Genomic DNA, 353,915 nt, shown 5'->3' on the forward strand with positions numbered 1-353,915 from the left:
GGTACGTTCGGTCAAGGATCAGCTACGGCAGGGCTTCAACATCTCGATTGCCGAGATGGACGAGGCGGTCACCTGGCAGTCCGCCACGCTGGGCGTGGTGGCTCTTTCGCGTTCGCGCGACTATCTGCACGGCCTGGTGGAAGAGGTGGAACGCGCGGCCCGGCGCATGCTCAACGAACACGGAGCCGAGCTGGTCGATTCTTTCTGGGAGTATCTGGAAAATCAGGAAAGTTAGCCCCAGAAAAAATCGTGCAAGGCTGCCGTTCCCTGAAGGTCACGGCAACTTTGGACTTGTGGCTTGCGTATACAGCATTCCTGATTTTGCTAGAGCGATGGCGCGAACGCCCGCCACCACATGATCAAAGACCGCCAACACGAACTCATCGTTGATGGGGCTTTGATGCTTGAGCAGCCGTCCGACCAGCGGACCAATAATGCAATCGAGGAAAAAAGAAATATCGGTGCTGGCGGGCAATTCCCCGGAGAGGACGGCCTCGGCCACCAGATCGTGCTTGTCCTGGGTCTCTGGCTGGATGACGCGCCCCAGAAACTCTTCGCGCAGCACGGCATTGTCCTGAATGGCAGTCAGCAGGCGGGCGACCACGATACCGCTCTTGCCGGAAAAAAAGCGGCCAATCTCCAGCACGTGGCTGCGCAGCCGTTCCAGCGGCGTGCCCGCGTCGTGTAGTTCCTTGAGCGCTTCTATACGATCCATAAAAGCGTCCAGCAGCAGGGCTTCCTTGGTAGACCACCAGCGATAGACGGTGGCGGTACTGGCACCGGCCTTGCGGGCAATGTGCACCGTGGTAATTTCAGCCACCGGAAGGGTTTCCAGGAACTCATAGGCGCTGGCCAGGATGGCAGCGCGCGTGCCTTCGCTCCGCGGCCGGCCGACCGGTCGCTTGGAGCAGCAAATATCGATGGGGTTAGGCAATTTCACAATAAAAACTTCGTCCATACTATTTTAACGTGAAAAGATACATTGAAAACAGTTATTTTCGTTTTATAATATTTATTCAAGACCATGACGGATGCCCTGAACCCGAATCTTGACTGGAAGCCCAGGTATAACCCCTGGTTGATTTCCATGGTGGTAGCCCTGGCTGCCTTTATGGAGGTGCTTGACACCTCCATCTGCAACGTCGCCCTGCCGCACATTGCCGGCGGTATGGGCTTCAGCATGAGCGAGGGCACATGGGTGCTGACCACCTATCTGGTCGCCAACGCCATTGTTCTGCCGATCACCGGCTGGATCTCCAGCGCCATCGGCCGCAAGCGGTTTTTTCTGTTTTGTATTGTGACGTTTACGCTCTGCTCCCTGCTCTGCGGCATGGCTCCGAACATTCAGATTCTGCTGCTGGCCCGGGCCTTGCAAGGGGCCAGTGGCGGCGGTATGCAGCCCATGGCGCAGGCCATCATGGCCGATTCCGTTCCGCCCAAGCAGCGCGGCATGGCCTTTGCCCTGTTCGGCGTGACCACGGTTGTGGCTCCGGCCTTGGGGCCCACGCTGGGCGGCTGGATTACCGACAACTTCACCTGGCGCTGGATCTTTCTGATCAACATCCCGGTAGGCTTGCTGGCCTGCGCCCTGATCTATCAACTGGTAGAGGATCCACCGTTCCTGCGCCGCTTTAAACCGGGCCAGATGCGTCTGGACACGGTGGGGCTATCCCTGCTGGTGCTGGGCATCAGTTCCCTGCAGGTCGTGCTCGACAAGGGACAGGAAGACGACTGGCTGTCCTCGCACTTCATCGCCACACTGACGGTGATCGCCGTTGTCTGCCTGAGTTCGCTGATCGTATGGGAGTGGCGACACAAAGCGCCTTTGATTGACGTTCACCTGTTCAGGAACATCAACTTTGCCAGTTCCTCGCTGGTAATGTTTCTGGCGGGCATCACCATGTTTTCTTCGAGCATTCTGATGCCGCAGTTTCTGCAGGCCATGATGGGCTACACGGCGGTGAATGCAGGCATGGTGGTTTCGGCTGGCGCGGTGGTCGTGCTGTTCATGCTGCCCATTGCCGGCATGCTCACGACTCAGGTTCCCGTCAAATACATTATGGCCTTCGGCTGGCTTTCATCGACTGCGGCCATGATTTATTCCACCCGCGTTCACTCGCTCCAGATCAGTTTTAACTACGCCTGCCTAATGATGGTGGCGCAGTTTGCGCCCATCGCCTACATCTTCATTTCAGCCACGACGGCGGCATATTTTGGCGTACCGAAAGATCGTTCCGACTCGGTTTCCGGCCTGACCAACTTCATGCGCAACATGGGCTCCAGCGTGGGCACGTCACTGGTGCAGACCATTCTGGCCCGGCGAACACAGTTTCACATGAGCAGGCTCGGCGAGCACGCCGTGGCCTCCGACCCGGCCTTTCAATACAACATTGCCGCGGGTGCGCATCTGATGGGCGGCGGGTCAGGCGGTGTGGGCGCAGCGATCAGTATGGCCTACATGACACTGCAGGCGCAGGCCATGACGCTTTCCTACGTGGATGCCTACATGTTCATGGCCTGCTGTTCGGCGGCCATGTTCTTCGTCTCGTTCCTGCTGAAGAAAAACGACCCGCACTCGACCGAAGTGGCAGTGGGGCACTGAGCAGCGGCAAAACTCGTGGCGAGGAAAGCCCTGGCAAAAACGCGGCAAAAAGTCCCAGGGCTGAAGCCCGCGCACGGTTTGCCTCTTTTTGCAGGGGTTAAAGCCCCCGCCTCCCTCCGTACGAGTTTTTCCGCAGCCTGTAGTGTCCCGAGTCCAAAGTTCGCTTCGTAATTATTCTGTCCTCTTGCGCAGAGGTTGAGCGTTTTTTGGCCAAATGGAGTCGAAAGATCCGTGACTGTCCTTGAAGGATCTGCCACGGAAGTTTTGTCTCTTTGGGACCAAAGTTCATGGATGCAGAGGCAAAAAGCAACCGCAGGTCCCCTTCGGCTGCGCTCAGGGCAGGCTTTCGACTCCCTGCGGTCGCTCAGGATGACAGACTTAAATTTGACAAGGACTTCAGGCTCAGGGCGCTAGGGTCTGTTGATTTCATTGCGCTTCCTTGGCATGGCTCAAGCCGTGGCCTTTCAAAGCACGCCGTTTGTCAGCGACCTGTCCGGACCTTCGGGCCCGGTTTCCTTTTGGGCGTAAAACCTGCTTGCCCAGGGCCCCTGAAAGCCTCTTGCTCTCCAACACAGCCTTATTTCTGCTATCCTGAGTGGTTTACCCAAGGCAGGAGGAAGCCATGCCGGAACAAAGAGGCAGAAAACATCATCAAGACCGGGTGGCCGAAGCGCTGCGCGAAGAGATCAGCATTATGATCGAAGGCGAGCTGTCGGACCCGCGCATTGATTTTTGTACAGTAACCGAGGTTGTACTCAACCCCGGAGGCAAGTCGGCCCGAGTCTACGTGGCCGTTGACAACTCAGCAAAAGGCAAGGACATCGAGAAGGCCGAACGGGATACGGTGGCCGGACTGGAAGCCGCCAAAGGCTTCATTCGGTTTGAAATCAAGGAGCGGCTGGGGGTGCGTCACGTACCCGAGCTTTGCTTTGAAGCCGACCGTTCCGGCCGCTACCAGGCCCGCATTACCGAGCTGATGACCCGCTCACGCAAGCGGCAGAAGAAAACGGCTGCCCCGGAAGAGGTGGCAGCTCCAGCCACGGAAGTTGTGGCGGAATAGCCGATGGAAGTTTCGCTGCTGAGTCCAGGCTCCTCGATCATGGGCCAGAAAGGCCGCAAACGACGTCCCGCCGTGGCGCAGAACCAGGAAGAAGCGACTCTGATCGCTGAAATTCTGGATCTGCTGCGCCGGGGACAGCGGTTCCTGGTTTGCGCCCACACACGGCCCGACGGCGATGCGCTGGGCAGCATGATGGCCATGGGCATGCTGCTGGACCAGATGGGCAAGCAGTCCGATCTGATCACCGCCGACGGCATACCCCAGATCTATCGCCAAATGCCTGGCGTGGAACGCATCCAGCACCAGCAAAAGGTTTACGGCCATTATGACGCCGTGATCCTTTTGGAGTGCGACAGTGTGGAACGCTCCCGGCTGCAGGGACTCGAAAACTATCCACTCATCAACATCGACCACCACGTCTCCGGTCGTCCCTTTGCCCAAATCAACTGGATTGACCATGAAGCTGCCAGCGTGGGCGAAATGGTCTTCCGGCTGGTGAGGGCCGCCGGAGCCGAACTCACCCAGGCCATGGCCACCTGCCTCTACGTAACGGTGCTCACCGATACGGGAGGCTTCTGCTGGGGCGGAATCGGCGCATCCACCTTCCAGCTAGCCAAGGAGCTGGTGGAGGCTGGAGCCGATCCGGTGGGCATTGCCCGCGACGTCTGCTTCTCTACGCCCATGGCCAAGGCGCTACTGCTAGGCGCGGCACTCGGCAATCTGCATCATGAAGGCCCGCTGGCCTGGCTCTGGGTTACGCAGCAAGACATGCAACGCACCCACGCTGCCGAAGAGGATTGCGAAGGCATCGTCAACATGGCGCTGAGCATCGTGGGGGTGGAAGCGGCAGTCTTTCTGCGCGAGTTGCCGGATGGCTACGTGCGCCTGAGCCTGCGCAGCAAGGGACAGGTGGACGTGGCCGCGGTGGCCGAGCAACTGGGCGGCGGCGGGCATGAAAATGCTGCCGGCTGCACACTCTCCGGTCCGCTGGATTCCGCCATCCAGACCATTCAGGATGCGCTGCTGCAGAATTTCACACGATCCTGTCCATAAAGTAAAGTGGATTTGGAAAGTGGATTTGGAAATGGATTCGCCGGGTTCCCGGATCTGTTAGCCTTGACCCAGTTGATCGACGCAAACGCGTTCCACGGAGCGCGCAAACAGGGCAAAACGAGCAGAGAAAACCCCATTCAGCTCGATCGTCCGACTCCCGACGGTCGACAAATATACCCGGACTGCGGAAGAAAAAATGAGTGTAGAAACGACTGGTAGCGAGCCTGCAAAGAGCTGGCGCAAGCAGATCCCCTCGTGGCCATCCGTGCGTGAAGCCACGGTTTTCATGGTCTTTACCATCTTTTTCCTGCTCTACGGAGTCACTCCCCTGCTGGGCGGCGACGGGTTGGGTCTGGTGGGCGCCGACGAACCGCGCTACGCCCAGATCGCCCATGAAATGCTTACCCGCTTTGACTCGGCGCACAGCGTCAAGGAGCGGCTTTCGGCCTGCGTTACCCCCTATCTTTATGGCCATCCGTGGCTGGAAAAGCCGGCTCTCTACTACTGGCGGGCGATGTTCCTGTTTCAGGACTTTGGCGTACACGACTGGAGCTCGCGCCTGCCCTCCACCACCTTCGCCTTCATCATGGTGGGACTCATCTACCTGCATATGCGCAGGTTCCGGCCCGGAGGCCATCTGGACGCAGCCCTGATTACGGTGGCCAGCCTAGGCATCATCGGCTTTGCCCGCGGCGCTTCCACCGACATGCAGTTGGCCGCTCCGCTCTCCATCGGTCTGCTGGGCTGGTACGCCTGGTATGAGACCGATTCCAAGTTCTGGCTCTACGACATTTACTTCTTCACCGGTCTGGCCACACTGGCCAAGGGGCCGGTAGCGCCGTTTCTGGCGCTGGTGATCATTGGCGCTTTTGCCCTGCTGCGCAAGGAGTGGAGTTTGCTCCGCCGCAGCTTCTGGTGGCCGGGCGTGGTGCTCTACTTTGCCATGGTTCTGCCCTGGTTTATTGCCGTGCAGCACCAGAACCCCACCTTCTTCCGGGAGTTCTTCCTCGAACACAACCTGCAACGCTTTGCCACGGACCGCTATCAGCACCAGCAGCCTGTTTACTACTACCTGGTGGTGGTGATTCTGGCCATGATGCCGTGGACGGTGGTGGCCCTGCGTGCGCTGGCCGACGGCATTTTTACCGCGACGGTCGAATGGCGAGCCCGCTACGCCAAGCACTCCAAGCCCTGCTCGAATGGCACCGGCGACGCCTTCCCCGAGTTTCTGGTGCTGTGGGCGCTGATTCCCATCCTCTTCTTCAGCATCTCGCAGTCCAAGCTGCCCGGCTACATTCTTCCTTCGATTCCGCCCATCTGCATTCTGACCGGTGATTACCTCTTCCGCAGCCGTCTGCGGGGATTGAATAGCTGGATTCTCTTTGGCCATGCCGCGCTCTGCGGCCTTGTTGCGGTAGCCGTGCTGCTGCTGCCCTGGTTCGTGGCGCACGGACCCTCCGTGCCTCCGGTACAGGGCATTGTGGGAGCGTTGCTGGCGGGCTGCGGAGCGGCGCTGCTGATCCTGATTGTTACCCGCGCCTACGGCGTGGCCCGGCTGCGCGTTGCCACCTGCACCGTATTGGCAATCCTGATGGTCTTCCTCTACGGCATTGGCCCCTTCTTCGGCGCGCCTGCGGTTGCGGCCTCCAAACAGGTGATCCAACTGCTGGACCGCTCCTACTCTGCCCGGCCGCTGGCCGACCGGCTGGCCACATTAGCCTCTCCGCAGGAGACGGTCGCCGTCTTCCGTGTGCGTCGCGACATTGAGTACGGTCTGGCCTTTTATCGCAACCACGAAGTAGTCAACTACGAGCAGGAAGGCGTGCCTGAAGGCCAGCACCTGTTGGTAGCCCGCATCACGGGCCGCGCAGGCAAGGACTTGCATACGCCGGAAGCCCTTGAAGAGTACCTGGACGGTCGCCACTACGAGCCCCTCTTCAGCTGGCCCGAACAGGGGCTGGAAGTTTATCTGGTGGGAGCGAAGTAGGAAAGCGGCTTTCAGCCGTCAGCTCTTTCCTGCGCCGTCCCTAACGGGACTCCATGTTTTGTGGGGCAGTTGACGGCTGACAGTTGACGGCTGAGGGCTGAAAGCTGCCTTCCGTGCTAATCTGAGCTTTCAACCCCCCAGGGAGAGGCTCTTGCAACCCAGCTTTTTTATTGTTGCCGTTTTTGAGTTCGTTCTGCTGATCTTTGCGCTCAGCTTTCACGAGTGTGCCCACGCCTGGGTAGCTTCACTGCTGGGCGACCAAACTGCCCGCATGCAGGGTCGCGTCACGCTGAATCCGGCCGTGCACGTGGACCCGATTGGCACCTTGTTGTTCCCGGCGCTGGTCATTTTTGGCCCCGTCTTCGGACTGCATATGCCCCTCATGCTGGTGGGCTGGGCCAAACCTACACCGGTGATCACCCGCAACTTCCGCAAGATCGTCCGCGACGACAATCTGGTGACGCTGGCCGGGCCCTGCTCGAACCTGCTGCTGGCCCTGATCTCGTTGATTGTGCTGGTGGTCGTGGCCAAAACCACGCCGGGCGGAGCCGAGACAGCTTTGCTCTCGTTTCTGGCCGCCGTTGGCCAGGGCGATCCGACGACGGCCAGCCCCGTCTGCATGTTGGCCAGTCTGTCCATCGTCATCAATCTTTCCCTGACCGTCTTCAACCTGCTGCCCATTCCGCCGCTCGATGGCAGCCGCGTAGTGCGCAACCTGCTGCCCTACAACGCCGTGGTGGTTTACGACCGCATCGGCGGCTGGCTCAGCTACCTGCTGATGATCTTTGTGGGCGGCACACTGATGCGCATCACGGTGGGACCGCTGCTGGGCATGGTCTTCCACCTGCTGCTGCGCCTGCAGCCCGCGACGATCACCCTGCAGTAGCGAATTGCACCGAAAACGGTGCATAAGTACCTGTTTTCAGGCGACTTATGCACCGCTTACCCCCAGTATTCCACCGCTAAAGTCTCTTCCCGCTGCCACTACAATGAAGTGAGCCCCCTTGCGCGTTGTTTCGTGCTGGCAGGGGCGCATCTTTCGAGCAGTAATCGGGAAGCGACCACTCAAATGGCAGATCAGGGAACCACTCCGAATCGTCCGCGCGTGCTCAGCGGCATGCGTCCCACCGGCAAGCTCCACCTGGGCAACTACATGGGTGCCCTGGCCAACTGGGTACGCCTGCAGCAGCAGGAGCAGTACGAGTGCTACTTCTTCATCGCCGACTGGCATGCGCTGACGACGGATTACGCCGACACCTCCAAGGTGACAGAGAACATCCGCGAAGTGATGCTGGACTATCTGGGCGCGGGACTGGACCCGGAACGCAGCACCATCTTCCTGCAGAGTCAGGTGCTGGAGCACGCTGAGCTCTCTCTGTTGCTGGGCATGGCCACGCCGCTCGGCTGGCTGGAGCGTGTGCCCACCTACAAGGAGCAGCAGGAGAACCTCAGCGGCAAGGATCTGTCCACCTACGGCTTTCTTGGCTACCCGCTGCTGATGGCAGCCGATATTCTGCTCTATCAGCCGGACTTTGTGCCGGTTGGCCAGGACCAGACGGCCCACGTGGAGCTGACCCGCGAAGTAGCCCGCCGCTTCAACCAGTTCTACAAGCTCCCCGACGGTCGCGAAGTTCTGCCCGAGCCCAAGGCTCTGCTGACGCCCGCGCCCAAGCTGCCCGGCACCGACGGCCGCAAAATGTCGAAGAGCTACGGCAACACCATCCAGCTGACCGACCCCGAAACCGAGGTACGCAAGAAGCTGAAGACCATGGTGACCGACCCGGCCCGCGTGCGCCGCACCGACAAGGGTGACCCGGAAAAGTGCCCGGTGGGCGATCTGCACAAGCTCTTCAGCACGCCGGAGACGATGGCCAAGGTCTGCGACGGCTGCACCACCGCCAGCATCGGCTGCATTGAGTGCAAGGGCTGGGCCGCCGACGGGCTGGTACAGATCCTGAACCCGCTGCAGGAGCGCCGCGCCAGCTTCAGCGTAAGCCGCGTGGACGAGCTGCTGATGGAAGGCTCCCGCAGGGCCAAGCTGCGCGCCTCTGAAACCATGCGCCAAGTACATGAAGCCATGCAGATGAAGTTGAGCAACAAGTAGAAACCACTCCAGACGCCCGGGGGAGCACAGATGGCTGACAAAACAATCCCGTGGTGGCGGAAGGCTCTGACCCGGGCTCTGGAGACGATTCGTACGGGATTCGGCATTTTTGCGCGCCCGGCGCACAGGCAGGAAACACCGCAGGAGCTGGCCCCGCAAACTACGCTCCAGGCAGCAACGCCTTCCGTTGCGCCCGCGCTGGACGCCCTGTACGAACTTTCCCGCAACAAGAAGCACAAGACCAACAAGAATCGGCAGAAAAACGCCCGTCTGAAGGCCGTGCTCACGGACAAACCCGCTGCAGCCACACCGGCAGAAGAGATTCCTACAAAAATTAGCCCCGCACCCCGGCCTGCCAATCCTGCGCGGTTGGCACGTCCGGTAAAACTGGCTCTAAAGCCAGCCCGTAAAGCCGTGACCCAGGCAGAAGTGCCGGTGGCCGTGCCGCCGGTTGTTCCACAGCCTGTGGCAGTGACCAAGCCGATTGCTGCCGCGGCAAAGCCCCCTCAGATCGCCGAGCAGCCCGCCTCTTTTGCGGCAAAGGCAGTTCCGCCTGCGGCAGCCCCCGCCCTGAAGCCAGTTCCCGTGCAGAAGCCTGCTGCGGCTGCTCCGGTTCAGGCAGCAACACCCAAGGCTTTCCCCCTGGCCGAACAAAAACCTGCGCCGAAGATTGCCCCCCTGCCGGCGGCCGGAAGTGAACCGAAGCTGCTGCCCGAACCCGCAAGCGTTGTTCTGCCCGTGGTGGAAGCTGCCATTGCGCCGGAACAGCCGACCGTGCTGGAAGAAGTAGCTACGCCTGTGGTTGCAGCCTTGCAGGCGGCCGAGCCTGAGCAGCCTACGGAAGAGCCTGTTGGACCTGCCGCAATCGAGCCGAAGACTAATCCAGAGCTCCAGCCTGATTCTGAGCCCGAGCCGGTTGCAGAACCCGAGCCTGTAGCCGTGGCTACGGTAGCAGAGCCGCTAGCTGCTGACCCCGTTGCAGAGCCTGAGCCCGAACCGGAAATTGTTCCGGAGCCGCTGTCCGAACCCAGTATGGAGCCAGAAGCAACTGCCGTGCCTGCCTCTGTGCCTGAACCTGTAGCGGAGAAAAAAGCAACCCTGCCCGTTGCAGCAGATGAGCCTGCTTTCGAGCTCAAAGCCGAGGCTTTGCCCGAGCCCACACCGGAACCAGAGCCCTTGGCGGAGCAGGTCGCTGCGCCGGATCAGAACGAGCCGGAAGAGAGCTTTGAAGGCAGCGCCAGCTTCTACATTCCTCCGCTGAAGGCAGCCAAGCTGCGTTCCAAGTGGCGCTTCCAGACCGAGAATGAACCCGCAACTTCTGCCGCAGAGGCCGTGCCCGTCCCGGTGGAAGAAGAGCCCACACCTGCCGCAGATAAGGCACAGGAAGAAGCTGTCGCTGAGCCCAATGCAGCCACGGAAGCTGTTGCGGAAGTGGCCCTGCCTGTTGCCGCTTTGGCAAACGCCGACCATGCAGCCGCTGTGGCGGGCATGATGGACGCTTTGATGGCCCTTACCACCCGCACAGTGGACAATGAGCCGCTGCCCACGCCATCCGCGCCGCTGGAGGAAGTGGCCGAGCCAGAAACCGAGCCAGAAGAAGATGCTCTGGCCGCCGAACTGACCCGGATTGAAGCCGAACTGGCTCTGGCCCGCACTGCCGCCAGCGCCGAAACTGAGGCTGAGGCTGAGCCCGAGACGGAAGCCGAAACTGAGCCCGAGGCTGAGATTCTGGCCGAGGTCGCCGACGCCATCGAAGAAACGCAAGAAGAAGAAGAAGAAGCCGGGGCTGAGACCGTTCCTGTGGAACCCCAGGCCCAGGAAGTTACGATAGAGATTGAAGCCCCCGAGCTAAAGCAGGCAGCCGAGGCAGAGATTCTGGCCGAGTCCGTTACTCCCGTCGAGGAAGTTGCGGCCGACCAAGCCACCGGGCAGGCATGCGAGCCCGTGGCCACGGAAGAGATTGAAGAACAAACGACTGAGCCGCTCGGCGAATCTATCGCCGCGCCGGAGGTCGAACCTAAACAGGAATCAGAAGAACAACGCGTGGAACCCGTCGAAGAGCATAACCCCGAACAGGAAGCGGTAGCCGCACTGGTGGATGAGCGAGCCGCTGAGCCCGTCGTTGAGCAGATTGCCGCGCCCGAAGGAACGGCAACATCCGAGGCCGAGCCGTCAGTTGAGCCAGAGGAAGACCTTGAGCCAGCCACCCAGCCTAACGAGATGATTGCGGAGTTCCTCGAAGTGGATCTTACCCAGACTGTCGCGGAAGAAGCAGCCGCAGAAGCTGCAACGACGGATATGAGCGATGCCGAAGCTGCTGTTGAGGCAGCCAGCGCTGAGCCTGTCGCTGAAAACCTCCCCGAGCCAGAAGCTGAAGTGGCTGCGGAAGAGGCTATTGCAGAAGCGCAAGAAGACGCCGCCCCGGCAGTAGCAGCCGATAAAGTGGCTGTGCTTGAGCCTGCTTCGGAAGCTACCGCGGAAGCTGAGCCTGCTCAGGCCGAAGCAGCCCCGACTGTAGCCGCAGAAGCTCAGCCCACAGCCGCCAGCGAGAACGACTCCGACGAGCCGTCGCCGGTCGAGGTGGACAACAAGCCCTCGCATCCGATGATCACGCGCGAGATCACCGACGATGCGGCCTTCTCCATCCTGGTGAATCAGGTCTACGAGGGCCCGCTCGATCTGCTGCTCGACCTGATCCGCAAACAGGACATCGACATTTATGACATTCCCATCGCCCGCCTCACGGCCCAGTTTCTCGCTTATGTGAACAAGCTGAAGGCGACCGACGTGGACGTGGCCGGCGAGTTCATCTACATGGCCTCGCTGCTGATCCACATCAAGAGCAAGATGCTGCTGCCCCGCACCCCGGCCAGCGCCGATGAGGCCGCCGAGGATCCGCGTCGTGAGTTGGTGGAGCGGCTGCTGGAGCACGAGCGCTTCAAGAACGCCGCACAGATGCTGCTGGAAAAGCAGATGCTGGAAGCGGCTACCTGGACCAACCCGGGCATGAAGGACTTCCGCGGCGTGACCAGCGGCGATCAGGAGATTGCCGCCGACACCACCGATCTTGTACGTATTTTCCGCGATATTCTAGACCGGCTGCGCAACCGGCCCGTCATTAACGTGGAGGAAGATTCAGTTACGGTAGGCCAGATGATGCAGTTTCTGGCACGCCGCCTGACGATGGAAGACAAGCCCATCGCCTTGCGCAAACTGCTTGCCAACACACGCTCTGAAAAATCGCTCATTGCCATGTTTCTAGCGCTGCTGGAACTGGTGCGACTGCAGGCCATTCTGCTCCGGCAGGACCGAGCCTTCAGCGACATCTTTGTGAAGAAACACTCTGGCTTTGAGCAGGTCATGAACCAACGCCTCGCCGAATCTCAGGACGAATGGCGATAAACATGCAGGAATTCAGGAGTCATCATGTCGTCTTCCTTGGACCGCGCTTCCAGTCGGCGCAAGTTCCTTACACACTCGGCCATGGTCGCCTGTGGATTGCCTATTCTGATGCAGGGCATTCCCGTTTGGGCTGAAGATCTGGCACACGCAGATACCGCCGGCTATGTACCTCCGGTGTCCCCGCGCGCACTGTACAACTTCAACATCGGTTGGAAGTTTCAACGCGAAGATGTAACAGGCGCCGAAGCCACAGACTTCAAGGACGAGGCCTGGACTCTCGTCAGCACACCGCATACTTATAACGACGTTGATAGTTATCGCCAGATCATCTCCCATGGCGGCGGAGATCGTGGCAGTTACAAGGGTCAGGCCTGGTACCGCAAGCACTTCACCGTTCCTGTCGAGTTGAAGGGAAACTGCTTCTTCCTTGAGTTTGAAGGCATGCGTCAGGCCGGTGAAATCTATCTGAATGGCAAGCAGATTGGCCTCTATGAAAACGGTGTCACTGCCTATGGCCTCGACCTCACCGATCATCTGCTCTTCGGCAAGCCCAACGTTCTGGCCATCAAAATAGATAACCGCAGCTCCTATGTTGAGCAGTCCAGCGGCACCGGCTATGAGTGGAACTCGCAGGACTTCAATCCCAACTTTGGCGGCATCAATCGCAGTGTGTGGCTGCATGTAACCGGGACTGTCCACCAGACATTACCTCTTTACTATGGTCTTGAGACGAGCGGCGTTTATATCTGGGGCGAGAATTACAAGATCGCGGACAAGACCACGGATGTAAACATCGAGGTTGAGGTAAAGAATTCCTCGTCAGATCGCGCCACGGCGGAACTCTCCGTGACCATCGTCGATCACAAGGGACGCGTTGCCGCGCAACTCGATGGCTCATCGGTTGACATGGTCAAGGGTGAAAAGACTCTGCTCACCGCGCAGGGACGCTTGAAGAACGCCCGCTTCTGGAGCGTGGAAGACCCCTATCTCTATCAGGTCTACAGCATCCTCAGCGTCGATGGAAACGTTGTTGACGTAGAGAAAACCACCACCGGATTCCGCAAATCCGAGTTCAAGGGCGGCGCTGGAAGCGGCGGCGTTTTCCTCAACGAAAAGTTTGTTTACCTCAAGGGATTCGCGCAGCGTTCGAGCAACTCCTGGGCTGGCCTTGGCCAATGTTATCCGGGATGGATGCACGACCTGGACGCCCGCCTGATTCGCAACTGCCACGGCAATCATGTGCGCTGGATGCACGTTGCGCCGCAGCGCGTGGATGCCGATGCCTGCGCCCGCTACGGCATTGTGCAGGTCTGCCCGGCCGGCGACAAGGAAGGCGACAAGCAGGGCCGCCAATGGGAGCAGCGTGCCGAAGTGATGCGCGCGACCATGATCTACTTCCGTAATAATCCCAGCATCCTCTTCTGGGAGGCAGGCAACAGCGTCATCAGCGTGGACCACATGAAGGAAATGCTGGCTCTGGCCGCACAGTGGGATGCGCACGGTGGACGCGTGGTAGGCGCGCGCGGCAATGATAACGTAGAGGCCAACGCCGCGTTGAACAACCTTGCCGGTTACTTCCCGGTCATGCTGGGCCAGGACGCACGCATCTACAAACTCGCCTCGGATTCCTCGATGTTTCGCGCCTACAGCGGCGAGCGCCGGGATCGCGCTCCCCTCATCGAGGCAGAGGACTTCCGCGAAGAGTGCGCACGTCGCTATTGGGACGTTTATTCGCCGCCCTACTTCGGCTTCAAGAAGGGCCCCAACGACACCTACGAGTTCAACAACGACACCTTCGCTCTGGCCGGCATCAAGCGCTATTTTGAGTACTGGGCCAATCGCATCTCCAACAAGGACAGGCTCTACGCGCACTGGTCCGGCTACGCCTCCATCTACTTCAACGATTGCAATGCCGATGGACGGCAGGACTCCAGCGAAGTAGCCCGCGTCAGCGGCAAGGTGGATGCCGTGCGTCTGCCCAAGGACCTTTACTACGCGCATCGCGTGATGCAGAATGACAGTGCCGATGTTCACATCCTGGGCCACTGGAGTTATCCCACCGGACCCGATGCCAAGCGCATCGTTAAAAGCATCTATGTGATCGCCAACACGGGCGCTGTCGAGTTGTTTGTCAATGGCAAGTCCCTCGGCGTGAAGAGCAAGCCCGAAGATGGCTACGTCTATGAATACCCCAATGTCGAGTTCGTGCCCGGCACCCTTCGCGCCGTGGCCAAGCTCAACGGACGGGATGTGATTGACCATCTTCTGAGCACGGCGGGCCCGGCTGCCGCCATCAAACTCACTCCGATGACCGGTCCCAGTGGATGGATTGCCGACGGCGCGGACATAGCCCTCATCGACGTTGAAGTTGTCGATGCAAATGGCCGGCGCTGCCCCACCGACGATGCGCGCATCGACTTTACCTGTGCCGGTCCGGCTATCTGGCGCGGCGGATACAACAGCGGCAAAACCGATTCAACCAATGAGCTGCACCTCAACACGGAATTGGGCATCAATCGTGTTGCAGTGCGGTCAACCCTGGAGGCAGGCACCATCACGGTAACCGCCAAACGCAACGGTCTTACTCTGGCAACACTGCACCTCAACACCAAAGCAACAAGCGAGAAAGACGGCCTCTCTACATACTTTCCAGTGCGCATCACGGGACCAGCAGAGAGTTAGGAAAAGAGCCAGCAGAGGAGGACGCATAAGCAACTGCACAATGCGCCTCCCCTGCAGCCTTTTTCTGACAAGAACAACCAGCATCCTGCCCTATGCCCACAGTATGCGATCATGGAAATATCATTCACTGTTTTGAAGCCACGCAAAGGTGTGTTTTGCTTCAAAACAACAACCTCCAGCCCGAGCAATGCAGTTTGCGGCCAGAGTTCAACCCTGTTATGTTATTTACTATCTTCCCTTCAAGTACAATTTGGGCCTGTAGCTCAACGGTTAGAGCAGGGGACTCATAATCCCTTGGTTCGGGGTTCGAATCCCTGCAGGCCCACCAAAAATTAAATATATAAATAAAACAAAATAAACAAGTTGACGACGAATTCTGGACTTCCAGGGGGAAGAGTCTTCGCCACACTTGCGCCTTGATAGGGCCATCGGGTACAGTTCTGGGTACAGTGCTGATTTTCTGGGTACAGTTCTGGAGGTACAGTGGCGACGATTATCAAGAGGCCTTCGGGCAACTGGAAGGCCATTATTCGCAAGGCTGGTTGGCCACTCAAGGCGAAGACATTCCGCACCAAACGGGACGCTGAGGACTGGGCGCGCCGCACCGAGGATGAGATGGTGCGCGGCGTTCACATCATCCGCGCCACTGCCGAGCGCATGACGTTGGCGGCAGCGCTGAAGCGCTACACCGCCGAGGTCACGCCCACCAAACGGCCATCAACCCTGGAGGGCGAGCTTCGCCGCGCCGCGATTCTGGAGCGGCATCTCGGCAAATACTCTCTCGCCGCCCTGAATCCAGAGGTCATCGCCCGCTTCCGCGATATGCGCCTTGCCGGTGAAGACCGCAAGGATGAAAACGGAAAGCCGGTTCCCCGCGCCAACAACACCGTCCGGTTGGAACTGGCCTTGCTCGGCCACCTGTTCACCATTGCCATCAAGGAATGGGGCATCGGTCTGGTAGTGAATCCGGTGATGAGCATTCGCCGGCCAGCGCCGGGGCCGGGGCGCAATCGCCGGTTGACCGAGGAGGAAGAAAAACGTCTCTTGATTGCCGTCGATGCGCACTCGAATCCAATGCTGCGTTGGATTGTGCGCGTGGCGCTCACCACCGGAATGCGCGCCTCAGAGATTCTGACGCTGCACAGGCCACAGGTGGACCTCCAGCGCCGTATCGTTCGTCTTCTCGAAACCAAAAACACGTCGCCGCGCACCGTGCCGCTGAGTGCGGCAGCCACGGCAGTATTCCGCGAGGCGCTGAATCACCCCATACGCCCCATCGACACCGACCTGATCTTTTACGGCGAGCCAGGCCGCGACGGCAAGCGCCGCCCCTACCAGTTCAATCCGGTTTGGCTGAATATCAAGCGTGAACTGAAGCTGACCAATGTGCATTTCCACGATCTCCGCCACGAGGCAGTCAGCCGTTTTGTCGAGGCCGGATTCTCCGATCAGGAAGTTTCCGCGATCAGCGGCCACAAGTCGATGCAGATGTTGAAACGCTACACGCACCTGCGCGCTGAAGACTTGGTTGAAAAGCTAGATCATCTGTCGAGCAGCAAGGCTCGATAAGCACCTTGCAAAAAGGAAGTTGGATGGCAAAGCCAAAGCGTTGCGAAAAACTTGTAGTTCCTGAATGGTTTCGTTTGCGAAACAATGAAGGCCTACGGAGCCTTACCACTCCTATTGACTGGCTGAAACAACTTGCCTTTCGTATTGACCTACGGAATTTCTGGAAAGAAATCGCGCATAATCACTTTGATCGTTCTTCAAATAGGGGTTTGAGGCGCAGTGGAACGGAGAACCGGGTTAAGCAAGCTCAGAACCCAGACAGCGTAGCTGTATGCGTTTCGACGCCAAACTCTCCGACAATCTCATTTCGGCGGCTTTGAAGGCGCGATTTGAAGCAGCTCACTGATCGGAGAGACCACTCCCCAATAAGAAAATGAATTTTCTTGAGCTTTATATCTGTTAGATATATCTTGAAGATGTATGAAGCACAATAGAACCGCCTATGTCATCCTCGGCATGCTCTCTATCGAACCCAACAAATCTGGTTACGATCTTCACAAGGCAATTGAAGAGAACTTCGGCAGTTTTTGGGGTGAGAGCTACGGGCAAATCTATCCGACCCTGAAGCAGTTGGCAGCAGAAGGCTTGATTCTGCCCAGCAAGTCGACCTCTGGCCCGGGCAAGCAACGGCAGGAGTATACGCTGACCGATACTGGGCGTCTCTGTCTCCGCGAGTGGCTGTCTCAGCCCTTTCAGAACGATCCACCGCGTAATGAATTCATGCTCAAGTTGTTTTTTGGCCGTGAGGCGACGCCAGGCGTGGCACTCGAGCACGTGCGTGAATTGCAACGCAGGAACCAACAGTCGATGGCCATGTTTGAAGACATTGAGAAAGCCGCCAATCAGCAGCAATCGCAAAACCCTCACCTGCCCTACTGGATGCTGACCCTGAACCTTGGCATGGCCATGACCCGCGCCGCGCTCGAATGGGGCGAGTCGGCGATTGCCCAACTCACTGCGATGGAAGCCGTCGGAATTACGCCCGCTCAGCAAACAGAAACGATCACGAAGAGTCCTGATCAACTCGTGAAAATTGCACCCCGGACGCACAAGCCTCACGCACTTTACTAAAGGAGAACCGCAAGATGCCTTCCACCATTCGTTCTGACCGCTCCTCTCAGATTGTTGCCTGGGCCGTCGTCAGCCTCTTCATTGCCGGCAATTTTCTCTCCGTGGTGGGCGCGTGGACCGGCCCGATCACGGGCGTCTGGTTTGTCGGTACGCAGAAGCCGCGCCGGGGTTTTCTCTGGCTGCTCGCAATCACCTTCTTTCCTGGTCTCGTCGTCAACTGGCGCAAATTTCCACTCAACGCTCCGGAGCAAGCAATGGGCTACTTGGTATTGGCCTTGCTAACGGCCGTGCTGGCCATTTTACCCCTGACCTTTCACCGGCTGGTCAGTCCCCGTCTGGCGGGATTTTTCTCCACGCTGCCGTTTCCGCTGGCGACGGTTGCCATCCCCGCGCTTGTTGTCGCACTGCACGCTGGCGTGGTTCCACAGGCCGGACCGAAGACGGTTCTTATAGCTTGGTTTGCAGCCACGCTAGTATGGATGTGGAACCGCGAATCGCGCGCCACGACCGCCTTCCTCGGCGCAGGCTTCGTTCTTGCCATGGCCCTCGAACTGATCGGTCGCTTCACCGGCGTCGCGCTGCCCATGGCCTTCCGAAACAGTACAATCGCCGGTTACGCCTGCTTCGGAGGCGCGTTGTTCCTAGCCGTTTGGGCGCTCTTTCATCCCCTCCCCGAACGCAGTTGGGCTGATCGGCGCGAGGCTGTTGCTCGACTGCAAAGCCCCTTTACCGGAGAGACATTGCAAGTGGCCGGCGAACCGGGGGATGAGGCGTTGGTCAGTAATGCAGGCGAAAGCTTCCCGGTACTGAGCGGCATTCCGAGATTTCTCAAGCCACAAGATCTTACCGGCGACAACGGCAAATACAACCACCTATACGAACTCATCGGCGGATTCTACAACGACATTCAGCGCGTATATAGTCCGCTCAAAGGATTCGACCTGGAGGATTATTTTCTCAGTTACATGCGTCTGCTGGAGGTCAAGCCCGGCGATTCGGTGCTGGAGACTTCGGTGGGCACCGGACTCAACTTCAAATATCTGCCCCACGGGGTCAAACTCTCCGGCCTCGATCTGTCGCCCGAGATGCTGGCAAACTGCCAAGTCAATCTGCGCCGCTGGGGGATGGATGCTGATCTTTTCCTCGGCAATGCTGAGACGCTTCCCTTTGTAGATGCCAGCTTCGATGTGGTGTTTCATGTTGGCGGCATTAACTTCTTCAACGACCGCGCCCAAGCCATCCGAGAGATGATTCGCGTCGCCAAGCCAGGAAGTCTCCTGCTCATCGCCGATGAATCCGAAAAGCATGTAAAGGAAGTTTATGAAAAAGGGCTCGGTAGCTTTTACAAGAACCGCAAGGAACCGGTCAGCGCTCCCATTAGTCTTGTGCCGCCCGAGATGCAAGAAGTGCACCTCGAATCGCTGAAGAACGGCATGTTCTACGCGCTGACCTTTCGAAAACCCAGAGAGGGCGATTCGGGAGATGCTGCGTTGGAAGTGGATAAGGTCGACTGTTCGTGTGGGGTGTGATCGTTGTGCAGAAATTTTCCGCTGTTATTCAGAGAACAGCTTCCCAAGCCTGCCAGAGGCCAAGAAGGATAGCCAAATTGCCGATGGCCAAATAGATATGGCTTTCGTGCTTCTTGGCCTCATGGTTTAGAGTTGGTCAATTGATGTATACCCAACTTGGCCAAGCTCCTATGAGAATCGCTCGCCTCTACCTGCGCGTCAGCACCGACGAGCAGGATCTCACTCGTCAATCAGACATCGTGGAAAGCACCCGTGCGGCTGGTTACTATGTCGCCGGAGTCTACCGCGAGAAGGCCTCGGGTGCTCGCGCCGACCGACCAGAACTGCTGCGCATGATCGCCGACCTGCAACCCGGCGAGGTGGTCGTCGCCGAGAAGATCGACCGGATAAGCCGACTGCCTCTGGCCGAGGCCGAACAGCTCGTGAGCAGGATCAGGGGCACAGGAGCGAAGCTGGCGGTGCCGGGGTTGGTCGATCTCTCCGACATTGCGGCCGATGCCGATGGTGTCGCAAAAATCGTTCTGGAGACTGTTCAGGATCTGCTTTTGAAGCTGGCCTTGCAAATGGCCCGCGAAGACTATGAGATCCGCCGCGAACGGCAACGTCAGGGCGTCCAGCTTGCCAAAGCGGCAGGCAAATACGCCGGTCGCGTGCCAGATACTGCGGCCCACCAACGCATTGTTGCGCTTCGCAGCAGGGGCCAAACCATCAAGCGAACAGTCGAGTTGACTGGGTGCAGCGCCAGTCAGGTCAAACGCATATGGGCGATGCATCTGGCGAACTCCAAAGTTGTTGGTGGTGCGTAGGGAGTGATGTCCTCTTGTTGAATCTAAGAGTTCCCGACAAGGAAGGAAAGAACGATGCCCGTCGGTTTCCTCTCAGCAGAACAGCGCGAGAACTACGGTCGTTATACCGGAGTGCCGTCGTCTCAAGACCTCGCCCGCTACTTCCATCTGGACGATGCCGACCATGCTCGGATCGCAAAAAAGCGCGGTGACCACAATCGGCTCGGTTTCGCCGTACAACTAAGCACGGTGCGTTACCTCGGCATCTTCCTGGACGATCCGATGACAGTGCCGGGCGCAGTACTGCACACGCTGGTCAAGCAATTACACCTCGATCCTATGAATGGCACATCAGCCTACAGCACAGGTGAGCAACGCTGGCTACATGCGGCGGAGATTCGAGAGTCTTACGGATACGTTGAGATTACCGAGCAGCGTGCGGCATTTCGCCTTACCCGCTGGCTCTATGCACTCTGCTGGACTGGTACCGACCGGCCAAGCGTGCTATTCGAGCGAGCAATCACCTGGTTGGTGATGCATAAGGTGCTGCTGCCCGGTTGTAGCACCTTGGAACGCTACATAGCGCGATTGCGAAGCCGGGTAGAGGAAAGACTGTGGCGCTCGCTTGCCAGCGGCGTTGGCTTTGAACAACAGAAGAGGCTGGAGAATCTGCTGGTCGTGCCTGCAGGTACTCGCAGTTCACAACTTGATCGCCTGCGCGCTGGCCCTTTGACGGTCAGTGGTCCATCGCTGGTCAAGGCTCTCCTGCGACTGCGTGCGGTGCGTGACTTGGGCATCGTGCTGCCGTCAGTAGCGCGGATACCAGCGATCCGAATGGCAGCATTGGCGCGGTTCGCAGGAGCTGCCAAGGTCAGCGCAGTGCTTCGTTTGCCGAATCAACGCCGCTTGGCCACTCTGGTCGCCTTCGTGTATTGTCTCGAAGCCACGGCACAGGACGACGCATTGGAAGTACTGGAAGCTCTGCTGCGTGACTTGTTCGGCGATGCCATCAAGGCCGACAAGAAAGCACGCCTGCGCACACTGAAAGATTTGGATCAAGCCGCAGCTACGCTGGCTTGTGCCTGCGAGATGATGCTCGACCCCAACTTGCCGGATACCGAGGTGCGCGCCAAGTTGTTTGAGAAGATTCCACGCGACACACTTACCCTGGCACTTCACGGGGTGAACACCCTGATCCGGCCCGCCGACGATGTTTATTACCGGGAGCTGGATGCCAAGTACAGAACGGTGCGCCGTTATCTGCCAACCCTGCTCGAACACATGCACTTTGACGCGAACGTCGCGGGCAGACCGGTAGCCGCCGCCATCGATTGGCTACATGCCAATATCGCAGTGAAAAAGCCGGACTCGGACGCCCCGCTCGAAGTTGTGCGCAAGCCCTGGCAGCGACATGTTCTGCGCGAAGACGGAAGTATTGACTTCCATGCCTATACATTCTGTGTGCTGGACGAATTGCAGACCGCGCTCAAGCGGCGCGACGTATTCGTGCCACAGAGCTGGCGCTTTGCCGATCCCCGCGCCGGCCTGCTCGACGGCGCTGAATGGGAGGCCACTCGGCCGATCATATGCCGGACCTTGGGACTGACGGCAGACCCCACACCGACACTGAATGCCTTGTCCGCTGAGCTGGACCGCACCTATCGTGTCGTGGCAGCCAGACTGCCGGACAATCCAGCAGTACGCTTCGAAACAGTCGGAGATAAGAACGAACTGATACTCAGTCCCTTCGATAAGCTGGACGAGCCCGCTTCATTAATTGAGTTACGCAACAAAGTGGCCAGCATGTTGCCCCGTGTCGATCTGCCGGAATTGATTCTGGAGATTGCCGCGCGGACCGGCTTTACGGATGCCTTCACCCATATCTCGGAGCGCACGGCACGGGCAACCGACCTGCACATCAGCCTCTGCGCGGTGTTGATGGCGGAAGCCTGCAATACAGGGATCGAGCCGCTGATTCGTGGCGATGTGCCGGCGCTTCAGCGCGACCGTCTGTCTTGGGTAGACCAAAACTACATCCGCGACGACACACTGACGGCAGCCAACGCCATGCTGGTAGCGGCGCAAAGCCGTCTTGCGTTGGCCAATCTGTGGGGCGGTGGAGAAGTCGCTTCTGCGGATGGCATGCGCTTCGTGGTTCCGGTGCGAACTGTACATGCCGGGCCCAACCCGAAATACTTCGGCATCGGCCGTGGCGTCACCTGGTACAACCTGATGTCGAATCAGTTTTCAGGACTGAACGACATAACAGTGCCCGGCACGCTACGCGATAGCCTGATCCTGTTGGCCGTGGTTCTGGAACAGCAGACCGAATTGCAACCCACGCAGATCATGACCGACACTGGCGCCTACAGCGACGTGGTGTTCGGTCTGTTCCGCCTGCTCGGCTACCGCTTCTGCCCGCGTCTGGCCGACGTTGGCGGCTCACGGTTCTGGAGGATAGATCAGAAGGCCGATTACGGTTCGCTCAACTCAGCCTCAGCGCATCACATCAGTTTGCAGAAAATTGCACCGCATTGGGACGATATGCTCCGTTTGGCTGGCTCGCTCAAACTCGGCCGGGTGCCAGCCACCGGCATCATGCGTACACTCCAGGTTGGCGACCGGCCTACCCGGCTGGCGCAGGCCATTGCAGAGTTCGGTCGTATCGATAAAACCCTGCACACGCTGACCTATATTGACGACGAAGCCAAGCGCAGAGCCACGTTGACTCAACTCAACCGCGGCGAAAGCCGTCACAGCGTTGCTCGTGCAGTCTTCCATGGCAAACGCGGCGAACTACGCCAGAATTATCGCGAAGGCCAGGAAGACCAACTGGGCGCACTTGGTCTGGTACTCAATATGATTGTGCTTTGGAACACCATCTACATCGAGGCCGCATTGAATCAACTGCGAGCGGATGGATGCCCCGTGAAGGACGAAGATGCCTGCCGTCTATCGCCACTGCAACACGAAAACATCAACATGCTGGGTAGGTATTCATTTTTGATGCCGGATGCCGTGGCCAAAGGAGAATTGCGGCCACTGCGCAATCCAGAGGACGCCAACTCGTGAAAATCCTTAACCCGGTTTTCCGTTCCACTGCGCCTCGAACCCCAAATAGTAACGGCTGGTTTGAAGGCGATCTTGCCTTCGATCAAGTTTTTGAACAAATCAAACAATCCGCAACCCTCGCAGTTGACGAACTTGTCGCACAATACCGTTGCAGCATAGACTTTGCCACTGTGCGTTTAGTTGACAAGGGACGTGATCCCGTTCGACCATTAACCCTCACAGATTTTTTCTTCATATATTCCATGATGGATTCAAAGAAAAGGGATTTCATTAGGTATGTTCTTGACCGTATCGAACAGGGTGCTCCATATCCGGCCTATAAGATAAAGCTTGCGAGGGACGACGACGCAGAGCAATACAATTACGATACGAGACATCCCCATGTGTCTCACGAGCATGAAGCAATGGAAACCCATCTTGAAACCTTCATGAACTTTCTGTTGAATTTGAAAAGATCGGATTCAGAAGTTCACGTTTTAGACACTGTCCTCGGCAAGGGAGAGATTGACGCCAATCCAGGTTTCATGAACGATGCGATTGAGGATCACATCTACGGAGGATTTACTTCGTTTTTTGCAATAGATACCAATGTTCCGTATGAGCAAGCGAAGCATCATTTCAAGAGATGCTACGAAATGTGCCAAGAAAAAACAAGTGGCAAGACGATAGAAAAGGAACAGTACGATTTATGGATAACAAACGGCGTCCTTCTGTATATAGACTTGCAACTTTATGTTGAGATTGAAAAAGAAATTCACCAGAATCCAAATCTGAGAATCATAAATAGCGAATTGGCAAGAAACATATACCCAGAAGGAAGAATGCGAGATGATCCAGACCGGGTTTCAGACATTACAAAGCCAGAAGCGGAAAAGCTCATGGACCCGACGAGTGTCCGCTTTCGTCAACTGCTCTTCGCTGCACATAGCGGTCAGATGAGCGGAAGCCCCATGTAGAGATTGCGCGCATTATAGACGAGAAAACGACAACATGCGCCTTTCGATTTGCCGATATTTTTTGGTCAAAAAGTTGTCCTGTAACCAATTCTGTATGTTCGCTATTGTCTCCCTAGACTTCGAAAACAAGGGAGATAACTATGTTGTCCACCGCAGAAATACTGATCGCAAAATATGGGCCTTTGATGACTTTGGCCCAGTTGGCCGCAACTCTTGAACGCTCAATCGAGGGACTCAGATTCGGACTACGCAGCGACAACGATTTTTCCAACAGAGTCAACGCTGCCCGTGTGCGTTTAGGTCGGCGCGTCTACTTCCACACCGTCAAGATTGCATCTGTTCTCGATTGCCAGTAAGGGGCGATTTCGATGCCGCCTCCATTTGGATCAGGTGCGATAATTCCCGCGCGTTCGGATCGTCGAAATGCAGAGATTACCGCGAAGCCACGTCGCAATCAACTTGCTTTGACGCCACTTGCCCAGGTCATCACACCGGCATTACGAAAATCAATTATTGGACCGTCGCCTATTGAGTCTCGCCTGCTCGATGCGGCAGCAAATGACGACGGCAACGATTCAATCCTGTACCAGCACAGCATATTTTGTCAGACCTACTTTCCTTACCGCGATCCAGGCACCAACGTGCGGCTCTGGGAACGCCGCAACGGCCAGGTTCATCTTGAGATCGAAGCTGGCCGTGCGATGCACCCGACACAGCAGAAGATAATTGATGTCGGCCTTCCTTTCGGTCCTAAAGCGCGCATGATTCTAATGCACCTAAACCGGGAGGCCATTGTCACCCAATCTCCCATAATCGAAGTTGGCCGCTCGCTGACGCATTTTGTTGAGCGCATCTTGGGCTTCTCTTCCCACGGTCGTAATATCCGAACAGTCAAGGAGCAGCTTACGCGACTCTCGACCGCCTCGATCCGCATGGGCTTCGCCCACGATGGACACGCAGTCACAGTGACCTCAGGCATTGTCAAAGCATTCGATCTTTGGATGCCGAAGGATGATCGGCAGCGTGTTTTCTGGCCCTCGGAAATATCTCTATCGATCGATTACTTCAACGACCTCATCGAGCGCGCGGTTCCAGTCGATGAGGCGCACATAGCAGCGCTCTCTCATAGTGCGCTCGCGCTCGATATTTACAATTGGCTGGCCCAGCGCCTTCACAGGATCACAGTAGAAAGGCCGCAAGCCGTCTCGTGGTTGTCATTACATGAACAATTCGGGCAAGGATACGCTCCAGAGCGGATTTTCAATTTTCGTCGCGTTTTTCGCACCGCACTTCGAGAAGTGCTGACGGTCTATCCTGCCGCCCGCGTTGAAGATGATGAAGCCAAGAGAGCGCGGCGTCATTACCACAATGGCCATGCCATCTGGCGTACAGACCCATTGTCAGGTCTGAAGCTCTATCACAGTCCACCGCCTGTCAAGAGGTTGCTCGGCAATTAGCGCCAGCCTGTCGCGTCTCGTTCGCGCATACTGCTTTATCGCCGGTCAAAATCCACAAAACCACGATCACTTTGTATTGAGTCTAATCTATCTAGCTGATATATAGTCTCTTACGTCGCTGACACGTTTTCCACGATCACTTTGTATTGGATGGTTGCCCTCTCTGAGGAAATCGTTCAAATCTGACCATTTTCCACGATCACTTTGTATGAAGAACCGCGATCACTTTGTATTGTAAGGCACGATCATTTTGTATGAGTAGCCTGTATATAAGCCTATAGCTTTCCGGTAGTTCACAGCTCTTTTCGTGTGCATCTGTGGAAATCGAATGGCGCTCTGACAGAAAAATACTGGCCTTGTGAAGACGGGCAGTACATATTTGCTCTTCGAACGAAGAGTTGTTGCAATCAGGAGTTCCATTGAACCAAGGAAAAACGCAAAAAAACCTCAGCGAATGGCGTGGGGATGGGCATTGGAAGTGCCGACGAATAAGCAAGGCAGAGTGCGACCAGCAGTCTACAGGCCGTCTGTGAGCTTGGAAATCGTGATTTTGAGGCCGGTCGCCAGCGTCTTGAGCATCGTCAGGCTTGGGTCTTTCTTGCCCGTTTCGATCTCTGACAGGTAGCTCCGGTCCATCGCCAAGAAGTCCGCCATCTCGACTTGGGTCCAGCCACGGGCCTGCCGCAGGGCACGGATGCGCTCTCCGAATTGTTCGCGAATATCAGCAGTGGACACCTTTTGATCGTCGCGTTATCCTACGGGAAGCCTGTTGGCAATTGCCTACAGTGGCGCATTTTGTTTAGGTTGGGTTGCCGTTTGTCTCGGCACCGGGAAGGGAGTTACAAAACGCTCTATGGCGGCAGAATTGACCCATGATGAAGTAAAAAAGTGGGCGGACAGGGTGCACAGAGAAGCCCGCCGCAATCCGCGCTTTGACCACAAGGCTCCCTACACATGGGCTGCTGTGGGCGAACTTGCCCACGCGATTTGGAAGGCCGGCTACCGGGAACCCGACCGTGACATCCTGTTCGACCTGGCGACGGATGTGCTTATGATCGAGGTCAAAACAAGAAACCTTCCTCGACGACCGCGCAAACACTATGACTCTGCTGTTCGGCTGTGTTTCTTGAACCACGATTATTTTCGAAAGAAAAGACCGCTTTTGCATACAGTCGGAGAGCTGAGTTGGATTATTGACGGGGCACAATTCAGTTCAAAGGACACTGAGGAGTACCTGTGCGAGAAACTTGGCTTTGCCGTTATGTGGGGAATGCCATTCATAGGACACTACGGCGGCTCTGAACCAAAACGTTAGGGAACAATTTGATCGGGAGGATCGAATGCAAGGCAGAAATGTATTGGGATTGAATGCACTTCTGGCAGTGAGCGCACTTGCTTTTGTCGGCATGACCGGTGGCTGCAAGAATGCCGCCAGCAATGTCCCTGATTCGAAGATCGTCCTCGCTGTTGAGTCGGCAGGGGCGGGCCATTTGAAGGACGTTTCAGGCGATGCGATTCAAAGTTGGCTTGGGCAACATTCCGATGTGGCAAAGCAGATTTCAGCAGACTGCAAGACGGCATACGAGAAGCGCGATGTGAAGTGGCAAGACACCACTGAAGGCCGCGTCTGTATGGCGGACGCGCAGGTATTGATCCTCATGCCTCATACTGTTTTTATAGGACATGGAGGGATTCACGGTACTCAGAGTTCCAAGAATAAGTGAAGGGAGCACCCATGCTGACACCGGAGAAGTTGCGAGAGGCTGTAGAGCACAGCAAAAGAATCATGGTCACTTACATTTGGGCACGGAAGCGGTATCAGAAAGAACATGGGATTGCGGACTGGCCGGAAGAGCAGTGCAAGCCGACGCCGCCGACGCCGGAAGAATTGGCGGAAAGGCGCAGAGTGGTTGAACACGTTCTTGGAACCTTGCTTGTTGGCGAAGCAGATGAAGAGACGAAAAAGTCGCTCGATAACTACGTTCGTGGCGGTGATAGTCGCATCGGCATAGTGCTCAGGGACATTCTGAAAGAGTGCGATACCGCCAAAAATCAGAGTCTCGTGTAGCAGCGCACCGAAAAACCTGCCATCTATGGTTCGAATGTCAGCGCGTCCGCTCGAATTCGAACCATCTCCAATTATCTGATCGCTCCGAGGCGTAAAGGCCGCAAGCGCCGCTCACGCGGTGGCCTGTGGCCAGCCTTGACCCCTCTCCACTCAACTCCGGTGAAACCTGCGCTTCTTATTCTGTTTCTTCATGGTTCCGGCTTTTAGCATATTCATTACCGCACCGATTACGCGGCCAATTTCAAACACATCACAAAAGCCTACGGGACATACCAGCCGGAAATGGTTCCGTCGCGGTCAGGATGCACAACGCACAGCCGGTGCTTTCCATCCTCGCTACGTTGCACGCTCCAGCCGTCACGATCACAGCGTACCAGGGAGCGCAGATCGCCATCCTGATCCATTTTGTACGCGGCTTGTCCCAGGTTCGACGCGGCCCAACCAGATGCAGTCTTGACATCTAGGGCGCGGGCATATCCATTGTCGTTCCCTACGTTGTATCCCCAATGGAACGTCCCACCCATTAACAGCATTCCCACGACAGCAGCGCCGCCGAGCCACTGGAGCCACGATTTCCGCGCTGTACTGTACGCAACGGTCTGCGCCGCCCGCGCAATTTCCTTTTGCGCGGACGCCACGACAGACTGGCTTACCGTTTCCTCGATTCTTGCTTTGGTTGCTGCGAGATCGGATTCGGCCAAGTTGAGAGTATTGGAAATTGCCGCCGTGTAGTAGGCGAGCGATTGCGAAATCAGTTTGTCGATCTGTTCCGGCATCTGTTTCGCGAGATCAAGATGATGGCCGAGCAAAAACGCCACAGCCCATATCGCATCGTTGTCCCGAATATCGAGTTCCTTGCCGATGCGATTAAATCTGTTCGTTTCCTCTGGACTTGGCTCACGGCCATAGATGGAGCGAAAGGCAGTATCGACGTTCATGCTACGACTCCATCGAAGACCGTTGCGCACTCCTTTACCCAGCGATTTACCTCGGCACGATTCCCGATAGGCGCGAATTCAATTACCTTTTGTATCGTCAGCCGTTCGCTGTGCAACTGATCGGAGATGCGATCCGCCACTTCAGGGAAGTTGAACGTCTTTCCCTGAGCTTCTACCGCCGTCCTGATCTTCGAGTTGTTGTACAGCTCGAATTTGCGTTCCGGCCCGTGATAAAGATTTCGCATGACGTGCGTTGTGCCACTGCCAACGGTATCGAGATATTCCTTCAGAAGTTGCAGGCTGTCCCGCTGCGAATTGATTACCCATAGCGTTACCAGCTTGCGCCCCAATTCTTGCATGGACTCCGTAAGCAGCGTTCCGTAGAGCCTTACGCCTTCACCGCTGCGGGCGGGCGTGTTGATGACCACGGTTTCATCTGGATGCTCTGCAAGAAGATTGGCCAAGTCCATCCATCCTTCTTTTTCGTCGAGATTGATGTAGACGGTTTCGACTGTCTTACCGTATGCCTTGCCGACATCTGGGTTTGCGGTATCCGCATCGACGAGCAAGACTTTTTCGCCGCGTACTGTGAAGTAATGAATCAGTGAAATTGAGACGATGCTTTTACCAACACCGCCCTTTGAACCGCTGGACATGTAAACCGGCTTGCCCATACTTCCTCCTTAGATGTCGTTGTCGTCTTCGATTACGGCGAATGTTCCCTTCTTTGCTGCAACCGGATTTACAGGTGCAGCGTTGACGTGTACCGGTGCTGTTACGGCAGGTTTCGCAACTTGTTTCTCTTGCGGTTCCGGTCGAGCAGTGCTGCGCACCTTGATTGTTTTCCTGCCTGGTTTCAGGTATTGCCTCGCCGTCGCTATTGTCATGCCAAGACCAACCCCCTTGAGATCGTCGAGAACCGTTTCGAGAGAGTGTCCGGCAGCGAGTGCTTCTCTCGCCTTTGCCCGCAGTTTTGCGAATGCCTCTCGACGCGAATACTTTCTTTCTGCTGGCGGCGGTGGAATTGCAATGCGTCCATCCAATGCCTCAAGAGCAGCTTGGATCATTGCTTCAGTGATTACTTCTCTTTGTGCCATCAAGTTCCTCCGGGCGTTTCCTGCAACGAGGAATATATGCACAGTAGCACGATGCGACACACCAATAAAAACGATAAAACACCTGTATTTATAGGGTGATGCGTAGTTATGGGTATGTGAGCACAGTTAAGCGCAGTTTAGCGTATAAAAATAATTTCAGCGGCAGATTCCGTGCATGATTAGGGCTTGCATTCAATATGTTTCTCGGATAAGTTGTGAATTGTTACGCACTATGTGTCGGAAGAGCAGTACAGGATGCGGGTTGTCCGTACACATGGCTTCGCCCTGTTTCGTCCAACCCGCCGCCTCTATGCTCCGCGCTTCGCTTGTCGCATCGTGGCTCATCCTGAAAACAACCGCGCACGCTTCGCGTAGGAGAAAAACAAATGCCGTTTGCGCAACGCACCAAAGGCCGCGCCGCTTCTCGATTTGAAATGCGGCTGACAGCGGCAGAGCGTGTGCAACTTGGCGAAGATGCCGACCTTGCCGGGATGAGCGTCAGCGAGTTGGTTCGCAGACGCGCGCTGGGCAAGGCGATTCACGCCGCCACCGACCTGATGATGATTCGTGAACTGCGCAGATTGGGCGGACTTCAGAAATATGCAATGAACAAGCTGATCCAACACGGTGAAGTTGTAGACGAGTGCATTGCTACAATCCGTGAGTTGCGCGCGGCGATTGAACGAGTGGCCAATCATGATCGTTAAATACATCTCCAATCCGAAAGTGCAATCAAGCAAGGCGGTGCGCATCGGCAACTTGCTCGACTACATCGAGGCCGACGGCCACGCGGACGAGCAAAAGGCGGAATACGTCGGCGCGAGCGGGAACTTCTATTCGGACTCGCAGCAAGGTCAGCGCGCCGAAATGGTTGCTCTGGCAATGGAGGCCAAGCGCAGCAAAGACCCGGTCGATCATTGGTTGCTGAGTTGGAAGGAAGGCGAGCAGCCAACGCAAACGCAGTGCGATGAAGCCGTCGAAATACTGAAAAGGAATCTCGGCATGAATGGGAGTCATCTTGCCATCTATGCGCTTCACCGCAACACGGAAAACTATCATCTACACGTCGTTCTCAATCGCGTTGACCCCGTAACGATGCGCGCAACAGACAAAGGATGGTGCATCGACAAAGCGCACAAAGCTATCGCCGAGATTGTTCACGCGCAGGGATGGGAGGCCGAGCAAAACGCCCACTATCTTGCCGACCATAACGGCGCGGTAACGAAGGCCAACAGAGAACGTGAGCCACATCCCCGCTCAAAAGCGCTGGACTATGAAAATGCAACCGGCGAGAAATCCAGCGAACGGATTGCAATGGAAAAGGCCGCGCCGATTCTGCGTAATGCGCAGTCGTGGGCGCAGGTGCATGAGGCACTGGCCCAGGCCGATATGCGTTATGAGCGGAAGGGCAGCGGCGCGTTGCTTTGGGTGGGAGACCAGCCGCTCAAAGCCTCTTGCATCGGGCGCGAATTCAGCAGGGCACGGATGGAGGAGCGGCTGGGTGAATTCCAGCCTGATGGCCGCAGCGATGCAAATTCGCAGCGGCAGCGGCAGACTGAGCCGCTGCGTCCAGATATGCCAGCAGGTTCGGAGGAGTATCGCAATGTACTTGAAACCTTCCGTAACGAAAAGAGAAGCGCCCAGGTTCAGCAGCGCGCGGATCATCGCGCCGCCCGTGCAACTCAGACTGCCGAGTTCAGAAAAGAGCGGACTGCACTCTTTCAGGGCGGTAAATGGTCCGGTAATATGCTGAATGTTGCCAGAAGTCTGTTGGCCGCAGACCACGCCAAGCGTCGCGCCGAACTGATAGAACAGCAAAAACGTGAGCGCGACAATCTTCGCACACAATTCGGCCAGCGCTTGACCTTTGAGCAGTTTCTTGTCGCACGGGCAACGCCGCAGCTTGCGGAACAATGGCGGTATCGAAGCGCGGAATCGTCCAGCGCCGCCATCCTCGGAGACGGCGACGCGGTGCCGCGCAAGCGAGACATCCGCGATTTCACCGCGCAGGTGCGCCCGACATCGCACCCGCAGGCAAATGAGATTCACTATTCATCGCGCACCGATCCAAGCCGCGTCAGCTTCACGGATCGCGGCAAGCGCATCGATGTATGGCAACAGCAGGACGAGGCAGCAGTCCTGGCGGCGCTCCAGTTAGGCGCGCAGAAGTGGGGAACAGTGACCATCACCGGCCCCGCCGAGTTCAAGCAACTCTGCGCGCAGCTTGCCGCCCAGCATGGAATCAGGATCAGCAATCCAGAATTGCGTCCGGTGGCCGTCCACGGCCCCGGCGAGCGTCAGCCATTTCCGGCCATGCCGACGGCGGCGCAGTCGCCGAGCATAGCCTATCGGATGCACAAGGCCGACATCCTCAACCGTATCGAGGTAAGGAATCCGTCGCAGCTTGATTGGATGATTGCCGTAAGGATGCGCGTAACCGGCCACGACCAACAGGCCATCGTGCAGGCTGTGAAGGAAAACGCCAGCCTGGGGCGCGAAGCAGAGAATCGCAACTGGGCCAACTATGCCGAGCGCACCGCCGAGGCCGTCTTCGGCCCGCGCGGCGACCGAGAATGCGCCAGGAGCGAGCAGCGCGCCGGAGCATGGGCACGGGTCGAAGGCCGCAATCTTGCCAGCGAACGCCAGGTGCAACCCAGCCAGCGCCAAAAAGTCCCAGAACGCGACCGGGGAGACTTCGAGCGCGACTGACCGCAGACAGGCCAATGCCGCCCGCTACGCCCCCGGCACCCCGCCCGTGCCAAAAGGCGTGCTATACGTATAGCACGGACGTGCAATATATATAGCACAGAATGAACAAGATGCATGATCGTGTTGCCGGATCGCAGCGTCGAAGTTAACCCGTGCAGGGTCAATCATTTAAACTTTTAGTCGATTGCGAGAGGATCGTCAGAGCGTATGCCGGAGCTGCATTTCAAAGGGAAAGAGTTCGTCTACAACCACCATCTGAGCGTGCCCTACCGCCCGCTGGTGCCGGACGCGGCCAAGTCGGTGGGCGCGCCGTCGCTCAATGGCAACCTCATCATTCATGGCGACAACCTGCACGCACTGAAGGCGCTGCTGCCCATGTATGCGGGCAAGGTGGATTGCATCTTCATTGACCCGCCCTACAATACCGGCAATGAGGGCTGGAGCTACAACGACAACGTCAACAGCCCGATGATGAAGGAATGGCTCTCGTCGAATCCCATCAACGGCGAAGATATGCTCCGCCACGACAAGTGGTGCGCGATGATGTGGCCCAGGCTGACGCTGCTCCGGGAATTGCTTTCCGATACCGGCAGCTTTTGGATGACGATTGACGACAATGAGGTTCATCATGCGCGTTCTGTACTCGACGAGGTTTTTGGACCTGATCGATTCATTGCTTGTGTCGTGTGGCAGAAGAGAACATCCCCTGAATCGAGGCTGAAACTAGGGCCAGCTCAAGATTACATTTTGGTCTATGGGAACGGCGAATCACGAGATGGCTTGCGCAAATTAACAATCACTGAGGAGCAAGCGTCTTCGTTTTCAAATCCCGACAACGATCATCGAGGTGCATGGACATCTACGGATTTTACTGCTCAGGGATTTCGGCCAAATCAGATGTACAAAATCGTTACCCCGACTGGAGAAAAATACGGCCCGCCTCCTGGTCGTTGCTGGGGTAATATCGAGTCTGAATTCCTAAGGCTCAAAGCCGAAGGTCGAATGTGGTTTGGAGTCAAGGGAGATGCGCGTCCACGCATTAAAACGTATTTGGAAGAATCGGACGGCGTCAGCGCATGGACTTGGTGGACGAATAGTGAGGTGGGCGATAATCAGGAATCAAAAAAAGAGGTAATGAGGATACTTGGGCCAGATAGCGCTTTTGAATATCCAAAGCCCACTCGACTTTTATCGAGGATTATTGCAATTGCGACAGGTAACAATTCGTTGATCCTTGATTCGTTTGCCGGATCAGGCACGACCGCTCACGCAGTTCTGGCTGCCAATTCTAAGGATGGCGGGAACCGCCGCTTTATTCTCGTTGAGGGCGAGAATTATGCGGACACGCTCACGGCAGAGCGCGTTCGCCGTGTGATTCAGGGGTATGAATTCAAGGGTACCCAAAAAGAAGAGCTTCTTCGCGAATCGCTGACGTGGACAAAGCTGAAGAACGCTGACAATTTGCTAGAAAAAGTTTCATTTATCGAGCAGGCGAATGCCGCCCGTTTCGACAACATCAGCAAAACGGTGAAGGACGGCGAACTGATCGTCACCGGCGAGAAGAAGGTTACAGAACGTACCGAAGGACTGGGTGGAGAGTTCACCTACTGCGCGCTCGGGCCGGAGTTGGACATTGACAAGATTCTGACCGGCGAGACGCTGCCCGACTATTTGACGCTGGGCGCGTGGCTCTTCCATACGGCGACAGGCGAGAGCTTTGACGCGGCCCAGGCCAAGCCGGAGAAGTGGTATCTGGGCGAGAGCGCGGCCTATCATCTGTGGCTCGTCTACAAACCCGAGTTGGATTATCTGAAATCGGCGGAGGCGGCACTGACGCTCTCGCTGGCCGAGAAGATTGCCAAGAAGAAGGGCAAAAGGCATCTCGTCTTTGCTCCGGCCAAGTATGTGCCGAACAGCAAGCTGCTGCCAATGGGCGTGGAGTATGCGCCGCTGCCGTTTGCCCTTTACCGGATTGAGAAGGGCTGACAGCAATGGAACTGAAAGCCTATCAGCAGGAGTCGCTGGACAAGTTCGACCTCTACCTGGAGGATCTGGTCAAGTTTCAGGCAGAGGCGGAGAAGACGCGCGCGCTGGCGCGGCAGAATCCCGGCATTGAGGTTCCGATTCCCGACTTTCCCAAAAAGGCGTGGGATGCGATGCGAAATCGCGGCGCTTTGCCGCAGTCGCATCGGAGCTTTCCCTATGTCTCGCGCCAGGATGGAACCGGGTGCGATGTGCCGAGCGTCTGCCTGAAGATTCCGACAGGCGGCGGCAAAACGCTGTTGGGCGCCTACTCGGTTTCGCGGATCATGGGCAATTACCTGAAGAGCAACCGTGGCTTTGTGCTGTGGATTGTGCCCAATGAAGCAATCTATGCGCAGACCAAGCGGCAATTGACGAACCGTGAGCATCCCATCCGACAAATTCTGGACCGTGCGGCGGCAGGCCGTGTGAAGATTCTGGAGAAGGACGATCCGCTGAATGCGTTGGACGTGGAGAGCAACCTTTGCGTGATGCTGCTGATGCTGCAATCGGCGAATCGCGTGACGAAGGAGACGCTGCGGCTCTTCCGCGACCGGGGCAATGTCCACGGCTTTTTCCCAGCAGGGGATGACATTCAACGGCATTGGGATCTGATCGGGCGCATTCCGAATCTGGATTGCTATGGGCGCGCGGATACGATGGGCGCGACGGCCAAGGACAGCCTGGGCAATGTGCTGCGGCTGCTGCGGCCCATCGTGGTGATGGATGAGGGGCACAAAGGTTACACCGCCACTGCCATGGACACCATCAACGGCTTCAATCCGTCGTTTGTGCTGGAGCTTTCCGCCACGCCGAAGGAGAATGCCAACTGGCTGGTCGATGTGCGCGGGACGGCATTGCAAGCGGCGGAGATGATTAAACTGCCAATCAATGTAAAAGTAAAGGCCGGTGACGATTGGAAGGATTGCCTGCGGGAGAGCCTGGACAGGCTGAATGGTTTGCACCTTACAGCGGATAAACTGCGAGCGGAGACAGCGCGGTACATTCGGCCCATTCTGCTTGTCCAAGTGGAGCGCACCGGCAAGGAACAGCGGGACGGAAAGAGCATCCACGCTGAGGATGCGCGGGAGTTCTTGCTTTCGCTGGGATTGGACCAAGCCGAGATTGCGCTGAAAACGGCGGACACCAATGATCTGGACAAGCCGGAGAATGCGCACCTGCTGAGTTCCGCCTGCCGGGTGCGAGTGATTATCACCAAGAGCGCGTTGCAGGAGGGGTGGGATTGCCCATTTGCGTATGTGCTATGCACTCTGGCGACGAATCGGAATCTGAATGCGCTGACCCAGCTTGTAGGGCGGATCATGCGCCAGCCAGAAGCGGCGCGCGCGCCGGAAGAATTGTCGGCGCTGAATGAGTGCTACATCTTTTGCCACCATGTCGGGACAAAAGAGGTAGTGGAAAGCATCAAGACGGGTCTGGAAAACGACGGTATGTCGGACCTTGCCGTCCAGGTGAGGGAGAGCACGGGCAACGCGCACGACAAGCCAGCGACGAGGAAACTGGCGCGGCGAGACAACTTCCGCACATTGCGCGTCTTTCTGCCGATGGTCAATTGGGTAGAGCGCGGCGGTGCGCGTCCACTGGACTATGAGCAGGACGTGTTGTTCAGGCTGGATTGGGCGGCGCTGAATCTTGCGCCGTTGGTTGAGCGCCTGTCGGCTGCCCCGGCAGCAGAGGCCAGCCATGTAGTGCGGGTTGGGCTGGGCACCGGCAAGGAATGGCTGCAAGAGAGCGGGCGTGAGGTCGTCATCGAGTCGGCCAGCTTCGATTCCGTATATGCTACGCGGTTGATGGTGGATGTGTTGCCGAATCCGTGGGTGGCACGGGCGCTGGTTGGCGAATTGGTTGCCCAGTTGCAGGCGCGGGGTTTGAGCGAGGTGGAGATCGACGGCGCATCTGGCTTCATTCTTGAGGAACTGCGGAAATGGCTGATCGAGGAGCGCGACCGGCTTGCAGAGACGAAATTCCGCGAGGACGTGGCGGCAGAGCGAATTCAATTTCGGTTGAGAGCGGACCATGCGGCGTGGGAATTGCCGACAACTCTGGAGACGGACAGGCCAGAGAAGGCGCGCAAGTTGGTTCGGCAGTCGTCTGGCGGCCCGATTGAAAAGAGCGTCTTTGCGCCAGTGTATGAGGAAGATTTCAATCCAGACGAGGCGGAGTTTGCCTGCTATCTGGACGAGCAAGCGGCACTGGATTGGTGGCACAGGAACGTGGCCAAGAGCGGCAACTACCATCTGCAAGGCTGGCGAAAGAATCGTGTGTACCCAGACTTCATCTTTGCGCACCAAAAAGCTGGCAAGAAGCAGCGCATTGTTGTCTGGGAGACGAAGGGCAATCAGTTGGAAGGGAACCTCGACAGCGAATATAAGCGGAAGTTGCTGGACACCATGACGCAGTGTTTCAGAGCCGAGGACATTGTGCGCGCCGGAGAATTGGAGTTGGTTGGCCAGGACGGAACCACGGTCACTTGCGAAATGGTGCTGATGAGCGATTGGAAGACGGGCATCCACCGAACTCTGGCTGAGGGGTGATACAGCGTTCTAAGCATGAAAAGAGTACACGGACTCACGGGAAAGGTAATTCGGATGCAAAACCAGCCAGACGACAAAACGGCTTCTTCCAGCCACGAGATCATCTTCTACTCCACGCCGGACGGAACCGTGCGCGTCGAGGTGCTCTTTGAGGGCGAGACCTTTTGGTTGAGCCAGAAAAAGATGGCGGAGTTGTTTGGGGTGGAAAGCCACACCATCACATACCACCTTCAGGAAATATACAAGTCCCAAGAACTCAACGCGTTGGCAACTACTCGAAAAATTCGAGTAGTTCAAACGGAAGGCAAGCGTGAAGTCACCCGCGAGGTGGATTTTTACAATCTGGACGCGATTATCGCTGTCGGCTACCGGGTCAACAGCCGGGAGGCCACGCAATTTCGCATCTGGGCGACCCAGGTTTTGCGCGAGTACCTTATCAAGGGCTTCGTCATGGACGACGAGCGCCTGAAGCAGGGCAAGCGTTTTGGCAAGGATTACTTCGATGAACTGCTGGAGCGGATTCGGTCGATTCGCGCCAGTGAGCGCCGCTTCTACCTAAAGATCACGGACATCTACGAGCAGTGCAGCATTGACTACAACCGGAACGCCGAGATCACGCAGACGTTTTTCAAGACCGTCCAGAACAAATTGCATTGGGCCATCACCGGCAAAACTGCCGCTGAATTGATTGCCGAGCGCGCCCAGGCCGGCCAGCCCAACATGGGCCTGAAAACCTGGAAGAATGCTCCCCAAGGCCGGATTCAGAAGGCCGACGTTTCCGTCGCCAAAAACTATCTGGAGGAAGACGAGATCAAGGCGCTGGAGCGCATCGTCTCCATGTATCTGGACTACGCCGAAAATCAGGCCGCCCGCCAGATTCCGATGAGCATGACCGATTGGGCTGAAAAGCTCGACGCCTTCCTCAAGTTCAATGAATACGATGTACTCAAGAATGCGGGCAAGGTCTCCCACGATGTTGCCAAGGAGCTGGCGGAGCAGCAGTACGAGTCTTTCAGGATTGAGCAGGATCGCAGCTTTGAGAGCGACTTCGAGCGCGCCTCCAAGAAAATGCTTGGACAGAAGAAACCTTCAGCCGGGGAGAAGAAGTCGAAACGCGATTGAGCCATGAATGCGTTCAGCTTACATTTTGGGTGCTTGTGGGTGTATTTACGGGTGCGAGTTCGTTTTCTATTGGCTATCAGAGACCACAGGCGGCGTCAGCGCGATGCGGATTCCCAACGTTTGGATGACGGTCAGCACTTTGCCAATCTGGCAGGTTTCCTTGCCCTTTTCGAGGTCAATGATGAAACGCAGCCCCGTGCCGGAGGTCAGCGCCAAATCCTTTTGCGTGACGCCCAGCCGCTTCCGGCTCTCCCGAACCAGCTTGCCGATCTCTTGTACTGTATATGCCACTGGTTAAACCAGATAATTCCCGTACGGGAATAGTGCTATATGTATAGCACGCAAGTCAAGAGAATTATTCCCGGACGGGAACCATGACGGAAATGAGCCAGTAACACGAATTGTCAAAATGCGGAGATTTGGATTGACACCGCATTATGGTATGACTAAAATAATATGAGTGAACGGCTAGCAACCTCTTGGGCGAGTGCTCGCGGTCAAGTTCGCGACCTTGTCCATGGTGTTCTGTTCGAGCAACCATGTGCTGTAGAAGTTGAAGACGGAGTGATCGCGCAACGCGGGAACCTCGTTCACACTACGCAGCCACGCGGCCAGAAGAGCAAGAATGCCTACTCTGAGCGAGTGCATGTAGTTGGCATGAGCAAAGCGGCGCGGAGGGCACCCATTGCGGGCGTTAAGAAGGCTATGGGCGCACTAAATCCCAAGGCGCGAGGAGGTTGGATGATGGGCAGCAGTTTCGGCAAATCTTCGCCTAGCTGTGTTACAATAGGAGGTAGGATGGTTCCTACCTTCCGCGGACTCTCGATTTTGCTATTGGCTTGTTGGCTGAGCGCAGGCGCGGGACCGCTGATCGAAGGGGGTATCTGGGCGAGTGCTCGCGGTCAAGTTCGCGACCTTGTCCATGGTGTTCTGTTCGAGCAACCATGTGCTGTAGAAGTTGAAGACGGAGTGATCGCGCAACGCGGGAACCTCGTTCACACTACGCAGCCACGCTAAAGCGCCACCGATCCGCCCGCAGTTCTTCCCATCGGTGGCCTAGCTTCATGATTCGGGGGCTAGTTGCGAAAGCTTATCACCCTCTCAGAATTGCGAATCGCTTGGGCCAAGCTCAATAAGAGAAATCCGCGCTCCTTTGGAGTTGACGGTATCAGCATAGCTGCCTTTGCGGCCAACAGCGAATCTCAGATTAGAAAAATAGCCCAACAACTCGCAGATGGCAGTTACCAATTCCAAGGCTCAAAAGGCGTTCTAATTGATAAGAGCGATGGCGGAAAACGTCCGCTTAAGATTGCCACCGTGCGAGATCGTGTAGTTGCAAAAGCTCTCGCACTTTATCTTGAGCCTAAGCTCCAGAGATTTGACCAGTTGTGCAGCTTCGGCTATAGAAAGAAGATGGGAACCCGAGATGCTGTTGAAGCGATTCATAAGCTGGCAGACTCAGGATCAAAATGGGTGCTTGAAGCCGACATCAAAAAGTTTTTTGATAAAGTAGACCGCAAGATACTCCTCCAAAAGTTGGCACGAGTTGTCCGGTCTCCGCAAAAGCTTGCTCTCATAGATAAAGCTCTGACAAGCGAGATTGAAAACAGGCATGTCATCGACCCAGACCTTCTCCAGCTTTTTCCGTCTGCTGCATCTGGAATTCCACAGGGTAATGCGTTATCTCCGCTACTTGCGAATTACTATTTGCATACGTTTGATCGTGCCATGTTGAAAAAAGGATACGGCCTGGTCAGATACGCGGATGACTTCGTCGTGATGTGCAAGACTAGGCAGGATGCAGAACAAGCCTGTATCTACGCGCAGGCGCTTCTAAAAAACAAGCTCAGCTTAGAGATGCACGAGTTGTCGTTCTCTGGAAAGACACAAATCCGGCGTTATTCTGACGGCTTTCAATTCGTTGGATTTTTCATCCGTGATCGTAAGCAGATGCCACCAGAAAAATCCAAGACTAAGTATAAAGAGCGCATCAAAGAGATTCTGAGATCAAATCAAGGGGAGACTTTGCTCAGAAAGATTCAGCGGCTGAATAACATATCAAAAGGCTGGCACGAAGCATTCAAAACGACCGTGCTTGATGATTTTCCAAAACTGGCGGATGCTTTTCTGCTTAGCGAATTGTCACAGTTTCTGAATGAAAAGAAGATATTCCGAAAGGGCGACACTATGAGCTTCCAGCAGGCTCACTTCCTTGGAGTGATAACTTTGGGTGATCGTGTGCGCGATGGCAACAAGGGCGATGAAAAGCAAAACGCATCGAGGAAGGGCAGAGGTCCGCGCATAAGAATTGTGAATCAGGCGCACCCATCTTCGGCTCTGAGTACGATTACATAGGCAAATTGAAGTGTGCTGCAATCAGTGGGTGTAATTCTTGATATACGCCGTAGAGTGTCTGCGCACCCGCTCCTAAAGTTTTGAGTGCTGCAATCCCATTGCGGATTTTGCTCATACTCCAAGTTCCTTGCGGTTTCTTTACCTCTGTTTCAAGTTCACTCGTTGCGGCTATGGCATCCTCCCGTTGCTCTACTGTGAGAGCCTTGTCATTTTGAACAGCGAGTTTGAACTGAGAAAAAGCCTGAAGGAGAGCTTGTGCACTCTCGCTGGCATCAGTTCTTTGACTATTTCCGGCCACATTTCCAGTGATCTCGCCAGTATTTGCAACGCCGACATTTTCGAAGTGATAGTGATTTCCAGACATATGAATGACCCCTGCCTTTCCTAAGATTGCGTCCAGAGCGGTAGATGCCATAGGCCACTGTTCAACTGGAATGCCTTCTAACATCTTATTTTGAAGTGCTCGAATTCGGCATTGTTCCGCCTGTTGCTCTGCTTGGATAATAGCGGCATATTCGAGAACTTTGTTCTTGAGTGCAATTTCGCTGAGAGGAGGCATTTAGCACCTGGAAGACGCATAGTTGCGTCCCTCTCTCGGATTTGCTGAATCCGGCCCCATGTACACCGGTACTATAGGAAGAGAAACCGTTTCGAAATACTGTTCCTGCCGATCTGGAATTTGCCGGGGTATTGTCAAAGGGCTTTCAAAAGATTCATCAGCCAGAACTCCAGATGGTGTTAATACCGTGTATTCAATGCGCAGTAATCCTTGACGCACAGCCAAGCCCAATACTTCTGCCAGCTCAAATGCATCAATTTTCGGAAAATCACGTGCCACAATTCCAGGCACAAGCCACTTCCAATCACGATGTGATTTGATCCATAGATCGAGCGCTTGGCAGGCGCTCTGAAGTCTCGGCTCAGCGCTTGCTAAAGGCGCGAAGTTGTGCGGTAACATAATCAATTCCTCTCGAACATTGATGCCGAAGGTGGATTACCTCGTTATCCGCTCGCAATCCAATCAGGCAACTGATGTCTCCGGTAAACTTTTCGTCGTCCTGTTCTAACCAGAGAACTCGCTGGTGTTTGTAAGTGCTATTGTGATCAAGCAGATCTCGCGCGGCTGACTGAGTAGCCAAAGTTCCGAAAAGATCAGAATCAGGAACAAACGATTGGAAAGTAACGACATTATGTGCAGGATCTTCCAATTGCGCATCACCTAAGCGATAAACGCGCCTATAGCGATCTTGCTGATCAAAAAGAGTCTTGGATATACCTTTTAGACTCCACGGGGTAAAACGATCGAAAGGGATCACAGGGCGAAGCCGCTCTCGCAAAATTTTATACCAGTTGTCCACACGAATTATGGAAGCGTCTCGCGGCACCCTCAGTTCCAAGAGATCAGGAGCATTCCAACGAGCCAGTAAAACATAGCGATACTCTTGCTCTTTATACACTTTTAGAATCCGCGTCGAGTTTTCTCGGATCCCTCTGTGCCAACATCAGTGAGACAGGTTGCCCCTCAACAATTACTGTAGGGCGGGGAAAGAAATCTCACCTTGATGAGCATAAGCAAGATCAGTACTTCTTCCGCTGCGTTGGCAGCTTCGGAGCGTAGCGGAGAAGCTGCCAACGCAGCGGGCGCCGCGACGCCAGGCCCCCGCCCACCGGTTCCCGATTCCGAAGTCATCGCCCGGCCCCGCCGGCGGCGGTTCACCGCCGAGTATAAGCGCTCGATGATCGACCAGGCCGATGCGGCTCAAGATGCCGGGGCTGTGGGTCTTCTGCTGCGGCGGGAGGGGCTTTACTCCTCGCACTTGGCCACCTGGAGGCGGCAGCGGAAGCAGGGCGGCATCGACGCCCTTACGCCCAAGAAGCGTGGGCCCAAGGTGGTGGTCAGCCCTTTGGTCAAGCAGAACCGCGATCTGCAAGCTGACGTTGCGCGCCTGACTAAGAAGCTGAAGAATGCCGAGCTGATCATCGAAGTCCAAAAAAAAGTGGCTGCGCTGTTGGGCAACCCGATTCCGAACATCCAGATCGACGAGGAGAACTCATGAGCGCCGCCTTGGAACTGGGCAACAGCGTCGGCAAAGCGGTTGCCTGTCGCGCCCTCGGTGTGCCGCGCGCCACGCTCTATAGGCGCATGCTGCCTGCCACTCTGCGCCGGGTCCGTCCTACGCCGGCGCGGGCTCTAAGTGCGGCTGAACGGCAGCTTGTGCTCGAACATCTGCACTCCGAGCGCTTTTCGGACAAGGCTCCGGCGGAGGTCTATGGCACTTTGATCGATGAAGGCATTTATCTCTGCTCGATCCGCACCATGCATCGCATCCTGGCGGAAAACGGGGAGTTGAAGGAACGCCGCAACCAGCTGCGACATCCGCAGTACAAGAAGCCGGAACTGCTGGCCACCGGGCCCAATCAAGTTTGGTCATGGGATATAACGAAGTTACTCGGCCCGGCCAAGTGGACTTACTTCCACTTATACGTCATCCTGGACATCTTCAGCCGCTACGTGGTGGGTTGGATGGTGGCTCCGCGCGAAACCGCCGAGTTGGCCAAGCGTCTGATCGCCGACACCTGCGCCAAACAGGGCATCGAGCCGGGCTCTCTCACCATCCACGCCGACCGTGGAACCTCGATGACCTCGAAACCGGTGGCCCTGCTGATGGCTGATCTGGGCGTGACCAAGACTCATAGCCGGCCCCATGTCTCGGACGACAACCCGTACTCGGAGAGCCAGTTCAAAACCCTCAAGTACCGGCCCGAGTTTCCAGATCGTTTCGGATCCATCGAGCACTCGCGGGATTTTGGTCAGACGTTCTTTGCCTGGTACAACCATGAGCATCATCACAGCGGCATCGCCTTGCTGACGCCGGAGATGCTGCATTACGGCATGGCCGGGCAGGTCATCGAACAGAGGCAACAGGTTCTCGACGCGGCCTATGCTCGCAACCCCGAACGCTTCCCACATGCTCGACCAAAGCATCCGCCCCAGCCTACCGCGGTCTGGATCAACCCGCCAAATACCAATACCGGCGACAGAAGAGAATAGACACTAAACTCTCTCGCCACCTGTCTCAAACTCGTTGACACGCTCCGGATCACCTCACCAGTAGGTTCTTCTCGGATTTCATGGCCATACACTTTCACAGCCCAGTCGAGAGGCTTTCGGTCATTCCATCCTCTCACATCAGCAACTACGTAGTCGTTGAGCTTAACATCGAGACGGGGAGTAGAGGGCAAATTGCCAAGGAGTATCCTGCGAACCTGCACTAAAGTGAGTTGTTGTGCAACATCCTTGTAAGGGCAGCGAAGATAATAAATATGCTGAGGACCATTTTCCTCACCCTCCCTCAGTAAATCAAAGACTTTCTCCACGTCGAGTGAATGGCTGTCAAGCGCCTCACGTAGATTCTTTCTTACTAATTCTTCTTTGGTGGGTGCACTGACCTTAACGTTTTTATTTCCAATCGCGGTACGCAGCAACTCCTTCACTTGCTCTGCTGTGCAGTGCTCCTCAATCAGATCAAGCAACTGTTTATAATCTTTCACGCCCAATCCGTCCCCTGTTTCCGGCTCAGACAATACTAACGCACAGAACGTGTGATACGAAAGGGGTTGCTTACGGCTCAGGTTCTCCAGCTCAGGAGCTGGGTACAGTAGCGGTACACCCGTCAGCTTTTGCCGACCCCGGCAAACTCGGTTAAACACCGCTCGCTCAACTATTTAGGACTCCGGTAAACTACGCTTTCATATTGTTTAATATCAACAACTTAGCGCGTTGACGACCGACTCATAATCCCTTGGTTGTAGGTTCGAATCCTACCGGGCCCACCAAAAACATTCTCCGCACAAAATACAGAAAATCTGGAAAGAGTTTCTGCCCCATGCGGGGACGCCCGCGCAAGCAGCAACACCTGCGCGGCGTCTACGCTTTTTGATCCAATAGCCCCGTCAGCAAACCGAATTGCTGCGGGAAACCTGAGCATAGTATTCAGCACTGAATTTGGGCGTGCGCTTGAGCGTGGCAAAGTCGACGTACACCATGCCGAAGCGCTTGTCGTACCCGTCGGCCCACTCAAAATTGTCCAGCAGACTCCATAGAAAATATCCATGCACGGGGATGCCTTCCATGGCGGCGCGATGCAGATGCGTAAGGCCGTTGCGCAGGTACATGATGCGGTCAAGATCGTAGATCTTGTTGTCGTCCGCAAGATGATCGCTCGACGAGGTTCCGTTTTCCGTAATGTAAATGGACTTAGGCTTCCACAGTTCATGCACCAGACGCGGCACCCAATAAAGGATCTCTGGACCGAGCGTGATCCAGGGGCTGAGCATGTGGGGATGCGACTCCGGCATGGGAATGGTCGTATAGCCGGCTTCAGAAGAATCAGAACGAACATAGGTCGGCTGATAAAGATTAAGGCCTAGAAAATCGAGAGGGGCGCTGATCGACTTCATCTCTTCCGGCGTGAAGGTTGGAGCATTGCGTCCGAGGCGCTTCAAATATAGGTCCGTATAACGCCCCTCCATGATCGCCGTCAGATACATGGCGTTCTCTTCCCGCATGGCGCGGCGCGCGGCCTGCAGGTCGGCTTCCCGGTCGATGGCGGGGATGGTGGCCAGCACGTTATCTGCTATCCCGACGAGCGTACCTGGCCGGGCTTGAGCGCGAATGGCTTCCACGGACCATCCATGGCCGAGCACTGCGTAGTGACACATCTGCGCGATGCGTTTGGCATTCAGATGGTAGCCGGGCGCATGCGTGCCCAGCACGTTGCCATTTTCAATATAAGTGCGAATTTCATTCACAGTTATAAAGCGCTCCACACGGTCAGAGAGCTTGGCCGCAGTGTAACCGGCATAGTCGGCCATGGCCTTGGCCGTATCGCGATTCTCCCAGCCGCCACGATCCTGCAGCGGTTGCGGCAGATCCCAGTGGAAGAGGGTGCAGTAGGGTTGAATGCCAGCTTCGAGCAACGCGTCTACCATGTGCTGATAAAAATCGAGCCCTCGTGGATTGACTGCGCCGGTGCCTGCAGGAAAGATGCGCGGCCATGCAACGGAGAAGCGAAAGGCCTTTACACCCAGCGATTGCATCAGCCGAATGTCGTCCCGATAGCGATGAAAAAAGTCATCGGCTACATCGCCGTTGGCATTGCCGGCAACGCGGCCCGGCGTGTGCGAGAAAGTATCCCAGATGGAAATGCCACGGCCATCTTCATGCACCGCGCCTTCCACCTGATAAGCAGAAGTGGCACTGCCCCAGAGAAAGCCTGCAGGAAACTTCAATCCCGATGCGGACGGGAGCGGAGCAGCGGCCCACGCCGCGTTGTGTTGTATTTGCTGTGCTGTAAGCGAAGCGGTCAAAGCACCGCAACCCATGAGGCGGGAAAACGACCGGCGGGAAAGATTCATTGGCGGACACGTCCTGTCGAGGCAAAAAGGATAGAAGTAAGATGCCGGTTCCGCTGCGGGCCTGTTGCAAACAACAGGCCCGCCACGGAAAGACAGTGAACTACTCTAGGTTTTTGGCCGCATAAAGTTGTACCTTGGTCCGTGCTTTCCCAGGTCCTTAAATCGGGACCTGAGGCACCCACCGTTGGTACAAGCCTAAACTGTCAGTGCTCTAGAACTGCAACCTGAGAGCTAGCTGCAATTGGCGCGGCACATAGTTCGGGTCAGTCGAAACGACCTGCGCGAACTGGTTTCCGCTGGCGTTACTCATAACGCCTTCAGAGGAGTGAATGTTGTTGTTCAGATAGAAGCTGGGCGTGTTGGTGATGTTGAAGGCCTCGGCCCGGAACTGTAACTTGACGCCATACAGCAACGGGAAGTCCTTGAAGAGTGAAAAGTCGATGTGGCGGAAATGCGGGCCATAGATTGTGTTGCGTGCCGTGTTGCCGACCGTGCCGATGGCTTGCGGCTCGAAGGCGCATGGATTGAACCAGTCGCTGCTCGTTCCGGGTTGGCCAATGGTGCGGAGTTTGGACGGTCCCACGCAGGTTGTTCCGTCACTGTGCAGTACATTGCCGGCCTTGAACGGATTGGCAATCTGGTTGGGGCGGTCAGGTCCGCCGTTGTATTGTGGCGTGGCCCAATTGCTGTAGGAGTTCGCATTGTTGGCAAGGCTATAGCTGCTGCCATTGACGACGGAAAGCGGTTTGCCACTCTGCCAGGCAATGATGGAGTTGATCTGCCAGCCACCGAGCGAAAGTCTTTCCGTCCGGTTGTTGAGGTGTTTGAAGGGCAGTTCGTAGTTCACCGAAAGCGCGAAGCGGTTGCGAATATCATTCTCCGCGTTGCCGTACTCATACTTGTGAATCTGCGTGGGGTCGGCATCGCCCCATCCCTGATGGCCTTCTTCCGAGAAGCCCACCACGTCGCTCAGAGCATGGCCCCAGGTATAGTTGGCATCAAAAGCGAGACCTTTGACGAAACGGCGCTGGTAGGAAGCCTGCAGGCCGTTGTAGTTGGAAACGCCTCCGCTGACCAGCCAGGCAATGCTACCCACGTTCGACAGCAGTGTTCCGAGCGGGCGCGCGGTGTTGTAGCCACCCGCCTTGACTTGTGCTGGCGTGGGATCGTTGATGTCGCTCAACGGCTCAGGCAGATGCTGTCCGATGTTGCCCACATAGCCAACCGTCAGCACATTCGGTCCGAACTGTTGTTCCACTTGCAGGTTGAATTGCTGCACCAGAGCTGGTTTCAGTTTGGGATCTTCCGCGGTAAACGAAAGAGCCGCGCTTGTCACAGTCTGTGGCGTGGGGGAGGGCAAACCGTTGTCGAAAACCGACTGATAGCCCGATCCGCTGCAAGCCGCCTTCACGGAAGAAGCCGTTGCGCCGGTGTTGATCTGAATGTTGTAAGCAGACAGAGATTCGCAACTGGGCGAGTACACCGAGGTGAAAGGAGCATTCTTCAGATCGGCGTTGGAGGTGTAGTTACCCGGGAAGTAGCTGATGCCGTACCCACCACGGAGAACCGTGCCAGGCAGCAGCGAGTAGGAGAATCCAATACGCGGCGCGATGTCGCTGTGCGTGGTGGCCAGGCCTGCCGTGCCCGATACTCCACCCACACCGGCCACCTTCAGCGCAGCCTGCGCGGCTGATGCGGAGGAAGCGTTGACGGCCGAGTAATAGTCAAAGTTGGAAATGTGGTTATGCGCTTCGGTAAACGGCGTATAGATGTCGTAACGCAAGCCATACACCACGGTCAGTTTGGGATTGAGCTTCCAACTATCCTGAGCAAAGAAGCCGGGTTCCCAGGTGCGATAATCCGGCGTGTTCAGATCGATGTTATAGCTGGAACCGGTAAAGGCTCCGGCCAGAGCCGTTGAAAGAACCTGATCCGGGCTGGAGTCCGTGGGTAGACCAAAGCCGGAGTAATGACCGAACGGGAATGCGCTCTGCAGGTTCCGCGCCTGACGGCGGATCAGGCTCGCGCCCAGTTTCAAAGTGTGGTTGCCCAGCAGGTAGCTGACGGTGCCGGAATACTGGTAGGTGCTGTCGATGTCCTGCAAGGGGACGTAGGCACCATCACCCAGCGAGCTGAAGTCGTTGATGTCCAGCGGTGTAAGGCCCGCCGTCAGGTTGTGGGTGTTGGAGGGAAAACCGATGGTAGTATCGGCATTCGTGTTGTAGTTCTGTGGCTCTGAGAAGTTATTGACACGCGTATAAGCCGCGCGCAGGTCAAGCACCAAATTCTGGGTGAATAGATGCGTGAACCCAAGAGCGATCTGGTTCGCCTTGTCTGTTGCCGGTCCGGTGTAGGCCCAATAATTGCCGCCTCCGGCAATCGCCTTCAAAGCCGCGGGCGCGTTCGGGTTGGCACCTGCGGGCAGATATGCCGGGATTGTGCCGCTTGCGTAGTTATAGTTATAGCGGCCAAACAAGTGGTTGTTCTGGTTGATGGTGTGGTCCACACGAATGTCGTAGGTGTGGTTAAACGCGGTTTTGTTCGGGCTGATGGAATAGGTCTTGGTACCGACGTTAGGCGCTGGAAACAGCTTCAGGTAATTCAGCGCGATCGGATCAACGACCGTATTGGTAGGAATGCCGTTGGTGCTGCATGTACCACCAGATGAACCCTTGCACGTCGTCCCCGTGAACAGGCTCGGGAAAACCTGATTGATGGTACTGGTCGAAGATGCGCTGTTGATTGCCGTGTATTCCGCCAGCGTTGGAACCGTGCTTGAATATGTGGTTCCCTTGACTTGGCGGTATGCATCGTAATCAAAGAAGAAGAAGGTGCGGTTGCGCAGAATCGGGCCACCGACGCTGCCACCGAACTGGTTCTGGCGCAATTCCGGCTTCTTCCCCGAGGCCACGGTAGCGAACCAGTCCCGGCCGTCGAAGGCATCGTTGCGCACAAACTCATACAACGATCCGTGGAATTTGTTTTCGCCGGATTTGGTTACCAAATTGACCACACCACCTGCTGTGCGTCCGCCTTCCGGCGCATAGCTGTTGGTCTGAACCGTAATCTCCTGAATGCCATCGACCGACGGCTTGACGCCAATGGTGCCAATGATGCGCTCGTTGTCGTCGATGCCGTCCACTACATAGTTGTTCAGTGTGTCGTCCTGCCCATTCACTGAAAAACCGTTGGTGGTACGCCGGTCGTCCGGGCGTCCGCCACTGGTCAGGCCATTGCCCGGTCCTTCATTGGCTCCAGGAACCAACTGCACCAACTGGACAAAGTTGCGTCCGTTTAACGGCAGATCCTGCACCGATTGTTCGGTCACAGTCGAACTGACGGTAGCGTTGTCGGCCTGCAGCAATGGAGTCTGCGCTTCCACAACGATAGTTTCCGACATACCGCCCGCCAGAAGATGAACATCGGCGCGGGCGCGGTCACCGGCCTCTACGGCCAGATCCGCGATCGTCTCCGTTTTAAAGTTCTTGGCCTTGACAGTGATGGAGTAATGCCCTGGCTGAAGCGTCGAAAACAGGTAGCTTCCGGCGGCGTCGGCCACAGCAGTACGATGATCGTTGGTCCCCGTGTTGGTCAGCGTCAGGGTTGCATTGGGAACCACTGCGCCGGTGCTATCCGATACCGTACCGAGAATGTCGGCGGTAGCTAGCTGCGCATAAACAGCTTTTGTGCCGCAGAGTAACAATGCGAAGAGAATCCCCACGCACCAGCAACGCCATAGCAGCGCATATGGGGCCCAAGGTTGCCGTGTCATTTGCATTTAAATGCCTCCTTTGAATCGGCCTCCGGGATGCGCTCTAGATTCGGTCTATGTACGGTCCCGGTCTTCAATTCGCTCGAAGCTTAAGAATCTGTTTTGGAACTGTCCAGTGACTTTTCAGTATCTTTTCCGGAAACGAGGACCAAATTATTGATAAACATATACTTAAAAAGATGTTAAGGAAGGTAAAACTTAAGCTAAACATATTCTGTTGTTCTTTTTGTTTCGTTCGACTATGCTGGGCTGCAACTTTTGAGAGGCTTCACCAGATGGCTCCTGCTGAATCGGAATCCACGGCCATTCTTCCGAACAGTGTGGAAGAGGTTGAAAAAATCAGGCTGCAGACAAACCGCATCCTGGAAGCAGAACGCTTTAAAAACAGCCGGCGCTACCCCGCCCTGCTGCGCTACATCATTGAAGAAACGCTGGAAGGTCGCGGAGATGCGCTGAAAGAGCGCACGATAGGCGTGTGCGTCTTTGGCTGCCCCACGGATTACGACACGGCCGATAATCCGGTAGTGCGCGTCACCATCGCCGAGGTGCGCAAGCGTCTTACTCAGTACTATCAGGAGGAAGGGCACGATGCCGAGATCCGCATCGATCTGCCTTCCGGCCACTACACGCCCAAGTTCTACCACTCCGCCAGCCAGACTGCAGCCGAAAACGACCGCACTGATGCCCTGGCAAAGGAGGCAGCTGCGCCCGAAGCGGCCAAGCTCAAGCCAGTTCTGGCCCTCGGGCTGCGTCTTTTTCTCCATTCCCGTCTCGCTCAGGGCGTCGCGCTCGCCAGCCTCGGCATTCTGCTTGCTCTGGGGGGATACGCCCTCTGGAGAGCATCGCATCCGTCCGCGCTGGAGGTTTTCTGGAGACCTCTGCTCGACGACCGGCGGACCATCCTCTTCTGCCTGCCGATGGGCAATAACTCCGGAGGCTCAACAGCCGCCGCTGCGGGAATCATCGAGCAGGAAAAGGAAGCCGATCCGGAAAATCCATACGCGCTCGGGCAGCAACTACCCTATAGCCCGTTGAATTCCACCTTTCAAACCTTCGAAACCCTGGATGAGAGCATCGTCTTCTCCGATGCGCTGGCCGCGCATCGCATCTCTCACCTTCTCTCCTTGCTGAAACGCGACTCCGACCTGCGGCTGGCTCCAACGATTTCGCTCAACGATCTGCGGACCGGGCCGGTGGTGTTGATTGGCGGAATCGACAATCCCTGGACGCTGCATGCGCTTATCCCGCTGCCGTATCGCTTTGCTGGCACGGCGGAAGAGCGTTACTGGATTCTGGATCGTAAAAATCCGGAAAAGAAGGATTGGGGGATGAACACCAAGCTGCAACTGTCGGCCATCAAGCGCGACTACGCAATCATTGCCCGCATCCACGATCAATCCACCGGACAGTTGGAGGTGATTGTGGCGGGAGTCGGAATGACCGGAACGGCATTGGCTGGCCAGTTTGTGGTGGACCCTGAGCAGATGGAAACACTGCGCCAACGCATTGGCCCCGCCTTCCGCGACCACGACTTTGAAGTGATTCTCAGCACCGAAGTGGTGAATGGCAGCGCGGGATCGCCGCACATTGAGGCAATCAGCGTCTGGTAGCTTCTTTCTGACCGCGACTCGATCAGTCCACCAGACGCAGCCAGCCAAAGACCTCGGGCGTATGAAAGCTGGGGCGGCCTGGCGCCTGCCACGCAATGTACTTGCGGTCGGGATCGGGCTTCAGGTGCAGATTCTCGTACGGGCAGACAAAGAGCAGGTAGAGATTCTCTTCGGTCCACTGCAGGAGCAGGCGGGTTTCGTGATTCGGCGTTGGCTGGCCGTAAAAATCGCCGCTGAAGCGCAGCTCGGGCGCACCGGCCCAGAAGGAAAATTCCGGATTCAGATCGGCAGCGCTCTCCCGCCGTGCGCGACGGGCCAGAGCTTCGACGTTCGAGGTGGAAGTGTTGGGCATGGAAGCCTCATGTTGGCGGGTCGGCGAGTCAGCAAGTCAGCGCGGAGAGCAGTGGTTCTGGCAACGAAACTGTGTTCCATTTCCCATGCTCCATGCGCTGACTCGCTGGTTTGCTCCATGCGCTGACTTGCTCCATGTGCTGACTTGCTGACTCGCGATCTACTTCGCCGCTTCCACCTTGACCGGCGTCAGCCAGCCGAAGCGGTCCGGCTTGTGGCCGCTGGCGATGGCGAAGAACTCGTCGGCCAGCTTCTTGGTGATCGGTCCCGGATTGCCGTCGCCCACCAGAATCTTGTCGATGGAGCGGATTGGCTGCACCTCGGCGGCTGTGCCGGTGAAGAAGACCTCGTCGGCAATGTAGAGCAGCTCACGCGGAATCGACTGCTCGACGACCGTCAGGCCCAAGTGGCGGGCCAAGGTCAGCACCGAGTCGCGGGTAATGCCGCTCAGCGCCGAGTTGGCCAGCGGCGGCGTGTAGATTACCCCATTGCGCACCACAAAAACGTTCTCGCCCGAACCTTCGCTGACTGTGCCGTTCACGTCCAGAGCGATGCCTTCCTGGTAGCCGTTCGACTCGGCCTCCATGCGGATCAGCTGCGAATTCATGTAGTTGGACGCGGCCTTGGCCAGCGACGGCATGGTGTTGGGCGCCAGACGGTTCCAGCTGGAAACGCAAACGTCGGCTCCGCCCGTGCCCTGAATGTACTTGCCCCAGGGGAAGTTGGACACCAGAACCTCAATCGGCGAACCGTGCGGGCTGACGCCGATCTCGCCGTAGCCACGCAGCGCAAAGGGGCGAATGTAGCAGGGGGCAACGCCGTTGGACTCCACCAGATCGACCACCGCCGCGCACAGCTCTTCGAGCGTGTAGGGCAGATCCATGCGATAGATGCGGGCCGAATCGAGCAACCGCTGCATGTGCTCGGGCAGGCGGAAGATGGCCGCGCCCTGCGGCTGGGCGTAACAGCGAATCCCCTCGAAAACACACGACCCGTAGTGAACCACGTGACTCATCACGTGCAGGGTCGCCTGCTCCCAGGCAATCAGCTCTCCGTTGCGCCAAATATGTTTTGTCGGTGTGATAGGCATGGGGGCGTTCGTACTCCTTCCGCGCGCAGCTCGCGCGCAAACCCTAGGGTAACGCGTGGGAGGGCTTGCGGGGAAGGTTGGGTGGGGCGGGGAATGCTTGCGGTCGGCCTAAAACAGAAAAGCGGCCATCTGGCCGCATCTGCTGAATAAATTTAATTGGTCGGGACGGGGAGATTCGAACTCCCGACCCCTCGCACCCCAAGCGAGTGCTCTACCAGGCTGAGCCACGTCCCGACACAAGGTAGCCGGCTCGGTCGAGCCGGCTTCAGGGTAGTTTTAGTGTACAACAGAATTCGTTCGATGGGGAACGGTTCCTGGTCCCTTCCGCCACTCGACTGAGGAAAACCCCTTCCCATTCAGCAAACAAACCTGCCTGCCGCGCAAGAAAACTACTTGGTGGGGGGAACGTACTCCGTGGGCAGAGCCAGACCGTCGCCAAAGAGGAAGGCGTCCATCTGCTCGACCAGAAACTGCTGGGCCTGCGGGGTCCAGGGTTGCAAGCGGTACTCGTTGAGCAGCATACGCTGGCGGTCAATCCACTCGTCCCAGGCCGTCTTGCTGACGTTCTTGTAGACCTTCTGCCCCAGCTCCGAGTCGAAGGGCGGCTCTTCCAAGCCCTCCATCTCCTTCTTGTAACGAACGCAAAAAACAGTGTGCGCCATCGGTTCAACTCCCACTTTTATTGTAGGGGATGCGAGCCTGCAAAATTTCTGGGGATTTACAGGCTGGGGGAAAAAGCCCGCGCCTAAAGGCGATATTCGAGCTTCCATGCATCCGGGGCCTAAAGGCCCCGGCTCCCTCCGTAACGAGTTCTTTCGCAGCCCAGAAACAGGACCTTCTTCCAATGCCACTCTGGAAGCAGTGGCTTCCCTCAGGCAAATTCAGAATGTACGCTACCGCCCTCTGTTGGTGCGGAGCTTGACCTTTTTCCTGCCGGAAGAAACCGGATGGGACTTGCCCTGGCGTTTTTCCTTTTTGCGCTGCTTCTTTGACTTTTTGGTTGCGGGGCGACTGGGTTTTCCCGTGAGTGGAATCCCCTCCTCAACCAGCGAAAACTGCAGCTTGCGCTCTCCGGTCAGAATGCGGTCCAGCACGACCTCGACCAGATCGCCGGCGCGGAAGACCCGACCCAATCGGTCGCCCATGATCTCGTGGGTGTTTTCGCGCCAGCTGTAGTGGTCATCGCGGAGCGACTCAATGGGCACCAGCCCCTCGACAAACATGTCGATCAGCTCAACGAACAGGCCATATTTGGAAGGATTCAGCACCAGACCGGCAAAGGTTTCGCCCACCCGGTCCTGCATGAAGCGCACCTTTTTCCACTCGATCAGATCGCGCTCGGCTTCGGCGGAGCGGCGCTCGGCCAGGCTGGCTTCTTCGGCGATCTGGGCAAGTTCATGCTCGGCGATGGGGGGCGCATCCTCAAACTTCTCACCACCGTGGCGCTTGCGGCTGAGGGTGATGCCCGCCAGACCTTCGTTGGGATGGGTCCAGGGCGAGTCGTGACGGTCTTTGGCCACTTCTCCCTTACCCACGACGCCAGCCCGCAGCAAGTGCTTGCTGATGCGGTGCACAATCAGGTCAGGATAGCGACGGATGGGCGAGGTGAAGTGCGTGTAGCTAGGCGCGGCCAGGGCAAAGTGGCCCTCATTGGCCTCACTGTAGCGGGCCTGCCGCAGCGAACGCAGCATCAGATAGCTGAGGATGCGCTCCTCCGGCGTACCCTCGATGCGGGCGGCCAGTTTTTGATACATGCGCGGCGTCACGGGAATGTCTTCCGCCACTTCGTGCGTGCGCGCCTTGCGGCCACTGCGGGCGGAATCCCGGCGGTCGCCCCGGGTAGTGATGCGCTTGACCGGCAATGCGCCAAAGCCCAGAGAGTGCCCAAAGCTGGCGGCCTGCTCCTCAAACTCCACCACGCGGCGGGGCTCGGGCTTTTCATGAATGCGGTAGAGCGAGGGCACGCCCAGATCTTCCAGCCAGGTGGCCACACACTCGTTGGCGGCCAACATGAACTCTTCGATCAGGCGATTGGCCCAGGTGCGTTCGGCGCGGGTGACGCCCTTCATGGCACCCTGCTCGTCGAACTCGATCACCGGCTCGGGCAGGTCAAAGTCGATGCTGCCGCGTTGATGGCGGCGCTTGTTCATGAGCGCGGCCAGCCGCTGCATGCGCTGGAAGGCAGGCACCAGCTCAGCGTAACGCGCACACGTCTCGGCATCGCCCTCCAGAATGGCGTGGACGGCGGTGTAGGTCATGCGGGCGGCCGAGCGGATCACGCCCTCCACAATCTCGTAGCTCTGGATGCGACCGGTCGCATCCAGCTCCATCAGGCAGCTGAGCGTCAGGCGATCTTCACCGGGGCGCAGGCTGCAGATGTCGGTGGAAAGCTCCTGCGGCAGCATGGGAATGGCACGATCCGGGAAGTAGACGCTGGTGCCACGCAGGCGCGCCTCCAAGTCAAGATCCGTCCCCTCCCGCACGTACTCAGCCACGTCGGCAATGTGTACCTGCAGGCTCCAGCCGCCGTCTTCGCGCTCATTCACCAGCACGGCGTCGTCAAAGTCCTTGGCCGTCTCGCCATCGATGGTGACGATGGGCAGATTTCTGAAGTCCTGACGTTCCGCGACTTCTTCCGGATCCAGATGCGCCACCGCCCGCGCTTCCGCCAGCACATTGTCCGGGAAGGTGTGCGGCAGGCGATGCTTGCGGATCATCATCTCCACATCCACGCCAAAACTGTCGGCGTCGCCCAGCACCTCAACCACCTTGCCGATGGCGGGTCTGGTCATGGTGGGCCACTGGGTGATCTCCACATCCACCACCAGGCCCTCCAGATCCTCTTCGCTCTCGATCTTCAGCACGGCAGCTTCGGCTTCCTTGCCCATCACGCGATCTTTTTTCTCGATGCGCAGCGGAATCGGCTGATCGAAGGGAATCAGGATGGGGCCGTTCATGCGCTCGTCGAATGGCAGCACGGTGTGGCCGATGGCCCGGCTGGAGCGGGCCAGACGGAAGGTACCCACCACGGTGGGGTTGTGCCGCTCCACCACGCGGGCAATGCGACCCTGGCGGCGGCCGTCGGCCTTGGGCGGACCCACCTCCACCAGCACCTGATCGCCCTGCATGGCCCCGTTGATTTCACTCGGTGGAATAAAAATATCTTCCTGAATGCCACTGGCCTGCCGGGTGAGCGGCCGGACAAAGCCAAAGCCGTCGCGGTGCAAGTCGAGCCTACCTGCGGTAAGCTCCTCGCGTGAGCCGGAATTGGCGCGGGGCAGCCCCCAAATCTCGCGGTCAATTTTGACCAGCTTGCCGCGCAACACCAGTCGGGCCAGCTGTTCCAGCAGCAAGCGCCGTTCACGGCCACCGCTTAAGCCAAGCTCCCGTACCAGTTGTTTGTATCCTGCCTTGCCACCAGTCGAACGGGCAATGCGCGCCACCAATTCACGATCCGTCATACCTCCAGAGTAAGGCCAAAAGGCCCTCGCAAAAGTGTTGCCAGACGATGAACTTTGCAGGGAGTACGCGGGAAGGACTCGTCGCACAGCCGGGAATGGTCTTAAAATAGCGGCAAAGCATCTGTCGGATAGGCAAAGCCAGAGCCAGGCTCGGGCGGGTCGGCGGGTGTGTGAGATACGGTTGAACAGGATTGGCCTCCAGACGAGGGCACAGTCCTGGAATCCCATCGTCCACCATAGGACAGAAAAGGAAATTCATCTTGAGCGCAATGTGGAAACCCAGCCAGTCCGGTTCGATTACTCCTTCTCCCAGCCCGGAACCTGCCCGCCCGGCGACCCCGGCCCCGGCCTTCGAAGCTCCCAACCGTGCCTCCTCCGCCCTGCAGGGCGAGCAGGCCACCATCGGCAAGGGGCTGTTGATCAAGGGTGAAATCAGCGGCAGCGAGTCGCTGTTCGTCGATGGCAAGGTGGAAGGCAGCATCAACCTGCCCGGCAACCGCGTAACGGTGGGCCGCAATGGTCAGGTGGCAGCCAGCATCACGGCCCGCGAGATCGTCGTCCTTGGCAAGATCAAGGGCAACGTCGCGGCCAGCGACCGCGTTGACATTCGCGCCGAAGGTTCGCTGACCGGCGACGTTTCGGCGGCTCGCATCAGCATCGAAGATGGAGCTTACTTCAAGGGCGGCATCGACATTCGCAAGGTAGAGTCGAAGGGTTCCGCGGCATCTACTCCCGCCGCAGAGCCGACCCGTCCGGCGCAGTCGTAACCCTCCGCGCACAAGAACCCGTTCAACCGCAGGCCGTGTGTTTCCCTTGGGAAGCATCCTGGTCTGCGGTTTTTCTATTGAGACGGAACACAGCTCTCTGCTCTCTGAATGGGGCTAGATCAGCTTGAGCCGACGCAGCACCACGCGGGGCAGGGCAGAGCCGGATTTTTCCAGCACCCAGCCGGTCAACAGCGTCCACAGCAGGCTGCCCACCACCAGAATCGCCCCATTCAGCGGTCGGGAATTCAGGCTGAGATGTAGCGCAGAGGCTCCCCGCATGGTTGCCCATGCCGCCGTCCACACCGCGCCGCCAGCCACTACACCCGCCAGCAGGCAACGGCCCAGCTCGTCAAAATCCAGGCTGGCCAGTGAGACCATGTGCCGCTGATGCAGCAGGATAGCCACGCTGATGGTCTGCAGGGTAATACCGATGTTGGAGGCCACGGCCAACCCCATCACCCCCATGGAGTGATAGAGCGCCGCGTAGACCGGGAACGAGAAGACAGTAATAATGGTGCCAATCACGGCCGGCTCCATCGTTTTGCCTGCGGCGTAAAAGGCACGGGCATAGATGGACTGCGCTCCCCACAGGAAGAGGGTGAGCGAGAAGACCGTGAAATAGGCGGAGCAAAGCCCCGCATCGGCGGCCGAAAACTTGCCACCAATAAAGATCAGGGCAATCAGCGGCCGGCCCAGAGCGATCATGCCGCTGGAGGCCAACAGGCCCAGCGAGGCCACCCGCGAAACCGAATCAGCCACACCGGTGGCAAACTCGAAGCGCTTGTTCTGGGTCCAGAGGCTGGCAAAAAAAGGCATGGAGGCCGCGCCCGCTGCCTGCGCCAGCATGGAGGTGGGCGCCGTGAACAGCTGTTTGGCGTAGTTCATCAGAGCCACGGCACCGTTCGTGCCCGAGGCAAAGTGGGAGATAAACCAGTTGTCGAAAGTGACCAGCGAGACACCGATCATTAGCGGCAGCGAGAGCTTGACCCACTCCCGCAGGCCCTCATCCTCAAAGTCCAGCAGAAACTGGTAGCGCGCTCCGGCCCGATGGGCAAAGATCCAGTTCAACAGGAACGGCCCCAAAAACGCTCCGGCCACCGTGCCAATGGCCAGCGAGGATGCGCCCATGTGCTTGAACAGCAACATGCCGCCAACGATGGTTCCTGAACCGTAGATGAGCGGCGTAACGGCCTGCACGCTGAACTGCTTGCGCACCAGCAGCACCGAGCCAAAGACGCCGCCTGCAAAAAAGAACAACTGCGCCGGCAGCAGAAGGCGCGTCAACTTGACGGTGAGCGCGGCCTTGGGAGCGTCAAAACCGGCAAACCACCAATGCACCCAGTAGGGCGCGGCCACTTCCGCCACCAGAATTGCGCCGCCCAGCACCAGATACATGGTGTTCAGAATCACCGAGAGCGAGCGGTTGCCGTCGTCCTCACGGCCTGACTCGCGGTAGCGCGTCAGAATGGTGACAAATGAAATGGAAGCTGCGCCACCGACCAGGAAGTAACTGATCATGTCGGGCAAAACAAAAGAAGCCGTAAGTGCATCTGCCTGCATCCCACTACCGAAGAGCCAAGCAATGTACTTGACCCGCACCAGACCGATGATGCGCGACAGAAAGGTGGAAGCCATGAGCAACAGGGTGGCGGAAAAGACCGAATGCCTGTGCGATGGACGTAGAAAGCCCACAGCACGCGCCCACCAGGAACGCGCTTGCTCTGCCTGCCGATTGTTCGCTAATTTTGCCACTTCTAATGATTTTACGGTGCGGGCCAACACGGCAGGCAATTCCGCGCGGCAGAAGAGGCCCATAAGGGGCACACGTTTGCACAAAAACAGGTGCAAATGCAAGAACCTCGAAGAAATCTCATGAAAATTAGCATGTTTTTCCTCCTGAATGGGACAAAGAGGCAGGAACATCCCTCATGGGAAGATGAGCTTTACCGATAAGAAATATACGGACCCAAGAGGACGTGGAAGTACGCAGAACCAAGCGAACTTCTACCAACGTAGGGATTCTGTCGTCAGGCGTCCCTTGAAATACAAGGCTGGAACTAGAGCATTTTGGGAATATACGTAGGCTTTTAAGGGGGCTTGCAAGGTTCCTTTTTCTTGAGGAAAAAGGAACTTAGCATCCAGCTTTCGGTCTACAGCAATTCCGAAAATGCTCAAGGCGAAAGACGCAGTTTTGAGCAGAAAAGATGGAGAAAATCGGAAGCAGAATCGGGAGTCATCCCGGGAGTGCGTCCACTTTTCTCAAAAGGACTGTGGAACATCCGTAGAAACAGAAAAAGAAGCCTTTGCAAAAAGCGCAAGGCCATCAGGACCGGGTTCAATGCCACAGGCAGTGTTGGAGAAAGGCAAATTCGATCAGCAAGGTGAGAATGCTCGGCTGGCAGCTCTGGCAGCCACGGGAATTCTCGACACAGAGCCTGAAACAAGTTTTGATGCGATCACGCGACTGTGTGCTGAATACTTCCAGGCCGACACCGTTCTACTGGGATTTGGCGATGAAAGCCGGGTCTGGTTCAAGTCCTTCTGGGGCGAATCCGTGCGCGAATTGCCCCGCCAGCGCTCCATCTTTGAGATGCTTCTACAGGCAAACGGGCCGATCATCGTGCCCGATCTGCTGCGCGATCAGCGTTTTGGCTGCGAGTGGATGAGCCTGCGCCGTCTGGAAGTACATTCGCTGGCCGCTGTGCCCATACGTTCTTCCGAAGGCTACATTCTGGGCGAACTGGTGGTCTTCAACAGCCAGGTCCGGCGCAAGATGTCGATTGATGAGCTGCGCATGCTGGAAAGCATGGCCGAGATGGTGGCCAGCCAGTTGGAACTGCGCAGACTGCGCCGCGCCATCAAAATCAACAAAAAGCCGCTTCAGACGGATCGACGCGAAAGCAACAAGGAATGGCCACAGGTACAAGATCTGCGCCGTGCGCTCGAACGGCGGGAGTTTGTCCTTTATTATCAGCCGGAAGTCGAACTAAGCACCCGGCGCATTGTGGGCGTTGAGGCGCTGATTCGCTGGCGTCACCCGGAGCGCGGTCTGATTCCACCCATGGACTTTATTCCCATTGCCGAAGAATGCGGCCTGATCATGCCCATCGGCGACTGGGGACTGGCCGAAGCCTGTGGACAGATCAGCCGCTGGAATGCCGAAGACGACAAGCTGAACTCCTTGCGGGTGTGCGTGAATCTTTCCGCACGCCAGTTTTCCCGACACGGTCTGGCCGATCATGTGGAGGCACTGCTGCGCCAGCAGGGCATTCCCAGCCGCCAGCTCGGCCTGGAGATGACCGAGTCCAGCCTGATCTCCGACATCAACACCGCCCTCGAAGTGCTGGGGAGCCTGCGTCGTCTGGGAATTTCACTTTTGATGGATGACTTTGGAACCGGCTATAGCAGCCTGAACTATCTGCATTCCTTCCCTTTTGACGTGCTCAAGATTGACCGCTCGTTTGTGGGGCGCATGACCGACGGCGATCAGGCCCTGCAGATTGTGCGCACCATCATCGAACTGGCCCGCGTGCTGGGCATGGACGTGGTGGCCGAGGGCATTGAAACCGTTGAGCAATACCAGTTGCTGCGTGGTCTGGGTTGCCGCTTCGGACAGGGTTACCTGTTCGCCCATCCGTTGCCGGTCGAGTCCATCTCTCACCTGTTACGCCTGCCCGGCCGCCTTTTGCCGGATCCTGAACGGCAATCCCAATAGCTTTTTGTTCTAATAGCCTAGATTCTTTACTGCCTGCGTTCCCAGCCGTTCTGTCAGTTGCTCCAGATACAGACTCTCCGGCTTGACCGGCTTACCGGACGATTCTGTGATGGCGCCGCTCAGCTGTATGCCGTCCAGATTGCTATGCTTGTCTTCGCCGAAGAGCGGCATGGGCGGATTGCTCTGTGAGCCGCGATTGCCAATCGACCAGTTGGCCACTCCCGGCGGCTCGTTCATCTCCAGCGTGGCTGCTGTATTGTTCCAGGCTACTGACCAGCCGGTCGTCCAGCCGTGGCCCGAGCCCATCTCACCGCGATTGCGCAGATCGATTCCACCCCCCGGCACACTGCAACTATCGATCAGAATCCCCGGCGACCAGCGCTGATGGGGTTGAATGTGGCCATCGCCATGAAAGCTGCAATGCAACACCACCACCGGCCCCTGCTGCCGCGCCTGGGTAGCAAAGTAGAAGGTGTTGTTGCCGGAGCCGGTGCAGCGATCGAAGAGAATCTGACTACCGTTGGTGGAATACTCGAAGGGCTTGCCGGGGGTGGTCACCGGCACATGCTGCTGCACGTCGCACTGCAGCACGGTTACGCGCTCCGTGCCCTTGTCGATGTGAATGCCGTTGGTGGTCTCTTCGGCAGCTACCTCGCGCACCCAGCTATCCACGGCGTCCTCCATGAAGACGCCATCAAACTCCGGACCGCCCAGCGGGATACTGCGTTTGGGGGCCACAATGCGCAGCTTCTCCACGCCCGCGTGCGCAATCTGCCCACTCACTTCCACGCGAATCACCGGTGGTTGCTGGCCCTCGAAAAACTTCGCGTCGTAGTTGTCCATCAGCGGCGCGTCCAGCAGAAGAACGTTCTCCTGGATGGCCAGAATGTGCCGCCGCACATCCAGATGATCGGTGTTCACCCAGTTCTCGTCCTTGTTGTCACGGCGCATCGCATCCATGCGCATGTAGTGGACCCAGCTCTTGGTAACCGGCTTGCGGATCACCACCGTATCGCCGACATGCAACAGATGCGCGTCGGCCACGCGAAGGGTTCGCACACCTGAGGGAATGTAGGCGTCGGCGGCAACGGTCTGCGGTCCTGTGTACTTCAGGTCCAACAGGCCAGCCACGTGAATGGCCAGATGCGGATCGCCGGTCATCTGAATCGTGCTGCCGTCCGCACCCGTTCCCGCGCTCATGCCCGCGCCCCGCAACACCACGCCGGATGCCGTGATGTTCAGCGTCTGGGCGCAGTGAAAGAGGCCCGGAGCCAGTTCCACCGCACCGCGAAAACCGTCTTTGAGTGGCAGCGCCGAAACTTCGTCGATGGCCTTCTGAATGGCCGCCGTATCGTCCCCGCCCGAAGGAGCAACGGTGCGCCGGGTGGGCACATCGGGCAAGCGCACGCCGCCGCCTTGGTAGCCCGCAAACGAGAAATCCGCAATGCGGTCGCCCTGCGGAGAGCGGGCGTAGACCAGCTTGCCATCCGGGCCAAAGTAGGCCCAGCGACTTTGCGCCGAAGCGGTTGCGACCAGTGCCGCAAGCAGAAGAAGGATGGAAATCGAGCGACGTATCGGCATGACAGAGCCTCGCAAGAATTTATCTTGATTCTGAAAGGCAAAAATACGAACGCGTCCATCCTACCCGAAGGCTGTGCCGAAAAGATGAACAGGCATGTAAATACACGCCTGAATTCTGCGCTTGAAAGCATAGCCCGGGCCTGAAGGCCCGATGGCGACAGGTGGTTTTCAGAGGCATGAATGCCTCTGCTCCCTCCACCCAAAAACCATGCGTTGAAGCCTATCCCCCGGCCCCTATTGATCCGGAAACTAAAGAGTGTTTTCGTGCTTTCCCACCCTCGCCACAAAAACAAAGGCGTGGTGAGGGTGGGGCACCCAAAGAGTCGTGGAATTGATTTGCCGGATCAATAGTTCCTGCCGTCTAAATGTACTCGCGGAAAAGCTCGCGGGAGGGAGCGGGAATCACGCCCTTGCCCACCAGCATGCCGTCGTCGCCCGCGGCCTTTGCGCCCGCAGCCACGGCTGCCTGCACACTGGCCACATCGCCCGCCATCACCACAAAGCCCTTGCCGCCGAGCGCCATGGCCAGATGTACGCGCAGCAGAACCACGTCGGCACTTTTCACCGCCGCATCGGCCGCCTCGATGATGCTGGCCGCCGAGAATGTCTCGATGATTCCGATCGAACGCAACTGGCTCTGATCGAAGTCCACCGCCTGCGCAATGGCCTGCAGCACGGTCGGATGCACACGGGCAATCTGACGACGCTCGATCAGCGAGGCTCCGGCCACGCCCGCCCCGGCCAGCAGCGCGGCCTGCACGCTGGTCACGTCGCCCGAGACGACGATCAGAAATTTGCCCGAGCAGATGGTGCGGGCCAGCAGCAGTTCAACCGAGCCCGCCTTCAGCATCGTGTCTTCGACCAGAAAGCCAGTCGCCACGCTCGACAGCTCGATCAGTCCAATGGAGTTGATTTCTGCCACGGTACAGCTCCTTCTTGTTGCGCCCGCACTACTGCGGGAAGCTACGCCTCGATCACCACCGCGTCCTTCTCTACGCGCACCACACCGGCAATGCTGGCGTGAATTCTTGCACCCAACTGGCCCTGCGGCGTTGCCGCAAGCAACTCTCCCGCGGCGACCCGGTCACCGGTTTTTACAACCGCTGCGGCAGGCGCTCCGGCATGTTGTTTGAGCAGGATTTTTACTTGTTTGGGATGGAATTCGTGGGCAATCAAAGGCCCCACGTTGTTGAACTCCCCCAGCCCCAGCTTGGCCATCAGGCGGCGGGTGGGAATGCGGCGAAACTCGGCCATGGGGTGCGGCTCAATCTGGTCGGGCGTGCCCTTCCAGGTGAGTCCGCGCTCCCGCGCCACCGGCTTCGAGTGTACGCAGACGTTCTTCGGGTCCAGATCCTCGGGGCACGAAAAGAGCGAGCAGAGATTGCATTCGCAACAGTAGAGCGTGCCCGCCACCATCGAGTCGGCCCCCTGCGCAAAGCCCAGTGAGCGCATGGCCATGTGCGGCTCAATCGGATGGCCGAGCAAAAAGCGCGGGCAGAACTCGGTACAGAAGCGGCACTGGTCGCAGGCCGAGCGGCCGATCTTGGCCACATGCTGCCACGGGGCGCGATGCCGCTCAATCAGCTTGTGCTCAGCGGGCAACACGATAATGCCGCCGGTAGTTTTGGTGACAGGCTGGTCCAGACTGAGCGCGGGCCGCGCCATCATCACCCCACCTAGCAGAACGCCAAAGTCGCTTACCGTAACGCCGCCCGCTGCCTCCAGCGCCTCGCCAATCGTGATGCCGATGGGCACTCGAAGGGTCACGGGGTTGGCCACGGCTCCAGCCACCGTCAGGTATTTGTGCGTCACGGGTTGGTCCAGCGCAATGTTCAGGAAGGTTTCAACGTTGCTGACGGCCACGTCCACATCTTTGGGCAAGCCGCCGGGAGGAATCACGCGCCCCGTGACCAGATGCACCAGAATGAACTCGTCGCCCGCCGGATAGACGTCGGGCAGCGGGGCGATGCGAATGCTGGCGGGAGCGATGCGGGTCAGTTCGTCAATGATCGCGTGGTACTTCTCCTTGACGCCCACCACGCCCTGACTGGCGCCCACCAACTCCATGGCCAGCTCCATGCCGCGCAGGAAGGGCTGGGCGTAGTGGTGCAGCAGCTCCTTGTCCTTGTGCAGCAGAGGCTCACACTCGGCGGCGTTGGCAATCACGGTGGAAACCCGGCTCTTCAGCTTGACCGCGGTGGGAAAACCGCCGCCGCCTGCTCCCACCACGCCCAGCTCTTCGATTCGCTGCAAAGTGGTGGATTGCGGCAGGTTGGCCGCAGGGTCGGGTGCAGAAACAGGGAATTTTGGAGCCATTCTGCTGACTTCCTTCAAAGTCATCCAACACAATAGCAGAAATTTTCAAAAAAGAAACGGTTGACTTTGCTGTTTTTGCGTGAGTACTATGCAGAATCAATCAGAGTCTTTCACTATGAAATGTCTTATCCCCAACATCGGTAGCACCTCGTTCAAGTTCCGCGTGCTTGATATGCCTGCGGAAACCGTGCTGGCGCAGGGCAAGGTGGAGCGCATTGGCCAACCCGGCGGCAGCTGCGCCGACTACCCGGCGGCCATTGCCCAATGCCTGGGCGAGATTGCCGGACCCGGCAGGCCGCTCGGCAGCATTGCAGAGATCGACGCGGTTGGCTTCAAGGCCGTCCACGCCGGCCCCTTCAACCATCCGCAGATCATCGACGATGCGTTTCTGGCTGCCATGGAGGAGTTTCGTTTTCTGGCGCCGGCGCACAATCCGCCTTACGTGGCCGCCATGCGCGCCTTCCGCGAACTGCTGCCCACGGTGCCGCTGGTAGCGGTCATCGAAACCGGCCCTTATCGCTTTATGGACGAAGCGGCCACCACCTACGCTGTGCCCTACGAGTGGCGCACCTGCTACGGCATCCGCCGCTACGGCTTTCACGGAGCCAGCCACCGCGCGGCCAGCGAACGGGCGCTGCAGATTGTGGGCCGCGAAGAGGTGCGGCACATCAGCTGCCATTTGGGCGGAAGCTCCAGCGTGGCGGCGTTTGTGAATGGCGTGGCCTTTGACACGAGCTTTGGCACATCGCCGCAGTCGGGCCTGCCGCAGAACAACCGCGTGGGCGACCTGGACGTTTTTGCCGCGCTGCACATGATGAAGAAGCTGGACCTTGGCCCGGACGAGATGGCCCGCAGACTGGCGAACGAATCGGGGCTGGCCGGCATCAGCGGCAAAAGCGGCGACGTGCGCGACCTGGAAGAAGCCGCGACCGCTGGCGACGCGCGCAGCAAGCTGGCGCTCGATGTTTTTGTGCGCTCCATCCGCCATTACCTGGGCGCGTTTCTGGTGAACATGGGCGGCGTCGACGTCATCACCTTCTCGGGCGGCATTGGCGAAAACTCGCAATGGGTGCGCGCCGGAGTGCTCGCAAACCTGACGGCCTTCGGTGTGCACTTCGATGCAGGACGCAACCACAGCTTGCGGGGCGAGGGACCGATCAGCGCCGAGGGCTCACCGGTTGCAGTACACGTTGTGCCCGCCAATGAAGAGATCATCGTGGCGCGGGAGACGACGGCGGTGGTTGAAGGGCAGGGGACAGAGAACAGGGAACAGAGACTAACTGCCAGGTGCTAGAAGCTGGAAGCTGTTTTTCGAGGACAAACGCAGTGCAGATCAACAGAAATCAAGTCGAGCAGATTGTGCGTGACGTGGTGCTCAAGCGCTTGGGCGGGGCAACAGCCGCTTCCAAGCTGGTGGTGCAGGCCTCTTCGCGCCACATGCACGTTTGCCGCGCAGACATGGACGTGCTCTTCGGAGCGGGCAGCGAGCTGACCGTCGAGCGCCCGCTCTATCAGGAGGGCAACTACGCGGCCAAGGAGATGGTGACCATCGTCGGCCCGCGTGGGCGCGTCATCAGCAACCTGCGCATCCTTGGCCCCATGCGCAAGCAGTCGCAGGTGGAACTGGCCTTCACCGACGCCATCATGCTCGGCTTCAATGAGGTTCCGGTGCGCCTGTCGGGCAACATCGAGGACACACCCGGCGCGGTGATTGTCGGACCCAAAGGCGTGGTCGAACTGAAGCAGGGGCTGATTCGCGCAGCCATCCACGTACACATGAACCCCGCTGAGGCCGCGCAGTTCAGCGTTGCGCAAGGCGACCGCATGAAGCTGCGGATTGGTGGCAAGGCCGGACTCACCTTTAACAACGTTCATGTGCGCATTGACCCCACCAGCCGCCTCAACGTACACATGGACACCGACGAGGCCAACGCCTGCGGTCTGCATTTAACCAAAGAGATTGAACTGTTCCGGTAAGCCAACGCAACAACGCTACAAAGAAGAGAGGAAGCGATGAAACAAGCGCTTGGAATGATTGAGACCAAGGGTCTGGTGGCACTTTTTGAGGCCACTGACGCCATGCTCAAGAGTGCAAATGTGACCTTCACCGGCTGGCAGAGCGTCGGCTCGGGTCTGGTGACGGCCTTTGTGGAAGGCGACGTTGCAGCCGTGAAAGCGGCCACCGACGCCGGTGCCGAAGCCGCGGGACGCATTGGCGAAGTGGTTGCCGTGCAGGTGATCAGCCGTCCCCACGACGAGCTGCCCTCCTTTGTGCAGTAAACCACCAAAGAGTAACGCCTGCAGTGCAAGCCACGCAGGCCAACCGCAGCAAGAGAGCTAAAAGCTAGAGGCTGGAAGCTGGAAGCTGCTTTGAGGAGCGACATGAGTCAGGCAATCGGATTGATCGAAACCAAGGGCCTTGTCGGACTGGTTGAGGCCAGCGACGCCATGGTCAAGGCGGCCAGCGTAGAGCTGGTGAAAACCGTGCAAATTGGCGGCGGCTTTGTGACCGCGATTGTGCGCGGCGATGTGGGCAGCGTGCGAGCGGCAGTGGATGCGGGCGCGGCTGCGGCCAAGGCCGTGGGCGAGCTGGTCTCGTCGCACGTGATTGCGCGGCCCCACGACGCACTTGTTGAAAGCTTTTTGAAGTAGCAGCGGAAGCGGAGAGACCCCATGGCAAATGAAGCAATCGGAATGATCGAGACCAAGGGCCTGATCGCCCTGGTGCAGGCAACGGACGCAATGCTGAAGGCAGCCAGCGTCCAGTTTGTGGGCTGGAACAAGATTGGCAGCGGTCTGTGCAGCGTTTTTGTGCGCGGCGATGTGGGCAGCGTGCGAGCGGCAGTGGATGCGGGCGCGGCTGCGGCCCGTGCGGCAGGCGAGGTACAGAGCGTGCATGTGATTGCCCGCCCCAGCGATTCGATTGGCCTGGTGTTGCCAAAGTAATCGCCCCGGACGCGGCAGCGCGTTGCGTCGGGCGAATTAGCGCAAGGTCGGGGCGGAAGAGGTTCGCAATGTTCATTGCAAAAGTCATCGGAAACGTGGTCTCCACGCAGAAGAACGAAAAGTTCTGCGGCATGAAGCTACTGCTGGTGCAGCCGTACGTCGTCAGGGATGGTGCGCTGCAAATCTCCGGCAGTTCCGTCGTGGCCGTCGATAGCGTGGGAGCCGGCGTGGGCGAGTGCGTTCTGTTTACGCAGGGCAGCAGCGCGCGCCTGACGCCCACAACAAAAGACACGCCGGTCGATGCGGTCCTGGTGGGCATTGTGGATGCTCTCGAGGTCGAAGGCGCAGTTCTGGAGAAGCCATAACATGCAAATCGAGCAGTCCGTATCGCAGCAGATGATTGCGGAAATCGCGCGCGAGGTAGTGGCACGGCTGCGTGAGCAGATCACTCCATCGCCTGCGGCAACAAGCTTCGCCGGGCAGGACGGCGTCTTTGCCACCGTCGATGAAGCGGCCAGCGCCGCATTCGAGGCGCAGAAAAAAGTGGCTGCCATGAGTCTGGAAGATCGTGGCAGAATGATCGACATCATTCGCCGCATCTGCAACGACCGCCGCGAAGAGTTGGGCAAGATGGAGATGGAGGAGACCAAGGTTGGCCGCCTCGATCACAAGATCGCCAAGCTCACCAACATGCGTTTCGTGCTGGGCGTGGAGGCTTTGCAAAGCCAGGCCCGCACCAATCACACCGGCCTCTGTCTGATTGAGCACGCACCCTGGGGGGTCGTCGGCATGATGCTGCCGGTCACGCATTCGGTGCCGACGATGGCCTCGAATGCGATCAACATTCTGGCTGCTGGCAACACAGCGGTCTTCGGTCCGCATCCTTCCGGGCAGAAGGTGGCGCGCTATGCGCTGCAGTTGTGGAACCGCGAGATTGAGCGCGAACTGGGCGTGGCCAATGTGCTCACCACCACTACCAGCGCCAGCATTGAAGCGGCCGAGCAGATCTTCCATCATCCCAAGATTGCATTGCTCTGCTGCACGGGTGGCGCGGCTGTGGCCAAGGCCGCAGCCAAGAGCGGCAAGCGCGTGATCGCAGGAGGTCCGGGCAATCCGCCCGTGGTGGTGGACGAGACGGCCGATCTGGATCATGCGGCCAAGTGCATCATCGAGGGCGCAGCGTTCGATAACAACCTGCTCTGCATTGGCGAAAAGGAAGTCTTCGTGGTGGCCAGCGTGGCCGATGCATTTATTGCCGCCATGCGCCGCGCGGGAGCCTACCAACTGGACTCCGCCGCCATCGATCGGCTTACACAGGCAGCCTTCAGCTTTGATAAACCCGCTGGCGGTTGCGCCCGCGCCCATGTAAAAAAAGATTTCGTCGGCAAGGATGTTGCAGTGCTTGCGGCAGCGGCTGGCGTACAGGCTCCCGCCGGAACCGAGATGCTTTTTGGCGAAACCAGCGAGGACCATGCCTTTGTGCAGGAAGAGCAGATGATGCCTTTTCTGCCGATTGTGCGCATGCCCTGCGTGAACTCCGCCATTGCGGCGGCGGTCCGCGCCGAGCATGGCTATCATCACACCGCCCTCATTCACACGCGCAACGTGGAAACGGCAACGAAGATGGCCCGCGCCATGAACACGACGCTCTTCCTGCACAACGCGGCTTCGCCAGCCTCGCTGGGCGTAGGCGGACCGGGCTACTTTAGCCACACCATTGCAACGCCCACCGGCGAAGGCATCACCACGCCGCTCACCTTTACGCGCGAACGCCAGATGGTGGTGGGCAACGCGCTGCGCATGATCTAGAAGATGCAGCTCTCAGCTTTCAGCCGTCAGCTAAAAACTGAGAGCTGAAAGCCGTTTCCGGAGCACGAACCATGTTTTTAGCCCGCATTGAAGGAACCGTGGTGGCAACCGTCAAGCATCCGACGCTGACGGGCTGCCGGTTTCTGCTGGCGCTGCGGCTGGAACACGACGGCTCTGCTGCGGAAGAACCCATCGTGATTCTCGACTGGATCGGCGCAGGCAAGGGCTCGATTGTGCTGGTTTCCACTGACGGCGACATTGCGCGGCAAAAGCTCGGCAACACTACTCCGGCACGCATGGTGGTGGCGGGCGTGGTGGATCGCGTGCAGGCTCCGGGGCACGGCATTGGAGGTGCGGCATGAGGCTTGCTTATGTGCGTGGACATCTGACGCTGACTCCGGCGATCGACTCCTATCGCGGCCGCCGTCTGGTTGCAATTGAGCCCATCACCATGGAGAATCTGCGCGCCAGGAATGGTCGCGGCGGCGGCAAGGCGCTGATCGCCGTGGATGAACTGGGCGCTGGCATCGGCCAGATTGTCGCCTTCACCGAAGGCCGCGAGGCTGCCAACCCCTTCTGGCCGGAGAATGTGCCGGTCGACGCGTACTGCGCCCTGATCGTCGACGCTATCGACGCATAACCCAAACGTTTTTTATACTCGGCCATTTTCATTCCGAGAGATTTTCATGCGAGGGGACGAAGTGACGAACGAAGCCAAAAGCATTCCTCTGACCAACTGCAAAGTGATCGCGCTACGCGATGTGAACGAGGCCATCGCGGCTGGTGCCACCCGCCTGATTGTTCCTGAGAACTGCGTGATTACGCCCTCGGCCCGCGACCTGATTGAGCAGCGCCACCTCACGCTGGAGCGTTGCGGCTCATGCGAAACGTCCACCACGGCGCTTGCGCCTGCCGTCGCGTCTTCCACTCCAGCACTCGCGCCCGTGGCTGGCGTAGGCGGCTTGCCCGCGCCCAATGCCAGACTCTATAGCACACCCGAAGCCGAAGCCATCAAGCGCGAAATCTGCACGGTTGGCAAGAAGCTGTGGATGCGCGCCTTCGTCGATGGCAATGGCGGCAACATCAGCTATCGCATCGGCCCCAACGAAGTGCTGTGTACGCCTACGCTACTCAGCAAGTTCGATCTGACGCCCGAGGACATTTGCCTGGTGGACCTGAACGGCAACCAGATTGCCGGTCGCCGTCCACGCACCAGCGAGATTCTGATGCACCTTGAGGTCTACAAGCATGTGCCCGAGGCCAAGTCGGTGGTGCATTGCCATCCACCGCATGCCACGGCCTACGCCATCACCGGCAAGGTGCCGCCCAACATGATTATTCCGGAGTTCGAGGTCTTCGTCGGCAAGGTGGCGCTCTCGCCCTACAAAACTCCCGGCACGCCGGAGTTCGCGCAGACTGTGATTCCCTACGTGCGTCAACACAACACGGTACTGCTGGCCAATCATGGCATCCTCTGCTGGGCAGATACCGTGATGCACGCCGAGTGGTACGCCGAGGTGCTCGACACCTACTGCTGGACGCTGATGAATGCCACCCAACTGGGCGTGCCCATCAGCTACATCAGCGAACAGCAGGGCGCTGACCTGCTGGCCCTCAAGAAGAAGCTGGGCCTGCCCGATGCGCGCTTTGATCCCGAGCGCATGAAGGAGTGCCAACTCAGCGATTTGCAAATGCCCAACGCGATTGCCGTCACCCCCGCACCCTGCGACGGCGTGAATATGACGCCACGCGCTGGATCGGCGGCGGAAGTGGAGGGAATCGTCCAGTCCGTAACCGATGCGGTGATGGCAGCCCTCGGCGCAAAGTAGTACGGCACACGGAAGAAACTTGGCTCGCACTGTAAAATCGAATTAGCTTCGATAGACAAGCTTCGACGCACAGGCGCAAACGATGAAAGCAGCAGAACGACAGCTACGAATCCGGCAGATGCTTGAGGCTCGCGATTTCGTCGACATCGAAACCCTTTGCCGCGAGCTCGAAGCTTCGGAGTCCAGCGTGCGTCGCGACCTGGACCTGCTGGAAACGGCCAAGGTTCTGCGCCGCGTCTACGGTGGAGCGGTTTCGCAACAGCAGCAGCCCAAGGTCTTTGAGGCTCCTGCTGAGGCCGTGCATCAGGCCACGGAGAAAGACCGCATCGCCCGCCTAACCGCCAGCCTGATTCACGATGGCCAGACGGTGCTGCTCGACGGTGGTTCGACGGTGGCAGCGGTAGCCCGCGAACTGGCCGTCAAGTCACTGCACATCGTCACCAACTCACTGCCCATTGCCGAGCGGCTGGAGTCGCTGCGCAACATTGAGCTGACGCTGACCGGCGGCTATCTGGACCCACGCCATCGCGTGCTGCTTGGGCCCTTCTGCGAACAGATGCTCTCCGGCATTCGCGCCGATGTGGTCATCATGGGGATTGGCGGCATCAGCGAGGCCGGCTTCACCAACAACAACACACTGGTGGTCGGCAGCGAGCAGAAGATGATTGAAGTAGCGGCCCGCACCATCATCGTGGCGGACCACACCAAGTTCGGCCGCGGCGGCATGATTCCGGTTGCGCCGCTCAGCGCGGCCAGCGTCGTCGTCACCGACAGCGACATCGCCCCCGAGCACGTTGAACTGCTCCGCTCGCAGGGCGTGGAAGTGCTTTTGGCCTAGTTTTGCTGCCTGACTTTCTGCCTGACGCTGCGCTTGCACAAGCAAGGACAGTGCATAGGCAAGACTTTCTGAGCACCGCTCCCTCGAAAAACAAAAACTCCCTGTACTGGCATATTCTATAAGTGCATCTATGGATTCCGGCAGGACTTCCGCCTTCAACTCCGTACAGATCGTCTTTTTGGCCTTTTCGTCCTGCCTCTCAGCCTCCGCTTGAGGCACAATGGGGAGAAGATCATGAGCACACAGACGGAACAGCGCACCCGGACACAGGAACTCGTCAGCCTCGAAAACGAATTTGGAGCCCACAACTACCATCCGCTCGATGTAGTGATTGAGCGTGCCGAGGGTGTGTGGGTCTACGACGTGGACGGCAATCGCTATCTGGATTGCCTGGCTGCCTACTCGGCGGTCAACCAGGGCCACTGCCATCCCCGAATTCTTGCCACCCTGCACGAACAGGCCAGCAAGGTCACGCTGACCTCGCGTGCCTTCCGCAATGAGCAGCTGCCGCTCTTCAGCAAGGAACTGACCGAGTTGACCGGCTTTGAAATGGTGCTGCCGATGAACTCCGGCGCTGAAGCCGTAGAGACCGCGCTGAAGGCCGCGCGCAAGTGGGGCCACAAGGTCAAGGGCATTCCGGAAAATCAGGCCGAGATCATCGTCTGCGCCGGAAACTTCCATGGCCGTACCATCTCCATCATCAGCTTCTCCAGCGACGATCAGTACCGCGACGGCTTCGGCCCTTTCACGCCGGGCTTCAAGATTGTTCCCTACGGCGACATTGAAGCGCTGCGCGAGGCCATCACGCCCAACACCTGCGCTTTCCTGATGGAACCGATTCAGGGCGAGGCGGGCATCGTGATGCCGCCAGCGGGCTTCCTCCAGCAGGCTGCGGAACTCTGTCGCCAGAATCGCGTGCTGCTTGCACTCGATGAGATTCAGTCGGGCCTTGGCCGCACGGGCAAGCTCTTCGCCTATCAGCATGAAGGCATCACGCCCGATGTGCTGATCGTGGGCAAGGCGCTAGCCGGCGGCTTCTATCCGGTTTCCGCCGTGCTGGCCTCGCGCGAGATTCTGGGCGTCTTCCGCCCCGGCGACCACGGCAGCACCTTCGGCGGAAATCCGCTGGGCTGCGCCGTTGCCCGTACCGCACTGCAGGTACTCAAGGACGAGAAGCTGGTGGAGCGCTCGGCGGAACTGGGCGCATACCTGCTCGGCAAGTTGCAGGCGCTCAAGAGTCCGGCCATCAAGGAAGTGCGTGGCCGTGGTTTGTGGATCGGCATTGAGCTGCATGGCCAAGCCCGCCCCTACTGCGAAGCGCTGATGGTCGAGGGGATTCTGTGCAAGGAAACGCATGACCACGTGATCCGCATTGCGCCGCCGCTGGTCATCACCCGCGAAGAGATTGACTGGGCCATGGAACGCATTGCCAAGGTTCTGGCCAAGTGATGCTTTGAAAGGGCACGGATTTATCCGTGCCGAAAGAGAAACAAAAGTGGACCGGCTTTACAGGCTGCGGAAAAACGGTTGAATCCTTGCGGGGGGCAGGAGAGAAACGTCCCTCAGGGGCTAAAGCCCCGTTGATTTTATTGCGTTTATTTGGCACGGCTGAAGCCGTGCCCTTTCAAAACCGAGCCCCAAGAGAGTTTTTCCGCAGCCTGTTTAGCCGCTGAGGGGATTTTTGGGCCTAGCCCACAGAAAATCCCCTCAGCGGCTAAAGCCCTCGTCTTTTGGGCACATTTGCGGCACGACTGAAGTTGTGCCCTTTCAAAGCCCTCCCACCACAATGCGCTGACGGCTGAGAGCTTTCGGCTGAAAGCTGCTTTCTAAAAATGCAGCAGCCCGCGGCGGATGGCGTTGACCACCGCCTGGGTGCGGTCGGCGGCATTCAGGCGCGCTAAAATCACGCTCACGTGGCATTTGACCGTGGCTTCCGTAATGCCCAGCGTCGCGGCAATCTCCTTGTTCGACTGCCCTTTGGCGACGAGCATCAACACCTCACGCTCACGGGCGCTCAAGCTGGAGTCCGGTGTGCGATCCGCCAGCGCCTTGGTCATGGGCGACGGCAGGTAGCGCGATCCGGCATGCACGCGCAGCACGGCATTCACCAGCATCTCCTGTGGCAGGCCCTTGACCAGATAACCGCTGGCTCCGGCCTCCATCGCCTGATGAATGTCCTCGTCACCCTCGTAGGTAGTGAGCACGATAAAACGCGCCTTGGGTGCTTGCATGCGAATGCGGCGAATGGTTTCAACCCCGCCGATGCCGGGCAGGCGCAAATCCATCAGGGTCACGTCGGGCTTCAGATGGGCATGCATTTCAATGGCTTCTTCACCGCTGCCCGCCTGCCCCACGCACTCCATCCCCTTGGACGCGCTGATCAACGCGGCAATGCCCACCCGCATGATGGGGTGGTCGTCGACGATCAAAATGCGAATCGCTTCCATGGTGGGAAGATTATAGCCGGACACTGAAACCACTGTCCGTGCAGCTTCGAGAGTAAGCATGTGCAACCCCCTTCTTCACGGCTCAGGCTTGCAGCCGGGCGCGTGGAATCTCCACGCGAATCATAGTGCCATGGCCGGGCTGGCTGCTGATTTCCACGGTGCCACCAAAGCGTGAAACCCGCTCCCGCATTCCCTGCAAGCCGTAGTGCCCTTCGGCGGTCTGAGCGTTCGCATCAAAGCCACGGCCATCGTCTTCTATGTGCAGTTGCAGATGCGTCGCGGTAAAGCCGAGCAGCGCCGTAATGCGCTGTGGTTCACCATGTAGCACCGCGTTGTAAATGCCCTCGCGCGCCACCATCACCAGCTCATGCACGGCCTGCTGACCCAGCGCAAAGGGCTCGCCCTCCTGCCGGAAGCTGACCTCCATGCCGTACTCGCGGCCCACGCGCTCAGCCATCTGCTGCAGACACTCGTGCAGACTGCTGGGTGCCTGTTCACTGCCGCGCAGATTCCACACCGCCTGCCGGGCCTCATCCATGGTGGAGCGAATCTGCGTGCTGGCGTACTCGATCATGTGCTGGCGGCTTTCCTGATCATCGATTTCGCAAGCCGCCTCCAGCATGGCAGAGACGCTGGCGCAACCCTGAATGAAGGTGTCGTGCATCTCTCGGGCCAGACGCGTGCGCTCAGCCAGCACCGCCTCATAGCGCGCATGCACCTGTCGCATACGCACCTGATAGCTGCCCATGCCGACCAGTCCAGCAATCAGGATGCAAAGACCAATGAACCATGGCGTGCGATAAAAGTAAGGCCGTTTGCGGAGTTCGAGACTGGCGCGCACACTCTGCTCGGGATGTTCGCGCTGCCAGGCCTCCACCAGAAAGGTGTAGTGGCCCGCAGGCAGATTCGTGTAGGTGGCCAGCCGCTGCGTGCTGGCGGCCATGGTCCATTCCTTGTCAAAGCCTTCCAACTTGTAGTGGAACAGCAGATCCTCCTGCGAGCCAAGCATCACGGGCTCCCACGCAATCTCGATGCGCGCCGCTCCGGCAGAAATTTCCAGCGGAGCGTGCTGCGGAGCTGCGCGGCCATCCACCGTAACGCCGCCAATGTTCAGATGCGTGAGCGGCGGAACGTCAAACTCCGTGGGACGAATGCGCCACAGACCGCGATTGGTAGGGAACCACGCCTCGCCATGCGCGATCACCCCCGCCGGTTGCGTGCCACCGTAAAACAGTGTGGGCTTGTCCCCCGCATCGCCGCGATAAAAGCGCACCGAGAGCACCCTGTGCGCGTCGCGGGCCTGCGCATCCAGCTCAGCGCGCTTCAGCAGCATCACGCCCAGCGGTCCGCTTAGCCAGAGGTTGTGCTGCTCATCCTCCAGAATCGAATAGACGCTATTGCTGGCCAGTCCATTGGCCGTGGTGTAGTGCGTCAACAAGCCATCGCGATAACGATACAGACCATTGGTGCGTGTGCCCAGCCACAGGCCGCCATCGGCGTCCTCATGCAGCGCCCAGATTTTCTCTTCCTTCAATGCTTCGGTCACGGCATCTTGCACCGGCTGGCCCTGATGCAGATGCGTGACGCCGCGCTCAGTGCCCACCCAAATGTCGCCGGTGCGGTCTTCCAGAATGGAGCGCGTGCTGAAGTAGACCAATCCGTTGCGCGTGGTCAGATTATGAAAGCTCGCGCCATTGAAGTGGGCCACGCCTTCGTCCAGACCAATCCAGAGCGAGCCATCACGAGCCTCGATCATGCACCGCACAAAGTTGTTCGGCAGTCCCTGCTGCATGGTGTAATGCGCCGTGCCCGCGTGGGAAATACGATAGAGTCCGCTGCCGTCGGTGCCAATCCAGAGCGAGCCATCGCGAGCGCGCAAAAGATTACGCACACGTGCATCGCCAAGCCCCGGAAGATGCGAGGAAACGGCCTGCCCATCCTGTACATGCACTAGCTGATTCGATGCGGCCCACAAGCTGCCGTCCGCATCGAGCGAGACCGTGCCGAAGTCGGAGTCCGCGGCCTGCGGCAGCGAGAGCACCTGCACGGGCGTGCGATTGAGCCGCGCCATGCCCACCTGCGTGCCCACCCAAAGGTTGTGCGTCTCATCCTGAAAGATGCTGAGGATGGTGTTGCTGACCTGTGGCGAAGGCGCATCCAGATGCACCACGCTGCTTACCTGCGCATCGAAGCGAATGCGGAAGATTCCCTGCCCAATGGCCCCCGCCCACAGTTCACCGCCAGAAACCGAACAGAGCGTGCGAATGGTTCCCCACACGCCAGCTACGCGCTCAAAACGATCCCTGCCCGGACGCAGACGATGCAGACCGCTCACCGTGCCCACCCAGATGGAGCCGTCTTCCGTTTCAAGGATTGACTTCACGCGGTTCTGGCTGTCGGTACCGTCCAAAGCAAACTCGCGCGGCTGACTGTTGATGATGGCGTAGAGCTTGGGCGCACCCGCCCAGATGCGACCCCGACGGTCTTCGAGCACGGCATGAAAAGCATTCGACGGCATGGACGGACGATTGTCGATGCGCTCCAGCTTTGCACCGTTCTTGCGGAAGAGTCCGTTGTCGGTGGCCACCCAGAGCGAGCCGCTGCGGTCTTCGTAGAGCGAGCGGATGAAGCCATCCGTCAAACCATCGGCGGCAGAGTACTGGCGAAAGAACCCCTTGCGCATCTCCACCAGACCGCCGCCTTCGGTGCCAATCCAGAGCGTTCCATCCCTGCCGGCCAGCAGGCAAAACACACTGTTCTCGCGCATCTGCGGCGTGTTCTCGCGGGCGAACAGAACAAAGCGTTCGCCGTCGAAGCGCGCCAGCCCTTCGCTGGTGCCAATCCACAAGTAGCCATCGGGCGTCTGCGCAAAAGCCTGCACGGTTTCGCCGGGCAGACCGTTCTGCGGCTGCCAGGAGTGCGCCGTATAGTTCCACTCGTCGGCCGTGCGGGCACTGCTCGTCTGCGCCCGCACAGGCGCAACCACCAACCATGCGGCCAGCAGCAACAGCACGCACTTCAGCACTAGCGTTCTGCCTGCACAGGTCATTTTTGACTTCCTGTTTTGCTTCCTGCCGTGGGATCAAATACCGTGAGCGCGGGCAGCGCATTGTGCTGATCGTCAAACAGGGCGCGGCCGGCAATGGGACTGGGCGCAACGGCCGGCTCCCACCAGAAAACTCCCTGACCAAGTCCATCGGGCACGGCACGCACCGCATCGTAAACCGCCTGCAAAAATGCGCGCTGCCCTTCAGGGCTTTCCGGGAACTCCGACTTCTTGCCGATGAAGTCCCCCGGCGTCCAGTTAAAGGCCGTCTCCACCACGATGATCGGATGATGATAGCGCAAGGCCAGATCGTGCAGATTGCCGCGCAACTTGTGCGTATCGCCGTGCCAGAAGGGATAGTAAGAAAGGCCAATTACATCGAAGGGGACGTGACGCGCGATCAGATTGTCATAGAACCAAACCGCCGCGTCATAGTCGCCCGAGCGTTCAATGTGAATCATGATGCGCGGATGCGGCAGAACGCCACGGCCCGCATCCACACCGGTGATGCCCGCCTTGAGCAGGTCGGCTAAGTTATCCCAGTTATCGGGCAACTTGCCATCGGGCCACAGCATGCCGTGGGTGATTTCATTGCCTACCTGCACCATCTGCGGCATCACACCGGCCTGCGCGAAGGCTGCAATCGTGTCACGTGTGTAATTGAAGACCTGCTGAGTAAGCTGCTTGTGCTTGAGCTTGGACCAGGCGGCAGGCGTGAACTGCTTTTCCGGGTCGGCCCATGTGTCGGAGTAATGCAGATCGAGCAGCAGATGAAAGCCCTGCGATTGCGCACGCTTCGCCAGCGCAATCGTATAGTTCAGATCGTTGGGCAGCTTGTCGGGGTTCGATGCGGGATCAACGAAGACGCGCAGCCGCACCCAGTTGTAATGATGCTCATGCAGGATCGAGAGCACGTCGCGGGTCTGACCATCTTCCTTGAAGGCGATGCCCTGCTGCTCGGCGCTGGCCAGGAAGGAAAGATCCGCGCCCACCGCAAACTGTTGCGCATGCGCCTGAATTGTGAAACCTAGCAACAACAATCCAGCCAGATAAAACCGACCCAGCTTTCGCATCGCATCTCCCTCAGGTACTAAAGCCCTGCTTATTTTATGGCAGGAATGGCGTAGCTTAATCTCTCCAGAAAAAACGGCAACGAAGGCCCATACCTTCGTTGCCGGACAGAGCAGGTTCAGGATTCATCCTACCCCCTTGAGAGACTCGTTTAGAAGTAGAACTTGGCGGCCAGTGAAATTTCGCGGTGGCCGGTCTTGTTGTCCACTGAACCGGACTTGAGATTATCGGAAATCCCACTCGTGCTCTCGGCCGATCCATCCGTATTGAAGCCCATGTACATGTTCGTATCGTCAGGAATGAACTCGTTCCATGCGTGATTGAACAGGTTGAAGGCTTCGCCGCGAATCTCGATCTTCTTTTCGCCCTTGAGCGCGAAGGTCTTGAAGACGCCGATGGAATCGTTGATGGAAGCCGGTCCGTGAATGTAGGGCAGGCGGTAGACGCCGTTCGACAAACGCGTGGGACCAGCAAAGCAGGCGGGGTTGAAGTACTGGTCGCGCTTGAGCCCCTTGCGCGGATCGCAGGTCAGCTTGGGCACGGCCACTTCGTCCGGAGTGCCGTCGGCAAAGTCGGAATAGTTACCCGGCCCATAGATGCCGATGGTGTTCTGGTTGACGGCGTATTCACTGCCGAAGTTATTGCTGATGGGGCCGCCGGTCATGGCCTGGAAGAGGCCGGAGACGTGCCAGCCATTAGTGGCCAGATTGACTACCTTGTGGTTGCCCAGATACTTCGTGCCGAAGTCCGGCAGGTTTAGGTAATAACTAAAGCTGACGATCTGCGAGCGATCAAAAGGCGCGGGACCATATTGGCGGCGCATGTTGAAGGCGTCTTCGGCGTTGTAGGCCATCGTCTTGCCAAAAGTGTAACTGCCCCAGTAATTGAGCCAGCCCTTCTGGCGCGTCACGGTCAACTGCAGCGCGTTGTAGTTCGAGTTCAGGTTGTGGTAGTGAACGCTGATGTCGCCATACTGCCAGTACTTGCGCAGGCCGTCATAGTTGTCATACCAGGTGCCGTAGTAAGCGCCGTTTTCCGCACCTTCCGGCACGGCATTCTTCACACCATAGCCCACCAAATTGTGGCTGGAGTTACCCACATAGTTGACCTCAACTTTATTGGCTCCCCAGAACTGATGCGAAACCGCCAGGTTCCACGAGTAAGTTACCGGCGACTTATTGTCGGTGGGGTTGGCCGTGCCGTAAACCGTGGCCACCAACTTCGAGTAGTCGAGCGATGAAATGCCGCTGAGCGTGTAGTCACTGCCTGAAGTCCAGCTGCTGACCACCTTGAAGTTGGGCGGAGCCATGACGCCGCTGAATGCGTTGTTGCCCGGATCAGGATAGTAGTTGGCGCCAAAGCCGCCCCGCACCACAGTACGCCCGTCGCCCTGCAGATCGTATGCAAAGCCCACGCCCGGCGCATACTGAAAGCCCAGCGGTTTGGAACCCGAGTAAGGCACGCCTGCAGTGGTTGCATGCGACTGCAAGCCACTGTAGTCCGTGTACGCGGCCGTTGAACTGTAGGCCGCAGGGTTGAAGACCGCGATGTGGCCGCCGCGCTCATACCACCAGCCCAGATGATTCAGACGCAAACCGTAGTTGACCGTCAGGCGCGGCGTCACCTTCCATGTATCCTGCGCGAACAGGTCAAAGCGCTTCAGCGCCATGTCGGCCTTGATGTTGCCGCTCGACTGGCTGTAGTACGAGGTATAGCCGAGCAGAAGATCAGCCCAGTCGTTGCCACTCACCGTGGCATAGTTCTCGCTATCCACGCTGCCGTTGTCGTTTCCGGTGGTCTGCAGGTTGTAACGGTCGTACTGCGCAAACCCACCAAAGCGGATCAGGTGCGCGCGGTACAGATAGGTGAAGCCATCGTTGAATGCGTAGGCATTCTGCGCCTGCAGATAGGGCGGTGCCTCGCCCCCGGCCAGATACAAACCACCCAACTGCTGCTCAAAGCTGACGTTCGGAATCAGGCCGCTGGCGGACTTGAAGAGGTCGGCATAGGGATAGTTGAGCGCCGTCATTGACACCGCGCTCAGATTGCCCAGATCCGTCTTGAGCGTGAAGCGCGTATAGGAAAGTGAAGCCTCATTCGTCAGCCGTGAACTGAGCACACTGGTCATGTTCAGATTGATCGAGTTCGAGGCATTCTTCTCGGTCTGTGTGGCAGGATACGGAACCTTGTTCCAGGTGTTCCATGGACCGTAGGGCTGAGGCACGCTCTCGTTCTCGTGGTTGTAGCGCATCGAGAAGTGCGTCTTGTCGCTGTAGGCGTAATCCAGCTTCATAATCTCCTGATTACGCGGCTCGCTCACGATGAAGTCGGTAATCAGGTTGTAGCCACCGTGGGCCGCAGGGTCCGCGTTGGGCAGCGGCATGGCATTCAGCAGCTTCTGGCCGCCGGAATCGATCAGGCTGCTGTTGATCTGGCCCCAGTTGCCGGCCGAATCATTGCTGCAATAGTTCCAGAATGCCTTGCCATTCAGCGTATTGCTGGTGTTGCAGGGGTTGGTGGCACCCGGCCAGCCCAGCCAGTCATTGGCCTGGTTGGAAAGCGCGCTCAGGTAAGTGGCGTCGCCAAAGTCACCCTTGCGCATGGCCGCCGTGGGCACCTGCGATTTGCGCGGCGTCAGATCCACATGCTGCTGCGAAAGCTCGGTGGCGGCAAAGAAGAAGAGCTTGTCTTTCAGCTTGCCCGTGCCGGGAATGGCCGCCGGTCCGCCAATCTGTACTGCGGGATAAAAGAGCGAGGTCTGCGGAGCGGGCAGGGCTTCCGACTTCTGCTGCCAGTCGCTGGCATTCAGGTAGTGGCTGCGGGCCGTCAGCTCGGCCAAGCCGTGAAAATCGCGGCCGCCCGACTTTGTCTGCGCTGAAACCACGATAGGACCGTTCGGCTCAGTCACCGAATAGGCCGCCGACTCCACCTTCAATTCCGAAATCATGTCCACGTTGGGCGTCACAGCCGCCGCGCCCGCCGTATTCACATCACTGACCGCCGCGCCATCGCTCACCAGAGAAACCTGATCAAAGCGGTTGCCGTTCACCGTATATGAGCTGGAGTTCTGCGTAAATCCTGCCGAGCTGCTGTTATAGGAACCGTTGAAGTTGCCCGTATTACCCGAGCCAGGGATAAGTCCCAACAGCTCGATGGCGCTGCGGCCTTCGATATTCATATTGTGCAACTGCGTATCGCTGACGGTGTAGCTAACCTCACCGCTGGTGGTGGGCGTCATCTCATCGTTGGAGGCCGTCACTACAATCGAGCTACTGGTGCCAGCCACTTCCAGGGCTATACCCTTCAGCTCAATCTGATCATTGATGTGCAGCGCCAGAGCTTTGCGCAACAGGCCGTTGAAGCCTGCCGCCGAAACTTTTACGTCATAGACGGCCACCGGCACACCTACCAGCGAAAACATGCCGCGTTCGTCACTGGTGGTGGTGCGAACCACGCCCGAAGCCTCATCGGTCAACTCAATGCTGGCCTGGGGAATCACGGCTCCGGTCTTGTCGGTTACAGTACCGGTCAACGTGGCGGCATTGCTCTGCGCATGGCTTACCGTGGCGCAGACCAGCAGCAGCAGAAACGCCGCACCGGCGAGGATTCCGCGCATAGTCCACGGGATTCGATTTGTATTCATCTGACTCTCCAAAAAGGACTGACTATCTTTTGTGCCCAGGACGCCTGCACGGGCTGTTGCTTTACAGCACTTTCCCTGTTGAAAGGGAACAGGATCAATCTTCCGGGGCTTTCATCCTACGCATCGCATCCTAATGCTTCAAAATAAAAGCGCGAATCCGACCAAAGTCGGATTCGCGCTAAAAAACTTCAAAAGGCTGCAAAATTCGAATAAAACGCACACAGAATCCTTCCAGGGCAGGCTCCCATTGCGGAAGATTTTGCCCTTTGAAAATATCTATCTCCCTGCCGCATTCAGTTGTAACTCGTATTCCGGCACCAGCTCAATCCCCTGCAGTGCAACCGCCTGTCCCTTGCCGTCATACGCGATGGGCCGGGGCGTTTCAAAGTAGACCGGCGCATCCTGGCGCAAGGGAAGAATGCTGAGCCGCAGCCCGTCGAGCATGCCCGCCGCAGCGTAACGCTTCAGGCCAATCTGCCAGTCCAGACCGTTAAAGAAGTCATCGTCCAGCAGATGGCCCTTGCGATCCAGCCGCGCCACATCGCCCTGATAGCGGATCTGCAGAAAAAGATCGCTGAGGCCATCCAGCGCGTTCTTCGGCAGGCTAATGCCCCACTCCGCCGCCTGCGGCAGATCACCCGCTTCTGGAGCCTGCGCCACGCCATGCGCGCGCCAACTGGGCGGCGGGGCCAGCGGCACCGGAGCGGCAATCCCGGCAGCTTTGAGCGCCGTCACTTGCAGCGTCGGCCTGCGTTCCGCTGCCGTGACCGTATAGCCACCATCGCCAGCAGAAAGCAGCGGCAAACTGGCAGCAGGCGTATGCGCCGGAGCAGGCAGCAACGCAAAGGCAAAACGCGGCCCACCCAGCGCGTGCAGACGCACGTTGCCATCCTCGCCCACCACCACATCCTGCGCGCTTACCAGCAGGCGCTCACGGCCCTCTGTGCGCACCTTCCAGGCCTGCTCTGCTTCGTCGGCCGTCAGCAGCAGAATGCGTGTATGCTGGCCGTTCTTCGCGGTCAAATCGATGGCCGCGCCTGCGCCCGCCAGCATGCCACGCACAAAACGCACGCCCGCTTCCGTCTCCACCGTGCCGCTGGTGGCATGAATCGCCGCCACATCCGCGGCCTTGAAGGCAAACTCCGGAGCCACGCCACGCACGGCGGCAAAAACGTACTCCGCGCGATCATTCAGGCGCGTAAAAGGCTGGGCCGTGCTGTAGACCAGATCCACGCCGCCCACCGGCTGATGGATGGGCCAGATGAAGTACGCGCCGGAAGGAAGATCGACCGGCTTGGCCGGAATGCGCAGCAGGCCCGAGGGCAGTTTGACCTCAAACTGCATCTGCGGCCACGCCGGTTGCGGATAGTTGCGCACGTAGTTATTGAAGAAGAGAAAGCCCTGATCGTCCCGCGTACGCACGGCTGCGCGCGGCACACTGAAGTCGGCTGTGCTGGCGGGTTGCTCAGCGGGCGCATGCACTACCATGGGCGCAAGATCCCCGCCAAAGCTGTTCAGGAAGTACTGATAGAGCTTCATTCTGCCGAGTGAGGCTCGCTCCTGCCCGTACTCGCCCAGCGGAGCCTGAAAGTCATAGCCCTTGATGGGCAAATCATTCGGGTAGCCGGTGGCCTGCGACTCCTGCAAGGTCGTCCGCTGCCCATTGGGATTCTGCCCACCCTGAAACATGTAGGTACCGTACAGATTCACGCCCGAACCCAGCATGACGGGAAACATCGCGCCAATATCATCCGGCTGAATCACCGGACGGCGATGATAGGTATCTTCGATGCCGCCACCGATTTCGGCCGTCAGATAAGGCAGCGGCTGGCTGGCGGAGTTGTCGGCATGCGGTCCATCCTTGGCTCCGATTGCGCCCATGTTCACGGCCACGCGGCTATGAAAGCGGAAGGCGTAGACCTCTGCGGGAGGCAGTTTCTCAATCGACCCGTCCCACGGCGCATCGGGGTAGCCGCCGCCGTAGACGGGGATCACCGCGCGTTCCGGCACCACGGCATGATCCCAGCCGGTCACAAAGTAATACGGCACACGAAGGCCACTCTCAATGGCCATCTTCTTGAGCGTGAGAATATGCTCTGCGCCCGCGCCCGCGCCGCGTTTGGCGTACTCGTTCTCAATCTGAACCGCAATCACCGGACCACCATCCTGCCACATCAAGCCTTGAAGCTGATGGCCAATCTCGTCATAAAAACGGCTGACCGAGGCAAGATATTTGGGATCGTTTTGGCGCGTGAGTCCCTGCTTGAGCACCCAGTCGGGCAGACCGCCGTTGCGGGCTTCAGCATGCGCCCACGGGCCGATGCGCGGCTCCAGCAGCAGGCCATGCTTGGCGCAGAGTTCAGCAAAAGCACGCAGATCGCGCTGCCCACTCCAGTCAAACTGGCCTTCAATCTCTTCATGGTGAATCCAGATCACGTAGGTGGCCACAATGTTCACACCCGCGGCCTTCATCTTCAGCAGTTCCTCTTCCCACTGCGCCCGCGGCACACGCGAAAAGTGAAACTCGCCCATCACCGGCAGCCACGGTTTGCCGTCACGCAGCAATACGCGACTGTTCAAACCGGCAACGCCACTGGGACCAGCATTGAACTGCAGATCGTAACGCGCCGCAACGGGCTCGGCCCAGGGCTGGCTGGCGTCCAGATGAATCACCGTCGCAGATTGCGCCGGGCAGATTGCCGTGAGCAGCAGCGCTCCCTGCGCCAGCAGAAGTATGGTCCGTCTTGCCTTCAAAAAAGATGCGAGGAATGCACGCATAAAAAATGGCTCCCAGCAGCCGTCAATTTCACCACAAGGCCACACCCAAGTTAGAAAACTTCCAGTGCGGCTTACCACGCGAATTCTACGCGGGCCCAACAGGCCGCGAATCCGTCCAAAGTCGTAACGCCTGCAGGAATTTTCTCCCCACCCGGCAAGAACGATCCATTGGGCGCAGACTTTTTCCACCCTGCGCACCATGCGCTGACGGCTGAAAGCTGACATCTGTTCCTGCGGGGTATCAAGATGTACACGCATCAAGCTCTCCATATGCCCTGCCGCAGGGCCTGCCTAGACTTGAATCTGGATGGCCAGCATCGCTCCAACCCCGACTTCAAGCTACCGCGGACGGCTTGCGCCCTCGCCCACCGGCTATTTGCACGTGGGCCATGCGCGCACCTTCTGGGCGGCCTGGCAACGCAGCCGCGAAGCCGGCGGCTCGCTGGTCATGCGCATGGAGGATCTGGACCCGGAACGCTGCAAGAGCGTCTATGCCGAAGCCGCACTCGAAGATCTGCGCTGGCTGGGCATGCGCTGGATCGAGGGCCCGGATCGCGGCGGTCCCTTCGGCCCCTACGTGCAGAGCAAGCGTCAAAGCCACTATCTGGCTGCATGGCGCAAGCTGATGCGCCTGGACACTCTGTTTGCCTGCCGTTGCTCGCGCAAGGATCTGGCTGCCGCCCTGGCCGCGCCCCATGAAAGCTCCGCTCACAGCGACAAGAACGAACCCCTCGACGATGAGCCGGTCTACCCTGGAACCTGTCGCCACCGGATTGGCCACCTGCCCCAACTACCCGGCGCCAACAACCTCGACGACGATGACGAAAAACCCGACGGCATGAACTGGCGCTTCCGTGTACCCGACGGCGAAGTCATCGAATTCATCGACGCCAATCTCGGTCCGCAGCGCTTTGTTGCCGGCAAAGACTTTGGCGACTTTCTTGTCTGGCGGCGGGATGGCGTGCCCAGCTACCAACTGGCCTGCGTCGTCGATGATGCCGCCATGAAAATTACCGAAGTGGTGCGTGGAGCCGATCTGCTCAAATCCACCGCGCGGCAGATTCTTCTCTATCGCGCCCTGGGCCTGCAGCCGCCCAGCTTCTACCACTGCCGTCTGGTGGTGGACCACAATGGCCGCCGCCTGGCCAAACGCCACGACGCACTCAGCCTGCGCACCCTGCGCCAGCAGGGCCTGACGCCCATGAACATCCTGTCGGCCGAACTGCCGACCGAGGCGTAAAGCAGCTATCCGCTATCAATTCATCCTGCTTTTTGCTCTCTGCACTCTGCAAAAAAAGGGGGCCCGAGTTAGATTCACTCAGGCCCGTAGCGATCCTCGGGAGGCTAACGCGCTGGAGGCGTTATAGGAGGATCAACTGGATTGAACCTGCGCGCCAGTTCCGGCGTGGACTCGACGTCGGCGGCCGGGGGATTCACGGCCTTCTCGACTTCAGCGCCGAAAACATAGCTGGGTCCAAACATATTGCTGGTAAACAGCACCATCTTCTTGTCCGGCGTGAAGCGCACGTTCGGCTCCTCGCGGTAGTAGTGGTGGCTCATGTTCACCAGATGCTCGCTGCGGAAGGCCCCCGGCTGCCAGAAGTCGGGACCATTCAGCGTATCGCCGCTGCTCTGGAAGAGCGTGGGATGGAAGAGCTCGATCCACTCGCCGTCAGGCGCTTTGGCCACCTGACCGGGATCGCCGCCATCGCCTGCGAACAGGTCCAGATCCTTGGTCAGATTGAAGTGAATCGACCAGTCATTGCGCTGCATGTGATACGCGGTACGCTGGCCGGTCTTGAGGTTGTAACCCGCCAGAAAGAAGTCCTCGCCGCGCGGATACTGCCAGTCGTACCAGATCGTTTCGCCATCCAGACCCCAGAACTCATGCCCTGCAATCTCCATGGCCATGGTGCGTTTGTGAATGAGCGTGTTGTGCGTGCCATCGGTGTGGATCATCCAGATGCGATCCACCTTGTGCCACGGACCTTCATGGCAATACATCAGCAGCTCAGGATCAGTGGGCGAAAACAGCAGGTGGTTGACCCAGTCGGTGGAGTGCAGCAGAACCTTCTGTTCACCCACCTTTTCGCCCTGCGGCCCCGGCTCCAGCCGGATTGTGAACAGCACTAGCGGCAGACGCGCAGCCAGACGGTGCTCCATCATCTCGCCCTTGCCCATCGGCTGAAAGTGCGGCCCCTGCAGAGCGCTGCCCTGACGATTGTCGGGCGCTGCATCTTTCGGCGGCGCAGGCGGCTGGCCAAACTCTCTGCCCCCGGCGTCGCCCTCAACGTAGGTTCCAGCCGCCAGCGTCTCGTCGGCGTTGATGCTCACCACCATGTGCCTGTCCGGCAGCTCCACCAGCTTGCGAATCGCCCCGGTGTGCGTGTCGGCCTTGTAAACCGCCATTCGATGCGTGGCCGGATCCGTCTGCGTGTAGAAGATGCTGGGCGTCTTGTAGCCCGCCACCAGCACATGCACGCCGTGCTCCCATGGATTGCCACCCTCTGTGCGCGGCGGATTGGCCACCAGCAGCTTGGTCGCATGCGTGGCCATTTCCATCACGTGAATGCCGTCCGGTGCGGTATAGACCATCTGACTGCCGTCGGGCGTATAGGCGTTGATGTTGAAGTAAAAGGCTCCGGAATTGGGCTCGTCACTGAGCCGCCAGACGCGATGACCGGTATCCTTATCGACCCAACTACGGGGCGGGGCAGGACTGTTTACGGCAGTCTGCGCCATGCAGCCGGCAGCCACCGAGAGAAACGCACAGGCAACAAAATTACGAAAGAACATCAAAAAACTCCTTACCGCGCAGCCGCGCCTGACGAAGATGCAGGCTTTCAGAAGGAGAAAAATGCTTCTCCAGTCGGCAGAAGTTTTATACACCACCGGCAACTCAAAAGGGAAATAATTCTTTCTTAGAAACTTTCAACCCGCGAGCCCGTGCGTGCGGCCACTCTCCGCCTTCCGCACGGGCAAGATAAATCATTTTAGAAAAGCAATTTACTCGCGCGCTATAAAAATCTGATTTTCTTCCCGAAAGAAGAACCGGCTCACCGCGTCCGTAGAAACGTTCCGCTCTGCAGATCGTGCATGGCCTCCTGCAACTCCGCCTGCGTGTTCATCACGATGGGACCGCGCCAGGCTACAGGCTCTTCGAGCGGTTTGCCACTGACCAGGAGAAAGCGCACGCCCTCAGGACCGGCCTGCACCACAATCTCATCCCCCCGATCAAAGAGCACCAGGGAATGGTTGTTGGCATCGTAGATTGGCGTAGCTGCCGGATCGCTGGCGGACTCCGTCAGCACCGCTTTTGGTGCAGAAGCATCGCGGAAGCTGCCCGCCCCGGCAAAGACGTAGGCAAAGGCGTTGCGCTCCACTTCCACCCGAATGCGGCGGCTGCGGCCCGGCGGCACGCTGATGTCCAGATAGCGCGGGTCAGCAGCCACGCCCTCCACTGGACCGCGTTGGCCCCAGAACTCGCCGCAGATCACGCGGGCGCGGGTGCCGTCGTCCTCCGTCACCTCAGGGATGGCGCTGGCGGCAATGTCCTGATAGCGCGGATTGGTCATCTTGAGCGAGGCGGGCAGATTCGCCCAGAGCTGAAAGCCATGCATGCGACCCTGAGCATCGCCGGTAGGCATTTCCTGATGCAGAATGCCGCTGCCCGCAGTCATCCACTGCACGTCGCCCGCACCCATTTTGCCGTGGTTGCCCAGACTGTCGCCATGGGCCACCTCGCCCGCCAGCACATAGGTGATGGTTTCGATGCCGCGATGCGGGTGCCAGGGAAAACCGGCAATGTAATCCGAGGGATGATCGCCACGGAAGTCGTCGAAGAGCAGAAAGGGGTCAAAGTCGGCGGTTCTGCCAAAGCCGAAGGCACGTTTCAGGTGCACGCCTGCTCCTTCCAGTGTGGGCTGGGCAAGCGAGATCTGACGGACAGCGCGTAGAGACATGGGGAAACCTCCTGGGCGTACACAAATTGGATTCAGGAAGGAGCATTTGGGAGCAAGGACTGATTTTCTGCACTGGAATGCATGCAAAAAAGGGCGCATCCCGAAGGACGCGCCCTTTTGAACTGCAACCCGGAGAAGAACTACCGCTTCTTCGAGTTCGTGGCCGGCTGGCTCTTGCCAGAGTTGGCAGCCTGGTCCATAATGCCCTTGATCTCAACAGCATAGGTGCCCGCAGGCTGCAGCTGCAGGTACTTGTTGTACGCATCCACGCAATCCTGCGGAAGAACGATCTTGCCGCTTTTGGGATCGACAGTGGAGTTGGCAATCAGGCCCTGGCCCTTGATGTAGTACAGGATGGCCTGGCTGGGATCGAGCTTCAGAGCCTCGTCGGCAGCAACCACCTGGGCCGGGCCGTTCTTCTCCTGGAAGAAGATGATGGCCTCATTGCGCAGGTGCAGGGCAGCCTTGGTCGGATCGGCCTTGGCGGCCGCGTCAAAGGCGGCATTGGCCTCGGGCACCTTGCCCTGGCGGGCGTAAACTTCGCCCAGACCGGCATTGGAAACGCCAATGACTTCAGGATTCGGCTTCTTGGCGGTCGTCGCCAGCTCCACCGACTTCTTGTAAGCCTCTTCCGCCTCGGAGTACTTCTTCAGTCCGAGCTGGCCACGGCCCAGATCGGTCCACAGAATGGACTCGTCCGGCTTGGCGGCGGTGTCCTTGGTCATCAGTTCGACGATCTCGGTGTACTTGGCCGTGCGAATCTCTTCGGCCTTGGCCTCGATGGCGCTGCGGGTAGCGCCTGCGCCCAGCTGCTGCGCGGCCGTATTGCGGGCGGCTTCGCCGTCCTTGATGTCCTGATTGACCGTCTTCAGATCAGAATTCAGGGCATTGATGACCTTGTTGCTTTCCAGCGCCTTGGCGTTGGTCTTCTTCAGGTCTTCCAGCTGCTTCTGCTCTTCGGCCGAAAGGGTCTTGATGTACTCGGGACGGGACATATCGATGTCCTGCGCCAGATCCTGATCGACCACAATCTTGATACCGCGGATCGAGTCCACCATCTTGCCGGCCGGTGTGTCGGCGGCGCGATACAGAAGCATGTAAGTGCCGGGAGCTGCTTCACCGGCAAAATCTCCCTGCGCGCTCACGGGGAAGGTGTACTTTAGCGTGGCGCCGCCGTCCGAGCTCAGGCTGACGGTGCCGCTGGACTGCGGTTGACCGGTCGGGTTGATGGCCTTGCCATGGATCTTGCCCACCGGGCCGGTAGGCGTCTGCGCCAGCGCGGGCATGAGCGCAAAAGCCATCAGGCCGAGCAAGAGTGCGAAAGTCCGTTTCATATTCTTCTCCTTGGGAGCGGCGCAAGCAATGCTGCCCACGCGCTCAATCGTCGAAATTTTCCTGCCACTGCCTGAGGCGCACCTCGGGACCAGCGTCAAAACCTTTGTGGAAGTTCGCATTCTCAGCGAAACCACGGCCTCTAGAGCAACATCCGGAAAGGTAGCCCCATAGAATTCGTGCAAGGTTGCCGCTCCCTGTTGGTCACGGCAACTGTAGGCCTGCGGCTTCAGGGTATAGCATCCCGGATTTTGCTAGAGTGCTTCCGCTTTCCATTCTTGCTGCCTCTGCGGCGTGAAACTACCGCAGTACAAACTCAGACCGGAACACAATTTTTCCCAGCAGAACCCAAGTTAAATCCAAGCTGCCGCCACGCACAAGATTAGACTAAGCACTCAGCCTTCGGATACACCGAAAGCGGAGCCGAAACCTGCCGTGCTCAAACCTCTGTGCCGGAAAGCCGCGTTCCCCCTTGCCTGCGGGATCGATTGCGCTTCCGGACAAAAAATCACAGCCCCTATGGTAGTGCGGCCTGAATACGACGGGGTGTGGCCTGTATCACACCCTAAAATATGTCCTATGGGGATTTCTCTACGCAAGGCCATTGTGACCGATCTGGAGCGCGACGGCTTCACTCCGCACCTGCTTTTTGAGCCTCTGATGGCCGCATATGACGGCAAACCGACCGCCCCGCTGGCAACAAACAAGGAGAAAACCCGATGAAGATTCGCGTAATTGGTGGTGGACTGGCTGGCTCAGAGGCCGCGCTGACCGCAGCCCGCCTCGGCTGTGAAGTTGAACTTTATGAGCTGCGCGCCACAATCGACGGCCAGCCCCGCCTGACCCCGGCACACCAGACCACCGACTTTGCCGAGCTGGTCTGCTCCAACTCGCTCAAAAGTGAGTCGGAAAATACCGCCCCCTGGCTGCTCAAGCAGGAGATGCGTCACGCCGCTTCCGTGCTGCTCAAGTACGCCGACCAGACGGCAGTCCCGGCAGGCCACGCGCTGGCCGTGGACCGCGTGGAGTTTTCGCGGCTGATCAATGAAGCCATCGCCGCCGAGCCGAAGATCAAGGTAATCCGCGAGGAAGTCACAAAACTGGAGCTGGGCGCGAGCGACGCGCAGTGCACCGTACTGGCCAGCGGCCCGCTCACCAGCGAAGCACTCTCCCAGGATCTGGCCCAACTGACCAGCTCCGACCATTTGGCCTTTTACGATTCCATTGCCCCCGTCGTCGAAGCCGACTCCATCAACATGGAGCGCGTCTACTTTGCCGCCCGCTGGGACAAAGGCGGAGCCGACTACATCAACTGCCCGATGAGCCGCGAGGAGTACGACGTCTTTTATGAAGCCCTGATCACGGCCGAAGCCGCCGAGACCAAGGACTGGGAGAAGGCCGAGTACTTCGAGGGCTGCCTTCCCATTGAGATTCTGGCCCGCCGTGGCCGCGACACACTGCGCTTTGGCCCCATGAAGCCGGTCGGCCTGCGCGATCCGCGCACCGGCAAAACGCCCTGGGCCGTGGTGCAACTGCGCAAGGAGAATCTGCGCGCCGACAGCTACAACCTGGTCGGCTTCCAGAACCACCTGAAGTTCGGCGATCAGGGCCGGGTTCTACGCCTGATTCCCGGCTTGGAAGACGCCAAATTCATCCGCTTCGGCCAGATCCATCGCAACACCTACATCTGCGCCCCGGCTGTGATCGACGGCGTGCTGCGCTTCAAGAACCAGCCCTCGCTGCTGGTGGCCGGCCAGCTCTCCGGCGTGGAAGGCTACACGGAATCGATCGCCACCGGGCAGCTGGCCGCCATCTACGCAGCCCAGATCGCCCGCGGCATTGAGCCGGTTCCCGTGCCCCGCCTGAGCGCCATCGGCTCCCTGGTGCACTACATTACCCACGCCGAAGTGAAGCACTTCCAGCCAGCCAACATCACCTTCGACCTGATTGAGCCGCTCGAAGAGGAACTGCGCAAGAAGATCCGCGACAAGAAAGAGCGCCACCGCATCCAGTGCGAGCGGGCTCTGACCGCCTTCGACGCATGGTGGGCGGAAACCCGGGCCCGGCTGGAGCGGTAAAAGCAGCTGTCTGCTGTCAGCCTTCAGCTCATCGTGCAGAACGCTGGCGCATCGGTCTGGGTTCAGCTACGCCGAAGGCAGACAGCCCCACCGCAGGTGGTTAGTTGGCAGATGGCTCCTGTGCGCTGTCGATGACTAGGATTGTTACCGGAGCCTTGGCCGGCGTCAGTTTCAAGCCAAGCCCGTGCAGCGAAGAGTCTATAGCTGACGTCACGTCCTCGACTGTGCTCTTAGTCTCAGGATCGTTGGCCGCCTGCTGGTAGCGGAAGTCGAAGTTCCAGCTCATCCCGGTCTTGTCGAGGACGGGCCGCTGAAAATATGTACCCAGCTTCTCGGCCAGCGCCGGCATGTTGATGTTGGTCGCGGCAATGCCCGTAGAATTCGTCACCGCGCCTCCTTCCAGGCCGCCAAACCAGGCTGGAGCATTTGGGTCCTCCGGCTTGTCCAGCTTCAAATCCCCCTTGCCGCGCTCCAGCAAATAGACCGGCGCGTCTTTCTGCTCCACGCGGTACTTCAGATGGAAGCGCTCCAGAAGCAGGGCCAGCAGCATCTGCCGCTGTTCGTTGCTGAGCGGCTCACGGATGCTGGCAACCTTCCGTTTGGCCGACGGCGAATCCTCCGGCGCTTTGGCATCGACGTTCACAAACTCGCGGTCGATCCAGTCCGGTCCACCCTTCACCTGAAAATCCTGCACATTGCAAGCAATCATCAGCAGGGTGCGCACCGTCATGTGCCCGGCATAGATTCGTCCACCCCCAAAGTTCATCACCCCGGCCAGCCCGCCATGCGGATTGAAGGGCTTGATGGTGGCCACCTCGAACTGTGGCAGCTTCTGTGCCGCGCCAGCAGTGTTTTCGCAAAGCTGGGCCCGGGCCACTCCACTCCAGACGAATAGCATGCCGAATGCGGCTAAATTACCGAACACTTTTGCTCTCCAGCCAATCCTCACGGTAAGCCTCTTTCTTTCCTGCGCACTTCGCCTTTATTGTGCTTGATTCTGCGCACCAGACGCAGCATAAGAAAAATGTATTCTGCTTTGCATGCACCACCAACCTGCCGCCGGGAACCTTTCCGCGCCCGCCAGTGTCCAAACTAGAGGAGAGTTCTGCGCCCGCGTGTGCAGCCACGAACGTGTACCCTGAAGTTTGAAAGCTTTTCGAGGACGGAGACAAATGACGATGCGCTGGATTGCAGGTTTGGCAGCAATGGCCTTGTTGGCTGGAAGTGGGGCCATAGCACAGGCCGGGGGGGCCAAACCGGCTCAGCCGAAGGTCGCGGCAAACGCGCCCCAGGCTGCCTCCGATGGAGCATTGCCCGACGCCTTTGCCGGCTGGGAGCTGATTGGCACCGTCAAGCCGCTCGCCGACCCGGCGCAGGCCGACGCCGCGAGCGCCGCTGTCCTCAAGGAATACGGCCTGACCGGCGGCTTAGCCGCTGCGTACAAGCGCGACGGCCAGACGCTCACCGTGCATGCCCTGCACTTTCCCGATGCCACCGGCGCATTTGGCGCCTACAGCTTTTATCGCCAGAACAACTGGCCCAAGGAAGAGATCGGCTCCGGCGCAAGCTCCTTTCACAATCGCGTAATTTTCTGGAAGGGCAACACGCTCATCGACGCCACCTTCTTCCAGGTGGGCTCCATGTCGGGCTCTGAGCTGCGGGAGCTGGCCAAACAGATTTCCGACGCCGGGGGCAGCCGCGCCATGCTGCCGCCGATTCTGGCCAACCTGCCCAAAGGCGACCTGGACGGCCAGACCACCCACTATGCCGTGGGCGCTGCCGGCTACGCTGGCGCGGGCGGCGTGCTGCCCGCCGACGTTGTGGGCTTTGACCGTGGTGCCGAGACCGTTACCGCCGGCTACAAGCTCAGCAGCGGCCCGGCCACGCTCACCCTCATCAACTACCCCACCCCCCAGATGGCCGAGGCCATGGAAGGCCGCATCCGCGCCTACATTCAGGCCGGCAACCAGGCTCAGCCCGCCTGGACCAAGCCCCTGATGGAGAGCGACCGCGCCTCGCTCGAAGTGCGCCGCAGCGGTCCGCTGGTGATTCTGGTCAGCGGCGACGCCATTCCCAAGGAAAGCCACAAGCTGCTTGAGCTGGTGCACTACGAAGCCGACGTCACCAACCTGCCCCGCGTGGGCGGCGACACCGAGGTTACCCGCACCGGCAAACTGCTGATGGGCATTGCCGCTCTGGTCATCGTCGGCGGCAGCGCCGCGCTTCTGCTGGGCTTCTTTCTGGGCGGCGGACGCGCCCTCTACCGTATCGCCCGGGGCAAGCCAGCCAGCTCCCTCTACGACGAGGAGTTCATCCGCATCGACCTCTCGACGGCAAAACAGCAGACGGCCGAGTCCGAAGACAAGCCGGACCTGAAGGGTTAACAGACGGTTTGGCCTGTGGAAAACACCGGCTTTAGTTCCAGGAAACCGGCAGGAAAACCGGCAGATTCAAGACGTTAGAGGGCGAAGACCTGACGAAACCCGGCCAGAACCCGAAAAACGCGCTGCGGACGCAAATCATTGAAAGAATAAGTAGTTATTTCTTCAAAGATTTCCCCTTGACACTGCCCGCCCTCGCTCCTACTATGCAGCCAGAAAGTTCTAATGGCTTTGCCTCCGTTGGAACTATTCTCCCTAAGGGAAGGGCCGCCCTGTTGCCGGGTGGCCCTTTCCGTTTTTCCCCATGCTTCAGAGGCTGCCCGCTTCAGGAAGAGGCTTCTGTCCAGCGATGGCCACACTCCTCGCAAAACCAGTGATTTTCTGGCTTTACGGACTCCAGCACGGGGTCCTGAGCCTGGCAGGACGGGCAAACGGGCGGCATGTACTCCGGCTCCTCTTCGCTCTCCTCCTGCTGCTCGTGGACAATCTCTGCCGGAATCGGCTCAGTAGCAATCTGGCGGGCTAAATCGAGCTGGTCGGCAGCCACCACCACGCGATTAAAGTGCAGATCCCAGCGCATACTGGTACGCGGTCCCTCGGCCCAGGCGTCCACGCCCTTGAGCCGCAGCGCTGCGGCCAGCTGCAGAGCCTCCTCGGCCGTCTCGCAGTCGCACAAGTGCGTTTTCCAGGTGAGCTCGGACTCCTTTTGCACGGCACTGTCCGCCTCGTCTGACTCGCCTTCCGCCTCCTCTTCCACGCGCTGCTCCCACGAAAGATCCCTCAGCAGCGGCCCCGGAGCACTGAAGAACGGATCGCCCGGAGAACCGGGAAAGCTGTACCCAAGCGCCCCGGCTGAGCGTACAGGTTCTGGTGCAAGTTCCTCTTCCGCAATGGGTTCACGCTTAATCTTGGGCGGCTCGACCGCCCGCTCCAGGCCACGATTCTTCATCTCGGCAGCCAGCACTTGGCGGGCCATCGGGATCAGATCGTCGGGTGTTTCGGCCAACGCCAGCAACTCAGCGTCATAGAACTGGTGATAGCGCTCAACCAGTTGCAGCCACTCTTCCTGCGGGTTCTGGAACATGACCCGCAGTATAAAACGCCGCGTGGCCAAACTGTGTTTTTTTGCAGCAATGCCGCCCGAGTACGCATCTATATCTGCAGAAGTTTGAGTAAGCTGCAGGAAATGTCAGACGGTGCCCATGTTTCTTCACCGTTTGCCGATAAACCTGCCAGGTCGGAAATGGCTGGAGAAATGACTGCGTCTGTGGTAGTCTATTGATCTCTGTGAGGATGCGCGCCCCTTTGCCCCAAAAATGAGCTCCGGCTCGCGGGCCACCCAGGAAGAACCTGAAGCGCTTGTCATCCTGTTCCGAGTCATTATCCGTAACCCCATTGGGCGGGTCCCGTGGGGCTGTGTCTATTTGTGCCTTCCTTTACGGGAGCACACGCCAGCCCGCGCGCCGTTGTGCAGCCCCGGCGCCGCAACAGACTGCACAGGAGAGTAGCGCGTCCCACTATGGATGAAAAATTCGAACACGAGCACGATATTGAAGGTTTGATTGAGGTCGGCAAGGAAAAGGGATACCTGACCTACAACGACGTCAACGACATGATGCCGGACGACCTGCATGCGCCCGACGATCTGGACGACCTGATCACCACCATCGGCACTCAGGGCATTGACCTGCTGGATAGCCCGAAGTTTGGTGCCGACAAGGACTTCGACGCTGAAGAAGGCGAAGACGTCGAACTCGATCTTACGCCCGGCACCCTTGAAAAGACCAATGACCCGGTCCGCATGTATCTGCGCGAGATGGGCACCGTGCCGCTGCTCACCCGCGAAGGCGAAGTCGAAATCGCCAAGCGCATTGAGCGCGGACAGTTGCGTGTGATGAAGGCCATCAGCCGTTCGCCCATCGTCATTCGCGAGATCATCGCCCTCGGCGAAGATCTGAAGCGTGGTGTGCGCAACGTCAAGGAAGTCGTGGTCTTCGACGAAGAGGAACTGACCGAGGATGTGGTGCAGGCCCGCGTCAAGTCCACCGTCGTCCGCGTCGACGCGCTCATCAAGCACCAGAAGAAGATTGCATCCTTTGAAGAAAAGATTGTGCCCCTGCCAGCCAACGCCCCCAAGGCCAAGGTCAAGGAGATTCGCCACAATCGCTGGATGATCGCCCGCGAGCGCATCTACATTTCGCGCATCGTCCGCGAGCTCAAGTACACGCCCATGGAGCGCAAGCGCCTGCTCGACAAGGTCAACAAGACCGTCGACAACATGCGCACGCTGGAGCGCCAGATCCGCTCGCTCGACCAGAAGTTTGACCAGAGCAAGAGCGAGGAGCTCAAGAAGGAATATCGCCGCCAGCAGAAGAACTGCAAGGTGGATCTGGAAAAGCTCGAATCCGACGCCAGCGTCAGCGTATCCGAGCTCAAGCGCACCCAGCGCGAGATGATTCAGGGCGACATGGACGCCGAGCAGGCCAAGCGCGAGCTGATCGAGGCTAACCTCCGTCTGGTCGTCTCCATCGCCAAGAAGTACACCAATCGCGGCTTGCAGTTCCTTGACCTGATTCAGGAAGGCAACATCGGCCTGATGAAGGCCGTCGACAAGTTCGAGTATCGCCGTGGTTACAAGTTCTCCACCTACGCCACCTGGTGGATCCGTCAGGCCATTACCCGCGCCATCGCCGATCAGGCCCGCACCATCCGCATTCCGGTGCACATGATCGAGACGATCAACAAGCTGATCCGCACCAGCCGTCAGCTGGTGCAGGAGCTTGGCCGCGAGCCCAGCAGCGAAGAGATTGCCCGCCGCATGGACATTCCCGTCGCCAAGGTCCGCAAGGTGCTCAAGATCGCGCAGGAACCGATCTCACTGGAAACGCCCATCGGCGAAGAAGAAGATTCGCACCTCGGCGATTTCATCGAAGATCGTCAGGCCGTTTCGCCTTCCGAGGCCGTCATCAGCGTGAACCTGAAGGAATACACCTCGCAGGTTCTGCGCACCCTGACTCCACGCGAAGAGCGCGTGATCAAGATGCGTTTTGGCCTGGAAGACGGCAGCGAGCACACCCTCGAAGAAGTAGGCCAGAGCTTCCAGGTTACCCGCGAGCGTATTCGCCAGATCGAAGCCAAGGCCCTGCGCAAGCTCCGCCACCCCAGCCGCAGCCGCAAGCTGAAGGCCTTCGTCGATGGCGTGAAGGAAACGCTCTAAACCTGGTAAATCTGCTTCTCCAAAACCGGTCGTGCCCACATGGGCACGACCGGTTTACTTTGTGTGCGTCCATATCCGTGCAATGAATTTTCGCTCCATGTCGGCTCGTCCCTCCATGCACTGCAGCCCGCCCATTTACAATGAAATCCGTGCAGCCTGAAACGTCTAAACACATCATCCTGGCCGAAAACCTGACCAAGGTTTACGAGGCCGGGCGCCTGAAGGTCACCGCGCTTGATGGAATTTCTCTTTCCATCGCGCCGGGAGAGTTTGTTGCCATCGTCGGGCCTTCGGGTTCGGGCAAGTCCACGCTCTTTTACCTGCTGGGCGGCCTCACACAGGCCACTTCCGGCCGCGTGGTCATTGATGGCGTTGATTTCGCCACTCTGAACGATGCCGAGCGGACCCATCTGCGCAAGCATCGCATCGGTTTCATCTTCCAGAAGTTCAACCTGCTGCCTACGCTTTCGGCCATGGGCAACATCGAACTCGGCTATGAGATCAGCGACCGCAAGGAACCGCTGGACAAGGCCTACCTGGAGCACCTGAGCGACCTGCTCTCCATTCAGGGCCGGCTCAAGCATCGCCCCTCCGAGCTGAGCGGCGGTGAGCAGCAGCGTGTGGCCATTGCCCGCGCCCTGGTGGCCCGCCCGGCCATCGTGCTGGCCGACGAGCCTACCGGCAACCTGGACAGCAAGAACTCCGATGCCGTGCTCAAGATGCTGGTGCGCTCCAATCGCGAGCTGGGCCAGACCACGCTGATGATCACCCACAACCCCGAGGCAGCCGCCATCGCCAGCCGCATTCTGTACATGCGCGACGGGCAGATCGTGAAGGAAGAGAAGGGTTCTTTGCAGCCCCTCGCCTAGAGCAGATTCAAAAGAACCGTGCAGTGTGAAAGAGTGTGCAGGGTGCCGTTTTCTTGAGGAAAACGACACTTTGATCCATCACCCCCTCTACGGTAATTCTGAATTTGCTATAACCCCTGTGGAACACTGCTCCGAGAGGCATTCTGGAGCAGCATTTTCACCGCGTCCTGAGCGGGCTTCCGGCGTTTTCCACGGTTTCCACCGTTGCCGTTTGACCTGCCCCTTGTGGTTCGATATACTTGATCTTGTTAAGCGGGAGTAGCTCAGTGGTAGAGCATCGCCTTGCCAAGGCGAGGGTCGCGAGTTCAAATCTCGTCTCCCGCTCCAAGTCATCCTCCGGGTTTTCCGGACAGGTTACGGTGACTTGAGCGACCGCATAGGTTTTCCCAGCAGCCTACCAAGGCGCGGTACCCAAGTGGTAAGGGAGAGGTCTGCAAAACCTTTATGCGCCGGTTCGATCCCGGCCCGCGCCTCCAATATTTTCTGTATCAAATTCTTTTAAAATCAGCCTATAAACGCCTCGCATGAGCCATGTGCTCCCGTGCGGGGGTATTTGTATTCTGCCACCATTGCCGAACGGGCTCTTCTTGTTTTCTGTGCATACTGTAAAAAAATCCCCACCGCGGAGAACCGCGATGGGGATCAGTTTTGGTACGAGAGTAGTGAATGAGTTAGAAGGTGATGCGGCCGGAGAACTGGAAGTCACGATTGCCAGTGACCGCAGTTACTTCGCCAAAGGTATTGGTTGAAAGGGTTTCATCCTGCGACGACCAGGCGGCACTGATGGTGCTTGGCGTGACTGTGTTGGTCACGTTAAAGCAATCCGCCTGGAAGACAAACTTGGCGTCGCCTGAGCGCGTCAGGTTGAAGGAGCGCTGCAAGTTTGCATTGATGTTGTACACACTCGGATAGGTGAGACCGACGCGCGAAAGCTCGGTGCGCGGGGCATCGCCAATCTTGGTATACGGCACTGCGGCACTACCTGCATTCGTGCCAGTAATCGTATTCGGCGTACTGAAGGCTGCGGAGTTGAGGTAGTGCTTAGCTGCCGTGTTCTTGCCGCCCACACCCTTCAACCACTTGCCATTTTCCCTGATCTTGTTTCTCATGCCATCCACAAGATCAGGCATGCAAGTACCCACCGAGTACTGGTTGCAGGTGCTGCCGGTAATCAGCAGCGGAACGCCCGAATGGTACGTGAAGATGCCCGCAAACTTCCAATCGCTTGCAATACTACGCACAAACAGATTACTACCGCCGATGTGTCCCTTGCCAAAAGGCAAGTTAGCCACGCCATAGAGGTTCAGATTCTGCGGCTCGTTGGTGGTTGTCAGATCGCGATCAGCGCGGTTGTTGCCCGGCATCGCCTTGCCATTCGAAGACATGCTGGCCGGAACAGCCCATGAAGCGCGCGTGGTGCCGTCGTCGCCAATGTTCTTCGAATAGGTGTAGTTGAACGTGTAGGTCACGCCCTTCCAGTCACGCTGTGCCAGCGTAATCTGCAGGGAGTTGTAGTTGACGTTGGCAATGTTGTCCCACTCCGCGCTGGGTGGAGACGAGTACTGCGGATACGGACGAGTCCAGCGACCAATAGTAGGAGTCGTGCTAGCATTGCCCGCGTTAGCATACCAGGTAGCAACTGCAAGGCTGGGATCAGCAGCCATGGCTGACGCAACATTCGCTGTAGTGGCCTGCGCCGCCATCATATGCGTTGTTCCATCCGCGGCGTAGAGCGGGCTGAGAGCCGCAACGTGGTTCATGTCCGGGTAGCCGGACCAGAAACCCGGAACAGTTGCGCCATCCACAAAGTGGCCTTCGCTGCCCGCGTAGTTGATAGAGAGGGTGATTTTATTGGTGAGGGCGCGCTGAATACCAAAGTTGAAGAACTCGAACTCGGGCGCGCGGCCGGAAAGATACGGATCAGCATACGCAGGCGCACTACCCGGAGTTACATAGCTGCCCGAGCTCACATAGTTGCCTGTATCCAGCGTCAGAGAAGATGCTGAAGGCGTGAGCGCGGCGGGAATCGAATATCCCACGCCACCAAAGTTGCTGTTGGTGTATCCCTCTGCAGCAGAAAAACCAGAGCTGGTGTTCAGGTAGAAGGAAGGCCCTGCGCTGGAACCAGAGGTTACAGCCGTAGGCAGAATGATGTTGGAGCCGAAACCTAACGAACTGGCACCGGTGCCTGCACCCGCACGACCGCCTACGCCGCCAGCATGCGTGTAGGAGACAGAAAAGCCAGCACGAACAACCGTCTTATCGTTGGCCTGCCATGCTAAACCAAGACGCGGTCCCCAGTTCTTCCAGTAGGTCTGTACAGGGGTGCGGCACATGCAACTGATCCCCGCGCCGTGGTTACCGGCAAACTCCAGTGAACCATAGGTTCCTGTAGCGGCGTTGATCCAGTTGGGCTGGAAGAAGCTCCAGCGATCATTAACCTCATGATACGGAGGCATGAAATCCCAGCGCAACCCCAGATTCATGGTCAGACGCGGCGTAATCTTCCAGTCATCCTGCACATACGGAGCGAAGGGTCTGTAGCGTCCACCCAGAGTTGCATAGGTAGGAACGGAGGTACTTGCACTATGCACAGCACCCAGAAGGAAGCTGGCATAGGAGTAGCCATATGCCGTTGCAAGAGTTTTTCCTGTCGTAAGCAACGACGTTCCGCTGTATTGCGCAGTATCAAGCGGCGACCAGGTCTGCGTATACACACCGGAGTGCGTGATCTGCGCGCTGACGTTGTCTTCCAGCCACTGGTACTGAATACCAAAGGTCAGAAGATGCTTACCCTTGCTCCACTGCAGATTGTCAAGCAACGTAAAGGTGTTGGGAACCGTCTTGCTGGACGCATCCGATGCACCGCACTCCGTCCATGCAGTCTGCACTGCAGTGAAGTAAGTGGAGGTTGAAAAGGAGGAGCAAGGGAAGTTCTCCGATGCCTGCCCTGCGGGCAAACCAGTAATGCCAGCATCGGTTGCCCAGCTTCCACCCGCCGTTGGCGCGTACGTGCCGCCACCCTGACGGGTAAATCCATACTTGAGCTGATTCACGATTGTCGAGGATGCAACCCATTGATGCTCGATAATCATGTTCACAGGTATAACGTTTGAATCAACACCCACGGTATAGGGCTTAGGCAAAACCGAGCCATAGCCGATGGAGTGACGAGCGCCACGCGTATACACAAATGAAACACGCTGCGAATGCGTCAGATCGTAGTCGAACTTGAGGACCAGCGAGTGATTGTCATAGCCAGAGATTCCCGAAGCAAGATAGTTCAGAGTTGTGCTCGAGAGCGACTGTGACGGCATAAAGCTTTGTTCGTACTGCGAAATCGGCGAAATATAGGTTGGGTTGATGACGTTGGTAGTACCACCATAGGCAAACACCGAGCGAGAGCATGTACTACCTGAGCAGGTATTAACAAACGGATTGAAAACGTGGCTGCCAGTACCCAACTCGGTAAAATTGCCTTCCCGCATCAACGTCGTGGGAACGGTATCCAGCACTGGCGTCGCAGAATTGCGACCGTGGAACTCATCCCAGTTGGCAAAGAAGAACAATTTTTCTGACAGGCTCTTCGTGTATTTCGTCTTAGGCAGCGGACCACCCAGGGCAATGGAAATTTCGTTCAGATGTTCCTGCGGCTTGCCAGCTGCAACGGTTGTCGAAACACCATTCACGACCGCCACTTTGGTTGCCCAGGGCTGCGTGAATCCCCACGTATCGAAGGCCCTGTTACGTACGAAGTCGGAAACCGATCCGTGATACTCCTTGCCACCCGACTTGGTGGTAAAGCTCATCGAACCAGCGCCCTGATACTCGGCCGTTGCGCCGCTGGTCTGAATTGACATCTGGTCAACCGACTCTACCGCAATCGAGTTGGAAACCGGCCGGTTGTCGCTCTGCATGTTGGCGGTTGTGGTGGGAATTCCGTCCAGGTAAACCTCGGAAGCGTAATTGCCCGTTCCGGAAAAGTTCGGTGCTCTAGAACCGCTCTGCGCACCCGGAGCCAGCGTGCCGTAAGAAGTGGCATCACGCTGCTGGGCGTTCATAATGAACGGCAGGCTTTCGTACACCTCGTGGGTGACGGTTGCACCCAGCGTCGCATTGGTGGTTTCCAACTGCGGCGGCGTATCCGTCACGGTAACGGTTTCATTGGCCGCGCCCAGCTTCAACTTAGCGTTGTAGCCGGTGATGCTCATGCCGTTGACTTCGATGTTTTCCTGCTTCAGGGTTTCAAACCCGTCAGCCGTCACGGTGATGGTGTAGATACCCGGAATCAACGGAGTGATTTCGTACACGCCCGCGGAAGACGAGGTACGCTCAGATGCGACTCCGGAGGCCTGGTTGATGGCCGTCACGGTCGCATGGGCAACCGCCGCGCCACCGGGATCCAGAACAGTTCCTTCCAGTGCGCCCTGGCCGCCCGTCTGGGCCATCAATGGAGCAGTGAGCCCCACTAACACCCCCAACAGCAGGACAAGGATTGGTTTTGCGAAAGTCGCAGCGCTCGTTTGCGTAGTACTGCACAAACGCGTAAAACGTTTTCTTATAAACCCCGATGTTTTCTGGCCCGGGTGAGTGGTGCTCATGCTTCCCATTGTTTGGCCTTCCCTTAAAGAGAAATCATGGAACCATAACTTTATAGAGAGGGCAGGAAATATCTGTCAAGAAAAAAGTTTACATTAGAAACGCATGTTACCTTTGCAAGCAACTTCCCGCCACAGATATATCACGTAAAATGTAGATGAATAAAGCGATAAAATAAATACTCCAGGCTGCACATTCTTCCTCGTTATTGTTTCAATTTTGTTCATATTTACGCTCAAATACGAACTTTATTTCCGCTCCCTACAAGAGCGACCTTGTCCAAAATGTTCCTGGGCCAGAGAAGCTTCCCCGCTATCTGCCCGCGCAGCAGGCGTACAGCTACCCTATTTTTGCTTTAGTCTTTGAAGAGATTTGCTGCACCCTCCGCAGCGCAGACAGAAGGTTCTTCTCTGCCCATGATTACGCTTTTTGTAGCTGGCGGCGCGCTTGCCGCATGGATCTATTTGACCGGCTTTCATGGCCGCTTCTGGCAATCGGGCCCGGAACTGGAACCTGGCGCATCCTCGGGCAACGCCCGCGTAGCCGTTGTGGTGCCAGCCCGCGATGAGGCGGAGAGCATCACCGCCTCGCTCACCTCGCTGCTGGCGCAAGAGTACTCCGGCCCGCTCAGCGTGATTCTGGTGGACGACAACAGCAGCGACGGCACCGGCGCAATCGCCCGCAGCCTTGCACAGCGTGAGCTGGCGCGGAATAACCGCCTGACCGTGCTGGACGGCGCTCCGCTGGCAGCCGGCTGGAGCGGCAAGCTCTGGGCCGTACATCAGGGCCTGCAGCACCCTGCCGCCTGTGCGGCGGAGTTTATTTTGCTAACCGACGCCGACATTACACATGAACCCGCGCACGTGGCCAAGCTGGTGGCCAAGGCTGAGGCTGACGGGCGCGACATGGTCAGTGAGATGGTGCGCCTGCACTGCGACACCGGGGCCGAGCGGGCGCTGATTCCCGCCTTCATCTTCTTCTTTCAGATGCTCTACCCCTTTGCCTGGGTCAACGATGCAAAGCGGAGCATGGCGGGCGCGGCGGGTGGCACCATCCTGATTCGCCGCACGGCACTGGAGCGCATCGGCGGCGTGGAATCCATCCGCCGGGAACTGATCGACGATTGCGCCCTGGCCCGCGCGGTGAAAAAGACCGGCGGCAGCCTGTGGCTGGGCCATGCCGACCGCACCGTCTCGGAACGCATCTACGCCGACTGGCGGGAGGTGTGGGACATGATCGCCCGCACGGCTTACGTGCAGCTGAATCATTCACCGCTGCTGCTGGCAGGCTGCGCGCTGGGCATGGCGCTGCTGTATCTGGCCGCGCCGCTGCTCACCTTTGCCGCGCATGGCCCCGCACACTGGCTGGCCCTGTCCGCATGGCTGCTGATGGCCCTCAGCTTTCAGCCCACGCTGCGCCGCTACCATCGTTCCCCGCTCTGGGGACTGGCACTGCCAGCCATTGGACTCTTCTACCTGTGCGCCACCGTCACCTCGGCCCTGCGTCACTACGCTGGTCGCGGCGGCGGATGGAAGAATCGCGTCTACCCGCAATAGCCAGACCGGGAACTGGGCACAAAAAAAGGCCCACACCGTTTCCATTCGCAAGAACGGACGCGGTGTGGGCCTTTTGTCTTCTGCTTGTTTTTACTCGTTCATGGCGAAGGCGCGACCGGCGGCCAGCAACTGAGCCACGGCCTCCTTCGAGCAGCTTTCGGTGTAGATGCGCATCAGCGGCTCGGTGCCACTGGCGCGGAAGAGCAGCCAGGTTTCCGCCGCGTTTGGCTTGCTGGCAGCCTGCGGATTCTCCAGATAGAACTTCACGCCGTCCAGCGTCTCCTGCCGCAGAATCTTCATGCCGGCCAGCGTATCGCCAGCCTTGAGCACACGGGCACGGGCGATGGCAGCGTTCTTGATCTCTTCGGGAATGTGCAGGTCGATGCGGCCATACTGGTGCTCGCCGTACTCGGCCTGCAGATCGGCCACCAACTGGCCCAGAGTCTTCTTCTCGTCGGCCATCACGTTGGCCAGCACCAGGCAGTTCAGCAGGCCATCGCGCTCCGGCAGATGGCGCTGGAAGCCGATGCCGCCCGACTCCTCGCCGCCCATCAGAATCTCGCGCTCCAGCATGTAGTCGCAGACAAACTTGAAGCCGATACCGTGCTCGATCAGCTCGCGGCCATGCTTCTGGCAGATGCGATCCAGCATCTTGGTGGTGTTGAAGGCGCGAGTAACGGCGCCGGGCCAGTTTTTGTGCTTCAGCACCCAGCTCAGAATCACCGAGTAGATCTTGTGCGGATCAACAAAGTTGCCGTTTTCGTCGGTAGCGCCAATGCGGTCGGCGTCGCCGTCGGTACACAAGCCAGCCTGGCAGTGGTTGGCCTTGGTCGCCTCACCAAGAGCGCGGATGTGCGGCTCAATGGGCTCGGGATTGATGCCCGGGAAGGTCGGATCGGGATTGGAACGGATGGCCACATTTTCTACTCCAAGACGAGTAAAGATCTCGGAGAGGATCGTGCCGCCCGCGCCATACATGGAATCGATGCAGAACTTCATGCCGCTCTTGGCGATGGCGTCCAGATCGACGAAGGCCTCAATGGCCTGCAGATACTCCGGCACAAAGTCGACGGGAGTGATTGTGGCAGGCTTGGCCACCGGCTGGGCAGGCTTGTCAAGGAAGGTCTCGATCTCGGCAATCATCGAAGGCTTACCCGAGCCACCGTACCAGCCCTTGTACTTCACGCCGTTCCATTCCGCCGGATTGTGCGAACTGGTAATCATGATGCCGCCGGCGCGATTGTGCTGACGCACACCATAGCTGAGCGCCGGGGTGGGCGTAATGCCCGTGGCCAGCTCAACGGGAATACCGGCCGCAGCCACTACCTGAGCGCAGGTTTCAGCAAATGCCTTGGAGCCGAAGCGGGTGTCATAGCCAATGCAAACGCCCTTGGAAGCATCTTCCTTGGCCAGCACATAGGCTGCAATGGCGCCGGCGGCCGTGCGCACATTGGCAAAAGTGAAGTCATCGGCGATGCGGCCACGCCAGCCGTCGGTACCAAATTTGATCTGGGGATGTGCCATTTTGTATATCAACTTCCTGTGTGAATGTAACTGTTTATCATACGCCTGCAGTAAGAAAATTTATCCCGCCGAAAGCCGGAACGAACCACCTTCAGAAATGTCAAACTTCCTGCCCGCTGCGGCAAAAGAACAGGGCGCGGAATCTCTTCCACGCCCAGCTATTGATTCTGATTGTGAGAAACCCTACTTAGCTTTGGCCGCCTGAGCATCCTTGACCGCCTGATTGGCCTTGGCGTTCTTGGCATCCTTGGCTGCCTTGTCTTCCGCTTCCGCCTGAGCATCCAGGCCGTGCGTCGGATCGCGATGCAGGAACTTGCGGCTGACGTCAGGCCAGAACTCCTGGAATACCGCGCCTAGTCCGCCTTCTGCCGTGACCAGCATACCGTCGGAGAAGGCCTGTCCTACGCCGCTATTATCGCTCGACGGATAGTACAGATTGGAAATTGCGCCGGCCGTGATGTTGCCAGCCACATTCGAGATGTTCGGCTGCCAGTGGCCGTTGTCGCCCTTGCAAACGAATGAGGTGCCTATCGCATAGGCCGCACGGTGGATCACGGTTCCATGGCCCAGACGATAGAAGCGCGGGTCCTGGTGAAGCAGAACTGGATACAGGCCGTTGCCGATGATGTCGCTGGAGACGGTATCCAGGTAAGCAGCGCCGGAACGCTTACCGTAGCCCTCAGCGCCCCACCCAAAACCAGTATCGTCGTCCATGGCCTCGCGGTAGCCAGCCATCAGAAGAGCTCCGGCAAAAGCGAAGGGGTCAATGCTGGCATGATAGGCCAGCTGCATCTTCTGGCTGGCGGACAATGGAGCCGTGGCCTTGCCGCGATAACTGACGTTGAACGAGGGAACAATGCCCAGAACACGCTGGTGCTCTTCTTCCTTCAGCTGAGTTGCGGCCTTCTGGTGCTGGTCCGCCGTGGTGGCCTGAGGTGCATTGGCCGGGGCCGACGTCTGGCTGGCAGCGGCTGGTTCCTGCGGCAGTGCCGAGGACGAGTCGCCCGGCAGAGCTGGTTGCTCGTTCATGGCAATCTGGACCTGCGGAGCATCGGGAAGCGGAGAAGCAGACTGCTGTGCACTGGCAGGAACAAAGCTACCGAGTCCAAAGGTCACAACGCACACAATCAAAGAAGACGACAAACGACGACAAAAATGCATTCACTCACCTAAGGTTGAGGGTTATCAACGGAAAATTCCGTCAGGCGTATCCGCCCTGGCTGTGCACAGTTCACTCTGGCTCCCTAAAGCAAAACCAGAGCACTGCATCCTGGAAAAGTTGTGCAGCGTCGCCGCTCCATGTGAGTTGCGCCGACTGGGGCATCTAGCCCCAGGAAAAGAGCAATTCTGGTTTTGCTTTAGCTCATTCCTGACATTCGGCAGGCAGAGGGCGACAGACACACCGTCCCTCCAACCCGATAAGGCTTGTACAGATTACAACCAGACCGCGTACACTAGTTCTCTTCGTTAGACGTCTTTTTCGGCTTATGAGTCTAAAAAGATGAGCCCCATCAATAAATTCCCTGAAAATTCCCTGAAAATCAGACCGTCTTGCACTATTTTTCATGCAAAACGGCCCAATCTCTTCCAACACCTCAGGATTCCACGCGTCCTTATTCTGCAGCGAAGTCGATAAAACCATGCTCCGGGTTAGTGGAAACCAGCCGGACCTCCAGACGGTCGCCCACATCCAGTCCCTTGCCGCCCTCCACCAGCTTGCCCTCCACATGGGGGTCGAGAATGCGCACAAAAATACCGTAGTGGTTCACGCCGGTCACAATAGCGTGATACTTCTGCCCCACATGCGAATGCAGCACCACGGCGGCAATGCGTTTTTGCATCTCGCGCTCCACCTTGCGGGCGGCGTCTTCCATCTGGGTGCAGCGGGTGGCAACGGCGTTCAGCTCGTCGGCCGTGTAGGGCTGATTCTTGCCCGCGATCCGAGCCTTTAGAATGCGCTGGGTAATTACGTCCGGATAGCGGCGGTTGGGCGCGGTGGAGTGCGTGTAGTCCTGCACGGCAAGGCCGAAGTGGCCGGGCGAAATCTCGTTGGGCCGCACCAGCATGTACTCGCCGGGGCCCATCAGCTTGACCACCGCCAACGATAGATCCGGAAAGCGTTCTGGATCCTTCTGTTTACGCCGAAGCAGAAAGTCGTTAAGCGCCTTGGAGTCGGGCTCGGCGGGCAGGACTTCTCCCATTCCAGCAGCCAAGGCCACAATGCGCTCCCAGCGCTTGGGCGTACGCACCACGCGGCGAATGCTGGCAATGCCTGCCTCTTCAAAGCTGCGGGCAATCACCCCATTGGCCGCCACCATGAACTCCTCAATCAGCGAGGTGGCGCGGTTCTTCTCCAGCCGCTTGATCTCCACCGCCTCCTCGGCCAGCATCACCGGACGGGTTTCGATCGTCTCCAGATCGAGCGCTCCATGCTGATAACGTCCGCCCAACATGCGGCGGGCAGCCGTATCTTGCAGACGTACCTGGGCCGCCAGCGCGGCGCTCTCCTCAATCTTGTGCGGAGCTGCGGCGTGGCCCTCCAGCCATGCGCCCACCGACGGGTAAGCAAGCTGGGCATGATTCCTCACCATGGCGCGGTAGGCCTTGCCGCCGCTGACGCCGCCAGCCTGGTCCACGCAGAACTCGATAACCACGGCCAGCCGGTCCTGATCCTCATTCAGCGAAGTCATGCCCTCGCTGCACTCCACCGGCAGCATCGGAAAAACCTTGACGCCGGTGTAGACCGAAGTGGTTTCGCTCTGGGCATGCGTGTCGAGCAGCGCCCCCTTGGGGATGCGTGCATCCACATCGGCCACGCCCACCAGCACGCGAATGCGGCCATCGGGCAGTTGCTCGGCCCACTCAATCTGGTCCAGATCCTTGGACGTATCGTTGTCGATCGACGACCAGAGCCGCTTGCGCAGGTCCTGAATGCCGTCTCCTGCGGAAGGCGGTACCTGCGCGCGCAGATGGGCCAGTTCGGAGTCGGTTCCCTCGGGAAAATCCGGGTCAAAGCCGTGCTCGATCATGGCCGCATGAGCCGCGGCCACCAGATTGAAGTGATAGGCGTGTCGTGCATGTGTCGGCAAGTGCGCTCCTCCATACGACAGGCCAGCCTATCAGATCCGCGTTAATCGCTGCTCACCACATCCACGGCAAAGGAAGTGCTGCGGCTGACGGTCACATTGTTGACGTACTGCGAAGCCGTCAGCTTGAAGGTGGCCACCCCCAGCGGCGTTCCACTGGCAGTTGCCGTAGTGGCATTGCCGCAACCCAGTCCCGCACCCGCCAGACCTGCCAGCAACAGAAGCAGCGTCAGAAGCCGGTGCACCGTTCGGCCAGTATGTTTTTCGATCAGCCTGCGGGCCTTGCGACCGGAGGGCAGCAGAAAGAAGCCTAGCAGCGCCAGCACCGTTCCACCCGCCGCCCGCGACCACAGCGGAGCCTTCTTCCGCAGCATTGTGGTCGTGGTCCCGCTGCTATTGGTGGTGACTGTTACCGTAATGGTGGCCGTGGGCGTCACCTGCTGGGCGCTGGGCGTGCAGGTCATGTCGTCCGCCGTATCGTCTTCTGTGCAAACCACGTTGATGGTCCCGGTGTATCCGCCCAAAGCGCTGAGGACGAAGGAATCCGTGCCCGTACCGCCCTTCACAATGGTCAAGTACTCAGAGTTGCTGGACGACGCCGTGATCGAGAAGTCCTGCACCGTAACGCTGGTGGCGGCAGAGGTGCTGGTCTGGTAGTAGCTGTCGCCCAAATACACCGCCGTAATCGTGTCCGTCCCACCGGCAAGCCCGGAGCTGCTGGCGGTCATCGAAGCCGTGCAAGTGGAAACATCGCTCGACCCCACCTCCGCGAGCGTGCAGGAGCCAATCACAGTAGTACCGCTCAAAAACTCCACCGAACCCGTGGGATAGCTCTCCGAAGTGGACTGCGAATCCGGCGTCACCGTGGCCGTCAGCGTTTCCGAGGTGCCGGGTGTAACCGTCGTCGCGCTGACGCTAAACGTGGTTGTGGTGCTGATCAATGCGCTGGAAATGACCGAAACCGCAGAGCTGGTCGAGGTGGCATAGACCGTGCTGCCGTTGTAAATCGCCTCGATGCTGTGGGTTTCTCCAGTCTTCAATGTACCGGCTGCAACCGTCAGAATTGCAGATCCGCTGGAGAGCGTCACTGTCCCCAGTGTCGTGCTGGTAGTCGTATCGTAGAATTCGACCGTCCCGGTGGGCGTGGTAGTCAAAGTGCTGTTCGAAGCCACAGTTGCTGTCAGCGTAAAGGACCGGCTGGCGCTTACCGTGGTCGCTGAAGTTGTCAGCGTGGTGCTGGAGGCCGCCAGCAGAACCACGCTGAGAGAGCTGGATGCCTGCGTTGCAAAGGTTGAATTGCCCTCGTAAGTGGCATACAGCAGGTTTGTTCCCGTGCTCAGGCTGCTGCCCGAAAGTGTATAGGTAGCCACGCCACTTGAAATCGTGGCCGTATCCAGAGTATCCCCGGTCGTAGCGTCAGAAAATACCACCGAACCGGTGGGCGTGGTGGTCACCGTGCTGTCATTCGAGGCCACGGTAACATCCAGCACAACCGAACCCGTGCTGGAAATCGACTGGCTCACGGTGGTCCATGTGACCTCCGCAGCCGTCGTTCCCGTAGTCTGCGGCCAGGCCTTCACCAGCGCCTGCGCATTCACTGAGCCCAGTCCGCTGGCCAGATCGTAGCCCGTAGCCGCCGTATAGCCAATCTGCCCACTGCTGCTGCAACCCGAAGTGGAGGCCTCGCAGCTTAGTGCTGCGCTGCCCTCCGTGACATCGCTGTAAACGCCGCTGCTGGAAGCCAGCGCGTGCAGTCTTGCCGCCAGATTGCCCTGTGCGCCGTACTCTTCCGCCAGCAATGCGCCCACTCCGGCAAAGATTGCCACCGAAGCTCCGCTGCCTCCGGCCCGCTCCAGCGTACTGCCAGTCGCACTCGACGCACTGGAGGCGCTCGACAGAAAAAAGGCCAGTCCAGGGTTCACACTAGCGTCCTCCGCCGTGGGCAGCGCCACGTCCGGCAGAAAGCGCCCGCTTGTACTTTGCCCGGCGGCCGTGGCCTGCGCCCGCGCCCTCAGCGTCGAGCCACTGCTGCTGCTGCCCTGCCAACTGGGAGCTGAATAGGCCGTGCTGACGCCGCCGCCGCTGGCGTAGGCCGGTTGTGACTGGCTGCTTGGCGTCCAGGCCGCCAACGCACTGCTGGTGGCTCCCGCCGCGCTGAAGGAGGCCACACCCACCGCGGTATTCCACGCTGTGGAAGCCAGTCCATTCACCGCATAGCCACTGCTGACGGGCGTAGTGCTGCCCGCCACCGCGCAGGCTGCCGCGCCACTGTCGCCAGTGGCGGCCACCACAGCAATTCCCTCCGCCGCCGCCTGCTGGTAGAGCGCCTGATAAAACGCCTGATGCGCCGTGCTCAAGTTCGCCTCGCAATTCGAGTAGCCCACCGCAACGGTCGAGGCCAGTTGGCCATCTACAATCGCCGCCAGCGACAGGTCCACACCATCGGTGGCCACCGTGGTAGCCGCCGGAACCAGCAGAATTGTTGCGCCTGGAGCCGCTGCTCCTGCCCAGGAAGCCTCCAGCGTGGCCGCCGCCTGATCCGCAGTCAGGCCCGGATCGTCCCCATTCGGTTGCACCGCAACGGCGTTGGCTGTAAGACCAAAGCTCGCCCGAAAAGCCGCCACATCCGCCGCGTTGATGTTGCTGCGGGTGGCAATGGCAACCGTCTGCCCTGCGCCGGTCACGCCCGCCGTCTGCAGCACATCCAGATGCAAAAGGGACAGCTCCAGCTTGGGGCTCAGTGCCTCGGCTCCGCTGGCCGAAGTCAGCGCGGCCAGCGCCGCTGCCGTCGTCGTTGTGGCCTGCGGCGTGGTCACGGCGGCTGCCGCCAGCGATCCATCCAGAGAAACCAGTCCCTCAATCACCGGAACCAGCGCCGAAGGCACGGAAATTGCACTATTCACCCCCAGACGGCTTCCACTCGCCGTCGCATAGGAGTGAACCTGCGTCTGAAATACCTGCTCTACCTGCCCCGCCGTGCCACTGAACTCGATCCAGCCCCGGCTGGCGGGAAGCGCCGCCACCGTAAAGCCTTCGCTCTGCAGCCACGCCACCACCTGCGCCACATCGGCAGTTGAATTGGCATAGGAACTGGCATACGTCGCAGGCGTAAGCCACTGATGATAGACACCAGACCCCGTACTGCTCAGATTGGTCAATTCCGTAGCAAGCGCCTGCTGCTGGGCAGTCGAAGACTGCAGCAGAAGCACCATGCGGCTCAACGGCTGGCTCTGCGAGGCCTCACCCTGATCGACGGCTACACGGCTCGACGACGGTCCGCTGCCCGCCAGAACCACCGCCGTGGAACTCCGCCAATCCCCCACCAAACGCGACGTTGAACTGCTGGAAGTGCTGCTTTGTGCCGTCTCGCCAAAAACACAGGCTGTGCCCAGCATGGCCAGCGCGGCAAGAACAAGACTCCGTCCGAAGCATAGAGACAATTTCATCATCGTGATCGCAGGTTCCTGAGCTATAGAGCATTTTCGGAATACGCGTAGACTTTTCAAGGGGCGTGCAAGGTGCCTTTTCTTAAGGAAAAAAGCACTTAGCCGCCAGCTTTCGGTCTACAGCAATTCCGAAGATGCTGTAACGGTTCGGCCGCTGGCCTGGAGGGTATGATTCCGGCTTCGCAGGCGCCCTCGGTTTCCGGGCAGATGCCTAGCAAAGCGATAGACTTGGCCCTGATTGTATAGCGGAGTTGGTACAGGAAACAGTGCTTTCTTCCTCCGCGCACTCTTCTTTGCACCCCACAAACAGAAAGTCCGGAGTCGGTGCGTTCTGAAACGCATCCGACCCCGGACCTGAATTCTGCCCCTGCCTGCTTAGAGCATTTTCGGAATATAGGTAGACTTTTTAAGGGGCTTGCAAGGTACCTTTTTCTTGAGGAAAAAGGTACTTAGCCTCCTGCTTTCGGTCTACAGCAATTCCGAAAATGCTGTAGAAATTACTGCGTGATGCCTAGGTCGCTCAGCACCTTCGGCTTGGACTCCTCAACCGCCAGCAGGTTGTGGCAGTTGCTGCAGTCCTGGGTAACCGTCTTGCCGTCCTTCGACGAGTGGTCGCCGTCGTGGCAACGGAAGCAGCCCGGATAGGCCATGTGGCCAATGTTGTTCGGATGCGTTCCCCAGGTGACCTTCATGTCAGGGAAGACGTTGCGGGCGTAGATGGTGTAAAGCTGCGCGCCAGCCACCTGCACCAGGTTCGCCTTCGCCTGCAGAACATCCGGCCGCTGGGCGCTGTAGAACGCCTTCAACTGCGCCGGAATCTTCGCCTTGGCCTCGTCCTGGCTGCTGTAGGTGGCCTTCAACAGCTCCAGACCTTCCTTGTGAATCCAGGGCAGATCGGTGCTGATCGCTCCATCGGCCATGGCGCGGTTCAAAGCCTCTTCCGGCGTCTGGAAGGTGTGCGAAGCGCGGTTGTGGCAATCGATGCAGTCCATCGTGCGCAGCTCGCCCTTGGGCGTGGCCCCGTTCAGCGACGAAGCGGTAAAGACCGTCTGGCTGCCATCGGCATTACGCCGTGCCACCCACGGAATCGTCTGACGGTCGCCCGTCGTGGCGATGTACTTCATCTGGTTCAGATGTACGCCGTGAATGCCGCTCAGATGCGAGAACGAATCCTCTCCGCCCAGATGCAGCACCAGCACGGTCTGCGACTGGGTGTTGGCTTCATCGTCGGCAAAGCTGGACTTGACCAGAAGCTTTTCGCCTACATACTTGGCCGGTGTATGGCAGGCCTCGCAGATCTCGCGGGCCGGACGCAGATTGGTTACAGGCGAGGGAATCGGGGTCTCATAATGCCCCGTCATCACGTCCAGCAACTGCTTGGAGCCGTTGACCTTGGCCTTGATGTAGGAATCAACACCCGAGCCAATGTGGCACTCCACGCAAGGCACATGCGAGTGCGCCGAAACCTTGTAGGCCGTGTACTCGGGGTTCATCACATGGCAACTCTGCCCGCAGAACTGCGGCGAATCCATGTACGCCGCCCCACGATAGCTGGCCGTAGCCACTATCAGCAGGTTGACGATGGTGGCCACCAGCACAATATCCAGCCCATGGCGGAACATGCGGTCGTTCAGATCCACCTTCGGATACACCGTGGGAATCTGACCGGCCTTCCGCAGCTTGTGGCGCTGCAGAAAAATACCGATGGGGATCAGAACCAGACCGAAGACAAAAAGACCGGGCATCAGGAAAAAGAAAATAATGCCCAGGTACGGATTGTCGTTCGGACGGCCAAACAACTCCACCAGCCAGTAGCCGATTGTGGTCACAGCCGCAGCCGTGGTGATCGCTCCACCCACAAGGCTGATGAGGTTGTTGCCAAAAAAAAGAGCCGGGCGCACCCAGTTTTCACGGAATTTATCGAGTATGGACACCTTGTCCCCCTAAAAGCCAAAGGTGATCGTCGAATGGTCGGCCTGTCGTCAGAAGGCCGAAAATACCACGGGGAAGTACCGCATCCTGGGGGAACCAGAAATACGGACAGTGCAGGGAAGCCTGCCATGGGGCGGCCCGCCGCGCACGACGAGCCGAATCTCACGGGTTGGGAAAGAAGTCTTTTCCTCTACTTCAACGCATGGAAGTACAGGGCAACGTCCTTCACCTGGGCATCGCTCAAGCCAGCCACCGGCTTCATCTTGCCCTTGCCACCCTTGACGGTCGCGGCAATCTGAGCAGGGGAAAGACCCTTCATCGCAGGATCGCTGACCGGCTTGATGCCCATCATCTTGGCCATACCCGGGTTCGGCGTGCCAGCAGCGCCATGACAGCTAGCGCACTTAGTCTTGTAAACCGAGGCAGCATCGGACTGAGCAAAGCTCATCCCGCCGGCAATAGCCAGCGTCAGCGCCAGCACAACGTACGAACGAATGTTCTTCATGAAACAACTCCTTGGGTTATTGCCGACCTTATCTTACTCGGCGGCGGTTTGTGGTCATCCCCGGAGCAGGCTGCGGACAGGTTTTTCCAACCGCCATGCCAACTCCAAGATAGTAGCCGAAAAACCGTGCGACAAGCCGGCGCAGAGTAAAAATCATGCGCCGGCCAGCCATGCTATTTACCTAGCGAACGGTAGTATTCGACCGAAGCCTTGATCTGATCGTCGGTCAACTTGCCTGCATAGCCCGGCATCTTGCCCGATCCTCTCTTGGTCAACTCAAGCATCAACGCCTCACTCTTCGACTTCACCGAAGGATCCGAGGCGGACCTGACATTCATTGCCTTGGCAATGCCCGGAGGGGGCGTTCCGTTGGCGCCGTGGCAATTCTCACACTTGGCCTTGTAGACACTTTCTCCCGAGGACTGCGCAAAGCCAAGCGAACCGGCCAGCACAAACATCGACATCACCACAATGAACTTTTTCATCTTACGCTCCTGTTTTATCCCCCCTCAGAGCCATTCTTTTGCTCGTACGTGCCCAAGTCCGGCTTTGAGAGTTTCAATCCGTCCGCGACTCCACCTTGCTGCAAAGAGCAACAGGGCAGCAAAAAACAGGACACAGAACGGAGCAAAAAGAGGGCGGGCCGTGGAGATTGCTCCCTCACGGTCCACCCTATTTCGTCAAAGATAGATTCCAGCTCACAATCAGAACTCGTAGTGCAGGCCGAGCGCAATGTTGTTGGCGTGGAAGTTACGCGGTGCAGTCATACCGGCCGAACCGGCGTTGATGCCGGTTGAAACCGACAATGAGCTGCAAGGCACGATGTTGGAAGAGGATGCCGTGGCCACTGAAGCCATGGTGCAGTACTGCGCGCCCGAAGTGCTGGCTTCGCTGTAGCCGAAGTAGTTGTACTCCGCCTTCCAGGTCAGGCCGGGGTGAACCGTCCAGGCAACGTTGGCGTAAGGCGTCTGGTACTTCGACTGCATTGCACCATTGACCGCGCGGGCATCGGTAAAGAACTGGCTGCCAGCCACCGAGTTGATCCGGTAACCTGCGCCGTACGTCACCTTGTCATTCGGGCTCACGGTTACGCCCGCCGTGCCGTACTGCGTGGGCGCATGTGCAAAGGAGCGGGCCCACCACTGGGTTGGCGTGCTGCTGGTGCTGCTGGTAGCACAGGTCTGCGGATTGCCCGAAGCATTCACCGAAGCCGCACCTGCAAAGTACGGGCTGGTGGTGCCTACCAGGAAACCGCTGTCCTGAGCTGCGTAACAGATGTTGGTGGCCGTGTACACGTCGTTGTACGTGTAGTCGAAGTCCACCGCAATATGCTCGTTGGGCGTCAACACACCACTGATGCTGCCGGTACGGCTGTAATCCACGTGATCGAGAGATCCGTAGACCGAAGCCAGGCCCGTGTTGCTGGTGTTGTTGTGCACTTCCTTGTCGGTGTAGGCCGCCGTGAAGATTGCCCACTTTTCCGGACGGAACTTGGTGTGCACGCGGTAGCGGCGCAGCTGACGCGGCGACATGGCAGTAAATGCGCTGTCGCTGTAGCTGGCTTCCACCGTGCCATTCACATCCCAGTTTGCATTCACACGATAGGCGGCATTGAAGACACCGGCCTGATCGCTGATGGCAAAGGTGGTACGGGTGGGAACGTTGGAACTGGAGGTGGCATAGGCCGACTGATAGCCCGTATTCAGCCCAATGTTCTTGTTGCCGTAACGGTAGGTCAGCGAGAGGTTGGTCTTGGGCGTGGCAATCCAGTTGGCCGTCACGCTATTGGTCAACTGCTCGTTGCCAAAGTAGGTGTAGGTGGCACCGAGGTACGTACCTGCAACCACGCCCGCTGTCTGCGTAGCACCTGCCGTCGTTGGCGTGGAAGTCAGCGTTCCGGTGTAGTTGATCGTCTCGTTACCGGTCGTGGTCGTCAGTTTGGTATAGCTGGGATAGTTTACCGATCCGGGCTGCGACGTAGCCGACAACGTTACTTGATCCGAAAGGCTGAAAGTGGGCGTCAACTGCCAGGCCACACCCAGGTTCGCGTTGTAAACCTCACGCTTACCCGACCCTGTTGCCGAGAAGTACTCATCGCGGGTGGTTCCGCTGAGTCCCTGTCCATTCTCGTAGTAGTTGGGCATGTTCATGGTCACCCAGCTATAGCTGGCCTGACCGTTGATGCTCAGGTTCTTGATGCTGGAAGACTGGAAGCGCAGCATTTCGGTCGGCATGGTGGTGCGGATCGGGTTCGTCCGCGTATAGTTGGTCACCACCGCGCAAGACGGATCGATGATCGGCAGGCCGCCGTTCGACGAAGGATAGAGCACCGTCGTCGAACTTGCAATGCTATTGCTGTTGCAAGCCGCCGTGCTGTACGGCGCAAAGGCCGTCGTAGTCGAGGCCGCTCCGTTACTTGACAGATCCCAGTTGCCCAGGTAGGCCGGCGTACCGTCGGCTTCCTGCGCCAGGAATCCATTCGGATCCAGCGTGAAGTAGCTGTTTTCCTTGTAACGGTGAATCCGCTGCTCGTAGGTGATGAGGGTTCTCGGGATGGGCGTCCAGTCAATCGATGCCGTGTACTCATCGGTCGAGTGGCGCTGATACTGTTCCAGCAGCGCGCTGTACTTCAGGATGCCTGCGGCGCGCGCGGGCAGCAGCGATGGACCCTGCTGGATGTTCTGCGCGTAGCCAACGTGCAGCGTGAACTTGGGCGCCAGGAACAGCGTCAGATCGGTGTCCGTCATACGGCGCACCGTGTTGGTCATCACCGAAGAGTGCTGCGGCTGCGGCCAGCTCAGGTAGGCCGACGGTGAAGAAGAGGAGCCGATGGGCACCGTGATGCCAGCCGGCAGATTCGGATTGCCCAGCAAATTGTAGTCAAAGTACTGACGGTTGCGGCGGAAGGTGCCGGTGAACGCGTAGATCTTCGACTTTTCCGCCGTCAGTTTGGCGAAGTTGTAGGGATCGCCGCCAAAGCCGGAACCGGTCAGGCGGGCATGATCGACCAGGGCATGCTTGTTGCTGGCCAGCTTGTGCAGATCGAGAGTCTCGCCACTAACGCGCGGACCTGACTGCTCGTTGACCATGGTGTCATACATGGCACCGGAGCCGACCTTGTTGGCCACCCGGCCGCCCACATCCACCGTGTGCTTTGCACTGTAACCGTCAGGGATGGAGAACTTGGTGGAAAAAGTGTTTGTATTCGCCGCCGGATCCTGCGCCAGGGCGATGCCGGCAGTCATCGGCAATGCGATGACCAGACCCGCGGCAAGAAAGCCGACGCGGATCGACCGTGCATGATGTAGCCGTGTCAAACAGCCAGTGTTCATAAAAGCCTCACTTCGTGCGTCACTTGTCGTGTCAGAAACCCGTATGCACCTCATTCACTTGCCTGCAGAGCCTGTGGCCCATGCAGGCTGACGGAAAAACCCGTCAGCGCTTGAGGAACTGATCAAGATTTGATCCATGTACCATCGTGTGGCAGTCGATGCAGGGCGTAACATCGCTCGACTGGCTCAACAAGGTGGAATTATGGACCTTGTTCGTCGCCACCAGACTGTGGCACTGGGCGCAAAGAACGTTGATCGACGGCGTATTCAGCAGGCGCGCATTCTGCGAACCGTGCGGCGTGTGGCAAGACAGACAACCCTCGCCCTTGACCGCAGCATGCTCGTAGACAAACGGTCCACGCTTCTCCATGTGGCACTTGGTGCAGACTTCGTTCTGATCGGCAGTTGACTTCAGGTTGTTTGGTCCAAAGCTTCCATGCACGTCGTGGCAGTCATTGCACGAAACCGCGCCTTCATTCACGCGATGGTGGAAGGGCATGTTGAACTGCGGCTTGACGTCGCTGTGGCACTGGAAGCAGAGCTGCGGCTGGCTGGCCTTGAGCAGGTGGTCTTCCGTGTTGCCGGCGTGCACGCTGTGGCAGCCGGTGCAACCGACATTGGCCTTGGCATGGGGCGAACGCTCAAAGTTCGGGTGCGCACCAGCATGGCAGGTCAGACACTTCGCATCCACATCCTTGGCCGAGGCCTTGGCGGGATTGAAGATCTTGGTGGTATCGCCACCGCCATCCACATGGGCCTTGCCCGGCCCGTGGCAGCTTTCGCAGCCAGCACCCTTGGTCAGGTGCTCTTCGGCCAGCTTGGCATGCTTGTTGGAGGCAAACTTCTGGGCCACTTCATCGTGACAGGTAGCGCAGGTTTCGGAACCAACGAACTGATCGCTGGCTGCTGCGGCATCCTGAGACGTCTTCTTGTCGGCAGCCGGAGCCGCCAGTGCTGCGGCGCTGAACAGTCCCAGACACAGCATCAAAAGAAAAACACGCAATCCCGTCCAACATCCCGGAATCGCACCGATTGGCATTCGCGTTACAGGCCGATTTCTAACCATGCAAAATACCGCCTTGGATGCTCTCATTGCGCCTCCTCAGCGAAACACTTTACCAGTAATTCCGTTTCTGTCCACGAATATTCTTCAAAGAAAACGAGATGGAGCGGAAACAGAACCACGGATGCACAACGTGGGAGACATGTGAGCGTGCGGAGCATCACGTTCTGCGCGGAAGCCTATGCCTTTCATCTATGCACTTACCGTGACACACATCACACGCCGAGCAGATAGAATTTCAATCAGGCATTAACTCTTTTAGAGTGACGAGGATCCAAGACGGCACTCCGTTAAAAATTCGACCCCGGAGGTCGAAAAACCGATCCTCCTCCCCGGCTTCCAACAGGTGCCAATAAAAACCTGATTTCAAATTGCTTATGGGTAAACCTCTGCAAACACCCCGCATCCTCCGGCGGGCATGCGTCGCCGCAAAAGCCTGAAACCAGCGCTCTTCTCATCTCCGCCCAAGGCGTGAGCCCGGTCACATCTTCCTTACTTTCGCTTCCGGCAAACTCAGATATAAGAACAAGTACGCCAACATACGCATCCTCCCTTCCTGATATTTCCTGGAAAGAAAGGCAGAGAGAGCGGCGTCCTTCCGATTCGCATAGGGCAAGATCATGGCAAGCATACAAAGATCAGACGAGTCATCGCTCCGGCAACGGCATGGGGCACGTTCTGTTCCTATCGGTTGTGCAGCCTGTTCGAACCGACGTCCGGGCTGGTTCTGCTCGCTCGGCAGCACTGTGTTGGCCGATCTGGAGCTAGCCACCAGCACGATTTCGTTGCCCGCTCAGGCCGCTCTGTTCCATCAGGGCGAAGAGGCACGCTGCCTCTACATGATCTGCTCCGGTTACCTGAAGCTGACGGCCGGCAACGCCCAGGATCGCCAGATGATTGTGCGGGTGGCTGGGCCGGGCTCCATGCTGGGCCTGTACGCGGTTCTCTCCCACGGGCTTTACGAGGTTTCGGCCGAATCATTGACCTCCGCCCAGTTGCGTCCAGTGGAGCGCGAACGCTTTCTTGGCTTTCTGCGCAGCCACAAAGAGGCCCAGATGCGAGCCGTGCAGTGCATCTGCCAGGAGTACCGCTTTGCCCTGCAGGATGCCTGCCGCATCTCTCTTTCCGAGACCGTGGCCGCCCGTCTGGGCCGTCTGCTGATGGAGTTTGCTCATCAGATCGGCGAGCACCTGCCGGCCGGCGAATATCGCTTCCCGCTGCTGCTGACCCATGAAGAAATGGCTTCGATGACCTGCACCACCCGCGAAACCATCACCCGCACGCTGGGCCAGTTCCGCAAAGAGGGTTGGATTTCGATCGAAGACTCGCTGCTGACCATCCACCGGCCGGAGCGGTTGCAGGCCCTGAGCTGATCTTTCCGCCCCCGGGGTCTGTTGACATACCGCAGGTGGTGCGGAACGTCAACAGCTCCCAGAAGCTTCCCCTGCTTCCATTTTCCCGATTCCTTTGTCAAAGCCCTGTGATCGGAAGGCGCTATCATAGTGCCGGGAGACGATGTCGCACATGAATCGCTTGCTTGCTTTTCTCACCGTGTTCTGCCTGGCAGGAACTTTCGTCGCCGCGCAGAGTACCGGTTCCGCTATGGCGGTGACCACCACCCAAAGCCCCGAGGTCGAACAGTTCCAGAAGATTGAAAATACTTGGTCAAAGGCCGTCAACGAACACGACCAGTACAGTCTGGAGCTGGTGCTTTCGCCGCTTTTCGTGGATGTTTCTGCCTCGGGCGACATCACCACACGCAACCAGCAGCTGGCCCAGGTCATCGTGGGCGAAGACAAAACGCTGAGCCTCGCCCAGCGAGTAGTAACGGTGCGCATGCTCGGCGACATTGCCGTGGCCAACGGAACCTATACGCTGCACCACAAGATGGGCAACGCGCAAGTGGATGAAAAGGGAATCTTTACCCACGTCTATGAACGCCTGCGCGGGGGATGGGTATGCGTCAACTCACAACGCACGGTGGTGCGCGAAGACTCTGGATCCAGGCCCAAAAAGCAGCCTGGCACCGACACTCCCTTCCATCTTCCCCTGTTCGGTAAATAAATTTCGCGGAAGAGTCTTCCGCTTCCCCTTTCAAAACTAACTTCCATTCCCGGGCTGTTGAGGCTACGCCTCCGGCCCGGTTCTTCTGTCTGCTCATGAAGATTCCACCTGAGCCGATAACGTTCCTGAATCTGGGTCTGGCCTGCGCTCCCAAATTGAAGACTGAACAGGCCACGGAAGGAATCCGACGCGCCATGAAAATCAGCTCGATAGGCACGCGCCTGGTTGTAAACACGCTACTTCTGGTTTCCATCACCTGTTCTGTCTTCGGTGTTTTCACCTGGACTTTTTTTTCTTCGCGCATCAGCAAGGACGCCCGGGAGGAATCCGGGCGCGAGTCCAGCCAGCTTCTGGCCCGTCTGGCCGCCATTGACGATCTGACCGGCCACCAGGTAGAAAGCGCCACCCGCATGCTGGAGCGGGAGAGCCAGCTCAAGGGAGCGCCCGACCTGAAGGGCAACGCCGCCCTCAATGAACAGAGCGTTCCCAACCTCATCTTCGGCAATCAGTCGCAGGTGAGCAACTACGAGATCGTCGACCGCATCCGCACGCTTGCAGGCGGGACGGCCACGCTGTTTGTTTGGGATGGAAAAAGCTTTATCCGTGTCAGCACCAATGTGCTAAAGCCGGACGGTTCCCGGGCCATCGGCACAGTGCTCGATCCCAAGGGAAAAGCATATGCGGCACTGACGCAAGGGCAGACATTCCGGGGCGTGGTCAAGATTCTGGGTGTTCCTTACACCACCTGCTACGTCCCCATGAAGGACGCGAACGGCAGGCTGGTCGGTGCGTTTTACACCGGATTCCGGCTCGACTCCCTCAGCGCCATCTACCAGAGCATCGCCGAAGCCCAGATCCTGGACCATGGTTTTGTAGCACTGGTTGAAACCAACGGAACCCCGCTGTTTCACGGCAAGCAGGTTACGGACGAGGATGTTGTCCACATCCGTCAGAATCCGTCCGGCTGGGTTGTGCAGGAAACGACCTATCCCGCCTGGGGCTATCGCGTGGTTACCGCCTATCCGAAGATGGACGTCTTTTGGAGGACGGTTGGCACGCTGGATATTTTGACTGCCGAAACCGTCATTCTGGTGGGCCTGATCCTGCTTCTGGAGTTCACCTTGATGCGCCGTCAGGTCATTCTGCCGGTGACAGAGCTGGCCAGTCACCTGGACAACGCCAACCTGAACACCGTGCTCACGGTCAAGGATGTGGGCGAAATCAGCAACCTGGCGCAGAGCTTCAACAACTTTGTGGCCCGGTTACGCAGCACACTGCTCGACGTACACGACCGGGCCCAGGCTACGCTTGAAAAATCGAATGAGATTCAGGGTATTGCCCAACTCTCGATGACCAGCATGGCGGAGCAGCGCCAGCATGCAATGTCAGCCTCGGGCGTGGTATCGCAGCTCTGCGAGGAGATTGCCAACACCTCCAGCCACACCAACGACGCCTCCGTACAGGCACGCGCTGCGGCCGAAGCTGCCCGCCAGGGCGGCGAACTGGTGGGCACCACCGCTGAGCGGATGCAATTGCTGGCCACGGACACCAAGGAAAGCTCCAACCGGGTGGCCGCACTCAGCGACCGTGTGCAGCAGATTGGCTCCATCGTCGAGGTCATCAAGGAAATTGCCGCCGGCACCAATCTGCTGGCTCTGAACGCTTCGATCGAAGCCGCCCGCGCCGGGGAACATGGGCGCGGATTCGCGGTGGTTGCCGGCGAGGTGCGCCGCCTGGCCGAACGCACGGCCCAGGCCACCCAGCAGGTGGAAGAACTGATCGCCGGCATTCAGGACGAAACCAACCGGGCCGCGGCCGACATTGACGCCGCCTGCCTGCACGCCCAGGATGGAGCCACCGCCGTTTCCAGCCTGAACCACACCTTCAGCAGCATCTCCAAGCTGGTCTTCGAGGTGGACAGCCGCATTGCCAGCATCGCCGAAGCCGCCCAGCAGGAAGCCGACTCGGCTGACTCCGCCACCTCCACCATGCTGATGGTGGCGCAAAGCGTGGCCGCCGGCGCCAGCGGAGCCGAAAAGGTTGTAGCCGTCTCCACCGAACTACGCGCCATCGGAGAAAAACTCAACGAAATCGTCGATCAGTTCCATCTGGAGGCGTGAGGGCAGCCTCCAGCTTCCAGCCTCCAGCTCATCGTGCTGCGGGATCGGCTTCGACTGAGCCTGGAACTGTTGGCGTCTATGGTGACTCATCGCACAGGGCAGCATCGAGAATTGGCTCTGTGGTTGGATCGGAAATCTTGAGTTCAATTGCAGAGAGAGAAACTGCGCACCAAACGTGGAGAAATTCAGTCTGCCCCACAAGGGGCAGAGCGAAAATAGCCAAGGGTGGACCCTGAGCGAAGTCGAAGGGGGAACCCTGGGTAGGCTGCGGGCATGGAATTCCGCCCCGGAGGGGCGGTAGGATGCGGTGGCTTAAAGCTGTTTTTTGCAGAATTTCACAGCACCCCTCCAGGGCGCTCCGTCTCTTTGGGGCAGCAAACCCCTCCCGGGGTGAAATACGAATGATTGATCAGGCCGACGCCGGGAACATCAACAACCCAAAGAACTCCGTTCCCGCACAAATCCGCTGGAAGCTAGAGGCTGGCAGCTGCCTTCCGTCTAGCCCCCTGCAGCCGGATAGAAACGTGGATCAGGCTGAGGGCAGCGGGTGTTACGCCGGGAATGCGGCTGGCCTGCCCGATGGTTCCCGGGCGCACGCGTTCCAGCTTCTCGCGCATCTCGCGGGAGAGGCCGCTGATCGTGCCGTAGTCCAGCCACTCCGGAATCGCCACCGTCTCCGCGGCCTTCAGCTTTTCAATGGATTTTTTCTGCTGATCCAGATAGCCGGCAAACTTGATCCCGGTTTCCACGGCCCGCACTTCGGCCTTGCGCGGTCCGGCCAGCACACTCTCGTCGTCCAGCCATGCGGCCAGAACCGGTTCGCGGCGCAACTCTTCGTCCAGCACAGCCAGAATCGGCTCAATGCCAACCTCGGGACGCTTGAGCAACGCCGCCCAGTTCAGTCCCGCCGTAGCCGTCAGCTCGGCCAACCCGGCCCGTTCCAGCTTTTCCGCATCCACCTTGTTTGACCGCAACAGACGGTCAAGAGCTTCGCGGCGCTCCTGCTTCTGCTCGTAGGCGGCCCAGGTTGCATCGTCGATCAGGCCGAGCTTGCGGCCATACGGCGTCAGGCGCTGGTCGGCATTGTCAATGCGCAGATGCAGCCGGAACTCGGCCCGGCTGGTGAACATGCGATAGGGCTCGTTGGTGCCCTTGGAGATCAGGTCGTCCACCAGAATGCCGGTGTAGCCCTCGCTGCGGTCGAGCGTAAACGCGGGCTCGCCCTTCACCGCCAGCGCGGCGTTGATGCCAGCCATCAAACCCTGGCAGCCAGCCTCTTCATAGCCGCTGGTGCCGTTGATCTGCCCAGCCAGAAAAAGCCCGGCGATGGACTTCACGCGCAAGGATCGGTCCAGTTCGGTTGGGTCCACGCTGTCGTACTCGATGGCGTAGCCGGGGCGCAGCATCTCGGCCTGCTCGAGGCCGGGAATCGAGCGCACAATCTGCCACTGCACCTCCATCGGTAGTGAGGTGCTCATGCCATTCACGTAGACCTCATGCGTATTCAGCCCCTCGGGTTCCAGGAAGAACTGATGCTGGGTCTTGTCGGGAAATTTGACGATCTTGTCTTCGATCGACGGGCAGTAACGCGGGCCAATCCCCTCGATCCGCCCCGAATACATGGCCGAACGATGGACGTTTTCGCGGATGATGCGCAACGTCTCGGGCGTGGTGAAGGCAATGTGGCAGCTGATCTGCGGCTGCGCAATCTTCTTGGTGCGGAAGCTGAAGGGCGTGGGCTCGGCGTCGCCCGGCTGCTCGGCAAAGGCCTCCCAGCGGATGGTGCGGCCATCCAGGCGCGGCGGTGTGCCGGTCTTGAGGCGGCAAGTCCGAAGGTCAAGAGCCCGAAGAGCCTCGCCCAGCAGAACGCTGGCTGGCTCGCCCGAGCGGCCTGCCGGGTAGCGCTCTTCACCGCAGTGAATCAGGCCATTCAGAAAGGTTCCGGTGGTGATGACGGTGGCTCCGCAGAGCATCTGGCGGCCATCGCGCAGCTGCACACCGATCACCCGCCGCGCCGGTTCTGTCACCGCATTTTCCGCGCTCTGCTCTCTGTTCTCTGTTCTCTGTTCAACCACCAGCCCCACCACCTCCGCCTGGCGGATGTGCAGGCCGGGCTGGGCCTCCAGCACCTCGCGCATGCGAATGCGGTACAACTGCTTGTCGCACTGGGCGCGAGGGCTCCAGACGGCGGGGCCGCGCGAGCTGTTGAGCAGACGGAACTGAATGCCGACGGCATCGGCCACCTCACCCATCACGCCGCCCAGCGCGTCGATCTCCCGCACCAGATGGCCCTTGGCCACGCCGCCAATCGCCGGATTGCAGCTCATCTGGGCGATCAGGTCCAGATTCATGGTGACCAGAGCGGTCTTCAGGCCCATGCGTGCGGCGGCCATGGCGGCCTCGCAGCCAGCATGGCCCGCGCCCACTACTACAATGTCGTATTGTTCGGTGAATGCCATCCGTCTCCATTGTACGAACCCACAGCTTGCTCCAGCGGAAAAAGCTGCGGGCAGATGTCAGCCCTCAGCTTTCAGTCCTCTGTTCTCTGGACTCTGGGCGGGGGGAGGGAGCGGGGGCATTCATGCCCCGAAGGAGGCAGACCGAAGGACGTGCCTTCAGGCACGGGAATTTCCTCTGCGCTCAAAATGCTCGCAGCCTGTTCAACCCGGAACGATCCCATTGGAAGTGGAAGAAAAAAGACAGTGGCAGGAGGCCTGTAAGCCGAATTCTGTCGTGTGCGGTCATTCCTCTAGACGCTGCGTTGCCGCAGGCGTTCATCAGCGACCTACCCGGAGGTTTCGGCGATAGCTCGAGCCGCCTTGGCGTGCCGGGTCGACACGCAGCACGCAGCAAGCTCTCAGCCGCGCGCATCCCTCCCTATTTGGTCTTGCTCCGTGTGGGGTTTACCATGCCCCCGAACCTTACGGTCGGGGCGGTGCGCTCTTACCGCACCTTTTCACCCTTACCTCAACGCCAGCGCACCGAAGTGCTCTGGGGACGCCCTCTTGCGAGGGGTAGTCGAGGCGGTTTGTTTTCTGTTGCACTGGCCGTCCACGAGCCTTCACAAGCCCGCGTCCCGGACGTTATCCGGCACACTACCCTGCGGAGTTCGGACTTTCCTCCCCCGGCGGAACCTGCTTGCGCAAGCCCTCCGGCAGCGACCGCCCAGCGCTCCTGCCAGTTGCTAGTGTACCGTGAATCCCGTTGCGGGGGTATTTCAAGAGGCCGCTTATTGATCGTACGCGGCAAGTACGGCGGTAATTTTCTGATGCAGATCTGGAATATCCACTTCTACTGTGTCCCAGATCATGGGGAGGCTGATGGCGAAATATCCGTGAACGATACGGTTCCTCATGCCATAGATTTGTGCCAATGGAATCGCAGGGAAGCGCCTGGAAATCGTGGAATCTACTTCCATCAGGTTGCTTGCTGCTTCCCCGATGATTTCTACATTGCGCACGACTGCGTCCTGCAGCATGGTGTTTGCGCTGAAGTCCGCAAAACTTGTTCCTTTTGTGTAGTTTTATATCTTCTCAGTCGCTTCCAGAATGTGCGCAAGAAAATCCCTGGCAGTCAGGTCTTTCTTCCTCATAAAGACATGGCCTCAGACAAAACTCTGCTGCGAAAGCGAACATTCATTTCATCGGCGGTGCGCAAATCCACCGGAACGCCCGTCTGCCGGTAAATCTTCTCCTGCAGGCGTTCCATGGCGAGCAGGCTGGCTCGCGGAGCGGGATCGACCAGCAGGTCAAGATCGCTCTCTTCCGTATCTTCCCCGCGCACCACGCTGCCAAAAACACGCGGGTTCGTCATTCCCTCTTCGAGGATCAACTGGCGGATCGTTTCGCGATGGATTCGGAGTGCCTCGGACGGCCGCATGTTTGCCTCCCGTGTAAGTCCAGTGTAACCGGGTTTCAGCCTCTTGTTTACAGATTTTCCGGCCACTGGCCAGTAACTCCCCGCGCATTTACATGGTTTTTGCAACTTGCAAAGTCTATCTATTGCGGCGGCGGAAGTTCGTTCTCCGTGCCCCAGGAGTTCAACCAAGCCACAACCTTTTCGTGTGGAATTGTTCTACCAAGCTCGGCGTCGGCCAGTCCCGCCTCAATTTCAGCATGGGCCCACGCATCGTAACCGGAATCTACCGCTGTCGTTTTGCCGATACGTGCGATCTGTGTTGCCATTCCGGGCCTCCGCTCCGGATTCATGGTACCCCGAAAACACTCGCCCGGAGCACCCTCCGTCTACAATCAGGAGAGCGATGATTGAGTACCTTTATCTTGGCCGGATTGGCTACGCCGAGGCTCTGGCGCTGCAGGAAGAGGTCGTCAACCTGCGGCAGCGCGGGCTGGTGGACAACGTGCTTTTGCTACTGGAGCACCCGCCGGTGCTTACCCTCGGCCGCAACGCCCACCGCTCCAACATTCTGGCTTCCGATGAGTTCCTGGCCAGCCGGGGCGTGACCGTGCACGAGATCAACCGGGGCGGCGACGTCACCTACCATGGTCCCGGCCAGTTGGTCGGCTACCCGATCTTCGACCTGCGCAGCCTGCACAATGACAGCGGCAGCAGGCTCGGCCCGGTGGACTTCGTGCGCCGCGTGGAAGAAGCCCTGATCCGCCTCTGCGGTCAGCACGGCCTGCCCACCTTCCGCATTCCCGGCCTCACCGGCGTCTGGTGCGCTGGCCCTGCGGGCGGCACTGCTGCGCAGGGCAATCCTTTGGACGAGAGCAACACTACAGCCAGCGGTGCGGACTCCTGCGCAGAGCACAGCAAGGACAATCCCCAGGGCGAGAAGAAGATTGCCGCCATCGGCATTCACGTCTCTCGGGGGGTCACTTCGCATGGTTTTGCCTTCAATCTGACCACCCAACTGGACGATTTCAAGCTGATCATTCCCTGCGGCATTGCCGACCACCCGGTGGCGAGCCTGGAGCAGGAGATTGCCGGACCCGTTCCAGCGCTGGAGGACTTTGCCCATCAGGCCGCACGGCAATTCGGAAAGGTTTTTGGTGAGCAGGTTCTGGCCATTGAAAACATGGACGTTCTGCGCCAGCAGGCACGCATCGCCGAGGCGCGGGCAAAATTCCCCGCCGAGGATACGGCGGCCACTCCGCCGGAGCCGCTTGAGCGCCTGCGCCAGCCCGGAGGCGGACCGGTTTCGGCCTGAGTCTCTCCACTCTTACCCGGCAAACATACACCCGGATTTATAATCCGGCAGGGAGGGTTCTGTTTTGGAGCCTCCCGAAAGGCGAAGAGGTTCCCCAATGCCTGTTGACGTGATCATGCCTCAGATGGGTGAGTCCATCGTGGAAGGCACCATTACCAAGTGGCTGAAAAAGCCCGGCGACACAGTCGCCAAAGATGAGCCACTGTTTGAGATTTCGACCGACAAGGTCGATGCCGAGATTCCCTCGCCGGTGGCTGGAACGCTGGTGGAGATCAAGGCGGGCGAAGGCGAGACGGTCGCCATCAACACCGTGGTGGCAGTGCTCTCGGGTGCCGATGCCGCCGAGCCGGTGGCCCCGGCGGCAACCACGGGAGTCGTCGAAGTGGTGATGCCGCAGATGGGTGAGTCCATCGTGGAAGGCACCATCACCAAGTGGCTGAAAAAGCCCGGCGATGCCGTAGCCAAAGACGAGCCCCTCTTTGAAATCTCCACCGACAAGGTCGATGCCGAGATTCCCTCGCCGGTGGCCGGCACGCTCACTGAGATCAAGACGCCGGAAGGCAAGACGGTCGGCATCAATACCGTGGTGGCGCTGCTGGCCAGCACCGAAGCCGTGGCCGCCGCGCAGCCTGCGCATGCGCACAGCACTCTTCCTGCTCTCACGTTGCAGACTGGCGTTCCCTTGCCGGAGGAAGTGGAGTTGGCTGGCCGACAGCTGCGTTCCTCGCCGCTGGTGCGCCGCATCGCCCGCGAAAAGCAGCTGGATCTTCGTCAGGTGTCTGGTTCCGGCCTGGGCGGACGCATCACCAAGGAAGACATTCTGCTGCACCTGAAGAACTACGGCCCGGGCAGCGCTCCGGTGCCTCCGGCAGACCTTTCGGCCCACCTGCCTGGCGAACTGGTGCCCATGACCAAGATGCGCACCATCATTGCCCAGCGCATGGTGGAGAGCAAGCGCATCGCGCCGCATGTGCACTCCGTCTACAAGGTGGACATGACGCGCATTGTGCAGCTGCGCAACCGCGAACGCGCGGCTTTTGAGAAGAAGCACGGCGTCAAGCTCACCTATATGCCGTTCATCGCGGCAGCCATGGTGGAGGCGCTGCGCAACTTCCCGATCCTGAATGCCTCCATCGAAGGCAACTCGATCCGCTACCATCGCAACATCAATCTGGGCATTGCCGTGGCGCTCGATTGGGGTCTGATTGTGCCGGTGGTCAAGCAGGCCGAGGCGCGCTCATTCTCGAATCTGGCCCGCACCATCGTCGATCTGGCCGCCCGCGCCCGCTCGAAGAAGCTGATGCCCGATGAAACCAGCGGCTCGACCTTCACGCTGACCAACTCCGGCGTCTTTGGCGGCGAGTACGGTACGCCCATCCTCAATCAGCCGGAGTCGGCGATTCTGGCCATCGGCGGCATGAGCAAGGTTCCGGCGGTGATTACCGACGCCGAAGGCAATGATTCCATCGCCATCCGCTCCCAGCAGTACTACTGCATGGGCTTCGATCATCGCCTGATCGACGGCGCGGATTCCGGCAAGTTCATGAGCCTCTTCAAGCAGATTCTGGAGAACTGGGACAAGCCGCTCGACTAGAGCATCTCTCCTGAAGGTATAGAGCGAGTCGATGCAGCATCGTTGACGCGCCCCCCAGGGAGCGGCAACCTGGCAAGATTTTTGCCACTTCACAGCATCAGGAGAGATGCTCTAAACCGCCCACCAGCAAACAGAGAAAACCCCGCATCGCTGCGGGGTTTTCTTGTTTGCGCCTTGGGAATTCCATGCCAGATTCGCTATGCTGGCACAGATGCTTCCTCTCCGCGACGCCGAACTCGTTCAGATCTCCGAGGCCGCTTTGGCCGATGCCGCACGCCGTGCTGGCGATGCGCTCACCTGCCATCCGGGCTGCACCGAGTGCTGCCACGGAGCCTTTTCCATCAACGCGCTAGATGCGGCGCGACTGCGCGCGGGCCTGAATGCCCTGCAGGAGAGCAATCCGGCGCAGGCCGAGGCAGTTGTGAGCCGGGCCAAGCAGTGGGTGGCGGAGCATTCCGCCGCATTCCCCGGCGACGCCACAACCGGCATTCTGGGCGGCAGCGAGACCGAGCAGGAGGCCTTTGAAGACTTTGCCAACGATCCCGCCTGCCCGGCGCTTGACCCAGCCACGGGCCGCTGCGACGTGTACGCGTGGCGGCCCATGACCTGCCGCGTCTTTGGCCCTCCGGTGCGCAACGAGGGCGACGCGCTGGGGCATTGCGAGCTCTGTTTTCAGGACGCCCCCACGGAGCTGGTGGTGGCCAGCGAGATGGCCGTACCCCACCGCCTGGAAGCTGAGCTGCTGGAAGAGTTGAACGATGAGCGCGAGACCGTGGTGGCCTTTGTGCTGGCTCTGTAAGTCTCCGCGTTGAAGCGGGGAACAGCTGTCAGCCCTCAGCTGTTCTTGCTTGTTCATGCCGCAGGAGGTTTGTGGCTGGGCAGAACCTTGCGGAGGGAGGCAGGGGTTTTAACCCCTGCAAAAAGCGGCCCAGGGAAGCATCCCGGGGCCGTTTTCTCTTTGTTTTTTCGTCTACGCTTCGTGCTTGTAGACGACTTTACCTTCGCTGATGGTCCAGCGCACGCGGCCCTGCATCGTCCAACCGTCGAAGGGGGTGTTCTTGGACTTCGACTTGGTCTCGGCAATGCTGTAGCTCCACTCGGCCTTGGGGTCGAAGATCATCACATCGGCAAAACTACCCACCGAGAGGGTTCCACGGCCCTTCATGCCCAGCAGACCGGCAGGCTGGGTGCTCAACAGGCTGAGCACGCGGCCCACCGGCAGCTTGTTCTCCTTGTGCAGCCAGCGCAGCGCCAAGCCGAAGGCGGTTTCCAGTCCGAGAATGCCGTTGGGGGCATGGTCGAACTCCACTTCCTTCTCATGGACGGCGTGCGGAGCATGATCGGTAGCGATGGCGTCCACCACACCGTCGAGAATGCCCTCGAGGATGGCGTCCCGATCGGCCGCCGAGCGCAGCGGCGGGCACATCTTGGCGTTGGTGTTGTAGTGGCCTACATGCTCGTCGGTCAGCAGAAAGTGGTGCGGAGCCACCTCGCAGGTGACGCGCAGGCCATTGCGGCGGGCCTGCCGCACCGCCGCCAGAGCGCCTGCCGTGGAGAGGTGCGCCACATGCAGATGCACACGGGCGTCGCGCATCTCGGTCACAATGCGGATGTCGCGCTCGACGATGCTGGTTTCAGCCTCGGCCGGCATACCACGCAAACCGAGCTTGAAGGCTGCCGGGCCGGCATTCATGCAGCCGCCCACGGTCAGGCGCGTGTCTTCAGCATGCTGAATCACGGCAAGTCCCAGACGGGCTGCGGCGGCCAGCGCCTCGCGCATCACGCTTTCCTTCAGAATGGGCAGGCCATCGTCGCTGACGGCAACCGCGCCCGCTGACTTCAGCGCGGCGTAGTCGTTGATGGCCTCGCCCTTCATGCCCCGGGTGGCGGCGGCAATCGGGAAGACGCGCACGCTGGCGTTGCGCTCGGGCGCAAGCATCCAGCGGGTAATCTCAGCCGAGTCGTTCGCCGGTTTGGTATTGGGCATGGCAGCCACGGCGGTGAATCCGCCCGCGGCGGCGCAGGCCGTACCGGTGGCAATCGACTCCTTGTAGCCCTGTCCGGGCTGGCGCAGGTGTACGTGCATGTCCACCAGACCGGGAGCCACGGTCAACCCCGTAGCGTCGATGATCTCCGCCCCGATGGTGGCCTTCACCTTGCCGGGAGCGCCGATTTCTACCACCCGGCCATCCTTGATCAGAATGTCCTTGGGCGCATCCACTCCAGCGCCGGGGTCCAGCAGCTGACCTCCACGAATCAACAGTGCAGTCATGCCTGACCTCCCTTGGGCGCAGCCGTCAAAGCCCGTTCCACCACGGCCATGCGGATGGCGACGCCGTGTGTCACCTGTTCAAGAATCGCCGACTGGAAGCCGTCGGCCACGGTGGCCGTAATCTCCAGCCCGCGGATGATCGGGCCGGGATGCAGCACAATCGCCTTTGGAGCGAAGTTGGCCAAACGCGGCCCGGTCAGCTGATAGCCGGCACGGTAGTCGTCCAGATCGAACTGCAGACCAGCCAGACGTTCCGCCTGAATGCGCAGCATGATAATGGCCTGCGAACGGCTGAGCGCCGCCTCAAAGTTGCGTTCTATCTCAATAGCGATGCCGGGCAGAGCCTTGGCTGCAGCTTCAGGCAGCAGTTCCTTGGGGCCACACAGAATCAACTTGGCGCCCAGACGCGAGAGCAGGAACATGTTGGAGCGGGCCACGCGGCTATGGAAGATGTCGCCCACGATGGTCACGGTCATGCCTTCGAGCGTCTTCTCCGTCACCGTCTCGGCGCCTGCGCACAGATGCTTGAGCAGGGTACGCAGGTCCAGCAACGCCTGGGTCGGATGCTCATGCATGCCGTCGCCCGCGTTCAGGATCGGCAGGTGAGTGGTCTGTTCCAGCAGCCAGGGCGCACCAGACGAGTTGTGGCGCAGGATGATGGCCTCAGCGCCCAACGCGCGAATGGTCAGGCCGGTATCCTTGAGCGACTCGCCTTTTTCAATGCTTGAGCTCAGATTTGAAACCAGCGTGGTGTCGCAACCCAGCGCCTTGGCAGCCAGCTCAAAGCTGGTGCGGGTGCGGGTGGACGACTCGTAAAAAAGAAGAGCAATCCGACGCTTGGCCAGGATGCGATCCCGCTCGAGCGGATCCATTTGCTCCAGTTCCGTGGCCCGCTTCAGCACATGGCTGATCTGCTCCAGGCTCAGGTCATTGACCGAAAGCAAAGAGCCGGGGTGGAAAGGGACAGGAATAGGAGGCGCTTGCGGCGTGGAAAGCTGACGACGGAGGGTAGGCGCAGCTGTAGTCATAAGATGGTTCTGCACCGGAGCACCGGGCCCCGGTCCGGTTTGAAGGTGATGTGCCTGGGGCCAGGCGGCCCGGGCAGAGTAACCCGCCGGCACGGGAAGGCCGGCGGACGATCATCAGCGAGAAAAACTTTGTGGATCGGCTACGAGTTGGTGCGCTCTACAAGCAGCACTTCTTCGCTCGCGTCAACCTCTTGGAACTTAACTTCGATAATCTCGCGGCTGCTGGTGGGCACATTCCGACCCACGTAGCTGGCCTCGATGGGAAGCTCACGATGGCCCCGGTCGATGAGCACGCAAAGCTGCACGCGGCGCGGACGACCATGGTCAAAGAGCGCATCGAGCGCGGCCCGGACGGTGCGGCCTGTGTAAAGAACGTCGTCGCAGAGTATCACGTCGCGACCGTTCACGTCGAAGCCAATGGCTCCGGGCGTAACCACCGGACGGGCGTCGGCCAGTGACAGATCATCGCGATAAAACTGAATGTCGAGCACGCCGGTATCAACCGGGCGCTTCTCAATGCCCGTGATCAGCTTGCCGAGACGCTCAGCCAGCGGCACGCCGCGGCGCTTGATGCCCACCAGCGCAAGATTCTCGCTGCCATTGCTCTTTTCAACGATCTCGTGAGCCAGACGCACCAGGGTGCGCTCGATCTCCGAGCCAGACATCAGACGGCCCTTTACGCGCAGATTCGGATTCTGTGCAGCTTCACTCATGATTCTTCCAGATTCTTTCTGTGTGGCGTTTCTCTCGTGGGATCATACGAGGCCACGGGGGTCCGGGGCAAGCTGTGGAGAACCACCGCACTCCGGCTCCCCCAAACTGTACGGCTGTCTCCGGGAAAATGCAACCTCTCCGGCAGCCGGGAACGGAATCAGATCTGCGGCCGCTGGCTGCGCGCCACCATGCGTGCACCAATCACCCCGCCCACCATGGCAAAAAGGGTGAGGAAGAACATCAGCAGCGAGAGCGCCACCAGCATCCATCCGGCGCGGCCTTCGCTTGAAAGCAGCCAATCACGGGTGCTCACGATGGTCTGCTGATCAATGCCCATGGCCTGCCACTGTTGCGGCATCTGCTGAGCCACCAGGTTCTGCCACAGATCGTCAAAAAACTTGCCTTGATGGAACAGAAAGCGGCTGACGAAGAGAATGATGCCGGTAGTGGCCACGGCTGAGCCGCTGCCCAACAAACCCGTCACCAACCCCAGGCGAGCGCCCGCTCCCATTGTGAGCCAGGCCGGGCGGCGATTGCGCATGTACAGCAAAACCACCCAGGTGGCCGCCATGCCCATCAGAAATGCGCCCAGAATGCCGAGCGGCGAAAGCATGTTGCAGAGCATACCAACGGGAACAGCCAGCATCACTGCAAAACGCAGGGCCGCCTTCCAGTCGATGCTGCCCGCATCCCGAACGGGAGTTACTTCTGCAGAATCGGAGTCAGATTGCTGGTCGCCGGCAAAGAGCAGTTGCGGCAAGCCGCAGACCGCGCAAAAGCAGGCTCCTGCTTCCAAAGCTTGATGACAACGTTGGCAATGCGTTTCCACCACTCCAGCCTATCGCATGAGCCCGGGTTGATGTTGATCCTAGGAGTCTGTCGCCCATAGAATTGCCCGAGGTCCTGGTCCAGACCAGGCCCAGCAGATTACGATTTTGTTATGGGCCAGAACTTCCTTCCAGACACGGTCAACCAGACGCTTCTGTTTCCACCCAGCCTTCACGACTGGCTACCTGACGGCCATTTGGCTCGTTTTGTCGTGGATGTGGTTTCGGCATTGGATCTTGAATCGATCTATGCTTCGTATCGCGAGAAGGATGGTCGCGGCCAGTCGGCTTATGCTCCGGAGATGATGGTTCGCCTTCTTTTGTACGGTTATGCCACGGGCGTTTACAGCTCACGCAGGCTTGAGAAGCATACCTGGGAAGACGTGGCATTTCGCTATCTTTCCGGCGACCAGCATCCGGACCACGCCACGCTGGCCGAGTTTCGCAAACGGCATCTGGCTGCGCTGTCCGAACTGTTCACGCAGGCCTTGTTGCTGTGCGCAAAAGCCGGTCTGGTTAAGCTGGGTCATGTGTCGATCGATGGAACAAAGATCAGGGCGAACGCCAGCAAGCACAAGGCGATGAGCTACCAGCGCATGACCGAGAGCGAGGCGCGCCTGAAGCAGGAAATCAACGCTCTGTTGGCTGCTGCGGAAAAAGCGGATGCCGACGAGGACGCGCAGTACGGCAAGGATCGGAACGGCGAAGAACTTCCCGACGAGTTACAGCGACGCGAGAGCCGGTTGCAGAAGATTCGCGAAGCGAAGCAGGCACTCGAAGACGAGGCCCGCGAGAAGGCTGAGCAGAAACTTGCTGAAGCAGAAAAGAAACAGGCTGACGAGGAAGAAGATCGTCGCGCGGGCAAAAAGAAACGTGGTCGCAAGTCGAATCCCCCTGATCCGGACAAGGCAAAACCCGCAGACAAGGATCAGCGCAACTTCACGGATCCGGAGAGCCGCATCATGCCGGATGGCGCCAATAAAGGCAGCTTTTTACAGGCTTATAATGCGCAGATCGCGGTCGATTCCATCGCGCAGGTAATCGTGGCCGCCGCGGTTACGCAGGAGACGAACGACAAAAAACAATTACTGCCGATGGTGGCACAGATCGAAAAGAATCTTGCCCAAAAGCCCGAGAAAGTCAGCGCTGATACCGGCTACTTCAGCGAAGCAAATGTGACCGACGCAACGGTAGCTGAAATCGACTTATACATCGCCACAGGCCGCGACAAACATAGTGATCCAACGGAGATAGCCTGTGGTGAAGCCCCGTCAGATGCAACGGCACGAGAACAAATGCAACATAAGTTGAAGACCGAGGCCGGACGCGCAGTCTACAAAAGACGCAAGGCGATCGTGGAACCGGTCTTTGGACAAATCAAGGAGTGCCGCGGTTTTCGTCGCTTCAGCATGCGCGGCAAACAGAATGTGAGCGGAGAGTGGAGGCTGGTGTGCGCGGTCAGCAATCTGTTGAAGCTCTTTCGCTCCGGATGGGCACTGCAAAACGCGTAAAAACAACGAAAGATCAGAATCCGAATCAGAGTCGCGCCTCAAAGATACGGTGCGGTAGAGAAAAACTGACAGCAACAGACAAATCCAGTACTGCGCAGCCAGGCCGACATCTCCTGCAAAAATCGCAAACGCTATGAGCGACAGACTCCTAGGCCTGGAATCTTGGGACAACCAGCTTCTAGCCTCCAGCTTTCAGCCCCTAGCCCTTGGTCCCTAGTCCCTAGTCCCTAGAACCGGCCTAATCAAATGCGGCTTTGCTCGTGGAGTTCCGCGCCGCGCGGCGCTCCCGGGCTTCCTTGCGCAAACGCATCAACGCAAAGATTGAAATATGAAATCGCGCCCGGCAGGTTCTGCAGCGCATGGGGTAACGCAATAGCAGTAGCCTGAGAAAATCCATCGTGTGCATCTGTGATCTTCTGATGGTTCGCAAACCACAACGCGGGCAATGAACAGCCATATTTATCTACCCCTTCAGAATGTATTTAGAAAAACAATCTATCCAAGCTCTTAAAGTCACTTATAGCCTACATTTTGTTTTTTGAATGTAAATACGTCAAGAGCCAAAGAAAGTTTCCATCCTTTTGCATGGAAAACAGTGCAATTCAGGCAGAAAAACCTTCTTTGGCTCCGGTCATTTTGGTGCGAATCAGCTTTGCAAACGAGCCTGAACCACCTGTTCCGCCTGCTCGATTGTTTCCTGCAGGGAAAGGTTGGTGGAGTCGAGCAGAATCGCATCTTCGGCCGGCTTCAGCGGAGAATCCGCGCGGGAGCGGTCTCGCTGGTCGCGGTCGCGCATGTCGCGCTTGATTTCATCCGCTTTCACGGCCGGGGCCGGTTGCAGTTGATCGAAACGACGCTGGCCGCGCACATCGGGATCGGCATCGAGGAAGATCTTCACATCGGCCTGGGGAAAGACCACCGTACCAATGTCACGGCCTTCCATCACCACACCACCCGCAGCGCCCATCTGCTGCTGCAGGCGCACCAGCCAGGCGCGGATCGGCGTATGCACGCTCACCTTGGAGGCAGCGTCCGTCACCGAAGCCTCCCGCAGGGCGGTGGTTACGTCCTCGTCATCCAGCAGAACACGATTGCCGGTTTCGGTGGGAACCAGACGGATGGAGGTCGTATCCGTGAGTGTGGCAAGCTGAGCCGCATCATGGAGCGGCAGGCCGGAGCGCAGCGCCTTCAGGCCGAAGGCGCGGTACATGGCTCCTGTCTCCAGGTTGAGCAGGCCAAAGCGGTTGGCCAGATGGCGGGCGATGGTACTTTTGCCCGCACCGGCAGGTCCGTCGATGGCCACAATCAGTTTGCGACTGTTCTCAGCAGGCATCGGGCTCATCCGCGCTTCTTGGCGCCAGGACGCGCACTGGTGCTATGGGAAAAACGCTTGGCGCTACCGCCCTTGGAAGCACTCGGCGCCGGCTTGCGGCTGCTTGAAGCGGCCTTGCTGGCGGGCTTGGAGGCCAGCTTGCCAGCCAGAGGCTTGGCTGCAGGCTTGCCGGTCCGGCTGGCAGGCTTCGCCGCCGTGCGCAATCCGCCCGAGCGTGCGCCGGAAGGTGCTGCCGAGTGGGAGCTGGGGCGCTTGGCGCTGCCATTGCTGCTGCCATTCCCGTTGCTGCCCGAAGCAGAAGACCAACGCGCCGAGCTTGCCGGACGGCCATGCGAGGCCGCGGCGGGACGGGAACCTGCTGGGCGTGATCCTGCAGGTCTTGCCCCGGCAGCAGGTCTGGAACCAGCAGGGCGTGCACCAGCCGGACGGGCGCTGGCCGGACGCGATCCCGCCGGGCGTGCACTGGCGGGACGGGAACCCGTCGGCCTGGGGCCAGCAGATCTTGATCCTGTGGGTCTGGATCCTCCCGCAGGGCGAGGTCCAGAAGGTCTTGCTCCAGCCGGACGCGAACCACTCGGGCGTGCGCCTGCCGGACGGGCAGAACGCGGACGCTCTTCCGAAGAACCCGAACGGGCCGGGCGACTGGCAGAAGCGGGCTTGCGATCATGGCTGTGGCTGGCAGGGCGGCTGAAGCGCGGACGCTCTACCGGAGGAGCGGCGGGCGGACGAACCGCATGGGGCCGGGCCACCGGAGCAGCCGGAGCTACCGCAGCAACTGGAGCTACCGCGACTTCTTCCTTGGCCGGAGCTTCAACGGCTTCAACCTGAGGCTTTTCCGTGACTTCGGGCGCTGGCGGAGGCTCGGTTTCCGGTGCAGCCTGGGCTGCGGGCTGATCCACAGACGGGGTAGCAGGAATGCGCAGAACCGACGCTTCTTCCTCTTCGCGGGTCAAAAAGTATCCCGAAGATCCGATGGTCGAGCTGGCGTAATAGGCAGGCGGAGCACTGAACTCAGGCAGTGTGCCAGCTACATAGAAGTGGGGCGCATGGCCAAGCGTGAGCGTATGTACCTGACGGGTAGCCACCAGGCCACGGATCACCTCCCGCACCTTGCTGCGCGCCGTCAGCGGCGACAGGAAGGATTCCACGTCTTCCATGGTGGCGGCAATCACGGCCTGCAGATAGATGGACGCCAGCACCGAAATGGCCGTAACCTGCGAGGTCGAAGCGCCTTCGGCAATCGCCTTCTGATAGCGATGGCGCAAAAGCTGCCACTTGGCCGCTTCACCCGGGGCGTTGACCATGGGAATAATGCGCAACTGCTGCCAGAGCTCGGTGATAGCGCGCGCTACGGCGGCATCGGTCACTTCACGACCGAGCGTGTGCTTGAGAGTGGGGACGGTGGCGTCAGCCACTTCCAACAGCTTGTAGGCCTGCACCGCCAGGGGGGAAACCTGCCGCGAGCCGGTCAGCTGCGGACTGCGACGCCAGTCACGGTCGCCGCGCAGAGCATAAACGTAAGGAAGCACCCAGGCAGCCACAACGTAGTCGGGCTGTTCGCCCAACAGGCCCTGAAGGTTCAGCCGGACGACAACACCGTCCTTCTCCAGACGCACCAACATGTCTTCGGCCACGGCAATCTGCTTGGGTTCGGGGGTAGGATTCCGCTGACCGCAGACCGCCTCAACGAAGGTGGGCGTGATGGAAGAGCCGAACTGCCGCTTGGGCAGGAAGAGACACAGGCCCGTCTCCTCGATCCACGTACGGGTCTCCTCCAGTGTGATGGTCCCGTGTCCGTTCTGGCGCATTCTTTCAATGCGCGATGCTTCCAATTGCTCTGATGTCAAAGAAAGTTCCTCACTTCCAGGCTGGCAACACGCCGGGCCAACATGCTCCTGGGAGCCTGCCAGCGACCTGTACTTCAATTTTAGACGCGATCTAGATACGATGGAAGGCCCGAAGAATCTCTTTCCACGAATAAAGAAGGGCAATGGGGCGGCCATGGGGGCAACTGGTGGGGTGTTCGGTGCGGGCCAGCTCCCCTAAAAGCCACTGCATGCGCTCGGTGTCGAGCGGCATGTTCACCTTGATGGCGGCATGGCAGGCCATGGAGGCGGCAATGCGTGCCCGAAGCTCCGTAAGGCTCTCATTCGAATTGGCTTTGTCGGACTCCTCGGCGCTCTGGTCGATCACTTCGGTCAGCATCCGCTCCAGCGCCGCACCTTCCAGACCGACAGGGGCCGCTTTGACCGCAAGTGTTTGCGGGCCAAAGGGTTCCACCTCAAAACCGTTGCGCTCCAGCTCCGTGGCAATGCGCGCAAAAATGATCATCTGATCCGGCTTCAGATCCACCAGCAGGGGCATCAGCAGCCGTTGGCGCTGCACCTTCTCCACCTGCCGTTCGCGCAGAATCTTTTCAAACAGAATTCGTTCGTGAGCCACATGCTGGTCCACAATCCAGAGCCCCTGCTCGCCGCTGGCCAGAATAAACGAGTCCTTGAGCTGGCCGAGCGGCTTGGCCGTGGCCAGTTCGTCGAGCGTTCCTGCCGCCTGCTCGGCCTCGACTGCCGAGGTGGAATTTTCCGGAGAAACCTGCAGAATCGGCGCAACTTGCCGGCCAGAGCTAGCCGAAGGGCCAGAATCCTGCGCCTCAAGCGGGGCGAACAGGGCAGTAGCCGCCTCGCCAAAGCTTTTCAAATCAAAGCCCGAACCAGCCGCCGGGAGGAAAGAATTCTGGGGCGCAAAGGGCAGACGCTGTGGGGCAGGCGGCAGCGTGCGGGACGAAAGTTCAAAAGAAGCGCTCTCGGATGCCGCGCCCTGCAGGTCCACCGGATCGGAATCGGGCAGGGGCGAAACCGGCGGTGGCATCAGCGAAGGGCTGGCCGTGGGCTGGCCGTCGATGGCTCCGATAAACCCAGCGGCTGGCCGGGCCTTGACCAGCGCCATACGCAGACTGTCGCGCACAAAGTCGTGAATGTGGCCCTGCTGGCGGAAGCGCACCTCGGTCTTGGCCGGATGCACATTCACGTCCACCTCTTCCGGCGGCATCTCCAAAAAGAGCAGCACCACGGGAAAACTGGTGGGTGGAATCACGTTGCGGTAGGCCTCGGTAATGGCATGTATCAGCAGGCGATCCCGGATAAGCCGCTTATTCACAAAAATATAGATCGAGTTGCGGTTCAGCTTCTGCAACTCCGGCTTGGAGTAGAAGCCGGTCAGGTGCAGCATTCCCGGCTGCCGCTTGGGCTCGTCCGGATCCTGCTTCCACGGCGGAGGCTCAGGCAAGCCCACATGCGCCAACTGCGCCTCAGCGGCCACCGGCAAAAGCTGGGCCAGCGTATCCTTGCCAAAAATCTGATAAATGCGCTCGGCAGTGCGCTGCACGGGCGGGGCCAACACCACGGTATGCGTGGCCGAAAGCAGCTCAAAGTGTTTTTCCGGGTGAACCAGCGCATAGTGCGTCACCAGCGCCGTCACATGCTGCAACTCAGTGGATTCCGCCCGCAGAAATTTGCGCCGCGCCGGAGTATTGAAGAAGAGGTCGCTGACCGTAATCGTGGTTCCGCGCGGCAGGGCGGCATCTTCCACAAAGAGGATCTTGCCCCCGGCAATGGCCATACGAGTGCCGGCCTGCTCCTCGCCGGTGGCGGTTTCGAGCGTTACCCGGGCCACGCTGGCAATCGAGGGCAGAGCCTCACCACGGAAGCCAAGTGTAGCAATCGAAAGCAGATCGTCGGCGGTGCGTAGTTTGGATGTGGCGTGGCGCTCAAAGGCCAGCAGAGCGTCGTCGCGGTTCATGCCGTGGCCGTCGTCGCGGATGCGGATCAGCTTGCGACCGCCGCCCTCCACCTCAACCCGGATGCGGTTGGCACCGGCGTCGAGCGCGTTTTCCAGCAGTTCCTTGACCACCGACGCAGGCCGGTCCACCACCTCGCCCGCGGCGATCTGGTTGGCAACCTGGTCGGAGAGTACGCGTATACGGCCCATCAGAACTCTAGGTTAACCCAAGCGCGGAGCCCGAGGCTCGCAGACGCGGAAAAGCCGTCCCATGAGGACGGCTTCTTCCTGAAAGGATTTGGGTAAGGCTAAACGCCCACGCCGAACTCACTCGCTTCGCCTTCACCGGCGCCCGCGTAAAAGTCGTATGGGGTTCGTTTCTTGAACCTGGAGCGGCTACGCACTTCCGTGCCAATGTAAATGCCCAGCGCAGCGACCGCAATGCCAATCGACAACCAGCCGATCGCCTGGAGAGCCTTGGACGACTTGCTCTCTTCGTTTGCGACCTCTACTTCTTCGGGTTTTTCCACTTCGGCGGCCATGATTCCAGGAGCCCTCCCTACAGATCCATGATACTCCACATGCAGTTTCCAGCTCTGCCGTGTTGTGCAACACTCGTTTACTGGATTGAGTCGATTTCGGCCTGCCAGCGGGACTTTTCCACGGCCGGCAAAAAACTTGCTCTGATGCTATTCGACGCAAGCTGACGCAATTCATCCCGCGTAAAACCTTGCAGACGGTGCGCCTTTTCGTACTCGCCCAGCAGATCGGAACCGAAAAAAGCCGGATCGTCGGAGTTGAGCGTCACCAGTAGCCCGGCCTCGAAACATCGACGCAGCGGATGCTCCTCAAACGATGAGCAAACGCCCGTGCGCACATTCGAGGTAGGATTCATCTCCAGCCCAATCTGCCGCCACTTGAGTTCTGCCATCAGCGCCGCATCCTGAATCGCCGAGTAGGCGTGGCCCAGCCGCTCCGAGCCGATGGAAAGCGCCTCGTAAATTGCTTCGGGACCGGTGGTCTCGCCAGCATGGTTGGTCAGCCGCAATCCTGCCGCCTGCGCCTCGGCGTAAAGCTCACGATAGGGCTCGCTGCTGGTGTGCTGCTCATCGCCGCCCAGGCCAATGCCGATGATCGTGGAGTATTCGGCCTGCATTCTGGCTGCCGTGCGAAAGACCTTGGTCGCCTCTTCCACGGAAAAATTGCGGACAGCGTCGTAAATCCAATAAAGCGAAAGGTTCAGCTCACGCTCGGCACGCAACCGCGCCCGCTCAAGTCCGGCAAAAATCGCCGGAAATGCCGCTTCGCCGTCTTCACGAAAACGAAAGATCACACCCACCGAAATAAAAACCTCGGCATGCACCACGCCCTGTTCGGCCAGATGCTCACACATGCGCCAGGCGGCCAGTTCGTAGTCTTCGGGCGTAATCAACTGATTGCAGACGGCCTTGAATGCCTGCAAAAAGCCCAGGAAGCCCTTGTACTGATAGAGCGCCTCGGCCTCGGCAAGGGGGATCGGCTTATGGCCCGGACGCTGGCTCAGTTCAACGAGGGTAGCGGGCAGGATGGTGCCCTCAAAGTGCAGATGCAGCTCGGCCTTGGGCAGCCGACGAAGGAATTCCTGAATCTCGGTCACAATTTCAGTCTACGGCAGAGGCAAGAAAAAGTTCAGGTGATGCGGTGAGGGGGAAAACAGCCTTCTGGAGGATTGACTTATTTAAGTCACCCACGCATACTCTCGCCATGGAAACGGACGCCATCCGCACCTCAATCGATCTGCCGCGCGATCTGCATCGGCGCTTGCATGAGGCGGCTGCGCGCAAAGACTGCTCGGCCCGTAAGCTCATTCTGATGAGCATTGAGCAGATAGTCAGCGCGCCGGAACCGTCGCGTCCGCCGCATCGGCTGAAGCTGGACGCTTCCCTGGTTCCACCGGCAGGCCGTACGATCCATCCTACGGATGAAGCGCTCTATGACCTCATTGAGCTTTCCTGACATCAATCTTTGGCTAGCTCTGGCCGCACACGAGCATATTCATAGCGCACTTGCCCGACGATGGTGGAACGCAATCGATGGAGATATTGCGTTTTGCCGTCATACACAGCTGGGTTTGCTACGGCTGCTCTCCACGGCCTCTGTAATGAACAATAAGCCGCTTACAGTCAATGAAGCATGGCTTGTCTATGAGGGATTTTTGCCGACGAGCGCGTGGTCTTCGTCTCCGAACAGGTGAATGCAAGTGCTGCCTTTCGGGAATTGGCCTGCGGAGATGAAATCTCTCCCAAGGTGTGGGCCGACGCCTGGCTGCTTGCAGTTGCGCAAGCTGCCGACGGAACCTTGGTAACTTTCGATAGGGCTCTGGCCGCAAAGGGTGCCCACTGCCTGCTTGGGCAGCGAGGCTGAAGCCTTTTCGGAAGGAGGATCTTCTGAAAAGGCTCTCAAGCTACCGTCCCGCAAACTCCGAACGGTGGCGGCTGTACATGAAGTAGATCACCAACCCGATCACCAGCCAGATGAAGAAGGCGACCCAGGTCATGATCTCCAGCCCCATCATCAGCAGTACGCAGAAAATGACGCTCAGGACCGGAAAGAGCGGACCAAGCGGGGCACGGAAGGCGCGCGGGCGGTTCGGTTCGCGGTAGCGCAAAATGATGACGGCAATCGAAACCAGCACAAAGGCGAAGAGCGTGCCGATGTTCGACAGGTTGGCTACCGTTCCAATGTCCAGCAAACCGCCTGGAATACCCACCACAAAGCCTGCTACCCAAGTGGCAACGGCCGGGGTGCGGAACTGGGCGTGAATCTTGCTGAAGATGCCCGGCAGCAGACCGTCGCGCGACATGGCGAACCAGATGCGGGCCTGACCAAGCTGGAAGACCAGAATCGACGAAATCATGCCCATCATGGCGCCAATCAGCACAAACAGGCGGATCCAGTTGAGCCAGGGCGTATGCACCGAGAGCAGCTTGAGGGCGTTCACCACCGGAGCGGCGTCGTCCTTGGCCCAATCCCAGTGCACAATGCCACTGAGCACGATGGCCACGCCACCATAGAGGATGGTGCAGGCCACCAGCGTAGCCAGAATGCCGATAGGCACGTCGCGCTGCGGGTTCTTGCACTCTTCCGCGGCCGTTGAAACCGAGTCAAAGCCAATGTAAGTAAAGAAGATGATCGAGCCGCCGGTGAGCACGCCCCAGTAGCCGTTGGGCATGAAGGGGTGCCAGTTGGCCGGCTTTACAAAGCTTGCGGCGGCAAAGATGAAGACCAGAATGGCCAGCATCTTGACCAGCACCATGATGTTGTTGGCGCGGGCCGACTCGCGAATGCCACGCACCAGAATCACGGTCAGAACCATCACCACCAGAAAGGCGGGAATATTGAAGCCGAAGTGCCAGCCGGGCTGGTAGATAGTGTTTCCAGCCAGATCCTGCAAACCGGTGGGCAAATAGGCGGGCGAAATCCACTTGGCGGGTGGATGGAAGCCGAACCAGTCCAGCATGTCCACCAGATGAGCGGCAAAACCCACGCTCACACTCATGTTCGAAAAAGCATACTCCAGGATCAGGTCCCAGCCGATGATCCAGGCCGTCAACTCGCCCAGCGTGGCGTACGTATAGGTGTAGGCCGAGCCGGCGATGGGAATCATCGAAGCCAATTCGGCGTAACAAAGGCCGGTGAAAGCGCAGACAATGGCCACCAGCACCATCGACAGGGCCAGCGCCGGACCAGCGCCCGGACGGCCATCCATGGCCTGATGGGTAATGAGCCAGTGCAGCAAAGGGGTGTTCGCCAGGGAAGGCGGGTTGATTGTCTCGCCGGCCATCGCCGTGCCAATCACCGTGAAAATACCTGAGCCAATGACGGCTCCAATGCCGAGCGCAGTCAGTGACCACGGACCGAGGGTCTTTTGCAAGGCTTTTGAGGGCTCTTCCGAATCCTCAATGAGCTTATCAATGGATTTACAGGCAATCAGTTGGCGAAACAGGGCAAGTCTCCTCATCCCCCGGGGGGCGTCGGGGTACTGGCTTTGGGGCGTATGGACGCTCTCGAACAGGGAGGGAGAGGGCTCCGCGCCAGTGGTACGGAAGGCAGCAGAGCCCCGGTCAAACAGTACAACGGCCGAACGTTAGCGCTTCGACTGGCCGCGGGCCAACTTCTTGATCTTCTGCTTGTTGGCGCCACGGGGAGTGGTACGCTTGGGCTTCGGAGCGGCCTTCTTGCGCGCTACTCGCTTAACTTGCTTCCGTTCCAGCTTGTCTGTGATTTTGGTGGTATCGGCCACGGTCAAAAAACCTCTTTCCGTCGGATCTTTACAGGGATGCCCGCAAACTGGGCAAGTGTAAATCTTATGGTAACAGGGTTTGAACGTAGGGTGAAGGGCGGAGGGGTGCACAAAGACTGGCGGGCGCAATGCAGAAAGGGTTTCCTGCCTGATATCCATGGCGTACAACGATTGTCATCCTGAACGAAGTGAAGGATCTGCGGTTGTTTTTCTCGGTTTTGTGATGTGGGCTAGCAATGCCATGATGCCACCCCTGTGTTGTCTTGCGGGAAATAGCCCGAAAAGCAACCGCAGATCCTTCGTCGCTGCACTCCTCAGGATGACAAATCGATGGGAGTGCTCTATGAATTCCAAATGCGATTACCCTGGCCGGGTCTGCCCTAACTTGATCGCGTCTTCCTGACAGCTTTTGTGGCCGTCTTTTTTGCGGGCACTTTTTCAGGGCTTTCTTCCACGCCCATCAACGCATCAAAGACCTTGCCCGTAACCATCCGCACAATCTGCGGGGTAAAACGCTCGGGAGAGAAGACCGATTCTGCCACCAGCGCAGTGAGCATGGGCGAGAGCGCATAGATGGCAATCGAGCGGGGAATGCGGTCCTTTCCCGGAGGAACTTTGCCGAAGTGGCTGGCCAGGTTTTCTTCGAGCCCTGGCGGGGTCAAATGGTTGAGGAATTCGATCAGCCGTTCCTGCGACTCCGGATGGCGTAGGGCGTAGAGCTTGAACTCCAGCATCAGCATCGTAAACGAATGGTTCTGAACGCCGTTCAGATAAAACTGGCGCATGGTGGCCAGATTCTGCGTGGAAGATTCCGCGAGCGGGTAGCGTTGCTCAAGGCCGGCGAGGAACACCTGCGACTTTTCCTCAATCAGCGCCAGAAAAATATCTTCCTTGCTCTTGAAGTGGGCGTAGATTGCGCCTTTGGTGCGGCCGGCAACGGAAGCAATCTCACCCAGCTCAGCGCGCTCGTAGCCATCACGCAAAAACAGCGTTTCCGCCGCATCCAGCAGCAGACGCTTGGTGGCGCGCGTACGTTGTTCGTGTTTATTCAAACGCGGTTCGGTCATAAAAGATGCAAGTTAAAGCAAGACCCCAGCGGACAGGACAGAACTGCCCGCCGGGGCCGGATTTTCCCTTCATTCTATTGCACGGGCTCGTACCCAAGTTTTGAGGAGCTCCGGCGCTTCAGGATGCCATCTGCGCTGACTGGGCAAGCTTCTCGCATTGCTTCTTCCACTTGGCAAACTTCTTGCTGAGTTTTTTGGCGGACTTTTCTGCCACCTTGTTGTTTTCCGCCTCATCATGCACGGCAGCTTTGATCTGTTTGGAATAGAGCTCGTGGCCTGTCGCATCGCTCACACTCATGTAGAACGAAATCTGCGTATAGCCCACAAAGTAGGCAAGGGGTCCGATGATGGCCCGCGCCACCTGGCTGCCTGCCTGGAACCGATCTTCCCGCAGCACCACGGTGTATTGCGCGCACTGCTGTTTCGCGCCCAGCTCGCCATCGCGATAAACCGTAAGATCCTGCTTACTATGATTCAGATCGCTGATCAGGTGCTCGTAGACCAAAGCGCGATACGCGAAGGGAACGTGCTGATCCTGCCAGTCGGGAAGCTCCAGCTGTACCGTATGCGCCTGCACCTGCTGGCCTTCGCAGTGTCCACACTGCGGCTGCGGGCGACTGCTACTGGCGTACTGGGCAGCCATTTGCATGGCACGGACCGCCTCTTTGGCGGGCAGCTCAAAAACCGCTGCGTGGTAGCCACCTTTATCATCGCGATACTCAACCGTGAGCATGTCTATTCTGTGGTGCAGGAAAGTGGCCAGCAGCGTGCCGCCGCCGTCAGGCAACATCATGCGCAGAATGCGCCCCTTGACGCCCCAAAGCTCCACGCGCTCATTGCCTGTGTGCACGGCCAGAATATTGGCAATGGGCAGGGAGGTTGCCAATCCATTCACACTAAAGCGAATGCCGTCGGCATTGATGCTCATCCGGCCTTTGGCCTTGGCCTTGACGTCTGGCAGGCCATAAAGATGAAGCACACGGTCAGCAGCCCATTTATTGGCCACCGGGTAAGACGTCTGAGTAGCAGCGCCAGAGCTGAAGGGCGTGGCAGAAGCATGACAGCAGGGAAGAAGAAGCCCAAAAAGAGGAAACGCCAGAAGGATCCGGCTCGGGAATCGCTGCATCAGTCCACCTTTTTCTGAAAAATACGTACCGGTAGGTACTTAATTAACATTGTAGACTCCGGCCCGTGAATTTTGTCATCGGCGCATACCTGCTCTGGCCACAGTTTTGCGCTGTTTTCAGGCATAATGCCGGCCATCTTTCTGCATTTAAATGAGAATTTTTCTGATGAACCAAAGTACTCTCGTGCCGCCCCATCCTGCTATCCATGAATGTTCACGGCGTCAACCTGATGGATGATTCGTATTTTCTCCCCAAAAGGGGTGAAGAGAAAATAGCCCCGGGTGGAAGCTGAGTCTGCTCCTGAGCGTAGTCGAAGGGGAAGACTCAGATGGACCCCGGGGTTTGCTGCCCCAGAAAACGAAGCGCCCCGGAGGGACGCTGTGAAATCCCGCAAAAAACAGCTTTGAGCCACCGCATCCCACCGCCCCTCCGGGGCGGATTCACTTGCCTGCAACCAACCCAGGGTTACCCCTTCGACTTCGCTCAGGGTCCACCCTGGGCTATTTTTCGTACGGCCCCTTACGGGGCAGAAAAGCCCTACCGCTTTCCGAGCGGCTCCCAGTGGTGTTCGTGGAAAGCTTCGGCGGTTTGCTCCAGTTCCGGATCCCAGTGCTTGGGCTGGTAGATGCAGCAGGGTTCGGGGGCAAGTGGATCGCCGGTCAAAGCGTAGGCACGGGCGCGGGAGCCACCGCAGATCTCCTTGAACTCACAGGCGCCGCACTTGCCTTCCAGTTGGCTGGTGTCGCGCAGAGCCTTGAAGATCGGCGCTTCACGATAGATCTCGGCCAGCGGCGTTTCGCGGATGTTGCCGGCATGGATGGGGAGGAAACCACTGGGATAAACATTGCCCACGTGAGAGATGAACATGAAGCCCTTGCCGTCGTTGACGCGGCGCGTGGCCCAGCCCATATTGCGCGCATGGGTGTCGGCCGTGGGAGTGCCGGGCTCATAGGCAACTGCGCCGGGATGGCCACCGGGGTGACCGCCAGGATGCCCCATCTTCTTTTCCTGCAGGTTGTTCTGGATCAGGTAGCGGCGGTAGTGCATGGCCTCGGTCGTTTTCACCTGAAAGCTGGCCCGCTGCGAGAGCTCGTAAATCTTGGCAAAGACCTGCTCGAACTCCTCACCGCTAAGCAAGTCATCGAGCTGGCCACGCCCCACCGGAACCAGGAAGAAGACATTCCACATGACGATGGCCTTCTTCTCGAAGAAATCGCAGAGGTTGTCGAGGTCAGCGGCGTTGTGGCGACTGATGGTGGTGTGCACCTGAATGGGCAGGCCAGCCTCGTTCGCCCAGCCGATGGCGTCAATGGTGCGCTGCCAGGCTCCGCTGAAGCCACGGAAGTGGTCGTGCAGCTCGGGCGTGGAGCCATCCAGCGAAATACCCAGACGGACGACACCGGCTTCCTTCATTTTGAAGATGGCCTCACGGGTAAGCAACGGCGTGGCGCTGGGCGTAACAGCCACATGCACGCCCTTGTCGGAGGCGTAACGAATCAGCTCGAAAACGTCCGCGCGCTTCATCGGATCGCCGCCAGTAAAGACGAAGATGGGAATCTTGAGATCAGCGATCTGGTCGATCAGCTTTTTGGCCTCGGCGTTGGAGAGCTCGTCGGGGTGGGCGATGGGCTGGGCGGCGGCACGACAGTGCTTACAGGCCAAGTCACAGCTCTGGGTAATCTCCCAGATGGCCAGAAAGGGCGTTTCGTCGTAGTTCAACCCGCCGCGGGCGGGGATGTTGTGCATTGGTTCAAGCATGAAAACCTCCAGGGTGCGGCGGCAGGAAACTCCGGGGCCCTGCACGGGGAAGAAGCAGAAAAGATTTGCGCAAGAGGGCGGAAGCTCCGGCTTCCGGCAAACAGATGCGTAGCTAGAAAAGCAGTCGGACCGGGGCCTCGGCAGTGATTTAGATCACTCCGGGACGATATTTATTCCTGCGGGAAAAAGCAAACTGCCCCTCAAAGGCGCCATCCGGGGGAGCAGCCTCTGAAGTAAACAGGACACAGAAGGCTCAGCGCAAGAATGGAATGAAAGATTTAATTCCAGCCGCCGGGGAATGGCGTTATAAAGATGGGGTGAGTTGAATCACGCGCGCGTGTGCCGGCTGGCACAGTTTCAGCAAATGAAACAGTGCCACAGTAACGTCGCACCTGCTGGAGGTGTTCTATGGCTACTGCCTTCAAGCCAGGTTGGAGCAAGCCCTCCACCCTGCTCTTCGCCTCCGAGATCCCCGTCAACGAGAAAGCCTTCGCGTTTGCACTGGCGCAGGCCAAAGAGTTCGACGCGGAGCTCATCCTCTTCCACGCCTACGACACACTGGTGGTAGCTGCCTCGGAAACCAGCGGTGTGCGTTACTACGATTATGCCGCCGCAGCACACACGGAAAAACAGCTTCTGGAACCTCTGGCCAAACGTGCGGCCGAGGTGGGCGTCCGCTGCGAGGTGATTGCCCGGCCCGGGCTGGCCGCTGACCAGATTCTTGCCCTTCTGCGCGAGCGCGATGTGGACCGCATCATCATGGGCACGCATTCGCCCGGCCCTATCGGCAAGCTGCTGGTGGGTTCGGTAGCTGAAGCGGTGCTACGTACGGCCAAGGTTCCGGTATTCATTCTCGGTCCCGAGGTAGTAGACGGCAGCTATCGCGACTTTGCCACACGCACCATTTTGTGTGCCGCCAGCCTGCTGGAATCAAGCCGCGTGGTCGCTTCCTTTGCCGCCGAACTGGCTCTGCAGCACCATGCACGGCTGATTCTGCAGCACGTGATCCGTCCTCAGGATCGTGCCGAAGTCATGGCCGGCCGCTCGCTGGATCAGATCGAGAAAGATCTTCTGAATCTGATTCCGGCCAGTCTGCATACCAAGGTTCCGATCCAAACGATCGTGGTTCCAGGCGATCCGACCGAAGAACTGCTTTACCAGACCCGGGCGCAGCAGGCCGATCTGGTAGTGCTGGGCGCGCAGGGCGCATCGGCCTTTGCCGCCATTACGCGGCATGGCGTGGTGTACAAGGTGCTGGCGCACTCCGGTTGCCCGGTGCTGACGCTCTCCCCTGTAGTGCTGGCGGCTTGCGGATCGAAGTCGGAAAAAACCCGTTCGGCAGAGGCTTACATGGCGGGCGTGATCTAGAGCATTTTCGGAATACACGTAGACTTTTTAATGGGCGTGCCAGGTGCCTTTTTCTTGAAGAAAAAGGCACCTGGCATCCAGCTTTCGGCCTACACCCATTCCGAAAATGCATATAGCCCCTCCTCCAGAAAACCAGCGCGGACCCTCCTTTGGGGGTCCGCGTTGTTTTTTGCTGTCCCCGAATTCCAGCACCGCCCTCCGCAAAGAGAAAGGGCACGGAAAGCTGCGGGAGACGGGGGTAAAGCAAATTCAGAGTTGGTGTAGTGCGAGTCAATGCTTTCCAGCGCAGTTTTCCTCAAGAAAGCTGCGCTTGGCACCTTATTCGCGTCCCCACGGAAACTCTGGATTTGCTCAAATGAGCCGAAATCGGCAAGAGCAGGCGTATACTGGCCGTGTGATGGCGTGCATGCCTCGGCGCCAGCCACGGGTGAGGTGCGTCTTCCGCACGGACTTGGGCTCACACACGATGGATCTGCCGCCATCGCCTCATGCAGGCTGGCGAGCCGTGGTTCGCGTGCTCCGAAGTCCCGTTGATGCGCTCGCTTGCGCTATCTTCCCCTCCCCTTGTGCTCTTTGCGGCCATCCTCTGCCGCGCTTTAACTCTGTGCCAATCTGTGATGTTTGCTGGGCAGAATTTGTGCCGGTGCGCGAACCTGTGTGTCTGCGTTGCGGCGATGCGCTGCATGCGGCCAGCAGTGTTTCCACGCTCTGCCGTTGCTGCCGCTCAGTGCCGCCGCTGTTTACACGCGCGGTAGCCTACGGCCCCTACCAGGGACGCATGCGTGAGGCAATTCACGCACTGAAGTATGTGGGCATACGGCCTCTGGCGGGCAAACTGGGCGGATTTCTGGCGCAGGCCATCGCCCGGCTGGCGGAGGAGGCTCCGCAGAAAATGCTGGTGGTGCCAGTGCCGCTGCATCGCTCCAAGCATGCGCAGCGCGGCTTCAATCAGGCGCGCGTACTGGCCGCTGCCGCCCTCACTGTATTGCGCCGCAGCCATCCAGACTGGCACTTGCGCCTTGCCCCCGAGACACTCTTACGCCAGCGCGCCACCCAGAGTCAGGCCGGACTTACGCCGCATCAGCGCCGCCTGAATGTGCGCGGAGCCTTCGCGGTTTCTGGTGCCGCCCAGCTTGCCGATGCACACGTGCTGCTGGTGGACGACATTCTGACCACCGGAGCCACGGCCCGCGCCGCCGCCCGGATCTTGATGGAAGCCGGTGCCGCCAGCGTCCGCGTGGCCACACTGGCCCGCGCCTGGCGCGTCTCCGACACCAGCTATGACGCCCAACTGAAAGCAATCGTCCCGCCGCCGGCGCAAAAGGGTCAAGCGTTTGATCAGGAGTTTTTTGTTGCAAGCGTTCCACGGATTTCCAGTTCCATGCACGTTGATTCATCGCACGATCATCATCTTTTTTGACGGGGAGAAAAAGGATGTCGTTGGGAAAAGCCATGATTCACGCACGCAAGCAGAAGGCCATCGCCCGAGCTACGGCAAGCACGGGCGAAAGTGCTGCACTTCCATCCAACCAGATGCTGCAGATGCCGGTGCTGGTGCTCAACGCATCCTATGAGCCGATCAACATCTGCGGGGCGCGCCGTGCGCTGGTGTTGGTACTCAAAGGGGTTGCCCGCACCGAGGAGGAGCAGGGAACGACGCTGCATGCGCAACGCAACCGCATCGTGATGCCTTCGGTGATTCGCCTGCTGGAGTACCGGCGCATTCCTCACCAAACGCGAGCCCTTTCACGCAAGAACATTCTGCTGCGTGACCGCAACACCTGCCAGTATTGCAGCGTGGTGCTGCCGCCCGGCGACCTGACGCTGGACCATGTGATTCCCCGCTCGCGGGGTGGTACCTCCACCTGGGAGAATCTTGTGGCCTGCTGCCACAGTTGCAATCGCCGCAAGGGCAACCGCCTGCTGAATGAGCTCACCGACATGGTGCTGCTGCGTGAGCCGCGTCCCTTCTCTCTGCACACCAGCCGCCAGATCATGCGCGCTCTCGGCCGTGGCGATGATCGCTGGCGGAAGTATCTTTTTTATTAGAGACTAGGTGCTGGAAGCTAGAGGCTGGAAGCTACATACGGAGAGACAGAATGTTCTGCAAGTGGATGGTTCTTGTGCTGCTGGCGACAACTTCGCTGTTAAGGGCACAGCAAACGGTAAGCATCGACCACCTGCGGGACGAGTTGAGTCGGCTGGCCATGACGCACAAGAAAGACCAGTCCATTGCATCCGTGCTGCGCCATGAAACTCTGGGCGAACGCCTTTCCCTGTGGGATGTGGAAGCACTGCAGGCGCAGATGCGACTGGGGCCGAAGACGACTGAGGCGCTGAATCTGTTGGTAGCCAACTCGGCGCTGCTCGATCCGCCCCGCAGCGCGCAGCCGCAAAAGCCCGCGCCTCCCCCGGAAGAACTGCAGGCACTGTGGACCCGGGCCATCCAGATGGAAGCCGACGCGCTGCGCCATCTGCCCGACTTTCTGGCCGACCGCACGACGCACGTCTACAGCAATATTCCCGAGGGCTCATCCCCCGTATTTCAATTGCACCAGGAGCGCGTCTTCCAGCGCGAAATCACCTACCGCGATGGCGCCGAGGTTGCGGTGGATCCGCAGAACAAGCCGAAGGGCGCTGGCGAAGTGCAAGGGCTGGTGACCAGCGGCGAATTCGGCCCCATGCTCGAAAGTGTTCTGCTGGATTTGCCCGGCGGCAAGCTGCATTGGGGCCATTGGGAGAAGATGCCGGCTGGAGTGGCGGCAGTGCTGGACTATCAGGTACCGGAAGAACACTCCCACTTTGCCACACGCATGGTCTGCTGTACCCTGCACACCAGTTACGATCAGTTTTTGAAGGTGATGCACTACGAACACATGCCGGCCTACCATGGCGAAATCTCCGTGGATGCAACAACAGGTAGCGTGCTGCGGCTGACCGTGATTCCGGAGTTCAAGCCCCAGGACTTTCCCGAGAGCGCGAGCATTGCAATCAATTACGACTGGAGAACGATTGGCGGCCAACGCTACCTGTGCCCGGTGTACAGCGTTGCCAGCCTGCAGGTGGAGGCAGAGAAGCTGACCACCTCCGAGTCGGATTCCTCCGGCAATCTGGCGATGGTGGGCATGCGTGCAAGCGCGTTTCATGAGGCGCAGCAGCGGCTGGCCAACGTTCGCCTGCAGTGGACCAACGCCGTGGAGTTCGGAAACTACCACCACTTCGCCTCCAGCTTCCGACTGCTGCCGGAGGATAGTTTTTAGCAGTCAGCTTCCAGCTTCTAGCTCCCACTCCCAGCCTCCAGCACCTAGTCCCTAGTCCCTCCTGGCAAGTCGATCTTCATTCCCATCACTTCTACGCTGAATTGGGGCTGTTTTTCTGTGCCGCGAATGTGCAGCGGAATGGCCGTGCCCGCGCCCTGCTTACGAAAGACGCGGTCAAAGGGCTTGAGCAGCGAACCCTTCCAGCCGCCCAGCAGCGCCGAGGCCGGGGCCTGGGTTTTGGCCACACCGTCAAAGTTCAGTGCCCCACCCTCCAGCCCGTAGCTGCCTTTGAGGGCGATCTCCGCCCCCGGCACGCGGTACTCCAGGTCGGGCAGCGTCATGAGGCCGTTCTGCAGCGTAAAGCTGGACTGCATGGCCGAGCGCGTCTGGCTGGCCCCGTCGGATTTTGCCTCGTCGGGCCGTCCCTGCCCACGCGCGCTCAACTGGCCGATCCAGCCTTGAATCTTCCCGTTCGTGAACAGTGCATTGTCGAGTTGAAAACTGCCGTTGAGCCGGATTCTCTGTTGCACAGGCGCTGGACCGGGCGGAATTTCCAGTGTGGTTTTGAGCGCCAGATCGCCGGAGAGCAGCGTAGACCCGCCACGGCTGGTGAGGGTAAGAAAGTCCTCCAGACGGCCGCGGCTGACTGTAACGTTGAGCGCGATGTCGTGGCCGATGGAGTGACCGTCCTCTACGACGCGCTCCACCTCGCCGCTGACCAAAAAGGACGAGCGGCCCAGCCGGGCTTCCACGGTCTGCAGTTGCGTATCGCCGTTGGTGGCGTCCACGGTCGCGTGAAAGCGGGTGTACAGCGGCTGGGATGCGCCAAAGTGTGTGAGCCGGAAATCTGGCGTGCGGGTTTCGCCCATCACTTCAAGCGCGCGCAAGGTGCCCCGGTAGCGGCCCTCGGCGTCAAGCTGGCCGGCAATGCCCTTGAAGTCGGAGAGGTTGGCGTTGCTCAGCCGAAAGCTGCCCTCGATGGGCGTTTCACCAGGGTCCTCCGCCTGCCACGGACCGAAGCTGCCTGCGGTGCGCACCTCGCCGCTGGGGCGTGGATTGGTCAGCTGCGCCTCGAACTGCACGGCCCCCTGCTGGTTCACGTTGGTCAGCTTCAGCGCGGCAATGTTGAAGAGGAGCGGCAGCTTGCCGGGCCGGTCGGTTTCAAGCGTGATGGATGCGTCCCGGCACTCGACGACGTCGATCAGAAAGTGCAGTCTGGCCGTGGACGGCTGAAGCCGCGCGCCACTGGAAGCAAAATGCGAATGCGGCGGCAAATCCATGTGCAGGCCCGCCACCTCCACTTTGGAGATGTGGAGAGGCGTGGTGGGGTTGTAGTGGAGCGGCGTATGAAAGCGGAAGCTATCGACCTGGATCAGCGTGCTTTTCTGGTTTTGGACTGAGCCCTGCGGCACGCCAATGCGCAAACCGCCGCCCTCCACCCACAGGCCGTCAGAAACGCGCACGTGGAAGCTCGCCAGCTCCACCGGCGCATGGAAGCGCTGACTCAGCTCATTGACCACGCGGCCGCGCAAAAACGGCTCCATGCGCCGCGCCGCCACCCAAGCAGCCACAGCCAGCGCCGCCACGGCCAGCAGCAATGCGGCGGCGGTCCTCCAGATCCAGCGATATTTCTGTCCGTTCATCTGCTCCTATTCTCGCAGCCGCACAGGCTAGAGCATTTTCGGAATACAGGTAGACTTTTTAAGGAACTTGCAAGGTGCCTTTTTCTTGAGGAAAAAAGCACTTAGCATCCTGCTTTCGGTCTACAGAAATTCCGAAAATGCTATGGCGGTGCTTCTTCTGCCATTTCTACCTACCATTTTCGTTCCTGATGGCCGATGGCGTATGCTCTCTAGCTAATGCATCCTCAGATCGAGCTGTTGATTCAACTGCAAACCGTCGAGCAGGAACGCCTCCGGCTCAAGCAGCAAATGGATAAACTTCCCACCGAAGTAGCCACGGTCCAAGCTGCTCTGACCAAGGCTGAAAAGCGTGTGGCCGCAGCGGAAAGCGCCATCGCCACCGAAGAAAAGTTGCGCAGGGAATTCGACGACGAGATTGAAACGCACCGGCTCAAGGTGGAGCGCTTCCGTGTTCAGTTAGACGCCGTAAAAACGCCTGCGCAAGCTGCCGCCGTGGAACACGAAATCGCGTTCTCGACGAGCGAGGCCGACCGCCTGGAAAACGAGGGCTTTGCGAGCCTGGAACGCAGCGAGCTGCAGGAGGCGGAACGGACCACGGCCCGGGCGCAGCAGGCCGAACTCAGCGCCAATCTGGCCACCATCCGCAAAAGCGTGGAAGGCCGCAAGGTGGAGTTTCTGGCTGCAATTGCAATCTGCGAGGCCAAGCGCACGGAGTTGCGCCCGCAGGTGGACGAGACGATGCTGGCCCGCTTTGACCGTCTGGTAGCCAAGATCGGCTCCGGCGTGGCCCGGGCGGAGAACGAGCAGTGCACCGGCTGCCGCATGGGCCTACGCGTGATGGAGTGGAGCCAGTTGCGCGATGGCGCAATGCTGAACTGTGAGAGCTGCGGACGGCTGCTCTACTGGGAACCTGCCAAGCCGGTTTCCAGCGAAGAACGCCCCGTGCTGCCCGACGGCGCAGGCCGCGCCATCCAGCGTACCAAGCGGTAAAGTCCACGTTCCGCAGCCCTTCCCTCAGGAGGTTTACAGGCTGCAGAAAACCTATTTTCGGAGAGCGGCGAGGGTTTTAACCCTCGCAAAAATCCAGGCACAGGCGTGAGGGCTTCAGCCCGGGGGGGCATTTCTGCTTAACTTTGTCCCTTTTCATCGTCTGTTTTCAGTCTGCATTTTGTGAGAAGAGAAAATACCCGTGCCTGAAGGCACGCTCTTCGGCCTGCGTTCTTCGGGGGCATGAATGCCCCCGCTCCCTCGCGCTTGCTCCAGAAAGAGATTTCCGTAACCTGCCAAGTCGGCGCACTACTCCGTGCGCAGCGCCTCCACCGGATTAAGCCTTGCCGCACGCCACGAGGGCAGCAGGCAGGCCAGCACCGCAACCGCCAGCAGCAGCAACGGAACCCCGGCAAAAATCACCGGATCGAGTGACTGCGTATCGAAGAGCATGGAGCGGATCAGCCGCACGGCCGCAACGCTTGCCGCAAGGCCCAGCACCAGACCCGCCAGCGCCGGTTTCAGGCCATCCACCATCATGCGGCGGAGCACCTGCGTACGCGTTGCCCCCAGCGCCAGACGAATGCCAATCTCACCCCTGCGCTGCGCCACCAGATACGAAAGCACTCCGAACAAGCCCACCGCCGCCAGCAAGAGCGTGAGCACGCCAAAGGCTAAAAGCGGAACCGTGCTGCAACGTTGAGCGAGCGTCTTGCGCTGGAGCATCTGCTCCATGGTCATGATGTTAGTGGTTGGCAGGTCGCGATCAATGCTCTGCACGATGCGCTGAATGGGCAGCACAAAGCGCTCCACATCGCCGCTTGAGCGCACCACCAGCCGTCCGCCGTTTTCGTCTCCCGCGAAGAGCGGGTAGTACTGCACCGGTCTAGGATCGTCATCGAGGGTAGCGCGTGTGTCGCCCACGATGCCCACAATTTGCCAGGTCTTTTGCCCGAACTTCAGGTGCTTGCCGATGGGTTCTTCTCCCGGAAAGTACTGCTTGGCGAAGGCCGCATTGATGAGCGTCTGATTGGCGTGGTCCAGCGTCAGGTTGTCGTCGAAGTTGCGCCCGCGCAGCAGGGGAATGCCCAGGGTAGTGAAGAACTGCGCGTCTGCCACGCGGTTAATGGCGAACTGCGCCGTGCCCTGCGGCAGTGGCGGATGTTCGACAATGGTAAATTCGCCATCGCCCCAGTAGCCCTGCCCCGGAACCGCCCGGCCAAAGCCCGCCGACTCCACGCCCGGCAATGCCCGCACCCGCTCAAGCAACGTGCGGTAAAACTGCACGCGCGCGGCCGGATCGCGATAGCTGCCGCCATAAAGGCCAAAGCGAATGGTGAGTACATTCTGCGTAATGCAGCCTAGATTGGAGGAGCGCAGGCGCTGATAGCTCTTCAGGAACAGGCCCGCCGCCACCAGCAGCACCACGGTCAAGCCCACTTCCACGGCCAACAACGCCCGGCGCAGACGCGTGCGGCCCCGACTGGCGCTCATGCCACGGGAAGAATCCTGCAACTCTGCCAGCGGCTGGCGGCTCATCGCGCTGAAGGAGGCAATCAGCCCGGCAAAGAGCGCACAGAGGGCGATCAGGCCGACGGTAAAGGCAAGCGTGGCTGCGTCGATCTGGATCAGATCGGCCCGCATCACTTCCAGGCGGCTCAGGTTCAACCGAATCCACGTTACGGCCAGCCAGGCCAGAATCACGCCTGCAATGCCCCCCGCCAAAGACAGAAGAAAGCTTTCCACCAATCGCTCGCGGAGCAGTTGCAGCCTTCCGCCGCCCAGCGCCGTACGGATGGCAGCCTCTTTGCGCCGCGCGGCAGCTCGAGCCACCAGCAAATTGGCCACATTCAGGCAGGCAATCAGCAGCACGCAGCCGGTGGCCGCCAGCAGCACATAGAGCGTCTTGCGCATATCGCCCACCGTGTCTTCCAGCAGCGACTTCAGCGTAGCCCCGCGGCTGACGAAAGGATCGTCCAGATGCGCGTCGTGAATCTGCTTGGTAATCCGGCTCAGATCGCCTTGCGCCTGCGCCATGCTCACGCCATCCCGCAGCCTGCCCACCGCGCCGTAGTCATGCGCACCCAAAGACGTCCATTCCTTCGTCGGATAGTAGCGGCGAAACGGCGTCCACGCCTGAATCGTCTGATCGGGAAAGGCAAACCAGGCGGGCATCACGCCGATCACGGTGTACGGCTGCTTATCGATGTACACCTGCCGGTTCACAATCGCCGGGTTGGCGTTGAAGCGTCGCTTATAGAGGCTCCAGCTCAACAGAACCACACGGTTCGCGCCGGGCTGATCTTCGGCAGCAGTAAAGTTGCGCCCCAGCGTCGGCGTTACTCCCAGCGTGGGCAGAAGATTAGCCGTGCAGGCAATTCCCACCAGCTCTTCCGGCAATTCTCCGTCCGCCGTGGACAGGTTCATCTTGGCCTCACCGGTCATTGCCAGCGAGGTAAAACTCTTGTTCTGCCGCGTCCACTCGTCGAAGATGCCGCCCGCTACGCTGTTCTCCGGGAACTGATCGCTGGAGTTTTCATAAGCCGCCATCAGTCGCTGCTGCTCGGGATAGGGAAGCGGGCGCAGCAGCAGATTGCGTACCACGGCAAAGATAGCCACATTGGCGCCGATGCCCAGAGCCATCACCAGAATTGCGATGCCCGCAAAGCCCGGCGCATGGCGGAGCGCACGCACGCCGTAGCGCAGATCGCGTAGCAAGGCTTCCAGCCAGTTCCAGTGCCAACTGGAGCGGGCCTGATCGCGCAACAAAGCCGGATTGCCAAAGCTGCGCAGGGCTGCCTCCCGCGCCTCACGGGCATTCATGCCAGCGGCCAGATTCTCTTCCGTCTGGCAGTCAAGGTGGTAGCGTAGCTCCTCGTCCAATTGCTCCGCAGCGCGACCGCGGTGGAAGAGCATTCTGAGACTGACGCGCAACTGCTCCCATACCCTCATGACTTCCCCCCTATAGCATTTTCGGAATTGCTGTAGACCGAAAGCTGGATGCTAAGTGCCTTTTTCCTCAAGAAAAAAGCACCTTGCAAGCCCCTTAAAAAGTCTACGTGTATTCCGAAAATGCTCTATGCCTCGCCCACAATCAGGTTGACCGCGGTTGAAAGCCGGTTCCAGTTGGCGGTTTCCGACTCCAGCTGGCGGAGCCCGTCGGCGGTCAACTCGTAAAAACGCGCCTGACGGCCCGTCTCGCTCTCCGCCCAGTGAGTCTTCACCCAGCCCTGCTGCTCCAACCGGTGCAGGGCCGGGTAAAGCGAGCCCTGCTGCACCTGCAGCACCTCGCCGGAGAGCTGTTGAATGCGCTTGGCAATCGCCCAGCCGTGCAGCGGCTCCAGGCGGATGGTCTTCAGGATGAGCAGGTCAAGGGTTCCCTGCAACAGATCGTTTGGCTTTCCCATACCTAGATTATCTACACCTATAACACCTAGACCGTCAATGTATATAAATCAAAAAAAGCTCCGGAACCGTCTGGCGGCTCCGGAGCAGGTTTCTAGACTAAGAAAAGACTTCCACCCGGTGAACACGGGCGTTGATGCGGCAAAAAACCTCCCACGGAATAGTGCCTGTGGCGTCGGCATGCTCGTAGGCGTCGATGGTTTCAGCGCCCTGCGCGCCCAGAATTACCACCTCGTCGCCCTTGCCCGCCTCGGAAATGTCGGTCAGGTCCACCACGGTATGGTCCATGCTGACGCGGCCCACCAGAGGAGCACGCTGGCCCCGCACCAGCAGGCTGAAGCGGTTGCCCAGATGGCGGTCGAGCCCGTCGGCGTAGCCTGCCGGAACCAGTCCCAGCCGCATCGGCTCGGTGGCCACAAAGGTGCCGTTATAGCCCACCACGGAGCCCGCCGGAACCTCGCGCACACCAATGATCTTCGACTTCCAGCGGAGAACGGGCTTGAGTCCCGCGCGCACGGCCTTGAGCGTGGCAGGGATTTCGCCTTCAAAGTCGGGCTCAAAGCGCGGCGGCACGCCGTAAAGCACCAGACCGGGGCGCAACATGGCCCGCATGCCGTGGCTAGCGGCTAAGCCAGCCACCCGCTCGGCCAACCCAGCCACCAGAGCCGCCGAACTGCCCACGCTCAGCCAGTCGGGATAGAGCCCGGCAGCGCTCACCTGCCGCAGAGCCTCGTTCAGCCGCTCGAATTGCAAAGCCGTCACGCGCTGGTCGGCCTCATCGGCGGCGAACAGGTGGGTCATCACACCTTCCAGTTTGAGCGGCGAGGAGGGCGTAAAGCGCTTGAGCAGCGGCAGAAGAGAACCCGGGAAGGCTCCCTGACGGCTCATGCCGGTATCGATCTCCAAATGCACCGGGTACTGCCCCGGGCCCAGTCCGGCGGCGCGGGCGGCGGCTTCCAGCTCGTCGAGCTGATCGAGTTCCCAGGCCAGCGTGGTGATTCTGTTGGCGATAATCGCCTCACCCTGCCCATCCAGGGCTCCGCCGATGGCCAAAATGCGCGGCTCCGGGCAAAGCTTGCGGGTCTCGATGGCTTCTTCGATGCTGGTCACGCCCAGCCACTGAGCGCCCGCCTGCACCACGGCAGGAGCACAGATTGCCAGCCCGTGGCCGTAACTGTTGGCCTTGACGATGGCCAGCAGCTCGGCATGCGGAGCCACAAGGGAAGAGAGCAGACGGAAGTTGTCTTTCAAGGCGCGAGAGTCAATCTCGACCCAACAGGGGCGTGTGGGCAGGCAGGTCATAATCTTCAGTTTTCAGTGTACGCCCCGGTCTGTTGCAGGCATGGCGCAGAGGAGTTCCTGCCCCAACTACCCGACCGTCTCCACCAGCCGGTTCATCGCCTCTTCCTGCTCTTCCATCGACTCCACCAGCCGGAACTGGGTGCGACAGCGGTCCAGATTATGTTCTGGGCGATGGATTTTGAAGTACGTATCGCCGCTCAGGTAGTCGGTGAGGAAGCGCAGTCCAATCTCGAAGGTAATCAGCTTACCGGAGGCCGGAAGCAGTCGCTTTTCCTCCGCCGTCAGAAAGCCGCTGGCCGCATCTACATAGCCCCGCAGCAGCGCCTCGAACATGGGAAGCTGCATCCGCACCTTACTGAGGTCGCGCTCGTCCTCCCCGGCCGGACTGGTGGCCGTGCGCACCATATCGCCAAAGTCGTAGAGCGCCAGCCCCGGCATCACGGTGTCCAGATCGATGACGCAAATGCCCTCGCCAGTGGCTTCATCCAACAGTACGTTATTGAATTTGGTGTCGTTATGGGTGACGCGCTCGGGCAGACCGGCCTCCAGCAGCACGCCTGCCAGCACCTGATGGCTGAGCGCCCAGTCAATCTCGGCCCGGGCCGTGGCGGCGCGATTACAAACGTCTGCTTCAAGTGCCTGCGCAAAGGCGGCAAAACGCTGGGGCGTGTTGTGGAAGTCGGGAATCGTGTCGTGCAGGCGGGGCGCGGGCAGCGTGGCCAACTGGCACTGGAAGTTGCCAAAGGCGCGGGCTGCCTTGTAAGCCTGTTCCGCCGACTCCACCGCCTCATACGAACGGGCGTTTTCAATAAAGTGGTAAGCCCGCCAGTGATAGCCCTCAGCGTCGATGCAGGAATTGCCGCCCGCCCGCGTCGGAATCAGGCGCAGCACACGGCGCTCGGCGTCGGGTTGGCCCACCACACACTCGGCCAGATGCGCCGTCACCCGCGCGATGTTCTGCATAAGTTCGAGCGGCTGCCGGAAGATGTGAGAGTTGATGCGCTGCAGAATACAACGGCCAGAAACACCACCGGCCACATACTCCACCTGCAAGGTGTCGTTGATGTGGCCAGTGCCGTAAGGAGTGGCGCGGAGGATTTCGCCAGGAAGTTCAAACTGCCGTACAACCGCGCCTATCCGTTCTTTTTCAATCATTTCCAGAGGTTCTCGGGGTACACACCCGCGTCCACCAGCGAGCGGATGCTCGAGACAACGTACGGATGATCCTCCCGATAGGTTACACCGAACCAGGAATCGTTCGTGTGCAGCACCTTGACCCGCGCCTGCCCGGCCTTGACCAGGGTGTTGACGGTGTTGGGGATGTAGCACTCGCTCTTCAGCTCAGCGCCGCTCTTCTTCAGGAAGTCATTGAAGTTTTCCTTCAGCTGCGGGAAGATGCCCGGCTGGAAGGCCCACATGTTCATTGAAACAGGCTCGTTACCGCTCAGTTCGAGCACGGTGCCACTAGCCGCCGTCGCCTTGGCCTTGTCGCCGTCCGGGGTGATGGCGGTCATCTCGACCACATCGGAGAGGTAGCCGTTTGCGTCCACCTTGCAGACGCCGCGAGCCACCGAACCGAACTTGCTGAGCGTATTGCGCAGCACAAAACCCACCATGGCGTAGTCGGGCGAGCCGCTGGTCAAGTGCCCAGCCAAGGCGCGATAGGCCTCTGGACCGTAGAAGTCATCGGCATTGATGGCCGCAAAGGGCTCCTTGATGACGTCGGCCGCCATCAGAATGGCCTGGGTGGTACCCCAAGGCTTGGTGCGACCCGCCGGAATCGTGTAGGGAGCGGGAATCTTGTCGAGTTCCTGCAAAACGTACTCGACCGGAACGCGCTTTTCAAAACGCGAACCGACCACCTCGCGGAACTGGTCCTCGATGTCCTTGCGAATAATGAAGACGAGCTTGCCGAAGCCGGCGCGCAGGGCGTCATAAATGGAGTAGTCAATAATGGTTTCGCCGCTGGGTCCGACCGGCTCGATCTGCTTCAAACCGCCAAAGCGGCTGCCCATACCGGCAGCAAGGATGAGCAGCGTGGGAGATGTAAGCGTTGTCATTGCGATGCGTTCCTCTCGTATCCTGATTTAATTTCCTGCAGACTTAATTCCTGGCCATCCCGCAGCCAGATGCCACCAGCTGCCAGCCTCCCCGGCCCGCCCCAGACACGCAATCCCGGAGCATTTGCCCCGATCCTATTGCCCTTGTCATGGTTCCAGCCGGATGAATTCTTCCACGACCATCATACCGCCTGAAAAAGAAGATTTGCTTTGCAACTCTACGAATATCTTGTTGCAAAGGTGCGGAGTTTGCTCCCATCCGTGCGCATGCTCTCGGGCGGTCTGTAAGACAGAGAGGGCGGCGGAGTCTTCGGAGCGTCTTGCACTGTTTCTGGTGCGTATTACTCTGTCAATACATTTGTAAGACAACAAAAGTGCCGTGCGACACGCCGCAAAAAACGGCCCCCGCCGCGCTCCCTATCCAGCCCGAAGTACCGCAAACTTTGCCTTATTTATCAAATACATGCCGCAATGTACCCATTCGCGCAACCCCAAAATACTTGCCGATTTTGCCTTACGCGTGGTTGACTAGTCCGCGAGGTACGATCCCCATGTCTTACATCCTTGCTCTCGACCAGGGAACCACCAGCTCCCGCGCTATCCTCTTCGACGCCAATGGCTCCATCGCCGCCAGCGCTCAGCATGAGTTCAAGCAGTATTACCCCGAGGTGGGCTGGGTCGAGCACGATCCCATGGAGATTCTGACATCGCAGATGTCCTGCGCCCTGGAGGTTCTGGTGAAAGCCAATGCCCGACCGCGCGACGTTGCCGCGCTGGGCATGACCAACCAGCGGGAAACCGTCGTGGTGTGGGAGCGCGCCACCGGCAAGCCCATCCATTCCGCCATTGTCTGGCAAGACCGCCGCACCGCCGACTTCTGCGAGAACCTGCGGCAGAACGGCATCGAAGAAGAGGTGGCCTCCCGCACCGGTCTGGTGCTGGACCCGTATTTTTCCGCCACCAAGGTCGCCTGGATCCTGGACCATGTGGTGGGTGCGCGGGCGCGGGCCGAACGCGGCGATCTGGCCTTTGGCACCATCGACAGCTGGCTCATCTGGCACCTGACCAACGGCCAGCGCCACGTAACCGACGTGACCAACGCCTCCCGCACCATGCTCTTCAACATCGTCAAGGGCGAGTGGGACAAGGATCTGCTGCACATCTTCCGCATTCCAGAAAGCATTTTGCCGGAAGTCGTCTGGTCCAGCCAGGAAGTGGGCGAGGTGACCACCACACTGGGCCTGGGTGGCATCAAAATCGCGGGCATCGCCGGTGACCAGCAGGCGGCGCTCTTCGGCCAGCTCTGCTGGAGTGAAGGCGAGGCCAAAAACACCTATGGAACCGGCTGTTTTCTGCTGCAACATATTGGCGAAACCTTCGTCCGTTCCCGCCACAAGCTGATTACCACGCTGGCTGCCAGCGCCCATCGCAAGCTGGAGTACGCCTTTGAGGGCAGCATCTTTATTGGCGGCGCGGTGGTGCAGTGGCTGCGCGACAATCTGAAGCTGATCAACAGATCCGACGAGGTGGAGAAGCTGGCCGCCACCGTCCACGACAACGGCGGTGTGCTCTTTGTGCCAGCCTTTGTAGGCCTGGGCGCACCCTACTGGGATCCGCACGCCAGCGGCCTGCTGATCGGGCTGGGCCGCGGCACCAAACCGGGCCACATTGCCCGCGCCGCGCTGGAGGCCATCGCCTATCAGGTGGCCGACGTGCTGGAGGCGGTGCACAGCGAAACCGGCCGACTGACCGCGTTGCGGGTGGATGGCGGCGCGGCAGTCAACGACCTGCTCATGCAGTTCCAGGCCGACATTCTAGGCGTTCCCGTGGTTCGTCCCCACGTCACCGAGACTACGGCCCTCGGCGCGGCTTACTTGGCGGGTCTGGCTACCGGCTTCTGGCCAAGCACCGAAGCCCTGCGCCAGAGTCGTCAGGCCGACAAACGCTTTGATCCGCAGATGGCCCCGGAAAAACGCCTTGCCCGCCGCGCCCGCTGGAAAGAAGCCGTGGACCGCACCCGCAGCTGGAACGGGTAGGATGGGTTCTGCCTGCGTTCCAGAGCCAAAACGTTGGTTTGTCCTCCTGAGCGACCGGACACGAAGCCGGAGCGCAGCGCAGGCGGAGAGGTAGGGAGTCGAAGGATCTGCGGCTGCTTTTGGGAAGTCAGTTGAACATGCGGTCCAGAGCGCGACGATAGTCGGCTGGCTCTACGTCGTACCAATTCTTGCTCAAGTCGATCCACACGGCATTCGATGCTTCAATCAGAGCAATCTTCTTTGCGCGTCTCCAGCCTTTCAGTTGCTTTTCGCGGGCGATGGCGGCAGATACATCGTTATGCCGCTCAAACCACACTAACCGATCGCAGTGATAGCGTGCGGAAAAGCTCTCCTCGTGTTCCCGCCACTTGTGTTCGAAGACCCGTTTCTGCAAGTTTCCTGTAACGCCGATGTAGAGCGTACGGCTGCGACTAGCCATGATGTAGACGCAATAGACCCGCTCTTCCATGCCCCGCATTCTATAGCGACATTTGTGGCGCAACAGAGAAAAAGCAACCGCAGGTCCTTCGACTCCCTGCGGTCGCTCAGGATGACAGACCGTTTTGAGGGCCACGCAACGCACCAACGACAAACGCCGCATCCTGAGCGGATGCGGCGTTTGTTTTTGCGAAAGTACGATTGCGATTCAACTATTGAATTGCTCAATAGTTGAATCACTGAACTATGCCAGCTCGACTTCGATCTTCTTGGCTTCGGCGTCGAGTTTGCTGATCTTGAAGCTGCGGATCTGGCCAGCGGCGAGGGCGTCGGGACCGGCCTTGGGGGCCGGAGCATTGCCCTTCCAGCGGGCCGAGAGCAGCGAAGTCAGCGCGGAAAGATCAGCCGGAGCGGCCTTGGGAGCTTCGCTGGCAGCAGGCTGCGCTGCCGCGGCAATTGCGACGTTGCAGGTACCACGAATACCGTCGCCCAGTTCGATGTAAGCCACCTTGCCGGCTACCTCGACCACGCGGCCTGAAACCTTGTCGCCCACCTTGCTTTCGGCGATGAACTCGTCGAGGCTGGTGGGAATCAGCTGCTTCATGGAGAGTTTGATCTGGCGCTTTTCCACGTCGATGGCCAGAATCTGCGCCTTCACCACTTCGCCCTGGCGCAATGCCTCGGAGGGGTGATTCAGGCGACGGTCGGCGACGATCTCGCTGATGTGCACCAAGCCTTCAATGCCGTCGGTGACCTGTACGAATGCGCCAAAGTTCATCAGCTTGGTGACCGGACCCTCGATCTGCGAACCGACCGAGTAGCTGCGCTGCAACTCAACCCACGGATCGGCCAGCGTCTGCTTCAGGCCGAGCGCGATGCGGCGCTCTTCCGGCTTGATCGACAGGATAGCGGCCTCCACCTGCTCGCCAACCTTGAGCAGGTCGGAGGGATGGCGGACCTTCTTGTTCCAGGCCATCTCGGAGATGTGAATCAGACCCTCGATGCCGGCTTCCAGCTCAACAAATGCGCCAAAGTCGGTGAGGCGCACAACCGTTCCGGTAACGCGCTGGCCGGTCTTGAAGCGCTCGGGCACGGCTTCCCACGGCTCGGCTTCCAGCTGCTTCAGGCCGAGGGAAATCTTTTTGCCCTCGCCGTCGAGCTTGAGCAGGCGAACTTTGACCTGCTGGCCAACGGAGAGCACGTCTTCCGGCTTCTCAACGCGGCCCCAGCTGATGTCGCTGATGTGCAGCAGGCCGTCGATGCCACCCAGGTCAATGAATGCGCCGTAGGGCATGATGGAACGCACGGTGCCGTCCAGCGTCTGGCCCACTTCAAGCTCGGCGCGGCGGGATTCGAGCTGCGCCTTGGCCAGCTCTTCCAACACTCCGCGGCGATCCACGACCACGTTTTCGTCGGCTGTGTCGAGCTTGGTGATGCGGCAGGTGATTTCAGTGCCCACCAGCTTTTCCATAGCTTCGGCTTCACGTTCGCCGCTGCGGCTGGCGGGCATAAAGGCGCGCACGCCCACGTCCACTGTCAGGCCGCCCTTGACGACGCCGGTCACGGTGCCCACCACGGGCAGCTTCTCATTGAATGCTTTTTCGAGGGCGCTCCAGTCAGTGGGCTGAGCCACCCTGGTGAGCGAGAGCACGTAGTAATGCTCCTCATTGCGGCCCTTGACGGAGACCTGGAAGGCGTCGCCGGGCTTTACGCCCTCGGCATCGTTCTTGAAGGCCGAACGGGGCAGAACACCCTCGGTCTTGTAGCCGATATCGAAGAAGACCTGCTCGGCCGAGAGCGACACAACCCGACCTTCGAGCTGGCTGGCGCCGGGCTCCTTCTTGTGCTTGTGGGTCTGCTCAAAGGCACGCAGCAGATCACCGAAGTTCTCTTCGGGTTCAGCGGCTTCAATTGCAGGCACAGGTTCGGCTACAGGAGTCGCGGCAGGCGCGGGCTCGGCGGCGGGCTCAGGCGTAAAGGCAGGGGTAGAAGGCTGTTGGGGGTCCAATGCGTCGGTCATGGCAGATTGAATCTATTCTCCCACGTTGTGGCGGAGCTTTTCCTGCCTTATTGATCCTGCAAATAAAAAGTGTTTTCTTGCTTCCCCGCCCGAGACGCCGGATAAAGCTCGCCCGGGCCTGAAGGCCTCGCTCATCTTGCTACTTTTTGCGAGGGTTAAAACCCTCGCCACGCAACACAAAGCAGGATGCAGACACACAATCGAAGGCGTACGTAATTACGGAATCACCTTGAGGTTCACGCGCTTTTCGGTCTTCTCCAGCTCGCTGAAGTGGCCTTTTACGGCATACTGCAACTCACCCAGGCCCTCTTTTTTCGCCTTGAAGGGAAAGGCTAAAAACGTCTGGGAGCCGATCCAGGGAAGCTGGCCGCTGGCATTTTTGTCCAGAGCAACCGTCAGGGCAATGCGTGAGCGGGGGCTGCCGGCATTCGCCAGAAACTCGCCGTCGCCATGGACGCGATAGAAGGGGCCGGGCTTGGGACGGGGTTCTCCGTAGACGACGGAGAATTTGTCGCCCTTGCTCAGCACTCCGCTTTGCGCCAGATAGAGCGTGACGTTGTGCACCACGCGATTTCCGGTGGCATCTTCGGCGGAAAACTCGATGCGGTTGCGGTCGGGATCGAGATTGGGCTGAATGGTCAGGATGGTGACGCCCTCGAAGCCTTCCAGCGGAGCCGATTGCGGCTCCATCAACGAACCATTGACGCGAATCTCGGGATCTTTAACGTAGTAGGCCACAAAGCGCAGCGGCTGATCCTCAAAGAGCAGCTCAGTGTCCACATGGTCGAGCAGGCGCAGGGTAGGCGCGGCCACTACGTTAAACTGCTTTTCAGCGCGCAGCGTTTTGCCGTCGAGCGTGGCGGTTACCCCCAACGTTTTGGTGCCGGGTTCGCCTGCGTAGAGCCGGAAACTGGCGCTGCCCGCGCTGTCGCTGACGAGCGCGAAGGGCGCAGCTTGGCCATCAACGGTCAGTCGGAAATTCTCCCTTCCGGCCCAGCTCTGCGGAGAACTGACTTCGACCAGCGAATAGAGCGCCTCGGCAGGATTTTCAGCCGTAGGGCCGTCGAACGGGATGGACTGAATGCGGACGATGCCGAGCGCAGCCTGCTCCGGCTGTGCGCTCAGCAGACCGGCAGCCAGCATCAGAAAGCCAAAAAGAAGAAGATTGCGAAAAAAACAACGCATAGCAACAGTCTCCCACGGCAGAGTACGGACGCCGCAAAGGTCCGTGCGGAGACGTGTCAAAAAAGACACACCATGCGGCAACTGCATCCCACCGGGCTGCAGCCGCATCTGCAGATAGAAGGGCTGGAAGAGGAAGAACGTGAGCGTATTCGAGGAAAAGCGCGGCGAACTGGAACATTACGAGTTCATGATGGGCCAAGAGCGGGGGCGGCTGGCCGTGGCTCTGGACATGCTGACCGACGCACTGGTTCTGGTGGGGCAGCATGGGGTCTATTGCGCCTCCAACCGCAACCCAAGCAAGCTGGCGCTCGACCTGCAGTCGGTGCTGGGCGATGTGGAGGGAGCCAAGCATCTGATCCAGTCGGTGATGGAAGAGTTGAAGACCAGAGCGCAGGCGTGAAAGCCTGCTCGATGCAAAATGCTCCAGCCAAATGCGCTGCAGGAGTTCGTGTCGCCCCTTCCGGGGCAGAACAGGCTGCGGAAAAACTCGTAGCGGAGGGAGGCAGGGGTTTTAGAGCAAATCCAGAGTTTCCGTGGGGGCACGAAGAAGGTGCCAGGTGCAGTTTTCTTGAGGAAAACTGCACTGGAAAGCATTGACTCGCACTACACCAACTCTGAATTTGCTATAACCCCCGCCAAAAGAGGCAAAATGAGCGCGGGCTTCAGCCCCGGAAGTCTTTCGGAATTTCGCCGCCAAAGTAAGAAAATGCCCGCGCCTAAAGGCGATATTTGCACCATTGATGCTTCAAGGACCTGAAGGCCCCTGCTCCCTCCACAAATACCAACCCACTTTAGCGCTAGTTTTTCCGCAGCCGGAGAAGCCCGAGCTCTTTTTTGGTGGCGCAAAGAGCTGACAGTTAAGGGCTAAGAGCTGAAGCTGTTCTTTCTCCGGAATCTTTCAGCGCACTCGGGAATCCAAGGGACAGTAACCCAACCACACAAGTTCCTTTCAGGAGTGAGAGCACGTGAGTCTGAGCGCATCCGAAGTGCATGAATTGAAGAAGGCCCCCATCGTGGAGGGCGTGGTTCCCAGCCTGTTGGAACGCTGGAGCGCTCGCGCATTTGCCGACCGCGCCGTAAGCGACGAGGTTCTGGGACGCATTTTTGAGGCTACCCGCTGGTCTGCCTCGGCCTACAACGAACAGCCCTGGCGCTTCATTGCGGGCCACAAGGGCAGCGAAACCTTCGATAAGATTCTTTCTTCGCTGATCGGTTTCAATCAGGAGTGGGCGGGGAAGGCTCCGATCCTGATTGTGGGTCTGGCCAAGACGGAGTTCTCTCACAACAGCAAGCCGAACCCCTACGCCATGTATGACCTGGGCGCGGCCACCACACAACTGACCGTGCAGGCTGCGGCCGAGGGACTGACCACCCACCAGATGGCAGGCTTTGAGGCCGACAAGGCCCGCACCCTGCTGGCAATTCCGGCAGAGTATCAGGTGGGCATTGCCGTGGCGCTCGGCTATCAGGGCGAGCCGGCGGAGCTGACCAGTGAGCAACTGCTCTCGCTGGAGACCTCGCCGCGCCAGCGCAAGCCGCTGAACGAGCTAGTCTTTAGCGCCTGGAGCAAACCTGCAAACCTTGGATAAGCAGTTTATTTTCAGGCATCAGAAGCCAAATGCAGAGCACGGCCAGAACCTGGAAAGCTGAATTCCGAATCGCCTAAGATCGAAATGTTGGAAAAGGGACGGCTTCTGCCGCCCCTTTTCTTTTAGAGTGGTGAATGGAGGCAGCCATTCGTGACCGTACCCCGCACCCGCACCCGACAATCCGGCAAACAATACCCCGGCAGCTCCAAGCTGCGCCTGGTTCCTCGGAGTCCGGGACAGCGTACATATACCCGGCGCTGGCCGCGCTGGGTAATCGGCCTCTCACTGGGCGTATTGCTGGCAGTTGCATCGGTCTTTGCCTGGGCGATTCTGGCCCGCAAATTTGCCGCCACCTCCAACACGGGCCGCACACATTTTGATGCAATTCTGGTGCTGGGCTACAAGGCGGATGCCGATGGCAACCCGACACCGGAGATGCTGGCCAGGGTCAATGAAGCAGTGCGCGAGTACGAGCGTGGCGTTGCTCCCCGGCTGATTGTTTCAGGGGCGGCAGCACACAACCAGTATGTGGAAGCCAAAGTGATGGCCCGCGCGGCTGAAGCCGAGGGCATTCCCGCCAGTTCGATTCTGATTGAAGACCAGGCGCAGGACACCATACAGAATGTCTGCTACTCCACCCGGATTCTGAAGGCGCATGGCTGGAACTCGGCCGAAGTGATTTCCACTGCCTCCCATCTACCACGTACCGCCATGATTCTTGGCAATTTCCCGCTGGAGTGGCGCACCCACGCCGCCCCCTTACTCAGCCCCGACCCGGCCGGTGGCACGCTGGTGCGCGAAGGTATTGAAACCTTCAAGACAGTGCGCTATTTGCTTGCCGCGCGTCCAACAGGTGGTTGCGAGCCATAAACCGCAGCCGCCGTAAGACAAATTCGACCTGCCGCGCGTTGTCCACGCTCGGTATGGTCCTGTAAGCTGAGGAGTGATGCGCCTTCCAGTTCGAATTTCCGCCTCTCTTGCCGTGCTCTCCGCGCTGATTTTCTGCGCCGGGACCCTGGCTCTGGCCCAGAGCAGCAGCAGTTCCAGCTCCAGCCAGAGCGTCACTGACAACTCGGCCCCGATGAACGGCAGCTACATTGCCATCGATCCGCTGGCCAAGGTCCGCTACGATAACCGCTACGACGTTTCTCTCGGCATGGCCTACGACCATATGAAGGCCGGCCCGAATCTGCTGCAGGGCGCAAACCTGGGCGGTCTGGATCTGTCGGGCACCTACTGGCTCTCCAAGCATTGGGGCGCACAAGGCTCAGTGCGTGGTTATGTGGGCACCAGCGGCGCTGGCACCAACCCCTACAACATCAAGGGTCCCTTCGTGGCGCAGTATTTCTACGTAGCCGGTCCGGAGTGGCTGGGCCCACACAACAAGCACGGCGCGATTCTTGCCCACGTGCTGGGTGGCGGCGTCACCGGCGACTTTGAGAAGGATCTGCGTGGCCATTCGCCCTCGGTTGTTGCCTTCTATAACAACCAGACGGCTCCGGCCATGATCATGGGCGGCAGCTTTGATCTGAACCGTAGCGAGCATTGGGTCTTCCGCATTACGCCCGACGCCGTGCTGACGCACTATGGCACCAACTACGGCGCCAAGGTTTCGCAAACCGACATCAACTTCGCCCTCTCGGTCGGGCTGGAGTACAAGTTCAAGAAGAAGCGCTAAATTTTCACAATCAGCAGCAAAGCATGCGGTCCGAAGCTCTCGCCCTGGCGGCGTCCAACTTCGGGCCGCATTGTTGTATAGGTACTTCCTCCTTTGATTGATTGAACAAAGACTATCTGCAGCCGATAACCCGTCTATAAGGAATCAAGCACTTTTCCAGACCGGCCGAAGCGTTTGCCCTCTGCTTTAAACCGGGCAGGTGACAAGCCGCTCCGGGGGTGTGGTATTCTCCACCGTTCAGCGAAGTTGCATTGAGAAGCATCGCTGAAGGGGCGTTCCGTTTCAGATAGCAGTACTGCGGCTTCAGGTGCGGCTCCAGGGCGGACAGTATGCAAACCAGAATTTCAAGAGGAAGGCGGTTCCAGATCGCATGAAAGATACGCTTGGAGTATTGCTTGCCGGAGGAGCTGGAGAAAGGCTGTTCCCCCTTACCCGTGATCGCGCCAAGCCGGCAGTCCCGTTCGGCGGCCACTATCGCATCATCGACATCACGCTCTCCAACTGCATCAACTCCGGCCTGCGCAAGGTCTACATCCTGACGCAGTACAAGGCTCTGAGTCTGAACCGTCACATCCGCGAGGGCTGGTCAGGCGTTGTGGCCCAGGAGCTGGGCGAGTTCTATGAGCTGCTGCCCCCCATGCAGCGCACCGGCGCCAACTGGTACATGGGCACCGCCGACGCCGTCTACCAGAACATCTATTCGATTGGCAGCGAGCAGCCCAGCTACGTGATCATCCTCTCCGGCGACCACATCTACAAGATGGATTACAGCCGGATGCTGGACTACCACAAGAAGACCAAGGCGGAGATCACGCTAGCCACGCTGCCCATCGCTCCGGAAGAGGTTTCGCGCTTTGGCGTGGTGGAAGTGGGACCGACCGGCGAGGTGATGGGTTTTGAAGAAAAGCCCGTCACGACGAACTTCCGCTCGCCCATGAATCCGAACGCCGTCGACGCCTCCATGGGCATTTACATCTTCAGCACCGACGTGCTGCTGAAGGCCCTGATCGCCGACGCGGAAGACCCCGACTCCAAGCACGACTTTGGCCACAACATTCTGCCCAACCTGCTGGGCAAGAAGAAGATGATGGCCTACTCCTTTGTGGACGAGAACCGCCAGGAGGCCCACTACTGGCGCGATGTGGGTACGCTGGACGCCTACTACGAAGCCAACATGGACCTCTGCTCGGTGTCGCCGATCTTCAATCTGTACGACGTCAACTGGCAGATCCGCACCCGCGCCCGCCAGTACCCGCCGGCCAAGTTCGTCTTTGGTGAGCCGGGACGTTCGGGCATGGCCGTCAACTCCATCATTACCGCCGGCGTCATCATCTCGGGCGCATCGGTTTACAACTCGGTGCTCTCGCAGGATGTGCGCGTCAACTCGTACTCCGACATCGACGCCAGCATCATCTTTTCGCACGTAAACATCGGCCGCCATTGCCGCATCCGACGGGCAATCATCGACCGCGATGTGCACATTCCGGAAGGCACAGTGATCGGCTACGACCCGGCCGAGGACAAACGCCGCTACTTCGTCACGCCCTCGGGCCTGACCATCGTCACCCGCGGCGCATCGCTTTTTGAAAACCCGGTTGCGCAGGAGTTTCAGGACCAGTATTAAAGGCGTCAGACAAAGAAACAGCTTTCATCCTGACAGGTGAAACAAGAGAACCCCCGGGTGAACCCTGAACAGTGCGAGGGGGGAAACTCGGGGTTTGTAGTCAGAAGACGCTGGCTTGGCTCGAAGTTTTGCGACGATCTGAGGCCCCGGAGGGGCCGCTCGAAAGTAGCCCAGCATGGAGCAACGCCTCCGCATCCCACCGCTGCCCATGGGCTACTGTCACGCCTCCCTCCGGGAGGAATTTCTGCCCCTCTGCCAAAGCGTGGAGGCCTTTGTGTGTTTCTGCGACACAAAAAACCGTGGATGAAAAACAGTCTTCTACTTCCCGGCAAAAATCTTGTTGATTTATTACAAAGACTTTGCACAATCCCTATTGCAGAAGTGCGTTCGGACGGAACCGAAGACGGAACAACTGCGTATACCCGCCCATGCAGTACGTGGGAACATTAAGCTGGAACGGGATGGGGTTGGTGGCAGGGCCAGAGTTGCCCGCCAAGCGCTGGTTTCAGTCTGCCCGGCGCGAGGGCCTCGTCCAGAACACAACTTCGGCGGCCGTAGTGGCCCAGCCGACAGCCCGGGAGGCCGCAACGCTCGAAACCGACTGGACCCAAGTCGCGCGGCGCTGCATGGATGGCGATTCAGCCGCCTGGACCGAGATGGTCCGCGCCCATCACAAGCGCGTCTACGGTCTGTGTTACCGCTTTACCGGCAACCCCACCGACGCCGAGGATCTGACCCAGGATGTCTTCCTGAAGATCCACTCGAATCTGGCCAGCTTTGATCACAAGCGCGGCAGCCTGCAGGTGTGGATTACCACCATGACCCGCAACCTGCTGGTAGACAACTTCCGCCGCACCCGCAACCAACGTGCGACGGACTCGCTCGATGAGGGATGGAGCGAAGCCGAGGAGCTGAAGCCGATTGACCGGCTGACCAGCCGGGAGCGCTCGCCCCACGAGGCGGCGGCCCACAAGGAACTGGAGAAGATGGTGCAGCAAGCACTGGCGCAGGTTTCCCCCGAGCTGCGTGAGGCCGTGATTCTGCGCGATCTTCAGGATATGGACTACAAGGAGATTGCCCAGGTGCTGGGCATCCCCGAAGGGACTGTAAAGTCCCGCATCAGCAGGGGAAGGGCAGAACTGGCCCGCCTGCTGGAGCCAAGACAACGGGAGGTAATGTAACCATGGCAGAGCGCGCATATTTTCCGAATTCCCCGGCCTGCGAGCACTGGGAAACACTTTTGGCGGACGCGCTGGACGGCATGCTGCAGCCGGAAGACGAAGCTGTCTTCGCGGAGCACAAAGCCAGCTGCCCGGCCTGCACGGCGTTGTTCGAAGAGACCCGCCGGGGACGCGAGTGGATGGAGTTTCTGGCTCCTGAACCCGAAGTCCCCTCGGGCCTGCTCGAAAAGATTCTGGCGGAAACCGGTCCTGGCAAGACCGCTGGCTTTCAACTAGCCAGCCCCGGCGGCCAGGTATTGCCTTTACCCAATCTCTGGCAGCGGAGGACCATCCCCGCCCTCCTGCGCCGGTTCACCGAGCCACGGTTGATGATGACGGCCGCCATGGCCTTCTTCTCGATTGCGCTGACGCTGAACCTGACCGGCGTACGCCCCAGCCAGATGCGTCTCTCCGACTTGCGCCCAGAGGCGCTGCGCTCACTCATGGAGCGGCGGCTGACCATGGCCTCCACACCCGTGGTGCGCTACTACGACCACCTGCGCCTGGTCTATGAGTTCCAGAGCCGGGTGCGCGAGCTGAAGCACTCCACCGAAGTAGGCAGCGAAGAACCTGCCAAGCAGGACCAACAACAGCCCTCCCCCGGCCAGTCCAGACAGGCCGCTCCGCGGCAACAGGAACAGACTCCGACGTACAGCATGGAAGTTCTCGAATCAAATCTGACCTCTCCCACGACGCACTCCGGCGGCTTCGCCGAAGCACAACAGGAAGGAAGCACAGCATGGATTGCGTAAACCACGCGGGCAAACCCGCCACCGCTTATTGCCAGAACTGCGGCAAACCGCTCTGCCTCGACTGCATTTCGTCGGGAGTACTGCGCCCGGCCTCTCGCGGCATGATTCTGTGCAACAGCTGCATCGACGCCTGGCAGGCGACACACCCCTTTGTGGCGCCGCCGCCGGGCACCCCCAGCCCCGGTCTGGCCGCCTTCATTGGCCTGATTCCCGGCGTGGGCGCCATGTACAACGGCCAGTTCGTCAAAGGCCTGATCCACGTGGTGATCTTTGCCGTACTGGTGAGCGCCGCACATCTTTACGACATCTTCGGACTCTTTATCGCGGCCTGGATCGTGTATCAGTCCTTTGAGGCGTATCACACGGCACGGGCGCGACGCGACGGTTCGCCACTCCCCGATCCGCTGGGTCTAAACGAAGTGGGCAACTGGATCAATCCCCGCAGCCACCAGAATGGCGCGCCGCCGAACCAGCCCTTTGGTCAACCTTTTGGTCAGCCTTTCAGCCAGACGCCTCCGCCGCCCAGCCAGCCGGATCCTGCGACCTACGCACAGCAGGCAGGCTATCAGGCACCGTTTACGCCCTATCCTCCGCCGCCCGAAGCTCCATCCGCCCCGCACTTTGGCGCTGCGGCACAGCCACCCGTTGATCCGGCAGCTCCGACAGTTCCGGCGGGGGCAATTCCTCCGATTCCGCCGGTTCCGCCGTATGGCTGCTACGCACGCCACACGCCGATCGGCGCCATTGTTCTGATTGTTCTGGGCGTGATGTTTCTGCTCGGGCAACTCGATATCTTCTCCAGCATGATGTTCAAGTACAGCTGGCCGGTCCTGCTGATCGGTCTCGGAATCTGGCTGTTCATCCGTCGCCTGGGAGACCACCAAGGAGGTTCAAGGTGAATCGTTATCTACTCATCCGACGTTTGTATGGCCCCGCGTTTCTTCTGCTGACGGGCGTGAATGCCCTGCTGAGTCAGGCGGACATTCTGGGCTGGGGCCATAGCTGGCCGTTTTATCTGATCCTGCTGGGCGTGCTCAAACTGGCGGAACGGGCGGCTCTGGCGGTCGACGGTCCTCCGATCTACCCGCAGTCACCGTTTCCGGGCCAGCCGTTTCCTGGACAGTCCTACCCCGGCCAGCACTATCCCGGACAGCCTTTTTCCGCCACGGCGCAGCAGCCCGTGAGCACCGAACCGGGCACGGCGATTGTGGCGACTCCAGTGCATGAGATCGTGCACAATCCGCAGGGAGGTCAGCAATGAGCAGCGTACCGCCGAACATGCCTCCCAATACTCCTCCAGGTGGAGGACCGTATTCCCCCTATGACGCCAAGGCCCCGTGGCGGGCCTATCGAGCCCAGCAGAAGGCCGCTTGGCGGGAACAGCGCTCCGCATGGAGAGCACAACGGGCTGCCTCCAAGGCGCAGTACGTAAACGCCTACGGGCCGCGTGTACCGTCCATGGTTGGCCCCATCCTGCTGATCGGCGTGGGCCTCGTCTCCCTGCTGGTGGTTACTGGCCACCTTGCATCGGGCGACTTCTGGAGCTGGTACAGCCACTGGTGGCCGCTACTGCTGATTGGCGCTGGACTGGCGCTGCTGGCGGAGTGGGCCATTGACCTGCGCCGCGCCACTCCCGTACGCCGCAGTTCTGGCTTCATTGGCATTCTGGTGTTGCTGGCCATTGTGGGTCTGGCAGCCTCCGGATGGCAGCATGTGTGGGGCCCAATAAACTTCCAGTTCGGCGACAAGGACGACTTCTCCAATTACCTTGGCATGCCCGAGCACGACTTTGACCAGCAGATCCAGCCCGCCCAGATCCCGGCGGGCTCAACCATCAACATCCAGAACCCGCGCGGCGATGTGAGCATTACCGCCGGCGACGGGCAGACGGTGGAAGTACAGGCGCACGAAGTAGCCTACACCAGCTCCGATAGCGACGCGCAGAAGATCTTCGCGGCCGAAGCGGCGCACCTGACCGTAAGCGGCAGCGCGGTGCTGATCAAGAGTGACGGTCACCAAAACGGCCGGCTGAACCTGACCGTGAGCGTGCCTAAAAATGCCCGCGTCGTTCTGGACTCCGGTAAAGGCGACGTGACGGTGGCAGGCGTGGGCACAGGGCTAACCATCAACTCCGTCCACGGCGACACACACCTGGACCAGATTGCCGGGCCCGTGCAGATCCACTTCGGCGACAATCGTCATGACTTTTCAGCCCATCAGATCGACGGCGACCTGACCAGCGACGGCAACACCAACGACGTAACGCTGAGCGAGGTTAAAGGCCGCGTAACCGTGAACGGCGAGATCTTTGGCGAGGCGCATCTGGAGTCAATTGGCGGCCCCATCAACCTGCACACCTCGATTACCGACCTGCAGTTGGCCGGGCTGCCCGGCGATCTGACGTTGAACAGCGACGATCTGCGTGTGACCCAGGCCAAAGGGCAGGCACACATCGTTACCCACTCCAAGGATGTTGAGCTGAACCAGATGGCGGGCGACAGCTACGTGCAGGACCGCGACGGTCGCATCGCCATCGAGTCCATCGGCAACTTCAGCGTGGAGGCCCACAACAACAAGGGCGATGTGGAAGTGACCCTGCCGCCGACGGCCTCGGCCAAGGTGCAGGTGAGCAGCCGCAACGGCGACGTGGTGAGCGACTTTGCCGCGCCCAACTTTGGCGCCGCAACCACCAAGGCGGCCACCTTTACCATCGGCGGTGGCGCGGCCCGCATTGTGCTCAGCGCCGACAACGGCGACGTGCGTCTCAAGCGCGGTTCCAACTCTGCGGTGACGATACCCACCGCACCAAAAGCCCCTGCAACTCCCAGTGCTCCCCATCTGAAGGCACCACGCCTTCAGCAGGAGAAACAATTGACTCAGCAATAACTCCGAGCCTCCTCCAGGGCTTTCTCCGGCGCGAAAGATATTCTCTTTCGCGCCGTTTTTTGTAAGGGCTCGTTGACTCTAAATTTGCTTTAGCGACTTCCGTCTCTGGCCAGTCTTCCGATCAGGAATGCACCCAGAGCACCAAAAGCGGCCACACTCCACGAGGCAAAGCGTGAGGCAAACAGCAGCAACAGAGGATTGGTGGTGATGCGCACCGGAAGATCGAGCGGCAGCGCCCCAATCGGCTCATTTTCGTTCAGGGGAGCATGGCTCCTGGCCTCCATAACCTGGCCGCCTTCGCTGTAAAAGCTGACCTGCTGGCGGCGATTGATCACGCGGATCGCACCATCGAGCATTACGTCCAGACGGAAAGAGCGGCCCTGCGCTGGTACCTGCCAGCCACGCACAAAACGCCACTGACCGTCGTAGATCTGCACCCGGCCAACCGCCTGCAGCGGAACGGCGAAGCTTCCGTCCTGCAAGGGAAGAGCATTTACGGCGCTGCGGATGGGCCACTCGACATTGCCGGGCAGGAATGCGCCCATACCCAGTGACCACTGCGTAAAGCAGCCCAGATAGCCGACCAGAAACAGGAGCGAAAAGACGCTCCAAAGAATGGCTGGGAATTTGCCCGCATTCCAGACGTTGCGCAAGACAAGAATCCCCTTGCGCACGGCCAGGAAGAGAACGACCGCGCCAAAAATCGAGCCGCAGAAGAGAAGAAAATAATCTTGCATATGGTTTGGATGATTGTACTGCCGCCCCGCGCACAGCTTCTTCTCCACTTCGCCTGCTACTCTTTCAATCAACGAATATGAAGAAGGCTCAGCGCATTCCCAGAATTTGCGTGGATATGGACGAGGTAATGGCCGATACGCTGGCCGAGCATCTGCGCCGTTACAACCAGACCTTCGACGAGCAGCTCACCCCCGACGATCTGGCCGGGCGGGGCATCTGGGAAATTGCGCCCAGCGACCGCCTGCAACAGGTACGAGACTTTCTGGACGCCGAAGATTTCTTCGAGGTTCTGGAGGTGATTCCCGGCGCACAAGAGGTTCTGCACGCTCTGGCCCCGCGCTTTGAGGTCTTCATCGCCACCCAGGCCATGATCGTACCCAACTCACTGGGGCCCAAGTTCCGCTGGCTGCAAAAACATTTTTCGTTTATTCCGCCCACCCATTACGTCTTCTGCGGCGACAAGAAGATTCTGCGGGCCGATTATCTGATCGACGATCTGCCCGATAATCTACGCCGCTTTCAGGGCCAGGGACTGCTCTACAGCGCCCCGCACAACCTGAATGCAACGGGATTTGTGCGCGTGAATTCCTGGCAGGATGTAGCGACGTATTTTGCCGGCATCCAGTCCTGACGGAAGCACCGTTTTTACAGGGCGGGCTCTGCCTTGCCTTTGGGGAAGGTGGCCGCCGGTGGATGCGGGGCACGCGTGGGCGGATGCGATAACTGCGTCGGCTGCATGGTAACGATCAGCGCCGCGCAATTGACAGCCCCCACACACTCGTAGGAGTGCGGCGTGCCGGATTCGAAATACACCGAATCGCCTACCTCCAGGGTCTCCTTGTGGTTGCCGTGACGCACGGTCAATTCGCCACCCAGTATGTAGAGAAACTCATAGCCCGGATGCGCGTGCGCGCGCGGCTCTGGATTTTCCGGCCGGGCAAGGAACTCGGCAAAATACGGGTCCATCTGCCGGTCTGGCACCATGTAGCCCAGACTCTCAAAAAAGTAACTCGGGGTGTCCGCGCCGGTCTGCGGCAAGCGCACCCGCTCCTTGCGGCGATGCACGCGAAAGAGCGCCGAGGGTTCCGTCTCAAAGAAGTAGGTAAGATCCTTTGAAAAGACCATGGCAATACGCGCCAGATTGCGCAACGTGGGCACAACGCGGCCGGTTTCAAGCTGCGAAAGAAAGCTGGCCGAAAGCCCGGTGTGTTTGCCCAACTCCACCAGCCCCATGGACTTCTTCAACCGCAGGCGGCGAATGCGCTCGCCAATCTGTTTTTCTGCAATGAACTGCTCGGCCGTTTCCGCATCGGCCAAGGTCCGTTGCATCTCTTCCTGAATGGGGTCCGCGAGGGTATTCACCGAGCCCTCCTGATTGCAAAATAAGTAGAAAGTTAGTCTTCGATCCAAGAATGAATGCCTTTTCTATTTTTGTCCACATCAAAATTTCTTATCCTACGACAAAAAGGAGCTCGACCCCGTAAACTTCCTGCATCAGAAGCCCCGCGTATTTCCCGAGAGGAGCACCATGCCTGAGGACGAGCAGAAGATCCTGATCTCCGGCGCATCCGGTCTACTGGGTACGGCCCTTTGCCGGGCTTTGGCCCTCCGCCACCAACCGGTGACGCAACTGGTGCGCTATACGCCTCTTCCGCCCGTGGAAGGGCGAAAGACCCTCCTCTGGGATCCGGCGGCTCACCCAACCTTTGTGGATACGGGCGGACTGGAAGACGCCGCAGCGGCCATTCACCTCTCCGGAGCCAACGTGGGAGCACAGCGCTGGACGGAAAAATACCGCCGCGAGCTGATCGAGAGCCGGGTGGCTTCCACCCGCGCGCTGGCCGAAGCACTGGCCGGTTTGCAGAAAAAACCGAAGGCGCTGCTGGTGGCTTCTGCCGTGGGCTACTACGGCAACCGCGACGACGAGCTGCTGGACGAAAGCTCCGCTCCGGGGTCGGGCTTTTTGGCCGAACTCTGCCAGCAGTGGGAACAGGCCACGGAACCGGCCCGGCAGGCAGGCATTCGCGTGGCCCATCTGCGGCTGGGTGTGATTCTGGCTCCGCGCGGCGGGGCGCTCCAAAAGATGCTGCCGGCCTTCCGCCTGGGCCTGGGCGGTCCGCTCGGCCACGGCCACCAGTGGATGAGCTGGATCAGCTTGGAAGACGCCCTCCGCGGTTTTTTATTTGTTTTGGATAGACCGGATCTGGAAGGAGCGATGAACCTGACCGCGCCGCAGGCCGCGACCAATGCTGAATTCACCCGCACCCTTGGCCACCAACTGCATCGACCCACTTTTTTTCGGGCGCCAGCCCCGCTTTTGCGACTGGCGTTTGGGCAAATGGCCGATGAAACCCTGCTGGCCAGCACCAGAGCTACCCCGGCAAAATTGCTTACCTCCGGATTCACATTTCTGCAATCCACGCTGGAATCCGCACTGCAAGCCTCTCTCTGAGCACAATCTTTAGTTCAGGAGCGTTATCCTAAAAGCTCAGGCCGCGAATTCCCGATCCAGCCTGCAGGACAAAACCATGTCAGAAGAGATCTGTCCGGCCCCCATGCCGGCGCCCATCGCTACGATTGCCTCTCTAGGTCAGTTTGAAGGCCAGTCCGTCACCCTGCGTGGCTGGCTCTACAACCTGCGCGAAAGTGGCAAGCTGCTGTTTCCCATCTTCCGTGACGGCACCGGTACGGTGCAGGGCGTGGCCCACGTCAAGAGCGTCCCGGCTGAAGTCTTCGAGGCTCTGAAGGGACTTACGCAGGAATCCAGCCTCATCGTCACCGGCAAGGTCCGCGCCGACCAGCGCGCCCCCGGCGGCTTTGAGCTTGATGTGGAGAACGTCGAAGTCATTCACCGCACCCCGGAGAGCGATCCTTACCCGATCAGCCTCAAGGAGCACGGCGTTGAATTCCTGATGGAGCATCGCCACCTGTGGGTGCGTTCGCCCCGCCAGTCGGCCATCCTGCGCATCCGCGCCGAGATCATGCGTGCCGCCGCGGAGTTTTTCGATACCAGCGGCTTCATCCGCACCGATCCGCCTATTCTGACGCCCGCTGCCTGCGAGGGCACCAGCACGCTCTTCCCGGTGGATTACTTTGGCGATCCGGCCTTCCTGACCCAGTCCGGCCAGCTCTACATTGAGTCCACCGCACTGGCCCTCGGCAAGGTCTACAGCTTTGGCCCCACCTTCCGCGCCGAAAAGTCTAAAACCCGCCGTCACCTGACCGAGTTCTGGATGATTGAGCCGGAAGTGGCCTACCTGGAGTTGGACGGCCTGCTGGAACTGGCCGAAAACTTCATCTCGCACATTGTGCAGTCGGTCATCAAGAACCGCACGCCGGAGCTGGCCACCATTGGCCGCGACGTGACCAAGCTACAGGCCATCATTCCGCCCTTCCCGCGTCTGCGCTACGACGAGGCAGCCGACATGCTCAACCAGGCCTACAAGGATGGCAAGCTCGAGAATCCCTTCGAGTACGGCAACGACTTTGGTTCGCCCGACGAGACCTACCTGAGCAACCTCTTCGAGCGCCCGGTCATGGTTCACCGCTATCCCTCCGACGTGAAGGCCTTCTACATGGAGCCGGATCCCAAGGACCCGAAGTACGCGCTCTGCGTGGACGTTCTGGCCCCCGAGGGCTACGGCGAAGTGATCGGCGGCAGCCAGCGCGTCTCCAGCTATGAGCTGCTGCTGAGCCGCATCCAGCAGCACAACCTGCCGGTTGAGGCCTTCCAGTGGTACCTGGACCTGCGCCGCTACGGCAGCGTGCCCCACTCCGGCTTTGGCATGGGCATTGAACGCGCCGTGGCCTGGATCTGCGGACTCGACCACGTACGCGAGACGATTCCCTTCGCCCGCACGCTGCACCGCATCTATCCGTAGAGAGCAGAGATCAGAGAACAAAAAGCTGACAGCAACAAAAGGCCACCGAGTCCATTCAGGAATCGGTGGCCTTTTTGTTGCTTGTTGCTGCTTTTAGAACTTGTAGCGCAGCGCAACTTCAAAGATGCGCGGGTCAAGCGCGCTGGTCACCTGACCCAAGTTGGATGCGCCCAGAGTGCTGGCAATCCCGCTGAAGTTGGTGTGGTTGAAGACGTTGAAGGCTTCGCCGCGGAACTGCACCGTGTGGCTGCCCACAATGGAGAAGTCCTTGTAGAGCGCCATGTCGAAGTCGATTATGCCGGGTCCGGTGATCAGGCCGATGGACGAATCGCCGTAATAGCCCTGCGCAGGCTTGGCAAAAGCGCTGGTATTGAACCACGACGAGAGCGTCTTGGCTCCCTTCAGTGACTGGCCCGCCACGCGATCCGGACGCGAAGCCAGTCCCTGGCCGGTATAGCTCAGACCGGGATCAATGGCCACGCCGGAACGCAGTGTGGTGATGTCGGAGAACTGCCATCCACTCAGCGCCAGCTTTTCAATCCGGTTGCCCTTCTTGAACCAGGGATCGGTATAGATCAACGTACCCGAGGCGCTATGGCGGTAGTCGTAGCCCGGCGTATTGCCGTAGTACTTGGACGGGCTGTAGGGATCAACGACCGTAAAGGTTGAGCCGGTGTAGTTGGACAGGTTGTGCGACCAGGTATAGGCCAGAGTAAAGAAGATGGAACTGGTCACCGGGTGCTTCAGACTGGCTTCCAGGCCATTCCAGTTTTGTCCCTGCCTCGACTCATAGGTGGTAATCGACGAATAGCCCTGATAAGGCGCGTAGTAATACGTGGAGTAGCTGGTGTTTACGTTGATGGCCGGGTTGAAGTCGTACGCACCGTAGTGCCCCGGCGCATTGAGGTTCCAGATGCCGCGCAGGTGGCGCACCTGACTGGAAGCGCCGGCAATCGAAGCCAGCCAGTTCCTGCCCAGATCGCCTTCCAGCGAGAGGTTGAAGCTGTGAATCTGCGTGGATCGAACGTTAGGATCGGCGGCGTAGAGGGTGGCAATCGATGTGCTGGCCGAGGATCCGGTGGAGGTTGCCTCGCCAAAGGTAAGCGAGGTCAGATTGGCCGAGGTGGAATAGGGCGGATTGGAGGCGCAGTTGAAGGAGCAATCCTGATTGGTGAAGATGCGCGAGAAGTTCAGTCCGTAGCCGCCACGCAGCGAGTATTTGCCGTTGCCGAAGATATCCCAGGCAAAGCCGGCGTTGGGGCCAAAGTACCAGTTGTGCGCGTTGAAGAAGTTGTTCGGCACGCCATTCACGCCGTTGGTAATCAGGCCGTTGGTCGCGTTGTAGCCCGTCGAGGTGATGACGCCCGTAGTGCTGACGGTGGGCGCTTCAGAAGCCACGTAGGCGCTCGGCAGGAACGACGTAACCTTGCCCGAAGTTGGGGCCGGTAGCGGCAGATGGTTGAAGCGGATGCCCGCCGTCACCGTCAGGTTTTTGCTCACCTTGTAGCGGTCTTCAATGTAGGGCGAAATAATGGTCGCATGCACCGGGATGCGGCGTTCATCGCTGTACTGAGTGAAGGTGGCGGCATGGCCCGTCAAAAAGTCAGCCATGGCGTTGGAGTAGGTGACGCCGTTGACCGTGTTCTTGGTATAGCTGGCGTTAAAGGTCCACTGGCCGTTGGTGGCGCGACCCACGTTCTGGCGCTTGGTGTTGAACATGATGTCGATGCCGCCCTGGAAGAAGTGGCGACCATGCTGCCAACTCAAGTCGTCGGAGATCAGGTTGTCCAGATCGTCCGCATGATTGAGCGGGCGCGAGGCCGGAACGCCCTCCGGGGAATACGACGTGCTGGAACCCGACAGCGTGACTATCGGCAGACGGGTGGAATAAGTGCCGGAATAGGGCATCGAAGAGGAATAGCCAGAGAGCGAACTGACGTCGGTGATTCCCTGCACGGTCAGATCCAGATAGTAGATATTCGACGACAGGCTGATGGTGTTCACCAGATTGTCGGTCAGCGTGGAGCTGAGCGAAAGACCAAAAACCTTGTTGTGCGTGTAATCTTCTTCCCAGTTCACATCAAAAACTTCACCGCTGGTGGCGCTGTTGAAGGAGTTCTGGCGGTAGTCCTGATACTCGTCCAGAAACTCGCCGGTCAGGTGATGCTTGGGCGTAATGAAGTGGTCGACCTTGATCTCGTCGTCGCGCTGATCGGTAATGGCCGGCTTGTTGTTGATGTAGTTATAGCTGGAACCGGACTTGGAGTAGTTCTGCTCCGGATACAGAGCGTTGACGTAGGCCACGGCACTCGCATTCAGATAGCCGGAAAGATCGTAGTAGCCGTTGGCAACGTTATGAGGAAAGCTGGTGCCTGTCAACGGATTTTTCAGGTTTTCCGTAAAGTGTCCGGCGCGCTGGGCATCGGTTAGCGTATAGCCGTTTTGCGTGCTCTGCGCGTGATTGATCACCCACTGTTCGTTCCAGAAGAAGTGCGTCTTGTCGCGACTGGTATTGAAGACTCCGGGAATGAACACCGGCCCGCCGACGTTGTAACCGAAGATGTTTTGCTTGAGGGTAGGAACCGTGGTGCTGAAGTAGTTGCGCGCGTTCAGATCGTCGTTGCGCAGGTACTCCCATGCGGTGGCGTGGAACTGGTTAGAGCCCGAGCGCGTCTGCAGCAATACCACCGATGCGCCCAGAAAGCCGTAGCGCACGCTGTAATCATCTTGCAGCACACGCACTTCTTCAAGCGAGTCAGGGTTGGGCATGATGGTGGTCTGCGTCATGTTGCCGGTGTTTTCGTTCCAGATGCCGTCCAGGTAATAGACCGTGGAAAACGTCAGTCCGCCGTTGACCGAGATGGAATTGTTGGTGGAACGGCCGCCGGTGGTCAGCCCCGTGCCGGCGTTGATGTTCTGCACGCCGGGCATGACAGCGGCCAGCGCCTGATAGTTGCGGCCATTGAGCGGCAACGCCGAAACCTGGGAACCCGCCACGTCGCTGGAGACTTCCGGCGTGGCCAGTTCCACCTGTGCCGCCGTGGCTGTCACCAACACCTCTTCGGTTTGGGCATTGGCCGTCTTCAAGGTGGCATTCACCGTCGAAGTCGTGGCCGGATGCAGCTCAACCTTCTGCACGGCGTAGGTATTAAAACCCGCTTTGGCCGCCTTCACCGTATAAAAGCCGGTGGGCAAAGCCGGAAAATCAAATACGCCTACCTGATTGCTCTGGCGCGTTGTAGCCACATGCGTACCTTCGTTGGTCACCGTCACGGTTGCATCGGGAATCGCGGCTCCGCTTGCGTCCAACACCGTTCCGGTGATGGTGGCAGATGTGGCCTGAGAGCGTGCCAACTCAGCAGCAAAAAAAGTTAGCCCAAGAAACAAAGCGAAGGAGATCTTCCAGGCATGCAGGCCAAAACGACGATGTACTGGAGTAGAAATGAACATCTGCGCATTCTCCTGAAACAGTGGTGAAAATTGTGTCTGGGGTTCGCGTCAAAGCAGGAGACTACAACACACCCGCCGAAGTGCTGGCGGAGTGTTCAATCAAGGGATTTTTGGACGCGGGAATTCAGTCGTGCCGTGTATGCGCTAGAAGCGACAACAACAAGCAAAAAGCCGGGCGGCTTGGAAGGACTGAACCATGAATAGGTCTATGCTATGCGGAAAACCGACGGCGCGCAAATGCGCAAACGTATACTTCAGAAACGCTGTTTGGGACAATTCTTCAAGTTGTTCATTTTAAAGTAACGTACGCAGACAAAGATGGAATGTTCTCTTGGGGATCTATTTCCTTATTAGAATTTGAGACGCCTTAGCATCCCATTTAGACCACGCTCAAAGTCTCTAAAATTACTCCCGTGCGATTGTCTCTCCGGTCCATCCCACGCCATCTGAATGACCTTGCCCGGGTTTCTGCTCCGCAGCGCAGGATTTTAGGGTATCCTGAAATCAGGATGCGCCCGTAGCTCAGCTGGATAGAGCGAATGCCTCCGGAGCATTAGGTCGGGAGTTCGAACCTCTCCGGGCGCACCATCCAACCTTCCTTTCTATTTTCCTACTTCTAATTTTTCTTCGTGAAAGACATCGGCCGTGAAACGGAAGATGTCAGTGTCGTCGCTTTGCCAACAATTGTGCGGCAAACCGGCCTTGGCACAGGTCTGCTCTAAAAACGTCTTGCGATCCCAGCCGAATGCTCCCGGAACCTGCGGCAGCAGCAGGCCTTCGTGGCTGCCGTTCTTCATCAGCAATCCGTGGCGACCCACCTCAATCTGTGTAAGATCTGTCACCCGCCGCAGCGGCGAAAGCACCGAGATTTCGTACTCCAGCTCGGGCAATTCGCCGGGCGCGACGGGCGGAAAGCGCGGATCGCGCAGTGCGGCCAGCGTAGCGGTATCGCGCACCGTCAGGTAGAGCGGCTTCATGGCCGCGGTATAGCCAATGCAGCCGCGCAGCTGACCGTACTTGGTAAGCGTGACGAATGCACCGTACTCGTGATTAAGCGTTTCGCTCTTCGACGGCTCAGGATTGAATTGCTGGCGCTCGCCAACAACGCTCTCCACCGTGCGCCGGGCGATGGAGAGCAACTCTTTTTTGTCGTCGCTGTGGAGCGAAAATGGCGCATCGTCCCCCACCGTGGCAGGGGACTTCACGAAGAGAGCTGCGCTATAGCCCACCACCCGCGCCGCATCGCCTGAGGTATCGCCCGAGTTTGCGTACCGGAGCACGAGCGAGCGGTTAGCGCCCATGCGCTCGGCATAGATCATGGTGGCTACGATCGGTGCGCCGCCGCAGGCCTCCCAGATGTGCGATTCAAAGTTGCGCGACATGCTGTAGTAGTCCCAACTTTCGAGTGCGGCCAGCGTCTTGTGATCAATGCCAACAGCCTCGTAGTAGGGGTGATAGTGCGAGAGGTCAGAGCTGGCCAGCACCAGCGTCTCGCCCGGTGGCCCTTGCGGCTGCTCTTCGGCAATCAGTTTGGCCAGCGCCACACCCAGCGCCCGGCTGCTCTGGTAGCTCTGATCGCCCATGACGACGGGCACAAGCTCAAAGCTGCCAAGGATGTGCTGCAGCCACGGCAACTGCACTTCAAGCGCGTGCTCGCCGCCGGCAGCCGTGGGCTTGTGGCCCTTGTCGGAAAGCTGAATCGACGGGTCCATCTTCGCCAGTTTGCGCGCGAAGTCCTTGTCCACCGGCACCAGACCAAGCGGTGTGGCGTAGGCATCGCCGGCGTAGACGGAAGTGAAGCCGAAGCTCTCAAAGTGCGAGGGGGTAATCAGTACCACACGCTTACAGGTATGGCCTTTGAGTGCCGCATACGTATAGGCAGCCACCGGTCCGGAGTATGCATAGCCCGCATGAGGCGCAACGGCAGCCAGAACAGTTCCATCGATAATGGTAGGTTTTACCGCGGCCAACATGATATCCATGGTGGCCGTCAACTGGGCGGCATCCCCCGGATAAAATTTTCCCGCTACAGCGGCTTCACGCACGTTCTTCGCCTCCATACAGCACACGTATTCCAGTTGCGTCAGAGCCGACAGCAGAAGGAAACAAGCTGCCAGCCAAATAAAACTGCGTGATTTGCTTTTGCCGCAATGTATCAGCATAGGCCTAAAAGTGGCTATGCCTGCCACACCCCTGCAACCCCATGCAGGCAGTAAGGGCAGGTATTGTCTTTGCGTACAAGGAGTTTGTTGGCGGTAAAACCCACCCGCTCCACCAGAAGTTTGCCGCAGCCCGGGCAGTAGGTATTCTGCGCCGCGTGGCCGGGCACGTTGCCAATGTAGACGTAATGCAGACCCGCCGCCTGAGCCACGGCCCGCGCCCGCTCCAGCGTTGCCACCGGCGTAATGGGCAGGCCACGCAGCTGATGCGCGGGATGAAACTGGGTAAAGTGCAGCGGCACATCGGGGCCCAGACTGCTCTTCACCCACTGCGCCATCTCGTGAATCTCCAACTCGCTGTCGTTGAGCGTGGGAATGGTCAGATACACAATCTCGATCCACTTACCCATGGTGCGCAGCGTAAGCAGCGCATCGAGCACCGGCTTCAGATGGCCATGCACCACCTCGCGATAGAACTTTTCCGTGAATGCCTTCAGATCGATTTTGACCGCATCCATTCCGCCAAAGAGCGAACGCAAAGCCTTGGTTTGCACATAGCCGTTGGAGATGGCCACGCTACACAGGCCCAGGTCGTGCCCCGCGTCAACTGTGTCCATCACGAACTCGGCGCTGATGGTGGGCTCGCTATAGGTATAGGCGATGCTCTGGCAATGGGACTGGCGGGCCAGGGTGGCAATGGACTCGGGCGGGGCGTATTCGGCCGGAAGTAGCTCGGGGAGTGTCTGCGCCAAATCCTGATTCTGGCAAAAGCTGCAGCTCACATTGCAACCGGCAGTGGCAATGGAAAAGGCCTGACTGCCGGGCAGGAAGTGGAAGAGCGGCTTTTTTTCAATGGGATCCACCTGCACGGAAGCCAGACGGGAGTGCACCAGCGTATAGAAAACGCCGGCCCGGTTTTCCCGTACACCGCAGCTTCCACGCTCGCCCTCGCTCACCAGACAGCCGTGCGGGCAAAGCTGGCAACGGACCCTCTGCTGGGTCAGCTTCTCGTAAAACTGAGCTTCGCGCGTAAAGCATTGATCTAGATCGGGAGGCAGGGAACTCTCCGCCGGGCTTTCCGCGTTCTGATTCGCGTCATGACTCGCATTCTGGCGGAACAACGGCTCCTGGCTCGATTCCATCGCAACAACCTCCGGGCAAATCCAGCCTCGCACACCGAAATCAGCCTGCGGCTCAGCCTACACCCATTCGGGGACAAGTGGTACCCGAACTTTATGCGGGGATTTTGTCCGTTTTGCACCTGCGTTCTAGAGGCGGAAGAACCCCACCTTCTGCATACAGTCTGTTGTCATCAAAGTCCATTTTGAGGACGATCATTCGAGCAGAGAAGCACGATAGCCTCCCACTTCCCCGGGGGACGAATGACTGGTTTGGTAGCACTCTGCGGAAAATCCGGCAGACAGGGGCGCATGCTGCGGCGCATTTTGATGGCTTTGATGGCTGCCGTCTTGCTGGCAAGCCTGACGGGCGCTCGTGCCGCGAGGTCGCAGGTAGCTCCGGCGGCCGATGGCGGCAGCTTTCGCGTCTCGGCAGGCGGAGCGGCATCCCTCTTCCACCTCAGCTATACCCAGCACAACCTGAGCGGCTACAGCTTTTTTGTGGATGCGGATACAATTCGCGGACTGGGCTTGGAAGGCGAAGCGCACTGGCTCAGGCTGCGCAATCTCTCCGGCGAACATGTGGAGACTTACTCGGCGGGAGTGCGCTACCACCGCATCTGGGGTAAAGCACAACCCTATGGCAAGCTCCTGATCGGCATTGGCGACCTCAGCTTCCCCTATGGCTATGCCACCGGACGCTATGGCGTGTGGACCATGGGCGGAGGCCTCGACTACAGCCTCAATCACCGCGTCTATGTACGTGTGATCGATGCCGAATACCAAAGCTGGCCAGAGTTCACCTTTGGTTCAATCTCCAGCTACGGCATCAGCGTCGGCGTGAAGATACGCCTGCATTGATCTGCATCAGGCAGGCCATTCTTGACCGGGCTGTTCGCACTCGTACCCACGCAGAGGACCTACAGCATGGCGTCGGGTTCCAGCATGCGCACCAGACGCTGCATCGGCGCTGCCACCGTTGCCAGGGGCCGCAGCACAAAAGCCGCCACCAGACGGGGCATACGGCGGAAGTCTTCCGTCAGCGAACGACCCTTGCCGCTCAGGAATACCCCTTGCCGCATCACATACAGATGAAAGAACGCCGAAAGCAGGGTAAAGGCACAAACTGCAACCATGGCCCGTGGCGGGGCCGCTGCTCCGGTCAGCGCATGCGCGGCCCAGTCCAGGACCTGGGCAAAACTGGGAACCACCACCACCACGATCAGATTGCCAATTGCTCGGCGCTTGAGTTCAAGAGCGCGTTGCTGCAGTCCAGCCCAGAGTCCGGCGGTCAGCGTAACGTAAGCCACCTCCACCAGAACCACGGCCAGACGGCCCTGCTGGCCGTGGCGCGCCATGGCCAGCAGATAGATGATCGAACGGGCCGTCGCACTCATAAGCGCGCATTTCCAGTTCCAGAAGCCATGCAGCAGAGACAGAGAGAATACAGGCTGGGAGAGTCTCATGCCCCAAGAATGGGTCAACACTGCAAAAAAGACGTCAATGCGCGGTAAAAGCTTGGTTGGAATCCGCGAACCTTTGACCGGCATCCTGGCGTGAGACATCGTCCCACATTGCAGTCTCAAAAACATCCCAATGTGATTTGAGTCACGGTGAAGCCCCTCGCCAGCCTCTAGGCTTTGAGTGCGAGGCGAATTGCCGGACCTTCGGCAACGCCCAACTTGAGTTCACTAAGGAGCTTCTTCCATGGCCTACGTGGTTACCGACGCCTGTACCAAGGATTTCGTTTGTGTTGATGAGTGCCCCTCTGCGGCAATTTCCCCGGCCAAGGGCGATGCGGCCGCGGCCACCGTTCCCCAGGTTTACATCAACCCCGACGAGTGCATTGATTGCGGCAGCTGCGCCCCTGTCTGCCCGTCGAACGCGATCTACTCGATCGATGAGCTGCCGGCCGACAAGGCCAACTTCGCTGAAGTAAACAAGGCATACTACAACTAAACAGCTCTGATCTTCCTGGATTAAGACATCTGGCCTGCCTGGGCTTTGCAGCCCGTGGCAGGCCATGCCTTTTTTCAGGGCTTTTTCTGTTCCGGAGCATTTTCTACTGGCTTGGAATCGGCCGGGGCCAGAGGAACTGCCGGAGGGGCTACTGGAGGAACATCCGCGGCAGACGTTGCTGCGGGGGTTGCGGCAGATCCTGCTGGGGCACTGGGCGGAGCATTGGCTGCAGATGTTTCGCTCTGGGCAGCGCTGCCCGTAGCTTGGGCCGACGTGCCGCCAGAGGGTGTGGCCTCTGCCGTAGTTTTGGAATCAGCTCCCGCCGCAGGCAGTACCGGCAGATTCAGTATCTGCACGGTATCAGGATCGTCGCGCAACTTCATCCGCAATCCTCCCGCAGCCGGATGGGGAACGCTGACGTCGGTTCCGGTAAACTCGACCGGCACCTCGACGGAGTTGGTAAAGTCTTCGGTTGCGGAAAAGGCCGTTGCCAGAAAGAGATTGCTGGCCGTCAGCGTGCAGGCTTTGGCAGCCGCATGGGGGCAGCGCAATTCCTTAAAAACAGGCAGGCGCACCAGCGTGCCCAACGGTAGCCAGTCCCCAGCCGCTCCACTGGCGGCCACCACACGCACCTGAATGGGCCCGAAGGCCGACGAGCCAAAACGAGCCAGCGGTTCAAAGCTGATCATGGCCGTATGGGCATCAGAGAGCAACATGCCGCCATCGGCCACCGAAAGCAGGGTGTGAAAGCTGCCATCGACGGCGGCCACTTCCACCTTTTCGTCGTGCGGAAAACGAGCCGGAATCACTGTCTTCAGGAAAAAGACCAGGCGACCATCCAGCAGCAGATCGTCGGGGCTGCCCCAACGCACCTGCGCACCAGCCGCAGCGATCTGCTGCACACCTTTTTTGCCCAGTGTCACCCGTGGCCGCGCCGGATCAACCAGCACTGCCACCTTCATCTCGCGGCCATCCTTCAACGCTACACGGGCCATGAGCCGGGCTCCGGGGGCAAGATGGTTCGTTTCGCCCGCAGTCTTCATCTCCAACTGCTCCGCTTCACCCACGTGCGAAAGTTCGCCGGGAACAAAGGCGATTCCCTCCAGATTGACCTTTGCCACCTCGTCCAGCCGCGTACCTTTCAACGTGGCCACCGGATCGTCCACGCTCAGGCTGAAGCGCTCAAGTGTGGCCGCATCGGCATAGGTCTTCACCGTCAGCGTCTGGGGCTTTTCCTGCCCAAACTGATAGATGCTGAGGGTGAGCGAACCGGGCGTCGCATCCTTGAGCGGAAGCGTGAGCTCCATGGTGTTGGGCTGGGCAGGGGAGTTGGGCAGCGCCTCAGCGCCGGGCTTAGACTGGGCGTTAGGCTGGGCCAGAGTGCCGGGCTGGACCGACTTCCACACCAGTTTGGTGGGCTTGCCGTTGCCGCTATCGGCTTCGATCCGGTCCACACAGAGCGTCTCCTGGCCTTCCAGATGCAAGGTCTGATCGCGGCCCACCACCAGTGTGGCCAGATCGGCAGGCAGAAGCGTCCAGGCGCCCGGAGCGCTGGAACGCAGATGGAAGTGCGGCCCAACCCAGTTTTCAAATCCCCACTTGCCGCGCAACTCGGCCGTCAACTCACCGGCGGGCAGGGCAGGAGCGGGATGAGTCAGCACCAGACCTCCCTTGATCGGGTCGGCCGTGACAGGCAGGTCCAGCGGCTTGCCGGCCGAGGCCGCCGTAGGCTCAACGTACAGCGAAAGATCGTGCGCCAGTTCGCTGGCAAAAACTAGCGGCGCACCCTCGGCGGGCAGCACCAGACCTGGCTTCTGGGCACAATAGCTGTCGGTGGGCGTAACCGGATGCAGCGGCGGGAGCTTGACGGCGCCTACCGAAGGCAATGCCACCACGACCACCGACTTTGGATTGCGAAACGAAGGCGGCGTGCTCAAGCGCAGATTCAGCGTATCGCCCGTAGGCAGCGCCAGAGCCGGGATGTACTGGAAGTGCGCCGTATGGAGTGAGCCAAGAATCTTGGCAGTATCAACAATCGCGCCCACATACGCGCTGTAAACGCCCCCGCCAGCCATGCTGGAAGCGCTGATGTTGTTCATCAGGTCGGTGGTGGATCCGCTGGCCAGCTGTTCAACGCGCGATTGCGTGCTGGAGTCGTCCAGCACCAAACCCTCTGGTTTCTGCGCTAAGCAGTTGGCCTGCTGGTCGGCAGGCTTATTGAAGCAGTCCTGGTCCAGCTTGATGCCCAGACTACGGGAAGCCATCTCGGCGCGCTCCTTGAGCGTCTTCTGATCCGACTGCGAGGTGACTTTGACGGCGTTCAGATAGGCTTCCACACGCAAACGGTCGAGACTGGCGGCTTCCAGATCCTGTACCGCGCGCACAAATATGCCGGGCTGGTCGTGTACGGCCTTGCGCAGGGTGTTGAAGTCGCCACTGGTCTCTGGCATCAGGAACAGCAGTACCTGCTGCGCCTCGGCGGGCACGGTGACAAAAACGCCCTCGCTGCGAACGGCGCTGTTCCACGTTTCCACCCGGGTAAACCACTCATTGGGCGGAGGATTCGTAACACCGCGCAGAAAGGCAACCACCAGAATAAGATGCTCCGACTGGCTGGGCGGCAGATCGGGATGAATCCAGATACGGTCACCGGCCTGTAGATTGGCGGCCTGGGCGATGGGCAATGTGTTCTGACCGCGTTTTATGTGGACGTCCACTTTGGGACCTGCCAGATCAAAGGATGCGGCTTGAAGCTGCAAACCGCCGGCAACCAGGGCACAAGACAACAAGAAAGACAGACAGTTTCGCATAGCAGTCATTGTACGAATTTTGACCAGAAGAAGTGTTTTTCGTCTCCGCAACTATTTTTCCCGTTCAGGCAACTATTTTGGATTTTTTAGGTTCAAAGTCAAGATTCATCTTTGCGTCGAGCCGTGGCACATCGTAAGATAGGTACGCTGCTGAACGTAAAAAAGGCCCTGTCCGGCTAACTTTCTCCAGAGATTATGTAGCCAAGAGATTCGCTCAAGCCGTCAATTAGTAAAGACGTTATCCTCCGGCTTACATTGCGTTGTGAGATGAAAACGGCCCGAGATTGACCGTAGTGCACGAGTATGTCGGAAGCGAGATCTCCGCACGCCGCAAGGCGATAGGACACCGGAGGTTCGTTCCAGCAGCATACAGCAAGCCCATCATAAAAGTGGCGCTTGAAAATGCTGCGTTTTAGCACCCATAACGCGCCGCGGCATCCTATTGGAGAGACACATGAAAGCAACTAAAACCGCGCGGGGGAATGTAGATGTAAACGCCCTGAGCATTCCCGCAGCGGAAGAAATTATTGAAAACGCCTTGGAGGAACTTGCTTACTCACAGGATCCTGGCCTAGTACGGGCCTTGCGTTTTCTGGCACCGACCGGGTACCAGGCAATTGTCGAACTTTGCAGTGAGAATGGGCGCAGTAAGCGCCGTAATGCATCCGCCGACAGCTGGAGCCCGGAAGAAGACGAGATCCGCATCTACTTTGAACGCGCCGAAGACGGTCCGGCAGCACCGCGCCCGATTCGCGCTACGGTACGTGTAGCCCCAACCCCTGTATCCGACATCGAAGAAGCGGCAGAAGAGATCAATCCGTCCGACCTGGACGCGCGCGTAAAGGAACTCTGCGCCGCGCTAGCCGAAGCCGAACGGGGCGGTCATGCCTTTATCGCACTCAAGTGGTTCCGTGACTCCTTCCTGCCGCGCAAGAGCTACCGTTGGAATCAGAGCCCTGAGTCCCGGCAATTGATTCTGGCCGAAGCCATTCAACGTGGCGTAGTGATGACCAGCAAGATCGCCAACCCCAAAACGCCTGCCTACCCGACGACGACCATCCGTCTGAACCGGGCTGAAGCCGGCTTACCCGAAGAGCCACAGCGCCTGCAGCCGGTTGAACTACCGGGTGAATCGCTGGTCGATTCGATCCATGAGGAACGGGGGCAGGAGTGAGCTTTTACTTTCTTGAAACCACCGCATTCGCCAAGCTCTTCGTGCAGGAGCAGGGTACGAAGGAGCTGATTGAGCTTCTGGCGGCGGTCGAGGACAACCACAAACTGATCGCATCCTCGGCGCCGCTGGAGATTCACTCAGCCATTCGGCGTCGGGAGCGGGCTGGAACCATTCCTGCCGAGATTGCCACCCACATTCTCGACAGTCTTGGAGTTGAAGCTTCCCGTGCCGTGCAGCAACCGCTGAACCCCGCCGTTCTGGAAGCCGCTCGCCAGCTGGTGGACCGCACCAGCCTGCGCTGGACCGATGCCCTGCAACTGGGCGCAGCCCTGACCGCCCGCTCCATGTACCAGAGCATGCCGATCATCTTTGTTTCTGCCCTGCCGCAGATGCTGGAAGCCGCTGAAGCCGAAGGCTTCGAGGTCATTGATACGACCAAGCTGAAGACCAAGGCCAAAAGCAAGTCCAAGGCCAAGTCTGCCCCCGAAGAAGAGAGCACCGAGGAAGAAACCGAAGAGTAACGGGAAAATACTCTGCCAAGACAAAACCGCCGAGCCCCTGAGGGTTTCGGCGGTTTTTGCTTTTGCGGGAAGTGTTACCTATCTGCGCTTTTTGCTCAGGCGCGGCCAGTAGCCGAACTCCTCGGCAAAAAGCTCGCCGTCCAGGTCAACCACACGCTGGCTCAGTCGCGCCTGCGCGTCACGGATGGCCTGGTTATAGATTGCCGGGCCTACCTCTTCTACAAAGAAATTCAGCAGTGCTCCGGCCTTCAGATCGCCAATCGGCTCGTCCATATTGGCTTCAAAGTAACGCTTGAGCGAGGCCACGGCGTCGGTACGCTTATTTTTGGGCAGTTCGATTTCATCCATGGCGCTTACTCCTTGCGAAAGCGGTTGGCACGCTCGAATTCGTCGCGCAGTTCGGGGGTACGCAAGTTCTCGCGCAGGTGCTGCAGGCGCTGTTCCAGCATCTGCAGCGCACGGTCCACGGCTTCCGTGTTGGTGTAGGCTATGTCACGCCACATGGAAAAGGGACTGGAGCCGAGCCGCGTCATCTCCCGCAGCGCGCGGCCGCCCACATCCTTCAGCTCCGGCGCAGCGCCTACTTCCTCTTCCAGCAACGCACTCAGCGCGGTGGAAACAAACTGCGGCAGATGACTGACCCAGGCCACCAGCACGTCGTGCCGGGCCGCATCGAGGTCGAGCACCCGCGAACCCAGGCCCAGCACCAGAGAGCGCCACTCCTGCATCAACGCCGCGCCGGTGGCCGAACGCTCCGCGCCGGGCACATCGGTAAAGAGCCAGACGGCATTCTGGAAGAGCTTGGCGTCGCCCAGCTCCGCGCCACCGCGCTCCTTGCCCGCCATCGGATGGCCGGGCAGAAAGGCCGCCCGCTCCGGCTGGTTGTAATATTTGGTGCCAAACTCGGTAATTTTGCCCTTGGTGCTGCCCACGTCGGTAAGCAACTGCTTAGGGCCAAGCACGGTCGAGAGCCGCTCCATGAAGTCGAGGATGGAGTAGATGGGCGTGGCCAGTACGGTAACCTGCGCCTGCTTCGCTGCCGCGATGGGGTCGGCTTCCAGATGATCGATTGCGCCCATCTGCAGAGCCGTCTGGCCGCCCGCCGCACCACGGTTCCAGCCGACAATCGTACCCTTGAAGCCCGCCGCCTTGAGCGCAAGCCCCACCGAGGTTCCTAGCAGTCCAGTACCGAGTATGGCGACGCGTTCAATCATGGGAAGAACCTCGAAAAAGCGGAGTTAGCGGTGCGAGCGGAGTTTGCATAAGTGCCTACGCACGACCGCTGCCTCCGTTCCATCTTATCGCGGCAGGTTGGCGGAGAGCTGTGGGCCTACTTGTTTGGGGAAAAGCAAAGGGACCGGCAAGACCGGTCCCTTAAGGATGTTTCTATAGTCTCTGAAGCCTGTACTCAACTTCATAAGCTGAAGGCTGAATGCTACCCTTAGATCGTTCTTCCCACCGCCTGCGCGATCAGGCGCAGATCGTCCACCAGCTTGTAGAACTGATCGAGGAAGAGCGTCTGGGCGGCGTCGGAGGTGCTTTTGTCGGCGTTGGGGTGGATTTCCACCAGGATCGAGTCGGCTCCGGCGGCCACGGCAGCCTTGGCCATGGGCGCAACCAGATCGCGGCGTCCGGTGCCGTGCGATGGGTCGCCGACGATGGGCATATGCGTCAGCTTTTTGAGCACTGGAATGGCCGAAATGTCCATGGTGTTGCGCGTCGAGGTTTCGAAGGTGCGAATGCCGCGCTCGCAGAGAATCACGTCGTAGTTGCCACCGGCCAGGATGTACTCGCTCGAAAGCAGCAGCTCTTCGATGGTGGCGGCCAGACCGCGCTTGAGCAGCACCGGCTTCTGCACCTTGCCAAGTTCGCGCAGCAGATTGAAGTTCTGCATATTGCGCGCGCCCACCTGGAAGCAGTCCACCAGCGGAAGCATGGGCTCAATCTGCGCGATCTCCATCACTTCGCTGACCACGGCCAGACCGAACTTGTCAGCCGCTTCGCGCATGATCTGCAGGCCGGGAATGCCCAGGCCCTGGAAGCTGTACGGCGAGCTGCGCGGCTTGAAGGCTCCGCCCCGCAGGAACTGGCCACCAGCCTTTTTCACGGCTTCAGCAATGGTGAAGATCTGGTCGCGATTCTCAATGGCGCAAGGACCTGCGATCAGGGCGATTTTTTCTCCGCCGAGGGTGGCTCCGTTGGGGAACTCAACCACCGTACCCTGCGGACGGAAGGCGCGGCCCGCCAGCTTGTAGGGCGCGCTGATGCGGTGCACGTGCTCCACGCCGGGCAGCACTTCAAAGGTGGAAACTTCCACGCCCTTGGTGGCGCCCACTCCGGCCAAAATGGTCTGCGACTCGCCGGTGGTGCGATGGGCGTGCACGCCCACTTCTTCCATGGCTTCAATCACGGCGAAAATCTGCTCTTCGGTTGCGTTTTCCTGCATTGCCACGATCATCGACTCTTCCCTCTCAGGCCTCTTACAGGCCCGTCGCTACTGGCCCGGCTGCTCTTCAGCCGGCACGGTCTTCTGCACGGCCAACTCCCGCCTTTGCAGAGTGCGCATCACGTCAATGATTCGCTCGTAGATGTGCGTCAATTCGGCATCTGGCAGCGGCCCGCTATTGGCCGCTCGCAGATTGTCGTACACGACCTTTTCGCGGGCTGGTGCATAAACCTCTCGCGAAGAGCTGGCCTTTACCTGGCCAATTTTTCTGGCAATATTTGCCCGCTCATTCAGGAGCGCGACAATTTGCCGATCGAGTACGTCCACCTGGTTGCGCAATTCTTCCAGCGTCATCTCATCCTCGTGTGCGCCTCAGGCCGGAAGTGGCTGCAGATATGCTGCGGCCACTTCCAGCAAGGGTGCTGGAGTTGAACCTGAATGCGACAGCGCGCTGCAGGGTATGCAGTACGTCCGCCGCTGGCGTGGGGTTTTACCGGGTCTGCGCTGCTTGAGCAAGACGCAGACCCTTGATAAATCGGGCTACTGCGCTGGGCGCTTCCTCGGCTGTCGAGCGTTCGATAAGCTCGACGATTGCGCTGCCGATGACTGCCGCATCCGCGAACTGCGCCACCTGAGCGACGTGTTCGGCGTTGGAGATACCAAACCCCACGGCCACCGGCAGCTTACTCCATCGCCGTAGGCGATTGACCAGCGACGATGCATCGCCCGTCATGTTCTGCTGCTTGCCGGTGATTCCCGTACGGGAGATGGCATAGATGAAGCCTTTGGAATGAGTGGCAATGGCCTGCAGCCGCTCGTCGGGGCTGGTGGGCGCTGCCAGAAAGACCGGGGCAAGGCCCACGCGGTCCAGTTCCTTTAAATAGTCGCCAGCCTCTTCGACAATCATGTCGGTGGCCAGCACGCCGTCGGCGCCGGCTTTGGCCGCATCGTCGGCAAACTGCTTCAAGCCGTAGCGCAGAATCGGATTCAGGTAGCTGAACAGGATGAGCCCGGCCTTGGGACGCGCGGCACGAATCTCGCCCGCCAGCGCAATCACCTTATGCAGGCTGGTGCCTCGCTCCAGAGCCCGCTCACTGGCCCGCTGAATCACGGGACCGTCGGCCACCGGATCGCTGAAGGGCACACCGAGTTCGATCACATCCGCGCCCGCGTCAATCGCCGCAATGGCGATGGCACGCGTGGCCTCCAGCGACGGATCACCCGCCGTTAGATAGACCACCAAACCCGGTTTGTGCTCGAAAGAAATCATTTTTGAATCAGCCTCTAGTGCCAGTTCCTAGCTTCCAGCCTCTAGCACCTAGAACCTTGTCCCTACAGCTTCAGTTCCTTGGTCAAAATGCCCATGTCTTTGTCGCCACGGCCGGACAGGTTCACCACCAGTATTTCATCCTTGCCCATGGTTGGCGCAAGTCGCAGGGCTTCGGCCACCGCGTGCGCGCTTTCGAGCGCGGGCAAAATGCCCTCGGTGCGGGCCAGTTTCACCACCGCATCGAGCGCCGCCTGATCCTCGGCAAAGGTGTACTCGGCGCGGCCCGAGTCGTGCAGCATGGCGTGTTCCGGACCCACCGAAGCGTAGTCCAGACCCGCTGAAACCGAGTGGGTAAGCGAAATTTGGCCGTCTTCATCCTGCAGAACGTATGAGAAAGCGCCCTGCAACACGCCGGGAGTTCCACCATGGAAGCGGGCAGCGTGCTCGCCCAGCTTGCGGCTCTTGCCGCCGGCCTCAACGCCCACCAGCTTCACTTCACTATTTGGGATGAACTCATAAAAAGCGCCGATGGCGTTCGATCCGCCGCCCACACAGGCCACGATGGCGTTGGGCAGACGGCCTTCCTTGGCCAGAATCTGCTCCTTAATTTCTTCGCCAATCACCTTCTGGAAGTCGCGCACCATGGTCGGGTAGGGATGTGCGCCAAAGGCTGTTCCCAGCAGATAAAAGGTGTTGCGCACGTTGGTTACCCAATCGCGCATAGCCTCGTTGATGGCGTCTTTGAGCGTCTTTGAGCCGGACGAGACGCCGTGCACCTCAGCGCCCAGCAGGCGCATGCGCAGCACGTTCAGCTCCTGGCGGGCCATGTCGACCTCGCCCATGTAGATCACGCACTCCATGCCGAGCAGCGCGCAGATGGTGGCCGTGGCCACGCCGTGCTGGCCGGCGCCAGTTTCGGCGATGATGCGCTTTTTGCCCATCCGCTTGGCCAAGAGCGCCTGCCCCAGGGCGTTGTTGATCTTGTGCGCGCCGGTGTGCAGAAGGTCTTCGCGCTTGAGGTAAATCTTGGCTCCGCCCAGCTCTTCGGTCAGTCGCTTGCAATAGGTGAGGGGCGTGGGACGGCCAGCATACTCGGTCAGCAGCATGTTCAGCTCGGCCTGGAAGGCGGGATCGTTCTTGGCTGCCTCGTACTCGTGCTCCAGCTCCAACAGAGCCGCCATCAGCGTCTCTGGCACATAGCGGCCACCATAAATGCCAAAGCGGCCGGGCCGCGATTCCGAGGGACTTTCCACCGATGCCATCTGAACCTCCTGCTGCTGCGCCCACGTAAGTGGGGCTGATCTTTCCAGTGTAATCGCTGGAACAAATTTTACTGAGAGCGCGCGTAGGTCATAATGTGGCACACTGTCTCAAAATAGTGGATCCTATCTCGGACCAGATTAATCTACAACGCCAGAAAGGGTTTCTTGAAGGCAGTCCCACTCAGCCGCTCTAGAGCGCAGTCTCACTGAACTTCCAGAAAAAACAGGAAAGTTTATGGCAAAAAAAGTTGCTGAAGTTTTTGTCGAAGTTCTGGCCGCAGCTGGTGTGAAGCGTATCTTCGGTGTGGCAGGCGATTCGCTGAATGGCATTACGGATTCGATCCGTGTGCGCAATGGCATTCAGTGGGTGGGTGTTCGTCATGAAGAAACAGCGGCCTTCGCGGCAGGGGCCGAGGCGGGCCTGACGGGCGGCCTGGGCGTTTGTGCAGGAAGCTGTGGCCCGGGCAATCTTCACCTGATCAATGGCCTCTACGATGCGCATCGCAGTCGCGTGCCGGTGCTGGCAATAGCCGCGCACATTCCTTCGCAAGAGATCGGCAGCAACTACTTCCAGGAGACGCACCCCGAGCATTTGTTCAAGGAGTGCAGCGCCTTCTGCGAGCTGGTTTCGACTCCTGCGCAAATGCCCCGCACGCTGGAAATTGCGATTCAGACAGCGCTAGCCAAACGCGATGTTGCCGTTATTATTATTCCCGGCGATGTGGCGCTTTCCGATGCCGTAAACCCGAAGCGCCGGGTTGAATTCACTTTCGCGCAGCCGAATATCACTCCCCGCCCCATGGAAATGGCGCGACTGGCGACGGAACTGAATCTGGCCAGCAAAGTTACGATTCTGGCTGGAGCAGGTTGCGCCGAAGCACATGACGAGCTGGTTGCTCTGGCTGGCAAACTGAAATCCCCCATCGTGCATGCCATGCGCGGCAAAGAGTTTATTGAGTACGACAATCCATACGACGTGGGCATGACTGGCCTGCTCGGCTTTGCCTCTGGCTACCAGGCCATGAAGTCCTGCGACACGCTGCTGATGCTGGGCACAGACTTTCCGTATCAGCAGTTCTATCCGAAGGACACAAAGATCATTCAGGTTGACGTCCGGCAAGAACAGATCGGCCGTCGTGCAGCGGTCAACCTTGGCATTGTGGGCGGTGTACAGGAAACCCTGGCGGCACTGCTTCCTCTGCTTGAGGAAAAGACCGACGATCGCCATCTGCAGACTGCGCTGAGTAACTATCGCGAAGCCCGCAAGGGGCTTGACGATCTTGCAGTGGGCACGCCGGGCAAACTGCCCATCCATCCGCAGTATCTAGCCAAGGTCCTCAATGAAGTTGCGGCGGAAGATGCGGTGTTCACTGTGGATGTGGGCACGCCCGTCATCTGGGCCGCACGCTACCTGGAGATGAACGGCAAGCGCCGTATTCTGGGCTCGTTCAACCATGGCTCCATGGCCAACGCCTTGCCGCAGGCGATCGGCGCACAGGTTGCGTATCCCGGCCGTCAGGTGGTTACACTCTCGGGCGACGGCGGCATGTCCATGCTCATGGGCGACCTGCTTTCGCTGCGCCAACAAAAGCTGCCCGTCAAGATGGTCGTCTTCAACAACAGCGCGCTCGGCTTTGTAGAGTTGGAGATGAAGGCCACGGGCTTTGTCGATCACGGAACGGAGCTGATCAATCCGGACTTCAGCAAGATTGCTGAAGGCGCGGGCATTCTGGGCATTCACATCGAGAAACCGGAAGATATACGCCCATCGCTCACGAAGGCCTTTGCCCACGACGGTCCCGCACTCATTGATGTGCGCATCAACCGCCAGGAACTGGCCATGCCGCCTGCGCTGCAACTGGACCAGATCGTGGACTTTAACCTCTACATGGTGAAAGCGATTTTGAATGGCCGTGGCGATCAGATCCTCGATCTGGCCAAGACCAATCTTTTTCGCTGATACGGAAACGGCAGACGCACCGCACCAACCCGCCGATTGCACCCCGATGCGTCCGCCGATTTTTAATCTCTTACAAGCGCCGCGCTCTAGCGATGAACGCCCGCACCTTGGCAGGATCTTTATGGCCCGGCGCTGCTTCCACGCCGCTGGCCACGTCCACGCCGTAAGGCTGCAGAATGCGGATCGCCTCGGCTACGTTTTCCGGGTGCAAACCACCAGCTACCACCAGCCTGCGCTGCTGCGCATTCTGAAAGAGCGTCTGGCTGGCGGCCATCCAGTCAAACGTCTCGCCCGTACCGCCTGCCCCTTGGGCTGAATGGGAATCGACGAGAAACGCGTCGACATTTGGATCGGCAAGTAGAACGGGGAAATTCTCCGGCGCAGCCTGCCCGTAGTGCAGCACGCGCAGAATCTTTTTCTGGTCTCCCAGAATTTTGCGCAGGGAAGCCGTGAGTGCCAGCGGCGCGGCAAAGTGCAACTGCACGCCGGTCAGTCCGCATCGATTGGCGGTTTCCGCTGCTTCTTCCGCGCTCACGTTTACAAAAACGCCGATCTTTTCCAACGCAGCAGGAAGACCGGGCGTAATGCATGCCACCTGCTCCACCGTAACCCGCCGCTTGCTGGGCGCAAAAACAAAGCCCACCGCATCGGCTCCGGCTTCAGCGGCTACCAGCGCGTCTTCGAGTGTTGTGTTGGCACAGATCTTGATCCAGAGGCTCATGCGTTGGTTTCCTCAGAAGGCACATCGGCGAGAAATGGATTCAGCACACGCACGCCGGTTCCGGCAAAGTCCTCGACGTTGCGGGTCACCACGGTCAGATCATACTGGCGTGCAATCGCCGCGATCTGCTTGTCTATTGGATTCTGAGCATTGGGGCCCATCATTGCACCCCAGATTTCCGCACTGGATCGGTCAAAAGGAAGAATGCGCGAAGCAAATATCTCCAGAATGCTTTTCAGCCATACTTCCAAACGATCCGCCTGAGGATGATCGCCACGAAAGCGTAGATTCTCCACACCCTGACGGAGTTCACCCACGGTTTGAGCAGCAAGAAAACTTTCAGTTTCGGCAGAGTTTAACAGGTGAACCACACCTGCATCCGCCTTTGCCCCTTTGCGTAACTCGCTGATGACATTCGTGTCGACCAGAAACATCTCTAGCCCCGATGACGCTCAAAATCGGCATCCTCGCCCACATTTGGTATGGAGGCAAGCACTTCATTGAAAGTCCTGCCGTTTTTTTGCGCCAATGCCGCTTCCAGCAGGGCACGCGCTTCCGGCGATATTTCAGAACTGACAATGCTGAGGGATTTTCCGCGATCAGATGCCATACTGGAGGCATTTTCTCGTTGAACCGGATTGGTTGCCATCTTTGCCTCCTTTCAGGCATGTCTCGTTTTATGGTACTGCGGATCTATATATTTTTCTCTGCCTTGGCCGCGCCTTTCAGCAGTTCTTCCAGCGCCTCGCCGGGATCGGTCTGGCGCATCAGGCTTTCGCCAATCAGGAAGGCGTCAAAGCCAGCCTTGCGCAGCCTGGCAATCTCTGCCGGGGCGGAGATTCCGCTTTCGGTCACACGGACTACGCTCTGCGGAATGCGTTCCACCAGTTCCAAAGACGTTTCCAGACGCACATTGAAGGAGCGCAGGTCGCGGTTGTTCACGCCGATGGCGTTCGCACCGGTTGCGCCCAGTGTGTCGAGCACGCGGTCCAGTTCATCTCCGGTATGCACTTCCACCAGCACGTCGAGCGAGTAGCCGTGGGCCACATCGGACAACTGCTTCAGCTCCGCGTCGGTGAGGGCCGCGGCAATCAGCAGAATGGCGTCGGCACGGTGGGCGCGGGCTTCCAGAATCTGAAACTCGTCCACCATGAAGTCCTTGCGCAGGCAGGGCAGGGGAACGGCCGCCGAAGCCAGTGACAGATTGCGCAGGCTGCCCTGGAACCAAGGCTCATCGGTCAGCACGGAAAGCGCCGTGGCACCGCCGGCACGATAGCGCCGGGCCAGCCACTCGGGATCGAAGTCCGCGCGAATCAGCCCCTTGGAGGGCGAAGCCTTCTTGACCTCGGCAATCACCGCCGGGCCGGTGGCAGCTTTGGCCTTGAGCGCCGCAGCCCAGCCGCGAGGATGGTGCTTGAGCGCCCGCTCCTCCAACTCGGTCAGAGTCACAGCCTTTTTTGCCGTAGCCACAGTGGTGCGCGTGGCCGCCAGAATCGTCGTTAAAAACGTCTCGGAGCTCGTCATATGCCTGGGTTGAGTATAAGGGCAAGCGTGGCTGGATTGGGGAAACAGAAGGCCAGGCGAGGTGGTGCTCCATCTGTAACCGGCCACAACATTCCGTGCCGTACGGCTCCTCTTATGGCTCTGTTGGTGCACATGAAACAGTGTGGAGTTTTCCATCTGTTCCTTCGCACACTGCCCTTGTTTTGAGGCAAATCCATACAGAAAAAGAGTAAGCGGCAAATCTGCTTGAAACGCGGACGAGTGCATAAACAGGAACGAGACGTCATTTTCCCAACTTAAGATCTCTTAATCGAGATAGATATTGAAAAGCTCAAGTCAACATCTGCTATGCCGATAGGCGTGGTGCATAGCAATGGATTGCAGCCCTGGCCGGTAGCGTCCTTGCTTCTGCAATGTGCACGAGCTGGAACTGCCCTTGAAAGGAACTTCTCCGCCATGTCAGCATTTCGTGATCTCCCCATCGCGCGCAAACTGTTTTTCAGCTTTGGCGCAGTCTGCCTGCTCACTGCGATCCTGGGAGCAGTAGCACTGGTCAGCTTCCACAAAGTTAACGTCGGCGTTGACGATGTTGTGAACGACGCTATGCCTTCGGTAAAGATTTTGGGCGAAGTTCAGCAAAATGCCATGTCTGTTCGCCGGGCTGATGGCTTCATCGCGCTCTGTGATGACAGTGCATGCGTGCAAAAATACAAGGCCCATCGTCTGCAGGCGATCGACAACTACAAGAAGTATCTTGCCCAATACGAGCCGATGATTTCCTATCCGGGCGAGAAAGAGCTTTATACCACTTTCCACGACCAGATTGCTCGCTACCTGCAGTACAGCGAACAGTACATCGGCATGATCGATGCAGGCAAGATCGATGAAGCGCGCAAGCTGGCCACCAGCGACGACACGCTGAATCTCTTCGACTCCTTCAGCAAGGCGCTCGATGACGATATGGTGCTGAACACCAGTGCTGGTGCTGCTTCCGGCGCTCAAGTAATGAGCTTGGTCAAGAGCTCCAGCATTCTGATCTGGGTTGCATTGTTTGTCGTGGTGGGGCTTTCCGTCTTCATTGGCGCAACGCTGAGCGGACTCATCTCTCCGCCGTTGATTGCTGCCGCGGAAGCTCTGGAACGGGTAGCCAACAAGGATCTGAGCGCGACAGTCGAAGTGCATAGCAGCGATGAGGTAGGCCGCCTGTCGGAAGCATTGAATCAGAGCGTAGCAGCAACGCGCGAAGTGCTGACGGCCATGGCCAAGGGTGCCGAGACGCTTTCCGCCGCCACCGAAGAGTTGAGCGTGCGGTCCAGCCAGACCAGCGCCAATGCCAAAACGCAGTCGGGCAGCACGCAGCAGATTGCCGCTGCTGCGCAAGAGATGACGGCCACTATTGGCGAGATCAGCCACAACGCCGAAGAAGCCACCCGCTCCAGCCGTGAGTCCGCCGAATCAGCCAGTCAGGGCGGCGAGGTGATGCAGAAGGCCAACGCTACCATGGAGCGCATCGGGCAAACCTCGATGTCGGTAGCCGATCGCATGAATGCTCTGGCCCAGCGTTCGCAGGATATTGGCAAGGTGGTCAGCGTGATTCAGGAGATCAGCGAGCAGACCAACCTGCTGGCGCTGAATGCCGCGATTGAAGCCGCCCGCGCCGGCGAGCATGGCCGCGGATTCGCGGTGGTGGCTGGTGAAGTCCGCCGTTTGGCCGAGCGCACCAAGACCGCAACCGAAGAGATTGCCGGAACCATCCGCAGCATTCAGGAAGAGACGCGCGAGACGGTTGAGGTGATGGAAGGCAGCCGCCTGGAAGTCGAATCCGGCATGACGGAAACCGCCAACGCCCAGCATGCTCTGGAAAACACCATCCATCTGGTACAGGGCATGGAACACATGATCAGCCTGATTGCCACGGCTGCAACGGAGCAGACCGCCGCATCGCAGGAGATCAGCGAGTCGGCCGGCAGCATCTCCAAACTGGCCGAAGAGAATTCCATCGCTTCCGACGAAACAGCCTCGGCCTGCAAGAATCTGACCGAGCTGGCCAACGATCTGGATGGACTCATCCGCCAGTTCAACATCGGTGGCAGCGGAAGCACATCCTCCAGGCTCTTCAAGTCAGGCCATTCCGCGACGCGTTCCCTGCGTGCCGCAGCCCACGTCTGATTCAATCCGCATTCAACCAAAGGGCCGGAACAGTCGATCTGTTCCGGCCCTTTTTGTTTTTGATTCTTCCTATAGCTGCGGAACAGCACAGGTCATTGCCGCTTCCGCCAGTTCCTTGGCGGCCTTGCGACCGAGGCGAATGCAATCGGGAATGCCAATACCGTCGTAGGCGTTGCCGGCCAGCCGCAGGCCGGGCAAGGCTGCCGCATGTTCGGCAATCTGGCGGACCCGCTCCTTGTGGCCCACGGCATACTGCGCCATGGCGCGATTCCAGCGAGAAACCTGCACGTGTTCCGGCAGCCCTGCCGCCGGAAAGACCTGCTCGCCCAGAATCTCATTCAGCTCACGGCGTACCACGGCCACCAGCTTTTCGTCCGGCTCACTGAGCAGCGCACTGTTGCGCATACCGCCCAGAAAGGCGCGAAAGATAACTTTGCCCGGCTTGGTGCGGCCCACAAACTTGCGATGCACAAAGGTGCAGGCCAGCATGGAGCGGCCTTCCACGGCCGGAACCAGAAAGCCAAAGCCCTCCGGCAGTGTGCCCAACTGCTTTTCATCGTAGACAAGGTTGAGCGTGATGGAAGACGAGTAAGGAATGGAGCCAAGCAGCGCTGCCAGCTCCGCATCGACCGGCTCCAGCAGCTTAGCTGCCGCCCAGGCCGGAGTGGCCAGAATCACCGCGTCATACTTCTCGCTTCCAGAGGCCGTGGTCAGCCGCCAACCCTCGCCAGAACGCTCCAATTTTTCAACTGCCGTGCCCATACGCAGAGCACCCGGCTCCAGCCGGGCCGCCAGCGCATCCACCAGTTGCTGCATGCCACCACGCATGGCGGTAAAGATGGAGCGGGGTTTGGGCTTAGCGCCGCTGGCCGGAGCGTTTGCCTTGGCCTGCAGCATGCGCGCCCGCATCTGGGCGTGAGCAGCCAGCATGCCACGGCAGAGCGAGCCGTGTTCGGTCTCCATTTTGACCATGCCGGGCAGCACCGTCTGGGCGCTCAAGCGAGTGGAATCGCCACCATAAATGCCGCTCAGCAGCGGATCGGCCAGACGGTCAACGACCTCCTGCCCGAAGTGGCGGCGCACCAGATCAGCCACCGACTCATCCCCTGCCGCGGGCCGGGGTGGATGCAGCAACTCCAGCGCCATCTTCAGTTTGGTGGGCAGGCTGAAGAGGCGGGTGAGGGCGGTAGGAATCAGCTTGGTAGGAATCAGGAACATCAGACCGTCAGGCAGTGGAACCATGCGGTTGCGCACCACGATGAAGGTCTTGCGCTGGCTGTCGTTGGAGGGCAGCAGCTGGTCACCCAGCCCCAGTTCGCGGCAAAGCTCCGCCGCGGCTGGTTTTTCCGTGATGAACGAATCAGGGCCCTGTTCGAGCACAGATCCGTCGATGGTTTCCGAGGCCAGCGCACCGCCCAGCCTTGGGTTGCTTTCAAACAACGTATACTCAACGGGCTGCCCGGCCACACTGGCCTTTTGCAACTCATATGCCGCGGCCAAGCCGGCAATACCGCCGCCCACAACTGCAATACGCATCGGGAACGAACCTCCGTGCTGACAGCACTGTAGCCGAAATTGGCTGGGGATGGGGAAAAGAACCGTCAGCAAGCATTCAACTTGATAGCCGTATTATCATCCGGTGTTGAAAAGGATGTTGCAAGTGACAAGAATCACTTCGCAAATTTTTGAATGTGGCAAAATGGACTACACCGCTCTGATTCGATGCAGATCTGCGCATCCTGTGCTCGCAGCGATCTTTGACCCGCGCGAAAGCGTCTTTCACGCGGCTCGGGAATCGAAGCAATGGAGCATACAGGCACTGCAATTTGCGACTGTTTTATAGGTCCTCATTTTTTTGATCTCGCCTGACATCCGGGTCTGGCTGCCGTTACGGAATCTTCCGGCTGCGGCAAACCGTTCACCCCAGGAAGACGTTTGCCATCTTCCATCAACTCCTTTGCGAGGAGGCACTGCATGAGCAGTGAGCTGATTCACCGGTTGCACTTCGCTTTTACCGTTACCTTCCATTACCTGTTTCCGCAACTCACCATGGGGCTGGGTCTGCTGATCGTGGTTCTGAAGACAGCGGCTCTCCGCACCGGCGGCGAGCACTGGAACCGCGCCGCCCGTTTCTGGGGGCGCATCTTCGCCATCAACTTTGTTTTTGGCGTGGTCACCGGCATTCCCATGGAGTTCGAGTTCGGCACCAACTGGGCACGCTTTTCGCAGCTTTCCGGTGGCGTAATCGGCCAGCCGCTGGCCATGGAAGGCGTCTTCAGCTTCTTCCTGGAATCGGCCTTTTTGGGCTTGTTCCTCTACGGAGAAAAGAAGGTCCCGGCCAAGGTTCACTGGTTCTCGGCGGTGATGGTCTTTGTGGGCTCGTGGATCTCGGGCTTCTTCATCATCGTTACCGACGCATTCATGCAGCATCCCGTAGCCTTCAATCGCCTGCCCAATGGCGGTTTTGAAGTGAGCAGCTTCTGGGGTCTGTTGCTGAACCCCTGGGCTCTGCTGCAGTATGCGCACAACATGACGGGCGCAGCGGTCACCGGCTCCTTCGTGATGGCGGCTGTAGGCGCGTTCTATCTGCTGGACCAGCGCAATGTGGAGTACGGCAAGACCTTTGTGAAGCTGGGCGTGATTGCCGGCACCATCGCGTCCATCCTGATCGTCTTCCCCACCGGCGACTTGCACGGCAAATATGTGGCAAAAAATCAGCCCGCCGCCATTGCCGGTATGGAAGGCCTGTACAAGACCGAAAAGGGTGCAGGACTGGTGCTGATCGGCCAGCCCAACGAAGAAACCGGCCAGATCGATAATCCAATTGTCGTCAATGACCTGCTCAGCTTTCTGATCTACGGCACCACCAAGGCTGAAGTCACCGGACTCGACCACATTCCGCGCGACCAGTGGCCGCAATCGTTGCCGCTGCTCTACTACGCCTACCACATCATGGCAGGCCTCGGAACCTGGTTCCTGGTGCTGATGATTGGCTCCAGCTTCCTGCTCTGGCGGGGCAAGCTCTACCAGAACCGCTGGGTGCTGTGGGCGCTGGTGCTCAGCTTCCCGCTGCCCTACATTGCCAACACCGCTGGCTGGATGACCGCGGAACTGGGCCGTCAGCCGTGGCTGATCTACGGTCTGCTGCGCACCAGCGACGGCTATTCGCAGATGGTTTCGGCAAGCAATGGTCTGTTCACGCTGCTTGGCTTCATGGGCCTGTACAGCCTGCTGGCGCTGTTGTTCACGGTGCTCATCTATCGCGAAATCACCAGCGGCCCCGAGCCCAAGCAGCTGGCGGCCAAGGCCGACTGAGCTTGATCACGGAACAACTACCAAAGGCTGAAAAAGGAGCCTCGTCATGATGGGATTTTTCTGGTTCTGGCTGGTAGCCGTGATGATTGTCGGCTACGTGGTTCTGGACGGCTTCGATCTCGGAGTCGGCGTTCTGCATCTGTTCCTGACGCGCACCGAGACGGAAAAGCGCACGGCGCTGGCCAGTATTGGCCCCGTGTGGGACGGCAACGAGGTCTGGCTGCTGGCGGGCGGCGGCACACTCTACTTCGCCTTCCCGCTGCTCTACGCCTCGGCCTTCAGCGGCTTCTATCTGCCGCTGATGATCGTGCTCTGGCTGCTGATTCTGCGTGGCATTACGCTGGAGCTGCGCAATCACCTTGACCTGGGCGTGTGGAGTTCGCTGTTGGATGGCGTCTTCGGACTGGCCAGCACACTGCTCACCATCTTCTACGGCGCGGCACTGGCCAACGTAGTGCGCGGCGTGCCGCTCAACCCCGACGGCTATTTCTTCCTGCCTTTGTGGACCAACTGGCTGCCTGGAGTCCATCCCGGCATTCTGGACTGGTACACGGTGATCGGTGGCCTGGTGGCGCTGATTGCGCTCACGCTGCACGGTGCTCTGTGGCTCAGCCTGAAGGCCTCGGGCGATCTGGAAGTGCGGGCCCGCAAGATCGTTTCGCCGCTCTGGGTAGCGCTGCTGCTCATCACCATCGTCAGCCTCTTTGCCACCATTGCCGTGCGTCCGCAGAGCCTGAACAACTACTTCAACTACCCGGTTAGTTTTGCAATTCCGGTGGGCGTAGTAGCGACTCTGGCACTGATCTTCTTCTTCAACAAGAAGGGCTCACCACTGGCCGCATTCCTTTCGAGCGCCTTCTACCTCTTCTTCATGCTGGCCGGCGCCTGCTGGTCGCTCTACCCCACACTGCTGCCAGCCACCACCGGCGCGCAGTACGACATCACACTTAACCGCGCCATCAGCGGTCCTTATACGCTGGCGGTGGGCTTCGTCTGGTGGGTTGTCGGCATGGCTCTGGCCATCAGCTATCACGTCTTTGTGTATAGCCGCTTCCGGGGCAAGGCCGTCGTGAGCGAAACGCACTAATCTCCAGCCACGTACAGTAACAAACCGCCCGGTCCGCCGTATTGGCAGGCCGGGCGGTTTTGTTTTCCGACCTGTCCTCCTGAGCGACCGCAGGGAGTCGAAGGATCTGCGGTTGCTTTTGGGAAGTCAGTTGAACATGCGGTCCAGAGCACGACGATAGTCGGCAGGCTCTACGTCGTACCAATCCTTACTCAAGTCGATCCATACTGCATTCGACGCTTCAATCAGAGCAATCTTCTTTGCGCGTCTCCATCCCTTCAACTGCTTTTCGCGGGCAATCGCAGCAGATACATCGTTGTGCCGCTCAAACCACACCAGCCGGTCGCAGTGATAGCGGGCGGAAAAGCTCTCCTCGTGTTCCCGCCACTTGTGTTCAAAGACCCGTTTCTGCAAGTTTCCTGTAACGCCGATGTAGAGCGTGTGGCTGCGACTAGCCATCATGTAGACGCAATAAACCCGCTCTTCCATGCCCCGCATTCTATAGCGGTATTTTGTGGCGCAACAGAGAAAAAGCCGCCGCAGATCCTTCGACTCCCTACCTCTTCGCCTGCGCTGCGCTCCGGCTTCGCGTCCGGTCGCTCAGGATGACAAATTCCCTAGGTTTGCCTCATTGGCAACCCTAACCTGCGCATCGTCTCTGGGAAGAGGAGCACGCCGAAGGCAGTTAGCCCCACCGCAGGTGGCAGATGGTTAAATTTTTTCCAGGTTGGCGAACTTCTCCATCAGCTTTTTCATGCCGTGGCGGCTGAACAGGACGGTCAGCTTGGCGTCTTCGCCTTCGCCCTCGCGCATCAGCACTGTGCCCTCGCCATATTTCACGTGGCGTACGCGCTGGCCCTTGTGCAGGTTCGCGGCTCCGCGCGGCTTGGCTGGTTCCGCAGTCGGACGAGCTAGCGATCCGGGCGCATGCGCTCCGGCCTTGCCGCCAAAGAATTGGGCAATGTTATCGATGCTGCTTTTTTCTTCTTTTTCTGGTTTTGGAGCAGATCCTGCCACAGAGGGGGCAGCCTTCGACGGCTTCATCCACGACGCCACAAAGGGCTTGTTGGGCTCGCGTTTGGCGGAGGACTTGCCCGCAGATCCGAAGGAGTAGGAGGTTTCCTGGCTCTCGTCCTCGTAGTTGAAGTGCTTGCCCTCGGAGTCGCCGGAGAAACCGGCCTTGCGGCGTGAGCCGTAGCCTCCGCCATAGGCCGGAGTGGACCATGCGGGACTGGGATTCTGGCCGCCCAGATTCTCCACCAACTGGCTGGGAACTTCATCAAGGAAGCGCGAGGGCAGCGTCTGCTCCGGCGCTTCATTGCCGTAGCGACGACGATAGATGGCGCGGGTCAGCACCAGCGTGCTCATGGCACGGGTCATGCCCACGTAGCAAAGGCGGCGCTCCTCTTCCAGCTCCTCGGGGTTCTGCAGCGTGCGCGAGTGCGGAAAGAGTCCTTCTTCCAGGCCGGCCAGAAAGACCAGCGGGAACTCCAGACCCTTGGCCGCATGCAACGTCATCAGCGTCACCTTGGCGTCGGGATTGATCTGGTCAGTGTCGCTGGAGAGCGCGGCATGGTCGAGAAAGTCAGCCAGGGTTTCGCCACGGGTTTCGGCATCGTGCGCGGCGTTGGCCAGTTCCTTCAGGTTTTCTATACGGCTGGTGGCTTCCGGCGTGCCTTCGGTTTCCAGTGCACGAATGTAGCCCGAGCGGTCGATCAGGAAGCGGATCAGCTCCGGCAATGTGGCCGCGTCGCCGGGAGCGCGGAACGGCTTTTCTTCAGCAGCTTCCGGCTTTGCCTGCTCTTCCACGCGGGAGGGAACTGGCTCGGGCGTAAACGAAACGTCGAAGGGCGAGAGCTCAGCCTTCTTCACCGTTTTGGCGCTCTTCTTCACCGGCTCAATCTTCTTCGGCTCGGAGGTTGCGAAAGGCGAAAAGAGCGAGGCGTCCAGCAGCGACATCTGGTCTTCATGACCGCCAAAGTTAAAGCTTGCATCTTCCGCGGCTACTTCTGCAGGACTCGCATCGTCGGCTGCGCCAAAGCTGAAGTCGGTGTCGCCCTCTTCTGCGGCGGCCACGTCAGCGCTGAGCTTGCCGGCAAAGTCGGGATCCATCATGGCCTGCGCATCGAGGATGAGCTGGCGAAAGCTATCGACTGCGCCCAGCGCGCGGCCGGGCAGCAAGCGGTTCTTGATGGCCTCGCCCAGAACCTCCCAGGTGGAGCGATTGGTTTCGAGCGCCAGCCGTTCCAGATTTTCCAGTGAGGTTTTGCCGATGCCGCGGGTGGGCACATTGATGATGCGCTGCAGAGCCATGGAGTCATGCGGATTGCGCACCAGACGCAGGTAGGCCAACAGGTCTTTGATCTCAGCCCGCTCGTAAAAGCTGAAGCCGCCCACCATGGTGTAGGCAATGTTGAAGCGGCGCAGAGCCTCTTCCACCAAACGCGACTGCGAGTTGGTGCGATAAAGCACCGCGCAATGCTGGCCTGCTCCAGAGGGGGCACTTTCGGACGCGAGTCCTTGACGCAAAAACGCCTGTATCTTGCTGGCGATGAACAGAGCTTCATTCTCGCCGTCGGGGGCCTCGTAGTAGCCCACCAGCGAGCCGCCCTGACGATCGGTCCAGAGCTTTTTGCCCTTGCGGCGCAGGTTGTTTGCCACCACCGCGCCAGCCGCCTCCAGAATCACCTGCGTCGAGCGGTAGTTCTGCTCCAGACGGATGATGCGGGCGTTGGGAAAGTCCTTCTCAAAGTTGAGAATGTTGTTGATGTCAGCGCCGCGCCAGCTGTAGATGCTCTGATCCTCATCGCCCACCGCGCACACGTTGTGGCGCTCACCGGCCAGCATCTTCATCATCTCGTACTGGGGGCGGTTGGTGTCCTGATACTCGTCCACCAGCAGATAGCGGTAACGGCGCTGATAGCGCTCGCGCACATCGGCCACGCTCTTGAGCAGGCGCACGGCTTCCAGCAGCAGGTCGTCGAAGTCCATGGCGTTGTTCTTGCCAAGCTCGCCCTGATAGCTCTTGAAGATGTGGGCGATGCGCTCGCTGTTCTGGTCCTTGGAGCTGAGGAAGTACTCCTGCGGATCAACCATGTGGTTCTTGGCCCAGGAAATGCGGCTGAGAACGGTGCGCGGCGTCAGCTGTTTGATGTCCATGCCGGCGCGCTTCATGATCTGCTTGACGATATTCTGCTGGTCGTTCTCGTCAAAGATGGCAAAGCTGCGGGTCAGGCCCTGACCGCCAATGCGCATGGCTTCAATGTCGCGCCGCAGAATGCGCACGCAGAGCGAGTGGAAGGTGGCAATCAGCGGTTTGGCCATCGAGGAGTGGCCGAGCAGCTTGTTCACACGCTCGCCCATCTCCTTGGATGCCTTGTTGGTAAAGGTGACGGCCAGAATGGAATCCGGCGCCACACCTTTCTCCTCGATCAGCCAGGCAATACGGTTGGTAATGACACGCGTTTTACCAGAGCCCGCGCCGGCCAGGATCAGCAGCGGCCCTTCGGTGGTTTCCACCGCGGCACGCTGTTCGGGATTCAATTTGGCAATCAGAGGATGCAAGGCATTGGTCCGGGAGAGGGAAGGTTTCCTTCTTCAGTTTAACCTCTGGCCGAAATTTCGCCTCCCGCATCGGGAAGCTTGCAAAATCACACAGCTGGAACCGAAATTCTTCACGAATCATGGCGAAAATATGCATGCACAATAGAAAGATGCTGGATTATTTACGTGGTTTTGCGCTTTTGACCGGCTTTTTGTTCCTGGGGCAGGGTACGCACCGGCTGGGCAGCCCGATCCCCGGCAGCGTTGCCGGCTTGCTGCTACTGGTTCTGGCCATGACCTTCAAGCTGGTCAAGCTGCAATGGGTGGAAAAGACCGCAACTCTGCTGCTGCACCATATGGTGCTGTTATTTGTGCCGGTTACGGTGGGCCTGATGGAAGTTGGCCCCGTCCTGAAACAGTCCGGATTGGCCATTGCGGCCAGCCTTATCGTCAGCCTGCTGGCCGTGCTGGCCACCGTCGGCCTGCTCTCACGCTGGCTGCTGCCCTACGACGCACACTCTGAGTTGAACGTCGGCCCGGCAATGCTGCAAGACATCAAGGAGCGGCAATGACTCCGATGACCCTGCTTGCATTGCCCGTCGTCAGCATAGCAATCACCCTGGCCACCTACACAGTAGGCCTTAAACTGCATCTGCGCTGGCGCTGGATTCCTCCGATTCTGGTGGCAGCCGCGCCGATTATCGGCATGCTGCTGCTGACCCATGAATCCTTTGCGGCCTACAATCGGGGCGGCGCATGGCTGAACTGGCTGCTGGGCCCGGGCACCGTGGCTCTGGCCATTCCCATGTATCGCAATGGCTTGGCGCTGAAGCCGTCGTTGCCGCGTCTGGCCATTGTGGTCTTTGCTGGTTCGGTGGTGAGTATGATCTCCGCTGGATTGACCTGCTGGCTGCTGGGCGCGCCCCGCGCTGTGGTTCTTTCGACATTGCCCAAATCGGTGACCACACCGATTGCCATCGAAATCAGCTCCCAGTTAGGTGGCATTCCAGCCATCACTACGGCCATTGTGGTCATTACAGGCGTGATCGGAGCCAGCATCGGCATTCCCTTCCTGCGCTTGCTGCGCGTGGGCAGTGCGCGGGCCATCGGAGCGGCCATCGGAACCTCGTCGCACGGTGTAGGCACAGCCAGTCTGGTGCGCCGCTCAGAGCGCGAGGCGGCGGTTTCCTCCTGGGCTATGGCTGCGTCGGGCTTCTTTACTTCGTTCCTGGCCGTACTGGTAAAGCTGTTCCTGCACTAGATAGCACCAGGCACGGCAAAAACAACGCCGTACAAGTAACGCGGCTTCCCTCGCTGAAAATGGTCAAAACAGACAAAATGGTTATTTTGTCTATTTTGACCATTTTCGCGCTACACTTGTCTGCATGACGACCGTCTCCGCCACCGAAGCCAAGCAGAACTTTGCTGCGCTGCTCGACAAAGCACAGCGCGAACCGGTGCGCATCCGCCGCCACCAACGCGACGTTGCCGTGCTGATCTCAGCCGAGGAGTACGAGCAATTGCGCAGTGCTCGTGCCGACGATCTGGTACGCTTTACTCGTGAAACCAGCCGGTATGCTGCCTCCCAGGGCATGACCGACGGACTCCTTGAAGAGCTTCTTACGGCACAGGAATGAAGCGTAGAGTTGTTCTGGACACGAATGTATATGTGAGCCGAATGTTGCAGGCTGATTCGGCTCCCGGACGCGCAATAGAACTTGCGTGGCGTGATGCTATTACGCTGATGTCGCCGCAAACGCTACAGGAATTGGAAGACGTTCTTCACCGACCCAAGTTTGCCCGCTATATTCACCCAGACTCCATCGCCCCTTATTTAAACAAGGTGTGGGAAATCGCGCTTCATATCGAAGTAACAAGGAAAGTTCGTGCCTGCCGCGATCCGCGCGACGATCTGTTTCTGGAGGTTGCGGTAAACGGTGAGGCTAACGTGATTGTTACGGGTGACGAGGATCTGCTTTCCCTGCATCCTTTTCACGGAATCGCCATCTTGAATTCAGCCGCTTTTCTGTTGGAAGACGCGAATACATAAGGGAATTTTTCATGACTCAGACAGAGACACAGAACGAATTGAAACATCGGGTAGCGGTATATTGCGGATCGGCCGCAGGCACAGATCCACGGTTTCTGGCCGACGCCCGTCGCTTAGGCACAACCATTGCCGCCCGTGGCCTGGGCATGGTCTACGGAGGATCGCATCTGGGCTTGATGGGCGCGGTAGCCGATGCGGCGCTGGCCGGCGGAGCCGAAGTGATTGGCGTTTTGCCCGACGTGTTGGCCGATCTGGAGATTGCCCACGCCGGCCTGACCCGGCTGGAACTGGTGGGCACCATGCACAAACGCAAGGCACGCATGGTAGAACTGGCCGACGCATTTCTGGTTCTGCCTGGCGGAGCCGGCACGCTCGACGAACTGATGGAAGTGGCCACCTGGGCGCAGCTCGGCATTCACCAAAAGCCCGGCGTACTGATCAATACCGCTGGCTACTGGGATCTGTTTCTGCGTTTTCTTGACTCCACCGTTGTGGCTGGCTTCATCAAGCCGGAAAACCGCGCCCTGTTTCAGGTGGCCGACACAGCAGAACAGGCTTTATCGCTGGTGATTCCTCAACCGTAGTTCATGCATCCATGTAACTGAGTGATAGGATCTGCGCATGAAGAACAAGCTTCGCTTTGGAGTTTTGAGCACAGCCAGCATTGGCATGCGCAAGGTTCTGCCAGCCATGCTGCACGGCCAGCAAACCATGGTGACGGCCATTGCCTCACGCGACCTGAGCCGCGCCCAGCAGGCAGCACAGAAACTCGGCATCGCCAAAGCCTACGGCTCCTATGAGGAGTTGCTGGCCGATCCGGAGATAGATGCCGTCTACAATCCTCTGCCCAACCATTTACATGTTCCCTGGACGATCAAGGCCGCAGAGGCGGGCAAGCACGTACTTTGTGAAAAACCAATCGCACTTACGCTAGAAGAAGCAAAGAAGCTACTTGAAGTACGTGCTAACTTCGGAGTAAAAATCTGCGAAGCCTTCATGATTCGCAGCGCCCCGCAGTGGATTCGTTTACGCGAACTTATCCAGCAGGAACGCATCGGAAAGTTACTGGCTGTGACGGGAGTTTTTAGTTACTCAAATGCCAACCCGGCCAACATCCGCAATCAGGTGGAGTATGGCGGCGGCGGCGTTTACGACATTGGCTGCTATCTGATTCATGCTGCCCGCTACGCCTTCCAACAAGAGCCCAAACGCGTTATTTCTCTACTGGACCGCGATCCCGTCATGAAGACTGACCGGCTGGCAACGGCGATTCTGGACTTTGAAGGCGGACAGGCGAGCTTTGTCTGCGGTACGCAGATGATTCCCTGCCAGAAGATGAATTTCTTTGGCACAAAGGGGCGCATTGAAATCGAAATCCCCTTCAACGCACCGCCTGAAAAAACTACCAGGATCTTTATTGATTCCAGCGGAGACTTCAGCGGCAGCGGAGTTAGCATAGAAACTTTTCCTGCCGCAGATCAATACACACTGCAGGGCGATGCTTTTGCCCAGGCCGTCTTTGAAAACAGCGAAGCACCTGTACCGCTAGAGGACACACTGGGAAATATGGCAGTCATTGACGCCATTTATCGCTCCGCGCAAAGTGAGCGATGGGAAAAACTACAAAATTAAGTTTGCTTGATAAATAAGAAAGAAAATCTGCGATTTATTGAAACAAGAGAAAAACACTCCCGATAAATCAAAAACCGACGCATCGAATGGATGCGTCGGCTTTTTGATTTATTCAAATATTGATTACTTGGCCGGGGCTGCCGTAGCCTTCTTCTGTGCTTCCCAGCGGCGCTTTACGGCTTCCGCAATGCGCTTGCGACCCTCTGGGGTCAGATTGCGCTTCTTGGTCTTGGCGGTTTTCTTTGCTCCTTTTGTAACTGACAAAGCAGGGAAATCCGCATTCTTCCGCGGGCGGCCCACCTTCTTCGGTGTGGCAACTCCTGTGCCTGCAAGAAGAGCGCGAGCCTGCTGCAGCAGAGCAATCTCACGATCGATAGATGCCAAAATCTCCGACACTCCCATAATTCCTCCGATTCTTCACGGTAGACGGCGCAACCTGAAGCAGAATTCTAAGTTGTGGTTTTTGGAATTATCCGCCTTCCTGCTACAAGATAACCTTATGCATATCTTTTTGCAAACAAGACGAAAATACTTAGCTCTTTTATGACTTGGAAATACTGTTATGAACCGCTGTTTCTGTCGGGTAATTCTATCTTCTGCAATTCCAGTCAGTGCCTTAAAGCTAGGCACTGACCAGAAATTGAACATTTTTTTTGCAGGATAAAACTTCCTGACAATTGATTCTCACCTATTGTTTGCACATTCCGCAAGGTCACGCGCAAAAACTTCAATTCTAGCTGGATCTGCATCCCAACTAAACATGAAGCGCGCCGCGCCGCCTATGAAGGTATAAAACTTCCAGCCACGGGCGTGCATACCTTCCAGTAACTGATCTGAAGCCTCAAGAAAGACCGCATTGGCATCCACTGGCCCCAGAATCCGCACTCCAGGCACCGCCGCAACCTTTTCGGCAAACAGTCGCGCGCACTTGTTGGCATGACTTGCATTACGCAACCAAGCGCCGCTTTCCAGCATGCCGACCCATGGCGCAGAAAGAAAACGCATCTTGGAGGCTAACTGGCCGGTCTGTTTGCAGCGGTAATCAAAGTCCGCAGAAAGCTTGCGATCAAAGAAAAGTACGGCCTCGCCTACGGCCATTCCATTCTTGGTTCCACCAAAACAGAGAACATCCACACCAGATTTCCAGCTCAATTCGGCGGGAGTTACTCCAAGACTGGCGCAGGCATTGGCAAAGCGCGCTCCATCCATATGCAGCGACAAACCCAGGGACTTGCACTCGGCTGAAATAGCCTGCAATTCATCGAGCGTATACACACGGCCAGTTTCCGTGGACTGCGTAATGGTAACTACGCGCGGCTTGGGATAGTGAATATCCTGGCGTTTGGTGGCCAGTTCACGAATCGAAGCCGGACAGATTTTGCCATGTTCGCTGCGTGCCACCAGCAGCTTTGAACCATTCGAAAAGAACTCCGGCGCGCCGCACTCATCGGTTTCCACATGCGACTGATCGTTGCAGATTACGCCGTGATAGGACTGACAGAGCGAGGCCAGCGCCAGGGAATTGGCGGCTGTTCCGTTAAAGACAAAGTACACATCGCAATCCGTTTCAAACAAGCTGCGAAATGCGTCAGAGGCGCGTTCCGTCCATGGATCGTCGCCATACGAAGTTACATGGCCTTGATTGGCCGCCTGCATGGCTTGCCATGCTTCAGGACAGATTCCAGCGTAATTATCGCTGGCAAATTGCTGCTCAAGATCTACGGGTTCGATCTTCGTCATCGGCTATTCCTTTGTAGACAGGGAAAGAGGGAAGTGGTTCGGCATGCGCATGCCTTGGCCGTACTGGATAGAAAAAAGTCAACAACATTCACTCGGACCTTGCCAACTTGCATGGGGTGCAAGAGCAAAGAATCTGCTTTTATTATGCACTCCGGCTTCCGGAGTGCCACCTGCGGGGAAAAGGGGAAGCTGCGTTCGTTAGGTAGGACGAGCTATGCAGAAAAAAAGTTTGCCGAGGGTTTGCTGCTACCCCCGGCAAACAGAAGAAGTTATTTAGGCAGGGCGAGCGTTCCGGTAATGGTAAAAGACGTCTGGCTGTGAGCAGGTGCTTCGTCAGGCTGCGCACCGCCTACAGCCAGCACGTACTCTCCCGCCAGAATCGAACGCTTCCCCGCTGCGTCCACACTCGAAAGCGAGCGCGGATCGATCTTCAGAGTTACGTCGCGACTGGTTCCCGGAGCAAGCTGAATGCGGGCAAAAGCCACCAGCGAATGAATGGGGCCCTCCGGCTGAGGCGTCTTCAAGTAGGCCTGCACCACCTCATCGCCATTGATTGCCCCGGTGTTGGTTACCGTAACGGTGGCCGTGATAGGATCGCCCGCCTTGATCTGCTCCGCCGAGAGCTTGACCGGGCCGTATTTGAAGGTGGCGTAGCTAAGGCCATAACCAAAGCCCCAAAGCGGCTTGCCGGTGTAATAGCGATAGGTGCGGTTTTTGAGGGAGTAGTCGGTAAATGCGGGCAGACCGTCTAAGCTGGCATAGAAGGTGACCGGAAGGCGGCCCGCGGGATTATTGGCTCCCGTCAGCGTGCGCGCAATTGCCGTTCCGCCCTCCACGCCCGGGTACCAGGCGGCCAGAATCGCACCCGCATGCTCCTTGGCCCAGTTCAGGCTTACGGCCGAACCGCTGAGCAGCACCACCACCAGCGGTTTGTTGGTGGCGGCAACGGCCTCCAGCAGTTTTTGCTGCGGCGCAGGCAGGTCGATGCTGGTACGATCGCCGCCTTCAAAGCCGTCCAGGTTGATCTTCATCTCTTCGCCTTCGAGCTGTGGCGAAAGTCCGACGAAGGCCACCACCACGTCGGCCTCTTTAGCGCGGGCTACAGCCTCGTCCAGTTGCGCCTGGGCCGGTGCCTGCCACTTGAACGTAAGGCCCCCGCCTGCCGCATCGCCTGCATGCGTGTATTCCAGTTTGAACGCGTGCTCCTGGCTGTCGGCAAAGTCGTATTCAACCTGTGCCGGAGCAGGTCCATCCATGGGGCGCGGCGCGGTAGGCGAAGCTCCGGAATCGGTTTTGGTGCTTGCCGATTCGTGTGGCTTGCGCAGATTGCCTTCGCCAATCACCTTGCCGTCGATGCTCAGACGATAGCTCTCCGTGGGGGAATAGGGAAAGCTGTCGCCCGGCTCAACCGTGAAGATGTAGTGGCCTGCGGCGGGAGCGGCAATCGTACCTGACCAGCGCACCGAATAGTTGGATGTGTTGATCTGCGCCGTGGGGCGGTCGCTCTCCCAGTCGGCCTGCACGGTGGGCTGCATCTGCGTAGCCAGTACGCGGCCGGTCCAGTCCGCAGAGGCGAAGAACTCGGTTTTCAGGCCCTGCCCGAAGGCCGTGCGCGGCACCGGAACGCCCACGCCCGAGGCCAGCGTGGAACCCTGCGCGTAGAGCACCTGACTGCCGTGAAACTGCGCGTTCAGACCATCCAAAGGTGTGATGGGCTGCACCGGGGTTCCGTTGTAGTTGCCCAGCAGCGACACCAGCAGGTCAGCGGTGGGGCCAATAACCGCAATCTTGCCCGGCTTGGCCTTGAGTGGCAACACCCCCGTGTTCTTGAGCAGCACCATACTCTCTTCAGCAGCGTGACGGGCCACAAAACGATCCTGGTTGTAGAGCGATTCCGTGGGGCGCAAGCCGTCCAGCCGGTTCAAGCCCACCGGATCAAAGAGCCCGAGCTGAAAACGCGCCGTGTACAGCCGGACGGCAGCTTCGGTAAGCAGGGATTCCTGCACCAAACCCTTGTGGGCAGCCTCGGCCAGCGTATTAAAGCCCGGCGTCCAGATGCTGCAGGAAAGGTCCGTGCCTGCCTTCAGCGCAAGCGCGGCCGAATGCATTGCATCCTCGGTTTTTTTATGGCCGCTGTTCACGTCCATGATTGCGCCACAGTCGCTGACGACAAAGCCCTTGAAGCCCCAGGCCTCGCGCAAGTGCTCCTGGAGCAGCATCTTGTTGGTACAGGCCGGCCAACTGTCGATGGAGTTGTAGGCGCACATCACGCTCTGCACGTGGCCCTCGGTCACGGTAGCGCGGAAGGCGGGCAGATAGGTCTCTTCCAGATCGCGCGGCGATACGTCCACATTGAAGACGTGACGCAAGCTCTCCGGCCCGCTGTGCACGGCAAAGTGCTTGCTGGTGGCTACGGCGCGCAGATGCTTCAGGTCAGTGCCCTGCACGCCCTGGATGAAGGCAATGCCCAGCTGGCCGGTCAGGTAAGGGTCCTCGCCGTAAGTCTCTTGCCCGCGTCCCCAACGCGGATCGCGGAAGATGTTGATGTTGGGCGACCAGTAGGTGAGGCCATAAAAGATGCGGTGATTGCCCTCGCTCTGGGCCTGGTTATATTTGGCGCGGCCCTCGGTGGAGATCACGTTGCCCACGTTCTGCAGCGTGGCCGGATCCCAGGTGGCCGCCATACCGATGGCCTGCGGAAAGACCGTGGCATAACCAGCGCGGGCCACCCCGTGCAGAGCTTCGTTCCACGTCTGATAGTCGGGAATGCCCAGGCGGGGAATCGGCGTGGCCCAGTCCTCCAGCTGCTGCGCTTTTTCATCGAGCGTCATGCGGCTGACCAGATCGCGGGCGCGATCGTCGGGAGCGACCTTCTGGTCAAGATACAGGGGCGATGTGGGGTGAACGGGTTGCGCGCTCTGCGCCTGAACAGGCAGCGCCAGCGAAAGAAGCATCAAGGCAGAAAAAGTGCAGCGAAAAAGCATGAAAAAAGCTCCTTTGAGTCCGCTTGAACGGAACTCTGACGGCAATCTCATTGGGCAGAAAACGACATGGCGATGATACAACCGAGGAGCTTGGACGATAAATCGATTTTTCTTTTGATCTACTGGATCACCGGCCCAGTGTGGTGGAATGGAAACATGTTGCGAGTGAAACTTCTTGAAGCAGGAGCCCGGACGCCCGCAGTGGCGCATCCGGGAGAGGATCTGGGTTACGACGTTTTTGCCCTTGAAGCGGTGCGGTTGGAGCCGCGCGCGACCGTTAAGGTACGCACCGGAATCGCTGTGGAGGCGCGCCATCCACAGTCGGGTGAGCCGCTCGGGCTGCTGGTGCGCGACCGCTCGTCGATGGCTTCCCGAGGCCTGGCCACGACCGGTGGCGTCATCGATGCCGGCTACCGTGGTGAGGTCCTGATCCTGATGACCAATCTGGGGCTGGAGCCCGTTGAACTGCAGGGCGGAGAAAAGATCGCCCAGATGATTCCCGTGCCGGTGCTAACCGGGCCGGTGACGGCGGTAGAAGACTTGCAGGACTCGCAGCGGGCCGAAAAAGGCTTTGGCAGCTCGGGCCGCTAAAGCGGTTCTCCAATTGCAGTACACCGAAACCGTCGCAGCTGAGTGGCTTTTTCCTCAAGAAAAAGCCACCTTGCACGTATTCTCTGGGGCTACCTTGCCGGATGTTGCTCTAGAACAGCTTCAAAATTGGTATAGGTTGAACAGATAAGGCAGGGTGCGGTTTTCTAAAAAACGGCACCCTGCGTACTTTTTAGACAGTACGATCATTCTGAATTTGCGGTAGCCGGGGAACTTCTGCCCACGTCTTTGCGTATCGATCCGGCAGAGCTACTGGGAATTGCTCGGGTCTGGGAAGAAATTCCTGCATAAGGCCGGAATTTCTTCCTTAGACTGTTGGGGACGGATTCGCGTCTGTCCGGCGCACCGGAAGTCCTACAATCCACTCTGTTCAGGATCGAATCATGCAATTTGCCGAGGCCGTCAAACTCGCTCTGCAATCGTTGTGGGCCAACAAGATGCGCAGCATTCTCACGCTGCTGGGCGTGGTCATCGGCGTGGCCTCGGTGATTACGGTGGTGACCCTGACCAACGGTGCCAAACTGTTTGTCACCTCCAAGATCAACTCCTTCGGCGGGTCTGTAATCACTATCAGCAAGATGCCCGATAACTTCATGACCATCGAAGAGTATCTGGAGTACCAGAAGCGCCGCCCCGTCACCATTGACGATTACCGCGCCGTACAGGAAAAGTGCCGCCTCTGCGTTACGGTAGGAGCGCAGCGCGAGACCACCGGCAAGGTTGTCTACGGCGGCCATTCCACCACCAGTTCGACGATTCGCGGCTGGACCTGGACAATGCCGCCGCTCTCCAACCTCAATATCGTCTCTGGCCGGGGATTTACCGAGAGCGAAGACGAGCATGCGGCGCATGTAGCCATTGTGGGCGCGGACATTGTGACCAATGTGCTGGGCGGAGCCGATCCACTGGGCAAGGAGATTCGCGTCGATGGCGAACCCTACACCGTGATCGGCGTCAGCGAAACCAAGGGCAAGATGTTTGGCTCCAGCATGGATAACTGGGTGTCGTTGCCACTCTACAGCTTCATGCAGGTTTACGGCGCACATGGCGACCGTTCCACTCTGACCATCTATGCCGACGCGGGCAGCAGCGGCGCAGTCATGGACGCCGCACTGGACGAATTGCGCAGCATCATGCGCTCGCAGCGGCGACTGGGGCCTGGCACGCCGGACAGCTTCAACATCGACGCCAGCGCCACCTTCCAGAACATGCTGGGCAAGATCTTGAACAGCTTTGGCGCGGTTGTGGCGGCCATCGCTGCCATCTCTCTGGTAATTGGCGGCATCGTCATTATGAACATCATGCTGGTGAGCGTGACGGAGCGGACGCGCGAGATTGGCGTGCGCAAGGCGCTGGGGGCCAAACGGCACGATATTCTGATGCAGTTTCTCATTGAGTCGGCCACGCTGTCGGCCGTGGGAGGCGTGATTGGAGTGCTCATGGGCATTGCCCTGGCCAAGCTGGCCACCCTGCTTATCGCTTTCCCGTCGGCCGTCGAACTCTGGTCCGTCCTGCTCAGCCTGCTGGTGTCTACCGCCGTGGGACTGTTCTTTGGCATCTATCCTGCCGCGAAGGCCTCGGCTCTCGATCCGATTGCGGCGTTGCGTGCGGAGCTATAAATGAAGGGTTTTAGCCATTCCGGAGAAGCCATCAGGCTGGCGCTTGATACGCTGCGTAAAAACAAAATGCGCTCGGGTCTGACCGTGCTCGGCATTCTGATCGGCATTGCCACCGTGATTCTGATCTCCTCGGCGATCAACGGCCTGAACAACAACATCAGTCAGTTTGTCAGCTCCCTGGGCACCAACGACCTGTGGCTTTACCACTTTGAGCCCTTCGCGCGCCGGCCGACCACCGAGGAACTGAATCGCAAGAAGCTCTCCTACGAGGATGGCCTGGCCCTGCGTGGCCTGCCGCACGTTGCCGCCGTCGATCCCGAGCAGACCTACCAGAATTTTCAGACCGGCCTTGGCAGCGTTTCGGTCAAACACGGTGCGCATAAAATTTCCAACACGATTCTGAACGGCGTGACCACTTCCTACAAAGATACGGTCGATGTAGCGCTTACCAAAGGCCGCTTCTGGACGGAAACGGAAGAGGTGAATGCCGCCAAGGTGGCAATCCTCGGGCATGACGCCGCTGAAGACCTCTTTCCCGACGAAGATCCCCTCGGCAAGGACATTGAATGCGAAGGCCAGATCTACACCGTCATTGGCGTCCTCGACCTGCAGCCACAGCCCTTCGGCAGCGGTCGCAATAGCGATGACAATGCCATCGATTTTCCCGTCACCACCTTCCATAAAATCCATCCTGAGGTGAAGGACTTCTGGATTGTGGTTCGCTATGACAACAGCGCCAATCGCGATCTGGTGACCGAAGAAGTGCGCGAGATGCTGCGCGTACGCCGCAAACTGACCAACCAGAAGGATGACGACTTTGCCATTTTTGGGCCCGACTCACTCACCCGGCTGTGGAATCAGCTGACCGGCGGACTCTTCCTGTTCATGGTGGCAGTCTCCAGCGTGGGCCTGATGGTGGGCGGCGTAGGCGTGATGAACATCATGCTGGTGAGCGTGACCGAACGCACCCGCGAGATTGGCGTGCGCAAGGCTATTGGCGCAACCCGCAAAAACATTCTGCTGCAATTCACACTGGAAGCCATTGTGCTCTGCATGGTGGGCGGATTTTTGGGCGTGTTGACCGGGTCGCTGCTGACCCTGATCCTGCACTACGCCGTGCCCTTCCTGCATGCTGCGCTCTCGCCAATGTGGGTCGTCATTGCCTTCGTGGTTTCCAGCCTGATCGGTCTGCTCTTCGGCATCTATCCGGCCTGGAAGGCCGCCAACCTGGACCCGATTGAGGCGCTCCGCTACGAGTAAGAACAGCTTTCGGCCGTCAGCTATCAGTTTGTCTTGCAGGGGTTTGCACTTCCAACTCATTCGAGGAGCGCCGCTACTGCACGAAAAAGCTGACCGCTGACAGCTGAGGGCTGAAAGCTGCACTCTCGTCCTAGTACACTGCTTTTGTGACGATCCATTCTCTTGCTTTCGCCCTTGCTGCCGTAACCACGGCGCTCGCCCTGCTGGGAATCTTCTACTTTTTTGCAGCCCTCTTTGCCGCCGCGCGCTTTCTGCGCGAACGCAACGGCACAGCCACCGATTTTGCGCCGGGCGTGAGCATCATGAAGTCGCTCAAGGGGCTGGATCCCGGCATGCTAGAGGCCTTCCGCAGCCATTGCCGCCAGCACTACGCCGGTGAGTTCGAGCTGCTGTTCGGCGTGGCTGAGGCCGACGACCCCGCAGTGGCCGCCGTCAAGCAACTGCAACAGGAGTTCCCGCAAATTCCCATCCAGCTGCTGGTCTGCCCCGAGCGGTTGGGCACCAATGGAAAAATCAGCACCCTGATGCAGATGGAAGCCGCCGCACGCTATGACTATCTGCTCGTCAACGACTCCGACATTACGGTTTCGCCCCGCTACCTGGAACGCGTAATGCGCTGCTTTGCTCCGGTCGAGGGTGAGCCGCAGGTGGGTCTGGTGACGGCGCTCTATCGTGGCCGCGCCCATGGTTCGGTGTGGGCCCAGATGGAATCGCTGGGCATTGCCACCGACTTTCAGGCGGGTGTGCTGCTTTCCAAATTTATCGAAGGTGGCCTGCACTACGGGCTCGGTTCTACGCTGGCCGTACGGCGCGAGGCGCTGCATACGGCAGGCGGATTTGAGGCTTTGGTCAATCAGTTGGCCGACGATCATGAGATGGGCGTGAAGATCGAAAAAGCCGGCTACAGCGTTGTGCTCTGCGGCGAGGCGGTTGAAACCAGTGTGCCCGACTATCGCTGGCAGGGTTTTGCCGACCACCAGCTGCGTTGGCTGCGCACGGTGCGCGATGCGCGACCTGGCGGCTACTTCGGCATGCTCTTTACGCATGGATTGGCGTGGGCCGTTATCAATGCGCTGGTCTGTGCTTTTAACCCGTTGAGTGTGACGATCCTGCTGGCCAGCCTGATGCTGCGCCTGGCCATGGCCGTAGTGGTGGGCGTGCGTGTGCTCTCGGACGATCAGGTTCCAGCCGGGCTCTGGCTCTTGCCCCTGCGCGATATTGTGTATCTTGGCCTGTGGCTGGCAGGATTCTGCGGCAACACCATTGTGTGGCGCGGCCAGCGCTTCGTGCTCCGGCACGGAAAGCTGTATGCGAAGGCCGTGCAGAGTTAGAACATTTCTTTCATGAATGACAAAGGCTCAATAGTTGAATGCCTCAACTATTGAGCCTTTGTCATTCTTTTGCACTTCTTCAGTCACCACACCCACACGGCTGCGCGGGCTGTTTCAGCTCGGCACGAATGGCATCGCAATCGATGCTGAGGCATTTGCCCAGTTCGTTGTAGTCCGCCTCCCAACGCGGATGTTCTTCGTCGGTCAGCGCGGAGAGCGCATAGGCTGAGGTGCGCAGAACCTCGTACCAGATATTCTGCGCTTGCCAGAGGTTCAGCTCAAAGGGCAGCTCCATCAGGTTGCGGCCAAGCGTGAGCGCACGGTCCAGAGCCTCCAGCGAGCCGGAGGACATTTGCAGATCCACCATCGCCCGCTTCATTCGCTGGTCAGCAATATATGAGAGCGTAGGCGCATCCAGTGGCACCTGATCGGCCTTGGCCAGCGACAGGAAGGAACGCAGCTGCGCCTGATCGACAGGCTCAGCTTCCAGCACGCGGCGCAAGCCTGCATTGATGGCAAAACCTGCGGCCAGACTAAGGGCGGGCGGCTTGGGCAGATTGGCCTGAGAGAGATAGTGCAGCAGTGTGGCGTGATCCTGATAGATGCTGGTGAGGGAGTTCTCGATGTCCCACAAGGTCGAGTTCAGAATCAGCTGCACAATGCGCCGTTGCTCGTCGGTAAACAGTGAAGTCAGTGAGTAATCGGCGCTGCCGTAGTAGCGGTCCAGCAGGCGAATGACCTGCGGGAAGTCGGCGCGCAACACGCTGCCTGCGGCCTCGGCGCTGAAGGCCTCAAAGTCTGACGCGGCCACTTCAACGTAGGGCTTCACGGCTGCGGTAATGTTCTGATCGCCAAAGTGCAACACCGCAAACGAGAACATCTCGTTGTGACCAGTGATGGAGTTGAAGACATGCACGCGGCCCAGCGCCAGCTTGCCACGGCCGGAGGCATGCGTCTCATAACTGACGCGACGAATTTTGTAGCAGAACAGCTCCGTCTCTTCAGAAAAGCTGGAGAAGACCGAGCTGATGGCGTAGTGCGCGGCCACCTGCTCAAGCTGCAGTTCCTTGGTGCGCACGCTCTCCCGGTAGATCGTGGCGCCATCCTGCGCGGCAGGCACATTCGAGCGCGCCTGGGCGAGTTTGGCAAGGAAGGATGGTTCGAGCTGCTCAACCTGCAGGCCAAAGTGACGGCGGGCCAGTTGAATGACGCGCGCGGCATAGGCGATGATCTGCTCGGTTTCAATACCGCTGATGTCGTCAAAGAACCAGCCGCAACTGGTGTACATCAACTGGGCGTGGCGCTGCATCTCCATCAGTTCCAGGGCACGGATGCGTTCGAATTCGCCAAGCTCATGATGCTGATGCGTTTTGATGAAGTTTTCGACCGACTCTTCGCTGCGGTCAAGCATCACCTGAATGTAGCCATCGCGCGCCGCCCACACATCGCGGAAGAGCTTGCTGCCTTCCTGCTCGGTGAAGGGAATCAGCACGTCGCGCACAGCATCGAGAGCCTCGCGCAAAGGTTTGCGCCACGCCTGGTTCCAGCCCGGCTTGCCGCCGTTGCAACCGCAGTCGGAACGCCAGCGCTCGACGCCGTGCGCACAGCTCCAAGACGTGTTGTCAACGATCTCGCACTCATATTCCGGCGGGAACATTTCCAGAAAGCAGCCATAGTTGGTCAGCTTTACTGAGCGGTCCGTCTCCAGCAGGCGCAAGGCGTAGGCCAAAGCCATTTCCCCATGCTTGTGATGATGGCCGTAAGACTCGCCATCGGTGGCCACATGCACCATCTGTGGCTGTGTCGTGTCGTTGCGGAAGCCCGACTTCAGACGGTTGGCAAAGGCTTCGCCAGAGTTCAGCAGCCCTTCAAAAGCAATGGCGCGCGAGGCCGGGCCGTTATAGAAGAAGACGGCGATGGATGCGCCGGAAGGGAAGCGGACAAGATAGGGGTGTGTGGTGTCGACGCTGGCATTGGGTGTATCCACCCACCCTGCGCCTTCTTTCAGTGAACGTATGCGCTTGCACTGATGCGGTGCCAACAGGGTGAACTTGATGCCGTGCTCGGCCAGCAGTTCAAGCGACTGCATGTCGGCCGCGGTTTCCGCCAGCCACATGCCTTCCGGCGGCGCGCCGTAGTTGTTTTCGTAGTCGGCAATGCCCCAGCGGATCTGCGTGATGCGGTCGCGGCGATTGGCCAGCGGCAGAATCATGTGGTTGTAGACCTGCGCCATGGCCGAACTGTGGCCACGGAAGCTTTTACGGCTGCGGCGTTCGCCCTCCAGCACCATGCGGTAGGTGCGCGGAGCATTCTCCTGCAACCAGCTCAGAAGCGTAGGACCGACGTTAAAACTGATGCGCGCGTAGTTATTGACGATGCGCGCAATTTCATTCTTGGTGTTAACGATGCGGGCCGCGCCGTTGGGCGCGTAGCTCTCGGCGCAGATGCGCTCGTTCCAGTCGTGGTAAGGCGCAGCCGTATCCTGCGTCTCGACCGTCTCCAGCCATGGGTTCTCGCGAGGCGGCTGGTAGAAGTGCCCATGAATACAGACGTAACGCTTGCAGACGGCCATATGTTTTCCCCACGCGATCCGCAAAAAAATCGGGGCAGATCGGATCGCTGCTGCCTATTGTAGGCCCGTTTTACGCCGACGCTTCCGTTTTTGCCAGATCGCAGGCCCGCCACAGATACCAGCTTGCCACCGAACGGAACGGCGCCCAACGTTTTCCCCGTTTGAGAAGTACATCGGCAGCGGGCAGATCCTCAGCAGCAATTGGCCGGCCTTTGGGCACTCGCTGAAAGGTCAGGGCAAACCCTTTTCGGACCCCGTAGTCGGAAACAGGAAAAACATCGGGGCGACCCAGGCGGAAGATCAGCAGCATTTCCACGGTCCAGGGACCGATGCCACGCACCTGGGTGAGCCGCGCCACAATTTCAGTGTCGCTCATCTTGCGGATGGCGGCCAGGGTGGGCACCACGCCATCCAGCGTGCGCTCGGCCAAATCACGCAGAGCACGGATCTTATTGGCTGAAACGCCGCAACCGCGCAGAATTTCTTCGGGAGTTTGCAGCAGCAGTTCCGGCGTGGGATCGCCGCCGTAATGGGCTAGAACACGGCCATGAATGGTTGCTGCTGCCTTGCCATGCAACTGCTGGTAGAGGATCGATTCCAACAGCGAGGCAAAGGGCGTGTCTGCGCCTGCTAAGCGCAGCGTAAAGGGGCCAGCGCGCTCAATGAGCGTGGCCAGTTTGGCGTCCGCGGCCTTCAAATGAGCAATGGCCTGATCGGCGTCGAAGGGAAGTTTGCGACTACGGCCGTTGTGAATCATGGTTGGAGTGTATCGCAACAACTTTCTTAGCTCAGGGTTAGAAAGAGCATTGCTTTGCCGGTTAGGATTATTAGGTAGGGCAAACAAATTTAAGATCTGAGCCCCACCTGGGCCATGAGGTGTTTTTAATGTCGAAACGCTGGACCGCGTGTACAGCCTTTGTGCTTATGTTTGCAGGCTGCAGCTTTTTTGCCGTAACTGCAAATGCTGAACCCATCAACCCGCAATGGCAGGATCATGGCGGTTGGGATGCGCCGCCGCAGGAACTGCACGATATTCAGCGGATGGGCTTCCATGACGGTGTGAGCGCCGCCCGTCAGGACTTTGCCAACCATATGCAGCCTTCCCCCGAGAACCACGAGGAGTTCCGCCACCCGCACATGCCGCCCGAGCAGCGGGATGCTTATCGCGACGGCTTCCGGATGGGCTATCAGCGCGGTATCGACAATCTCTTCCGTCAGGCCCCGCCGCCGCCTCCGCCGCCGGTAGTGCCCATGCACCATTTTGATGGAGCCTTCTTCGAAGTCCGTCATCACGGATTCCAGGATGGCATGGAAGCCGCACTGCTTGATCTGGGCAATCATCGCCGCCCGGATCCGGACAGCCGCGACGAGTTTCGCTCCCCGCGTGTAGCTTTTGAGATGGCCGAAGCTTATCGTGAAGGCTTCCGCCGTGGCTACAATGCCATGGCCCAGACGTTGGCAGACACGGGCAATGACTGGCAGTTCGGCTCCTTCGGCACAGTGCACATGCGTGGCTTCCATGAGGGTGCGCTCGGTGCTCTTCACGACTTTGATGAACACCGCAATGCAGACCCGAATAACCACGACGAATATCGCTCGCCGCACGTTGGTTTTCTGTATATTGGGGCTTATCGCGATGGCTTCCGCCTTGGCTACAAGCGCGTCTCCGACGAGTTGTACAGCTACTTGGGCCACTAGAGCAAAATCAGGAAAGCTAGCCCCAGAAAAATGGTGCAAGGTTGCCGTTCCCTGATGGTCACGGCAACTTTGGACCTGCGGCTTACAGGTACAGCATCCCTGATTTTGCTATAAAAATTTTCGGAATTACCGCAGCCCGAATCAAGCTCGAAAAGACTGCGCGGATTCCGAAAATGCTCTAAATTTTTCTTAACTCTGGAGCGGGGCGAACCTTCGGGTTCGCCCCACTCTTTTTGCAGAGAGTTTCATCCTGGGCATCTCTTTGAGTAGGCACGCTTCTTCCCGGTTCGGTCCACAGATCCCGCGAGTAACATGGAATGCAGAATACTGGGGGGACCAAACCATGAAGATGCGGCCCGGAGCTCAGACCGGATTTTTGCTCTGCGGAAAAGAATGGATCGACGGCGAAGCGCTGGAGGTTCGTTCGCCCTGGGATCAGGGATTGGTGGGCCGTGTGACGGTGCCAACCAGGGCCGATGCGCGGCAGGCCGTGAGCCATGCCGTAGCCAGCCTGCGCCGCACCCGGGCCCTGCCCCGCTGGAAGCGCCGCGAGATTCTGGAAGATGTGGCCGCCGCGCTGATCGAGCAGAAGGAGCGCTTTGCCACGCTGATTGTGGCCGAGGCCGGTAAGCCCCTCCGCCTAGCCCGCGCTGAGGTTGACCGCTCCGTGCTCACCTTTAAGACCGCCGCCGAAGAAGCTGCGCGGATGGGCGGCGAGAGCATTCCGCTCGATCTGTCCGAGGGCAACGAGGGCCGCTGGGGGCTGGTGCAGCGCTTTCCCATTGGTCCGGTGCTGGCCATTACGCCCTTCAACTTTCCGCTGAATCTGGTGGCCCACAAGTTGGCTCCCGCCATGGCCGCCGGCTGTCCCGTTCTGCTCAAGCCTGCGCCCCAAACTCCGTTCACGGCCCTGGCGCTGGGTGAAGTGATTCTGAAGGCCGGCTGGCCGGAAGAAGCTCTGGCCGTTCTGCCCCTGACCAATGCCGACACCGCATGGCTGGCAGAAAAAGAAGATCGCATCAAGCTGGTGAGCTTTACCGGTTCGGCCCGGGTGGGTTGGGAGCTGAAGGCACACTCCAGCCGCAAGCGCGTCCTGCTCGAGCTCGGTGGCAATGCCGCTCTGGTCGTGCACAGCGACTGGCCGGATCTGGAATCGGCCGCGCTCAAGACCACGCATGGAGCCTTCAGCTACGCCGGGCAGAGCTGCATCAGCGTGCAGCGCGTCTTTGTTGAACGGCCCATCTTCCAGACCTATCTCTGGAAGGTCGTGGAACACGCCTCCCGGCTGAAGGTAGGCGATCCCAATGAAGAAACCACCGATCTGGGCCCGCTGATCCGCACCTCCGACGCCGAGCGCATCGAAAACTGGATCCGGGAAGCCGTCGAAGGCGGTGCCAAGCTGGTGGCGGGTGGTGAGCGCAACGGTGCCACCATCACCCCGGCGATCCTGACCGGAACCCGGCCCGGCATGAAGATCCGCGAAGAAGAGGCCTTTGGACCGGTGCTGCTGATTGAGCCTTACGACGACTTTGAAGAGGCTCTGGCCGAGGTAAACCACTCCCACTATGGCCTGCAGGCCGGACTGCTCACGCGCGACGCCGCCCGCATCCTCACCGCCTATCGCGAGCTGGAAGTGGGCACGCTGGTGGCCGGCGATATGCCCAGTTGGCGGCTCGATCCCATGCCCTATGGTGGCGTCAAGGATTCCGGACTGGGCCGTGAAGGCGTGCGAGCAGCCATCGAAGAGATGACCGAGCCGCGCATGCTGGTGATGGCCGGCATTGGCAATCCGGAACCCCTGTAAGCCGCTCGTCCTCTACACTGGAAGAGCCTACTATGACAGACTCGACGGCCAGCCAGAGTTCGATGCAGGAAACCATTGTCGCCATCTCTACCCCGCCCGGCAGGGGCGGCATCGGTATTGTGCGCCTGAGCGGGCCGCTGGCCACCTCCATCGCCGTGCAGCTGGTGCGCCTCCGGCAGCCGCTTGCAGCAGGCCGGGTGCGCTTTGCCGAGGTCGTCGATGACGCACAGGAGCGCATCGACGAAGCGCTGGTCACTTTTTTCGCCGCGCCCCACTCCTACACCTCGGAAGATCTGGTCGAGATTGCCGCCCACGGTTCACCCGTGGTGCTGGACTTGGTGCTGCGCCGCGCCCTGGCTCTGGGCGCGCGGCTGGCCGAGCCCGGCGAGTTTACCCAGCGTGCCTTTTTGAGCGGGCGGCTCGACCTGACCCAGGCCGAAGCGGTGCGCGACCTGATCGATGCGCAGACCCTAGCCCAGGCCCGGCAGGCCGCCGGCCAGCTCAACGGCGCACTCAGCCGCCGCGTGGCTCCTGCCAAGCAACAACTGATGGAGTTGGTGGCGTTGCTTGAAGCCGGAATCGATTTTGCCGAAGATGATGTGGATGTAACTTCCGCCGACGAGATTGCTCGCCGCAGCGCGGAGATTGAACAACCCCTGCAAACCCTGGAAGCCAGCTTTGCCCGTGGACGCATTCTGCATGACGGTCTGACTCTGGCCATCGTCGGCAGGCCCAACGCCGGCAAAAGTTCGCTCTTCAACCGGTTGGTGGAACGCGACCGCGCCATCGTCACCGCGCAGGCCGGAACCACCCGCGATCTGGTCACCGAACGCGTTTCTCTCGACGGCATTCCGCTGGAGCTGGTGGATACGGCGGGCTTGCGCGAAGGTCCTCGCGGTGGTCTGAACGAAGCCGAGCAGATCGGCATTCATCGCAGCCGAGAAGCCATGGCCGACGCCGCTCTGGTGCTGCTGGTTCTGGATGCGACAGAGGCGCTGAACGACGAAGAAAGAAAATTGCTGGAAGAAGTGCAGGGCAGAGCCGCGCTCGTGGTGGTGAACAAATCCGACCTTGCCGCGCCAACGCCTGTCGTCGAAACGCTTGCCGGATTCGAGCAGGTGGCGACCTCGGCCCTAACCGGCGAGGGAATTGCCCAACTGCGCAAAAAAATTGTAGCCATGGCCACCGGTGGTGCAGCCGCCGAGCCCGGCATGCTGACCAACCTGCGCCAGCATCAGGCGATTCTGACCGCGCTAGAAGCCCTCCGCGCAGCAAGCCAGGCCAACCAGAACAGCATCCCCCACGAGATGCTTCTGCTCGACCTCTACCGCGCCCTCTGGGCCCTGGACTCCCTGACCGGCCAAACCACCTCGGACGACATTTTAAATTTGATCTTCTCCACATTTTGCATCGGAAAATAATTTGTTTTGGGGACGTCGGCGCGGCTGATGGGCGCACAGCGCGTGTGCTTGCTTTGGCTGTACATATGAGGAGAAGGAACTGCGCCCGAAACAAAAGCAGACTTCCGACAGACCGACAAAAGTGATTCTTCCAATCAATGCATAGCAAAAAAGCTACTTCATGGACCAATCCTGCATTGCTGAGCACATTGCCGATGAGGTGCTTATATAAAATTATTTTTTGGGCGACCGCTCTAAATTCACTTAATAAATCTTGTTCTCTTTCCGAGTTCCCGTCAAGATTAGTCAGTCTCGCGAAGTATCACTACTACGCTTTGAGATACGAATCGAAGAATTCATAACCCTCGCGGGTCACTTTGAACATCTCACGTTTATAGCCGAGTGGCTGGACAAATTTCTTAGTCTCCAGTTCTTGTAATACCCCCTCCCAAATAGCTGCGGAGTGTGAATTATTTTCTTCTACGAATGCACGCCTGCCTGCCTGTACCTGCACCCCCCCGATGAACTTGAGGTGCATGATATTTCCGTCACCAGATGCCGCGCTGCGCAAGAGTTCTTGTGCTTCCCGAGATAGAGTGACAACTGGCTTCGCGGCTAATTCCTGAACTGCTTCGGCGGAGCTCGATTGAGCAAAATATTGATCTAGGTTGATTTTACGTTGAATCTGCCGAGAAAACTTTGATCGGAAATCTTGAAGGTCAGAATAGCTCTCTAGGAGACCACGGGATTTGCAACTATTCTTAAATTCCCTCAGACTTCTATACTGATCTGGATCAACGCTTTCAGGCATCACTGGGGCAGAGGAAAAATACAGCATTGTCGGCTTGCCTTCATTGATGTGCCTCTCAATCTCCTCGACAGTTCCGCTTATATAGTCTTCAGTAGCGGTGCCAATCCTAGTCCAGAAAATACCGGCCAAAAGATCACATTCCCTGAGAACAGTTCTGTTAATGATCGACTGCGGGCTTGCGCCCATCTCAGGCGTGGAATGGGTCTCCCAGCCGACCGGCAATAGCACAATCCTGTACTTCTCAGAATGGATTACATTCCATTCACCTAGAATCTCGCGAACAATGCCTCGTTCAGCGTTAACGTCACTAGGAGAAGCAATCATTACTTTGAAAACAAAGGCATTGTAGCTCATTATCGTTGAAGCTTGGCTAAGCTCGAAACAGTCTCCTTTAGATATTTTTGGTTAGAAGAATCATTGTAGCTCAATCACTCCGAATGGCGCAGTTGCTGAGCTAGACGCAATGAAATACTCTTAGGAACCGCTCGTTTGCTGGTAGACGAAAGCAATACACCCATCGAGCATGGATTGCTTGCCAAGCGCCTAACATCGCCAAATACATAACGTTCCTGCGCTCACGCGATTCAGCAATTGATCGAGCGCTCTTTCGGTTAAGTACAATGCAAGTATGCGGGGAGTTTCTTTTTTCGACTCCGGCAAAGAATTCTGTGAGGCATGTCATGATGAATCAAGAGGCTTTTGCCTGGGTGCAGGAATTTCCTGGAGCAGTAACCGTCTGCGACCGCGATGGAGTTGTTCTGGCGATGAACGATAAATCGGTGCGGACCTTTGAGAAAGACGGCGGGGCCGCGCTCATTGGAACCAACCTCTTCGGCTGCCATCCTGAGCCCGCGCGCACCAAGTTGAAAGAGATGCTCCTTACGGGACAATCCAACACTTATACGATTGAGAAAAATGGCGTGAAGAAGCTGATCTACCAGTCGCCCTGGTACGAAAAGGGTGTGTATAGCGGCTTCGTCGAGCTCTCGTTGGAGATACCCTTTGAGATGCCGCATTTCGTACGCGGCGCATAACTCGATATACGATCTTTTTAAACTTCATCGCGACAGCAAAGAACCGCAAACCAGTAGAGTCTCCAGAGAGAAATAAACTTTGCCTCTGGAGACTCTACTGGTTTTTGCGATGAACGAATGCGGAGTTACTTCCCTGCCTGCGTCGCATCTTGCATGGCTATTACCGGCCAATCGTCCTTCCAGCCAACAGTTGAAAGCTGCATGGCGGGTTTGCCGCTGATGGCGTCATAAGCGTGAAAGACCATGATGGTCTGCTGCGCGTCGGCAAAGAGCGACTGGCCGCCCGGCCCGAGCCAGCGGCGATTGCCCGCCAGCAACTGCAGCCCACCACCGTCTAAAAGATTCTTCCCTTCTGCGTCGACATAGGGACCAGTTACATTTTTTGCGCGGCCCACAACAATGTGATAAGTACTACTGGTGCCGCGGCAGCAAAGATCCCATGAAACAAAAAGATAGTAATAACTGCCGTGATGAATCACGAAAGGCGCTTCTACGGCCTGCCAGTCCGGTGGCAGATCCCGCCTGGCCCAAACCGAACCAGCAGGTTTTGCACGGCTGGCTAGCGCGTAGGTGTGCGTATCTTCGTCCGACAGTTTGCCTGTGGCAGAATTGATGCGACGCATCTTGATGCCGCTCCAGAAACTGCCGAAAGCCAGCCACGTTTTTCCATCCGCATCGAAGATCAAGTTAGGATCGATGGCGTTGAAGTCATCCTTTGCCGTGGAACGCAGCACGAGTCCTTCATCCACCCATTTGTAATCGAGGCTGCTGGCGTCGAGCGTCTTGTTCGTCAGTAGGGCAATGCCTGAGGTGTTCACACCAAAGAGCGAGTAAGCGTAGTACAGGTGATACTTGCCGTTGAAATACGAAATGTCGGGTGCCCATAACTCTTTTGTGCCTGGGCTCTGCTTGTGTATCCATGCGGGAATTTCATTCAACACCTGCCCGCAAAATTTCCATTGCTCAAGATCTTTGGAGCAGCGAATCGCCATGTGCCCATGGGGAGCAAGACCCGTTGTGAATACGTACCATGTATCCCCAGCCTTGATGATGGAGGGATCATGCACGCCCTGATAATCGCCTGTAAGAGTGAAGGCATGCGCGCCTTCTTCCGATTGTGCGTAAGCTCCCCCACGGAGCAACGCGAAGGCCAGCAATGCGGCTCCGCAAGTCAGAAAGATCTTTCTCAAAAACATGAACCCCCGCCCAGGAACAAAAATAAGATGCAGCCCCAAAGAAGTGCTGACCTACTCAATGTAAGGCCAACCGTCAACGGTCTGGGCTGTAGTGGTAGCCAGACCGTTGACGGCTTTTGCGTTAATTCTTAAAATTCGAATTTGGCCAGAAACTGAATCTGACGAGGTCCAACAATCATGCCCGTCGGATCCACATAACCGAAATCGGTCAAATCGTTAGGACCATCACTTTGAGGACGACCAAATACGTGCCGGTTGAACGCATCGATTAAGTCCGCCTCTAAACGAAAATTGATCTTCTCGGTTAGATGCGTTCTCTTAACAATGCTGAAGTCTTCTTTGAGGTATTTTCCAGTTCTAATCTCATCCGTTGTTCTTGGTTGATTACCGAAGGCATACGAACCGCGGGAAGCAACTGTGTTCGCGGCATTAGGATCAGTCAATGCCGCATAGTTAAAGTAGCGATATGGGTTCGGATTTGTCGTTGCGTCGTACGTGTTCGTTGTCAGATTAGCCTGTTTGGCTGGATTGTAATGACCACTCCGCGCCCATGAACTCAGTAAACTTTGGCCAGCAACACGCTGATAGTGAATACTGCCGTCATATCCTGGAATTGCGGTTGCAGCATAGAAGGAAATCGGTTGGCCTGACATGTAGCGCTGCACGCCACCAATCTGCCAACCTCCAATCCCTTTATCCAGGAATCGATTTCCCGCCAACCATTTTTTGCCTTTGCCAAAAGGAAGTTCATACAAATAACTTATGACAAAGTTATTGGTCAGATCTTGGTTACTAAGCACGACTTCTGATTTTGAGTTAAAGACGTTCTGAATGTAACCGCCGCCGTTATCACCCGAAAAGTAGGGCACAGATGAGTCAGCATTCGTCATGGTCTTCGACCAAGTATAGGAGGTCTGCAAATTGAACCCATCTTTGAAGTGACGGATCAATTGCGTTTCAAGTGCGTTGTAGTTAGATTGGCCACGATTTTCGAGGCAGCAATCACTGTTAATCGCGCCGTTATATTGCGGATATGGGCGTAAAGCATTACCAACCGTATAAGACGTTGGATAAGAAGAATACGGAACGGATAACCCTGCGTTAGCTGCTGTAGTAGATCCGATCTCGGTGCTTAAAACATTTCCAAGAGCAAAGTCATTAACCGGGATGGAGTTAGTAGCATCAAACGTCGAACGCAGATGTGCTCCATGAGAGCCGACATATGCTACATCAAGGATCAAATCTGGGACGATTTGTTGTTGAAGTTCAACACTCCAGCTTTGCACCATGGCTGGACGCCCATGAGAAGGGGCAATATAAGCATTCGCCGGATAAGCACCTGTCGTCAAATTGGCTAGTGTCGGATCAAACGATGGCGGTTTGGTATAGGACGGAAAACCATTGGAGAGCGTAAAAACCGATGACAAGGTTGAAGAACCGTCCCAACTCGGGGTCGAATTAAATCCTTCCTGCATTCCGTCACCATAGTCTGCATATTGCAGCGGACCATAGATGATTCCATAACCTCCGGAGAGTGAGAAGGTGTTGTTCCTCGCAGTAGGTGCCCAGACAAAACCAAAACGCGGACCGAAATCCTTATGCCATGTATCGGCCCATTGTTCATTGACGTTTCCATTTCTCCCCGTGCCTTTACCTGCAAAAACCAAAGCGCCAGGCAGACCGCCAGCCCCAGAATTTGCAGTCGTAAGGCTAATGTCGGAAGTGTTCCCGTGCGCTTCATGGCGCGGAACGTCCACATCATAACGCAGACCATAATTCAAGGTCAGCGAAGGAAAGATTTTAAAAGTGTCTTGGACGAAAAATCCGTAGTAGTGAGATAGCCATTTGGGTTGTTCAGAGTACGCGTCCAAGATTGCATAGCCCGGCAAACCAAGAAGCATACTTGCGTATCCGTTCGCATCCCAGGCCGTGTTTACATCACCGGCTGTCGTCGTGGGATCAAACCCAATGCTACCTGACTGTTCCGACAAGGTCATCGGGTTAAAAATCTGATAGCGATAATCCACTCCGGCTTTTATAACGTGTTTTCCCTTGACGAAGGTCAGCGTGTCATTCAAGCGATAGCCATTGTCGATCGAATCTCCATCGACGGTTCCGCCAATACCCGCATCACCCCACGCATACACGTAAGGAAAATTATGACCAGATGCGCCCTTAATGCCAAGCGCTGAATCCCAATCCTTGTTCGCTTCAACTCCAGTGTCGTAGTTACCGCTATTGGTGCGGTCATAACCAAGCGTTAGATGATTAAGGATGTTAGGGGTAATGGTGTAGTCATATCCAACGCGGATATAGTGTGTGAAGAAATTCTGATCTCGGCCTTGGCCAGCAGCGTTATCAAGCCATGGATTCACAGATTTTCTCGTGTTGTCGCGGGAGTTATAGGTGACGTAGACGCGTTGTTTGGAGTTGAAGTTGTAATCCGCACGCACCGACATTGAAGTATCAAGAACTGGATATGTCCAGGCATAGACGTAGTTATTGGTGATGCTGCCCGAAATGGTTGGCAACGGATAATAAGAATTCAGCGCATTCACAATAGACTGATTCGCGCTACTCAATACCAAGTCGGCTGCGGGGATTGCATTCTTGGCGTATGGCAAGCGACAGGTAACCGTTTGGTTGGATGAATTTGTTCCGGTAGTTGTCGTGGTCGGATCGAAGATCTCTCCTTGATAAATGGCCTGCGTGTGGTCGCAAGGATTTTCTGCTTCTTTGACAGTAGTTGTCATCTGGTCAGAGAAATTTCCTCCGCGCTCGGCAGTCGTAGGAACCGTGCTCGTAGAAGTCCCGCCAAGATTCTGACGATACTGCTCCCAGGAAAAGAAGAAAAATGCTTTATTGCGTCCATTGTAGAGTTTGGGAATACGGACAGGACCACCGAGAGCCAGGCCGTAATCGTTTTTTTCATCAGCAGGGCGCTGGTAGTCTGCGAGCTCTGTAGAGTTGTTCCTATAAACATCCTGATAGTAGTTGTAGCCCCAGTTATTGGCATCAAGGTCACGATTCTTGAAGATGTCATACGCTACGCCATGCCAATCATTGGTACCGGATTTGGTGCTGAAACTCTCAATACCGCCCGTAGTTCTTCCCACTTCGGCAGGATAGGAAGAAAGAGTGACTTTGAATTCAGAGATAGCCTCGACAGAAGGCGCGGTTTCATCGAAAGACGATCCATTCTCGGAGCGATACATGCTGGCTCCGTCTAACAGGACTTCCGTCGAGTAGTTCTGCCCACCCGATATTTTCGATTCCCAGGTGCCGCCCTGTCCATTTGCCGTTCCAGGTCCAGCCGTTCCGGGAAGCAGGAACACAAAAGCTTCCGGCGAACGCATGGAACTCACCACGCTACCGTTCAAATCGAGAGGAAGATCCAAAGCTTGCTTGGTGGTAATGACGTCTGCCACTTCCGATAATTCCGTATTGACCGTAAGAGCATCGGCTTGTACGGTCACCGTTTCCGAAACATCACCAACCTGCATGGTGATGGAAAGAGAGGTGGTGGTTCCGACCAAAATGTTGACAAGGCTGATTTCCGCTGACTTAAAGCCTTTTAGCGATGCGGAAATCGTATACTCTCCAATATTTAGGTTCGTAAAATAGTAGGTCCCAGCACTTGTGGATGTAACGGTGTATGCAGTTCCTGTCCCCATACTTGTCGCAATGATCTTGACGTTGGCGATAAGAGCCCCAGAAGGATCTTTCACACTTCCAGCTATCGATCCCTGGCTGAGCTGAGCAACGCATGGCATGCCTGTTCCAATCGCAAGCAGCGCCAATACCAGTAGAAGCAACCGTTGTTTCATTGTTTTCCTCCCTACAAATCATTCCGGTGCAAGTTCAGATTTTGAATGAGATAAATTAGTGCTTTTCTTGAGCGTCTTACAGGGCGAACTCGACGCAACGACTTTCGCGGGTAATCTATTCGATTTCCCCGCAAGGTCTAGAACAGTGCCGAAGTCGATCCTGTAGCGTTCTGCATTTTTTTCATCTCATGCCTTCCTACAAACATTCGTTGTTTTCTTCTACCGTGGCCACCTGTCCGAGCAGATTGACTACGGCTCTGACGGAGCTCCATTGAGCGGTACAACCGGCCCACGGTTAGAGAAGATTTCCAGAAAGCGTTTGCTAGAAAACACCTCCTGCTTCTCTTTGTCAGGCAGCCAGATTCAACCACCCGATGAAAATCCATGTAAAGCGGTTAACGGATCAGCATCCCGTTACGCGGACTGAACATATTGATAAATAAATACTTGTTTCGATTTTTTACCCTGAAACTTCTCCTTACAATTCCCCGTTACGCGCACTTGCCAACGTGGCGTAAAGTATATGCCGTATCTTGTTTGCCAAGGAAAAGCTTCTCCATGCTTAAATCCAGTACCCATACGCAGCTCACAGTGGCCATATTAAGCCCGGAACAGAAGCAGGCCATCCGCAGCCATTTGGACGAATTATTGACTAGCCAGGCCTTTGCCGGCAGCAAGCGCTCCCAGGATTTTCTGCGGTTTATTGTTCTTCATGCCCTGGAAGGGGACTACGACAGCCTGCGGGAACGCATGATCGGCGCTGAACTCTTTGGCCGCCCCGTCAGCTACGACACCGGCAGCGATTCCGTGGTGCGCGTACGCGCCAGCGAACTACGCAAAAAGCTGGCTCACTTCTACAGCACCGAGGGCGAAGGAGAGATTCCCGTCCACATTGAAGTGCCCAGCGGCTCCTACGTTCCACACTTCCACTTTGCCGGGGAAGAGCAGGAATTACCTCCCCAAACAATAGTTGCTGTGCCCCCCGCGGTTGAACATGCGCAGCCTCTTGTACCCGAAATTCCACTACAAAAATCTGCCGCCCAACGGTCGCGATGGAGCTTTGTCGCCCTCCTGATTGCAGCGGCGGTGGTTTCAGGGGGATATTTTGGCGTACGCGGCTGGCAAAGGGCACACGTCGCGTACGGCTCCATTCATGCCGTGGCCATTCTGCCCCTGGAAAACCTCTCCGGCATCGCCACCCAGGAGTATTTTGCCGACGGCATGACGGAGGAACTGATCAACGATCTCGGGCAGGTTTCCACCCTGCGCGTCATCTCGCTCACCTCTTCGATGAGCTACAAGGGCTCGAAGAAGACTTTGCCGCAGATCGCCCGGGAACTCGGGGTCGATGCCGTGGTCGAGGGCGGCGTGCTGCGTGAAGGCAATCAGGTGCGCATCAGCACACAACTCATCGATGGCCGCAGCGATCGTCCCCTGTGGGCCCACACCTACGTTCGTAACCTGAGCAGCGATCTTGCCTGGCAAGGTGAAGTGGCTCAAGCGATTGCGGAAGAGGTACGCACCGCAATCACCCCCCAGGAGCAGGCACGCCTGACGCGCAAGCGCCCCCTCGATCCTCAGGCCCAGGACCTCTACCTGCACGGCATACTGCTGAGGGAAAACGACGACTGCGCCCAAGCCGCCGATTATTTCAGCCGCGCCCTCAATCGCGATCCCGGTTACGCCCAGGCCCACTCCGCCCTGGCCAGTTGTTACGGCATGCTGGGTGAATCGGGCCACATGCCCTATCGCGATGCCTTCACCCGGCAGAACGCCGAGGCTGCCCGCGCCGTGGAACTTGACGACTCACTCTCTGAAGCCCATGCGGAGTTGGCCAACAGTGCCATGACGCTTACCTGGGACTGGCCGCGCGCCGAATCTGAGTTCCAGCGCGCCCTCGCCCTGAACCCCAACTCCGCAACCAGCCATCAGAAGTACGCCTTCTATTTGGTACGTACCGGCCATCAGCGCGAAGCACTCGCTGAAGTGGAGCGAGCCGTGGAACTTGACCCTGTTGCAGGCAGTACCCTACACTCTGAAGCTTTTCTCTATTACTTCTCCCGGCAATACGACCAGGCGCTGGCAGTGGCTCAGACGGCCCAGGGACTCAAGATCAATCTTTCTGACAGAAACTTCCTCATCGGCGACATTCTGGTTGAAAAAGGTCGCTACTCCGAGGCAATTGCTGCTTTTCTCAAAGCCGGCAGGGGGCCGTACACGCTCGGCCATCTTGGCAATGCCTACGCCCGCTCCGGAAATGCCGCTGAAGCACGTAAAACCATTGCCGAGCTGAAAAATATTGTGCAGACCACTGGCATCGGACGCTATGAAATCGCGCTCGTCTATACCGGGCTGGGCGAGCAACGCGAGGCCTTGATGTGGCTGAACGAAGCCGCACAGGTACAGGATGCAGGACTGGTCTATTTAAAGATTGATCCTTGTCTGGATCCGCTGCGCTCCGACCCACAATTTCTCGGCTTACTGCATCAGGTCGAACTCAAACCCTAAATCTAGAACAATTCAAAAATATTTAGCCTGATCCGCGCTGCGTTTTGGTTCAAGCAAATTCAGAGTTGGTGTAGTGCGAGTCGATGCTTCCCCGTGCAGTTTTCCTCAAGAAAACTGCACCCGGCACCTTCTTCACACCCTCACAGAAACTCTGGATTTGCTCTACCACTGCAGGGAACGTGACTGGGGCAACGCTGTTGCTGCCTGGGATTCTGACTGAGACGCATCGGAAGATGCTGCGGTCTTTTTGGCCTGCTCTTCGTACTGCTTTTGGCGCTTCCTGCGGCGTGCATCCTGTTTGCCAAGGGCCTCGGCGACCAGTTCCTCGGACTCCGGAACCAGACGGGCCACAGGCACTCCATTTTTGAGCAACTGATAGGAAACACCCTGATAGCGGACGCGCGCCACGCAGTCGGCAAAGTTTCTTGCCGCCTCGGTCACGCTGATGGATCTTTCTCGCACAGGATCATATTATCTGATTTTATGTACTTTTCCACTTTTCCTTTTCGCAGGTGGAAAAACCGTCCCCTTCAAAAGATTGGCCCGCGAACAGCGATTTTTGAGGCAGTAAAAAACCGGGGACTGTCGCACTCAAAAAGTGCTTCAGTCCCCGGTTTCGTCGACTTGAATTTGTACGCTGTTAGTTGCCCGAAAGCTGCTCCATCAAGCGATCAAAACCTTCCAGGTTCGCGTATTCAATGATGACGCGACCGCGGCCATTCTTGTCTTCGATATAGACCTTCATGCCCAGCTTGCGCTGTAGTTCGACCTGAGCATCCTTGACGTTGGGATCGATCTGCGGCTCGGGTTTCTCCTGCTTGGAAAGCTTTTTCTCCGGATGGAGCTGCCCCTGTACGTAGCTTTCTGTTTGGCGAACGGAAAGCGAAAGCGCGGCCACCCTTTGCGCAGCTTTTTCAATCTCTTCCGCATGCTCGAAGGCGAGCAGGGCGCGGGCATGGCCAAAGCTCAGTTCGCCACCCTCCACGCGCTTTTGCACGCTTGCGGGCAGGCGCGTCAGGCGCAGGAAGTTGGCCACCGAGGCGCGATCCTTGCCGGTACGCTGGGCAATCTGCTCCTGCGTCATATGGAATTCGCGCCCCAGGCGCTCAAAGGCACGGGCCTGATCCATCGGATTCAGATCCGTGCGCTGCAAATTTTCAACGATGGTAATTTCCATCGCCTGCTCGTCAGAAACCTGGCGAACAATGGCGGGGATGGTGGCGCGGCCTGCCTTTTTGGAAGCCTGCCAGCGACGTTCGCCAGCGATGAGCTGGAAACGGCCTCCGGCGAGGGGACGAACCAGAATCGGCTGCACAACGCCATTGGCGGTAATGGAGGCGGCCAGTTCGGCTAGCTGCGCTTCATCGATGTTCGAACGGGTCTGGAAGGGATTGCGGTCGATCTGCTCGACAGGAATCTCGCGCGGCTTGCCGCCTTCGGCCTCGGCGGCAGCGGCAGGAGCTGCCGGCTTCGCCACAGGAGCGGGTACGCGGGGCAGCAGGGAATCGAGTCCCTTGCCAAGAGCGCGGCGCTTGCTATCGTGGGGGGCGTTACTCATTGTCTATTCCTTTTGTTTTTTGATTCAGTGATTGCCGCGTTCGCAATTTGTCAGAGCAAAACCGGAGTTTCCATTGGGGGCATGAAGAATGTGCAGGGTGCAGTTTTCTTATGGAAAACTGCACGGGAAAGCATCGACTCGCACTGCACCAACTCTGAATTTGCTTTAGGAATAAGGCCAGAAGCGGACCTTGGCTTCGGGTTTGCTTCTCTCCGGCTCAGGCAGCTTCTTATCCTTGGACTTTTTGGAGCGATTGGGCAGCTCGATCCCGTTGCGGGCCAGGAATTCGCCGGTCATCTCGAAGTACGCCTCGGTTCCACGGGAACGGGGATCGTAGAGAGCGACGGGCTTACCGTGGCTGGGAGCTTCGGCCAGACGAATATTGCGCGGAATCACCGTCTGATAGAGGCGTTCGCGGAAGTATTCGCGCAGCGTATCGGTCACCTGCTGCGAGAGGTTGGTGCGATCGTCGTACATGGTCAGCAGCACACCCTCTATGGTCAGCTCAGGGTTGAAGGCGGCACGCACCCGTTCGAGGGTCGAAACCAGCTCCGAAATGCCCTCCAGGGCAAAGTACTCGGCCTGCATGGGAACAATGAGCGACTCGGCGGCCGAGAGCACATTGAGCGTAAGCAGATCGAGCGCCGGGGGGCAGTCGAGAACAATAATGTCGTAGTTGTCGCGCACATCGGCCAGCGCATGGCGCAGGCGCAGGGTGCGGTCTTCGGCGTTGGCCAGCTCGACATTGGCTCCGGTCAGATTTTTCGTTCCGGGCAGCAGCCAGAGCGTCTCGATCTCGGTCTGCTGAATGGCCTCCTGGGCAGTGGCATCGCCCATATAGACGTCATAAACCGAACGGCGTTCATCGTCGCGAAGAAAGCCGACGCCGGAAGAAGCATTGGCCTGCGGATCACAATCGACCAGGAGGACGCGTAGCCCTTCGAGGGCGAGGCAGGCCGAGAGGTTGATGGCGGTGGTGGTTTTACCCACGCCACCTTTCTGATTGACGATTCCTAGAATCTTGCCCATGGCTTTCAAGAGTAAAAGTTGGCGCAGAAAACTGCGAACCACTTGCACTGTGGAGAACCAGGGTTTTCTGTGGAAAGGTTTTGAGTGGAGGCAAAAATGGGCTTTGTAGTGTGCTGAAAATAAACAGGTTCTTGGAGAAGGCGGAGGAGGGGCTTTCAGGGGCTAAATTCTACAAAATGGTGGAAAACTTCTTTTCCTGAGGGGATTTTAAGGGGCGTTTATTGGTAGCGTTCCGTTTTGGTTTTTATATCGATCTTGTTCCAGTTTGGTCCAGCTCTTCCTGTTCCTGACCTTTCTGTATTGTTCAATGTTCCACGTGGAACATTGAGGCGGGCAGAGAAGTAAGGAGTGGGCAATGTTCCACGTGGAACATTGCCCACCCCTCGAACTACTCTTCTTTCCTGCCTAGAAGAAGAACCTTCGCCCCTCCACCGGGGATCGGGGTCGCTGCCTGCCAATGAAATCTCTCACCCGCCGCAGTCTGCATTGCATTCTGTTCGGCCGTGGTACTCATCAATGCTAGAATGCCTCCGGCGCTGACCAGCGCCGCTGCCAGCGCAATGGCCCCAATCATCCGGTCCACCGCCCGCATCGTCACGCAATCGAAGGTCTTGCCCAACTCCTCCGCCCGGCGGGCGTGAACCTTCGCATCCAATCCCAGCGTACGAACCACTTCCTGCAGGAAAATAGCCTTCTTCCCCTGGGATTCAGCCAAGGTCACGGCAATCTCTGGGCGGCAGATCGCCACTGGGACCCCGGGGAAACCACCTCCAGAACCAAAGTCCAGCAAGGACGCCACTCCTGCGGGAATCTGCCGGGCGCAGGCAATGGATTCCAGAAAATGCCGGGAGAGTATCCCGTCCTCATCCCGAACCGCGCTCAGATTGGTCTTCGCATTCCAAAGAAGAAAGAGCCTCAAGTACTGCTCAAAACTCTCCGCCTCTCCCGTCGTGAGTTCCGCGCACCCCGCGCCCTGCAACAGCGACTGCAACTTCTCCATGCTTGAATTGCCTTCCATTACTTGCTCTCCTCTGCAGCTTTTGCAAATTCCTCTGCAGCTGCCTTGAATGCCAGAAAAATTGCCCGGGAGAACGCACTCTCCTGCAAGGTCCGCTCCGGATGCCACTGCACCGCCACCACAAAATGATCTTCGGCAGGCAGCTCAACCGCTTCTATGACTCCATCTACGGGAGAAATCGCCGCAACCCTCAGCCCTTCCCCTGGAACCCGGATCGCCTGATGGTGTGTGGAGTTCACCTGAATCAGCGGCCCAATTCCCTCTTCAAGCATTCCACTTAGCCGGGAATTCGCTGCAACCTCTACGGCATGAGCCTCCACAACCGTGCGTCCTGGCTGATGATTGACCGCTGTCTGCAGGTCCTGGGTCAGCTTGCCCACTCTCCACGCATTCAGACTCTGTGTGCCGTGGCAGATGGTCAAAACCGGCTTCTTGTGGGAAAAAGCCTCCGTCAGCAGGGCTTCGTCCACAAGGGTTCGCACAGGGTCTGAAGGTCCGCAGGCCGGGATGCGCGCTTCTCCATAGCGGGCTGGATCCACATCAAAGCGGCTGCCGGGCAGCAGAACCCCGTGGCAGGAGGCAGTCAGCTTCTGTCTTTCTGCCGGGGAAGTATCTAGCGGAATCGTGACCGGCTCAAGACCAACGCTGGACAGGGCATCGCAGTAGGCGGGCAGGGTGCGCTGGTTGTAGGCAGCATCCTCTGCGGTCGGAACGGGAAGGAGAATACGAAGGTTCATGACAGGACCAGTGTACCGGCTCTTTAGAGGAAGAGCAGTTCTACTGGTTCTCTTTTCTACAAGGATGGATCTATCGGTTCTGGTCGATCAGCTGCTGGATCGCATCCCGCATCCGCTCGCTGAGTTCGTTCACCTGGCGAAGATGCATTCCCCTGGTTTCAATCGGTTCTCCTACAACCAAAAGCAGCGGCGTCTGGAAGAGGTGACGGGTGTGCATGGGAAGCAGGTCGTAAACACCCAGCAAAGCCATGGGAACCACCGGAACCTGGGCACGAAGGGCCAAATAGGCAGCGCCAGAGAGAAACGGCTTCAGCTCTCCGTTCGACGTACGACCGCCTTCCGGAAAAACAAAGACCGGCATCTGGCCGCGTAGTGCCTTCACTGCGTTGCCGAGGCTGGCCAACGAGGCATGGGGATTGTCGGTGTCGATTGGCAGCTGCCCGGAGCGGTTCAGGTACCAGCCAATGAAGGGGACCTTCCAAAGCGGTTTGCGGGCAAGAATGCGAAACTGGAAACCCAGCGCCGAAAAAACCACCGGCGTATCCATGTACGAGGTGTGGTTGCAGGCAAGAACTGCAACCGGATGCTTGCGCAGATTTTCTGCCCCACGAACTTCCAGAGAGCAGCCAGAAAAACGCACCAAAAGCCGCGCCCAGAGCTGGGCAATCCGGTGCTGGCGCTGGCCACCCTTATCAAAACAAGAAACCAGCAGCGCTGCCGATCCGCAGCAAATTGTTGCCACAGCCATCAGAGGAATATGCAGCAGATTCGTCTTCCAACAGTAAAAGCGGGGCAGGGGATGCGGGCGTGTGCTCACTGACGGTATACCTCGCCCGCAAGAAGGATCGAACGCACCTCTCCAACTAGATAGACCGAGCCGGAGACGACGACCTCTTCAGCGCCAGCAATCTGCCGGGCGCATTGCAGAGCTTCTTCCACGGAAGTGGAAACTACTGCGTCCTCACCAAAAGCTTTCGCTGTTTCTCGCAGAACATCCAGCGAGGTAGCGCGTTGGCTGTGGATAGGAGCAAGAACAATTTTGCGAAAGAGCGGAAAAAGAATCTGCGCTAGTTCCGTGAGCGGCTTGTCGCGCAAGCAACTGAAAACAAGAACCGGCAAAAGATTATCCCGCATTGTGGCACGAAGGCCCGAGCGCAAAGCTTCGGCGCCGGCGGGATTGTGCGCAACATCCAGAATCCAGCGTTGGCCGTTGCGTTCAATTTTCTCCAGCCGCCCAGGCCAGCGAGTAGCAGCAATTCCTTCTTCAATCACGCGCGCATTCAGGCGGGAAAAACCTAGCGCTCCCATTTGATCCACGGCGGCCAGCGCCAGGGCCAGATTCCGGTGCTGATGTTCGCCATGCAACGGCGAATGCACAGAAATTCCCTCGCCCATCATCTGCAGCGGATAGGAATCTTCTGCCTTCTGAGGAGGCAAGAAGGGAAGCGCGCTCACAGCAACGGCTCGAACTGCCTGGCAGATTTCGCCGATTCCGCGATCCACCTCGGGCTGCTGCGGCAACGTAATCGCTGGCTTAGCTGGGCGCAGAATTCCCGCTTTTTCCCGGGCAATCGAGTAAAGATCCGGCCCCAGCCACTCGGTGTGATCGAGCGAAATGTCGGTAATCACGGAAAGAATCGGCTCAACGACGTTGGTCGCGTCCAGCCGCCCCCCCATGCCCACTTCCAGAACTGCAATCTCCACCTTCTGTTCACTGAAGAAGGAAAAGGCCAGCGCCGTAATCACCTCAAAAAAGCTGGGCGGCTGCGGCAAAGTTCCTGCCACAACAAGACGGTCTGCCGCCTCTTTCACGCGGAAAAAATGATGCGCAAAATCTTCGTCGGCAATGTCGATGTTGCCAATACGAATGCGCTCATTCACGCGGGTCAGATGCGGTGAAGTATAGAGGCCTGTCCGGTAGCCAGCGGTATGAAGGATCGAGGCAAGAGAGGAAGCGGTGGAACCTTTTCCATTGGTACCAGCAATCAATACAGCGGGGAAATTTTTCTCTGGCGAGCCGAGAGCCTCAAGCAGGCTCCGGACTTCACTGAGAGAAAACTTGCGGCGCGGCTGGCCAGGCAACACAGACAGCTCGGGCATCATGGAAAAAAGCTGGGCAGTGGCGTCGGCGTAAGACATGAAATTCCAGTATAGATTGCGCTTATTGCTTGAGCAGCAATTCAAGCGCCTGCCGGGCGTTCTGCAAACAATCCCTGGCCTCATCTTCCGAAAGCAAACCCTGATGCACCGCCTTGCGACCCACGTCGTTCACCTTGTTGGCCACATGCGGAAAGTCTGGGTCAAAACCGGTGAGCGTCATGTTGTTGTTCACTTCATGCAACAGATTGCCGAGCGTTGGCGTATTGCGATAGCGCGTCTTCAGCAATTTTTCCAGCTGCGGCGGAAGCTTCTGCTTGATTGCCTCTTCCAGGACGGAACGACACATGACGGCACAGGCCGTAAACAGGCCAAAAAAATAGCAGCGGGTCGCCTCATCCAGATAACGGTCTGCTTCCTCGGAACTTGCGGTTCCCACCACGCACTCCCGCAGATGAGTCGCGCGGAAGACGGCGGGCTCAACCATCTCCAACAACTCAAGCGTAAAAGCAGTGCGCAGCAGGTTGTTCTGCTCGCTATCCAGAGCGCGCTGAATCTCCATCCACGCCGGAGTCAGATGGCTATCGTCGGCCTTCTGCAGACGGGTAAGGGAAGTAAGCCTCTGCCGGGCATGCTCAACAAAGCCCTGCTGCATCTCACGTGCCAGCCTCTGCCACTCCTGTACAAAGCCATCGGGACTACTTTGATAACGTTCCCACATCTCCTGATAGACCACAGGAGGCAAGACCGTAGCCAACTGGGAGAATCTACCCGAGCGAGCGAGTTCGGCAATCGCTTCACAAAAACCAAGTCCTGGCGCAGCTTCGGCCGACATTTTCAATAAATCGGACTCTAGCCGCCCAATTTCAATAGTCATGTTTGTTCCTCAATGCCGAGCTCGCTTTCTATTAGAAACCGGACCGGAAAAATTTTTTTACTTTTCTAGCTTCTATTTTCTCCCCTTCCAGCTTCGGGAAGCGTACCGAGTCTTGCACAGATGCGGGAACCAATTGTGGAATCTTCGGATTACGCGTCCCTTGTGGAAGACTCGTCCCTTCCAAGAAATTGAAAAATAAAGCGCCGGACGAGCTTTCCACGAAAACGACCTACTTTACACAGCCCTTTTTGCGTTCCTTGTGGGAGTCGTGGGAATCATGGGACAGGTTTTACTCATATCCTCCTGGTTTTCCTAATATCCTGAATTGCACAGCCCAGTTTTAGAAAAAAAGACATGTAGTTAAAGAACTTGAATTCAACAATTTCCACCATTTTTCCAATTTTCCACCGGCATCTACGGGTACTACGGGCAAAGTATCTCTTCAACACTGGAAAAAAACCAACCGTCGCTTCGCTTTGAGGTTTTCGCGGAAAACTCACCCGCTTCCGCGAAAGATTTTCCAAGGGCTCAGAACAAGAAAAATCACGCAATCCACGCTTCGGACTCTTTTTCCACTCTTTGTGGCGGGCTAGAATCAAGAAGTAGAAAAGACAGCCACTTCCGCAGGGCCCCCAGTTGATGTAGATTGAGGCCAGCGCAGGAAGCGGGCTAGTGCAGCGAGCGTAGACGTATGCCAGTCGTCGAACCGGAGCAGGAGCAGCCATCCGCGCAGGGGGCAGCGATGGAGATTACCGTAAGCCGTCAGGATCTGCTGAAGGAACTCACCGCCACGCAGAGCGTGGTGGAGCGCAAAACCACGATCCCGATTCTGTCCAACTTTTTGATTGAAGCCGAAGACGATCGACTGACCATTACGGCCACCGATCTGGACCAGGCCATTCGTACCAGCACCGCGGTAAAGATCAAGAAGCCTGGTTCCTGCACAATTCCCGCCCGCAAGCTTTACGACTACATCAAGCTTCTTCCTGACGGCGAGATTTCGATCAAGCTGCTGGAGAACCACTGGGTGCAGATTCGCAGTGGCCGGTCGAACACCAAGGTTGTGGGCATGGCCCGGGCCAATTACCCGCAGGTGCCCGAGTTCCCCGCCGGCGAGGTCATCACACTTCCCGTCATTGCCTTCAAAACGCTGATTGCGCGTACCATCTTCGCTATCTCCACCGAAGAGTCGCGCTATACGCTCAACGGAGCTTTGCTCGTTCTCAAGCCGGAATCACTGGCCATGGTAGCTACCGACGGCCATCGCCTGTCCTTCGTTGAAAAGCCTGGCGAGAAGCTTACTGGCGTCACGGCAGAAAAGCGGGTTCTGGTTCCGCGCAAGGCTTTGCAGGAATTGCAACAATTATTGGGCAATACCGAGGAAGAAACCCTGGAGTTTGCCGATGACGAGCACACCCTCTTCTTCCGCATCGGTCAGCGCACACTCAGCACCCGTAAGCTGAGCGGCCAGTTCCCCAATTTTGAAGCCGTCATGCCGCGCGACAACCACAAGTTCGCCATTGTGCGCTGTACCGAACTGGGTGCAGCCATTCAGCGCGTGGCCCAGTTTGCCGACGAGCGTTCGGGTGCCATCCGCATGCGGCTGGAGGCCAACGAACTGAAGGTGAGCGCCAACTCCACCGAAACCGGTGAGTCGGAAGACATCATCGACACGCCTTACGACAGCGATCCCATCATGGTGGGTTTCAACTCGTCCTATATTCTGGAGTTCCTTAAGGCCATCGGTAACGAAGGCGAGGTCCGGTTAGAGTTCAAGGACTCGCAGTCCGCCGGCCAACTACGCCCGGAGGATCCTGAGGCAGAGTACAAGTACCGTTATGTATTGATGCCTATGCGCATCTGAGAAACACAATCGAAAAAATAATAATTGGTAGCCTGTGTATGTATTTTTGTAGATACATGCACAGGCTATATCTATTTGTATGCAGAAAGCAGTGTTGCATTCGATTTAAGGAATCTTTAAATATCAGAAAAAGCAATAGATAATATAAATATAAAATTATTTATACCGTCCTTATAGTTTGGTGTCTAAATTGCTAAATAGAAGATAACCGTGGCCTCGTCACCCAGACGCCAATGACTCGGTTCTTGTTCACATATCTGTTGTTCTGGTGAGATTTACCCCCGTAGTTCTCGCACAGGATTTTCTACAACCGGCTTAATGCGTACAGACCTCCATCCAGAGGATGGGGGGCTGATGAATTTTGCCCTGGCAGTAGACCGGTCCCAGGGAACACAAAAGTGGATAGTGGTGATATTCCTGCGCCAAAGGCCCCATTGTACTTGGAGGAAAAGATGAAAGTTAACCGTTTAGTGGCAGCTGTACTGATGTTCAGCCTTGCCTCTGTGGTCGCAGTGACAACAAATATGTTGTCCACAACGGTAAGCGCCCAGTCGATTATCTCAGGCGATATCACGGGCACGATTGCAGACCCTTCGGGAGCAGCGTTGCTCAATGCTCAGGTTGAAGTCACAAGTGCAACTACGGGACAGACAAAGACGGTTATCGTAGATAAAACAGGAGGCTACCGTGTTCCTTTGCTTCCTCCTGGCAAGTACAAGGTAACGGCGTCTGTCGCTGGTTTCGATACCGTTTCCGCTACCACAACGGTAGCTACGGGCTCCATCGCCACGGTGAATCTGGTTCTTGCTGTCGGAAAGGCATTGACTACCGTGGAAGTTTCTGGTGGTGACATCCAGACTCTCGACGTGGACGATGCGCAGTTGTCGACCTCCTTCGATGTGGCTCAGATCCAGAATCTGCCGAACCCCGGCAATGACCTTACCTTTGTGGCTCAGACGACGCCCGGTGCGGTCATGAATACGCAGTCTGGTTATGGTAACTTTTCGGTCAACGGCCTGCCTGGTACCTCCAATATGTATACGGTCAACGGTGGCTATGAAGGTGATCCTTACTTGAACGTGGGCAACTCTGGCGCCAGCAACCTTCTGCTTGGCAACAATGACGTTGACACGGTAACCGTGACCACCAACAGCTTTGACGTGGCCTTCGGTGGTCTTGGTGGCGCTCAGGTAAACGAAATGACTCGCTCTGGCTCCAACCAGTATCACGGGAATGCTCTTTACTGGTGGAACGGGCGCGCCATGAACGCCAACAGCTGGTTCAATAAGTATTACGGCACGGCACGCGCTTTTGATAATGCCAACCAGTGGGCGACTTCGGTGGGTGGTCCCATCAAAAAGAACAAGATTTTTGGCTTCGTTGATTACGAAGGCATTCGTGTCTTGATTCCTACTCGAGGCACCGTCTATGCTCCCAGCCCCAACTATCAGGCGGCAATTCTTGGTACGGCCTCGTACGACACGATTTCTGCAGCCAATCCGAATGGCCTGATCCCTGACGGCAACTTGGCCTACAACGGACTCTCGTCGCAGGCATCTCTATATAAGACGATCTTTTCGTACTACAACAATGCCAAGAACTTTTCGCAGGGTAGCGTAGACGCGAACGATCCTGATACCTGGATCTTCAACGGTCAGGCCACCAACTTTGCCAAGGAGTGGCTGATCAATGATCGCGTAGACGTCGTTCTCGGCCCACAAGACAACTTGTTTGTTCACTCCAAGGTCGACCATGGTGTGCAGCCTACCGAAAGCAGCTATCTTGATTCGGTTTTTGCGGCACAGAGCCCCCAGCCAGCTTATGAGGGACAGTTTGGTTACAACCACACGTTTTCATCCACGTTGACGAACCAGTTTTTGTTTGCCGCAAGCTATGCGCGTTCGATCTTTACCAACACAAACGCTTCGAAGGCATTTGCCTCTGTTCCCTTTGTGTTGATTGCAGAAGGCGAAAACTCGGGCTGCGTACAGTACAAAGCTGACGGAACGACTTGCGAACGCTACTATGACTGGAACTCGTCTGGTGCCGGTCAGGTTGGCGGTGAGGATTATGCCTTTCCTCAGGGCCGCATGGTTACCGGCTATCAGTTCAATGATGATTTGACCTGGATCAAGGGCAAGCACACCCTGAAGTTTGGTTATACCTTCCGCCGTGACGACATCACCGACTACACGTCGAGCGAGCACGCTTATGGCAAAGGTGGTGCAGAAAGCTTAATCTACGATCAGGGCGACTTCGCAGCAGGTTATAGCGACGTCTGGGTTGAACGTTTTGCCAATCGCCCGAACCAGCCAGTAGCACTGTACGTTGAAGGTGCCTATGCTCAGGATCAGTGGAAGCCGCTGCCGAATTTGACTGTGACCGCCGGTATTCGTGCGGAGCATAACTCCAACCCAATCTGCGTGACAAACTGCGTGTCGAATTTCGCGCAGGACTTCAGCAGCCTGCCTTCCTCGACATCCTCTCCCTACAACACGATTATGGCTTCCGGTCGTCACCGTGCCTTCTTCAAGGAACAGAGCGTGGCTTACCAGCCGCGTATCGGTTTTGCCTACCTGCCGTCGGGAGCCAACTCCAAGACCACGATCCGTGGTGGCGTTGGATTCTTCAACGATTATTTTCCGGCTCAGGTCATGGGCAACCTGGTTTCTAACATGCCTTCGGTGGATCGTTTTACGGCCTATGGCGCGTACTATGGTTATTCCACAGTGCTTGATCCTACGAGCTCGGCCAGCGGTCACTACGAGGCCTCTGTCTCGAATGCTGCCCTCCAGAGCCTGTACTCGAAGGGTGCCTGCTATAGCGGTTGCGGCTCGTCTCTGAGCCTGTCTACAGTGACCGGTGGTGTGTTTACCCGTCCGACGGTAGTTGGTACGGCGCATAACATCAAGCTGCCCACCTATATCGAGTGGAACTTTGCTGTCGAGCATGAGGTCTATCGCAATACCGCCCTCAAGCTGACCTACGTTGGTAACCGTTCCTATCACCAGCCTGTTTCGTATATGCCCAATGCCTACTACCATGCGTATTCGAGCACTGGTGCAAACGCTACCCTTCCCACCTCGCGCCCGAATGCCGCACTCGGCAGTGTCACGGAGTACTACAGTGGTTCGTCCTCGAACTACAATGGCTTGCAGGCACAGCTCGTTAGCCGCGTGAACTGGCTAACCTACTCTATTAACTACGCGTGGGGACATGCTCTTGACACCACGTCTAACGGTGGATTTGATTCTTTTGGCGACAATTCTGCTAGTCAGATTAACCCTTACAATCTGCGTCAGAACTATGGCAACGCCGACTATGATGTGCGTCAGTACGTCAGCGGCAACTATGTGATTGCCATTCCGCACACCAAGGGACCGCGTCTTTTCGTAGACAACTGGGAAGTTTCGGGTACGGTCTTCCATAACACCGGCTATCCGTTCTCGGTAACAGATACGACCGGTAACATTGTTTACGGCAACGCCGCACTGGCAAAGCAGAAGGACAACCACTTCAATCACCATTGCGGTGGAAACCATGCTGCCAAGGCTTGTGACTTTGCATCCCACTTCACCAATTCAACGGATTATGGTCAGCAGGCCCGTAACCAGCTGTTTGGACCGAATTACACAGATGTGGACATGGATGTGGCCAAGGGCTTTGAACTTCCCTACACCCACGGAGCCAAACTGAAGGTAGCTGTTCAGTTCTTCAATCTGTTCAATCACCCGAACTTCAGCCAGCCTGACTTCGAAGTCAACGATGGCACCTTCGGTACCATTACCTCGACGGCCAGCACGCCAACGTCGATCCTTGGATCGGGTCTTGGTGGAGATGCTTCGCCTCGTCTGATTCAGCTGAAGGGTTCGATTACCTTCTAATTCTTGCTGAGAAATAAAGAGCGGGCGCCTCTTCGGAGGCGCCCGCTTTATTTGCTGAAATTCTGTGAAGATTTGTCAGAGCTTACGCTTTGCACACAGCGTAAAGCAAAAACCTAGCTGCGCACCTGCATAAAGTCAAGAGCGCGTTCCAGGTAGGCTTTCATCTCCTTGCGGTGAACCACAGCATCTAGGAAGCCCTTTTCCAGCAGGAATTCAGAGCGCTGGAAGCCTTCCGGCAGCTTCTGGCGGATGGTCTGCTCGATCACGCGGGGACCGGCAAAGCCGATCAGGGCACCGGGTTCGGCAATGTTCAGGTCGCCCAGCATGGCAAAGCTGGCCGTAACGCCGCCCGTTGTGGGGTCAGTGAGCACGCAGATGTAGGGAATGCCCTCATCGTCGAGCTGGGCCAGCACAGAGGAGATTTTGGCCATCTGCATGAGGCTGGCCACGCCTTCCATCATGCGCGCGCCGCCTGAGGCTGCCACTACGATCAGCGGCTTATGGCTCAGCAGGGCACGGTCAGCGGCGCGGGCAATGGTTTCACCCACCACCGAGCCCATGGAACCACCAATAAAGCTGTACTCCATGGCGCTGAGCACGACCTCGTGCTTGCCGATGCGTCCGAGAGCATTCACAATCGCATCGTTCAGGCCGGTCTGCTCCTGAGCCTTGCGCAGGCGCTGCTTGTAGGGCTTGATGTCGGTGAAGTTGAGCGGGTCGGTCGAGACCAGTCCGGAGTCCACCAGCTCGAAGGCAGGCTCCAGCAGCAGCGCACAGCGCTCGCGTGCGCCTAACTTGAAGTGGTTCTGGCACTTGGGACAAACCAGCAGGTTTGCCTCCAATTCCGCCTTCCAGATTGTTGTCCGGCAGCCCAGACACTTGATCCACAGGCCTTCGGTGCGCACCGTCTTTTCGCCGGCGTCGCCATTCACCGAGGCGGTGGTGGCCACACTGGCGGCATACTCGTTATTTTCGCGCTTGAACCAGGACATACCGTACCCCATTGTATATGGGCCGGGAATCCCTACCAAAGCAGAATTAATATTCGATGCCGCGCTGGGCCAGAATGCCCTTTTGGTAGGCGTGTTTAACCTCGCGCATCTCCGTGACCGTGTCGGCCAGCTCCACCAGCAGGGGATGGGCATTGCGGCCGGTCAGAATCACATGGAGCATCTCGGGACGGTTGCGGAGCACATCCGCCACCACGGCAGGGTCGAGCATCTTGTAGCCGATGACGTAGTTGATCTCATCGAGCACGATCAGATCCCACTCGTCGCTTTCGATGGCCTCGCGGGCCTCATCCCACGCGGCCAACACCAGACGCAGATCCTCAGGATCGGTTTCGGCGCCGCCCACCTTCACAAAGCCTCGGCCCATCTGCTTGAGCACAAAGTTCTCGCCAAAGGCCTGACAGGAATCCAGTTCGCCGTAATGCCATGATCCTTTGAGGAACTGAAGTACCAGCACGCGCATGCCACAGCCCACGGCACGCAGCGCGGTACCAAGCGCGGCAGTGGTTTTGCCCTTGCCGGGGCCGGTGTTGATCAGCAGCAGGCCACGGCGGGCGTCGGAAGAAGGTTCGGTCATGGATGGGCTCCTGAAGGGCTTGGGAAAAGGGACTCGATGCTGGAAGCTAGGAGCTGTTCTTAGTGTCCAGAATGATAAGGATGTCCGGTCAGAATGGTGAAGGCGCGATAGATCTGCTCGGCGGCTACCAGACGGGCCAGCGCGTGGGCCAGCGTCATGGGCCCGAGTGAGAGCAGCAGGTCAGCACGTTTGCGGGCAGAGTCACTCCAGCCGTCTGCCGGTCCGATAGCAAAGACTAGATGCTGTGCGCCCAGATCGCGGCGGTCGCCAATCCAGGCGGCAAATTTTTCCGAAGAAAGGAGCTTGCCGCGACTGTCGAGCAGGATAGAGGTGGCCGGAGTGCGGCCCTTCTGGCGGTCCAGCCAGGACATGAAGTCTGCTTCGGAGCGGAAGGCCTCGACCTTGCAGTGGGCAAAAGTCGAACAGCGTTCCAGGTAAGCCTGGATCAGCGGTTCGTAGCCGTCCCGGGAGGTGGAGGTGGCACCAATGTGGATGAGGGAGATGTTCACCAGAAGAGAATACCTGAGCGGCGGAGCAGAGGAAGGCATAAAGATCCCATAATGACTCGTTAGGTGAACCGTGCGAAAAAGGGAAGAAAATACCGAAAAAATACGCATTTTCATAGCCTATATAATGGAAAGTCTGATCAATAGCTGGTAAATATATTTATTTTTAATGACTTAAAAAATCACAGAGCGCCCATAAGTTTGGCGCAGATATTGCTATGAACAACGACAAATTCCCGTAGATTGCCAGAAGCAACCCAGCGGATGGCAGGGCATTACAGGGAAGTTTCCTCTTCTTCAGCACGGACGAACTAAAACAGAAGGTTTTGCGCACTGGCTATTTTCCCAAGCTAGCCGGTACGGGATTACTTCAACCGAGTACACGAAGGCATGATTGAAGTGCCTCGGGCTCATTACACACTGGAGGAATGAATGCGGTTGAACCGTTTTCGGAACCTGGTTCTTGCGTCGGCGATGGCCTTCTCCATGGGCTTCGTAGCTAGCTCGAACCAAATGATCGCGTATTGCCAGGAAACCACTGGCGGTCTGCAAGGTACTGTAAAGGATCCCTCAGGCGCGGTTGTGCCCAAGGCGAAGATCGTAGTCAGCGGTTCGTCGCTGATCGGTGCCAAGGAAATTATCTCTGACGCGAGTGGTTATTATCGAGTCTCCAACCTTCCTTCGGGCACGTACACAGTCTCCGTGAAAGCGGAAGGCTTCAAGTCTTCCAAGCGCGAAGGCGTGACGATTCAGGTTGGCCATCAACCAACGGTTGACGTTACCCTCCAGTTGGGCGATGCGACCACGACGGTCGAAGTGAATGAAGAAGCTCCTGTCATCGACACCACGACGACCCAGAACCTGACAAACCTGAGCGGCGAGTCGTTGCAGAATCTGCCTACAGGAACCTCATTCCAGTCGGTAATCCAATTTGCCCCAATGGCGCACAATGAGCCTTTGGCAGGATCTACAGGCGGCACGGGCGGTTCGATGCCTGGATCGAGCGGCAATGGCAACTCAGTTGGTTACTCGATTGGTGGTGCTGCTGACTCGGAGAGTGCCTATCTGATTGAAGGTCAGGATACGGAAAACATCTCCGGTGGCTATTCGAATGCCAACGTTCCCATGGACTTCATTCAGGAAGTTCAGATCAAGACCTCGGGAATCTCCTCCGAATACGGTGGCGCCCTCGGTGGTGTGATTAATGTAGTGATGAAGAAGGGCTCGAATGACTATCATGGTGGCCTGTTCACCACGTATCGTTCGAATCTTACCGATTCCAATCAGTTCAATTCGACTCTCCGCTACGATCCGAATGGTACCAGTTCTACGGTTGTGGACCCGACGGCTCAACAGTACCAGCGTAAGGCAGATAGCTATACGGATTTGCAGCCTGGTTTTTATATTGGTGGACCTGTTCTTAAGAACCGGCTCTGGTTCTTTGCAGGTATTGCTCCCATGCTGAATTCAGTCGGTCGCGAAGTAGATTTCACATCGAGTGATTCGAATGCAGGAAAGCTCAACTTTACTCAGAACAGCAAGACATATTACACGAATGCTCGTCTAGACTACGCACTGAACCAGAAGGTGCGCCTTTCGGCCTCGTGGCTCTATCAGTACACCCGTGAAATGGGAGATACTCTGCCTGTGGCGGATCCGATTGCATCGCAGTCGAGCTATCTGAACACTGCCATCGATTCTCCGATCACTTCCTACGCATACGGCTATGGGTTTTCTGCACCAAATGCGACTTGGAACTTTGGTGCAGACATCACCCTGACTCAGAAGCTGGTTTCGACCACTCGTTTTGGATATTTCTTCCAGAACTATCACGACTTCGGTTGGCAAACCACAGGTGTTGATCTTGACTGGGGTGCTGGTGCAACCACGGCCAACGATAACGCGGGTAACCCTCTTCCGAGCACCCTGGCCCAAGCCGAAGGTACTCAAACAAGTGCCTATAACGAAACCTACACGAAATACAATGCCAGCAAGCACATCCAGCTGAATCAGGACTTCTCTTACTACATCAGCAGTCGCTGGGGGACACACAACATCCGTGCGGGCTATCAGTTGAACCACCTGTCCAACGTAATTAACCAAAATGGTAACGTGCCGTTGGTGTACCTCTATCCGGGTGCTGGAAAGAAGCACAGTGCCATGACGAGTAATGGTACCTCGAATTGTGCGCTGCTTAAGACAGAGTGGGGTTACTGTGCTGGTCAATACGGCTGGGCAGAAGTGCAGGATTTTTCAACAATCCTGACCACGCCAGCAGTGGACTGGAACCATGCCTTCTATGGACATGATTCCTGGACGATGGGTCATGGCCTGACACTGGATCTTGGCCTCCGCATCGAGAAGGAAAGCTTGCCTGCACCTGACGGCGCTAAGGTGAGTGCAATTGACTTTTCATGGGCTGACAAGATTGAACCGCGTGTAGGCGCTGCCTGGGACCCAACTCAGAAGGGCAAAATGAAGCTCTTCGGCAGCTATGGCGTTGTGAATGACGTCATGAAGCTTTTGCTGGCTCAGACTTCCTGGGGCGCACAGGCATATGAGGATTGCTATTATCCTCTTGGACCGAACGGAAGTGGAACATTTGCCGATTCTGACATTGATCCTGTTTTTGTCAATGGTCGCGGTTGCCCGAGTGCTGCATCCAACGTTGGTGCAAACTTCAACGGCAACAAAGTCCCGACTTCGTTTGTTGATTCAAAAACTAACGTAGGCCTGATCGAAAATGTGAACTGGCGTGCTTGGGAGCCCGTGGCTCCTAGTGTAAAGCCTTACCGCCAACATGAATTTGTTGTTGGTTACGACTACGAAGTCAAGCCAGGTTATTCGGTTGAAGTTCGTTATGACCGCCGTCGCCTTGACCACGTTATTGAAGATGCTTCATTGTCTGACGTGAACTGGGGCGAAACTTATACGGTTGTGAACCCCGGTGAAGGTGTAAACAAAACAATCAACAGTTATGCCAGTTATCTGTCTTCTCTTGGTGAGGCATTTGGTGTGCCCGGATGGTCATTTGATCAGTCGGCTTTTGGCACCTGCACTAGCTGCCCTGCCAACCCGAAGGCAATTCGTAACTATGACGGCGCAGAGTTCCGTTTGACGATGAATCCCTCGGCCCATTGGTCCGGCATGGTCAGCTACACCTACAGCAAACTGTGGGGTAACTACACCGGCCTGACTACCACCGACCAGATTGATGGTGGTTCGACGGGTCGTAACTCACCTGATACGACCCGCGCCTTTGATGAGCCGTTCTACTACTTCAAGTACGACGGCAAGTCGAGCAACGGTCCTCTTCCGACCGATCGTCCGAATACCTTCAAGGGAAACATCTTCTACCAGCACCGTTGGAACTCGAAGCATACGTCGAACATTGGTCTGAACCAGAACATTCTGCAGGGCAGCCCGGTCAGCTCCTATATCGATCTGGGTTCTGCAAGTAGCACCCCTCTGGAAGCAACCTATATATGGGGTCGCGGAAACTGGGTCAATGCGACTTCGAATTCAAGCGGTAACATCACTCTCGGCAATCCTTATGCGCGTCGCACTCCCTGGTTCTTCCAGTCGGATATCGATGTTTCGCATGAGATCAAGCTCGCAGAAGGCAAGAACATCAAGTTCATGTTTACCGCAACCAATGCGTTCAATAACCACTCGGTAGTCGCATATTGGGGTGGCCTGGACTCAAACTATTTCGAGACGGCTCTTTCGCCCACGAATTCTACTACCGGAAGTGCAGTTACAATGTCGGATGGTGCTTCACTGTACCAAACACTGGAAACCGGCTACAGCCTTGCAACTCCGCTAGCATCGGTGATCCAGAATTCGCAGTACGGTAAGCCGAACATGTGGCAGCAGCCTCGCAATACACGCTTTGAGGTTCACTACAACTTCTAACTCGCTCCTACCAACCCATCAGAAAGGGTCCGCTTCGGTGGACCATTTCTGTATTTTGGGGCAGCAAAAAGGGCATCCACTTGCGGATGCCCTTTTTGTTTTGTCGGAAGGACAGGCTTACTTTTTGGCTTTCTTCGCAGGTGCCTTCTTGGCGACTTTTTTTGTCACCTTGGGGGCTACGGGCTTGGCCGCTGTCTTTTTGGCCACAACCTTCTTGGCCTTGGAGCCGAGCGTCTTCTTTGCCTGGACTGCCTTCTTTGCGGAAACAGCCTTCTTTACCGCAACGACCTTTTTGGTAGCCGTCTTCTTGGCCACGAGCTTCTTGACGACGGGCTTGGCGGCAACCGTCTTCTTCACGGCAGCCTTTTTCGCCACAGTCTTCTTGGCTACGGCCTTCTTCACAATGGTCTTCTTAGCAACAGACTTTTTCACAATAACCTTTTTGGCAACCGTCTTCTTGGCTGCGGTCTTCTTGACGACTACCTTTTTCGCAACGACCTTCTTGGCAGCGGGCTTGGCGGTCTTCTTGACCGGTGCAGCCTTCTTGGCAACCGTCTTTTTCGCCGGGGCTTTTTCTGCTGCCACGGCCTTCTTGACGGCGGGCTTGGCGACAGGCTTGGCGACCGGTTGGGCGACGGGCTCGTCGGCAGGCTGAACTGCCTTTTGGGCTACCTTCTTGGCGGCCTTTTTTACCGGAGCAGGCTTGGCTTCGCTCTTCTCGCGCACGGCCACGGTCTTCTGCTTGAGTGCGTCCGTCAATTCCTTTTCAAACTCTTCGGGTGTGAAGGGCTTGGCGGACTTGCGCAGGCGCTCGATGTCATAAAACGCGCGGCGCTCGGCCAGGAAGATATGGATGACAAAGTCGACGTAGTCGAGCAGAATCCACTCGCCCTGCTGACGGCCTTCCACCGAGTGTGCGTAGAGGCCGAACTCACGCTTCAGGCGCATTTCGATATCGTCGGCAATCGCTACGGCCTGGCGGTCGTTCGAGGCTGAGGTGATCAGGAAGAAATCGGCTAGGCCGGAATCGATCGGATCCAGTTGAAGGATGCGGGTATCTACGCCTTTTTTGTCTTCGCAGACAGCGGCTGCTGCCTGTACTTGGAGGCGGGTCTGTTCTCGGGCTTCAGATGTGCTCATACGTTCCGTTCAAAACTCCTCTCCCATGGTAAAGCCGATGTGGCTGCACAGAGACAGAATTAGCACGAAAATGCAGGAGTTTAGCCGCAATAGATCTTCTTTTTGCTGAGAAATGCTAAAACGGCAGGATGCAGCAGCCTCTGGCAGGTCTGAATGTCATTTTGCAACAGCAACTGACGGACCCCGGTGGCGCTCATGTCGTGGTCAAGATCTGGCAGCAGATGGATGGGTGCACGCCTGCCTTGCGCGTCCTCAAGTGAGCCGGAGAGCAGGGCAATGCCGTGTGACTCCGAGGCCTGCAAAGGCTCGTCAAGCGTTAGCCCGGCAGGAAGAAGAGCGTTGAAGCTTTGAAGTGGAAAGCCGGGCCGCGCGGCTACAACAAAGGTCGCCAAAAACGGCAACTCGGCGGCGCGATGCCAGAGGCGCAGATGCGCGAGCGAGTCCGCGCCAATCAAGCAGAAGAGCTGCGTTTCCGCGCCCAGTTCCTCTTGCAGCCGGAGCAGCGTGTCGTAGCTGTAATTCGGCTGCCCTGTCGGACCTGGCGCATCCACGAGCGAGAGAGCAAAGCCGGGCTCGTCCGTTAGCGCCAGCCGGGTCATGGCCACGCGATCTGCAAAGCTGGCCGCCGCGCCGCCGGGCTTGAGCGGCTGCGTGCCCACTGGAGCAAAGAGCACCTCGTCCAACTCCAGCGCCTGCCATGCCGCCCGGGCAATGGCCAGATGGCCCCGATGCGGCGGATCAAAGCTGCCGCCAAAGAGAGCAATTTTTTTAGTTTTGGAGGAGAGCTGTGCCTGATCCATGAAAACAATCGTAACGCCAAGCGGGCGGCTTACTTTTTTCGGGCGGCCAACGTCCAGAATGTATGCGTTATTTATTGGCAGTTCTGGCACTGGCGGGCGTGGTGGTTTCCATCCTTGCCCTGCGCGTACACTACGACACTGGCAGCGAACCCTGCTCGATCAACGAGCGGTGGGATTGCGGCATCGTCAACCATAGCCAGTACGCCACCGTTGGCCACACGCCGGTGGCGGCCATCGGCATTCTGGGTTATCTGCTGCTGGTGGGGTTGGCGCTGATGCGCACGCGGGGCGCGTTTCTGGCGACCTCGGTGGTCGGCTGCGGATTTGCGCTCTACCTGAGCCACATAGAGAAGGACGTGCTGGGCGTCTGGTGTCTGTACTGTGTAATTTCGCAAACGGTGATTGCCCTGATGGTGTTGCTGGGCGTGGGCTGGCTGACGGCGGGGTTGCTGGCCGAGCGGCGGGCTGCAGCGGAAGAGTAGAGGCATATGTTTTTAGGAGGGAGCAGAGGCATTCATGCCCCTGGGGAAAAGGCAAAAGAGACCGGCTTTATAGCATTTCTCCAATTGCTGTAGAGCGAAAGCAGGATGCCAAGTGGTTTTTTCCTTGAGAAAACACCACCTTGCACGCAATTCGACACTGCACGTGTATTGGAGAAATGCTCTAGCCATGGGCCTTTTGTGCGCAGCGCAAAACCCCGTGTCTGAAGGCACGTTCCTCGACGGACCTTATTCAGGGGCATGAATGCCCCTACTCCCTCCGGTACAAGATGGAAACGCCGGAACAATCATGCAGGCGAAAAGGTGTCGGCGCGGCAAAATTCCAGTGTGCCAGTGTGATTGTCCAAGTCTCTTCACCAGACAGAATGCCTATCCTGCCACCACCGATTTAAACTGAAGAGGTATCGCGCAGCCCTCCCGTTGCGCGCAAGGAGCAGGCAATGGCAGAAGCAGCAGAGACACTGTACGACGTAGCAGTCATTGGTGGCGGACCGGCCGGGTACACGGCGGCGATTCGCGCGGCGGAATACGGGCTGAAGGTGGCCCTCATCGAGCGCACTCCCAAACTGGGTGGCACCTGCCTGCACGTGGGCTGCATTCCCACCAAGGCTTTGCTCTTCAACGCCGAGCTGTGGGACCAGATGAAGCACGCCGCCGAGCTGGGTATTGCCGGAGCCACCAACCTCAGCCTCGACTGGGCTGCCGTGCTCAAGCGCAAAGAGGGAATTACCACCAAGCACGCCAAGGGTCTTGAGTTCCTGATGAAGAAGCACAAGATTGCCGTGGTGCGCGGCGCGGGCAGCCTGACGGGCGCTGCGGCCGGCGGAGTGCATACGGTCGCTGTTGTTGGAGAAGAGGGCGCTGCCTCGGCCGTGAAGGCCAAGAATGTGATTCTGGCTACCGGAAGCGACGCCAAAATGCTGCCTGGCCTCACCGCCGACGATCGCATCCTGACCAACATCGAGATGCTCTCGGTGGCTGAGCCGCCCAAGTCGCTGATCGTGATTGGCGCGGGCGCGGTGGGCATGGAATTCAGCTCCATCTTCCGCAGCTTTGGCGCGGAGGTGACTATCGTCGAGTACCTGCCTCGTGTGGTGCCGGTGGAAGACGAAGATGTTTCCAAGGAGATTACGCGGCTTTATAAGAAGCGCGGCATTGACGTGAATACCGGTGCCAAGGTCGAAAAGGTGGAACGCACCGAAACCGGCGTGCGCGTCACCTGGACCGATGCCAACGGCAAGACCCAGCAGAAGGAAGCGGAAAAGGTTCTGGTGGCCGTGGGCCGCGCTGGACGCACCCAGAACATCGGCCTGGAAAAGACCAAGATCGAGCTGGAGCGCGGTCTTATCAAGGTGGACGAGGCGCAGCAGACGGCCGAGCCCGGCGTCTTTGCCGTGGGCGATATCGTCTTTGGCCTGCCGCAGTTGGCCCATGTGGGCGCCATGGCGGGCATGATCGCCGCCGCCAAGATCGCAGCCAAGCCCTTCCGCCCCATCCGCAAGGACCGCATTCCGGGTTGCACCTACACCGAGCCGCAGATCGGCTCCGTTGGATTGACGGAAGCCGAAGCCAAGGAAAAGGGATTTACCGTCAAGATCGGCAAATTTCCCTTCGCGGGCAACTCCAAGGCGACGATCCTTGGCAATCACGATGGCTTTGTGAAGATCGTCAGCGAGGCGGAGTACGGCGAGATTCTGGGCGTGCACATCCTTGGCCCCGGAGCTACTGAGATCGTCAGCGAAGCAGTGGCAGTGCTGGAACTGGAAGGCACAGTGGACGTGATGATGAACGCCATCCACGCCCATCCCACGCTGGCCGAAAGCCTGCTGGACGCCTACGGTGCCGTCGAAGGACTGGCCATTAACGCATAAAGTAGCCAGAAAAAAAGGGTTTACACGTACGCCGGAGACATTGTCTCCGGCGTACTTCTATAATTAAAAAGAGGCCTGCAAGAAAAACCCACGCACACTACTTTTTAGAACTGGCGCGTGGCGTCAGGCCGGGGAGGTTTTTTCTTGGCTCCGAGCGAAGAATCCAATCAGCTGATTCCTCATCCCAACCAGCCCAACCAGAGCAATCTGCCTGCTGCGCCGGGCTTTCCGCGCGTCATTGAAGAAAAGCCCGCCACGGTTTCCGTTACGGCTGGAACCGGCGTCGTAAAAGACATTGGCGATAACCAGATTACCGAGCGCGCCGAACACATTCGCTATAGCACCGACGAGTCGATGGTCTGGCAGGAAGCGCCTTCGCTGACGCTGCTGGTGCCGCGCGCCATCAAGTACGTCGTTCTACTGGCCATTCTGTTTTTTGTCTGCTCCGAGGTCAACAGCTATCTGCCGCGCATTTCCGCCGCGCGTGATTTTCTGACGCATGCGGGCATTCAAACGCCTGTGCCGGTCTCTACCAGTGCCACGCGCCATGGTTCGCACAGGAAGCATCACGCCAGCGCCGACGACAGCGCCGCAACGGACACCACGGCAACCGACAGCACCACGAGCAGCGACGGGAGCACGAGCGACACCGCCGGCAATCAGCCTGTTGGCACTACGCCGCTTGACGGGGACGATGCGCCCAGCAAGCCGCTCACGCTTTCGGGCATTCTCTTCGATGTGAAGTGCGCCTTTGTTGCGCTCTATGTGCTGCTCTTCGGCCTGTACTTCTTCAAGCTGAAGACCACACGCTACTGCGCATCGAGCCAGCGTCTGATCGTGGAAGAAGGCCGTATGCACACCGTTAACCGGCCCTATGAGTTGCACAAGCTGGGCGATGCGGTCATCGTGACACCCGTCCTGCTGCGTATGTTCAACGTCTCGCATCTGGTGATTACCGAGCCGCACATCGAGCTGGTGGGCCTGCGCAATGCATCCTACGTGCGCGATATTCTGCGTCAGGGCGGTCAACTGGAAGCCCAGCGTACCGACAAGATTCGCTATCGCTAGAGCAATCCTCAGACAGCAAAAAGGGCGTCCACTAAGGACGCCCTTTTTATTTGTATTCTGTTGGAATTTAAACCTGATCCAACTCGGCGAAGATCGCATCCAGCTCCAGACGAATGGGCGAATTGGGCACGGTGAACACGCCGTCGCGCACCAGTTCCAGGCCGTTCACGGTGCCGCGATAGCCCACCCGCGCATACGGGTCGATGACCCACACATGTTCGATGCCGAAGGCCAGAAACTCCCGGCACTTTAGCTCGGTGCGACGCAATGCCTGATCGGGCGACTGTACCTCAATGGCCAGCAGGGGCGGATGCGTGAGCACGGATTCCCGCACGGAGCCGGTACGCAGTACGCAAATATCGGGAACGCGGAAGTGCGTTTTCTGGGTCTGCACTCGCTGCTCGGGGAGTGCATACACCTTCCAGTCGGAACGGTGATTGTTGAACAAAGTAATCAGGATTCCCTGTACATATGCATGTTCAAACTCACCCATGTCGCGTTCCTCGATCACGCCGTCCACGTACTCGCAGTCATGCTCGTAGACGGTCGAAAGATACTCCTCGACGCTGACCGTGTGCTCGTATGCGGGTTGTGTTGCCATGGGATCAGTATGCCCCGATTCCGCTATTTTGGCTACGGAATCCAGCAAGCAACTGAAAACAAAACGGGCTTCAGTCAGTCCGGGAATGCATCCCGTAAAGCTGAAGCCCGTTGTTGATTTCTGCCAGAGAAAAGAGCATTGAGCGGTTCCCTGTTCTCTGTTTACAGCTCGGTCGATTTGCTCTCCGCCAATTCCTTGGCCTTGGCGATGAATTCGGCCAGCGGCATGGAGCCCAGATCACCCTTGCCGCGGGCACGCACGCTGACTGCGCCTGCTTCTGCTTCCTTGTCGCCGAAGACGAGAATGTAGGGCGTCTTCTGGTTGGCAAAGTCGCGGATCTTGGCGTTCATCTTCTCGTTGCGTGCGTCCACTTCCACGCGGAAGCCAGCCGACTTCAGTTCTGCCTCGATCTTGACGGCGTGGCTGATGTGGCGTTCGCTGATGGGCACCAGTCCGATCTGCACCGGAGCCAGCCACAGCGGGAAGGCGCCTGCGTACTGCTCGATGAGCACACCGAAGAAGCGCTCCACCGAGCCGAAGAGCGCACGATGCACCATCACCGGCTGATGACGCTCGCCATCCTCGCCCACGTATTCCATCTCAAAGCGCGCCGGCAGATTGAAGTCGAACTGCACGGTGGAGAGCTGCCACAGACGGCCGAGCACATCCACCAGCTTGAAGTCGATCTTGGGACCGTAGAAGGCGGCCTCGCCGGGAATCGTCTTATACGGAATTCCCTTACGATCGAGCGCGTGCTTCAGGCCGTTGATGGCCAGATTCCAGTTGTCGTCGGAGCCGGCGTAGTGGGCGCGGTCGTTCGGATCCCAGGTGCTCAGCTCAACCTTGAACTCCTTGAAGCCGAAGGTGTGCAGCACGGTCTCGGCAAAGTCGATGCAGGCCACCACTTCGTCCTCAATCTGCGAGGGCATACAGAAGATGTGCGCATCGTCCTGAGTAAAGCCACGCACACGCAGCAGGCCGTGCATGGTTCCCGAGCGCTCGTAGCGGTACACGTTGCCGAGCTCGGCGTAGCGGGCGGGCAGGTCGCGATAGCTCTTGGGCGAATTCTTGTAGATGAGAATGTGGAACGGACAGTTCATCGGCTTCATGCGATACATCGCATCGTCCAGTTCCATCGGGGTGAACATGTTCTGCGAGTAAAAGCCTTCATGGCCCGAGGTCTGCCACAGATTCACCTTGGCCACGTGCGGCGTGTACACCAGATCGTAGCCACGGCGAATGCACTCATCGCGCATCCAGTCTTCCATGGTCTTGCGGATCATGGCGCCCTTGGGATGCCAGAAGATGAGACCCGCACCGGCCAGATCCTGAATGCTGAAGAGGTCCAACTGCTTGCCGATCACGCGATGATCGCGTTTGGCAGCCTCTTCCAGACGGGCAAAGTGTGCGTCCATCTCCTTCTTGGAAAAGAAGGCGGTGCCGTAGATGCGCTGCAACTGCGGATTCTTTTCATCGCCCAGCCAGTAAGCACCGGCCACCTTGGTCAGCTTGACGGCCTTTACGCGGCCGGTCGAGGGCAGATGGGGTCCACGGCAGAAGTCGATGAACTTGCCATTGCGATAGAAGCTGACATCGTCGCCTTCCTTCGTGAACTTGGTCACGAAGTGGGCCTTCATGAAGTCGCCGTCCTTGTCGAATTCGGCCAGCGCCTTTTCGCGCGGCTCGGATTCATGGAGGAACTTTTCGTCGCGGCCGATGATCTCCATCATCTTGGCTTCAATGGCGGTCAGATCTTCAGGCGTGAAGGGTTTTTCGCGATGGAAGTCGTAGAAGAAGCCTTGATCGGTGGCCGGACCGTGGCCCAGCTTGGTCTCCGGGAAGAGCTCCAGCACGGCCGTAGCCAGTACGTGGGCGGCCGAGTGGCGCACCACCGTGAGCGCTTCGGGATCCTTTTCGGTGAGCAGTTCCAGACGAATGTCGGTCGTCAGCGGAGTGCTCAGGTCCACCAGACGGGGAGCCGCATCGCTGCCAGCGGCGTACATGCTGGCCTCGGAAGGCTCGTCCTCGGTGGTTGCGGCTGGAACGGTAGCCTGCAGCGGAATCAACCGCGCAGCCACGCTGGCCGCGGCCAGTCGCGGAGAAATCGAGTTGGCAATGTCAAAGGGGGTGGTGCCGGAAGGCACTTCACGAACTGCCCCATCGGGCAGGTGAACAGCAATTGTCTGGGTGCTCATCAGTCTCTCTTCTGTGGAGCGGGAAACGGAACCGCGCCATGCCTTGAGGATAGAAGCTTGGGCGCGGCAAAGTCGAGCCAAAGACGCGCAAAAGCCTGCTTTGAACCGGTTTTTCCTGTCCTGGCGCGGCTTTTGCCCCGTCGCAAAAGACTTTAAAAGGAGTATCGGAGCGTGGCGCAGGATCTTTTGTATGATCGTAGGCAATGCGCAGACCTGTTTTTTCCATGCGGATGATTCTGTCGGTGGTTCTGAGCCTGTTGGCCACCGGATGTAAGCCGTTGCCGCCCTCCAAGCCGTCTTCTCAGTGGACGCCCGAGGAAGCGCGCGGTGCTGCCGTCTATGAGGCCAAATGTGCCCGCTGCCACTATCCGAGCAGCACCCACGGCCTGAATGGCCCCGGCCTGCAGGCGCTCACCAAGCTCAAAGCCATGCCCTCCGGCGCGCCGCCCACCGACGAGCGCCTTACCCAGGTGATTGTGGGCGGTCGTCAGATGATGCCTGCCACGCCGCTCAGCGACAGCCAGCTCAACGACCTGCTGGCCTACCTGCGCACGCTTTAGGGCAGGCAACGGCCATCGCGCTACACTGTCTGCGTGATGGTCTGCAAACCCAAGAAGTCAGCTTCCCCTGCTCCCGTTGTGCTTCCGTACTTTCGTCCGGAGGCGCTTAAATTTCTGCGCTCGCTTGCCCGCCACAATGACCGCGAGTGGTTCCAGCCGCGCAAGGCCGAGTACGATGCCGAACTGAAAGAACCCATGCTGGCCATCGTGCGCAAGGTCAACGATGCCATGATGGACTTTGCCCCCGAGTACATTCGCCCGGCCGAGAAGTCGCTCTTTCGCATCTATCGCGACACGCGCTTCAGCGCCGACAAAAGTCCCTACAAGACGCACATTGCTGCGTGGTGGCCGCGGGCGGGCTGTGAAAAGACCTCCGGCGCGGGTTTTTACTTCCACATCGAAGCCAAGGAGGTGATTCTGGCCGCCGGCGCATGGATGCCGGAAAAGTCGCAGCTGATGCAGATTCGCCACTGGCTGCTCGACAACCACGCATCCTTCCGTAAGCTTCTGCAAAGCGCCGCCCTGCGCCGGACATTTACGGAGTGGGAGGGCAAACCTCTGGTGCGTGCGCCCAAGGGTTTTGACCCCGAGCATCCGGCCATGGATCTGGTGCGCTGCCGGCAGTGGGGATTGTCGGCCACGCTGGAACCGGAGGCCGCGCTCGACGCCAAAATCGCCGACAAGGTGATCCGTGCATTTCGTCTGGCGGCACCGGTTGTCAACGCCCTGAACGAGCCGATTGTGGCGGCGCAAGAGCCGAAAAAGAAGATTCTTTTCGGGCTCAGGTAGCGGCCGGGTTTCCCACAAAAACAGGGAAATTTCGGTTGAAAACCGGGAAAAATGGGCAAAAACCGAAGAATCTCGGAAAAAACCACCGTTTTCCTGTGGAAAAGGCTCTTTTCCCGTTGACGAGAGGTGGTCCAACACGGCATTGTATCCATCGACAGGGTTCTTGAGACCCGCATGAATAGAGGGGTTCCGTGCTCAATGTTGCCTCGGTCGCACTCCCTCCATGCGGTATGCACTTGCAGCAGGATCCCAGGCAACATTGGCGCCCCCGAGGGGTTTGCCCAAGAAGGAGAATTACATGGCTACTGGTATGACCAAGACCGCCCTGACTCGCCACCTGGCAGAGAAGCTCGAAATCACCAACAAGCAGGCTGCCACTTTCCTCGATCTGCTGGCTGAGACGGCCATCAAGGAAACCAAGAAGAACGGCGTGTTCGTGATCCCCGGCATCGGTCGTCTGGTAAAGGCAGAGCGCAAGGCGCGCATTGGCCGTAACCCCCAGACCGGCGCCCAGATCAAGATCAAGGCGAAGACGGTTGTGAAGTTCCGCGTGGCCAAGGCCGCCAAGGACGTCATCGCTCCGACCAAGAAGTAGTTTCACAACGTTCCGCAAAGTTGTCCGCGCAATTTAAGGCCAGCTTGACGCATTCGAAAGGGAGAGCCCACGGGCTCTCCCTTTCGTCTTTTCCGCAATTCCCACATGCATTTTCTAACTTATGTGGAAGAGTTATCCCTAACTCCTCCCGTGCATAGCTATGCCCCTGCGTAAGGTACCCTGTTTTCCGTATTGTTCACAATTGGCCTGAGGAATACCGTGCAGTAACTAATACTTCGTGCCGGTCTACTCGCCGGACTGCGCGGGCTTGCTTTCCGTTGCGCCTTTGAAAAACACGCGCACCAACATGGCCAGCACAAAGCTGACAAGAATGCACTTGAGCATGTTGGTTACGTTGTAACTCCAGGAAAAAAACGCAAAGGCAATAAAAATGCCCACGGTGTTCAACTCGCCCATTGCACCGCTGAGCCATTGCGTCTTGTGTTCTGCTGTCGGCAATGCTCCGCGCAGGCGCGGAAACCAGCGCGGAACCGCGCGCAGATAATTGCGATACGGTTCACCGAGCTTCACCTGAAGAAACGCCTCTTCCCCAAAAATAAGGCGGAAGAAAAAGATGGTTAGCAGCGGAACGCTCAGCAACGCGCCCGAAACCGGCATCAGCAGGCTGACGGCAAGCAGCATGAACCATCCGCCCAGGTAGAGCGGGTTGCGCACGTAGCGATATGGGCCATTGGCCACCAGGTCGGACTGCATGGCCTCGTCGTGCACGGTCTGGTAGCCGAGGCTGGCTGCTCCCCAAATGCGCAGCCACGCGCCCACAGCGGCCGCCAGAGCGCCTGCTGCCACTACAAGAGGCGCTGATGTGGTTGAGCTCATTCCGAAGGCGTGTAGCGTGCTCAGAGGCAGCCACAGCAGCAGCGCTTTCCGGCCTGCTCCGTGCGCCCATGGGGCCCAGAAGCCAATAAAGACCAGCCCGATCATGATCCACATGCGCAAACGGAATTCGAGTGCGGTAGCTTTCATGTCTTTTGCCTTTCCGAGACCAGAATGCGCAGAGCCGCTTCAGCGCACCCTGATTCCCACAAGCGAAATGTGTAAAGCTTGGAAAAAGCGTACGCTTCCTGTCTTTCTTTTGCAGGAAATTATGCGTACGCTCGTTGGTTGGTTCCGGTTATTGCTGGAATTTGCGGCTGCGCTGGCGGATGCTGGCAATCTCTTCCGTGCCGATGTGCAGGAACTCCAGAAACTCCTGGTGTTCATCGGGCGCGGCACGCTCAAATTCGGCGTGCCAGCGCATCCTCTGTTCTTCGCTGAATCCGCAGCCATGCATAATGGAAACCCATTTTTCCTTGGTAATCATTTCCGTCTTCCTCAGAGCTTTGTGCTCCATCCGTTTCAGAATGGCCTGCTGGTGAGCGCGCAACGCGGCCACCTCTTCCTCAATCTCCAGCAAGCGTCGCCGGAGCACGCCAAAGGCCTCGCCGTAGCAGCATAGTTGACGGCCGTGCGCGGGGCGCGCCGGAGCAGGCCAATCGATTCGTAATAAAGCAACGCCGTACGGCTTAAACCGCACAGACGCGCCAGTTGGCTGACGGTGTACGTCGTCCTGTTCCTACTCTCAACCCTGAAGCAATAGACAGGTCAAGCAGGAAGATGATTTTTGTCGGGGGAAGAAACAAGATTTTGTCGCAGTGCGGTCTGTTGTTCACGCACCTATACGCAGATACAGGTACGGGCTCCATTCGAGCAATGCCCGAGGATCACAGAGCAGGGGAGGAAGCTCTGTCTGAAATAGACACATCTGCGAGAGTCAGGAACATCGTACGTCCCGTCTCTCGCGTTAGCCGGTCAGGGCGGTTAGTTCTTTTTTGACTTCTGCTTGGCCCAGCGGCGATGCTGTGCGTCGGCAATGCGCTTGCGTGCTTCGGGGCTCAGAACGCGCTTGGTAGCTTTCTTGGCAGCTTTTTTCGCAGCCTTTTTAGCGCCCTTCTTTGCCGGTTTGGTTCCCTGCAGTTGGCTGGCAATCGCCTTGGGCAATACAACACGGCCTGCCTTGGTTAGAAGCTTACGTGCTTCGGTCAGGCGGGCGATCTCCGCATCAAGCTGGGCAAGAATACTTTCTCTCAACATAAGTCAAGAATATATACTTCCTTGGCTTACTGCCAGCAAGGAATTTCTCTTCCTGTTTTGTTCTGTACTCTTTTGCGAACCTGTTCCTCTTTTGCAAAGAGGGGCCGTCCTGTGCGGACGGCCCCTCTGTTGTTAGCCAAAAAGGTTGCACGGATTACATGCCCAGATACTCAACATGCACATAGGTTCCCAGGCGTACGTTATAGGCCAGATACCAGCCCGCATGGTCTGGATCGTCGTAAATGACGATCTGATCGTTGCCCCACATCCAGCCGTTGCAATAGCCCATGTCGAAGGGCGCAACATGGAAGTTCCAGCCGTTGAACCAGAAGCGGCCAGGTCCGCCACCGCCGATCCTCCACATGTGCCCGCGGCCGATGCCACCGGGGAAGCGACCATGCGAGAAGGGCTGATCGACGTGATAATTCATATCTCCGTGCCCTGAATCATGGCCTACCCACATCCGGCCGTCCACGTGGGGCGCATTGGGGTGGCCGTCATGATCGGCATAGTTACGATTCGGCCCTGACTGCTGCGGAGCGCCACGATACGCTGCCGGACCGTGTGCCGGCGCATCCTGATGGAAATCAGAACCTCTTCCAGGACCCTGCGCAAATGCGACCGGAACGGCCAATGCCAGACATGCAACCAATGAAAGTTGAAGCGATTTCATACAGCACCTCCTGAGCCACGTGCGTCCCTGCTTACAACCTTCAGAGCAGTTCTTGCCGGGCCTTGTTCACTCTAGTTCATGGAACCCTGGTTCATCGGATTAGTTTTGCGTAAATAAAAACGCCGCGCCGGAAGAGAATCCGGCGCGGCGTTTTATTTACGTTAAGTTAGCGGGCAGAGGAACGACGCCAGCTGTAGAGCGGAAACTTCTCGGCCAGTTCAGCTACTTCGTGACGGATCTTGTTGAGTGCTGCATCGTCGTTGCGGCTTTCGAGCGCGCGTGCAATCCAGGCGCCGATCAGCTTCATCTCGGCTTCCTTCATGCCACGCGTGGTCAGTGCCGGCGTGCCGATGCGAATGCCGGAAGGCTTCAGCGGAGGATTGGTATCCCACGGAATCGTGTTCTTGTTGACCGTGATTCCCGCCTTGCCCAAAGCTACTTCAGCCTCAGAACCGTAGATGCCCTTCTGGAAGACGTCCACCAGCAGCAGGTGATTGTCGGTACCGCCAGAAACCAGACGATAACCGGCGGCCTGCAATGCGACTGCGAGGGCCTTGGCATTGGCGACGATCTGCGCGGCATAGCTCTTGAACTCGGGCTGCAACGCCTCGCGGAAGGCTGCGGCCTTGGCGGCCACAATGTGCACCAGCGGTCCACCCTGCTGGCCGGGGAAGACCGTACGGTCAATCTCTTTGCCGATGGTCTGCTCGGGCTTGACGCCGAACTGGAAGTCCTTGCCGCAGACGATCAGGCCGGAACGGGGTCCGCGCAGCGTCTTGTGCGTGGTGGTGGTGGTGATGTGCGCATGGGGCACTGGCGAAGCATGTGCGCCGCCCGCCACCAGACCGGCGATGTGCGCCATGTCGAAGACGAAGTACGCGCCCACCTTGTCGGCGATGGCGCGCATGCGCTCAAAGTCCCACAGACGCGGATAGGCGCTGGCGCCGCCGATGATCATCTTCGGCTTCTCGGCGATGGCTACGGCTTCCATCTCGTCATAGTCGATGGTCTCGGTCTCTTTGCTCACGTGATAGAACGTGGTGCGATAGAGCTTGCCGCTGAAGCTGAGCTTGTGGCCATGGGTCAGGTGACCGCCGTGGGCCAGATCGAGGCCGAGGATCGTGTCGCCCGGCTTGATCACCGAAGCAAAGGCCGAGGCGTTGGCCTGCGAGCCAGAGTGCGGCTGCACGTTGGCAAACTCGGCGTTGAACAGCTGCTTGGCGCGGTCGCGGGCCAGATTCTCCACCACGTCGGCGTACTCGCAACCGCCGTAGTAGCGGCGGCCAGGATAGCCTTCCGCGTACTTGTTGGTGAAGACGGAGCCAGCTGCTTCCAGCACGGCTTCCGAGACAAAGTTCTCGCTGGCAATCATCTCCAGACCTTCGTGTTGACGAAGCGTCTCGTGATCAATGGCGGCAGCGACCTCGGGGTCTGCCTGGGCAAGGGACAAAGACATGCGGTCGGTCATGGGTCAATTTTACGGCAAGCAGATTTTTCCCGTCGCAAAATTGCGGTTCTCCCGCATTTTTGCCCTGCTTTCGGTGCAATCAGGAGGAGATTTCCAAGCAGTTACTCAGATTGTTGGCAAGCGGCGGTAATTTGCAGCAATCTGCAATATTGAAAGCGAACGGCCTCACCGGCGGAAAGCGCTGCTTTCGAATTTGCGCCGTCCCTGACGGGACTTTTATTGTCGATGGGGCTGCATACCCCACGTTGAAACGTGGGGCTAACCTGTTCTGCGCCTATGGCGTGGTTTGTTCCCACCTGCCTTCGCCGCTATGCTGGAAGAGAGCCCGCACAGGCCGTTTCCGGGGACTGCAGTTTTTCCGAAGCGAAAATCAGTGCTGGTGCATCCAATTTCCGACGAGGTTGATCTCATGGTTCTGTCCCCAGCTGTCTCCGCAGTCGCTACACTTCTCGGCATGGCCGCCGTTTTTGTATGGCGCGTGCGGGAGGGTCGTACGGCCGTCACGCTGCGCAAGATCGTGATTCCCCCTTTGGGTATGGCCACCGGCTTCTCGATGTTCGTGGTGCCCGGCTTCCGGGTTCCTCTCGTCTGGGCTTTGTCTGCCTTTCTGATCGGCGCAGTTGCCCTGGCTTGGCCGTTGCTGGCCACCTCGCGGCTGGAACGCGCCGGAGACGCCATCATGATGAAGCGTTCCGGAGCCTTCTTCGCCGTGGTCCTGGTGCTGGCCGCCATCCGTTTTGCTGCCCGCAGCTATGTGGACCAGTTCCTCTCCGTGCAGCAGACGGCGGGCATCTTCTTCATTCTGGCTTTTGGCATGATTCTGCGCTGGCGCGTGAGCATGTTGCTTGCCTACCGCGCTTTGACAGTGGTTCCCTCGCTGGTTGCCGAAGCCGCCGACTAGATTTTTCCCCAAAAAAGCGCGGGAGCCATTCTGGCTCCCGCATTTTTTTTGCGATTCATGGCGCTTTGCCGGAATCTCTGCCTCAATCCTGTTGCAAAAGCATGGTTCCGAAGTGGTTTGCGGAGCTTTTCGCGGGTACGCTGCAGTTTTTCCCCGTTCATCCACACAGGTTCACAGGCCCGGTTTTCCATCGGTTGACCTAGACTGGCTCTATGGCATCTGTCCCGAATCTTGCGCTTGAGGCCGGGTTGCCGGCCAATACCGACGCCGAAAAAACCATCCTTGGCGCGATTCTGCTGGAGAACGCGAGCCACTCCGAGGCCGCTGAAAAGATCAGCGCCGACGACTTCTCGCTCGACTCGCACCGCCGTATCTACCTGCGCATGAGCGAGATGATCGACTCGCAGCGAGCCGTGGACATTGTCACCCTGGCGCACGAGCTCTCCCGCAACAAAGAGCTGGAGTCGGTGGGCGGCGTTGCCTATCTGGCCTCGCTGACAGAAGGTTTGCCGCGTCGGCCGGTCATCGACGAGTACATCAAAATCGTCAAGGAAAAGAGTCTGGCCCGCCGCCTGATGAGCATCTGCTCCATGGCCATTGCCCAGACAGCCGACCAGAGCGACGCCGTCATCGACATTGTGGGCGACGTTGAGCGCAAGCTGCTGGAGGCCACCCAGAGCGCCATCAGCTACGGCCTGCAGCCGCTCGACCAGATCGTGGCCGGGTCTTTCGGATCGATCGACAAGCTCTACGAGCAGAGCCGCGAAGTTACCGGCTTGGCCACCGACTTTACCGATCTGGACCGCATGATGAGCGGCCTGCAGAAGGGTGAACTGATCATTCTGGCCGCCCGTCCGTCGATGGGTAAAACCGCCTTTGCCATCAATATTGCGCAGAACGCGGCCATCAACCATCAGGCCACGGTGGCCGTCTTCTCGCTGGAAATGAGCAAGGAATCGCTCCTGCGCCGTATGTTGGCCAGTCAGGCCTGGGTGGACCAGCGCAAGTTGCAGACCGGCTTCCTGGGCCGCGAAGACCACGACAAGTTGCAGACCGCCCTCGGCCAGTTGGTCGATTCGCGCGTCTTCATCGACGATACGGCCGGAATTTCACTGACCGAAATGCGCGCCAAGGCCCGTCGTCTGAAGCAGACCACCGGCCAACTGGACCTGATCGTCGTCGATTACCTGCAGTTGATGACGGCCACCCAGCCCGGCGCCAGCCGCAAGGGTTATGAGAACCGTACTCAGGAAGTTTCGGCCATCTCGCGTGGACTGAAGGCCCTGGCCAAGGAACTGGATGTGCCGGTGATTGCCCTCTCCCAGCTCTCCCGTTCCAGCGAGCGCCGAGGCGATGACAAACGCCCGCTGCTGAGCGATCTGCGTGAGTCGGGCTCGATCGAGCAGGACGCTGACGTGGTCATCTTCATTCACCGCGAGGCCTACTACGACCGCGACAACGAGCTGAGCGAAGCCGACCGCGCCAAGAGCGAGATCATCATCGCCAAACAGCGTAACGGCCCCACCGATACAGTGCACCTGAACTTCATCAGCCGCTTTACCCGCTTTGACAACGCTGATACGACGCACGCGGACGAGTAAGTTTGAAGTCTCTTCAATCAATGCAAAAAGTGGCCTTGCGGCCACTTTTTGCATTTGTGTTGCTTTATTGTCTAGAGCGCTCCGCTTAGATGCGCACCAGCTCGCGCTGGAGCTTGCCGGTGACCCAGGCCTTGCCGGGCTCGGTCATCATGTCGATTTCGCTGCGGATGCCGAACTCGGGTAGATAGATGCCGGGCTCAACCGAGAAGCAGGTGTTGGGCAGCAGAAGACGCACGTCGTGGGTTTCCAGATTGTCCAGGTGTGCGCCGGGTCCGTGAATCTGGCTGGTGATGTTGTGGCCAGTGCGGTGGGTAAAGTAGTCACCAAAGCCAGCCTGACGGATGACGGCGCGGGCGGCATCGTCGGCCTCGTAGCCGGCAATCGGGCGCTTGGCGGCAAAGGCTTTTTCGACGGTGGCGATGGCGGCGTCGCGGGCCTTGGTCACGGTCTCAAAGACCTTCTGCTCGTGGTCGGTGGCTTCGCGGCCCACGGTACCGGTCCAGGTGATGTCGTAGTAGACGCCCTCGGGGCAGTCCACCTTGGCCCAGATGTCGATCAGCAGGAAGTCGCCGTTGCGGATGGTGGCGGAATTGGCGGCGGTGGGCTCGTAGTGCGAGTCGGAGCAGTGCTCGTTGACGCTCACATTGGGGCCGTCCTCCCACATGAGACCGGCGCGGCGCATGGCCTCGCCGAGCCACTGCACATGGTCGTACTCGGTGTAAGGTTTGGGGCTGCCCACAGCGGGGCGCAGGTGGCGGCCAATCTCTTTCCAACCCTCGGCCAGCAGCTCATCGATGGCCTCCTGGGCGACAGTGTGGCTGGCCTTCTGCTCGGTGGTGAGCACGGCCTCAAATTGGCCAATCAGGTCGGCAGAGCTGACGATCTGCTTGCCGAGCGAACGCAGGAATTCGACCGTTCCGGCATCGACCATGGAGACGTACATGATGTCGTTGTTGGCCGAGTACTGCATGGCGATTTTTTCCGAGCCCTTCAGCAACTCGGTCAGCCCGGCATGGAGTTCCTGCCAGCTGGAGTAGAGGCTTTTGTGGCCTTCGAGTGTGTCCAGGCGGAACTGCTCGATGCGGTGGACCAGCTTGCGCGGCTCACCGGTGGCGGGCACAAAGTAATACCAGCGGCGGGTGATGTGGGCCTTGGGGTCGAGGCCGAGAATGCTCTGCGCGATGGGGTCGCGGTGGTGATGATCGTAGAAGAGCCAGCCATCCAGGCCAGCCTCGCGGAGTGCAGATTGAATCGCGGCAAGCTTCATAGGAGGATGATATAGCGGTTGGCATAAGAGGAAAATGTTTTCCGGAAATTGGTCCCCGCCGGGCGGGCATTCTGACTCCTGCTCAGGCGATGCGGCTACGCTGCCAGACGGCAGCATCAAAGCTGTGCACGCAGTTGTAGCCTTCCTCCAGATAGAGCCGGACAGCAGTGGAATTTTCTTCGGTCACGGTGAGCGAAACTTCACTGACGCCCATGCGCATGAAGTGGAAGGCGGCCAGCTCCAGCAGACCGCGGGCCATCCCTCTGCGGCGGTATTCGGGATGAATGCAGATCTGGGTGACGTGGCCGCTGACCGGGCTGACGCGCGAACCCAAAATCAGACCGGCCAACTCACGATGGGTACGGTGCACAAGCACATGCGAAGTTGTGGGAGAAAAAACGCCGCAACCAGCGTAGCGCACGATGTTGTTCAGGAAGCGCAGCGAGCCCTGGATGGTGCGGTACTGGTCGTTGATCAGGCTGTCGGGATGCAGACGATAGGCCTCACAGATGAGCCGGGCCGCGGGCGTCAGATCCTCATCGCGCCAGGGCCGCAGCTCCAGTTCGCTGGGCAGGCGCAGGCGTGGCTGGCTCCAGTGGCTGGTAAGCGGCTGCACCAGAAACAGGCGGCGAAAGATCTCAAAGCCTGCCTCGCGAAAGAGGGGGGAGAGCGTGCCGGAGGGGTGAATCAGCATCTGCGACTCAATGCGCTCAATCTGCGGCGAGTTGAGCACCAGCTCCAGCATGTGCTCGAGCAGTCTGCGCTGCAGTGTGGCCGCTTCGTCCTGCGTAGCCAGCGTGCCGGACGGCCCTGCCGTGGCAAAGACATCGCCGATGACGGCCTTGGAATCTTCGTAGACGCAGAAGGCGTAGCCGATGACCTGTTTGGCCAGCGTGGCTGCGTAGCCGGGCAGAATGCGGTTGTCCAGATACTGGTTCAGCAGCTTGACGGAGTTGCGATAGTCCCAGTGCAGGCGCTCATGCCACAGGGTGGATTCGTTTTCCAGCAGTCCACGCAGCATGGCTGCGGTAAAGTGCCTCAGATCGAGAATTTCAATGGATGATCCTGCGGGCATCGATCTCCTGACAGCTGCAACAAGGCAAACATTCGCGCAAAAAGCGCTTCACGACACTCTGCCACGCGGGCGTACCGTAGTGCAACTTTTTGCCCCCCGGCACAACCCAGGCAAAAGAGGGATTGCGGGGGAAACTGCGCATTCCCATTAGACGCATGGCAGGACCAGAGCGGAACTACCGCAAGCAGATCTGGTGCGAAACCCGCTGACAGGCTCTAGAATACAGAAGCATGACCGCGACACAGCAAACCGAACTCTGGCACGCCGAGAAGGTGGCCTCTCATGCCGTGGCACAGACCGCGGCAAATGGAATTCACTATGCCGGCTGGGGCGAAAACCGCATCTCCGACACTGAACTGGAGCGGCTGGTGGGTGCCGTGCCTGCCACGCTAAGTGCGGCGCTGGAAAAGCACGCCTACTACTTTGTGCCGCTGGCCCTCAGCGAGGGCAATGACGTGTTGGTGGCTCCCGGCTATACCGTCGATTTGGGCGACCGCGCCACCTGCCATCGCAACGTAACCATTGGCGGCATTGAAGGCGTATTCCTGTCCACCCGGCTGGTGGAGGACCGCTTCGGCCTGGCCTTTGAGTTCTTCATCAACGTGGCCCACAACTTTGTGGAAGTCGCAGGTGTGCCGGAGAGCTTTTCCGCGCTGGTCTGGAAGCAGGCCGAGGCGCAGGTGCAAGGCGAAACCAGCCAGGACGCGTGGGAGACCCGCCGCCGCGCTCAGGATGGGGTGCGGCCCATCGACGAACGTGCCCGCTCCAGCTACTTTGAGTCGGCCTTCAGCGATGCGCTGGCCATCTACATGCTGGCTCTGGCCGTGGATTTTGACTACCGCGACCTGCGCGAGCGCGAGTACCCGCTGCTGGCGGCTCCGGCGCTGGCCGAGCGTCTGCGCCACATGGCTACCCTCTTTCCCACCAATCCCAGTTACGAATTTCAGCTTCTCTATCGCCGCAAGGGTTGAGGCTTTCCTCACCCTTTGCCTATTGATCTAAAAGGACTTTTCCGAGTTTTGCACATTATCCACAGGCTGCAGTGGAAATTGTGCAAAACCGGAGTGGGTTGAGGCGTCTCCTGAAGGAAGCAGAGGCTTTAACAGCCAGCGAAGGGCCGAGGGCCTGTTGACGTTCATGGCATCGGTCGTATCGATCGTTCATTTTTTACCCCGGGAGGGGTGAAGCGTAGCGGAACCCGGGGTTTGCTTTCAGAGAGGCGGAGCGCCCTGGCGGGGCGCTGTGAAATCCTTCAAAAACAGCTTTGAGCCACCGCATCCCACCGCCCCTTACGGGGCAGACAGAACATCTCCAGGCTCGATGCGAAGTTGTCTGTCAAAATTGAACTCTGGTTTCCCGATCTGCCCACAGAATCTGATTATCAATGCTGTTCTGGGCAATGAAGCACCATGAACGTCAACACCCCCTTGGCCCAACCAATCGCTCCTTCTTTGGAGAGCTTCAAAAAAAACGGCCCGTCCGACGCAGTCAAGCGTCGGACGGGCCGTCGGCTTTTTACGCCCGGGTCTTATTTCCCCAGAGAGCGAATGTGATGGATCATCGCCCAGACGACGGCGTCGTCTGCGCGGCCTTCCACCTCGGCTGGCATTACGCCCTTGCCCTTGCGGATGGCGTCAAACAGATCCTGATCCTGCTTGTCGGCCAGCGTTTTGGCAATGGTCCAGTCGCCGGGATCGGCGTTCATGCTTTTGACCAGATCAGTTTTGCCGTCGCCGTTGTCGTTGTGGCAAAGCGCGCAATCTACCGCGTAAACCTTTTTGGCCTTGGTTAGCGCCTCGGGGGAGACTTTGGCGGATTTGCCGGTAGTTTCCTGCGGGCTGCCGCCCAGCATCGGTCGGGCAGCCAGTGCTAAAAGAACCACGGCAGAAAAGAGCAGAAACGATTTCAGAGGTGCGCGCATCAAGAGCCTCCTCTGGAGCGATGTCGGTTACAGGCATCTCTTCAGGTGGATTCAAATTCTGGCAGGAATTATAGGCCGAAAAGACCCCCCCGGCCAGATCGATCGGCGGCAGGGAATCAGATGGCTACACGCACAGGTCGGCGGGGAAAGAAGCTAAAAATCTAGCGGCCGGGGCGAACGTGCAACTGGCGCAGGGTGCGGTCAATCTCCATACGCTGCTGGGCGAGGGTGGCCAACTCGTCCACGTCGCCCTTGCGCTCGGCTTCGGCAATGAGCGTACGCAGTTGGCGCTGGCGCTGTTCAAGGGCGCGTTCCTGAATTTCCTGCACAGCTCCCAGCACCTCGGTGGTTTCGGGCGGACGGGTTTCACCCAACAGCGCCTCGGCCAGCAGGGCACGCTGGTGCTCGTCGGTGACGGCTTCCATGGGGTCGCCGGAAGCACGCGTGCTGAGCGACTGCAACGCCGGACAGGTGCCCAGATGTTCAAACCAGGCAGGCTGCTCAGCCAGCGCACGAGCGGCCAGACGGCGGGCCTGCTCGTGGTCGGAATCGGTGATGGCCAGCGCCCGCAGCAGCACGCGCTCCACTTCGGTGAGCGCCGAGGCCTTCACCTCAATGCGGTCGCGGCGGGTGAGCGCAGCTTGACGCAGTTCCTCGCGCAGCACGGCGGAATCGATGCCCAGCTTCTGCGCGGCGTCCATGGCGAACTGGTCGCGGGCCAGCTTTTCCGGCATGCGGCGGATGTGCGGCAGCAGGAAGTTCATGGCTTTCACCTTCTGCTCGGCGCTGGCTCCGGGAAAGGCCAGGCGGGCCCGCTCAATCAGATAGTCGGACTGGCGGCGCGCCCCGCGCAGAGCCTGCGTGTAAGCATCCAGGCCACGCTCGCGGATGAAGCGGTCCGGATCCAGCCCGTCGTCCAGCGTGACGATTTTGATGGTGAAGCCCTCTTCGGTGAGCAGGGAGATGGACTTTTCAGCGGCATTCGCGCCCGCCGCGTCGGGGTCAAAGTTGATGACAATCTGCGAGGTATGGCGGCGCAGCAAGGCTACCTGCTGCTCGGTAAAGGCCGTGCCGCTGGTGGCAATCACGTTTTGAATGCCGCGCAGAGAAACCGAGATGCAGTCCATCTGGCCTTCGACGAGCAGGGCAAATTCCATCTTGCGGATGGCGGTGCGGGCCTTGTCCAGGTTAAACAGCACCGTGCCTTTTTGGTAAAGCGGCGTTTCTGGCGAGTTGATGTACTTGGGGCCAGCCTTTTCGCCGGTTTCCAGCGTACGCGCCGTAAAGGCGATCACCCGACCGCTCTCATTACAGATGGGGAACATGACGCGCTTGCGGAAGCGGTCGTAGAGCGGGCCCATGTTGCCGTCGCCCTGCTCCTTGGAAGAAAACAGGCCACTCTGGCGCAGGGTCTGATCGTCGGCGATGTTCTTCAGGCGGTCGCGCAGGGCGTTGAAGCTGTCGGGCGAGTAGCCGATGCGGAATTTTTTGCTTCCCTCGGTCGAGAGTCCGCGCCCGGCAAGGTATTCGCGGGCAACAGCGCCTTCGGGGCCGGCCAGCTGCTCCTCAAAGAAGACGGCGGCGGCCTCGTTCAGCTCCATCAGCTTGCCGCGCTGGCGGGCTTCGGCGGCTTCTTCCGGGGAGTTGAACTCGCGCTTGGGCAGCGGAATGCCGCACTTGGTGGCGACGATCTTGACTGCCTCGGGAAAGCTGACATTCTCGATCTTCTGCACAAAGGAAAACACATCGCCCGAAAGCCCACAGCCAAAGCAGTGAAAGAACTGGCGCACGGCATGCACGTTGAAGCTGGGCGATTTTTCCTTGTGGAAGGGACAAAGCCCTGAGTAGTTGGTGGCTCCGGCCTTGCGCAGACGCATGTAGCCTTCGACGATCTTGACGATGTCGGCCCTTTGTTTGACGGTCTGCGTAAAGTCGTTCACGGAAAGCTCTCTACTTTGAGGATACGGCAAAGGGCAGCGGCCAGCGGGAAAGGCAGCTTTCAGCTGTCAGTTGTTTTGTGGCAAGAGGTTTGCAGAGCCAGACTTCTGCCGTCGCGGAGGGGAATGTCGGGGGGGCACCCGCCCGCCCGGATTGGGAAGGGAATCATTGGAAAACTTATCAGGGAAGAGTCTGGTTAAATTAAATACGTAGTATTATCTATTTAATATTGGCGAGACGCCGGATTGCACGAACCATCTCGATTTAACGAGCGGAGGTTTTCATGGGACGTTTAACCATATTGTTGTCAGTCCTTTTCTTCGGGACGATTCTCAGTGCGCAGGAAACACCACACATCAAGCAAGCCAATCTTCCCCAGCAGATTGCGGTGGGTGGTGGGATCGTTGTGGCACGTAAAACGACCGTCAACGGAGTCAAATACGAACCAACCACAGCGGGCGCTTATGAGGTCAGCTACCGCTATCGCATTCTGAAGCACGTGTCGGTGCAGGCCGACTACGACCTTTTTATGAACACGCAGAAGTACCTGGAGGGCAGCAAACTGACGTCGATTGGCAGCGACGTACACGCGGCCACAGGGAGCGCTGTAATCACATTCGGCAATCCGCTGAGCAAACGTTTTGAGTCGTTTATTACAGTGGGTGGCGGCGCGCTGATTTTTATGCCGCGCAACGAGGGCAGCCTTGACCGCCAGATCGTGAGCCAGTTTTCTGTGGGCGGCGGAGACGACTACCGGCTGACGCGTAATTTGCGCATTCGCGCGCAGGTTAAAGGGCTGATGTACAAGGCTCCCGACTTTGGTTTCACCAGTATTCACACGACCAAATTCGTCGATTCAGTGATTCCGACACTGGGGATCGTCTACACCTTCTGAGGGCAAACGGTGCACCGGTGGCTGAAGCAGGATGCCGCCAGTGCACCGCAGGCAAGTGGAGACAAAAACTTGTGCAATGTAAGATATGTGCTTGACGGCAGCCTTCAGGGAACAGTGACGGACTGCAGGCGATGAAAGAAGAAGGATGACGCAAGCCAAACCCAACAAGCATGAGATCAGGACGAAGGAGACGCGCGAAAAACTGCTGCGCGCCGCGGAAGAAGTGTTTGTCCAGGATGGCTATGCCGGTGCCGACATGGCCAAAGTTGCGGCGCTTGCCGGGCGCACCACGGGCGCCATCTACGCGCACTTCAAGAGCAAGGAAGATATTTTTCTGGCGTTGTTTGAAGAGAGTCTTCAGCGCAAGGGCAAGGCTCTGGAAGCCGTTCTTTCAAGCCCGGCTCCGAAAGAGAAGAAGCGGGAGCAGTGGCGCAGTCTCTTTCTGGAAATCAGCAAAGACCGCGTCTGGTCACTGCTTCTGCTGGAGTTCAAGCTGTTTACCATTCGCCACCCCGATGCGCAGAACCATTTGCGCGTGCGCATGCAGCAGGCATTTGGCGGAATTCCCGGCTCTCCCGTGCAGAAGATGCTGGAGGATCTGGAAAACGTCGGCACAGTACCGGAACGCATTTTTGCTATCCGCATGATGCAGCCGCTTCTTTCGGCAGTTGCGCTGGAAGCCATGGTCTTTCCAGAAGATTTTGACGACGCATCCGTTGAGCGCTTCCTGCTCCGGGTCTTCGATTCTTTGATTTGATTACGCCCCGGAGAGTGCGCTTCCGCCTTGATTGAGCCGCTTCGCGCCGCTCAGGCAGGGGTGATCGGCCACGATGAAGCGCAGGGGCCAGTCCACGGCTTCCTTGATTCCAATGCGCGGCGTTTTTCTCTTGTTTTGCTCCGGGATCGAGCCCCCAAAAACCTGTAGGGGTGAGGCTGGGTCCAGCAGGTCAAGTCCGTTGGCCAGAGCGCGGGTCAGCCCCAGCGCCTGACAGAGTCGGCTGGGGCCGCTGGTGAGCTCTGCCGGGCGAGCGCCGGTCGCAAGTCCGCGATTGCGGGCCATTTCATCCAGCCCCAGCACGGGCTCAAGCGCACGCAGCAGCACGCAACCGGCCCGGCCCTTGGGTTCGCAACTGATGTTCATGCAAAAATACTGGCCGTAGATGGAATAGACGTACGCATGGCCAGCCTGCCCGAAGAGCACCTGATTGCGCGGTGTGGGGCCGCGAAAGGCGTGGGCAGCAGGATCGGACGGCGTGCAATGCGGGCCAAGATAGGCTTCCACCTCAACGATGCGGCCTGCCAAAGGCCCCTCAGCGGTGTGCCGTACCAGCATGCAGCCAAGCAGGCGAACGGCAACCTCTTCCGGCGGGCCCAGAAAGAAGGCTCGATCAAGTGGAGTACCGAGGAAAGTGGCCATGGAGTCCAGAGTAAATGGAAGGGAAAGCAGATTCTCCGGGGCTGAAGCCCCCGGGTATTTGCGGGCTTTTTGCGGGGGTTAAAACCCCCACCTCCCTCCGCAATAAATTTTTCTGCAGCCGATAGAGCCCCGGAAGTTTTTGGGGAGGGGAGCCGAGGCCTTCAGGCCTCGGAAAAGCGCAAGAAACAGCCCAGCCCTTCAGGGCCGGGCCTTGGACGATAAAGCTACTTCTGCGCCTTGGTCCATTCCTTCAGGTGAGCCAGGACCTCTTCGGCGTGGCCTTCCGGCTTGACCTTGGGGAAGATGTGCACCAGCGTCTGGTCGGGGCCGATCAGGAAGGTGGTGCGTTCAATACCCCAGACCTTCTTGCCGTACATATTCTTTTGCTTCATCACACCAAACTGATTGCAGACCTTCTCCTCAAAGTCGGCCAGCAGCGTATAGGGCAGCTCGTATTTGGCTTTGAACTTGGCCTGGGCCGTGACCGTATCGCGTGAGATTCCCAGCACTACGGCTCCCGCCGTCTGCAGCTTCTTGAACTGGTCGCGGAAGCCGCAGGCCTCAATGGTGCAACCGGGGGTGTTCGCCCGGGGGTAAAAAAATAGAACAACCGGCTTGCCGGCGTAGTCCGACAGGTTGACGGTTTTTGCCTCGTCTGTCTGGAGCGTAAAATCTGCAACTTTCTCGTTCAGTTCCATGGGGAATCCTCGCTTTGTATTGGAGGCAGGAAGGGGGCCAAAAGCTTCGTGATTTTCATCCCGGGAACTTTTGCCCCATCCCTTACGGGGCGTACTGGCCTGCGCTGGCCGCATATTTAGCAGCCTTCGTGCGTCGCCGCTTCCTACTTCAGCTCCGGCAGCAGCAGCGGGGCATTCACCTGTGCGGTGTGCTTCTGTTCCCAGATTTTGGCGTCCACCAGAAAGCGGAACCAGAAGGTCTGCAGCACCCAGAAGATGGTGCCTTCAATGCCGTCCATAAAGCCGAGCCGCACCACGTAGCGATAGAAAAAGAGCAGAAAGGGCCGCGCAAACAAGGGTGTGTTGTTGAAGATCTTGCGCAGGAAGCGCTTCCTCTGCACGGGATTGCCGAAGGCGTCGGCCTGCACGCGGCCCTCGGTTTCGCGACAGGCCTGCTCGGCCACTTCACCATCAGCCCAGCGATTGTGGCGGTTGGTCCACTCGGTCAAACTCATGCGCACATCGTCAATCATCACGCCCGCCAGCTTGGCCGTTGTGCCGCTCTTCACCAGATAGTGCTGATCGTATTTGCGGTCTTCGCAACGCCCCACGCCGGTGCGGAAGAGGCGCAGGTGCCACGTTGGACTCATGCCGCCATGACGCAGCACGCGGCCCAAAAAACGCAGATAGCGTGGCACAAAAAAGCCAGACTCCGCGGGTTCGTCGGGCAGCTCCTGAATGGCCCGCACCAGGCGGTCGTCCATGACTTCGTCGGCATCCAGATGCAGTTGCCAGGGCCGCGTGATGGGCAGGTGATCGATGGCCCAGTTGCGTTGCGCGCCGTAGTTTTCAAAGGCGTGCTCGATGACGGTTGCGCCCATTGCGCGCGCCACTTCTACCGTACCGTCTTTGCTGAACGAGTCCACAACGAAAATCTCGTCGCTGACCAAGCGGGCGCGGTGCAGCGTTAAGGGCAGGGAATCTTCCGAGTTATATGTAAGAACAATGACTGTAGGACGCATGGTTTCAATTCCTATCTATACATGGTGTGGTGAAGCATTGTTTAAAGTAGGGGGTTTCCCGGGGGACTGCTTTTCTTCGTGATAATCCAGCTCGGTGTTGATGGACCACAGATTCTCTTTGCCTGCCACGCCGTGGACGATGTTATCGACAGCCGTCATCGCGGTCAGCATCGAGTGGTCCTGGTTGTTGTATTTGTGCATACCGTTGCGGCCCACCAGAAAGAGATTTTCAAAGCGGTCCACGTAGTTGCGAATCACATCAAAACGATCATAACTACCAAAGTAAGCCGGATAGGTTTTGGGCACGCGCACCACACGTGCGTCTTCCACGTCCTCGGCCTTCAGCATGCCAATGTGGGCCAGCTCATCGGTGGCCAGCCCGATCATCTGTTCGTCACTGTATCTCCAGAGGGCATCGTGCTCGTTGCAGAAGTACTCCAGGCCTATCCAGGTTTTTTCCTGATTCTGAACCAGATAAGGACTCCAGTTATTGAAGATCTGCAGTCGGCCCACCAGCACATCCGGCTCCTGAATGTAAATCCAGTTATCTTTAAGGCGGCTGCCATCCGCTTCTGTGGTGGTCAGTTTTTTGGTCAGCAAACCTACCGTGATAAAGTCGCGATACATCAGGCCATCGCTGACTTCTTTCACCTCGTCGGGCACCTCGGTGTCGAAAGAGTGGATCAACTCCTGCACTGGCATGGTGGAGAAGAAGTAATCGCCTGCAAAGTGGGTGCGTTCGCCTGCTTCGTTTCGCGCTTCCACGGCAGTGACGCGCACGCCATCCATATCCATGCGATCCACATACATGCCAAGGTGAATTTCGCCGCCACCCGCGCGGATCAGATCGGCCACATGTTCCCATAACTGTCCCGGGCCAAGCTTGGGATAAAGAAACTTTTCAATCAGCGAGGTTTCAATCTCTTTCTGCGCCAGATCCTTTGATTTTTTCGAAGCAAAAACCTTCTTCACAAAGTGAGTAACCACGCTGGAGAGAGAAAGCCCCTTGATGCGCTGCGCTCCCCACTCAGCGCTGATCCGGTTGCAGGGCACACCCCACACTTTTTCGGTATAGGACTTGAAAAAGGTCAGATATAACTGGCGACCGAAGCGGTTGATCAGAAAATCTTCCAGCGTCTTTTCTTGCTGCTGGGGCAACAGCGCTGAGCGCAGATAACTGAAGCCGCAACGCAGCGTGCGCAGCGCGCCCATCTTGCCGAGCGTGTCAGCCGTCAGCTGGATCGGATAGTCAAAGAATTTGCGCAAAAAGTAGATGCGGCTTTTGCGCTCACGCACCAGCATGACCAAGTCGTCGTTGGCCGGGTCATGCGCGGCAACCACGACAGGAACCGCGCGCTGCTGGCCTTGATAGCGTAACTGCCCGGCATCGCCCATGCCGGCTTCGACCGGCATCAGCTCCAGCCACCACTCCATCACGCGGTCGGACTTAGAAAAGAAGCGGTGCCCGCCCAGGTCCATGCGATTGCCGTTGTGGACGATGGTGCGGGAGAGGCCTCCGACTTCATGATTGAGGTCGAGCAGAACCGGCTTGATTTTTGTACGCCGCAATAACTCCAGCGCCGCCGTCAGGCCGGCTGGTCCCGCGCCGATGATCAAGGCTGTTTGTTGCTTCTGCGGGTTCATAACTTCCTTAAATAAGTCTTCCGTTCCTGAAAGTGTCTGGACTTAATTTTTTGGCTGTAACTGTCTGGCATGCAGAGTGGTGCTTCTGCCGGGGGTATTCCTCAAAGGTATATCACAGCCAAACGCCCATTCTCGCGGGGAAAAAAGTCGTCAGAAGGAGCAAGTTCGTCAGCTCCGGGGGGAAACAGGGTAAGTTCATTTTCTATAAATTTTTCTACGGTCTGGCTCTCTCTTTTTCTATGGTTCTACGGCCAGCCGGACGGATCATTCTGTGTGCTTGTGCTCCGGTGGGGAGCGTAAAGATGGCAAAGGCCAGAGGTGAACTCTGGCCTTTGTACCTAAATGCTAGATTCTGCCGAATCCGGCCAGTAATTTAGAGCGGCTGCACGTCGGCAGCCTGCCAACCCTTGGGGCCCTTCACCACGTTGAACTGGACGGCCTGGCCTTCCTGGAGGCTCTTGAAACCGTTCGAGTTGATTGCAGAGTAATGCACGAATACGTCTTCGCCGTTCTGACGCGAGATGAAGCCGAAGCCCTTCGCGTCATTAAACCACTTCACTGTACCTTGTTCCATTTTGATCGGATTTCCTGGATTGAATTGCGCTGGATGAATCGGAGCGACCACTGGCAGAATCTTGCTTGGTTGGGCGAGTGCTGCTCACGCCCGGTTCGGTTCTAACGCTGGCCACAGTGTATCACCACAGTCAAGCATTTATGCACGAAAAGGGCTGTAAAAATCGTCGTCGTAGATCTTTTTTTATTTCTCCCATCTCCATGATTCGTCACCAGTTAGTAAGGAAGCACCGGGCTGTGATAGTTTGGAAGATCGTCATGAATGCCGATCCTGTACCCTCGCTGCTGGCCTCCGCGCTTGATCAATTGCAAGGCGAATTTTCTTCCTTGCCCGCCCTGAATGAGCCTGCTGACACTGCCGCCATGGCGCGTGTTTTGTCGGAGGCTGCTACCCGTCTGGCGGAGAATTATCCCTACTTCCATCCCCTCTATGCAGGCCAGATGTTGCGTCCTCCGCATCCTGTCGCACGCGCCGCTTATGCGCTGGCCATGTTCATCAATCCGAACAATCACGCGCTCGATGGTGGACGTGCCAGTTCCGCGATGGAGATCGAAGCCGTCCAGCAGATTGCCTCCATCTTTGATTGGCCCGAGCATCTGGGCCATCTGACCTCGGGTGGAACCTTCGCCAATCTGGAAGCTCTCTGGATTGCCGGTCAGCTTGCCCCCGGCAAGCGCATCGTCGGCAGCGAGCAGGCGCACTATACGCACAGCCGCATCAGCAGCGTGCTCAAGCTGGATTACACTTCCATCCCCAGCGACCGTCGTGGCCGCATGGACCTGAACCGGCTGGAAGATGCGTTGAAGAAGGGTAATGTTGGAACGGTCGTTGCAACCATGGGAAGCACTGCCATCGGTGCCATTGATCCGCTCCACGAAATTCTTGCTCTGCAGACGCGTTATGGTTTCCGCATCCACGCCGATGCGGCTTACGGTGGTTACTTCCGGCTGATCCGCAATGAGCTGGAAGAATCTGACTGCGCCGCCTACGAGGCACTTAGTCAGGTGGATTCGATTGTGGTCGATCCACACAAGCACGGCCTGCAACCTTATGGATGCGGCTGCGTTCTTTTCCGCGATCCGTCAGTGGGGCGCTTCTACAAACATGATTCGCCCTACACCTACTTCACCTCGAACGAACTGCATCTGGGCGAGATCAGTCTGGAATGCTCGCGGCCCGGTGCTGCCGCGGTGGCTTTGTGGGTGACGCAACGGTTGCTGCCGCCGGTGGTTGGCGGGGAGTTTGCTCGTGGTTTGTCGCGGTGCAGGCAGGCCGCGCTGGAATTCGACCGTCGTTTGCGCACCGAGAGTCGTTTTGTGCCCATGCTTGAGGGAGGTCCGGAGCTGGATCTAGTGGTCTGGAAGATGGCCGCGCCCACGCTGGCCGAGTCCTCGGCTTTGGCGCAATGCACATTTGATGCGTGCGCCACACGCGACCTGCACTTGGCTCTTGTACAATTGCCGCATTCCTGGTTCGGTCCGGTAGATGGGGCGGGGGTTGATTCCAGCGTCACCTGCCTGCGTTCGGTGCTGATGAAGCCCGAGCACATCGACTGGATGGACCCGATCTGGGAGAGGCTCATGGCGGCGATTGCCTAAGGGCATTCCCGTTGCAAGATGTAACTGTTTTCATCGTGTTGCATGGCGGCTGCGTACATGGGTATGCAGCCGCTGAAAAATGCCGTTCAGGCGGTGGCGCAGATTAGAGCATTTTCGGAATATACGTAGACTTTTTAAGGGGCTTGCAAGGTGCCTTTTTCTTGAGGGAAAAGGCACTTAGCATCCAGCTTTCGGTCTACACCAATTCCGAAAATGCTATGCCCTCCGGCTGGGCGGAAGAATGGAGCAGCTTTGGAGGCTGGGTGGTAAACGTTCTCATTATGCGATCCCCCCGGCCCGGCAGGCTTTTCTGCCGTCCTATCTGCTCTCGTCGGCTCGCTTCAGGCTCCTGTTGTACCCGGAGTTTCGATTTCATTCTGATGAGGTTGCCCTGTCATGCATGATCCCGCTCAGCTACGTTCGATTCATCAGGCTCGTTTTCAAGCCAAACCCGCCATTTTTGTCGCCCCCGGTCGTGTCAATCTGATCGGTGAGCACACCGACTACGCCGAAGGCTTCGTGATGCCCGCGGCCATCAACTTTGCCACCCTGGCTGCCATCAGCCCCCGCAGCGACGGTATGATCGCTCTTTATTCCGAGAACTACGGCGAAGGTAAAAGCTTTGACGCCGCTGCCGTTCCCGTCGCCCAAAAGCACTGGAGCGACTATCCGATGGGCGTCGTCTCCATCCTCAAGGGAGAGGGTGTTCAGATTCCCGGCTTCAGCCTGAGCCTGTGGGGCGATGTGCCACTGGGTTCTGGTTTGTCCAGCTCTGCCGCGCTGGAAGTGGCCACGCTGCTGGCCGTTACCTCGCTGGTGGGCGTAAGCTATCCCGGACCGGTTCTGGCCCGGCTTGGTCAGCGGGTTGAGAATGAGTTTGTGGGCGCAAATTGCGGCATCATGGACCAGTTCATCAGCGCCAACGGCAAAAAGGATCATGCTCTGCTGCTGGACTGCCGCGATCTGAGCTTCCGTCTGGCACCCATCCCCGCCAACGTTGCTTTGGTCATTGCCAACACTATGGTCAAGCACTCGATTGTGGGCGGTGACTACAAGACGCGCCGCGCCGAGAGCGAGGCTGCCTGCGCCATTATCGATAGTCATCGCGGCCCCGTGCCCTTTCTGCGTGATGCCACGCTCGACGACCTGGCAAAGTGGGGCAGTGAGATGGAGCCCAAGTCCTATCTGCGCGCCAAGCATGTGATCAGCGAAAACCTGCGTACCGTTGCTGCCAGTGAGGCGTTGCTTAAGGGCGAGGTGAAGGAGCTTGGCCGCTTGATGGGCGAGGCCCACACCAGCTACAGTAAGGACTTCGAGGGGAGCTGTGTGGAGGCCGACGCCATGGTCGAACTGGCCCAGAATCTGCCCGGCCTGATCGGTGCACGGCTGACCGGCGGTGGCTTTGGCGGCTGCACCATCAATCTGGTGGAAGAGCAGAGCGCGGCCACATTTGCCCGGGCTCTGGAAGAGCGCTACACGGCAAAATTCGGCATCAAGCCGGAGATTCATGTCTGCCAGGCTTCGGACGGAGCTCACCGGATCGAGTAGACCGTATCTTTTCCGGACAACCAGAGAAACGAAAAGGGGTGAATCTCATTTAGGTGGGATTCGCCCCAGATTCGCCCATATGTGCAGGAAATTCTTTAGCAATGATCAAAATTAGTTACTTTCGGACCGTTTTTCCCCGCTTTACATGCTTTCTATTTCTTCCTTGATAAACTTGTTCGCAGTTTGTCCCGATGAAGACGTGAGAACCAGCTGCTGTTTTTTTTTGCTTAGCCGGCTCTCAACCATTGCTCATTGCGCCCCCTCAGCGGGCGGATTTTCCCGGGAGAGAAAAAACATGCCCTCGAACCTCAATCATTCTTTTTCGTACAAAGCTTATCCGGATGCCGGCCATGTGGCGTACTTTTCCATGGAGATTGCCATCAATCCCTCCATGCCTACCTACTCTGGAGGGCTGGGTGTTCTGGCCGGAGATACGCTGCGTTCTGCCGCGGATCTTGGCGTGCCGCTGATCGCCTTCTCCCTCATCCACCGCAAGGGCTACTTCAAGCAGCATCTGGACGCCGACGGCGTGCAGAGCGAAGAAGTTCAGCTATGGAATCCGGCAGACTTCTGCACCGAGGAGCCGGTCCGCATCAGCGTCTCAATCGAAGACCGCATTGTGCTCGTCCGCGCTTGGCGCTATGACCTCAAGGGCCGCTTTGGCCACGTGATTCCCATCTACCTGCTGGACACCGATGTGGACGGCAACACCGGATGGGACCGCGGCTTGACCGATCACCTGTACGGCGGCGACACCAACTACCGCCTGCAGCAGGAGATTGTGCTGGGCCTGGGTGGCGTGCGCATGGCGCATGCCCTCGGCTATCGCATGAATGTTTACCACATGAACGAGGGGCACGCCGCGCTGCTCACCCTCGCTCTGCTGGAGCGCCAGTTGGGCGGCGGGCCGCTCGGGCAGGCCACCGACTCTGACATTGAAGCCGTGCGCCGCAAGTGCGTCTTTACCACCCATACCCCGGTTCCGGCCGGCCATGACCGCTTCTCTACCGAGCAGTCCATTCGCATCCTGGGTGCGGACCGCACCGCGCGGCTGGAAAAGCATGGCTGTTTCCGCGACGGCTTCCTGAACATGACGCTGCTGGCTCTGCGCTTCTCGCGTTATGCCAATGGTGTGGCTCTGCAGCACGGGAAGGTCAGCCGGGAGATGTTCCCCGAGTTCCATATCGGCTCGATCACCAACGGCGTGCATGCGCCCACCTGGATCAGCGAGCCCGTTCGCCAGATGATGGATGAGCATGCTCCCGCCTGGCGGCGCGACAATCTTTTCTTCCGCAACGTGATCGACCTGCCCACCTCGCGCATCCAGTTGGCCCACAATCTGGCCAAGGAATCCCTGCTGGCCAAGGTGACTGCACTGACCGGTCAGGTGCTGAACCCCCAGGTGCTCACCCTCGGTTTTGCCCGTCGCGCCGCCACCTACAAGCGCGCCAGCCTGCTGTTCACCTACCCCGAACGGCTGGCCGAGATCGCCGAAAAGGCGGGCGGTTTGCAGATCATCTATGCCGGCAAGGCCCATCCCCAGGACATTCCGGGCAAGGCGCTGATTCAGGAAGTGATCGAAACAGGCAAACGGCTCTCGAGCGATTTGCTGCGTATCATTTATCTGGAGAACTACGACTGGCACCTGGGCGCGGCGCTCACCGCGGGCGTTGATGTGTGGGTGAACACCCCGCGTCGGCCCTACGAGGCCTCGGGCACCAGCGGCATGAAGGCCGCACTCAACGGTGTTCCCAACCTTTCCATCCTCGACGGCTGGTGGATTGAGGGTTGCATTGAGGGCGTGACCGGTTGGGCCATTGAAGATGGAGCCAACGACGAGGAAGAGGCTAACTCGCTCTACGAGAAGCTGGAAAACGCGATTGTGCCGCTTTATCACGACAATCCCGAAAAGTGGGCCCGCCTGATGCTTACCTCCATTGCATTCAACGGCTCCTACTTCAATACCGACCGCATGGTCCGGCAGTATGCTCGCAATGCCTACTACCCCTCGAGCTTTGTCGAGGAAGACGAGGCTGCGGAATAGGTTTTTTCCCAGCAGGCAACAGAGCGGCGCTAAACTTTAGCGCCGCTTTTGCTTTTCATACAGAATAAATATTCCCAATTGGATAGAGCATCTCCGTTCTCCACAGGATGCAAGGTGTCTCGTGTTGAATCAACAAATATATTCTTTTTGTTTACTCGTATTTACAAGAAGAAATTTAAAGTTTTCCACATTTTCCACAAATTATTATCCACATTGTGGAAATCTTTTGCCTGCTCGATTTTCTTTTTCTCTCTCAGGCGAAAGGCTGCCGCAGAATCGTCTTCAGCTTTTCTGGAGCCGTCTTGCGTGAGTCGCTCAAATAGATCTCATGGTGCTGGCCGCGCAGCGTGTTTCCACTGGCTGCAATCGCCTGGTGCAGTCCTTCAATCGCCGGCCCTTCGTCGGCAAATGCTCCTACATAAAGGATTTGCGCTGAAGCTCCTTCAGCGAACGCCTCGAAGCGCACCCGCTCCAGCCCCTTGTCCTTCTTCTTGCGCCGAGCCTCTTCGCGCGCAGCGGCCACGTCTTCGGTCGTGATGAACTCCGGCTGCGCGATCATCAGCGTCCACTTCCAGCGCGCCTTGTTGGCCAGAACAAAGTCCGCCGGATCGTCGGCCCACCACAGGCCTTCGAGCGGCATCACGCCATAGTCGATGGCCCGCGCGCCCTTTTTCACCATGAACTTGAGTGTGTAAGAAAGCGTGAAAAGCGCCTCAACCGCCTCCTGAAACGACTCCGACGTGTTCGGATCGCCCTCGCCATCCACCATCAGGTAGTTGAGTTCAGGCACATCCACCCGCACAACCGCTTTGGCCGAAGGCTGGTAAAGCGCCTTCCACTGCTTTTTCAGATCGATCTTTTCCATGGCGGTCCCAGTAAGCGAAAATTTAACGAAAACAGAATACCACCATCGCGCCAAAGCCGCCACATACGCTACACCAGCAGTGGATTTCGCTCCGTAAACTGGCGCTGATGCCAGTAGGGATACGGCGCGGGCAGGGCACTGGCCGCATCCAGTTTTGCAATCTGCCCGGCCGTTAGCTGCCAGCCCACCGCGCCAAGATTCTGCTTCAATTGTTCTTCACTCCGCGCGCCCACAATCAGCGTGCTCACCGTTGGCCGCCCCAGCAGCCAGTTCAGTGCCACCTGTGGGATGGTTTTGCCTGTCTCCTGCGCAACCGCATAGAGTGCGTCCACTACGTTATACAGGTGCTCCAGCGGTGGCTGCGGCCCAGCCTCATTGGCGGTCTTCGAGTTCAGCCGACTTTCAGCGGGCTGCGGCTGGCCACGGCGAATTTTGCCGGTGAGCCGTCCCCAACCCAGCGGACTCCAGACCATTGCGCCCACCTTTTGGTCAAGCCCGAGCGGCATCAGCTCCCACTCGTAGTCGCGGCCCACCAGCGAGTAGTACACCTGATGCGAAACAAAGCGCGGCCAGCCATTGCGGTCGGCCACGGCCAGCGACTTCATCAGGTGCCAGCCGGAGAAGTTCGAGCATGCTGTATAGCGCACCTTGCCTTCGCGCACAAAGCTGTCCAGAGTCTGCTGCACCTCTTCCACCGGCGTCAGAGCGTCAAAGCCGTGCAGGTGGTAGACGTCCACATAGTCGGTGCCCAGTCGCCGGAGGCTGGCTTCCAGTGCCTGCCGCAAGTGGAAGCGGGAACTGCCCACGTCGTTGGGCCCGGAGCCCAGCCGGAAAGTTGTTTTGGTGGAGATCAGCGCCTGCCCGCGTCGTCCGGCAAGTGCTTTGCCAAGAACTTCTTCCGAGCTTCCATCGGAATAAACATCGGCGGTGTCAAAGAGATTGACGCCCGCATCCAGGCAGATGTCCACCATGCGCTGCGCTCGCGCAGCATCGTCTGAGGCGCCCCAACCATCGAAGAACGCCGATCCCGCGCCCAGCGTGGCCGCGCCAAAACTCAAAACCGGAACCTTGAGGCCAGAGCCTCCCAACAGTCGATAGTCCATGGCCGTTGGATGTTTTTGGTCAGGGGAAGTTGCGGAGCAATCTTTCAGTCAGAACCTTCATAAAATGACATAATATGAAGCCATGGCCATGACCTCTTTGAATATTTCGCTGCCTGATCCGTTGAAGTCCTACGTGGAAGATCGCGTGGCCTCCGGCGACTATGGCACGCCCAGCGAATTTATCCGCAGCCTGATCCGCCAGGACAAGGAGCAGCGTCGTTCCCGCCTTGAGTCTGAACTGCTCGACGCTCTCGAAACCCGGTCGATCGTCCTCAATCCTCAGGAGATCGAAGGCCGTTCCATCGTTTCTGTACTGCGTGAAAAGCTGGCCCAGCGGTGAACACGCTACATCTGACCGAAGCTGCAGCGCTCTCCATTGTGGAGCAGGCGGATTATTATCTGCAGCAGTCAGGCGAGGCTCTTGCTTTACGCTGGGAATCTGCGGTGGACGATGCTCTGCGTTCTTTGCTGCAGATGCCCGAACGTGGTGCGTCCTGCCACTTGAAAGCCCCGCAACTTGTGGGTATACGCTGGATTCTACTCGCAGGCTTTCCAAAATATATGGTCTTCTATCGCTATGCTGCAGATGAATCTATCGTGCACAGTCTTCATCTCTTGCACGGTGCACAGGATATTGAATTCATCTTTGGTCCAGAGCGGGAAAAGGGATGAAACTGACGGGAGCGCATCTCTGTCTGGCGCGCATCAGGAGCCTGCTGTTAGCGGGCCTCCGCTGAAAAGTCACAGAGTACAGCACCAAAAGATCCAGACGAGGCCACGCGAAGCGATCAGCCCCACCGCAGGTGGCAGGCGAAGCAGTTAGCCCCACCGCAGGTGGCAGGTGCTACGGTCGCCACCAGCCCGGCGGGAAGATCCAGCCCGGTAGGGTGTGTCCGAGCCGCCACAGGCAGAAGAGCGCCGCCAGCAGCAGCACGCCGAAGATCTGGTTGCGGCGATAGACGATCCGCTGCCGGGCGCGTCGTTCTTCTTCGGCGACCCGTTGCAGATACGGCTTGATGCGCAGTTCGACCATCGGAAGGTTTTGCCTCGAAAAGAGAGATCAACCCTGCAGTGTGGCGGAAAAGGCGGCTTTGCGCAAGAATCTTGTTTGACTTTACCCCCCTGCTTTTCGGACCATAAACCTTCGGGGTTCCTGCCCGAGTCGGGGAAGAGGAAGACAGCGATGAAAGTATTGATCTATGGTTCTGGCGGACGCGAGCATGCGCTCTGTTGGGCAGTGGCGCAGAGCAAGCGCGTTTCAGAAGTGGTGTGCGCGCCGGGCAATGGCGGCATTGAGCAGATCGCGCGGTGCGTGCCGGTCAGCCTGAAGGACGTGGATGCCATGGTGCAGCTGGCCGAGGCGGAAAAGCCGGGGCTGGTGGTGGTTGGCCCGGAGCTGCCGCTTTCGCTGGGCCTGGTGGACGAGCTGGAGGCGCGGGGCTTCCGGGTCTTTGGGCCGTCGAAGGCTGCGGCCATGCTGGAAAGCAGCAAGGGTTTTGCCAAGCAGTTCATGCAGCGCCACTCCATTCCCACGGCCAACTTTGCTCTCTGCACCGATGCCAAGCAGGCCGAGAGTGCCATCACGCACTTCCATGCTCCAGTGGTGGTCAAGGCCGATGGTCTGGCTGCGGGCAAAGGCGTGCTGATCTGCGAATCGCGCGCTACAGCGGTTGAGGCCGCGCAGGGGCTTTTCAACGGCTCGCTGCTGGGCGAAGTGGCTGAGCAGGTCGTCATTGAGGAGTTTCTGACCGGCGACGAGATCAGCTTCCTCTGCCTGAGCGACGGCAAATCCGTGAAGCCGCTGGTTCCCGCGCAGGACCACAAGCGCGTGGGCGAGGGTGACACCGGGCCGAACACCGGCGGCATGGGCGTCTATTCAACCGACGCCATGCTGACGCCGGAGATGGTGGAGTGGGTTCTGCGTCATGTGGCGATGCCTACCGTGCGTGGCATGGCCGAGGACGGCACGCCGTTCAAGGGCGTTCTCTACTGCGGCCTGATGATGACGGCTCGCGGACCGCAGGTGCTGGAGTACAACGCCCGCTTTGGCGATCCGGAGACGCAGGCCCTGTTGATGAGGCTCGACAGCGATCTGGTGGAGGCCTTTGAGGCGGCCATCGACGGCAAGCTCGCCGAGGTGGAACTGCGCTGGAAACCGGGTGCGGCAGCCTGCGTCATTGCCAGCTCGGCCGGCTACCCCGGTGCCTACAAGACGGGGTTGCCCATGACAGGACTCGATGCGGCGGCTAAACTGACCGACGTGCAGGTCTTCCATTCGGGTTCCGTGAAAAAGGGCGACGAAATACTGACGGCTGGTGGGCGCGTTCTGGGTGTGACGGCCGTGGCTGAGACGCTGGAATCTGCTCTCGCGCGGGCCTATGAGGCGCTGGCGCTGATTCACTTCGACGGCATCTATTTCCGTCGCGACATCGGCCACCGGGCACTGAAAAAGAAGTAGCTAGCAGACGCGTTCGCTTTCCTGCCGGTCAGGCAGAAACGGGCGCGTCTATTACTTCTGGTACTCCTGGCAATTGCTTCTGGAAACAGATCCGGCAAAGCACTGGCCGACCCTGGGTGGGCCGAAAAGGAACGGTGGTCTCGATCCCGCACTGCGAACAGATGGTGCGGGTTTCGGGCCGTACGCGGCGTCCGCCGCGCGCTCGTTTGGCTTTGCACTTTTTACAGCGCTTAGGATCGTTTTTAAACTGTTTATCCTGGAAGAAAACCTGTTCGCCTGCCGTAAAAACGAACTCTTCCCCACAATCAGCACACTTCAGAGAGCGATCAGCAAATTCCATCACGTATTCCCCATCGTAGGAAGGTGAATCGAGATCGGCTGCCATCGTGCGAGCGCACCAATTCCCGTTCCCTGTCCGTTCGTTCTGGTTGCACGCGTCCTCAACGCCGCCATAAGCTGGCGCGACGCGGAACTGCCCCCGATGGGGTAGGGAAACTCTCAGTAAAAGAGCAAGTCTTACATCTTTTAATACGTTAAAGGAACTGGGGTTCCAAGTTCTGCGATGGTCCACTCGTCTGTTTGCAAGTGCGGGCAGCTTCACATAAGTGAGAGCTGCCCGGATGGTACTCATCGCATGGTACAGAACTTAGTCCTGTTCCTTGCGGGCCTTTTTACGATTCCGCTTGCGCGCCAATGCAGCCTTGACGCGACGCTTTTCACCGGGCTTCAGGTAGTAGGAATGACGCTTGACTTCCTTGATGATGTCTTCCTGCTGAACCTTGCGCTTAAACCGGCGCAGAGCGTTTTCGAGCGGCTCGCCTTCTTGTACGCGAACCTCTGCCAAAGTTGAAACACCTCCAAACCTGCCAGGGGGGCTACCTTCTAAGCATATCCCAGTTGCTACAAACCGTCACCGTAACCATTGGGGGGATTTTTTGCTCAGAGCTCATTTTCTTCCAGATGCGCACAAAAAAATGTGCAGAGTGAGCGCCGGGGCAGCCTTGTCGCATTGAATCCAAAAACAAATCCGTTCCCGTATCCTCTTTTATCCTCCGGAAACACCCCTCCGATTGGCTGTTTTACCCTGTAAGCAGGCTTTTCCTGTGGGCAGAGGTTTGGCTCTGCTGCAGGGCAAAGCCAGAGAGTGCATACGGCATCGCGTTTGGAGGTTGAACAGAAGATGATTCGTAGTTACCGGGGAATCATTCCCCAGATTGCAGAAAGTTGTTATATCGATCTTTCGGCCCAGGTGATCGGCGACGTGGTGCTGGGCGAGCGCTCCTCGGTGTGGATGAACGCCGTCGTGCGCGGCGATGTAAATGCCATTCGCATCGGTTCGCACTCCAATGTGCAGGATTGCGCTGTTTTGCATGGCCAGCGCTACAAATATCCGGTAATTGTTGGCGACTGGGTGACGATTGGCCACAACGCCACCGTCCACGGCTGCACCATTGAAGATAATGTGCTGATCGGCATGGGGGCGCGGGTGCTGAACAACAGCCGCATCGGCACGGGTTCGATCATCGCCGCCGGTTCCGTGGTGCCGGAAAACACGATTGTGCCGCCCCGGACGCTGTGGGCGGGCATTCCGGCCAAACAGCGTCGTGAGCTTACCGACAAGGATTTTGAACAGATCAAGGAATACGCAACCAACTATCTGGACTACGTAGACGAGTACCGGAAGGAAGCGAAGGCAGAGGGCCAGTGAGGAAATTCGATTTTTGTGTGGTGGACGTGGAGACAGCGAACCAGAGCCGCCACAGTATTTGCCAGATCGGCGTGGCCTGCTTTCAGGCGGGAAAAATGGTGGAGAGCTGGCAGTCGCTGGTGGATCCCGAGGAACCCTTCAACGGCTTTAACGTGGCGCTGCACGGCATTAGTCCGGAGCTGGTCGCCGGTGCGCCGAACTGGAGCGGAGTCTTTCCGGAGGTGGTGCGGCTGTTGGAAGGCGAGGCCGTGGCCAGTCATACGGATTTTGATCGCGCGGCCCTCACATTAGCCTGCGAGAAGGCGCAACTCGAGCCAGTGGTCTACGGCAAATGGCTGGATACCTGCCGGCTGGCGCGGGCTGCCTTTCCGGAAACGCCCAACCACAAGCTGACCACGCTGGCCCGCTGCTTTTCCATCCACTACAAGGCGCACGATGCGCTGGAAGATGCGCGGGTGGCAGGCATGGTTCTGGCCATGGCGCTGGAGCGGCGCGGGGTAAGCGTGGCCGAACTGCTGGCTATGCCGGTGCGGCACATCGGCTCGTTTCCCGGCGACAAGACGGAAGCACCCCGCAAGCGCGCCCACGCCTTCCAGCTCCGGACGAAGGCTTTTTAAAGCGAAACCAGAGTAACTGTGCCCTGTTGAACTTTGTGCAGGGTTGCCGCTCTCTGATGGTCGCGTCAACTTGGGCGCTGTGGTTTCGGGATGCATCAACTCTGGTTTCGCTATAAGCCCAAAATGCCTCTGCCATCTTTCCAAATGGAAAGATGGCAGAGAAAAGATAGAAATCTTTCGAGAAAAATCTAGAAGGCTGTGCCTGAATTTCGCTTTAGCGGGCGATCAGGAACATCAGCCAGCTGAGCACAACCGCCGCGCCCACAAAGCAGACAAAGCAGTAGATGCCGTAGCGCAGCATCTTCCGGGGCGTATCGCGCTGGGTGATGCCAAAGACCGTCGCGGCAAACAGGGCAAAGAGCAGGACTGCGGTAAAGTGTGAGGGATGCATTAGCTCTGCTTCCTCCCGGTGCGCAGGTTGTGCGCATCCACGGCGGCAATCACGTTCAGCAGACCGGCCACCACGATAAACATGGTGCCATAGTCGCCGGTGGTCACCGTCACCTGATCTGCGCCCAGGCCGAAGATGCGGCTGGCGAGAAAGAGCAGACCGGTGCCCAGGTCGCCGGCCAGACGCAGAACGTCCAGAACGTCGGCTACGCCGGTGTAGAGCTTGCCCTGCATCAGCAATCCGCAGACGAACATGCTGACGATGGCAACAAACAGCAGCGTGCCACGGCCCCACTTGCGCAGCAGGAAGTGTCCTGCGCCCGGTACCAGCCAGCCCGCAATCAGAGGCAGATAAACAAAGCCCTGCGCGGGGGCGGGAACAATCTTGTTCGCTTCAGTGCCCATACCTTTTTGACTATACCGCACTTGGGGGAGTGCTTGTGCTGCACTTCCCAACCCCTTCTACGACTCCGAAGAGCCATAGACTCCGGTACGCAGAGTACGGCGGAAGAGTTCAACGGACCCACCCCTGATTCTGGGGTAAAATTCAGCCATCGGCTCTGAGAGAAAGAAGCCTGCATGACTGTAAGCGATTGGATTTCGATTGTCGGAACCGTTGCAAGCATCATCGGTTTGATCGTCAGTTGGTTTGCATGGAGGCAAGCCAAAGGGGCGAAAAAGGCGGCTGAAGAAGCATCCAGTGCCGTAAAGGCCAGAGATACCGCACACGAATTCTCTAAACTGGCAACGGACGCCAAGGATTTGTTGGCGGCGGTTCAAGGCGAACAGAAAGAGCTTGCGATTGCTGCCGCGAATGATCTGACTCACCTGCTAGCGATAGCTGTTTCCAGACGCGCATCCTATCTGCCACAAGAGTTTGATCCTGACCTTTACATCAGTAATCTGCAGAGAATCAGTCGATCGATTGGGAGCGAAGGATTCGCAGATGATCTGCGAAAAAAGAACCAACTTCTTGATCGCTGTCATCAGATTCATCGGTCATTATGCGGCATTGCTGGAGTTGTCGAACGCTACACGGAGGAGAGGGACAAATGAACTCGCAGATTGAAATGAGTGAATCCGCAGCCCTTGCGAGCAAGCTGATTGAGCGCACGCGGGAACGAAAGCTCAAGTGGGAAGTTGCTAATCCGTCTCTCGGCTTTGCTGGAAAGTCAGACAACTCCGATGAGCCTGTTGAATCTGATCGTTTTGCAGCCCAGCTTCATGATCCAAACATGCAGGTCGTGATTGGACAAATCGCTAAGGAATTTCTTGTTTTTTCTTTGCTTGAGCGTGATCCGAGGTGGTCTGATCAATCTGTACTTACTGCGATAGGAGGTTTTGATCCTCCATTGGCGAAGGATAAAATCGTCCTAAAAGTATCCGTCGAAAAAGATCCTTCGTATGGCTACGACACGAAACAGGAACAGCAATTGGCCACACTTTTAATCGATCTCTATGAGCATGCTCGCAGGTCGGCACTCAAAATCGATGCTAGCGTTGAGAAAGCTCTTAGTTACCTGGATAGAATCGCTGGCTAAAAGGCAAATTTCATACGATGATCGCTCACTTGCGCGGCAAACTGATCGAGAAGCAGCCCGGCCAGGCCATTGTGGAGGCTGCGGGCGTTGGTTATGACGTCACCATCTCGGTGCCCACCTTTACGGCTCTGCCCAGTGTGGGCAACGAAGCCTCGCTCTACATCCACACCCAGGTCAGCGAAGACCAGATCGCCCTCTTCGGTTTTCTGGATCGCACGGAAAAACGCCTCTTTGAAAAGCTGATTACGGTGAGCGGCGTTGGTCCCAAGCTGGCCATCAAGATGCTCAGCGGCCTTTCTGTGGATCGCACCGTACAGGCCATCCGCGGGCAGGACCACGCCCAACTGACGCGCATTCCCGGCGTGGGAAAAAAGATGGCTGAGCGGCTTGTCGTTGAACTCAAAGACAAGCTCGATGATTTTGCCGTGGTTCCCGCAGCCCGCGTCGTGCGCGGTACCGCCGTCGACGATGTGCTCTCCGCTCTCGTCAACCTCGGCTACCAGCAGGCCGCCTCTGAAAAGGCCATTGAGCAGACCATCGCCAAGGAAAAGGAACTGGCCGACGACTTCGACGGCCTCTTCCGTGGCGCGCTGAAGGTGATCCGGTAAAAGACTGTCTCTGTTCAGCTCTGCCCGGAGTTTTTGCGTCCGGGCAGGGCTGAATCTGCGGCGGGAGAATCTCCCGCCAGCTGCACGGAAACAGCTTATATTTATCCGCAGCGCACAAACTAGCTAAGGTTTGCACAATTCTCCCGCGCTCAACTTATAAATTGACTTATGTCGAAGCGGTAACCTCCGTAACTTTCGTTGAAAAGTGGAAGTATTTTATGAGGACAAGTCGTTTATATATAATAACTTAATGAGGATAAATAAAAAGATGCTAACGCTGTATAGATGTCGGGTAATCGTAAAAAATCACTAACTACAAAGGTAACGTCGTGTTGTTAGTGGTGTGACTGCTGTCACCGATTGACTTATAAAACACGAGCAAACTCTCAAACGGAATATAGCTTTTTCGGAAGCGGTGTAGGCCGGAAGGATGCTCTTAAGTACCTTTTTCATCAAGGAAAAGGTGCGCAGGAATGCATTCGAAAAGTCTATACATCTTCCGAAAGTGCTCTAAGTCCGGAACCGAGGATTTTATGTTTAAGTCTCTTCTCGTTTTGTCGGCATCGCTTCTCTTTTTGGCCACCGCGGCGCTTGCCGCAGATGAGTCGGCCGGTACGCTCCATCTTCAGGTTGCACGCACCAGTGCTGTGGATGGACAGCAGATGTACGCAAGTTATTGCGCGTCGTGCCATGGCCTGGATGGGCGGGGAAATGAGTCGATGGCTGCTTCGCTGAAAAACCGTCCTTGCGACCTGACCAAACTTACCCGAAACAACAACGGCAAGTATCCCGACGCCCGTGTTTTTTCCGCCATTCAGTTTGGTGGCCAGCATGGACATGATATGCCTGCCTGGGGAAAGGCCATGGCGCATATGGACCATTCGAAGTCGAACAGCTCGGCCAATCTGCGTATCTACAACCTGGATCGCTATGTGCGTAGCCTGCAGCAGAACTAAGGCTCTGAACGCACGAGGTTGAACTTTATCCTCCGGGTTCCCAACTCCCTCAAGCGGGATCTGGGAACCCTGGAGGATACGTTGTTTAGTTACACAGCGTGTTCAGCTTGTCAAAGGGCTTGGGATCGAAGGGCGGATAAGGCAGACGCTTCGAATCCATGAACTGGTCGGGCAGCGTGCCGCCGTGCTCCAGGGCCGCATCCGGATCCAGCGCATACGCCGGATCACTTTCCACCTGCGCGAGCGATGCAAAGCTGAACCCCTCGCTCTTCAGTTCGGAAATCAGTTCCGGCAGCATGTGGGCGGTAAAGGCCGTCTCGTGCATCAGCAGCACATTGGGAATTTCATGGCCGAAGGCGATGATCTCTTCTTCGCGGCCTAGCTGAATGTACTCCTTGGCGTTGGCCAGATAGCTGTCGTGCAGCCACTGAATGGCAGAGGTATCGTTCTTCGCCAGACAACGTCCATAAGCAGAGTTCCAGGCGTAATCCTCAAAGTCGAGCGTCACCTGAGCCACATGGTAATCGTGATCTTTCAGCCAGTTGCGCACGGCGTGTCGCTTTTCCAGGGTGTTGCCTTCCCACAGATATGGATAACGGAACCAGCGCCAGTCGCGCAGCTGGCCGTACTGCGCCAGCGTCGGCTCATTTTTGGCCATGTCGGCCATGTAGGCTTCGGCCGTGACCTGCGTCAGGCCGGGATGCGACCATGTGTGGCTGCCGATGTTCATGCCGGTGTTGAGCCAGACGTGCAGGGCCTCAGCGGTGTCGGGATTGTTCTCCATACGCACGCCGTTCACAAATCCGTAAGTTCCTTCCATCTGAGCGGCTTTCAGCTCGGAGGACAGTTGAGTGGCTACCTGGGTGCGGGTAAGTCCGGGCACGGCGTTGCCGGCGGCGGGCAGATCGTCGAAGGTGAGCGCCACCACGGGATGCGCCGCCAGATCGAGCGCAATCGGAGCACCCCAGATGGCCCATGTCTGCTTGGCGATCAGCCATTTGCCGTCGGCTGTGCGTTGGTACTCGGTGGTGTAGCCGCCTTGAATCATCTGTCGTTTGCCGTCGGCGCGGCTGGTCAGCAGCTCGCGATATTGACCCGCGTCGGTGGCCTTGTCGTCCGCTACGGTTACCTTGCTCAGGAAGAAGAGAATCCGGCTGTCGTAGGTCGCGGTCCCCGTCGTGTAGAGCTTGCGCAGCGCATCCGTGCCCTGCACAGTGCTTCCGTCCGGCTGGAGGAAGACGGCGTTGGGGGCGTAGGCGGCAACGGAGGCTTCCACCTGCTTGGAGCGCAGGTTATCTGCCCATTGCAGGCGCAGTGTGGCAAAGACCGGATCTTCTTTAGCCGTAGCGGGTTTGGCTGCAGCGGGCGCATACGACGACTGCGCAAAGGCGGTAGCGCCCATCACCAGGACCAGAATCAGGAAAAATTTGCGCATTGCGATCGACCTCCATGCTTCTGCAATCAACATTGTAGGTTGTGTCGCACGCGGGGCCGGGTGGAGTCCGCATCCCGCCAGCCGGTACAATGAACCTATGGAACTGGTACAGATCGAAGCCGTGCGCAAAACCCCCACGCCCAAGCCCGAGTGGCTGAAAGCCCGCGCCCCGGTGGGCGAAAACTACCACGACCTGAAGCGTCTGGCCCGCGGCCTGAATCTGAACACCGTCTGCGAGAGCGCCCACTGCCCCAATATTGGCGAGTGCTGGCACCACAAGACGGCCACCTTCATGCTGCTGGGCAACACCTGCACCCGGCGCTGCGGCTTTTGCGCCGTGCCCAAGGGCCGTCCTACCGAGCCTATAGACTTGGACGAACCTCGCCGCGTGGCGGAAGCCGTGGCCACCCTCGGTCTGGAGTACGCCGTGCTGACCAGTGTGGACCGCGACGACGATCTGATGGGCGGCGCGCGCGTTTTTGCCATGGCCATCGAGGAGATTCGCAAGCAAGCGCCCAGTTGCAAGATCGAAGTGCTGATTCCCGACTTTCAGGGCGATGCCGAGTGCATTCGCACGGTGGTCGAAGCCCGGCCCGAGGTGCTGAACCACAACATCGAGTCCGTGCCCCGGCTCTACCCGGCAGTGCGGGCAGGCGCACGCTATAAGCGTTCTCTTGAGTTACTGCGCTACGCCAAGGAGTTGCGCCCCTCATGCGTTACCAAGACCGGCGTGATGGTGGGCATTGGCGAGGAAACCAGCGAACTGCTGGAGGTCTTCCGCGATCTGGCCGCCGTTGGCTGCGACATTCTGACCATCGGCCAGTACCTGCGCCCCTCACGCAACCAGCTGCCCATGACGCGGCTCTATACGCCGGGCGAGTTTGCGCACCTGAAGACCGAGGCGCTCAAGATGGGCTTCAAACACGTTGAGTCGGGTCCGCTGGTGCGCTCCAGTTACCACGCCCACGAACAGGCGGCTTCGACCGGATTGACGGAACTGAGCTGATTTTTTTGCGAGGGTTTGATCCGGCCCAAATGATCAGTGTCGTGCTTTCCCACCCTAGCCGCAAAAACAAAGGCGCGGCGAGGGTGGGGCACCCAGGTTTCTGTGAACCCTTCAACCGGAAGGGTTCCAAGGAACCTCTGATCAAGGCGTTGTTTTGAAAGGGCACGGCTTCAGCCGTGCCGCAAGCTCAGTAAAATGAGTAGGCTTTAGCCTCGGGGCGCTAGCTTACGCCAGCCATTTCCTTTTCCGCGCGCATTTCGGCGCGAACTTCCTTCACCAACCGGGGAATGTCTTCTTCGGTGTAGCCGTGAGGGTTTCGTGTTTCTGCATACTTGTTCATCTCATCAAAGAGCGTAGAAATTCGGCGTTCTTCGTACGCCCGGAAGGTTTCGCGCATCAGTTCGCTGATGGTGCGGTTCTGGGCTTTGGCCAGGGCGATGGCTTTTTCGGCCATTTCGGGTGGCATGGAGATGGAAAAGACGCGGGAGCGGCGGTTGGAGGCAGGCATAGGCACCTCTGCAATACTTTGTATGCGATTGTCCTACAGCTTACCGCATAGTGCAATGGAAATCTGTGGCAACTTTGGTTCCTTGCTGGCCCATTTCCGCAGTACGATTTCTCAAATCCAACGGATCATTCCGTTTTCCCGACGGCTTTCTTTTGTAGAATATCCGTTGGCAGTCTTGGTCCACGGAGGAAGAATCCCATGGCAGTATCCATCATGGCCGGCATTCCGGCGCTTAAAGAACTCAACGGCGACCTCAAGCGGCGCATGGAACAGTCGGTAGCGGCCTTCCAGGCGGCTCTCGCTTCCACCCGCACCGGGCGCGCCAGCGTGCATATGCTGGACCAGGTGAAGGTGGACTACTACGGTACGCCGACCCCCATCAGCCAGATGGCCCAGGTGTCGTCGCCCGAGCCGCAGCTGATTACCATCGCTCCCTGGGATCCGCAGGTTCTCAAGGAGATTGAAAAGGCAATCCGCACCTCCGATCTGGGCCTGAATCCGATCACCGACGGCAAGATCGTCCGTGTGCCGGTTCCGCCCATGACCGAAGAGCGTCGCAAGGAAACCTGCAAGCAGTTGAACAAGGTCCTGGAAGAGTACCGCACGGCCATCCGCAACGTTCGCCGCGACGGCAACGACGTGCTCAAGAAGCTGGCCAAGGACAAGAAGGTCAGCGAGGACGAAGAAAAGCGCTCGCTCGAAGAGATCCAGAAGATGACCGATGAAGAGATCCGCCATATGGAGGATCTGTGCAAGAAGAAGGAAGCCGAAGTCATGCAGGTCTGAGCCTGTATCCTCTCTTCCGACTGGAAAACCAAAGACCCGCCCTCAGGGCGGGTCTTTGGTTTTGGGGCAAACTTTTGTAGCGCAAAACGGAAAGGCCCGGCAGGTTTCCCGCCGGGCCTTTCCTGAATCCCACAAAGCTCAAAAAAACTACTTCTTGGGGCGCTTGTAGAAGGGAATCGGGACCTGCTTGGCGCGCACCTTGTTGCCACGGACCTCAACGAACACGTCGGAGCCCGATTCGGCCACGGCTGCTGGAACCAGCGCGCAGGCGACGTTGGTCTTGAGAAAGGGCGAAGGAGAACCGGAGGTGATTGCGCCGATGGGTTGGCCATCGAGCGAGAGCACGGGGTACCCATCGCGACCGATGCCGCGCTCAACCATCTCCAGACCGACGATCTTGCGCTTCGGTCCGCCTGCGGCCTGCACTGCCAGCAGAGCTTCCTTGCCGATGAACTCCGGTTTGTCGAGCTTGAGCCAGCGGTTCAGGCCAGCTTCCAGCACGTTGATCTCTTCGCTGATCTCATGGCCATAGAGGCTCATGCCGGCTTCCAGACGCAGGGTGTTGCGGCAGCCCAGGCCGCAGGGGCGAATGCCGAACTCCTGGCCTGCTGTCAGCAGCTCGTTCCACATCTTCTCGGCGATCGGCACGGCGGAGGGCACATAAACCTCAAAGCCGTCTTCGCCGGAGTAGCCGGTGCGGGCAATCAGCACATTTTCAACGCCGGCAACTGTGCCAAAGGTGAACCAGTAGTTCTTGATGGCCGCCAGATCGACGGTGGTCAGCTTGCGCAGCGTCTCCAGCGCCTTGGGGCCCTGCACGGCAATCTGGGCGTAGCTGGCGGAGTCGTTGCTGATCGCAACGCCTTCCACCGTGCCCACATGCTGCTTGATCCAGGCAAAATCCTTGTCGGTGGTTCCGGCGTTCACCACCAGCAGGTAGTGGTCAGCGGCGATGCGGTGGACGAGAATGTCGTCCACAAAGCAGCCCGTGGGGGTAAGCAGTGCGGAGTAGTGCGCCTGCCCGTCGGCCAGCCGCGCGGCATCGTTCATGGTGATTTTCTGCACTGCAAGCAGGGCATTCTGGCCGCGGAAGTGGATCTCGCCCATGTGCGAGACGTCGAACAGGCCGACGCTGGTGCGTACGGCGTTGTGTTCGGCAATCAGGCCGCCGCCAACTCCGGGGTACTCGACGGGCATGTCCCAGCCGCCAAAGTCGACCATACGGGCCTTCAGAGCGCGGTGTGCGGCATTCAGGGGGGTCTTCTTCAGCGGGGTGGGCTGCAGGGGGGTCTGGTTTTCAGGCACGGGAAAGCCTTCCTTTCAACACTGTCTCTTCCACGATAGGAAGTGCTGCCCCACTGGGTCAAACTGCACGCGGTACGATGGAGGGAGTTCAACGTGGAAAGAGAGAACCTTTCATGCAACATGCGCGTGGATTTTTGATGATCGGGGCAGCGGCCGTCGCCTTCTGGAAGGCCTGGATGATTCACCAGATGATGCACCGTGGTCCGCAGGTGGGTCTGGCCGTGGGGTTGGGAGTGCTGGCCTTAGGCATGGCCGCCTGGCACTTTACGCAGAAACCGGCCGCGCCCAAGCCGTCGGCTGCGCCGCAAAAATAGAAGGCATTTCAGTCTGCGCGCAACATTTTTCTGCAACCCGCGTCTTTGTTAATACAGCCTGCTGCAAAGGCTGGTTTCAGGAGGTACGCGATGGTTCTGGCAGGGTTGAAGACGCAGATGCTCCTGCTTTTGCATGGTTACTGGCTACAGGTTGGCGGAACGCGTGGTGTGGAGCTGACCTGCGCGGCCATGGTCGCTGTCGGTCTGGTTCTTTGGGCCGTCAGTTGGCAGACGCAGCGCTCTGGACGAAGAAATCATTCGATTTAATACATTTGCCTGTATGCCCGAAAAAGATTCGGCGCGGAAGAGGCTATAAAAACGCCAACGGCCGGAACGATTCCCCGTTCCGGCCGTTGCTGTTTCTGTAAAAAGTTATGCGCTGCTGCCTACCTTCAGGCGCGGCCAACGGTCCCGCAGCACGAACAGCTGAGAGCTGAAAGCTGATGGCTGACAGCTGCTCTTTTACTTGCGTGCGGCGCGCAGGAATGAAGTGACGCTCAGATAGAAAAAGACCGCGATGACGATGACGCTGGAGATAAAGGTGCGATGGTCAGGGCCATGGGCGTAGCTCAGGCGGGTCTTCCAGAGGGTGGGTGCAAAGGCTACCACCGGCAGCAGAAAGAAGCTGCCCGTCACCTGCAACCAGACGATGGACCCAGCGCGTTTGGCGGAGCGGAAGAATCCGCCCACGCCCTGACGGGCGGCATAGCCCACGTTGCGGGCATTCTGTGTCGTGTTGCGGCTCTGGGCCGGGGCGGATGTGGCTGCGGGTGGACGAGCCTGCGTGGCCTCGCCAGTGAGTCGGCGTTCGGCGATGCGGCTAGCCACGCGCAGGCCCGTGCCCATAACGCGTCCGATAATTAAAGCTCTCATTCCGTTATGATGGTAGCAGCGATACGCAATCTGTTGATTCTTCCCACCCACCGGTTTTTCTTCTTGGATGGGCAATTTCAGCCGTCTGGGGTAGTTGCCCTGTGGCTGGAAGGGCAGTAAGGTAGAGGAATCAGGTGACAGGCCGCGCACTGTGGCCGTATCGCCGCCGTACTCTGGAGGCTGCCGTGACACCACGCATGCGAGAACTAATTCAACAACTCGGCGAAGCCATCCATGAGTCGGTCATTGAGAGCGAGCAGATTGCTGGCGTGGTGCAGGACATCCGCGAGCATGGCTTTGACGTTCTGCTGATGTTGGAGGCCACTATCGGCCTGAACGAGATCAGCGAGAAAGAGGTCGAGGCCCGGAACGATTCCGACTCCGACGAGCCCAACGCCTTTACGCAAAACGACATCAGCTTTCTGCGTTCGTTGCGCATCTCTATCGAGGGTGAAGACGACCTGCGCGAAAGCTCCAGCGGCGACAAAAGCTCCGACGAGGCATAGAACCGCCCTGCTGCACGGCAAAAAATCCTCTCTTTCTCCTGTCCCGATTCCGGCGCATACTGGAACCATGGCGACCATGCCCGCATCCGATTATGCCGAGCCCCTGATGACGGTTGAGGAGTACCTCGCGACCAGTTACCGGCCCGATTGCGACTATGTGGACGGACGCGTCGAGGAGCGGAACGTGGGCGAGTTCGATCACGGCTTGCTGCAAGCGCTATTGGGGCACATCTTCATAAGCCATTGCACCGAGTGGGGTGTGCGTGCGGTGACCGATGTGCGCACCCAGGTGAAGCTGACCCGCTACCGCTGTCCGGACCTTTCGGTTCTGCGTTCGGATGCTCCCAGAGAGCAGATCCTCACCCATCCACCACTGATCGCCATTGAGATTCTTTCGCCCGAAGACCGGTTGAGCCGCATGCAGGAGTGGATCGACGATTACCTTGCCTTCGGTATAGAGAACATCTGGATTCTGGACCCGGCTACCCGCCATGCATGGATCGCCGACCGCTTCGGGTTGCATCTGGCGTCGAGTGGCGAACTCACCGTCGAGGGCACGCCCATTCGCGTGGAGTTGTGCGCGCTGTTTGCAGAGCTGGACCGGTAAACTGTCCCGCTGAGCGCAACCTGCGCTGCAGTTCTCCGCAGCGGGGCAGAGAAGATTGCGGGACTCTCCATCTACGCATACGCAACGAATTTCATTCGACCCGGCTTTGTCGAACCAATCGATCTGTCGCCACACCCTTTGTGACTTATTTCAGGCGCTAATTTGCATTTTTGGTGCGCCGTTGAGTTTCCAGACAGTTTTTCCTATTTTCGGATTAGAATTGCTCTGCAATAGGTCAGCACCCGGTTTCTTTCGTCATCATTTCCTTTTACCTGTATCAGTTAGGCTAAATTCAGTGTCAATTGTTCAACCAGGTGTCAGGAGCGTGCCCCGGGAAGCTTGTCCTTTTTCCCGATTGGTTTAGAGCATTTTCGGAATGCACGTAGATTTTTTAATGGATGTGCAAGGTACCTTTTTCTTGAGGAAAAAGACACTTAGCATCCAGCTTTCGGTCTACACCTATTCCGAAAATGCTATAGCCGGCGAGTTCCCGTGAAAGGAGAACTGGATGTATCGCTACAAGTACATAAGAAGCTCTGTCTCCCTACGGTTTTTCCTGCTTTTGTTCAGCATTTGCCTCTTGGCAGGCGTTCCTTTGTTTGCGCAGGATGCGCCTTCTGGTGGAGGCGGTGGTGGGGGCATGGATTTTCCTGGTTCGCATGGCTATGCTTTTTCCGCGCTCGGCGGAGCCGTGTTGGGCGGAAGTCTGGGCGCGATCGGTGGCAGCTCATCGACCATTGCCAAATCCATGCTGCTGGGCAGCAGCTCGGTTTCAGCTCTGTATCTGCACTACCACCACGGCGATGAGCGGGAAGAGAATAAAAAGTACCTGTTCACTTACTCCATGTTCGGCGTTGGGCTTGGCTGGGCGGCGACCAATTCGGCAAAGGGCGCGGCAATTGGTGGCGCGGCGACATTTGGCATCGTGGCGTTGACCATTACGTTGCAGCCATAGAGCACAAGGCGCTCTGGAGCCTTGCCGGAAGCTGGTCGGCAATGGAATAAAAAATCCCCCTTTCCGCGCTGGCGGAGAAGGGGGATTTTTCTGCTTTGGTTCTGGTCTTTAGCTCTTGAGCTGGACCTTCAGATGCAGTTCCTTGAGCTGGGCTTCGGTCACCTGGGTGGGCGCTTCGGCCATCAGGTCAATCGCCTTGGCGGTTTTGGGGAAGGCGATTACCTCACGCAGGCTGGGTGCACCGGCCAGCAGCATGACGATGCGGTCCAGGCCAAGGGCAATGCCACCATGCGGCGGAGCGCCGTACTCCAGCGCTTCCAGGAAGAAGCCGAAGCGCATCTTGGCTTCTTCTTCGCTGATGCCGAGCGAGTCAAAGATCTGCTTCTGCACATCCTTGCGATGAATGCGGATGGAACCCGAACCCAGCTCCAGGCCGTTCATGGCCAGATCGTAGCAGTCGGCGCGAACGCTGGCCGGATCACTGACCAGATTGGCCATATCGGCTTCATACGGCGCGGTGAAGGGGTGGTGCGCCGGAACCCACTTGGTCGTCGCCTGATCGTACTCGAACATCGGGAAGTCAACGATCCAGACGGGCTGGAAGGCCTGCGCACCCTCCACCGGGTTCTGGGCGGTGGCCGTGTACGCGCCTTCCACTGCGGAAGCTGTCAGCTCGAAGGCCTTGTGGCGGTCGGCGTACTTTTTGGCCAGCTCTGAACGGAAGTTGCCGGCTGCCATGTAGATGTTGATCTCCCGCTCGCTCAGGCGGCCGGGGAACTTGGTGTCGCTGGCCTTGACCGGGTGGGCCGGGTCGCCCGCCACCACGATCACGAAGTCAGCATCGCCTGCGCCCACCAGCTCACGGACCTTGGCAGCCTGCTCCGGAAAGCCCTTGGCCAGGCGCTTGAAGTCGTCAATGAACTTGGCGCCCTTCTTCAGGTCGAACTGGGGGTGATTGTCTTCGCGATCCTTGCGGCTCAGCTCGCCCACATTCGGAATGCGCAGGGCAACGACGGGCAGGGCAGGGTCGATCTGCAACTTGCCCAGATCGTCGTCACTGAAGGCCGGACGCACGTCCACCAGACCGGGCAAACGCAGGTCGGGCTTGTCGGTGCCGTACTGGCGGATCGACTCATCGTAGGTGATGCGCGGGAAGGGCGTGGGCAGGTTGACGCCCGCAGCCTTGAAGCCAGCCGACAGGAACTTCTCCACCACGGCAAAGACATCTTCGCGGCGCGGGAAGCTCATCTCCAGATCGATCTGGGTAAACTCCAGCTGACGGTCGGCACGCAGATCTTCATCGCGGAAGCAGCGGGCTACCTGGAAGTAGCGATCGAAGCCGGAGATCATCAGAATCTGCTTGAAGAGCTGGGGCGACTGCGGCAGAGCGTAGAACTCGCCCGCATGCAGGCGGCTGGGCACCAGAAAGTCGCGCGCGCCCTCAGGCGTGGACTTGCAGAGGATCGGCGTTTCGATCTCCAGAAAGCCCTGCTGGCTGAGGTTGTCGCGGATGGCCAGCGTAATGTCATGGCGCAGGCGGAAGTTGCGCTGCATCTCAGGGCGGCGCAGGTCCACGTAGCGATACTTCAGACGCACTTCCTCGTTCTGAATGGCGTCTTCCGCCGGAGAGAAGGGAGCCAGACGCGTATCGTTCAGGATGCGAATCTCGGTGGCTTCAATCTCGATTTCGCCTGTGTCCATCTTGGGATTGATGGCGTCGGCCGCGCGCAGGCGAACCTTGCCAACGGCTGCCACCACGTACTCGGGTCGCACCTGCTCGCCCTTGGCGTGGCCTTCCGGCACCAGATCGTGGTCCAGCACGACCTGCGCAATGCCGGTGCGATCCCTCAGATCCAGAAAGATCAGGTTGCCGTGGTCACGACGGCGGTTGACCCAGCCCATCACTACCACTTGCTGGCCGGCGTGCGCAGCGCGCAGCTCACCACAAAGATGCGTCCGTTCAAGATTGCCTAGAAAATCGAGCACTGCTATCGTCCTTTGTCTAAACTTTTCTTTGTTGTGTATGGAAGCAGCAGCTTAGCGGGAGAGAAACTCCGCCAGCTCGGCGCGCGGAACCTTGGTTTGCGTGCCCGAGGAGAAATCCTTCACGGTAAGCATACCGGAAGCCAATTCGTCCTCGCCCAGAATCACAATACGCTTTGCGCACTTGTCGGCGGCTTCAAAACTCTTCTTCAGCCGGAAGCTGCCTTCGCCCAATTCGATCTTGAGTCCGGCACGGCGCAGCTCGCGGGCCAAAGCCAGACCAGCCGCGTTCAGCTTCTTCAACTGCTCGGCATTCTTGGCGTCGGCCATGGGAGCGATAAACGCGGCAATCTTCTCGACTGCCGTGGCTTCGGCTTCCTGCGCCTGCAGCGTCAGAACCAGACGGTCCAGACCGATGGCAAAACCGATGCCGGGAGCCTTGGGTCCGCCGATGTTCTCGCTCAGGCCGTCGTAGCGGCCGCCGCCCAGCAGGGCATTCTGCGCGCCCAGGCCGCCGTGCGTGAACTCGAAGGTGGTGCGGGTGTAGTAGTCCAGCCCGCGCACCAGACGGTGATTGCGGGTGTAGGGCACGTCCGCCGCATCCAGCGCGGCAATCACGGCGGCAAAGTGTTCTTTGGACTCTTCGTCGAGAGAATCGGCGATCTTAGGCAAAGTCTCGATGATCGGCTGATCCTCGGGCACCTTGCAGTCCAGCACACGCAGCGGATTCAGCTCCGCACGGCGCTGGCAGTCGGGGCACATCTTGTCCTTGACCGGCTGCAGAGCGGCGCGCAGAGCGGCGTTATAGCGCTCGCGGTCGGCGGAGGATCCTACCGAGTTGATGTTCAGCGTCCAGCCGCTAATGCCCAGCTCATCGAGCAGGGTGGATAGCATTTCCAGCACTTCCGCGTCGCGCAGAGGGCTTTCGCTGCCTGCGGACTGCGGGCCGATGACCTCGGCGCCGACCTGGAAGAACTGGCGATAGCGGCCCTTCTGCGGGCGCTCACGACGGAACTGCGGTCCAATGTAATAGAGCTTCTGCAACTGGCCGGTCTCACCGAGCTTGTGCTCAATGTAGGCGCGCACCACACCGGCGGTGTTCTCGGGGCGCAGGGTCAGCTGTTGCGACTTCTCGCTCTGAGCGCGGGCCCGGTCCTCCCAGGTGTACATCTCTTTGCTGACGATGTCGGTCTCTTCGCCCACACCACGGGCAAAGAGCTGGGTGTCTTCAAAAATAGGGGTACGAATCTCGCCAAAGTGGTAGCGGGCAAAGACCGAACGGGCCGTGGCCTCAATGCGGTTCCAGAGCTCGGTTTCGGGGGGCAGCAGATCGCGCGTTCCGCGCACGGCTTTCAGGGTGCTCATAACCTTTTAGTCTAAATGGAGGGACGGCTTCCGGGAGAGGCAAAAGCGGGAGTTCCGGCAGGGTGCCTAAACAAGAACTGCCCAAATTTTGAGTTTTCTTGGGTATAAATGGGTATGCACGCGGCTTCGTGTGCGGAGGTACTTCCATGATGTTTCATGTGGTCCTGACCAACGACGAAGACGGTTGGATTGTGGCGGAATGTCCCGCCCTGCCCGGCTGCGTTTCGTAAGGGAAGACGGAACAGGAAGCCTTGCTGAATATTCAGGAAGCGATCAAAGGCTGGTTGTGGGCGGAAGATCAGAAAGCCTCGGAGAATCTTGGCGCGGGGAAGCTTCCTTCAGGGGCATGAATGCTCCCGCTCCCTCCCCGCTGCGGGCAACATCGCAGGGCTTACAGCCGGGGCGCACGGCCGCGCTGATCCTGCAGGGTGCTGAGGGGGCGGAAGTCGGACTGGCGGAAGAGCTGTTTGTGAAAAATCAGCGCCGCCGCTCCGCGCAGGCGGGCGACTTCGCCATCCAGAGTGGCCAGCAACTCGGGCGTTTGCGGACGGAAGGATTTGGCGATCAGCTGGCTTTCAAGCAGTGGCTTGATCCTTTGCCACAGTGCCGTGCAGTCGCCCACGATCAGCACTGCCTCCGGGGCCAGACCGGCAGAAAGAATCGTCAGGCCGTGGGCCAGGGAGTGCATCATGCGGTCGATGGAGCGCAACGCGTCCAGATCTTCCTTCAAGGCCAGATCTAGCAGTTGCTCAAAGCTGGTCAGATTGCTGTCGGGCACAATCTCCTTGTAGTAGCGCAGGCCGGCACGGTTGCTGGCAAACACCTCCCAGCAGCCGAAATTGCCGCAGCCACAGCGCGGGCCGCCTTCCATCAGCGGCATATGGCCGAATTCGCCAGCCATGCCGTTGCGTCCACGCAGGACGCGGCCATCCACCAGCAGACCGGTGCCAATGCCATCGGAGATGGAAACCGAAATCACATTCTGGGCCTCGCCCAGCTTGCCAAACCAGCGCTCGCCATACAGACCAGCGTTGGCGGCGTTGTCCATCTCCACCGGTTCGCCAAAGACCCTGACCAGTTCGCCGTACAGATCCACCCGCATCCACGGCGCATTGGGCGAAAACAGCAGCTGGTGGGTCTTCTGGTCCACACGGCCAGAAACGCTGACGCCCACCCCGTCAAACAGCAGGCTGGAAGCACGTTTGCGCAGCGCGCGGGCAACTTCCACGATCCTTTGCACCGCCAGGCTGGTTCCTTCCGGCGCACCCTCCTGCGCGGGCATGGCGATGGCTTCGCGTTCCAGCATTTTGCCGTTGATGTCGACCAGCGCCAGATTGGCCAGTGTAGGCCGCAGATCAATGGCCAGCACCACATGGCGCTCGTTGAGCATGACGAAGGTGGGCCGGCGGCCGCGGGGCAGGCGGCCCTGCGCTCCGGCTACCACCCAGCCCTCGTCGATCAGTTGTCCGATGATGACCGAGACGGTGCTGGGCTGCAGACCGCTGATGCGGGCCAGATCGGCACGGCTGACGGGCTGATTGCGGTGTATCGCCTGCAGAAGAAGATCCCGGTTGATCTCACGGGCGGTTTCGCTGGAAGCTACGTTGCTGTGGCGACTGGCGGAGGGCATATTTTTGCGCCTTTCATTTAAATTCAATCATTTCCAGCACTTGATGCCGGGTCCGGAGACTGCGCGGGTGCTCTGTGCGGCCTGTTTTCTGGCGCGAAAATGCAGACCTGCCCAGAGGACACATCCACTTTGAAAACTTGAGGATGCAGAAACAATATACCGAAGAAATGGGCCCAGGAGTGCCTTTCCACGCCCGAATGTGCAAGGAATGGGACGGCTCCTTTGGGATCCACGTAGCAATTTATATTGAAAAATCGGGATCAATCATGGAAGGAGGGGAAATGCAGTACTCCCCTGCGGTTGAGGGAAGGGAAATCTGCCTGCCGCAAGGTCCTTCAAGAAAGTGAAGCAATCTATCCTGCTCGCCCTACACTCAATGGCGATTGAACAGATCGTCCTCATCTTTGTGGGAACAGTCGGAGCACTTCAGGCAGCACGCCAGCAAAATGGTAATTCCTACGGTGACCAGCACCGAGAGCGCGCTTGCGTTAACCATGGACCATTGAAAAAGATGTTTCATGGTGTCACTCCCTTTCCATATTAATTAGACACTACTTACAAATTGTTAGACGAGAAAAGCGTGTAACAGATAGAGCGATTACTCCCATGAACACCATCGCGGGAAAAAAGTTCCATTTTTATCGATCTTTCTTGCCATAGAGAGAAGATAAGGCGAAAATAATCTTGACATGGAGAAGCCTTTCCCCAACCCGGCTGATCCCGACGAATTCTCCGGCGAAGTTGAAGAGGAGACGGCGGGGCTTGATGGGCTGACTTTTGCCGCGTCGCCTCTCCCGCAACCCGTACTTGACGTGCCGTATGTGAACTGGCTCTTTGTCGATCTGAACTCCTACTTTGCCTCGGTGGAGCAGGACGACCGGCCCGAGTTGCGGGGCCGTCCGGTGGGCGTGGTGCCCATGATGGCCGACTCCACCTGCTGCATTGCCGCCAGCTATGAGGCCAAGGCCTACGGCGTAAAAACCGGAACCCTGGTGGGCGACGCCAAAAAGATGTGCCCAGGGATGGTGTTTGTGGAGGCGCGACACGAAATCTATGTGAAGTACCACCACCGCATCGTCGAGGTGGTGGAAAGCTGCGTCCCGGTTTCGGCCGTCTGCTCCATCGACGAGATGGCCTGCCGACTGATTGGCCGGGAACGTCCCCTGCAGGCGGCTTTGGCTCTGGGCCAGAAGGTGAAGAAGAAGATTCTGGACGAGGTGGGGCCGATGATGCGCAGTTCGGTGGGACTGGCCCCCAACCGCTATCTGGCCAAGGTGGCCAGCGACATGGAAAAGCCCGACGGGTTGGTGGCGCTGACCCAGGATCTGCTGCCCACAGCCCTGCGCACGCTCGCCTTGCGTGATCTGCCCGGCATTGGCCGCCGCATGGAGCAGCGGCTGAACGAAAAGGGCATTCGCAGTATGGATGACCTGCTCTCACTGGCCAGTGACCGGGCGGGCGAGGTGTGGGGATCGGTGCTGGGCGAACGGCTTTGGCACTGGCTGCAGGGCGAAGACTTTGAGATGGCCGAAACCAGCCACATGAAGTCGCTCAGCCATCAGCATGTGCTGGCTCCCGAGATGCGCAATCCGGAGAAGGCTTGGGCGGTTGCACACAAACTGTTGCATAAAGCCGCCATGCGCCTGCGCACGAATCATCTGTGGGCTTCCAGCATTGGGTTGGCGATTGGCTTTGCCGTACCGCGTTCGATGAATCAGCCGGTCAGCCGCTACGGCGTGCCCACGCGCGGCTGGAAGAGCGATCTGCGCCTGAGCGAGTGCCGCGACAACGCCACCTTGATCGCTGCTCTCACCCGGCTCTGGCAGCAGCAGCCTACCGGCGCGGAATATGCACATCCTTACTTCATTGGCGTGCATCTGGGCGGACTGGTTCCGGACCATCTGCACACGCTCAATCTTTTTGAGGGGAGCGAGGAGGAGCAGAACCGTGCCAAATTACTGCAGACAATGGATGCGCTGAACCAGAAGTACGGCCTGAGCACGCTGGCTCCGGCCACCATGTTGGAAGCCTTCCGGGCCGCGCCTACGCGCATAGCTTTTCACAGTATTCCGGATCTGTTTTGAACGTTTTTCTGCGGCTTCTTCCCGCATGGCGAAAGCAGGGGTGCTTTGGCGCTACGAGGAGTAAAAATTCATGATCGCGGCCAAAGCTCTCAAATGCATTGGGATACAGCGACGGTTCTCCCAAAATGAGACGTGCGAGGAATGCCTTGCACCTTTTCGACGCATCGTGAATCCAATTTATGTCATCCTAGAGATGATCCTGAGTGCGGTGCTGGGTTCCCAGACGCACTTTTCACCGGAGCCTTTCTCTTCCCCGACAAGAGAGTGCATAATCCGGCCACAATGACACAAAATTTGGAGAAACCTGTTGTCTGAGCAGCAAACATCTGCGCGGACCGTGGAGCGGCGGATGGATAATCCGAATGTAGCAGTGTCCGCGCCCTGGAAACCGAGAGTAAATCCGTGGTTGATTGCCGCGACAGTGGCTTTGAGCGCCTTCATGGAGGTGCTCGATACATCCATTGCCAACGTGGCTCTGCCTCACATTGCCGGTTCGCTGGCCGCCAGTTCCGATGAAGGAACCTGGGTGCTGACCAGCTATCTGGTTTCGAACGCCATTGTGCTGCCTTTGGGTGGCTGGGCTTCGAGCGTGATGGGGCGCCGCAACTTCTTTGTTTTTTGCATTGTTATTTTTACAGTTGCCAGCTTTCTGTGTGGCGCGGCTCCCTCGTTGCCGCTTTTGCTCCTTTTCCGCGTGATTCAGGGCGCGGGTGGCGGCGGTATGCAGCCCATGGCGCAGGCCATCATGGCGGACAGCTTTGAACCGCAAAAGCGCGGTCAGGCCTTTGCTGTGTATGGTCTGGTGACGGTGCTTGCGCCTTCCATCGGACCTACGCTGGGTGGCTGGATTACCGACAACTTCAGCTGGCGCTGGATCTTCTTCATCAACATTCCGATCGGTATTGTGGCCTTCTTCCTGGTCATGCGCCTGGTTGAGGATCCGCCGTGGATCAAACCCGACCGTTCCCGCCTGCGCAATATGGACTTCATGGGTCTGGGCTTCCTGACCCTGGCCATGGGCGGACTGCAGATCATGCTCGACAAGGGCGAGGAAAATGACTGGTTCTCATCGCCTTTCATCTGCACCTTTGGCGCGCTCTTCGTGGTTGGCATTGTTGGCCTGATCGTATGGGAGTGGCGGCGCAAGGATCCGCTGATGAACCTGAAGCTCTTCCGCTTCAAGAACTTTGCCATCTGTTGCTTCCTGATGATGCTGGTGGGCGGACTGCTGAACGCCAACACCGTGCTGCAGCCACAGTTCATGCAGGGGCTGCTGGGCTGGACGGCCACCAGTGCCGGTATGGCATTGACCGCAGGTGGTGTGGTGCTGGTCTTCGTGATGCCCTTTGCCGGTTTCGCGGTGGGCAAGTTCTCGGCCCGTTCGCTCACGCTGTTCGGCTTCTCTCTGCTGGCTTTGGGCTTCTATGTCGCGGCCCATGTGACTTCGCTGGATATGACCTTCCAGCAGGCCTCGTGGTTGCGCGTCCTTATGCTGATGCCGGTGCCCTTTTGCTTTATTTCCATTACCACGGCGGCCTATGTGGGCATGCCTAAGGAAGAGAGCAACCAGGTTTCCGGCCTGATCAACTTCGCTCGTAACATCGGCGGCAGCATCCTGATTGCCATTACCGGCGCTCAGGTGACCAGCCGCGCCATGCACCACGAAATGTTGCTGCAGAATTCGATGCAACCCGGTACGCTGGCCTACTCCCAGCATATGCAGACCATGACCGGCTTCTTCTCCAGCCACTTTGGTTCGGCCAACGGAGCAGGAATGGCGCTGGCCAGCATCTATCAGCAGCTCAACCTGCAGGCCACAACCCAGGCCTATGTGGATGTGTACATGGAGCTGACCTACATGTCGCTGTTCATGGTGGCGTTGGCCTTCCTGCTTAGCAAGAACAAGCCCGGCGCGGGCACCGAGTCCGCTGCTGTTCACTAAACACTACGCAAAACCGCAAAGGCCGCAATGCTGCATTCGGGCATTGCGGCCTTTTGCTTTTTCGCCTCGTCCTGCTCGCATCGTCTAAGTGGGCGGGTGTATCGTCAAATTCGTATGAGCACTGCGATTGCTGTTCCCCGTCCGGCACCCGATGCCGAAGAATTGTATCGCCGCTGGATCCAGTTCCTCGACGACGAATTTACCCGCCACCAGTCGGCTGAACGCCGCTCCGAGATCGTGCGAGACCAGCTTTATCAGCTCTATCTGGGGCGGCCGCACGCACCGCGCTCCAGCGTAACGCTTACCTCCGAGCTGCCTTCCACGGTTCTCGAACTCTCGCTTGATCCCAACAACAGCACGCTCGACGCCGAGTCCTTCTCCGGTCTCGATCAAAATCTTTACCAACCGCGCAAGCCTCTGCTCTGGTTCTGGAAGATGTTCGACCGCTCGCCGATCGGGCTGAATTTGTGGCTGGGTGTGCGCTTCCGCGCCATGCTGGGCCGCCACATCTTTGCCGCCATCGGCAAAGGGGTCAAGTTCCACCATGCCGTGGAACTGACGGTGGGCTACAACCTGAATGTGGGCGATGGAGTGGTTGTTCGCCAGGGAGTGCTGCTGAATGATCGCGGCGGTATCAGCATTGGTGCCGGAGCCATTGTCGGCTCATATGCCCGGGTCTTTTCCCATGTGCACGATACTGAAAATTACGAGCGGGTAACCAACAGGCCTACCTATATTGGTGCCGGGGCCCGCGTTGCCAGCCACTATGCCGTTATGGGGGGCGAGCAGGTGCCGGAAGGCGTCACGCTTGGCCACTTTCCCATGGATGAGCATCTGTAAAAAACGCGAGGAGCCATGATAGAGCGACCCAGCCCGCGCCACGCCTTCTGCCTTCTGCTGCTGTTCTTTGCGGCGGCAGCCAGCCATGCACAACTGCCCGCGCCTCGACCGCAGATTGACCCTGCCCTGCAGGCCAAGGCCGATGCCGGCGATGCAACTGCCCAGATTGCCGTGGGCGAGGCCTGGGCCACCGCTCCCGGCAAGGCGCAGGATTGCAAACAGGCCGCCGACTGGTACCGGAAAGCCGGTGCCAGCATCGACGGAGCACTGCATCTGGCCATCCTCTATCGTGATGGCTGCAAGACGCTGCTGCGCGATATGGCCCAGGCCGCGCAATGGTACAAACAGGCCGCCGCGCAGGGCGATGTGAGCGCCCAGGGCACGCTTGGCTCGCTCTACTTCATGGGGCAGGGTGTTCCGCAGGATTACAACGAGGCTTACTTCTGGCTGGATCTGGCCGCCCGCAGCCCGGGGCCCAAGCAGCAGCAGTACGCCAGCAACCGCCAGCTGGTGGGTACGCACATCACCACCGACGACGTGGAAGCCGCCAAGGATCGCGTGGAAACTTGGCTGGCGACTCATCCGCACAAGTGAGACAGCCTTCAGCTCTCAGCTTTCAGCGCATCGTACAAACCGAAGCTTCATGGACTTTTCTACGTCGCAGCGAAAAAACCGCACCGTAGGCGCAGCGCAGTTTAGCCCCATCTTTCAAGGTGGGGCTAAACTGTCTACTCGGTTTCCACCGTGCTGAGTGCGGGGCTGGAGGCGGCCTCTTCGCGCAGGGCCTTGAAGGCGCGGTAGCCGAATGAGCCCATGTACCAGCCGTCCAGATACTTGAAGGGCCATTCGCCGGTGGTGTAGTGGCCGCTCGGCAGCAGGTGGGCCTCGTAGTTCAAACCTATCCGCTCAAAAGCCTCCACCACCTTCAGCGAGTACTCGTAGGGGAAGGTCAGATCGTAGCGGGCGTAGATCACGCCCACACGTTTCTGCGCTCCACCGGCTTCCGGGCTACCGATGCGGTCGTAATAGCTGATGGGGCTGATGGCCGACCACAGTTCGCGAATGCGGTCCTGAGTGAGTCCGGCCGTCACCAGCGCTTCGCGGATGTGGCGAGTGCTTTGCCCACTCCACACCACGTCGCCAAAGGCGGTGGAGGCGTAGTTGAAGATGTTCACGCGGATGCGCTTGTCGTGGGCGCTGGCCAGAAAGGCATAGCAGGAGCCCAGGCTGGTGCCCAGCACGCCAAATTGCTCATACCCCTGCGACTCCAGCCAGTCCAGGCAGCAGCGCAGGTCCACCACGGCCTGCCGACAGGCGGAAAGCGTGCGGCCGACGTTGGAACTGGTCGCGTAATCGCTGCGTTCCAGCTCCGCCGGGCGGCGAATGTCGTGGTAGGGCATGGAAAGCCGCAAGGCGGAAATACCCAGCTTGTTGAAGATCGTGGCCACCGCGTTGTGGCCCAGCCCATCGCTGTTCCACTGCGGAAGAATCACGATGGCCTGCTTGGGCCGTTTGGGATCCTTGTGCTCGGCCGGAAACCAGCGTGCGCAGACCAGATTATTCTCCGGGTAGGGCGTCGGCTCGGGCGAGGTAAAGCGCAGAAAAATAGCCTTTTGCAGCGTGCCGTCGGCAGCAGCCTGCTTCATGGCCGCGTCCTGGGCCAGCGTCTCGGGGCGCACGTTGGTCGGATACAGCTCCGGGTAGCGCTCTTCCAGCCGGAAGTCGGTCGGAGTTTCGTAGCCGAAGAAGTCTTCGCTGTGCTCGATCAGGGCGTGGTTGATGCGCACCAGTGCCGCTTCGGCCTTCACCGGATCCTGCTGGTCGGCCTCGCTGGGCACAAGCTCACCGAGCCCATGCTTCTGCAAAAACGGGACGATCCATTCAAAGCCCCATTCGAGCGGACGCACGATGCGGTTCTCATCCCGCGTCGTCAGCCGCGTCTCCCAGTCATACATCCAGCGTGCGTACCATTGCTTGATCATCGGTCTGTTTTCAGTGTATCAGCGGGGTTTTCACGGTGTTTAGAGCAAAATGCCGGTTGAAGGCAGCGTTTCTGCAAGCTGCGACTGCACCCATGCGCTTACTTGTTGAAAGGCCGCGGGCGTGTTGCCGAAGTCCTCGATCCAGCACACCTCCGGCTCGCGGCGGAACCAAGTGAGCTGGCGTTTGGCGTAATTGCGATGGCCTTGCTGGGCAAGCGTAATGGCCTCGGCCTCGCTCGTTTGTCCGTCGAGGGCCATCAACGCTTGACGGTAGCCCAAAGCGTCTAGCGCCTTCACTCGCCCGTAGTGTTCCAGCAAACCCTGCGTCTCCGCGATCAGGCCATCTGCAAACATCTGGGCGCAGCGCAGGTTCAGTCGTTCATAAAGCGCCTGTCGCGGCGGGTTCAGGCCGATGCGCAGCAGCCGGAAGCCGGTCAGCGGGTCTTTCTTCTCGTCGCCCATGCTCTGCGACATGGGCTGCCGCGTGGCCAGACAGACTTCAATGGCGCGGATCAGCTTGGGCTCGTCGTTGGGGTGAATCCGCCCGGCGCTCACCGGGTCGAGCTTTTTCAGAATCCGGTGCAGCCATGCATCGGGGTGCTTTTGGGCGGATTTTTTCAGCCGTTCGCGCAATCCGTCGTGGCGCTGGGGGCCGTCGAAAAGGCCGTCGGTGAGCGCTCGCAGATAAAGCCCGGTTCCGCCGGTGACGATGGGCAGATGCTGGCGGGCGGCCACCTCCCGCAGGGCGTCACGGGCGTCGCGCGAGTAGGCTCCGGCGGTATAGGGCTGGTCGGGGTCGGCCACATCGATCAGATGATGGGGCAGGCGGGCGCGTTCTGCAAGCGATGGCTTGGCCGAGCCCAGTTCCATACCGCGATAGACGGCTACTGAGTCGCAGCTGACGATTTCGCCCCGGAAGCGCTCGCCCAGCGCCAGCGAGAGAGCGGTTTTGCCGCTGCCCGTGGGGCCAAGCAGAAGGAGGACAAGAGGATCGGTCGGGTTGGCTTCTGGCGTCATGATAGTGCTGCGGAGTTCCTTGGGGCTCTACTATTTATTGTGCAGGATCAGAGATGCGGGCAGGAAGTTTTCGTGCTTCCCCTGCCAGGTGTCCAGGCATCCATTTTCAGGCTCACAGCCGATAAGATCGCAGGCAGGCCTGAATTTTTGAGGAGCGGCAGAATGAACGTTGGAATCATTGGAACGGGCGCCATCGCCGGAAAGCATGCGGTTGCGTACAAGAACATTGGCTACACAATCACGGCCTGCACCAACCGCACTGAATCAACGGGTCGCAACTTCGCGCTGGAGCAGGGCGCTGAATTTGTGGCCACGGTTGAGGAAGTGGCGGCTCGTGCCGACGTGGACTTCCTCGACGTTTGCACCTTTCCTGCCTATCGTCTGGAGGCCGTCGAGCTGGCGGCAAAGTACGGCAAACACGTGCTGGTGCAGAAGCCGATGGCCATTGATCTGGCCACGGCTGAGGCCATGATCCGCACGGCGCACAAGGCAGGCATTCAGTTGGGTGTGGTCAGCCAGCACCGCTGGGACGATTCCACGCTCTTTCTGAAGAAGGCCATCGCCGACGGGCGGCTAGGCAAGATTCTGCAAGCAGACGCATACGTGAAGTGGTACCGCAGCCCGGAGTATTACGCCCGGCCGATCAAGGGCAGCTGGGCGGTGGAGGGTGGCGGCGCGCTGATCAATCAGGCGGTGCATCAGGTGGATGTGTTGCTCTATCTGCTGGGTCCGGCGGCGGAGGTTTTCGGCTTCTGGCAAAAGGGCGCTTTGCACAAGATCGAGAGCGAGGACTGTCTAAGCGCTTTGGTGCGTTACGGCTCGGGTGCGTCCGGCGTTCTGCAGGCCTCAACGGCGCTGTGGCCGGGCTACCCGGAGCGGATCGAGATTCATGGCACCAAGGGTTCGGCCATCGTTACCGGCGACCAGTTGACGGCTTGGGACGTGCAGGACGACGCGGGTGAAGCTGCGCCGGTGGCCAGCCTGTCGAAGTCGGGAGCCGCTGATCCGCTGGCTATCTCCACGGTGCCATTTGAGCGGCAGCTGGCGGAGTTTGGCGCGGCCTGCAAGGCGGGTCGCGCTCCTGCCTGCTCGGGCCTGGAGGGCTACCGCGCTCTGCAACTGGTCCGGGGCGTTTACCAGAGCTGCGCCGAGGGCGTGAAGGTGATGCTTGCCGAACCGACGTTCGCATAGGTCGGAGGCAAAAGAAGGAAAAGAAAAAGCAGAGGCCGAAGCCTCTGCTTTTTCTTCTGCACGATTCCGCCAGAAATCAGTGCAATCCTCCCTGCGGAGAAATCTGGAGCAAAATCCGGAAAGGTAGCCCCAGAGAATTCGTGCAAGGTTGCCATTCCCTGTCGGTCACGGCAACTGTGCGCCTATGGCTTCAGGGGCAGCATCCCGGATTTTGCTCTAGGCCAGCTTCAGAGCGGCCGTTCCCTTGCGACGGGGAATGAATTTTTTACTGCGCCAGGCGATGGAGAGCTTTTCGCGGTTGAGCAGTTTGCGAATCTGCTCGCGGGCGTGTTCGGCCCATGCGCCCTGCGCGTCCAGTCGCAGATAGGACTGCCAGTGGCGCAATGCATTGCGCGGGCTGCCTTTGCGTTCGTAGGCCATGGCCAGGTTGTAGTGCGCGTCGGCGTAGTAGGGGGCCAGAGCCACGGCCTTTTTGTAGGCGTCGATGGACTCGTCCATGCGTTCCAGCTCGTCCAGCACATTGCCCAGATCGAAGAAGGCCAGCACGTAGCTGGGGTCGGCCTCGGTGGCCATGCGGTAGTACTTTTCGGCCTTCTCGTACTCGCGCATGTGGAAGTGAATGGTGCCCAGATTGATGGCTGCCGGCGCATAGTGCGGGTCCAGTGAAAGAATCTCTTCGTAAAGCTCAACGGCACGCAGGTTCTGGCCGTTTTCTTCAGCCTCGACGGCGGCCAGAAAACGGTCCTGAATGAGCAGCGTGGGCGTGGCGGCGTGGGGCAGGGGCGCGGTCTGGGCTTCTACGGAGCCATCCTGATCCACGCGCTCAAAGTCAAAGAGCAGCTGGCGGCGGATGGGGTCCACGATGGATCCGTGATGGCGAAAGAGCAGGCGTGCGCCTGCATGCACCACGGCGGATTCCAGCAATGGATTGCTCATGCCCGAGACGGCCTGCATGGCGCTGACGGAAGCGCGGATGGAAGCGGAGGAAACGTCCTCTTCGTGCAGCTCGCGCAGGGTGCGCAGCTGGCCCATCTCCTGAAAGCTGTAAGTTTCTTTGGGCGCTACAAGGCCGACGCGCTCCCAGGCATGCAACTGCCGAGCGCTGATTCCAAAGATGCGAAGAACATCCTGACGGCTGTAGTTTGTCACCCTTTGAATACTCCCTCAGACCTTTATCTCTTGCTGCTGGCTGAGAACCATCGCCTACTGCCGACAAGCCACGAACTCCGGTCATTGACCGGGCAGGACGCTTGAAGTTGCCGGACAGAAAGTCAGTGCCGGCGTTGCGCCGTGCCTCGAACCACTGCGGAGGATCCGCTCTTGCTGCGATTATGACAAGCTTTGGAGTGGATAAGATGGGTGTAATTCCCGCGTTTTAAAAAAATCTGGTGGATATTTAGGCGGAGTTTAAGGCGGCAGGGTTTGGGGAGCGGTTTTTCGACAGGCGTGGCGCAGCCTTCCGGGTCGCGTTTGACCCCGGCGCTACCTTTAAAACGTATTCAGAATCAGGATGATGCGGCCCACCAGGTACTCGTTGGGTGCTTCGTCCGGCGCTGTCTCCAGCAATTCCAGCGCCGCTTCCAGATTTTGGGGGCGCAGCAGCAATCGGCCGGAAACAAACTCCACGTAACGGACGAGAAGCTGCGTTCCCTGCCGCACGGCGTACAGGTTGGGACGGTTGGGGCGGTAGGGGGCCAGCGAATTGTAATGGCGGTCGATGAGCACGATGGCCTCGGCAAGCAGCAGCGGCTGCATGGCCAGAGCGTCGGCGGCAGAGATGCGCACGGCCACAAAGCGCTGCCAGGTGCGCCGCGTGTGCGAAGCCCGGGCATGCAGCGACTGTAACAACCCTGCCGGCACATGCAGCATGGACTGGACGGAGCCGGGGCGAATGAAGGGCTCAAAGAGCGCCGTGGAGTGAGGGACGATGGGCACTGTCGAGTGCTCCAACTCTGCTTCCGCCAGTTCCGGGTGGCGCACGGGCGGCAGCAGGTCTAGGGCCGTCAGGTGTTGCGCGGCCATGATCCGGTCCATGGCATCCATCGAGAGCTGACGGCGATCATGCAGAAAATTCGATAGATGCGGCTGTCCCAATCCGGTCTGGCGGGCCAGGAGAGACACACTCAGACTGCCGCGCTGAATCCTGCGAAGCAGCTCCAACCGTAGCCGATCATGCATCTGAGAGAAATTCATCTGTGAATCGTTCGCTACCGGAAATGGGATGGACGCAACGCAGTTTTCTGTGGGAAATGCCAGTTGGCACGAATGGCCTTAATTCTCGACGCTCATTCAGGGAATGTATAGGCGGGAAGAGGAAAAGCGTCTGCCTGCGTTGACGATGGACTGGCAAATGGCTAGATTTTGTTTACTTCATCCTGCATTCACCTGTGGGAAACCTGGGGTACTCCTCTTGCTTTCGGAAAAAGGCAGGAGGGCAGCAGCATTTTTCAGGAAGCGGGAAGGAAGACCGAAGGAGCGGAGCTTTTTCCTGTTTGTCGGCAATGCCGGCAGAAAACACCAGCTGGAGATTCCCTATCTGCGCGCTATGAGCATGACCAACAACGAAAGATCACGGCCGGCAATCCCCCATCAGAGCACAAGACGTCTGAGTTGCCGCAGCTGGTTCTTTCTACCCCGGAAGTTCTCTCCAATGAAAAGAGAACTCCGGAAGTTGCGAACAATGCGGAGAAAAAGTCATGGAATTGCGCGTGCAATTGAAAATTTGCGAGGGTTGCGGTTCACTTTGGTATCGCAGCCAGAATCAGAGTGTGTATTGCAGATCGTGTGAAGGCATCCTACGAGAGTTTCCTACTCCGGAGAGTCGCAAGCGGCGCGGACGTCCGTGCCGTAAGCCGCTGGAGCGTAGCGCCGCCGCCATGGCGGCTCTTGGAGGTGTCCTTTGAGTGCGGCTGCGGTGCAATGCAGCTTGCTGTGGACGGCTAGCCAGACGCAGAGTAACTGGCAGCAGACGTATTCCGCGCCCACACCCAAGAAACTATCCAGAACCAGCAAAAAGGAGGAGCCCGACGAGAGTCTGGCCTTTTACCGGAAGCATACCGAGAATCTGTTGCGCCGCTACCTGTACGCTTCGATGCAGGTGGGTCGTGCACCCTCGATTCTGAACGACCCGATTTCCCGTGGCTGGGTTTCGAGCCGGCCCATCCGCACCTTCGAAGATGCGGTCATCTTCTGCATCGACGTGGAGCGCTGTTTGGACGGCCTGGACACGCTCGATCGGCAGCTGGTCACTCGTGTGGTGCTACAGGAGTACACACAACTGGAGGCGGCTGCACTGGTGGGTATGAGTGTGCGAGCACTTGCCTACAAGTTTCCCCGGGCGATTGACCGACTGACGGAGAGACTGCTGGTGTCAAAGCTGCTTATTCTGCCAGATTAGGTGGAAAGTCGACGATCAGGCCTGCGGCAAGCTACCACTTGCATTGCCGCAGGCCGATGGGAAATAAGACGGAAAATGCCTGCAAAATAAGCACAAAACCTATTCCCACTGCCTGCAAAATTCTTCCTGAAAACCTCGCTTCCTTTGTAAAAATCACCGCCAGATGGTGTACACCTGATGCCGGGCCTTAAAAAATCCTGGGTCAAATTCTGACGGGATTACGGAAGCATCCCCAAGGGCGAAAGCCCGCTCCTCTTGCAGCAATTGCGGTATGGCGGAAGCCGTACCTTTTCACAAATACGCCCTGATCTGAATCCCCTTCAAACGGTTCTCCAATCGATGTTGTCTTTGCCTGCAAGGCAAAAGGAAGTAGTTCCTTGCGGGAAAAGCAGAGCGGCGGCATGGTTTTTTGGTGTGCAGCCATGAGAGGACCGCACGATTCTGAGGCAGACGAATGGCGAAGCAGATGGCGTCGGTGCTGGAGTACTCGCCGCTGGTGGCGGTGTTGGATCTGACGATGGTGCACGGAGGCGCGTTTTTGGCGTTGGCAGCCACAGGCGGGCAGGGCGTGCGGCTCTACCTGCATCTGCTGCCCCTGCTTTCAGTAACGGCCATGGTCTGCTATTCGCGGTGTGGGTTTTATCGCAGCTGGTCCCGCCGACGGCTATTGGAACTGATGCAGACGCTGGTGCTGGCCCAGGCGCTGTATGCCACGGTATGGATGGCGCTTTGCGGTTGGGAGCCGGGCTGGTTGCCGGGCCGTAGTGTGTTGGCGCTTTCAGTGGTGCTGCAACTGGCCTTGCTGGGCGTGCTGCGTACGCTGCTGCGGGCTGCCGCGCGGGCGTCAGGAAATCTGGAGAATGGGCTGATTGTGGCTGGTGACGCGGACCGCGCTGCTGAACTGTGTGCGCGGCTGGGCGAGTCGGCGGTGAGCTGGCTGCAGGTGGCCGGTTCCATGACTCCAGCCGAGTTTTTGGCCGCGGATGACGACCGCCTTGTCGAAGGTGCGGTGCTTGTCGATCAGGCGATCTTTGACAAGTTGCCGCTGGTGCGGAAGGCGGCGCGATTGGGCAAAAGTGTCTTTGTGATTCCTGGCGTGTATGAGCTATGGATGGCGGGAGCGCGGCCGGCGCTGAACGAAGATTTGTTGATGCTGCGCCTGAGTCCGCCGTACCTGCATCCGGCGCCGCGGGCCGTAAAACGGCTTTTGGATGTGGCCGGCGCAATGCTGATTCTGGTGCTGGCTGCGCCCTTGATGCTGCTGGTCTTCGTGCTTATCCGGTTGACCTCGCGGGGGCCAGCGCTTTACCGCCAGACGCGGGTGGGGGCGAACGGCGCGGAGTATGAGCTGCTGAAGTTCCGCACCATGCAGCTAGGCGCCGAGCTGCGGACCGGACCGGTGATGGCCTGCCGCGATGATCCACGGCTGACAACAGTGGGAAGCCTGCTGCGGGCCATGCGCATCGACGAACTGCCTCAGTTGTGCAATGTGATTACTGGCAGCATGAGCCTGATTGGCCCGCGTCCGGAGCGACCGCACTTTGTGGCGCAGTTGCGGGAGCAACTGCCCGGCTACGATCTGCGTTTGGCCGTTAAACCCGGCATTACCGGATTGGCGCAGGTGAATGGTAGTTATTGGACCCGACCGGAGCAGAAGCTGCGCCTGGACCTGATGTACATCTACAACTATTCGCTGATGCTAGATGTGAAGATTTTATTGCGCACGTTGCTGATTGTGCTGGAGCCGGGGCGGGCGGTGGGAGGTTTGCGCCAGACCAGGTAACTAGGGAAGGCCATTAGGCGCAGATGGTTGAGGCAGGACGCGCGGGGCGTCCTGCCCATCTAGTTACAGGCTGCTGTTGAAGCTGCAGCTGGGCACGCTGCCGCTGCCGGAGAAGCTGCTGGTGCTTACGTCCGTGCCGGAGGGCGTGATGTTGGAGTTATAGAGGTAGACGTCGGCGTACTCATCGCTGGACTGGGTGGTCGTGTCCAGATCGACGTTCTCCAGATACACATCGGCGGGATAGCTGGAGCTATAGCCGTAGAAGCGAGAGTAGGCGCCGGAGAGCGATGCTTTCGATTCCACGCCGTTGATCAGGATGTCGTCGAAAACGGGCGTGCCGGTGTTACCGCTGCAGGATCCGTAGTAGGCGTTGACCACGATCAGGTGCTTGATGTCGTAGAGGCAGGTGTTCTTGTAGGTAACCTGCTTGACGGTGCCGCCGCACTCTTCGTCGGTCTTGATGTTGATGCCGTTGGCGTCGCCTGAGGCGTTTCCGCTCAGATCGTTGCCGTAGACGTAGTTGCCGCTGAACAGCACATTGGTGATGCCGTACATCGTCTGGCTGCCGATCGACAGACCATGCGTGCCGTAAAAGTAGCTATTCTCCACGGTGATGTTGGAGGCGGCCGAAGCGTTGGTCTTGACGGCAATACCGTCGTCGCCGGCTTCCACGTAGGAGTTGAGGACGGTAACGTGCGAAGTACTGTCGATGTCGATGCCGTCGGCGTTGGTGCGGGTGGCCGGGGTCTTGATGGTGACGTCATCGATGGTAATGTCGCTTCCTCCCTTGATGTACAGGTTGGGGTGTGCGGCCTGGGTCAGGGTGATGTCATAGATAATCAGGCTGCTGGCGTCGCTGGTCTGCACCAGACGGGGCGTGCCACTGCTGGCAATCAGGTCGCCACGGCCATCGATGGTTCCCGGACCACCGAGGAAGGAGCTGCTGCCCTCGATCAGAATCAGTTCCGCGTCGTTGTAGTAGGATGCGCCGCCATAGAGCGTGACGCCGGAGCTGATGACCAGACCTTCGCCATTGACGGTGAGCTCTTCGGCGTAGAAGGCGGTGTCGGTGGTGCCGGCTGCCAGCACAACGCTTTTTCCGGTTCCGGCGCAGGACGTCAGGGCGCTTTGAATGCGGCTGGTGTCGTCGGAGCTGGGGGGCGAGGAGCGCTCCGAGGTGGTGGACACGGCGGTGAGGGTTTTACAGACCGAAGGGAAACTCGGCGTGCTGATGGTGCGGTTGTCACCGGTGGCAACCGTTTGAGCGTTGAGGGTTGCGGCAAAGACGAACGCACTGGCTGCAAAGATACAACAGCGGCTTACAAAGCTATTTCTGTCCAACATAGGTTCTCCTGAAAGCAAGTGAGTCGGTTAGAAGATGAACTTGTACGAGAGGTCTAACCACCATGACGGCAGAGTGTAAGTACAAGATTGGACGGCTGTCAATAGCTATTATTTTTTCTGTAATAATTGAGCATTTCTAAGAGAATTTCCGTTATTTGTGGTAGGACCACCTTGGCAGAGTTAGTGCAAAAACAGGAGTCGCATGGCTCGGATCGAGGCGGATTTAGAAGCTTGAATGGATAAAAGTCGGAACAAAAAGAAAATCCCCAGCTTCCTGAAAAGAAGTCTGAGGATTTCTTGTGGAGTCTGGGGATGAGCTACTGAAATTAGTTACCGGCCCATCTCGTGGAGCCAGCGGTCATGCGCCTTACCTGCGGCGTGCAGGGCATGGTCAATGTGCTCATTGGCGTGATGGCGGAGGTCGCGGACCTCGGGATTATCTTCCGACTGATCGATGTCGGACTTTGCCTGCTGAAGGAACTCAATGGCGCGCAGTAGACGGCTGCCATGGTCGCGCACATCGATCGGCGGATGGTCTTCCAGACCCTTTCCGTCGTCGTAGGCGGCGTGCTTGATTTCGCCGATGGCGGCGTCGATTTCCATGATGGCTTCGGTCTCTTCCTCATAAACCTTGAAGCCGCCATCCTGATGGCTCAGGCACCAGCGGGCCACACGCAGATCGGACAGGGCGTGCAGGTAGGCGGGGTGCGGGTCATGGAAACGTTGAGCATGTACAGGCAGCACTGCGCAGGTGAGTAGCAGCAGCAGCGAAAAATACTTTGCGATCTTCTGCATGAATGTCTTCTCCATAGATAGAGCGTCCGTGTTTTCAGAAGCTCGTAGTGGATTGAACCCAAGGTTAAAAAAATAGTTTCTGCGGGCAGAGCAGGCCCAAAGCATTCATTCAAATACAGCGGAACAGGGTTAAAACCTAGTTGCAAAGAAAGCTTGCCAATGCGCTGGAATCAAGCTTGAGTTTTCCGCGGGAGTTTGTGGCCTGAAGTTCTTTCTGGAGGCAGGGAAGCTATCTGCAGGGTACGTTCTTGTGGTTCAGAAGAGATTTTTCATGTAGAAAACCGTGCGGCAAGTAAGGGGAGAAAACTATAGTAGGGCAAAGGCTACAAGTTTTTTTACAGGGATAGATCTCTCATGTTGATTCGCTCCAGAGCGCCGCTGCGTCTTGGTTTGGCTGGTGGCGGCACCGATGTTTCGCCTTATTGCGACGAGTATGGTGGCGCCATTCTGAACGTCACCATCAACTACTACGCCTACGCCTCACTGGAGCCGCTCGAAAACGGTCGGGTGGAGTTCGCATCGGCCGACCTGAATGCCAGCGTCAGCTATGAGGTGGCCGCGCAGTTGGAGAACGACGGCAGTTTCGAGCTTTACAAGGCGGTGTACAACCACGTGGTGCGCAACTACAACGGCGGCCAGCCGCTGAGCTTGCGCATGAGCACGCGGGTGGATGTGCCGGCAGGATCGGGTTTGGGCAGTTCGTCCACGCTGGTGGTGGCCATGTTGGCGGCTTACGTGGAGTGGCTGAATCTGCCGCTCGGCGACTACGAACTGGCGCAGACGGCTTACGTGATCGAACGTGAAGAGGCGGGGCTGGCCGGCGGTAAACAGGACCAGTACGCTGCGGCCTTTGGTGGCTTCAACTTCATGGAGTTCGGTGCGAACGGCCGGGTGCTGGTGAATCCGCTGCGCATCAAGGACTGGGTGGTGAGTGAGCTGGAAGCCTCGCTGCTGCTTTATTACACAGGCCATTCACGGGCGTCGGCGGCCATTATTCAGGAGCAGTCGCAGAACGTGCGCGAGCGCAACGTCAAGGCGCTCGACGCCATGCATGCCATCAAGGATGAGGCCTTCCGCATGAAGGAGAGTCTGCTGCGCGGCGACTTCAAGCTGCTGCATGAGGTGCTGCGTTCCAGTTGGGAATCCAAGAAGCGCATGGCCCAGCAGATCAGTAACGAGCACATTGAGCAGGTGTATGCGCAGGCGCTGGAGGCTGGAGCACGCTGCGCCAAGATTTCCGGCGCGGGCGGCGGCGGCTTTATGATGTTCCTCGGTGATCCAATCTCGGTGGACAGGATTGCAACCACCCTGAACGAGGGCTTTAGCGGAGGACTTGCCTACCGTTGTCATTTCACCGCGGATGGAGTCAAGGCGTGGAGAGTTCCATAAACGAGTTGGTGCGCGTTCAATTGGAGCGCGGTATCAGGGTATTGCAACAGGTGGCCGCCGATGAAGCTCTGCAGCAGGAATTGGTGCGGGCCGCTGAGGCCACCGTTGCCGCGCTCAAAAAGGGCCGCAAGCTGCTGGTGGCGGGCAACGGCGGCTCTGCGGCCGACGCACAGCATCTGGTGGCCGAGTTGGTCTGCCGGCTCAAGCAGGATCGCGTAGCGCTGCGGGCCGTGGCGCTGACTACCGACACATCCATTCTGACCGCCGTGGCCAACGACTACGGCTTTGCGCAGAGCATCTCCCGCCAGATTGAGGCGCTGGGCGATGCGGGCGATGTGTTTCTGGCGATTTCCACCTCGGGAAACTCTCCGAATATTCTGCGGGCTTTGGAAGCGGCGCGGACGCGTGGGCTTTGCACCGTCGGTCTGACGGGCGCGGGCGGCGGAGAGATGGCCGCGCTTTGCGATGTGCTGATCGCCGTGCCCTCCACCGTGACCATGTACATTCAGCAGGCGCATCTGACGCTGGAGCACTTGTTCTGCATGCTGATCGAAGACGGATGCTTTGGCGCGGAGTTTACGGCTGCAGCCATGGCCGCGACGGAAGAAAAAGACAGCCAAGAAAAAGTCAGTTAGGATCGATCCCATGGAAGCAGTCGTATTGGCGGGAGGTTTTGGAACCCGCCTGGCCTCACGCCTGAAAGACACACCCAAGCCGATGGCCCCGGTGGCCGGTCGGCCCTTTCTGGAGTATCTGCTGACCAACCTGAGCCGCCGCGGCTTTACCCACGTGGTGCTCTCGGTGGGCCACCTGCACGAGGTGATCGAGCAGCACTTTGGCGCATCCTTTGCGGGCATGAGGCTGGATTATGTCGTTGAAGAAGCGCCGCTGGGCACCGGCGGAGCGATTCGCGCGGCGCTGGCTTGGGTTAAGCAGCCGTCGGTGCTGGTGCTGAACGGCGACACCTACCTGGACGCCGATTATGCTGCCATGATGCAGGCCCATGCCGAGGCCGAAGCCGCTCTGACCATGGCCATCTGCCAGCAGCCCGACATCGCCCGCTACGGCGGCGTAATGCTGGAGAAAGACGAGTTCGTGCAGCGGGTGATGGGCTTTGAAGAAAAAGGCCGCTCCGGGCCGGGCTGGATCAATGCCGGAGCCTATGCGATTGCCCGCGCTCTGGCCTGGCCACCGGCGCTTGAGGAAAAGTTCAGCTTCGAGCGCGATTTTCTGATGCCGGAAGTGGCGCGCCTCAAGCCGCTGGCCTTTACCGTTGAGGGCTTCTTCCTGGACATTGGCATTCCCGAGGATCTGGACCGCGCCCAGACGGCGTTGACGAACTTTGCCCGGTGAGTTTTTAGAATTTCTTTCCGCAGGAAGAGCAGAAACGCGCTCCGGGCTGGCTGGTCTGCTGGCAGGCGGGGCAGGCAATGAGTGCTCCAGGTTGCGGCTGAACGTTTACCGCAACGTGCAAGTGCGCATACCCCCAGGGCGGCGCTGCCAGGCCCAGCATGGCGGAAATGCCCGCGGCCTGAATGGCGTTAAATTCACGCACCCGGCCCGGCATGAAGAAGCACTCGAAGAAGCCCAGAATCCAGGGCAGCGGGCTCCAGCACAGCAGCAGATACAGAATGCCCAGTCCTGTGCGGCGCAGATAGAAGTGGTGTGCGCCAAAGCCGCCCAAAAACAGCGCCAGAAGCACGCCGACTGCTTCATCGCGGCGTACCGTCTCGAATTGCTGATAGAAGATGGCTTGCGGGCTGGGTGCGTAGGGGCTGCTCATGCTCGTTCTCCGTTTTCCGGGCCTTCTGTGCTGGTTGGCCACAAGGTAGCATACGCAACGAAGCGGAGAGCAGTTCCTGTATGCAAACACGAAGGCGGAAAAACAAATCGGGAGCCTTGTGGGCTCCCGATTTGCCAAAGTGTAGAAAGTATTATGCCTGCGTCAGTGGTGGCAGATGCTTGCTCTTCTGGTAGGTGTAAACAATGCGGTGCGTCACGGTGATGGTGGAGAGCACGGCCAGCACCCACAGCACCGGAGCCATTGCGCCCCAGCGATTGAAGACTGCGCCGATGATCACCAGCACGATGCGTTCGGGCCGCTCCATGAAGCCCACCTTGCACTGGCCGATGAGGGCCTCAGCGCGGGCACGGGTGTAGCTGACCATGAGCGACGTAACCATGACGAAGGCCGTCAGCACCACGTAGCGGAAGCGGTTGATGCGGCCGTAGTAGACCAGCAGGCCGAAGAAGAGCACTACGTCGGAATAGCGGTCAATGACCGAATCAAAGAACGAACCGAAGAGCGTGACCTGACCGGTGCGACGGGCCACACGACCATCCACCATGTCGAACAGTCCCGCGCCGAAGATGACCGCGCCGGCACAGAAGAACATGCGGTCGCAGTTGGCGGCGTTGGCGTGGCCAAACAGGAAGGCAGCCACAATGTTGATCACCAATCCAATGAAGGTGAGCGCGTTCGGCGAGATGCGCGTCAGCGCCAGCCCGTGCACAATGTGATTCAGCAGCCAGCCGCAGGCGCGGCCGAATGCGCTGGTCCAGGTGGTCATTGCAATCGTCCCTCTTGAGCGCGTGGTTCATACCGTTGCGCTTCTCAGCCGTAAGGATTATTCGTCCGCGGCGTCGTGAATGGTCTTCAGCTTCAGGATTTCCAGCTCGCGTTTGCCGTTGGGCGTCACAACGGTGGCCACGTCGCCAACCAGCTTGCCCACCAGACCGCGGCCGATCGGCGAAGTGGTCGAAATCAGACCCTTGGTCACGTCCGACTCTTCGCTGGTCACCAGCTGATAGGTAATCTCTTCGTCCTTGGTTGAGTCATAGACCACAACCGTGGAGCCAAAGCCCACCTTGTCGCGAGGAATGTTGGTCAGATTCACCAGCGACAGCTCGGCCATGCGCTTCTTCAACTGGCCCAGACGCGCGTTTACAAACTCCTGGCGCTGCTTGGCCATGTGATACTCGGCGTTCTCCGAAAGATCGCCCAGCGAAACGGCCTTCTTGATCTCGGCAGGCAGCTCGTGCGCCAACTCGTGCTCCAGCACCTGGATTTCTTCAAGAAGCTTATTTTTGATATGTTCTGGCATCGATTGTCCATAGCGGCCAGCCTGGGGAGCGGCCATTTCCGCGGAAGTTGAAAGACAATAAAGTCTCTCAACATTCCATTATACGCGGCAGGGGCGGACGCCCTGCTTCTAGCTTCTAGCCTCCAGCCTCCAGCTTCTAGCTGTCAGTTCTTAGCTGTCAGCTCTCAGCTCCAAGCCGTAGGCTCTATTGCTCCAGCAAATCAATACCGGCATACATTGGGTGCCCACCCTCGCCACGCCTTTGTTTTTGTGGCTAGGGTGGGAAAGCACGAAATACTCATTCATTGCCGGATCAACAAGCTTTCAGCTGAAAGCTAAGAACGGAGAGCTAGAAGCTAGAAGCTGGAGGCTGGAGGCTGGAATTCCTCTGCTCCAGGAACGACTGCAGAATGAGTACGGCGGCCACCTGATCTACGATCTTGCGATGGTCCTGGCGTTTGTGGCCTGCTTCGTAGAGGATCTGGTGGGCTTCATGGCTGGTCAGGCGCTCATCCCAAAGCAGGATGGGCAGGCCGGACAACTCGCCCAGCTCAGCGGCAAACGCCTGATTCTTTTCAGCCTGCGGGCTTACGTCGCCACTGATGTAGAGCGGATTGCCCACCACGATGCCCACCACGTTGAAGCGCCGGGCCAGTCGGGCCAGTGAGCGCAGATCTTCACGGCGTCCGCGGCCACGCTCCAGCGTGAGCACCGGCTGCGCGGTCAGGCCCAGTTCGTCGCTGACGGCCACGCCGATGCGGCGATTGCCAATATCCAGCGCCAGATAGCGGGGTTTTATTTCGAGTGTCAGGCAACTCTCCTTCCGGATTAGGGTTTAGTAGCGCATGGGATGGTGTGTTCAACCGATCCATGACCATCCTGGCCCGCTACAATCGTATCTTGAGAGTCTTGGAAAGGCCCAGACTCGTCTAACAGAAAGAGAAGGGGAACGATCGTAGCAGAATGGCTCGCCGCAGAAGATACAGCAGGAAAAAGAAGAAGTCTGGTGTGGTTGGCGTTTTGCTCGGCTTTTTGCTGACGGTACTGTGCCTTGCCGCAGGTTGTGGTTGGCTGGTGCTAACGCCCTACGGGCCGCAGACGGAGACGTTTGTCGATCTGGCTCCCGGCTCCTCGGCCTTTTTGATTGGTTCACAACTGGAGGCGGCAGGCATCATCCGCAGCCGGTATGCTTTTGATCTGATGCGGTTTCTCAAGCATGGAACGCTTCATGCCGGGGAGTATCGCTTTACTCACCCGGCTTCTGTCATCGAAGTCTACAGCCGGCTCGTCCATGGAGATGTGTACACTCGGGTGTTGGTCATTCCTGAGGGCGCAAACCTTTACGAGATTGCCACGCGCGTTGAGCAGGTGGGGCTTGGTTCCCGCCAGCAGTTTCTGGATGCGGCTCGCAGCCAGACGTCGCTGATCGCCGATCTGGACCCGGCGGCCACCAGCCTGGAGGGTTATCTGTTTCCGGCTACCTATAGCTTCCGGCACAACACCCCGGCCACCCAGGTGGTGGCAGTCATGGTGCGTCGTTTCCGGCAGGTGGCTGTCCAACTGGGGCTGAAGAAGAACTTCCATCGTACGGTGACGATGGCCTCGCTGGTGGAGCGCGAGACGGCGGTGGACGCCGATCGCCCGCTGGTGGCCAGCGTCTTTGAAAATCGTTTGGCCAAAAATATGCCGCTCCAGACCGATTCCGCCGTGATTTACGGCCTGGAACATGAGGGCCACTGGAACGGCCAGTTACGCTCGAACGAACTGGCTTACGATACGCCGTACAACACCTATCGCCATCCCGGACTGACGCCCGGTCCCATTGCCAATCCGGGATTGCCGTCCTTGCGTGCCGCGCTTGCTCCGGCGCATACCGGGTACTACTACTTTGTGGCAGCCAGCGCGAATGCACAGGGTCATTCCCTGTTTGCCGCAACACTCGACGAGCACAACCACAACGTGGCCGGTTACCGCCGCGATCTCAGAAAGGCCGGCCTGCGATGATTTTTTCTTTCTGTAAGCGGATTCTTCCGCTCGCTGTGCTGTGTAGCAGTCTGTCGGGTTGCTTCATGGTCTACACCACGCGGCATCTGCCCGTTCCCAAGCAGCCCACCAGCGTGCAGACTGTCACAGCGGAAGAGTTGGTGGCCCGTCTGAACGAGCGCTGGAAGCAGATGGACACGCTCAGCGCCACGGTCGAGGTTTCAGCCACCACACTTGAAGCCAAAAAGGGCGAAGCCAAGGACTACACCACCTTCCCGGCCAACATCCTGATCCGCAGGCCGGGCATGCTGCGTGTGTATGGTCGCGTGCCGGTGGTGCGGACCAAGATGTTCGATATGGCCAGCGACGGAAGCAACTTCACCATTTACATTCCGTCCAAGTCAAAGGCCTACAAGGGATCGAACCTGCTGCACAAGAAGTCGGAAGACCCCATGCTGAATCTGCGTCCGGGCTTCTTCCTCGATGCTCTGGTGGTGCGTGGTCTTGATCCTGACGATTACTACACCGTGACCACCGAGAGCGAAACCATCGAGGATCCGGCCAAGAAGCACCTCTTCCAGGTGCCCGAGTACACCCTCAGCATCATGCATCACAAGGAAGGTTCGCGCCAGCTGACGCCAGTCCGCGTCATCACCTTCCATCGTGAAGACCTGCTGCCCTACGAACAGGATATTTACGACGCCGAGGGCAATCTGGAGACGCACGTCTCCTACGCCGGCTATCAGGACACCGGCAATGGCCTGTATCCGACCATAGTCACCATCAAGCGGCCTATCGAGGGCAAGCAACTGGTGCTCAGCGTGGATAAGGTTACGGTGAACATGTCGCTCAGCGATGATCAGTTCACCGTCAAGGTTCCCGACGGAACCGACGTTCAAACGCTGGAGTAGAACAAATTCAGAATTTGCTCTAAGTCAGGAGCCTCTGCATGCTGCACATGGTTACGGCCAGCCGCCTGAATGCGGAGGCTTTTGCGCAGTCGCCGCTGGCACAGTCGGCGCGGCGGTTGGCGAACTGCCAAACGGTGCGGCTGAATGCCTTCCTGGAGAACAATCTCGGTCTGCCCCTGCTCTACAACCGCTTTCTCACGGAAGAACACCGCGACGATCTGGCCGTTTTTGTGCACGACGATCTTTGGCTCGACGATTTTTTCTTTGCCGAGCGCATCCGCGCCGGACTGGAAGCCTTTGACGTGATCGGGTTGGCTGGTAATCGCCGTCTGGTTCCCAACGCCGCCGCCTGGCACGTCAAAAACGAGCAGATGGAGTGGGACGCGGAGTGGATCAGCGGCGCGGTCTGCCACGGCAAACAGCCTCTGGGCCAGCCCTCGATCTACGGCCCCACACCCGCACCCGTGCAACTGCTCGACGGCGTTCTGCTGGCGGTGCGCGTCAGCAAACTACTGGATGCAGGCGTGCGCTTTGATGAGCGCTTCAGCTTCCACTTCTACGATCTGGACTTTTCCCGTCAGGCCAACGCCGCTGACCTCAAGGTGGGCACATGGCCGATCGCCGTCACTCATGCCAGCGGCGGCGGCTACGGCAGCGAAAGCTGGCAGCAGGGTCTGGCTGCTTATCGCGAAAAATGGGCTGGTTCGAGCAACAAACCGGGGCAATAATAAAAGTTGTAGCGCGGTAAGAAGGAGATTGCGTGAGCAACGAACTGGATTTTACGCCGCTTGTGAACGCAGTCCAGCGGCTGGCCGAGGGATTGACGGAGTATCAGGGAAATACCTCTTACACGCTGATTCGCGATGGTCTGGTGCAGCGCTTCGAGTTTACCTACGAGATCAGCCACAAGATGCTCAAGCGCTATCTTCAGTCCATTCTTGCCTCACCGGAAGAGTTCAACGCTATGCCTTTTGGCGATCTGATTCGCACGGGCAATGAGCATGGGTTGTTGCTGGGCAATTGGTCCGATTGGAAGCGTTACCGCGAGATGCGCAGCAAGACCAGCCACACGTACGACGAGGAGATCGCCTTGCAGGTCGTCGCCGGAATTCCTGCCTTTCTGGAAGAAGCGCAATACCTGCTTGAACAGTTGAGAAAGCGCAACGCGGAATGAATCCGACAGAAACAAAGCGGGGGCTGGAGTTGCAGGCGGGCGAGTTGGAGATTGTTCGCGCCCTCTTGCAGCGTCACTTGCCGGAGCGCGAGGTCTGGGCCTTCGGCTCTCGTGTTCAGGGAAAGGCCAAGACCTATTCCGATCTCGACCTGGCGGTTCTCGGCGAAGAGCCTTTGACGCTTTCGACGCTGGCGGAGTTGGCCGAGGAGTTTTCTGAATCCGACCTGCCTTATAAAATCGATATTGTCGATTGGGCAACCACGTCGGAGCGCTTTCGGGAGATCATTCGCCAGGAATATGTGGTGGTTCAAGCGCGGCGATTGCAGGCAACGTAAAGCAAGAAGCAAATGTGTGTGGACGCAAAAAAGGCCACCTTTGCAGGTAGCCTGTGACGTACTGAATTTCTAGCTGAAAATCTGGAGCCGAAAGCCGGATTCGAACCGGCGACCTGCTGATTACGAATCAGCTGCTCTACCAACTGAGCTACTTCGGCCCTGCTCCCCTAATTGTATCGTTGACCGGGCGAATGGTAAAGCGCCGGAAGCAAGATTCCTGCCGGTTCTGTCCGGGGATTCTGCGCAGGCTGACGATGCGATTGAAACAGCGGGGCAGAGTGCGATCCAAAGAGAAAGCCCCGTCCGAAGATGGGGCTTTCTCTTTAGGGGTTGAGCCGAAGTTAACGGCGGCCCTGAATGGTCTTTGCTCCGCCGGGACGCTTGGCTGCCCGGCGAGCGGCCATCTGGTGCATCTCGCGGCCGATGCTGGACTGATTGATAGCCAGTTGCAGGACCAGATTGATCAGGTTGCCGGTGGCCCAGTAGAGCGCCAGACCCGAGGCGAAGTGCAGCATGGAGAAGCCGAAGATGGCCGGCATCATGAAGGCCATCATCTTGCGCTGCGCCGGGTCCATGCCGGGCGAAGGCGTCATCAGCTGCACCAGAAGCATGGAGCAGATGATAAGGATGGGCAGAATGTAGAGCGGATCCGGCATGGAAAGATCTTTCAGCCAGAACCACTGGGCCTGCCGCAGTTCCACGGTATTCGCCAGCACACGATAGTAGGCGAAGAACAAGGGCATCTGGAAGAGCATGGGCAGGCAACTGCCGTACATGTTCACGCCCTCGGTCTTGTAGAGCCCCATCATCTCGGCGTTCATCTCGGAGCGCTTGGGGTCGTTCATCTTCAGGTGCGAGTAGCGCTTCTTGATGGCCTCAACCTTGGGTTGAATGCGCATCATCTTCAAGGACGACTTCATCATCATCACGCGGGTAGGCATCAGCGCGAAGTTGAAGATGACCGTAACAAGAATGATGGCCCAACCCCAGTTGTTTACGCCATGCTCCACCAGGAAGCGCAGCGCAATGTACAAAGGCTTGGCGATGACGCCCCACATACCGAACTGAATGAGCGAGGAGAGCGTCGGACCCGAAGGCTTGCCGTCCGCGCCGGTGGCGTGGATGGAGTTGAGCACGTCGGTGGCCTTGGGGCCAACGAAGAGCCGCACATGCGAGGAGCCGCTCTGGTCGCCCACCGCCAGACCGATTACGTCGGCCGGCGTCTTGGGGCTGGTGGCGTCGCTCAGGTCTTTGGGCAGGTCGTAGGTGTTGTGCAGCGTTACTACCGATGCGTTAGCCAGATCATCGGGCAGGAAGGCGGCGGCAAAGTAGAGGTCGCTGATGGCGGCAAAGCTGTAGGGCTGATTGAGGGTGGCGTTGTTGCCGATCTTGCGGCCGGCCACGGAGTCCTGCTTGTCGTTGAGTGACCAGGCAAACATCGACTGTGCCGAGGTGCGTACCGTACTGCGCGTCTTGGCTGCGGTGGCATTGGCGGGCAGGAATTCTTCCATGTCGCCCAGTCCGCCCGGCCAGCTGACCAGCGCACGCACCGGCGAACCGTTGCGCAGAACGCGGGTTTCCGCCGTGACCACGTAGCTTTGATCAAAACGGAAGGTCTTGACCACATCAAGTCCATTGGCCGCGTAGTGGAAGGTGATGGCCGAAGGCGCAGCCACCCAGTTGCCGGCCGGCTGACCATTGATGGTGGCCTGATAGAGCGCCTGATTCAACTGGCTGGTCAGTTCCGGTTCATAGGTGAAGAGCGAGAGCGGATAGCCGAAGCGGGCGGCCACCTGGGGCTGCACCATGTCCAGCGGCTTGCCGTCGGAGCTCTTGTACTGCTTCAGGATCCACTGCTTGACCTGACCGCCGCGGTTCGAGAAAACGATCTTGAACAGATTGTTTTCGACCGTGGTCAGGCCCTCGTTGGAGGCCGTGATGGCTGGCGTGGAACCTGCAGCCGCCGTAATGGTTGCCGGAGCATACGTGCTCTGCGGTTGGCTCTGCTGGGCCTGCTGCTGCGGGGTCTGCGGCGGATTCTGTTGCGGGGTCTTGAAGAAGTACTGGTAGCCGAGCAGCACTGCCAGCATCAACATCATGAACAGCATGGTGCCGCGCATGTCACTGCCGCCACCACCGCTGCCGCTTTGACCTTGCGACTGAAGATTGGGATTGCTGATTTCTGGCAAAGGAAACTTCCTGTCGTGTGAAACGGGCGGCCCATCGAACAGCCGCTTGTCTTATGGTAATGGTTTGCGGTGCGAAGTTGCTTACAAGACAGGAAAACAATGATGCCGACCTTTTGGCCGGCATCTTGTTCTACTCGGGGATTCCGAGGCGAATCGACATGGCCTGCTTTGAAACTCCAAATTTATCAGCAAGATCTTGCACGCTTATTCCAGCCTTAACCTCTCTGTCGAGGAGGTGGAAGGGCATCAGAATCATTGCCGCCAGCTTATTGGCTTCCACTTCTTCTCGTGTACTCAAGCCGCTTCGATACAGAGCATCGTCTTTCAGACCATCTCCGATGCGATCCCGATGGAGAAGAAAGTGACCAACCTCATGGGCGATCGTAAATCTTTGCCGAGGGCGGTGATCCAGCTTGTTCACGATGATGCTGTAGCCAGCCAAACCACCATGCTTGGGGTCTTTTTTGATCAAGCCGGAATAGCCGTCCATCTCTTGTTGCCAAACTTTGAGCCCAAGCACTTCAGCCATACGGATGACGTCTACGGGCACCTGAGTCTGGAGGGCGCGAAGATCGCTGCTCCATATTGCATTGGCGCTATAGTCGGCAGCAGTGCTCATGATGTTTGATCCTCCTTCCCCTCTGGATATTCTGACAGCTCATTGGGCAGATTGCCAGTTGTTCCTGCAGTCTGTGTATTTACTGCAATATTGGATTCCTGAACAGGCATGCTGGTTGCAATACGGTTGGCTGGCAGTAGAGACGCTTGTTGAAGGCGATAAAACTCGTCTTCGTCCAGCAGGTTCTTTTCTCGTAGCACTTCAAGAATCTGATCCAATCCTTCTTTAGCCTTTCTTTCGGCAATATCTTTTAATTCGGAAATGCCAAATACAGTAAGGACAGCAATGCCAGCCGCAGCAATTGCAATAAAAAGGCCAAGTCCTGTGACCATGACGCCAAGGCTTGCGATCATCTGGTCAGTTGAAAAGGAGGGCCCATCCAATCTGGCTTGTAAAAAATGAGTAATTTCAGTAAACATGCCCACGCAGCATAGCGCAAAGAACGCAGCGACAGCGTATGCGGCAAGTATGTGTTTTGGCGTCTTCATTGTGGACAGGAAATCCTCGTGCGGAAGTATACACGAGAGCTAATGTTTGGGCGGTACAGGATCAAATCCACCGGGAGAGAAGGGATGGCAGCGCAACAGACGCCAAAAGGCCATGCGGCTGCCCCGCCAGGGGCCATGCAGGCCGATGGCTTCCGCAGCATATTGCGAGCAGGTGGGCTCAAACTTGCAGCCCATGGGCGCAAGTGCATGCAGCGCAGGCGAAAGCCAGCGTTTGTAGAGACCGAGCAGGGCAAGTAGCAGGCGCGTCATGGCTGAGCGGGCTTCGGCCGGAAGCGAGAGGCTTCCTGCCTGGCCTGTTCGAGAATACGCACCAGCTCGGCTTCAAGTTTCGTGAAATCGACGGCAAGCACACTGCGGCGGGGATGCAGGATGAGATCGCAGCCCAGGGGCAGCTCGGCCAGATGGCGGCGGACGATGTCGCGCATGCGCCGCTTGATGCGGTTGCGCTCGTGGGCCTTGCCAATGACCTTGCCCACCGTCAGGCCAACGCGGACCGGCTCGGACAGGGCAATATCGTCGGGAAAGGGAGCCAGAAACCATGCCATGGAGGCAGACTGGCGTTTGCGGCTGGCAGCGTAGGCGCGCTGATAATCCGCATGCCTGCGCAGACGCACGCCCGCCATCGACTGACGCGGGGCAGGCTGTGAGGGGGTATTCATCTTTGGACCACTTGGAGTTCGCCCCCGGAACGGCTACTGGAAAGCAACCGTTACCGGGTCAAACAAAGGGGACGCCCGTGAAGACGGGCAATACCGGAGTTAGTCGCGGAAGCCCGCGCTGACGGCAACACGCTTGCGGCCCATGGCACGACGGCGGCTGAGAACTGCAGCGCCAGCCCGGGTCTTCATACGCGTGCGGAAACCGTGCTTCTTGACGCGGCTGCGGCGGTTAGGTTGAAAGGTGCGCTTGGGCATGGAAATGCACTCCTGTTTGTTTGGCGGAATCTACGCTTTTGACAGCATCTCCGAGTATAGCTTAGTTCGATCAATGAATCCACCCCCGCCCCAAGCCTGATTAACAAGTCAGGTACAAGCCACTGGATTGGTGGCCGGAAGACTGGTACACTCTTTCACCACGCAGTTAGGAAAACTGGGCTTGAGTTATCCGATTCGCCGTTTCGGATTGCACTAAAGTTAGAGCATTTTTACTTGCATCCTAGATAAATTGGAATGCTTCAAGAACGAGTTTCACCATACGTGGTGCAACTCCCTTTCTCTGCCCGATTCTTGTGTGAAAGGGGCATTGCAAGAAGGGGCAAATGTGCTACTATCGGGACCGTTCAGAAAGTTTTACGCGTCCCACGAAACCGACAAGAATCATCGCTCCAGAAATATTTCTTTCGGAGCAAATCAACGGGTCCGATCACCTTCCAGTGTGTTGATACGACGGAGAAGCAAGACTCTCCGCCTAGGGAGGGGTATTGTTTGAATCCGAAAGATGACGGGGTCTGGTTGCGAAGGAACGCAGGCAAGGAATTGTTCG

304 protein-coding genes, 6 tRNA genes, 1 other RNA gene and 2 pseudogenes (1 of these 313 cut by a window edge) are annotated in these 353,915 nt (G+C 58.5%); 152 read left to right on the forward strand and 161 right to left on the reverse strand.

From position 1 onward, the window contains the following. Nucleotides 1–235: the 3' portion of a DUF503 domain-containing protein gene (locus tag ACOBR2_RS19400; RefSeq protein ID WP_420237732.1), read on the forward strand. 89 nt of this gene lie to the left of the window's left edge; only the last 235 of its 324 coding nucleotides appear in the window; the start codon falls outside the window, past its left edge; its stop codon occupies nt 233–235. Between the two features lie 39 nt (nt 236–274). Here the strand turns inward: ACOBR2_RS19400 and ACOBR2_RS19405 are convergent, their stop codons facing one another. After that, the gene (locus ACOBR2_RS19405) at nt 275–958 is read right to left on the reverse strand and encodes a TetR/AcrR family transcriptional regulator (RefSeq protein ID WP_420237733.1); all 684 of its coding nucleotides are present in this window, start codon (nt 956–958) and stop codon (nt 275–277) included. A gap of 66 nt (nt 959–1,024) precedes the next feature. On the opposite strand from ACOBR2_RS19405, the gene ACOBR2_RS19410 reads away from it, so the two are divergent. From ACOBR2_RS19410 to ACOBR2_RS19490, 17 genes are all read left to right on the forward strand, one after another. Beyond that, nucleotides 1,025–2,602, forward strand: coding sequence for a DHA2 family efflux MFS transporter permease subunit (locus tag ACOBR2_RS19410; RefSeq protein ID WP_420237734.1), 1,578 nt, complete (start codon nt 1,025–1,027; stop codon nt 2,600–2,602). Between the two features lie 622 nt (nt 2,603–3,224). Beyond that, on the forward strand, nt 3,225–3,662 hold the full coding sequence (gene rbfA / locus ACOBR2_RS19415) for a 30S ribosome-binding factor RbfA (RefSeq protein WP_420237735.1): 438 nt from the start codon (nt 3,225–3,227) through the stop codon (nt 3,660–3,662). A 3-nt stretch (nt 3,663–3,665) separates the two neighbouring features. After that, entirely contained in the window at nt 3,666–4,715 is a 1,050-nt protein-coding gene (locus tag ACOBR2_RS19420) for a DHH family phosphoesterase (protein ID WP_420237736.1), read from the forward strand. 196 nt (nt 4,716–4,911) lie between these two features. After that, nucleotides 4,912–6,702 carry an ArnT family glycosyltransferase gene (locus tag ACOBR2_RS19425; protein ID WP_420237737.1) on the forward strand — a complete coding sequence of 597 codons (1,791 nt, stop codon included), beginning with the start codon at nt 4,912–4,914 and terminating at the stop codon, nt 6,700–6,702. Between the two features lie 151 nt (nt 6,703–6,853). Further along, nucleotides 6,854–7,588: a site-2 protease family protein gene (locus ACOBR2_RS19430; RefSeq protein ID WP_420237738.1), complete on the forward strand. Its 735-nt coding sequence runs from the start codon at nt 6,854–6,856 to the stop codon at nt 7,586–7,588. A gap of 183 nt (nt 7,589–7,771) precedes the next feature. Then, on the forward strand, nt 7,772–8,806 hold the full coding sequence (trpS, locus tag ACOBR2_RS19435; RefSeq protein WP_420237739.1) for a tryptophan--tRNA ligase: 1,035 nt from the start codon (nt 7,772–7,774) through the stop codon (nt 8,804–8,806). A 30-nt stretch (nt 8,807–8,836) separates the two neighbouring features. Continuing rightward, nucleotides 8,837–12,208 carry a segregation/condensation protein A gene (locus ACOBR2_RS19440; protein ID WP_420237740.1) on the forward strand — a complete coding sequence of 1,124 codons (3,372 nt, stop codon included), beginning with the start codon at nt 8,837–8,839 and terminating at the stop codon, nt 12,206–12,208. Between the two features lie 24 nt (nt 12,209–12,232). Further along, complete coding sequence (locus ACOBR2_RS19445) at nt 12,233–14,890, forward strand: glycoside hydrolase family 2 protein (RefSeq protein ID WP_420237741.1); 2,658 nt, start codon at nt 12,233–12,235, stop codon at nt 14,888–14,890. Nucleotides 14,891–15,142: 252 nt separating this feature from the next. After that, nucleotides 15,143–15,218 (forward strand) — tRNA-Ile (locus tag ACOBR2_RS19450). 155 nt (nt 15,219–15,373) lie between these two features. Next, a complete protein-coding gene (locus ACOBR2_RS19455) occupies nt 15,374–16,459 on the forward strand; it encodes an integrase (protein ID WP_420237742.1) in 1,086 nt (361 codons plus the stop codon). Nucleotides 16,460–16,879: 420 nt separating this feature from the next. Further along, on the forward strand, nt 16,880–17,530 hold the full coding sequence (locus ACOBR2_RS19460) for a PadR family transcriptional regulator (RefSeq protein WP_420237743.1): 651 nt from the start codon (nt 16,880–16,882) through the stop codon (nt 17,528–17,530). A gap of 14 nt (nt 17,531–17,544) precedes the next feature. Next, nucleotides 17,545–19,059: a methyltransferase domain-containing protein gene (locus ACOBR2_RS19465; protein ID WP_420237744.1), complete on the forward strand. Its 1,515-nt coding sequence runs from the start codon at nt 17,545–17,547 to the stop codon at nt 19,057–19,059. Between the two features lie 143 nt (nt 19,060–19,202). Next, a complete protein-coding gene (locus ACOBR2_RS19470) occupies nt 19,203–19,865 on the forward strand; it encodes a recombinase family protein (RefSeq protein ID WP_420237745.1) in 663 nt (220 codons plus the stop codon). Nucleotides 19,866–19,919: 54 nt separating this feature from the next. Further along, on the forward strand, nt 19,920–22,916 hold the full coding sequence (locus tag ACOBR2_RS19475; protein ID WP_420237746.1) for a Tn3 family transposase: 2,997 nt from the start codon (nt 19,920–19,922) through the stop codon (nt 22,914–22,916). Then, nucleotides 22,913–23,872, forward strand: coding sequence for a hypothetical protein (locus tag ACOBR2_RS19480; protein WP_420237747.1), 960 nt, complete (start codon nt 22,913–22,915; stop codon nt 23,870–23,872). The genes ACOBR2_RS19475 and ACOBR2_RS19480 overlap by 4 nt, the downstream gene beginning before the upstream one ends. A gap of 140 nt (nt 23,873–24,012) precedes the next feature. Beyond that, nucleotides 24,013–24,228 carry a DNA-binding protein gene (locus ACOBR2_RS19485; RefSeq protein ID WP_420237748.1) on the forward strand — a complete coding sequence of 72 codons (216 nt, stop codon included), beginning with the start codon at nt 24,013–24,015 and terminating at the stop codon, nt 24,226–24,228. Nucleotides 24,229–24,240: 12 nt separating this feature from the next. Beyond that, entirely contained in the window at nt 24,241–25,329 is a 1,089-nt protein-coding gene (locus ACOBR2_RS19490) for a replication protein RepA (RefSeq protein WP_420237749.1), read from the forward strand. 516 nt (nt 25,330–25,845) lie between these two features. Here the strand turns inward: ACOBR2_RS19490 and ACOBR2_RS19495 are convergent. Then, nucleotides 25,846–26,064 carry a helix-turn-helix domain-containing protein gene (locus ACOBR2_RS19495; protein WP_420237750.1) on the reverse strand — a complete coding sequence of 73 codons (219 nt, stop codon included), beginning with the start codon at nt 26,062–26,064 and terminating at the stop codon, nt 25,846–25,848. A gap of 34 nt (nt 26,065–26,098) precedes the next feature. On the opposite strand from ACOBR2_RS19495, the gene ACOBR2_RS19500 reads away from it, so the two are divergent. From ACOBR2_RS19500 to ACOBR2_RS19510, 3 genes are read left to right on the forward strand one after another with little or no spacing between them, the layout of a single operon-like run. Then, the gene (locus ACOBR2_RS19500; protein WP_420237751.1) at nt 26,099–26,644 is read left to right on the forward strand and encodes a hypothetical protein; all 546 of its coding nucleotides are present in this window, start codon (nt 26,099–26,101) and stop codon (nt 26,642–26,644) included. Nucleotides 26,645–26,669: 25 nt separating this feature from the next. Next, nucleotides 26,670–27,053, forward strand: a complete 384-nt coding sequence (locus ACOBR2_RS19505; RefSeq protein WP_420237752.1) for a hypothetical protein — start codon at nt 26,670–26,672, stop codon at nt 27,051–27,053. A gap of 11 nt (nt 27,054–27,064) precedes the next feature. Continuing rightward, entirely contained in the window at nt 27,065–27,397 is a 333-nt protein-coding gene (locus ACOBR2_RS19510; RefSeq protein WP_420237753.1) for a hypothetical protein, read from the forward strand. Between the two features lie 260 nt (nt 27,398–27,657). On the opposite strand, the gene ACOBR2_RS19515 is transcribed toward ACOBR2_RS19510, so the two are convergent. Genes ACOBR2_RS19515 through ACOBR2_RS19525 form a run of 3 tightly spaced genes read right to left on the reverse strand, consistent with a single transcriptional unit; the run spans nt 27,658 to nt 29,432 of the window. Beyond that, complete coding sequence (locus ACOBR2_RS19515) at nt 27,658–28,335, reverse strand: hypothetical protein (protein WP_420237754.1); 678 nt, start codon at nt 28,333–28,335, stop codon at nt 27,658–27,660. Beyond that, nucleotides 28,332–29,009 (reverse strand): P-loop NTPase, encoded by a 678-nt coding sequence (locus ACOBR2_RS19520; RefSeq protein WP_420237755.1) that lies wholly within the window; start codon nt 29,007–29,009, stop codon nt 28,332–28,334. The genes ACOBR2_RS19515 and ACOBR2_RS19520 overlap by 4 nt, the downstream gene beginning before the upstream one ends. Nucleotides 29,010–29,018: 9 nt before the next feature. Then, nucleotides 29,019–29,432 carry a hypothetical protein gene (locus ACOBR2_RS19525; RefSeq protein WP_420237756.1) on the reverse strand — a complete coding sequence of 138 codons (414 nt, stop codon included), beginning with the start codon at nt 29,430–29,432 and terminating at the stop codon, nt 29,019–29,021. Between the two features lie 386 nt (nt 29,433–29,818). Here ACOBR2_RS19525 and ACOBR2_RS19530 point away from each other — a divergent pair, with 386 nt between their 5' ends. The 5 genes from ACOBR2_RS19530 to ACOBR2_RS19550 all read left to right on the forward strand — a co-directional run bounded on the left by ACOBR2_RS19530 (nt 29,819) and on the right by ACOBR2_RS19550 (nt 37,840). Continuing rightward, nucleotides 29,819–30,139 carry a plasmid mobilization protein gene (locus tag ACOBR2_RS19530; protein WP_420237757.1) on the forward strand — a complete coding sequence of 107 codons (321 nt, stop codon included), beginning with the start codon at nt 29,819–29,821 and terminating at the stop codon, nt 30,137–30,139. Further along, nucleotides 30,129–32,141, forward strand: a complete 2,013-nt coding sequence (gene traI, locus ACOBR2_RS19535) for a TraI/MobA(P) family conjugative relaxase (protein WP_420237758.1) — start codon at nt 30,129–30,131, stop codon at nt 32,139–32,141. Before ACOBR2_RS19530 ends, traI begins: the two co-directional genes overlap by 11 nt. Before the next feature lie 207 nt (nt 32,142–32,348). After that, nucleotides 32,349–34,127 carry a site-specific DNA-methyltransferase gene (locus ACOBR2_RS19540; RefSeq protein ID WP_420237759.1) on the forward strand — a complete coding sequence of 593 codons (1,779 nt, stop codon included), beginning with the start codon at nt 32,349–32,351 and terminating at the stop codon, nt 34,125–34,127. 5 nt (nt 34,128–34,132) lie between these two features. Then, on the forward strand, nt 34,133–36,718 hold the full coding sequence (locus ACOBR2_RS19545) for a DEAD/DEAH box helicase (protein ID WP_420237760.1): 2,586 nt from the start codon (nt 34,133–34,135) through the stop codon (nt 36,716–36,718). A gap of 54 nt (nt 36,719–36,772) precedes the next feature. After that, nucleotides 36,773–37,840 carry a virulence RhuM family protein gene (locus ACOBR2_RS19550; RefSeq protein ID WP_420237761.1) on the forward strand — a complete coding sequence of 356 codons (1,068 nt, stop codon included), beginning with the start codon at nt 36,773–36,775 and terminating at the stop codon, nt 37,838–37,840. Between the two features lie 66 nt (nt 37,841–37,906). Here ACOBR2_RS19550 and ACOBR2_RS19555 read toward each other — a convergent pair whose 3' ends face one another. The 3 genes from ACOBR2_RS19555 to ACOBR2_RS19565 all read right to left on the reverse strand — a co-directional run bounded on the left by ACOBR2_RS19555 (nt 37,907) and on the right by ACOBR2_RS19565 (nt 38,839). Further along, entirely contained in the window at nt 37,907–38,131 is a 225-nt protein-coding gene (locus tag ACOBR2_RS19555; protein WP_420237762.1) for a type II toxin-antitoxin system Y4mF family antitoxin, read from the reverse strand. A gap of 177 nt (nt 38,132–38,308) precedes the next feature. Next, entirely contained in the window at nt 38,309–38,488 is a 180-nt protein-coding gene (locus ACOBR2_RS19560; protein WP_420237763.1) for a hypothetical protein, read from the reverse strand. 183 nt (nt 38,489–38,671) lie between these two features. Continuing rightward, a complete protein-coding gene (locus ACOBR2_RS19565) occupies nt 38,672–38,839 on the reverse strand; it encodes a hypothetical protein (protein ID WP_420237764.1) in 168 nt (55 codons plus the stop codon). A gap of 81 nt (nt 38,840–38,920) precedes the next feature. Between ACOBR2_RS19565 and ACOBR2_RS19570 the strand changes: the two genes are divergently transcribed. Continuing rightward, nucleotides 38,921–40,195: a reverse transcriptase domain-containing protein gene (locus ACOBR2_RS19570; protein WP_420237765.1), complete on the forward strand. Its 1,275-nt coding sequence runs from the start codon at nt 38,921–38,923 to the stop codon at nt 40,193–40,195. Here the strand turns inward: ACOBR2_RS19570 and ACOBR2_RS19575 are convergent. From ACOBR2_RS19575 to ACOBR2_RS19585, 3 genes are all read right to left on the reverse strand, one after another. Next, on the reverse strand, nt 40,188–40,754 hold the full coding sequence (locus ACOBR2_RS19575; RefSeq protein WP_420237766.1) for a hypothetical protein: 567 nt from the start codon (nt 40,752–40,754) through the stop codon (nt 40,188–40,190). The two genes, ACOBR2_RS19570 and ACOBR2_RS19575, sit on opposite strands and share 8 nt — an antisense overlap. Beyond that, a complete protein-coding gene (locus ACOBR2_RS19580) occupies nt 40,755–41,045 on the reverse strand; it encodes a hypothetical protein (protein ID WP_420237767.1) in 291 nt (96 codons plus the stop codon). Nucleotides 41,046–41,115: 70 nt separating this feature from the next. Then, nucleotides 41,116–41,652, reverse strand: a complete 537-nt coding sequence (locus tag ACOBR2_RS19585; RefSeq protein ID WP_420237768.1) for a hypothetical protein — start codon at nt 41,650–41,652, stop codon at nt 41,116–41,118. 102 nt (nt 41,653–41,754) lie between these two features. Between ACOBR2_RS19585 and ACOBR2_RS19590 the strand changes: the two are divergent. Beyond that, nucleotides 41,755–43,254: pseudogene (locus ACOBR2_RS19590) on the forward strand (IS3 family transposase). 895 nt (nt 43,255–44,149) lie between these two features. Here ACOBR2_RS19590 and ACOBR2_RS19595 read toward each other — a convergent pair. Together ACOBR2_RS19595 and ACOBR2_RS19600 are read right to left on the reverse strand one after the other, a co-directional pair. Next, complete coding sequence (locus ACOBR2_RS19595) at nt 44,150–45,487, reverse strand: GH1 family beta-glucosidase (RefSeq protein ID WP_420237769.1); 1,338 nt, start codon at nt 45,485–45,487, stop codon at nt 44,150–44,152. A gap of 337 nt (nt 45,488–45,824) precedes the next feature. Continuing rightward, nucleotides 45,825–49,385 carry a TonB-dependent receptor domain-containing protein gene (locus tag ACOBR2_RS19600; RefSeq protein ID WP_420237770.1) on the reverse strand — a complete coding sequence of 1,187 codons (3,561 nt, stop codon included), beginning with the start codon at nt 49,383–49,385 and terminating at the stop codon, nt 45,825–45,827. Nucleotides 49,386–49,660: 275 nt separating this feature from the next. Here ACOBR2_RS19600 and ACOBR2_RS19605 point away from each other — a divergent pair, with 275 nt between their 5' ends. Next, nucleotides 49,661–50,995, forward strand: a complete 1,335-nt coding sequence (locus tag ACOBR2_RS19605) for a hypothetical protein (RefSeq protein WP_420237771.1) — start codon at nt 49,661–49,663, stop codon at nt 50,993–50,995. A gap of 22 nt (nt 50,996–51,017) precedes the next feature. Here the strand turns inward: ACOBR2_RS19605 and ACOBR2_RS19610 are convergent, their stop codons facing one another. From ACOBR2_RS19610 to ACOBR2_RS19630, 5 genes are all read right to left on the reverse strand, one after another. Beyond that, nucleotides 51,018–51,347 carry a hypothetical protein gene (locus ACOBR2_RS19610; RefSeq protein ID WP_420237772.1) on the reverse strand — a complete coding sequence of 110 codons (330 nt, stop codon included), beginning with the start codon at nt 51,345–51,347 and terminating at the stop codon, nt 51,018–51,020. A gap of 159 nt (nt 51,348–51,506) precedes the next feature. Then, nucleotides 51,507–52,436 carry a branched-chain amino acid transaminase gene (locus tag ACOBR2_RS19615; RefSeq protein WP_420237773.1) on the reverse strand — a complete coding sequence of 310 codons (930 nt, stop codon included), beginning with the start codon at nt 52,434–52,436 and terminating at the stop codon, nt 51,507–51,509. A gap of 157 nt (nt 52,437–52,593) precedes the next feature. Next, nucleotides 52,594–52,670, reverse strand: a tRNA-Pro gene (locus ACOBR2_RS19620). A 155-nt stretch (nt 52,671–52,825) separates the two neighbouring features. Further along, complete coding sequence (locus ACOBR2_RS19625; RefSeq protein WP_420237774.1) at nt 52,826–53,098, reverse strand: oxidative damage protection protein; 273 nt, start codon at nt 53,096–53,098, stop codon at nt 52,826–52,828. Nucleotides 53,099–53,329: 231 nt separating this feature from the next. Further along, nucleotides 53,330–55,897 carry a ribonuclease R family protein gene (locus ACOBR2_RS19630; protein ID WP_420237775.1) on the reverse strand — a complete coding sequence of 856 codons (2,568 nt, stop codon included), beginning with the start codon at nt 55,895–55,897 and terminating at the stop codon, nt 53,330–53,332. A gap of 269 nt (nt 55,898–56,166) precedes the next feature. Here ACOBR2_RS19630 and ACOBR2_RS19635 point away from each other — a divergent pair, with 269 nt between their 5' ends. Beyond that, nucleotides 56,167–56,664, forward strand: a complete 498-nt coding sequence (locus ACOBR2_RS19635; protein WP_420240044.1) for a bactofilin family protein — start codon at nt 56,167–56,169, stop codon at nt 56,662–56,664. 114 nt (nt 56,665–56,778) lie between these two features. Here ACOBR2_RS19635 and murJ read toward each other — a convergent pair whose 3' ends face one another. Beyond that, a complete protein-coding gene (gene murJ, locus ACOBR2_RS19640; protein ID WP_420237776.1) occupies nt 56,779–58,416 on the reverse strand; it encodes a murein biosynthesis integral membrane protein MurJ in 1,638 nt (545 codons plus the stop codon). Between the two features lie 598 nt (nt 58,417–59,014). Here murJ and ACOBR2_RS19645 point away from each other — a divergent pair. After that, nucleotides 59,015–60,379, forward strand: coding sequence for an EAL domain-containing protein (locus tag ACOBR2_RS19645; RefSeq protein WP_420237777.1), 1,365 nt, complete (start codon nt 59,015–59,017; stop codon nt 60,377–60,379). A gap of 9 nt (nt 60,380–60,388) precedes the next feature. On the opposite strand, the gene ACOBR2_RS19650 is transcribed toward ACOBR2_RS19645, so the two are convergent. The 3 genes from ACOBR2_RS19650 to ACOBR2_RS19660 all read right to left on the reverse strand — a co-directional run bounded on the left by ACOBR2_RS19650 (nt 60,389) and on the right by ACOBR2_RS19660 (nt 64,276). After that, entirely contained in the window at nt 60,389–61,960 is a 1,572-nt protein-coding gene (locus ACOBR2_RS19650; RefSeq protein WP_420237778.1) for a hypothetical protein, read from the reverse strand. 361 nt (nt 61,961–62,321) lie between these two features. Continuing rightward, complete coding sequence (locus ACOBR2_RS19655; RefSeq protein ID WP_420237779.1) at nt 62,322–62,882, reverse strand: BMC domain-containing protein; 561 nt, start codon at nt 62,880–62,882, stop codon at nt 62,322–62,324. Nucleotides 62,883–62,923: 41 nt separating this feature from the next. Then, nucleotides 62,924–64,276, reverse strand: coding sequence for a 4Fe-4S dicluster domain-containing protein (locus tag ACOBR2_RS19660; RefSeq protein WP_420237780.1), 1,353 nt, complete (start codon nt 64,274–64,276; stop codon nt 62,924–62,926). Between the two features lie 115 nt (nt 64,277–64,391). Here ACOBR2_RS19660 and ACOBR2_RS19665 point away from each other — a divergent pair, with 115 nt between their 5' ends. The 12 genes from ACOBR2_RS19665 (at nt 64,392) to rocD (ending at nt 73,147) form a co-directional block, all read left to right on the forward strand. After that, entirely contained in the window at nt 64,392–65,570 is a 1,179-nt protein-coding gene (locus ACOBR2_RS19665) for an acetate/propionate family kinase (RefSeq protein ID WP_420237781.1), read from the forward strand. Nucleotides 65,571–65,602: 32 nt separating this feature from the next. Beyond that, a complete protein-coding gene (pduL, locus tag ACOBR2_RS19670; RefSeq protein WP_420237782.1) occupies nt 65,603–66,253 on the forward strand; it encodes a phosphate propanoyltransferase in 651 nt (216 codons plus the stop codon). A gap of 36 nt (nt 66,254–66,289) precedes the next feature. Further along, nucleotides 66,290–66,556: a BMC domain-containing protein gene (locus tag ACOBR2_RS19675; RefSeq protein WP_420237783.1), complete on the forward strand. Its 267-nt coding sequence runs from the start codon at nt 66,290–66,292 to the stop codon at nt 66,554–66,556. A 102-nt stretch (nt 66,557–66,658) separates the two neighbouring features. Next, entirely contained in the window at nt 66,659–66,928 is a 270-nt protein-coding gene (locus ACOBR2_RS19680) for a BMC domain-containing protein (RefSeq protein WP_420237784.1), read from the forward strand. Nucleotides 66,929–66,949: 21 nt separating this feature from the next. Continuing rightward, nucleotides 66,950–67,222 (forward strand): BMC domain-containing protein, encoded by a 273-nt coding sequence (locus tag ACOBR2_RS19685; RefSeq protein WP_420237785.1) that lies wholly within the window; start codon nt 66,950–66,952, stop codon nt 67,220–67,222. Nucleotides 67,223–67,290: 68 nt separating this feature from the next. Beyond that, nucleotides 67,291–67,587 (forward strand): EutN/CcmL family microcompartment protein, encoded by a 297-nt coding sequence (locus ACOBR2_RS19690; RefSeq protein ID WP_420237786.1) that lies wholly within the window; start codon nt 67,291–67,293, stop codon nt 67,585–67,587. 1 nt (nt 67,588) lies between these two features. Continuing rightward, nucleotides 67,589–69,031: an aldehyde dehydrogenase gene (locus ACOBR2_RS19695; protein ID WP_420237787.1), complete on the forward strand. Its 1,443-nt coding sequence runs from the start codon at nt 67,589–67,591 to the stop codon at nt 69,029–69,031. 71 nt (nt 69,032–69,102) lie between these two features. Next, a complete protein-coding gene (locus ACOBR2_RS19700; protein ID WP_420237788.1) occupies nt 69,103–69,393 on the forward strand; it encodes a EutN/CcmL family microcompartment protein in 291 nt (96 codons plus the stop codon). Next, nucleotides 69,390–69,671: a EutN/CcmL family microcompartment protein gene (locus ACOBR2_RS19705; RefSeq protein WP_420237789.1), complete on the forward strand. Its 282-nt coding sequence runs from the start codon at nt 69,390–69,392 to the stop codon at nt 69,669–69,671. The genes ACOBR2_RS19700 and ACOBR2_RS19705 overlap by 4 nt, the downstream gene beginning before the upstream one ends. Nucleotides 69,672–69,732: 61 nt before the next feature. Next, the gene (locus tag ACOBR2_RS19710; protein WP_420237790.1) at nt 69,733–70,860 is read left to right on the forward strand and encodes a class II aldolase/adducin family protein; all 1,128 of its coding nucleotides are present in this window, start codon (nt 69,733–69,735) and stop codon (nt 70,858–70,860) included. A gap of 82 nt (nt 70,861–70,942) precedes the next feature. Further along, a complete protein-coding gene (locus ACOBR2_RS19715; protein WP_420237791.1) occupies nt 70,943–71,698 on the forward strand; it encodes a DeoR/GlpR family DNA-binding transcription regulator in 756 nt (251 codons plus the stop codon). 234 nt (nt 71,699–71,932) lie between these two features. Next, the gene (gene rocD, locus ACOBR2_RS19720; protein ID WP_420237792.1) at nt 71,933–73,147 is read left to right on the forward strand and encodes an ornithine--oxo-acid transaminase; all 1,215 of its coding nucleotides are present in this window, start codon (nt 71,933–71,935) and stop codon (nt 73,145–73,147) included. Between the two features lie 377 nt (nt 73,148–73,524). Here rocD and ACOBR2_RS19725 read toward each other — a convergent pair whose 3' ends face one another. The 5 genes from ACOBR2_RS19725 to ACOBR2_RS19745 form a co-directional block, all read right to left on the reverse strand. Then, complete coding sequence (locus tag ACOBR2_RS19725; RefSeq protein ID WP_420237793.1) at nt 73,525–74,205, reverse strand: response regulator; 681 nt, start codon at nt 74,203–74,205, stop codon at nt 73,525–73,527. Nucleotides 74,206–74,227: 22 nt separating this feature from the next. Beyond that, on the reverse strand, nt 74,228–77,194 hold the full coding sequence (locus tag ACOBR2_RS19730) for a sensor histidine kinase (RefSeq protein ID WP_420237794.1): 2,967 nt from the start codon (nt 77,192–77,194) through the stop codon (nt 74,228–74,230). Further along, complete coding sequence (locus ACOBR2_RS19735; protein WP_420237795.1) at nt 77,191–78,264, reverse strand: glycoside hydrolase family 53 protein; 1,074 nt, start codon at nt 78,262–78,264, stop codon at nt 77,191–77,193. Before ACOBR2_RS19735 ends, ACOBR2_RS19730 begins: the two co-directional genes overlap by 4 nt. A gap of 149 nt (nt 78,265–78,413) precedes the next feature. Then, nucleotides 78,414–81,905 (reverse strand): carboxypeptidase regulatory-like domain-containing protein, encoded by a 3,492-nt coding sequence (locus ACOBR2_RS19740; protein ID WP_420237796.1) that lies wholly within the window; start codon nt 81,903–81,905, stop codon nt 78,414–78,416. Nucleotides 81,906–82,181: 276 nt separating this feature from the next. Next, the gene (locus tag ACOBR2_RS19745) at nt 82,182–84,683 is read right to left on the reverse strand and encodes a beta-galactosidase (RefSeq protein ID WP_420237797.1); all 2,502 of its coding nucleotides are present in this window, start codon (nt 84,681–84,683) and stop codon (nt 82,182–82,184) included. A gap of 307 nt (nt 84,684–84,990) precedes the next feature. Between ACOBR2_RS19745 and gluQRS the strand changes: the two genes are divergently transcribed. Continuing rightward, complete coding sequence (gene gluQRS, locus ACOBR2_RS19750; RefSeq protein WP_420237798.1) at nt 84,991–85,923, forward strand: tRNA glutamyl-Q(34) synthetase GluQRS; 933 nt, start codon at nt 84,991–84,993, stop codon at nt 85,921–85,923. Nucleotides 85,924–86,027: 104 nt separating this feature from the next. Here gluQRS and ACOBR2_RS19755 read toward each other — a convergent pair whose 3' ends face one another. The 3 genes from ACOBR2_RS19755 to ACOBR2_RS19765 form a co-directional block, all read right to left on the reverse strand. Next, on the reverse strand, nt 86,028–87,479 hold the full coding sequence (locus ACOBR2_RS19755) for an oligogalacturonate lyase family protein (protein WP_420237799.1): 1,452 nt from the start codon (nt 87,477–87,479) through the stop codon (nt 86,028–86,030). Between the two features lie 260 nt (nt 87,480–87,739). Beyond that, nucleotides 87,740–88,645 (reverse strand): pirin family protein, encoded by a 906-nt coding sequence (locus ACOBR2_RS19760; protein ID WP_420237800.1) that lies wholly within the window; start codon nt 88,643–88,645, stop codon nt 87,740–87,742. Nucleotides 88,646–88,785: 140 nt separating this feature from the next. Next, nucleotides 88,786–89,979, reverse strand: a complete 1,194-nt coding sequence (locus ACOBR2_RS19765; protein ID WP_420237801.1) for a hypothetical protein — start codon at nt 89,977–89,979, stop codon at nt 88,786–88,788. A 577-nt stretch (nt 89,980–90,556) separates the two neighbouring features. On the opposite strand from ACOBR2_RS19765, the gene ACOBR2_RS19770 reads away from it, so the two are divergent. Both ACOBR2_RS19770 and trmFO read left to right on the forward strand, forming a co-directional pair. Continuing rightward, nucleotides 90,557–90,700 carry a hypothetical protein gene (locus ACOBR2_RS19770; RefSeq protein ID WP_420237802.1) on the forward strand — a complete coding sequence of 48 codons (144 nt, stop codon included), beginning with the start codon at nt 90,557–90,559 and terminating at the stop codon, nt 90,698–90,700. Continuing rightward, on the forward strand, nt 90,697–92,055 hold the full coding sequence (gene trmFO, locus ACOBR2_RS19775; protein WP_420237803.1) for a methylenetetrahydrofolate--tRNA-(uracil(54)-C(5))-methyltransferase (FADH(2)-oxidizing) TrmFO: 1,359 nt from the start codon (nt 90,697–90,699) through the stop codon (nt 92,053–92,055). The genes ACOBR2_RS19770 and trmFO overlap by 4 nt, the downstream gene beginning before the upstream one ends. A 100-nt stretch (nt 92,056–92,155) precedes the next feature. On the opposite strand, the gene ACOBR2_RS19780 is transcribed toward trmFO, so the two are convergent. Then, a complete protein-coding gene (locus tag ACOBR2_RS19780; RefSeq protein ID WP_420237804.1) occupies nt 92,156–92,980 on the reverse strand; it encodes a TIGR03435 family protein in 825 nt (274 codons plus the stop codon). Nucleotides 92,981–93,227: 247 nt separating this feature from the next. Between ACOBR2_RS19780 and ACOBR2_RS19785 the strand changes: the two genes are divergently transcribed. After that, a complete protein-coding gene (locus tag ACOBR2_RS19785; RefSeq protein ID WP_420237805.1) occupies nt 93,228–94,439 on the forward strand; it encodes a DUF6599 family protein in 1,212 nt (403 codons plus the stop codon). A 322-nt stretch (nt 94,440–94,761) separates the two neighbouring features. On the opposite strand, the gene ACOBR2_RS19790 is transcribed toward ACOBR2_RS19785, so the two are convergent. After that, nucleotides 94,762–95,520 carry a hypothetical protein gene (locus ACOBR2_RS19790; protein ID WP_420237806.1) on the reverse strand — a complete coding sequence of 253 codons (759 nt, stop codon included), beginning with the start codon at nt 95,518–95,520 and terminating at the stop codon, nt 94,762–94,764. 435 nt (nt 95,521–95,955) lie between these two features. On the opposite strand from ACOBR2_RS19790, the gene rpoD reads away from it, so the two are divergent. From rpoD to ACOBR2_RS19810, 4 genes are all read left to right on the forward strand, one after another. After that, nucleotides 95,956–97,653, forward strand: coding sequence for an RNA polymerase sigma factor RpoD (gene rpoD / locus ACOBR2_RS19795; protein ID WP_420237807.1), 1,698 nt, complete (start codon nt 95,956–95,958; stop codon nt 97,651–97,653). A 149-nt stretch (nt 97,654–97,802) separates the two neighbouring features. Further along, nucleotides 97,803–98,522, forward strand: coding sequence for an ABC transporter ATP-binding protein (locus ACOBR2_RS19800; RefSeq protein WP_420237808.1), 720 nt, complete (start codon nt 97,803–97,805; stop codon nt 98,520–98,522). 252 nt (nt 98,523–98,774) lie between these two features. Then, nucleotides 98,775–98,849: transfer RNA gene (locus tag ACOBR2_RS19805), tRNA-Gly, on the forward strand. Between the two features lie 74 nt (nt 98,850–98,923). Continuing rightward, nucleotides 98,924–98,998, forward strand: a tRNA-Cys gene (locus ACOBR2_RS19810). A 195-nt stretch (nt 98,999–99,193) separates the two neighbouring features. On the opposite strand, the gene ACOBR2_RS19815 is transcribed toward ACOBR2_RS19810, so the two are convergent. Beyond that, nucleotides 99,194–102,970 (reverse strand): TonB-dependent receptor domain-containing protein, encoded by a 3,777-nt coding sequence (locus ACOBR2_RS19815; protein ID WP_420237809.1) that lies wholly within the window; start codon nt 102,968–102,970, stop codon nt 99,194–99,196. 567 nt (nt 102,971–103,537) lie between these two features. On the opposite strand from ACOBR2_RS19815, the gene ACOBR2_RS19820 reads away from it, so the two are divergent. After that, nucleotides 103,538–104,677 carry a glycosyltransferase gene (locus ACOBR2_RS19820; protein ID WP_420237810.1) on the forward strand — a complete coding sequence of 380 codons (1,140 nt, stop codon included), beginning with the start codon at nt 103,538–103,540 and terminating at the stop codon, nt 104,675–104,677. A 90-nt stretch (nt 104,678–104,767) separates the two neighbouring features. On the opposite strand, the gene ACOBR2_RS19825 is transcribed toward ACOBR2_RS19820, so the two are convergent. The 9 genes from ACOBR2_RS19825 to ACOBR2_RS19865 form a co-directional block, all read right to left on the reverse strand. Continuing rightward, on the reverse strand, nt 104,768–106,201 hold the full coding sequence (locus ACOBR2_RS19825) for a phosphoglucomutase/phosphomannomutase family protein (RefSeq protein WP_420237811.1): 1,434 nt from the start codon (nt 106,199–106,201) through the stop codon (nt 104,768–104,770). A 183-nt stretch (nt 106,202–106,384) separates the two neighbouring features. After that, nucleotides 106,385–107,317 carry a carboxypeptidase regulatory-like domain-containing protein gene (locus ACOBR2_RS19830; protein ID WP_420237812.1) on the reverse strand — a complete coding sequence of 311 codons (933 nt, stop codon included), beginning with the start codon at nt 107,315–107,317 and terminating at the stop codon, nt 106,385–106,387. A 497-nt stretch (nt 107,318–107,814) separates the two neighbouring features. Beyond that, complete coding sequence (locus tag ACOBR2_RS19835) at nt 107,815–109,290, reverse strand: RNB domain-containing ribonuclease (RefSeq protein ID WP_420237813.1); 1,476 nt, start codon at nt 109,288–109,290, stop codon at nt 107,815–107,817. A 41-nt stretch (nt 109,291–109,331) separates the two neighbouring features. After that, nucleotides 109,332–112,736, reverse strand: coding sequence for an Ig-like domain repeat protein (locus tag ACOBR2_RS19840; protein ID WP_420237814.1), 3,405 nt, complete (start codon nt 112,734–112,736; stop codon nt 109,332–109,334). A 494-nt stretch (nt 112,737–113,230) separates the two neighbouring features. Continuing rightward, nucleotides 113,231–114,667: a cytochrome c3 family protein gene (locus tag ACOBR2_RS19845; RefSeq protein WP_420237815.1), complete on the reverse strand. Its 1,437-nt coding sequence runs from the start codon at nt 114,665–114,667 to the stop codon at nt 113,231–113,233. A 188-nt stretch (nt 114,668–114,855) separates the two neighbouring features. Next, the gene (locus ACOBR2_RS19850; protein ID WP_420237816.1) at nt 114,856–115,170 is read right to left on the reverse strand and encodes a c-type cytochrome; all 315 of its coding nucleotides are present in this window, start codon (nt 115,168–115,170) and stop codon (nt 114,856–114,858) included. A 173-nt stretch (nt 115,171–115,343) separates the two neighbouring features. Then, entirely contained in the window at nt 115,344–115,655 is a 312-nt protein-coding gene (locus ACOBR2_RS19855) for a c-type cytochrome (protein ID WP_420237817.1), read from the reverse strand. 219 nt (nt 115,656–115,874) lie between these two features. Further along, entirely contained in the window at nt 115,875–118,502 is a 2,628-nt protein-coding gene (locus tag ACOBR2_RS19860) for a hypothetical protein (RefSeq protein WP_420237818.1), read from the reverse strand. A 103-nt stretch (nt 118,503–118,605) separates the two neighbouring features. Beyond that, nucleotides 118,606–119,505, reverse strand: coding sequence for a DmsE family decaheme c-type cytochrome (locus ACOBR2_RS19865; protein ID WP_420237819.1), 900 nt, complete (start codon nt 119,503–119,505; stop codon nt 118,606–118,608). A gap of 806 nt (nt 119,506–120,311) precedes the next feature. Here ACOBR2_RS19865 and ACOBR2_RS19870 point away from each other — a divergent pair. The 3 genes from ACOBR2_RS19870 to ACOBR2_RS19880 all read left to right on the forward strand — a co-directional run bounded on the left by ACOBR2_RS19870 (nt 120,312) and on the right by ACOBR2_RS19880 (nt 123,749). Then, nucleotides 120,312–120,938: a Crp/Fnr family transcriptional regulator gene (locus ACOBR2_RS19870; protein WP_420237820.1), complete on the forward strand. Its 627-nt coding sequence runs from the start codon at nt 120,312–120,314 to the stop codon at nt 120,936–120,938. A gap of 151 nt (nt 120,939–121,089) precedes the next feature. Then, complete coding sequence (locus ACOBR2_RS19875) at nt 121,090–121,629, forward strand: nuclear transport factor 2 family protein (protein ID WP_420237821.1); 540 nt, start codon at nt 121,090–121,092, stop codon at nt 121,627–121,629. A gap of 95 nt (nt 121,630–121,724) precedes the next feature. Further along, nucleotides 121,725–123,749 (forward strand): Cache 3/Cache 2 fusion domain-containing protein, encoded by a 2,025-nt coding sequence (locus ACOBR2_RS19880; RefSeq protein WP_420237822.1) that lies wholly within the window; start codon nt 121,725–121,727, stop codon nt 123,747–123,749. Between the two features lie 473 nt (nt 123,750–124,222). Here ACOBR2_RS19880 and mnmG read toward each other — a convergent pair whose 3' ends face one another. From mnmG to ACOBR2_RS19905, 5 genes and pseudogenes are all read right to left on the reverse strand, one after another. Further along, the gene (gene mnmG, locus ACOBR2_RS19885) at nt 124,223–126,208 is read right to left on the reverse strand and encodes a tRNA uridine-5-carboxymethylaminomethyl(34) synthesis enzyme MnmG (RefSeq protein ID WP_420237823.1); all 1,986 of its coding nucleotides are present in this window, start codon (nt 126,206–126,208) and stop codon (nt 124,223–124,225) included. A 242-nt stretch (nt 126,209–126,450) separates the two neighbouring features. Continuing rightward, an RNA gene (gene rnpB / locus ACOBR2_RS19890) (RNase P RNA component class A) lies at nt 126,451–126,927 on the reverse strand. Between the two features lie 51 nt (nt 126,928–126,978). Next, a pseudogene (locus ACOBR2_RS19895) lies at nt 126,979–127,257 on the reverse strand (DUF86 domain-containing protein); the annotation flags it as partial. An 80-nt stretch (nt 127,258–127,337) separates the two neighbouring features. Then, the gene (locus ACOBR2_RS19900; protein ID WP_420237824.1) at nt 127,338–127,628 is read right to left on the reverse strand and encodes a nucleotidyltransferase family protein; all 291 of its coding nucleotides are present in this window, start codon (nt 127,626–127,628) and stop codon (nt 127,338–127,340) included. A 119-nt stretch (nt 127,629–127,747) separates the two neighbouring features. Then, the gene (locus tag ACOBR2_RS19905) at nt 127,748–127,933 is read right to left on the reverse strand and encodes a hypothetical protein (protein WP_420237825.1); all 186 of its coding nucleotides are present in this window, start codon (nt 127,931–127,933) and stop codon (nt 127,748–127,750) included. A gap of 77 nt (nt 127,934–128,010) precedes the next feature. Here ACOBR2_RS19905 and lipB point away from each other — a divergent pair, with 77 nt between their 5' ends. The 3 genes from lipB to ACOBR2_RS19920 all read left to right on the forward strand — a co-directional run bounded on the left by lipB (nt 128,011) and on the right by ACOBR2_RS19920 (nt 131,312). Further along, nucleotides 128,011–128,919 carry a lipoyl(octanoyl) transferase LipB gene (gene lipB, locus ACOBR2_RS19910; RefSeq protein ID WP_420237826.1) on the forward strand — a complete coding sequence of 303 codons (909 nt, stop codon included), beginning with the start codon at nt 128,011–128,013 and terminating at the stop codon, nt 128,917–128,919. A gap of 97 nt (nt 128,920–129,016) precedes the next feature. Continuing rightward, on the forward strand, nt 129,017–130,513 hold the full coding sequence (locus ACOBR2_RS19915) for a 2-oxo acid dehydrogenase subunit E2 (RefSeq protein ID WP_420237827.1): 1,497 nt from the start codon (nt 129,017–129,019) through the stop codon (nt 130,511–130,513). Nucleotides 130,514–130,724: 211 nt separating this feature from the next. Further along, a complete protein-coding gene (locus ACOBR2_RS19920) occupies nt 130,725–131,312 on the forward strand; it encodes a YkgJ family cysteine cluster protein (protein WP_420237828.1) in 588 nt (195 codons plus the stop codon). 171 nt (nt 131,313–131,483) lie between these two features. Here ACOBR2_RS19920 and ACOBR2_RS19925 read toward each other — a convergent pair whose 3' ends face one another. The 4 genes from ACOBR2_RS19925 to ACOBR2_RS19940 all read right to left on the reverse strand — a co-directional run bounded on the left by ACOBR2_RS19925 (nt 131,484) and on the right by ACOBR2_RS19940 (nt 135,323). Next, nucleotides 131,484–132,785, reverse strand: coding sequence for a dihydroorotase (locus ACOBR2_RS19925; RefSeq protein ID WP_420237829.1), 1,302 nt, complete (start codon nt 132,783–132,785; stop codon nt 131,484–131,486). Beyond that, nucleotides 132,782–133,813: an aspartate carbamoyltransferase catalytic subunit gene (locus ACOBR2_RS19930; protein WP_420237830.1), complete on the reverse strand. Its 1,032-nt coding sequence runs from the start codon at nt 133,811–133,813 to the stop codon at nt 132,782–132,784. Before ACOBR2_RS19930 ends, ACOBR2_RS19925 begins: the two co-directional genes overlap by 4 nt. 140 nt (nt 133,814–133,953) lie before the next feature. Next, entirely contained in the window at nt 133,954–134,526 is a 573-nt protein-coding gene (gene pyrR / locus ACOBR2_RS19935) for a bifunctional pyr operon transcriptional regulator/uracil phosphoribosyltransferase PyrR (RefSeq protein ID WP_420237831.1), read from the reverse strand. Between the two features lie 158 nt (nt 134,527–134,684). After that, entirely contained in the window at nt 134,685–135,323 is a 639-nt protein-coding gene (locus ACOBR2_RS19940; RefSeq protein ID WP_420237832.1) for a hypothetical protein, read from the reverse strand. A gap of 144 nt (nt 135,324–135,467) precedes the next feature. Between ACOBR2_RS19940 and ACOBR2_RS19945 the strand changes: the two genes are divergently transcribed. Further along, on the forward strand, nt 135,468–136,865 hold the full coding sequence (locus ACOBR2_RS19945) for an IS1182 family transposase (RefSeq protein ID WP_420236173.1): 1,398 nt from the start codon (nt 135,468–135,470) through the stop codon (nt 136,863–136,865). Between the two features lie 646 nt (nt 136,866–137,511). Here ACOBR2_RS19945 and cmk read toward each other — a convergent pair. The 5 genes from cmk to add all read right to left on the reverse strand — a co-directional run bounded on the left by cmk (nt 137,512) and on the right by add (nt 143,611). Then, on the reverse strand, nt 137,512–138,207 hold the full coding sequence (cmk, locus tag ACOBR2_RS19950) for a (d)CMP kinase (RefSeq protein ID WP_420237833.1): 696 nt from the start codon (nt 138,205–138,207) through the stop codon (nt 137,512–137,514). Next, entirely contained in the window at nt 138,204–140,006 is a 1,803-nt protein-coding gene (locus tag ACOBR2_RS19955) for a hypothetical protein (RefSeq protein ID WP_420237834.1), read from the reverse strand. The genes cmk and ACOBR2_RS19955 overlap by 4 nt, the downstream gene beginning before the upstream one ends. Nucleotides 140,007–140,136: 130 nt before the next feature. Continuing rightward, complete coding sequence (mutL, locus tag ACOBR2_RS19960) at nt 140,137–142,185, reverse strand: DNA mismatch repair endonuclease MutL (RefSeq protein WP_420237835.1); 2,049 nt, start codon at nt 142,183–142,185, stop codon at nt 140,137–140,139. Nucleotides 142,186–142,283: 98 nt separating this feature from the next. Then, on the reverse strand, nt 142,284–142,517 hold the full coding sequence (locus ACOBR2_RS19965; RefSeq protein WP_420237836.1) for a hypothetical protein: 234 nt from the start codon (nt 142,515–142,517) through the stop codon (nt 142,284–142,286). Between the two features lie 77 nt (nt 142,518–142,594). Continuing rightward, nucleotides 142,595–143,611: an adenosine deaminase gene (add, locus tag ACOBR2_RS19970; RefSeq protein WP_420237837.1), complete on the reverse strand. Its 1,017-nt coding sequence runs from the start codon at nt 143,609–143,611 to the stop codon at nt 142,595–142,597. Between the two features lie 107 nt (nt 143,612–143,718). Here add and ACOBR2_RS19975 point away from each other — a divergent pair, with 107 nt between their 5' ends. Then, nucleotides 143,719–143,970, forward strand: a complete 252-nt coding sequence (locus tag ACOBR2_RS19975) for a hypothetical protein (protein WP_420237838.1) — start codon at nt 143,719–143,721, stop codon at nt 143,968–143,970. Between the two features lie 213 nt (nt 143,971–144,183). Next, complete coding sequence (locus ACOBR2_RS19980) at nt 144,184–144,378, forward strand: hypothetical protein (protein ID WP_420237839.1); 195 nt, start codon at nt 144,184–144,186, stop codon at nt 144,376–144,378. 40 nt (nt 144,379–144,418) lie between these two features. Here ACOBR2_RS19980 and ACOBR2_RS19985 read toward each other — a convergent pair whose 3' ends face one another. The 5 genes from ACOBR2_RS19985 to ACOBR2_RS20005 form a co-directional block, all read right to left on the reverse strand. Then, on the reverse strand, nt 144,419–145,975 hold the full coding sequence (locus ACOBR2_RS19985; RefSeq protein ID WP_420237840.1) for an amino acid permease: 1,557 nt from the start codon (nt 145,973–145,975) through the stop codon (nt 144,419–144,421). Nucleotides 145,976–146,101: 126 nt separating this feature from the next. Next, nucleotides 146,102–146,263, reverse strand: coding sequence for a hypothetical protein (locus ACOBR2_RS19990; RefSeq protein WP_420240053.1), 162 nt, complete (start codon nt 146,261–146,263; stop codon nt 146,102–146,104). Nucleotides 146,264–146,637: 374 nt separating this feature from the next. Beyond that, nucleotides 146,638–147,324, reverse strand: coding sequence for a TetR family transcriptional regulator (locus ACOBR2_RS19995; RefSeq protein ID WP_420237841.1), 687 nt, complete (start codon nt 147,322–147,324; stop codon nt 146,638–146,640). 118 nt (nt 147,325–147,442) lie between these two features. Continuing rightward, complete coding sequence (locus tag ACOBR2_RS20000) at nt 147,443–148,330, reverse strand: hypothetical protein (RefSeq protein ID WP_420237842.1); 888 nt, start codon at nt 148,328–148,330, stop codon at nt 147,443–147,445. Nucleotides 148,331–148,988: 658 nt separating this feature from the next. Beyond that, nucleotides 148,989–150,209: a TIGR04053 family radical SAM/SPASM domain-containing protein gene (locus ACOBR2_RS20005; protein ID WP_420237843.1), complete on the reverse strand. Its 1,221-nt coding sequence runs from the start codon at nt 150,207–150,209 to the stop codon at nt 148,989–148,991. 408 nt (nt 150,210–150,617) lie between these two features. Here ACOBR2_RS20005 and ACOBR2_RS20010 point away from each other — a divergent pair, with 408 nt between their 5' ends. The 4 genes from ACOBR2_RS20010 (at nt 150,618) to ACOBR2_RS20025 (ending at nt 154,837) form a co-directional block, all read left to right on the forward strand. Further along, nucleotides 150,618–151,577 (forward strand): universal stress protein, encoded by a 960-nt coding sequence (locus ACOBR2_RS20010; protein ID WP_420237844.1) that lies wholly within the window; start codon nt 150,618–150,620, stop codon nt 151,575–151,577. Between the two features lie 466 nt (nt 151,578–152,043). Continuing rightward, nucleotides 152,044–152,997 (forward strand): ComF family protein, encoded by a 954-nt coding sequence (locus ACOBR2_RS20015; protein WP_420237845.1) that lies wholly within the window; start codon nt 152,044–152,046, stop codon nt 152,995–152,997. Nucleotides 152,998–153,011: 14 nt separating this feature from the next. Then, on the forward strand, nt 153,012–153,626 hold the full coding sequence (locus ACOBR2_RS20020; RefSeq protein WP_420237846.1) for an HNH endonuclease: 615 nt from the start codon (nt 153,012–153,014) through the stop codon (nt 153,624–153,626). 50 nt (nt 153,627–153,676) lie between these two features. Further along, on the forward strand, nt 153,677–154,837 hold the full coding sequence (locus ACOBR2_RS20025; RefSeq protein ID WP_420237847.1) for a hypothetical protein: 1,161 nt from the start codon (nt 153,677–153,679) through the stop codon (nt 154,835–154,837). A 44-nt stretch (nt 154,838–154,881) separates the two neighbouring features. On the opposite strand, the gene ACOBR2_RS20030 is transcribed toward ACOBR2_RS20025, so the two are convergent. Beyond that, nucleotides 154,882–156,480, reverse strand: a complete 1,599-nt coding sequence (locus tag ACOBR2_RS20030; RefSeq protein WP_420237848.1) for an AsmA-like C-terminal region-containing protein — start codon at nt 156,478–156,480, stop codon at nt 154,882–154,884. A 216-nt stretch (nt 156,481–156,696) separates the two neighbouring features. Here ACOBR2_RS20030 and ACOBR2_RS20035 point away from each other — a divergent pair, with 216 nt between their 5' ends. Further along, complete coding sequence (locus ACOBR2_RS20035; protein WP_420237849.1) at nt 156,697–157,470, forward strand: zinc ribbon domain-containing protein; 774 nt, start codon at nt 156,697–156,699, stop codon at nt 157,468–157,470. A 306-nt stretch (nt 157,471–157,776) separates the two neighbouring features. Here the strand turns inward: ACOBR2_RS20035 and ACOBR2_RS20040 are convergent, their stop codons facing one another. From ACOBR2_RS20040 to ACOBR2_RS20060, 5 genes are all read right to left on the reverse strand, one after another. After that, a complete protein-coding gene (locus tag ACOBR2_RS20040; protein ID WP_420237850.1) occupies nt 157,777–160,419 on the reverse strand; it encodes an ADOP family duplicated permease in 2,643 nt (880 codons plus the stop codon). Between the two features lie 125 nt (nt 160,420–160,544). Further along, nucleotides 160,545–160,874, reverse strand: coding sequence for a PadR family transcriptional regulator (locus ACOBR2_RS20045; RefSeq protein ID WP_420237851.1), 330 nt, complete (start codon nt 160,872–160,874; stop codon nt 160,545–160,547). Between the two features lie 97 nt (nt 160,875–160,971). Next, a complete protein-coding gene (gene alr, locus ACOBR2_RS20050; protein ID WP_420237852.1) occupies nt 160,972–162,174 on the reverse strand; it encodes an alanine racemase in 1,203 nt (400 codons plus the stop codon). Nucleotides 162,175–162,240: 66 nt separating this feature from the next. Beyond that, nucleotides 162,241–163,329 carry a phosphotransferase enzyme family protein gene (locus ACOBR2_RS20055; protein WP_420237853.1) on the reverse strand — a complete coding sequence of 363 codons (1,089 nt, stop codon included), beginning with the start codon at nt 163,327–163,329 and terminating at the stop codon, nt 162,241–162,243. Then, on the reverse strand, nt 163,326–164,234 hold the full coding sequence (locus tag ACOBR2_RS20060) for a nucleotidyltransferase family protein (RefSeq protein ID WP_420237854.1): 909 nt from the start codon (nt 164,232–164,234) through the stop codon (nt 163,326–163,328). Before ACOBR2_RS20060 ends, ACOBR2_RS20055 begins: the two co-directional genes overlap by 4 nt. A gap of 551 nt (nt 164,235–164,785) precedes the next feature. On the opposite strand from ACOBR2_RS20060, the gene glpK reads away from it, so the two are divergent. Then, nucleotides 164,786–166,270, forward strand: a complete 1,485-nt coding sequence (gene glpK / locus ACOBR2_RS20065; RefSeq protein ID WP_420237855.1) for a glycerol kinase GlpK — start codon at nt 164,786–164,788, stop codon at nt 166,268–166,270. A gap of 127 nt (nt 166,271–166,397) precedes the next feature. On the opposite strand, the gene ACOBR2_RS20070 is transcribed toward glpK, so the two are convergent. From ACOBR2_RS20070 to ACOBR2_RS20080, 3 genes are all read right to left on the reverse strand, one after another. Next, nucleotides 166,398–166,739, reverse strand: a complete 342-nt coding sequence (locus ACOBR2_RS20070; protein ID WP_420237856.1) for a GIY-YIG nuclease family protein — start codon at nt 166,737–166,739, stop codon at nt 166,398–166,400. Between the two features lie 213 nt (nt 166,740–166,952). After that, entirely contained in the window at nt 166,953–168,728 is a 1,776-nt protein-coding gene (locus ACOBR2_RS20075; protein ID WP_420237857.1) for a 30S ribosomal protein S1, read from the reverse strand. 216 nt (nt 168,729–168,944) lie between these two features. Continuing rightward, complete coding sequence (locus ACOBR2_RS20080) at nt 168,945–169,913, reverse strand: hypothetical protein (RefSeq protein ID WP_420237858.1); 969 nt, start codon at nt 169,911–169,913, stop codon at nt 168,945–168,947. A 139-nt stretch (nt 169,914–170,052) separates the two neighbouring features. Between ACOBR2_RS20080 and ACOBR2_RS20085 the strand changes: the two genes are divergently transcribed. The 10 genes from ACOBR2_RS20085 to ACOBR2_RS20130 all read left to right on the forward strand — a co-directional run bounded on the left by ACOBR2_RS20085 (nt 170,053) and on the right by ACOBR2_RS20130 (nt 179,662). Continuing rightward, a complete protein-coding gene (locus tag ACOBR2_RS20085) occupies nt 170,053–170,313 on the forward strand; it encodes a hypothetical protein (protein WP_420237859.1) in 261 nt (86 codons plus the stop codon). A 565-nt stretch (nt 170,314–170,878) separates the two neighbouring features. Continuing rightward, nucleotides 170,879–171,502: a nitroreductase family protein gene (locus ACOBR2_RS20090; RefSeq protein ID WP_420237860.1), complete on the forward strand. Its 624-nt coding sequence runs from the start codon at nt 170,879–170,881 to the stop codon at nt 171,500–171,502. Between the two features lie 150 nt (nt 171,503–171,652). Further along, nucleotides 171,653–172,372: a YdcF family protein gene (locus ACOBR2_RS20095; protein WP_420237861.1), complete on the forward strand. Its 720-nt coding sequence runs from the start codon at nt 171,653–171,655 to the stop codon at nt 172,370–172,372. Between the two features lie 76 nt (nt 172,373–172,448). Continuing rightward, nucleotides 172,449–173,180 carry a hypothetical protein gene (locus ACOBR2_RS20100; RefSeq protein WP_420237862.1) on the forward strand — a complete coding sequence of 244 codons (732 nt, stop codon included), beginning with the start codon at nt 172,449–172,451 and terminating at the stop codon, nt 173,178–173,180. Between the two features lie 307 nt (nt 173,181–173,487). Beyond that, the gene (gene glgC / locus ACOBR2_RS20105; protein WP_420237863.1) at nt 173,488–174,804 is read left to right on the forward strand and encodes a glucose-1-phosphate adenylyltransferase; all 1,317 of its coding nucleotides are present in this window, start codon (nt 173,488–173,490) and stop codon (nt 174,802–174,804) included. Between the two features lie 461 nt (nt 174,805–175,265). After that, the gene (locus ACOBR2_RS20110) at nt 175,266–175,985 is read left to right on the forward strand and encodes an RNA polymerase sigma factor (RefSeq protein WP_420237864.1); all 720 of its coding nucleotides are present in this window, start codon (nt 175,266–175,268) and stop codon (nt 175,983–175,985) included. A gap of 2 nt (nt 175,986–175,987) precedes the next feature. Further along, nucleotides 175,988–176,776, forward strand: coding sequence for an anti-sigma factor family protein (locus tag ACOBR2_RS20115; protein WP_420237865.1), 789 nt, complete (start codon nt 175,988–175,990; stop codon nt 176,774–176,776). Continuing rightward, nucleotides 176,764–177,675 (forward strand): B-box zinc finger protein, encoded by a 912-nt coding sequence (locus tag ACOBR2_RS20120; RefSeq protein WP_420237866.1) that lies wholly within the window; start codon nt 176,764–176,766, stop codon nt 177,673–177,675. The genes ACOBR2_RS20115 and ACOBR2_RS20120 overlap by 13 nt, the downstream gene beginning before the upstream one ends. Next, on the forward strand, nt 177,672–178,037 hold the full coding sequence (locus ACOBR2_RS20125; RefSeq protein WP_420237867.1) for a hypothetical protein: 366 nt from the start codon (nt 177,672–177,674) through the stop codon (nt 178,035–178,037). The genes ACOBR2_RS20120 and ACOBR2_RS20125 overlap by 4 nt, the downstream gene beginning before the upstream one ends. Then, complete coding sequence (locus ACOBR2_RS20130; protein ID WP_420237868.1) at nt 178,034–179,662, forward strand: DUF4097 family beta strand repeat-containing protein; 1,629 nt, start codon at nt 178,034–178,036, stop codon at nt 179,660–179,662. The genes ACOBR2_RS20125 and ACOBR2_RS20130 overlap by 4 nt, the downstream gene beginning before the upstream one ends. Before the next feature lie 89 nt (nt 179,663–179,751). Here the strand turns inward: ACOBR2_RS20130 and ACOBR2_RS20135 are convergent, their stop codons facing one another. Continuing rightward, complete coding sequence (locus tag ACOBR2_RS20135) at nt 179,752–180,399, reverse strand: hypothetical protein (RefSeq protein ID WP_420237869.1); 648 nt, start codon at nt 180,397–180,399, stop codon at nt 179,752–179,754. A gap of 77 nt (nt 180,400–180,476) precedes the next feature. Here ACOBR2_RS20135 and ACOBR2_RS20140 point away from each other — a divergent pair, with 77 nt between their 5' ends. Further along, nucleotides 180,477–181,031 (forward strand): 5' nucleotidase, NT5C type, encoded by a 555-nt coding sequence (locus ACOBR2_RS20140; RefSeq protein ID WP_420237870.1) that lies wholly within the window; start codon nt 180,477–180,479, stop codon nt 181,029–181,031. Between the two features lie 14 nt (nt 181,032–181,045). Here the strand turns inward: ACOBR2_RS20140 and ACOBR2_RS20145 are convergent, their stop codons facing one another. Beyond that, nucleotides 181,046–181,762 (reverse strand): helix-turn-helix domain-containing protein, encoded by a 717-nt coding sequence (locus tag ACOBR2_RS20145; protein ID WP_420237871.1) that lies wholly within the window; start codon nt 181,760–181,762, stop codon nt 181,046–181,048. 166 nt (nt 181,763–181,928) lie between these two features. Between ACOBR2_RS20145 and ACOBR2_RS20150 the strand changes: the two genes are divergently transcribed. Together ACOBR2_RS20150 and asnS are read left to right on the forward strand one after the other, a co-directional pair. After that, nucleotides 181,929–182,852, forward strand: coding sequence for a TIGR01777 family oxidoreductase (locus tag ACOBR2_RS20150; protein WP_420237872.1), 924 nt, complete (start codon nt 181,929–181,931; stop codon nt 182,850–182,852). 76 nt (nt 182,853–182,928) lie between these two features. Further along, nucleotides 182,929–184,281, forward strand: coding sequence for an asparagine--tRNA ligase (gene asnS, locus ACOBR2_RS20155; RefSeq protein ID WP_420237873.1), 1,353 nt, complete (start codon nt 182,929–182,931; stop codon nt 184,279–184,281). A 93-nt stretch (nt 184,282–184,374) separates the two neighbouring features. Here asnS and ACOBR2_RS20160 read toward each other — a convergent pair whose 3' ends face one another. Beyond that, a complete protein-coding gene (locus tag ACOBR2_RS20160; protein ID WP_420237874.1) occupies nt 184,375–187,731 on the reverse strand; it encodes a carboxypeptidase regulatory-like domain-containing protein in 3,357 nt (1,118 codons plus the stop codon). 511 nt (nt 187,732–188,242) lie between these two features. Between ACOBR2_RS20160 and ACOBR2_RS20165 the strand changes: the two genes are divergently transcribed. Continuing rightward, nucleotides 188,243–188,319, forward strand: a tRNA-Arg gene (locus ACOBR2_RS20165). A gap of 14 nt (nt 188,320–188,333) precedes the next feature. Here the strand turns inward: ACOBR2_RS20165 and amrB are convergent. Continuing rightward, nucleotides 188,334–189,776 carry an AmmeMemoRadiSam system protein B gene (gene amrB / locus ACOBR2_RS20170; protein ID WP_420237875.1) on the reverse strand — a complete coding sequence of 481 codons (1,443 nt, stop codon included), beginning with the start codon at nt 189,774–189,776 and terminating at the stop codon, nt 188,334–188,336. Nucleotides 189,777–189,907: 131 nt separating this feature from the next. Beyond that, nucleotides 189,908–191,032, reverse strand: coding sequence for an AmmeMemoRadiSam system radical SAM enzyme (amrS, locus tag ACOBR2_RS20175; protein WP_420237876.1), 1,125 nt, complete (start codon nt 191,030–191,032; stop codon nt 189,908–189,910). A gap of 240 nt (nt 191,033–191,272) precedes the next feature. Here amrS and ACOBR2_RS20180 point away from each other — a divergent pair, with 240 nt between their 5' ends. After that, nucleotides 191,273–191,869, forward strand: coding sequence for a hypothetical protein (locus ACOBR2_RS20180; protein WP_420237877.1), 597 nt, complete (start codon nt 191,273–191,275; stop codon nt 191,867–191,869). A 59-nt stretch (nt 191,870–191,928) separates the two neighbouring features. On the opposite strand, the gene ACOBR2_RS20185 is transcribed toward ACOBR2_RS20180, so the two are convergent. Beyond that, complete coding sequence (locus ACOBR2_RS20185) at nt 191,929–192,405, reverse strand: hypothetical protein (RefSeq protein ID WP_420237878.1); 477 nt, start codon at nt 192,403–192,405, stop codon at nt 191,929–191,931. A 310-nt stretch (nt 192,406–192,715) separates the two neighbouring features. On the opposite strand from ACOBR2_RS20185, the gene ACOBR2_RS20190 reads away from it, so the two are divergent. Further along, nucleotides 192,716–192,967, forward strand: coding sequence for an indolepyruvate ferredoxin oxidoreductase subunit alpha (locus ACOBR2_RS20190; protein WP_420237879.1), 252 nt, complete (start codon nt 192,716–192,718; stop codon nt 192,965–192,967). 74 nt (nt 192,968–193,041) lie between these two features. Here ACOBR2_RS20190 and ACOBR2_RS20195 read toward each other — a convergent pair whose 3' ends face one another. Then, nucleotides 193,042–195,753: a hypothetical protein gene (locus tag ACOBR2_RS20195; protein ID WP_420237880.1), complete on the reverse strand. Its 2,712-nt coding sequence runs from the start codon at nt 195,751–195,753 to the stop codon at nt 193,042–193,044. 478 nt (nt 195,754–196,231) lie between these two features. On the opposite strand from ACOBR2_RS20195, the gene ACOBR2_RS20200 reads away from it, so the two are divergent. After that, nucleotides 196,232–196,951: a hypothetical protein gene (locus ACOBR2_RS20200; protein ID WP_420237881.1), complete on the forward strand. Its 720-nt coding sequence runs from the start codon at nt 196,232–196,234 to the stop codon at nt 196,949–196,951. Further along, nucleotides 196,948–197,472: a type II toxin-antitoxin system VapC family toxin gene (locus ACOBR2_RS20205; RefSeq protein WP_420237882.1), complete on the forward strand. Its 525-nt coding sequence runs from the start codon at nt 196,948–196,950 to the stop codon at nt 197,470–197,472. The genes ACOBR2_RS20200 and ACOBR2_RS20205 overlap by 4 nt, the downstream gene beginning before the upstream one ends. A 78-nt stretch (nt 197,473–197,550) precedes the next feature. On the opposite strand, the gene ACOBR2_RS20210 is transcribed toward ACOBR2_RS20205, so the two are convergent. From ACOBR2_RS20210 to trpB, 6 genes are all read right to left on the reverse strand, one after another. Beyond that, nucleotides 197,551–197,820: a DUF2164 domain-containing protein gene (locus ACOBR2_RS20210; RefSeq protein ID WP_420237883.1), complete on the reverse strand. Its 270-nt coding sequence runs from the start codon at nt 197,818–197,820 to the stop codon at nt 197,551–197,553. Nucleotides 197,821–197,825: 5 nt separating this feature from the next. Continuing rightward, nucleotides 197,826–198,686 (reverse strand): prephenate dehydrogenase, encoded by an 861-nt coding sequence (locus ACOBR2_RS20215; RefSeq protein WP_420237884.1) that lies wholly within the window; start codon nt 198,684–198,686, stop codon nt 197,826–197,828. 227 nt (nt 198,687–198,913) lie between these two features. Next, on the reverse strand, nt 198,914–199,930 hold the full coding sequence (locus tag ACOBR2_RS20220) for a bifunctional 3-deoxy-7-phosphoheptulonate synthase/chorismate mutase (protein ID WP_420237885.1): 1,017 nt from the start codon (nt 199,928–199,930) through the stop codon (nt 198,914–198,916). Between the two features lie 36 nt (nt 199,931–199,966). Beyond that, nucleotides 199,967–200,272, reverse strand: a complete 306-nt coding sequence (locus ACOBR2_RS20225) for a chorismate mutase (protein ID WP_420237886.1) — start codon at nt 200,270–200,272, stop codon at nt 199,967–199,969. Nucleotides 200,273–200,408: 136 nt separating this feature from the next. After that, on the reverse strand, nt 200,409–201,188 hold the full coding sequence (trpA, locus tag ACOBR2_RS20230; RefSeq protein WP_420237887.1) for a tryptophan synthase subunit alpha: 780 nt from the start codon (nt 201,186–201,188) through the stop codon (nt 200,409–200,411). Nucleotides 201,189–201,250: 62 nt separating this feature from the next. Further along, the gene (gene trpB, locus ACOBR2_RS20235) at nt 201,251–202,450 is read right to left on the reverse strand and encodes a tryptophan synthase subunit beta (protein WP_420237888.1); all 1,200 of its coding nucleotides are present in this window, start codon (nt 202,448–202,450) and stop codon (nt 201,251–201,253) included. Nucleotides 202,451–202,685: 235 nt separating this feature from the next. On the opposite strand from trpB, the gene poxB reads away from it, so the two are divergent. Further along, complete coding sequence (poxB, locus tag ACOBR2_RS20240) at nt 202,686–204,410, forward strand: ubiquinone-dependent pyruvate dehydrogenase (RefSeq protein WP_420237889.1); 1,725 nt, start codon at nt 202,686–202,688, stop codon at nt 204,408–204,410. Nucleotides 204,411–204,480: 70 nt separating this feature from the next. Here poxB and ACOBR2_RS20245 read toward each other — a convergent pair whose 3' ends face one another. The 4 genes from ACOBR2_RS20245 to trpC are packed head-to-tail and all read right to left on the reverse strand — an operon-like array spanning nt 204,481 to nt 206,655. Continuing rightward, the gene (locus ACOBR2_RS20245; RefSeq protein ID WP_420237890.1) at nt 204,481–205,131 is read right to left on the reverse strand and encodes a phosphoribosylanthranilate isomerase; all 651 of its coding nucleotides are present in this window, start codon (nt 205,129–205,131) and stop codon (nt 204,481–204,483) included. After that, entirely contained in the window at nt 205,128–205,565 is a 438-nt protein-coding gene (locus tag ACOBR2_RS20250; protein ID WP_420237891.1) for a type II toxin-antitoxin system VapC family toxin, read from the reverse strand. The genes ACOBR2_RS20245 and ACOBR2_RS20250 overlap by 4 nt, the downstream gene beginning before the upstream one ends. Nucleotides 205,566–205,567: 2 nt before the next feature. Continuing rightward, the gene (locus ACOBR2_RS20255; protein ID WP_420237892.1) at nt 205,568–205,780 is read right to left on the reverse strand and encodes a hypothetical protein; all 213 of its coding nucleotides are present in this window, start codon (nt 205,778–205,780) and stop codon (nt 205,568–205,570) included. 44 nt (nt 205,781–205,824) lie between these two features. Then, nucleotides 205,825–206,655 carry an indole-3-glycerol phosphate synthase TrpC gene (gene trpC, locus ACOBR2_RS20260; protein WP_420237893.1) on the reverse strand — a complete coding sequence of 277 codons (831 nt, stop codon included), beginning with the start codon at nt 206,653–206,655 and terminating at the stop codon, nt 205,825–205,827. 435 nt (nt 206,656–207,090) lie between these two features. Here trpC and ACOBR2_RS20265 point away from each other — a divergent pair, with 435 nt between their 5' ends. After that, nucleotides 207,091–208,803, forward strand: coding sequence for a methyl-accepting chemotaxis protein (locus ACOBR2_RS20265; RefSeq protein WP_420237894.1), 1,713 nt, complete (start codon nt 207,091–207,093; stop codon nt 208,801–208,803). A 69-nt stretch (nt 208,804–208,872) separates the two neighbouring features. Here ACOBR2_RS20265 and hemG read toward each other — a convergent pair whose 3' ends face one another. Beyond that, complete coding sequence (hemG, locus tag ACOBR2_RS20270) at nt 208,873–210,339, reverse strand: protoporphyrinogen oxidase (RefSeq protein WP_420237895.1); 1,467 nt, start codon at nt 210,337–210,339, stop codon at nt 208,873–208,875. A 438-nt stretch (nt 210,340–210,777) separates the two neighbouring features. Between hemG and ACOBR2_RS20275 the strand changes: the two genes are divergently transcribed. After that, nucleotides 210,778–212,118, forward strand: a complete 1,341-nt coding sequence (locus ACOBR2_RS20275; protein WP_420237896.1) for a cytochrome ubiquinol oxidase subunit I — start codon at nt 210,778–210,780, stop codon at nt 212,116–212,118. A gap of 46 nt (nt 212,119–212,164) precedes the next feature. Beyond that, a complete protein-coding gene (cydB, locus tag ACOBR2_RS20280; protein WP_420237897.1) occupies nt 212,165–213,205 on the forward strand; it encodes a cytochrome d ubiquinol oxidase subunit II in 1,041 nt (346 codons plus the stop codon). 126 nt (nt 213,206–213,331) lie between these two features. Here cydB and ACOBR2_RS20285 read toward each other — a convergent pair whose 3' ends face one another. Together ACOBR2_RS20285 and ACOBR2_RS20290 are read right to left on the reverse strand one after the other, a co-directional pair. Beyond that, nucleotides 213,332–213,673 (reverse strand): GIY-YIG nuclease family protein, encoded by a 342-nt coding sequence (locus ACOBR2_RS20285; protein ID WP_420237898.1) that lies wholly within the window; start codon nt 213,671–213,673, stop codon nt 213,332–213,334. Nucleotides 213,674–213,895: 222 nt separating this feature from the next. Beyond that, nucleotides 213,896–216,727 (reverse strand): ATP-dependent helicase, encoded by a 2,832-nt coding sequence (locus ACOBR2_RS20290; RefSeq protein WP_420237899.1) that lies wholly within the window; start codon nt 216,725–216,727, stop codon nt 213,896–213,898. Nucleotides 216,728–216,897: 170 nt separating this feature from the next. Here ACOBR2_RS20290 and ACOBR2_RS20295 point away from each other — a divergent pair, with 170 nt between their 5' ends. The 6 genes from ACOBR2_RS20295 (at nt 216,898) to ACOBR2_RS20320 (ending at nt 220,409) form a co-directional block, all read left to right on the forward strand. Then, entirely contained in the window at nt 216,898–217,299 is a 402-nt protein-coding gene (locus ACOBR2_RS20295) for a CidA/LrgA family protein (RefSeq protein ID WP_420237900.1), read from the forward strand. Beyond that, entirely contained in the window at nt 217,296–217,988 is a 693-nt protein-coding gene (locus ACOBR2_RS20300; RefSeq protein ID WP_420237901.1) for an LrgB family protein, read from the forward strand. Before ACOBR2_RS20295 ends, ACOBR2_RS20300 begins: the two co-directional genes overlap by 4 nt. A gap of 124 nt (nt 217,989–218,112) precedes the next feature. After that, the gene (locus tag ACOBR2_RS20305) at nt 218,113–218,364 is read left to right on the forward strand and encodes a type II toxin-antitoxin system Phd/YefM family antitoxin (protein WP_420237902.1); all 252 of its coding nucleotides are present in this window, start codon (nt 218,113–218,115) and stop codon (nt 218,362–218,364) included. Next, nucleotides 218,361–218,777 carry a putative toxin-antitoxin system toxin component, PIN family gene (locus ACOBR2_RS20310; protein ID WP_420237903.1) on the forward strand — a complete coding sequence of 139 codons (417 nt, stop codon included), beginning with the start codon at nt 218,361–218,363 and terminating at the stop codon, nt 218,775–218,777. Before ACOBR2_RS20305 ends, ACOBR2_RS20310 begins: the two co-directional genes overlap by 4 nt. Nucleotides 218,778–218,788: 11 nt before the next feature. Beyond that, complete coding sequence (locus ACOBR2_RS20315; protein WP_420237904.1) at nt 218,789–219,361, forward strand: TIGR00730 family Rossman fold protein; 573 nt, start codon at nt 218,789–218,791, stop codon at nt 219,359–219,361. A gap of 37 nt (nt 219,362–219,398) precedes the next feature. Continuing rightward, complete coding sequence (locus ACOBR2_RS20320) at nt 219,399–220,409, forward strand: Gfo/Idh/MocA family protein (protein ID WP_420237905.1); 1,011 nt, start codon at nt 219,399–219,401, stop codon at nt 220,407–220,409. A 123-nt stretch (nt 220,410–220,532) separates the two neighbouring features. On the opposite strand, the gene ACOBR2_RS20325 is transcribed toward ACOBR2_RS20320, so the two are convergent. From ACOBR2_RS20325 to ACOBR2_RS20335, 3 genes are all read right to left on the reverse strand, one after another. After that, a complete protein-coding gene (locus ACOBR2_RS20325) occupies nt 220,533–220,811 on the reverse strand; it encodes a hypothetical protein (protein WP_420237906.1) in 279 nt (92 codons plus the stop codon). A gap of 282 nt (nt 220,812–221,093) precedes the next feature. Next, the gene (locus ACOBR2_RS20330) at nt 221,094–222,149 is read right to left on the reverse strand and encodes a threonine aldolase family protein (protein WP_420237907.1); all 1,056 of its coding nucleotides are present in this window, start codon (nt 222,147–222,149) and stop codon (nt 221,094–221,096) included. Nucleotides 222,150–222,418: 269 nt separating this feature from the next. Beyond that, on the reverse strand, nt 222,419–225,133 hold the full coding sequence (locus ACOBR2_RS20335) for a glycoside hydrolase family 3 C-terminal domain-containing protein (protein WP_420237908.1): 2,715 nt from the start codon (nt 225,131–225,133) through the stop codon (nt 222,419–222,421). A 156-nt stretch (nt 225,134–225,289) separates the two neighbouring features. Between ACOBR2_RS20335 and ACOBR2_RS20340 the strand changes: the two genes are divergently transcribed. From ACOBR2_RS20340 to hpnI, 4 genes are all read left to right on the forward strand, one after another. Then, nucleotides 225,290–225,724 carry a dUTP diphosphatase gene (locus tag ACOBR2_RS20340; protein ID WP_420237909.1) on the forward strand — a complete coding sequence of 145 codons (435 nt, stop codon included), beginning with the start codon at nt 225,290–225,292 and terminating at the stop codon, nt 225,722–225,724. A gap of 401 nt (nt 225,725–226,125) precedes the next feature. Beyond that, the gene (locus tag ACOBR2_RS20345; RefSeq protein WP_420237910.1) at nt 226,126–227,361 is read left to right on the forward strand and encodes an ABC transporter permease; all 1,236 of its coding nucleotides are present in this window, start codon (nt 226,126–226,128) and stop codon (nt 227,359–227,361) included. Next, the gene (locus ACOBR2_RS20350; protein WP_420237911.1) at nt 227,362–228,621 is read left to right on the forward strand and encodes an ABC transporter permease; all 1,260 of its coding nucleotides are present in this window, start codon (nt 227,362–227,364) and stop codon (nt 228,619–228,621) included. Between the two features lie 146 nt (nt 228,622–228,767). Then, a complete protein-coding gene (gene hpnI / locus ACOBR2_RS20355) occupies nt 228,768–229,952 on the forward strand; it encodes a bacteriohopanetetrol glucosamine biosynthesis glycosyltransferase HpnI (RefSeq protein WP_420237912.1) in 1,185 nt (394 codons plus the stop codon). 79 nt (nt 229,953–230,031) lie between these two features. Here the strand turns inward: hpnI and ACOBR2_RS20360 are convergent, their stop codons facing one another. Both ACOBR2_RS20360 and ACOBR2_RS20365 read right to left on the reverse strand, forming a co-directional pair. Further along, on the reverse strand, nt 230,032–232,524 hold the full coding sequence (locus ACOBR2_RS20360) for a DUF3536 domain-containing protein (RefSeq protein ID WP_420237913.1): 2,493 nt from the start codon (nt 232,522–232,524) through the stop codon (nt 230,032–230,034). 70 nt (nt 232,525–232,594) lie between these two features. Further along, a complete protein-coding gene (locus ACOBR2_RS20365; protein ID WP_420237914.1) occupies nt 232,595–233,281 on the reverse strand; it encodes a DNA-3-methyladenine glycosylase family protein in 687 nt (228 codons plus the stop codon). Nucleotides 233,282–233,409: 128 nt separating this feature from the next. Here ACOBR2_RS20365 and ACOBR2_RS20370 point away from each other — a divergent pair, with 128 nt between their 5' ends. The 3 genes from ACOBR2_RS20370 (at nt 233,410) to mnmE (ending at nt 237,447) form a co-directional block, all read left to right on the forward strand. After that, nucleotides 233,410–234,222, forward strand: coding sequence for a hypothetical protein (locus ACOBR2_RS20370; protein WP_420237915.1), 813 nt, complete (start codon nt 233,410–233,412; stop codon nt 234,220–234,222). Between the two features lie 343 nt (nt 234,223–234,565). After that, nucleotides 234,566–236,026: an aldehyde dehydrogenase family protein gene (locus tag ACOBR2_RS20375; RefSeq protein ID WP_420237916.1), complete on the forward strand. Its 1,461-nt coding sequence runs from the start codon at nt 234,566–234,568 to the stop codon at nt 236,024–236,026. A 32-nt stretch (nt 236,027–236,058) separates the two neighbouring features. Next, a complete protein-coding gene (mnmE, locus tag ACOBR2_RS20380; protein ID WP_420237917.1) occupies nt 236,059–237,447 on the forward strand; it encodes a tRNA uridine-5-carboxymethylaminomethyl(34) synthesis GTPase MnmE in 1,389 nt (462 codons plus the stop codon). A 307-nt stretch (nt 237,448–237,754) separates the two neighbouring features. Here the strand turns inward: mnmE and ACOBR2_RS20385 are convergent, their stop codons facing one another. After that, nucleotides 237,755–238,591, reverse strand: coding sequence for a hypothetical protein (locus ACOBR2_RS20385; protein ID WP_420237918.1), 837 nt, complete (start codon nt 238,589–238,591; stop codon nt 237,755–237,757). A gap of 326 nt (nt 238,592–238,917) precedes the next feature. On the opposite strand from ACOBR2_RS20385, the gene ACOBR2_RS20390 reads away from it, so the two are divergent. Beyond that, nucleotides 238,918–239,271 (forward strand): hypothetical protein, encoded by a 354-nt coding sequence (locus tag ACOBR2_RS20390; protein ID WP_420237919.1) that lies wholly within the window; start codon nt 238,918–238,920, stop codon nt 239,269–239,271. 125 nt (nt 239,272–239,396) lie between these two features. Here ACOBR2_RS20390 and ACOBR2_RS20395 read toward each other — a convergent pair whose 3' ends face one another. Then, a complete protein-coding gene (locus tag ACOBR2_RS20395) occupies nt 239,397–240,467 on the reverse strand; it encodes an arabinan endo-1,5-alpha-L-arabinosidase (protein ID WP_420237920.1) in 1,071 nt (356 codons plus the stop codon). A 128-nt stretch (nt 240,468–240,595) separates the two neighbouring features. Beyond that, on the reverse strand, nt 240,596–244,294 hold the full coding sequence (locus ACOBR2_RS20400; RefSeq protein ID WP_420237921.1) for a carboxypeptidase regulatory-like domain-containing protein: 3,699 nt from the start codon (nt 244,292–244,294) through the stop codon (nt 240,596–240,598). Between the two features lie 558 nt (nt 244,295–244,852). Here ACOBR2_RS20400 and ACOBR2_RS20405 point away from each other — a divergent pair. Next, nucleotides 244,853–246,802: a hypothetical protein gene (locus tag ACOBR2_RS20405; protein ID WP_420237922.1), complete on the forward strand. Its 1,950-nt coding sequence runs from the start codon at nt 244,853–244,855 to the stop codon at nt 246,800–246,802. A gap of 162 nt (nt 246,803–246,964) precedes the next feature. Here the strand turns inward: ACOBR2_RS20405 and ACOBR2_RS20410 are convergent, their stop codons facing one another. The 8 genes from ACOBR2_RS20410 to ACOBR2_RS20445 all read right to left on the reverse strand — a co-directional run bounded on the left by ACOBR2_RS20410 (nt 246,965) and on the right by ACOBR2_RS20445 (nt 254,118). Next, nucleotides 246,965–247,264, reverse strand: coding sequence for a type II toxin-antitoxin system Phd/YefM family antitoxin (locus tag ACOBR2_RS20410; RefSeq protein ID WP_420237923.1), 300 nt, complete (start codon nt 247,262–247,264; stop codon nt 246,965–246,967). Nucleotides 247,265–247,442: 178 nt separating this feature from the next. Beyond that, nucleotides 247,443–248,360 (reverse strand): ParB/RepB/Spo0J family partition protein, encoded by a 918-nt coding sequence (locus tag ACOBR2_RS20415; RefSeq protein ID WP_420237924.1) that lies wholly within the window; start codon nt 248,358–248,360, stop codon nt 247,443–247,445. Between the two features lie 165 nt (nt 248,361–248,525). Next, the gene (locus tag ACOBR2_RS20420) at nt 248,526–249,389 is read right to left on the reverse strand and encodes a ParA family protein (protein WP_420237925.1); all 864 of its coding nucleotides are present in this window, start codon (nt 249,387–249,389) and stop codon (nt 248,526–248,528) included. A 388-nt stretch (nt 249,390–249,777) separates the two neighbouring features. Further along, nucleotides 249,778–250,407, reverse strand: coding sequence for a 16S rRNA (guanine(527)-N(7))-methyltransferase RsmG (rsmG, locus tag ACOBR2_RS20425; protein WP_420237926.1), 630 nt, complete (start codon nt 250,405–250,407; stop codon nt 249,778–249,780). After that, nucleotides 250,407–251,144, reverse strand: a complete 738-nt coding sequence (locus tag ACOBR2_RS20430) for a gamma-glutamyl-gamma-aminobutyrate hydrolase family protein (protein WP_420237927.1) — start codon at nt 251,142–251,144, stop codon at nt 250,407–250,409. The genes rsmG and ACOBR2_RS20430 overlap by 1 nt, the downstream gene beginning before the upstream one ends. 70 nt (nt 251,145–251,214) lie before the next feature. Then, on the reverse strand, nt 251,215–251,961 hold the full coding sequence (locus ACOBR2_RS20435) for a lysophospholipid acyltransferase family protein (protein ID WP_420237928.1): 747 nt from the start codon (nt 251,959–251,961) through the stop codon (nt 251,215–251,217). Further along, nucleotides 251,958–253,283: a bifunctional folylpolyglutamate synthase/dihydrofolate synthase gene (locus ACOBR2_RS20440; protein WP_420237929.1), complete on the reverse strand. Its 1,326-nt coding sequence runs from the start codon at nt 253,281–253,283 to the stop codon at nt 251,958–251,960. Before ACOBR2_RS20440 ends, ACOBR2_RS20435 begins: the two co-directional genes overlap by 4 nt. 22 nt (nt 253,284–253,305) lie before the next feature. Then, nucleotides 253,306–254,118, reverse strand: a complete 813-nt coding sequence (locus ACOBR2_RS20445; RefSeq protein WP_420237930.1) for a hypothetical protein — start codon at nt 254,116–254,118, stop codon at nt 253,306–253,308. Between the two features lie 691 nt (nt 254,119–254,809). On the opposite strand from ACOBR2_RS20445, the gene dnaN reads away from it, so the two are divergent. Further along, the gene (gene dnaN / locus ACOBR2_RS20450; protein ID WP_420237931.1) at nt 254,810–255,982 is read left to right on the forward strand and encodes a DNA polymerase III subunit beta; all 1,173 of its coding nucleotides are present in this window, start codon (nt 254,810–254,812) and stop codon (nt 255,980–255,982) included. A gap of 452 nt (nt 255,983–256,434) precedes the next feature. Beyond that, on the forward strand, nt 256,435–259,866 hold the full coding sequence (locus ACOBR2_RS20455) for a carboxypeptidase regulatory-like domain-containing protein (RefSeq protein ID WP_420237932.1): 3,432 nt from the start codon (nt 256,435–256,437) through the stop codon (nt 259,864–259,866). A gap of 113 nt (nt 259,867–259,979) precedes the next feature. Here the strand turns inward: ACOBR2_RS20455 and accD are convergent, their stop codons facing one another. From accD to ACOBR2_RS20470, 3 genes are read right to left on the reverse strand one after another with little or no spacing between them, the layout of a single operon-like run. After that, nucleotides 259,980–260,858 (reverse strand): acetyl-CoA carboxylase, carboxyltransferase subunit beta, encoded by an 879-nt coding sequence (accD, locus tag ACOBR2_RS20460; RefSeq protein ID WP_420237933.1) that lies wholly within the window; start codon nt 260,856–260,858, stop codon nt 259,980–259,982. Nucleotides 260,859–260,904: 46 nt separating this feature from the next. Further along, nucleotides 260,905–261,453, reverse strand: coding sequence for a cob(I)yrinic acid a,c-diamide adenosyltransferase (gene cobO, locus ACOBR2_RS20465; protein WP_420237934.1), 549 nt, complete (start codon nt 261,451–261,453; stop codon nt 260,905–260,907). 59 nt (nt 261,454–261,512) lie between these two features. Beyond that, nucleotides 261,513–261,962 carry a 23S rRNA (pseudouridine(1915)-N(3))-methyltransferase RlmH gene (locus ACOBR2_RS20470; RefSeq protein ID WP_420237935.1) on the reverse strand — a complete coding sequence of 150 codons (450 nt, stop codon included), beginning with the start codon at nt 261,960–261,962 and terminating at the stop codon, nt 261,513–261,515. 429 nt (nt 261,963–262,391) lie between these two features. Here ACOBR2_RS20470 and ACOBR2_RS20475 point away from each other — a divergent pair, with 429 nt between their 5' ends. Then, nucleotides 262,392–265,874 carry a carboxypeptidase regulatory-like domain-containing protein gene (locus tag ACOBR2_RS20475; protein ID WP_420237936.1) on the forward strand — a complete coding sequence of 1,161 codons (3,483 nt, stop codon included), beginning with the start codon at nt 262,392–262,394 and terminating at the stop codon, nt 265,872–265,874. A 117-nt stretch (nt 265,875–265,991) separates the two neighbouring features. Here ACOBR2_RS20475 and rsfS read toward each other — a convergent pair whose 3' ends face one another. Further along, on the reverse strand, nt 265,992–267,014 hold the full coding sequence (rsfS, locus tag ACOBR2_RS20480) for a ribosome silencing factor (protein ID WP_420237937.1): 1,023 nt from the start codon (nt 267,012–267,014) through the stop codon (nt 265,992–265,994). A gap of 80 nt (nt 267,015–267,094) precedes the next feature. Next, nucleotides 267,095–267,814 carry a nicotinate (nicotinamide) nucleotide adenylyltransferase gene (gene nadD / locus ACOBR2_RS20485; protein WP_420237938.1) on the reverse strand — a complete coding sequence of 240 codons (720 nt, stop codon included), beginning with the start codon at nt 267,812–267,814 and terminating at the stop codon, nt 267,095–267,097. 74 nt (nt 267,815–267,888) lie between these two features. Between nadD and ACOBR2_RS20490 the strand changes: the two genes are divergently transcribed. From ACOBR2_RS20490 to ACOBR2_RS20500, 3 genes are all read left to right on the forward strand, one after another. Further along, entirely contained in the window at nt 267,889–268,296 is a 408-nt protein-coding gene (locus tag ACOBR2_RS20490) for a vitamin K epoxide reductase family protein (RefSeq protein ID WP_420237939.1), read from the forward strand. 458 nt (nt 268,297–268,754) lie between these two features. Then, a complete protein-coding gene (gene lpdA, locus ACOBR2_RS20495; protein ID WP_420237940.1) occupies nt 268,755–270,185 on the forward strand; it encodes a dihydrolipoyl dehydrogenase in 1,431 nt (476 codons plus the stop codon). Nucleotides 270,186–270,329: 144 nt separating this feature from the next. Then, nucleotides 270,330–271,253 (forward strand): PH domain-containing protein, encoded by a 924-nt coding sequence (locus tag ACOBR2_RS20500; protein WP_420237941.1) that lies wholly within the window; start codon nt 270,330–270,332, stop codon nt 271,251–271,253. Between the two features lie 67 nt (nt 271,254–271,320). Here ACOBR2_RS20500 and ACOBR2_RS20505 read toward each other — a convergent pair whose 3' ends face one another. Together ACOBR2_RS20505 and thrS are read right to left on the reverse strand one after the other, a co-directional pair. Then, nucleotides 271,321–271,854, reverse strand: coding sequence for a Uma2 family endonuclease (locus tag ACOBR2_RS20505; protein WP_420237942.1), 534 nt, complete (start codon nt 271,852–271,854; stop codon nt 271,321–271,323). 161 nt (nt 271,855–272,015) lie between these two features. Further along, the gene (thrS, locus tag ACOBR2_RS20510) at nt 272,016–274,049 is read right to left on the reverse strand and encodes a threonine--tRNA ligase (RefSeq protein WP_420237943.1); all 2,034 of its coding nucleotides are present in this window, start codon (nt 274,047–274,049) and stop codon (nt 272,016–272,018) included. A gap of 203 nt (nt 274,050–274,252) precedes the next feature. Here thrS and ACOBR2_RS20515 point away from each other — a divergent pair, with 203 nt between their 5' ends. The 3 genes from ACOBR2_RS20515 (at nt 274,253) to ACOBR2_RS20525 (ending at nt 275,993) form a co-directional block, all read left to right on the forward strand. Further along, on the forward strand, nt 274,253–274,609 hold the full coding sequence (locus ACOBR2_RS20515; RefSeq protein ID WP_420237944.1) for a c-type cytochrome: 357 nt from the start codon (nt 274,253–274,255) through the stop codon (nt 274,607–274,609). A 36-nt stretch (nt 274,610–274,645) separates the two neighbouring features. Beyond that, entirely contained in the window at nt 274,646–275,398 is a 753-nt protein-coding gene (locus tag ACOBR2_RS20520; protein WP_420240045.1) for a DUF2461 domain-containing protein, read from the forward strand. Between the two features lie 298 nt (nt 275,399–275,696). After that, nucleotides 275,697–275,993, forward strand: a complete 297-nt coding sequence (locus ACOBR2_RS20525; RefSeq protein ID WP_420237945.1) for an HU family DNA-binding protein — start codon at nt 275,697–275,699, stop codon at nt 275,991–275,993. Between the two features lie 246 nt (nt 275,994–276,239). Here the strand turns inward: ACOBR2_RS20525 and ACOBR2_RS20530 are convergent, their stop codons facing one another. The 6 genes from ACOBR2_RS20530 to glyA form a co-directional block, all read right to left on the reverse strand. Then, nucleotides 276,240–276,977: a methyltransferase family protein gene (locus ACOBR2_RS20530; RefSeq protein ID WP_420237946.1), complete on the reverse strand. Its 738-nt coding sequence runs from the start codon at nt 276,975–276,977 to the stop codon at nt 276,240–276,242. Nucleotides 276,978–277,125: 148 nt separating this feature from the next. Then, entirely contained in the window at nt 277,126–277,314 is a 189-nt protein-coding gene (locus ACOBR2_RS20535; protein WP_420237947.1) for a hypothetical protein, read from the reverse strand. A 35-nt stretch (nt 277,315–277,349) separates the two neighbouring features. Next, nucleotides 277,350–277,505, reverse strand: a complete 156-nt coding sequence (locus ACOBR2_RS20540; RefSeq protein ID WP_420237948.1) for a hypothetical protein — start codon at nt 277,503–277,505, stop codon at nt 277,350–277,352. 306 nt (nt 277,506–277,811) lie between these two features. Then, nucleotides 277,812–278,084, reverse strand: a complete 273-nt coding sequence (locus ACOBR2_RS20545; protein WP_420237949.1) for a hypothetical protein — start codon at nt 278,082–278,084, stop codon at nt 277,812–277,814. A gap of 154 nt (nt 278,085–278,238) precedes the next feature. Continuing rightward, entirely contained in the window at nt 278,239–278,757 is a 519-nt protein-coding gene (locus tag ACOBR2_RS20550) for a hypothetical protein (protein WP_420237950.1), read from the reverse strand. 166 nt (nt 278,758–278,923) lie between these two features. Next, nucleotides 278,924–280,225, reverse strand: a complete 1,302-nt coding sequence (gene glyA, locus ACOBR2_RS20555; protein ID WP_420237951.1) for a serine hydroxymethyltransferase — start codon at nt 280,223–280,225, stop codon at nt 278,924–278,926. Nucleotides 280,226–280,634: 409 nt separating this feature from the next. Here glyA and ACOBR2_RS20560 point away from each other — a divergent pair, with 409 nt between their 5' ends. Both ACOBR2_RS20560 and dnaB read left to right on the forward strand, forming a co-directional pair. Then, nucleotides 280,635–281,126 carry a CcdC family protein gene (locus ACOBR2_RS20560; RefSeq protein ID WP_420237952.1) on the forward strand — a complete coding sequence of 164 codons (492 nt, stop codon included), beginning with the start codon at nt 280,635–280,637 and terminating at the stop codon, nt 281,124–281,126. A gap of 212 nt (nt 281,127–281,338) precedes the next feature. Beyond that, nucleotides 281,339–282,727 carry a replicative DNA helicase gene (dnaB, locus tag ACOBR2_RS20565; protein WP_420237953.1) on the forward strand — a complete coding sequence of 463 codons (1,389 nt, stop codon included), beginning with the start codon at nt 281,339–281,341 and terminating at the stop codon, nt 282,725–282,727. 85 nt (nt 282,728–282,812) lie between these two features. Here dnaB and ACOBR2_RS20570 read toward each other — a convergent pair whose 3' ends face one another. Continuing rightward, nucleotides 282,813–283,994, reverse strand: coding sequence for a M24 family metallopeptidase (locus tag ACOBR2_RS20570; RefSeq protein ID WP_420237954.1), 1,182 nt, complete (start codon nt 283,992–283,994; stop codon nt 282,813–282,815). Nucleotides 283,995–284,076: 82 nt separating this feature from the next. Next, nucleotides 284,077–285,069 (reverse strand): GNAT family N-acetyltransferase, encoded by a 993-nt coding sequence (locus tag ACOBR2_RS20575; protein ID WP_420237955.1) that lies wholly within the window; start codon nt 285,067–285,069, stop codon nt 284,077–284,079. Nucleotides 285,070–285,299: 230 nt separating this feature from the next. Here ACOBR2_RS20575 and ACOBR2_RS20580 point away from each other — a divergent pair, with 230 nt between their 5' ends. Beyond that, complete coding sequence (locus ACOBR2_RS20580; RefSeq protein ID WP_420237956.1) at nt 285,300–286,040, forward strand: hypothetical protein; 741 nt, start codon at nt 285,300–285,302, stop codon at nt 286,038–286,040. Between the two features lie 557 nt (nt 286,041–286,597). Here the strand turns inward: ACOBR2_RS20580 and ACOBR2_RS20585 are convergent. Together ACOBR2_RS20585 and dnaG are read right to left on the reverse strand one after the other, a co-directional pair. Continuing rightward, nucleotides 286,598–286,990 carry a c-type cytochrome gene (locus ACOBR2_RS20585; protein ID WP_420237957.1) on the reverse strand — a complete coding sequence of 131 codons (393 nt, stop codon included), beginning with the start codon at nt 286,988–286,990 and terminating at the stop codon, nt 286,598–286,600. 161 nt (nt 286,991–287,151) lie between these two features. Further along, nucleotides 287,152–288,930 (reverse strand): DNA primase, encoded by a 1,779-nt coding sequence (gene dnaG, locus ACOBR2_RS20590; protein WP_420237958.1) that lies wholly within the window; start codon nt 288,928–288,930, stop codon nt 287,152–287,154. 281 nt (nt 288,931–289,211) lie between these two features. On the opposite strand from dnaG, the gene ACOBR2_RS20595 reads away from it, so the two are divergent. Beyond that, on the forward strand, nt 289,212–289,823 hold the full coding sequence (locus tag ACOBR2_RS20595; protein ID WP_420237959.1) for a hypothetical protein: 612 nt from the start codon (nt 289,212–289,214) through the stop codon (nt 289,821–289,823). A 145-nt stretch (nt 289,824–289,968) separates the two neighbouring features. Next, the gene (locus ACOBR2_RS20600; protein ID WP_420237960.1) at nt 289,969–290,580 is read left to right on the forward strand and encodes a TetR/AcrR family transcriptional regulator; all 612 of its coding nucleotides are present in this window, start codon (nt 289,969–289,971) and stop codon (nt 290,578–290,580) included. Here the strand turns inward: ACOBR2_RS20600 and ACOBR2_RS20605 are convergent, their stop codons facing one another. From ACOBR2_RS20605 to ACOBR2_RS20625, 5 genes are all read right to left on the reverse strand, one after another. After that, on the reverse strand, nt 290,581–291,240 hold the full coding sequence (locus ACOBR2_RS20605) for a DNA-3-methyladenine glycosylase (RefSeq protein ID WP_420237961.1): 660 nt from the start codon (nt 291,238–291,240) through the stop codon (nt 290,581–290,583). Between the two features lie 224 nt (nt 291,241–291,464). Then, entirely contained in the window at nt 291,465–291,938 is a 474-nt protein-coding gene (gene bcp, locus ACOBR2_RS20610) for a thioredoxin-dependent thiol peroxidase (protein WP_420237962.1), read from the reverse strand. 143 nt (nt 291,939–292,081) lie between these two features. Beyond that, complete coding sequence (locus ACOBR2_RS20615) at nt 292,082–292,939, reverse strand: glycosyltransferase family 2 protein (RefSeq protein ID WP_420237963.1); 858 nt, start codon at nt 292,937–292,939, stop codon at nt 292,082–292,084. 15 nt (nt 292,940–292,954) lie between these two features. After that, nucleotides 292,955–294,583 (reverse strand): NAD(P)/FAD-dependent oxidoreductase, encoded by a 1,629-nt coding sequence (locus tag ACOBR2_RS20620; protein ID WP_420237964.1) that lies wholly within the window; start codon nt 294,581–294,583, stop codon nt 292,955–292,957. A gap of 373 nt (nt 294,584–294,956) precedes the next feature. Continuing rightward, nucleotides 294,957–295,157, reverse strand: coding sequence for a cold-shock protein (locus ACOBR2_RS20625; protein WP_117300112.1), 201 nt, complete (start codon nt 295,155–295,157; stop codon nt 294,957–294,959). Nucleotides 295,158–295,393: 236 nt separating this feature from the next. On the opposite strand from ACOBR2_RS20625, the gene ACOBR2_RS20630 reads away from it, so the two are divergent. The 3 genes from ACOBR2_RS20630 (at nt 295,394) to glgP (ending at nt 300,347) form a co-directional block, all read left to right on the forward strand. Next, nucleotides 295,394–296,755 (forward strand): pyridoxal phosphate-dependent decarboxylase family protein, encoded by a 1,362-nt coding sequence (locus ACOBR2_RS20630; protein WP_420237965.1) that lies wholly within the window; start codon nt 295,394–295,396, stop codon nt 296,753–296,755. Between the two features lie 396 nt (nt 296,756–297,151). Beyond that, complete coding sequence (gene galK, locus ACOBR2_RS20635) at nt 297,152–298,303, forward strand: galactokinase (RefSeq protein WP_420237966.1); 1,152 nt, start codon at nt 297,152–297,154, stop codon at nt 298,301–298,303. A 295-nt stretch (nt 298,304–298,598) separates the two neighbouring features. Further along, nucleotides 298,599–300,347, forward strand: a complete 1,749-nt coding sequence (gene glgP / locus ACOBR2_RS20640) for an alpha-glucan family phosphorylase (protein WP_420237967.1) — start codon at nt 298,599–298,601, stop codon at nt 300,345–300,347. Nucleotides 300,348–300,600: 253 nt separating this feature from the next. On the opposite strand, the gene ACOBR2_RS20645 is transcribed toward glgP, so the two are convergent. Both ACOBR2_RS20645 and ACOBR2_RS20650 read right to left on the reverse strand, forming a co-directional pair. Continuing rightward, nucleotides 300,601–301,212 carry a GyrI-like domain-containing protein gene (locus tag ACOBR2_RS20645; protein ID WP_420237968.1) on the reverse strand — a complete coding sequence of 204 codons (612 nt, stop codon included), beginning with the start codon at nt 301,210–301,212 and terminating at the stop codon, nt 300,601–300,603. Nucleotides 301,213–301,280: 68 nt separating this feature from the next. After that, the gene (locus ACOBR2_RS20650) at nt 301,281–302,315 is read right to left on the reverse strand and encodes an aldo/keto reductase (protein WP_420237969.1); all 1,035 of its coding nucleotides are present in this window, start codon (nt 302,313–302,315) and stop codon (nt 301,281–301,283) included. Nucleotides 302,316–302,397: 82 nt separating this feature from the next. On the opposite strand from ACOBR2_RS20650, the gene ACOBR2_RS20655 reads away from it, so the two are divergent. Further along, a complete protein-coding gene (locus ACOBR2_RS20655; protein ID WP_420237970.1) occupies nt 302,398–302,655 on the forward strand; it encodes a ribbon-helix-helix domain-containing protein in 258 nt (85 codons plus the stop codon). Beyond that, a complete protein-coding gene (locus tag ACOBR2_RS20660) occupies nt 302,652–302,987 on the forward strand; it encodes a type II toxin-antitoxin system RelE/ParE family toxin (RefSeq protein ID WP_420237971.1) in 336 nt (111 codons plus the stop codon). Before ACOBR2_RS20655 ends, ACOBR2_RS20660 begins: the two co-directional genes overlap by 4 nt. A gap of 172 nt (nt 302,988–303,159) precedes the next feature. On the opposite strand, the gene ACOBR2_RS20665 is transcribed toward ACOBR2_RS20660, so the two are convergent. Next, on the reverse strand, nt 303,160–303,348 hold the full coding sequence (locus ACOBR2_RS20665; RefSeq protein ID WP_420237972.1) for a hypothetical protein: 189 nt from the start codon (nt 303,346–303,348) through the stop codon (nt 303,160–303,162). Between the two features lie 150 nt (nt 303,349–303,498). Between ACOBR2_RS20665 and purD the strand changes: the two genes are divergently transcribed. After that, nucleotides 303,499–304,773: a phosphoribosylamine--glycine ligase gene (gene purD, locus ACOBR2_RS20670; RefSeq protein WP_420237973.1), complete on the forward strand. Its 1,275-nt coding sequence runs from the start codon at nt 303,499–303,501 to the stop codon at nt 304,771–304,773. 28 nt (nt 304,774–304,801) lie between these two features. Here the strand turns inward: purD and ACOBR2_RS20675 are convergent, their stop codons facing one another. Continuing rightward, the gene (locus tag ACOBR2_RS20675) at nt 304,802–305,158 is read right to left on the reverse strand and encodes a zinc-ribbon domain containing protein (RefSeq protein ID WP_420237974.1); all 357 of its coding nucleotides are present in this window, start codon (nt 305,156–305,158) and stop codon (nt 304,802–304,804) included. Nucleotides 305,159–305,419: 261 nt separating this feature from the next. After that, entirely contained in the window at nt 305,420–305,617 is a 198-nt protein-coding gene (gene rpsU / locus ACOBR2_RS20680) for a 30S ribosomal protein S21 (protein ID WP_105487551.1), read from the reverse strand. Between the two features lie 336 nt (nt 305,618–305,953). On the opposite strand from rpsU, the gene ACOBR2_RS20685 reads away from it, so the two are divergent. Next, complete coding sequence (locus ACOBR2_RS20685; protein WP_420237975.1) at nt 305,954–306,481, forward strand: gamma carbonic anhydrase family protein; 528 nt, start codon at nt 305,954–305,956, stop codon at nt 306,479–306,481. Next, nucleotides 306,478–307,098, forward strand: coding sequence for an exonuclease domain-containing protein (locus ACOBR2_RS20690; RefSeq protein WP_420237976.1), 621 nt, complete (start codon nt 306,478–306,480; stop codon nt 307,096–307,098). The genes ACOBR2_RS20685 and ACOBR2_RS20690 overlap by 4 nt, the downstream gene beginning before the upstream one ends. Before the next feature lie 214 nt (nt 307,099–307,312). Here the strand turns inward: ACOBR2_RS20690 and ACOBR2_RS20695 are convergent, their stop codons facing one another. Continuing rightward, entirely contained in the window at nt 307,313–307,489 is a 177-nt protein-coding gene (locus tag ACOBR2_RS20695; protein ID WP_420237977.1) for a hypothetical protein, read from the reverse strand. Beyond that, nucleotides 307,489–307,893 (reverse strand): DUF6677 family protein, encoded by a 405-nt coding sequence (locus ACOBR2_RS20700; RefSeq protein ID WP_420237978.1) that lies wholly within the window; start codon nt 307,891–307,893, stop codon nt 307,489–307,491. Before ACOBR2_RS20700 ends, ACOBR2_RS20695 begins: the two co-directional genes overlap by 1 nt. A 174-nt stretch (nt 307,894–308,067) precedes the next feature. Between ACOBR2_RS20700 and ACOBR2_RS20705 the strand changes: the two genes are divergently transcribed. The 4 genes from ACOBR2_RS20705 to ACOBR2_RS20720 all read left to right on the forward strand — a co-directional run bounded on the left by ACOBR2_RS20705 (nt 308,068) and on the right by ACOBR2_RS20720 (nt 310,593). After that, nucleotides 308,068–308,544, forward strand: coding sequence for a hypothetical protein (locus tag ACOBR2_RS20705; protein WP_420237979.1), 477 nt, complete (start codon nt 308,068–308,070; stop codon nt 308,542–308,544). Next, nucleotides 308,541–309,029 carry a hypothetical protein gene (locus tag ACOBR2_RS20710; protein WP_420237980.1) on the forward strand — a complete coding sequence of 163 codons (489 nt, stop codon included), beginning with the start codon at nt 308,541–308,543 and terminating at the stop codon, nt 309,027–309,029. Before ACOBR2_RS20705 ends, ACOBR2_RS20710 begins: the two co-directional genes overlap by 4 nt. A 17-nt stretch (nt 309,030–309,046) precedes the next feature. Continuing rightward, complete coding sequence (gene ruvA / locus ACOBR2_RS20715; RefSeq protein ID WP_420237981.1) at nt 309,047–309,637, forward strand: Holliday junction branch migration protein RuvA; 591 nt, start codon at nt 309,047–309,049, stop codon at nt 309,635–309,637. Nucleotides 309,638–310,170: 533 nt separating this feature from the next. Further along, nucleotides 310,171–310,593, forward strand: coding sequence for a c-type cytochrome (locus ACOBR2_RS20720; protein WP_420237982.1), 423 nt, complete (start codon nt 310,171–310,173; stop codon nt 310,591–310,593). Nucleotides 310,594–310,678: 85 nt separating this feature from the next. Here ACOBR2_RS20720 and ACOBR2_RS20725 read toward each other — a convergent pair whose 3' ends face one another. Next, the gene (locus ACOBR2_RS20725) at nt 310,679–312,028 is read right to left on the reverse strand and encodes a polysaccharide deacetylase family protein (RefSeq protein ID WP_420237983.1); all 1,350 of its coding nucleotides are present in this window, start codon (nt 312,026–312,028) and stop codon (nt 310,679–310,681) included. Nucleotides 312,029–312,125: 97 nt separating this feature from the next. Here ACOBR2_RS20725 and lipA point away from each other — a divergent pair, with 97 nt between their 5' ends. Continuing rightward, nucleotides 312,126–313,034, forward strand: a complete 909-nt coding sequence (gene lipA / locus ACOBR2_RS20730) for a lipoyl synthase (RefSeq protein ID WP_420237984.1) — start codon at nt 312,126–312,128, stop codon at nt 313,032–313,034. A 220-nt stretch (nt 313,035–313,254) separates the two neighbouring features. Here lipA and ACOBR2_RS20735 read toward each other — a convergent pair whose 3' ends face one another. Continuing rightward, on the reverse strand, nt 313,255–313,542 hold the full coding sequence (locus ACOBR2_RS20735; protein ID WP_420237985.1) for a ribbon-helix-helix protein, CopG family: 288 nt from the start codon (nt 313,540–313,542) through the stop codon (nt 313,255–313,257). Between the two features lie 198 nt (nt 313,543–313,740). On the opposite strand from ACOBR2_RS20735, the gene frr reads away from it, so the two are divergent. Beyond that, a complete protein-coding gene (gene frr / locus ACOBR2_RS20740; RefSeq protein WP_420237986.1) occupies nt 313,741–314,328 on the forward strand; it encodes a ribosome recycling factor in 588 nt (195 codons plus the stop codon). Nucleotides 314,329–314,475: 147 nt separating this feature from the next. Here the strand turns inward: frr and gcvT are convergent, their stop codons facing one another. Continuing rightward, the gene (gcvT, locus tag ACOBR2_RS20745) at nt 314,476–315,633 is read right to left on the reverse strand and encodes a glycine cleavage system aminomethyltransferase GcvT (RefSeq protein ID WP_420237987.1); all 1,158 of its coding nucleotides are present in this window, start codon (nt 315,631–315,633) and stop codon (nt 314,476–314,478) included. Nucleotides 315,634–315,746: 113 nt separating this feature from the next. On the opposite strand from gcvT, the gene ACOBR2_RS20750 reads away from it, so the two are divergent. Next, nucleotides 315,747–315,947: a hypothetical protein gene (locus ACOBR2_RS20750; protein ID WP_420237988.1), complete on the forward strand. Its 201-nt coding sequence runs from the start codon at nt 315,747–315,749 to the stop codon at nt 315,945–315,947. Nucleotides 315,948–316,037: 90 nt separating this feature from the next. Further along, nucleotides 316,038–316,214, forward strand: a complete 177-nt coding sequence (locus ACOBR2_RS20755) for a hypothetical protein (RefSeq protein ID WP_420237989.1) — start codon at nt 316,038–316,040, stop codon at nt 316,212–316,214. Nucleotides 316,215–316,409: 195 nt separating this feature from the next. Here ACOBR2_RS20755 and ACOBR2_RS20760 read toward each other — a convergent pair whose 3' ends face one another. Continuing rightward, nucleotides 316,410–316,820, reverse strand: a complete 411-nt coding sequence (locus ACOBR2_RS20760) for a hypothetical protein (protein WP_420237990.1) — start codon at nt 316,818–316,820, stop codon at nt 316,410–316,412. A 134-nt stretch (nt 316,821–316,954) separates the two neighbouring features. Here ACOBR2_RS20760 and ACOBR2_RS20765 point away from each other — a divergent pair, with 134 nt between their 5' ends. From ACOBR2_RS20765 to ACOBR2_RS20775, 3 genes are all read left to right on the forward strand, one after another. After that, on the forward strand, nt 316,955–317,326 hold the full coding sequence (locus ACOBR2_RS20765; protein ID WP_420237991.1) for a hypothetical protein: 372 nt from the start codon (nt 316,955–316,957) through the stop codon (nt 317,324–317,326). Nucleotides 317,327–317,393: 67 nt separating this feature from the next. After that, the gene (locus ACOBR2_RS20770) at nt 317,394–317,933 is read left to right on the forward strand and encodes a Uma2 family endonuclease (RefSeq protein ID WP_420237992.1); all 540 of its coding nucleotides are present in this window, start codon (nt 317,394–317,396) and stop codon (nt 317,931–317,933) included. Nucleotides 317,934–318,573: 640 nt separating this feature from the next. Continuing rightward, the gene (locus tag ACOBR2_RS20775; RefSeq protein WP_420237993.1) at nt 318,574–318,888 is read left to right on the forward strand and encodes a hypothetical protein; all 315 of its coding nucleotides are present in this window, start codon (nt 318,574–318,576) and stop codon (nt 318,886–318,888) included. 108 nt (nt 318,889–318,996) lie between these two features. Here the strand turns inward: ACOBR2_RS20775 and aspS are convergent, their stop codons facing one another. The 4 genes from aspS to ACOBR2_RS20795 form a co-directional block, all read right to left on the reverse strand. Then, the gene (gene aspS / locus ACOBR2_RS20780) at nt 318,997–320,874 is read right to left on the reverse strand and encodes an aspartate--tRNA ligase (RefSeq protein WP_420237994.1); all 1,878 of its coding nucleotides are present in this window, start codon (nt 320,872–320,874) and stop codon (nt 318,997–318,999) included. A 51-nt stretch (nt 320,875–320,925) separates the two neighbouring features. Beyond that, a complete protein-coding gene (hisS, locus tag ACOBR2_RS20785; RefSeq protein WP_420237995.1) occupies nt 320,926–322,236 on the reverse strand; it encodes a histidine--tRNA ligase in 1,311 nt (436 codons plus the stop codon). 391 nt (nt 322,237–322,627) lie between these two features. Next, on the reverse strand, nt 322,628–323,866 hold the full coding sequence (locus ACOBR2_RS20790) for an ROK family protein (RefSeq protein ID WP_420237996.1): 1,239 nt from the start codon (nt 323,864–323,866) through the stop codon (nt 322,628–322,630). 373 nt (nt 323,867–324,239) lie between these two features. Next, a complete protein-coding gene (locus ACOBR2_RS20795) occupies nt 324,240–324,386 on the reverse strand; it encodes a hypothetical protein (protein ID WP_420237997.1) in 147 nt (48 codons plus the stop codon). 169 nt (nt 324,387–324,555) lie between these two features. On the opposite strand from ACOBR2_RS20795, the gene ACOBR2_RS20800 reads away from it, so the two are divergent. From ACOBR2_RS20800 to ACOBR2_RS20815, 4 genes are all read left to right on the forward strand, one after another. Then, on the forward strand, nt 324,556–325,950 hold the full coding sequence (locus ACOBR2_RS20800) for a DNA polymerase Y family protein (protein ID WP_420237998.1): 1,395 nt from the start codon (nt 324,556–324,558) through the stop codon (nt 325,948–325,950). A gap of 349 nt (nt 325,951–326,299) precedes the next feature. Then, nucleotides 326,300–327,892: a DHA2 family efflux MFS transporter permease subunit gene (locus ACOBR2_RS20805; protein WP_420237999.1), complete on the forward strand. Its 1,593-nt coding sequence runs from the start codon at nt 326,300–326,302 to the stop codon at nt 327,890–327,892. A gap of 114 nt (nt 327,893–328,006) precedes the next feature. Continuing rightward, complete coding sequence (locus tag ACOBR2_RS20810) at nt 328,007–328,732, forward strand: acyltransferase (RefSeq protein WP_420238000.1); 726 nt, start codon at nt 328,007–328,009, stop codon at nt 328,730–328,732. Nucleotides 328,733–328,747: 15 nt separating this feature from the next. Continuing rightward, nucleotides 328,748–329,326, forward strand: coding sequence for a tetratricopeptide repeat protein (locus tag ACOBR2_RS20815; RefSeq protein ID WP_420238001.1), 579 nt, complete (start codon nt 328,748–328,750; stop codon nt 329,324–329,326). Nucleotides 329,327–329,460: 134 nt separating this feature from the next. Here ACOBR2_RS20815 and ACOBR2_RS20820 read toward each other — a convergent pair whose 3' ends face one another. Together ACOBR2_RS20820 and miaA are read right to left on the reverse strand one after the other, a co-directional pair. After that, a complete protein-coding gene (locus ACOBR2_RS20820) occupies nt 329,461–330,714 on the reverse strand; it encodes an alpha/beta hydrolase family protein (protein ID WP_420238002.1) in 1,254 nt (417 codons plus the stop codon). Between the two features lie 39 nt (nt 330,715–330,753). Further along, a complete protein-coding gene (gene miaA / locus ACOBR2_RS20825; RefSeq protein ID WP_420238003.1) occupies nt 330,754–331,731 on the reverse strand; it encodes a tRNA (adenosine(37)-N6)-dimethylallyltransferase MiaA in 978 nt (325 codons plus the stop codon). Between the two features lie 162 nt (nt 331,732–331,893). Between miaA and ACOBR2_RS20830 the strand changes: the two genes are divergently transcribed. Then, nucleotides 331,894–332,922, forward strand: coding sequence for a Gfo/Idh/MocA family protein (locus tag ACOBR2_RS20830; protein ID WP_420238004.1), 1,029 nt, complete (start codon nt 331,894–331,896; stop codon nt 332,920–332,922). 216 nt (nt 332,923–333,138) lie between these two features. Here the strand turns inward: ACOBR2_RS20830 and ACOBR2_RS20835 are convergent, their stop codons facing one another. Continuing rightward, nucleotides 333,139–334,071, reverse strand: coding sequence for a tetratricopeptide repeat protein (locus ACOBR2_RS20835; RefSeq protein ID WP_420238005.1), 933 nt, complete (start codon nt 334,069–334,071; stop codon nt 333,139–333,141). A gap of 339 nt (nt 334,072–334,410) precedes the next feature. Next, on the reverse strand, nt 334,411–335,115 hold the full coding sequence (locus ACOBR2_RS20840; protein ID WP_420238006.1) for a hypothetical protein: 705 nt from the start codon (nt 335,113–335,115) through the stop codon (nt 334,411–334,413). Nucleotides 335,116–335,821: 706 nt separating this feature from the next. Here ACOBR2_RS20840 and ACOBR2_RS20845 point away from each other — a divergent pair. Beyond that, a complete protein-coding gene (locus tag ACOBR2_RS20845; RefSeq protein WP_420238007.1) occupies nt 335,822–336,319 on the forward strand; it encodes a hypothetical protein in 498 nt (165 codons plus the stop codon). Between the two features lie 202 nt (nt 336,320–336,521). On the opposite strand, the gene ACOBR2_RS20850 is transcribed toward ACOBR2_RS20845, so the two are convergent. After that, on the reverse strand, nt 336,522–336,743 hold the full coding sequence (locus tag ACOBR2_RS20850) for a hypothetical protein (protein ID WP_420238008.1): 222 nt from the start codon (nt 336,741–336,743) through the stop codon (nt 336,522–336,524). A 30-nt stretch (nt 336,744–336,773) separates the two neighbouring features. Between ACOBR2_RS20850 and ACOBR2_RS20855 the strand changes: the two genes are divergently transcribed. Beyond that, on the forward strand, nt 336,774–338,102 hold the full coding sequence (locus ACOBR2_RS20855) for a sugar transferase (protein ID WP_420238009.1): 1,329 nt from the start codon (nt 336,774–336,776) through the stop codon (nt 338,100–338,102). Nucleotides 338,103–338,165: 63 nt separating this feature from the next. On the opposite strand, the gene ACOBR2_RS20860 is transcribed toward ACOBR2_RS20855, so the two are convergent. Both ACOBR2_RS20860 and ACOBR2_RS20865 read right to left on the reverse strand, forming a co-directional pair. After that, nucleotides 338,166–339,446: a glycoside hydrolase family 28 protein gene (locus ACOBR2_RS20860; RefSeq protein ID WP_420238010.1), complete on the reverse strand. Its 1,281-nt coding sequence runs from the start codon at nt 339,444–339,446 to the stop codon at nt 338,166–338,168. A gap of 330 nt (nt 339,447–339,776) precedes the next feature. Further along, nucleotides 339,777–340,241, reverse strand: a complete 465-nt coding sequence (locus tag ACOBR2_RS20865) for a hypothetical protein (RefSeq protein ID WP_420238011.1) — start codon at nt 340,239–340,241, stop codon at nt 339,777–339,779. A gap of 354 nt (nt 340,242–340,595) precedes the next feature. On the opposite strand from ACOBR2_RS20865, the gene ACOBR2_RS20870 reads away from it, so the two are divergent. From ACOBR2_RS20870 to ACOBR2_RS20880, 3 genes are read left to right on the forward strand one after another with little or no spacing between them, the layout of a single operon-like run. Next, nucleotides 340,596–341,630: a hypothetical protein gene (locus ACOBR2_RS20870; protein ID WP_420238012.1), complete on the forward strand. Its 1,035-nt coding sequence runs from the start codon at nt 340,596–340,598 to the stop codon at nt 341,628–341,630. Then, nucleotides 341,615–342,265, forward strand: a complete 651-nt coding sequence (locus ACOBR2_RS20875) for a D-sedoheptulose-7-phosphate isomerase (protein ID WP_420238013.1) — start codon at nt 341,615–341,617, stop codon at nt 342,263–342,265. The genes ACOBR2_RS20870 and ACOBR2_RS20875 overlap by 16 nt, the downstream gene beginning before the upstream one ends. 10 nt (nt 342,266–342,275) lie before the next feature. Further along, nucleotides 342,276–342,983 (forward strand): nucleotidyltransferase family protein, encoded by a 708-nt coding sequence (locus ACOBR2_RS20880; protein WP_420238014.1) that lies wholly within the window; start codon nt 342,276–342,278, stop codon nt 342,981–342,983. A gap of 4 nt (nt 342,984–342,987) precedes the next feature. On the opposite strand, the gene ACOBR2_RS20885 is transcribed toward ACOBR2_RS20880, so the two are convergent. The 4 genes from ACOBR2_RS20885 to ruvX all read right to left on the reverse strand — a co-directional run bounded on the left by ACOBR2_RS20885 (nt 342,988) and on the right by ruvX (nt 345,542). Beyond that, on the reverse strand, nt 342,988–343,413 hold the full coding sequence (locus ACOBR2_RS20885) for an NINE protein (RefSeq protein ID WP_420238015.1): 426 nt from the start codon (nt 343,411–343,413) through the stop codon (nt 342,988–342,990). Nucleotides 343,414–343,564: 151 nt separating this feature from the next. Further along, complete coding sequence (locus tag ACOBR2_RS20890; protein ID WP_420238016.1) at nt 343,565–344,200, reverse strand: CDP-alcohol phosphatidyltransferase family protein; 636 nt, start codon at nt 344,198–344,200, stop codon at nt 343,565–343,567. Between the two features lie 57 nt (nt 344,201–344,257). Beyond that, nucleotides 344,258–344,734, reverse strand: a complete 477-nt coding sequence (locus ACOBR2_RS20895; protein WP_420240046.1) for a GreA/GreB family elongation factor — start codon at nt 344,732–344,734, stop codon at nt 344,258–344,260. Between the two features lie 328 nt (nt 344,735–345,062). Then, nucleotides 345,063–345,542, reverse strand: a complete 480-nt coding sequence (gene ruvX, locus ACOBR2_RS20900) for a Holliday junction resolvase RuvX (RefSeq protein WP_420240047.1) — start codon at nt 345,540–345,542, stop codon at nt 345,063–345,065. A gap of 179 nt (nt 345,543–345,721) precedes the next feature. Between ruvX and mltG the strand changes: the two genes are divergently transcribed. The 5 genes from mltG to ACOBR2_RS20925 all read left to right on the forward strand — a co-directional run bounded on the left by mltG (nt 345,722) and on the right by ACOBR2_RS20925 (nt 349,116). Then, a complete protein-coding gene (gene mltG / locus ACOBR2_RS20905) occupies nt 345,722–346,717 on the forward strand; it encodes an endolytic transglycosylase MltG (protein WP_420238017.1) in 996 nt (331 codons plus the stop codon). A gap of 65 nt (nt 346,718–346,782) precedes the next feature. Next, nucleotides 346,783–347,607: a hypothetical protein gene (locus tag ACOBR2_RS20910; protein ID WP_420238018.1), complete on the forward strand. Its 825-nt coding sequence runs from the start codon at nt 346,783–346,785 to the stop codon at nt 347,605–347,607. 38 nt (nt 347,608–347,645) lie between these two features. Then, on the forward strand, nt 347,646–348,335 hold the full coding sequence (locus tag ACOBR2_RS20915; protein ID WP_420238019.1) for a glycosyltransferase: 690 nt from the start codon (nt 347,646–347,648) through the stop codon (nt 348,333–348,335). A 32-nt stretch (nt 348,336–348,367) separates the two neighbouring features. After that, nucleotides 348,368–348,781 carry a nucleotidyltransferase substrate binding protein gene (locus tag ACOBR2_RS20920; protein ID WP_420238020.1) on the forward strand — a complete coding sequence of 138 codons (414 nt, stop codon included), beginning with the start codon at nt 348,368–348,370 and terminating at the stop codon, nt 348,779–348,781. Then, complete coding sequence (locus tag ACOBR2_RS20925) at nt 348,778–349,116, forward strand: nucleotidyltransferase family protein (protein WP_420238021.1); 339 nt, start codon at nt 348,778–348,780, stop codon at nt 349,114–349,116. The genes ACOBR2_RS20920 and ACOBR2_RS20925 overlap by 4 nt, the downstream gene beginning before the upstream one ends. 82 nt (nt 349,117–349,198) lie before the next feature. On the opposite strand, the gene ACOBR2_RS20930 is transcribed toward ACOBR2_RS20925, so the two are convergent. The 7 genes from ACOBR2_RS20930 to rpmH all read right to left on the reverse strand — a co-directional run bounded on the left by ACOBR2_RS20930 (nt 349,199) and on the right by rpmH (nt 353,347). Next, nucleotides 349,199–349,274, reverse strand: a tRNA-Thr gene (locus ACOBR2_RS20930). A gap of 183 nt (nt 349,275–349,457) precedes the next feature. Continuing rightward, nucleotides 349,458–351,305: a membrane protein insertase YidC gene (yidC, locus tag ACOBR2_RS20935; RefSeq protein ID WP_420238022.1), complete on the reverse strand. Its 1,848-nt coding sequence runs from the start codon at nt 351,303–351,305 to the stop codon at nt 349,458–349,460. 130 nt (nt 351,306–351,435) lie between these two features. Then, on the reverse strand, nt 351,436–351,924 hold the full coding sequence (locus ACOBR2_RS20940; RefSeq protein WP_420238023.1) for an ImmA/IrrE family metallo-endopeptidase: 489 nt from the start codon (nt 351,922–351,924) through the stop codon (nt 351,436–351,438). Beyond that, complete coding sequence (locus ACOBR2_RS20945) at nt 351,921–352,412, reverse strand: hypothetical protein (protein WP_420238024.1); 492 nt, start codon at nt 352,410–352,412, stop codon at nt 351,921–351,923. Before ACOBR2_RS20945 ends, ACOBR2_RS20940 begins: the two co-directional genes overlap by 4 nt. 39 nt (nt 352,413–352,451) lie before the next feature. Next, nucleotides 352,452–352,682: a membrane protein insertion efficiency factor YidD gene (gene yidD / locus ACOBR2_RS20950; RefSeq protein WP_420238025.1), complete on the reverse strand. Its 231-nt coding sequence runs from the start codon at nt 352,680–352,682 to the stop codon at nt 352,452–352,454. Then, nucleotides 352,679–353,092, reverse strand: coding sequence for a ribonuclease P protein component (rnpA, locus tag ACOBR2_RS20955; RefSeq protein WP_420238026.1), 414 nt, complete (start codon nt 353,090–353,092; stop codon nt 352,679–352,681). Before rnpA ends, yidD begins: the two co-directional genes overlap by 4 nt. Before the next feature lie 99 nt (nt 353,093–353,191). After that, nucleotides 353,192–353,347 carry a 50S ribosomal protein L34 gene (rpmH, locus tag ACOBR2_RS20960; RefSeq protein ID WP_420238027.1) on the reverse strand — a complete coding sequence of 52 codons (156 nt, stop codon included), beginning with the start codon at nt 353,345–353,347 and terminating at the stop codon, nt 353,192–353,194. Between the last annotated feature and the right edge of the window lie 568 nt (nt 353,348–353,915).

Origin of the sequence: Telmatobacter bradus, assembly GCF_048629425.1 — a bacterium.
GTDB lineage: Bacteria > Acidobacteriota > Terriglobia > Terriglobales > Acidobacteriaceae > Telmatobacter > Telmatobacter bradus.

What these genes read in the sequence shown, in the direction of transcription:
- ACOBR2_RS20305 (WP_420237902.1), top strand. Translation starts at nt 218,113, where the DNA reads ATGACGACCGTCTCCGCCACCGAAGCCAAGCAGAACTTTGCTGCGCTG.
- ACOBR2_RS19850 (WP_420237816.1), bottom strand. Translation starts at nt 115,170, where the DNA reads ATGAAGAACATTCGTTCGTACGTTGTGCTGGCGCTGACGCTGGCTATT.
- bcp (WP_420237962.1), bottom strand. Translation starts at nt 291,938, where the DNA reads ATGGAACTGAACGAGAAAGTTGCAGATTTTACGCTCCAGACAGACGAG.
- ACOBR2_RS19680 (WP_420237784.1), top strand. Translation starts at nt 66,659, where the DNA reads ATGAGTCAGGCAATCGGATTGATCGAAACCAAGGGCCTTGTCGGACTG.
- ACOBR2_RS19820 (WP_420237810.1), top strand. Translation starts at nt 103,538, where the DNA reads ATGATTACGCTTTTTGTAGCTGGCGGCGCGCTTGCCGCATGGATCTAT.
- lipB (WP_420237826.1), top strand. Translation starts at nt 128,011, where the DNA reads ATGATTGAGTACCTTTATCTTGGCCGGATTGGCTACGCCGAGGCTCTG.
- ACOBR2_RS19510 (WP_420237753.1), top strand. Translation starts at nt 27,065, where the DNA reads ATGCTGACACCGGAGAAGTTGCGAGAGGCTGTAGAGCACAGCAAAAGA.
- ACOBR2_RS20200 (WP_420237881.1), top strand. Translation starts at nt 196,232, where the DNA reads ATGAAAGCAACTAAAACCGCGCGGGGGAATGTAGATGTAAACGCCCTG.
- miaA (WP_420238003.1), bottom strand. Translation starts at nt 331,731, where the DNA reads ATGACGCCAGAAGCCAACCCGACCGATCCTCTTGTCCTCCTTCTGCTT.
- ACOBR2_RS19755 (WP_420237799.1), bottom strand. Translation starts at nt 87,479, where the DNA reads ATGTTCTTTCGTAATTTTGTTGCCTGTGCGTTTCTCTCGGTGGCTGCC.
- ACOBR2_RS19855 (WP_420237817.1), bottom strand. Translation starts at nt 115,655, where the DNA reads ATGAAAAAGTTCATTGTGGTGATGTCGATGTTTGTGCTGGCCGGTTCG.
- mnmG (WP_420237823.1), bottom strand. Translation starts at nt 126,208, where the DNA reads ATGGCATTCACCGAACAATACGACATTGTAGTAGTGGGCGCGGGCCAT.
- ACOBR2_RS20210 (WP_420237883.1), bottom strand. Translation starts at nt 197,820, where the DNA reads ATGGATGAAATCGAACTGCCCAAAAATAAGCGTACCGACGCCGTGGCC.
- ACOBR2_RS20925 (WP_420238021.1), top strand. Translation starts at nt 348,778, where the DNA reads ATGAATCCGACAGAAACAAAGCGGGGGCTGGAGTTGCAGGCGGGCGAG.
- ACOBR2_RS20115 (WP_420237865.1), top strand. Translation starts at nt 175,988, where the DNA reads ATGGCAGAGCGCGCATATTTTCCGAATTCCCCGGCCTGCGAGCACTGG.
- ACOBR2_RS20370 (WP_420237915.1), top strand. Translation starts at nt 233,410, where the DNA reads ATGTCGAAACGCTGGACCGCGTGTACAGCCTTTGTGCTTATGTTTGCA.
- ACOBR2_RS20265 (WP_420237894.1), top strand. Translation starts at nt 207,091, where the DNA reads ATGTCAGCATTTCGTGATCTCCCCATCGCGCGCAAACTGTTTTTCAGC.
- ACOBR2_RS19470 (WP_420237745.1), top strand. Translation starts at nt 19,203, where the DNA reads ATGTATACCCAACTTGGCCAAGCTCCTATGAGAATCGCTCGCCTCTAC.
- ACOBR2_RS20215 (WP_420237884.1), bottom strand. Translation starts at nt 198,686, where the DNA reads ATGATTGAACGCGTCGCCATACTCGGTACTGGACTGCTAGGAACCTCG.
- ACOBR2_RS19425 (WP_420237737.1), top strand. Translation starts at nt 4,912, where the DNA reads ATGAGTGTAGAAACGACTGGTAGCGAGCCTGCAAAGAGCTGGCGCAAG.
- ACOBR2_RS20720 (WP_420237982.1), top strand. Translation starts at nt 310,171, where the DNA reads ATGTTTAAGTCTCTTCTCGTTTTGTCGGCATCGCTTCTCTTTTTGGCC.
- ACOBR2_RS20615 (WP_420237963.1), bottom strand. Translation starts at nt 292,939, where the DNA reads ATGCGTCCTACAGTCATTGTTCTTACATATAACTCGGAAGATTCCCTG.
- ACOBR2_RS19925 (WP_420237829.1), bottom strand. Translation starts at nt 132,785, where the DNA reads ATGACTGCACTGTTGATTCGTGGAGGTCAGCTGCTGGACCCCGGCGCT.
- ACOBR2_RS20545 (WP_420237949.1), bottom strand. Translation starts at nt 278,084, where the DNA reads ATGTTGAGAGAAAGTATTCTTGCCCAGCTTGATGCGGAGATCGCCCGC.
- hisS (WP_420237995.1), bottom strand. Translation starts at nt 322,236, where the DNA reads ATGAGCACCCTGAAAGCCGTGCGCGGAACGCGCGATCTGCTGCCCCCC.
- ACOBR2_RS20945 (WP_420238024.1), bottom strand. Translation starts at nt 352,412, where the DNA reads ATGAAGACGCCAAAACACATACTTGCCGCATACGCTGTCGCTGCGTTC.
- ACOBR2_RS20840 (WP_420238006.1), bottom strand. Translation starts at nt 335,115, where the DNA reads ATGAATTTCTCTCAGATGCATGATCGGCTACGGTTGGAGCTGCTTCGC.
- dnaN (WP_420237931.1), top strand. Translation starts at nt 254,810, where the DNA reads ATGCCAGTCGTCGAACCGGAGCAGGAGCAGCCATCCGCGCAGGGGGCA.
- ACOBR2_RS19410 (WP_420237734.1), top strand. Translation starts at nt 1,025, where the DNA reads ATGACGGATGCCCTGAACCCGAATCTTGACTGGAAGCCCAGGTATAAC.
- gluQRS (WP_420237798.1), top strand. Translation starts at nt 84,991, where the DNA reads ATGGCCAGCATCGCTCCAACCCCGACTTCAAGCTACCGCGGACGGCTT.
- ACOBR2_RS19445 (WP_420237741.1), top strand. Translation starts at nt 12,233, where the DNA reads ATGTCGTCTTCCTTGGACCGCGCTTCCAGTCGGCGCAAGTTCCTTACA.
- frr (WP_420237986.1), top strand. Translation starts at nt 313,741, where the DNA reads ATGGCAGTATCCATCATGGCCGGCATTCCGGCGCTTAAAGAACTCAAC.
- ACOBR2_RS20815 (WP_420238001.1), top strand. Translation starts at nt 328,748, where the DNA reads ATGATAGAGCGACCCAGCCCGCGCCACGCCTTCTGCCTTCTGCTGCTG.
- hemG (WP_420237895.1), bottom strand. Translation starts at nt 210,339, where the DNA reads ATGCGTATTGCAGTTGTGGGCGGCGGTATTGCCGGCTTGGCCGCGGCA.
- cydB (WP_420237897.1), top strand. Translation starts at nt 212,165, where the DNA reads ATGATGGGATTTTTCTGGTTCTGGCTGGTAGCCGTGATGATTGTCGGC.
- ACOBR2_RS20475 (WP_420237936.1), top strand. Translation starts at nt 262,392, where the DNA reads ATGCGGTTGAACCGTTTTCGGAACCTGGTTCTTGCGTCGGCGATGGCC.
- ACOBR2_RS20805 (WP_420237999.1), top strand. Translation starts at nt 326,300, where the DNA reads ATGGATAATCCGAATGTAGCAGTGTCCGCGCCCTGGAAACCGAGAGTA.
- trmFO (WP_420237803.1), top strand. Translation starts at nt 90,697, where the DNA reads ATGAAGATTCGCGTAATTGGTGGTGGACTGGCTGGCTCAGAGGCCGCG.
- ACOBR2_RS20585 (WP_420237957.1), bottom strand. Translation starts at nt 286,990, where the DNA reads ATGCGCGCACCTCTGAAATCGTTTCTGCTCTTTTCTGCCGTGGTTCTT.
- ACOBR2_RS20075 (WP_420237857.1), bottom strand. Translation starts at nt 168,728, where the DNA reads ATGACCGACGCATTGGACCCCCAACAGCCTTCTACCCCTGCCTTTACG.
- ACOBR2_RS20420 (WP_420237925.1), bottom strand. Translation starts at nt 249,389, where the DNA reads ATGGGCAAGATTCTAGGAATCGTCAATCAGAAAGGTGGCGTGGGTAAA.
- ACOBR2_RS19405 (WP_420237733.1), bottom strand. Translation starts at nt 958, where the DNA reads ATGGACGAAGTTTTTATTGTGAAATTGCCTAACCCCATCGATATTTGC.
- ACOBR2_RS19975 (WP_420237838.1), top strand. Translation starts at nt 143,719, where the DNA reads ATGGAAACGGACGCCATCCGCACCTCAATCGATCTGCCGCGCGATCTG.
- ACOBR2_RS19685 (WP_420237785.1), top strand. Translation starts at nt 66,950, where the DNA reads ATGGCAAATGAAGCAATCGGAATGATCGAGACCAAGGGCCTGATCGCC.
- ACOBR2_RS19740 (WP_420237796.1), bottom strand. Translation starts at nt 81,905, where the DNA reads ATGAATACAAATCGAATCCCGTGGACTATGCGCGGAATCCTCGCCGGT.
- ACOBR2_RS20520 (WP_420240045.1), top strand. Translation starts at nt 274,646, where the DNA reads ATGGTCTGCAAACCCAAGAAGTCAGCTTCCCCTGCTCCCGTTGTGCTT.
- ACOBR2_RS20350 (WP_420237911.1), top strand. Translation starts at nt 227,362, where the DNA reads ATGAAGGGTTTTAGCCATTCCGGAGAAGCCATCAGGCTGGCGCTTGAT.
- ACOBR2_RS19575 (WP_420237766.1), bottom strand. Translation starts at nt 40,754, where the DNA reads ATGCCTCCTCTCAGCGAAATTGCACTCAAGAACAAAGTTCTCGAATAT.
- rpoD (WP_420237807.1), top strand. Translation starts at nt 95,956, where the DNA reads ATGGATGAAAAATTCGAACACGAGCACGATATTGAAGGTTTGATTGAG.
- yidD (WP_420238025.1), bottom strand. Translation starts at nt 352,682, where the DNA reads ATGACGCGCCTGCTACTTGCCCTGCTCGGTCTCTACAAACGCTGGCTT.
- ACOBR2_RS19615 (WP_420237773.1), bottom strand. Translation starts at nt 52,436, where the DNA reads ATGCCTATCACACCGACAAAACATATTTGGCGCAACGGAGAGCTGATT.
- ACOBR2_RS20160 (WP_420237874.1), bottom strand. Translation starts at nt 187,731, where the DNA reads ATGTTCATTTCTACTCCAGTACATCGTCGTTTTGGCCTGCATGCCTGG.
- ACOBR2_RS20255 (WP_420237892.1), bottom strand. Translation starts at nt 205,780, where the DNA reads ATGGCAACCAATCCGGTTCAACGAGAAAATGCCTCCAGTATGGCATCT.
- ACOBR2_RS19705 (WP_420237789.1), top strand. Translation starts at nt 69,390, where the DNA reads ATGAGGCTTGCTTATGTGCGTGGACATCTGACGCTGACTCCGGCGATC.
- ACOBR2_RS19490 (WP_420237749.1), top strand. Translation starts at nt 24,241, where the DNA reads ATGCCGCCTCCATTTGGATCAGGTGCGATAATTCCCGCGCGTTCGGAT.
- amrS (WP_420237876.1), bottom strand. Translation starts at nt 191,032, where the DNA reads ATGGAATCGAGCCAGGAGCCGTTGTTCCGCCAGAATGCGAGTCATGAC.
- ACOBR2_RS20445 (WP_420237930.1), bottom strand. Translation starts at nt 254,118, where the DNA reads ATGACTATTGAAATTGGGCGGCTAGAGTCCGATTTATTGAAAATGTCG.
- rpmH (WP_420238027.1), bottom strand. Translation starts at nt 353,347, where the DNA reads ATGCCCAAGCGCACCTTTCAACCTAACCGCCGCAGCCGCGTCAAGAAG.
- ACOBR2_RS20180 (WP_420237877.1), top strand. Translation starts at nt 191,273, where the DNA reads ATGACTGGTTTGGTAGCACTCTGCGGAAAATCCGGCAGACAGGGGCGC.
- dnaB (WP_420237953.1), top strand. Translation starts at nt 281,339, where the DNA reads ATGGCATCTGTCCCGAATCTTGCGCTTGAGGCCGGGTTGCCGGCCAAT.
- ACOBR2_RS19715 (WP_420237791.1), top strand. Translation starts at nt 70,943, where the DNA reads ATGAAAGCAGCAGAACGACAGCTACGAATCCGGCAGATGCTTGAGGCT.
- ACOBR2_RS20415 (WP_420237924.1), bottom strand. Translation starts at nt 248,360, where the DNA reads ATGAGTAACGCCCCCCACGATAGCAAGCGCCGCGCTCTTGGCAAGGGA.
- ACOBR2_RS19880 (WP_420237822.1), top strand. Translation starts at nt 121,725, where the DNA reads ATGAAGATTCCACCTGAGCCGATAACGTTCCTGAATCTGGGTCTGGCC.
- ACOBR2_RS19545 (WP_420237760.1), top strand. Translation starts at nt 34,133, where the DNA reads ATGGAACTGAAAGCCTATCAGCAGGAGTCGCTGGACAAGTTCGACCTC.
- cobO (WP_420237934.1), bottom strand. Translation starts at nt 261,453, where the DNA reads ATGACCGAACCTTCTTCCGACGCCCGCCGTGGCCTGCTGCTGATCAAC.
- ACOBR2_RS20600 (WP_420237960.1), top strand. Translation starts at nt 289,969, where the DNA reads ATGACGCAAGCCAAACCCAACAAGCATGAGATCAGGACGAAGGAGACG.
- ACOBR2_RS19725 (WP_420237793.1), bottom strand. Translation starts at nt 74,205, where the DNA reads ATGCTTACTCTCGAAGCTGCACGGACAGTGGTTTCAGTGTCCGGCTAT.
- rbfA (WP_420237735.1), top strand. Translation starts at nt 3,225, where the DNA reads ATGCCGGAACAAAGAGGCAGAAAACATCATCAAGACCGGGTGGCCGAA.
- ruvA (WP_420237981.1), top strand. Translation starts at nt 309,047, where the DNA reads ATGATCGCTCACTTGCGCGGCAAACTGATCGAGAAGCAGCCCGGCCAG.
- ACOBR2_RS20625 (WP_117300112.1), bottom strand. Translation starts at nt 295,157, where the DNA reads ATGGAACAAGGTACAGTGAAGTGGTTTAATGACGCGAAGGGCTTCGGC.
- ACOBR2_RS20385 (WP_420237918.1), bottom strand. Translation starts at nt 238,591, where the DNA reads ATGAGCTACAATGCCTTTGTTTTCAAAGTAATGATTGCTTCTCCTAGT.
- ACOBR2_RS20530 (WP_420237946.1), bottom strand. Translation starts at nt 276,977, where the DNA reads ATGAAAGCTACCGCACTCGAATTCCGTTTGCGCATGTGGATCATGATC.
- ACOBR2_RS19785 (WP_420237805.1), top strand. Translation starts at nt 93,228, where the DNA reads ATGACGATGCGCTGGATTGCAGGTTTGGCAGCAATGGCCTTGTTGGCT.
- ACOBR2_RS20365 (WP_420237914.1), bottom strand. Translation starts at nt 233,281, where the DNA reads ATGATTCACAACGGCCGTAGTCGCAAACTTCCCTTCGACGCCGATCAG.
- ACOBR2_RS20685 (WP_420237975.1), top strand. Translation starts at nt 305,954, where the DNA reads ATGATTCGTAGTTACCGGGGAATCATTCCCCAGATTGCAGAAAGTTGT.
- ACOBR2_RS19650 (WP_420237778.1), bottom strand. Translation starts at nt 61,960, where the DNA reads ATGCCGATACGTCGCTCGATTTCCATCCTTCTTCTGCTTGCGGCACTG.
- ACOBR2_RS19955 (WP_420237834.1), bottom strand. Translation starts at nt 140,006, where the DNA reads ATGCGCCAGAACGGACACGGGACCATCACACTGGAGGAGACCCGTACG.
- ACOBR2_RS19765 (WP_420237801.1), bottom strand. Translation starts at nt 89,979, where the DNA reads ATGAAACGGACTTTCGCACTCTTGCTCGGCCTGATGGCTTTTGCGCTC.
- ACOBR2_RS19920 (WP_420237828.1), top strand. Translation starts at nt 130,725, where the DNA reads ATGCTTCCTCTCCGCGACGCCGAACTCGTTCAGATCTCCGAGGCCGCT.
- ACOBR2_RS20760 (WP_420237990.1), bottom strand. Translation starts at nt 316,820, where the DNA reads ATGAGAGCTTTAATTATCGGACGCGTTATGGGCACGGGCCTGCGCGTG.
- ACOBR2_RS19905 (WP_420237825.1), bottom strand. Translation starts at nt 127,933, where the DNA reads ATGGCAACACAGATCGCACGTATCGGCAAAACGACAGCGGTAGATTCC.
- ACOBR2_RS20340 (WP_420237909.1), top strand. Translation starts at nt 225,290, where the DNA reads ATGTTGCGAGTGAAACTTCTTGAAGCAGGAGCCCGGACGCCCGCAGTG.
- ACOBR2_RS20830 (WP_420238004.1), top strand. Translation starts at nt 331,894, where the DNA reads ATGAACGTTGGAATCATTGGAACGGGCGCCATCGCCGGAAAGCATGCG.
- ACOBR2_RS19605 (WP_420237771.1), top strand. Translation starts at nt 49,661, where the DNA reads ATGGCTCCTGCTGAATCGGAATCCACGGCCATTCTTCCGAACAGTGTG.
- ACOBR2_RS20185 (WP_420237878.1), bottom strand. Translation starts at nt 192,405, where the DNA reads ATGAGTGCGACGGCCCGTTCGATCATCTATCTGCTGGCCATGGCGCGC.
- ACOBR2_RS20910 (WP_420238018.1), top strand. Translation starts at nt 346,783, where the DNA reads ATGGTCTACACCACGCGGCATCTGCCCGTTCCCAAGCAGCCCACCAGC.
- ACOBR2_RS20620 (WP_420237964.1), bottom strand. Translation starts at nt 294,583, where the DNA reads ATGAACCCGCAGAAGCAACAAACAGCCTTGATCATCGGCGCGGGACCA.
- ACOBR2_RS20250 (WP_420237891.1), bottom strand. Translation starts at nt 205,565, where the DNA reads ATGTTTCTGGTCGACACGAATGTCATCAGCGAGTTACGCAAAGGGGCA.
- ACOBR2_RS19995 (WP_420237841.1), bottom strand. Translation starts at nt 147,324, where the DNA reads ATGACCGAACCGCGTTTGAATAAACACGAACAACGTACGCGCGCCACC.
- ACOBR2_RS20015 (WP_420237845.1), top strand. Translation starts at nt 152,044, where the DNA reads ATGGATCTGCCGCCATCGCCTCATGCAGGCTGGCGAGCCGTGGTTCGC.
- rsmG (WP_420237926.1), bottom strand. Translation starts at nt 250,407, where the DNA reads ATGGAAGGCAATTCAAGCATGGAGAAGTTGCAGTCGCTGTTGCAGGGC.
- ACOBR2_RS20080 (WP_420237858.1), bottom strand. Translation starts at nt 169,913, where the DNA reads ATGCGTTGTTTTTTTCGCAATCTTCTTCTTTTTGGCTTTCTGATGCTG.
- ACOBR2_RS20915 (WP_420238019.1), top strand. Translation starts at nt 347,646, where the DNA reads ATGCTGCACATGGTTACGGCCAGCCGCCTGAATGCGGAGGCTTTTGCG.
- ACOBR2_RS20940 (WP_420238023.1), bottom strand. Translation starts at nt 351,924, where the DNA reads ATGAGCACTGCTGCCGACTATAGCGCCAATGCAATATGGAGCAGCGAT.
- mutL (WP_420237835.1), bottom strand. Translation starts at nt 142,185, where the DNA reads ATGGGCCGTATACGCGTACTCTCCGACCAGGTTGCCAACCAGATCGCC.
- ACOBR2_RS20100 (WP_420237862.1), top strand. Translation starts at nt 172,449, where the DNA reads ATGCGCCTTCCAGTTCGAATTTCCGCCTCTCTTGCCGTGCTCTCCGCG.
- ACOBR2_RS20795 (WP_420237997.1), bottom strand. Translation starts at nt 324,386, where the DNA reads ATGAAACATCTTTTTCAATGGTCCATGGTTAACGCAAGCGCGCTCTCG.
- ACOBR2_RS20695 (WP_420237977.1), bottom strand. Translation starts at nt 307,489, where the DNA reads ATGCATCCCTCACACTTTACCGCAGTCCTGCTCTTTGCCCTGTTTGCC.
- ACOBR2_RS20020 (WP_420237846.1), top strand. Translation starts at nt 153,012, where the DNA reads ATGTCGTTGGGAAAAGCCATGATTCACGCACGCAAGCAGAAGGCCATC.
- ACOBR2_RS20110 (WP_420237864.1), top strand. Translation starts at nt 175,266, where the DNA reads ATGGGGTTGGTGGCAGGGCCAGAGTTGCCCGCCAAGCGCTGGTTTCAG.
- ACOBR2_RS19665 (WP_420237781.1), top strand. Translation starts at nt 64,392, where the DNA reads ATGAAATGTCTTATCCCCAACATCGGTAGCACCTCGTTCAAGTTCCGC.
- ACOBR2_RS20225 (WP_420237886.1), bottom strand. Translation starts at nt 200,272, where the DNA reads ATGACGCTGGAAGAATTGCGCAACCAGGTGGACGTACTCGATCGGCAA.
- ACOBR2_RS19630 (WP_420237775.1), bottom strand. Translation starts at nt 55,897, where the DNA reads ATGACGGATCGTGAATTGGTGGCGCGCATTGCCCGTTCGACTGGTGGC.
- ACOBR2_RS20525 (WP_420237945.1), top strand. Translation starts at nt 275,697, where the DNA reads ATGGCTACTGGTATGACCAAGACCGCCCTGACTCGCCACCTGGCAGAG.
- ACOBR2_RS20855 (WP_420238009.1), top strand. Translation starts at nt 336,774, where the DNA reads ATGGCGAAGCAGATGGCGTCGGTGCTGGAGTACTCGCCGCTGGTGGCG.
- ACOBR2_RS20035 (WP_420237849.1), top strand. Translation starts at nt 156,697, where the DNA reads ATGCATCCTCAGATCGAGCTGTTGATTCAACTGCAAACCGTCGAGCAG.
- ACOBR2_RS19945 (WP_420236173.1), top strand. Translation starts at nt 135,468, where the DNA reads ATGGGCCAGAACTTCCTTCCAGACACGGTCAACCAGACGCTTCTGTTT.
- ACOBR2_RS20300 (WP_420237901.1), top strand. Translation starts at nt 217,296, where the DNA reads ATGACTCCGATGACCCTGCTTGCATTGCCCGTCGTCAGCATAGCAATC.
- ACOBR2_RS19515 (WP_420237754.1), bottom strand. Translation starts at nt 28,335, where the DNA reads ATGAACGTCGATACTGCCTTTCGCTCCATCTATGGCCGTGAGCCAAGT.
- ACOBR2_RS20675 (WP_420237974.1), bottom strand. Translation starts at nt 305,158, where the DNA reads ATGGCAGCCGATCTCGATTCACCTTCCTACGATGGGGAATACGTGATG.
- ACOBR2_RS20860 (WP_420238010.1), bottom strand. Translation starts at nt 339,446, where the DNA reads ATGTTGGACAGAAATAGCTTTGTAAGCCGCTGTTGTATCTTTGCAGCC.
- ACOBR2_RS19790 (WP_420237806.1), bottom strand. Translation starts at nt 95,520, where the DNA reads ATGTTCCAGAACCCGCAGGAAGAGTGGCTGCAACTGGTTGAGCGCTAT.
- ACOBR2_RS20245 (WP_420237890.1), bottom strand. Translation starts at nt 205,131, where the DNA reads ATGAGCCTCTGGATCAAGATCTGTGCCAACACAACACTCGAAGACGCG.
- ACOBR2_RS20550 (WP_420237950.1), bottom strand. Translation starts at nt 278,757, where the DNA reads ATGAAATCGCTTCAACTTTCATTGGTTGCATGTCTGGCATTGGCCGTT.
- ACOBR2_RS19730 (WP_420237794.1), bottom strand. Translation starts at nt 77,194, where the DNA reads ATGACCTGTGCAGGCAGAACGCTAGTGCTGAAGTGCGTGCTGTTGCTG.
- ACOBR2_RS20595 (WP_420237959.1), top strand. Translation starts at nt 289,212, where the DNA reads ATGGGACGTTTAACCATATTGTTGTCAGTCCTTTTCTTCGGGACGATT.
- ACOBR2_RS19610 (WP_420237772.1), bottom strand. Translation starts at nt 51,347, where the DNA reads ATGCCCAACACTTCCACCTCGAACGTCGAAGCTCTGGCCCGTCGCGCA.
- ACOBR2_RS20140 (WP_420237870.1), top strand. Translation starts at nt 180,477, where the DNA reads ATGAAGAAGGCTCAGCGCATTCCCAGAATTTGCGTGGATATGGACGAG.
- ACOBR2_RS20320 (WP_420237905.1), top strand. Translation starts at nt 219,399, where the DNA reads ATGAAGAACAAGCTTCGCTTTGGAGTTTTGAGCACAGCCAGCATTGGC.
- glpK (WP_420237855.1), top strand. Translation starts at nt 164,786, where the DNA reads ATGTCTTACATCCTTGCTCTCGACCAGGGAACCACCAGCTCCCGCGCT.
- ACOBR2_RS20580 (WP_420237956.1), top strand. Translation starts at nt 285,300, where the DNA reads ATGACCGCGACACAGCAAACCGAACTCTGGCACGCCGAGAAGGTGGCC.
- ACOBR2_RS20865 (WP_420238011.1), bottom strand. Translation starts at nt 340,241, where the DNA reads ATGCAGAAGATCGCAAAGTATTTTTCGCTGCTGCTGCTACTCACCTGC.
- ACOBR2_RS20705 (WP_420237979.1), top strand. Translation starts at nt 308,068, where the DNA reads ATGACTGTAAGCGATTGGATTTCGATTGTCGGAACCGTTGCAAGCATC.
- ACOBR2_RS20575 (WP_420237955.1), bottom strand. Translation starts at nt 285,069, where the DNA reads ATGCCCGCAGGATCATCCATTGAAATTCTCGATCTGAGGCACTTTACC.
- trpA (WP_420237887.1), bottom strand. Translation starts at nt 201,188, where the DNA reads ATGATTTCTTTCGAGCACAAACCGGGTTTGGTGGTCTATCTAACGGCG.
- ACOBR2_RS20440 (WP_420237929.1), bottom strand. Translation starts at nt 253,283, where the DNA reads ATGTCTTACGCCGACGCCACTGCCCAGCTTTTTTCCATGATGCCCGAG.
- ACOBR2_RS20325 (WP_420237906.1), bottom strand. Translation starts at nt 220,811, where the DNA reads ATGGGAGTGTCGGAGATTTTGGCATCTATCGATCGTGAGATTGCTCTG.
- ACOBR2_RS20310 (WP_420237903.1), top strand. Translation starts at nt 218,361, where the DNA reads ATGAAGCGTAGAGTTGTTCTGGACACGAATGTATATGTGAGCCGAATG.
- ACOBR2_RS20275 (WP_420237896.1), top strand. Translation starts at nt 210,778, where the DNA reads ATGAGCAGTGAGCTGATTCACCGGTTGCACTTCGCTTTTACCGTTACC.
- ACOBR2_RS20455 (WP_420237932.1), top strand. Translation starts at nt 256,435, where the DNA reads ATGAAAGTTAACCGTTTAGTGGCAGCTGTACTGATGTTCAGCCTTGCC.
- ACOBR2_RS20025 (WP_420237847.1), top strand. Translation starts at nt 153,677, where the DNA reads ATGTTCTGCAAGTGGATGGTTCTTGTGCTGCTGGCGACAACTTCGCTG.
- ACOBR2_RS19860 (WP_420237818.1), bottom strand. Translation starts at nt 118,502, where the DNA reads ATGAACACTGGCTGTTTGACACGGCTACATCATGCACGGTCGATCCGC.
- ACOBR2_RS19985 (WP_420237840.1), bottom strand. Translation starts at nt 145,975, where the DNA reads ATGAGGAGACTTGCCCTGTTTCGCCAACTGATTGCCTGTAAATCCATT.
- ACOBR2_RS20120 (WP_420237866.1), top strand. Translation starts at nt 176,764, where the DNA reads ATGGATTGCGTAAACCACGCGGGCAAACCCGCCACCGCTTATTGCCAG.
- trpS (WP_420237739.1), top strand. Translation starts at nt 7,772, where the DNA reads ATGGCAGATCAGGGAACCACTCCGAATCGTCCGCGCGTGCTCAGCGGC.
- ACOBR2_RS20665 (WP_420237972.1), bottom strand. Translation starts at nt 303,348, where the DNA reads ATGGTCGAACTGCGCATCAAGCCGTATCTGCAACGGGTCGCCGAAGAA.
- ACOBR2_RS19930 (WP_420237830.1), bottom strand. Translation starts at nt 133,813, where the DNA reads ATGACTACAGCTGCGCCTACCCTCCGTCGTCAGCTTTCCACGCCGCAA.
- glgP (WP_420237967.1), top strand. Translation starts at nt 298,599, where the DNA reads ATGCCCTCGAACCTCAATCATTCTTTTTCGTACAAAGCTTATCCGGAT.
- ACOBR2_RS20135 (WP_420237869.1), bottom strand. Translation starts at nt 180,399, where the DNA reads ATGCAAGATTATTTTCTTCTCTTCTGCGGCTCGATTTTTGGCGCGGTC.
- rnpA (WP_420238026.1), bottom strand. Translation starts at nt 353,092, where the DNA reads ATGAATACCCCCTCACAGCCTGCCCCGCGTCAGTCGATGGCGGGCGTG.
- ACOBR2_RS20885 (WP_420238015.1), bottom strand. Translation starts at nt 343,413, where the DNA reads ATGAGCAGCCCCTACGCACCCAGCCCGCAAGCCATCTTCTATCAGCAA.
- ACOBR2_RS20655 (WP_420237970.1), top strand. Translation starts at nt 302,398, where the DNA reads ATGGCCATGACCTCTTTGAATATTTCGCTGCCTGATCCGTTGAAGTCC.
- ACOBR2_RS19900 (WP_420237824.1), bottom strand. Translation starts at nt 127,628, where the DNA reads ATGCGGCCGTCCGAGGCACTCCGAATCCATCGCGAAACGATCCGCCAG.
- ACOBR2_RS19695 (WP_420237787.1), top strand. Translation starts at nt 67,589, where the DNA reads ATGCAAATCGAGCAGTCCGTATCGCAGCAGATGATTGCGGAAATCGCG.
- ACOBR2_RS20335 (WP_420237908.1), bottom strand. Translation starts at nt 225,133, where the DNA reads ATGCTTTTTCGCTGCACTTTTTCTGCCTTGATGCTTCTTTCGCTGGCG.
- ACOBR2_RS20040 (WP_420237850.1), bottom strand. Translation starts at nt 160,419, where the DNA reads ATGAGGGTATGGGAGCAGTTGCGCGTCAGTCTCAGAATGCTCTTCCAC.
- ACOBR2_RS20650 (WP_420237969.1), bottom strand. Translation starts at nt 302,315, where the DNA reads ATGGACTATCGACTGTTGGGAGGCTCTGGCCTCAAGGTTCCGGTTTTG.
- ACOBR2_RS20030 (WP_420237848.1), bottom strand. Translation starts at nt 156,480, where the DNA reads ATGAACGGACAGAAATATCGCTGGATCTGGAGGACCGCCGCCGCATTG.
- ACOBR2_RS20790 (WP_420237996.1), bottom strand. Translation starts at nt 323,866, where the DNA reads ATGCCCTCCGCCAGTCGCCACAGCAACGTAGCTTCCAGCGAAACCGCC.
- ACOBR2_RS20390 (WP_420237919.1), top strand. Translation starts at nt 238,918, where the DNA reads ATGATGAATCAAGAGGCTTTTGCCTGGGTGCAGGAATTTCCTGGAGCA.
- ACOBR2_RS20880 (WP_420238014.1), top strand. Translation starts at nt 342,276, where the DNA reads ATGGAAGCAGTCGTATTGGCGGGAGGTTTTGGAACCCGCCTGGCCTCA.
- ACOBR2_RS20775 (WP_420237993.1), top strand. Translation starts at nt 318,574, where the DNA reads ATGGATTTTCCTGGTTCGCATGGCTATGCTTTTTCCGCGCTCGGCGGA.
- ACOBR2_RS19525 (WP_420237756.1), bottom strand. Translation starts at nt 29,432, where the DNA reads ATGGCACAAAGAGAAGTAATCACTGAAGCAATGATCCAAGCTGCTCTT.
- accD (WP_420237933.1), bottom strand. Translation starts at nt 260,858, where the DNA reads ATGTCCTGGTTCAAGCGCGAAAATAACGAGTATGCCGCCAGTGTGGCC.
- lipA (WP_420237984.1), top strand. Translation starts at nt 312,126, where the DNA reads ATGGAACTGGTACAGATCGAAGCCGTGCGCAAAACCCCCACGCCCAAG.
- ACOBR2_RS19760 (WP_420237800.1), bottom strand. Translation starts at nt 88,645, where the DNA reads ATGTCTCTACGCGCTGTCCGTCAGATCTCGCTTGCCCAGCCCACACTG.
- ACOBR2_RS19530 (WP_420237757.1), top strand. Translation starts at nt 29,819, where the DNA reads ATGCCGTTTGCGCAACGCACCAAAGGCCGCGCCGCTTCTCGATTTGAA.
- ACOBR2_RS20810 (WP_420238000.1), top strand. Translation starts at nt 328,007, where the DNA reads ATGAGCACTGCGATTGCTGTTCCCCGTCCGGCACCCGATGCCGAAGAA.
- ACOBR2_RS19550 (WP_420237761.1), top strand. Translation starts at nt 36,773, where the DNA reads ATGCAAAACCAGCCAGACGACAAAACGGCTTCTTCCAGCCACGAGATC.
- ACOBR2_RS20150 (WP_420237872.1), top strand. Translation starts at nt 181,929, where the DNA reads ATGCCTGAGGACGAGCAGAAGATCCTGATCTCCGGCGCATCCGGTCTA.
- ACOBR2_RS19825 (WP_420237811.1), bottom strand. Translation starts at nt 106,201, where the DNA reads ATGGCACATCCCCAGATCAAATTTGGTACCGACGGCTGGCGTGGCCGC.
- ACOBR2_RS20430 (WP_420237927.1), bottom strand. Translation starts at nt 251,144, where the DNA reads ATGAACCTTCGTATTCTCCTTCCCGTTCCGACCGCAGAGGATGCTGCC.
- ACOBR2_RS19560 (WP_420237763.1), bottom strand. Translation starts at nt 38,488, where the DNA reads ATGCACTCGCTCAGAGTAGGCATTCTTGCTCTTCTGGCCGCGTGGCTG.
- ACOBR2_RS19700 (WP_420237788.1), top strand. Translation starts at nt 69,103, where the DNA reads ATGTTTTTAGCCCGCATTGAAGGAACCGTGGTGGCAACCGTCAAGCAT.
- ACOBR2_RS19475 (WP_420237746.1), top strand. Translation starts at nt 19,920, where the DNA reads ATGCCCGTCGGTTTCCTCTCAGCAGAACAGCGCGAGAACTACGGTCGT.
- ACOBR2_RS19745 (WP_420237797.1), bottom strand. Translation starts at nt 84,683, where the DNA reads ATGCGTGCATTCCTCGCATCTTTTTTGAAGGCAAGACGGACCATACTT.
- ACOBR2_RS20045 (WP_420237851.1), bottom strand. Translation starts at nt 160,874, where the DNA reads ATGGGAAAGCCAAACGATCTGTTGCAGGGAACCCTTGACCTGCTCATC.
- ACOBR2_RS20570 (WP_420237954.1), bottom strand. Translation starts at nt 283,994, where the DNA reads ATGAAGCTTGCCGCGATTCAATCTGCACTCCGCGAGGCTGGCCTGGAT.
- ACOBR2_RS19460 (WP_420237743.1), top strand. Translation starts at nt 16,880, where the DNA reads ATGAAGCACAATAGAACCGCCTATGTCATCCTCGGCATGCTCTCTATC.
- mnmE (WP_420237917.1), top strand. Translation starts at nt 236,059, where the DNA reads ATGACAGACTCGACGGCCAGCCAGAGTTCGATGCAGGAAACCATTGTC.
- ACOBR2_RS19505 (WP_420237752.1), top strand. Translation starts at nt 26,670, where the DNA reads ATGCAAGGCAGAAATGTATTGGGATTGAATGCACTTCTGGCAGTGAGC.
- rsfS (WP_420237937.1), bottom strand. Translation starts at nt 267,014, where the DNA reads ATGAGCACATCTGAAGCCCGAGAACAGACCCGCCTCCAAGTACAGGCA.
- ACOBR2_RS20560 (WP_420237952.1), top strand. Translation starts at nt 280,635, where the DNA reads ATGGTTCTGTCCCCAGCTGTCTCCGCAGTCGCTACACTTCTCGGCATG.
- ACOBR2_RS19465 (WP_420237744.1), top strand. Translation starts at nt 17,545, where the DNA reads ATGCCTTCCACCATTCGTTCTGACCGCTCCTCTCAGATTGTTGCCTGG.
- ACOBR2_RS19840 (WP_420237814.1), bottom strand. Translation starts at nt 112,736, where the DNA reads ATGATGAAATTGTCTCTATGCTTCGGACGGAGTCTTGTTCTTGCCGCG.
- ACOBR2_RS19770 (WP_420237802.1), top strand. Translation starts at nt 90,557, where the DNA reads ATGGGGATTTCTCTACGCAAGGCCATTGTGACCGATCTGGAGCGCGAC.
- lpdA (WP_420237940.1), top strand. Translation starts at nt 268,755, where the DNA reads ATGGCAGAAGCAGCAGAGACACTGTACGACGTAGCAGTCATTGGTGGC.
- ACOBR2_RS19660 (WP_420237780.1), bottom strand. Translation starts at nt 64,276, where the DNA reads ATGGCTCCAAAATTCCCTGTTTCTGCACCCGACCCTGCGGCCAACCTG.
- poxB (WP_420237889.1), top strand. Translation starts at nt 202,686, where the DNA reads ATGGCAAAAAAAGTTGCTGAAGTTTTTGTCGAAGTTCTGGCCGCAGCT.
- ACOBR2_RS20895 (WP_420240046.1), bottom strand. Translation starts at nt 344,734, where the DNA reads ATGCCAGAACATATCAAAAATAAGCTTCTTGAAGAAATCCAGGTGCTG.
- traI (WP_420237758.1), top strand. Translation starts at nt 30,129, where the DNA reads ATGATCGTTAAATACATCTCCAATCCGAAAGTGCAATCAAGCAAGGCG.
- ACOBR2_RS20535 (WP_420237947.1), bottom strand. Translation starts at nt 277,314, where the DNA reads ATGATTACCAAGGAAAAATGGGTTTCCATTATGCATGGCTGCGGATTC.
- ACOBR2_RS20820 (WP_420238002.1), bottom strand. Translation starts at nt 330,714, where the DNA reads ATGATCAAGCAATGGTACGCACGCTGGATGTATGACTGGGAGACGCGG.
- ACOBR2_RS19690 (WP_420237786.1), top strand. Translation starts at nt 67,291, where the DNA reads ATGTTCATTGCAAAAGTCATCGGAAACGTGGTCTCCACGCAGAAGAAC.
- ACOBR2_RS19485 (WP_420237748.1), top strand. Translation starts at nt 24,013, where the DNA reads ATGTTGTCCACCGCAGAAATACTGATCGCAAAATATGGGCCTTTGATG.
- ACOBR2_RS20055 (WP_420237853.1), bottom strand. Translation starts at nt 163,329, where the DNA reads ATGATTGAAAAAGAACGGATAGGCGCGGTTGTACGGCAGTTTGAACTT.
- ACOBR2_RS19520 (WP_420237755.1), bottom strand. Translation starts at nt 29,009, where the DNA reads ATGGGCAAGCCGGTTTACATGTCCAGCGGTTCAAAGGGCGGTGTTGGT.
- ACOBR2_RS19635 (WP_420240044.1), top strand. Translation starts at nt 56,167, where the DNA reads ATGTGGAAACCCAGCCAGTCCGGTTCGATTACTCCTTCTCCCAGCCCG.
- nadD (WP_420237938.1), bottom strand. Translation starts at nt 267,814, where the DNA reads ATGGATCAGGCACAGCTCTCCTCCAAAACTAAAAAAATTGCTCTCTTT.
- asnS (WP_420237873.1), top strand. Translation starts at nt 182,929, where the DNA reads ATGTCAGAAGAGATCTGTCCGGCCCCCATGCCGGCGCCCATCGCTACG.
- glyA (WP_420237951.1), bottom strand. Translation starts at nt 280,225, where the DNA reads ATGACCGACCGCATGTCTTTGTCCCTTGCCCAGGCAGACCCCGAGGTC.
- ACOBR2_RS20700 (WP_420237978.1), bottom strand. Translation starts at nt 307,893, where the DNA reads ATGGGCACTGAAGCGAACAAGATTGTTCCCGCCCCCGCGCAGGGCTTT.
- ACOBR2_RS20360 (WP_420237913.1), bottom strand. Translation starts at nt 232,524, where the DNA reads ATGGCCGTCTGCAAGCGTTACGTCTGTATTCATGGGCACTTCTACCAG.
- ACOBR2_RS20330 (WP_420237907.1), bottom strand. Translation starts at nt 222,149, where the DNA reads ATGACGAAGATCGAACCCGTAGATCTTGAGCAGCAATTTGCCAGCGAT.
- ACOBR2_RS20395 (WP_420237920.1), bottom strand. Translation starts at nt 240,467, where the DNA reads ATGTTTTTGAGAAAGATCTTTCTGACTTGCGGAGCCGCATTGCTGGCC.
- ACOBR2_RS20605 (WP_420237961.1), bottom strand. Translation starts at nt 291,240, where the DNA reads ATGGCCACTTTCCTCGGTACTCCACTTGATCGAGCCTTCTTTCTGGGC.
- pyrR (WP_420237831.1), bottom strand. Translation starts at nt 134,526, where the DNA reads ATGAGTGAAGCTGCACAGAATCCGAATCTGCGCGTAAAGGGCCGTCTG.
- ACOBR2_RS20060 (WP_420237854.1), bottom strand. Translation starts at nt 164,234, where the DNA reads ATGACAACGCTTACATCTCCCACGCTGCTCATCCTTGCTGCCGGTATG.
- trpB (WP_420237888.1), bottom strand. Translation starts at nt 202,450, where the DNA reads ATGGCATCGGTGGAAAGTCCCTCGGAATCGCGGCCCGGCCGCTTTGGC.
- ACOBR2_RS20505 (WP_420237942.1), bottom strand. Translation starts at nt 271,854, where the DNA reads ATGGCAACACAACCCGCATACGAGCACACGGTCAGCGTCGAGGAGTAT.
- purD (WP_420237973.1), top strand. Translation starts at nt 303,499, where the DNA reads ATGAAAGTATTGATCTATGGTTCTGGCGGACGCGAGCATGCGCTCTGT.
- ACOBR2_RS20405 (WP_420237922.1), top strand. Translation starts at nt 244,853, where the DNA reads ATGCTTAAATCCAGTACCCATACGCAGCTCACAGTGGCCATATTAAGC.
- trpC (WP_420237893.1), bottom strand. Translation starts at nt 206,655, where the DNA reads ATGACGAGCTCCGAGACGTTTTTAACGACGATTCTGGCGGCCACGCGC.
- ACOBR2_RS20190 (WP_420237879.1), top strand. Translation starts at nt 192,716, where the DNA reads ATGGCCTACGTGGTTACCGACGCCTGTACCAAGGATTTCGTTTGTGTT.
- ACOBR2_RS20295 (WP_420237900.1), top strand. Translation starts at nt 216,898, where the DNA reads ATGCTGGATTATTTACGTGGTTTTGCGCTTTTGACCGGCTTTTTGTTC.
- ACOBR2_RS20750 (WP_420237988.1), top strand. Translation starts at nt 315,747, where the DNA reads ATGCAACATGCGCGTGGATTTTTGATGATCGGGGCAGCGGCCGTCGCC.
- ACOBR2_RS19420 (WP_420237736.1), top strand. Translation starts at nt 3,666, where the DNA reads ATGGAAGTTTCGCTGCTGAGTCCAGGCTCCTCGATCATGGGCCAGAAA.
- ACOBR2_RS20710 (WP_420237980.1), top strand. Translation starts at nt 308,541, where the DNA reads ATGAACTCGCAGATTGAAATGAGTGAATCCGCAGCCCTTGCGAGCAAG.
- ACOBR2_RS20645 (WP_420237968.1), bottom strand. Translation starts at nt 301,212, where the DNA reads ATGGAAAAGATCGATCTGAAAAAGCAGTGGAAGGCGCTTTACCAGCCT.
- ACOBR2_RS19875 (WP_420237821.1), top strand. Translation starts at nt 121,090, where the DNA reads ATGAATCGCTTGCTTGCTTTTCTCACCGTGTTCTGCCTGGCAGGAACT.
- ACOBR2_RS20800 (WP_420237998.1), top strand. Translation starts at nt 324,556, where the DNA reads ATGGAGAAGCCTTTCCCCAACCCGGCTGATCCCGACGAATTCTCCGGC.
- ACOBR2_RS19675 (WP_420237783.1), top strand. Translation starts at nt 66,290, where the DNA reads ATGAAACAAGCGCTTGGAATGATTGAGACCAAGGGTCTGGTGGCACTT.
- rocD (WP_420237792.1), top strand. Translation starts at nt 71,933, where the DNA reads ATGAGCACACAGACGGAACAGCGCACCCGGACACAGGAACTCGTCAGC.
- ACOBR2_RS20070 (WP_420237856.1), bottom strand. Translation starts at nt 166,739, where the DNA reads ATGGAAGAGCGGGTCTATTGCGTCTACATCATGGCTAGTCGCAGCCGT.
- ACOBR2_RS20890 (WP_420238016.1), bottom strand. Translation starts at nt 344,200, where the DNA reads ATGACCACCTGGACCAGCGCATTCGGCCGCGCCTGCGGCTGGCTGCTG.
- ACOBR2_RS19815 (WP_420237809.1), bottom strand. Translation starts at nt 102,970, where the DNA reads ATGGCCCAGACGGGCGGCCAGGGCGCACTGGAAGGAACTGTTCTGGAT.
- ACOBR2_RS20515 (WP_420237944.1), top strand. Translation starts at nt 274,253, where the DNA reads ATGCGCAGACCTGTTTTTTCCATGCGGATGATTCTGTCGGTGGTTCTG.
- alr (WP_420237852.1), bottom strand. Translation starts at nt 162,174, where the DNA reads ATGACCTGCCTGCCCACACGCCCCTGTTGGGTCGAGATTGACTCTCGC.
- ACOBR2_RS20850 (WP_420238008.1), bottom strand. Translation starts at nt 336,743, where the DNA reads ATGGCTGCACACCAAAAAACCATGCCGCCGCTCTGCTTTTCCCGCAAG.
- thrS (WP_420237943.1), bottom strand. Translation starts at nt 274,049, where the DNA reads ATGAGCACCCAGACAATTGCTGTTCACCTGCCCGATGGGGCAGTTCGT.
- ACOBR2_RS19625 (WP_420237774.1), bottom strand. Translation starts at nt 53,098, where the DNA reads ATGGCGCACACTGTTTTTTGCGTTCGTTACAAGAAGGAGATGGAGGGC.
- ACOBR2_RS20130 (WP_420237868.1), top strand. Translation starts at nt 178,034, where the DNA reads ATGAGCAGCGTACCGCCGAACATGCCTCCCAATACTCCTCCAGGTGGA.
- cmk (WP_420237833.1), bottom strand. Translation starts at nt 138,207, where the DNA reads ATGAGCCCGATGCCTGCTGAGAACAGTCGCAAACTGATTGTGGCCATC.
- ACOBR2_RS20870 (WP_420238012.1), top strand. Translation starts at nt 340,596, where the DNA reads ATGTTGATTCGCTCCAGAGCGCCGCTGCGTCTTGGTTTGGCTGGTGGC.
- ACOBR2_RS19600 (WP_420237770.1), bottom strand. Translation starts at nt 49,385, where the DNA reads ATGACACGGCAACCTTGGGCCCCATATGCGCTGCTATGGCGTTGCTGG.
- ACOBR2_RS20220 (WP_420237885.1), bottom strand. Translation starts at nt 199,930, where the DNA reads ATGATCGTGGCAATGCAGGAAAACGCAACCGAAGAGCAGATTTTCGCC.
- ACOBR2_RS20400 (WP_420237921.1), bottom strand. Translation starts at nt 244,294, where the DNA reads ATGAAACAACGGTTGCTTCTACTGGTATTGGCGCTGCTTGCGATTGGA.
- ACOBR2_RS19915 (WP_420237827.1), top strand. Translation starts at nt 129,017, where the DNA reads ATGCCTGTTGACGTGATCATGCCTCAGATGGGTGAGTCCATCGTGGAA.
- ACOBR2_RS19965 (WP_420237836.1), bottom strand. Translation starts at nt 142,517, where the DNA reads ATGGCCGCCGAAGTGGAAAAACCCGAAGAAGTAGAGGTCGCAAACGAA.
- ACOBR2_RS20770 (WP_420237992.1), top strand. Translation starts at nt 317,394, where the DNA reads ATGGCGACCATGCCCGCATCCGATTATGCCGAGCCCCTGATGACGGTT.
- ACOBR2_RS20735 (WP_420237985.1), bottom strand. Translation starts at nt 313,542, where the DNA reads ATGCCTGCCTCCAACCGCCGCTCCCGCGTCTTTTCCATCTCCATGCCA.
- ACOBR2_RS19540 (WP_420237759.1), top strand. Translation starts at nt 32,349, where the DNA reads ATGCCGGAGCTGCATTTCAAAGGGAAAGAGTTCGTCTACAACCACCAT.
- ACOBR2_RS20010 (WP_420237844.1), top strand. Translation starts at nt 150,618, where the DNA reads ATGGCTACTGCCTTCAAGCCAGGTTGGAGCAAGCCCTCCACCCTGCTC.
- ACOBR2_RS20285 (WP_420237898.1), bottom strand. Translation starts at nt 213,673, where the DNA reads ATGGAAGAGCGGGTTTATTGCGTCTACATGATGGCTAGTCGCAGCCAC.
- ACOBR2_RS20315 (WP_420237904.1), top strand. Translation starts at nt 218,789, where the DNA reads ATGACTCAGACAGAGACACAGAACGAATTGAAACATCGGGTAGCGGTA.
- ACOBR2_RS20345 (WP_420237910.1), top strand. Translation starts at nt 226,126, where the DNA reads ATGCAATTTGCCGAGGCCGTCAAACTCGCTCTGCAATCGTTGTGGGCC.
- galK (WP_420237966.1), top strand. Translation starts at nt 297,152, where the DNA reads ATGCATGATCCCGCTCAGCTACGTTCGATTCATCAGGCTCGTTTTCAA.
- ACOBR2_RS20005 (WP_420237843.1), bottom strand. Translation starts at nt 150,209, where the DNA reads ATGCTTGAACCAATGCACAACATCCCCGCCCGCGGCGGGTTGAACTAC.
- ACOBR2_RS19735 (WP_420237795.1), bottom strand. Translation starts at nt 78,264, where the DNA reads ATGCGAAAGCTGGGTCGGTTTTATCTGGCTGGATTGTTGTTGCTAGGT.
- ACOBR2_RS20755 (WP_420237989.1), top strand. Translation starts at nt 316,038, where the DNA reads ATGGTTCTGGCAGGGTTGAAGACGCAGATGCTCCTGCTTTTGCATGGT.
- ACOBR2_RS20725 (WP_420237983.1), bottom strand. Translation starts at nt 312,028, where the DNA reads ATGCGCAAATTTTTCCTGATTCTGGTCCTGGTGATGGGCGCTACCGCC.
- ACOBR2_RS19440 (WP_420237740.1), top strand. Translation starts at nt 8,837, where the DNA reads ATGGCTGACAAAACAATCCCGTGGTGGCGGAAGGCTCTGACCCGGGCT.
- ACOBR2_RS20375 (WP_420237916.1), top strand. Translation starts at nt 234,566, where the DNA reads ATGAAGATGCGGCCCGGAGCTCAGACCGGATTTTTGCTCTGCGGAAAA.